This window comes from Pedobacter frigoris (assembly GCF_005116445.1).
In the GTDB taxonomy this organism is placed as follows: Bacteria; Bacteroidota; Bacteroidia; order Sphingobacteriales; family Sphingobacteriaceae; genus Pedobacter; species Pedobacter frigoris.
In genome coordinates this window covers 1,095,439-1,477,733 of the sequence record NZ_SWBQ01000001.1, presented here as the reverse complement: position 1 = coordinate 1,477,733, position 382,295 = coordinate 1,095,439, and the positions used below count along the sequence as shown (strand labels likewise).

The window sequence follows — 382,295 nt, the reverse complement described above, 5'->3', positions numbered from 1 at the left end:
TATTTTGAGGCAGATCATCGCTTTTCCACTTCCCACGATTACAAGGTCGCAAAAATTATAGCCAACGACCTGATACAAGTTTATATCGAAGACAAACTAAATAATAACAATCAAAAAAAGGCATCTGATAACTCTGCTCTTAATTGGACGGGAAGCAAGACTGCATTAACAGAACTGGTTTATGCATTACATTCACAAGGTGTTTTTGATAATGGAAATGCGGACATTAAAGTTATTGCTAAAGCCCTTGAACTTGCCTTTAATGTTAGTTTAGGAAATTTCTATCACACTTATTTGGACTTAAAAGCCGAAAAATGAACAGAACGAAATTCCTTGACTGCCTACGTGATGCACTAATCAGTAAAATGGATGAAAAGGAAGAAAAGTAATAACCTTTCTTATAATATACCACAAGGTAAATGAATACCTTTTGTCCGTACAATATTCTCCGAATTGTTTGGGGTTTGTTTCTGCTTTTCTGCTTTTTCCAGTGGTTCTTCTTTAGTTTCTGGCGTGATGGATAACTGTATTTTCCTTTCAACAGCAGCCAGTTCCGTTTTCAGTTCGCTCAATCTGTTTTCTTTAGACCAAGTTTAAAAGCAATTCGTAGGGTATCAATGTTCTGTTGGAGATGTTGCTTTTTACTGAAGCCCATTTTTCTCAATCCATATTGCGATGGTTCCGGTCAGTTCAGTATAGAGCAAGTCGAAATCAGTATTATAAGCGAAGTCATCAGTTAATTCATAGCCAGCGAAAATCGGCTCACAAATCGGCAATATTTTCAGAGCGAATGGTCGCAGTTCCTCATCTGCCATTATGGTATCAAACTCATTGCAAACCACTTGAAAAACGGTATCGAATTTGGAAAAATGCAAGCCTTCAAAAAGTATGTAATTGGCTATTTCATTGCATTTTTCAATGTCATTGCTCGATTGAAAAGCACCTTCGTAAGCATTGGTAGCCCAAGAAGAACGTTGTTCAATAAATTTTTGGTCGTTTGCTTTTTCGGGAAAGCTGTTATTTAATAATTCTTGTAGTCGTAACCTGAAATACGATAGGTCTTTTTGTTGTGTTTCCATACTATATTTTGTTTATAATTTTACTTGAAGCCTAAAATTAGAACAGGTTGATAATTCCTTTAAAAAAGTGGTGGGGTTTGGCTTTGAGAGGATGGATTTGGCGTTTCGGGTTATTTGGGAATTTCTATTGAATTATTCACCTCATTGCCGAATACGTCCCATCCCTCAAAAGTGTTTTCGCTATCATACGCTGTTGGACTTTGCCTTGCAAATAGTTCCAGTCTGGCTACATCGCCGAACAGGCGAACAATACGTTTCCTGATTTCATCAGGTTTCTCTGAATGTCTTGCACGGGGAGATATGAGTACCTGTGGAACATCTTTTGCGTGCCGGGTAAGTGGTTTTCCTTTAGTAAACAGCAATACTATTTCTGCATTTGCTCTGGTGTAATATCCCATTCCAACAAAAATTCTCTCGTTATTCATATTCGTTTTTATCCACGTAAATGCAACTGCTTTGTAGGTAAAGCCCCAAGTTCTCCCAAGTTCTAGTGCTTGTTCCAGACAAGGAAAAGTAGCCCACATCAGCAAAACGCAATCGGGCTTACATAATGCCGGTATATTCATATCTTTTAAATATGCTGCACTTTGGGTCTGATAGTGGGTTTCCGCACTACGCTCGGCTCCTTTCTTGCTCCAAACTTTGTATTGCCACGGAGGGTCTGCATAAATGATGTCGTATTTTTTTGCTTCATTCATTTCTAATTCCATCTGATTTGTAATTTTTACTTGCAATGGCTAAAGTATCGAACAGAAGAAGTGGAGTTGCTAAAGTGGCAGGGTTTGGCCTTGAGAGGTGGGATTTGGCGGAATTATAAATACAAGGGTATAAATTTTGTATTTTCGTAGTTGAAAATCCGACAGTATAGATTAGACACAAATTGCATTTAATTTTGTACTATTGGTTATTGCAACGGATGCTTTCTAAAAATGAAAATTTATCAAATCAGCGACATTATTCCTGAACTTACTAAACCGACAGCATATTATGTTGGAGTTTTTGAAGATACTCCTGACCCTGACATTGAATGGCCACACAGACACGGTTTTTACTCGTTGGTATGGTTTACGCAAGGAAACGGAATAAACGTAATTGACTTTGACGAATACGAGATCCGACCAAACCGAATTTTCACCATTAACCCAAAACAAATTCACAATTGGAATTATTCGGTTGACAGTTGTGGATACTTTTTACTCATTGAAGAACATCTTGCCAAGCATCTTAACATCGACTTTTCCTTACCTTTAGTTGATTTAAAAACGGATGATATTCAATTTGTCAAAGAAATATTTAAGCGGATGTCGTTGGATAGCAACCAACTGAACGCTATTCCTTACCTTATCTTGCTTTTATCAACATCTGAAACGCCTCGTAAACAACTAAGCGATACGATTACTCAATTCAAGAAATGGATAACTGAAAATTCCAATGAAAATTTCACTATTGAACAGTATGCAGAAAAACTAAAAATTTCGACTGAAACCCTAAACCAATTGTGTAAAGGTGAAACAGGATTGACTGCCAAACAACTTCAATTGGATTTGAAAATAACGGAAGCCAAAAGACTTTTGCTTTATTCATCATTAAATACAAGCGAAATAGCTTTTAAACTCGGCTTTGAAGACAACTCTTATTTTTCAAGAATTTTCAAAAAGAAAACCAATATTTCACCTGCAAATTTTCGGGAAAAGTACCTAAAAACCCGATAGAAGTCCTAACAACATAGCTTGTTTTCCGACTAATTTTGTCCGATAAAATGAAAGTAACTATAATCATTTCGTTTTTGCTTTTAATGACTGTAAAAGTAAACGGACAAATAAAGTCTTCGGAAAATATGAAATCAGAAAGGTTTAAGACAGGTTGGGGAAAGCTCAAAGAAATTGACGGAGAAGCAGGCGAAAAAGTAATCGAAAGTCTGAAAGAAATTTCACCTGATTTAGGAACTTACATTATCGAATATGCTTTCGGAGACATCTATTCAAGAGACGGGCTTGACCTGAAATCCAAAGAAATAGCTGTTGTTGCCGCATTGACAGCAATGGGAAACGCACAGCCACAGCTGAAAGTCCACATAAATGGAGCGTTAAATACAGGAAGCAGTATCAACGAAGTGAAAGAAGTGATTTTACAAATGTCCGTTTATTCAGGTTTTCCAAGTTCCATCAATGCAATGAACGCTTTAAAAGAAGTTTTGGCAGAAAGGAAAAAACACGGAATTAAAGACGAAATCGGCAAAACAGCAACAAAAACCAATCAACCAAACCGTTTAAAATATGGCGAACAAGAATTGTCTAAATTGGATAGTCTTCAAGTCGAACGATTAAAAATGGCTTACAATGATTTTTCACCCGAATTGGTAAAATTCACGCTTGAGTATGGTTATGCTGACATTTTTTCAAGAGATAATTTGAACGAAAAGTACCGACAAATTGCAACAATTTCAGCATTGACAGCATTAGGAACTGCACAACCACAACTGAAATTTCATATCAACGCAGGTCTGAACATCGGACTTACCGAAACCGAAATCAAAGAGATTATGCTTTTGATGACAGTTTATTCAGGCTTTCCATCAGCCATAAATGGTACAAATACACTAAAGGAAGTATTGGCAGAGCGTATAAGAAATTAAAAGAATTTAGAAAAGCATCTACTAAAACTTAAAATAATAAAACCACCAAAATCAGGCGGTTTATTATTTGTTCAAAATTTGAAGCATCCTTCCAACCTCAAGAAAATCGCTCGGAAATCCTCAAAGTGGTAGGGTTTGGCTTTGAAAGGATGGATTTGGCTTGTGTTTATAAAATGCTGGAGAAATTAATTTGTATTTTTGTAATTATTTTTTTATAGGCTGAAAAATGAATGAAAATGACACTAAACGACTTTCAAGACTGACTGCAATTCTGACACAATTGCAAACAAAACGACTATTGACAGCTACGGAATTAGCTGAAAAATTTTCAATTAGTAAACGGACAATTTATCGAGACATTAAAGCATTGGAACAATCGGGCGTTCCCATTCTGACAGAAGACGGAAAAGGCTACACTTTAATGGACGGTTATAGAATTCCACCTGTAATGTTTACCGAAAGCGAAGCCAACGCCTTGATTACAGCCGAGCAATTGGTTTTGAAAAACAAAGACGCATCTTTAGTAAAAGACTATACTGAAGCAATCAGTAAAATCAAATCTGTATTACGAAACAATACAAAAGACAAAGCTAATTTGCTTTCCAATCGAATTATATCGGGACAAAATACCGAAAACGAACGCACAAGTAGTAATTTGTCCACACTTCAATTAGCCTTGACAAATTTTAATCTTGTTAAAATAAAATATTATTCGCCAGATAATAACCAAACAACGGAAAGAACCGTGGAACCTTTTGCGATTTACACTTCGCAAGAAAATTGGTTGCTTATTGCACTTTGTAGGCTAAGAAATGATTATAGGGCATTTCGTTTAGATAGAATTGAAAGTTTGTTGGTACAAAACAACAGGTTTGAGCCTCATAAAATAACCTTTGAGGAGTATTTTGATATTTGCAGAAAAAAATGTTCGGTACCCTTGACATAGGGTTGTCGCAGGTGCATTTTAAATTTGCAACATATTTAAAACAAAATGATAATGAAAAAATTCAAAACCTTAATTCTTTTTGCAATAATCTTATTCTCATTTAAAGCTCAATCTCAAACAAATACCTTAAAAACAATGAACAATCAAACTATTCAAAAATTTTACGTAATCGGAATTTCTACAAGAACAACAAATGAAAATGGGCAATCTGCCAAAGACATCGAAGCATTGTGGGGCAAATTTTGGAGAGAAGAAATTCAAAAACAAATCCCTAATAAAATTAGTGATGAAATATATGCAGTCTATACTGATTATGAAAGTGATTTTACTGGTCCTTATTCTACAATTGTAGGATTACCAGTAAGTTCGTTAGAAAATATTCCAAAAGGATTTGTCGGGATAACTATTGAAACTACAGCATATCAAAAATTTGTTTCTAAAGGTAAAATGCCGGAAGCAGTTTTCAACACTTGGCTGGAAATATGGGGTAATAAGGAGTTAAACTTAAAACGTGCCTACCAAGCAGATTTTACCATTCACGGAAAAAAATATTATGATGGAGACAATGCAGAGGTAGAGACTTTTGTATCTGTAAAATGAACGCATTAGAAAACTATTATGGACAACACGAAGAGCCGACAAGAAGTTGTTTGTTGGCTCTTCGTACTATTATTTTAAATCAAGACAACGATATTTCTGCAACGTGGAAATATAGAATGCCATTTTTTTGCTACAAAGGAAAAATGTTTTGCTATTTGTGGGTTCACAAAAAACATAAACAACCTTACATCGGAATTGTGGAAAGAAAACGGTTTGGCGAACCGTTTTTAATTCAGGAAGACAGAAGCAGAATGAAAATTATGTTGTTTGACCCAAACGAAGATTTACCAATACAGACAATAGAAGCTATTCTACAAAAAGCAATTAATCTTTATAAAACAGGAATAACAAAACTGAAAACTAAATGATATACAGAAGAGGTTGAAATTTAGAAAAGCATCATTTAGAGAGTTTATATATCGTTCAAAATTTGTAACATCCTTCCAACCTCCATATCCATTCTCGAAAAGGCAAACCATTTTTTGCCCAGGTCTTTGAGGGATGCTCCAATATGGTAAAGTTCCGTATCGTCAATAATCAAAAAGCGGTCGTGAGCATCCGAGAAAATCTCGATTTCAATGGCAGAATATTGGCTGTTGTATCGTTGTAAATCCAGCCTTAACTGATTGCTGATAGTTTTGGTGTAAATGGTTGCGGTTACATCATTATTCCGTTTGCCCAACAAAGTAAGAACCGTATCGTCAACATAATTATCCAACAAAATAATAGAGGTTTTAGCATTTCGGATAATATCAGAAACAAAAGTGTAGGCATCAAAAACTTGTCCATTGTAAAAAATACCTTTTTCGCTGTGGAGCTTATCGCTTTCCAAAGCCTTAAAAATCTCTTCAAATTTTTGGTCGGCTTCCAATTGTTTAATTTCAATTTTATCCAAACGATGAAATAAAGAAGCGTTGCTGATAATTATTCTACGCATTTCTACAAAGGCATTCATAATCTCAATGCTGACCTTTATAGCTACATCGCTCCGCAATATGGCAGAAAGCATTGCGATACCTTGTTCGCCGAAAACGTAGGGTGAATAACGTCTTCCACCATAATTTAAACTTGAGGTCACAAATTGTGACCTCAAGTTGATGATATCAAATTCATCTTGTGTCAATTGAAAACGGAAATTTTCGGGAAAACGCTCTGCATTTCGTTTTACCGCTTGATTGAAAACTTTGGTTTCTACCTGATAAATTCCTGCGAGGTCACTATCAAGCATCACTTGTTGCCCTCTAATGCTATAAATTCGATTTTCAATTTCCTTGCTGTTAATGATGGGTTTATTTTCCATTACTTTTTGTAGCTTTTGTTTTTTTCAAACTCAAATGAGGTTTTATAATCCTCATTCAACACGATATAAGCATCGAATTTCTTACCTGCTTTGCTCTTCATTCCTTTGATAAGTGAAGTTTTTCCTTTGCTCACAAGGCTTTCAATATCGGTTATTCCGATTTGTACGCCACACACATTGCGGAACTGTACCCAATTGCAAACCTCATCAGGACATTTGACAATTTTATCACGGATAATGAGTTGTTGGGTTTTACATTTCGGACAAACCAGCTTTGGCAGATTGTTTTGGGCAATGGAAGTTTGTAGTAATTCATTGGTAATTGATGAAGCGTAGTTTTCCATCTCTTTTTGAAATGCTTCTGCATCTGCTTCATTGTTTTCGATTTTTTGCAAAGCCAATTCCCATTCGGCTGTCATCGCTACGTCTGCAATTTTCTGGTTTTTAACCAATTCATAAACGTGTAATCCCTTTTCAGTTGGTATTAAAGATTTCTTTTCCCTTTGGATATAATTTCGGGTAAACAAAGTTTCTATTATGGCTGCTCTTGTTGCGGGTGTACCGATGCCGATATTTTGTATAGCTTTCCGTTCGTCTTCATTTTCGATTTCCTTTCCGGCACTTTCCATAGCCGATAAAAGTCCTGCTTCGGTATAAAGCACAGGTGGTTTGGTTTTCTTTTCGAGAACGGTGGCTTCTTTTATTTTGAGTTCATCGCCCTTGTTTAGTTCGGGCAAATCCTGTAAAACTTCGGTGTCATCATCAGAGAAATTACCTTTAATAGAACGCCAACCAGCTTCCAAAATTTTACAGCCTTTTGCCGTAAAATCATAATATAATGCTTGTGTGCAAACATCAGTTACCTCTTTGATACAAGCTTGCGAAAGTGCTTCAAGTAAGCGAAAGGCAATCATATCATAAACGGCATTTTCTTTAGCAGATAATGCGGATGGGATTTTATCTGTAACCAATAATCCGTGATGGTCGGTAACACGCAAATCGTTCACAATTCGTTTATTGAAACGTCCCCATTTTATTTTTGATAGGGCTTGTTTGCAGTTTTCTCTGTCCTGTAAAGCTCTCACAAGATTGGGGATTTCTGCCCACATATCTTCAGGAATGTATTTGCTCCCAGTTCGTGGATAAGTTATAAACTTCTTTTCGTAAAGGCTTTGGGCAATATTGAGGGTTTCTTCGGCAGACAAATTCAGTTTTTTGTTCGCTTCTTTTTGTAAGCCAGTAAGGTCAAACAGCAAAGGCGGTTGTTCTGTTACATTTTTGATTTCAACTGATACAATTGTTGCTGTTCCGCTTCGTTGAATGGCTTTCAGGGTATCATAGGCAAGTTTTGGGTCTTCCCATTTTGTTTTGGAAATGCTTTTAAAATCTATTGATGCTTTGTTGTGCAATAGCTGTATCTGCCAATATTTTTTTATAGAGAAATTTTTGTTTTCCAAATAGCGTTTGCAAATCAAAGCTAATGTTGGCGTTTGCACTCTTCCGAGCGAGTAAATACCATTTCCTGCGGCAATGCTCAATGCCTGTGTAGCATTGATGCCCACAAGCCAATCTGCACGGCTTCTGCCTTGTGCAGATTGAAATAATCCGTCAAATTCTTTTCCGCTTTTAAGATTTTCAAATCCTTGTTTGATGGCTTTTTCGGTTAATGAACTTATCCAAAGGCGTTCAAAGGGTTTGTTGCATTTCAGGTATTCGTAAATGTATCGAAATATCAATTCGCCTTCACGTCCCGCATCGGTAGCTACAATAATGCTATCGCTCTTATTAAAAAGTTGTTCAATAACCTTTAATTGCTTTAAAGCACCAGTATCGACTGAGTAACCTTTGTCCTTTTTGACTTTCCTGACGGTCAGTAAAAAAGGGTTTGGCAATATTGGTAATGCTGTTTTGTCAAATCCCGAAATACCGTAATCTTCCGGCATTCCCAATCCTATTAAATGACCGAATGCCCACGTAACAGAATAGCCATTTCCTGTAAGGTAGCCGTCTTTTTTATCGTATGCTCCCAACAAGCTGGCTATTTCCCTTGCTACGCTTGGTTTTTCTGCAATGATTGTTTTCATACTTGATTATCTTTTTACGCCTTTGGATTTGGCAGGATTTTTGGGTTTTTCTTGTTGTTCCTGCTGTTGCTTGTTTTTTGGTGTTTGTTGCCCCGATTTCAAAGGCTCGTTTATTTTTTTTGTGGCTTCGTTGGTTTTTCCCTCAGAATTAACGGCGGTTTGTGTTTTATGGGCTTCGGTAGGTTTTATCCTTTCCTTGTATTGATTGGGAAATTCAAAATTGGTTTTTGCATTTTCTTGGTTGAAAGTGATATAACCTTGATACGGTTGCCCTTTTTTATCCATCAATCCGTCAATATAGATCGTTTGACCGTTTTTGAAATCCTTATGTTGTTCATCGGTCAGTTCCTTTCCTCTGAATGTTTTTGGAGCTTCCTGCGCTTGGTTTTGCTGATTATTCTGTCCGTTGTTCTGCTTTTGCTGGTTGGTATTACTTCTGTCAAACAGAAATTCAACATAACGTTTGTCTGCATTGAACTGAACCGTTGCCGAAAACTCCGTTCCCTTAGTGGAAATCATACCTTCTAAAGAAAGTGGTTTGCCTTCCATTAAAGTTTGCTTTTGGGCATCATCGAGTTTCACACCCTTAATTTCATCAGGAATTTTTATGAATTCTGTTCGTAAGGCAACCAACTCATTGGTCAATCTGTCCACGCTGATGATTGAAGGCATCATTTCGCCAGTTTTAGAATTTTTCAAATCAACCACACGTCCCATATTTCCTTTTTTGAGCAGGTTTTTCTTGTCTTCGTCTGTAAATTTGTGTCCGAAAAATTCAAAGTTGAGGTTGGGTTCTTTACGGATACCATTCAATGCCGGAACGACACGGCCGTCTTCAGTAGTTTGTAACGACAATCGGACATCTGTACGCAGAATGGCAGTGCCGAAATTAACACTTACAGCTATCAATTCATTGGTTTTGTAGCCTTTCAATAGCGGTTCAAGGAGGTTTCTTTTTTCGAGGTATTCCTTACTTAATCCGAGATTGTTCATCGTGTCCCAATCAATCTGTTCCGGCTTGTAGCGATATTCGCTGGCTTCTGGTGTTGTTTGTGCTTTTTCCATTTTATTTTGATTTTCTGTTTTTATTTCGTGTTCTTTCATTATTTTTTCGCCTTCTGGAGTTGGTTTATCAACCTGCATTTGCATTTGCTCTGCTTTTTCAACAGCAAGAGGAGCAGGTACTTTGAAGAATGAAAAATTGGTTGGGTTCTTCAGTTGGCTGAAAAAATTGGAGAAAAAGTTGGAAAATAAATCGCCACTCTTGTCCACACGCATAAATTGGTTTTGATTTTTCTTCGTAGGTTCAACAGTTTCCATTTTCCCGTTTTCGTCAATATTCTTTACAGCTTGGATTTTCATTTTTTCTTTATCCAACACTAATAATATGTCCGATAATTGTTCGGGTATTTCCTGCTTATTTGCTGTTTCTTCGCTCATAATCTGAAAAATTTAAAATTCGCTATCGAAAGTAAAACAAGCATTTATCGCATTGCCCGAAGTGGTACTCAAAGGCAGTGTTTGTCACTCGTTGGCGTTCAGTTTAGTTATTGGCGGATTAAAGCTTTCACGTATAAATTGATGCACATCAGATAGTTTGTAATACAATTTTCCGCTAATCGTATAATAGGGCAGTTTCCCAATGGAACGATACCGTTGAAGTGAACGGTTGCTGATTTTGAGCATTTGAAGCAAATCCTGATTATCCAACAATTCCTCGCCATCTAGACTGTTGCGTTTCTTTTGCAACTCATCTATATTATCTCCCAGCATATCAAGGCGACCTATTAAGCGTTCCATCCAAGCCAGAAATTCCATTCTGTCAATATTCATAAGGATATTTTTAAGGGTTCATACCTATTTTTTATCTGTCTTTAGCTTTCTGCCTTTTTCGATATAACTTTTACCTTTTGCCATAAGTTCCTGTACAAATTCATTGCTGCTTAGTATTGCATTGGCGTTCAGCATATCCTTAATTGCCCCAATGGTGTAGAAATATTGACCGTAGATTTTTGAATAAGCAATCTCGCCTTTGGTACGCATTCGCCATAAAGTCTTTTCGCTGATGTGCAGGTATTGGCATACCTCGTGGTTGTTGAGCCACAGGTCATCATAGCTTTTATCTTCCAATCTTTTAAGATAATCGGCAATGGCATTGATACGGCTGTTTAGCTGTTGCCACGCTTCTTCTTCAATGGTTATTATTTTCATTGCACAGGTTTTTAATGTTCACTATGCAAAGTTGCAAAGGGTGGCAGTGTTTGTCTGCCAAGCCTTGCCAATTGGTTTTTCTGTTTTTTGAAAATTTTTAAAATCAATTAAAACCTTTGATTAATAAGGGTTTTCAAGATTTGGGATCTTTTATAATGGAGTTTTGCCAATTGGCAGATATGGGCAAAGAAAAAGCAGTACATTTTGGGTACTGCTTTGAAATTATTGTCCTGAAGTGGTTAAAGGTCTTTATCCATATATTCTTCGAGAGATAATTTGAGTTGGTCTAAAAATGCAGTTCGGGAGCCAGCCCTTGTTTTCATCCGATGGAAAGAGTGGTGTATATCATTTAAAGGAGTTCGGAATAACACCTGAAAAATCAATGCTAATTTTCGGATGCCTATTTTTCCGTGTGAAATAGAATTTGAAGCATACAAAGCATATATCAGTTCAATAAGTGCATTTTGAGAATTTGTCCAAGAAATATCTTTTTTCGCTTCTCCATTTAGTAATATATTATCAGGATTTTCTTCGGGATTGATTTTGGTAAGAATATAAGAGTAAAGTAGTTCATTCGCTACAATGTGGGCTATTTTATTATCATAATATGTTGAAAAACTAATGTCGATTTCAAATACGCCACTTGTTAATCCATCGTGATAATTGATTTGTCCGAGCCTGAAATAAGTATGGTCACGGTCTGTTCTGTCTGCACGGTAATACCTGTAAAAATCCTCATTACAAATGCTTTCTTTATATTCCGATTTGAGGGTTTTTAATAAGTTCTCGAAGTAACTTTGATGTATTTTACCTTTGCTCACTGGGCAAGTAGTTTCAATACGGAAGACTTTGTTATAGTAAATGAGTTTCCCTAAGATTTGCGGTTTAATATTCTTGAAAAAGTAAATCTCTTGCTGTCCATCTGTAAATCCAGTTTGTGAAATTTTTGTTTTTATGGAACACAACATTTCCTTTAGGAACAAAGTCATTTGATATGCTTCTTCGGATGTTCGCATCATTTGAGAAGAAAGCTTGTCTTCCTGATGGCGAATTTGCAATAATATTTTACTCAACACAATTTCCATAGCTCAATCTTTTAGAGGTTATTACTAATTGCTTCGGAGTTACCTTTATAGTTGGTACGACAAATTTTGGAAATTAAATTGAAACAAAAACCACAGTTCCCCCCATATTGGGAAAGATTTTTTTAACGGGAGCATCTAAATTGAAAATATAAGAACGAAAAAAAGGGTAAAGTATATTAAGACTTCACCCTTTTATTTATTAAATTTGCACTAATGATTTACAAGGTAATCAAATGAAAGCAAGTGCAATAAGCACCATTACTAAATCGTTACCGATAGAGTTTTCTCCTCTTGTAAACTACTGTTTATTAACCGCTTTAGGGTTAATTAATCTTTTTTATATAAAAAGTTTATTAAGATTTCTATATTTAGATATGCAATATATCAAGCGCTCGATATTGTTTACTTTACTGGTCTTAGCAAGTGTAACTCCGTTGAAGTTATCCGCTCAAAGCACACCTGTTGGGGAGTATCGTTTATCCAATAGTTCCCTTGAACTCAACGCCGATTCCACCTTTACCTTTCGCTGGGGAGTGTGCTTAACGCATAGGTGGTCAAGTGGAAAGTGGCGCATAAACAATGACACCATTTATTTTAAGGTAGTTCCGATATATGATACGGTTACTTATTCAGATAATCGGATCAAAGTGAACCATACCTTTCTTTCAGAATATGGGGAATCTGGACACACATATCTGCCTATTTCAGCTTATCATTTTATCGAACCGAAGCGTTGGTCAACGCAGGAAGAAGATCACTTTCCGAAGAAACTCTTTTTTCAAAAGAATAAATTATATGCAATAGCGAACGATAAGCGTTTGATCAGAAAAAAAGAAGGTGGTTCTTTATGGAGGAAGGGATATCCAACATGGTATACGAAGGGAATGCCGAAGCTTTGACTTTACATAAGCTGCTTGTTGAACGAAGAATAACTGCTAACATTTATTTAGTGTTCCCTAACCTTAATGATTCAGTCAGTGTCAAGTTGCTTCTTAGCATCCATATTGAACAGATACTGCTCCTCGACTGAAATTACTTTCTTTGAGGACTTATTTATATCTTTTCCTTCCTTGGTCCAAAGAAAAGGATAAAAATTAAATACCTGATCTCCGTTTATTTTCGACACATCTGCCCTCCAGTTTTTCCATCTTAATCCATCATAAAATTTTTCAAGATCACCATTTAGACAAAATTCCAGGAATTCAGAATAGCCACGGTCAAGCGCTTCATAAGTAAGGTTATCAGGAGCTAAATAATAGATCTTTCCTAAATCTGACCCTAGTCCGCCACCATTTAATATAAAAAAGCCGCCAATGACATCATCAGCGATCAATAAGGAGTTTTTTAACTTACCCTCATTCCAGGAAGGTAATGATCTCGGTAATTTCTCATGACCAGATCCTAAAATCCTTATCCAGCCATTGTCAATCAATAGACCGCCTGAATGATAAACGATTGCGCCCATGATAGATCGTGTTGTTACTTGCGTGTGCAATAAGGCTTTATTGGCTTTTGAAGTATCAACCGCTAAGACTTCAACTTTATTCTTTGCAGATTTAATCCAATCCTGCACGATTGGCCAGCCAGAGTCTTCATTATTAATAAGTTCATCCAAAACCCTCATTTTATTTTGCGAAAATGTAGGTGTATACAATAAAAATAAAAAGAGAGTTGCAATGACACGAATGTTCATAATTTTTCCATCTGAGGTTGAGTCAGAGAATCTGGGAATGGCATCGTTTTAAAATAGAGCATTAGATGAATTATTATACAGAACGAAGTTATAAAAAAAATAACGATCGCATTGGCATATAAGCTTCTTTAATATCCTAATTTATCAGAAATGATTCCTTTATTTGTATATGCCTGTTATTCGATTAGAAACCTTCATTGATGCACCAAAACAAACGGTGTTTGATCTCGCAAGAAGTATCGATCTTCACCAGGTCTCGACAGCTCATACCAATGAGAAAGCTGTAGCGGGTAAAACTTCCGGATTGATTGAGTTGAACGAATGGGTCACCTGGGAAGCACGGCATTTCGGGATTGTCCAAAAGCTGACTTCGAAAATCACCGCGATGAATGCTCCTGATTATTTTGTCGATGAAATGGTCTCAGGAGCTTTTAAGTCATTCAGACATGAGCATGTTTTTGAAGCAAGGGGAGATGGTACTTTAATGATTGACGTGTTCACATACATTTCACCATTAGGGGTTTTCGGTAAATTGGCTGATCAGCTATTTCTTGAAAAGTATATGAGCACGCTGCTGGTCCAAAGAAATAAAGTGGTAAAGGAATACGCAGAAAAAAGAGAGCTAAACAAAGCAGAAAAATAAAATTTATGAAGATTTAACATACTATTAAGCTACAATGCACAGAAGCCTAATCATACTGACAATCTTTCTACTTGGGTGTTCTACTCCTTCGAGATTGTTGACAATAAATCCAATTGCAAACAACAATAAAGACGTATTCATACTTTCAACATTAATTCGTGATCATTTGAGGCAAACCAATGGTCGAGAGTTTAGCCTTTTTGAGCTACATAAAAATGACCCGTTAAAAAGGATTTCAAATAATTTTGATCTGATTGAGATGAAGGCTAAAGGAGGCTATATTTCAATTTATTTTAAATTTTCAAAGTCAAGAGACGAAAGTGAAATTGAATTTTCAGATCAAGAAAAAGAAATGCTTGTTCGGAACAATTGGACTGAGAAGCGATTTGGCGAAAACTATGACGGTGAAATTCGGTTCGACTATGGCGAACGTTTTTATCGGATAAAAAGATTAGTACTGAAAAGAGAATAGCACAACAAATTAATAAAGCTGCTCAGTATTGGATTGTGCTTCCGAACTAAGTGCTGCTGTGATCAGTGTGAATGAGAGTATTAATTTTTTGATCATAATGTTTGAGTATAAGGTGTTTAAATGTAATATATGAAAAAATGGTGTAGTTGCTTTACGAAACCAGATGTAAAAAAAATCTTTATCTTTAGTTATGAAAACATTAAAACTATTAGTGCTTATTGCCTTACTTCCGATTGCAGTTCTAGCGCAGACTGACTCTACTACGCTCACAAAAGTAGGGGATAAACTACCTGATTTCTCTTTTGAAATTGAGAAAGGCAAAACGGTGAGCATTGCAGACTATAAAGGCAAACTGGTATTAATTAACTTTTTCGCCACCTGGTGCGGACCCTGCAATGCTGAATTGCCCCTGGTACAGGAAAAGATCTGGAATAAATATAAAAGCAATCCTAAGTTTGCGTTCCTGATTTTTGGCCGTGAAGAGGGCTGGGATATTCTTGATCCTTTCAAACTGAAAAAAGGATTCACTTTTCCAATGCTTCCGGATTTGAAACGCAACATCTTTAAACTATTTGCTACACAGTCCATTCCCCGCAATGTTATTGCTGACGAAAATGGTAAGATCATTTATCAGTCGATTGGATTCAACGAAAAGGAATTCGACGAAATGGTTACGTTGATAGAAGAGAGAATGAATAAACTCTCGAAATAATCTGTCATCACGCTCCATGAAATCTTTGCATAATTTTGTTATCATTTGCCTCACTGCGATATCGATAGTCGCGCCAACAGTGAATGGCTATGCCCAAACCAGAACGGACTCCCAGCCGAAAGAGCAGGTAATAAGGATAAAGGGGAAAGGAAATGCCATGGACACGGTTATCAGGAGAAAAGCAGAGCTGTCGGTACCTAAAAGCTTCCGTAGTAATTACACAAGGGATGAATCGGTAGTACAGGTATTAAGGCCACGCTTGGTTCAGCAGATTGTAGATCCAGGCAACCATTCGCATCCCATTTATCTGGAGCACATGGCGGACGGTCGTCAAAAATTGCCGGAAGTCAAACAGGGACTTCTACGCGCTATTGAAACAGATAGTAGCAAAAGAAGACACATGGCTATACAAAATATTGCTGATGAGGCTGATCTTAATGCGATCACCTTTATGCATATACCCGTATATTACCTGACGCCCAATGTTGTCTTCTATCAAGATGGAGAGAATGTTGCCAAATATTATAACCTCGCGACCGGTGCGTTGAAATATCTGATGTTGAGGAATAACACTTTGATCGGCTATTTAAGCTTTATTAATGGCAAAAGTTACGTTGCGTGGATGCCCGGTTTTACCACGGGAGGCTATGATCAGATCGAGAAATTAGGTAAAAATCCGGTTGTTTTGGATCTCGGTATTGGAACATTGGAACAGAAAAAAATGAGTGGGGGCATCAATTTGTTCGGGTACATGGAGCAGGGTCAGTTGATTTACTCTTCATGTGACGAAGCGGCTATTCGATTAATACCCACGGATGCAATCATAATAAATCCCGACACTTATTATCGTAAATACTATGCTCTTGAAACCGCTGAATCATTTTTATTCGGAAGGGAACGCGGGGGGCTGCCCACCATACAACGTTGGTTGGAAGATGCGGTTAATAAATTGAATAAAAGGTAACGAACCCTTATTAATTATACAGGATCTAAGCAAAAGTGATCAGCGTAGCCATATTTCTCAATCATTTTGAAAGTGGCTCTTAGATGATTACATTATCTTATGATTTTAGACTGACCGATACAAAAATGAGAAAATTATTAACTTTATTCTTTTTCCTAATTCTTGCCTTACAGATTTCTTGCCAGTCACCGGATATGCAAGTTGTATTTCAAACTGACAAGCAAGATTCAGCAACAGGTCTGGGTGAACCATTTAAATTTTTTCTCAAAAAGCATGTGAAAAATGCTGATTTCAATAATTCGAAACTTGGTAGTATAGATGATAATATTGAAAACGAACGTACTCTAAAAAATCTAATGCCAATATTTGATGCAGTGCCGGGCAAGTTTAATTACTACCAATTCATTGCAACTTTTAAAGGAGATGCATACAACTACGGTGGTCCGCTATTGGTTAAGGAGTTCCATGACATATTGATAATTAAAACCAATAATGACAATAAAATCATTGATTCATATTGGTATACTCTGGAATGGGCTGAGGTGCCACTCCAATATGATTTGTTTAGAAGTTCAGTAAAAAATCTCAAATTATCTGAAGGCTTATCTACTACACAGTTGAAGTTTAAGCGCGAATATGACTCTTCTGATAGTAATAAGGATATAAAGGAAAATGGATTAATATATCTTCTCGATAGGAAATAATCACTTTACTACGATTGTTATTTATCTTATTTTTGATCTTCATATAAATTAAAACTCTTGAAATTCATTATACGCAACCGGTCTATACTATTATACGGAGCATCGCTGGCTGTGTTGTTGTTGATCATGAAATGGCTGGAGTGGCGTCTGATTATAATCGACCATACTTTTGAACTGTATGCCGGGGCCGTTGCTGTATTATTTACTGCACTGGGTATCTGGCTGTCAAACAAACTCACTCGACCCAAAACCAATACGATAATAGTAGAGAAGGAGGTAGTAGTTGAAGCCGGCGATTTTATATTGAATGAAGTAGAGCTTACCCGCCTGGGACTGACTAGCAGAGAAATGGAAGTATTGCAATCTATAGCAGATGGACTAAGTAATCAGCAAATTGCCGAACGCTTGTTTTTATCGTTGAACACCATCAAAACGCATTCGTCAAAACTCTTTGAAAAACTGGAAGTACAACGCCGTACCCAGGCTGTTGAAAAGGCCAGAAAGTTGAAAATTATACCGTAGTGTTTCTCACCTTTTAGTATTAGAAAGCCTATTTTTATTAAAATCATACTAAAGTATGAGGCAAAAAATAAGTGGAAAGCTCAACTTTGAAGCCTAAACTTTAATTCAAATCGACATGAAAAGAAATGTACTTGTTTACGGACTAATATCAGGTATCTGTGTGGCTACCTTTATGGTTGCCTCTATCGCGTATTGTTATAATAAAGATTCCTTTGAAGGGAGCATGCTGCTTGGCTACGCAGCCATGCTGCTGTCTTTTTCGCTCATATTTGTAGGCGTGAAGAACTACAGAGACAAATTTAACGGTGGTGTAATCACGTTTGGCAAGGCTTTTTTGATGTCCTTATACATGGCGCTCATTGCCTCAACGCTGTATGTTGCCGGCTGGATGATAGCGTATTATAATTTCTTCCCTGATTTCATTGATAAATTAGCCGCCTACCAGTTGAGCTCTGCAAAAACAAGTCAAATGAGTGCTGAGCAGGTAACAGCTGTCCGCCAACAAATTGATATGTTTAGAGAGTGGTATAGCAGTTGGATTGGCGTAGCAGGAGCCACCTACATGGAAATATTGCCGGTTGGACTATTGGTATCTATAATTACAGCGCTGGTGCTAAAGCGAAAAACGCCGAAGGGTGATTCTATTCCGTCCTGAGTGTTGGACAATCGTCTGGGTCAATAGTCTTTAACTTGTCGTCTTTGCAATTGAGTTTGATTTATATCTAGTTCAGTTGTTCTTACTTGCGATTAAATTTTAAAGTCTTCAGGGCTTTAATTAAAAGCTGTTCATTGGCTGATGTGAGATTCTGGCCATTAAGTTGAAATCTGTCTCTATCACCGTAGGAGTCACCGAGGCTCTCAATGTACACACCAGTCATTCCCTTCCCTGAAATTTTCGGTCTGACTATTTTAGCTTTCTTATTGTCAATGGTCAGATATTCGTAGGTTTGGTCATCGCCATCCAAATTATTAGAATATGCTCCAAGATCAAATTCTGCACTTTCATGGTCATTAATTTTAATTCTTCCTACGTAGCTATCAATTCCCCTCAATTTAACTTGCTGCCAATGATTTGGAACTTCAATTGTAAAATCTCCGAAGTCGAGTAATTTAGTCTCCTTTGGAGAACAAGAAATCAGAAGTAATGCTAGGATGCTGAGTAGACGTATCATCGTATAAATAAGTTCATATTAAGAAATTACAGGTTATCCCAATCTAAATAACTACTCCAATATTCTTTTCCAAGTTTAATACGCAGAATCAATCTTTTTTTTGGTTTTTCCATCACTTTTGTTTTCTGGTTGAATATCATGAGGTTTTCATTATCATAATAGATAATTCCTTTTGGATCACAGCTCTTAATTACTTTTACTTTAATTAGAAAATCCTTTTCATTTTTTGCGGTAACTATTCCCTTTGCTATACAATCGTCGTCGTCATATAAATCTTCCTGTTTTTCACTTACGAATCCGTGTTTATAACGAAATAATAGGGTATCTCCAAGTTTATAAGACTCATACCGCTCTTTCTTTTGTTTCAAAGCAATACTATCGGCGTTTTTATGGGATTCCCGGATAGCTTCCAATTGCTGTTGTAAGTCAATGCTTTTGTTATTGAGCTTTCGATGATACGAAGTCAAGATTACCCCCGACATTTCATCAGGATGATCAATGCCTAAATTGTTGAAATAGGCACTAAGACGGGAACCTCCCCAAAGACCCCAATTGTTTCTCACCCACATCCCAAAACCCAAATGTGCCCTTGCTCCAAAGATATCTTCAGCCCATTGTCTAACGTTGTTTCTGGTGCTGTCAGGCCAAAACGAATTGATTTGTAAAAAGCATTCCTCCAAGTCTTTTGGGATATACACACCGTTTAAACTATCGGTACTATATCTAATTGCATTTTCAGCCTCGAGCTTTCTTTCCTGCTGTTTATAACTAATAAATACTTCTTTTTCAGTTATATGATTTGAAAGTATGTGGTTCCTGAATGCTGTTAATATTAGCTCTTTCTGATAATTATTAATGCCTCTACTTTCTATATAGTTAATCAATTTCGGGCTTTCGTCATCTCCATATAGCCAATCAAACAGCACTTTAAAGCTTTTCCCCGTCGGGTACACTAACTTTTTTAGCTCATTTGGTTCGGTTTGTTTAATGAGCGCTTTTAAACTGTCAGGGCATTCCAGCTCCAGATATGCTACCGCTTGCTTCACATTCTTCGGCAATTTTTTGCTTTGAGCCAAAGAGAAACTTGACAATAATAATAAAAATGCCAGGCAGTGATTTGATAATGTCCAATTCATATTTGATAGAGAGCCGGTTAATTCAATATATAAAGTTATTCATTTTATTGTATTAATAGTTCGTGTTGGAGGATTTAGCAAACCCTTCTGATAACAAAAAACGATGTATAATTTTTAATTATCGCATTACTGCTAGATAATATTTTATGTCATATTCCTTATCCTCGGTCTTTTGACATTTGGATATTTCCTCTTTAGTTTAGCTTATGAGCTTTTGATGATGGGCAAATAGGGTGGACGCCTAAAAAGCTGGTTAAGAGAAGACGGTGGTATTCTACTTTTGATGTCCGGAGAAAAGATACCCATTTCTAAAACCAACAAAGACATGGTGAGAGAAGCTTTGCAAAAGCTTTAGCTGACTGCGTCATAGATGATAATCTTAATAAGATTTTAACTGAGATTTTAATTTGTTTAACTATCTTTATTACAAATAGTTAACGTTAATCTAAATTACATCTCATGAGGGCTAAATCAGATCTCGTTTCCGGATACACTGTATACGCGATATCCGGCGTCAACACCATTTCTTTTGCTATTGATTTCAGACAGGCAGATACTGCCGGACTGCTTGGTTTTGCCGTCGAGCGGCTAGATCAGCAGTCGGGCAACAGGCGGTATATCAAAGGGTACAAAGTATTCAAAGAAATTATTCCAGATCCCAATGAAGATACGGTGGTGAGTACTGAGGATCACCCGGTACAGAGTTTTGTATGGGACGATTTTACCTGTAAGGACAATTCCAGGTATACCTATTGGTTTCATCCGATTAAGGGAACACCAAATGCGCTGGACAGATCTGCCGATCCTATTGCACTGGAGATCAGCACCGAGCCACTTTTCAGCGATCAGGAACACGACGTCTTTTTTAACAGGGGAGTGGCCAGTAGTCAGGCATACCGAATAAGGTTCAATAACCTAGGGCCAAAAGATATTCAGGACCCGGTTAAAAAGCAGGAAGCCCTCGACTGGCTCAGCAGAGAATTGGATGAGGCGATGTTTGCCTTTGTAGATAGATGTGTAGAAGGGGATAAGCTTTATTGCTGCTTTTACGAATTCAGGTATCGCCCGCTTCTGGATAAGCTAAAATTGGCACTGGATAGAAGAGTTAAGGTCAAGATCATCATTGATGCTAAAGATAATTCGAGTTATGATACTAAAAAACAGAAAGACGTAGAGGCTTTCCCCTGGAGAGACAATATCCGTTTTATAGAGGCTGCGGGAATTCCTATGTCGGCGATTATTGAACGCAAGGCCAACAAAAGTAATATCCAGCACAACAAGTTTATGGTCTACAAGCCCATTGGAGCAGTTGCCAAGGAGGTATGGACCGGATCTACAAATATTTCCGATGGTGGGATTCACGGGCAGACAAACGTTGGCCACTGGGTCAGGAATGAAGCTGTTGCGGAAAAGTTCTTAGCCTATTGGAATATACTGTCTGCCGATCCAGGTGCGCAAGCAGGAGACGATAAGAACACCGGCATGGCCAAAAACAAAGAGTTAAAGCTTGCGGTGGAGGATCTTCAGCCAAATTTCAGATACACCCGTCTGGAGGATATTGCGGAGGGCATAACCACAGTATTTAGTCCACGCCGTGGACCAGATGTGTTGGAAAGTTATGTGAAAATGCTAGATAGTGCGCGAAGTGTTTCCTGCATTACGCTTGCCTTTGGTATCAATAAGTTGTTCAAAGAAGCCGTATTGGACAACGATGCTACTTCGGCGGTTACTTTTTTCTTGTTGGAAAAAGAGGATGCTCCGACAGAAAAGAACAAATCAACATTTGTGAAGATCGGATACAGACAGAATGTTTATCAGGCCTTTGGAAACTATCTAAAGGACTCCCTTTATCAGTGGGCAAAGGAGATCTCTCCGCAGAAATTGGGGGTGAACAAACATGTTTCTTACATTCACTCTAAGTTTTTGCTGGTTGATCCTTTGAGTAGTGATCCGCTGGTAGTTACTGGCTCTGCAAATTTTAGTACGGCATCTACGAATAGTAACGATGAAAACATGCTCGTCATCCGTGGGAATATGCGCGTTGCAGATATCTATTTTACCGAATACAATCGAATCTTCAACCATTATTATTTTAGGTCGGTCTATAACAAGGTTAAGAAAAATGCAGCTTCTAAAAGTCAGAGCCCATTTTTGGACACGAGTGGGGCTTGGCTGGAGAAATATGAGTCGGGTACTTTTAGGTATAAACGAGTAATGGCGTATGCAACTATGCAGGGGTTTGGTTAGGAACACAAATTGATTTAACAACAAATTTCTATATTAGAATCAAATTAAGGCTACGAAAACTATATAAATATTTTATAGCCGATAACTACAATTTATTGTAATACATTGAATTAAAGCTATGGAATTGCAGAATTTGATAATCGGTTTAACCGGAGTGATTTTTTTGGTATTTTATTTGGCACAGTCAGTCAAAACTAAGCTCTATAGGAAACAAGCTGTAAAAACTGAGGGTGTTGTGACTGATTTGGTTATAGGCGGACATACTCGTCCGCTTTGCTATCACCCAATAGTTAAATTTAAGTTGACTGATGGGTTTTATGTTTCGCATCAAAATTCATTTGGTAGTTCACCTTCGCTATTTAAACAAGGCGAGATTGTAGAATTACTTTATCTTCCGGAAAATCCAGCGGAGTTTATTATACTCAGTAAAAATCCTCAAAAATTTTATGTCATATTCCTTATCCTCGGTCTTTTGACATTTGGATATTTCCTCTTTAATTTAGTTAATGAGCTGTTGATGATAGGTAAATAGGGAACTCACCCAAGTATCTGAAAATCAAAATGCGAGTTGAGATGACGCGGGGCGTTTAGATACTCGAATCCTTTGTTGCTAGCGATAGTAATTAGCGGGCCAATGTTATCTTTAAATTTCGTCTTGAGCACATGGGTATCTAAGTGAGCGTAAATCCGTTAAGTTGCGGATGAAGGATGTATAAAAACTTACCCTGCGATTGGAGTTGTATATCTACAAGAAGGATAGTTGCTGCAGCCGATAAATTTTTCTTCTTTCCCTTTTCTTTCCATAAGGATTCCACTGCATTCGGGACATAATTGATTACTTCTGCCGGAATGAGATACTACTCTGTCTGCAATGAGCTGATCTATAAACTTGCTCGGTGAAAATTGGTTGTACAATAAAAATACTTTATGTCGTGCTCTGGTCAAGGCTACATAGAACAATCTTCGCTCTTCTGCATTTTCAAAATCATCGCCTTCGTGAAGCAGATAACTTAAAATCGGATCATCAGCCATCTCAGAAGGAAAACCGTAAACACCAGAATCCAAGTCCATAAGGATTGCATAGTCACAGGTTAATCCCTTAGCGCTATGCGCCGTGAAATAGGAGATAGTGTGGCTGGTGTATTTTTTCTGAAGTTCATTTAGGTCAGGTGGCATATTGTGCTTGTACCTACCTATAATGAATATTTTTGCTGATTGTTTTTGGAGGCTGATTCTGGAAATTATTTCATTCAGCATGTCCCATTTAAATAATGCCTGACTGGCTGCTGATCCGTAGACGGAAATCGGGCAGAGTTCGAATGAAGGATGTAAGGCCTCCATTTCTGAAGAAAGAGATTTCGTAAGCTGGGCTGGGTTTTTCTGAATAAACCCGCTGCTTAACTCGAGTATTTCGCGATTGAACCGGTATGTTTTGAGTACCTCGGAATTTGCGCTCACACCGAAATGTGATGAGAATTCAGTAATTATGGAAATATCACTTCCAGTAAAACGAAATATGGATTGCCAATCATCTCCAACTGCATAAAGTTTAGCTGACGGGTTAGCTTTTTTTAATGCTTTGAGCAATCCGTATCTCCCCAGTGACATATCCTGAAACTCATCTACTAGTATATATTTGTATTTTTTATCATATTCACTCGAACTAATTCGATGGGCGGCAGAATTGATCATATCACTGAAATCAATGCTGTGATTGGCTATGAGCTTCTGCTCATACCTTTGATATAGGGGCGTAAATACATCCAAAAATACTCGAAGCCTCTGATCGCCACTAAACTGTTTAAAGTTCTCCGGACTGGCATTATTTGACTTCATCAACTGTAGAAATGTATAAACCAATCCTATAAAGTTCTCGTAGTGCTCAGTTTCTTTAATGGCAGGGAGTATATCCTCTGCTTTCATCGGCTTAAACTCAACTCCAAGATTTTCAAGCTGCTGCTTCAAATATAACAACAGTCTCCCTCTTTTTGCCTGAAAGGAGTAAGTCTTGATGAGTCTGGTCTCGTACTTTGCATGAATGCTTTCTTTCCACTGTATGCCATTATGATATTGATCCCTCGCGTTCTGAAAAGGTGGTTTGTATCCAAACCAATCTGGTACATCGCCATTCTCATCGATTCCGTAATGCTCATGGTATATTTCATAATCAGGTAGGTAAAAGTCCGGTGCGTAGCTCTGGTATTGTGGATTAAGATCCTCCCTCATCAAGGGAAAATTCTGCTCATAGATAAAGGAAATTCCATTAAGTAATAGGAAGTTCGCAATCTGTAGTTCCTGATGGCTTTTAACTTTTATACCATTGAGCGAGACGTATTTATGTGCTCGTTCATGTTTGAGATACTCATTTCTGGTTTTGAACTCACTTTCATCTACAAATGGTCTATCAAATAAGGTAATAAAGTTTGTGGCTTTTTTTGAGAAGTCCTTATCATTGAGGAAGAGATCATCAAAGCTATCCTGAAGGAATGCCTTGCAAGCATACTCATCGTCGAAAGCTAATTTAATAGGATAATCCGTGCAGGATCTGCAGACCATATTACCAAATCCATTAAAGGTACGAACCGTGATTTTTTCTACATCCGGATGCCATGCGCAGAACTCAATTGTTCTATTGTACATCTCCTTTACTGCATTTTGGGTAAAGGAAATGATAAGCATCTCTTCTGGACCGGCCAGTCCTTTTTCTAAGATGTAGGCAACCTTTGCACTGATGGTGGTCGTTTTTCCTGTTCCTGCGCCGGCGATGACCAGGTTATTGTCCTCGTCCGTAACTACTGCTCGCATCTGATCCACAGAGAGTGGATACTCTTCAAGGCAAGAGAAAAACTCAGTATACTTTTTAATCTCATGGGGAACAAAGCGCTCGTTGTATTCCGCGCGGTGGGCGGGGAGATTGTCAATTATATTGACGAATGTTGATACTTTTTCTGATTCCTGGGGTTCGAGTCCAATGGACTTAAATCCTGAAGGTATTGTTTTGCGAAGAGTCGAAAATTTTATATCGAAGGCCTGCATTGAAAAGTTAGAGAAATAATAATCTAAGTTTGTAAGCTCGGAGAATTCCTCAATTCCGAATTCTATTTCGCCAAGCATCTTTCTGATTTTCGTTCTTTTTCTCTTATCGTAAATCCAAACCTTATACAGATAAATCAAGCCAATTATGCTTATGATACATAGTATTATAGTGCCCAAGGAAATTTTATTTCCAGCCCTTTTCATATTGATTTGTTATTGACTAAGAGTTACAGACTTTTCTATCTTAAAGGCCACCGGACTTTTCACAAATTCCCCCTTTTCCAACAATCCAACTATTCCCTCAACGACCTCAATTTTAACATCTTTCGATGTAACCTTATTCACCAAATAAATCTGATAAGCAGCACCATGCCGCTCCGCTGCAGTCAGTTCGTTAATGGTGATTATAAAACTGGGAAAGGAGGGTGCGCTTGTCGCTTTTACCTCAATATATACTTCCTGACCATCCAGGCCTTTGTATGAGATATCATAGCCATCTTTTTCATTTTCTATAGCATGGTGTCTTAAAGTACTAGATTCTACTTCGGTCAGAATTTCCCGAAGGTATTTCATAACAAGGAGTTCGCCTTGATTACCATGGAGTGTAGATTTTTTTGAATTGTAATACTTGGGAGTGGAGCCCTTACCTTTTCCTTTTGATATTACAGGTTTTATCAATGAAGCAGTGGCGGGACTAATATTAACGTCGGCAATAGGAGGTAGCTCAGTCACCATAACTGGCTGTTCATCATTCTCAGTTCTTACTAAACTTAACTCGCCTAATTCCAGTATTTTATAGAATCGGTCTTCACTAATAGCCCTAACGGAATTCTGTCTGAAATGATTTGAAGTCTGAATGTCCTCTAAGTATTCACCATTTAGTTTAAAATTGACTGGTTGATTGAATTGGATGTAATTGGTAATGTCAGCGTAGTAGTCATCTAAGCTATCTGAAACAGGATAGATTTTTGTTATCTCACCGTAGCCGAAATATTGAGGCTGTTGGTTTCCTACCCGGCCTTTATAATAGATGATTTTCATACCAGGGCGGAGTCTGTTCAAATATCTATTTCTTGGGAAATGGTATCGTACGCCAGTTTTATCGTCCCATGCTGAGATTTCATTTTCAACAAGAATTCTAAAATTATCAAGAGCCATATTCAAAAATATGTTTATAAAATCAAAATATTGACATAATTAGCAATAAATTTTAAACTGTCTATCCTGAGTTGGTATTTGTTATAAAAATTCAATTATTGGATGAATTTAACTTGAGACAGACCAGAGAGATATTTTAAAGGAAATTACAATATACCTGTGCAACTTATGTTAAAAGATGATCCAGAAGGTGGTTGGGAGTATGAATCGAGACGATTTTTATGTATTGATGCAAAAGAGCTTAAATGATGAGTTTCCTGAGTACGAGGTTAAAATGGAAAAGAGGGATAAGGAGTATTTTATGATCCTTAGGGACAAGGATTACTGAAGGATGCTGCTTGGAAGTCACTTAACCGTCACTCGGTCCCCGTTTTTTCCAGCTTGGTGCAAAACGGGAATCAGACGGGAACCAGCCGGGATTCGACAGGGACTAATGTCTCGCGCAAATCCCGGCTGTTACACATATTAATCTACTTTGGTAGCCATGAGTTGTCCAGAGAGGTTTTATGGTTTTATAAAGCTTGATAACGTCTTAATCCCTTATTCTTTCATATATCCCTTTTCCATCAGCTTACTAATGACTTTTTCGCCAATCTTCTTTCCCCATTCCTGACCTATAGCCATAGACTCCTGTGTAATAAGAGGAGTTTTTTCTGCAAACTTGCGTCCAGCGGGAGATTCATAAAAGGCGATGATGCTTTTCAGGTCTGTCTCGGTCATGTATTTCTGATACACAGGTACCAGCAAAGCACCCAGATCTTTACCACCAAACTTAGAAATCTCAGTTTGCATTTCAGTCCAAAATTCTTCAGGAATAGCGGAATTGGACACCTGGGTCTTTAACATTGAAATCATCTGAGGGATCACTCCAATAAATGTCTTTGTAGAACCAGAAACCTCCAATAATTTGTTGAGTGTAGTGCCATAGGAAGTACTATCTTGTGCAGATGCAGCAAAGGATGTAGCGACAACGATCATCGCAGAGAACATTAATTTTTTCATAATTGGTTTTGTATTTAACGCTCCAAGATATGGAATTTTGATTTAGAATGCTTGTTCTTATGAGCCAAAGTAAATCCAGGACTAGTGTAAACACTGACCCGGTTGTTTGCATGGCTGCTCAGGCTAGTCACAGCTTAGGTTTAGCTTATGACTACTGCTGCTCTCTTCCTAGTCTTTTCCTACTCTCTTCCTAGTCTGCTCCTACTATTTCAGTATAAAAGTGGGATTGAAGCAAGCTGAGGGTAATTCGTTGGTCCATTTACAGGATTGTGAATGCTGACAATAGTAAAATAAAGTTTTTGTTTTTAGCTCAACTTTATATAGCTTTATTTTAGGTTGAGATTATGATAACCTGTATTTAACCTATATTCCAAATATAATACCTACCATTGACGTCAGATTTAGTAAATAATTATAGGAAGTTAGCCAAATGACGTTGAACTCCACATTCACGGACCAGGAATTATTGATCAACCTACGTAAGGGTGATAGATCTGCGTTTGATGAATTATACGAAAGACACTGGGATAAAGTATATAACCAAGCGTTTAAAAAACTTCATGATCCGGATCTTGCCAAAGATATTACGCAAGATGTGTTCATTTATCTCTGGACACACAAGGAAGGCAATTTCATAGACAACTTACCAGCCTACCTGTTTTCTTCCGTTCGGAACAACGTATTTAAAGCCCTAAAAAAAGAGGAAAGATTTCTTCCTATCAGTGACCTGGTGTTGAAAAGCAAGGCTTTTTACTCTGAAGCAGATGCTGAGCTTTTGCAAAAGGAATTCTTCAAAACCTATAATTCGCTTATTCAAGCAATGCCTGCCGCACAGCAAAATATTTATAGAATGCGCTATGAACAAGACCTTTCTACCACCGAAATTGCAGCGCAGTTAAACATTTCCAGGAAAACCGTTCAGAATCAGTTAATCAGGGCGGTAAACATGCTTCGGGCTTCATTAGTCACTATTGCTTTTTTGATGATCCAGAAGTAGTCAGATTCTGCTGACAGCTCAGCTCAAAAATATATTTTCATTTCTTATGGGACTTTTCCTTTTTCAATACTCATGTAGTTAATAGCCACCTATAAGAAAGATGAACAAAGAACAATACATAGAGATACTCAGCAAATATCTTAACGGCAAAGCAACTGCCGAGGAGGAGAATTTTCTCTTTGCTTATTATAACTTCTTTCTGGCTGATGCTGATGTGATGGAGATGTTAAGTGAAGAAGAGAAGCTGAAATTAAAGTTAAGCATTAAAGCCAATATAGATAGTAACATCGGTCATACGCTTTCAGTAGAACCAGTACAGCGAAAACTTAACACTTGGCCTCGCCTGGCTGGGGTAGCGGCAGCGGTGCTTTTGGTTATCGGCGCCGGTCTTTTCTATTATAGCAGATTTGGACACACTGAAGCCGATATTCAACCAGGCGGTAACAAAGCTTATTTAACACTTGGTAATGGTCAGAAAATTTCTTTGAACGATGTTGGTAATGGCAAATTAGCTAAAGAAGCAGGTGTGGAAATTAGTAAGACCGCAGATGGTCAGGTTGTATATTCGATCAGTAATGATACTAAACGTCATACTGATTTGATGAATACTATTGAAACGCCAAACGGAGGCCAATGTCAGGTACGTTTACCTGATGGTTCTAGCGTTTGGCTTAATGCAGGATCAAAGTTGATTTATCCAGTTTCTTTTGCAGGGAATGCCAGGCGGGAAGTCCGCTTGAGAGGGGAAGCCTATTTTGAAATATTAAAGGATAAAACTCATCCCTTCATTGTAAAATCGGCTGAACAGGAAATAAAAGTACTGGGTACACATTTTAACGTGAACAGCTATCCGGGTGAGCGCCTAACACAAACTACACTCCTGGAAGGCGCTGTGCAGGTCACTGCTCGCAATAGCAAGGTAGTTGTTCTAAAGCCTGGTCAGCAGGCTTCTGTAGATCGTGAAAATGATCTGGAAATAAAAGTGACGGAATTTAAAGATCTTGAGATGGCAATCGCCTGGAAAAATGGTAATTTTTATTTTGTAGATGAAAGCCTGGAGGGGGTGATGAAGAAAATAGCACGTTGGTATGATTTGGAAGTTGTATTCCAGGACAATGCCGGGGAAATTAAAATGGGAGGGTTAATCTCCAGAAAGGTAGTGCTTTCTCAAGTCCTGGGACTTTTGGCAACCACCACATCTTGCGACTTTAAAGTAGAGGGAAGACAGATATTAATCAAAAAAAGAACCAAATAACCCAAATATCCACCACTAATTAGCTAATATGAACAGAACTATACGACAGCGGTATTAATCATCAATGGGTAACTAAAAAAGAAACCGAATAGTGAGTCGAAGCACTATCCGGCAGAATTTGAGTTAACCCCCCGGGACCTGATCTTCATCAGTCCGGGAAAAATAGTTGTTTCGAACCTTTCATGTATTAACCCAAAGTAACCAAAAGTATGTATAAATTTACTTTTAACCAAGGTATTTCACGGCTGTGGATACCACCTAAAATATTTCTAATTATGAGAATGATCATAATTATCCTAATGGCGACCATGATGCAGGCCATTGCAGTCACCGGTTATGGCCAAAAAGTTACCATCACTAAAACCAATGCTTCTATTGTTGATGTTTTCGTGGAGATCAATAAGCAGACAGGGTATAATTTTTTATATACCAACCCAGTGATAAAGGATGCAAAGCCTATTAATTTAAATGCAAAAGAAAAAGACCTGGAAGAAGTATTGAAGCTATGCTTTAATAACCAGCCTTTTACTTATGTAATTGAGAATAAGTCAATTATTGTCAAGGAGAAGCCGGCCGGTTTGCCGGAAAGCCAGGTGGCCATCATTCGGGGTATTGATGCTTCCGGTAGGGTGGTAGACTTGGAGAATCAGCCTCTTCCGGGGGTGACTGTAAAGCTGAAAGGGACTGCGAAGGTTGTGATAACAGATGCGAATGGCAATTTTCTGTTAAAGGATGTGGAAAAAGGAGCAGAACTGCAGTTTTCTTTTGTGGGCTACGTCACCCAGGTGCATAAGGTAGATGGAAGCGAGTTTATCCGCATCACGCTTAAGCCAAGTGTAGAGATGATGAATGAGCTTGTTGTGGTAGGTTATGCCAGGCAAAAGCGCGCCCATCTGACAGCTGCTGTTTCGCAGGTTTCAGCGAAAGAACTTACCCGGGCACCGATGCAGAATTTATCGAATATGCTTACGGGGAAACTGCCGGGGTTAACCAGCATCCAAAGCTCTGGAAAGCCTGGAGCTGACGGAACTGCTTTGTATGTGCGCGGACTCAATTCCTTTGCAGGTAATAATGGTCCCATGATCCTGGTGGATGGCGTACCGCGTCCTATTGATAACGTCAATCCAAATGATGTGGAATCGGTCTCTGTACTGAAAGATGCTGCAGCTGCTATATATGGTGTTCAGGGTGCAAACGGGGTGATTTTGATAACTACCAAAAAAGGAGAAGCAGGTGCTGCAAAAATATTCTATAATGGCGCGGGCGTATTGACACAGAATACGGCCATGCCGGATTATCTGAATGCAACGGACTACATGTACTGGAACAATAAAGCCAGGGAATTGGATGGACTTACACCCATGTGGAATGCGGCTATACAAAATAAGGTGCTTAGTAATGATGCTAATAGCATCTATGGAGAGACCGATTGGCTAAACAAGATCTTCCGCACCGGAGTTGCCCAACAACATAATGTTTCTGCTTCTGGTGGTACGGAAAAATCAAAATATTTTGCCAGTCTGGGCGTGATGAACCAGGAAGGTACATTGATCAACACAGGCTTTAAACGATATAATGTGCGTACCAACCTTGATGTTGAGGTGGCCAGGAATTTAAGATTAACCGCTGGTTTGGCAGGATTACGCTCGGATAGAAAATGGCCGGGTGTACCCATTGGAAACCAGACTGAGTTTGATCCTATCCGGCAGGCAGTATCCACTATACCTATTATCAAAAGTGAATATAATGGACTGCCTACAGCCTGGCAGGGTTCAGCTTATAACGTTAATGGGTATGCAGCATTAACGGAATCTGGATTTATCAATCAGACCAGATGGACAATGGATACCAACTTCCAGTTGGAGTACGACTTTTCAGATCTGTCACCTGTGCTGAAGAACCTTAAAGTATCGATGTTCGGGGCATATAATTATAGCAATACAACGGATGCCAATTACAGTAAATACTATGAACTGTACAGTCTTAACAATAACCTGGACGAAGGGATCGTAGGTGCAAGTGGTTTTTCTCAGGATAATGCCTTTTCCAAATCAGCCTCCTGGGGTGATTCTTATCTATGGCGTCCACAGGTTGATTATTCCCGGGATTTCGGCAAGCATTATGTAGGGGCGATGTTCTTGTTCGAAACCAAGAAAAGTTACTCTGAAACGATGACAGGATCTAAACGTGGATATGTGACTGATGATCCTGTGGACCTGTCGCTGGGATCCACGTTTGGGACCACACCGGTATCCGGATCGCATGTTTTCTCTGGCGGGCAGGCTTCTTATGTTGGTCGTCTGAATTATGGTTATGATAATAAATATCTGGCAGAGGCTGCTTTCCGCTATGATGGTTCCTATATTTTTGCACCGGGCAATCAATGGGGATTCTTTCCCTCTGCTTCCTTAGGATGGGTGGTATCAAACGAGGATTTCTTTGCGAAAAGTTCTTCCGCTATAAACCTTTTAAAATTGCGCGCAAGCGCTGGCAGGTCTGGAAATGATGCCGTGAGCCCTTTCCAGCATAACTCTTTATTTGCTCTTGCAAGCAATAGTATGGTGCTGGGCGGTGAGGCAGTATCTCAATTTTATTCGATCAGTCCTTATCTATACCGCAATCTGAGGTGGTCCACAACCGATAATTATAACATAGGTCTTGATATAGATCTATGGAATGGGAAATTGGGCATCGAAGCTGATGTGTTTTATAAGTTGACAAAGGACATCCTGGAGTCTCAGGGAGGCAACTATCCGAGTTCTTTGGGTGGATATTATCCAAGTTTTAAGAACTCAGGAAAGGTAGAGAATAAAGGTTTTGAGGTGATTCTGAAGCATGCAAACCGGATTGGACAGGATTGGAACTACGCGGTAAAAGGATCATTTGCCTTTGCACGGAACAAGGTATTGTCGCGGATTATTGTAGACAACAGACCCAATTACCGGGCTGCTATTGGTGAGTCAATGGGCGCACGCTACGGTTATGAGGCACTGGGTCTCTTCCAATCGCAATCAGAAATTGACAATTATCCGGCAGCACCTTCAGGATTCCTGAGGCTGGGAGATCTGAAATATAGGGATGTAAATGGAGATGGTATCATTAGCTCTGAGTTTGATTATGTGAAAACGGGATATGGGCAGATACCTGAAATTAACTTCGCGCTGAACCTGGATCTCTCGTATAAGAATTTTTATGTATCTGCATTATGGCAGGGAGCCTCTAATGTGGATTATGAATTGGCTGGTGTATTCGATACGGGAGTAACATCCTCTACGCTATATACTTCTCCCTTTGGTGGCAATGGCAATTCTCCTTCCTATCTGATTGAACAAGCCTGGACACCTGACCATACAAATGCGCAGTACCCGAGGTTATCTACCGTAAGTAACGGCAATAACGCCTGGCAATCTACCTGGTGGGTAGTAAATGGAGAGTATCTGCGCTTAAAGAATCTGAACATCGGATATGATGTGCCGGAAAACCTTCTTCGAAAGATGCCTTTTAGCAGGGTTAATATTTTTGTATCTGGGACTAACCTGTTGACATTTAGTCATTTCAAATATGTTGATCCCGAGAGTCCTTCGGTAAGTAACGGTTACTATCCCCAGCAGAAGACATACAGTTTTGGTCTAAACGTAACATTTTAAGGAGATAAAAGATGAAAAATAGGATTTTAATGATATTTATGCTTGCGGTAACGCTAAGTTCACTGCAGGGATGTAAACAGGCGCTGGACATAGAAAATACGCAGAATCTCTCTGATCTTGCGGTATGGAGCTCCCAGACCTCAGCAGATATGTATGTGACTGCTGCTTACAAGACTTTTACGGATGTATCGCAGGTAGCAAACAGCCGTGGACAATATTTTGACAGTTATTCTGACCTGATGAAGTCGACTTCCTGGGACCAGTATAATCATGGTTATAATAAGGCCTTATTACAGGCAAGCAGCTTTGTTAGGGGAAGTGCGGGGCCACTCGATAGCTGGTCTGAGGTGTACACCGAGCGAATTCGCCGGGCCAACGTTTTACTGGATGATATTAAACGATATGGTATCCCTAAATTTGGGGAAGAATGGTGCAACATCCGTCGTGCTGAGGCTCGCCTTTGCCGGGCATTTTCTTACTATAGGCTAATACGTGTTTATGGTGGTGTTATCCTGCGTACTGACGTCTCAGGGGCAAATGGTGGGGTTGATGATGGAGCAGTAAGTGCTGATATACATCGTGCACGTGCCACGGAAGAAGAAAGCTGGGATTTTGTTTTGAACGAGCTGCTATGGAGTGCCGAACACCTGCCTCCATCATGGTCAGGCTCCTCTCAAGGCAGGGCTACCCAAAGAACCGCCTATGGCTTGCTCTCGCGTATGGCATTGTATGCGAAAAAGTGGCAGATGGCCATCGACGCAGCGGAGAAAGTAAAACAGCTTGGTGCTAGCCTGGCTCCTGATTATGCTAAAGTTTTTAAAGTGGATGGGGGACAGGACAATTCAGTGGAGATTTTGTTTCAATTGAGTTTTCTCAGCGGCAGTGTAACCCATAGTTATGATCGATACAACCGTCCTTTTGGTGATAGAGCGGTGTATACAACCGATGTGTATGCAGAACATGTGCCTACTGCAGAATTAGCCGATCTATACGAATTCAAAGATGGAAGCGACTTCTCCTGGAGTACGTATGCCGCCAACCACACCAATCCTTATACCGACAGGGAGCCCAGGTTCCAGGCCACCGTGTTGTACAATGGTGCGAAATGGGAAAACCGAACGATAGAAACGTTCGTAGGAGGTACGGATGGTTTCCAGGCCTTTACCCAGGCAGGATCTACAGGTGGGCGTACTTGTACAGGTTATTACCTGCGCAAATATCTTCAGGAAGGAAATGCCAACTTCGTGACCAATGGCAGTCACCAGCACGACGCGGTATTGCGCTATGCAGAGGTGTTGCTGAATAAAGCAGAAGCGTATGCAGAGCTTGACTTCAATGCGTTCCAAACGCAGGCGCTAGCTGCACTTAACGAGGTGCGTAACCGCGTTAACCTACCCTCTAAAACAATAGCCAATACCCCTACAAAGGAAATATTTATGGAATATCTCCGTAAAGAGCGTGCGGTTGAACTGGCTGGCGAAGGTTTCCGTTTTTGGGATTTGCGCCGTTGGAAAAGGGCTGTGACGGTTATCGACGGTAAAAATGCTCACGGAACAAGGATCACAAAAGCCGGCAACGGTTCGCTGACTTATGAGACAGTAGCAGTAGATGGAGGTTCGACCCGGATATTCCCTGAGAAGTATTATTACCTCTCTTTACCTACCTCGGAAACAGCAAACAACAAGTTAGTTAACAATAACTTACCCTGGTAATCGTAAACTTAAATTTTGAATATGAAATTATTATATACAATCAAGCCATACCTGCTCGGGCTTCTGATTACATTATTGCTGGCAAGCTGCGCAAAGGAAAATGAGGAATTTATTTTCGTCCATAAATCCAATATGATTACCCAGATGACCTGTAAGGCCTCTCACTCAGGCGGAGAGTTTCGGGGAGAGATCTATGAATTCAATAAAGAGGGGAAGCTGATGGAAGCCAGTGCCACACAGGGGGAGCTGGAGGGAGGTTATGGATTGATCCTTTTCCCGATTTCGGCAACATTGGCAAAGGATATTGACCTGACCAGTATTTATCTGAAGGCAACTGTTACCTATGATGAGCTCATTACGCCTTCGCTATCTGGGAGGCATAACATCTCCGGCGACGGGATAATCATTACCGTCACTTCCGGGGAGAGAACGAAACGCCAATACCGCATAAGAGGTTATTTTGAATAGTATGTTTAAAATTTTAAAGCATTAAGTTATGAAGACTATAAATTTTAGGTTACACACCATACTTGCATTGGTGATTGTATTCTGTCTGGGTGCCTGTAAGAAAGAGAAACCCGTAAGCGAACCCTCTATCATTACATCATTTTCAGTTGTTGGTAAGGACAAAGCGTTTTTTAAGGCAACAATCAATAAAGATAATACCATTACAATTAAGGTGTCACCTTATGTCAATGCTACGGAAGTACTGAAGTCGGCAGTGCCTACATTCTATCTCTCAAAGGGGGCTACCGTTTCTCCAGATCCGGGTTTACCCCAGAACTTCGCCCAGGCAGGTGGGGTAAAATATACGGTGACAGCGGAGGATAAGGTCACTAAAAAAGAGTACACGGTATCCTGGGGCGCTTCAGACCATTTAGCGGATGGTAAGGGTTTCAGCTATGCGGAAATCGGCACGAGCAAAAATTTTGTAGAATTAGGTTATCCGGGTGTGTATAACAATTTTAACCTGGCAGATTCAAAATTGTATGGTGACTTGAATGTGTACCATGCCTATTGCGGGGATAATATTGTGCTGCTTTCAAGGGTATACGTAACCAGCGATGTGAATTCGCCTCATGGAATTAAGGTAATTGATAAAACGACACTGCAACCGGCAGGGACATTCAATTTAGGACCGATTGCTATCGGGGAGCTGATGATGATCTCTTCAGATTACAAAGGCAAGTGTGTAGGGGCGGTCGTTAAAAATGGAGAAACAGAATTTTTCTATTGGGGGAAACCTACAGACGCACCAAAATCGATCGGAAAAATTGCTGTAAATGCGGCCCCAACGACAGATGGTTCCAGTAACTTTCAGGTTGCCGGTGATATTGCGGGTAACGCCTGGATAACTGCCATGGCGCCACGTACGGCTAAAGGCCCTCATTACCGCATTAAAGTGACGGGCGGAAAACTCGCTTCAAATTATTCCACGATCGAAACGGGGTACTCCAGCACGGATTGTACCGGTTTTCAGATGATATCGCCCTCGAATGCTTCAGATGAGCCGAGTTATATTGTGGGTGATACCCAGGGTACCGCCAATGCGGCCAATAGCATTAAGGTTTACCAAAATACCTTTGGTGGTTCGACTACGAGCGTAATGCCGGGCCTATGGCAGAATATTCTGCAGACCTGGTGGGTAGGTACGGGATTCTCGACTGCACGTACCGGAGGCAAATCTCCCTTTGTTTCGGGGATGGTAGTCAATGGTAAAAATTATGCGCTGGTTACCAGTGGTACTTCGTTCTGGCACGCAGCTGCGGTGCTTAACGGCGATTTGCAGACCTTGGCGCATGAAAACCTGAATATTGCATTCTCAATGAACAGGGCATGGAGCTATGGAGCCTGGGGTGATTGGTATTATGATGAAGTAGCCAAAGAGGCCCATGTTGCTATATGGTTTGGACGCTACGGATTGAAGACTTATAAATTAACCTGTTTCGAATAACCAGCACCAATCTATTACTGCTATGTATTTTTCAAGATACCTTATATATTTATTGATTCCAATCCTGTTTACGGCCTGCACGGGTTTAAAAAACACGACAGTCAGCAGCAAAGAAAAGCCAAAAATATTATGGTTTGATTCGGAAGCTAACTTTAAGCGGTTTTCTTCTAAAGACAGCATTTGCTATTATCTTGATAAGGCTAAAGGGGCTGGATTCAATGAAATTGTTGTCGATGTTAGACCAGTGCAGGGCGATGTCCTTTATAAAAGTGAAATTCTCGAGCCTTTAACCGGTTTTGGAGATGGCTATGAATACAAACGGGATTGGGATTACCTGCAGTTTTTTATCGAAGAGGCACACAAGAGAGCATTAAAAATCACCGTATCGGCAAGTATTATGCCCGTTGGGCTTTTGCACACGAAAAGCGGTCCGGCCTACAGGAGTAAGTATTGGGACGATAAAATTTCCATTGGAAATACACCGGAAGGTTTAAAAAACATGAAGGAGATGGATTACTTAGGGGTTTTCCTTAATCCCAATCTTTCCTCTGTCAGAACTCTGGTAAAGTCTTACGTCCATGAGATCGTAACGAATTATGATTTCGACGGTTTTGCGCTTGACTATTGCCGTTTCGCAGATGTCCGCTTCGATTTTTCAGATTCTTCCCGCGTTGCTTTCGAAAAATATATTCACAAGAAGGTAGAAAGATTCCCTGAGGATATCTTTAGTTATAACAGCAAGAAAGAGCGCGTCCCTGGAAAATATTACAAAGAGTGGTGGGAATTCCGGGCAATGACCGTTCGGGATATTGTCCGGGAGCTCAAACAGGTGATTAAATCCAGGAAACCAGATATGAAGCTAACCTATTGGGCCGCTTCCTGGATCAACGGTACTTATATAAACGGACAGAACTGGGCAAGCAAGGGATATTTTGATGCTGCTAAATCTTATCCGGAATGGGCTACTGAGAACTACAAAAATGCAGGCTTCGCCGATGAGCTTGACGCCTTTATGGTGGGGGCTTATTTAAACGATCTGTATGGAATGGACAATAATGAATCGATCGAATATGCCCTTGACCGGGCCAATAAAGTGATTGGCAAAGACACGAAGGTATTCGGCTCGCTGTATGCGTTAAACCATAAGGAAAATATGGCAGATGCAGTTTATCTAACGCTGGAAAAAAGTGCCGGGCTGATGGTCTTCGATATTGTACAAGTTATCAATTTCAATCTGTGGGACAGTATTAAAAAAGGCATAGACAGGGCCGAATCACACGAAAAAATATAATCCATAAGCTTTGCAAGCTTTATAATCTTTAAAAGACAAATTATATACATATGAAAAAGTATTTTCTTTTAGTGAGTATTTTTATTTCACTAACATCTTGTAGCAAGAATAAACCTGATCCGGAATATATAGAACAGGAGATCCCATTGGATATTGACAGGGCCAGTATAGCTGCTAAACCAATTCAGATGTGGATAGATGCGCATGCGAATTTTAGTCTGTTTGCCGATAAGGCCAACATCACGGCCTACATGGAAAAAATGAAGGCAACGGGTTTTACAGAGGTGTATGTAGACGTGAAACCGGGCATAGGTTATGCCCTGTACAACAGCGATATCCTTCCTAAACTTACCAAATGGGGTAATGTTACTGTGAATAGGGATTGGGATTACCTGGCGTTCTGGATCCAGGAAGCCGAAAGGTTGAATATGAGTGTTATTGCCAGCTTATCGGTAATGGGCTATGGATATACCAAAACAAAAGAAGGTCTGGTTTATGATAGTCAAACCTGGAATGGGAAGACCCAGCTTGGGATGCTTGATGCTTCCAAGCCAACAGTGTTAACGGACATACGTAATGATCTGACTGCAGATGGTGCCATGCTCAATCCTTGTCTGCCCGAAGTACAGACTTTTGTGACATCTGTCATTGCTGAAGTGGCAACCAAATATCCGAAGCTTAAAGGAATCGCCCTGGACTATTGCCGCTGGTGGAGTGCAAATTATGGATTTGGAGATGCGACGATTGCTGCTTTTAAGGCTTACAGCGGAAAAACGGTGAACAGCAATAATGACATCATAACCGCAACCGGTGGGATTGGTCCTATTTATAAGGACTGGATAGAGTTTCGCTCGATGGCGGTAACAAATCTTATCACCAATATCCGTACTAAAGTAAAATCTATCAATCCGAAACTGGAACTTCACCTTTGGGCTTCCGCAGACTGGGCTTCCCGTTATGGCGTAGGACAGAATTGGGCCAGTAAAAACTACAAACCGACACCAAGCGCTATTTACACAGATACCTATAGCAAAACCGGCTTTGCTGATCAGCTGGATGTATTTTCTTTAGGCGCATATACAGACAACATATTTATATCAGAGAATCCAGGCTCGGTATGGTCGGTAGAAAATTTTGTTACTACCTACGATAAATTTACCAAGGGAGACTGTAAGGTATATGGCTCGTTCGCATCTTATGCTTACGGAACCACTGCAAGTAAAGTGTCAGATGCAGTTTATCTGTCTCTTAAAAATACGGAGGGGGTGATGGCTTTCGAAATATCGCATGTCATCAATAACAATCAATGGGGTGCTATTAAAGCTGGGATTGACCGGGTTTACAAAAAATAAATAGGACCTATCATATGAAAACGCTGAAACCGGGCAGACTTTTATTGCTGATTATTTTGTTAATGCCCACATTGCTTTTTTCACAGCATACGGCCGGAAGGGTGTTTTTTGGAAATGTATCTGCCGGCGGTCGGGGGATACCTGGCGTGGCGGTTAGTGATGGACTGAAGGTTACGCATACGGATAAAAGGGGAGGCTATCGACTGGTTAGTCTGGAAGCGCCCGATTTTATATTCATCAGCTTACCATCGGGTTACAGGGCACCGGTATCAGAAGGTATTCCCCATTATTTTGAACGTGTAAACGATCAGTCAGCCAAAAAAAAACGTATCGATTTTGAGCTCGAGCGTAATCAGGAAAATCAGGAAAGGTACCAGCTGATTGTCTGCGCCGACCCCCAGGTAGGATTTGACGAGGATGTTCCGAAATTGGAAAGCCTTTTAGCCGACATGAAGAAGCATGTAAGGGAGGAGTTTTCCGGTATGCCAGTCTATGGCATCATGTGCGGAGACATTATTGAAGGAATGAACCAGGCTTCTCCGACCTTACAGGCCATTAAGCAACGTTTTAGTGAAACGGAAATTCCCTTTTTCTATGTGGCGGGAAACCATGATATGGATTTAGGTGCAAGATCAAACTTACTGGCAAAACAAAGTTATAAAAAGATCTTTGGGCCATCTTATTACTCCTTCAATCTGGGAAAAGTGCACTATGTGGTATTGGACGATGTGTTTAGCACGGGTAAATCGTATGGGTATATCGGTTATCTTGAAGAACGGCAACTACAGTGGCTGGAACAGGATCTCGCAAGTATACCGCAGGGCAGTACGGTGATCGTCAGTGTTCATATCCCCAGCTATTCCGTATCGGCACGCAAAGGCGATTTTGGTGCTGAGGATATTAAAAAGGTCATTCAAAACCGTCAGGCACTTTATAAAATCTTAATGCCTTACCAAGCCCATATTTTTTCAGGTCATGAGCATTACCAGGAGAACTATGTCTTGAAGGATAACCTCTTTGAACATGTTCATGGCGCACTTTGCGGCATATTTTGGCAAGCTCCTTACAACAGCGATGGAACGCCGCTGGGCTACACGGTTTATGAAGTTGATGGAGAGAAACTGAGCTGGTATTTTAAAGCAGCGGGAAAAGATAAAAACATACAGTGTGCAGCGTATTTGCCAGGTGCAGACACGCAAAACCCCGAGGCACTTGTTGTCAATGTATGGAATTATGACTCTGCCTGGAAGGTTTATTGGTATGAAGACGGCAAAAAAATGGGTGAGATGAAGCAATCGAAGGGCTGGGATCCTGACATCGTTCAGTATGTTAAAAAGAACCAACAAAATTTTAGATACAAGTATATCGGTGCAGGCCCCAGCGAACACATGTTCTATGCGGTTCCCTTAAATAAGCATGCCCAGTTTAAAATCGAGGTTGTTGATCGTTTTAACAATGTTTATACAACTATACCGCAAAATGTTAATAAGAAACAAATCAGTTTTCGGTGATATTACCCAAAGGCAACATCCTGGTGAACGTTAAAGATTTATACGAACATGAAAAAATTATTAATAGCTATGCTTCTTGGACTTAGCATACATGCACTTGCACAGCAGCCAAATTTTAGAAATGATTACTACAATAAGAAGAGGGCACTACAGGAAAGTATTCCTAAAGTTAATAAAGCCATTGTGATGCTGGGCAATAGTTTGACTGAGCAGGGACTGTGGTCTGAATATTTTCCGGGAAAAGATGTGTTAAACAGGGGGATCGGAGGGGATATTATTGCTGGCATAATCGATCGGTTACCCGATATTTTAAAAAACAAACCCTCAAAAATTTTTATAACGGCGGGGATTAATGATATACTATTTTACGACATCACCAAAGAACAGTTTGAGCAGGGCTATACCAAGATATTTGAAATCATTAAACAGCGGCAACCAAAGTGCAAGATTTATTTGGGTAGTTTACTGCCTGTAAACGAAACCATAAAATCGGATAATAAATTTTTAGTTGACAAGAACAACAAAATCAATGCGTTCAATGATCTGATCAGGGCATTTGCTGTGGAACACCATGTAAGATATATCGATATCCATTCGCATATGTTGGAAGGTAAAGCGCTTATAAAAGGCCTTAGTGTTGATGGTATTCATTTAAACGAAAAAGGATATCTGGTTTGGACAAGTGTGTTAAAACCATATATCTATGAGTAGGTGTAGTATTTTTTCTTGTGTTCCACTTTTCCTTCTAGCCTTGTTAGACCCCTCTGCAGTTGCAGCAAAAAAACCGAAAGAGCGTATTGTAGAAGTATTGGTGATTGGCGGTACAACCAGCGGCACCTCCGCAGGAATTGCATCAGCAAGGGCAGGTGCGAAAACGCTGATTGTAGAAGAAAGTCCCTGGCTTGGAGGTATGTTCAGCGCGCAAGGAGTAGGGGCGGTAGACGGCAATGAAAATCTGCCATCGGGTTTATGGAAAGAGTTTAGAGAGAAGATTGTCATGCATTATGGAGGGGAGGCACGTGTACGGACAGGATGGGTGAGCAATACATTGTTTGAGCCTCATGTGGCAGACAGTGTATTTAAAGCGATGGCTGCAGCTGAAAGAGATTTGACTGTCGTTTATGGGTATCATCTCTACAGCATATTAAAAGAAGGGAAAAAAATATCTGGTGCCATTTTCAGAAATGAACGGAAAGAGCAACTGATCGTCCGTGCTAAAATAACCATTGATGCTACTGATATCGGGGAAAGTTTAAAAATGGCCGGGGCAGCCTACCGATTGGGAATGGATGCACGTGACCAGACGCATGAAAAAGGTGCACCTGATCAGGCAAATGACATCGTTCAGGACCTTACATGGGTTGCTATTTTAAAAGATTATGGATCCGGTGCTGACAGGACCATCCCAAAACCCAGGGACTATAAGGCAGCCGAATTTCATGGATGTTGTTCTGAAACAGTAGATAAAATAAAAATCGATTGTGATTATATGTTGCAATACGGCCGAATGCCGAAAAATAAGTACATGATAAACTGGCCGAAATATGGTAACGACATTTATTTACAAGTGGTAGAAATGTCCCGCAGTAAGCGGAATAAAGCGTTGAAAAAAGCGAAAGAGCAAACCCTAAGATTTGTTTATTATATACAGGATGAACTGGGTTTTAAGCATCTGGGCCTGGCCGATGACGAATTTGATACTGCAGATTTGCTGGCCTATAAACCGTATCATAGAGAAGGCCGGCGCCTCAGGGGCATTTCCTATCTCACTTACAATGATGTCGAAAACCCGTATCAACAGGAAGAATATTTATACAAAACCGGTATATCCGTAGGTGACTATCCTGTAGACCATCATCACGATAAAAATCCAGCTGCACCGAAAGTAGGGTTCGATCCGGTTCCGTCCTTTAATATTCCATTGGGGGCGCTTATTCCCGAAACGATAGACGGCCTGATCGTATCGGATAAGGCCATTTCTGTTTCCAATCTGATAAACGGATCGACAAGATTGCAACCTGTGGTATTGTTAACGGGACAGGCTGCAGGTACATTGGCTGCGCTGGCCGTTAAGGAAAATAAGGAGCCCCGTGAGGTCTCTATCCGAATGGTTCAGTCGAGCCTGTTAAAAAACAAAGCCTATATCATGCCTTTGTATGATGTGCCGGTATTGGATCCGGATTTTGAAAGTATACAGAAAATAACGGCAACGGGCATTCTCAAAACAAAGGGAGAGTCCTGGAAATGGGCCAATCGGACATGGTTTTACCCAGACAGCAATATTACAGTTGCGGAATTTACCGAAGGCTTACATTCCTTTGACAGCAGGGCCGAAGTTGTTGTGCAGCAGCGATTGCTGACCATGCGTGAGGCGTTTTCGATGATCACCAGCATATCAGATCATAAAGTGACGCCGGTTGGATTGGAGTATAGCGATGAACCAATATCAAAAAGAAAACTGGCATTACTACTCATAGATTTTCTGAACCCTTTTGCAAAGGAGATAAACCATCAGGGCAAATATTATTGAATAAAATATAAAAACACATTATGGAAAATAATAGAAGAGATTTTTTAAAAAAAATGGGAATAGGAGCCGCTGCCGCCAGTATTCCCTTAATGGGGTTAGGTAATGATCGGGATTCAGCGGTAAATGGGGTATTACCTCCGGCAAGTGGACTTCAGATTACAGGAACTTTTCTAGATGAAATATCGCACGATATCCCACACCAGAATTGGGGAGAAAAGGAGTGGGACCAGGATTTTCGACATATGAAAGCAATCGGTATCAACTCCGTTTTCTTGATCCGTTCGGGTTACCGAAAATTTATTACGTATCCTTCTGAATATTTGATGAAAAAGGGCTGCTATAAGCCTTCGGTTGATTTGTTGGATATGTATTTAAGGTTGTCCGATAAACACGGCATGAAGTTTTATTTTGGCTTATACGATTCAGGGCACTATTGGGATACGGGTGATATGTCGAGTGAAATTGAAGACAATAAGTTCGTCATTGATGAAGTGTGGGAAAAATACGGTCAGCACCACAAAAGTTTTCAGGGCTGGTACTTGAGCGGCGAGATCAGTCGGGCTACAAAAGGGGCTATTGATTCCTTTCGGGCAATGGGAAAGCAATGTAAAGATGTATCTGGTGGCCTGCCTACCTTTATTTCTCCATGGATTGACGGCAAGAAGGCAGTTATGGCAAGCTCAGGTAAGCTTTCCAAAGCAGATTCAGTGTCAGTTGAGCAGCATGAGAAGGAATGGGGTGAAATATTTGATGGCATTAAGGGAGCCGTGGATGCCTGTGCTTTTCAGGACGGCCAAATTGATTACAATGAGTTGGACGCATTCTTTGAAGTGAATAAAAAACTAGCAGATAAGAATGGAATCGAATGTTGGACGAATGCGGAATCCTTTGACCGCGATATGCCTATCAAATTCTTGCCTATCAAGTTTGATAAATTGAGGATGAAGCTTGAGGCAGCCAAACGGGCAAACTATGATAAGGCAATTACCTTTGAATTTTCCCACTTTATGAGCCCTCAATCTGCTTATCCGCAGGCTGGTCACCTGTATAACCGATATAAGGATTATTTCGGTCTGTAAAATTTAATTAGAATAACTCATGAATGAAAAAATAAATATCAGATATATAAAATTTTTGTCCTCCGTAGCGGCGGTAGGAGGTTTTCTTTTCGGCTATGACACGGCGGTGATATCAGGCACCATTGCGCAGGTCAGCAGTCAGTTTGGACTCAGTACTGTAGAGCAGGGCTGGTATGTAGGGTGTGCTTTGATCGGGTCTATTCTGGGCGTATCCATTGGGGGATTTTTAGGCGATAAATACGGCCGAAAAAAAACACTGTTCATTGCCGCGGTCCTTTTCTTCATATCCGCTGTTTTCTGTGCCTTTTCTCTTCAACTTGAGCAGCTTGTCATTGCAAGAATGATCGGAGGAGTAGGGATCGGTGTAGTGTCTATTATTTCACCAATGTATATTTCTGAGCTTTCGGTTGCGGAGTACCGTGGTCGTTTGGTTTCTTTATATCAGCTGGCGGTGACAATTGGCTTTTTGGGGGCATACTTAGTTAATTATGCGTTGCTTAAATATTCTTTGACAAATGCACAGCATCTGGAGTATTCCTGGATGAAACTGATCTTTTGTGATGAAGTCTGGAGAGGTATGTTGGGTGTTTCCGGAATACCAGCTGTTCTTTTTTTCTTTATTCTTTTTTTTATACCGGAAAGCCCCCGATGGCTGCTTTTGAAAAATAAGGAAAAACAGGCTGAATTAGTGTTGAGACGAGTTTATCTATCACAAAATGCGGCTCAGAACGAACTTGATAAAATTAGATCTGTGCTGACGGGTACCGGAAAGCTGGATTGGTCCTTGCTAAAACAGTCCAATGTTCGAAAAGCTGTTCTCATAGGTGCAGCTATTGCAATTCTCGGACAATTTATGGGTGTAAATGCGGTACTGTATTATGGGCCTACTATTTTTGAGAAAATCGGGCTTTCTGGTGATGATTCCCTGCTTTACCAGGTAATAGTAGGATTGGTAAATGTATTGACAACCATATTAGCTGTGTTTATCATCGACAGAGTGGGGCGTAAAAAATTAGTTTATCTCGGTGTGTCCGGTATGGTGATTTTTCTACTCCTGATCGCGTTTTACTTCGTGTCCGGAAATTCGTTTCCAAACATCATTATTCTGATTTGTTTTCTGGCCTATGTATTCTGTTGTGCAATATCTATTTCTGCAGTAATCTGGGTATTGCTATCCGAAATGTATCCAAATAAGATCCGTGCAGTGGCAATGTCGCTGACTGGTCTTTCACTTTGGATAGGGACTTATTTAATAGGGCAATTGACACCCTGGCTATTGGAGAACCTCGGTCCGGCGGGAACTTTTTTCTTCTTCGCCCTGATGTGCATACCCTACTTATTCATCGTATGGAAGTGGATACCAGAAACCACCGGTAAATCTCTGGAGGATATTGAACGACATTGGATACATTAATATTTCGTCTGGATATCTCTTATTAAATCGATGTAAAAATAACTAAGATTAACAATTTAAGATACGTAATGAAGTACAACTACAGTGAAATTTACGAGCAGGAATTAATAGATCATGTAATTCCTTTTTGGATGAAATATTCTAAGGATGAGGTGTCAGGAGGATATTTTAATTGCCTTGACCGGTTTGGAAATGTGTTTGATACAGATAAATTTATGTGGCTGCAGGCCAGAGAAGTCTGGACTTTTGCGACCTTATACAATGAATTGGAAGCAAGGCCAGAGTGGTTAGAAATGGCAAAGCACGGGGCTGATTTTATAGAAAAACATGGTCGTGATGGTAAAGGAAACTGGTACTTTTCATTAGCGCAATCCGGAGAACCGCTGGTGCAACCTTACAATATTTTTTCTGACTGCTTCGCTGCTATGTCTTTTGCTGCCCTTTATAAAGCTGATCCACAAGAGAAATACGCCGAGATCGCAAAGGATACTTTCTATAATATCTTAAAGCGCCAGACGAATCCAAAAGGCACTTATAATAAGGCTTATCCGAAAACACGTAACCTTAAAAACTTTGCTTTACCGATGATCCTGAGTAATTTATCTCTGGAAATGGAACATGTGCTTGATAAGAAGACAGTTGATGATTTGCTTAGGACAGTGATTCATGAGGTGATGAATGTTTTTTATCAGGAAGATACGGGACTGATTTTGGAGAATGTGAACCTTGATGGTTCTTTTTCTGATTCTTTTGAAGGGAGACTGATCAATCCGGGACATGCCATTGAAGCGATGTGGTTTATGATGGATCTTGGTGTTCGTCTGAAAGATCAGCAATTAATAGAAAAGGCTACCGAAATCGCTCTTCACACTCTTGAATATGGCTGGGATAAAGAATTTGGAGGGATTTTCTATTTTCTGGATATCATGAATAAACCCGTTCAGCAGTTGGAATGGGATCAAAAGCTTTGGTGGGTACACCTGGAAGCTCTGGTATGCATGGCCAAAGGATATACACTTACCGGAAGAGCCGAATGTAAAGATTGGTTTGAGAGGCTTCACGACTATAGCTGGTCTAATTTTCGTGATCCTGAGCATGGAGAGTGGTTTGCATATCTGAATAGAAGGGGCGAGGTATTGTTACCCTTAAAAGGGGGTAAATGGAAATGCTGTTTCCATGTACCACGTGCATTGTTTCAAGTCTTTAAAACACTGAAAAATGACCAGTCTGCTTAAAATCTAAAGTCTCCAGGCTTTTAAAACTTGCTGATACCACGTTGTTATCATCTTTAGTTCCAATCACTCTGCGTAATCGCTTGCCACAGTTACGATGGGCAAAAGAAGGGGGCGATTGATACTACGATGGTGGCACCATATTTGCCTTATCGCCAGAAATTTGTTCTTATTACAAGGATACATCCCTATCTGTTGTTTTTAAAATTATTTTTAGTTAATTTATGGCAAGGATATTTACGCTTGGGTTTGGGATTATTATTTTAGTTTATGTAATTAGTTCATTTAAAAAAGAACCATCTGTTGGAGAACTGTTGGCTGAAAGTTTTGAAAACGAGATTTATGATGAATTTGATACTTTGGCTTTTGATTCTGTTTTTACAAAAACATTAGATAGCTTGTCAACTAAACTCTCTGATTTCCAATCAATAAAGACTTTTTATACCAAAAATGGATATTGTCCCACTTTAGTTATCAGATTTTATAAGTCCAAAAATTTAGATGTTCTGCTAAATTTTTTACAGAACAGTACGGTGCATGGCTTTGATCCAGAGAGGTTTTCAACAACAGAATTCAGAAGTTTATTGGGATATTTTAAAGGGAATAACGAATTCAACAATGTATCTCAAAGCTATTCTGCCTTGGCAAAACTTGAGCTTCTATCTGCCAATGCTTATATTAAGTATATCAATTATCTCAAATTTGGGGTAGTGAATCCCCAAAAGGTATTTTCGAGATATTTTATCAATGTTAAGCGGCCTGATGTTCAATCTACAATAAGATTACTGAATTCAGGTAGTATGTCAGACACCTTAGTCAGCGTTCAGGGAAAATCTTTACAGTATATGGCGCTCCAGTCGGCTTTTATTAAGGCCGAAAACGACTCTGTTCGCCGGACTTTAGCGGTAAATATGGAACGCTTGCGCTGGATTTTACCCCAAACCGGGGAGGATTATGTGCAAGTAAATATCCCCGATTTTACCCTGATTTATTTTAAACAGCGTGATACGTTAACGACGATGAAGGTTTGCGTTGGAAGTAAAGCTGACGATGATTACGAGAAGAAAATGGACGTTTTTAAAAAGACGGGCGATTATGATGATAAACCTAATAATCATGAAACGCCAATTCTTTTCAGTTCTATAACCTTGCTCTATGTTAATCCTGTATGGAATATTCCTGAAAGTATTGTTAAAAAGGAGATTTATCCGATGGCGCGCCGAAATAGTAGCTACTTAAGGAGAAATGACATCAATGTATATCATAAAAATAAGCTTGTTAATAATCCTGCTGGTATTCGATGGTCAAGATATGATGTGGAAAAATTACCTTTTCTATTCGTACAAAGACCAGGAATTAAAAATTCCTTAGGTAAATTTAAGTTTGCGTTTGAAAATAATAGCAGCATTTTTTTACACGATACCAATAATAAAAAAGCTTTTAAACAATCTAACCGGGCGATAAGTCACGGTTGTATAAGATTAGAGCAACCACTAAAATTTGCTGAACTTCTTGTCGGCGACAAAGATAAATGCGATAAATTAAGATCTGACATTGGATTAGTTCCGATAAATAAAAACAATCTTGCTGGATACCACATGAAACGGTCTCATAAATTGACCTCAAAGGACTCTCAATTAACGCCCTCCGTATATACTCCAAAAAAATCTGTCCCATTGTTGATCACTTATTTTACAGCTTGGGAAATGAATAATAAAATTGAATATAGACCAGATGTGTATGGCCTGGATAAGGATTTGTGGGCAGCAATGAATAAGATAAACAGGTAGTTTTCGGGAAACGACAATATCTATCCAGCAATCCCGTATATTCGTTCAGCTAATTGTTATCAAATCATGGTTATGAAAAGACTATCTGTCCAACAGATGATAATACCGGTAAAAATGCTTAGAGTTAAAACTGTATGCCTTCTTTTGTTCCTTTTGTTTGCCATGCCATCCATGGGCCAGATTAAATGGCCGAATAGTCAGCTGCTTCCATCTTTCCCTGCGCCCGCTCAGGTCCAGGATTTAATTATACTCCGGCAAAAATCTCCTTATGCTGCAGCAGAAATGTACCTGTTTGCTTCGCTAAAGGGCATCGTAAACAGGACTAAACCACGTATTTTCTCCTATGAGGGCGATGCTTTTGCTGAAGGGCCGCATACCTGGCTGCAGTCCCTGGGCTTGAAATGGTCTGAACCGGCAGACAAATGGGACCTGATTAAAAAATACCGGAATGAAATTTCAGGCCTGATCGTTTATGATCCCAATCAAATACATACCATTAACCTGGCCACAGTACTAGCAAATAGCAAAGGTGCACTGATTGCCTCGCCATTATTGTTATCCAAATTGACTGCTCCTCCTTATAATTTACCTGTCTTACTTGATTTGCAAGGAAAGTTTAGCAGTAAGCTGGAAGTTTATCAATCACTGTATGATACCTATTGGCCACAGCTTGATCACCGTTTGTTAATCGGACTAAACCCTAATGCGCATAAAGCGGCCCTTCGTGAGTATGCCGTGGCATTGGGGGCTGGGGTAATATGGCTAGATCCCAAAGTCGCTGGTGAAAGTGAGTTGCTCAACAAATTTCTATCTTCTATGTCGCCGGGTTCAAACTTTATGGGCTGGTGGCCAGAAGAAGCGCCAGGGGTGGAGCGGGCTTCGAAGTATGGTATTGCAACGATCGCCAGTGATTGGTGTACTAACCTCACGTTACATAGTGGTACTTCCAGAACAGTAAATGTAAAACCGATTCCACCAAAACCAGTGCTTAAAAACAAGATTTATGTTGCATTTGTATTGAGCGATGGAGACAATCTACAATACACTGAACATCTGATGCGTAAGCTTTGGAATAATCCAGACCGGGGTGCTGTTCCAATAGGATGGACCGTGTCACCTGCTATGCTAGATGCCATGCCTGCCGCACTTAATTACTATTGGCAAACCTCTACCATCAATGACAATCTGATTTCCGGACCCTCCGGCTATGGTTACACTTATCCCAATGCCTGGTCTGATGAAAATTTACTAAAACAGTTTGTTTCTAAAACCGAGGATTATAATAATCGTGCGGGCTTACGTGTAGTCACCATCTGGAACACAATCAACGGAGGTATCAATCCTAATGTTGGGAAAATGTTTGCAAGTCAGGCAAAATCGTTGCTCGGTGTAACTGCCCAAAACACAGGGGGTGGGCTCACTATCTATAACAACAGTTTACCTGGAATGGCACTTGCGTGTAATTATTGTACAAATGAACAGGCGATGAAAGATCATATCGCCAAAGCTGCGTCTCGTTGGAATAGAACTTCGCCGCGTTTCATCATTATACAAGCGCAGCCCTGGACTAATATATCGCCCACAAGTTTTAAAAATGTAGCTAGCTCACTTAATGAAGATTATGTAATAGTTCGCCCTGATCATCTTTTTCAGCTTATTCGTGAAGAGAATGGCATTTCAATTAAACCTAAATAGTTTCGTACTTTAGTTGTCGTAACTTCACAATTATTTAAGCCTTATTTAATAAACACCGAATGAAACGCTTTAGATTGGTGCCGCAGGATTTGCCATATTATTCGGCTCAGCTCTCGTACCTGGCAAGCGATCTCCAGTATTTATCCTTATAGATTTCATAACTGATATTGAGTCTACCCGCATATGCTTTTTCAATATCATGTACCGCTTTAGATGGCTTTCTGAATTCTTTGCAGGCAAAATAAATTACGCGAAGACCATCACCGGTTTCTCTGCCCACATTCAGGTAACCATCTGCAGGGCTAAGGCGAGCCATGAGTTCATCTTCCATTTCATTGAGCAGCTGAAAGGTTTGCTGATCTGGTAGCCCTGAGTTCTGACGTCCATCATATTTGATTTCAATGGCCATCATCCAGGGGTGTGAAGCTTTGGCATCCCAACTGAGTAATCCCATATTGAGCATAGCAAGAAAAGGCTGTCCATCTTCTGTTTCAGCCTCAAAGCTGCCGTATTCATCATTATCCGTATTGTGCCGCATACCTTCATATTTCTCAATAAACTCTTTCTCCCTCCAGGTTAAAAATGCCTTCAATTTGGATATCGGGACAAGTTCCTTTTCAACCTTGTCTTTTCCTATGATGACAATATTATCTATCATCGTGGCAAAATTCAACTCGCCCAGATAGTTGTCAAGAAAGATAAAAACACCGTTTGAAATTTCCTTTTCATTATCCTGATTGAGATCGTCATGAACAACGGTGATGTCAATTTCGTCGGGTTGATAGGGATTATCATTCGCGTAGAAGTGCATGTTTTCCGTCTTAAAATGATAATCATACATGTTGATCGCAAACTTGTCGATCTCTATCGGCGGTTTAAGCGCTGTGAACTTCCAACCTTTGATTTCAGGTGCGTCGTTTACCAATTGCTCTACGAAAACAAAGTTCTTAACGGTCCCGTCGGCCGTAAGTACCAGTTCGGCCGTATTGTCGTCCAGCATCCCTGTAAGGAAGAAAAAGCCATCCTTCAGTTGAGCAAGTTTAGGCGATATTTTATCAAAGAATTCTTTTTCGATATCAGCATGTGCTTTGACGGTCTCAAAGAAACTTTTTTCATTTTTGATAAACCAGTTCCAGAAATCTTTATTGGACTGAATAGGAGCGTCTGATTTATTGAATATGTTTTTTAGAAAATTCATGGTTTATTGCAGGAGTTGATGTAGCGTTAATTGATTTGTTTTTGCTAATATATGATTGTGAACAGCAAAAATCAATTTTATGACGCCTTTATCTTCCGGTAGAAATTACGCATATTGCATATATGAAAACATTACTATTAGTCTGCTCCTTTGTCTTTGCTTCCTTTTCGCTTAGTGCTCAGGAAGGCGTTGCTGTTGATCAAATAATTGGTCATTGGGATCTAAAAGATATTCCAAAAGCTGTAGGAAAGGAAGTTGTTATAGTTGATTCTGTGTATGATGGCAGAGCATTTGAAAACCATACTTTACTGAATGTAGGAGGTAAGTATCCAGGTCAGATTATTTCTGTGTTTATTGCTAAAAAAGATTATAAAAACTTTAGTGATGATATTTTGAAATTGTACCTGCACAAAAAAATAAGTGTGAGCGGAAAATTATCAATTTTCAATGAGAAGGCGCAGATTGTTGTAACCGATCCTAAACAAATTAATTCTCATCTGAACTACAAAAAGAAAGTGCTGAATGTGATTTTTTAATTCCATCGACCCTCGACGAAATCCCATATCTTAGTGGTACTATGAATACCTTATTGTTAGACGAAATACTGATGCTGGAAAGGTTCCCTGGAAAAGGGGGCTGGACCTATGTGGTGCTACCTCAACTTAAGACCCCTTCGGGCAAGCTGTTGGGTTGGGATAAGGTTCGTGCCTTGTTTGATGAGCATGAAGTCTCTGAAATTGGCCTGATGTCTTTGGGTAATGGAAAGCGTTTCTTACCTGTAAAAGCTGAAATCAGGAAAGTGATAGGTAAGGAGGCTGGTAACCAAATTAGATTGCAATTATTCTCGCAAACTGAAGAATTGGATATAAGAGCAGAATTCCTACTTTGCCTGGAGGATGATCCCTCAGCTTTAAAGTATTTTAAAAGCTGGAAAGCTGAAGAACGGGACAAATACATCTCCTGGATTGAACAAGGGCAAAATACGGAGCAGCAGGTTGAGCGTATGGCACAGGCTGTCGACCGCATTGCAGCGGGATTGCTGTTTTAAAGGTTGGTGTGCCCTTGGCGTATTTTATTCAGGAAGACTGGACTCCTTAATGTGGACTGTCGATCACATATGAACTCATTTTAACGATCTTATCATCTTTGAAATGATAAATGTCACAGAAGTTGCTTTCGTATTCGATGCCGTCTTTCTTCTTATTTGTAGCTGATCCTTGTACTGATGCCATATCTCCTTCGATCACGATGGTGCTGAACTGAAAGTTGCTGTGCTCGGGCATATTGCTCACATCCATCTTGCTGAAGTCTTCTATCCCATTGAATCTGGTATGTCCTTTAGCAGCGGAATACATGTCCCAAACGACATCCTCTGCAAAGTAATCCATAAAGTCCTCCATTCTGTTTTCAGTAAACAGAAGGTTGATTTGTTCTATAAGTTCTTTTGTAGTTGCCATGATAATTAAACAATTGTTCCGAAATTTTGTTTATCTGCCCATCTATATCTGCTAAATTACTGTATTCAATAACTTAAGCGTAGAATAACCGGCTAATCGGCATCCCGCTTTTTATATTTGGAAAACTCTAATTATTTATGATTAAACAACCCGAATATACTACTTTTATTGATGCTTTTGTCGATTTTTCATTCAAAAGACTATTCGCTACTGAAGAAAGTAAACCTATTTTGATTGGGCTTTTAAACCATTTATTTAGAGGTCGTAAATACATCACGGCAATTAATTATGGTAAGAACGAATATCCTGGAGAAATTACAACCGAGGGAGGAGCGGTGTTCGATGTGATTTGTACAGATGCTGATGGAACCAAATTCATTATCGAAATTCAACGCGGTTATCAGCAGAATTTTAAAGATAGGGCTCTGTTCTACACATCGCGGGCCATTAGTGAGCAGGTAACAAAAGGAAACAGAAGGGAATGGGGCTATAAATTGACAGAAGTATACCTCGTTGCTTTTCTGGAAGATTTTAACCTTCCGGATAGCCCAAAAGTCGAGTATCTGCAGGATATTTGTCTGGCTAACAGGTACACTGGTAAAATATTCTGTGAAAAATTGAGCTTTATGTTCATTGAGATGATTAACTTTGTTAAGGAGCCAATTGAGCTGCATACCGAACTTGACAGATGGCTTTATTCGCTAAAACACTTAAGTGAGTTTAAGGAGCGTCCGGAATATCTGAACGGTCCGGAATTTGATCAATTATTTAATCTGGCAAGATATGCCAATTTAACAAAGGAGGAGCGAGACATGTACAATACGAGTTTGAAACATAAGTGGGACAATAAGAATGTAATGGACTTTGCTGTCGCACAGGCTGAACAAAAGGGTGAGCGAAAAAAGGCCGTTGATATGGCCCTGGAGATGCTGGCAGATCACGAGCCTGTTGAGAAAATCATGAGATACACAAAGTTGTCGTTAGAAGAGATTGAGGGACTTTAGTGTCTGCGGATTGTTCTAACTCATTTTAGCCAATTCCTGTTCCAGCTTATCCATATTCTCCTCGTTCTTGTCTTCTACGTATGGCCGTATTTTATTGCATTCCTTTTCGGTTGCAAAAACCTGCCTGAAGATAACTTTAGTTTCTCCGTCACTTACTTTCTCGAACGTTGCTATGACGTCAAACAGCGGTTGTGAGATGTGTTTCCATATGATAACCGAAGGCTCTTCGATAACGGTAAACTCGCATTCATTTTGATAATTCCCTTTCTCAGGTCCATGCATGGTAAAACGCCATTTTCCACCTGGTCTGAAGTCGAATTCATGAAATGTATTGGTAAAGCCCACCGGTCCCCACCAGTTTTTAAGGTGATCCGGATCTGCCCAGGCTTTGAAAGCGAGCGCCTGTGAAGTATTTGTTGTTCTTGTGGTTACAATTTCGCAGTCGGGGTTAATAGGAGGGATTGCTGTGCTCATAGTCTAAAGTTTTCTTAAAAATAGTAAACATCGTAATACGCGCAAACAAACTGATTGGTTATTTGATGGCTAATTCCTGCTGCGCAGTAGGTACATTTTATAGAAGTTGCTTGAGTAAGGAATAAAGAGTAGCAATAAGGGCTGTTACCCGGTCTCCGAATTGGTTCAGGAAAAATGGTAAGTGCTGGAGTTTTTGTCGCCGGTTTTTTGAAGGACACCTGTTTCAGTAGCCACTTTTAAATCTCGGCTGGCCGTTGCTGTGGAGAGCCCTTTGAAATGCTGAAGGTAGTTTTTTCGTGTAAAGTGCTCCTTCCCGACTACCTCTTTAAATAATAAAATCCGGCTTCCCTGATCTGGTGCGGCGGAAGGCCTTTCGATCAGTTCATCAAGCGCTTTAGCGATGCATCCGAGCATAAATATGATAAACGGAGTGCTTTGTCCCAGGTTGTCAGATTTGTTTAATGCTTCATAGTACTTGGTCTGGTCGGCCTTAATAATACTTTCGATGGGCAGGTATTCAAAAACCGGATAAGTTTTCATCAGCAAAATGGTTTGCCAAAGCCTGCCCATTCTGCCATTTCCATCAGCAAAAGGATGTATGAACTCAAATTCGTAATGAAACACGCAGGTTTTGATTAAGATGGGGTCCTTGTCTATTTTTACGTATTCCAGTAATTCCTTGAGCAAGTGTGGAACCATATTACCGGAAGGAGCTACGTGTGTAATCTGCGATCCTTTTACAATCCCAACATTTCCCGATCTTAAAGCACCGGCATCCTTAATCAGGCCATTCATTAAGGTTTTGTGGGCATTTAGAACTGATTTTAGTTGAAATGGCTTGAATGTATGCAGGTTATCGTAAGTCTCTATTGCGTTTTGCACTTCCAGAATATCCTTTTGGAGCGCTAAAATCCGTTTGTTGTTTAGCAATGCCGTAATCTGCTCTTGCGATATGGTATTTCCTTCAATTGCTAAGGTAGATTGTATTGTTTTTATCCGGTTTGCTTTTCGTAATTCGGTTTGTGGCCTGTTTAAATGGAGGGCATTCACTGCCCCGATTTGTTCAGATACCTTTGTTAATAAGGATAAAACCTCAGACGTAATTTGATATGGGGGTTTATTGTAACTCATATGATAGTATCACATGATACTATCATATGATACTATCAAAGCTATGAATAAATTGAGATAGAAATAAATTTTTAAAAAAAATAAACTGATCTGGGATTTATGGGCAGTTAACCTACATGTATATGGATGGTGGTGTAAATGGGTGGTTAATTGATGATCTCGCCTTTGTTATTAGCAAGTTTCTCGCGCCATTTTTGGAGTTCTGCGGGCGGTATCCTCTCCCAATCTGCCACTTCACCGGTAATTTTTAATGGTGATTGTGAGCGATAAGAACGTGTGGGATTGCCGGGGAATTTTTTGTCTGTAACATTTGGGTCGTTTTCAAAAATTCCCGTCGGTTCTACGATGTAGACACGTTCAGGTGCCTCGTTTTTTGCCAGCGCAGCGGCAAGTCCGGCCCCATTAACCAGGGCTGTGAAATAAATGTGATTCATTTTGAGTTCGGACTGGTAATTAGAACTGCCCCCTGGTGTCAACAGATCTCCGACCTGCAAATCCGCTTCAGTGCCATGATAAAAAGGCCCTTTGTCAGACGGATTATCTTTAAATGAAGTTGCCAATTCATGATTCTTTTTAGCTTTTTCAGCGTGGCCCAGTTCCTCATGACATTTAGCAATATTTGAATACAGGGCAGGGAAGGCGCTTTTAACAGCGTCGTTGTTTACTTTTATTGCAAACTCCAAAGCGGTTTCCAGCCATTTTAATTTGTCGGGTACACTTTTTTGATGACTGGCGATATAATGGGCTGCAATAAATTTTTCTAAATTGTCTGTCGCTTCATCCCAGGCTTGCAGGAAAAGTTTGATCGCCTCTTCAGGTTTCCCTTGTTCCTCCATGTTCATGCCCTGAAGACTCAGTTTGACTACTTTGTTGGTGGGATTGAATTCCATTGTCTGATTCTTTGAGATTGTTTGTAGCTAAGTTATTTCTTTTTGATGGGGATTCAATAGGCCTGATGTTAAAGAATTATTATCAATTTCTGAAGTTCTGCGTAATCATCAATCCATAGACTCCTCCATCGAGAATGCCAATACCCAAGCGGCCGAAACCAGACCTCAGGATATTTTTCCGGTGACCTGGTGAATTCATCAAACCCTGATGTGCGATGGCTAATGTTTGTGCCAGTGCAAGATTCTCTCCTGCAGTTACGAAAATGATTTTTTCAGCTTGAATTCGTTGAAATGGATCGAGTCCCTCCGGTGTAATGTGTGAGAAGTAACCCCGTGCGAACATGTCTGCCGAGTGTTTTCTTGCTGGAACGGCAATTTCAGGATCAGCTTTTAAAGGTTTGAGCCGACGTTTTTTCCTTTCTTCATTTACCAATACCATCATTTCTGCTTCCAGATCTGCCCGTACTTTCGGGTGTTCTACTTTGTATGGCAATTTTATGGATTCTGATGCCCCAACCACTGCCTCAGATTTCGAGCCGACTTGGTTAAATAAGGTACTAAAAACAGGCGAAAGCTGATCACGCATCCAGTTTACCTTGCGAATTGACCATCCACTGATTTTACTGTCCTTAGCTGCTTCTGTGCTGTTGGTGATAGGCGTCAACAGCAGTAGTGTCGACAATAGCGCTACCCATATGAAACCGTTTACCAGCCCCGGTAGGATTCCATAGAGTTTGTTGGCCGTGCTTTCGTGGTCTTCCTGGGACACATTAGATAAAATTTTCCTGGATAATACCTCGAACAAGATTCTGATGCCGATTAGAATGACGATAAATGACAGTGGAGCCGTCCATGGACTGGCAGATATGATGTATTTATCTATGAAACTGCTGAGGGGGCCATATAGCAGAAAGCTGAGTGCGAGACTGCCCATCCAGCAAAGCAATTCTAAAGTGGCAAGAATGAAACCACTGCGGACACTGTTCAGGATTGACAGCAGCAAGATCAAAATTAAAATGACGTCTACCCAGTTCATGAAATCCAATTTAGTAAAAAAGACGAAGTTTAACTATGACTTGTTTTTTTTAAATAGTTTAAGATTAATGTATTTATTTAAATAGATAATCGGTTTTTTTCCGATTATCTATTTATTTTTTTACATTTGTGTATGGATTTAATGCAGTTGATTCGTAGTTACGGCAAACAACCGATCACACATCAGTTGTTAATTGCATTGCTAAAGGATTACAAAAGACCTAATGATAAAATTCACGACTTACTTAAAGAAGGAATTTTGTCACCTTTAAAGAGGGGTATGTATGTAGTCGGAACGCAATTAAGTGATCAGATCCGGCCGGAACCTTTTTTGGTGGCTAATCATTTGTTAGGACCAAGTTATGTCTCTTCGGATACAGCTTTATCTTTTCATGGCTTGATACCGGAAAGGGTTTTTGAAATAACATCTGTTACTATTAAAGCTTCACGCAATTTTCCAACTCCTATGGGGTTGTTTTCTTACGAGCGTTTGGGACTTCCATATTACACATTTGGCATTCAGCAGATTCAGCTGGGTGATGAGCAGTGGGCAATGATGGCATCACCAGAAAAATCTTTGTTAGATAAGATTGTAACAACCTCTGGAGTAGTATTGAGAAGTGCAAAAGCTGCTGAGAGTTATCTGTTGGAAGACCTTAGGATTGATGCAGATAGGTTAAAAGAATTGGATGTTGAACAAATGAGTACATGGATGGATGATGCGCCGAAAAGAGATAGCTTAATTCATATACTTAAAATGATAAAGACTTTATGATAAAAGAATGGCTGGAATCTTATCATCCTGCTAATAAAGATGAGGCAGGGCAGGCCTTGCGTGAAATTATGCAGGAAATTGCGCTCGCTGGTTTACAACGGGCAGGTTTTTTTGAAAAAGCTGCATTTTATGGCGGAACAGCTTTACGTATATTTTATGGCCTGGATCGTTTTTCAGAAGATTTGGACTTTTCTTTATTAAATAAGAATATGGATTTTTCTCTGGATAAATATCTGGAGGCGGTTACCACAGAGTTCGCATCTCAGGGTATGACTGTTTCGGTTACCGAGAAAAAAAAGACCAAAGAAAATAATATTGATTCTGCTTTTTTAAAGTCTGAGACGATCTGGAAGGAATTGGTATTAGAAGGAATTATTCCTCAAAGCGGAGTTGATCAGCGAGCGAATATCAAGATCAAACTTGAGGTAGACAAGCTGCCGCCTCTTGGGTTCGAAACAGAAGAAAAGCTACTTTTAAAACCGTTTTCTTTTTATGTTAAATGTTTTTCATTATCTGATCTTTATGCTGGTAAAATGCATGCTTTACTGTTTAGGAAATGGGGCAATAATGTAAAAGGGAGGGATTGGTATGATATGGAATGGTATATTAAGAAAGGCGTGCGGTTAAATTTGAAACATTTCGCATTAAGAGCACGGGACAGTGGTAATTGGACTGAAGATGATATGACTGAAAAAGAGTTTAGAGAGTTACTTCGTGCCAAGATTGAAACTGTAAATTTCGACCGTATTAAAGCAGATATCAGCAGATTTATAGCAGACCGTTTTGTATTGGATATCTGGTCAGTAAATTATTTTAATGATCTGGTTACTCATTTGAAAATATAACAGCTGAATAATAAAGCCGCTATGTTGTACGTCACAGTGGCTTTTTATTATAAAATAGATTTCGTTATTTATTGATTAAGCAGATGCTTTACGCTTTTCAAAACATCATCAGCAGTAGTGGTAGCTAATGATTTGATCTCAAATTTCTTTAAAGCCTGATTCAGTTCTGCTAATTGTTTGGTCTGCTTGTTCTTTTCGTATGATGACTGCAGGTATTTGATCTTCTCAAAATCCTGCGCGCCTTCAATCAGTTTTTCAAATCCTACTGAGCTTAAGGCTCCAGGATAAACCAGGTAAGTATCGCAGGCTGGCCATGCAGTAAACCGCGTGTCTGTTAGTGGTGATTTAGTCCAGCTGTTGTAGGCCCAACGTAAATATCCGTCCATTTTTTTTGCTGCCGTATACCAGCCCATACTATACGATATTCTGCTCTGTGAACTTCTTAAGTTATGGCTGTTTAGACATGGAAGCCGATATGCCGGGTGCAGGCAGTTAGCCCTGCACCCGGTATCGTTCTTATTGTGTGTAATGTAAGAGCGTGTTATATCTTTGTTTAAAGTCCTGCTATTTTTTTCAGACTTTCCCGGTTGAGACTTCCCATATGGCTGATGTTTTTAGAATCTACTTTACCATTGATGTCAATAGATACGTAGGTAGGGAATCCACCATCTGCATTGAGCATTGTTCTTAATTTAGCCAGTACTTTTTCATTGATAAAGACGTGGGTACCTGGAATCTGCATCTCTGTGAGTTTCTTTTTCCACAAGTCCATGTTAGAACCGTCGGTGGTACAAAGATATACGTACGCTATAGGCAGATCTTTATTTTTCTCGTGTAAGATTTTACTCGAAGGCATATCTGCAATACATGGACCGCACCAGGTAGCCCATATGTCTATGATTAAGGCTTTTTTTGCAAATTTCGACTTCAGATTCAACAGGAAGTCTTCTGCTTTTGTTTGCTCATCTACATGGTAAAGATCAGCTTCAAAAGGCAGTGTCACCAACGGTTTTCCAATGTCTGTTTTATTTAGTTGTTTTGATAAAGCAAACAAGCTGTCTACCTTTTTCTGATTAATATTAGCTTTTGCCAATTCTTTTGCAGCAATCTTTTTGCACCAGCTGGTTTTCATGCTTTTGATGATTAATGGATAGGCAGTAGCAGCACGCTCTTTGTAAGTATCTAAAAGAAATAGTTTTATGATATCTGATTTTTCTTGTGTATACAGGCTGTCTATCACTGCAAGCGTACCCGCTACTCCTTTAATTTTTTGCTTGTATTCGCCGTTCATGGAATATCTCTCCAGGTAATTATAGAAGGAAGCACCATCATTGCTGCTGAAATACGGTTTGTGATTGCTGATCTCATCAAAGAGTTTAGCAGGCATCAGGCCGCGGCCCCAATACATCACACATAAGTTTGAATAGTATCCGGACAATGTCTCGTCATTGATCGCCCATTTAAAATCAGGGTATTGAGTGCTGAACTCCTCATCGATCTTTAACAGGGCATTTTTAATTGAGTCAGCATCAGATAAGAAAGATTCTACAGTGAGATTTTCCCTTGATTTGCGCAGGTTATCGAGTTTTTTACCCAGGTTTTCCTTTTCCTCTTTTTTAAAGATCACGTTTTTATTCATCACGGTGTTCAGCTGTCCGTCGATGCCCAGGTATTCAACGCCGTCGCCGATCATGTATGCGCTTTTGGCTTGTAGTTTTTTTGCATCAAGGACTACGGTCAGGCCTGAGTTGACATATATTCCGGCGTATAGATACTTGCCGACGTTTAGCCAGATTTGCTGATATGGTAAATTCTGATCAAGTACTATTGTTGCAAGTCCTGCAGCATCTGTAGCGGCAAATTTTTTAATTTGAATACCTATTCCCATCTGAACCAGGATAAGCCCTATATTTACTTTTTTGATGCTGTCAGGGAGATTTTTAATCTGGATAGTTAATGTTGCCGGTTTGCGGTTGGCAAGATAGGTGCTCATTTTTTTATCCTCAATACGGAGAGGAGCAAGTTTTTGTGCATACACCTGTGTGCAGCTGAATAGTAGCAGGAAATATAAGATCCGTTTCATTTGATTTGGTTTTATTTTTTTATAGTGTTTAGTGCTTTTAATACGTTTTCTTTTTTGCCCCTGGAAATAGGGATGCGGGTGTCATCGTTCAGCAACAGGTAGCCGCTGTCTTCTTTCACCAGGCTTTTTATGAATTTGGAATTGACCAAATGGGACTGGTGGCATCGAATAAAGTCGTAACTGGTCAGCATCTCTTCATATTCAAAGATAGGTTTTGATACCATGATGTTTTTGCCATCTGTGAGGAAGAATTGCGTGTAGGCATTTGAAGATTCACAACGGATGATCTCATCAGTATTTACAAACCTGATTTCTTTGGTGGAGGCCAGGGCTAGCTTATGGTCTTTTTTGGCGTCCTTATTTTTGATGAGGTCCATCAGATTTTCCAGCTGAACGTTTTGTTTGCGTTGGTTTAGCTTTGCTTCAACTTTCAGAATTGATGTTTTTAATTCTTCAGGGTTGACCGGCTTGAGGAGGTAGTCTATAGCGGAGAATTTCACAGCCTGAATACCATACTGGTCGAAGGCTGTAACAAAAATCACCTCGAACTGATAGTGTGGCAACGCTTTGAGCACATCAAACCCATTCTTGCCAGGCATTTGTATGTCAAGGAATAGTAAGTCCGGATTGGTGGCGACGATGGTGGTTATGGCGTCGTCGGCATTAGTTGCAGCACCTACGATGGCAACAGGCAATTCGTGTTTTTGCAGTAAGCTCAGCAAGGTTTCAATGTTGTTTTTCTCGTCGTCGATGATTACGGCTCTTATCATATTAACCAGTTTTTGAAATAGATGGTAACTTGTGTTTCGTTTTGTATGCGGTTTATAGAAAATTCAATATGCTGCCCATTGAGTGTCTGGTTTAACAGTTTGATCCTTTCTTTGGTCAGCTGTAATCCAAATCCGCCGGACTTATTGTTTTGATCGAATCCCTGGCCATTGTCCCTGACCTGAATGGACATGTCATTGTCTATTTTATCAAATGATACACTGAGCATTCCATGTTCCTGTAGGGAAGATATGCCGTGTTTTACCGCGTTCTCTACCAGGGGCTGTAAAAAGAGACTTGGTATTTCTATAGCATTGGTGTCTATCTGTATGCCTATTTCTATCTGGTAATTGAATCCGAAGCGCAACTTCTCCAGGTTCAAATAGTTTTCCAGGATCTTTACTTCACTGGAGATGCTTACAAATTCGTTGTTGGTTGCTTTTAGTGATTCGCGCATCAGGTTGCTAAATTCGATCAGATATCTGGATGCATTTTCTGAATCGTTTTTGGTGATCAGGCCCTGAATAGAACTGAGCGCATTGAACACAAAATGCGGATTGAATTGTGAGCGAATGGATTTGAGTTCGGTTTGGACGACCTGCTTTAAGGTGTCCTGAGCTTTCAGCTTCTCTGCTTGTTGTCCGGAGCGTCTCAAGAGTATGATGAACCCAATAGCCAGTAAACCAAGTACACACAGGCCTATTTTTGCCCATAGGGTTTGGTACCAGGCAGGATGAATGGTGAATGTGTATTTGCATACGTGTATCCGCTGCACACTGTAGCGGATCAGCAATTCATATTTGCCAGGCGAAAGGTTTTTTAACCAAACCAGGTTGAAATCAAAATCATTAGCAGTCCAGCCTGTGCTGTCCGTTCCTTTCACGAGATTGTACTCGATGATGTTTTTAGACTTGATGATGTCATCCAGATAGAAGATCAAGTTGTTTTCATTGGAGCGGAAGTCCTTTTTTAATTTCAGAAAAGTCGTGTTTTTGCTCCAGTCTACGCGCTCTGGATTCAGCCTCGGATCTTTCCATTGTTCTTTGAAAATGCTTAGAAACTCAGGAAGCTGAGAAAATGTAAACACGCCAACCACCCTTGGTCGCCATTTCGCCCAGTATGCAGATAAAGAAATGGCAATACTGTCGGGATTGTCTATTTTCCGAACCTCGAAGGTGAGTGCTTTACCATAATCTCCTTTAAACTGCCCGAGGTAAGCGGTGACATCATCTACTTTGGTAGAGTCTGCAATTTTAGTCATGATGTAAGCGTCGGCGAATAATTTAGGCGTAGTCCAGGGCAAAACGACCTTTTTGTTGTTCTCAAGTACTCTAAACTGATACTTGTTTGCATTTTGAGCGTTGATCCCATTTACCGTCACTATTATTCCTGTTGAATCGAATATGGGGACTGTAAAAGCTCCTGCATAACTATCGAGTCCCCGAACATATGCTTTTAATTTCCTGTGAGAATAGGCTTTTAATTGCGGTATTTTTTCCAGCACGTGTTCGTAATTTACCGCCAGTTTATTGGAAAAAAATGCCGAAATCATGAGGTTGTTCTGCAAGGAAAATTTGGTGTGATTGCTATAGAATGTATGCGAGAAATATTTACGGATTGAATCGCCATGCTGATCGTGCTGAATGACAGGGTGGATGCTGTTCAGGTTCATCTCCAGCTTTTGGGCGTAGCAAAAGATAAGGGGAAAATAGAAAAGAATAAATAGGATCGTGCTGCGCATCTGTTTGTCTGAAATTATTTACATCAAAGTAAAGGCTTTCATTCATTGGTTGTATACGCGGATTTGAATCTTGCAGGTTCTATTTTGAATCAGGTAAAAGATCGCAGAAAGAATGTTATTATTGTATATAAAAATCCGCAAAGAAATGAATACTGAAATTCAGACCTATAATGATTTGCAATCCGCAGAAGATAAAGAGATTTGTAATTTACTGGCAGGGGAAATAGATAAGTCTCTGCCCGATGCGGAAAATAAGATCTGGCATCGTCATCCGGTTTGGTTTTTAGAAGGGAATCCCATCGTGGGCTACAGCAAGCTTAAAGATGGTATACGTTTGATGTTTTGGAGCGGTGCCAGTTTTGAAGAAGAGCAGCTGAAAATAGGAACAGGTAAATTTAAAGATGCTTCTATTTCATATACTTCGGTAAACCAAATTGATGTAGAGGATCTGGGGAGGTGGCTGGAAAAGTCGGGGGCAATACAGTGGGATTATAAGAATGTGATGAAAAGAAAGGGTGTATTGATACGGTTAAAGTAGTATCTGTGGATTTCTATAGAGTTATGAGGCATTAAATGTACCTTAGCATTTTTTAAAGATGGAAGATACGGTACACAGGAATTTTAAACTCGCGGCATATATTATTTTCGCATCAGTATTAATTGATCTGACAGGAGGGTTTATCCAATACAATAATAACCCTAATTTTGATATCACGACTACAGTTGAGGTTTCATTATTATTTATGACATTCGGCTACTTTACCATCCTGGGAAAGTCCTGGATCAAATGGGTAATATTGATGGTAACGATTCTTAGTATATTTCCGTTGATTACATCAAAAGAAGCATTTAGCAATGCCAGTCCATTTCACATCTCACAGGTTTTCTCCGGGTTTTTGAAGATCACCTCTTTTTTTGTACTGTTATTTGTTCCCCAGGAAAAGTAATTGAGTAGTTGGGATATTCTTTATTGTTGTGGAGAACATCCTGAAGGTTTTTATGTTATAGGTAAATGAAAACATCCGCATCAAAAGGCTGGCAGTTTCGCTTGCATGAGGTAATTTACGAATCCAATACTCCGGCAGGTAAAGTATTTGATGTAGCCTTGCTGATCGCTATCTTTACAAGTATCGCAGTAGTCATGCTGGATAGCGTTCAAAGCTTGCACCTGAAATATGGTAATCTGTTTTACAATCTGGAATGGATATTTACGGGACTCTTTACAATTGAGTATGTGTTGAGGCTGATCTGTATTAAAAAACCGTTCAGGTACGTCTTTAGTCTATTGGGGATTATAGATATGATTGCGCTCATTCCATCTTACTTAAGTTTCTTTTTTATTGGAGCCCAATCCTTGTTGGTGTTTCGTGCACTCAGATTACTACGTATATTCAGGATTTTTAAGCTGGGACATTTTCTGACGGAGATCAATTTCCTGACCAGCGCCCTAAAGGGAAGTGTCAGAAAGATCAGCATATTTTTACTAACTGTGCTGATGCTTACTGTGATCCTGGGGTCGATCATGTACCTGGTAGAAAAGCGGGAAAATGGGTTTTCCAATATCCCGGAAAGTATCTATTGGGCGATCGTAACCATTACGACTGTTGGTTACGGAGATATTTCACCGATTACACCAATGGGCAAATTTGTAGCCTCTGTAGTGATGTTAATCGGTTATTCTATTATAGCCGTTCCGACGGGAATATTGACCCATGACCTGGCTATGCTGGCGCGTCAGAAAAAGGAATTACCAGAGTCATGTCCAACCTGCAGCAGGGAAGGACATGATCTGGATGCAGAGTTTTGTAAATATTGCGGAGCATCATTAATGAGGGATTAGCTTACTTCCTTATGAACTTTAATCCGCAACCTTCTATACAAGGCGGATTCAATTCTAAAGTACCTCGTGTCAGTTTATATCTGTAGGTGACGGGCATTTTATAAGTTGTTGTAAAAATTTCCACCCGTTCACTGTCCAGGATTTTAAACCTGAATGGCTGATCAATAGCGTCTCCGCTGAGCTCTCCTGACCTTTCAAAAGTGATGTACTTTGTTTTGCCTGTTGCTTTAATGTATTTGCCGCTGCCGTCACCGGGATCATTCCAGGTTTCAGTAAGTTTCCAGGTACCATAAATTTCTGCTGTAGTATTTCTGTCTTTTTTGCAGGATACAAATCCAGTTGTGAGGGCAATGATGAGGGCGAACCAGAGTGTTTTCATAGAAGATTGTGTTTTTCTGTTTAAACGAGCAATAATTGATAAATGCTACAATGGTGAAATTAATTATATTCGTTTTATGTACCTGACACTATTACCTCTTCATTCCCTTCTTCGCTGGCTAGTGCTGATCTGCCTGGTTGCATCTATTATCTGTGCATACCGCGGCTGGCTAACAAAGCAACGCTTTTCAAGATTTGCTAACTTTCTGAGGATCATGACTGTCAACGTGCTACAAATTCAATTTTGTATAGGACTAGGCTTATATTTTTTGAGCCCTTTGGTGAGCTACTTTCTGAATAATTTCAAGACAGGGATCCACATGAGGGAAATCAGGTTCTTTGGAATGGAGCACATTACCATGATGGTCATTGCAGTAGGTGTGATCAGTGTAGGCTCAGGCAAAATAAATAAAATGACTGATGATAGGCTAAAGTATAAAACAATGGCCATTTGGTTCACTGTAGCGCTGTTGATTATATTTTCTTCTATTCCCTGGTCATTTTCACCACTTACCAGCCGCCCGAACTTTAGGCCTTTTTAAAAGCTTTGCTGTTATACGTTGACATTTTTTGATGTAGCCCTGATGATTTTATGTGCTTAATGCTGAATAAATAACACTACAATTTGTTAACTTTATCAACGATAATAATTACATGTCAGCATATTCCAAAAATACCGATCCGGAATTACTAACGCTTTTAAAAGCGGGTGATCAGGAAGCCTTTGCGGAATTATTTGACAGGTACAATCGACTACTTTACATCAATGCCTGCAAGCTAATTGAAGATAGAGAGGAAGCGAGAGACGTAGTACAAGAGATATTTATCTCCCTCTGGGAAAACCGCACAAAGATTTTTGTGAGAAGTAATTTTGCTGGATTTCTTTATACCATTATTCGCAATCGGATTTTTGATAAACTGTCCCATAAAAAGGTTGAATTCAGGTATATGGAATCGATGAAGCAATTTAAATCTATGGAGGAGGAGGGTACAGATGATTTGTTGCGTACCAGGCAGTTACAGATTATTATAGAAAGGGAAATATCGTTTCTGCCAGATAAAATGCGGGAGATTTTTGAACTGAGCCGTAAACATCACCTAAGCCATAAGGAGATTGCCCGGCAGCTGGAGGTTTCCGAGAAAACGGTGAAGAACCAGGTCAATAATGCATTGAAAATTTTGAGAACCAAACTTGGAATGATTTCCTATTTACTGCCTTTTATATAAATTTTATTTTTCTTCTGGGCCCTAAGCCTTTGCTTACCGTCTTGCTATTATACTTCAATTATATTTTGAATAATGAGCCAGACAGAGATCAAACATTTACTGGAAAAATACAGGGTAGGACAATGCACTGAGGAAGAGCAGGCATTGTTAGATTCCTGGTATTTGCAGCAATTGGATAAACCAGCTAACATTTCTCTTGATGAGATCAGGAATGCTGAAACTCAGATCAGGTCTGACGTATTTAAACATATCAAATCAAGTCAGCAACGAAATTCCAGAAAATTATGGACTGCAGGAATTGCTGCGTCTTTACTGGTTTTTGTGGGGCTGAGTTTAGGGCAGTATTTTTTCAATAAAGAACAAAAGGACAGTACGCCGGCTGAAATTGCTTATTCAAATGACGTAGAACCAGGAAAGCATCAGGCTGTTTTACGATTAGCTAATGGAAAAACTATCAAGCTCAGTGATACGAAAACAGGGATAGTATTTAATGGTGCAAGTGCGACTTACGATGACGGCAGCATGTTAAATACATCGTCTATCATCGGAAGAAATAATCAGATTGTCAGTGCAACTACTCCTAAAGGGGGAACTTACAGAATTGTACTTTCTGACGGTACTAAGGTATGGTTGAATGCTGCTTCTTCGTTGAAATTTCCTCAATCATTTGAAAATACATCCGTAAGAAGGGTGGAATTAAAAGGGGAAGGATATTTCGAAGTAGCGAAGGTAACCGAGGAAGGGAATAAGCGGAAGCCTTTTATTGTAGTAATAACCGGTAAACAGGAAGTAGAGGTTCTGGGAACCCATTTTAATATCAGTAGTTATGACGATGAAACAGATAGTAAAACGACATTGCTGGAAGGGGCGGTTAAGGTTACCGCAATAAATCATCAGAAGTCACTGAACAACGAGATTGTTTTGAAGCCAGGAAATCTTGCGATGCTGAAAGGAAGTAAATTTACAGTTTCGGAAGTTGATACAGAAGAAGCTGTAGCATGGAAAAACGGGTATTTTATTTTTAAAAGTGAGGAACTATCAAGCATTATGCGAAAAATTTCCCGTTGGTATGATGTGGAGGTCGTTTATGAAGGAGGGGATAAAAACAAACAGTTTGATGGTGTAGTATCCAGGTTTAAAAATATATCTGAAGTACTTAGGAAATTCGAATTAACAGGAAATATTCACTTTAAAATTGAAGGAAGGAGAATTATCGTTATGCCATAAACTTTACACCAAAATCGCATATGATAAAAATAAACAACCGGAAGTGATTGGACCCACTCCCGGCACGTCTATGGTTATCATCAAAAATTGTAGTCACACAACCGAATCAACTAACCACAAACATTCAAATGTATGAAATTTTACATTCAATTGAAGCGTGAGCGATTTGCTTATTGCAAACGGCTGATGCTTTCCAAAAAAACGATCATGCGAATAAACCTAACCTGTATAATATTGATGCTAACACTGTTGCAGGTAAGCGCGTCTGGTTTTGCTCAAAAAATCAGTTTGTCCGAAAAGAACATCACATTACAACAGCTTTTTAAAGAAATTAAAATCCAGAGTGGATATGACTTCTTATATGAAACAGCTGAACTACGGAGAGCAAAACGTATAGATATCAATGTGAACAATCAGGACCTGAAAAAGGTACTTGACGAGGTCTTCTCAACGCAGCCATTGACTTACTTTATAGATCAGAACACCATAGTAGTAAGGAAAAGGGGGACACCCACCTTTGAAAGTGTCACTGAATTTTTAAACCTTATAAATATAAAAGGAAAAGTAACTGATGCGAATGGTATTTTGCTCTCAGGCGCAACCGTCCAGGTAAAAGGTGGTGGTAGGGGGATAATTACGGATGCTAAGGGAGAATTTCAACTGAACAACGTCAATAAAGGACAAGTACTAGTTGTTTCATTTGTTGGATATAAAACCAAAGAAGTTACAGTCGAGGATTCAGAAAATATAACTGTTGTTCTGGAATTAAATCCTGCATTGTTAGAGTCTGTGAGCGTAGTAAGTACTGGTTACCAAACGCTTTCCAAAGAACGTGCAACTGGATCATACGATGTCGTTGGACAGGAGATCTTATCCAAGAGGCCGGTTTCTAATATTTCTACAGCGCTTCAGGGTACAGTTGCGGGTTTGCAGGCCAGGGAGAATCAGGATGGTAGTGTTTCTTTTTTATTAAGAGGTGCTGGGACGATGAGTACCAATGCAGCCCAACCGCTTAATGTAACACAGCCCCTGGTAGTGGTCGATGGCTTTGCCATCGCTGGTTTTGATTTCAATAACATCAATCAGAATGATGTGGAATCAATTACTGTATTAAAAGATGCTGCTGCATTGTCTATTTGGGGATCGAGGGGTGCAAATGGCGTAATCGTTATCCAAACCAAAAAGGCTAAAGGGGGCAAATCTCAAGTAGATGTCCAGGCATTTACGCGAGTCTCAGATATGATAAATCTTGATCAGGTGATGAGGCAGGCCAACTCTGCAGATCATATTAAATATGAAAAGCTTGCTTTTGACAGAAATTTGTTCCTTTCACAATATGCTGGAGGATTCATGGAGATTGGTAAATCGCTTACTTTAGCTCAGGAACAGATGTTTGCGTTTAAAAACGGAAGTATCACAGAAGCACAAATGAATGCAGAACTGGCCCGGCTGAGTGCAATTGACAATCGATCGCAGTTGAAAGAACATCTGATGCAGCGTGCATTGGTAAACCAGGCCAATATCAATTTCTTAGGCGGTGGTGATAAACTGCAAACAGCGGCGTCTTTGTTGTACGAAAATAACCAGGAAGGTTTTAAATATAGAGGTTACGACAGGTTTGTCTTAAATGTCAATAACAGCTTTAATGCCACACGCTTCATGAGTTTGAACTTTGGAGTAAACGTTTCTTACAGAAAAAATGATGCGAGCGGTTCCAGTGTTGGCGAATTAGAAGGATTGTCACCTTATGAATTGTTATTGAACGACGACGGAAGTTATGGCGTAAATCTGCGAAATTATAATCGCCTGGAGATGAGTAAGCTGCCTTTAGGTAGTTTTCCTTATCAGGATTGGAGTTATAACTTGTTAAGAGAAGTTCGTGGCAGGGAATTAATAAACGACAACATCAGTGCACGTTTTCAGGGTGGAATCAATGTAAGAATTCTAAGCGGGTTGAGCTTTGACGGTAAAGTTCAATACGAAAGGCGTAAGACAACCTCAAGTTCAGGTTATAACGAAGAGACATTTGAGGTAAGAAATCAGGTAAATACTTATGTGGAGTATAACGATGCAACCAAGGTAGTTGGCAGGACATTCATCCCTAAAGGCGGCATCTTGCGCTCAAGTCAGGGAGAATACGAAGGCTTAAGTTTACGAGCTCAATTCAACTATGATAAAGTAATAGCCGGGCGGCATCAGATTACTGCAGTAGCAGGTACAGAGGTTGTAGACGAGCTCACTACCGGAATAACCAATCCTACAGCTTATGGATATTTTCCTGAAAAAAACCAGGTGACTACGCCACCATATGGGTATGGTAGTGCGGTGGACCAATTGCGAACTTTTACCTCAACCACAGCGGCGGCAACCATTGCTGGTGGTAATACCGTCCTCTCCTGGGGATCTAATCGTCTCGCAGGTTTCTACGGAAATTTTTCTTACAGTTTTGACGGTAAATATACGTTGTCAGGCAGCGCAAGGAGTGATGCATCAAACTTCGTTACTGATGATCCAAAGTTGAGATGGACACCTTTATGGCACATTGGTGCGATGTGGAATATTGGTAGTGAAGAGTTTATGAAGCCGCTAACCTGGCTGGACCGTTTAAATGTTCGCTTCACATACGGAAGCACCGGATATGCTAATCAAACTGTTTCTACCAAAACACTGATTAGCATAAGTACCTCACCAAGCACCATAACAAATACAATAACTGGTACGCTAGGTACCCCGGGTAATGCATTTTTACGTTGGGAACGTACTTATTCTACCAATCTGGCCGTAGATTTTTCAATGTTTAACAGAAGATTATCCGGCAAGGTGGAGGTTTATAACAAGGACGGAAGGGATATTGTAGGAAATATTTCATTGCCGGCAGTTACTGGAGCAACAAGTGCGCGCGTGAATAACGCCGGTATCTCTAACAGAGGTATTGAAATTGAACTGGGAACTTTGGTAAATATCAATCCTGATTTTACATACAATACAAACATTACCTATTCTTATAACCAAAACAAGATCACAAAACTGTTCTTTCCAGCATTGCTAGCTTTTGATATGCTTGCCGGACAATATGTTGAAGGACGGCCTGTAGGCTCTGTGTACTCTTATAAATATCTTGGAATGATTGATGGAGTACCACATGTGGAAGGACCGAATCAAACCGCGTCTAGCATGAATTCTGTTGCACTGCATAACACCGGTTTAGGCCGGACATTTTTACAATACGAAGGCACCAGTATTCCTCCACACACGTTAGGCTGGATCAACAATTTCAGGTATAAGAATTTTAACCTTATGACAGTGGTTACAGGAACAATGGGCGGCAAGTTCCGCAGGCCTATCTTTAGCTATTCTACTGTTGTAGGTAGCAGTAAGACTACCGTAGATCGCTTCGTGACAGATGTGTTTGCAGGTGATCCAAGTATTCCGCAGTTTCCTAAGTTAGATGAACTGAATTTTTATTTGTGGGACAGGTATACGCCTAACTTAGATGGTCTGGTAGAAAGTTCTTCCTTCATCGAACTTAAAGAGATCAATTTAGAATACTCGCTTCCGAAATCAATAGCCAATAAAGTAAGTCTTAGCAACATCAGGTTATTTGCACAGGCCAGAAATTTAGGGCTGCTTTACACCAACAACAGTGAAAATTATCATCCTGAATGGTTGCCGGGAACTTATCGGCCAGTTAGGAACTATACGTTAGGTTTAAATCTTCAATTTTAAATTTTAAGCTATGAAATCATCATATATCACAACACTAGGCATTATGTTACTGCTGACGGGTGTTGGCTGCACTAAATTCCTTGAAAAGGAGCCGGCAAGACAAACTACTATACAAACTGTAGATCAAATGCGCGCGCTGATGGATAATCCTAATGCAGCAGCCGGTAATGGGTTCTATGAAGAGAACAATTCTACTGTGGCATTTTCAACAGATGACACAGAAATACCGGCCGATGTATTTGTTGCTAATGTCTCGCGATTAGGTGGCGACAGGCTCTTGTATTACACGTTTGATATCGATCAAATTATTGGACTTTCGGGCGATCCATTATGGACGGGAGAATATCGGAAAATATTTGTTGCGAATACCGTACTTGACAATCTTGATGAAGCAATAGGAACAGCGGCCGAGAAGGCAGCCTTAAAAGCAGATGCCCACTTTTATCGTGCGTATTCCTATTGGGTGTTGGCTAACTATTACTGCCTTCCATACAGCCCGGCAAATTTGGCCAGTCCAGGTTTGACATTGAAAAAGACATCTAACATGGAGGAATCGTTAAAGCGTGCTACCCTGGACGAGACCTACCAGTTTATTCTGTCTGAATTGAACGAAGCTATGAACATCAGTACTGTTGACGTTGATCCTACAAAGAGATGGCGCGTAACCAAAAGAACGGTGGATGCCATGTTGAGCCGCTATTACCTGTGTATTGGCGACTATCCTAATGCACTGGATTATGCAAACAAAGCGCTGGCCTCAACCAGTGTGGTTCTAAAGGACTATAAGACTATTGTTGCTGCGCCGCCAATAGCTTATACAAATCCTACGGCATCTTTAGAGGTCCCAGAAACCTACAATTGGACAGCTGTTCAATATATTCCCTGGCCAGAGTTGTATTATCCGAGGTTTGCATACACGGCGAATCAATTTTACATGCCAAGTGCTTCGTTAAGAGCTCTATACGAGGGTCAAAATGATTTGCGGTACAAGTGGTTTGTGATTGAAAATGGGGGTAGAAGATTTAGTATTGTAACACCTCAAGCTTTCAGGTATGTACAGTTTGATGATGGCCGACGTATCGTTTCCGGACTTTCGCGTGCTGAAATGTTACTGAACAAGGCGGAAGCGCTGGCCCGTACCAATAAACCTGCAGAAGCAATGATCGCCGTTAACGAATTAAGGGCAAAACGATTTACTACGCCGACGGATTTAACTGCCGCAAATACGGATCAGGCTATCGCCAATGTGTTGGCCGAAAGACGGAGAGAATTCCCGTTTGCTATGCGTTGGATCGATATCAAGAGATTTAGTGTCAACAACTATCCTGCAGATGATGTAACTATTACGCGCGACTTTTTTCAGATGAATGGAAATACTGTTGATGTAACTACGCCAAAAACGTATACACTGTCGGTAGGTAGCAGGCGATACGCGGTACCTATTAATGGTTTAGATGTGAGTGCCAGCAATGGACAAATCCCACAGAACACTTATTAAAATAATTTAATATGAAACGATTTATTGTAATACTCGCCGTTTTCGCTTTGAGCATTCAGGTATATGCTCAAAAGCAAGCTCCTTTGAAGAAGTTCAGGGTATTGTATGTAGGTGGCTCTGCAAATTGGGAATCTGTGCACTTTACGGGCAAGCCTGATGAAATGAAGAAGGATGTAACTCAACGCATGGCTTCATTTGAAACGATGCTGAAACGCTATTTTGCTGAAGTTAAGGTTATTGACGCATCTGCTTATACACAATCTCTGTCAGACCAGTACGATGTTACTGTTATGGATGGTACACCCAAGCCAATCAGTCAAAGGCAGAATATAACTGATGCTTCTGGTAAGTTAACGAAAATAATTCCTGCAGGTTATCTTACTGAAGACTTTAACAAACCGATGCTTTTTATTGGTGAACTGGGTGAGAAGATGGGTAGGAGTATTGGACTTAAGCTGGATTGGTATTGCCTTTGTCTTGATGCCGATGCGCATAACATGCGTAAAGATCATCAGATTTTTAAAGGTCCCTTTCCTGTTAAGATGACCATGATTACAAAATCCACTCCTGAGGATGCGTTTCACTATGAGTACTTTTTAGGAAAGAAAACGCCGGAGACGCTTCCCATGTGGAAAGTACAGACCAAGGGGTATATAACTGATAAAAACTTTAGGATAGGCATGGTTGCCCGTCCATGGGGATTTGAAGATTCGCCAGATGCGGAGTTTATCTCCAGTGGCGTTTGTCAGAAAACGCTGGATGCTGTCGCACTGGGGCGTCATGGAAATTTCTTTCACTGGGGTTTTGCGGCCTCTCCTGAATTCATGACAGAGGAAGCTAAAACGGTATTGGCTAATTCGATTGCCTATATTTCTAAATTCAATGGAAAGGGAGTCATCGCCCGTAAATATTTAGACCGCCGGGCGACCAGGGAGTACCTTAAAGAAAGAAAATACCTTGCCACCAAAACGGCATATAATGCGAGACTAGCTTCAGAAGAAAAATTTGCAAAGCAGATGCTTGCCGAGAAAGCAAAAGCGGAAGTGAAGAAAGCAAATGGGGAAAACTTGGATCAGGCTGCGCAAATGGCTTTAAATTATAAGGCTAGTCCTCCACAGTCTTATGAGAGCTTTCTAAAGGGAAGGTACGGTGACCTCTTCGATAAATTTGGTACAGATGAAGCCGCATACGCCAGATATTTTGATGAAAATAAGGACTACTTCTATTCGGAAGATGAGATGTATAAGCTCAACATTGACGAAGATGTAAAGAGTTTGGGTATTCCGTATTATGACAAAAAAATACTGGATAAGGCCATAGGTATGCTCGAAAGCGGAAATGATGTAGCCAAAGGTAAAAGGATTTTAAACCGGTATACCATGGTAAATTTTGATACTCCAGGTCAATGGCGCGCTTGGTTTGATAAACATGAATCTAAGATGTTCTTTACGGAAACCGGTGGCTATTATTTTTTGATTGACACGTATGATAAAACTATTCCCGGAAATGAATATAAAAAGCCCGGCATACAAAAGGTATCGTACAATAAAATCCAAACCGGAAAGACCAGTCATGAAAATGCGGTTGCCGTAGCAACAGGGCTGGTAGACTTAGGTAATCACAAAAAAGAGATTGTGATTAAGTTTAAGGTACATCCTGGTTACCATATGTATGCGAATGTAGCTAAAGAAGATCCTTACATTGTTACTGAGGTTAAAATAGATTTGCCCGCCGGCTATAAAAAAGTTGGCGGGTTACGTATGCCAAGTTTTAATTATTTCAATGACAAGGGTACTACCGTCTATGAGAACGAGATTATGTTTGTGCAGGAGGTTAGCGGCAATGGAAAAGGAGAAGCAGTTTGTTCAGTAAGTTATCAGTGTTGTGATTCACAGATCTGTTTTCCGCCGGTGATCGATGACAAATATAAGGTAGAAATTAATTGAAAATCAAGACGTTATTAAATACTATAGTAATTATGATTTTGAAACGTATGAAATTAGGTAAAATGGCTTTAATTGCCATTTTTTTAACTGCTGCGATGCCTGCAGCATTTGGTCAGAGACCAAATAAAAATGAAATTATTACAGATAAAGCCGAATTGGCTAAATTAAGTGCGGCGGTAGAGGCTAGTCCGGATAGCCCAAAAGTACATACCGCTTTTATCAAAGCCATGGGGACTGATAATCCCGAGCTGGAAAAGCAATATGAAGTATGGATGGTGAAATTTCCAAAATCTGCGATGTTTCCTTATTCGCTTGGAAAGGCGTATGAAGATCAGGAAAGTCCGAAGGCTAAGCCATATTTATTAAAAACAGTGACACTTGATCCTAAGTTTACAGAAGCTTGGGGCGGGCTATGGATTGATGCAGAACGCTGGGGAGATTTTGCAGGAGGGAGAGATTATCTTGCTAAGGCAGTAGCCTCTGATCCTTCAAATCCAAATTATAATTTCTACTACGCTTCTTCATTTAGTGGTGCAGATGAAAGCAAATACAGGGAGCTTAGTCTCGCGGTTGCGAAGAAGTTTCCCGCACATGAAAGAGGTGCACAGGCTTTGTATTGGTTGGGTGCGCGGTCTAAAAAAGTAGCAGATAAAATGAAATATTTTGAACTGCTCCGTAAAAGTTACTCGCCACTAAAATTTAATTGGTCTTCCAGTGGAATGTCTTCCTATTATGATATATTGCTTTCGGAAAACCCTGCTAAGGCATTAGCGTTAGCCAAAGAAATGGCTAAAGACGCAGATAAGCAAAAAGAATGGTCTAATTTAGGATTGCAGGCACAAAATGTTGCCGCTGCTAAAAAGCTCATTGCCGCCAAGAAGGCCACAGAGGCAAAAGCATTGTTAAATAAAATCAAATTACCGAGATACTTTGGTTTCAATAAGGAAGTTGTTTTGTTGAAAGCTAAGGCAGATGATATTGCAGGAAACACCAGTGCTGCTTATGATAGTTTGATTGTTGCATTTGGTAAGGCGCCTTCTGTTAAAGTTAAATCAGTGATCGCGAGTTATGGTACTAAGTTAGGTAAAGGAGACAGTCAGGTTGATGCAGATATATGGAAGAGATTGAATGCTGTAGCTAAAATAGCTACACCCTTTACACTAAAGCAATACTTTAAGCGGGAGAGTGCTTCGCTGTCTGATTACAAAGGTAAAGTAGTACTGCTGACTTATTGGTTCCCGGGTTGTGGTCCATGCCGCGGTGAATTCCCTCATTTTGAAAATGTAGTGAAGAAATTTAAAGGAAAGAACCTGGAATATCTGGGGATCAATATTGTATCGGAACAAAACGATTATGTGATTCCTTTTATGAAGACCAGCGGATACAGTTTTACCCCTTTGGAAGATGTGAAAGGCAGGGAGAAAGGTAACCTGGACAATCGAAATGCTGCACCTATGAACTTTTTAATTGATCAGGAAGGGCGTCTTATTTTTTCTAACTTCAGAACAGACGGCGATAACGAAGATGAGTTGGAATTGATGATCAATATGTTAATGTCTAATAGAACTTCATAAATATGAACTTAATTAAAAGATTAACTCTATTGTGTCTGTGCTTCTTTGCATTCACACAAGTATATGCTCAAAAAGGGACCGGATTTATTACGCTTAAAGGTCAGTTGAAAGGCTTTAGTAACCAGGTTGAGGTTGAAGACATGTCCGAATTTCAATATCTGCTGCCGCCTTCGGCTGAGCGGGTGTTCGTACCGGATGCAAATGGCAACTTTACCATGAAGTTTAAAGCCGGAGGACCTAACTATTATCGTCTGGGACGAAACGCTCTCTACTTAACTCCGGGTGATAATCTGGAAGTATTCATCGATAAGGGCAATCCCAAGGTAGCTACCTTTAAAGGCGTTGGTGCTGAGGCAAATGTTTATATGAAAGATACTCCTTTCCCAAAAGGTGGGTCTTTTATCGAAGCCGGGAAGCAAATTAAGGAAACTCCAGAGGAAACACTGAATGCAGTTGAGGCAATGGCGGCAGCAAGATCTAAAGAACTGGCTTTGGTGACAGGAGTAAGTCCTGAATTCAAAAGACTGGAGGCTGGGCGCATTAAAGCAGATCTGATCAACAGTATGTACAGCAGTGAGTCTTATGGACGTATGAAGAAGCAGTTGAAGGCTGATGGAACGCCGCTCTCATCTGAAGACTATAAAAAGGTAATTTTGCCAAAAGTTAAAGCGCTCAATAAGAACTTTACAGATCCTTCTTTAATGAAATTGGTGGTTTATCGTGATGTTGCCGAACAGGTAATTGAGGAGGGGGGCAAACCAGCCGATATACAAGCTATTAAAGATTGGTATACCAGCAGCACATTAGTAAGGGAGATGCAGAAAATAAGCAACAAGCAACAGCTTAACTTATTTAATCCGAAAATAGCAACTATCAGCACCCCAGCCTATAAAACGGCAGTTTCGAAAATGCTGAAACAACTGATGGCTTTTGGTGAGGGAGATCAGGCGGTAGATTTTACAGCCCTTGATATGGATGGTAAAAAAGTAAATCTAAGCAGTTTAAAGGGTAAGGTGCTTTATGTTGATTTATGGGCAACCTGGTGTGGACCCTGCATGCAGGAGATGCCGCATTATGAGAAACTGAAGGAGAAATATAAGGACAATCCAAATGTTGCTTTTGTTTCCCTTTCTATTGATGACGGGGAAGAACTTTGGAAGAAGAGTGTCAGCGCCCGTAGTGCAGATGGCTACCAATGGCTGATCAACAGATCAAAGTTAGATGCCTACAACATCGTTGGTATTCCAAGAACTTTGTTAATAGATAAAGACTTCAAAATCGTGGATATGAATGCGCCAATGCCATCAGAATCAGCAGCTGTAAAAGCGATTGACGAGTTGTTAAAGTAAGTTATCATCATTAAAGCACAAGGTCGCAGAGAATCAGTTTGCGACCTCGTACTTTAATAGTCGCTAGGGAGCGATAATCGTGAACAGATATACAGCAAATATGACGAGCAATACAATTCCCTGCAGGATATTGGTTTTGCCGTTAGCCAGTGATAGGGTTACTGTAAATAATGACAGCAGGAGAAGTACCGTTGACTTGGTGTCGATTCCCAATGTAATGGTAAGGCCTGTGATCATAGATACTGCGGCTACAGCAGGAATGGTTAGTCCGATGCTCGCCAGCGCAGAACCTAAAGCAAGATTAAGACTGGTCTGTAAGCGGTTTTTACGCGCTGCCCGATAGGCAGCCATACCTTCTGGAAGTAGTACTACTGCGGCAATGATTACGCCTACCAGAGATTCCGGAGCTCCGGCATTGAGTACCGCAATTTCAATATCTTCGGCCAGTGATTTTGCCAGAATTACAACGATAGCTAAGCAGAGCAAAAGTATAACCATACTTACGATGGCCGTTTGTTTGCTTGGTGGATTTGCATGGACTTCTTCATTGCCATCAGTTTCTTTGGGAAGGAAATAATCTCTGTGTCTGAAGGTCTGTACCAACACAAATGTTCCATAAAGCACTAGTGAAATAACAGCTACAAAACCAAGCTGAACATTGCTGTAAGAAGGACCGGCTTCACTTGTTGTATAGTTTGGAAGTACCAATGTAAGTATAAGGATTGCAGTCAGGGTAATGAGTGCGGCGCTTACACCTTTAAGTCGAAAAGTTTGTTCTCTGAATTTTATGCCGCCAACAAAGAGGCATATGCCGGTGATTCCGGTCAAAATGATCATCACAGCGGCAAATACTGTATCTCGGGCAAGCACTGCAGTTTCCGGACCTCCGGATAGCATAATAGAAACAATTAATGCGACTTCTATAATAGTGATGGCCAATGCAAGAATAAGCGTACCAAAGGGTTCCCCTACACGGTGTGCCACTGTTTCAGCATGATGTACAGCTGCTAATACACTTCCTATCAGACCTGCACCCAGTATAAATTTGTAATAATCTCCAAAATTAAGAGAGAGTCCAAAATAAGCAATCCAGGCAAGAATGGGAGCGGCAATAGTCCAAAGGGGAAGTGATATTTTCTGCATATAAATAAATAGTAAGTTCTCAATCTCATCAATATAATATTTTTTGCGGGTTTTTACACGGCTTTTATTCAGATCACTTAATAGTTGTGTGATAGATGGATAATATCTAAATTGCGCTATTAGTATATTCAATCATGAAAAAGACATATATTTTAATCGCATTTTTATTATTTGGGGTCAGTGCCATTACGAATGCTCAGCAAAAAATGCCTACTGCGCAAGAGCTTACTGTAAAGGATGTAGATGAGATGGCAGAGCGTTTGAAACTAAGTTCCACACAGAAAAGTGTGGTCTACAATTACAAATACGAGTTGTACAAATTCCAGATGGACCTGGTAAAAAAACAGCAGGCGGGGACTTCAAAGGAAGATGATGTAACTAAATTTTACCGGTTACAAAACCAAACCAACGATAATATTAAGACCATTTTAAAAGGAGAGCAACTTCCTGAATTTGAGAAGCTACAGGAAGAACGACTGAATGGTGATAATAAGAAGAAAAAGAAAAAAGGTAAGAAAGATCAGGAAGAAGTAGTCACGGGTATCGAAGGACTAAAAACTGGAATTAAGCCTTAATCTCTTATGATGAAGTCAAGGTTATTTCTGCTCCTGCCACTGGTCATTTCTATATCTTGTAACACTTCAAAAAATACTTCGTATATCACTGATCCGGAAGAGCTTGTGAAATATCTTTCTTCCACACTGGAACAGGATAAACTACCGAATCCTCAGCAAGAATATTATAAAAAATCAATAGCAGAAAATGATATTCCCAAATTTAGGGAAACAATCTGGACGCTATGGAAGCAGGCCAATCAGCAACGACTGGATACCTGGAAAACAGTAGCGGAAGATACTAAACAAGATTCTCTGGTGTGGAATCTTCCCGATCAGAAGAAAATGTTGTTTGCCATCTTAAAAAAGGGAAATCGGCCTGCAGATGGCTATCCGCTATTTATCAATCTGCATGGCGGCGGATGTTATCCAAAAGAACCCGGTCCATGGACATCAGCAATGAATAATTCTGAATGGAAAGCAGCAAAGACGTTGGGTGCAAGATATGCAGATGGCCCCAGTTTATACTTCGTACCAAGAATGCCTGATGACAGGAGAGGAAGGTGGTATCATAGGGCGCCGATAGCCGCATGGATTAGAGTCTGGCAACTCAGTGTTTTGTCAGGTGATGTAAATCCAGATAAGGCCTACATAATGGGTATTTCTGAAGGAGGCTATGGCAGCTTTAGAATGGGTATTTTTCTTGCTGATTATTTCGCAGCAGCAGGGCCTATGGCTGGCCCGGTATGGGTAAACCAGGAACCCGTAGAAAATTTAAGAAATACAGCCTTTCGAATTGAAGTAGGAGAGAATGACAATGCTTATGGCAGGGCAACTAATGCAAAGGACTGGAAAATGCGTCTGGATAGTGCTGCATCAAAAAATCCCGGACAATTTATTCATACTGTAGAAATACAAAAAGGTCGTGGACATGGCATTGATTATTTTAGAACCGCGCCGTGGTTAAAACAGTTTACAAGAAAAGCCTATCCGGATACTTTGAGTATGGTTTACTATGCTCAGTGTGATAGTATTTATGGGGGCGAACCTAATGTCCCATGTGCTTATCGTAAGGGTTTTGGTTATTTGCGTTTGGATGGTCTATCACAAAGTGGAGAACGCAGGTTTCATGTAGTCAAACAGGGTAATGTTTATCAGGTACATTCATCCAATGTAAAATCTGAGGTAAAAGGAAGCGTTAAGGTCTATGTCGATAGAATTAACTTTGAGAAGCCTGTTCAGGTTTTTTACAACGATAAGGTCGTCTATAATAAAAAATTGCTCCCAAACATAGGTACTATGGTAGAGAGCATGGCTTTATTTGGAGATCCCAGGAGGATTTTTGCCGCTGCGGTCACGATTAAAATAGAATAAGAAAAGGCTCTTTATTGGAACTCTACGATAATGAATACCGGGTAATGATCAGAAGGCGTTCTTGCAGGTGAATTTTGCAGTTTTATTTCTCCCGGAGCAGTAGCCGGATTAAATGCCTCCTGACTATTATCAAGTACACGGTAAGTGTCTGTCAGCACCCCATACCTGTTTACTTTGAATTGTTTCGTTAGGAAGATATGGTCGATTCGGCTGTTGGTGATTGAATTCGCTTTAAAGTTGTTGAACGTACCATTCATAATGTATGGTGATTTTGCCAATTGAAAGGCATCTTTTAGTAATCCTGAATTGTTAATTACGGCATAGCTATCGCTATTTTGATCTACGTTAAAATCTCCTGCCAGGATAGCCGGAACCTTAGTGCCACCTATTTCATTGATTTTACTCATGATGAGTTTTGCGCTTTCTTGTCGCGCTTTAATACCAATATGATCGAAATGGGTATTGAAAAACATGAATTTCTTTTTTGATTTCTTCTCCTGGAACAAGCCCCATGTACAAATTCTTGGCAATACGGCGTCCCAGCCCTTATTGGGTTCTGTAGTGTTTTCAGAAAGCCAGAAAGTGCCGGTTTTTAGCAAAGTGAATTTATCCTTTTTATAGAATATAGGTGAGTACTCGCCCTTTTGTGCCCCATCTTCTCTTCCAATACCCGTATAAGTGTACTCAGGCAATTGTGTAAGCATGTCCTCAAGCTGGTTGTGAAGTACTTCCTGTGAACCGAAAATGTCAAAATCATGAAATTTAATCAATTGAGTGAGGGGTAGGTATCGCTGTTTCCATCCGTCACCCTGTTTCACATCGCTGCCGGCATCCAGACGAATGTTGTAAGTGGCAACTCTAAGAATCTGTGCTTGTAAAGAGCCAAAAGAGAGTAGTACAGCAAAGAGAGCAATGTAAATCCTTCTATTCATGATTTTATCTTTTCAACTCAAAATTAACAATTAATAGAACATAGCTCATTAAAATTTTTTATGTTTGCATTCCGAATAAAAATCCATTGCCCGGATGGCGAAATTGGTAAACGTTGCGGTCTCAGAAGCCGTTGGAGTAAGATCCTTGAGAGTTCGAGTCTCTCTTCGGGCACACAAAAAAGGGACAAACACAGCTGCTGTTGTTGGTCCCTTTTTGCTTTATTAAGCCTCGCTTTTTTTCATTCTCAATACCCATGTTACTGCTGCGCCTCCGATTGCACCAATTACAGTCATCGCTACAATATCTGCTAAAATGCACTCCATGGTAAACATGGTGGTAGTTGCATACAAAGTTAAGTCGATGAATAAGGCAACCATAAGCGCTAGTAACGCTCCGCGCATCGCACCCTGAGCAATACTAAGTCCGGAGCTCCATTTTCCAAGAACAATAGCGTACAGAAATCCCCAGGCCAGATTTGCTATTACAAGATGGAACATGTCCGGTACTTGTTTTTGCATTGATGCTGCAGGTCCGGCATTTGCAGACATAAAATCCATCATGATGATACCATAGACCAGCCAACCCAGTAAGAAGAAGACTACTCCGCCGACAATGCCGGAAATTAAGATTTTGTTCATAACGTTTGTTTTAGTGGTGAATATTTGGTTGTAATTTAGTTGATACTAAGTTACTTACAATTTCTTTAATAAACCATTCATGAACTGAAACATATGGTGCTGCCATTTAGATGAAATTAAAGATGATGTTTCTGGAGGTTATTCGTTTTCTGTTAATATTTTTTTGTCATCTTTAAACATATTTATTTGTGATGTCATTAAACGACCAAAACGAAGTATTCCCGGCTTTTATGTGTGGTGGTGGCGAATCTGGTGAATTGATAAGAAATATCGATTGGTCAGTTACTCCGCTGGGAAGCCCCGATTCCTGGCCTCCCAGTCTTAAAATGTTTACGGGAACCATGCTATGTACGCTTTCTCCCATTTTAATTTGCTGGGGAAAGCAATATATTCAATTGTATAATGATGCATTTCGTCCGATTTTAGGAAAGACTAAACATCCGCAGGCTATGGGTTTAAGCGCGTCTGAGACCTATAAGGAGATTTGGGACACCACCATAGGTCCCATGTTTGAGGATGTAATGGCGGGCCACCCGGTAAGTTTTCCTGATTTCCTGGTTCCTATGGATCGCAACGGTTATTTGGAGGATTGTTATTTTGACTTTTCGTATAGCCCTATACGAGATGAGCGAGGAGAAATAGGCGGAGTGCTTGTTGTTTGTACGGAGACCACTGAAAAGGTAAATTCCTTAAAAGAGCTGAAGGAAACAAACAGGCATCTGGTAATTGCAAAAACGGCGGATTTCATTGCCATGAAGAGGATAGAAGAGAGCGAAGAGCGGTTCCGGACGATGGCTGAGGCAACTGATATTATGATTGCGGTGGCGGATGAAACCAGCCATGCTGTTTATTTTAATCATGCCTGGGTTGAATTAACAGGGAGGCCAATGGAAGAGCTATTGGAGTTTGGATGGGCCGACCTTATTCATCCTGAAGAAAAAGAGAGTTGGCTGGAGAATTATATAGGGGCTTTTCGGCAGAGAATTCCCTTTGAAGGAGAGTTTAGAATTTTAAGTAAAAATGGAGATTACCGCTGGTTGCTCTCCAAAGGACCACCCAGATTTCACAATGATGGCCGCTTTGCCGGATACATTAGCTCCTGTATAGATATTACTGAGCGTAAACGTCAGGAAATGGAAATGGAAAGGCTATATGAAGACCTTGCCGTCATCAATGAACAAATGGCAACAGTCAATGACGAACTCAGGACTACAAACGAGGATTTATCAAGTTCAAATGAAGAATTGCAGCTCAGTGAACAAAGGTTTAAGAGTTTAATCAGGCAGGCCCCTTTTGCCATATGTGTGATAAGGGCTGAAGATCTGATGATCTTGGACATAAATGACGATTATCTGGAACTTGTGGGCAGAAGGCGTGATGAGCTTGAAAATCATACCATATGGGATGCTGTTCCAGAGGCTTCCGAAAGTTATGCCCCAGTAATGTATGAGGTCATCCGCACCGGAATTGCGTTTGTGGCCGATGAGCATGAGGTTATGCTAGTCAGAAATGGCATTCCGGAAATGTTATTTATTGATTTTGTGTACGAGCCTGTAAAGGATATTAATGACACAGTAACGGTGATAATGGTCGTAGGCATAGACGTGACAGATAAGGTAGCGGCACGTAGAAATATCGAAGATATAGAAGAACGTATCAGGCTCGCTGTGGAGGCCGCCGAAATGGGGACATTTGATTATGATTATGTAAATGATGTTCTATTGTCATCGGACCGCTTTAATCAGATTTTCGGATTTGATCATTGTGTAACCAGAGATGAATTGCTTTCCAGATATCATGAAGGGGATCGTCATTTGAGTGCCGAGGGACATAAAATAGCCGCCAAGACAGGTAAATTGTTTTACGAGGCACGACTCATTCACCCAGATAATTCGCTACACTGGATACGTGTGCAGGGCAATGTTTATTTTGACGAACAGGGACAACGTAAGCGCATATTGGGTACGGTACTGGATATCACTGAATTTAAGCGTTTGCAGCAACAGAAAGACGATTTTATTTCAATTGCAAGTCACGAACTGAAAACTCCGATCACAAGCTTAAAAGCTTCTTTGCAATTACTGGACCGGATGAAAGATAAAGGAACTACACCGATGACCACCAAGCTCATTGGTCAGGCCACAAAAAGCATGAGCAAGATCAGCGAGCTGGTTGAAGATCTGCTTAATGTGAGTCGTATGAATCAGGGACAGGTAGGGCTCAATAAAAAGAGTTTTCGGTTGTCTGAGATGATTGACGATTGTTGTAGCCACGTTCGCGCAGGAGGGGGGCATGAGCTTGTTTTTAAAGGAGACCGCAACATGGAAGTCTTTGCTGATGAACAGCGTATAGATCAGGTGGTGGTTAATTTTGTGAATAACGCAGTGAAATACGCACCAAATTCAAGAGAAATATACTTGATAGTAGAAAAGGTCGGAGACACAGCGAAGGTTTCTGTAAAGGATAACGGACCGGGTATCCCAAAAGATAAACTTCCACATTTGTTTGATCGGTATTTTAGAGCAGATGTATCAGGGTTTCAGGTTTCCGGACTTGGCTTAGGTCTCTACATTAGTGCAGATATCATTGAACGTCATGATGGAAAGATTGGAGTGGATAGTGAAGAGGGCAAGGGGAGTACGTTTTGGTTTACACTGCCGCTTTAATTCCAGAAAAATTACAATTTGACCTGCCTGATTATATTTTTGATATTCAGTTCAATAATGTCTGTCATCGTCTTACAATTAAGGTACATTTCATCATTAAAGTACGCTTTCATACCCTGTTTTAGATTTTCAATATTTTCCGGAGTAGTGAGTACATCCTGGTTAGAAACATCCCGCAGGTCGGTAAGTCGATGACGTTCACTCCGTACCCTATGCAATAATGAAGATTTCTCTTCCTGCTGATATTGAAGATAAGTCTTGTCGGTCAGCTGATCCATGCACATCTTTACATATGGGAAATTTTCCTTAAAGAATTGAGGGAGGTATATTTTTATGTTGCCTTCATAGAACTGCTGATCAAAATCAATTGCCCGAATCCTGAATTGTATGTCATCAAAGTCAGGGGTAATCTGTACTACAAAATTGTAGGCTCTCATGTCACCAAGCAGCATCACCAGACACCTTTCATTAAACTTAACAAATTCTTTGGCGATCCTGGTTGGGTTGTATTCGGGGTTATGCAGGTAGGTTTTCGAAAAAACATCACCGGGGATTCCAGCGATATGTTCTTCAATTAACGTCTCTCTGTCAACAAGGTAATTGACCTGGTTTGGAGATAAGATTTCTTCAAGCTCTAAGCCGTAAATCCGGGAGGCATCAGCCTTCTTGACATAGAAATAATCGTAAACATCATTTAATCTGTTGACTATCCGAATGCGAAAAGGATTGGTATTGCCAAATGTGCAGTACTCAATCCTGTCAATGTATTTATGCTGAACGATACGTAAGTTGCCCGAAGCTTTCAGGTTTGCATAGATGATCTTGAGTCCGTTATGCAATTCTTCTAATTGCCCGGCAGCATATATAGGAGCTTCCCAAAGGGAGTCTTTTCCATGCTTATCCATTATAGGATAAGATTCTGTAAACATCAGCAGATCATTATAAGTGATCGGAAGCTTAGAATCCCTTTGGTAGGTCTTTAAATATTTCTGTAAGGCAGAGGATACCGGAAATATTGGTTTCTTACGGGATATTTTTATATCATCTGATTCCATCATAAATAATTTAGCTCTAAATTGCGATTTTATAAATAAAGAACAGCTCTTAATTTCTTATAACAAGCGCTGTTTTTCAAAAAATAATACTTGATTCCCAAATTAACGTTAAGCATTTGATATATTTAGCAGGCTTATGAAAAGACTAAGATTTTTATTGATGATGCAGTTCAGTCTGTTTGCACTGTTGCCAACCAATAGCTATTCACAGCATGCATTGCAGCGATTTGACGATCAGATACTTATTGATTTATCGAAGAAAAGAACTCCGGAGAAAACAGGTTTTTTTCTTTTTCTATCCAATCACAATGACTGGGTGAATATTGGTGTGCCGGCGGGTTTGCTGGCTGCAGGGGTAATCGGGGACAATAAGGAGATGCGGCAGAATGCATTGTATGTGGCCAGCAGCTCTGCAGTAAATGCATTGGTGACCATGCTGGTCAAAAAAATCGTAAAAAGACCCAGACCTTTTTTAGCCAATGTAAAGATCAATGCAGTATATCAGCCTAAACATTACTCATTTCCATCCGGGCATACGTCCACATCCTTTACTACTGCAACAGCTTTGTCTCAGGCTTATCCAAAATGGTATGTAATTGCACCAGCTTACCTGTGGGCAGGTTCGGTTAGTTATTCACGACTGTATTTGGGAGTTCATTACCCTACGGATGTAGCGGCAGGGGCTATATTAGGTACGAGCACCGCATTTTCACTTCGTTTTATGAGGCCCGATTAAAACGGCATTAAAAAAAGAAAGGGCTGTTCCATCCGGACACATCCCTTTTCTAACCAAATATAAACCTGTATGAACGGGTTACTCTTTATTACCAAATATTCTGCCAAGAATTGACTACTAGTATTTGGTAATATTAACGGCACAAATTTAATGATTATTGTATAGTGTACAAGATACACTAACTTCTTTTTTGAAAATTTAACAAAAAAACAACAATTGTAGCTATAATCTCATATAGACATATCAAAAGTCAGTTGTTAAGTAAAAATAAACGGATAACAGGAATCGGCTTTTCAGATTGTTTCAGGCGTAATAATTGCCATGGAAAGAAGTCAATATTCATATAGATGTCATAACATCTGTCGGAAAGCTATATCCTGACTTTTTTACTATAAAATTCAAATGTTGAGTATTAACTTTGCCAGGCTTATTCTTTTAAGCTTTATAACATTGAATTAATATTAATCGACACGTGGGTAAATTGTTTAGTTCTGCAGAGAAAATAGGTTATAGTATCTTGCTTATATTTGTTTTAATGTCGTTTGGGGCAAATAAAGCAAATGCTCAGCAAATAGTTGTTAATGGTGTCGTGACAGACGCTGCTTCAAAAGGAGGGTTGCCATATGTTTCCTTTTTGATAGGGGGTACCACCAAAGGCGGTCAAACCGATGCGGACGGTAAATATACAGTCGCTATCAGTAATGGGCAAACAACACTTAAGTTTAGCTATGTAGGGTATAAGACTCAGATTAAGAATATTAAGCCCGGAGTTTCTCAGGTGATTAATGTACAGCTTCAATCCGAGTTTACCCAGATGAATGAAGTTGTAATTAGGGCAGGCAAGAAACCGAAATACCGTAATAAGGAAAACCCCGCAGTTGAACTGATCCGTAAGGTTATTGAAAATAAATCCAAAAACAGGATAGAGCAATATGATTATGTTTCCTATCAGAAATATGAGCGTATGCTTTTTTCAATGAGTAACCTTTCGGATAAGTTCAAGAGTAAACGTGTTTTTAAAAACTACCAATTTCTTTTTCAGCAGCAGGATTCAACAAAAATAGGTGGAAGAAATCTTTTACCGGTATTTCAGGAAGAGAAGCTTTCAGATAATTACTACATTAAAAATCCGGAGAAAACTAAAACAGTTGTTTTGGCCAATAAGCGTGTCAATTTTGATGAACGTTTTATTGATAACCAGGGATTGAGTACCTATTTTGACAGGATGTACCAGGATATAGATATCTACGATAACAATATTTCGGTAGTCAGTAACCAGCTGTTGAGCCCTATAGCTGATGGCGCTCCAACCTTTTACAGATTCTACATTTCGGATACGATCAAGACACAGCAGCCGAATCTGATCGAACTTTCGTTTATGCCCCGTAATACCACTGATCTATTATTTCAGGGTAAACTGTACGTGACGATGGATGGGAATTATGCCATTCAAAAAGCTTTTTTAACAGTAAATAAAAACATCAATCTGAATTTCGTCAGGGCGCTCGAAGCAGATCTGGATTTTGAACAAAATGCAGATAAACGCTATCATCTGAGCAAAAGTAATCTGCTAGTGGATTTTGGATTGAGTAAGAAAAGTGGGGCTGGATTTACTGGTGAGCGGCTCGTTTCTTTTAAAGATTACAAGATAAATACACCACTGCCTGATACTATTGATAAAGCACCACTACTTGTTGTAGTCCCGGATGCCAGTAAACAATCGGAACAATTCTGGACGATGAACAGACCTGTGGCATTGAGCGCGGCAAATGCAAAGATCTACAGTAACCTGGATACATTGCAAACCATACCATCTTTCAAAAGAACAATGGATATTGTGACGTTGTTTTTTGCCGGATATAAAGATTTTGGGCCATTTGAAATGGGACCGGTTAATACTTTTTATAGTTTCAATGGTGTTGAGGGCTTTAGAGCGCGTATAGGCGGGCGTACAACTACGGCTCTGAGCAAGAGGTACTTTTTTGAAACCTATGCTGCTTATGGATTTGAAGATCAGAAATGGAAGTATTTTGTAAAAGGTACGTATTCGTTGAATAACAAATCCATCTATGCATTTCCACAGAACTACGTCAGTGCAAGTTTTCAAAGAGATACAAAAATCCCGGGTCAGGAATTACAATTTGTTCAGGAAGATAACTTTCTGCTTTCCTTCAAAAGAGGTGAAAATAACATGATGCTCTATAACGATTTTTACAGGGTAGATTATGTCCGTGAATTTGAAAATCATTTCTCCTATAGCCTGGGCTTACGTAAATGGAACCAGAGTCCCGCAGGTTCTTTATATTTCTCGAACTCTGAGAATAGCTTTACAGACAGAATTAACAATATCAACACTTCTGAAGTTACACTGGCGCTTAGGTATGCACCACATGAGAAGTTTTACCAGGGAAAAGTATATCGCACACCTATAGTAGATAAATATCCGACTTTTAACCTGAGGTATACGGCGGGTATTAAAGGTTTGCTGGGTGGTGGATATAACTATCATAACTTTATGGGAAGCATAGACAAACGTTTATACCTTTCTCAATTAGGATATACCGACCTGACACTAGACGGAGCATATATTATAGGCAAAGTCCCTTTTCCACTTTTGTCGATACATAGAGCCAATCAGACCTATGCCTACCAGCTAAATTCTTATAACCTGATGAACTTCCTGGAGTTCGTAAGTGATCATTATGCCAGTATCAATATTGATCATAATTTCAATGGGTTTTTCTTTAATAAAGTACCATTGTTAAAAGAACTAAAATTAAGAGAAGTATTGTCGTTTAAGGCACTTTACGGAGGATTACGTGATGAAAACAACCCGATAGTCAATCAGTCTGCCATGCGTTTTGTAAAAAACCAGGATGGCGTTTCAATAACCAATGCTTTAAATAAAGAACCTTATCTGGAGGGAAGCGTCGGTGTGGGGAACATCTTTAAGATCTTACGCGTAGATGTGGTTAAGCGCTTCACGTATCTGGATAACCCACTGGTAACCAATTGGGGAATTCGTGCCAGGGTAAAATTTGATTTTTAAACCCTATTTTCGTGCTTATTTTATAAGTAAATATGATGAATTGGGAAAAACTATTGTCGTCCAAACGTTGGGGAAACGAAGATCGGTTTATAGGAAATCAAAAAGAAGCCAGGTCTGAATTTCAGCGCGATTACGATAGAATTATTTTTTCTTCACCTTTTAGAAGGCTGCAGAATAAAACACAGGTATTTCCACTTCCTGGAAGTGTGTTCGTTCACAATAGGTTAACCCATAGTTTAGAAGTCGCAAGTGTAGGCCGTTCATTAGGTGCCATTTTCTATAATAAGATGAGGGCATTAGATGCTGACATAGATGAAAGCTGTCCACTGCTGTGTGAAATTGGCAATATCGTAGCCTCTGCCTGCCTGGCACATGACCTCGGGAATCCTGCTTTTGGACATTCCGGCGAGTCTGCCATTTCCTATTATTTCACAAACGGAGATGGAAAGGCTTATCAAAAACAGGTTAGTGATGCTCAATGGGAAGACCTGATTCATTTTGAAGGAAATGCAAATGCTTTAAGAATTCTTACTCATCCCTTTGCCGGTAAGGGGACAGGAGGCTTTGCACTTACCTATGCTACTCTAGCAGCAATCGCAAAATATCCATGTTCTTCACAGGCAGGACATAATAAACAAAATATTTTCACTAAAAAGTACGGATTTTTCCAGTCCGAAGAAAGCGGATTTGTAAAGATTGCTTCAGAAATGGGCTTGATTAAAGTACAGGATTCACCCCTCACTTATAAAAGACACCCACTGGTGTATCTTGTAGAAGCTGCTGACGATATCTGCTACAACATTATTGATCTGGAAGATGCACACCGGCTAAAAATCCTCACGTACAAAGAAGTAGAAACTCTTTTGCTTCCGCTGTGTAATGACGATAACATGATGGCAAGGCTATCAGACATAGAAGATGATGATGCAAAGATTACTTTAATGCGTGCCAAATCAATCAGCACTTTAATAGGGCAGTGTTCTAATGTATTTTATAACGAGCAGGAGTCCATACTAAGCGGGAATTTTAACAAAAGTTTAATGGATCAGATTGATGAGCCATTTTTATCTGTAATGAAAGAGATCGAGCGGATATCTATACAAAAGATTTACAATTACTCGTCGGTAGTACAAATAGAGGTTGCCGGTTATAAGGTCATGGGTGGATTGTTGGAAGAATTTATTCCAGCTTATCTGCACAATGACTCTAAATACCATAAGAAACTTGTTGAACTGATTCCAAAACAATTTCTAACCAATGATAAAGATGTCTACACCAGGATACAGTGTGTATTGGATTTCGTCTCTGGAATGACAGATATTTACGCAGTCGAGCTTTTCAGGAAAATCAAAGGGATTTCATTTCCATCAATTAGCTAAAAATACAATAAATAAGGCGTTTTTTTTATAAATTCTGTTGATTGTTAGTAGTTTATAGGGGATTTGGTATGGGTTTTGAGGATTCGTTATTCCTAAAATCACTCAAATATGAATTGAAATTAACTCAAATCCTAAAACATCTTAACTATGAACACAATTGATTTTAATCGCCACCTAATTACAAATCAAAATGCTCTGGAGTCATTCGCTTTTAAGTTTACTCATGATTATGAGGATGCAAATGATTTAGTTCAGGATACCATGCTAAAGGCAATGCGCTATTCACAGAAATTTAAAGAAGGGACAAATTTCAAGGGATGGTTGTATACCATCATGAAAAATACATTTATCAACGGGTATAGGAGAACAATCAAAACGAGATCCTTGATGTCGACTCATGAAGAAATCCCTACAGCTCAGTTTATCAACGGAGCCACACGCAATTCTGGTGAGAACAAGTTTATGATGGAAGATATTAATAACGCCATGAATAAACTTCAGCCCGAATACCTGACTCCGTTCATAAAATATTTCGAAGGATTTAAGTACCATGAGATTGCGGAGGAACTAAATATTCCCATCGGCACCGTAAAAACAAGAATTCATATGGCAAGGGGTCTGCTCAAAAAGAACCTCAAAATGTATACTAAAGAATTTTCGGCAGAGTCATATTAACTGACTCTGCTTATTTTAACGATTGAGGTAATCATCTATAGCTTTTCCTATGTCCTCAAAGCAGGAAGGAGACATTCTCCTGCCTCCACTGTTCTCTACATTCCATGATCCGGCTGTCTGACGTCTGAGTATAATCGGATCAGGCTCTCCGGTGACCATCTCTACTTTAAATTTATGATCATCCTCAGAAGAGGTTACGATAGCATCCAAATCTATATTCCCTATTTTAAAATTAACTGGAAATGTTTTCATGGAATTTTCCTCCTCACTACTTTACAACCCCTTTTTTTACCATGTCATCAAATAATGTCTTACTGAATTCAGATGCAAGGGATTGCGGACTATCGGGATCGATGGTTTTTGTCTGTGCAGAGTAGACCAATTTATCTCCAACCAGATTGAAGAAATTGGCTTCCAATATAAACTTATTCGTTACCTGATAATAGCCTGGCTCATATACTCTAGCATACATAGGTCTGTAATAACCCCAAAATCCATATGGATATGGCATGATACCAAATCCTCCGGGTACATAATTTTTGCTTTTAGTTTTATCGAGTAGGGCGATGGTAAAAGCCCCATCATATCCTTTAGCTTTTATTTTCTGAACTGCAACTTTCTCGTCTAAACCCTCAAAATCTTTCGGACCATATTCTGCAAGTGCCGAACCGGCAGACACGCCGTGGGTCTTTAAGTTCTCGACTATAGAATTTTCAACATTTTCTCTTAATTTCCTATCTTTATTGCCCATTAGGGCGATAACTAGCACTTTACTGCTCTGTGATATGGTTACATCTTTGGCTGTCCATGAGGACAGCAATTTAGTACTGCCGCATGAATCCAATAAGATGCATAGCGCGACTAGAATAATCCCTATTGCTGATAATCGTTTCATTTTCTTATGATTAATTCTGATATAATAACAATTTAAAACCCATTTGGTTGCAATTAATTTGTGCGCCAAATGCTAATTATAAATATAATTAAACCAGTTGTTGATTTCCTGTGTTATCTATTAAAATTACAATCATGCCATCAACAGTAATCGACCGTGTTGAATATGATCCCGAAAATAGGATACTGAGTGTAGTATTTCAGTCGGGCAGGGTATACTATTATAAGGAAGTTCCGCAAGGCATTTACCTTACGCTGCGAGCTGCAAGATCAAAAGGAAGGTATTTGAATAATTATATCAAAGGAGTTTACGAATTTGAGAGCTCAAATACATGAGGCTGTCTCTATTTTTTGAGGCAGCCTCATGTCACTTTACTTCGCTACTGCATCACGCAGTGCTTTAATCTGATCGTGAGATACTCTCAGTTCAGTTTTTTGTTCTGTAATTAGCGACCTCAGATTAGCTGATAATCCTTCTGTATCTAAAGCCATCTTATATGCTTTTTGAGCTGCGTCTTCACCAAATTCGCAGTTGTTTAATACTGTCTCTCTATCATGACCTGTAAAAATTGCTTTTACATCCATCCAAGCCCGATAAATTTTCCCAGATGTCGTAGTTCCTGTTTCAGCTTCTTCTCCAAGAACCTGTACTTCTGCTGTTAATGCTGATTTATGCCTGTGACTCTGTCTGATCATTTCTACAAACAGTGACTTCAAATCGCTGTCTTCTACATGTAGTTCTTCGATCGCCTTTTCATATCCTGCAACCCTGTCGTTATTAATTTCGATAAGGTCATTGAGGATTTCCGTGTTTACTTTACTGTTTTCCATTTTTCTATAGGTTTTTGATGTATTAAATGAACAAGCCGCATTAAGATATGTTTTAATTTTTCACGATTACCCCGCAACCAACTCTGGGTCCGGAATTTCCGGTAGGCTGGGTAGTATAATCATCAGTTCCGCCATGTACAATAATTCCTCGTCCAATGATATTTTTCATATCATTTTTCTGCACACTCCACCTATCCGTAGTTACTGTTATCGTTCCATGTCCTTTAGCGTCTAACTGGATGTTTCCTATATCACCGGAGTGATAAGCTGCAGATCCCCATTTTCCATGAGCTTCTTTAGTAGGATTCCAGTGGCCATGCGTATTTTCTCCCATATTTCCACAATCTCCATGTTCATGGAAATGCACGGCAACAGTACTGTCAGCTCTTTCAGGATAACTGATTTCAAGGTCCATTTTTATCTTGCCATCACCTAAAAGAAAGAATTTGGCAGAGCCAATATCCTTTCCATCTGCGGTGGTTGCCAGTTTTGAATGTGCTATTTCTTTGTCATTATTGCCTGTACAGGAAGCAAGAATAGCCGAAATAAAAATTAGTGTTAAAATTGAAACTTTCTTCATGTCGTTTATAATTAGTGATTTACATCATACAACAAAAGCAAAACTGTTTGGTTTGCAGGTGAAAAATATAAACATATATGATAACTGCATTTAGTTCGTTTGTTTTCTATTACAGTAGTTTGTATTATTGACACTTTTACTAGAATTATGAAGAAATACCTTGCGATTTTATTTTTATGCTTTAGCACAGCTGTTTTTGCACAAGAAAATTACTGGCAGCAGAGCGTCAGTTATGACATTGACGTTATCCTGAATGATCAGGAAAAATCCTTAAAAGGATTTGAAACGATAGTTTACAAAAATAACTCTCCAAGCACCCTTGATTTTATCTGGTTTCACATCTGGCCAAATGCATACAAACAGGAATCAACAGCGCTTTTCCAGCAGATAAAGAATGATACATCCAGGGTTAAAAAATTGAAGAATTACAGCTTTGGAAGCATCGAAGGGCTAAATTTTAAAGTAAACGGAACTGTTGCTGCAACTGAACCGCATTCAAACCCTCAATATATAGACATCATTAAAGTAAAACTGAATTCGCCTTTAAAGCCTGGAGATTCAGTGAGAATAACTACCGATTTTAAGGTGAAGCTGCCTTCTTACTTCTCCAGATCAGGATTTGCAGACGGAGAATTTATGGTGTGTCAGTGGTACCCTAAACCAGCGGTTTTCGACAAAAGCGGATGGCACGAATTCCCATATCTGGATATGGGAGAATTCTACAGCGACTACGCTTCATTTAAGGTCGATATAACAGTGCCTAATAACTATGTAGTAGGAGCTACGGGGGTATTGCAAAATGCAGATGAACTTGCTACCTATAAGAGTTTGGGAGCCAAAAACGTAGCTAATAGAGACGGAAAACCGGCGGTTTACGTGCCGAAAGCTAAAACTGGAACCAAGAAACTTACTTACAAGATTTCCAATGTGCCGGATTTTGCCTGGTTTGCAGATAAAGATTTTGTAATTCAGTACGATACTGTGAAACTGGAATCGGGAAAGGTAATCGACGCATTCACTTATTATCACAATAAAAAAGGAAGCCTGTGGGTAAACAGCATTGACTATACAAAAGACGCGGTAAAAAAGTACAGCGGCTGGATTGGCGATTATGAATATCCTGTGGTACAGGTTGTAGAAGGTCCGGAAAATAACTCCAGCGGTGGTATGGAATACCCGACCATTACGTTGATTACAAGTCCGGATGCCAAGAAAGAGTCTCTTGATGCCGTTATCGCCCACGAGGTAGGTCACAACTGGTTTATGAGTATGTTGGGCAGTAATGAGCGCATGCACACCTGGCTTGATGAAGGCTTGAATACTTACTTCCAATTCAGGTACGAGGCAGGTAAATACCGGGCAAATTCGATATTCGGTGATCACATTCCAGCTGAAATTAAGGCCTTGCCTGAAAAAGATTTTTTAAATAGTTTGTACAATGCGATGGGCAACATCCCTATGAAGTCCGCCATAGAGATTCCTGCAGATAAGTTTGCGTCATCCGACGAATATGGAATCATATCGTATGTGAAAACAGCATTGTGGCTTTACATTCTGGAAAGCCAGGCAGGAAGGGAAAAGATAGATAAAGCTTTTAAACTGTATTTCAGCAAGTGGAAAAACAAACACCCACAACCTGAGGACCTGAAAGCTTCATTTGAAGAGTCTATGGGTGTTGATTTAACCAAGTATTTTGAGCTTTTGAAGCAAGAAGGCCAGTTTAAGTAACCAATCGCTTTTACTATATAATCAGCACTTTATCTTTATATCATAAAAAGTCAAATGAGATCAAATCATATATTGAATAGGGTGCTGATTTTAGTACTGATCATGTTTAACGCGGGCTGCGATCAGGTGACCAAGACGATCGTAAGAGAACGAGTCAGTTACCATGAGCGTATTCCTGTAATTGACAATCACCTAACACTCACAAAAGTTGAGAATTACGGAGCATTTTTAAGTTCAGGAGATTCATTGCCCTATGCCATCAAATTCATTTTACTTTCTTTGATGCCTTTGCTGGTGTTGGCTTATGGCTTTTATTTTTTAATGACCAAAACCAATTTGGACAGGCTGTTCGTCACCGGTATTTGCTTCATTATAGGCGGGGGTATTGGAAATCTGTATGACCGGATCATTCATGGATCAGTCACCGATTTTCTCCACATTGATATTGTCATATTTCAAACTGGAATATTTAATGCAGCAGATCTTTCGATTATGGTTGGTATGTGTCTGGTTTTGATTCATTTATATTTTAAGAAAATATCTCCGCAGATACAAAGCGAACAATAGTTTTCTTCCTTAGACTAAGAAAATTCTAAACCAGACGTTGCAGCGCAGCGATGTATCCCATATGCATCCCTTCGTGGAAGGGAAGAAAATTCAGCGCTTCCTCAATATTGTTGATTTCAACACCATACCTGGTTACCCAAGGCACATATTCAGTAAAAATATGCTGCTGCAGATCCGATTCGAGCCGGTCTAATGATCCCGCCAATAGTTCCTTAATATGATCGATATCTTCTGCAGAAAGGTCTTTTTCAGGCCTGCTGCCAGGTTTATAACTATTGAAAAAATTCATACCTGTTGGTGCCGGTAATTTAGCCCTTAAATAGCAAACCCCTTCCTGTGCGGTGACCAGATGCGCCACATTCCAGATGATATTGTTGTTAAAGCCTGAAGGAACTTTATTCAATTGCGCTGCACTGGATTCATTGACCGCATTAAACACATAAAGTCTTAGTTTTCTTAATGTTTCAACTTGAGGGTATACCGATAAGCCCATAAATATTAGATTATAAATAAATATTGCATTAATATGTTAATTATTCGCAATATAATTAAATAGAAGATGCAGTTTGGGTATAAAATTTGATTAGGGATTTGTATTTTTGCAAAAAATTTCAAAAATGACCGGAAAGAAGAGTAATTCAAGTAAAGAGGTAGATGTAATATTGATTGGCGCAGGTATTATGAGCGCAACTTTAGGAGTATTGCTAAAAGAATTACAACCCGATCTGAGCATAGAGATTTTTGAACGCCTGGATGTGGCGGCAGCAGAAAGTTCTGATGCCTGGAACAATGCAGGGACAGGCCACTCGGCATTCTGCGAATTGAATTACACGCCGCAACTAACTGACGGTTCTGTAGAGACTAAAAAAGCAGTTTCTATCGCAGAGTCTTTTGAGGTTTCTAAACAATTCTGGACTTTCCTGGTAGAAAAAGGCATCGTCGGAAATCCTGAAGAATTCATCAAAGGAATACCACATATCAGCTTTGTATGGGGTGAAGAAAATGTAGACTTCCTGCATCAAAGATTTACCAAGCTTCAGGAAAGTAACCTTTTCAAAGGAATGAATTATTCTGAGGATCCGAACCAACTGGCCGAATGGATGCCGCTGGTGATGGAGAGGAGAAACCCTGATGAGAAAGTCGCCGCTACCAGAATGACCCTGGGTACGGATGTTAATTTTGGGTCATTGACAAGAATGATGTTTAATCATCTTCAAAAACTTGAAAATGTATCGCTTCATTTCCATCATGAAGTCCGCAAATTGAAACAAAAGGATGGACTTTGGGAAGTAAAGGTTAAAAATGAATCGACCGGCAAGAAGAGAATAGTTAAGTCAAAATTTGTTTTCATAGGTGCCGGTGGAGGATCATTGCCTCTTCTTGAAAAGGCTAATATACCCGAAGGAAATGGCTTCGGAGGTTTTCCGGTTAGCGGCCAATGGTTGAAATGTGTAAATCCAGAGGTGATAGAGCGCCATAATGCAAAGGTATATGGTAAAGCTTCAGTTGGAGCTCCTCCAATGTCTGTACCTCACCTGGATACACGAATGATTGACGGAAAAAAAGCTTTGCTCTTTGGTCCGTATGCTGGTTTCTCTACAAGGTTCCTGAAACATGGTTCATTGCTTGATCTTCCTCTATCAATTAAAGTGAATAACATCAGACCTATGATCTCTGCGGGATTGGATAATTTACAGCTTACCAAATATTTGATTGACCAGGTAAGACAATCCCCTCAGGATAGGATAGAGGCATTGAGGGAATATTTACCAGGTGCTAAAATGGAAGACTGGGAATTGGAGACTGCCGGGCAACGTGTTCAGGTCATTAAAAAGGATGAAAAACATGGTGGTATATTAGAGTTTGGTACTGAAGTGGTGACTGCTGCTGATGGGTCTATTGCTGCTTTATTGGGTGCATCTCCAGGCGCATCGACAGCGGTTTCCATTATGCTTACTTTAATGGAGCGTTGCTTTAGCGGTCAGATCAAAACAGATAAATGGCAAGAGAAATTAAAAGAAATGATTCCTTCTTACGGACAGTATTTGAGCGGAAATCCTGAACTTACAGATCAGGTCAGAAATCATACTTCAGAAATATTAAAGCTGGAAGTGCCGGAAATGGTTTAAATTAGTTTCTTATATATTGAAAGAGGACATCTGATAAAGGTGTCCTCTTTTTTATTGCCCTAAAATATATGAAGGTGTTGCCGCACTTGTACTACTTTCATATTGATTACATAGTACCTACATATAGACAACATAACTAAGGTATCTTTACCATATCATTGAACTATGGTTGGACTATATTAGGATATAGCAAGGATAGTTCAACAATAGTTAAATGATATTTTAATGATATATAAACTATGTTGTCATACTGTTAGTAATATGAAGGTATTATGTAACTATTTAAAACCTTTTCTATGTTTGGCTTGTTATTCTCTTAACCATTTATAAATAGTAATTATGGCAATAGCAAACAATGGACCCCATGGGAGTCACCGCGGACGGATAGGTAATATCGTGTATTACATGCTAAACGGGCAGCCGGTATCGCGGCAAATCGGTTTTACGGATAAACCGCCTACAGTTGGACAATTGACTACCCGGCTGAGCACTAAAATATGTAGTGAATTTTTAGCATCTGTCAAGGAATTTACCCAGATCGGTTTTGCCGCTGAAGCGGAGGGAACTACTGCTAATCCCTTTAATGTCGCAGTAAAATACAACCGTAAATATATCATCAAGGGTACTTACCCTGATCTTGCAATCGATTTTGAAAAGGTAGTCCTGAGTGCAGGAAGTTTAAAACAGCCGGAAAACTGGCAGGTTACTGAAACAGCAGATGGATTGCAGTACACCTGGGAAGCGGATCCGCAGATGCCATGGTCAGAATCGACTGATCAGGTGATGATGCTGGCTTACTTTCCGCTAAAGGGTAAGGTAATATATACGCTTTTCGGGAACAACAGGCTTTCCGGCAGCGATGTATTGGAAATTCCCTCTAGTCTAAGGGGTACGTCTATGGAAACATACATGTCGTTTGTAGCTGCTGACAGGAAACAAACGGCAAATAGTATTTACACAGGGAGTTTTAATCAATAATGTTATGGGTATACTAAGAAAAGGGCTTCTTGGCCCTGTCAAAAATAAAACAGGTGCAGTGATTGGTCGCCAGCACCGGGGTCAAAACGTACTTACAGGACTGCAAAACCCAAGTACGAAACCGCCTACAGAAAAGCAACTGGAGGAAAGGCGGAAGTTTGGCATGCTCAACAGTTTTCTGAGCGACATTGATAAACTGGTGAATGTTGGCTTTAAACATTATGCAAAAATAAAAACGCCGGTAAATGTGGCCTATTCCTACAATGTGGATCATGCATTTGTAAAGCAGGGAGAGGAATGGCAGCTCAATTTTCCAGAAATGGTTTACAGCCGCGGACACGTAGATACTCCTGAGGGTGCGACTGTAGCTCCGGATGCAGATGTACACACGGTCTTGTTTAGCTGGCTGGCGCAAAAACAGACGGCGTCCTGTCAGTTTGCCGATCAGGCGAGCTTCCTGATGTATAACGCTTCGAAGAACAAAGCGCTGATCCTGATAAACGCAACAAACAGATATGCACTTTCGTACCCGTTGACATTGCCGGCCGAGTTTTTTGGCGACACGCTGCATTGTTATATGAATTTCAATTCCGCAGATGGAAAGCAGAGCGGCGACAGTATGTATTTAGGAGAACTTATATTTTAGTATATTGTAATTACTATGTGCATCTGATAAATACGAATTTAATGGTGCGAAAATTGATAAAACAATAAGTAACTAATCAAATAGAAGATGCCAAAATGGTCTAAAATAACCCTCAAAGTACTCGGTGTCCTGATTGGACTAGTATTAGTGCTGTATATTGCGGCCGCTTTATATGTGAATGCCAATAAAAAAAGCTTACTAGCCTCCGTCACTGCTCAGTTAAATAAAAGCCTGAACGGCTCGATATATATTGAGACCATGGATCCAACGTTTTTAAAGGGATTTCCCGGAGTGTCGCTTACGCTAAAGAATGTGGTGCTTAAAGACAGTCTCTGGAAAAACCACAAACATACCCTGCTGGAGGCAAAAGACCTGGAGGTAGCTGTTAACACATTGGCGCTGTTTACAGGTACCATAGAAATTAAAAAGATCGGTATCAACAATGCATCTGTCTATTTATATACTGATAGCTTAGGTTATAGCAATGCTTCTGTTTTTAAAAAGAAGGATAAATCGAAACCAAAGCCTACAGACGAAGATGCGGCTGCAGAATTTGGCAAGTTTACGTTGAACAATGTGAACTTTGTGATGGACAATCAGAAAGGTCACAAGCTGTTTGAGTTTGTGGTAGATGACCTTAAGGGCGATGTGTATTATTCCTGGTCGGGATGGGAGGCTGAGATTAAACTCAAAACCATTGCAAAAAGCTTAGCATTTAATACCAGAAGAGGGTCTTTTATTAAAGATAAGTTGCTTGAAGGACCGTTCAATATCACTTATAATGAAGAATCCGGGGTGTTAATCGTAGCGCCTAATACACTTAATATCGGCTCAGATCCTTTCATCATAGAAGCAAAGTTCGATACTTCAAAAGAGAACACTGATTTTAAAATAGACATAGAAGCTAAGGATATCCAATGGCGCAATGCATCGGCATTGTTGGCTCCAAATATCAGTTCCAAGCTCAACATGTTTAACCTGGATAAGCCCATTCATGTCAATTGTACGATTGCGGGAAATATGGGGCCAGGTGGCGAGCCTGCTATTAATGTAAAAGCGCTGGTGGCAAATAACGTGCTTACCACACCGGGAGGCGTAGTGAAAGATTGTAATTTCACCGGGATATTTACTAATAATTTCATCAATGGTAAGGGGCTGACGGATGAGAATTCAGCCATTAAGTTGTTTAATTTTAAAGGGAGCTACGAGGAAATGCCCTTTTCAATTGATACTGCTTCCATTAATAACCTGGACAAGCCAATTGCAACGGGTGTATTTAAGTCTCAGTTTGATATCGCCAAGTTGAATAATGTGATTGGTGACAATATGCTGAAGTTTGGTAAGGGTACTGCAAATGTGAAACTGGCTTACAAAGCTGATATTGTCAATTTTCAACTGACTAAACCATTTGTAACCGGACTGGTAGATATAAAGAATGCGGATGTGAGTTATGTACCGAGAAGAGTTAACTTTAAAAATACAGCCATCTCACTTAATTTCACAGATCATGATCTTTTTATTAAAAACATACGCTTGCAGAGCGGGAAGAGTATCGTATTTATGGATGGCAGTATCCGCAACTTCCTGAATTTATACTATACTGCACCTGAAAAGATCTTACTGAACTGGCAGATTAAAAGTCCGGAGTTGCACCTTGCTGAGTTTCTTGGCTTCCTCGGTACCAGGAAACCTAAGGCAAAGAAACGTACTCCTAAAAGTAATTTTTCAGATAACCTTAATGAGGTATTTGAAAAAAGTCAGGTGAATATGAACATTCAGGTAGACAAGGTTTATTATAATAAGTTTCTGGCAACCAATGCAAATGCCGATCTGCTGCTGTCGGAAAATAGTATCGCCATCAGGAATGTGAGTGTAAAACATGCGGGAGGTGGACTAAAGCTGAATGGTAGTGTGACTCAGAAAGGGAGCGTCAATAAGTTTGTACTGAACACCAATATCAGTAATGTGGACATCAAGAACTTTTTCTATTCTTTTGATAACTTCGGTATGAAGTCGCTGACTTCCAAGAACCTGAGAGGTTACCTGTTTTCTAAAGTGAATATGACCGGACAGATTAGTGATAGGGGAAACCTGATGCCGAATTCTTTGTATGGAAGCATCGTGTTCGACCTTAAAAAAGGAGCATTATTGAATTTTGAGCCGGTAAAAAGTGTCGGTAAATTTGCCTTTCCTTTCAGGGATCTGGACAACATTACTTTTACCAATTTAAATGGTAAATTTGATGTACGCGGACAGAATATTACCATCAATCCGATGCAGATCAATTCAAGTTTGTTGAACATGGACATCGCAGGGATATATTCTCTGAATAAGGGTACAAATATCGCATTGGATGTCCCTCTTCGCAATCCTAAAAAGGATGAGGAGATTACGGATAAGCAGGAGCGGAAGGAAAGGAGAATGAAGGGGATCGTATTGCACTTACTGGCCACAGATGGAGAAGACGGCAAGATTAAAATAAAGCTGAATAAAAACAGAGATAAAACTAAATAACCCTAATTCAATATTTACATGAAACGTAATGCAACAGCCGTTTGGAATGGCACAATTAAAGAAGGTAAAGGTCATATCAGCACTGATAGTAAAGTGCTTGACCAAACTCAATATTCTTTTAACAGCAGGTTTGCTGAAGGAATTGGTACCAATCCTGAGGAACTAATGGCAGCCGCCCATGCCGGATGTTTTACTATGAAATTGAGCCTGGACTTGACAGAGGCCGGTTTTAATCCAACTTCTTTAGAGACAAAGGCGACAGTATCGTTGGATAATGGAGCGATCACCAGTTCACATTTGGTATTGAAAGCAGATATACCTGGCATCAGCAATGATCAATTTCAGGAGATTGCTGCAGGATCGAAAGCTAATTGCCCGGTAAGTAAGGCCTATAATGTTGACATTACCCTGGAAGCCTCTTTGGGTTAGTCACATGGAAATTAGGTACTGTCGTCATTCTGACCTCGAAGCAGGTGCGAAGCTGCTTCTCTATTCAGGGATGCTGAAATAAATTCAGCATGACGACAGTATCTTTTTAGACGAGGGGATTTTTTTATCTTATAGTTATTAGAAACGCTGTAATTTAACTATTTTCGGTTTTTCATGTAAGATTCTAGAATATCAACATAAATGACCAAGTCTATACTTGTTTTAAAATTAGGTTCGGCCTCTATTACCACCAGAGCAGGAGAAATTGATGAAGCTATAATATCAGATATCACACGTCAGGTTGCTGAGCTTGCGACAAATTATCATATTATACTCGTTTCTTCGGGAGCAGTGGCGGCAGGTAAAAGGTTCATTAAAAATTATAAAGGTAAAATCAGTGAACGGAAGGCAGCAGCTTCCATCGGTAATCCGTTGCTGCTGGGTACTTATTCCAAATATTTTCAGTCTTATGGGATTTCTATCGCACAGAGCCTTTGCGAGCGTCAGCATTTCTCAAACCGTGCCCAGTTTCTGCAATTGAAGGAGACTTATGAGGAACTATGGAAAAATGGGGTGATTCCCATTGCCAATGAAAATGATGTAGTAAGTAACCTGGAATTGAAGTTTTCTGATAATGATGAGCTGGCAACACTCCTTGGAGTGGGATTTGGTGCTTCAATGATTTTGTTAGGTACTTCCGTACCTGGCGTATTAGATAAAGATGGAATCGTCATTGATAAAATCGATTCTATCAATAATGATGTATTTTCACTGGCCAATAAAAGTACGTCTGAGGTAGGATTGGGCGGCATGAGTTCTAAATTGACTTTTGCACATTTGGCCTCTACAATGGGAATCAGAGTAGCCATTTTTGGTGTAAGGACTCCTGACGGGATTTTGAAAGCTGTAAAAGGAGAAACCGGAACAGCATGTACACCAAAGGACTGCTCTATTTCTGCAAGAAATAAATGGCTGGCAAGCGGGAGTTTGGTGACAGGCAGGGTTATGGCAGATGAAGGAGCATGTTCTGCACTTAGAAAGAGGAAAAGTCTGCTGGCTGTTGGGATCAAGACCATAGTGGCCGATTTTGCAGGCGGTGAGATATTTGAGATCATAGACGAGCAGGATCATATTGTCGCCGTCGCGCGTGCGAAGGTCTCATCATATACAATCACAGAGAATTTAAAACAACACAACCTGGAAATAGCGAATGCCAGTGATATTGTGGTCTTATAATATAGAATGGAACCGATTCAAGAACAGTTAATCAATGCCAGGCAGGCGCAAAAATCTATCGCCTCGCTAACGGATGAAGAAAAACAGCGCTTTCTGATCAAATTTGCTGATGTGCTGGCTGATCAGTCGGCAGAGATCATCGCTCAAAATTTAAAAGATCTGGAGAGAATGCCCGCATCTGACCCTAAGCGTGATCGACTGGTCTTGAATGAGACTCGTATAGCTGAATTGTCTAAAAGTCTGGTGGATGTAGCCGGTTTACCCGACCCTACACAGCAGCTGATCTCAGAAAATACGCTGGAGAATGGTTTGTTCATACAGAAGAAGACCGTTCCGCTGGGTGTGGTTGCTGTTATTTATGAGTCGAGACCCAATGTAACCATAGATGTTGCTGCTTTGTGTATCAGATCTGGAAATGTTTGTCTGTTGAGGGGTGGACAGGATGCTTACTTTACCAACCTTTTCATTGTATCATTGATTCAGCAGGTTCTTCAGGAATTTAATCTGGACGTGAATATCGTGCAGCAGCTTCCGGCAGATAGAAAATACATAGCCGATATACTTAAGGCGGAAAAATACATAGACGTAATTATACCAAGAGGTTCTAATGAACTGATTGAATTCGTTCGTAAAAATGCTTTGGTTCCGGTTATTGAAACCGGAGCAGGTGTATGCCATACTTATGTAGAGCAAACAGCTAATTTGCTTTTAGCGGCGGATGTGGTGGTAAATGCTAAAGTTTCGCGACCGTCGGTATGTAATGCCCTGGATACGGTGATTGTAGACAGGCAAATTGCAGCTGAATTCCTTGACCTGGCAGCTCCTAAATTGTCATCACATCAGGTTGAAATATTTGCAGATGAAACGGCGTATGGGATTCTAAAAGGTTTAGATTATCCTTTTTTACAGTTGGCCACTACAGAAGATTTTGGCAGGGAATTTCTGGATTTTAAATGTTCTGTAAAGGTAGTTGATGATATCGATCAGGCATTGGCGCATATTGCGGAGTATTCGTCAAAACATTCAGAGGCAATCATCACAGAAGATGCGACGAAGAGCGAGCTTTTTCTGAACCAGGTAGACGCCGCGGTAGTTTATTTAAATGCATCGACTAGATTTACCGATGGACAGGTATTTGGACTCGGTGCTGAAATAGGTATTTCAACTCAAAAGCTCCACGCACGCGGACCCTTTGCTCTTGAAAAATTAGTAACAGAAAAATGGATAGTAAAAGGCAAGGGACAAACAAGATGAAAGCATTATCCATAAAGGACATCGCCAAAAAGGCTGAGGTATCAATCACAACTGTATCGTTCATTTTGAATGGAAAGGCAGCACAGATGCGGATCAGTAAGGCCGTTATTGAAAAGGTAGAAGCGATCATTAAGGAAATGGAGTTTAAACCAAATCAGGTAGCCAGAAGCTTGCGCACGGGAAATACGAAAACGATAGGCCTTCTTGTAGAAGATATATCAAATCCGTTCTTTGCCAGCATTGCCAGGAAAATTGAAGATAAAGCTTATAAAAAGGGGTATAAGATTAGTTACTCAAGTACAGAGAACAATCCCGCCAAGGCCAAAGATTTGATAGAAATGTTTAAATCCAGGCAAGTGGATGCTTACATTATCGCTCCGGTACCGGGTATTGAAGATGATATTAAACTTTTGCTGGCAGAGGGCATTCCGGTGGTTATATTTGACAGAAACCTGCCTGATCTTGATGTTAACTCCGTTGCGGTAGATAACTTCAACGGTACATATATAGCTACAGAATATTTGATCAACAAAGGGAAAAAAAATATTGCTTTTGTTACTGTAGATGTGCATGTAGATCAGATGGATAACCGCTTTCTGGGGTATCAAAAGGCTTTAAAGGACCACGGTCAGTTGTTCAATACTGCTCTGTATACAGAAATTCCGTTTAACAATCCGGATGACAATACAGATGCGCAATTGAAATTGATGTTTGAGCTTAATCCGGAGATTGATGCGGTCCTTTTCTCAACCAACTACCTTGCGATTAAAGGACTTGGGGTGCTGAAACAAATCAATAAGCAGATCAATGAAGACTTTACCATCATTTCATATGACGACCATGATGTGTTTAGATTACATACACCACCTATAAGTGTGGTGGACCAGCCGATAGAAGAGATAGCAGAAAGGATCATTGATATTGTGCTTCATGAGCTTGCCAATAGCAATAATCCTTTAAATAGAAGAGGTTTAAGTAAAGTTGTTTTACAACCTCATTTTATCGAAAGATGATTTAGAGGTTAGACCTCTAAATCATTCATGATCGATTTTACTTTTTCACTTAGCTGAGCATCAGCCGCTTTAAATGCTGCTTTATCTTGTATTGTAGCATTAACGCTGCAATAGAATTTGATTTTAGGCTCTGTTCCAGATGGTCTTGCTGAAATGATGCTGCCATCAGCAGTAATGAATTGCAGCACATCAGATTTAGGTAGTTCAAGTTCTGTTTTTGTACCTGTCTTTAGATCGGTCTCAATTCCTAATTCATAATCCTTCAGGGTATCTACTTTAGCTCCCCCTAGTGTTGCAGGAGGGTTGTTTCTGAATTTCTCCATCATCGCTTTGATCTCTTCAGCTCCGGTTTTTCCTTTTTTAGTGATAGAAACCAGTTCTTCCTTATACAGGCCGTACTGTACGTACATATCCAGCATTGCATTGTATAAGCTACTGCCTTTGTCTTTATAGAAAGCGGTCATTTCGGCTATAAATGCACAGGAAATCACAGCGTCTTTATCCCTTACCAGTTCACCAATCAGGTAGCCATAGCTTTCTTCGCCACCGCCAATGAATGTTTTCTTACCTTGTAATTCAGTCATTAGCTTACCGATCCATTTGAATCCGGTTAGTGTGTTGTAGCATGGAACATCTTTCGATTTGGCTATTGCCTCAATTAAATTAGAGGTTACAATGGTTTTGACGATATATTGGTCGCCAGTTAGCTTTCCTTTTTCCTCCCAGGCACTTAAGAGGTAATTGATCAGCAAACTTCCGGTTTGGTTTCCATTTAACAATACAAACTCACCGTCGCTGTTTTTTACCGCAATACCCACGCGGTCTGCATCAGGGTCTGTGGCCAATACCAGGTCGGCATCAATCTCCTGTGCCTTTTTTAAAGCGAGTGTAAGTGCTTCTTTTTCTTCAGGGTTAGGATATACTACAGTAGGGAAGTTTCCATCAGGAGTGCTTTGTTCTTCTACCAGCGTCAGGTTGGTAAAACCAAACTGTTCCAATGCTTTTGGAACAAGCGTAATCCCTGTTCCGTGGATGGGAGAATAGACTATTTTAAGGTCTTTTTGGCGTTGGATAGCTTCCTGGGAAACAGATAGTTCAGTGATTTTATCGAGGTAAAGCTGATCAATTTCTTCGCCAATTAATTCAATATTATCAGCTACACGGTCAAAATTAACCTCGTCGATGCTTTGTATTTTAGCCACCTCATCCATCACAAACGTATCGTCCGGAGCAGTGAACTGTCCGCCATCCCAGCCATAAGCTTTATAGCCATTGTATTCTTTAGGATTATGTGAAGCAGTGAGCATAACTCCGCTTTTACAGCCTAGTTCTCTGATGGCAAAGGATAATTCCGGGGTTGGTCTCAGTTCCTTAAAGAAATAAACGTGTATGCCATTTGCAGAGAAAACATCGGCAGTGATTTGTGCAAAATAATCAGAGTTGTTCCTGCTGTCATGGGCAATAGCTACTTTGATTTTTTCACCGGGATACTTATTATTCAGGTAGTTGCTCAGGCCTTGGGTAGCCGTTCCGATAGTATACTTATTGATTCTGTTTGATCCTGCGCCCATTATTCCGCGTAGACCACCGGTACCAAATTCAAGATTTCTGTAAAATGAGTCTGTAAGTTCCGTGTAAGCTTCTTTGTCTAATAGTTGTTGTATTTCTTCTTTGGTTTTTTGATCGTAATTTCCATTAAGCCAACTGTTTATGGTGCTTAAGGTAGCTGCTTCTAATTGCATATGTCAGGTATATGTTTTAAATTATTATTAGAGGAAACAAATATTTTTAGCGGTAGTTTTTATCGGAGTGCAACAGTGAACAAAATATTCCACATTTTATTTTGTCAATATCACAATAATTAACGCCGTTTTATTTAATTTCACGCCCTAATATAAGTATATAACCAATTTGATTGAAATATTTATTAACCTTTAAAGATTAAACCACTAACAATGAAACTGTAAACATGTTGTTTGTAGTTTCAGGAAAAAACAAATTATAAAAGACATGAAAATATTAAAGTTTGGAGGAACTTCCGTAGGAAGCCCTGAGCGCATGAAAAAATTACTGGATATCATCAATCCAGCCGAAGAACAAATTGTAGTATTATCAGCAGTGTCTGGTACTACCAATAGTTTAGTAGAAATTTCAGCCAAACTTTTAAAGGAAGATAAACAGGTTGCGTTAAGCTTAATTAACGCATTGCATCAAAAATATAATGAATTTGTAGTTGAACTTTTGCCAGAGGGCGATTTTCGTGAACAAGGGCAGGAGGTAGTAGATTATCATTTTAATTTCCTTGCTACTTTGGCTAATGATTTATTTACGCCTATTGAAGAAAAGATTGTATTGGCACAAGGTGAGCTATTGTCGACTACACTGTATCACATTTATCTAAAATCGATAGGGGTGGCTTCGGTGCTTTTACCAGCTTTGGATTTCATGAAAATTGATGAAGACAATGAGCCGGATGTCCCTTTTACTACAAAACATTTGCAGCCGATACTTGATGCGAATAAAGAAAATAAGCTTTTCATTACACAAGGCTTTATTTGCAGAAACAGCTTTGGGGAGGTAGATAACCTGAGACGCGGGGGTAGCGATTATACAGCATCATTGCTTGGAGCAGCAATTCTTGCTGAGGAAGTTCAGATCTGGACTGACATCGATGGAATGCACAATAACGATCCGAGGATCGTAAAAGGTACTAAGCCTATTTCTCAGCTTTCTTTTGATGAGGCTGCTGAATTGGCTTATTTCGGAGCAAAGATCCTGCATCCGCAGTCGGTTTTCCCTGCTCAGAAATACAAGATACCTGTGAGGTTATTGAATACGATGGAACCAAACGCTTCAGGTACTTTGATCTCGACAGAAAGTGAAAAAGGAAAGATCAAATCAATTGCAGCTAAAGACGGTATTACTGCGATTAAGATCCAGTCGAGCAGAATGTTGCTGGCCTATGGGTTTTTGAGACGCGTTTTTGAAATATTTGAGCGTTATAAAACGCCAATTGATATGATTACTACTTCTGAAGTAGCTGTATCGTTGACAGTTGACTTTACAGATAATCTGGATAAGATCATTGAGGAATTACATGATTTCGGAAGTGTGGAGATTGACAGCAATCAATCCATTGTATGTGTTGTTGGTGATTTTAGTGCAGATAAACATGGTTATGCAGCTCGTGTATTGGATGCGATCAAGCACATTCCTGTACGTATGATTTCTTATGGAGGCAGCAATTACAACATTTCATTATTAATCAATACGGAATATAAAACTGAGGCGCTGAAAAGTCTTCATAACCGCTTGTTTGAATAGGAACTACCTTTTCTTAAGCCACACAAGCAGCGCTATAATGATAAGAATGAGTGCGATGAAGAGCCTTACTCTACGGTCGTACTCTTTCTTATTGATCCTTTGCTTTTTATAATCAAGATAATTACCAAAATAGATCAGCGCCAGTACAAGAATAAAAATTACAATAAGAAACTTAAACATTATGTTTTCTGATAAAGATATATCGCACTTCACAAGTCTAGAAACACCTTTCTATTACTATGATCTTGTATTATTGCAAAAAACACTGAGCAACTGTGCAGATGCTGCGAAGTTATATAATTTTCATGTGCATTATGCCATGAAGGCAAATTTCAATCAAAAGGTTCTGCAGCACATTAAAGCTACAGGTTTTGGTGCTGACTGTGTGAGCGGAGGTGAAGTAAGTAAGGCGATTGAAATAGGATTTGATAAGTCGCAGGTGGTATTTGCCGGTGTGGGTAAATCTGACAAGGAAATCAACAATGCACTGGATCATGATATTTTTTGTTTCAATGTAGAATCTATACAAGAACTTGAGGTGATTAATGAGCTGGCTGCTGCTAAAGGTAAAACCGCCAGGGTGGCTATACGGATCAATCCGAATGTAGACGCGCATACGCATCATAACATCACAACAGGACTGGATGAGAATAAATTTGGTATCAATTCATGGGACTTGCCGCTTTGTGCAGATACACTGAGAAAATGTGCCAGCCTTGAGTTTATTGGTATTCACTTTCACATCGGTTCGCAGATTACCAATCTTGACGTTTATAAAAATTTATGCGTTCGTGTGAATGAATTTGCGGAATGGTTTGAAGAGCGTGGTTTTGCAGTTAAGGTATTAAATGTAGGTGGAGGTTTGGGGATTGATTATCATAATCCGGATCAGCAAATCCCTGACTTTACTTCTTACTTCAAGATCTTTAACGATTTTTTGAATGTGAGACCGAATCAGGAAGTGCATTTTGAATTGGGGAGGGCTTTAGTTGGTCAGTCTTCTTCACTAATCAGTAAAGTCCTTTATGTAAAGAATGGCAAGAAGAAAAACTTTATCATTCTGGATGCAGGTATGACTGAGCTGATGAGGCCTGCATTGTACCAGGCTTATCATCAGATTGAAAACATATCGAAAGCTAAATTGTCTTCTGCAGTTAAGTATGATGTAGTAGGTCCTATTTGTGAAAGTACAGATTGTTTTGGGAAAGAAGTAGAATTGCCGGAAACTTTGAGGGGCGATTTGATCGCTTTGAGAAGTACAGGTGCTTATGGAGAAGTTATGGCCTCTCACTATAACCTGCGTGAAAATATACAATCTGTGTATAGCGGAGAATAACACAGGATTTCTTTAGTGTTGTCGTCATCCTGAAATAAATTCAGGATGACTACGGCAATAATCTTTATTCTTCAAAAAAGTCTGCAAGCCCACCCAGGTAATACTCCTGAAGACCTTCGGTGAAGTCTTTATAATCTTCTTGCGGGATATTGGTCTGCACGAATTCCAGTGAAGTTCCTTTTTTGTCTTCGTGAAGCTTAATAGTAACTATTGACGGCTCATTCTCTTCACCAAAATACCATTGCTGAACAATTCTCTTCCCGTATTCAAATTCTATGTTTTTTCCGCTGATGTCGCCGTCCCAGAAAGAAAACTCAGTTCCGGGTTCTTCAGTAAACTCTACTTCCGCACCGGTCCATAATTGTATACTTTGCGCTTTGGTTAGCGCCAGGTAAACCTCTTCAGGAGGGGCAGGCATATAAATATATTTTTTAAAATTCATATTCTTATTTAAAAGCATTGATGCCGGTGACATCCATGCCGGTGATTAGTAAATGTATATCGTGAGTTCCTTCATAAGTAACTACTGATTCCAGATTCATCATGTGCCTCATGATCGAATATTCACCCGTAATTCCCATTCCTCCAAGCATCTGCCGTGCATTTCTGGCAATATCAAGTGCAATTTCCACGCTGTTTCTCTTGGCCATAGATATTTGTTCGGCAGTGGCTCTTTCTTCGGTTTTTAACATACCCAGGCGCCAAACCAATAATTGTCCTTTAGTGATTTCTGTAATCATTTCGGCAAGTTTCTTTTGCTGCAATTGAAATCCCCCGATAGGCTTCCCGAATTGGATACGTTCCTTAGAATAACGGAGTGCAGTATCATAACAATCCATGGCAGCACCTAGTGCGCCCCATGCAATTCCATAGCGAGCTTGATTCAGGCATCCCAATGGCCCTTTTAATCCGGAGATATTCGGGAACAGGTTTTCTTTAGGTATTTTGACGTTGTCAAATACTAATTCGCCTGTAGCAGAAGCCCGTAAACTCCATTTGCCATGTGTCTCAGGTGTAGTAAAACCTTCCATGCCACGTTCGACAACCATTCCTCTTATTTTACCTGATTCATCTTTAGCCCAGACAACGGCAATATCGGCAAAAGGTGCATTGGATATCCACATCTTCGCGCCATTCAACAAGTAATGGCTTCCATTGTCTTTTATATTAGTGACCATTCCACCTGGATTAGATCCATGATCAGGTTCTGTAAGACCAAAACAACCCATTAGTTCACCAGTGGCTAATTTTGGGAGATATTTTTTGCGCTGTTCCTCTGATCCGTAAGCATAAATAGGGTACATTACCAATGAACCCTGAACAGAGGCTGTAGAGCGGATGCCTGAGTCTCCGCGTTCTATTTCCTGCATCAATATGCCGTATGCAGTGTAATCTAATCCCGCTCCGCCATATTCAACTGGTATAGTGGGACCAAAGGCGCCAATTTCGCCTAAACCTTTGATAATGTGTTTTGGAAACTCAGCACGCTGCGCATAATCCTCAATAATTGGACTTACTTCCCTTTTGACCCAGTCTCTTGTTGTTGAACGGATCAGTTTATGTTCTTCAGATAGCAGTTCGTCTAACAAATAATAATCAGGAGCTTCGTAAAGGTCTTTCTTGGCGGATTTATTCATTGTTTACACTATATTTGGTTAAGCAATCAGCTGTTGCTTTCAAAGGTAATAATTTAAGGGAATGGCTGGTAAAAACCAATCAAAAATATAATTTTGCCAAATGAACAGCACAAAAAGCTATTTGCAAACCGTAGCCCTTAAAGATGTTAAATGCCATGCTCTGCATGGTTACTATCAGGAAGAACAATTGACTGGAGTCTATTTTATGGTAGATGCTGTAGTTACCTTTATGCCAAATGATGATACTGAAAATCTGGATCATACGGTGAACTATGAGGTGCTCAATACCATCATTCTGGAAGAAATGAAACGGACTCAGAAGATGCTTGAAACGGTTGTTAGAAATATACTTGACCGTATCATTGGTTACTACCCCTTTATTTTGACTGGTGAAGTAGGTATTAGAAAACTAAATCCGCCGATGCCGGGCCAGATAGGTCACTCTTTTGTACAACTAAGCTATAAAGCTTAAAAACATGGGGATTATCCCTGCTAGAAAATATAATGGAATACACTAAAATAAATGAAGATCTGCTGGAGCAGATCAGAAAAGCTGTTGGTTCGCAAAATGTGTTTACAGATAAGGATGCACTGGATACTTATTGTCATGATGAGACGGAAGACTTAAAATATCATCCGGAGGTTGTGGTGAAGCCTGTTGACGCGGCATCTATCTCTGCTTTATTGAGGTTGTGTAATGCTTTTCATGTGCCGGTAACTCCACGCGGAGGAGGTACAGGATTAAGTGGTGCTGCACTGCCTATTTATGGAGGAGTGTTGCTTTCAATGGAGAAATTCAAAGCGATTATTGATATAGATACGGAAAATCTTCAGGCAACAGTAGAGCCGGGCGTTATTACAGAGGCGTTTATTAATGCTGTCGCTGAAAAGGGATTACTATATCCTGTGGATCCCTCGAGTAAGGGTTCTTGTTTCATTGGTGGAAACGTCGCTCATGGTTCAGGTGGGCCTCGTGTTGTAAAATATGGTACGATTAGAGAATATATTTTGAACCTGGAGGTGGTATTGCCAACGGGTGAGATCATCTGGACGGGTGCAAATACGGTAAAGTATGCTTCAGGTTATAACCTTACGCAGTTGATGATAGGTTCGGAAGGTACTCTTGGCGTTGTGACTAAGATCGTGACCAAATTAATCCCTAAATCCCATCATACTGTACTTATGCTTGCCTCGTTTACCGAAAATGAAAAGGCTTGCGCAGCAGTTTCTGCTATATTCAGGGCGGGAATCATACCTTCTGCTCTGGAATTCATGGAAAGAAAGGGAGTGGAGTGGGTTATTAAATTTGATGATATTAAATTTGATCTTAAAGATGATGTGAATGCATTTCTATTGATAGAATTCGACGGTGACGATATGGATACCATTTTTAAAGATTGTGAAAAGGCGAACCTGGTACTGGAAGAATTTGATTGTATAGATGTGCTCTTTGCAGATACGGCTCAGCAAAAGGAAGACTTGTGGCGTATGCGGCGTACTATGGCTGAATCGGTAAAATCTAACTCAGTATATAAGGAAGAAGATACAGTGGTGCCGCGGGCGGCACTTCCGACGTTGATAAATGGCATAAAGGAAATTGGTACGCGTTATGGCTTTGAAAGTGTTTGTTATGGCCATGCCGGGGATGGCAATCTCCATATTAACATTATAAAAGCGGGGATGAGTGATGACGATTGGAAAAATAAGCTAAAGGACGGCATTGTTGAGATTTTTGAACTTACAACAGCACTGGGAGGTACTATTTCTGGTGAACATGGTATTGGGCTGGTTCAGAAGGAATTTATGCCGATAAAGTATAGTGAGATCAATCTTAATCTTATGCGTGGGATCAAGTCTGTTTTTGATCCTAATAGGATATTAAACCCCGGAAAGATATTCTAATCCGGGGTTTAACAAGCTAGTAATTGTCCAGCTGCTCAAAAGCAAGCATTTTATTTCGTTCATCAGCAGGTATAGGTGCTGATGTCTTTATTTGATAATCAAAGGCAACACATGTGGTTTTGCCTTTGCTGCATACTATCTCTTCATTATTTTTGGTTTTGACCAATAGATACTCCAGGTCGAAACTGCTTTTTCCTATTCTAGACGTGCGTACATATATATGTATCTTATCCTCGATAAATATCGGTGTGATGTAGTCTAATGAAGCATTCGCGATGACAACCCCTGTTTTTTTCCAGTCCCACCCAATGGCTTGTTTCCAATATTTTGTACGGGCAATTTCCAGAAAAGTGAAATAGACGGCATTATTTACATGTCCCATCATATCAAAATCAGCAAACCTGGTTTCTATAGTAGTTTTATACTTAAAACTGTCTAATTGATTGATCGTGTCTGTCTTTTTGTCTGTCTCTTTTGTTTTGTTGCGCCAAAATGTCTTAAAAATCATAAATAATATGGTTGGTATAAGAGTTGAATATAGGTTTAGTATACAATTAAAAAATTTAAAAATAGGAGAAATATACAATGACGGTAGTGAAATTTAACAACAGAACCAGGAACACTGCACCATACTTTAACAACGTTTTTGACTCATTGTTTAGTGAAGCGATAAATAAAAATTTAACCATTAATAAAGTTCCAGGAGTAAATATATTAGAGAGTGAGGCTGATTACAAAATTGAATTGGCTGCTCCAGGTTTGACAAAAGAAGATTTTCAGATTAATCTGAAAAAAGATACGCTTTCTGTCTGGGCAGAGAAAAAGGTAAGCGAAACTGAAGAGAAAAAAGATTACACACGTAAAGAGTTTGATTACTTCTCTTTTGCGAGGTCGTTTGTGTTACCAGAGAGTGTTAATCCGGATGGTATTACAGCAGCGTATGTAAACGGTATTTTAAATATTACTATCGGTAAGGATACAATTAAATCTCAAAGCAGAGAAATAAAAGTTTCATAATAGGTTAAAGTTTGGTTTTTAAGGTTAGGGCATATCGGATGATATGCCCTTTTTTATTTCTAGGTATAACCCAGGATCTTAAGTACTTGCTTGCTGTTTTGCTCTTCGCCAAAAACCTCAAAGTTGAAAGTCTCATCACGATTACGTCTGATGATCACATGTTTCGGACTTGGTAACAGGCAGTGATGAATACCCCCATAACCGCTTAATACCTCCTGGTAAGCTCCTGTATTGAAGAATCCCAGGTATTGCACCTTTCGTGTTTTAGGCATAAATACACTGTTCATGTGTGCCTCCTGATTGTAATAATCCTGACCATCACAAGTGATACCTCCCAAGTTTACACGTTCGTATTCTGCGTCCCAGTTGTTAATAGGTAGCAGGATATATTTTTGATTTAGCGCCCAGACATCTGGAAGGTTTGTGATGAAGGAACCGTCCAGCATCAGCCATTTTTCCCTGTCGTTCTGCTGTTTACGTCCCAATACTTTGTAAAGGATACCAGAAGCTTCTGCTACTGTATATTTTCCAAATTCAGTAATGATATCAGGCTCTACTACATCGTGTTCTGCACAAATCTCTTTGATCCTTTTTACGATCTCATTTACCATGTATTCATAATCGAAATCAAATACCAGAGAGTCTTTAAATGGCATACCGCCGCCAATATCTAAAGTGTCCAGTTCAGGATTGATCTTTTTGAATTTGCAATACAGGGTAACATATTTTTCAAGTTCATTCCAGTAATACGGAGAATCTGTGATACCGGAATTGATAAAGAAGTGTAATAATTTTACCCTGAAGTTCGGATTTGCAGAAATCTTATTGTTGTAGAAGTCTATCACATCTTCCATGCGTACGCCCAGACGTGAAGTGTAGAATTGTGAATCTGGTTGTTCCTCAGCAGCGATACGAATACCCAAATTACAAGGAGTATCCATCTCTACTTCATCGTCAAAAAGATTGAATTCTTCCTTGTTGTCCAATACAGGAATGATGTTTTTATAACCGTCATGAAGCATATCTATGATATACTGTTTGTATTGATAAGTTTTAAAACCGTTGCAGATTACTGTGATGTCTTTAGTAAGTGCACCTTTTTTCTCCAGGGCTTCAATCATCGGCATATCAAACGCTGAAGAAGTTTCTAGGTGAATCCCGTTTTTAAGGGCTTCTTCTACGATATGACGGAAGTGGGAGCTCTTGGTACAATAACAATACTTGTAGTCTCCACGATAGTTGTTCTTAATGATTGCCGTTTGAAACAATAGCTTGGCTTGCTGTATCTTTTTACTAATCATTGGAAGGTATGTAAAACGCAATGGCGTACCATAGGTTTCAATCATCTCCATCAGATTTAGGTCTTGAAAATATAATTCGTCGTCTATAACGCTGTAACCTTCCTGAGGGAAACCAACACTTAGATCAAGAAATTCGGAGTAACTCTGCATTTTTTATATTTTTGAACTATTATTTATGAGGCTTGGCAAATTAAATAAGTTAATTTTGTTGCCAAAGATAAACACTTTATAAAATACACCCGTATTTTTTTTATGACTAAGACTTTAAAAATTATTGAAGTAAAATCTGAGATTGGAGCTGGTACGCGCGGAGCGAGCTTAGGTGTCGATGCCATTAGGATTGCAGCACTTGATTTCGGTAGCCGCTTTTTCAAAAAACATAAGTCTGTAGAAGTTCCAAATGAGAATCACCTTTTACTGGAAACTACCGGTAGTCCTTATGCAAAACGGATCTCTGGTATTCTTACAATGGTGGAGCGGGTAAGTGATGAAGTGAGGGCAACGCTGGACAGGCAAGAATTTCCGGTAGTACTTGCAGGTGATCATAGTACAGCAGCCGGAACTATAGCTGGAATTAAAGCTGCCTATCCGAAATCCAAATTAGGTGTAATCTGGATAGATGCGCATGCGGACTTGCATTCTCCATATACTACACCATCAGGTAATATGCATGGTATGCCTCTGGCAATGGCTCTGGATGAAGATAATATGGATGCAAGGGTGAATAAGCTGGACCAGGAGACTATTAATTACTGGTATCAACTTAAGAATGTCGGTAAGATAGCTCCAAAGATTAATTATCGTGATTTGGTATTGATTTCGGCCAGAGATATGGAGAAACCTGAAGAGTCCTTACTAAAAAGAAATAAAGTTAAGATATTTACAACTGCTGAATTGCGGAAAAGAGGTGTAGAGCGGATTGTAATTGAAACGCTCAAATACCTGGATCATTGTGATTTGATATATGTATCTTTTGATGTAGATTCATTGGATCCAACTGCATCGAGAGGTACTGGTACGCCTGTAGCTCAAGGACTAACCGAACGGGAAGCAGGTAATCTAATGTCAAGGTTAATCACCAATCAGAAGGTTTGCTGTTTTGAGATCGTTGAAGTAAATCCTACGCTTGACAGGGAGAACCAGATGGCAGAACATGCCTTTGAAATTTTAATTAAGGCAACCAATGCATTCAGAAATGAATAAAAGTTGCATTTTTTTGCGTTTAAAAGTTTTTAGTAAAGAATATGAATATTGAACAACATATAACTAATGCAACTATTGCTGCAGTAAAACAATTATACGGTCAGGATTTGCCCGAAAACCAGGTGAATCTGCAAGACACAAGAAGTGAATTTGAAGGGCAAATAACGATTGTAGTATTTCCTGTAGTAAGATTTTCAAAAAAATCACCTGAAATTACAGCAACTGAATTGGGTGAATATCTCGTTGAAAATGTTAAAGAAGTAATCTCTTTTAATGTCATTAAAGGCTTTTTAAATCTAAGCATCGCAGATGGTTATTGGGTAAATTTATTCAATACGGTATTACTTGATTCATCATTTGGCAAAATTAGCCCGAATGGTAAAAAGGTGATGGTAGAGTATTCTTCTCCAAATACGAATAAGCCCCTGCATCTTGGACACGTTAGAAATAACTTATTGGGGTATTCTGTAGCGGAATTGCTTAAAGCCAATGGTTACGATGTATTTAAGGTAAACCTGATAAATGACAGAGGAATCCACATCTGTAAATCAATGCTCGCCTGGCAGAAATGGGGTAATGATGAAACACCAGAGAGTTCTTTACTTAAAGGTGACCACCTGGTAGGTAAATACTATGTGATCTTTGATAAAGAATATAAGAAAGAGATTGAGGCTTTAAAAGCAGAAGGACAAAGTGAGGATGAAGCTAAAAAGAACGCACCTTTAATTAAAGAGGCGCAGAAGATGCTTCAAGACTGGGAGGCAGGAGATGAAGAAGTAATTGCGCTTTGGAAGAAGATGAATGGCTGGGTTTATGATGGATTCGCTGTGACCTATAAAAATTTGGGTGTCGATTTTGATAAGTATTATTATGAAAGCAATACATATCTCCTCGGTAAAGATAGTGTAGAAGAAGGCCTGTCGAAAGGTGTTTTCTTTAAAAAGCCCGATGGTTCTGTCTGGATCGACCTAACTGCTGATGGACTGGATCAAAAGTTGGTTTTACGAGCTGATGGTACTTCTGTATACATCACACAAGATATCGGTACTGCTGAAAAGAAACATGAAGACTTTAATATGGACGATTCTATCTATGTAGTCGGTAACGAGCAGGATTATCATTTTAAAGTGTTGTTTCTAATCCTTGAAAAGCTCGGTAAGAGCTGGGCTAAAGGATTATATCATTTATCTTATGGAATGGTAGATCTGCCTAGTGGAAAAATGAAGTCAAGAGAGGGTACGGTTGTTGATGCTGATGATCTGATTGCCGAAATGGTAGCCACTGCAAAGCAAAAAACAGAAATACTTGGTAAGGTAAATAATTTTAGTGAAGAAGAGAAGGATTCCTTGTATCATCAAATTGGTCTGGGGGCCCTTAAATACTTTTTATTGAAGGTTGAACCTAAGAAACGATTGTTGTTTGATCCTTCTGAATCTATTGACTTTCAGGGCAACACTGGTCCATTCATACAATATACTCATGCAAGAATTAAATCTTTACTGAGTAAAGCTGGATATGAAAATAGCTCTGCGGTTTCGGATGTGAGCATCACTACTACCGAGCTTGATATGATCATATTATTGTCTAAATATCCTGCTGAACTGACTGCCGCTGCGAAGGTTTATAGCCCAGCGACTTTAGCGAATTACCTGTATGAGGTAGCTAAGATGTTTAATAAATTTTATCATGAGGTTCCGCCAATTGTAAAGGAAGAGGATGAGCGCGCTAAACAGCACAGATTGAATATTTGTCACGTAGCTGCCGGTATACTAAAATCGGGAATGGCAATACTGGGAATTGAAGTCCCGGAAAGAATGTAAAAGAAACCCCCTAAGTTAATGGCTTAGGGGGGGTTATTTTTTAGAAACCTGCGGTATAAGTATCGATATATGTTGCCCTGTTTTGTATCCAGGTTTTTAGACCGGCGACATCGATTTTAAAGTTGCCACTTCCTGTGTTCCATTTTGTATAGTCCTTTGCTTTTGAAGGTTCCAATGTTGTGGCGTACTCATCAATATAGGTGAGTAACTGAGGAAGTTTATTATTTTTAAAGGCAGCCCATTTTTGTTTAAATAATGTTTTCACCCTAGGGTCTGATAATAATCTAGAGAAAAATAAGGTTCCCGGTGAGGTCTTTGTTGTTGGAAGTAAAGGAGCGCTGTATTTCGAAAAGTGTTTGTGTGTGCCTTCGTAGCCATACGCCCAGTCGAAATCCCATAAGGGCCCCATGGTATATTTTCCATTTTTCGGTTTATACATGTAAGTGCTTTTTGGATGATTTATTTCCTGATTATCCGTAAGCGTGTAGACGATTAATACATCCGCAAGGATATTGATGTCCAGGTAATCTGTATAGTTATTGTTCGGAAAAGAAGTAGCTGAAATTGCATTTTCCATCACTTGGAAATCCGTCTTTATCGTATTGAGTTGGTCTTGAGTTGTTAGATCTGGATATTTAATCATGACTGGAAGATTATAACCGGTAGATTTGAATTTCCAGGGCTCATCATAATAACTATCCAGCTCGAATAGGGTACCACCATCTTCTATATTTACCCTGTTTTTTGCTACAGTGACTTGTTCAGTGAAGCTATAACTCCCCATATAGGTTCCATTTACAGTAAGATCCACCGGGATGATATGATTTGTGTACGGGATATCCAGTAATTGTCCCGTCTTCATTGCAACAGCATTGAGCATCAAGGTAGGGTCTATGTAATTTGCAAGCAGGACCCAATCTTTATCTTCTGCAAGTCCCAGCAGTGCTGCTTTTGAATCTAATTTCAAGCGATAAGGTTTTTTAGCGTAGTTCCATGTAGAATTTCCTCGGCCTTTAATTCTCGTTGTTCCATTGAAATCCTTGAAGGCGGTATTTCCCTCAATTTTAATGGTAGCGGTTAAATAATCGTCTTTAGAAACTATTGGGGCATTTCCTGCGGTTACAATATAAATATGTGGTACATCTGATACCCATTTTACGGTTACAGTATATTGTTTTTTCGCACCGGTTGCTGAAGTCAGCACATAGGTCACTGGAGTTGAAAAATCATTGAGAGTTACTCCGCTTTGTTGCTTGACTCCGTTTACTGTTACGTCAGTAGCTGGTGTAAGAAATGTAGCGATGAGTTGTTTCTGGAAATGTTTTAGATCAGAACTTATGTTTGTATTATTAATTACCAGATTATAGTCCTGTTTTAGATCGGTGTTGTTTAGTTTTAAAAAGGAGAAGGAAGTTAGAGCAAGACCTGGATCTGCCTTTGTGACGATTGAAACTGGATAACTTGATTCTGATCCATCTTCGGCTTTAATTGTATAAGTGATTTTCTTTGAGAAATCATTTGACGTTTGTGCTGATTGCTGTTCAATGCCGTTAACAAATGCCTTCAGGCCATTATGACCAAAAGTAGCTTTTAGACTATTTAATGCTATACCTTCTGGAAGTTCAATGCTGATATTGTTGTTTTCAATTTTAGCATCAATATCTTTTGATATGATTCCACTGTTGTTTTTAGCTTCAATTTTAAAAAAATGAAGTTCTTTTGAACTACTTTTTACATCTTGCTTACGGCATGACAATAGTATTGAACTGCCTATTATCAGCAGTAAAAGGATTTTTTTGGTTTGGTTCATTTTTTAGGTTTATTTTTCTGTACCCGCTTTAGTGGCAACAGCTTTCTTCTTTCTAAATGTAGGAAATGTCATTGGACTTTTCGTAGGTCTTTCATCGCCCAATAAAACTCCCCACTGTTTAAAGGTTTGTGTTCTATCGAATATGACTTTCAAAACTGCAATTAAAGGCATGGAAAGAAACATACCTGACACGCCTGCTATACTGCCTCCAATGATGACTCCTAGAATAGCGAAAAGCGCATTGATCTTTACCTTTGATCCTACAATTCGCGGCATCAATATGTTGTTGTCCAGGAACTGAACAACCGCTATAACACCAAGCACCGTAACGACAGGCCATAATTCTGTTGACGAAGTCAATGTAAGCATTACACCGATGAGGTTTCCAATTAACGCACCTACATAAGGGATTAGGTTTAGAATTGCAAAAATTACACCTATCAGTAATGCGTGTTTGATTCCTATGAGTAACAATATACCTCCTAACAGGATGGTCATATAAGTTACTTGTATCAGTAATCCGACCAGATAGTTTTTAATGATTGCCTCAGTTTCATAAATTGCTTCTTTTACTTTTGGATGGTGATCGGGTTTGAACCACATAAAGATAAATCTTAACAGGATGTCTTTATAGAAGAGCATCAGGTAAATGTAAATTGGCAAGAGACCTACGAATACAAATATTGAACTCAGTGTCACTGCGGCACCGCTAGCTGCTTTACCAGCTACTCCGAGCAGATCATTGCTTTTTTCATTTATGAACTTGACCTGTTCTGTAGTGGAAAAGTCGCTGATGCTGCTTATCCATTTACTAAGCGCATTTAAATGGACGCTTACGTTGTGTTTTATCTGTGGAAAATCATTTACTAATATTCCAACCTGCGCTGAAAAGAACCAGATGATCAGGCCAAGAAATATCGCCAGCAAGAGTATAGGCAGTATAATAGCGGCAACTTCCGGGAACTTGTGTTTTATTAGAAAGCGATAAACAGGAAGGAGCACAATACTGATGAAAAATGCCATAATTACAGGCATGATGATGTTGTTAGCAACTACTAATATTGCAATTACAAGAACTATTCCAAGTAATTCAATAGATCGCTTTACGGTAAGTGGCATGTCTGTCATGGGAGGATGTTTAGTTTTTCAAAAGTAAAAAGATAGTAAATTGGGATAGTAACACTCCAAGGTATGAAATGTTTACCTAGTTTTGCAGATAACTATAATCAAAAAAGAGGCCAGAAGATAATTCTGGTAAGCAGGAATGATCACTAATGAAACCATAGTAGCTTTATCAACACCTCCCGGAATAGGTGCAATAGGAATAATCCGACTATCTGGAAAGGATGCCATTTCAATCACCAATTCAGTATTTCATGGAAAAGATTTGCTACAACAGGAGTCTCATACCATACATTTTGGTTTAATTAAAGATGGTAATATGGTTATAGATGAGGTGCTTGTGAGTTTATTTGTTGCTCCTAAATCTTATACTAAGGAAAATGTTGTCGAAATTTCATGTCATGGTTCTAATTACATCATTCAGCAAATCATTACTTTACTGATAAAAAAAGGGGCATCTGCGGCCAAGCCAGGCGAGTTTACATTGCGTGCTTTTCTAAATGGCGGATTGGATCTGTCACAGGCGGAAGCTGTAGCGGATCTGATATCTTCTGATTCTGCGGCTGCACATAGTGTAGCCATGAACCAACTGAGAGGTGGGTTTAGCACAGAACTTAATGTGCTAAGGGAACAATTGATTCATTTTGCATCCATGATAGAACTTGAACTGGACTTTGCTGAAGAAGATGTAGAATTTGCCAACCGAGATCAATTACAGGAGCTGATAGGTAAAATTACAATTGTTTTAAACAAGCTGATTCGTTCTTTTGAACTGGGGAATGTAATAAAGGAAGGAATAAATACTGTGATCGCAGGAAGACCAAATGCTGGTAAGTCTACATTGCTTAATGCTTTATTAAATGAAGACAGAGCTATTGTAAGTGACATAGCCGGTACCACACGCGATACTATAGAAGAAGTACTGAATATTAATGGAATTAATTTCAGACTTATAGATACGGCTGGAATTAGAGAGGCGACTGATACTATTGAAGCGATAGGTGTTGAAAAAACTATGCAGAAGATTAGTCAATCTGCAGTTTTGGTTTATCTATTTGATGTGGTGAATATGTCGGCCACGGAAATCCAGGATGATATCACCAGTTTGCACAGACCGGGAATGTCTTTTATTGCAGTGGCAAATAAGATCGATTTATCTTACAGCGATCGTTTAAAAGAGCTTAAGTTACCCGCTGATATTCAGTTTATTTCTATTTCAGCGAAAGAACACCAACAGATAGAAGAATTGAAACAATTGCTTTATGAAACTGCTGTTGGGGACAAGCTTTCAGATAACCACACTATGGTTACGAATATTCGTCACGTTGAAGCATTGCAAAGAACACAGGCAGCGTTAAATAGTGTAGTTAACGGATTGGATAATCCGGTGACCTCTGATTTTCTGGCGATGGATATAAAACAGGCCTTGCATTATCTGGGGGAAATAACAGGACAGGTTACAACCGATGATTTGCTGGAAAACATCTTTAGTAAGTTCTGTATTGGCAAATAATCGATGATAATTACTGCATAATTACGCTAAGTAATGACAAGTATGTGGCTTATTGTTAATAAGTTATGTGAACTTCTTTTGTCAATATTTTTGGAAATATCGCTTTGTTTTTCTGACTTTTGTAGCGCATTTGTAGCTTTTTTCTCCTAAAAATCAGGTGTAAAAATCATCTGGTAGATTATGGCGACTAACGACATCTAATGACACTTAAAAAAGCGAGATAACTACAGGTATTTTTCGGTGCAATTTGATCAAAAAGTGACTGTGCTTTAGACTTAAAGCAACAAAAGGATGAGTTCGAACATTAAGGTAAAAAGGATTTGTGAATTCTGTGGAAACGCTTTCATAGCAAAGACTACGGTGACTAGATTTTGCAGCTATATATGTAACAGCAGATACGGAAAACGAAAGGCCAGAGAATTGAAAATAGAGGCTTCTGAGAAGCAAGTTGTGGAGACTATTGCCGCGACCACTGCGAGTACATTAGTGGCAGAATTTTTAACGGTTAAGGAGGCTGCCAGATTATTGAATACTTCAGTCAGAAGTATTTACAATATCATTCAAAGTGGTAGAATAAAAGCCGTCAGATTGACACCGCGTAAAACATTAATTAAACGAATTGATCTTGATCAGATGCTGGTGCTCCCGGAATTCGAGGTACCTGAGTTGAAGGCGCGTAAAAAGAATCCACATCCGAAGTTGTGCTATTCCATGTCGGAGGCTCAAGAGGCGCTTAATTTTTCTGAGAGAGCGTTGTGGGAACTGCTAAAGCGGAATAATGTCCCTAAATATCGAGATGGTAAGTACACTTACGTTTTAAAGTCTGATCTAAATAAATTTTCTAACCAAAAAGATTAAGTTATGGCTAAGGTAAAAATGAGAAGTATTACCAACAGCAGGAAGAGCATTGTGCTGGATTATTCACCACCCCTTAAAAACCCTGCTACAGGTAAATTGCACCAGTTTGAAACACTTAAATTGTATATTTATGATGAAACTGCCGATCAATGGGAACGCCAGCACAATAAGGAAACGATGACGCTAGCCCGCACGGTTTGTGCGCAGCGACAATTGGATATACAAAATCGTAGATTTGGCTTTCTCTCCGATGCCATAAGGAATTCAAGTTTTATTGATTTCTTCAAGATGGAAACCCGTAAAAAGCAACAATCGCTTTCAGATGACTGGGCTATGGGTTTGCGATATTTTATCGCTTTTGCAGGTCATGATCTCAAGTTTCCAGAACTTAATGACTATCTGTGTGAAGATTACAAAATCTACTTGCTTAGCGGTCCAGGTATTAGCAGGACAGGGAGACCGATCACGAGAAATACGGCTGTCTGTTATTATGCAAAATTGAGGCATGTTTTAAGAATTGCGTATAAAAGGGGGATTATACTACAGGATCTACATTCGATTGTAAAGCCTATTACACCTAAAGATACCCATAGAGAAAGGCTTACACTAGAGGAGTTCCGACTTTTAGCAGAAACTCCTGCCGAGTCAGATTTGATGAGAAGGGCTGCGCTTTTCTGTGGACTAACCGGATTGAGATTTTCTGATGTATCAGCATTGAAGTGGTCGGAATTACGCGGAACTGCTGGGAAATATGAGCTGCAGTTCTCACAGGAAAAAACAGAAACTGCAGAGGTGATGCCAATATCTGATCAGGCAGTCTTTTTTATGGGGAATAAAAATACTGAGAACACCCTTGTATTTCAAGGGTTAAGGTATTCGAGATTGAAGACTTTCTTTACACATTGGCTTGCAGCAGGAGGTATCAATAAGAATATAACATTTCATAGTTTTCGCCATACTTTCGCTACACTGCAACTGGAACTCGGGACGGATATTTACACCGTTTCTAAAATGCTTGGTCATAAGGCTTTCAAGAATACCGAGATCTATGCCAAAATTGTAGACAAGACTAAACGTAATGCCGCAGATAAGGTTATGTTGAAAATGCCGGAAGAAACTGCTGAAGTGGAATTGGAAGAATACTTACCGTCGAAATCATTTAAGTTGATTGTGCATCGGAATGAAAAGTAGTCTTACGGAAATTTATATTTTTGGATATTATTATATCCAATTTTGTTATATTTGGATATAATAATATCCATTATGAAGTCAAAGAAGGTTGTTGTCTTTCCCAGGTATCAAAAAATCTGGGATCAGCTTGGTGAGAACATCAAGCTTGCAAGAATGCGTAGGAAACTGACTGCCATTCAGCTTGCTGAACGTGCTGCAATTGAAAGGGTAACACTTCGTAAGATAGAGAGAGGTGATCCTGGTGTATCTATGGGTGCATATTTCAATGTGCTAAAAGCCCTGAATTTACATGAGGATTTTCTTAAACTGGCTGTGGATGATGAACTTGGCAGAAAACTCCAGGATTTAGATCTGTTAACCTAATGGCGGCGTCGAAAACAGACATTTGGGTATATGCCCATTGGAAGGGGATGGAAGCCCCGAAATGCATAGGTGTAATATCTGCACAGCAGAGTAAAGGAAGCCGGGTATTTGGTTTTGAATACGATAAAGATTGGATGAAATCAGATCAGGTATTCTTGCTTGATCCCGAAATTGGATTGTATTCTGGAACTCAATATCCAGATAAGAAGGACAATTTTGGTGTTTTTATGGATTCAATGCCTGATACCTGGGGCAGAAAGCTTATGCTTCGCCGTGCTGCACAAACAGCCCTCGCAAGAGGAGTCGCATCACCAAAACTTTATGAGATTGATTTTTTGTTGGGTGTCCATGATGTTTCAAGAATGGGTGCACTCCGATTCAAACTGGATCCTAATGGCTCTTTTCTAGATGATAACAAGGATAATCCAACCCCACCAATAACGCATTTGCGAGAGCTACAGGCCAGTGTTAAAGCATATGAAGATGATGAGGAGGGAAAAAATGGCGATCAATGGATTCCAGTGCTTTTTGCTCCTGGATCATCGTTAGGTGGAGCAAGACCAAAGGCAAATATTATTGACTTGGATGGTCATTTATGTATTGCAAAGTTTCCTTCAAAGTCGGACACAACCGATAAGGCAGCATGGGAGTTTCTTGCATATGAATTGGCTTGTAAGGCAGGAGTTAACATGCCTTTCTGTGCTCTTGAAAAGGTAAGAGGTCCTTATCATACATTTTTGTCGAGACGCTTTGATCGGGATGCTGAACAGAGGATTCATTTCGCATCAGCTATGACCATGACCGGGAACAGTGAAGACACCATTAGAGACGCCACTCCAAGTTATCTTGAGATAGCGGAATTCATACAAACTTATGGTTCAAACATAGTGGTTGATTTACATCAATTGTGGAGGCGGATGGTGTTTCACATGGCGATTTCCAATACTGATGATCATTTTAGGAACCATGGATTTCTATTGGAAGAAAAAGGTTGGAGATTATCACCAGCCTATGATATTAATCCCTCAACAGATAAAAATGGTTTGGCTTTAAATGTTGATATGGACAACAATGCATTAGATTTTGAGCTGGCAATAAGTGTTGGTCAGTTTTTCCAGCTTAAAGAAGACCGGATGCATCAAATCATTAAGGAAGTAGAATTCTCAGTTAAGGACTGGAGATCAATAGCATCGAAACTGGGAATTCCAAGGGCAGAACAAGAGATGATGTCATCTGCATTTAAGTTAGTTACTGGATAAACTGGGGATTTGAATAACGTTATTTTCAAAAAACCTGAAGAGGCTATGAGTATAGAGCCAGAAGAAAATATATCGCAGGATCTCTTAATTTCATTGTACATCGGAATAAAAAGCAGTTTCTGACCGCCCATAAATTTTTCAGTGGGATCTAGAAGGGAGGACAATAAATTTACATTTCCTACGCTATATTTGCATTATGAGTTTACCGATGCGCATCAATTTTGATGAAAAGGATTATACCTACATCATTATTACCAAGGGAATAACAAAAGAAACCGGTGAAATCCAGATTAACCTGAATGGCATGGATTATCAACTTGTTTGCAACCCAAAGGGTGATTGGGATGTTGTTGATGCGACTATAAATGATAATTCTGGACTACTTAAAGCTATCGGAAGAAACATCAAACTTCGGTATAGGCTGTAAAAACTAAATGGAATCATTGATCTTAGTGCTATATATCAAATAAAATTTTTATGCTTATTGAGCATTTTCATACGCTCTTCAGCTTCTTTTCTGATTTCCATAATTGTTTTCTTTCTTGAAGCAGTGATCCATTTCTTCAGGTCAGTCTTATTGAAGTATAATCTTTTACCGGGTTTGCTTACAGGGATCTCTTGTCTGCTTACTTTAGTATATAGGGCAGGTACTGTTACCTTAAGAAATTCGGCTGCTTCCTGGATGGTTAAAAGTTCGTTTTCCTGTGGGTCTTTGGGCTTTAGATCCTGTAGCATCTCCTCGATATGCTCCACTTTTTCGAACAGTCTTCTAACTATTTCCAGAAGTTTTTCGAAACCAAATGACTCCATATATAACAGATTTAGTTATTAAGTTGTGATTTTAATTAATTGTAAGTTTTAATCATTTAAATCAATTTAAGGAGGACAGACCTATGACACTGGTTAAATTTAATCCAAATGGCAATGTGAAGAAAAATGACCTGATGAATGGCTTTGATGGCGTTTTCGATTCTATTTTCAATGACACTTTCTTTTCTGATCGCATGATGGCACGTGTGCCTGCGGTCAATATCAGTGAGAGTAAAGATCATTATTATGTAGAACTTGCTGCGCCGGGTTTGAAGAAGAACGACTTTAAGCTTTCACTAGAAAGGAATCTGCTAAATATTTCTGTAGAGCGGAATTCGGAAAATAATGCACAAGAGCGCAATTACAACAAGCGGGAGTTCAGCTACAATTCTTTTGTGCGTTCTTTCACGCTGCCTGAAGCTGCCGATGAGAATGGTATTGAAGCGAAGTATGTGGATGGGATGTTGTGTGTAAATATTGTTAAACGTGAAGAGGCTAAAATACAGGGAGGCAACTAAAAGGACCTTTCAATCAAAAGGAAAGAGCTGAAGGAAATATTTAAGCGTTATAATGATCCGAAAAGCGAAGCCTCTACACCAGTTGAGGCAGAACAGCCAGTTCAAAGTACACCAGAAACTACAGAGTCGAACATTTTAACCGCTAATATTGGTATTCACAGACAGTATAAATTCGACAAAGTTAAAGAGCTGCATGGCAATGGTATTACGCTAAGGCAAATTGTAAGAATTACAAAGCTGGCCCGTAGTACAGTTAGAAAATACGTATTAATAGAACAGCTTGTAAAAAGGGAGTCCAGAAGTTCAACCAATCTGGAAGCTTTCATCAACTTTATATTGCAGGAAGAGAATAGAGGTAAAACATATCGCGAACTGCATAAAACAATTGTACAGATGGGTTTAATGGTTCGTATACGAAGTTTTCTACAAGATGAATGAAGTTTATAAGATACAGCCCTTTATTAGAACCAAATCTAAAGCTCCAATAGTAGTAACCCTAATGTACCGGAACCGGTCTTTTGTGGTTAGTTTGATATTTAACCGATGTGTTTCTTTTGTATAATTTTCTTCAGGCGGATCCATATTCATTTCGCCGGCTTTGATAAAGTTCTGCTTATCATCAGAAAGTTCTATACTGATATGGCTTGGCAAAAAGGCCCAATGTCGCTGATCTTCTAAAAATCCAATGGATAGGGCATCGAGCATTTTACTTTGGCTCAAATCTATCAGCACTTCCATGTCATTGCCATACCAGCCCAAATAGTTGTACTGAAAATTATTGTAGCCGTAAGTGCCATCGGTAAGCGTATGTGTGCCTTTGGCCGGATATTCGGTATCAAAAGGGGTAAGCGCAGTCACTTTACTATTTATTCCGGCATGTAATATTGCGCCCATTTTAATAATCTTGTTCCATTCCTGAGCATAGTTATCAATAGAAAGCCCATCTTCCTGTAAAGTTTTAACATTTGAGTTTTTACTCAATTCGATAAAATGGGCAATTTTTTGTTCAATATTTGACCTGACAGTCCAATTACCTCCTTCTTCTACTTCGAAAAGACCATGTTTTTCAATTCCGTAAAAACGTGCTTGCTGCAATACGGCAAACTCTAAGGGCAAAGTTTCTAATTGCACTCTTTTCAAAAAATCGGGTTGGGTTTCTACTGAGGCAGCTGCATTTTCCAAGGGATTACTATAATTATCTATCTGATCGGGCCTTAGCCATGTGTTCCATTCTGTCACGGGATCGCCATAAATATCTAAAACACGCCCCGACCTTTGCAATTGCTGTTCTATTTGTGCAATATATTGATTAATAAATGGTGTTGCCTTTCCATAGTAGGAAGGCATAAATTCGGCCTTGGCTTTTGTAATATCAGCTTTTGGATCCCAGCTCAGTTTTGCCAATAAATAAGCTTTTAGCGCCGAAAATTCACCTACTGTATTTTCGGTTCCCTGAATAAAAGCCCCACTTACTTTGTTCGTGCCAAAATAATTTAGGTTCGGCTGTAAGGTGCCCAGGTTTGGAAAGGGGCTTACATAGTTAGTAAATTGAACAACATAATCCCAAACCATCAACTGATTGGTTAATGCAGCCCAGCCCACTACATCATTTCTAAATGAGGCTGCCCTAGGATTGCTCGCAATAGGTTTTGCCCGGTCTACATCAATAGAAGAGAGTCCACGCATTTTTAGGTATTCTTTTTTGGCTATGTCGATCCAAAAACACACCGTCTGGTTTATTGGAATAGGTTGCGATAAATAAACGTTCGGGCGTGATTTCGATAAAAAATCAATGCCATCGGATTACCAACCTGCACAGGATTTTGCAAATGATCCGCGTTAAACGTGCCGACTTCTGAATTTTCTATAGAAAAAAACATATTTTGAAAATTTACTTTAATTAGGCGATTGCACTAGCACAAGCAAGGGCAACCTCGTGGTCGTCTTCTACAGAACTTCCGCTGACGCCAACCGCTCCAATTATCGTTCCAGAAGCATCTTTTAGCACTACGCCACCAGGAAATGTAATTAAACCGCCGTTAGAATGTTCGATGTTGTACAATGATGCCCCAGGTTGCGATAGTTGCCCAATTACACCAGTATCCATATTGAAAAATCGTGCGGTGCGGGCTTTCTTTTGTGCAATGTCAATCGATCCCAACCAAGCATCGTCCATCTTGTTGAATGCTACTAAATTGGTTCCGGCGTCTACCACCGTAATATTCATTTTTACGCCTAAGGCAATGGATTTTTGTATCCCAGCGTCGATCACTTTGCGTGCTTGCTCTAATGTGATGTTACTCATAATCTGTCGTTTTAAATTGTTTAAAACAAAGTTGATGAATAAGAATTTTTCATCGTATAACAATCGTTTCTAAACATATCACTATTGTTTCAATTTGATTTCTTTATCTTTAATTTAATTAAAAAGCTGATTTCTATGATACATTACATCGATTTACTTTCTATCCAAACGCCGAAACATTTGCGAAAAGGTTTTGAAAATAGAACAAGGTTTGATTGTGGAAATTACGAAATCAATATTTTTGAAACTTTTCAATCGTCTACAAAAGTTGAAATAAAATACGAAGGATTATCCATCTCCGGAATGATTAGAGGTCGAAAAGTGGTGTACACCAAACAGGGCAACAAGTTTGATTTTTTGCCAGGTACATCACTAATTTTGCCCGAAGGAGAAACTATTTTTGCTGATTTTCCGGACGCCAGCGAAAAATCGCCGGTGCAATGTGCGACGATTTTAATTCCGCACCAAACCATTATAGATAATTTGAAATATCTTAATCAAGAATATCTGAATGAAGAGGCAATTTGGGCGCTCGATTTTAAGAATTTTCATTTTAATAATAACGCCTCGTTGGTTCGAGCTTTTAATGAATTGATCAATTTAGCAACACAAAAGAAGCAGCTTTTTGCTTTAAACGACTTATTGCTAAAATCTTTTTTAGTACGCTTAATAGATGCGCAAAACGAGCATTCACAAGAAGTGGATGTACTAAACAATAACAATCAACTTTTTTTGATAAAAAATTACATCAAAGAAAATCTAGCGAGTCCGCTCACCGTAGAAATATTAACGAACGTTGGCAACTGTAGCAAAAGTACTTTGTATCGTTTGTTTGACGCGTATTGTAGCAAATCGCCTGGCGAATATATCTTGAATGAAAGAATGGCACACGCCCAAAATTTACTACTCAACCCAAACAGCAACGTGACCGAAGTAGCTTATTTATCAGGCTTTTCGTCGGTCAGTTATTTTGCAAAGCAGTTTAAAATGGTTAATAATTGCACACCTGGAGACTTTATTAAAAAGTTTGGTATGTAGTAATTTAAGAAGAAATGATGCTATCATTTAATGATAGCGTTGAAAAAAATAGTTTAATTCAGGTTTATTCTTAATTTACATCTTTTTTTTGATTTTTTACAACGTTAGCAACTGTTATATTATTTTACGATTTAAAATAAACAGATCTTTATTCACCTTTAGGTTCTGATTTTTTATTGGTCAGGTTTGTCCAGAAAATGGTATGCAATATATGGGATGACAGGTGATAGGATAATTTTTTAGTCCAGTAATCTATCGTTTCGATGTTATTTTCATCCAATGATTTCTTAATCATCAGCAGATCCTTGTTTGCTCCCTTAACTGCTCCGCCATGATGGAAAGTATAGTGCTAAGGGTTTCCTCGTCCATATAAGGTTCCAGGAAACTTTGTTGGTAAGGTAATGCCAAATGGATAAAGTTACCACTGGCATTCATTAAATCAATAGTTATGGAAAAGCTGCAAATTCAAAATGACCTGTCAAAAGTCGCTGAAATTAAAATCAGTTACCTGCCTGGGAGTTTCAACATTATGAAACCACTCCATCTGAAAGTACCCAGTAATGTAGATCAGTCTTTCTGTATTAGAAAAGATATGATCCCAAATATCAACAACAGATGGCATTATCATACTGAAATTGAATTGATTTGTTTTCATAAAGGTTCAGGTACTAATGTCTGTCGCACCCGGTTTTACTTTCTTCTATGGGTTTTAAGTATGACTTTCGGGAATCTGAAAACGAAAGGATGAACAATATCTATAACTTTGCTTTGAATAATTTTAAGAAAAAGATTCAGTTGGAGGAAATCGCTGCAGTTGCAGACCTTGTTCCGAATTCTTTCTGCAGATATTTTAAAGCCCGAACAGGGAGAACATTTTCGAGATTTCTGATTGATATCCGCATAGGTTACGCTTGCAAACTGATTCTTGAAAATAAAATGGAGGTTAAGCAGGTGTGTTTTGAGTCAGGGTTTTACAATTTTTCTTCGTTCCATAAGTGCTTTAAAATGATAACCGGTAAAATGCCAAAAATATACCGGCAAACTCACTTTATAGAATAATCGGATTCTTTTTCATAAAAAACACGATAAATTACTTTAGGATTAAATTGATTAAGACACCAATCATTGCTGAAGAAGCAAAACTAACCAAGGTGCCAACCAATACGTATTCCGTTTTTAATTGAGTGTTGGCCTCTTTTTCGCTGAACCTTAAAATTGATTTGGCAGTCATTAAAAAACCAATTGCTGTATATTGTGCCATCAGGACAAAAGTTAAGATAAGTATCCTTTCACAAATACCAATCCATTTACCTGCGCTGGCTAATCCAAGTTCTTGTTCTTCTGTGGTTTTAATGATTTCAGGTAAAGTTGCAGTTTGATTTTCTTCAGTTACTTCTTCATTTTTATTTTCTAATGCTAATTTTTCTTTTTCACGGCTAATCTGATCACGCCATTTTTGTGTCGCTTTGCCTATGATAATTCCCAATGGCCAGCTTACGAATAGATAACCTGCTGAAACAACCCAAAATCTGGTATTGCTGAATAGTTCATTTGCGAATGGGGGAATACTTACCCATATGTTTTCAATCGATAACCATAAGGTGATTATAACCAGTAAATGAGCCAGTTGATCAGCAATGAAATAGCGGAATTTATCTTTGTTTGCTTTTGATTTTATATAATCTATAAGCAGATGAGTACTGAATATTACTAAGGGAATGACCACGTTATCATAAAGACCTGAGAAAAGATAGGCAACGATGGTGGTTATAATAACATGTATATAGAGTTTAAATGATTTTCCTTTTTTTTGTTCCCTGTCAGTTACCCAGCTCTTTGGCTGTAACACAAAATCAGTCAAAAGATGTGCAATAACTAACCTCAATAGTAAGTTTATTTCCATTATTTCTGTTCTATTAAGTTCGCGATATATTTGATAGTAGCGTCAACTTCCTTCCATCCAGCTGATTTTAATCTGCCATTGACTGAAGGTTGGGATAAAGAAAGTGTCTCTGCAATTTCCTGCTGAGTTTTGCCTTCTAAAATAAGAAAGATTACTTCTGCTTGTCCCTTCGTCCATTTGCCTATATATTTGTTGATGAAACCAAGGATTATTTCAATGCCGGTATTTTTATTTTCATCTGCTGTATGTATAGATAGGTATTCATTATCTCTCATGATATCAAAGTTTCGTCCTGATAGATGAAATGCTTCTCCGTCTGAGTTTAGAACATTTTTACCTAAATATGAAATTTCACCTATACCTATGGAAATGCGGGTACTCAAATATATTTTATTATTCTCATCTGAATGCTTTTTGAACCAGCATATAAGCTGTATGCTCTTTGTTATAGCTTTAAGAATTTCATCAAATAATACCTGGTAGCTATCTCCTCTAAATATTTCTGCCTCAGCTTTTTCTTTAGCCCATGTTTTTAATAGGACTTCTGTATCTTCAATTAGCTGTTGCCTTTTAATTGCGAGTAGCTTTGTGAAATTGATGATGTCTCCCGTTATAACGGCTTGTTTTTTCATCTTCATCATTTATGTAATTATAAATATAGGGATTTTATTCTATATCCTAAAATTATAGGGATTTTTGGTTATAATTCGTGATAATAGTTGTTTTCTCCTATACTCACTGATTGCCAAATTTTCTTAACAAGGATAAGTTTAGCTCAATTGTGGCGCGGCCCGAAATAGCTGATATGAGAAAGGCTACTTATTAAGCAGCCTTTCTCTTAGTTAGAATGTTAAATATTTATGATTGAGGCTCCAGATACTGTGCGTAGCAATAACCTTCCTCACCATCATTGGTTCGCACTAACCACCATAAATCATTACTCATGTTAACCAAAGTAATAACTTCGCCATGTGCAGCTTTACCCACAATTGGCTGATCAGTACCTGGACCTTTACGTATATTTAAATTACTACTTTCTGTAATCACTTTAGCATGAGTAACAATTGCATCTATAGCTACATTTACATTTAATACCAAATCTCCCGACGCAAAATTAGGGTCAATCTGATTGTATATATTCCAAAGCTGATCTTTAGTATTTCCATCTGCTGCAGTTCCATCAACATATAATATGCCGTCTTGTTCTCTTACAGAAAGATTTGTTATTCCTGCAGTAGAAGCTGCATCTGTCAATTGTTTATATTTTTCTTGTAATGCCATTTCCGGATTATTTTATGGTTAATTTATTGTCTATTTTTTTAGGTTTTAAAGCAGAAAGATGCTGCATTAAAGTGATCAAAGAAGCTTTTTGAATTTCTCCGGTTAGCGTAACTACACCATCCTTAACTTCAGTTTTTACGGTAGGAAAATCCTTTGTAGCATCAACAACATTTTTTTGAAGTGTAGCATCTTCTGATATGACTACAGGTGCCTCAACTTTTATTTTAATGTTATTGATAACTGATTTAACACCTTTTTCATTCTTAGCTACCTCTTCAGCCTTTAATTTTGCAGCTTCATCAGCAACTTCGCCACTAAGCGTTACATCTCCCTTGGTTACAGCAACACTGATACCGCTGGCTTCTTTAGCCTGGACTGCAGCTTGTATGTCTGCATCTTTAGGTTTACATCCTGCAAAGAACAGGGTGGCGGCTAGCGCCGCAGTCATTACAAATTTTGTTGTTTTCATTTTTCTGGTATTTGTTAATTATTATTAAAAGCAAAAGCATAAAACGGACGTTTTGTTAATTAGTCCGACACTATAAGCCAATTAGTATTATTGCCATACCTAATATAACAAATGCGAATTAAAACGACATGAATTTTGAATTATCTTATCAATACTTCTGCATTACTAACATCTACGAATTTAAATTCATGAACCATTTACAAAACGTTTTTTATCACAGTTGTGTGCTACAACAATTTTAAACACAGAGTAGTTTTTCATTAGCACTGAAAACTCAATTATTGAGTTTATTAACTAACGATATGGTCTTGTAACTTTTAAATAGATCAAAATGGAAATTTTAGCACAAACTGCTATATTAGGTGTTGCTAAAACGGATTAACTACAACAGTTATAAATCGATAACCTTGTTATTAACTGAAAAACCTGAGCGCAAACTGTAATCTGTATATATAAATGAAGCTAAATTACCGTCTGATCCTGATTGGATTTTCTATATTAAACTTACTTCAAAATAATGCTTATACACAAGGAAAAACAAAGCCTGATGATAATCGCTTTACTAAAGTAGTACTTGCACAAAAGCTCGAAGAGCCTATGCAATTCCAAATCATGAATGATGGTAAAGTACTCTATGCTGAACGTAAAGGAAAATTAAAACTATATGATCCGGCTACAAATAAAATGACCATAATAGCTGATCTGTTTGTTAGCAGGGAGTATGTAAGTAAAACCGGAGATCGATCAGAAGGTGAAGATGGATTACAAGGTGTTATCCTCGACCCGGATTATAATAAAACCCACTGGATTTATATTTATTATTCCCCTAAAAATGAATCGGTAAACAGGTTGTCAAGATTTACATGGACAGGAGGGAAGCTAAATATGACTACAGAAAAGAAAATTATTGATGTTGAAGTACAGCGTGAAGAATGTTGTCATGTAGGTGGTGGAATGCTATTTGATAAAGATAAAAACCTTTTGCTAAGTACCGGAGATAATACGTTTTCAAGATCGTCTGATGGATTTACACCAATTGATGAACGCCCGGGTGAGAGTCCGAAGGATGCACAAAAATCTTCTGGAAATACCAATGACCTAAGAGGGAAAATTCTCAGAATACATCCGGAACCTGATGGTACTTATACCATTCCGGATGGAAATCTATTTCCAAAAGGAACTCCAAAAACAAGGCCAGAGATCTATACAATGGGAAATAGAAACCCATGGAGATTGACCATAGATAGTAAGACCAATTGGTTGTACTGGGGAGAGGTGGGCCCCGATGGATCCAATAGTTCTGAAAGCCGTGGACCACGCTCTTATGATGAATTCAACATAGCTAAAAAGGCAGGCAACTATGGCTGGCCCTATTTTATAGGCAATAATCAGGCATATAGATATTACAATTTCGCAACCAAACAATCGGGCGCGCTTTATGATGCCATGAATCCTGTAAATAGCTCGCCCAATAATACCGGGCTTAATAGGCTGACTCCGGCCGTAGCATCAATGATTTGGTATCCCTATGCTGCAAGCGAAGAATTCCCTGAAATGGGCAGTGGAGGCAGAAGTGCTGTAGGAGGTCCTATATTTCATAAAAGTGATTTTAAACAGACAGCTAAAGTCTTTCCTCATTATTTTGAGGGGAAATGGTTAATTACGGACTGGGTGAGGGGTTGGTTATTATTGGTAACACTTGATGATAATGGTAATTTCAAATCCATGGAACGCTTTCTACCCAACCTGACACTACGCGGGCCTATAGATATTAAATTTGGTCCAGATGGAAGCTTATATGTCCTGGAATATGGGAATGGTTATTTTAAGGATAATCCTGAAGCTGAACTCATCAAAATAGAATATAATGGCGGTAACAGAAAACCAGTAGTACAGGTTTCAACAACTGTTTCGGCTGGACTAATACCCCTAAAAATTAAATTGTCTTCTTCGGGAACAGCTGATGCCGACGGAGACTCTTTAAAATACGAATGGAAAATTACAAAAGGGGGCATTTTAAAGCAATCAAGTAAATTGCCAGATCCTGAAATTACTTTGACAGCATCAGGAGTGTATAAAGCTACGCTTACTGTTACGGATAACCAGGGAGCTAAAAATAGCAAATCAGTTGATATTGCTGCAGGAAATGCTATTCCAATTGTTAGGTTGAATTTTACAAAAGGAAATTCTAGTTTTTATTTTCCTGGAACTAGCATCAAATATGCTGTTAATGTAACAGATAAAGAGGATGGTAGCCTGACTAATAAAAGAATATCGCCCGCTCAGGTATCCGTTTCCATTAACTACCTTACTGAGGGATACGACATGACTGTCATCGCTCAGCGGCAAAATAATTTTGATGTTACAGCGCAGTTTTCAACTGCTAAAGCAATGATTAAGAAAAGTGACTGTAATGCCTGTCATGCAGTTGATACAAAATCATTAGGTCCATCTTTTAAGCAGGTCGCGTTGAAATACAAAGGAAATAAAACTGCAGAGGGGACACTTGTAAAAAAGGTGATCAACGGAGGAGCAGGAGTGTGGGGAGACGCAATGATGCCAGCACATTCTACCATGCCGGTAACTGAGGTGAGTTCAATCGTTAAATACATCCTAAGTCTGAGTGAAAAAGCACCTGTAAATAGGAATCTACCAGTTAATGGAACCTATACAACAAACGTTAAGCCAGGACAAACAAATAAAGGCTCGTTTATATTTAGGGCGGCATATAAAGATCGGGGTACTAAGCTCGCTCCCGCCCAGTTTGCGGAGCATGTGGTTGTTTTGAAGGATCCATATGTTTTAGTAAGTCAGTTAGATGGATTTAATGAGGTAGATTTCAATAAAAACAAAACAGCGGTTATTTCTAAAGTCTCCGGAGCATCTATTCTAATGAAAAATGTGGACTTAACTGATCTTAAAAAAATGGAATTCATTACTGATGGAAAAGGTATTGATGGCGATGTGGAAGTACATATAGATTCAGTTGATGGCCGGTTGATAGGTAAGGCCTCTGCTTCAAATTCAGTTGTTGCTTTGGTACCTATAACTGGGAAACATAGCTTATGGTTTGTATTTCTAGAGAAAGGTACTAAGCTATCTGCTATTAAAATGAATATATATTAGAATAGATAAGAAGCTGTACAGAAAGGAACATTGTTGAAGTTTAAATGATTTCCATCGTATAGCTGCAGGTGATGAATTACATCTTTCTGTACAGCTTCTTTCAAATTATTGCTTTATAAACTTGAATTTTTGAGAATTTCCGGTTCCTGTTGTCCAGATTTGGATTTTAGTACCATTTGCCGTAAATCCACCATTCACATCCAGTTGTTTATCAGGAGCACATGCAGGTACTAAACTATAGTATCCACCACCTACACTTCTGATTACCCACTTTTGTCCGGCTGAACTGTCGTCATTGTAAAGCTGAATTTGCGTACCGTTTGCTGTTCCCGCACCCGTAACATCCATTACTTTAGTAAGTGTATGTAGCGGCTGAAGCTTATAATAACCACTGCCTACACTAGTAACTTTCCACTGTTGGTTTAAAGTTGAAGGGCTATTGTTGCTATATAGTGCTACTGTTGTCCCATTACTTGTTCCGCTTCCTGTCACATCAAGTAAACTGGTATTATTTACTCCGGAAATGATTTTATAGTTAGATCCCGACTCGATGCCCACATCTTCATTTAATGTACTCGGCTCCACGGTAGGCTGCGGCAGCCCTAACCCCGCAATTTCTGTATAGACACTTTCATTTACCAGAAAGCCCCATTTTCTAAAGAAATTAGTCAGGTTTCTACCAGATACTGAACATGCTTTCAGCATGAAATAGCGCATTTTTTCGGCATCTGTACTTACAACAGGAAGTTCCACCCGGGTTACTTTATGTAATTGTTTGTAGAAATTGTCTCCAAAGGCCAGCCATAATTGATGGAACATATAAAGTCTTATCCACTCACCATTGGATATTGTAGCATTGAAATCTTTGGTAGGGCTGCTGTTAGCTAAATAAGTAGATACAGATGGCCATACATTGTCCCGTTTTAGTCTTGAAGGTGTAACACCCATAGCGCGTTCAACTGCCAGGCTGTAAATATTTACAGTTACTTCACCAAGAGTACTCCATTTCCATGCCTGCTGCTGATGCATGTGGCCAAGCTCATGCCATGGTCCCCAACCATCTACACCACCAATGGTTGAAGTGAATGCTGCAGAAGCAGCAGCAGTTACATAAGCGGTACGATAATAAGTTGCAAACATCCATCCTGTACCATCGTTTTCAGTCATGATAATGCGCTGGTTTATATTTGGTTGATGCTGTGCTGCAGAACCATCAATTCCGCTAATGGCATCTTCTACATCCATTGTTTGGTCTGCTTTGCTTAATACATAGTTATTGTCTTGGGTTTGCGTATTCAAAGCTCTCGTTCTCGAATAAACCTGGTATACTCTGGTACCAATTAATATTACATCAGGAGAAGCAGTATAGGTAGACAATTGGTTCGCCCAGTCTGTTTGCGTAGTTTGATTTTTGATAAAAACAGGCGCACGTACATGTCCGCTCACAAAAGTAATACGCACACTGCTTGAGGGTGTGGCTGTAGTGCCAAAGCGAACCCATACCAGCCCCCCATATTGATCGGCAGTAATGTTATTGGTTCCGGTGGTAAGGGTAAACTCCTGCGGATTATTTTTAACCGAGTATCTGGAGTAAGTACCCACCAGGATTTTTGGCCGGGTGCTTCCTGTCAGTTGTTGTACACTGATTTGCATAGTTGTGTTTGGTGCCAGATAAAATCCGGTGGGGTCAAAGTCTGACCAGGGATTTCCAAGAGCCAGCCTGTTTCTTTCAGCAATTGCGTCTTTTAATTCGTTGAAATCTTGCGTGTTGCTACCAACTGTTGAGTTTAGGTTTGGGTTTGATGATGCGGATATGGCTTCCGGTCGTCCTTTTCCTGCACCTTCAGGATCAAGCTTGTGGTTTTTACACCCAAAGAGAAGTATTACACATAGTGCAGCAATACTTAAAAAGTTAAAAATTTTGTGGTTCATAATGGGATTTGATTAGGGGTTGTTAAGGTCAATTGATTTCTAATTCATACCTGCAGGTCGTTTAAAGATTGATGTTAAACTTTTTCGCTATGCGATGTTATAATTGGTTAATCAACTATTAATCAAATGAACAAATAAAGTCATTAAAATTAATCTTAAACCTTAGCGCAAACGTTTGATTAATAGTTTAATAGCTTGTTTTATAGATTGTTTATGTAAAATTTTTAAGGTTATTTATATAGGATGTTCGGAATTTCAACAAAGAATATTTAAAATTTTAGATAGTTATAAAACATTAATCAATATGTTTGTTTAGATTTATAAAAATAAATTTAGACAAATAATGAAGTACTCCATATCCGATCTTGAACAACTTTCAGGAGTGCAGACTCATACCATTCGCATCTGGGAACGCAGGTACCATGCTTTAGAGCCTATGCGTTCTGCGGGGAACACCAGGTTTTACGATGATAACCAATTGCGTAGATTATTGAATATCGTGGGGCTTAGTCAAACAGGTCTAAAGATATCCCAGGTGTGTGCTTTATCTGACCAGGAAATGGATAAACTCCTTAGTAATGAGATGGATCAGCAAATCTCAAAGGATGCTCATTTTGAATATTACATCACTCAGCTACTCAACTTCGGATTGCTTTATAATGAATATGATTTTGATATGCTGATTTCAGAGTGTTTAAGTATTCATGGAATGGCAGTTACTTATAAAAATATAATTTATCCTTTGTTGGTGAGGTTGGGGCTGATGTGGAGAAGAGATCACATTTGTCCTGCCCAGGAACACTTTATATCTAATATCCTCAAGCAGAAGCTATATAAGGCTATAGATGGGTTGCCAATAAAGCCTAATGCAAACTCTTCCTGGCTTTTATTTCTCCCTGAAGATGAAGGTCATGACATTGGTCTACTTTATGCCAGTTACGTATTGAAAGCCGAGGGTCAGCGTGTGATCTTTTTGGGGGGAAGGGTTCCTCTGGATTCTGTAAAGGATGCTATGCACAACAATGGAATAGACCATATATTATTATTTATGGTCAGGTCCCGGCCTTTAAATGAGGCCAACGAATATTTAAATGAACTCAGCAATTTGTATAAAATGACAAGAATACATATTGCAGGAAACTATAAGTTGATCAGTGAGTTGGAGCTGGCATCTAATATAGGTTGGTTTAAATCCATCGAAGAATTTGAACAAATTATAAAAGCAGCGTAACATGTCAATTGAAATCAATGATCAAAAATCTGATTTTGCGGTAATAGGGGCTGGATTCGCCGGTATTAGTGCGGCGGCTTATTTAGCTAAAAGCGGCTTTAAGGTTGATGTGTATGAGAAGAATTCCACGGTAGGTGGTCGGGCAAGGCAATTGGTTACAGATAATGGGTATGCCTTTGATATGGGCCCCAGCTGGTATTGGATGCCCGATGTATTCGAAAAATTCTTTAATGACTTTGGCTATAAAGCCAGTGATTTTTATGAACTGGAGCTTTTGAATCCTGGATTCTCTGTCGTATATGGTCAGGACGATGTACTTGATATTCCTGCTGATTTCAATGAACTGTGTTTGCTTTTCGAGTCGATTGAAAAGGGGAGTTCAAAACAGTTGATTGAATTTCTAAAAGGGGCTGAGTTTAAATACAAAGTAGGAATAGATAAATTGGTTTACAAACCAGGCCTTTCAATACTTGAATTTGTAGATACAGAGCTGATAAAAGGAATGTTTAGACTACAGGTCTTTACATCCTTTAGTAAACATATTAGAAAATACTTTAGCCATCCAAAGCTGATTGCTTTGATGGAATTTCCAGTCCTTTTTTTAGGAGCCATGCCCAAGGACACACCGGCATTGTACAGTTTGATGAACTATGCAGGTTTGAAGCTGGGGACCTGGTATCCGAAAGGTGGTTTCGGAGCTGTGATAGCTGCTATGAAAACCGTAGCAGAAAAACAAGGAGCAGTATTTTATTTAAATGAACCTGTAGTCAGCCTTCAGATCGAAAAGAAGAAAATAATAGGATTGGCCTCTGCAAATAGAGAAAAGAAATATGACGGGATAATCGCTGCTGCAGATTATCACCATGTAGAGGATAAGCTTCTTGGAGATGACTATCGCAACTATACAGCACATTATTGGGATAATAGGATATTGGCGCCATCTTGTTTGATATTTTACCTGGGGGTCAGGAAAAGAGTAGATCGTCTGAACCATCATACATTATTTTTTGATGAAGACCTTGATCAACATGCTATAGAAATATATGAAGAACCACAATGGCCTTCCAAACCATTATTTTACGTTTGCTGTCCGTCTAAGACCGATCCAGACGTAGCTCCAGAAGGTCATGAAAACCTATTTGTGTTGATGCCTCTTGCTGTAAATGTGGAAGACACAGTGGAGTTGCGCGAGCGCTATTTCGGTCTCATCATGAACAGGCTGGAACAATATACCGGTAACGATATCCGATCTGATCTGGACTATAAAAAGAGCTATTGTGTAGCCGATTTTATTACAGATTATAACTCCTATAAAGGCAATGCTTATGGATTAGCAAATACATTACTGCAAACTGCAAATCTAAAGCCATCACTTAAAAATAAAAAGATTGGCAATCTGTTTTATGCCGGGCAGCTTACTGTTCCCGGCCCTGGAGTACCTCCGTCTATTATTTCGGGAAATGTAGCGGCCAGACAATTGATAAAGAACCTAAAAACTACCTAGATATGAAAGAGTTATTTGACAAGTTATCTGCAGATTGCAGCAGGATTACGACCAAGCGGTACAGTACCAGCTTTTCATTGGGAATATATTTCTTAAATAAGAAACTACGCAATCCTATTTATTCGATTTATGGATTTGTAAGATTAGCAGATGAAATTGTTGATAGTTTTCATGACTTTGATAAGGCCTTTCTTTTAAATAAATTTAAAAACGATTGCTTTGAATCAATAGAGCAGGGAATTAGTTTGAATCCTGTATTGAACTCTTTTCAGCAAGTGGTAAATGTTTATAATATTGAGAAAGAACTTATAGATTTGTTTCTGCAAAGTATGAAGATGGATTTAGAACAAAATAAATATACTCCTGAAAAATACGATCAGTATATTTTGGGTTCAGCTCAGGTGGTAGGATTGATGTGTCTCAGGGTGTTTACCGAAGGTGATGAAAAGCTCTATGTACAATTAAAAGATTCGGCTATGAAGTTGGGTTCTGCCTTTCAAAAGGTAAATTTTCTTAGAGACGTAAAAGTCGATTATAGTACCCTGAGCCGCACTTATTTTCCTAATGTAGATCTTGAAAAGTTTTCTAATTTGGAAAAAAAACTAATAGAACAGGATATTGAAAACGAATTTAAAGAGGCTCTTTTAGGAATTAAGCAGTTGCCATCATCGTCAAGAAACGGCGTATACCTTGCCTATATCTACTATAAAGAGTTGTTCAACAAGATTAAAAATACAACTGCAGAAAAAGTAATGTCTAAAAGAATCAGAATATCAAATAGCCACAAGTTTGGTCTGATGTGTGATTCAATTATTCGCTTTAGAATGAATGCACTATGAGAATCATATTCTGTTTGATATTATGTTTAATAAGTGGTTATAGTGGTTTGTCTGAACCAAAGGTAACGGAGTTGAGAAACCTGTTTTACGAATCAGAGTCGGATAAATCAGCATGGGCGAAATTTGTTAAATTAGTAGAGTCTGTAAATACTAAATCAAGCCCATTATTAGTTTGTTATAAAGGAGTCTCAGAGATGATGGGTGCAAAGTATACTGTAAATCCGGTTAGTAAATTAAGGAAATTTAAAAAAGGTAAATTCTTTATAGAGGAAGCAGTGAAAAGAGAACCAGCAAATATTGAAATCAGGTTTCTTAGGTTTTCGATTCAGACAAATCTACCAACCTTTCTGGGATACAATGATCAAATTAAAGAAGACAAGCTGATGCTGCTCAATAATTTGAGTAAAATAAGAGACAAAAATCTTAAAACTAATATTGCAACATATCTTTCCTCATCTAAATATTGCACTGAAGAGGAAAAGAAAAAATTATAGAAATGACTGAACACGTAATACTTGTAGATGTTAAGGATAAGGAAATTGGTACAATGCCTAAACTGGAAGCCCATCTTGAGGGTAAACTTCACCGCGCATTTTCTATTTTCATTTTCAATGCCGATGGTGAATTGTTATTGCAGCAACGCGCATTCGATAAGTATCACTCAGGAGGGAAGTGGACAAATAGTTGCTGTAGTCACCCAAGACCGGGGGAAGCAACTATTGACGCTGCAAACAGACGGCTTATAGAGGAGATGGGCATGACCGCTGAATTGCGTCATGTATTCAGCTTTACCTACAGAGCGGATTTAATGGACGGCATTTCTGAATATGAATTTGATCATGTATTTTTTGGAATCAGTGAAGAACTTCCTGTGATAAATGTCGAAGAAGTGGCGGAATATAAATATATGGGAATGGAAGCTTTGTCAGAAGAGTTAGATACCTATCCCGAGAAATACACTGCCTGGCTAAGGATCTGTTTTGCCAGGGTGATGGATAATTATGAACAAATATTTTAATGCTATGGAGGTATCATTGATTAACTTTTTGATTGTACTTGGAACTTTCATTGCAATGGAAGGAGTTGCCTGGTTTACCCATAAATACATTATGCATGGCTTATTATGGGTATTACATAGAGATCACCATCATAAGGATCACGATAGTTTTTTGGAACGAAATGATTTCTTCTTTCTAATTTTTGCAATACCAGGCATTGTCTGTCTGGCTTTGGGATCTTTTTATGGTAATAATGCTGCATTTTGGATAGGTATAGGAATCACAGTATATGGTGCAGCATATTTTTTTGTCCACGACATATTCATTCATCAACGGTTTAAAGTTTTTAGAAATGCAGATCATTGGTATTTCAGGGCAATTAGGAGAGCTCATAAAATGCACCATAAGCACGTAAACAAAGAACACGGTGAATGTTTTGGAATGCTTTGGGTGCCTTTAAAATACTTTCTGGAAACAAGAAAAACCAACAAGGTATGAAGTACACTTATCTGCTAATTGATTTCTTTACAATCATAGTTCCCTTTATATTTTCTTTCCACCCAAAATTGAATTTTTATAAAACCTGGAAAGCTTTTTTTCCGGCGGTAATTTTAACCGGGCTCATTTTTATTATATGGGATGTCTATTTCACCTCAATAGGCGTGTGGGGATTCAATGAACAATATTTAATTGGTTCCAGGCTATTGAATTTGCCAATCGAGGAGATTTTGTTTTTTTTCTGCATTCCCTATGCCTGTGTTTTTACCTATCACTGTTTGGATATTTTCATCAAACACACACTAACCAAAAAGATAGAAAGCATATTTACGGTAATGCTTATCATCTGCCTGATTCTAGGCGGCTTAATGTCTCATGATAATATTTACACCACGGTTACTTTTTTCGGTTTATCGGCGATATTGCTTATTGCGAAATACATCCTGAAGATTAGCTGGTTGGCTAAGTTTTACATCATTTATACTGTGTTATTGTTCCCTTTTATAATTGTAAACGGTCTACTTACAGGTACTGGTTTAGAAAATCCTGTTGTTTGGTACAATGAAGCAGAGATACTGGGATTTAGGATTCTTACAATTCCGATAGAAGATGTTTTTTATGGTATGGGATTAATATTTATTAACTTATTGCTTTACAAATATTTTATAGCTCTTACCGAGCGAAAATCTATTTAACTCGTAAGTTGTAGCATTTATACCAGATACGTCGTTTAGTTTGAAAAACAAACTAATATGAAAGCCAACCTCCTTAAACTCTCAGTTGCATTACTTTTACTAAGTTTAATTGTTACAGCCTGCAAAAAGGATCAAAAAACACCTGATGATAGTCTGGTCATATCTTACGGCTTAGATGTTGGACTATGTTATGGGTATTGCAACAATAAACTGACTGTCAAAAAAGACCATATTACTTTGAGAAGAACCGATAATAACCCCGCAATTACGGCGAAAGTATGCGAGGGAACAATAAGTGCCGAAGACTGGAACGCTTTAAAAGCATCCATTAATTTAATTCAATTTAGTAAGCTGAACGATACGTACGGATGCCCTGGTTGTACAGATGGAGGAATTAGCTGGGTTGAGATCACGTACAATGGTACCACAAAAAGAGTAACTTTTGACTCCGGAAAAGAACCAGCTAACATGAGCGCATATCTCAATATTCTTCGTCAACATCGGGATTCTTTCAAAGATTGCAACTAATAGCAATTTTGCGCAAACGTTTGTAATCCGAATTTTAAAGGAAACAGACCTATTTACTTCTCAGGTCATAATTTTGAAGTGAATATTTGATTATTATTGTGTTAAACCAATTTTAACTAAAAATGATCAAAACACTCAATTTGATACTTGCAGTTGCTTTATTCTTTATATCATTATCTGCAGCAAATGCACAGATTAATGTAATTCCTCTGCCAGTCAGTCTTAAAGAAACCGCTGCGAGTTTTACCATTACACCTCAAACGAAGATTTTATATGAAAAGGGACTGAAGCAACAGGCAGAACTGCTGGCTTCAGCCTTATCGCCCGCCACAGGATACGACTTTTCAGTCACTGAAAATAAAGTTGCCGCAAAAAATGCAATTGTTTTAAAATTAGACAAGACAATATCCGACAACAAGGAGGCTTATAGTTTGAGTGTAAAGAATGATCAGATTGTGATCACAGGAACCACAGCTGCCGGTGTCTTTTATGCCTCACAGACCTTGCTTCAAATGCTGCCTGTTCAGATATATAGCAAGGAGCGTCAGAAAAAGAGCATTTGGAAAATTAAAGGTGCAGAAATTAAAGACCAGCCACTCTATGAATGGAGAGGAATGATGCTGGATGTAGCCAGGTATTTCTTTACTAAAGATTACGTGCTGAGATTCATAGATATGATGGCCATGTATAAACTGAATGAACTTCATTTACACCTGGTAGATGACGCTGGCTGGCGGATTGAAATCAAAAAATATCCTAAGTTAACCTCTATAGGGGCGTGGCGGGGAGAAGGTGCAAACAGAGTTGGCGGCTATTATACGCAGGAAGATATAAAAGAGATGGTTGCATACGCAGCTGCCAGAAATGTAAACATCATACCGGAAATTGAATTACCAGCCCATACTTTGTCATCTATCGCTGCGTATCCGGAGCTATGTTGCACGGGTGAACAATATACTGTCCAGACACAGCATTCAATCAGCAAGGAATTATACTGCGTAGGAAGGGAATCTACTTTTGATTTTCTGAATGATGTTTTTGCAGAAACATTTGCATTGTTTCCTTCTAAATATATCCATATAGGGGGTGATGAAGCGCAATATGACCGTTGGAAAGTTTGTCCGCATTGCCAGAAGAGAAAAGCTGATCTGGGATTAAAAACTGAGAAAGAGTTGCAGGTTTACTTTAACCAAAGGGTACAAAATATGGTTAAAAAGTACGGTAAAACTATTGTCGGCTGGGATGAGATCATCGAAGATGGATTAAAGGATAAAGCGGTGGGTATGATTTGGCATGACCAGAAAAAAGCTTTTAAAGCTTCAGAAGCCGGGCATTATTCGGTAATGTCACTAACGGGCCACTGTTATTTTGATGTTGCGGAAAGCAATATCCCCGGCGAAATAAAAGCTGCTACATGGTTGCCACCGATTTCTCTGGAGAAGGTATATCAGCTGAATCCTATGTTGAAAGGACTGGATGAAAAGTATCGCCCATTGATATTAGGTGCAAGTGCTACACTGTGGTCAGATCAGTTTATTCATGGAACCGTTTTGCAGGAACTTCCTTTAATTGATGAGAACCGTTCAGAAAAATACTTTGAATATTTGGCCTTCCCACGGATGGCCGCTTTAGCCGAGGTAACCTGGACACCTGCAGCCAGACAAAGTTGGAATGGCTTTGAAAGTCGCATGTCGAGTCATTACAATAGATATAATTATGCCGGATATGGTTACCGTGTGCCACAGCCCAAACTGATCAGTAACGAAAAGCAAGGCGAAGAGTATGTGCTAAAAGTTGCAAACATTGTTGACGGAGCAACCATCAGATATACAACCGATGGAACCAGACCGAATGTTTACTCCGCTGTATACACCCAGCCTGTTAAAGTAGATAAGTTGTCTGATTTTAGTGCCATTACTGTAGTGAACAGAAACGTGTACTCACTGCCATTATATTTTCCGGAGAAATATGAGAAATTCCAGAAGTATGGTCAACTGGTGACCGAATGGAAACCTTCATTGATTAAAGGTAAAGAGTATGCTGCTTTTGAAATGAATGGTTCAGGCAAAATAAATGCAAATGGCGAGTATCAATTGTCATTTTGGTATGTTGGTGGTGATTCAAGGTTAGACATCAAGTCAGTTGAGGTTTATAAAAATGGAATTAAAATAGCTGAAGACATCCACGAAGGTTTTACCGGTGGTCAGCAGGAAAATAATACTTATAAGTTTAAAGTAAACGAATACGAAACTGGTGCTGCTTTTACAATAAAAGCAATCATTCGCGGTGATGTCAGCAACAATTCTAATGGAGTGGTATTTATAAGGAAATTGTAACTTTGAGCTATGAATTATAGTCCACCTGAATTAAGAACAGTTAATGTAACCCGTTATGTTACTCCCTTGCGGGAAGGCGGCTCGATGCCAGCAATAGCAGAGGCAGATGACGAATTTTTATATGTATTAAAGTTCAGAGGTGCAGGTCAGGGCGTCAAGGCGCTTATTGCTGAAATCATAGGCGGAGAGATAGCCAGGGTACTTGGATTTAAGATCCCTGAGATTGTGTTTGCTAATTTGGATGAAGCTTTTGGCCGTACAGAACCAGATGAAGAAATTCAGGATCTGCTAAAAGCAAGTGTAGGACAGAATCTAGCTTTACATTACCTTTCAGGGGCTATTACCTACGATCCAACCGTAACTCAGGTCGACAGTAACCTCGCCTCAAGAATTGTATGGCTGGATTGCTTGCTAACCAATATGGACCGAACTGCGAGAAACACCAATATGCTGATGTGGCATAAAGAGTTGTGGCTTATCGACCATGGAGCTTCGTTATATTTTCATCATTCTATGCAAAACTGGAAAGAAGCAGCTGTGAAGCCATTTGCGATGATAAAAGATCATGTGCTTTTGCCATATGCAACAGAACTGGATGAAGTAGATCCAATATTTAAAAATATACTCACTGATGACGTCATTGACCGTATTGTCAATTTGATTCCTCAGGATTGGTTGAAAGACTATCCTGAAGATCAACCTGAAGAACGTAGAAACATATATTCAGAGTTTTTGAAATCCAGAATCAGCAATTCAGAAATTTTTATTAAAGAAGCACAACATGCAAGAGCGTCACTTATTTGAGTATGCAGTTTTGCGTGTCATGCCACACGTAGAAAGAGAAGAATTCATCAATGTGGGTGTAATTCTGTACTGCGGCAGGCAGCGCTTCCTAAAGGTCGTTTTTCATTTGGATGAAAATAAATTAAAAACATTTTGTGAAAAGCTGGATCTTGATGAGATAGCGGCAAATTTAATGGCTTTCGAGAGGATATGTGAAGGGGGGCGAGCTGGAGGCCCAATAGGGTTGCTGGATATTGCATCACGTTTTAGGTGGCTTACTGCAACACGTAGTACCGTAGTGCAGACATCGAAAGTTCACCCCGGCTTCTGTGATAACCCAGCGGAGAAATTGAACAAGCTATATCAGCAATTGGTTTTATGACCTTAATCTATCTTTTTAATGGGATTTTTTTCATTTCTTTATGCTTTATTAAAAAATAATACAAAATGAACGAGGAGTTTTATCTTCACATCTATACCAAACAAAACCAGATAGAGGCAGTACCATCCAATGAGGAAATAGCACAATGGGCTATTAGTCTGATGAATATATTGTATCCTGAACGTTTTACTTCACCTGATTATTCGATTAATGAAATCAAAAGATTACTAGCAAAGCAGGAAAAGGAGCTCACGAGGATCTTAAATGCTACCAAGGCTTGTGAGCATAATGACAATGAAGTTATTGCCAGAACCTTTTTTGACGGGCTGCCTGAATTGTACCGCAAAATGAATACTGATATCAGCGCAATATTGAATGGTGATCCAGCTGCCAAAAGTGAATTTGAGATCATCAGAAGTTACCCCGGATTTCTTGCTATAGCATTATACAGGATTGCTCACTCCTTACTAAAGGCTGAAATCCCTATTATCCCAAGAATATTGACAGAATATGCGCATTCAGTTACAGGAATAGATATTCATCCGGCAGCCATGATAGGTGAGTATTTGTTTATAGACCATGGAACCGGCATTGTAATTGGTGAGACGACAATAATCGGAAACTATGTGAAATTGTATCAGGGCGTAACTTTAGGGGCTTTAAGCGTAGAGAAATACATGGCCAATACAAAAAGACACCCAACTATAGAGGATCATGTCATTATTTATTCCGGTGCAACAATTTTGGGAGGAGATACTGTAATAGGCAAAGGTTGTATAATCGGAGGTAACGTTTGGCTCACTAAGAGTGTGCCTTCCAACTCCACTGTTTATCATCAGTCGGCCATTAAAGTTATAGAGACCAAACATATAGATTAATATGGGAAATATCGTAGATGCAGTAGGTAACACACCACTGGCAGAAATTCAGAAACTAAATCCTAATCCGGCAGTAAAGATTTTTGCTAAGCTTGAAGGAAACAATCCGGGAGGGAGCGTAAAAGACCGTGCTGCATTAAATATGATTCGTAGTGCCATAAAAAGAGGAGAGGTAACGAATGGCACAAAATTAATAGAAGCTACCAGCGGTAATACCGGTATTGCTTTAGCGATGATTGCGAGTATATACGGAATAGAAATAGAGCTGGTGATGCCGGCTAGCTCAACAAGAGAACGAACACTCACGATGGAAGCATTTGGCGCTAAAGTAACCCTGCTGGAGTCTATAGAGGTCTGTAGAGATTATGCTGAAGAGAAGGGAGTACAGCCAGGATATTTCTTGTTGAATCAATTTGCTAATCCCGACAATTACCTGGCTCACTATAAAAGCACTGGGCCCGAAATATGGAAAGATACAGATCATAAGATTACCCATTTTGTAAGTGCCATGGGTACAACAGGCAGTATCATGGGCAACTCTATGTTTTTAAAAGAAGTAAATCCTGAAATCCAGATTGTAGGATGCCAGCCAACTGAAGAATCATCAATACCGGGTATCAGAAGATGGCCTGAAGCTTATCTTCCAAAAATATTTGATGCGAGCAGGGTAGATAGAGTGATGGATGTATCTCAAAAGGACGCTACTGCAATGGCACGAAGGATGGCCAGGGAAGAAGGCATTTTTGCTGGTATGAGTAGCGGAGGCGCTTTAGCCTGCGCAATTAAACTTGCTGAAGAACTCGAATCGGGACTGATCGTATTTATTGCCTGCGATCGTGGCGACAGGTATTTGAGCAGTGATTTGTTCGGATAAATTGCATATTAATTTTAAAGCTTTAAATTAGCTCCTGCAACGATAACGATTGCGTAAATAATTTCTACAATAACCAATTATTACTAGCAATAATTTATGTAGAATTGTTTTATACAGCATAATTTTATATGATTATATCTAAGTTATTTTTAAAGAATATAAAGAATGAAAACGTTATCATTTCTAATAACCAAGTATTTGATTTGCCGGAAAAAGTCCTTCAGTTTGGTACCGGTGTGCTCTTAAGAGGGCTCACAGACTATTTCATAGACAAAGGGAACAGACAAGGATTGTTTAACGGGAGAGTAGCCGTAGTAAAGTCCACAAGTAAAGGAAGTACCTCTGATTTTGATGAACAGGATAATCTTTACACCATTTGCGTGCGCGGCATTCAGAATGGAAAAAATATCGAAGAGAATATAATTTCTTCCGCTATCAGCCGTGTGCTGGTCGCAGATACCGATTGGAATGAAATCCTTGAAATCGGAAAGAATCCGGAAGTTAAATTGATTGTATCAAATACAACTGAGGTCGGTATTCAACTCGTTAAAGAGAGTATTCAAAACCAAACGCCGGCATCATTTCCTGCAAAGTTGCTGGCTGTGCTTTATGCACGCTATAGATCGCTTGGAGATACAGCAGATGCTGATATTGTAATCATAGCAACGGAGTTGATTCCGGATAATGGTACAAAACTTCATTCCATTGTGCAGGAGCTTGCCACTTACAACGAACTTGAAACTGAATTTAAAGATTGGTTGGCCACACACGCCTTGTTTTGCAATTCACTGGTAGATAGGATTGTTCCAGGAAGGCCAGAAGGGCAGGCATTGGCCAAACTTGAAGACGAACTTGGCTATCAGGATAACCTGTTATTGGTCGCTGAGCCATATCGTTTGTGGGCGATTGAAGGTAATGAACGGGTAGCCCGATTGATTAACGTGGAAGCCACAGACCCAGGTGTGATCATAAAGTCAGACATTGAGATCTACAGAGAATTAAAAGTCAGACTGTTAAACGGCACACATACTTTATCTTGTGGAATAGCACATCTAGCCGGTATAGATACAGTAGCCAAGGGCATGTCAGACACCGCTGTAAGAGCGTATGTTACAAAGGTAATGCACGACGAGATTGCCCCTGCGATCCCATACAATATTCCTGATGGTGAAGCAACAGCATTCGCAAATGAGGTGCTGGACAGATTTGCAAATCCTTACATGGAGCATTTATGGATTAACATCACTTTTCAATACACAATGAAGGTGAAAATCAGGATATTACCAGTGTTATTTCAATATTATAAACAGCATAACAAAGTGCCAAAGCACATTGCATTTGGCTTTGCTGCATTTCTTGTATTTATGAGAACTGCGGAGAAATCGGGAGATCAGTACTATGGGAATTATAAGGGAGATATGTATCCTATAAATGATGATCAGGCTGTATATTTCAGTGAGAAAAGTAAAGTTGAGGATAACCAATATGTGAGCACTGTGTTGTCTGACAAGTTGTTATGGGATGCAGATTTAACGAGCATTGATCACTTTATCGAGACCGTAGAGGAATACTATAATGGAATTTTAAAATACGATATTAAACAAGCACTACTTAGAATATAAGTTAACAACAAAAACACCTAACCAAAAATAAACCAAATACAATGAACGAGAAAAAGGCAACCAATTACAGGTGGACGATCTGTGCTTTACTATTTTTTGCAACCACAGTAAACTATCTTGATCGGCAGGTATTGAGCTTATTAAAACCAAGATTAGAAGAGATTTTCGGATGGAGTAATAGCGATTACGCTAATATCGCATCAGTATTTCAGTTTACTTATGCCATTTCCATGCTATTTGCAGGAAGAATAATAGACAAGCTAGGTACTAAGAGTGGCTATGCATGGGCCATCATTATCTGGTCTATTGGTGCAATCATACATGCGTTTGCAATTCCAATAGGTCAAAGTATTTCTACTATATTAGGCTTTGTTGGTATTACGTCTATATCCATATCCATCGCAGGTTTTATGCTTTCTAGGGCTGTTCTTGGGTTTGGAGAATCCGGTAACTTTCCTGCCGCAATAAAGGCGACTGCAGAATATTTTCCAAAAAAAGAAAGGTCATTTGCTACTGGTATATTCAATTCAGGAACAAACGTTGGAGCGATCCTGGCTCCTTTAACAGTCCCTTTCATTGCAAAGCAATGGGGCTGGGAGGCTGCATTTTTATTAATCGGAGCTGTAGGTTTTCTATGGTTGATATTCTGGTTTAAGTACTATGAGAAACCGGAGGAGCAAAAAAGAATGTCAGCCGAAGAATTGCAGTATATAAATGAAGAAGATGCTGATCAGAATACTAAAGTAAATGAAACCATCCCTGCGACAGAAAAAGTTAAATGGCTAAAATTGCTTACTTACAAACAGACCTGGGCGTTTACAGTTGGTAAGTTTATGACTGATGGAGTATGGTGGTTCTTCCTGTTTTGGCTTCCTGCTTATTTAAAAGATCAGTACGGAATGATCGATACCCAAGTGATGTTGCCACTAATAGTTATTTATAGCATGACAATGTTTGGTAGTATTGGAGGTGGGTATTTTCCAATGTACTTTATTAAAAAAGGATACGGAGCCTATGATGGACGAATGAGAGCTATGTTTGTCATAGCAATTTTCCCTTTGGTCGTATTGGCTGCACAGCCGCTGGGGCATATTACCTTCTGGATACCTATTGTCTTAATTGGCATTGGTGCATCAGCACACCAGGCATGGTCTGCGAATATATTTACAACAGTATCGGATATGTTTCCTAAGAAAGCCATTGGTTCTGTGGTGGGGATAGGTGGAATGGCAGGTGGACTGGGAAGTGTTTTAATCACTAAACTGGGCGGGTCATTATTCGATAAATATAAAGCACTTGGACATATTGAAACAGGTTATACAATCATGTTTACGATATGTGCCCTTGCCTACCTGATCGCTTGGGGTATCATGAAATTGCTTGTACCAAAATACAAACCAATTACCGATCTATAAGGACTCAATATCCTAGGGTCTTAATTTGGTATGGCTTCGCTTTGATAACTTATTGCCTACTGTAGGCCTACATATAGAAGACAGAATTGAACTATCCTTGAGATATCGTTGGACTATCCTTACTATATCCAAAAATAGTCCAACCATAGTTCAACGATAGGTTAACCATACTTCAATTGTATTGTCTACCAGAAGCCATCATGTAGCCATACGGTTACCATTATGATCTTCTCAGTATCTTGAGTTATTTCATGCTAAAATCACTTAATGAAATGACAGTAAAATAGAATTAAGAATTCTGTTTATTACTTTCTTTGTTATAACCAAATGAAATCTGGAAAGTATGAGAAAAATAAATCTATTGTTTGCTGGGTTGCTCATCTTGAGCACTGGTGTTTTTGCCCAAAAGAACTATTTACGGGAAAGTAAACCTAACAAAACAAAACGCATGCAATGGTGGGATGACGCTACCTTTGGTATGTTTATTCATTGGGGTTTGTATGCGGTACCGGCGGGTGAATATAATGGAAAAGGCGGAGGTGCGGAATGGATTATGGAAACCCATAAAATACCGGTATCTGAGTACGAAAAATTTGCTAAGCAATTCAATCCACAGAAATTTAATGCAAGAGAATGGGTTAGGATAGCTAAAAACGCAGGTGCAAAATATATTGTGATTACTTCTAAGCACCATGACGGCTTTAGTATATGGGATAGTAAAGTGACTAATTATGACATTATGGATGCCACGCCCTTTAAAAGAGATATTTTAAAGGAACTTGCAGAAGCCAGTAAAGCGGAAGGAATTCAGTTTGGGTTGTACCATTCGATAATGGACTGGCATCAGCCGGATGCCAAATCCAAAGATTACCGCCATCAGTCAACAGAAAAGCCAGATTTTGCCAAATATCGGGAGGAGTATTTAAAGCCGCAATTGGCTGAGTTGATCAAGAAATACAATCCCTCAATTTTATGGTTTGACGGTGAATGGATACCTGAATGGACGGAGGAGCAAGGCAAAGATTTGTACAACTATCTGAGGAATTTAAAACCATCGTTGGTTATCAATAACCGAGTAGGCAAAGGAAGGGGCGGAATGCAGGGGATGAGTAAATATGAAAATGCTGCCGGCGATTTTGGTACTCCCGAACAAGAAATTCTTAAAACGACATCTCAGGATTATTGGGAAAGCTGCATGACCCTGAATAAGAACTGGGGCTTTGTAAAAAATGATAACGATTGGAAATCAGCTCAGGTTCTGATAGACAACCTGATTGATGTGACTGCTAAAGGGGGAAATTATTTGTTGAATGTAGGTCCGACTGCAGAGGGATTAATTCCTGAACCGAGTGTAGAACGCCTGACTGAAATGGGTAATTGGCTAAAGATCAACAAACAAGCTATCTATGCGACAAAAGCCTTGGCTAATTATAAAGAGGGAGAAAACATAAAATTTACACAAAGTAAGGATGGAAAGCTTGTTTATGCGATTTTTAATAAATCAGAAAATAATGAGATTAGACTTACAAGCATATCTCCAAAGGCTGGATCAAAAATATACCTGCTTGGTTCAACTATATCCCTAACCTGGAAAAAAGACAACGGAGCTACTGTAGTTAACTTGCCCCTGGAATTACCGGGTAAATATGCCTGGACTTTGAAGATTGAACAATGAAATTATTAAGATTGCTGTTTTGTTTGAGCCTGAGCATCGCTTTTAATGCCGATGCTCAGGTAAAAATTATACCATTTCACAATTATGTGAATGTAAGAGGTGGCATAAACCATTCTTATTATACATTTACTATTAAGAAGAAAGCAACGGTAGCTTTTCTAGGTGGATCAATAACTTATAATGAGGGATGGAGAAACAAAGTCTGTAACTATTTAAAAGATCACTATCCGGAAACGAATTTCCGGTTTATAACTGCCGGGATACCATCATTGGGCAGCTTGCCTTATGCTTTCAGACTGAAAAATGATGTTCTTGATTCAGGAAAAATAGACCTCCTGTTTTTAGAAGCGGCTGTTAACGATGAGACAAACGGCACGGACAGTGTGGTTCAGGTTAAAGCTTTGGAAGGTATCATCAGACATGCCAGAAAAAGCAACCCATCTGTAGATATCATCATGATGTCATTTGCTGATCCCGGCAAGACCAGGACCTATGATGAGGGTAAGATACCTACATCTGTAGCAAACCATGAGCTGGTGGCCGCGCATTACCGTTTGCCCTCTATTAATCTTGCCAAAGCTGTGCGGGATAAACTGAAAAATGCTGAGTTTGACTGGATTAAAGATTTTAAGGATTTGCACCCGTCACCATTCGGGCAGGAACTGTATTTTAGTGCAATAAAAGAACTGTTTGCAGAAAGTGAAAAGGTATTTAGGAGGCTGGTAATGGTAAAACGACATTCGAAGCTTCCTAAGCCGCTAAGCCCGAAAAATTTTAGTGAGGGAGATTATTTTGATATAAAGCTTGCCGAATATAATGAAGGATGGAAAATGGATAACAACTGGAATCCGCAAGATCATATTGATACCAGGGCGGGTTTTGTAAATGTACCAGTATTGAGTTCAGTTTCTCTAGGTGCGGTATTGAAGCTAAAATTTAAAGGTACTGCTGTTGGCATGGCCATTTTATCTGGGCCCGATGCAGGGATTGTAAACTATAGGATAGACAATGGTCCGGAAAAACAAGTGGATTTATTTACTCAATAGAGCCCTTCATTACATCTCCCATGGTATGATACTTTTTGATGGTGATCTTAAAAATGGTAAACATGAGCTGACTCTAAGCATCAGCAATCAGAAAAATAGCAAGAGTAAGGGCAATGCCTGCAGGATTGTTCATTTTTTGGTCAATGGCACCAATTAGGCCTAACTGGTGTTCATTTCGTGGTTTATCCTTTTATTTTATATTTTTAATACAGCGTAGTGCAGGCTCAAATTAATCACCCAATGAACAAAAATCTATTTATCTTTTTGATGCTGCTGTTTTCGGTAGGCATTTATTTAAACGCCCATGGACAGGTCAGGCAACACGTTGTTATCGGAACAAAAAATGTGAATCTTATTTTTTCTGTTGGCAAAGATGGCAAACTGTACCAGACTTATCTTGGTGAAAAGTTAGCAAATTCAGGAGATACAGCACTGCTTAGACCTTCAAGACATGAGGCTTATGTTGGAGCAGGAACAAGCAACTTATTTGAACCGGCCATAAAGGTGCTGCACGCCGACGGAAACCCATCCATAGATTTGAGGTTCAGCGAACTGACATCAGATAAAGGGGATAGTAAGACTACTACTACAAACATCACTCTAAAAGACCCTAAATATCCAATATCTATTGTACTTCATGTGCAGTCTTTTTATGAGGATGATGTCATAAAGACCTGGACTGAGATTAAGCACAACGAGAAGAAGCCGGTAGTGTTATACAATTTTGCGTCTTCCATGCTTCATTTCGATGCCGACAAATATTGGCTTACTCAATTTCATGGAGACTGGGCAGAAGAGGCTAAAATGCAGGAAAGCCAGTTGACAAGTGGAATCAAAATTATAGATAGCAAATTGGGTACACGTGCGAATATGTACCAGTCGCCATTTTTCTTTTTATCATTGAATAAGCTTGCTGATGAAAATACAGGAGAACTCATAGCGGGGACACTTGCCTGGACAGGAAATTTTAAGTTCCTGTTTGAGCTGGATGAACGTAATTCATTAAGGATAATTTCCGGGATGAATCCATTTGCGTCGGAATATAAACTGGAGCCAGAAAAGTCATTTACCACCCCTGAATTTATTTTTACTTACAGCAACAAGGGTAAGGGACAGGCAAGTCGTAATTTCCATTCCTGGGGCAGAAATTATGGGATATTGGATGGCAATAAGCCAAGACTGACTCTATTGAACAACTGGGAGGCTACCTACTTTGATTTTAATCAGCAAAAGCTGGGAAACCTGTTTGACGATGCAAAGAAACTGGGGGTGGATCTTTTTCTGTTAGATGATGGATGGTTTGGCAATAAATATCCAAGAAATAATGACAACGCCGGGTTGGGAGACTGGCAGGAAAATAAGCTAAAATTACCTGATGGAATTAGTTCCCTTGTCAAGGATGCTGAAAGTAAGGGCGTAAAATTCGGCATCTGGCTGGAGCCGGAAATGGTAAATCCGAAAAGCGAACTTTATGAGAAACATCCCGATTGGATATTAAAACTCCCAAATAAAGATGAGAATTATTACAGAAACCAGCTTGTTCTGGATTTAATCAATCCTAAAGTTCAGGATTTTGTTTATGACCTAGTTGACGGCATGTTGACTAAAAGTCCTGGTATCGCTTATATCAAATGGGATTGTAATCGAATGATGACGAATGCTTATTCGCCGTATTTAAAGGATAATCAGTCTGCAATGTATATTGAATACACCAAAAGCTTATATAAAGTGCTGGAACGTATCAGAAAGAAATATCCTTCATTGCCAATGATGCTTTGTTCTGGCGGTGGTGGCAGGACGGATTATGGAGCTTTAAAGTACTTTAATGAGTTTTGGCCGAGTGATGATACAGATGGTTTTGAAAGAGTTTATATCCAATGGGGATACTCTAATTTCTTTCCTTCACTTGCGTTGACCAGCCATGTGACATCATGGGGTAAACAATCCATAAAATTTAGAACGGACGTCGCAATGATGGGGAAATTAGGTTTTGACATTGACTTGAACCATTTGAAAGAGGAAGAACGGAATTTTTTTACAGAGGCTGTGAAAAATTATAAACGTTTGGAGGAATTGATTACGAAGGGAGAGATGTATCGCCTGGTGTCTCCTTATGAACAAAATAGAGCAGTATTAATGTATGTAGATCATGCTAAGTCTAAAGCACTGTTATTTGCTTATAATCTACATGTGCGCTATGGTGAGGATTTTAACAAGGTTAAATTGCAGGGATTAGATGCACAGAAGCAATACAAAGTTGTTGAGACAAACATGTACAATGGTGCTAAGTCATCATCTCAGGACAACGATAAGACCTATTCCGGAGATTATTTAAAGAAGATAGGACTAAGTGTGTCTACACAGACGGCTTTGACCAGCGCTATATTTGAAGTTACGGTGGTGAACTAAAAGAGCGTTGATACTGATGAATATTTCATAGGCCAGACCGGAGATGGGTATATAATTAAGATAAACTTCAATAAGATTGAAATGAAAAGATATGTTTATTTAGTAATCCTGCTGATCTCAGCGGGTTTTGCTGCAAATGCAAAAGTAACATTACCAAGTATCCTTACTGACAATATGGTGTTACAGCAGAAAGAGAAAGTTAATCTTTGGGGGAAAGCTGCACCAAATACAAAGCTCACGATTACAACATCCTGGGATAACCAGAAATACAGTCTGCAAACAGGCAATGAAGGTAATTTTGAAGGCACGGTCAATACCCCGTCTTATGGCGGTCCATATAGCATTTCATTTGATGATGGTGAGGTTCTCACCTTAAAAAATGTACTTATCGGAGAGGTTTGGATCTGTTCGGGACAATCTAATATGCAGTTTGCGATGCGAGAGATAGGCAACCAGGCAGAACAGGAGATTAATGCTGCAAATTTTCCAAATATCAGGGTGTTGAGGTTGAGTATGGCAGCGAGTAATGTACCAATGACTGAGCCAAAGCTTGATGGCGGAGGCTGGGCAGTATGCAGTCCTCAAAGTATACGTGATTTTTCAGCTGTAGGCTATTTTTTTGGACGTGACTTGAATCAGAAATTAAATGTTCCGATAGGTCTGATCGAAAGTAGTTGGGGAGGTACCATATCAGAAGCATGGACCAGTGGAAATACCCTTAAGAAATTCTCCGAATTTCAGCAGGTGGTAAAGCAGATGCAAAGCGATAACCGCACACCTGACCAGATACTTTCGGATTATACACAAGCTCAAAAGGATTGGTTTACGAAAGTTCAAAGTGCAGATGCAGGCTTTTACGATAATAAAGCGGTTTGGGCAGCCAGCGATTTTAACGATGTAAACTGGAAGAATATAGAACTTCCCGGCTTTTGGGAGTTGTCTGTATTACCTTCGTTTGATGGAGTGGTGTGGATGCGAAAGAAAATAAACATTGGTTCAGATTTTTCTCCTAATGATGTTGTTATTCATCTCGAGCAGATTGATGACAATGATATTGTATGGTTTAATGGTGTGGAAGTAGGGCGAACAGAGGGTTGGAATACCAATAGAACCTACAAGATACCGGCTAAGTTGATTAAAAACGGAGAAAATGTAATTACTATAAGAGCATTTGATACCGGAGGAAATGGCGGTGTTCATGGAAATGCCGGTGGTCTAAAGCTTGTAAATTCATCAGATTCAATTATACAATTAGGAGGGACATGGAAGTACAGAACAGCAGTTAATTTCGCTGAATTACCTACTCCTCAGTTACAAAACGGTCCAAATAGACCTACTGTGTTGTACAATGCGATGATAAATCCTTTAACAAAAGTTAAACTTAAAGGGGTTATCTGGTATCAGGGGGAAAGCAACGCAAGCCGGGCAGATCAATATCGCACCATTTTTCCAGCATTGATTAAGGATTGGAGAACACAGTTCAATAACCCAGATCTTTACTTTTTATATGTTCAGCTTGCTAATTTTATGCAGAGAAAAAATGCTCCTGGCGATTCGGAATGGGCTGAATTGAGAGATGCGCAGCTACAGACACTTAAGGTTCCCAATACTGGAATGGCATTGGCCATCGATATAGGGGAAGCAGGTGATATCCACCCTAAAAATAAATTGGATGTCGGAAAGAGATTGGCGCTGGCTGCACTGGCAAAAGCCTATGGACAAGCTTCGATTGCCTATTCAGGGCCAATCTATAAGAGCTTCGTAAAGACTGGAAAAGAAATTGTCATCAGCTTTGATCATGTCAATGAGGGTTTAAAGACGAGAGATGGCTCACCGGTTAAGGGATTTACCATTGCAGGAAAAGACCAGAAATTTAGAAATGCAACTGCCGTAATTAAGGGCAATCAGGTTGTGGTGAGTGCTGCAGAAATAAGCGAACCGGTAGCGCTGAGGTATGCTTGGGCAGATAATCCTGATTGTAATTTAGTTAATGGTGCTGGATTGCCTGCTTCACCGTTTCGTACGGATAACTGGAAGGGAATAACGTTTGGTAAGAAATAGTAATTAAATATTTTGGTGAATAAAATCAATATATTTACAATGCAACATTAAATAATGGAAAGACGTTTAGCTATAAAGCAAGTACTGATCTTAGCTGGGGGAATGATGGTATTACCATCTTGTTTAAGAGAATCAGGAAAAGCTTCGATCGAATTAAAGAACCTGGATATAGATTTAGATCAGGAAAATATTCTGGCAGAAATCACAGAAATGATTATTCCGAAGACGGATACACCCGGTGCAAAAGATCTTAAACTTCATCTCTTTGTTTTGAAGATGGTAGATGATTGCTATGAAAAAAAAGACCAGCAGATATTCAGCAAGGGGTTGGAATATGTTTGTAAATTGGAAGAGGGGGAACGCAAGCAATTTGTCATTGACGCAAATGCAAAAAAAGAGCAATTAAATGGAGATGCCTATAACTTCTTTAATATGGTGAAAGACCGTACAATTGGCGGTTATATGAATTCCAAGTATGTGATGAGTAATCTGGTGATCTGGGAACTGGTACCTGGAAGATATAATGGTTATTTTCCTGTTAAAAATATCTAAGTAAAAAATCATGTCGAATCTTAATATTGATGCAGTAAAGAAGAACACTTACGATGCAATTGTAATTGGTTCAGGAATTAGTGGTGGCTGGGCAGCTAAGGAGTTTACTGAGAAAGGATTGAAAACGCTTGTTCTGGAAAGAGGAAGGGATGTAAAACATATTGTTGATTATCCCACAACTAATAAATATCCTTATGAATTTGAGCATAGAGGAGAGGTTACTCTAGCTATAAAAAAGGAAAATCCAGTGATAAGCAAATGCTATGCATTTAAAGAAGATGCAATGCACTTTTTTGTTAAAGATAATGAACATCCTTATGTTCAGGAAAAGCCATTTGACTGGATACGTGGGTACCAGGTGGGTGGTAAATCTATTATGTGGGCGAGGCAGACTCAACGTTGGAGTGACCTGGATTTTGAAGGGCCATTAAGAGATGATTTTGCGGTCGACTGGCCGATCAGGTATAAGGATATTGCACCGTGGTATAGCTATGTAGAGAAATTTGCAGGAATATCAGGTAACAGTGATGGCTTGCCGGAATTACCGGACGGCGAATTTCTTCCGGGGTTTCCTTTGAATGCAGTTGAAGATTATTTTAAAAAATCCCTGAAAGATAAATATGGCAACAGGCATGTGATCAGTGCCAGATGTGCCCACTTGTCGCAGCCTAAGCAGATTCATTTTGACCAGGGTAGGGTTAAGTGTCAGAACAGGAATTTATGTCAACGGGGCTGCCCGTTTGGAGGATACTTCAGTAGTAATGCTTCTACCTTACCCTGGGCAGCAAAGACTGGGAATTTGACTCTTCGTCCGTTTTCCGTAGTTGAATCTGTCATCTACGATGATAAATTGGGAAAGGCAACTGGTGTGAGGGTAATAGATACAAACACTAAGGAAGTTACTGAGTATTTTGCCAAAGTTATTTTTGTAAATGCAGCGGCAATTAATACCAATCTGATCCTGTTGAATTCTAAATCTTCACGTTTTCCAAATGGATTGGGGAATGACAGTGGTGTACTCGGTAAATATGTAGCGTTTCACAATTATAGTGCGCGTATAAATGCTGAGTATAATGGATTGAAAGAATTTACTACAGATGGAAGGAACCCTGGCGGTGGCGGGTATATTCCGCGATTCAGAAATCTCTTAAAACAGGAGACTAACTTTAAGAGGGGATATGCAGCAGGTTTTGGAGCCTATAGAACTGCTGATACTGATACTTCCGGGATTGGTGCAGATCTGAAGTCACAGCTATTAACGAAAAAGCCGGGCCCCTGGAAAGTGGGTTCGCATATGATGGGTGAAACTATTCCTAAGGAAAGCAATTATGTGAGTCTTGATGCTGATAAAAAAGATCCATGGGGCATTCCGCAACTAAAAATTGCGATTGACTATGATGACAATGATGCCAAGATGAAGAAAGATTACATTGAGCAGTTGTCGGAAATGTTTACAGAGGCAGGTTTTAAAAATATTGAGGTAAATGATGCTTCACAGGCTCCGGGTCTTGATATCCATGAAATGGGAGGTGTTAGAATGGGACATGACCCTAAGACATCAATGCTGAATAAATGGCATCAGCTTCATGCATGTAAAAATGTTTTTATAACTGACGGGGCTTGCATGACTTCCACTTCAACACAAAATCCATCGTTAACCTATATGGCATTTGCTGCCAGAGCGGTAGATTATGCTGTAAATGAAATGAAAAAAGGAGAGCTATAGCTCTCCTTCCATTTTTTTATATTCTTTTAGCAGGGCGATCTGGTTTTTAGCCCTGTTAAGATTATGGCCTTCATATTTAGCGCCATAATAAGTGTCATTTTGTAGATAGTCGGCTAAGAATCTGATAGCCTGCATATAAATTATGAATTTACCTGCATAAGTAAAGTACTGTTTTTCAGTTTCCGATAGCACATCTTTCATTTCTTCCATATAGCCGTCATAAATAGCCTGGAAAAATTCTTTTCTGATGCTGATCTTTGAAAGGTCGGTTTCCTCTTCACTTGCTACAGCAAGATATGTTCTCATCATATCTCCCACATCACTGATGAAATAACCTGGCATAACAGTATCCAGATCTATTACGCATAAACCGTTATTCTTCTCATCAAAAAGCACATTGTTTATTTTTGTATCGTGATGAATTACTCTCAGAGGAATCTCTTTATTTTCTACAATTTTACAATAAGTATCAACGATACTTTTGTTTTCATTGATAAATTCAATGCTCTCTTTAGCAAGTTCCAATCGATCTGCCGAAGCATTTTTGCAGGCTTCTACAAATTGCTCAAACCTTAATTTGAGATTGTGGAAATTGGGTATGGTGATATTTAGCTGCTCAGCATCAAATTCTGCAAGAATTTTAGAGAATTTTCCAAATTGCTTTGCAGCCTCGTAGGCCTCTGACTTATTGGTAAGTGAATTGTGAGAGGTAGAACCCTCAACAAAAGGAAATAGTCTGTAATAGCCGAAGTCTGTATCTAACAGAGACTCTCCACTCAATGTATTTACAGGTGATACAAATAAGTAATTCGGGTATTTGATATTCAAATACTCTTTAATTAGAGAGATATTTTCATCAATATCTGTAGGTGTTTTAAAAACGTCGTTATTTACTTTTTGTAAAATATAATTTTGGGTATCAGTACTTACTTTCCAGGTATGGTTAATTAAGCCGTCTCCAAATAGCTTAACAGTAGTTTTATCTGAACTCAAACCATACAATGGCAAAATATTTTCGAACATGCGCTTACTAAAATTTGTTTATCTAACGTAAACGTAATGAATTCCATATTTAAACCATCGTGCAAACGATTGCGCAAAATTATTTTGAATGACTGATTACAAGTTCAGATTCAACAACGATGTTGAAATATGCCTGTTCAGCACCTGATTCATTTTTAGGTTTATTTATAAGGTCTATAAGAATGTCGGCGGCCTTTTTACCTTGTTTATACGGAAATTGCTCTACAGAAGCAATTGGGGTGTAATCCATGTAATTTATGATAGGAAGATTTGCATAACTAACGAAATCTATACCCTTCAGATCTAGTGAGCGTGTATATCTGATTGCGAAAAGTGCAACATAGTCATTGAAGGTTACTATCGCTGTAGGTTTTCTTCGGTGATTGAGCATGGTATCCATTACTTCTATGGTGCCAGCTTCAGAAAGATCACAACTTACAATTAAAGAAGGGTCAAATTTTAACCTGTTTGACATCATTGCTTTGATGTAACCTTCTTTTCTTTCATGGCTTGCTACCAAAGTATTTGGACCGTTGATCATACCGATGGTACGATGGCCTTTTTTTAAGAGAAAGTTAACAGCTTCGTATGTGCCGGTTTCAAGATTGGAAGCGACATAATGTATGTCTTTGATAGGGGGGATTCGATCAAAGAATACAACGGGGATATTCAGTTTCTTAAATATTTCAAAATGCTCGTATGTACTTGTGGTCTTTGATACCGAAACAAGGAGACCATCTACACGTTGCGTTTTCATTTTTTCTACCAAAAGCTTTTCTCGCTCTGCATCATCATGTGATTGTGCCAGCAAGACTGTGTAATTTCTTTTATAAGCAATGTCCTCGATCCCGCTTATCGCAGTGGAGAAAAAGGATTCAGACAGTTCGGGTAAGATCACACCAATGATAAGTGATTTACCATGGAGAAACTGTATCGCTTTTTGATTAGGTTCATAATTGAGCTCTGATGCGAGTTTTTTAACCCTCATTTTTGTAGTTAACCCAATACTTGAATGATCATTTAATGCTCTGGATACAGTTGAAACTGATATCTTAAGTATTTTAGCAATTTCCTTTATTGTTGTTGGTTTGTCAGACATTATGCTCAAATATTATAATAAACTTTGAATAACCTTACAATTTTAACAAAATTCTATTTTTTTATTGTTTAATAATCAATATACGTATAAAACTGCGCAAACGTTTGTTTGTACGTCAAATACATCTGAGTTTAAAAGTAACGGATTTTTCAGTATAAAGTTTGCATTAAATAATTGTAATTGTATCGACCAATTTATAGTTGCCAGGTTATCAGGATTTTTTTTATGTCACTTCTATCGTATACATTATTAGAAAGTTACGATGTATTCAAATTATATAATAAAAAGATAGAGGCGAAAAAATATCAAACGTTTGCGTGTTTTTTTTTGATTTTTGTGCAATCAGTTACTCATATAGTATATACCTTGTGGTAAATTATTGTTGTTTATAACAAGAAATGATGATAATTTAACTAACCAGAACATATAAAGTGTACTAAAATAATTATGAACAGAAGAGAATTTGTTAGAAACTCAGGTTTAACTGCTGCCGCCGTTACAATTTTGCCGGAAAATCCATTATTTGCGGGTACAACTGCTGATAAGGTAAAAATTGCAATGATTGGTGTAGGATTACGTGGACAAAACCACTTAAATCTGTTGTTGAAAAGAAATGATGTAGAACTGGTAGCTATTTGTGATGTAGAGCCAAGAATGCTGGACAGCGCCAAAGCTATGATCGCCAAAAGTGGTAAGCCAATGCCGAAAATTTTCACCGGTGATGATTATGCCTGGAAAAAAATGGTTGAGCTTAAAGGTTTACAGTCTGTATTAATTTCTACTCCATGGGAATGGCATAAAGAAATGATCATTAAATCCATTGAATCGGGCATCAAATACGTAGCGACCGAAGTGATGTTAGGTATTACATTGCAAGATCACTGGGACGTTGTTCAGGCAGCTGAAAAGCATGATGCGCATGTGATGATGCTAGAAAATGTTTGCTATAGAAGAGACGTTTTAGCTGCTTTGAATATGGTTAGACAAGGTCTGTTCGGTGAAATCCTACACCTTCAGGGTGGATATCAGCATGACCTTAGAGAAGTTAAGTTTAATGACGGTGTTAAACCATATGGTGGCGGTGTTGAATTTAATGAGAAAGGTTTTTCTGAGGCTAAATGGAGGACTAACCACTCAGTACATCGTAATGGTGATTTGTATCCAACTCACGGAATTGGTCCCGTAGCTAACTGTATTGACATCAACAGGGGAAATAGATTTCTTAAATTAAATTCATTCGCTACAAAATCAAGAGGTTTGCATAACTATATTGTAGAGAAAGGCGGTGCAAGTCACCCTAACGCTAAGGTAAACTTCCGTCTTGGAGATATAGTGACTACTACGATTGACTGCGCTAACGGAGAAACAATTATTTTACAGCATGACACCAATTTACCAAGACCTTATTCATTAGGATTTAGGGTTCAGGGTACTAAAGGATTGTGGATGGATGTCAATAAAAGTATCTATGTAGAAGGTGTTAGTAAGCCACACCAGTGGGATGCCGCTAAAGAATGGTTGGATAAATATGATCATCCACTTTGGAAAAAATACGGCAGCGAGGCTGAAGGTGCGGGTCATGGTGGTATGGATTTCTTTGTAATTCATGCGTTCATTGAATCTGTAAAGCGTAATCTGCCTACACCGATGGATGTATATGATGCGGCTGCCTGGAGCGCGATCACGCCATTGAGTGAACAGTCTATAGAAATGGGTAACGAGACGATAGATTTCCCAGATTTCACAAGTGGAAAGTGGATGCACAGAAAGCCGGTATTCGCGCTTAATGATGATTATTAGTAAATATTTATTTTGATATATATTAGCCTCTCCCTTAAGGAGGGGCTTTTTAATTTACAATATTTCCAAATTGTATTTTGTTAATATTAACTTAACATTGAAAACGCATCTTTGTACATGTTTTTAACAGCACTAGCCCTTACATTTTTATTATTTGCTATAATAGCGGCATTTAAAATGGACTCACCTTTAAAAGGAATATTGTTTATTATTACACTAGCAGCAGTAGCGGGTGTACTTTATTTATTCATTTTATTTCCAGGGTATTCCGGATTGGCAGTTTCATTGATATTAGCTGCTTTTATCTTCAGACAGAATAAGAGATAATACAAACCTTTTCTATTTTTAGAATTGAGTTTATAAATTATTTCAAAAAAGTATACTAATAATACAATATTTTATTTAATAATTCTTAAATTTATTTCAATCAAAATAGGGAGGATATATTAAATACTATTGGTTATGAAAACACTAGGGGAGAAATTTAGGATTTTACGCCAGAAACGTGGAGTAAATCAAAAAGCGATGGCTGATTTATTGGAGATTTCAATTCCGGCATATTCAAAATTAGAAACGAGCATTACAGATCCAAATTTCAGCAGGATTAATCAGATTGCCGAAGTTCACAATTTAACTTTAAGGGAATTACTGGATGTTGGTGAAGAAGGAGTTAATGAGCAAACGCAACTAATTGATCAATTAAAGGAAAAAGTTAGTGATTTAGAAAATACCGTTATTAAGTTGCAAACTAAGCTTATTGAACTGTATGATAAAGAAGATCAGCGTAATAAAAAATAATGAATTAGTAGACAGGATTAATTACGCCTGTCTACTAATTTAATAAGTGACCTGCAATTTTCCGTTAGCCATTCGTATCCTGAAACTCCATCAGGTTTAAGGAAAAGTTTTGATCCGAAACCAAGAGCTGTAACTCCCGCACTCAACCATTGGTCAATATTCTCTTTGTTTACATCAACCCCACCGGTTGGCATAAATTTTAATTTCGGGAAAAGTGGTTTAATTGCTTTTAGAAATCCCGGACCTAATGTGTCTCCAGGAAAAAGCTTTACTAATGAAGCACCCAACTCTTCTGCGAAGTTAATTTCAGTCGGCGTCATACAGCCGGGAATCCATAATGTATTGTTAGATGATGCCAGTCTGGCAATATCTTCTTTTACAATTGGACTAACCAGGAAATCTGCTCCAAGATCCAGGTATGCTTGCGCTTGCTGAAGGGTTTTTATCGTACCGATCCCTAGTTGAAGATCCTTAAAATGTTCATTTCTATATTCAAGTAGCGCTTTAAAGTTATCGGGTGCATGCTCTCCTCTGTTGGTAAATTCAAATGCCCTGATTCCGCCATCGTAACAAGCTTTAACTACTGCTTTGCATGTTTCTGGATTTTCGTGATAATAAACGGGGATGACCGGGTATTGTTCGATGTGCGATAGTGTATTGTTTTTCATTGTTTGCTGTTAAATTGAGCCATTTCCAAAATCTCCTTTTACAAAGAGTTTTTGATATCCGGCATTAGTTGCTTTATTGATAATTTCTTGTCCATCATTTGTATGGATCAGCGCATAAATCAATCCTGCCATGAAAGCATCACCGCTTCCAATCCGGTCTACTACTTCATATGTTTCCCTTACATCGGATATGAAATGTTCGGTTCTGGTATGGTAGGTACCATAGAACAGGTTATGCTTAGCGTGATCCATAAATCTAAAAGTATTGGCTAAATGGGAACATTGTGGGAATTTTTCAAAGACCTCGCTCGCTGATGCTTTGGCATGTTCAAAATATTTTTCAGTGCTTGTATTTCTATCCAGACTGGAGTCAACTGCCGTGCCCAACATTTTGTTTGCAGCCCATATATTACCCATGATGACATCACAGTATTGAACAAGTTCAGGCATTATTTCAATCGGCTGTTTGCCGTAATCCCATAAACGGTTTCTGTAATTCAGGTCTACGGAAATTTTTAATCCTTTCTTTTTGGCTGCAATAAGTGCCTCCTTGCAAATACTAGCCATTGTCTCATTAAGAGCAGGGGTAAGGGCTGTAAAATGAAACCAGGTATGTCCTTCCATTAAGCAATCCCAATCAATACTCTGTGGAACAAGCGTACTGAACGATGAAAATTTTCGGTCGTATACTACTTCTCCACTAGTTAATCCATTAGCGGAAAGTAGAAAGTATAGGCCTAGTCTGTTCCCTTGAAACAAGGTTTTTGACGTATCTGCCCCTAAATCTGATAACGTTTGCAGTGCATTGGCTGCTAAAGCATTTTCTGGAGCGGCAGTAAGATAAGAACAGGGAATATTCCACTGAGAAAGAGAGGCTGTTACATTAGCTTCCGAGCCACCTGGAAATAGCGATACTGTATGGTTTTTAGAAATGAACTGTTCTTCGGCAGAACTGAACCTGAGTAAAAGTTCGCCAAACACCAGTATATTCTCTTGTTTCTGCATATTTAAATGAATATCAATATGCAATAATACAGGTTTAACTGATTAAATCCATCTGCTAAAGCAGATATATGCACGCAATCGTTTTCGAATTTATTTCCTTGCTCTTGTAGAAGCCCTCACCTGAATTGTGGTGTCTAAAAGTATGGTTTCGTATTCCGGTTCCTGGCTTTTCTTTTCAATCAGTGATATTAGTTTTGAGGCAGCCAATTGACCGATTTCAAAAGCAGGTTGATGGACAGTAGTTAAAGGAGGATTAAAAGCATCGGCAAGATCCGTATTGGTGAAACCAATCAGGGCTATATCTTCTGGTATTTTATATCCCAGCTTATTTAGCAGGGCAAGGCATCGGGTACTGATTTGGTCGGTACTGGTCAATATAGCATCCGGACGTTTCTTAAGTGACATATAGTATTTGATAGACTCTTCGAGGTCGGCATTTAATTTTTTAGTATCGGTATAATCGCAAGACCGAAGAAAGTCTGCTCTATATGGTAATTTATATTCTTCCAGTGCCTGCTTATATCCATTAAGACGTTCTGTGGCAATATTTAGAATGGTGTTGGTATTCAAGTGAGCTATACTTTTATAACCGTTCTTAATGAGGTGTACAGTAGCGTCGTAAGCACCTTTAAAATTATCAGCACCAACTTTGTGTGTTTCTATTTCGTCACTTAGTCTGTCAAATAGTACAACAGGTAGTCCAGAGTCCTGCAAGGACTGCAGGTAACTGAAGTCGACGGTTTCACATGCCGGAGAAATGAGTATTCCATCCACACCACCTGCATATAGCAATTCTATACATGCCCTTTCCTGTTTTTGCGACTCTTTGCTTTGCATGATGATGATCTGGTAAGATTTATCGGTACTTGCACTGTCAATACCATCCAGCATCTGTGCAGCAAAGTTATTTTCCAGCGAGCAAACAACCACACCTATCGATCTGCTTTTACCTTCCTTAAGTCCCTTGGCCATACGATTTGGTAAATAATGATGCTTTTGCGCATAATCCAATACCAACTTTTTAGTGTCTGTACTGATTTCATGGCTGTCGTTTAATGATTTAGAGATCGTAGAAATAGATAAATTGAGCGCTTTGGCAATGTCTTTTAAAGTGACGCTGTTGTTCATACTGTTTTACCTTGTGTGCAGGGGCTAAATTGCAATTTATAAACTGAATAAAGTAAAGTTAATCATATATTTGGCCATCCTCTTTTAAAAAGACTTTAATATCAATGCTCCAAAAAAAATACAAACTGTTTCTTTTAATATTTATTTTGCCATTTCTATCTTCATGTTTTCAAATCATTGAAGAAATCAACCTCACTAAATCAGGTTCAGGCAGGGTAAGTCTTACCTTAAATATGAGTGCGAGTAAGTCGAAGGTAGCTTCTATCATGTTAATGGATAGTATACAAGGATACAAAGTTCCCGACCGTCAGACCATTCAAATAGAAATGAATGAGGCTGTTGAGTATTTGAGAAACTCACCAGGTATCAGTAAGGTAGAAAAGAAAGTTGATTTTGAAAATTACATTGTTAGTCTGAGCTTTGATTTTAAAAATATTACAAATATTAATAACCTAACCAGTAAAATTCTTAAGAAATTGAAAATCAATGCAATAAGCAATTCATCTTATTCATACAATGCTAGGACTATGACCTTTCAACGCAGTTATCGACATTCTAAAGAAGCTGTGGTTCAGTACAATAAACTTAAAACCGAGGTAAAAAATATCTTTAAAGAAGCAACTTATACCAGTATTTACCGCTTTGAAGAATTGATAACAAATAGTAACAATCCCTTGGCTAAACTATCTAAAACTAAAAAAGCTGTGATGATTAATGCAGGGATGCTCGGTTTGATTAATGGGAAAACCGATATCTCAAACAAGATTGTACTGGCGAAATAGAGGTTTACCTTTTTAAATTAACAACTCAATATCATGAAAAATCTGTACAAATGCTTTTATGCATTACTACTGACAACGACTGGACTAACGGGCTTTGCCCAGGATTTATCTTCTAAAATTCCTGCTGATGCCCTTGCTGTAGCTACCATAAAGGGTAAGAATCTAACGGAGCTGATGTCTCTGAAAGAGTTCAATACTACTTTTATTGGCAAAAAGGTATTGTCAACGCTAAATAAAATAGATCCTTCTTTAAATAATTTAGAGGATTTAGGTTTTAATCTATCCGCTAACTTTTATTACTATAATCGAAGTAATGATAGTGTGACTTATAATTGCTTTCTCGCTCCCATAAAAAATGCCAAACAAATTGATGCATTGTATGCCGGAGACCATAAAAAATTTGATTCCAAAAATGGACTTAGGACATTTTACAATGCTGACTCTACAGAAATAGCATATTGGAACAATGAGATGTTTCTTTTTGCAATAGGCGGTGCAAAACAAAGTTACTTTTCCCGTCAAGATGTAATGGAAAGATTTGGTTTGACGTCTTTAAATCTGGAAGTCGATTCAAGTGCAGTTACGGTTGTTTCTGATACAACCTACATAGACACTGCCATAGATACCGTTACGGTTGAAGAGGAAGTAGAAGAAGCAGATACTGTGGAAATAGATCTGGCAGGTGACAGTTATATTAATGAAAGCCATAAAAATATCCAGAAGCAAAAAGCGATAGTTGCTGTATGGGTGGACCATATGCTTGGAGATATATTCTCGGGGAAAACTACTGGTTCTATACTAAGTAATAAGGATTACATAGCAAGTTTGGATAACAATGCAGAAGCAAGTATTTGGCTTTCTGGTGCAGATAAGTTGATGAATAGCTATATGCCTGATATGTATAGTTTTAAGGGGATTAATTTTCTGAATGGTTATGGTGCGGTCAATGCGAAACTTTATCTGGAAAAGCAAGCTATAAAGCTTAGCACTTCCATTACTTTTAACGACGCTTATGCCGATGTTTTTAAAAAGGTTTATAAACGTAGGGTGAATAAAAACTTCTTAAAGTACATGAATGAAGATAAAATGATAGGCTATATGGCTTATGCGATGGATACCAAGGCTTATCTTCAGGAATACCCTAAATTGATTTCCAATATTTATGGCTCGTTCTATGCAGATGAGATAGGGATGGCTACAGATCTTTTTTCGTTGCTGCTTGATGAAGAAGCTATTAGTAAAGTTGTAAAAGGTGATGGGATATTTATATTTAATGGGCTGTCTCAGAAGGAAGTTACTTTCAAGTCTTATGATTATAACGAAGATAATTTTGAAACCAAAGAAGTAGCCAAAACTAAAAAAGAAACACTTCCTGATTTTCTGTTTATGTTGTCTACAGAAGATACAAGGCTGTTAGATAAATTAATCGCTTACGGCACTAAAAAACAAATGATACAGCAAAAGTCTGGTTATTTTGAACTTGCGATACCTAAAACACCACTGACACTTTTTGTCGCTGTCAAAAATGGGATTTTATTTTTGGGAACTGATGAGACGGAATTTAAAAGTATTACGGGAGATACTTTTGTAGGGAACATCAGCAGTAAACACAAAAAACTGATGATTGGCGCTAATTATTCTGCTTACTTTAATGCAAAAAAGATGGCTGGAAAAATTCCTGCAGGAGAAATGGGAAGTTCCAAAGAAATACAAAAGGTAAATGGAATATTAACTTCGATCGGAGATATCTATTTGAAATCACATCCTATTAAAGGCAATACCTTATCAGGTGAAATTAGTATGAATGTTCCAACAAACCATCAAAATTCTCTGAGGTATCTGTTCTCTATTATTGAAGATGTACAAAAATAAATTTATAAGAATAACACTGATACTAGCAGTAGTGATCATAGTGCTACTGGTATCAGTGTTTGGATATTTGAAATATCGTCAATATATCTCTTATAAACTGGGAGTCCATAAAAACGCTGCATTGATTTTTCGAATCAACGCAGACCAGATCTATACGAAACTGTTTAACGATTATCTAAGTAATTCAGCATATTATAAAAATCACAATAAATACCTTGATCTCAACACCGGACTAAAGATTCCAGCTAATGTGTTTATCTATAATATATCGGATAAATCATTTGATACATTTTTCTGTTTGATGCCGGTTGCAAACCTCGAGAATCTTAAATTCTTTTTAAAAAACAAGTTAAAGGTTAATGCTATAGCGGGGCAGGAGCCAGGATTCAATTTTGCTACATCATCAGATAACAAAATAACGGTAGCATATAATGATCAACGAGTTGCTATAGCATATTCATTTAAGAAGGAAGCAGTTGTCCAGGTACTGATCCAAATGTTAAAGGGAGAGCATATCCTTCAATTTGATGACAGAAGATTATCCGGACTTAGAGTAAGTAAAGCTGATGTTGCTTATACCTGTGCTCAATATGAGGGAATCGGTAATTTTGATGACGGTAAAATTACCTTCGATGGAGATTTTAGTTCCAAGTATTTAAAGTCAAATCATGGTTCTTTATCTCGTAGAAAATTTAGCAGATCCGCGCCATTGAAAATGTGGTTAAACATTGATCTGTCCAGATTACCTTTTGATAAGATTCAATTTAAGAACGCGAAATTGAACATGGATAGTTTAATTAAATATAAAATTGGATATGCAGATTTAGAAGTTGACGGACACATTAAACAACTGGACACGGTAATTACTTACGATTATAATGAAGATTTTGAAAAAGTAGAGAACGCAACCACAAAAGAAGTTTTTGTTCCTAACGTGGTATTTTCTCTAAGTTCTGATGCTCCGCCTTTAGCGAAACATTTGAATCGCGAGCATATCATAGGCGATAATGGAACGTTTAATAAAACGCTGTTTCCTTTGTATGATATATATAGGTTTGCAGAAACTGATGAGTTCAAGTTGAGCACAAGTAAAGAAGTAATTTCTTCTACGGAAAGAGAGGAAACTCCATATTTTTTTGGACTTGAAATGAACTTTGGTTTTTTTTCCGGTAAAAGTAGTTCTCTGTCTTTAAAAAAGATAGGAGCTCTAAAATCACTTACAATCTTTGCAAAGGAAAAAAATAATGATGCGAACCGTTTTGAGGCAATTTTACAATTTAAACAAAGTAATATTAACGGACTTATTCAATTGTTTTAAATTCATTTGACAAATAGATGATACGCAATTCTAAAACTGTTTATACATTTGCTTAACGGTGTTAAATTATTTACACCCTCGTCATAATTGTATTATGGGAAGTAAAGAGAGAATAGCAAGACTAAAAGATGAAACCAGGCTAAATATTTTAGATGCTGCTTTGGACATTGTAAAAGATGAAGGATGGCAGTCTCTCAGCATGAGGAAAATAGCTGATAAAATTGAATATACAGCACCTATTATCTATGAGTATTTTGCTAATAAAGAGGGTATTTTACTTGAACTGACGAGAAGAGGGTACATTATTCTTGCAGGTGAGGTGAGAGCAGCTAAACAATTATACGAATCTCCGGCAGATCAACTTGAAGCGATGTGGATAGCTTATTGGAATTTTGCTTTCAAGTATAAAGAACTTTATAGGTTGATGTATGGGGTAGATATGAATTGCTGTGAGCTTAAAAAGTCTATGCCTGAAGCAGAACTGGCCGATGATCTTATATATGAAGTAATTGAAAAGATCATGACAGTTGATAATCCTCCAGAAGACTTGGTTTGTCGAAAATTTTATACTTTCTGGTCTATCATACATGGATTGATTTCAATCAATCTGGTGAATAAAGGGAGAAATGAAGAAATGAATCAACGTATTCTGAAAGATGCAATAAAGGGTATCATTAAATACATAAACGACTAACTAATAGATATAGGTTCTATGAGCCTTTTTTTTTGAATTAATACTTAACACTGTTAAATGACTTTAATGTCGTTATCAGCTCCATCTTTTTAATAAATATATAATATGAAAAATCCGCCAAACTATTTACAATTACTTAACACTGTTAAACAATCTAATAACGTTATGAAAACATCAATACTTGTTTTAGCAATATTTTTATATGGGTGTTCTGGACAGACCGAAACACCCCCGCCAGCCGTAATACAGGCCTTGCCTGTTGCGGAAGTCACTAAATCATCCGAAACTACTTTTACCGAATATCCAGCATCAATAGAAGGTACAGTAGATCTGGAAATACGTCCCCAGATTTCCGGTGCTTTGGATAAAATTTTCATAAATGAAGGTGCTCTTGTACAAAAAGGGCAACCTTTATTTAAAATTAATGAGCTCCCGTTTAAACAAGCGCTGAACAATGCAAAAGCATCTCTTTTGTCAGCAAAGGCTTCTCTTCTTAATGCACAACTGGAAGTGGAAAAACTAACCCCGCTTGTAGCCAATAAAGTAGTATCAGATTTTCAGCTAAAAAGTGCAAAAGCTAGTTATGAATCCGCTTTAGCAAATGTAGAACAAGCTAGGGCGGGCGTGGGAATTGCGGAAATTAATTTAGGTTATACACTTATTAAAGCGCCTGTAAGCGGTTATGTTGGGAGACTTCCCAAAAAACAAGGAAGCCTTGTAAGTCCTTCTGATCCAAATCCACTTACCTTACTATCTGATGCACATGAAGTTCATGTTTACTTTTCATTGGGAGAAGATGACTTTATTACTTTTAACTCACGATACCAGGGTAAAACCATTACAGAAAAAGCAAATAAAATTCCTGTGGTATCTCTCATACTTTCTGACCAGACAATCTATACTCAACAAGGTAAAATTGATATGGTTGATGGACAGTTTGATAAACAAACTGGTTCTATATCACTAAGAGCGACATTTCCAAACGGACAAGGCATTCTAAGATCGGGTAATACCGGAAAAATCCGTATCGGAGAAACACATAATGATGCCTTTTTAATCCCACAATCAGCTACTGTCGAGATGCAGGACAAAGTCTTTGTATTCGCTGTGGCAGACAGCAATAAAGTCAAAAAGTTGCCAATTACAATTGTTGCAAAAAGCGGAAACAATTATCTGGTACGAGAAGGTATAAAGAATGGTGATCAGATAGTACTGAGTGGTATCGACCGTCTGCAGGAAGGTCAGGAGATCAAGCCTGAAAAAACAACACAAAAAGTGGCACAATTAATAAATAAATAAAATTCGCAACGATGTTTAAAATTTTCATACAAAGGCCGGTATTAGCTACAGTGATTTCCATTCTTCTGGTGATCCTGGGGATACTTGGTCTAACTAAATTACCCCTGCAGCAGTTTCCCGATATCGCACCACCGTCGGTACTGGTTACAGCCGTTTATCCAGGTGCCAATGCGGAGACTGTTTTACGCTCTGTGGCACCTTCAATTGAAGAATCGATTAATGGAGTGGAAAACATGAGCTACATGAGTTCCACAGCTAGTAATGATGGCTCATTGGCCATTACAGTTTATTTTAAATTAGGCACAGATCCAGATCAAGCTGCTGTAAATGTTCAAAATCGTGTAGCTCAGGCGACCAGTCAGCTTCCTGCGGAAGTTGTACAGCAGGGTGTAATAACGGCAAAGCAACAGAATAGTTTCATTATGGCAATTGGTATGTTTACTGAGGACGAAAGTAAATATGATCAAACCTTTGTAGCTAACTATGCCCAGATCAATATTATTCCTGAGATAAAACGTATCCCTGGAGTTGGTGCAGCAAGTATATTTGGTGGGGTAAAAGACTATTCAATGAGAGTTTGGCTAAATCCAACTCAAATGGCTACCTATCGTGTGACACCTAATGATGTCATGAGGGCTATACAAGATAAAAGTCTTGAAGCAGCTCCCGGACGCTTTGGCGAAAAAAGCAATGAAGTATTTGAATATGTAATCAAATACAAAGGTAAACTAAACAAACCAGAAGAATATGAAAACATAGCTATTCGTGCCAATACAGATGGAACAATACTTCGCCTTAAGGACGTGGCAAGAATAGAATTTGGAGCTTATTCTTATTCCAGTCTTACACGCCTTAACGGTAAAAAAGGAGTAGTTATCGGTGTGATACAGTTAGCTGGATCCAATTCAAACGAGATTCAGATTGCCATTAACAAGCTGATGGAAAAATATGCTAAAGATTTTCCTAATGGTATAAAGCATAATATATTCTACAGTACAAAAGTTGCTCTTGACCAGTCAATAGATCAGGTAAAGCATACACTGATAGAGGCATTCATCCTTGTATTTATCGTAGTATTTATTTTCCTTCAGGATTTTCGTTCTACATTGATTCCCGCTATTGCCGTTCCGGTCGCAATATTGGGAACATTCTTCTTCATGCAATTATTTGGTTTCTCTATTAACCTACTGACTTTATTTGCTCTGGTCCTTGCGATCGGTATTGTAGTAGATGACGCAATTGTAGTGGTTGAAGCAGTACATGCAAAGATCGAACATAAAAAGCTCTCTCCAAAAGCAGCTACCACTGAGGCCATGCACGAAATTACCGGGGCAATTATTTCTATAACTTTGGTGATGGCAGCAGTATTCTTGCCCGTAGGTTTCATGGAGGGATCTACAGGTGTGTTTTACAGGCAATTTGCATTTACTATGGCAATTGCAATTGTAATATCCGCTGTAAACGCATTGACATTAAGTCCGGCACTCGCCGCATTATTTCTGAAAGATGGTCATAAGTTAGGTGGAACTGCAGATGCACCAGTGAGGAAAGGATTCAGTCAGAAATTCTTTGCTGGTTTTAATAGCAGTTTCGCAGCCATAACCAACAGGTACGTAGGTGGGTTGAAATTTTTAATCCGTAATAAATGGATTAGTATGGGAGGTCTTGTTATAGTCACGCTGGTGACCATATGGATGGTGAAAACAACACCATCTGGATTTATCCCTACAGAAGATCAGGGCTTCATTGCTATCGCTGTGAATACACCTTCAGGCACATCCCTGGAAGGCACGTCAAAGGTGATGACTCAGGCTGAAAATGCATTGCACGAACTTGATGCTTCAAGATTTGTAACTGCGATTTCCGGATTTAACTTATTGACAAATTCAACGAGTCCTTCATCCGCAGTATGCTTTGTGTTGCTTAAACCAACCGATGAACGTGGTAAAGTTAAGGATATTAATGCCATCATGGATCTTGTACGGGCTAAACTTGGCAGTATTACGGGTGGTAGTTTCTTTGTTTTTAGCTTTCCAACTGTACCTGGTTTCAGTAATGTAGAGGCATTAGATCTGGTTTTACAAGATAAAACTGGCGGAAAATTGGATAAGTTTAGCAGTGTAGCTAATGGGTTTATAGGAGAGTTGATGAAACGGAAAGAAATTGCTGTAGCGTTTACTACGTTTAAAGCTGATTATCCTCAATTACAGCTCGAAATAAATGATGAAAAGGCAGATCAGCTTGGTGTAAGTGTAAAAGACATTCTGCAAACGATGCAAACCTATTTTGGTAGCGCACAAGCTTCAGACTTCAATCGTTTTGGTAAATATTACAGAGTAATCGTTCAGGCGGATGTAGCCGATAGGGCAGACCCTACATCAATAGATAAGGTATACGTAAAAAATAGCTCTGGTGAAATGGTGCCCGTCAATACTTTGGTTAAATTGAACAGGATATATGGCTCAGAAACAGCTTCACGTTACAACTTATTTAATTCTATCCAGGTAAATGCAATACCTAAGCCGGGCTTTAGTTCTGGTGATGCTATTAAAGCTATACAAGAAGTAGCATCGCAGCAATTGCCTTCTGGCTATGCTTATGAATTTTCAGGACAAACAAGGGAAGAAATATCTTCAGGCGGGCAGTCAACCATTATATTTATGTTGTGTTTGGTATTTATCTATTTCTTACTCGCAGCACAATATGAAAGCTACATACTTCCTCTTGCGGTAATTCTGTCTATTCCAACAGGCATTTTTGGAGTCTTTGTCGCTATTGGTCTTACTGGTATAGAAAATAATATCTATGTACAAGTTGCACTAATAATGCTTATTGGTTTACTTGCGAAAAATGCGATTTTGATCGTAGAATTTGCAGCACAGAGAAGAAGAGCTGGTCAACCATTGGTTGCAGCAGCTCTTGAAGCCGCCAAACTAAGACTTCGTCCAATCATTATGACTTCACTGGCATTTGTGGTCGGCCTGTTCCCAATGAGTATTGCAACAGGTCCTTCAGCTCAAGGTAATCATTCTATTAGTATTGGTGCAGCAGGAGGGATGTTGTCTGGAGTAGTTATCGGACTATTTATTATCCCAGTATTATTTGTTGTTTTTCAATATCTACAGGAGCGGATTAGCCCCAAAACAAAAACCCCCATTGCTCACAATGAAAATCACGTTAAAGAACTTATTCATGAAATCGCATAATCATTTATATAAATTTCTACTGATCACCTTAATATTTGCAGGGTGTAGAATGTCAAAAGATATTATAAAACCTGTTGATGCTACTCCGGTTGCGTACAGAGGGCTTGCAAGGATAACTGACACGGTCAGTATAGCCTCAATACCCGTTAAGGATTTTATAGCTGATCCAGAAGTAAAGAAACTCATAGATACAGCAATTGCCAGAAACTATGACCTACAACTGGCCTTGAAAAACATTGAGGCATCAGATTTATTATTCAGGCAATCCAAATTAGGAAACCTGCCGATTGTTAACCTCCAGATTGCAGCAAATTCAAACCGACCATCCAATAACAGCTTAAATAGTTTGACTTCAAGTCAGTTTCTGAGTACAAAACATGTAGAAGACTTCAACGCTAATGTAGGCTTAAGCTGGGAGGCAGATATATGGGGTAAGATCAGAAACCAAAAAGAGGCTGCATTAGCTGGTTATCTTCAAACTGTAGAGGCAAAAAAAGCAGTGCAGACCAGGTTAATTGCCAATGTTGCGCAAGGCTATTATCAATTGCTGATGATGGATGCACAATTGTCTATAGCCAAAAAAAATCTGGCTTTGAATGATAGTACATTAAGGATGATTCATATACAATTTGATGCAGGTCAGGTTACTTCATTAGCAATACAGCAAGCAGAAGCACAACAATTGGTCGCCGCACAACTTATTCCCCAATTGGAACAAAATATAGCAATACAAGAGAATGCCCTGAAAATTCTTATTGGCCATTTGCCCGGGTCTGTAATACGTTTGTCCAGCCTTGAGTCAACAAAAGTACCGAATTACCTCTCAGCCGGTCTGCCATCTGCTATGGTAAGCAGAAGACCGGATGTAAGGAGTGCAGAGTTGTCATTAAATATTGCCAATGCCAAAGTCGGAATTAGTAAAGCAAATATGTATCCTTCGTTAAGTATTACAGCAAGCGGAGGACTTAATTCGTTCAAAGCCAGTAACTGGTTTAATGTGCCGGCGTCATTGTTTGGAATGGTAGCCGGAGGGATTAGTCAGCCTGTTTTCCAAAGAAAAGAGTTAAAGACCCAATATGAAATTGCAAAAATAGATAGAGAGAGGACTGTAATTGAGTTTAGACAATCAGTGCTCAATGCTGTTGGAGAAGTATCAGATGAACTGGTAAAGCTTGAAAAACTAAAAGTTCAGTATGATATATCACAAAAGCGAGTTATCACTTTACAACAAGCTGTAAAGAATGCAAATCTGTTATTTAAGAATGGGATGGCGAGCTATCTTGAAGTAATAACTGCACAAAGCAATTCACTACAGAGCGAATTAGAGCTGGCAGCTATTAAGACGGCCAGACTAAGTGCCTCAGTGGAACTTTATCGTTCACTAGGTGGAGGTATTTAATAATATGTAAATATAAAGAAGGATGACTATTAATGGTCATCCTTCTTTATATTACAAAGGATAAGCGGTCTCGCTTTTTGTTTCGGACAATACAAAGAAACTTTGAACAGTGCTTATGTTAGGCAGTGTTGCCAACTTATTACGGAGGAATAAATGATAGGAGTCCATATCGCTTGTAGCTATACGGAGGATAAAGTCAAATGCTCCCGTCATTTGAAAACACTCCATAACTTCACTAAATTTTGCGACATCATTCTCAAAAGCGTACAATGTACTGGCTGTATGTTCTTTTAAAAGGACTTGTGAAAATGCAATAAGATTTTTATTGATTTTCTTCCTGTCGAGAATTGCCACAATACGTTTAATATAACCCTGTTCTTTTAACCTTCTTATCCTTTCATGGATAGTTGCGATTGATTTACTCAACTTAAAGGCAAGTTCCTTATTCGTAAGGGTAGCATCAATTTGTAGAAGCTTTAGAATTTCAACATCTACTGGGTCTAATTCATTTTGCATAACTTATCTATTAATTTCTAATTCAGATATTTAAGTGCTCATTATCAGTATTGTAATACATTAAAAGATGGAGGTGAAAAAAAAACTAATATAACCATTATTTAATAATCTAAACTGAAAAAATACTCTATTTAAATGCTAAAATCCGAATAATTTATGGATTTTAAAGGGTGGTATTGTTAGTTTAATTTAAAATATAGAGTTTTATCGATTATTAGTGAATCGCAAAATAGATTTATTTATGAAAATGCAAACAGAATTATGATAATGAATGAAACAATGTCGTTTAATTGTTTATCTGACGATTTAGCAAGTAAGTTCGAACATCTATGGCATTTGGTAGGTAACACTCCAATGCTTGAATTGCATTATGAGTATAATGGGAAACCTGGGAAAATATATGTTAAATGTGAACATTATAATTTAACCGGTAGCATAAAAGACAGGATGGCCTTAAACATTATATATGAGGCGTATAATTCGTGTGCTATAAAACCAGGAGATACTATAGTTGAGGCAACAAGTGGTAATACAGGAATAGCATTTGCTGCTATTGGAAAAGCTCTTGGTCATAATGTAAAGATCATTATGCCCAACTGGCTAAGCAAAGAGCGTATTGATATCATCAGAAGTATGGGAGCTGAGGTGGTTTTGGTGAGTAAAGAAGAAGGTGGATTTTTAGGAAGTATCAAAATGTGTGAAGAATTGGCTGCAAAAGGTGGTGTTTTTCTTCCAAGGCAATTTGAAAATCAGTATAACGAAGAAGCTCATGAAAAAACTACTGGTATGGAAATATGGGAACAGTTAAAGCTAAATGGTTTGACACCTGACGCATTTGTGGCAGGTGTTGGCACAGGTGGTACGGTAATGGGTGTCGGTAAAAGATTAAAAGCTCATAATCCCGCCATTACTATTCATCCCTTAGAGCCTGCAGAAAGTCCAACACTAACTACCGGATATAAAGTTGGTAGTCACCGCATACAAGGCATTTCGGATGAATTTATCCCTGAGATAGTTAAATTGGATGAATTGGATGAAATAATTCAAGCGAATGATGGTGATGCAATTATTATGGCACAGAAACTAGCAAAGGAACTTGGCTTGGCAGTTGGTATATCTTCTGGTGCGAATGTAATTGGTGCCATTAAACTAAAAGAGAAAATGGGAGTCGAACCTATAGTGGTAACATTATTATGCGATAGTAATAAAAAATATCTGAGTACAGATTTGGTCAAAGAAGAGTCAATAAAGGAATCGTTTATATCGACTGATACTAAATTTACCGGGTACAAACCTATTTGTCGTTTAAAATAGCCATTTTTATAACCAATTATTTTATAAGTTTGTCAACACATAAAAAAACAATAAACATGAAAAACCTATTATTATTAGCAGTAGGACTGTTTTTTAGCCTTTCGGCAAGCAGTCAGATTTTGAAACCAGTGAAGTGGGCTTACTCTGCAAAGAAAATTTCTAAAACAGAAGCTGTAGTTGCTATCAGAGCTACTATTGAAGACGGATGGCATTTATATTCACAAAATATGGCTGATGGGGGCCCTATAAAAACTACATTTACCTTTGCACCCGCTAAAACCTATAAGCTTAACGGTAAAACAGCTGAACCAAAACCAGTTGTTAAATTTGAGAAGACGTTTGATATGAACGTAAGTTACTTTGAAAAATCAGTAACATTTACACAGAAAATCAAATTAACAGGAGCAAATGCAGTTGTCAAAGGCACTGTAGAATATATGGTTTGTGATGATTCACAATGCCTTCCACCAGAAACTGTCGATTTTTCTATTGCTGTAAAATAATAAATAAATGACATTTATAAATATTAAAACAAGCATTAAGGTGCTTGTTTTGGGGATAATATTTTTCCTTGGATCGTCAACTCTAGTGTCAGCGCAACAAGCTGACACTACTTTTGATGACATGGAATTCACAGAAATAGGTGCAGACACTGCATCCGCTCCAGATTCAGCTAGCGTTGCAACTTCATCGACAATAACTAAAGATTCTACCGCGAAGGTAGATTCAGCTAAGGTTGCCGTTGCGTCAGGAAGTGCTAAAGCAGATAAAGAAAAGACTCTTTGGCAAACTTTTATAGCTGGTTTAGTTGGAGGCTTTCTTGCGTTCTTAATGCCTTGTATATTTCCTATGGTTCCACTTACCATTAGTTATTTTACAAAACGGGCTGGAAGTAAGGGAAAAGGTATAGGCCAGGCCTTAATTTATGGATTGTCGATTATTGTGATTTATGTAGCATTCGGGTTGCTAATTACGGTTATTTTTGGGTCTGCAGGTTTGAATGCATTAAGCGCTAGTGGAACATTCAACTTTTTGTTCTTCATCTTACTGGTAGTCTTTGCAATTTCCTTTTTTGGGGCTTTCGAAATTACACTTCCAAGTGCATTTGTAAATAAAATTGATAATAAGGCCGACAACAGCAAAGGTTTACTCGGTATTTTCTTTATGGCCGCGTCTCTGGCTTTAGTTTCATTTTCTTGTACTGGACCTATTATTGGTACCTTGCTCGTAGATGCGAGCTCTAAGGGTGAACTTCTGGGACCTGCTATCGGTATGTTTGGATTTTCATTAGCTCTGGCATTACCATTTACCTTGTCTGCTATTTTCCCGGGCTTTCTTAGCAGCATGCCTAAATCAGGCGGTTGGTTAAACAGTGTGAAGGTATGTTTGGGCTTCCTGGAACTTGCATTGGCGTTGAAGTTTCTTTCTTCGGCCGATTTGGCGTGGCATTGGGAATGGTTCGACAGGGAGATTTTCCTGGTATTATGGATCGTAATCTTTGTTTTGATGGGTATTTACTTGTTAGGAGGAATTAAGTTTGCTCACGACAGTGATTTGCCTTATGTCTCGACACCAAGGTTATTTATAGCGATTTTATCTTTCTCATTTGCAATGTATATTGTACCAGGGTTATGGGGGGCGCCTGTTAGCATATTAAGTGGATTAGCACCGCCAATGAATACACAAGATTTTATCTTAACTCCCGGTAGCACATCTTCTTCATCAAACACATCATCTGTAGATTTTCCTGCGAAAGTGAAGCATGGTGAGCACCTGAAACCTCCCGTAGGATTCCATGCATTTTTTGATCTGGATGAAGGTCTTGCTTATGCGAAAAAGGTAAATAAGCCTGTTCTGTTAGACTTTACAGGACATACTTGTGTTAATTGCCGAAGAATGGAAGACAACGTCTGGGTGAAACCGGAGGTTGGAAATCTTATTCGCGATGAATACGTATTAATACAGCTTTATGCAGATGATCGTAATATTAAAATGCCTAAAGAAAAAATCCATTATTCCGCTATATTAAAGCGCAACACGGATGATTTGGGCTACTGGAATCTGGACCTTCAGGCGACCAGGTATGGGTCTAATGCTCAGCCTTTATACGTTTTGGCGACTGCCGATGACCTTACTCCAATGGTAGCTCCTCAGGGAGCTATAATGGATGCAAAAGAATATGCGGCTTATTTACAAAGCGGACTTGATGCATTTAAGAATAAGAAATAAACATTTAGTAATAAATAAAAAAGCCTTCAAAATTTTTGAAGGCTTTTTTATTTATGAGGCAGTCTTATATGCTCAATAAACTATCCGTTTGATTGGAATCAATTTTGTCTATATGATTAAACCTTCCAGTGGCATAAACCGCAGCTAGATGTCCATCTAAATATTTCGAGGTATATGACTGATTACTCACATTTATAAAAGTACGGTCTCACCTTCAATAGTATTAATAACAGTATTTGCCACTTCTGGCGCCAGAGCTGGGCAACCTTGGCTACGGCCTAACCAACCTAAAGCATTGATTGTTTCCTGACTTACATAGTCAGCACCATGTACCACAATGGACCTTTTTCTGGCAATAGAATTATAACCTTCATCCATTCCGTCTAAACGAAGTGAACGTCCATGCTGACCATAATATACTTCTCCTGTTAAGTAAAAACCGATGCTGCTTTGAAAAGAGTTGTTGCTATTTGAAAAGTGGCTGGCTTTATCCGAGCCACTTCGCTGACCATGAGCTACCTGTATTCAACAATACTTTTTTCTTATCTAGATCTATAATCCAAAGGCGCTTTTTCAAATACAGCTGGATTTAAGCCACTTTCTTCTAAGTTTGCTGATTTGTACAGATCCGTTATGTGATTTGTATATAAACTATCCTCCGGCAATTCGGAGAAAGTTGTATTAAATGACGCTGTTGATGTCCAGCTGACAATAGTTAAAGCAACATTTACTGCAATTAAAACCACCCCACCCAAAAAGCACTTCGTCATATAAACTCGTTTTCTACAAATAAATAATTAGTTAATTAAGTACGTTATATTGAGAAGCAGTATTTAGACTTTAACAAAAAAAAGCTAAACAAAATGTATATGTTTGATAGTTAGTTGATTGTGTCACACTAATATGACTTTTAATATTTTGGTGCAAAACGAATTTGTCGTTCCATATTATCAGGGCGCAGTAAAGTTATTTATCAATAAAATTTTCTAGCTCCAGATACTTCAATGTGTTTATCTTTGTTGATATATACATTCAAGCCCATGATTGAATTTGATTTCTCAAAAGAGTATATCCTTGAAGATGATATCGCATTGGTGCGCCCTTTGCAAATGGAGGATTTGGAATACCTTGTGTATGTTACCAGCCAACCAGCAGTTTGGAAATATTCTACTTTAAAGGCCGATACACCTGAGGACTTAAAAGTATATATTGAAAAAGCACTTCAGGCACGTGCAGACGGGAAGGAGTATCCTTTTATAATGTTCGATAAACGTACAAATCAATATGCTGGTTCAACACGTTTTTATGACATCAAATTAAACCAGCACAACCTAAGTCTCGGGTATACGTGGTATGCAGAGGAGCATCAGGGAACAGGCTTAAATAAACACTGTAAATACCTGTTATTTGACTTTGCCTTCCAACAAGACTTTGAAAGAGTAGAATTTGCAGCAGACACCGCAAATAAAAAAAGCATAGCAGCAATGAAAAGCCTGGGTTGTACTGAAGAAGGTATTCTAAGAAGTCATGTGATTCGTTTGGATGGGAGTAGGAGAGATACTATAGTACTAAGCATGTTAAGATCAGAATGGGAACAAACTTATAAATACGAATTAGAACATAAAATATATGCTACAAAGTGACTTATTTCAGATAGAAAATGAAATCCAATGGGAAGATCTTGGAAATGGAATTAAAAGACAGATATTTGGATATGATGATAGGATTATGCTTGTCAAAGCTAAATTTGAAATCGGGGCAGTAGGAGAGTTGCATCAGCACCACCATACCCAGGTAACCTATGTCGACAGCGGATCGTTTGAAATGACCATAGGTAACGAAAAGAGAATTATAAATAAAGGTGACGGCTACTACGTCCCGCCAAATGTAATTCACGGGTGCGTATGTCTGGAAGCAGGCATGCTCATAGATTCCTTTACACCACACAGAGAAGACTTCCTGTAAATCTAAGAAGGGTTATTTAACCCCTCCAAATGCTGCGAAGCATAAGTTTTTATGTAGGACCTCGGTGTCCTTAAAACCAATTCGCTGCATTAGATTCAGCTGATATTTTATAGACCTTGGGGTATCTTCATAAGCAATGTAATCAAATACTTTTTGCCTGTATTCCGGTCCGCCTAACGTCTCCAGGTAATCGCCGTAATGTTTTTGGAATAAGTTGTTGAGTGGTTCAGTGTCATGTATAATCAGGTCTGAAATCCAAAAACAGCCACCCGGTTTTAGCGCTTTGTATATCTTAGTAAAAACATGCTCCCAGTCTTCATCAGTTCTTAAATGGTGAAGTGTAGCAGCAGCAAGAACGATATCGTACTGCTCATCTCCAAGGTCAAGCTCACGCATATCAAGCTGGATTGTAGTTACCTTTCCCGTTGTTTCTTTCGAAACACGCTCCTTGGCTCTTTCAAGCATAGGCAAACTCAGATCATTTAAAGTGCAGTTTAGATTATGGATCTTACTCAGCATTTTTAAAGTATAATTTCCAGCACCACAACCAATATCCAATAGCTCCTTTGCGTCCGGAGCTATGAATTTAGCTGCATCAGTGCAAAGCTCCATTGTCAGAGGCGCATCCAGGGTCGTTAATTGGCCTGTATCAAGGTTTGAAAATCTTTCTACATCCTGGTCAAATCTGGCTTTAATCTCTTCGTTTGTAGCTTTGTTGCTGTAATATATGCTCATGATAATTGTTTTCCTCAAATGTGCTTATTGTTAAACACATTTAAAAGTTTTTTTATTCATACGTAGGGGTAAAATAAAAACTCGTTGTCATACTATCAAATCACAAAATACAAATGAATAATAACTTTAAAAAACAAAGTATGAAAACAAACAAATTCTATCTAATGGCTGTATTGATCTTACTATCGATCGGCGCTGCAAATGCACAATCAAGTTTTAACCTCGGCTTAAAAGCAGGAGTCAATTACGCCACATTACCGACCAGCTTTAAAGAAGTGAAAGACAGAAAAGGAAAAGCAGGTTATAATTTGGGGGTATTTGCAAAAGTAGGTAATGATTTCTATTTTCAACCTGAGCTAAATTACACGGCCTTCAAAAGCGAATATACGTATGCTGGAAATAACTACAAACCTAAATTTAAGCAAGCAAACATTCCCTTGATGGCTGGTTACAAACTGATTAACACCGAAGCGCTCAATTTTAGAATTTCTGCCGGGCCAGATCTAAGCTATACCTTAAACAAAGCAGAAGGCCCATTACAGTTTGATTATAAGAAATTTACAGCTGGTGGTGTGATCAATGCAGGTGTTGATATAGGAAGCCTTACATTGGATGCACGTTACAGTCGAGGCTTTACCAAAATAAACAAAGGATTAGATTAAAAAACAGGAATATTCAACTTATCAGTAGTCAGACCTTATGTTAAATAAAAACAAAAGCCAGGATTCGTTCTGGCTTTTGTTTTTCATAGGAGATGATTATCTGATATTTATAGAGCGTGATAATATTTTAATTCTATCATTGAAAATAATTTCGCAAACAAAGTACTAAAGAGAAGCGCATCATTTAATTATTGATAGAAGTAGAATTCTTAAAACAAAGATAACATACGGTCATTTTCTCATCAACTGAGTAAATACGCAGTTGCAAATCACGTTACTTGTTTGGGTATAAAAAATAAGTAACATATATTTACTTTAATCCCAATATATGATGAAGAAGATCCTTTCTATTGATGGCGGAGGCATAAGAGGAATTATTCCAGGAATGCTTTTGGTTGCACTTGAAGATAAATTAAAACGTGAAAGTAAAAACCCTAATGCAGCTATTGTAGATTACTTTGACTTCTTCGCAGGTACTAGTACGGGAGGAATATTGACATGTCTTTTATTATGTCCTTCTGAAGATCATCCGACAAGACCCAGATTCTCGGCTAAAGCAGCGCTGGATCTCTATTTGGAACATGGTAACGAGATATTCAAAATGAGCTTTTTTAAACGCTTACGGGCTAAATTCGGTCTCGCTGGGGAGCGTTACAATAGCGCAATTTTTGAAAACGTATTGCACAACTATTTTAATGAGACAAAACTAAGCCAGCTCATCAAACCATGTATCATTAGTTCCTATAATATTGAACTACGAAAGACACATTTCTTTAGGCAACAAAATGCCATTTCAAGAGGTGATAGCAGGGATTTCTATCTTCGTGATGTGTGTCGGGCAACTTCAGCAGCGCCTACGTATTTTAGTGTTGCAGAAATTCATTCCCTGGCTAATGTCAGGTATCCATTATTAGATGGTGGTGTATTTGCAACTAATCCCGCATTAAGTGGTTTAATTGAAGTGACTAAAGCTTTTAATCAGACCAGAATAAATGATATTTACTTATTTTCATTAGGGACAGGTCGCTCCAGGAAATCTTACGATTACGACCATTTTAAAAAAAGCAGTGCCATGGCGATAGTTCCGGCGTTGGTTGATATCATGATGAGTGGCGTAGCGGAAACAAGTGATTTCTTTCTTCAGCAGCTTTTTCATTCAGCTGGCAAGGAAAAGAATTATATTAGAATAGAACCAAGAAGTCTCGAAAGTATTAAAGAAGGTTTGGACGCAGCAAGCCCGTCAAACATAGAGAAACTTGTCGCCTTAGGTGACAGGACGGTAAGTGAGAATGAAGATACGCTCAGCCAGATTGCTAAATTTCTGATAGAAGAGCAAAAGCGTACCAGTTCTAAAATGCCTTGGGATTTCTTAAGAGTAGCGCGATAGCAGCTAGATTGAAGTAATTTTACAAGCCTGATAAAAACAGAATACAAACAATACGAAAGCAAGCAGTTTTAAAATACCCAGCAAAAATCTTATTGTTGTAGATTTTTGTCCCTTTTTAATGTTCATGATCATAAGCACTATTTTATATTGCTCAAAATTAACCATTGAGCAATATTAGATCAACTGAGAAAATACGCAGTAACCAAGAAGGCCGGATATTCCGGCCTTCTGTGGATGTTAATAAATAGGGATATTAGGGTCTTTTTTAAATAAAGTAATGATTGACTCTTACTTGTATAAGTATGTTACATAATCATGCCTAAAAAATTAATAAGCATTATCTTATTGATATATAGATGTTTATTGAGAATGTATATTATTAAAATTGTTGACTTTCTCTACACTTTGATGGGAAAGTCAGCAGTTTAGTTCATATCGCGCTCTACTTTTCTTGCGGTACTTTTACCAGGCAGATAGATTTGAAAACCGACACCTAAACTTAACTTATGTGCATAAGCACTGCTACCAAAACCAACCACACCGTTATACTTAAGTAAACCTTCCAGTCCAATAGAAGGAGTAACGAAATAAGTAAAACCAGGCCCAAAACTGATTCCAAGCCCATTGGTAGACCCACCTTGGGCTGGGTTCACACCATTAATCCCTACGGTAGCTTCACCAAAGAAACGAGAATTATTCACTACTTCATTAGCACCTGTAGCTCCATAATATCTACCCAAAGCACCTATTCCATAGTTGATATCAGTGCCGCCACCTTTTTGAGTACTCAATCCAAACAACACATCACCCCCAAGCGCCAGACCATCCTGAACAAACCATGCTGCTTTCGGATTGATTTCGAGATCAAAGACATTGGGTTTATCCAGACCAAAGTTTATTCTACTAATGTTAGCACCCATCATTACGTGCCCTTTTTGTATCTGTGCGTTTGCTCCAAACATCACCGCGATACCCAATGCGAAAGTCAAAGTTAATTTTTTCATAATTTTAATAGTTTAGTGGATTTAAACCACATAGCGTAATCATTTATATAAGTAATTAATGCAATCAATACTATTACAGATATATAATGCAATTGTTTCTGCAAAATGAAATTCGTGTCACACATAGTAAAACGATGATGATTTACTCAAATAATTCCAATTGGTAGGAGTTTCCTGATTTGGAATACATGACAAGTTCACCGAAATTCGACATAGAAATCCCAAGCAATCTTACTTTTTTATTCTGAAGATCAACGTTTTCAAGTAGCGATATTACGGTATTAAAAATCTCCTGATAATCTCCTATAGGATTGGGAAATGATTGGTTGCGAGTGATTTGTTTAAAGTCACTATATTTCAATTTGAGTGTTATTGTTCGTCCTTTAAGCTCATTCTTAGCAAGCCTCAAAGAGACCTTGTCTGCTAATTTACTGAGCTCCGTATGCATCTCTTCAGGCGTAATCAGATCATGTTCAAATGTGTCTTCGGCAGCAAGGGATTTAATTGTCCTTTCGGATTTGACCGTCCGTTCATCAATGCCTCTTACAATTTTGAAATAGAATTTGCCGCTCTTTCCAAAATACCGAACTAGATCATCTTCCGATAGCTTTTTAAGATCAGCTCCCGTATTTAAGCCCATGCTTTTCATTTTCTTTGCAGTTACTTTACCAACGCCGAAAAACCGCTCCACAGGTAACATTTCCATAAAACCTTCTATTTTAGAAGGACCTATAAATGTCAACCCGTCAGGCTTGTTCATGTCAGATGCAATTTTTGCCACAAATTTGCTTGATGACACTCCTGCAGAAGCGGTAAGGTTCAGTTCATCTTTTATGGCTTGTTTAATTTGCTTAGCAATCTCCAATGCCGAACCAATACCTAGTTTATCTTCTGTTACGTCAAGGTAAGCTTCGTCAAGAGATAGTGGCTCAATGATATCCGTATATCTGCTGAATATTTCTCTAATATGTGTAGAAACAGCTTTGTAAGCATCAAATCTAGGTCTTACAAAAATTAGTTCAGCACAAAGCTGCAGCGCTTGTCTGGAAGGCATTGCAGATTTAACTCCAAATTTACGTGCTTCATAACTTGCGGTTGCGACTACCCCACGGCCATTAGGAGATCCGCCTACGGCAATAGCCTTACCTCTATACTCAGGAAAATCTCTTTGCTCCACTGACGCATAAAATGCATCCATATCAATATGGATTATCTTCCTCATCATTGATAAATTTAATCAAATACTTATTTAAATGAAACAATGTTAACTGCCTGGTGTTTTCTAGAAAATAAACCACAGCACCATGGAAAATACACAGAATAAGGATCTTAATCCGCACGAATTCACAATAGAAATTAACGGTGAACCTCAGGCCATTCGTGTTGAAGTAACCAAACCCGGAGATTATGTGATTTACATTAATGGAGAGCGTACCGGACATATCTATCCAATAATAGGGAGCACTACCCTTAAATGGAAGTCTAAAGATCACATCAGTCAGGAACTGGTAGATGTAATTGGAAAACAAATTGAAACGCTGGAAAACAATCATCTTTAAAGAATTCTACTTCCTTTATAATAACACATTAGCTATTTAATTTAGTACAAACTCCGATTTGACTAAAAACAATGCCCTAAATTACTAAAATAAAACTAATAAATTTAGTATTATTGCATGATAAAATAGTTATGTATGATATTGGTAAATGATATTTTTCACGGTAAAACAGAACTTCCCGGCATATTTGACGATCTGTTGAACTCTAATGCAGTTAAAAGGCTTGGACGAATACATCAGAGTGGTGCTATTTTTCTGGTCAATCCTAATATCACCCATACAAGACTTGAACATTCAGTGGGAGTGATGCTTCTGATCAGAAAATTGGGAGGTTCAGAATTGGAGCAAATAGCAGGCTTATTGCATGATGTTTCTCATACAGCTTTCTCGCATGTAGGCGATTATGTCTTTGGTAATACGGAAGAAAATTACCACGAACAAGTATTTGAACAGATGCTAAAGAATTCAGATATACCTGAAATACTAGGTTGGCATGGATATCATGTCGATCAAATCTTAAATGGAAATTTTCCAATACTTGAACAGGACCTGCCTGGTCTGTGTGCAGACCGTATAGACTACACCTTAAGAGATTCTTATCATGCAGGTCTGATTACTCACTCAGCAGCCAGAGATTTTATGAAGCACCTCAGCATAGACACTAGCGTCATTACGGTTAACACGAAAGAAAAAGCAGAATGGATCAATAACCTATATAAAAGCCTGATCGAGGAAGTATTTAATCACCCATTGCATGTCTATGCCAACATGAAATTAACTGAATTAATTAAAAAGGGATTGGGGAAAAATGAACTATCTGCGGATGATTTGGCAAAAGATGATACTTATCTACTCAATAAAATAAGAAGTACCGCATCTGGATATGAAGCCGTAAAAGCAATCCGACAACAAAAAGATTTCGATGCCTTTGTTAAAAAAGGGATGGGACTTAAGATGAAAAACAGGCAGTTAAATGCACTGATTTAATTCACATTCAGGATCTTAGTGATGTCCTGAATGTGGAGTTTTGTTTTTTCTGATGAATGACAAATAAAATGCAGTAGCAAGGATAATAACTACTAATCCTAGTAAAACAAGCGTAATTTGGAGTCCGTGTGCTGATTGTTGATGTTCCATATTTAAAAATTTTGATGAAGGTAAAAATAAAAAACAAATTTTATGATCATTAAAATACTTTAAATGCCATTTAATCTATATAGGTTTAGTATAGATTCCTACGAGAATAATACAATTCCGCGGGAATAAAAGCCGCATATAATTTCTATATTGGCCGCTTCAACGAAAACTTCCTGAATGACCTGTGTCTGAATGCGATTTGGTGTCTGTCTATGGAGGGTTTCCGAGAAACTTTACTAAAAGAATTATGACACACAAACACTGGAAACCCAACCCAAAAAATGCAATTCTGCTGGCATTAGCACTTCCGCTGATTATTCCCAATGTTCCGGCATTCGCAACACTAAAAACACATACAGCACAAGTTGTCACGCAGCAAAATCAGAAAGTGATCAGTGCAAAGAAAATCAGCTCAACTGTCGTTGAGGTATTACTTTCAAATAATCAGAAGCTGACGTTAGATTTTTACGGTAATAACATTTTCAGATTATTTCAGGACAATGCCGGTGGCACCATGCGTGATCCGGAAGCAAAGCCGGAAGCTAAAATACTTGTTGAAAACCCAAGAAAGGCAGTCTCAAACCTAAATGTAAAGGATGAAAATAACATCGTTACAATCTCTACAGATAACATCACTGTTCAGATAGATAAGAATACTACTCTGTTAAAGATCATTAATCAAGCAACTAAAGCTGTTATATTAGAAGAAGCAGCACCGGTTAGTTTTGAAAAAGGATTAGTAACATTAACACTAAAAGAAAACCCTCAGGAATATTTTTACGGTGGCGGTGTCCAAAACGGGCGTTTCTCACATAAAGGAAAGTCAATTTCCATAGAAAATCAAAACAGCTGGACAGACGGTGGAGTAGCTTCTCCGGCCCCTTATTACTGGTCGTCCAATGGCTACGGTTTCATGTGGTATACCTTCAAAAAAGGTAAATATGATTTCGGAGCTAAAGAAAAAGGAACAGTAAAACTATCACACGAAACTGAATATCTGGATGTATTCTTTATGGCTGGTGATGGTGCTTCTGCGTTGTTGAACGATTTTTATCAACTGACAGGTAATCCCGTGTTGTTGCCTAAATTTGGTTTCTACCAAGGCCATTTGAACGCTTATAATAGGGATTTTTGGAAAGAAGATGAAAAAGGGATTTTATTTGAAGATGGCAAACGCTATAAGGAAAGTCAAAAAGACAACGGAGGCAAAAAAGAATCCCTTAATGGTGAAAAGAACAATTACCAGTTCTCTGCACGTGCCGTTATAGACAGGTATAAAAATGCCGATATGCCATTCGGATGGATACTTCCAAATGATGGATATGGTGCTGGTTACGGACAGACAGAATCTTTGGATGGAAATATCCAAAACCTGAAAAACTTAGGTGATTATGCACGTAAAAATGGTGTTCAAATAGGATTATGGACACAGTCTGACCTTCATCCTAAACCAGAAGTAAGCGCCTTATTACAACGTGATATCATAAAAGAAGTTAAAGATGCAGGAGTACGTGTACTGAAAACTGACGTAGCATGGGTAGGGGCAGGTTACTCGTTCGGACTAAATGGTGTGAGCGATGTAGGTCAGATTATACCTAAATATGGAAATGACGCCAGACCTTTCATTATATCTCTAGATGGCTGGGCAGGCACACAACGTTACGCGGGTATTTGGTCTGGTGACCAGACCGGTGGTGTTTGGGAATACATCCGTTTCCATATCCCTACTTACTTAGGTTCAGGATTATCCGGACAACCAAATATAACTTCTGATATGGACGGTATATTTGGTGGCAAAAATACCATCATTAATACCAGGGATTTCCAATGGAAAACCTTTACCCCGATGCAGCTAAATATGGATGGATGGGGTTCTAATGAAAAATATCCTCAGGCATTAGGCGAGCCGATTACTTCAATCAACAGAAATTACCTGAAATTGAAATCAGAGTTGATGCCATATGCTTATAGCATCGCAAGAGAAGCGGTTACAGGCTTACCAATGATCAGAGCGATGTTCCTGGAGTATCCAAATGCATATACGCAGGGAACCGCAACCCAATATCAGTTCTTATACGGTCCTAATTTCTTAGTGGCGCCTATCTACCAGGCTACACAGTCAGATGAGACAGGAAATGACATCCGCAATGGAATCTACCTTCCTGAAGGTATCTGGTATGATTATTTTACCGGTGAGAAATACGTTGGAAATAATATTGTAAATAACTTTGATGCTCCATTATGGAAACTGCCTGTGTTCGTTAAAAGCGGAGCCATCATCCCGATGACCAATCCCAATAATAACGTAACTGAGATCAACAAAGGAATCCGCAGCTACGAACTTTATCCGGCGGGAAAAACATCGTTCAAAGAATACGATGATGACGGAATGACTGAGCAGTATAAATTAGGCAAAGGCGTGTTTAACTTAGTTGAACTTGAGGTCGACAAAAAGAACCGTGCCATCGTGACTATTCGTCCGGCTGAGGGTAATTTTGATGGCTTTGTAAAAGAAAAAGCAACTGAATTTATCGTTAACGTAACAGCAAAACCAAAAAAGATAAGTGCTAAGATTGGAAAAAGCAAAGTAAAACTGGTTGAAGCAAAATCAAAAGAAGAGTTCGCTAGCAAAGACAACGTATATTTCTATGACGCCACTCCAAATCTAAACAGGTTCTCTACCAAAGGAAGTGAATTTGAAAAGGTAATCATTGCTAAAAACCCTCAGGTATTGGTTAAAGTAGGTGCTACAGACATTACGATAAATCCTGTAACTGCTACTATTGAAGGTTTTAAGTTTGATCCTGCAGATAGGAAACGCATATCAACCGGTCCGCTTGCTGCGCCATTAAATGCCCGCATTACAGACAAAAATACTGAGGCATATACATTAAAACCAACATGGACAAAGGTTAGCAATGCCGATTACTATGAAATTGACTTCAATGAGATGAACTATACTACCATCAAAGATACCACATTGTTATTCGAAGGATTAACGGCGATCACGCCATATACATTTAAGCTACGCGCTGCAAACAAAGATGGCTATTCCGACTGGACAGAAATTAAAGCTACTACTAAATCTAATCCGTTAGAATTTGCAATACAGGGTATTGTAGCCGAAACCAGTGTTGATAATCAAGGTGGAGCAGGAACTAATAAGTTATTTGATTTTGATGAGAGCACTACATGGCACACTAAATATAGTGCCAAAGCAGTTCCATTTGATATGATCATAGACCTGAAAACCATTAATCAATTAGATAAATTCCATTACCTGCCACGTTCAGGAAGAGGCAATGGTATCTTATTGAAGGGTACAGTGTCCTATAGCAACAATAAAGAAAACTGGACGGAAGCTGGTCCGATTAACTGGGAAAATACAGACGCAGTGAAGATCTTCACTTTTGCAGGTCATCCATCCGCCCGTTACATCAAAATCAATGTTACTGCAGGTGTTGGCGATTATGGATCTGGTCGTGAGCTATATGTGTTCAAAGTTCCGGGTACTGAAAGTTACCTTCCTGGTGACATCAATAACGACCGTTTGATTGACAAGAATGACCTGACTTCTTATACTAATTATACTGGATTGAGAAAAGGAGATGGAGATTTTGATGGTTATATCAGTAATGGTGACATCAATAAAAATAACCTGATTGATGCTTATGATATTTCGGTAATGGCTACCCAACTTGAGGGTGGTGTTGATAACCGTAAAGTTGATAAGCTGGCAGGCAAACTTCAAATCAGTACTGCAAAACAAAACTATAACAAAGATGAGATTATTGAAGTTATGGTAAAAGGCGTTGATCTTATGTCGGTAAACGCATTAAGTTTTGCATTGCCATACAATCCACAGGATTACGAATTTGTAGGCGTACAAGCTTTAAATATGAAAAGTCTGGACAACCTGACTTATGACAGGTTGCATACCAATGGTGTTAAATCTTTATATCCAACTTTTGTAAACCTGGGAAAAAAGGAAGCACTAACAGGTACTTCTGATTTGTTCATATTGAAATTAAAAGCCAAGCGTAAAGTTAAATTTGAACTAAAGGCCGTTGATGGATTATTAGTGGACAAGAATCTAAATTCAATTAAATTCTAAAGACAACCATTCATGAAAAAGTGTTTAATTCTATTCATTTTTTCTGCTTCATTCGCCTTTAGTGCGAAGACCTACGGTCAGTCATTTGATCATAAAGCCCTGGAAAAGATTACTTCCGGGGCTTTGTCTAAAGCCTATTCTGCCAGCGTAAGAATGTGGGGATATGACACTGTAAAGAAGCAGCAAAATAGCGCTCAGTTTAGTGGGGTAGTGGTAACTGCCGAGGGGCATATTCTTACGGCAGCTCATGCTACAATACCTGGCAATACTTATAAAGTATTTTTCCCCGACGGTCAGGAGCGAATGGCTATTGCTTTAGGGAGAATAGGCTTCAAAGAGAGACAGAACCTGCCGGATGTAGCCATGATGAAGATCATTGGCGATGGGAAATGGTCTTTCGCAGAAATGGGTTGGTCATCGAGTCTCAGGAAAAATCAACCATGCCTCAGTATCGCTTATCCGGAAACATTAAGCCAGCCTAAGCCAAGTGTAAGATTTGGTCGGATTTCTGTGCCCATGACCCAGTGGGGTTTCGTGCAGTCTACCTGCAAAATGGAACCCGGCGATTCCGGAGGTCCTTTATTTGACTATATGGGACGCGTTATAGCGCTTCATAGCCGAATAGATAAACCTGAAGATGTTAACTTTGAAGTACCCGTCGATCTGTATAGAAAATATTGGACTGCTCTAAATAAACCAATAGACTACGAGAAACTACCAACCGAAGAAGACGATGTTTTATCAGATCCTCTAGCTAGCAATATCATAAGCATACCCGCATTAGAAAAAATAGGTGATCAATTTTTGAGTCTGGAATCCAAATTCAAAGGAACAAGTTTAGTTGTTAAAAGTATACTTAATGGCAAAGAACAACAAGCCTCAGGCACCTTATTCATGCTAGATAAATTGCCTTTAAAAAGCGGTACCAAAAGTGGTAGTTTTGTTATTAGTAAAAGTACATTGATTGGCAACAACCCTATGATCGATCTCGGTTCAGGAAAGTTTATAAAGGCCGATATCGTTGCCCGTGATAAAAGCAACGACCTTGTATTACTTCAATTACCCAAGAAACTCAAAACAGGTATTACAGCGGGGATGCTAAAGGATACATTGGCTATTCAATTCAATGAACTTGGAAAGTTTCTGCTTTCGGCTCTACCTGGCCAAAATAGCAGGGTGAGCGTACTTGGTAGTCAATTCTTCTCGTTGCCTCGGAAATTTAGTTCTGGTTATTTTGGTGCAAATGCGAATTTCATCAATCAACAAATTATCTTAACACGGATTACGCCAGGTAGTCCGGCTGCAGAGAAATTAGAAATACAAGATCAGATCACTGGTATTAATGGTACTCCGATTAGTCAGCCGCCACAATATGGTGCTGAGATCATGAAATATGCCCCGGGTGATACAATTTCTATTCAGGGTATACGCAAAGGTGTGCCGTATAGTCTTCCCGTAGCACTCACTGTTGTGCCGGTAAGAGGCAATCATCCGGCTGATAAAATTGAAGGGGGCAAAAGTATCAGGCTCGATGATTTTAAGAGCGTATTTACACATGATGCTGCAATTTCTGCATTAGAGTGTGGAGGACCAGTATTTGATACCTATGGCAGGTTTTACGGAATTAACATCGCCAGGTTTAGCAGAACAAGTATTTTAGCTATACCAACAGGTGTGATATATGACTTTATAGAAGATTCATTATAGAAAGCAAATAGTAATCTCAAATAACTTATTTGTTTATTAATACTAAACTCGATGGAAATGAACACAATGAAAGTCCGGACCGTCCGAAAGGATATGCAAGATATATTTCTCAAACACAATTAAATTGGTTAAAGAAAGATCTGGATGCTACTACTTTGCTGACTATTATTTTTTGCCATCAGGGGATCGATAATGATTCCGGTGGTTTAGAAAACGGCACTTTATTGCGCTACACCTTTGAACAAGCCAATCAAAAAGCTGGCAGACAAAAAGTAATTCTCGTGCTCAGCGGTCACCACCACCAGGATTACTATAACCACATCAATGACATTCATTATGTGCAGATCAATAGCGCATCTTACAGCTGGCTGGGCGATGATTATAAAGAGATCAGGTATTCTGCAGAAGTAGTTAAGGCCAAGCCAAACATAAAATACACCGTACCGTACAAAGATCCGATATGGGCGATGATCGAGATAGAACATAACGGAAAAATTAAAATAAGGGGCAAAAAGTCTGTTTTTGTCGGCTCATCCCCAGAAAAACTAGGCGTAAAAATGGAAAGTTACATTTATCCCATTGTACCCTTTATATCAGACAGAAAACTAGGTTAGGTAAACATAAACACACAAATGAAGAAGAGATTTAATCAAATCGCTGGGGCTCGCAGCAGGAACCCTGGCAATAAGACCCAACTAAGCAGATTGATTATATTTTTTATAGGTCTGAAGAAAAATGGAAGGTTGAAAAGTTTTATGTAATGACCGGCGAGCTGAGTTCTGATCATTTGCCAATAGTTGCGGATCTAATCATTAAGTGATAAATTGAGCTTACATAACAGTAATCAAATTGACGAAATGAATTTAAGAAGCTACAGCATAAGAACTATTTGTTTGATTTTGTTGGGACTGCCTGCAATCGCAGCAGCCCAGCAAAAACCCAACATACTCCTCATTTTTGCAGATGACATGGGCTACAAAGACTGCGGTTTTACCGGCAGTGATAAATTTGAAACTCCAAATATTGATGCCCTTGCCAAAAGCGGAATGGTGTTTAACAATGCCTATGCAGGAGCTGGAAATTGCGCACCAAGCAGGGCCTGTTTACTCAGCGGCTCCTACGGGCCACGTCATGGTGTCTATGCTGTAGGCAGTACCACCAGAGGCCCTAAAAACCTCATGAGAATGGTGCCTGTTAAAAATACAACCGGCCTTAAACCAGCTTTTGTAACCATAGCAGAAGCTTTAAAAAAACAAGGCTACTCGACTTGTATTTTTGGTAAATGGCATTTGGGTAATAAACTAGGATCAACACCTAAAGACCAGGGATTTGACGTATACTCTGACGAAAGAGCCAATAACCCAAATAAAAAAATAGAAGGTATCGATGATCCCAAAGGTGTTTTCTCCCTGACCAATGCCACTATCGATTTTATCAATGCAAATGATAAAAAACCTTTTTTCGCTTACCTGGCGCACCATGCCATCCATAGCACGCAAGAGGCACTGCCCGCCACTTTGGCCAAATTCAAAGCAAAGGGTTTAAATAATAAAGATGCGATGTATGCAGCGTGCATCTATGATTTTGATGCTAGTATAGGGCTATTGATGAAGTTTTTGAAAGATTCTGGTATGGATAAAAATACCTTAATCATTTTTACAAGCGATAACGGAGCGACCCAGGCCTCATCTCAGGAACCTTTGCGTGGCAATAAAGGATCCTATTATGAAGGAGGCATCCGCGAACCGCTTATTGCCAGCTGGCCAGGATACATCAAACCCTCGACAACCAATAATACACCCATCATAAACCTGGATCTGTACCCAACATTTTTAGCCCTGGCGGGCAATAAAAACATAAACCTGGACGGTGAAAATCTATTGCCTATCTTTTATGGCGATAAAGAAAACACCCAGAGGAAAGAAATCTTTTGGCATTTCCCCGGGTATTTAGATAACCCTGTAATCAGAGGAAGAGATAGTATATTCAGGACAAGACCCGTTACCGCTATGCGCAAAGGCGATTGGAAAATCCTGCTTTATCATGAAGAATGGCTCTTAGACGGCGGAAAAAACAAAATCACTACCAATAATGCCATTGAATTATACAACCTGAAAGATGATGAGGGCGAACGAAAAAATCAGGCAAACATCAATCCAGCTAAAAGAGACGAGATGTTACAAGGACTTTTAAACTGGCTAAAGAAAACAAATGCCCCAATGCCTGTAAAAATTGATGCTACCCATCAACTTGAACCAGGAGGGAGTGCAGTCTCAGAAGATTAGCTGACATCGCATTGAATCCTTAGACTTCCTAGCCTTTGATAGTGAATATGTTATGTGTTGAAACATATAATTCTACCAGAGGGCTATTTCTTTAAAGATAAAAGGATTTAGTAGAATATAAAAAATATTTTTCTTGGATTATAGAATTACAGTAGCTACCTTGTTTCATTATGTATAACATAATGAAACAAGGTAGGTCTAGTGTTGATGTGCGGAAACGACCTTTTTGGTATCGCAATCAATTTTTAACTAAAATATAAATCTAATGAAAAAGAACCCCTTAAATTGTAAAAATGTGATCATGTTATTGTTCACCACTTTAGTTATCACTTCCTGTACTAAACAGGGCCTACAACCAGAGCAACAATTAACGGAAAGAGATAAACCGGAAACCATATCAGCCACCAACAATGTTGCATTGTTGAGCACACCTGTTTATCAGCTGATCTGGGCTGATGAATTCAACACTTCCGGTAGTTTTAATGCCAATAACTGGCAATATAGTCCACGCGGAACTGTAGCCTGGAATAAGTACATGACCGCTACGCCCACCTATGCATCACAAAACGGAACCAACCTTGTCCTAAGGATGGACAACGCGACGATCGCCGGAGATGCTGTGCCTTACCATTCCGGTGGCGTACAGTCTAATGGAAAATTCAATGTAAAATATGGCAAAATAGAAGTCAGGGCCAAATTCACACTTGGACAAGGCTCGTGGCCAGCCATTTGGATGATGCCTGATAGCCCCGTCCAATACGGCGGCTGGCCAAATAGTGGAGAAATTGACATCATGGAACACGTAAATAACGAAACAGTGATGCATCAGACGATTCACAATGCTTCGGTAACCAATGCAAACGGAGGTAGTACCGCAACGCACAGCGCCAGCTATACCCAGGCCGATTACAATACCTATGCTATAGAATGGAGTCCTGTCAGTATCAAATTCTTTGTTAATAATATATTGCAATACACCTATTCTAAAGCGGTTGGTGCCAACTGGCAGCAATGGCCTTTTGATGCCCCTTTCTATCTGATTCTTAACCAGGCCGGCGGTGCCGGATGGCCTGGTCCAATCACCAATTCCAACCTTCCGTTCAGCATGCAGGTAGATTACGTACGGGTGTATAAGCTGTCACAGGTAGAAAATGGAGGTTTTGAAGGTGCTTCACTCAGCCCCTGGACATCATGGGGAAGCACAGTTTCGATTGTAACCGGCAATGCCAGATCAGGTACCAAATCAATAAAACAAACTGGCGCTCAAAGTTCGGTAGAGCAGGTGATTACTGGCCTGACACCCAATACCGCTTATCGGTTTGCCGGTTATGCCAAAGTATCGGCTGCCGGTGAAAGTGTTTCCATCGGAGTCAAATCCTATGGCGGTACTCAGGTAGGGTATTCTATAAATACCACATATTATAGCTTGGGAGGGGTAAACTTCACTACTGGCGCCACCAACACATCCGCAACAGTATACTTTTACAAGGCTGCTTCCGGAACCGTATATGGTGATGATTTCTATCTGGAAAAACAATAATAATTAAATTCCTTAGACTCAACAGATAATGAACTGATTTAAGACTTCATTGTCTGTTGTTTAAGAAAACTGAACTATTTAAAGCTATTTTATAAAGATTAATCCATCACATGAACTTATTAAACACCAGAATCATTCTTTTTACATTTCTTATTTTATCCCTTTCAACACCCTTGTTCTCACAAACCGCAAACAAACAAAGAACAGAAAAACAAACCCCAAAGGTATCCTCCAAATCATGGAAACTTGTTTTCTCTGATGAATTTAATAAAACTGGAGATTTTGATACCAGCAAATGGAGTTACTGTAAAAGATGGCAGCCTGCATGGGCCAAATTCCTAACAGCCAGTTCCGATTATGTTTCTCAAGATGGGAAGAACCTGGTTTTAAGAATGGACAACAAAGTCATTTCAGGAGACGATATTCCATACCATTCAGGCGGAATCCAAACCTCCGGAAAATTTAGTATCACTTATGGAAAAGTAGAGGTAAGGGCAAAATTCAACAAAGGCAAAGGTTCCTGGCCTGCCATCTGGATGATGCCGGAATCAAACACCTATGGAGGCTGGCCAAAAAGCGGCGAGATCGATATTATGGAACATGTAAATACTGAAAGTGTAATTCATCATACCATTCATAACGCACAGGTAACTGGTGCAGATGGCGGTAGCACCGCTACAAAAAGTGTCCCTTACAACGAAAATGACTTCAATACCTACAGCATTATCTGGAATCAGAACGAGATACAGTTTTATACGAACGGAACATTACAATATACCTATACAAAACCTACAAATACGACCTCCAAAGAATGGCCTTTCGACAAACCCTTTTACCTAATATTAAACCAATCTGGCGGTGCGGGGTGGCCTGGGAAAATCATAGATACAGATTTACCTTTCAAAATGGAAGTAGACTGGGTAAGGGTTTATAAATAAACCCTGCCAGTATATACACTATTTGCAACTGCGGTTCGGTCTTCGGTGATAAAGGAAATATAAGTTTCCACAAAACCCTCCTGCATTTCCAAAGGAATCTTCAGAATATCAGATCCGGCAGACCTCACGGCACCAGCGAGCATATATATTGCGTGTTTGGAAGCAGAAAAATAAGCCATGAGCATCACCTGATCCAGGTCACTCTGGTCCCAATGTAATGGATCAGTAAACCAGCTAAACCGCAATCTCTCAGGTATCAAAGATACGAGTGACTGTTGCGCCGGGAGTAAATTGCCTTGTGAAAGCATGACTTTGCTATAGTCAATTTCCACGTTTGGATAGTCGCCCATTAAAGCATGCATTTTATGATAAGAAACTGCCATATTAAAGGGATAACGCTTTTCATAACCAGCAACCACTTTAAAACCAATATTAATGAAGCCCAATACCGATTGTACGAAAGCAGTTGCGACCGCCATTTGTTGGCTGTTAATCAGCTAAGCAGTACTTGGAGGGACTTTATTCCTCCCTATGGTGCGCACTACATTTTGTTCATTCCTCTGGTAAAAGAAAGATTACCAATCCTTCCAGTATACGAACCAAATAAACCACTGCTTAATTTTCCCATAATTTTAAGCTATTAAATCACCTAGATATACACTATTACCGACTTTTTTGGTTTTACTAGACTGGAAACTCATATAACAATGCAATTTACCGGGTAAAAACCTCGGGGCAGTTCCATTAAAAACTCACATTTGCTTCGTTTTACTGCATTTACAGCAGAGGAAAACAATTTATTATCTTCACTATAAACCAAAAAAGTAGCTTCATCATTGTAATCACAATGATTGGTCAATTGCCATGTAAACAGCAATTTATCAATATCAGTCAATGTTACATTTGGATTTAGCGAACCTTCAAGACCTCCTTTGCTATACAACATTGCAGAATAGTCTATTAGATAAGTACCATCGCTACCAGTTACTGCCCATTTGAAATTGTAAGAGACTACCTCATTAAAAGCTATACCTTCTTTAGCTACATACTTAAAACCAGAGGCAATAAGACCCTTGATTGGCTTTAGAAATTCTATTACCAACGTAAACTTCAAATTCTGGTTATGCTGGGCTATGCTAATTTTCTTGTTGCTTTTATGATGCAAACCAGTGATCAAGTTTTGTCCTTTCACATTGCGTCCCACCAGAGGGCCGGTTTTGTTTACAAATCCGCCAAATATTCCCTTAGTTAGAATTCCCATATGACTTTTATGTTTTTCAATTGATTTAAAAATTAAAAAGGTGCAGTTTCCAGAAAGGATTACTGCACCTTTTTATGCATCACGCTACTACCGTCAGCGCACCTACAAACTGACTGTCACTCACGAGATCACCATTGGCAGAAGCCATACAGATCCAGCATTGAACCTGATCACCTGCAAACTCCGCAGGCAGATCAATCTTTACGGTAAATATTTTTTGGAGTTGTATTTTTGAATGGCTACTTTGAACGCAAGAATCTAATTTTATGACGTCTCAGAAAGCTTTTTTTTTGTTAATAGTAAGTATCATTAGCTTGAATATCAGAGTATACGGGCAAGGGAATGAACAGAAAAAATTTGCCTTTTATGATAGCAAGGATACCGTGGTGCTGCAAAAGAATGAGTATGCTATCAAGCACAATGCATTTGGATTTAATTTGACCGTCATAAATAAGGACAAGCAGAAAAAGATAAGTGCCCTTGATAAACCTAATATAAATTTTACTGTAAAAGGTGCGGAAGCTACCGCCGTTGGTTTATTTGTGCTAAGTGCAGCAATGCCCATGGGACATGACTATTTCTTCCCGCTAAATGGTAACAACGGGGTGTTTTTCATAAAATCAAATTCGATTGAGTTTACCAGAATACCAAAGCCTGACTGGAAAAAAGAGCGCGAAGAACTGATCTTCAAAGATGCTCCTTTTAAACAATGTCACGCTTCTACATTGGTAGAAACAACACCAGGTGTAATAATGGTAGCTTGGTTTGGTGGTAGTTATGAAGGTAGTAAGGATGTGAAAATCTGGATGTCCAGACTGGAAAAGGGTAAATGGCTGGCTCCCTGGGTGGCGGCTGAAGGTGAAATGAAAGATACTGTGGCTGTTCCATTGTGGAACCCGGTATTGTTCAAATCAAATTCCGGAAAGTTGTTTCTATTCTATAAAGCAGGGCCCAATCCAAGAGAGTGGTGGGGTATGATGAAAACTTCTGATGACAATGGCAGGAGCTGGTCTGCCACTAGTCGATTGCCAGATGGCATCCTAGGGCCGATAAAAAACAAACCTGTGCAGCTTAAGGATGGTAGTATTTTATCTCCATCTAGTACAGAAACCAATGAGAAATGGCAGGCACACATAGAGCGGTCTACGGATGATGGCACAAACTGGGAACTGATCCCGGTAGATCATGGGTCTGCACTGGATGTGATACAGCCCAGCATTCTTTTTTATGAGGGAGGAAAGCGGCTGCAGATGCTTTGCCGCAGCAAACAGAGGACGGTAGTAGAATCTTGGTCGGCCGACAATGGTAAGTCCTGGAGTGCGCTCAGTAAGACTTCGCTGCTGAACCCAAACTCCGGAACTGATGCGCTGACTCTAAAAAACGGCACACAGTTGATCGTTTACAATCCCGATGTACCCGGCAAAGATTGGTTTAATGGCCGATTCAAATTAAATGTGGCCATGTCCAGAGATGGAAAAACATGGACGGATATTGCTATCCTGGAAAATGGTGATGCTAAAAAGGAGTATAGTTACCCCGCAATCATCCAAACTAAAGATGGTAAGGTACACATCACTTATACCTTCGACAGGAAAAATATCAAACATGTGGTATTGAGCAATACTAAATAATCAATATTTAGATCCTGATTTAATTGCTAATTGGAATTTTCCGTTCTGGAACATTCACTTGCCATTTCATAATCTTCTGACCAATAACACTTAAGATATGTGATTTCTTTTTAAATTATGTAATACATATTAAATTGCATTTTTAGATATGGGAAAGCAGTTTTTAATGAATCCGCATAAATTGTTAGAAAAAATTAACCTTGAAATCTTTGGAAATTAGAATTATAAAACTCAACTTAGTATATTATGTATAACATAATATTGTAATTCTAACCAATAAGAGATGAAAAGACTTTACCAAAACTATGTTAGCAAAGTCCTGCTGACATTTATTGTAAGCTTAACCATGCTTACAGCTATGGGCCAGAACATTCAACTATCCGGAAAGGTCACCGACGAAAGTGGCCTCGGTGTTCCGAATGCCAGTGTAGTGGTAAAAGGGACTAAGAATGGGGCTTCTACCAATTCCAATGGTATATTTAATATCTCTGCAAATAAGGGAGATGTTTTAGTAATTACCTATACCGGCTATTTGCCTCAGGAAGTTACTGTTGGTAATCAGACTACCATCAATGTAAAACTGGAAGAAGATACCCAGGGGTTAGATGAGGTAGTGGTGGTCGGTTATGGTACCATGAAAAAATCAAAGATCACGGGTTCTGTTTCTAAACTGGACAATAAAGTGCTGGAAACAGGTGTACGTTCTAACCCTGCATCAGCTCTTGCTGGTACTATCCCAGGATTAAGGGTGCAGCAGACTTCTGGTCGCCCGGGCGCTACGCCAACCATCGTATTACGTGGTGGTACCGGATATACCGGTGGTGGTTCGCCATTGGTTATCGTAGACGGTTTGTTGAGGTCTGGATTTAGCGACATCAATCAGGATGATATTGAATCTATTGAGGTACTGAAAGATGCATCAGCAACGGCCATATATGGCGCCAGAGCGAGTAACGGTGTGGTTTTGATCACTACCAAAAAAGGTAAAGAAGGGGTTTCAAATATTTCTATTAAATCTAAAGTAGGTATCAACAAACTGAATATTCCTTTCGAATTTCTGAATGCCGAAGATTACATCTATTGGTCGAGGAAAGCTATTGAAACCTCTGGGAAATATGAGCCTAACCGCTTAACGCAGTTGAACACCACCGGGCCTTTTGGTACTGGAAACCTTTATAAGGATGGTGCTGGTAATATATTGGACGGAAACCTGAATGCTGCTGCAGTTTGGAGTCCGATGTTTAGAAATAGCATCAACGAGGAATTACTGGCTAAAGGATGGCAGGTAATGATGGATCCTTTGAAAACCAACGCCGCCGGAGCATATGATGTAAATGGTACGAATAAAGAAATCATTTATAAGAATTTTAATTACAGCGATTATGCTTTGAGGGACTATAGTTTGACCCAGGATTACAATGTATCGATGACTGGTGGCAATGAGAAGGGGAAATATTATGCGGGTTTAGGTCATTATGATGAAAAGGGTATGCCAATCAACACTTATTATAAGCGCCTGACTTTTGTGTTGAACGGTGAATACAAGGTAAAGCCATGGCTGACTTCTATTTCGGGGCTAAACTTTGCCAATGCGAAATGGAGAGATGCGGTGACCAATAGTGAAGGTAACTACCTGACCAGGTCTTTAGGTGCGCCTCCGACCATGCGTGGCATGAATGAAAAAGGGGAGCTGCTGGTAGGTAGAGATTTTAGAGACGGAAATCCGGCTGTAAATGATGATAAATTCATCAGAAAAAACAATACTGATAAGTTTACTTTATCGCAGGCTTTTAAAATAGATTTTCTATCTAACTTATCGATGAGGGTTAGTGGTAATTATTTCTATAACCAGGGCAATTACGAATCGTTTGATAAGGATTATTTGTCTAGCCCAAACAATTACAGCAGGGCACGGTCTTCATCAGCTTCTTTTGACAAGGAATTGAGTCAAACCTACAATGCAGTATTAAACTACAATACAACTATAGCTTCGAAGCATCATCTGGATGTAATGGGTGGTACGGAATATTATGATACTTATGCTCAGGGTTTATCTGCTTCTGGCAGTGGGGCCCCGACTGACGATTTTACAGATCTACAGTATACAAGCTCTGAAAAAGACAGAAGAAGTATCGACACTTATCATACTAACCAGCGTATTTTGTCTTTCTTCGGTCGCGCAAACTATGATTATGATGAAAAGTATTTGTTAACTGCTACCATCAGACGCGATGGCTACTCAAGATTGATCAACAATCGCTGGGGAAGTTTCCCGGGGATCTCTTTGGGATGGAATATTGCCAAGGAAGATTTCTTTCAGCCGATGACAAATGTGGTAAACAGTTTAAAACTCAGGGCCAGTTATGGTGCCAATGGTAACGTAGGCGGTATTGGTGCTTATACGTTGCAGGGATCTTACGGTTCTAATAAATACAACAGTAGTGTTGGTTATTTGTTGAGTCTTGGTGCTTTACCTAATCCTGATTTGAGATGGGAGAGTCTGATTACCAAAGAAGTAGGCTTAGAAGCACGCTTGTTAAACAAAATAGATTTCTCTATCGCTTATTATCACCGTACTACAAGTGATAAAATTGCGGATTTAACTTTCCCTGCTACGGCTGGAGCTACATCTATCACCACAAATAACGGTGATATGCAGAACCAGGGTGTGGAGGTAGATTTGAGTTACAATATACTTCGCAACAACGACTGGAATGTAAATTTCAATGCGAATATGGCTTACAATGCCAACAAGATTTTGAAATTACCTAGCAATGGATTGCCGAATAACAGACAAGGCGGCTTTCAGGTATATGACCCAAATAGTAAAGAGCTGATCTGGGTTGGTGGCCTCCAAGAGGGACAGGATCCGAATATTGCTTATGCTTACCAGGCTGAGGGCATCATCAGAACACAGGCAGACCTGGATTCTTATGCCTTAAAGCTAAGGGATTTAATCGGTGCGCGGGTATTGGTACACCCTGATGTATACAATGCCATGAGCACTGCTGATAAAAACCTGCATTTCCCAATTGCCCTGGGTGATGTGAAATGGAGAGATGTGAATGGTGATGGTGTGATCAATAGTTTTGATCGCGTGTATCAGGGCCGGACGCTTCCTCGCTGGACTGGTGGTTTTGGTGCTAATGCAAGCTGGAAAGGGATTACATTGAGTGCAAGATTTGACTATGCATTGGGTTTTGTGGCTTATGATGGTCCAAGAACATGGTTCTTGAGTAATGCTCAGGGTACTTTCAACACCACGTCTGAGGTATTCAATACCTGGACTCCTGAAAACGTTAATGCTAAATATCCTACTTACTATTGGGCTGATCAGCTGTACAAAAACAATACGTTTAGGGAATCAAGCATGTTCTACAACAAAGCAGATTATCTGGCTTTAAGGGAGATCAACCTGACCTATAAGCTGCCTGCTAAATGGACTACAGCTTTAAAAAGTGAAGGAATTAACTTCTCAGTGAGTGGACAGAATCTGGTTTACTTCAGTAAATCTACACTGTATTCTCCTGAGAGCAGCAGTATCGGTACTGGTGGCGCAGGAAGTGGCGGTTATCCCTTGCCAAGGACAATAATTTTTGGTGTTCAATTTATTTTTTAGAAAAACGACAATGAAGAAGATATTAATAGGCGTTATTGCCATAGCATTGAGTACGACTTTTACATCGTGCAATAAATTACAGCTGGCTCCGGAGGATTATTTCGCAAGTGAAAGTTTCTGGAAAAATACGGCACAGGTAGATGGTGCCATGATCGGATTGCATGCGCAATTGAGAGGGTTTCAGTTTACCTTTTACACGCTTGGTGAATTGCGTGGAGGAACGTTGAAAACCGGAACCAGTTTTACAGGTACTGCTTCACTGAATTCTGCAAGTGTGATCAATCAGGACATCAGGGAATCTAGTCCGGGCATTAGCGGATGGTCTGGATTTTATCCAGCGATATTTCAGGTGAATAATTTCATCTATCAGGTTGAAAAAGCAGATTACTTAACTGCAGCAGATAAATCTTACTACCTGGGACAGGCATATGGATTGAGAGCTTATTATTATTTCCATCTATACCGTACGTTTGGAAGGGTGCCTTTGGCTATAGAACCGACTATACTTTTGACCAAACCTACTTCAGCACAGCAGATGTATCTGCCACGCACAAAGACTGAAAAAGAGACGCTTGATTTTATTAAAAGTGATATTGATAAGTCTGTAACTAACTTCGGAACCAACTACACAGTTAAGTTTCAGAAAGCACAATGGTCATTTTCTGCAACGCAAATGCTGAAAGGAGAGGTGTATTTATGGTCTGCAAAGGTAAAAATTGATGGTGCTGCACCGACTACGACTACTGCTGACCTCACCACTGCCAGGGCTGCTTTGGAAGATGTGATCTCTAAACATACTTTATTAACTGACTTTAGCGCGGTATTTAAATCTGCCAGCATAGCAGCGAGTAAAGGAAGTAGTGAAATCGTATTGGCATTAAGGAATCAGTTTGGCGAGTCTACAAACAACTATAGTCAATTCATCTATGCGATTACAGACCCCCTGAGTGGTTATGTGGATGACAAAGGTGTGGCCATCCCTGCTGATCCATTGCAGGTAAACGGTGGTGGTACCATCATCCGTTATGAGTATAAAGTTGAGCTTTATGATCAATTTGGAGCGAATGATAAGAGAGGAAACGCTACGTTTTTGAATTTCAATAAAGGAGCGATCAGGGCTACCAATTTGCGCAAGTTTCCAGGAACTGTGGTAGAGGGCGCCCGTAATTTCTCTGATGATTTTCCTGTTTATCGTGTAGCTGAAGCTTATTTATTGTTGGCAGAGGTGAAGAACAAGCAAGGTGTAGATCCTACAACTGAAATTATGGCGGTGCGTAACCGTGCTTTTGCGCCAGCTTTGGCTCCGTTGTTCGTAAACGGCAGTTTTGAACAGAATGAAATCGCCATCTTCTATGAGAGAAGTAAGGAGTTTGTGGGAGAAGGTAAGCGCTGGTATGACCTGAGACGTATGCAGGATGCTTCCGGAAATCCACTGGTATTTAGAAAAGATTTGCCTTTAGTAGGTGTACTGGATAATACCGCCGGACAGAACCATAAGATCCTATGGCCAATAGATATAAGCACTATGAACCAGGATGAAACGCTGAAAGGTGACCAGAATCCAGGATATGCCGGGACTTAGGTAGTACTAAGGCATAATGAAATAGAGCTGTCCGAAAAGAATAAGCTAATCTTTTCGGACAGCATTATAATTATTACACTTATTATGTCAGACAATTAAATTATTACTATATTTTTGATTATTAAACTTTACCATAAATGATTATCGAACCTTTAAAGGGCTTAATTGCAGCACCTTTCACTCCAATGGACGAGAATGGAAACATAAATACTTCTATTATTCCAAAATATTACCACTTTTTAAAAGACAATAAAGTAACCGGCGCTTTCATTTGCGGCTCTACTGGTGAAGGTGTTTCTATGTCGACTGAGGAGAAGAAACAAGTGGCCTCTGCCTGGGCAGACTGCACCAAAGATGACAAGGATTTTAAAGTCATGCTCTTCTTAGGTGGTACGAGTATTACAGATTGCAAGGATTTGGCGCGCTATGCAAAGCAAATAGGTTTATATGCGATCTCTTTTACTGCTCCATTTTATTTTAAACCTGCCAATGTAGATATGCTGGCTACGGCTTGCGCTGAAATCGCAGCTGTAGTGCCTGATATGCCTTTCTATTATTATCATATTCCGGTACTTACGGGAGTTGGATTTGCGATGTATGACCTACTAAATGCGGTAGATGGTAAGATCCCTAATTTTGCGGGAGTAAAATATACACACGAAGACTTCATGGATTTCTTATCTTGTATGCACTTCAAAGACGGGAAGTACGATATGCTTTGGGGGCGTGATGAGAACATGCTTTCGGCATTGGTACTGGGTACCAAAGGTGCGGTAGGGAGTACATTTAACTACGCTGCTCCGCTATATTACGACATGATCGATGCTTTTGAAGCAAATGATTTAAAAAAAGCACAACAGCTTCAGCAGCAATCTATTGACATGATCAGGCTCCTGGGTAAATATGGTGGTATTGCTACCGGAAAGGCATATATGAAATTGATCGACATCAATTGCGGTGAATTTAGATTGCCTGTGAAAAATATGGATGCTTCACAATTTGAACAGTTTAAAAAGGATGTTGATGGGGTAGGTTTTCACAATTTTAAATCGAAGGCAACCTCATTAGTTTAATGAAATGCTATGTATAAAATCTTATTATCCCTATCCGTTTCATTTATGCTGATATCTACCGATATTTCTGCGCAGAAAACTGCTATAAAACAAGTAGAGTGGACTGTCGCGGCTAAATTGCAAAAGCCAGATGGCAGTGCTTCTATAGGTTTTGCCGGACCGATTAATGCCGTACACAAAGATGTACTGATCGTTGCTGGTGGAGCTAATTTTCCTGATAAAATGCCCTGGGAAGGTGGCGAAAAATACTATTCTAAAGAAATACACATTCTACAAAAAACAGGAAATCATTATTCCTGGAATACCACTAAATCAACACTTCCTGAACCGATTGCCTATTGCGGAAATACGGTAACTGAACGTGGACTGGTATATGCAGGTGGAGAAAATGAAAAGGGGCTTTCTCGTAAAGCGTATTTGCTGAACTGGAACGCTGCATCAAATAAGGTCGAAATAAAGAATTTACCAGACCTGCCTTTAGCTGTTACCAATATGGCTTTAACGCATATTGGTAATACAGTATATGCGGTTGGCGGAGATGAAAAAAGCACCTCTTCAAATGCTTTTCTAAGTCTGAATCTGGATGAAAAAGCCCCTGAATGGAAGCGCCTGTCTAACTTACCTATTGCATTAGCCAATGCGGTGGTAATTACTCAAAAACAGTCTGGTACACTGAAAATTTACGTGATTGGTGGACGCACAAAAAACACCTCTGGGATTAGCGAACTGCACAACACGGTTTATATGTATAATCCGCTCAATAAAACATGGGCGACTTGTGCTGATATTTCCGACGGTAAGCAAACTAGCAATTATTCTGCTGGTGCAGGCGTACCGATTGGTAAAAATCAGATCTTGCTTTTGGGGGGTGATAATGGAGAAACATTTCATAAGATTGAAACATACATTTCACAGATTGCTAAATCCACAAACGAAGCAGAAAAACTAAAGCTTACGGCTGAAAAGAATGAATTGAGCATTCATCATAAAGGGTTTTATAAAGGAATGCTGCTGTATAATACAGATACAAATAAATGGACTAAAATAGGTGAATTGCCGTTTCCTGCGCAGGTAACGACTACTGCAAGAATGTGGGGAAATAAAATCGTCTTGTCGAACGGCGAAATTAAACCTGGCGTACGCACGCCAAACATAATGCTTGGAAGCATTAAATAGCTAGATTATGGAGAATACTAAAAGATATGCCTGGGTTGTTGTAGGGTTGCTGTGGGTAGTGGCGTTACTAAATTATATGGACCGACAAATGTTGTCGACCATGAAACCTGCCATGCAAATGGATATTGCTGAACTGCAGTCGGCCACAAATTTCGGGTATCTGATGGCTATATTCCTCTGGATCTATGGTTTTATGAGTCCGGTGTCCGGCATCATAGCGGATAAGTTCAATAGGAAATGGCTCATTGTCGGCAGTCTATTTGTATGGTCTGCAGTCACTTATTTGATGGGGTATGCGGAGACATTTAATCAAATTTACTGGCTTAGGGCGCTCATGGGCGTAAGCGAGGCTTTGTACATCCCGGCAGGTTTGTCTCTGATTGCTGATTTCCATTCTCCAAAAACAAGATCTCTGGCAATAGGAATACACATGACGGGCCTGTATATGGGGCAGGCTTTGGGTGGTTTTGGAGCAACTATAGCTGATAAATTTAGCTGGCAGGCTACTTTTCATTCGTTCGGAATCATAGGTATTGCATATGCTCTGGTATTGGTGTTTTTCCTTCGCGAAAGCAAAGTAGTAGATAAAGATGCTTCTTCTGATCAGATCCAGCTAACTAAAAAGCCATCTGTTTTAAAGGGTTTGGCGCTGTTGTTTACTAATATTTCTTTCTGGATTATCCTCTTCTATTTTGCGATCCCCAGTCTTCCAGGCTGGGCCGCCAAAAATTGGCTACCTACACTTTTCGCGGAGAATTTAGATATTCCAATGGCAACAGCCGGGCCGTTATCTACCATCACTATAGCCGCTTCTTCATTTATAGGGGTAATATTCGGCGGAATCTTATCGGACAGGTGGGTTCAAAAAAACATCAAGGGAAGGATTTACACAAGTGCAATAGGCTTAGGCCTAACCATCCCGTCGTTGTTGCTGCTCGGTTTTGGACATTCTTTATTCCATGTAGTAGGAGCAGCGTTATGTTTTGGCCTTGGATACGGAATGTTTGATGCGAATAATATGCCTATTCTTTGCCAGTTTGTATCTGCTAAATATCGGGCCACTGCTTATGGCTTAATGAATATGACCGGTGTATTTTTTGGTGCTTTCATTACTGATTGGCTTGGTAAATCTTCGGATGCCGGAAAGCTGGGAAATGACTTCGCGATGCTGTCGGGAATAGTTTTGGTCGCCTTGGTCATTCAGCTTTATTTTCTTCGTCCAAAGGCGAATGATTTCGTGGACGCGGCTTAATTGATACTTTAACATAAACACGCACAACATGAAAAAGGTTAACAAATTTTCGGGACTATTGATGATACTGGCACCGGTATTTTTCTATTCCTGTACACAAAAAATTTATAATAACGCTGGCAGCAATGCGATAAAAATCACTGCTGTCCCTACCATAAACCCCATTTTTAAAAGAATGGAAACTAATCCTTTCCTGCACATCAAGGTAAACATACCTGCAGGAAATCAGGAAATTACATATCAGCAACTCAGCGGAACTATATCTGGTAATGTTCAGGATATTGCTGAACTTGAGGTTTACGGCAGCAACGATAAAGCTGAATTCACTACTGATCAGTTGTTAGGCAGCATTACATCCGGAGCCAGGACATTTACCATTTCCTTCAGCAAAAAATTAACTCCCGGAATTCACCATTTGTGGTTGAGTGTCCGTTTGAAAGAAAGTGCAAATACAGAAAAGGCGTTTGATATCAAGGCCCATCTCCTAAAAGATGCCACAGGATTGGGCTATAAAATAGAACAGGCAAAATCCGGTAAAAGGTATCTCGGTATTGCCATCCGCAAGGCGAAAGATGAGAATGTGCATACCTATAGGATTCCAGGAATGATTACTACAGATAAGGGCACACTCATCTCTGTTTATGACATCAGGTATGACCATAGCGGCGATCTTCCTGCAAATATAGATGTGGGTATGAGCAGAAGTACTGATCAAGGGGAAACCTGGGAAGGAATGAAAAATATCATGGATATGGAAGGGCCAAATGACAATAGTGGTGTGGGCGATCCTGCTATTTTATTCGACCCAGCGACTAAGACCATTTGGGTGACTGCATTATGGAGTAAAGGAAATCGCTCTATAGCTGGTTCTGGTCCTGGTTTAACACCCGAAGAAACGGGTCAGTTTGCATTAACATTTAGTACAGACGATGGACTGACCTGGGCAAAGCCTTATAGCATCACCAAACAGGTGAAAAATCCGGAATGGAGATTGTTTTTCCCGGGCCCGGGCAATGGTATTGCAATGGCTGATGGTAAGCTTGTTTTTCCTGCACAATACTGGGATGCACAGAAAATGCCGCATTCTACATTGATCTACAGTGAGGATCATGGCAAGACCTGGAAAAGCGGGATAGGGGCCAAATCTAATACTACTGAAAGTCAGTTGGTAGAAACTACACCGGGAACGCTTATGCTGAACATGAGAGATAACAGAGGTAAGTTCAGAAGTGTGTCAACAACAACAAATATGGGACAAAGCTGGAGTACACATGCAACGTCTTACAACACGTTGACAGATCCGGTATGTATGGCCGGTTTTATCAAAGCTCGTGTAAATATAAAAGGTGAAATGAAAGACGTGCTGTTTTTTAGCAACCAAAACAACCCGAAGTCAAGACAGGATTTTACCATCAAAGCGAGTCTGGATATGGGAGAAACCTGGTTGCCAGCCAATCAGTTATTGATCGACGAGCGGAAATCTTATGGATATTCAGCGTTGAGTAAAGTAGATGACAATCATATCGGGATTTTATATGAAGGCATCAGAAGTCTGCTATTTGTGAAGATTCCTGTAAGCGACATTATTAAATAATCGACGCCATCTATGATGATTAGGTCATTTTTAGTCTTTTGTCTTTCGTTGCTGCAATTAAACCTCATGGCTCAAAATAAGCCGTTAAAGGTTGCATGTATAGGTAATTCTGTAACCTATGGTTATCTTTTGAAAGATCCGTCCAGGGAAGCTTATCCGGCTGTCCTGCAAAATCTGCTGGGAGCAGGTTATGAAGTTGGTAATTTTGGGCTAAGCGGTGCCACTTTACTGAAAAAAGGTCATAACCCTTACTACAAGACCAAAGCATTTAGCGCTGCTATGGATTTTTATCCGGATATAGCTATAGTACATCTTGGTTTGAATGATACTGATCCACGCGACTGGCCCGATTTCAGGGATGATTTTGCACCAGATTATGCATGGCTGATAGCTACCCTCAGAAAGCAAAATCCTGCGGTCAAAATATACATCTGTCGTTTGACACCAATCTTTAATGAGCATCCAAGATTTAAATCAGGTACACGTGACTGGTATTGGCAGATACAGGGTTTGATTCCTCAGATTGCGTCTGCTAATAAGACCGGACTGATTGATTTAAATACGCCTTTGTACAGTCGACCTGATCTATTTCCCGACAACCTGCATCCCGATAAGGAGGGTGCCAAAATTATAGCACAAGCTGTATATAATCACTTGACTGGAAATTACGGAGGGCTAAAACTCTCTTCAGTATTTTCGGAGCATATGGTGTTGCAGAGAGATAAGCTGATCCCTGTTTATGGTATGGCAAATGCTTTCGCAAAGATTGTTGTGAACTTTAATGGAAATAGAAAGGAAACCGCAGCAGATCAATATGGTAAATGGAGGGTAGAATTTCCGGAGATGAAGGCAGGTGGTCCGTTTGAAATTGATATCAATTGTCAAGGTTCAAAAACAACTTTAAAAGACATTCTGGTGGGAGATGTCTGGCTGTGTTCCGGACAGTCCAATATGGCTTTTCCTTTAAATGCTGCTGCAACTGGCAAAGTTGAACTCAGGGATATTAAAGAAAATCCAACACTGAGGGTGTTGAAATTTGATGCCTTAGTTGAAACCAACAATACAGCCTGGGATTTATTAACATTAGAAAAAGTAAATCAGCTACAGTATTTTTCAGGTAAATGGGGCATTAGTGATGCGAAGAATCTTTCTGATTTTTCTGCTGTGGGTTACTATTTCGGAAAGAAACTGGTTCAGGAAGAAAACATACCCATTGGATTGATACAGCTGGCGGTTGGGGGAAGCATTATTGAATCCTGGATAGACCGTTTTACAATGGAATATGATGAACAACTCGTAGATGTGCTCACAAACTGGCGGAAGTCGGATTTTATTCAGCAATGGGCAAGGGAGCGTGCAGATGTAAACTTAAAGAATGCGCTTAAGTCTAAACAACGACACCCTTACGAGCCCGCATATAATTATGAAGCCGGAGTCTCCAAGCTGATAGAATATCCCATTAAAGGAGTGATCTGGTATCAGGGTGAAAGTAATGCGCAAAACCTTGAACAATACAGTCATACGTTTCCTGTATTAGTTGACAGTTGGCGTAAAAAATGGGGATATGACTTTCCATTTTATTATGTGCAGCTATCTGGTATAGACCGCGCTTCATGGCCTGCTTTTAGAAACCTGCAACGGGAACTCCAATACAGCATTAAAAATAGTGGAATGGCGGTAAGCTCGGATCTCGGCGACTCATTGAATGTACATCCAGTAAGGAAAAAGGAAATCGGGGAGCGTCTGGCTTTACTTGCTTTAAAGAATACTTACAATAAAAAAATCAGTGCCCGTGGTCCGGCAGCTTTTGAAGCAAAGCAAATTCAGGACAAGATCACCGTTTCTTTTACTGAAGTCAATGTGTTAAAAACAGTTAACCATCAGCCACTTATCGGTTTCGAGCTTGTAAATGACAAGGGATACCATATTTCGGTAAAAGGCATCATCAAAAGAAAATCAGTGATAATTGATATCCCTGCAGGTGAGAGGATCAAAAAGGTATTGTATGCATGGCAACCATTTACCAAAGCCAATCTTGTCGATGAAACCGGTCTTCCGGCTTCTACTTTTTCAATTGATTTAAAAAATTAATTAAATATCATTAAATAACTAATTAAAAATGGGTTATACATCTAAAGACTTACAAGAACTCCAGGAATTTTATGAACATCAACTCTTAAATGACACTGTACCATTCTGGTTTCCGAGGTCCGTAGATCAGGAATTTGGCGGTTATCTTTTGATGCGCGATCAGGACGGTAGTTTGATCGATGATGATAAGGCCGTTTGGATTCAGGGAAGGGCAGCATGGCTTTTGTCTACCCTGTACAATACAATAGAGAGAAAACAGAAATGGTTGGATGGTGCAAAATCAGGCATAGATTTTCTTAATAATCATTGTTTTGATACAGATGGACAGATGTTCTTTCATGTGACAAGGGATGGTAAACCGATACGCAAGCGTCGCTACTTTTTTTCTGAAACTTTTGCGGTTATCGCAAACGCAGCTTATGCAAAGGCTAGCGGAGACGAAGCGGCTGCCGAAAAGGCGAGGTATCTCTTTGGAAAATGTATTGAATATGCCACTACACCAGGGCTGTTTCCCCCTAAATATGCAGATACCAGACCGTCAAAGGGAATTGGCGTGCCGATGATCATGATGAATACGGCCCAGCAACTTCGGGAAAATATAGGTGACCCGCGTTGTGATGAATGGATAGATAAATGGATCAATGAAATAGAAACTTATTTTGTAAAAGACGACATCAAGTGTGTGATGGAGCAGGTGGCACCAGATGGAAGCATCATAGACCATATAGATGGACGTACGCTAAACCCTGGTCATGCTATCGAAGGTGCATGGTTTATCCTGCATGAAGCAAAATATAGAAATAATGATCCCAAATTGATTGCATTAGGTTGTAAAATGCTGGATTACATGTGGGAAAGAGGCTGGGACAGGGAACATGGCGGGATTATGTATTTCAGGGATGTATACGATAAACCCGTACAGGAATACTGGCAGGATATGAAATTCTGGTGGCCGCACAATGAGGTTATAATCGCTACCTTATTAGCTTATAGCATTACAGGTGACCAAAAATATGCAGAGTGGCATAAACTGGTTCATGATTACGCTTATAAACATTTTTATGATAAGGATAACGGAGAATGGTTTGGCTATTTGCACAGAGATGGGAGTATAGCACAAACGGCGAAAGGCAATTTATTTAAAGGGCCTTTTCACCTGCCCAGACAAGAATGGTATTGCCTGCAGTTACTTAAAGAAATTAATAAGTAAAATTTATGCAATTGACTGTTAACTAGAAATGAATAATTATGCTTAGATACTTTTGGATATTGCTGTTTTCTTTAAATGTTTCTGCTCAGGTTTCTAAAACCAGCAGGCCTGCTTTAATCCCGCTCCCAAATAAAATCGAATGGGGGAAAGCGCAATTTAATTTAAAAAGTTATAAGAAGATCGTAATTACTGATGCTAAACTGAGAGGTAACGCAATCGTACTCCAGGAATACTTAAGGAGCAAGGGAGTCAAAATTCCAATAGTCAGCGAAAATAAAGATAAACTGCCGGCAATCATACTTGAAACGAGCTCTATTGCCAGTCAAGAAGCTTACCGCCTCGATGTCGGTCCAAAAGCCATTCAGGTAAAAGCTTCAGGCGATGCTGGAATGTTCTATGGAATACAAACATTAAAACAACTGGTTGGAAATGCAAATAAGATCGGCGAATGTCATATTGAAGACGCTCCGGCTTTCGCATGGCGTGGATATATGATTGATGCCGGTCGCAATTTTATGCCTATGGATTTGTTAAAGCAGCAGATTGATGTGATGGCAAGTTACAAACTCAATATCTTTCATTTCCACTTTACAGAAGATATAGCATGGCGACTGGAAAGTAAACTTTATCCTCAGCTTACAAATCCGGAAACGATGATTCGTAATAAGGGACAATTTTATACGCAAAATGACCTGAAGGAATTGATTGCCTATTGTAAGGCAAGGCAGATCACTTTAATCCCGGAAATAGACATGCCGGGGCATAGTGCTGCCTTTAAAAGAGCGATGAAGATGGATATGCAAAGCGATAGCGGCTTATTAATCGTAAAAAAGATAATCAAAGAGTTTTGTGCTACCTATGACGTGGAATATCTTCATATTGGAGCTGATGAAGTTAAAATCACCAATAAGAATTTCCTTCCTGAAGTAACTGCATTGATAGAGCAATTAGGAAAAAAGGTTATAGGGTGGGAGCCTGGGGGTAATTTTACAGAGAGTACGATCAGGCAGTTGTGGATGGAAGGTGCCACAAAAGTAAGTACAAACCCCAATATCAAATACATCGATTCCCGTCATTTGTATTTGAATCACATGGATCCGCTGGAATCTGTTGCGACCATATTTCATCGCAAAATAGCTAATCTGGACAAAGGTAATAGTGTTGCTTTAGGTGGGATTATCTGTATGTGGCCAGACCGAAGAGTAAATATACCTCAGGATGTATTTACTCAAAACCCGGTGTATCCTGCTATGCTCGCTTTTGCTGAACGCAGTTGGAAAGGCGGAGGCTTAGAAGGATGGCAGGCCAATATCGGCTTAAAAGGAAGTGCAGAGGCTATCACCTTTTCAGAATTTGAGAACAGACTCCTGGTGCATAAAAAACTGCATTTCGGTAATATTCCCTTTCCCTACGTAAAACAGTGTTCTACCACGTGGAAACTTTATGGCCCATATGAAAATGGTGGGGATCTGGATAAGCGACTTGATCCGGAATTCCCCGGCTTTGATGCCAATAAAATGAAACCAACTTTAACTGCTATTGGAGGAACTGTAGTTTTGAGACACTGGTGGGCTCCACAAGTAAAGGGGTTATTGGAAACTCCTAAAGAAAATACGACATGGTATGCAGTTACGCAAATCTGGAGTGATGAAAACAAAATACAGGATTTTTGGATAGGTTTCAATAATATCTCCAGATCATATGCATCCAGCTCGCCGAAGTCTGGCACCTGGGATAACCGAAAGAGTGCTGTTTATGTAAATAACGAGTTGATCCCGCCCCCTGCATGGAAACAAGCAGGAATGGAAGGCGATCTTGAAAAGCCTTTAGTTGATGAAGGATATGAATTTAGGGAACCAACTAAAATTCAACTGAAAAAAGGCTGGAATAAAATACTAGTTAAACTCCCGATCGCAAGTTTTAGAGGCATAGATTGGAAAAATCCTGAAAAATGGATGTTTACTGTCGTACCTTGGCGTTAAATTTGTTGGGGATCAGCAAATATTACGTACCAACCAGTTGATTTATGTTTAAGAACCATACTTTTTTTCTTTATCTATCTTTAATATTCCTTAGTTCTTGTTCTTCTATTTATATGCCAAACGTACCAAATACGCCGATGTTAAGTCAAAAGGGGGAATTTAGTGGTGGTTTACATGGCTCATTAAGAGGAAACTTCAGTTTAAATGGAGCATACGCCGCCGGCAACCATATAGGTGTCTTATTTGGTGGTTCATATATAAATTCAGAAAGAGAGAAAAAAGATTACAAACATAAAGTAGTAGAAGTTGGTGGTGGCTATTTTGATACTTTTGGTCCGGATGACAACAGGATCATCGAAATCTATGCAGGTTATGGTAATGGAAAGACCAATAGGACCTACCGAAATTATGATGACAATGATGTGCTCACGAGCACAGATTTTGAAGAGGCTACCTATAATAAGACGTTTTTTCAGGTAAACTACAGTTCTAAAAAAAACAGTAACCTTAGACTTTTCGGTACAGATTTCCCTATCAATTACGGCACAGCGCTACGCATAAGTTCTGTAGAAATGAAAACTTTCATGCGTAATAATGTCGGCCAGATCAGAGAAGGTAATGTTTTCCTGGAACCCATCTTTTTTACCAGGATGCGCGTAGGTGAAAATATTCAGTTACAATATACAACCAGTGGCACTTTTGGACTAAATAGCCGAAAATATATGAATGCAAACAATTCATTATTCACCATTGGTGCAGTAGTAAACATAGGAGGCAGGAAAAAGTAATTTACATTATATTTCCTGCATCATTGCTTCAAGATTAATCTGTCTTTTACTTTTAAGGTATTTTTCCAGCACTGATTTCTTAAACCTTGGATGATTTCTTAAAGTACTCATTGGTATTCTCAATGATTCCCCATATCTCCAGATAAAATTCCCTGCCGTTAATGCCTTGTCGTTTAGTACCTTATATATCTCGCTATCAAATATCTTTGTAATCTTCGCGGCTTCCGGAACATTGTTGTATGTCTGTATCCATTTGCCGTCCAAATCGTATCTCGACACCTTTTGTGCCTTTTTAGGTTTAAGATGTTTTACAGAAATGGTATTTTTTATACTTAGCCTCCATATAAAGCCACCTGCGGTGGTTCTTTTCCCGCTGATTACCTTATGAATAGATCCAAAAGTAATTCCAACAGCTCTGGCTGCTTCCCTCACGGTACTGTATGCATTTACAAGCTTTCCGCTGTAATCATACTGACCGACACGCTTCTTTTGAGAAAGTAACGGAGACATCCCGAACGACTTCTTTTCTAGAAGGGGAGCCACGTCTATCTCAGGTGCGGAACCACGCCTCCAGATGTACCCGCCTGCGGTCAGCGTATGATGACCTTCTCTTGCAGCAGCAGATATTTGTCCGCTAAAAATTTTAACAGCCGCACTTGCAACTATAGCATTTTGATAAGTCTCCAATAATTTGCCTGTAACGGAATATCGGCTAATCTTATAAGTACCATTTTGCTTCTTAATAGCATTTATCTTTAATTGTCTGAGTTTTATTTCCTCAGGACTAAGGCTTCTGGATATGTCAGATTTTCGCCCGTGAGCCTGCATCAAAAGATTTTTATCTTTTGGTGTGCCGACATATAGGTTGTCTGCAGCCACATTCACGGGATCTCCATCTTTGTAAAGCACGTAGTTGTTTTTGTCTTTCAGGTCAAATTCCTGTACAAAACAATAGCATACCAATCTGGCTAAGCCCCAATTGTGAATCTTTTTCTCTTTTACTAATGAAACACCGAGATATATTCTTTCCTCTTTAAGAAAAGCATTCCAGCTTGATCTCTTGACAGGGCTAATGATCATTTCCTTTCTGAAACGCATATAACCTCTTTTGTCTTTTCCCTGGCCCTGAAGCCTGCGTACCCTGCCTAAATTGGAAACGCGATAACAGTCTGTAAGATCAGGAACATCTACCCATTTTTCCCCGGGCAAGTCGGAGAGTGTAGTATCCTGATGAGCGTATAATGACTTAGTCATAACTGAATTAATTATTAATAAGACGAATTACAAATAGATGTTATAATTTCGAAACAACCAAAATCAGCGGTGCTTATTAACATAATTTAACTAAAGTGTTACATGGCATGCCCCTTCATTGCATAATGGAGCATTTGAGTCAATTGAGTCATTTGAATCTCAAAGTAAAAAGGGGCAGTCTTATTGATTTAAGGATTTTACATATCTTAGCCCAGTGTTAAAATTACTGAAACCATATTCAGGATTGATCATTACATTGCTGTTTTTAGCGCTCGCAGGTAATGTATTAAGTTTATTATTACCCAAAATTATCGGGAGCGTAATTGATGGGCTTAAGAATCCGGATTTCTCTATGAATAATGCGATGGTCCAATTTTCCAGCATCACTGCATTGGTATTTATATTCGGGTATCTGCAGAGTATTCTCCAGATCTATGCCTCTGAAAAGGTGGCTAGAGATTTAAGAACAAGTCTTTCTCATAAGATTTCTATTCAGAATTTTTCATTTATAGAACAGCAAAATCCAGCAAAACTGCTGACCAATCTGACCTCAGATGTTGATGCCATTAAACAGTTTGTGTCTCAGGCAATAGTATCGATGATCTCATCCCTGGTCATCATCATTGGTTCTACAATCTTATTGTTCAGTATAGACTGGGAGTTGGGACTGATTGTAATCTGCATTGTTTCTACAATAGGCATTACTTTTTATTTAGTTCTAAAAAGGGTAAAGATGCTTTATAAAAAGAGCAGGGAAGTCATTGACAGGTTAAATAAGGTAATCAATGAAAGTATTCTGGGTGCATTTTTAGTTCGTGTAGTAAATTCTCAGGCTTTGGAGTATGATAAATTTTTAGAAGCCAGTGTAAAAGGTAAAAACCTGGGCCTCGCAATATTGAGGCTTTTTGCCTGGTTAATTCCGATCATCACGTTTACAGCCAATATCGCAGCTTTAGTGATCCTCATTTATGGCGGCCATTTAGTCATCACAACCCGGATGTCGATTGGTGACCTCGCAGCATTTAACAGCTATCTGGCCATGTTGATATTTCCGATTATTGTAATAGGATTTATGAGTAATGTAATCGTTCAGGCTACAGTATCTTATGGAAGAATAAGCAAGGTTTTAGATGCTGAAGATCTGCTGGACGGCGGCAAGATTGAAGCTGATCTGACTGGCGCAATAAGTGTAGAACAGGTTAACCTGAGTTACGCTGGCAAGAAAGTGTTAAAGGACATTAGTTTTGAAATACAACCAGGCTCCAAAGTCGCCATAGTAGGACCTACCGTAGCGGGTAAAACCCAACTGCTGCAGCTAATGGCTGGAATGGTAAAACCGGATGATGGACTAATTAAATTTAATGATTTTTTAATTTCTGATATTGAAAGCAATACTTTTTACCGTCAGTTGGCCATAGTATTTCAGGACAGCGTCTTGTTCAATATGAGTATCAGAGATAATATTGCGTTCAGTGAACAGATTACGGAAGAGCAGCTTCAGCTGGCAATTGAAACGGCAGAACTCAAGGGTCTTATAGATTCTTTACCAAATGGGGTGGATACCTTGATTTCTGAGCGGGGACTTAGTTTGTCCGGCGGACAAAAACAGCGCATCATGCTTGCAAGGGCGCTAGCCATTCGCCCAAATATCTTATTGCTCGACGATTTTACAGCAAGGGTAGATCAGCAAACAGAACAAAGAATACTTGAAAATATCCAGCGCAATTATCCGTCTATTACGCTCATTTCTGTAACTCAAAAGGTAGCTGCAGTAGAAAACTACGATAAGATTATACTGATGATGCAGGGAGAAATACTGGATAGTGGAAAACATAAAGAACTAATGCTCAGAAGTCCTGAATATGTCCAAATCTATAATTCACAACAAAGCACCAGCAACTATGAATTATAACCTGAACATAGAAAATGAGGATAAGGTAAAAAAGCCGGTTTATCAGGAATTAAAGAATCTGCTGAGTGCAGGCGCTGCTGAAAAAAAGAATCTTGTGGTAGCGCTGACCATCATGCTCATTAATACCAGTATAAATTTAGCAGGACCTTTAATAATTGGCTATACAATAGATCATTATATACAGACGAAAGAATACAACGGCTTAATGATGTTTTCGGGTATACTGTTATGTATGTATTGTTTTGTCTTTGGAGCCAGCTACATCCAGACTCGTTTAATGGGCGGGGCTGCGCAACGGATCGTGTTTAACTTAAGAAACATCGTATTTAACAAAATACAGGAGTTGCCGGTTACATTTTTTAATCAAAATAAGGCCGGAGACCTAATCTCCAGGGTAAACACGGATACCGACCGTTTGAATCAATTCTTCTCCCAGGCTTTACTACAGTTTCTGAGCAGTATATTTATGCTCATAGCGGCAGGGTCGTTCATGCTGATCATCAATTTTAAGCTGGGCTTGGTTGCCATTCTACCAGCGTTATGCATATGGCTATTTGTCAATAGGCTTTCGCCATGGGTAAGAAAAAAGAATGCTGCGAATTCTAAAAACGTAGGTCTGATGAGTGCTGAAATACAAGAAAGTCTAAGCAACTTTAAGGTAGTCGTAGCCTTTAATCGCCGTGATTATTTCAGGGAACGATTTGATAAAGCCAATCAGCAAAACTACACCACAGCGATCGGTTCCGGCATAGCCAATACTGTGTTTATGCCTGTCTTTAGTTTGTTCTCGAACATCGCTCAGTTGTTGGTGTTGATTTATGGAATATATTTAATTAAGAATGGCGGTTTAAGTATTGGTTTTCTAATCAGTTATATTGCTTACGCTAATAACTTTTACAATCCAATAAGACAGCTCGCATCATTATGGGCTAGTTTTCAAACGGCGTTGGCATCCTGGGACCGGATTTCCAAAATATTAACCATGGACAATGACTTGCAGGTACTAAAAAGTGAAGAAATCATGTCATCAGACGACCGTGGAGTTATTGAGTTTCAGAATGTTCATTTTGGCTACCCGGAGGGTAAAGAGATTCTTCACCATGTAAATTTCCGATTAGATAAAGGCAAAACATATGCTTTTGTTGGTCCCACCGGAGGTGGAAAAACAACTACTGCATCTATCATGGCGAGGCTATATGATCCTTTACAAGGTAAGGTATTGTTGAAAGGAAGAGATATCAGGAGCTACGATGCAAAAGAACGTGCACGCAGAATAGGGTTTATCCTTCAGGAACCAATATTGTTTACCGGAACTGTAAAGGAAAACATACTATACGGTAATGAGGAATATGCAAAAGATTCCGATGCAGCGTTTTTATCGGTAATAAATAATGCGGGACTGGGTCAGTTGCTTAATGTGTTCGATGAAGGTCTTGATACTAATGTAACTTCTGGTGGTGAAAGTATGAGCCTGGGACAAAGGCAGCTTATTGCATTTATGAGGGCATTTTTGAGAAAGCCAGACTTGCTTATCCTTGATGAGGCAACAGCTAATATAGATACGGTAACTGAACAGCTCCTAAGCCAAATATTGGAAAAACTTCCATCGAAAACTACATTGGTCATCATCGCACATCGATTAAATACCATAGAGAATGCCGATGAGATCTTCTTTGTAAACTCCGGTGAAGTGGTTCAGGCCGGATCTTTTCAGGATGCTATACAGAAACTGATACACGGAAAGATACAAAGCTAAAAAAGTAAAGGCGCCCATTTGGACGCCTTTACTTTTTTATTTACTGAGGGCAGTAATGTTCGACAGTAGTGGTCTGTCTTTTATTTTTTCTCCTGAATTCTTAACTAAAAAGTACACAACGTGCATTTTTTTATCAGTAACGAGCTCAATAGGTATAGTCATGTTGTTTGATGTTGAGCTTGCAAGTATTTTGCCATCTTTATCATCAAGCCTGATTTCAATGGTATAGTTCACATCTCCTCCCATTTTGACAATTCCAAACTGGAATGCATTTACCGAACTTAAATCAATATTTTTCAATACAATTTGTCCGTCGTTCTGAGGGAAAATTAAGGCCTGTCCACCATTATAGTCTCTTTTTCCAAATTGAGAAACATTTTTGATATCATTGGCTTCTATGACATTGCTTTTCAGATTGACCACGTTACTGGATGTAAGTGGTTTTAACCCTGGTGCTCCTAAATCTGAATAAGTAGCCTTGATTGCCAATACCGGTTTGTTCTTATTAATCGAAGCGGGAGGGATGATATTACCTGCAGCAGGAAGTGAAGGTTTACTGCTTGCTTTTGCGCTTAGTGACATGATCCATTCAGCAATTTGTTTCACATCAGATTCTTTCATAGTAGCATGTCCAGGCATAGGAACTTCACCCCATACGCCGCTGCTTCCTTTGATCACTTTATTTGTGAGATAAGCTACTGCTTTTGTATTTTTTTGATATTTGGTTGATACTTGTGTAAATGCGGGGCCAATTGACTTTGTAGATATTTTATGACAATTGCTGCAATCCGATTTCATCATAATTGATTTACCTACAAGTGTTTGGGCAACTTGCTGATGTCCTAACTGAGCACCCGCCATGTCAAATCCCTCTGTGTAGGTGTTGGATACATAAAGTCTGCTTTTATTCACCGTAGCACCTTTATCTGATACGAGAACCTGATAGCTTACTGGCTTACCCGGGAAATAGAATGTTTTATTACCCGATAACAGGATGTCTACTTTCGGATGTTCATTTCCTGCAAATACAGGAATAACTGTACTTTTGGATGAGGCCTTCAGGTTATCAACTACCTCAACACTAACGGCATACTCACCGGCTTTAGTGAATGTATGTTCCAACTCAGGTCTGTTAGTTGTCTTTTTAACGCCTTTCCCAAGATTCCAGATATAGGTTAGTACATCACCATCATCGGGATCACTGGCTTCAACTTTAGCGGTCAGTTTATAAGGAAGAAGGCCACTTGTTTTTTCTATTACAAGTTGCTTAATAGCCGGAGGTCTATTGCCAGCTAAATAGTCTATTCTCACCATTCCTGCGTCAGCATTTTTTGAAAACCAGCCCTTGCCATACTCCAGGATATATAATTTTCCATCGGGTCCTAACTCCATGTCAACCGGTGCTGCCAGTGAAATGTTTTCCAGGAAGGGCTCCATACTTATATAGTCGCCATTTGGCGCCATCGTAACCGCTTTCACCCAACCTCGCATCCACTCATAAATAATCAACTTGCCATTATAGTAAGATGGATAAGCGGCTGCGCCGGGTTTAGGCCAATAGACAGGGCCAGCCATAGCTGTACGGCCACCGGAGCCAACTTCCGGAAATTCTTTTGAAGTTCCGTATGGATACCAGATGTAAGCAGATTGCGCAGGTGGAAGTTGAGTCCGGCCTGTGTTGTTAGGTGAGTTGTTAATACCTGCAGCTGGGTCAAATGCCGCTCCGCTGGTTCCGGTAGTATAATCATAGGCCTTATAAGGATAATTGTTTCCTACAAATAGCGGCCAGCCAAAGTTACCTGCCTTACGGGCCTGATTAATTTCGTCATATCCTTTTGGTCCTCTGGATTCATCATCATTATTTGCATCTGGCCCAACTTCTCCCCAATAAAGGAATCCTGTTTTTTGATCCACTGAGATTCTATAAGGATTCCTATTGCCCATTACATAAATCTCAGGCTTACTTTTGGGATCATCTTTTGGAAATAAGTTTCCTTCAGGAATACTGTATGTTGCATCTGCATTTACCTTAATTCTCAATATTTTACCCCTCAAATCGTTTGTATTACCTGAGGATCTTCTTGCATCGTACTGCTGTAAACCTGGCCTGTTATCCAGAGGAGCGTATCCTTTATTGACATATTGTTGTTTTGGCACATCAAAAGGAGTGGAGTTATCACCTGTAGATACGTAAAGTAAACCATCTGGTCCAAAGGCAATGGAGCCACCTGTATGACAGCAAATCTCTCTCTGAGAATAAAACTCAAGAACTACTTTTTCGCTCGCTAGACTGATTTTATCATTAATGAGTTTAAAACGGGACAAACGGTTTACAGAGGTTTTAATTGGACTATAGAATAGATATATGTACTGGTTAACTGCAAAGTTTGGATCTGCAGCCATTCCAAGTAATCCCTCTTCAGCATTAACATCCGGTACGTTGGTCTTAAAATAAACATCCAGTTTGCCTGCTTCAGTGAGTTTCTTAGTCTTGTTTTTATAAATCATAATTTCTCCCCTGCGCTGTGATATCAAAATATCCAGGTTGGGTAGGATGGACATCTCAGTTGGCTCAAAAAACTGTCCCTGAACTAAGGGAACTTTCACAAATCTATCCTGATCAGGTGTATCTATTTTTAGTGTTATTTTTTCTTTTAGATTTCTGGTAGTTCGGTTAATTAGTGGTGTTCCATTTTTGCCGCCTGTAAAAGGCAGTATCATGGTAAATGCAATACCCGAAAGTATCAATGGTAAAGAAGCTTTCATTAATGTTATGGTTTGTGTGTTGGTTTCAAATATAAATATAGAGCATATTGTTCAAATATGTAATATCCACTTTTACTAAACTACATATGGATTGATTTTTATTGATGTATTTTTTCATCAGAGTTATTTAGATAGGGTTGATAACATATATTTACTCAACTAATTGATTTAAGCATATGAAATTAAAAATATTTTTATCCGGAATGGCTTCTGTATTTATACTCAATACAGCCATCGCACAGACAACTCCAACACCTGCAAATGAAGTATTAAGTGCTGCAGTTAAAAAAGCTAAAGCCGAAAAAAAGAATGTTTTACTCATGTTCCATGCATCATGGTGTGGATGGTGCCATAAAATGGACGCCAGTTTAAAAGACCCTGCAATTAAACCTTTTTTTGATAGAAATTATGTTATAGCTGACATAGTTGTTTATGAACACGATCTGGCTAAGAAAAGTCTTGAAAACCCAGGTGCTGCCGAATTGCTAAAAAAATACAATAATGCAGATCAGGGCTTGCCAACCTGGCTGGTATTTGACCAAGATCAAAATCTCCTTGCTGATTCGCAAATGAGACCAGAAGGAGCTGCGTTAACTTCCAAAGGCGAAAATGTTGGATGCCCTGCAGCGGAAAAAGAAGTAGCTTATTTTATCAGCACCCTTAAGAAATCATCAAAGATGACTGCCAAAGAACTTGATGAAGTTGCAGTGGTATTCAGAAAAAATGAAATCAAACGCAATTAGCCATTAATTATCTCCCCACCGTTGGGATGCAGGATCTGACCGGTTATATAACTTGCATCATCCGAAGCCAGAAAAACATAAGCAGGCGCCACCTCGTTTGGCTGTCCAGCTCTTTTTAGAGGTACATCGGAGCCGAATTCTGCAACATGGTCGGCAGGAAAGGTGGCTGGAATCAATGGTGTCCAGATAGGACCTGGGGCAACTCCGTTTACTCTTATCCCTTTATCTGCCAGAGATGCTGATAAGGATCTTATAAAGGCAACTATTGCGCCCTTGGTCGCAGAATAATCTATTAAATGATCACTTCCTCTGTAAGCAGTTACAGAGGTGGTGCAGATGATACTGCTCCCTTTTTTTAGGTATTTAAGTGCTTCCTGGGTGATGAAGAAATGGGAGAATATATTCGTCCGAAATGTTTTTTCAAGCTGCGAAGCTTTTATATCTGTGAGGCTCTTTTGGGGATATTGCACAGCAGCATTATTCACTACAATATCCAGCCTCCCAAACGTCTTAAGCGCCTCGTTCACAAGGTCTCGACAGTGTTTTTCTTCTGATATATCTCCGGCAACAGCAATTGCCTTCCTGCCAAAGGATTCAACAGCAGCTACTGTCTCTTTCGCATCTTTGTGCTCATTTAGATAACTGATCAATACATGAGCACCTTCCTGGGCAAAGGCTATTGCTACCGCCCGGCCAATCCCGCTATCGCCTCCGGTTATGAGGGCTACTTTATCTTTTAATTTCAGGCCTGGTTTTTTCGGCAGGTATTCCGGATGAGGAAGCATTTTACTTTCTATCCCCGGCTGTTTGTTTTGCCTTTGTTTAGGTCTGATTTGCTTCGGCTTTTCTGATTTCATAACACATAAATTTGCACTAACCAAATCCTTAACAATCTGTCTGATTAAAGTGTTTCATTAGCCCAGATTAAATGTTGGGAAGAATCTGCTAAAACAGAAGTTTTGTGTAATTTTAACAATAAGGTGAAAAATAGTTTTAGCAAATAAAATAAGGCTTATTTATTGATTATAAAGCATTCTTGTTTTTTGTAACAAAATCATTATTTTGCAGTCCCGTTTAATCAAATATGAAATCATTACATTTAAATCTTTTTAAACCAAATAACACAATATGAAGCTTAATTATTTAAGGTTAGGAACAACGGCTTTTGTCTGGTTGTTAGGAACTGCGTTTGTGTCTGCTCAGCAACTGACCGACCAATCGGAAATCAGCCTGAACGATCTATCTTCGTTCAAAAGTCCCGGACAAACCTGGACTTTAGCCGGTGGGGTAACCGCAAACTTAGCAGAACAAAATGCGCTAAACCTAACCAAAGGAACAGGAATCCTTGTAAACATTCCTACAAAAAAAGACCATGGCTCTGATTTACTTACCATTGGTGAGCACGGAGACGTTGTTCTGGAACTGGATTATCTGATGGCTAAGGGCGCCAATTCAGGTATCTATTTGCAAGGTATCTATGAATTACAACTAGAAGATTCATGGACCGCAACAAAACCATTATCATCTATTAATGGTGGTATCTATGAAAGATGGGATGACTCAAAACCTGACGGACAAAAGGGTTTTGGCGGTTATGCACCTCGTCAGAATGTTTCAAAAGCACCTGGATTATGGCAACACATCAAAATTGTGTTCCTTGCACCAAGATTTGACGCATCGGGAAACAAAACTGCTAATGCAAGATTTGTATCTGTTGAACTAAATGGCGTTTTAATCCACGACAACATCGAATTATTTGGTCCTACCAGAGGAGCAAACAGTAAAGAAAAAGCCTTCGGTGCTTTACGTTTACAGGGTGACCATGGCGCTGTTGCTTTTAAAAACATCAAAACTTCTAAGGTTAACAATGACTTGCTCAATGGAAAGCAAAGAGGTGGTAGTGATGCAGATCCTATTCTTATAGAAGCACCTGTCAACACCATGATCCGTAGTTTTATAGATATTAACGGTGGACCAAGAGTGGTACATGCCATTTCTATTGGTAGCCCTCAGCAAGTTCACTATAGTTACGATCTTGATAACGGACTTCTTTTCCATGCCTGGAGAGGCGATTTTATCGATGCTACTCCAATGTGGCATGATAGGGGTAATGGTTCTTCTAAACCACGTGGTACTGTAACTACATTTATCAAAAAACCTGCGCCTACACTGGCAAAATTAGCTGATGCTCAAGGGACATGGCCAACAGATACCACAAGTACAGGATTTAAGACCAAAGGATATATTTTGGATACTGAAGACCGTCCAACTTTCACCTATAACGTATATGGTGCTAAAATTGACGATGCAATCAGAGTTTTAGCAAATGGTGAAGGACTGAACAGGGAAATATCCATTGATAAACCTGTAGATAATATTTATGCTTTGTTGGTTGATGCCGGGAGTGTAGAAGAAATCGGAAAGGGATTATACCTTGTAGATGGCCAATCATATCTAAAATTTGATGACGCCAAAGACAAACCTGTAATCAGGGATGCAAATGGAAGAAAACAATTAGTAATTCTTCTGCGCGGTAAATTAAATTATTCAATTTTATTTTAATCGGGATTAGGAGATAAAGATGAAACATACTTTTAAAATGCTGGCAATGCTGGCTTTAAGCTTTAGTACAGCGGTGTTTGCTCAGGAAACACCTAAGGAAGAGGATTTTTACAAAATTAATAAAGTTAGAATACCTGAAGGACCGATACTTGAAGTAGGCGGACTTATTACTTTGCCAAATGGAGATCTTGGGATATCTACAAGAAGGGGCGAAGTATATGTAGTAGAAAACCCTACGAGTAATAGGCCGTATTTTCGCAAGTTTGCGACCGGGCTACACGAAATACTGGGTATCGCCTATAAAGATGGCGCTATTTATGTCGCCCAGCGTGGTGAATTAACTAAGCTCATCGACAAAAACATGGACGGCAAAGCTGACGTCTATGAAACCATTTATGCATGGCCTTTAAGTGGTCACTATCATGAGTATAGTTTTGGCCCTAAAATAGCACCTGATGGAACGTTCTTCGTAAGTGCAAACGTAGCTTTTGGTGATGAGGAATGGTGGCGTGCAGAAAGCCGTGTACCAATGCGCGGATGGATCATGAACATCACTGAAGATGGTAAAATGACACCATGGGCGCCGGGAGTACGTTCTCCTGCTGGTTTAAATGTGATTGACGGGCAGTTATTCTACACGGAAAACCAAGGCGACTGGGTAGGTTCTGGCGGTATCTGGAAAGTAAATAAAGGTAGCTTTATGGGACACCCTGCCAGTTTGAAATGGACAGGCAGATCAGATTCTCCGACTAAATTGTCGTCAGACTTCTTCTACTCACAAATTGATGAAAGGAGGATAAAGAACGACAAAGGAAGGTATATCAAACCTGAGAATAGAGTTAACGAGGAGTTCAAAACTTTATTTGAAATGAAAAAGGCATTTCCGGAGTTAAGGTTACCAGCAGTATGGCTTCCTTATGGCATCCTGGGCATATCTACTTCTGAACCAGTTAAAATTCCTGAAGGAACTTTTGGCCCGTTTGAAGGTCAGCTTCTTGTGGGTGATCAGGGAATGAGTATCATCTCAAGGGTGTTTCTAGAAAAAGTTAATGGCGAAGAGCAAGGTGCTGCATTTTTATTCAGAAGCGGATTCCGCTCGGGAGTATTGAGAATGGCATGGGGTACTGACGGTTCTTTATTCGTTGGTGAAACCAATAGAGGTTGGGGATCTGCCGGTGATGCTAATGAAGGGCTGGAGCGATTAGTTTACAACAACACCAAAACTCCATTTGAGATGAAGGCTGTAAGGGCTATGCCTGATGGTTTCGAAATTGAATTTACACAGTCTGTTGATCAAAAATCAGCTGAAGATCTTGCTTCTTACAATGTAGAAAGCTTTATCTATAAATACCATCCGGTTTATGGATCGCCACCTGTAAACAAAGAAACTTTAAAGGTAAAAGGTGTTAAAGTCTCTGCTGATGGATTAAGAGCCAGAATTATAGTTGATAATCTTCGCCAATATTATATCCATACCATTACAGTGGATGGTCTGCGCGAGAAAAATAATTTCTATTCATTGATTCACCCGGTTGCTTATTATACATTAAACAACATTCCTTCTGGCAATAAATTATCAATGACGGAAGTTAGTACAAAAAATTCAGCAAATGCTGCCGTAGCTAAAGTAACCCCTGCTGCACAAAAAGGTCAGGTAACTAAGGCAAAAACAGATGCTGCAATAAAATCTGCTGTTAATAAAGAGAAAGCTGCAAGTGCCACAAAAGCAGCTGCAGCGGCTCCAACTTACAACCAGGTAAAAGGCCTATTAACTAGTTACACTTGTCTTGCTTGTCACAATCCAACCAAAAAACAAATTGGTCCGGCGTTCCAGGATATAGCTAAACGTAAGTATTCTAACGAAAAAATCGTTCAGCTGATCCACAATCCTAAACCGGAAAACTGGCCGGGTTATGCAACTGAAATGCCACCTATGCCTCAGGTTACCAAAGCAGATGGATTAAAGATTGCAGCGTGGATCAACTCGCTTAATAAATAGACACCCTTAGTGTTTATTATACAATTATAAAATTATTTGGCATTTCAATCAGTTCCTGAATGTTATGCCAAATAATTTTTTATTTTAGCTAATTCAAATAAACCAATATAAACTAATGAGCACACTCCACTTTTACGATTACATTGTATTCTTTGTGTACTTTATAATCGTATCATCCTATGGATTTTGGATTTACTACAAGAAGAAATCCGCGACCAGCGATTCAAAAGATTATTTTTTAGCAGAAGGTTCTTTAACGTGGTGGGCAATAGGTGCTTCACTCATTGCTTCTAACATATCAGCAGAACAGATGATTGGCATGAGCGGTTCTGGCTTTAAGCTCGGGCTGGCGATTTCAGCATACGAATGGATGGCATCGGCAACTTTAATTATCGTTGCTGTATTCTTCATGCCTGTATACCTGAAGAATAAGATCTTCACTATGCCGCAGTTCTTAAATCAGCGGTACAATTCCACGGTCGCTATGATCATGGCGGTATTCTGGTTAGCGCTTTATATAGTGGTCAACTTAATGTCTATCCTTTATCTGGGAGCATTGGCAATTAGCGGGATCTCAGGACTGGATATCACGATGTGTATTCTCGGACTAGCGATATTTGCTATTTTCATCACACTAGGAGGCATGAAAGTAATTGGCTACACAGATGTCATTCAGGTATTCTTTTTGGTGCTGGGTGGTCTCGTTGCCTCTTATATTGCTTTAAATTTGATCTCCGGACAACAAGGTATTGTTAAAGGCTTTGGAATTCTGACGGATGGAGCTTCTGAACACTTCCACTTAATCTTTAAAAAAGACAATCCTAATTATATGGATCTTCCTGGATTAAGTGTGCTGATAGGGGGTATGTGGATAGCTAATTTGAGTTATTGGGGATGTAATCAGTACATCACACAAAGAGCCCTCGGTGCTTCTTTGCCAGTAGCAAGATCAGGACTTTTATTTGCGGCTTTTCTAAAAATGCTAATGCCGGTGATCGTAGTTATCCCTGGTATCGCCGTTTACTATATCATTAAAGAAAAAGTTCCCGGAATTAGCGGAAGTGACTTGTTGACTTCATCTGGAGTACAGGATCCTAATAAAGCCTATCCGGCATTGCTAGGTCTGTTACCATTAGGACTTAAAGGGCTTTCTTTTGCCGCACTTACAGCAGCTATCGTGGCTTCTCTTGCTGGTAAAGCCAACAGTATTGCAACAATATTTACCCTGGATATCTATAAAAAAGCATTCAACAAAGAAGCCAGCGAGAAAAATCAGGTAAACGTTGGTAAAATTGTAGTAGTAGTTTCTATGCTTATCGCCGTTGTATTGTCATTAATCGTAGGCGATGCTTTAATGGGTGAAGGAAAACAAGGGTTCCAGTATATTCAGGAATATACAGGTTTTGTATCTCCTGGTATATTTGCGATGTTTATCTTAGGTTTTTTCTGGAAAAAGACGACTTCAAATGCAGCATTATTTGCTACAATAGGTGGCTTTGTAGTTTCGGTAGTTCTGAAATTCTTACCGGGTTGGATGGATCTTTCTTTCTTAAACGAGTACGGATGGGCTGTTGCAAACGCAAATGGCGTGTTTGAAATTCCGTTTATGGACAGGATGCTTATTGTATTCGCTGTTTGTATTATCGGTATGTACTTCATCAGTATTTATGAAAACAGGAAAGGCGTCATTCCGAATGGACTTGAGGTAGACCCTAAAATGTTTAGAGTGAATACTTCTTTTGCAGTGGGATCATTAATTATCATAGCAATGCTTGTAGCACTTTATACTGCATTCTGGTAGATCAAGTCAAGACCAATAAAAAAGGCGATCCTGATCAATATCAGGATCGCCTTTTTTATTGGTCTTGTTTTCTAATATTTAAACACTTTACCCCCAACCAACACTTCTTGTTTTGCCTCATCAAACGTAGCTTTTTCACCTGTTCTTGCAGCAGCATTTGTCATGATATTAGCTATTGAATGGTAATAACCGGCTTCTACAGGTGCATTGGTTTCTTTGCGGCTTCTGATGCATTCCATCCAATTACGCATATGTGCTGAAGTCAGTTTGTCTCCCCCTGTATTTGCTGAGGTAGCAACTTTTTCAGCAATATCAGTCAGTTTTAATTCCGGAAGCAAATTAGGCTGCATGTGCATAGCTGAGGCGGCATTGGCTTTTAATCCGCCTTTTGACGAAACTGTATTAGTAATAAGGTTCAGTTCTCCACCATTTGAATAATAGATTTCAGCCGGGTTTTCATCGCCGTTGTGCATTCTCGATGTAAATACTACCTGGAAGCCATTGTTAGGATCATTTTCTTTCCCATAGTCAAACACAGCGGTCGTCGTATCCCAGTTTCTACGACCATCTTTCCATTGATAAATACCTCCATTTGCTACCACACTTCTTGGATGTTTAAGGCCGGTAAACCAATGTACGGTATCAATCTGATGTGACATCCACTGGCCAGGCATTCCTGATGAGTATGGCCAGAACAAGCGGTACTCTAAATATTTACGTGGATCCCATTCCTCAAACGGTCTGTTGATCAGGAAACGCTTCCAGTCGGTATCTTCTTGTTTCAATTTAGCTACAAGGTCTGGTCTGCGCCATCTGCCCGGCTGATTTACATTCCAGCTTAGCTCCACCATCGTGATATCTCCAAATTTACCGTCTTTGATGAATTGAGAGGCTGCCTTATAATTAGTACCGCTTCTGCGCTGCGAACCTACCTGTATAATTTGTTTAGAAGCTTTGATTGCTTTAAGTGCGGCCCTGGCATCAGACATAGTCTCCGCGAAAGGCTTCTCACAGTATACATCACATTTATTCGTCACCGCTTCAATAGCATGTGTGGCATGCTGAAAATCCGCAGTACTAATAATCACCGCATCTATATCTTTTAATCCATACAACTCATCGTTATTGCGGCAAGGGGTGATATCATGTCCAAACTTACTTTTAAGATGGTCCACGCCCAAACCTCTGCGGTAGTTCCACAGGTCAGAAACCGCAACAATATCAAAATTGAGTTCTTTATGGTGATTTAGAAAGCTAGGCAAAAGAGAGTCTTTAAACCTATCTGAAAAACCAACCACGCCGACTCTTACACGGTCATTGGCGCCGATGATATTTCCATAGCTTTTTGCACTCATACCCATGGTTCCAAGGTAAGTGCCTGCCGCAGCAATACCAGCTTGTTTAATAAACTTTCTTCTTGATTCTAGCATAATCTATATCGGTTTAAAGTGTTTTTATTTTTATGCTTCTGAAAAATACCTGATCTCCGTGATCCTGTAATAGGATGTGTCCTTTAGGAGCCATTCCAAAATCTTTCCAGTCTTTATATTTGCTGCCGGCAACAAGTTCTTTAAACTCTGCTGATCCCCTGGTAAACTCAACGATTTTAAAACCGTTTAACCAATACTCAATTTTGTTATTAGGAAATACCCTGATCAATCCTTTGTTCCATTCACCAATCCCTCTTTGCGCATTTGCATTTTTTTTGCTTGTAATCAAATCATACAGAGAACCCAAAGTACGGTTGCCATTCTTTCCCAATTTAGCATCAGGATGTCTGGCATCATCCAGTATCTGGTATTCAGGGCCAATTGCCGAGCCTTTATTTCCTTCAGATAAAGTTACAAAGTACTTCACTCCGCTATTCGCACCTTCTGTTAGTTTAAAATCAAACTTTAGTTCAAAAGCACTGTATTCCTTCACAGTTACAATATCTCCACCATTAGTCGATTCTGCACCATCAGTTTTTTGCATACTCAACTCTCCGTTACTGATATTCCAGCCTTTTTCCGGGAACTTGGTTTTATAAGCACCGATCCAGCCATTGCTTGTCTTTCCGTCCCATAACAATGAATAACCTTCCGCTTTCTCCTGGGAAGACACTTGATTTGGAATGTTATTTACAACATAAATATTGTCATTTTTTGTAGGCTTTAGATTTTCAGTTTGTATCCTGATGTTCTTCCATTTAATCTGCTTGCCCGGCTGATCTTTGCTTCCAATTCCATGAACCTGTAATGCAATGAAACCAGAAGGAGTCATGTTGTCAACTATATTCGATGTAGGAATTCCATTTACCCATACACGGATAGAGCTTCCAATGCATTCCACGCGATATTTATTCCATTGGTTATTCTTAAAGGCAGCCTGTCCTTTTGGATTGATATCCAAAGGATATAACCAGCCTCTGCGGGCCTCGTCGTAAAGTCCACCGCTCCATTTCCTGTCAGAAGGATCTATTTCAACCTGATAGCCATGTACGCGCCCATTCAGGTAGTCCGCTTTACTTTCACTTCTGATTTGTATGCCCGAATTCATAGAATTGTCAACAAACAAATCAACCTCCAGAATAAAATCACCATAATTCTTTTCAGTTGTTAAAAATGAATTTGGAGTGTTAGACATAGTAGTGCCTACAATCTCACCATTTACTACTTCATATTTTGCTTTACCATTAAGTTGCTTCCATCCTTGCAGATCTTTGCCATTAAAAAGATTCTGCCATTTTCCAGTTTGAGCGTGTAATGTCATGGGAGTGGCCCCAAACATTAAAGCCGCTAAAACTAATAATCTTGTTTTTTTCATTTGTATATAATTGTATTTAAGTGTTTTATTTTTTACTAAAATCTTTTGCCTGCTGATCCAGAGCATCCGCGGTTAAGATAATACCTGAGTTGATGATAATCCTATATTTGAAAGTAATAGATTGACCAGGTTTCAATTTCAGGTTAAGCGTTTCTTTTCCATTGCTAAAAACCTGCTGTCCCAGAGGATTTGCTGCAAACAAGCCGTAATCACGGGCATGCCAGTAGGTCGGGTATCCCGGATTTTTTGGATGATCGATAATACTAACAGCAAGAGGCTTACCTTCCTTATTTGCGTAGAGCATACACCAGTTGCCTCTCGTTCCCCAGGCACCCGCACCGGTTATACCTTTACTCGTTAAATAATTGCCATTAGCACCATTTCCTGATGCAGATACTTTAGTGACGTTCCCCTGGCTGTCTGTAAATTCCTCAACTTTATCAGAGGCAAATTCAAGCTCTTTAGTCAGCCTAATGCCCAGCATACCATCTTTTACATCTTTAAAAAATACAGAATCCTCTGCGGCAGTGAGTATTGTAGTTCTGTCTATCGTACGGGAATCTGATGTTCCTGAAAAAACAAAAGTAGTTTGCTCTCTCAGCAATACCTTCGCAGCCTGGTTCTCCCAGTTTGCAGAATAGCTAAGTATGCCTTTGTTTTTTCCGCTTTCTGTACGTTCAATCCTGACATTCCTGATCCACCCGTATTTTGATTTCCTATCAACAGGGATATTATATGAATTATTCCAAAAATCCAGACCATTTACACTCTCATAATTCAGCCACAGTCCCATATGATGAGGATGATCTATACGTTCTCCATCACGTTTTTCTAAAGGAAATCCTCTGGTTACCAATTGTCCGCCTGCTGATATGATAGGGTAGAGCACTGGTTTTTCCAGATCCTTGGGATAGATAAAATTGGTGAAATGCTTACCTCCGATCATCACCTCAACACGCTCTTTTTTACTGTTACTTACGAAGGATACATCTTCACTTTGTGCATGTACATGCAAACTAACTAAGCAACATACCGTAAGCATAAGTTTGTTTTTCATATTTGGTTTTATGTAATGGACTTTTTAGGTCAAAGTTTAGTTAAATATACCTTATCTTAAATATAATCTACTCAGAAACATGCCTTTTCAGAGAGAAAAACTACGAAAACGATTGCGTTATTTTATATCAAAACTGTTGGATAAGCCTTATACTTGTACACGGAAAAAAACTTGGTTTTAATGAATCGTAAGCACTTTTTATCATTCCTCATCACAGCGGGTGCAACCACTACGGTAAGCAAGGCTACATCTGTAGTATCAGACTTTTCCGAAAAGACATCCCGGATACCACCTTACCTTAAAAAAGGAGATACAATTGGGATTACGAGTCCTGCAAGTTTTATAGACTTGGAAAACGTCCAGCCGGCCGTACAACTTATCCAAAGCTGGGGCTTCAATACGAAAATTGGTGCAACAATTGGAAAACGCGACTTTATTCTCGGAGGTAATGATGCTGAAAGGACAGAAGACCTTCAACTCATGTTAGATGACCCCAATATAAAAGCCATTATGTGCGCCCGGGGAGGTTACGGAATCGTGAGAATTATAGATCAGCTGGACTTCACAAAATTTAAAAGAAATCCTAAATGGATAATAGGTTTTAGTGACATTACACTCTTACACAATCACATTTATACCAATTTTGGAATTGCATCCATACATTCTAAAATGTGCAATAGTTTTCCAAAAGTCTGGCCAGAAGCGCTTCCCATACAAATAGAAACCATTTTGTCTATCAAACAGGTGATAAATGGTGAACCGGTCAGATACACAGCTCCTTACAATAGCAATAACCGCAATGGCAGGGTAGAAGGGACATTGGTAGGCGGCAACCTCAGCCTGATTGAAACAGCAGCGGGCACTTGCTCAGATATCGTCACAGATGGAAAGATTCTTTTCCTGGAAGATACAGAAGAACAGCTCTATAGTCTGGATAGGATGTTGTGGAATCTGAAGAGAAGCGGAAAGTTCGATAAATTGAAAGGGCTGATCATAGGTGGATTTAGATTAAAACCTGATCCAGAAGGAGAGGAATTCAGTAAAACACTTCAGGAAATTATATTGGAAAAGATAAAAGAATATGATTATCCTGTTTGTTTTGATTTCCCTGTAGGACATCAAATCAATAACTTTGCACTCAAATGTGGCGCACCACACACACTCAATATAGATCAAAATGGCAGTTCCCTCACATCTATCTAATAGGCCTTCTATATCGCTATCAGAACTTACTGGCAGGATCAGGCAAACTATTGATGAGGTATTCGGACAAAATACGTTTTGGGTAATTGCAGATATTACCAACTATACTTACAAACCTCAAAGTAATTACCACTATTTTGAACTCGTAGAGAAAGATAAGTCGTCATCAAAAATACTGGCTAAAATAGCTGGAAGGGCATGGGGTGCTGCTGCTGTCAATATCACTAATTTCGAGCAGGCAACCGGGCAGAAATTTAAAAATGATATCAATGTACTAATCCAGGTATCAGTACAATACAATCCCTCATTTGGACTTCAGCTTAATCTGATTGATATAGATACAAGCTTTACGCTTGGTTTATTTGAACAGCAGCGAAAAGATACTTTAGAACGTCTTCTTCGTGAGAATACCGATTTTGTACAAAAACAAGGCGAACAATATATCACACGAAATAGTTTACTTCATTTAAATAAAGTCATACAAAGTATAGCAATTATTTCCTCTGATACTTCCGCTGGCTATCTGGACTTTAAACACACTTTAGACAATAATGCCTTTAATTATAAATTTGATGTCGACAATTATTTTACCTTAGTTCAGGGCGAAGTAAATGCCAAACAGATTCTTGCGAAAATCATTGAAGTTTTTCAAGCCAAAAAGAACTATGATGCATTGGTAATCATTAGGGGCGGTGGATCACAGATGGATTTTTTGATCTTTGATAACTATGAACTGAGCAGGGCGATTGCCAGATTTCCTATTCCTGTAATTACCGGGATTGGCCACCAGAAAAACGAAACCATAGCCGATTTAATGGCTCACACCTCCACCAAAACGCCAACAAAGGCTGCAGAGCTCATCATTGCACACAATAGGGCATTTGAAGAGCAAATATTAAATATCCAAAAGGTAGTGGTGATCAAAGTTTTTCAGATGATCAATTTGCAGAAAGACAGGTTAGCGCACATCAATCACCTTACTGTCAACACAACTAAAGAGCTTCTGTACAAATACCATAAAAATATCATAAGCCTTTCAGCGGCCATTCTCACCAATCCCAAGATCATCATCTCTAACAGGAAAAAAGACCTGAGCAACCTGGGTAATAATATCCAATCTTATAGCCGAATATATTTTGCAAATAAAATGGGATACCTTGGACATTTCATCTCGATGATTAAGCTCATGAGTCCGCAAAACATCTTAAATAAAGGATTTGCCATCATTAAGGTAGACGGTAAAATCGTAAGCAATGCAAATGACATTGAAACAGGGACAAAACTTTCAGTGCAATTTACAAATACGGAAATAAACACAGTAGTAACAGATAAAAAAGCATATAATGGATCAGAATTTAACTTATGAAAGCGCTTATAAAGAACTAACAGAAATTGCTTACGAAATAGAAACGGAGTCTGTTTCTGTTGATGTTCTGGCTGAAAAAGTAAAACGCGCTTCTGAACTGATAGAATTCTGTCAGCATAAGTTGAGGAGTACAGAAACTGAGGTAAATAAGATCATCAAACAGATGGAAAATCCTTAATACTTATAGCCATTTAACGGCCTTATACCATACCATGGTATCATTAAGACCACTTTCGAGATCAAAGGCCGGACGGTAGTCCAAATCTCTTATGGCGTGTTCAATATTACATGCCCAATTTACAGCGGTGAGCTCTGCCATTTTTTCCCGGTTCAATGTTGGGGTTTCTCTACTATTGGTATATATTACATCCATTATCGATGCCATTGCAGAGACTATGAAAATAGGCAGGTGAAATTTTAATGTTTTTTTATTCAATGCTTTCCTGGCAAACTTACCCAATGAATATCGGTCATATACGTGACCGTCAGTAACATTATAATATCGCCCCGTAACTTTACTGTTCAGAGCAGAAATAATCACATCTGCAAGATCCTTAACGTAAATGAATGTCAATTGCTGCTTAAAGCTTCCAATGTAGGGTTCCAGTCCCTGATTGATGCTTTTGAACAAGATAAAGATATCCTTCTCACGGGGACCATAAACAGCAGTAGGGCGGATCACAACTAAAGGTAAACCTTCAATCTCTTTTAAATATTGCTCAGCCAAAAGTTTACTCAAGCCATAACTGGTTACAGGATGACCCTCAGAATCATCCTCGATAACCCCATTCAAATCCTTTAGGGGCCCCAGAGCCGCCAGACTGCTTACAAATACAAATTTATCGAGCTGAATAGTTGCCTCGACAGCTGCTAAGGCTAGATTTTTAGTGTATCCGGCATTAACTTTATTGTATTCCTCTGCTGTCTTTGCCTTAGTGATGCCAGCCGCATGAATGATATAGTTATATTGATTTGCTTCGAGTTGGGTTTTTAAAGTCTCAACTGAGCTATAATCAAGATCTACATAAGAAATATTAAATTCTTTTAAATGTGATACATCACTGCTTTTACGCACCGCCGCAAATACTTCCAATCCTGCAGCCAGTGCCTTTTCGATCAGATGATAACCTACAAAGCCAGTAGCGCCAGTGATGAGCACCTTTTTACTCATATAGTTTTTTCGTAGATTCTGTATTTCTTGTACGGATCACCTTTGATGGCAATAATAGCATTGTTAACAAGATCATTATGCTCTAAAGTCCAGCTGGCTTCTGCATATTTTAAACCCTTTGCACGATAAGCTTTAATAATACCGCCATAAATGCAGGCTTCAATTCCCATTTTCCGATATCCGTCAACAACACCCAGAAGCAGAATCCTGATCCCGGTTACCTTTTTCTTACCAAACAAAAGTTTGAATATACCAGTCGGTAGCAGTCTTCCTTTTTTTATCTTGATCTGAATTTGATTCATATCCGGAATCGCAGCACCGAAACCAACTAGCTTGCCTTCATGTTCCGCAACAAGACAGAAATCAGGATCAAGCACCAGCTTTAAATCTTTAGCCTGGTAATCAAATTCTTCATCATTTAAGGGGACGAAACCCGTATTCTTATCCCATGCTTTATTATAAACCTCGCGTAAACTCGCTGCTTCCTGTTTAAAATTCTTCATGTTGACTTTACGAATCGTAATGTCATTACGCTTCAGACGATCCTGCAATCTATCCATTAGCTTTACAGAACGATCATCATAATTATCTCCTGTAAATCGCCATGCAATCAGGTCGACTTGTTTTGTCAGGCCCCAGCCTTCTAAAAGCGAAGGATAATAACTCGCATTATAAGGCATCATTACAACAGGAGGGGAATCAAAACCCTCTATCAATAAACCACATGATTCATTGGTAGAAAAGTTTACCGGACCCATAATCTTATTTTTTACCCCCTTGTCTTTCAGCCAGTCTGCTGCAGTATTGAGTAAAAGGTTAGCAGATTCCTGATCATTGATGCAATCAAAGAAACCGAAGAATCCGTCACTCGCATTATTCATGGCATTATGACTGTTGTTCAAAATCGCGGTAATCCTACCAATTACCTGGTTTCCATCATAAAGCAAAAAACACTGCAATGAAGAGTGTTTGTGAAATGGATGAGTTGTCAAAAGATCACGTTGTGCAATGAAAAGTTCAGGCACATAATTAGAATCATTTTTATACAACTCGTGCGGGAAATCTATAAAAGTGGCTAACTCATTTTTACTACTTACGGCAACTATATTCTTCATATAGTTACCTGAGCTTTTTTTACTTCTACTTGTTTCGCAGCAGCTGCAATTTTTTCAACAGCCTCCTCAATTTGAGCAAAAGTGTGAGTCGCCATCAATGAGAATCTGATTAACGAAGCATCTGAAGGAACAGCAGGGGAGACCACCGGATTTACAAAAATCCCATTCTTACTCAAAATATTGGTGATCATAAAGGTCTTGTCATTGTCCCTGATGTAAACAGGAATAATAGGACTGTCTGTATGGCCTATATCAAAGCCGGCTTCAAGCAGCAATTTCTTAGCATGATTCGTGTTAGCCCACAATTGATCTATACGCTCAGGTTCAGATTCAATAATATCAAGTGCAGCTATTACACTGGCTACTGCTGATGGTGGCATACTTGCACTAAACATCAATGAACGTGCCCTGTGTTTTACAAACTCAATGGTTTCTTCTGTACCGGCTATAAAGCCTCCCAAAGAAGCTAAGGACTTACTAAAGGTACCCATGATCAGGTCAACCTTATCAGTCAAACCAAAGTGAGAAGCCGTACCAGCACCATTCAATCCGATAACACCCAAACTATGTGCATCATCCATCATGATATTAGCACCAAATTCATCAGCTATTTTCACGATTTCAGGAAGATTTACCAAATCTCCTTCCATACTGAAAATACCATCTGCTACAATCAGCTTTGCCGACTCTTCAGGTAATCTGCTCAATTTCTTACGCAAATCATCCATATCATTATGGGCGTATTTTATAGACCTTGAAAATGATAGTCTGCTTCCATCTATAATAGAAGCATGATCATACTCATCAAGAATTAAATAATCATTTCTATCCAGCAAACAGGAAATCACACCAAGATTTACCTGGAAACCAGTACTGAAAAGAACTGCAGCTTCTTTGCCAACATATGCAGCAAGTCTGCGTTCCAGTTCTATATGTATGTCAAGTGTACCATTCAAAAATCTTGAACCCGCACAACCGGTACCGTATTTATCCACAGCCTGTTTTGCTGCTTCTTTGATTTTTGGATGATTAGTGAGACCCAGATAGGAATTAGAACCAAACATCAGCACCTTTTTGCCATCTATTATTACTTCAGTGTCCTGTCCTGATTCTATTGCCCGAAAATAAGGATATAACCCTTTCTCTTTAATTGCTGTAGCGTCTTTAAACGCTGCTATCCTATCGTGTAATTTTTTGCGCATGCTAGCTAAGTACTATATGTTTAGATGACAGTGTTAACTCTAAAAGTCAACATTTATGCCAATAAATAAAACTCCCCAAATCTAAGATCATAAACACAGAAAACAAAACTTGAAGTCTACCAAGTTTGAATATATTAATTTTTAAAATAAAAATTACAATTTACTTATAATTTTCAGTCCTAAATTCAACAATATTCTACGTGTCTGATTTTTCGAAGCCTAGAAAGTCTGACTTATAGGGTATAAAAGTCACGAAAATTTATTTACCAAACAATATTACTCCATAAAAAAAGAAACGGAGGTAAACCTTTCAGTCTACCCCCGCTAAATTAACGCTCTCATTTATATAAACGAACTAACTATGCAAATGGTTTTTAGAAATTGAAAATATTTTAAAAAGAAACAGGGATAGACCTCTTGGGTGTATCCCTGTTATAATGATGGTCGGCCCACCACAGACCAACCTAAACCAAACAAACTGCAACTATAACAGCAAACATTGTGCAAATGTTTTCACAAAAAGAATAAAAAACATTCCCATGACAATAAATGCTCTATAGCTATGAAAAGCAGACCTTGAATGCCAAAATCACTTAATGATTTGATAAAATCATTAAATAAATAATTTTATAATTCGCTTCCTTTGATAAAGCTAAATATAGACAGGTACCATGTTTACAATACATAACTGTGATGATTTCCATACATTACCCGAAAAAGTATTCAAAAAATACTATTCGAGATTATGTGATTTTGCCTGTTATCTATTAAAGGACCAGGATGCCGCTGAAGATATTGTACAAGATGTGTTCATCGTATATCTGGAGGAGCATGAAAGGATTTCGCCTCATCCGGACGCAGTTAAATCATTTCTTTATTCATCGGTCAAAAACGCCTGTCTCAATAAAATAAGACATCTAAAGGTCGTAGATGGTTATCATAAAAAATTTCCGCTTGATATACTTGATGACCCACAAACGCTCAATGGAATTATTCATGCAGAAGTTCTTTCCGAAATTCATGAAGCAATAAATGCACTGCCAGAGGGCTGTGCTCTGGTACTTAAATACGGATATCTGGAGGGGCTGCAAAACCGTAAAATCGCAGAATTATTAAATATAAGCCTCAATACCGTAAAAAGTCAGAAACAAAGAGCCTTACAATTGCTCAGATTAAAGCTTAGTGATACTGCATTTACAACTTTAATAACCTTAATGTCAGTAATATAGAAATATTTTTATAATATCTTCCACCCATTTCCGGCTTTCAGGTTCCTTTGTTATATAAACCAATACCGAACCTTGCATGCAAAACGAATCTTTTGAATGGGCACAGTTAATTTCTGGTTACCTGCTAAACAAACTCTCTGAAGAGGATGAAATCAGGTTCATGGATTTAGTTGCCAATGATCCCGAAAAGAAAGCAATATTGGATTATTATAAGCATACTGCTCCCGCTCAGGAGCGTTTAAATTACATCAATAGTCTTGACATTGAAACTGCATGGCAAAAAACTACTCAGCGCCATAACAAAAAACAAAAGAAGACTAAATGGCCAAATCTCATCAAATATGTTGCAGCATTAGTTGTTTTAACCTGTTCTGTTGCTTTATGGTTTATGCTCAACAGGAACGATCAGGGGATAGTAGCAGATCATGTCTATCATTATAAGAATGATGTATTGCCAGGAAACAATAAAGCGCAGCTCATCTTATCTGATGGAAGAAAGGTGACTCTCGACGCCAACAAAATCTCGCTGATTGAGAAAAATGGAACAAAACTGGTCGGCAGTTCCGGCGAATTGGTGTATACCAATATCAATGAAAACGATAAACACGAAGACTTATACAATACTTTAATCGTTCCCCGCGCAGGTATTTATAACCTCCAGCTTCCAGATGGCACCAGGGTATGGTTAAATGCGATGTCTGAATTACGTTTCCCGTTAAAATTCAGTGACAATGAGCGAAGAATAGAATTAAGGGGAGAGGGGTATTTTGAGGTTGCTAAAGATGCTGAACACCCATTTAAAATTGCATTAAATGGCTCGGAAATAGAGGTTTTAGGAACAACATTCAATACCTCATGCTACGGAAATATTGCTAAAACTACTTTAATAGAGGGCTCCGTTAAAATCAAAAACAGCCAAAAGAACGGTTTCTTAAAGCCGGGACAGCAAGGAATAGTTCAATCTTCCGGATTAGAAATTTCAAGAGGTGATATAGATAAAGCCACAGCCTGGAGAAAAGGATATTTCTATTTCAGTAATGATGCCATTCAACCTGTTTTGGAAGAAATAGCCCGCTGGTACGACTTAAAGATAACCTATAAAACGAAAATGCCATCGATTCATATTGGAGGCAGTATAAGCAGAAAAGTAAAATTGAGCGAAGTACTTCAGATGCTAAAAGATGTGAGTAACCTGTCATTTGAAATAGATGGCAGGAACCTAACCGTAAACTAACCAAATAATAGACCTAAACGAGAATTTATGACCTAAAACAAATCTACTAAACCTATTTGTGCCTGTTTACGAAATTAATACCGAGAGTGTACCACCACTCCCGGTAAATATTCAAGGCCTACAAATTACATTTTAAATCAGCAACGTATTTTTTCAACCTTAAACCAACGAAAGTATGAATTTCTTTTGTCACGGACAAAAACTTGACAATGGGGTGCTCTCCCCCGGTATTTTAATAATTTTTAGAATTATGAAACTTACCCTTTTAATGATAATTGTTCTTCAGGTGGGTGTATATGCGAGCGGTAAAGCTCAACAAGTATCATTATCCGTAAAAAATGCCAACCTTAAGCAGGTATTTTCTGAATTGAATAAACAAACAGGTTATCGCTTCCTTTATAATGAAGAGATCATCAATAAGTCAGTTCCGGTTACAGTCCATCTCCAGAATGTGGACATTAAAACCATTTTAAACAAAGTGTTGGGCAAAGCCAGTCTGGACTTTAAAATTCGCGGTGAAACCATCACGATCGTAAGTGCAGATGAAACTATTAAAAAACTTAAAATAGTAGAAACGGATGTCCGAGGATCGGTAAAGGATTCTACGGATATGCTTCCTATGCCGGGGGTAACCATTTTTGTTAAAGACAAGCCTTCAATAGGTACGACTACAGATTTAAACGGCAAGTATTTTCTTACTGTACCTGATGGTTCAGTACTCGTATTCAGTTCCATAGGCTATATTAAGCAGGAAATCCCTGTAAGTGGACGTGGCGTTATTGATGTAGTGCTGAAAGCTGATAAATCAGACCTGAATGAAGTTGTGGTTATCGGCTTCGGAAAACAGAAAAAGGAAAGCGTAGTTAGTTCATTATCTACTGTTAAAGGAACTCAATTGCGATTTCCGACCAGAAGTTTGTCGAACAACCTGGCAGGTCAGATTGCCGGGTTAATTGCCATCCAGCGATCTGGTGAACCCGGCTATGACAACTCCGAATTTTTCATACGCGGCATCAGTTCATTTAGCGGAGGCACCAGTCCTTTAATTCTGGTCGATGGTATCCCCAGATCAATGAATGATATTGAACCGGATGAGATTGAAACTTTTACCTTATTAAAAGACGCAGCAGCGACAGCTGTTTACGGAGCTGAGGGTGCAAATGGGGTAATCATCATCACTTCGAAAAGGGGGATTGCCCAAAAAACCAAGATCTCCTACAGGGGCGAATACAGTAACCTGGAACCAACAAGACTTCCTGAATTTCTAGGCTCCGTTGATTACATGAGTCTTTACAACGAATCTCTCAAAAACGAAGACAAGTCGCCTATTTTTAGCGACGAATTAATCGGCAAATACGCGTCAGGTACAGATCGAGATTTATATCCGGATGTAAAATGGCTCGACCTGCTTCGTGACCACACCTATAATACACGTCATACCTTAAATTTCAGAGGGGGAGGTGATATCGCAAAGTATTTTGTTTCGGGCGCCTACTTTAAGGAAAGTGGTATCTTTAAAAATAACCCACTGGCCCAGTACAACAACAATATCGGTCTTCAGCGTTACAATCTAAGAAGTAACATTGATTTAAATGTCACTAAAACCACCATTTTGAGAGTAGATTTAAGTGGTGCTTATCTTAAGACCAATTATCCTGGTGTTGGCACAGGGACTATCTTTTCCAACATGACCACGGCACCTCCATACCTTTTTCCTATGGTTTTTTCTGATGGTACTATTGCAGGTCACCCCAGAGCCAGTAACAACAGGATCAACCCTTACAATCAGCTCATGGAATCTGGCTATGCTAAAGAATGGAGGAGCAATGTACAGTCTAGATTGGACATAGAACAAAAACTGGACTTCTTAACACAAGGCTTAACGGTTAAGGCCGTAGTAAGTTACGACGCTGCATCTACCTATACCATGTCGCGCACACGTACTCCATTTCAGTATATATCAACCTCGAGGGATGCCAACGGCAAACTGCTATATACCAGAAATGGGGTAGCGGGAAGTCCGGATTTTGGTGAGCCTGCGGAAGGCAGCAGTGGTCAGAGAAACATTTACCTGGAAAGTTCCTTAAATTACAACCGTGTATTCGGCAATAACCATTCAGTAACTGGTATGTTGCTGACTTACCAAAAGGAAACACAAACCCAGACTGAAGCTCTGGCTTTTAGAAAACAGGCCTATGTTGGTCGAGCGACTTACAATTATGCCAGCAGATACTCAATTGAAGCCAATTTTGGTATTACAGGAAGTGAAAACTTTGCCGATGGATACCGCTTCGGAATATTCCCTGCAGTAGGTGTGGCATGGTATCCAAGTAATGAAAAGTTCTATCCTGAAAAACTTAAAGAGATCATTTCTTCGCTGAAGTTTAGAGCATCAATAGGACGTACTGGAAATGATAACGTAGGTGGTAGCAGGTTCTTGTACCGTGCCACATTCAATAAAGCCGCAGGTGGGTATCCATTGGGAATTGGAGGTACAGGCGGACTAAACAGTTTGGCAGGTGTGATTGAAGGTCTATTTGATTCACCATTCCTTAGCTGGGAAATCGAAGACAAAAAGAATTACGGGGTAGATGTAGAACTATTTAAAGGAGCTGTAAGTATGCAAGTAGATTATTTTGATAATTTCCGTAAGAATATCTTACTACAACGCAGAACTGTATCTGGTGTAACGGGATTCAGGGCCAATCCATGGCAGAACTTCGGAAAAGTATCCAACCATGGTATCGATGCAAGTCTTAATGTCACTCAAAACATCGGTCAGGCCAAACTAACCTATAGAGGAAATCTCACTTTTGCCAGAAACAAAATTCTTGAATATGACGAAGTCCCTCAGTTATATCCATGGATGAACATCACCGGAACAAGACTAAACAGCCCAAATCTTTATGTAGCTGATGGTTTGTATGCCAATGATGATTTTACCCTCACCACCAATCCTGACGGCACAAGAAACTATGTTCTGAAAGCAGGACTACCCGTTTCGTCACTAAGCGCCGGTGTTCGTCCCGGAGACATTAAGTACAAAGATCTGAACGGCGACAAATTGATCAATCAATTTGACCAGACCAGGGAATATGGCAATCCAGCCGTACCTGAACTCATTTATGGTTTCGGTATGAATGTAGATTACAAAGGTTTTTATGCCAGTTTATTCTTTCAGGGCGCAGGAAATACCTCTACTGTATTCGGTGGAAATGCACCGCAAAGCTTTTTCCCTTTTACTTACGGATTTGATGAATCATCGGTACGAAAAGAAGGTCTAAACCGCTGGACAGAACAAAATCCGAGTCAGGATGTGCTTTATCCAAGATTGCATTCTGTGTCTTTTGGCAATAATACAGCACAAAGTACATGGTGGCTTAGGGATGCAAGTTTTATCAGGTTAAAAAATGCCGAAATAGGATATCGCTTTCCTAAAAACTGGCTAAAGAAAATCGGACTGGAAACAGGTCGTGTTTATTTGATGGGCAATAATATTTATGTCTGGGACAGCATAAAAATGTGGGATCCGGAAATCGGAAACGCCAATGAAGGTATGAACTACCCATTGCCGCGCACCTACACTTTTGGCCTCGAGTTCAATTTATAACCATTTAAAGCAATTAATAATGATTAAGAAATACATATCAATAGCTGCATTAACTTTCGTATTGTTAAACATCAGTGCATGCAAGAAAAATTTCCTGGATGTATCCAGCGAATTGGCCAGCCAGTTGACAATGGAAGAGATATTTTCTAATGCAACTTATTCCAGACAGTGGCATAGAAACATATTTACAGGGATTGTAAATTCTTCTGGCATAATACTAAATACAGGAAGTGGGGGTGTAACAGGTCTTGACAACCCATGGCCCGCTTTTACTGATGAGTTAAAAAATGCTCAGGGTACTTTAAGAAGCACCACTTCAACAGGCTACAACGCAGGAAGCGCACCCTTCTCTCGCTGGAACCTCTTTCAATTGATCCGCCAGGCAAATATATTTTTGGAGAAAGCTGTAGTTATACCCAACACAGGAGGAACAGATTTTATTGAAGAAGCAGAACTCACGAAGATGAAAGCACAAGCACGTTTTCTAAGGGCTTATTACTATTATCTGTTGTTTGAACTATACGGTCCCGTTCCAATCCTTGATAAATCTGTTGACCCAGGCTCTTCGGAATTGGATTTTGAAAGGAACAGTGTCGACGAAGTAGTGAAATTCATCAGTGACGAACTTACGGCTGTAGCTAATCAATTGGACATCCAGATTACTGATCAAAACTTCCTCGCTCTTCCTACCAAAGGTGTAGCATTGGCAATTAAAGCTAAGCTATTGGTATATGCTGCAAGTCCTTTATTTAATGGAGAATTTCCAGAAGCTTTGGTGCTCACTAATCCAAGCGGCAAAAAGCTGTTCCCTGTGAAAGACGATACCAAATGGCAAAAGGCACTGACTGCACTGGAAGAATTTATCGAGTTCTCCAATGGAAAGTATGAGCTCTACCGTGCCAATACCAATGGAGTATATGATGTAGATAAAACCTTGTATGAAATGTTCATGAAGTACAACAATGAAATCATATGGGCTAATCCAAATGAACTCTGGGGAAATGTTGGTGGTGATGGAACTCAACGTCGTGCAACCCCGAGAAATCAGGGGCAGGGCTTTGCATGTATTGCAGTAACCCAGGAATTGGTTGATGATTTCTTCATGAACGATGGCCTTCCTATTGAAGAATCCCCAGCTTATAGCGAAACCGGATTTTCTATAGCAGGAGAAGATCCGAGCAACAGGACTGAAGCAGGTACCTACAGGATGTGGGTAAAAAGAGAACCTAGATTTTATCAATCGGTTTTCTATCATGGCAGAAAGTGGCACGTTACAAATGGGGTGGTTAAATTCAACAAAGGAAACGGTAACGACAATTCTGCAGCTGATTATCCATGGTCTGGCTATCTGATGTACAAACGCATCAGCCGCATAGTACACAACACAGGCTCTAATCCCAAAACTGATTATCACCCCTCAATTATATTCCGTCTCGCAGAATTCTACCTCTTGTATGCCGAAGCGTTAAATGAAGTCCGTCCAAACGACCCTAAAATCATCGAATACGTAGATAAAATACGTGAAAGAGCAGGTATACCTAAACTTTCCGTGATCAAACCGGGTATCATAGGCAATAAAGACCTCCAAAGGGAAGCCATCAGAAGAGAAATGCGTGTGGAACTTTGCATGGAAGGCCAACGCTACTTCGACGTGCGCAGATGGATGATTGCCGGAAACGCTGTTGGTGATGGTGGCCAGGCGGGATCATTCTATGGAATGAACATGGCTGCCAATACTGAAGCAGACTTCTTCAAAAGAACAACTTACGAGACAAGGGTATTCAGCAAGTCCATGTATCTGTTTCCGATACCACTGACAGAAATACAAAAAAGTAAAAAGCTAATCCAAAACCCGCTTTGGTAAAAACACTGGTTTAATGCTCCGTTAAAATGAGTGTGCCCGCAAGGACACCTCATTTTTCTGTTTTAACAACAGATCAGATGATCAAATAAAGCCAAAATAGTTTAATCTTTAGATAGAATGGTTCAATAAACATCCTTACAAAATCCGTTACTTGAAATCGGCTTAAATCAAAACATATCACACAAAATGAAAATATATAAATTAATACTACCTGCCTTATTCTTAAGCGGAATTGCAAATGCGCAACAGAATTTCACCATCATAAAACCAGGTGAAACACAAGATCAAATCATTAGCAAAGCAGCCAGCATTACACCTAGTCCGAGGCAACTCAGATGGCAGCAACTTGAACTAACCGCATTCTTTCATTTTGGCGTCAATACATTTTCCAACAGGGAATGGGGAACGGGAAAAGAAGATCCCAAAATCTTTAATCCAACGAAACTGGATGCGGATCAATGGGTGAGGGTTACGAAAGAAGCAGGATTCAAACAGATCATACTAACGGCCAAGCATCATGATGGTTTTTGCTTATGGCCAACTAAATCAACAAATCATTCTGTAAAGAGCAGCCCATGGAAAAATGGAAATGGTGATGTAGTGAAAGAAGTTGCAGAAGCCTGTAAGAAATACAAGATCGGGTTTGGTATTTATCTTTCTCCGTGGGATATGAACGCACAGTCCTATGGAACGGATGCTTACAACGATTTCTTTATTACACAACTTACAGAACTACTTACACAATACGGAAGGGTGGATGAGGTGTGGTTTGATGGCGCAAACGGTGAAGGACCAAATGGTAAAAAGCAGGTTTACGACTTCAACCGCTGGTACACTCACATCCGAAAATTACAGCCTACAGCTACCATCGCTGTTATGGGGCCAGATGTAAGGTGGGTTGGTACCGAAACAGGCTACGGAAGAGAAAGCGAGTGGAGCGTGTTGCCGGCAAATAACCTGGATCAAAATGCCGTATCAGCGAATTCTCAGACAGAGATGAACATCAAACCTTCAGGATTCCTGCAAGGCTCGGATATAGGCGGAAGAGATAAACTCAAGAATGCAAAAGGACTGGTTTGGTATCCTGCAGAAACAGACGTTTCTATTAGACCAGGGTGGTTTTACCACAAAGCTGAAGACAGTAAAGTAAAGACTCCTGAAAAGCTGCTGGACATATATTATCATTCTGTGGGGAAAAACGGCGTATTGTTGTTAAATATTCCTCCGGACACAGATGGACTGATCAGTGAAAGCGATGTAGCCAGTCTTAGGGGCTGGACGCGTCTCCGCGAACAAACCTTCAAAACAAACCTTTTAAAAGGTGCGGCAGTCAAATCGGTAAATGGTATCAATACAAAAGCAATGCTCGATGATCAATACAAGACCTACTGGACTACAAAAGGAAAAGACAGCACTGCAGTTATTGAACTGGAGTTAAAAACTACATCAACATTCGATGTCATCTCTCTCCAGGAAAACATTACAATAGGACAGCGTGTAGAAAGGTTTAGTCTGGAATACTGGGATGGCAATTCATGGAAGACAGCGACCAAAGGAACAACTATTGGTTACAAGCGTCTCATAAAATTTGATGCCGTAACCGCAAAAAAAGTAAGGCTCAACATAGAATCTTCAAGACTGAATCCAACAATTTCTCAGTTAGGTTTGTACAAACAAACCAAATAAGCGCTATCTTGTTAGTCCTCAGTAAACTTAATCATTACCGATATGGATCAGAAAATCATTAACCTGTACGACGAATACACACACACCGGTCTGAGCAGGAAGGAATTCATGAAAAAGCTAGCCATCATTACGGGCAGCACAGCATTGGCTTTAACAGTATTACCTCTCCTGGAAAACAACTATGCCGCTGCCGCAACATTAAATGAAGATGAGCTTAGCGTTGAAGACATCACTTACCCGGGAGCAGAGGGCGATGTGAAAGCCGTACTTGCTAAACCTAAGGATAAAAAGAACCTGGGCTGTGTGGTAGTGATTCACGAAAACAGGGGATTAAATCCACACATCATCACGGTAACCAAAAGACTGGCTGCTGAAGGTTTCATCGCAATGGGAATAGACGCACTGTCTCCTTTCGGTGGTACACCTGCTGATGAAGACAAAGGCAGGGAGCTCATCGGTAAACTGGATCCGGAGAAGAACCTTCAAAATTACCTGAAGGGACTGGAGTATTTGAGGAGCCGAAAAGATGGCAATGGCAAAACAGGATGTATGGGTTTTTGCTGGGGAGGGGCAATGTCCAATAAACTGGCTGTCGCAGATCCAAAACTACTGGCTGCCGTGGCTTATTACGGTACTCAGCCCAAAAGTGAAGATGTTCCTAAAATTAAAGCCAGCATCATGCTTCATTACGGAGGCTTGGACGAGCGGGTTAACGCGGGCATCCCTGCATATGAAGCGGCCTTGAAGGAGAATAAAATAGATTATAAGCTCTATATTTATGAAGGGGTAAATCATGCCTTCAATAATGACACTTCGCCGACAAGATACAACGAAGCAGCAGCCAAGCTTGCCTGGCAGCGCACTGTGGGTCTGTTAAAGGATAAATTGACCTAAATATTGGGATTTAATACCTGCTTCAAACAAAATATTCTTTTGTGTGTTACAACCTATAATAAACAATTATACTTATAACTGACACTTACATTGGAATTTAAGCAAAAAATGCTTACTTTTGTACAAATTTTTAGACATTAATGAAGATATTTATTACAGGCCTTCCGTTAGAAGTAGGGGAAGATGAATTAACAGCCGTATTTGGTGATTTCGGTCAAGTAAAATCACTTAGGATTATCAAGGATCGTGAAACTGGTCAAAGTCGTGGTTTTGGTTTCGTGGAAATGCCGGTAGATGAAGAGGCAAAAGAAGCGATCAAACGCATGAACGGTGGCGATTACAACGGTAACCGTATTAAAGTGGCTGAAGCGCAGGAAAAACCAAACACTGGCGGAAACGGTGGTGGTGGTTTCAAACGTAACAACCGCACAGAAAAAAGCTACTAACTAGCTTTTTTCTATTTCAGTTTACTGATTCTATTTTTTAATATATTAGAGCAGCAGTGATGACTATGTCATTATTGCTGCTTTTTTTTATTAAATTGTAGTCATGAATGTAGATTATATTGCATTGTCGGTCCCTATTTTCTTTATCCTGATAGGTATTGAAATTGCATATACCTTCTACAAAAAACTCAATTATTACCGGCTCAACGATTCTATCTCGAATCTGAGCCAGGGCATAGGCCAACAGATTATCGGTATCTTTATGAAAACGGCGCTCTTCTTTGGCTACAAATACATATTCGAAAACTGGCGCCTATTTGACATTCCAAATAACATATGGACCTGGATCATTCTATTTATCGGCGTTGATTTCTTTTATTATTGGTTTCATAGAATGAGCCATCAGGTCAATGCATTATGGGCCGCGCATATCGTGCACCACCAGTCCGAAGAATATAACCTTACCGTAGCACTGAGGCAGTCCTGGTTCCAAAGCTGGTTTTCCTGGGTATTTTACCTGCCGCTTGCCTTTGTAGGTTTCGATCCGGTGATGTTCCTTACGCTCAGCGCTTTTAATACCTTATATCAGTTTTGGATCCATACTAGGGCCATTAAAAGCCTCGGCCCTCTGGAATACATTCTAAACACGCCTTCGCACCACCGTGTCCATCACGGCTCTAATCCAAAATACATCGATAAAAATCATGCAGGTACATTGATCATCTGGGATATGATGTTTGGTACATTCCAAAAGGAAGAGGAGGATGTGTACTACGGGATTACTACACCTTTAGCAAGTTGGAACCCTGTTTGGGCCAATCTTCACTATTGGGATGAACTGTGGCGTACTGCTAAACAAAGTCCGTCATGGAGGGATAAGATCAGGGTATTTCTCAAACCTCCCGGATGGTTTCCTGCACACATGGGTGGTTTCAAGCCTGCTCCTGAAATAGATCCGCTCAATTACAGTAAATACAATCCTGAATACCACAATAAGCTTTCAGGTTATGTGTTGCTACACTTTGTTGTAGGCTTAATTGCCGGATCGTCCATTTTGTTTCTCCATCAAACGTTACCGATACTTCCTGTAGTCATCGGTACCATTTTCGTCATACTTACTTTACTGACCTGCGGTGCATTGCTGGAAGGAAAGAAATGGCTGATTTATTTTGAATATTCCCGACTTATCCTCGGTATTTTAATAGTTTTGCTCCTGGAATTCCCGATAGGATACCAGGTCATATTCTCAGGCATACAGATCATTTCTATTATCTGGTTCTATAACCTTCAAAAAATCAATACTAATGCTGAAGAAATACCCGAAGTTTAACCTCCTGTTCGCCACCATATTTATCCTGCAGCTGGTAGCAGAATTCAATCAATTGCATACATTGAGACTCATCGTCAAGCCGCTGATTGTAATCTCTTTACTGATCATGTTCTGTCTGAGCACCGGTGGTCTCAAAGGGCGTTTTCACAAACGCCTGTTTGCCGGACTATTCTTCGCACTCGCCGGAGATGTATTCCTCATGTTCAACAACCTGAATACTTCTTTTTTCATGTATGGACTCATTGCATTCCTGACCTGCCACATTTGTTATACCAGCGCATTCTATCTCGATTTCCGTTCTGCGCCTGAACTTGATAAAAAGGGAGCGAGGATCGCCATTGCATTATGTTTCATTTTCAGCATCAGCTTTTATTTCTTCCTCCGCCCGTACCTGGGCATCATGAGGGTTCCGGTACTGGCATATACAATCATTATTAGTTTGATGATGATGATGGCAGCATTCAGGAACATGCGTGTAAATAAGGAGAGTTTCCAACTGATCTTTACCGGAGCTATATTTTTCCTTTTATCAGATTCTATTCTCGCTTACAACAAGTTTGTAACCGAACTGCCACATGCGGGTGTACTGATCATGGGAACTTATATGATTGCTCAATACCTGATCACCATCGGAGGGATAGAGCGTCAGCTGATCCACAGGGATTAATCTTTTTCTTTTTCCAATACAGTAAATACCTGTACCAGCCGTTCGCCGTTTTCATCCACCAGAGTCAGCGTGTGTTTACCTGGCGCCGGACTAACGGCCAACTGATGGTAATCTTTTGTGGTGGCTATATATTCATTATCAATATGCCAGTAGATCATCATACCCTGATTGCGGTGTGTAGCATTTAATACCACTTTACCGCGTGTCCCATCAAATTCTATGGGTATATAGACACTGGCATTGTTCTTCGGATAGATCATATCCATCACGTAATTTCCTCCACCATCATCACAGCCGGCTTTAAATGGAGGGAGGTCTTTATAGTCGCTGTTCTTGATCTTATAATAATATTCCATCGCCGGAGGCAGTACAAACCAGGCTTTATGTACCATCATCGAGGGAGCTTCGCAGGCATCGGTCACCCGGTAGGTCGTCGTCCTGTCCAGGTGTACCATCTTATGGTATGGACATAAGGTTGTTTTTTCTCCGGCCGGAGAAACCTGCTCCAATACCTTATCTGTACAATATTCACCTGCCTTATAACCGCTTTTACGACATACCACAATATTCTTCAGCTGATTGGCTGGTTTTTTAAACCACTTACCTGAAGGCAGTAGCTTAAAAATATCAAACAGAACAGGGGCTGCAGCGTCAATGCCCGTTAGGCCCGGCCGGCCTTCACCATCTGCATTTCCAACCCATACACAAACCACATAGTCCGGATTCAGTCCGATAGCCCAGGCATCCCTGAACCCAAAACTGGTCCCTGTTTTCCATGCCAGTCTTTGCGAGGAAGAAAACTGCTCCCACAATCCTTCTTCACCTGGCCTCATCAGCTCCTCCATGGCGTTAAAAGTATTCCATATGGAACCATAATCCAATACAGAAGCAACTTCCGTTTCAAAGTCGTCAAAACGATCATCTCTTTTTCCGGCGATGTAAACAGGCACATCATAATCATGCGGATTGTATTTCCCTTTATAGTCATTAAAGTGGTTCAGTGTTCTGGCCATGCCCATATAGGTCTTAGCCAGATCCCACATGGTGACCTCACTGCCCCCAAGTATCAATGACAGTCCATAATGATCTGCTGGTTTATTTAAAGTACTAAGCCCCATGCGCTTCAGTTTATCATAGAAGCGCTGGTACTTATAATTCTGAAGCATTTTCACCGCAGGGATATTCAATGACCTGCTCAACGCCTTATCAGCGGGAATGGCACCGTCATAACCCAGGTCATAGTTTTGTGGCGAATATCCTCCGATTTGTGTGGGAACATCTGCAACGAGTGTTCTTGGCAATATAAAGCCATCATTCAGCATGCTGCCATACAACAATGGTTTAAGTGTACTACCGGGACTGCGTGCCGCTTTGATCATGTCCACATGACTTTCCAACTCCGCTACCTCAGGCTGATAAATGTTACCCACGTAGCTGATTACGCTGCCATTCCGCACATCCAGTACCATTGCAGCAATGTTATTGATGTCATTTGCCCGATATCGGTTATTGTACCGTTTCAATAAGCTATTTACCCGCAACTGAAGGTCATAGTTCAACGTTGACGTGATCCTTGTCGATTTAACAGCATCAGTACTTTTACTCAATGAAGTATATTCACTTTTAAACCTATTGAGCAGGTGAGGAGCATATTGCGGAAGCTCAAGTGGCTTCCCGGGTATCGGCTCCAGTTTAGAAAGTTGCGCAGTCTGTACATCGATGATTCCAAGACGGGCCATCTTGTCCAGCAGGTCATTCCGCTTTTTAATCAGCTTGGGCGAGTTCTTACCCGGATGCACCAGCGAAGGACTATTTGGCAATACAGCGAGTGTAGCCATCTCACCCCAAGACAAGCTTTTCGCACTTCTCCCAAAATAGCGCCATGCTGCTGCATCAAGTCCCACCACATTGCTTCCAAATGGCGCATTTGCAGCGTAAAGTTTTAAAATATCCTGCTTGGAGTTTGAAAACTCCAGTCTGAACGCCAAAAGCACCTCAATCAGTTTTTGAATCATTGTTCTGCTTTCACGTCTGTATAAACGCACTACCTGCATGGTTATCGTACTCCCGCCACTTACCACCCGTCGGGCTTTTACATTCAGCCTCATGGCCCTGGACAAGGCCAGTATATCTACCCCAGGATGTCCATAAAACCGTTTATCTTCAAAAGCAACAATACATTTCGCAAATTTGTCAGGCACAGTATCCGCTGCAGGAAACCGCCACTGTCCGTCTTTTGCAATTGCCGCACTCAGCAATTCCCCGTTTGAAGCCTCCACTACATAAGAAGTAGGGAATTTAAAAAGCTTTGAAGGCAGCGAAAATAGGAATATCAGCACCGCCACAAGGCATACCATATCCGTAACAAGAATAATTTTTTGTCTCTTTAACATTCCTCTTTTACACTATTCTAGTTCGTCTGTTGCCATCGTAATTCGTCATCTCGACGACGGGAGAGATCTCTTGAACTATATTATAACCAAGAGATCCCTCGAAATTCGGGATGACGTGATGTTCACCAGGTAACATTTTTCCATAACAACTGATCTGTAATAAATCAATTGTTATGGAAAAATTTGCTACTGTTTTACGTTTCTTTATTGGGTTCATTAAGTATTTACTGATCAATGTATGGCCAAGGTTATAAAACTAACTATTTAATCACCTGAACCCATTTACCATTCTCAGTTGCGCTGATCGTGTTGTTGTACATCGCTTCGCATTGTACTGCCGACAGGTAATACCTGCCTATGTAAGATGCATTCAGCAATACCTTATATACTACTGTTTCATTCTCTCTCAGATTGAAATAAGTAAATACCCGGTCGTCCCTGATGTCCCTGTAAGTATATGGAGATGAAGCGATAATGCTTTCATTATCGTTCACCCTGGTATTGATGATCTCCCAGCCTGAAGGGAAGATCTGTGTTAATGCCATTTGCTCATAATATCCCATTCTGCCCGGATTCTTAATCGTTACCTCAGCATAGAAATCGGTACCTTGTCTCAAGCTAACCGGATCTATAGCCTTTCCGTTCAGCAATTTATAACTCACATTCAAATCCATTACCGCCGGATCATTAGGCAGGAAATTGTTCTGCCCGGCAGCAGGCTGACCTTGCAGAATCAAACGGGCAAACAACACACGGCTTCCCGTATTCGATACCGAAACTCCACCTTTAAACGAAAGCGGTGTGCTCATGATATACTGTCCTGTATTTACATTACCCTTCTTACCATCTATCGTATAATTATACTTGATGTTATTAGAAGCACTATTCTGTGCGCAGAATTTAGCAATGGCCAGTAAACTATAAGCTGTAGTCTGCGTACTGTACCAGGTATCCTGTCCTAATTTAGCTGCCAATGGCTGCAATAGATTGGCGGCATCACCTTTTCTTCCAAGCAGCGTTAATGTCTCTAAGATCATTGCTTCATCTCTCACTTCGGATCCATACGTGCCACCCAGTTGATTATAAGGTTTGATCTCTGTAGACAATCCCCTGATGAGACCATTTGCGGCATCTGCCTGTCCGGCAAGTTTATAAGCAGCAGCCAAACGCCATTTTGCCGTCACCGATAAATATTCAAAGCCTCTTAATCTGTTCATTGCCGCAATTTCAGGTCTTTTTGCCAACGCAAGAATATACAGACGATAAGATTGCAGCAGGTCGCCACCATAAAAGTTATTGCTGTTTGGCGACCAGTTATTCGCCTTGCTTTTTAAATAGCGCACCAGTTCGTCCAGCATGCCAACCGGAAGTGTATAACCCGCATTTTGAGCTTCAATTAAAAAATGACCTGCATAATTGCTGCCCCATTCATCTGAACTGCCAGCACCCGGCCAATAACCTAAACCTCCGTCAGGTGTCTGGAAACCTCGCAAACGCGTAATCCCTGCTTTAATATTCTTCTCTGTATTTGCTTTCTGCTGCTCATTCAGGACAGTCAGTTTATCCAAATACAATTGCGGGAACACACCAGAAGTTGTCTGCTCCACACAGCCATGCGGATATTGCATCAGGTAACTCAGGCGTTTTTTAAGATTGATAGGAGGGATCGAAGACAATTCCACAGTACCTGAATTGGTGCCCGCCATTCCAATCGGTGCATAATTCACAGACCAGTTTGTACCCGGCTGTATCACTGCAGAGACTACATTGGTTACATATGGATTTGGATTTCTAATGTCCATTTCCACGTCATAAACAGCTTTTTCTGCTCCACTCTGAGCGATCAGTTTCACTTTTGCGATACCAATCATCTCAGGCGCTTTGATTTCAAAATAAGCAAGTTGTTCACCTGGTTTATTAAACCTCATTTGCTGCGTATTACCACCCACAACCTGTAAATTCTGTGCCTGTAATTGTACCGAAACATTTTTCAAATTAGGTTCTGTAGCAAATACTGTGGCAGGTAGGGTAAAGGTTTCACCCGGACCAATTACCCGTGGCAGGGTGGCCAACAACATCAATGGTTTCTTCACCTGCACAGATTTCTCTGCAAAGCCATAAGCCCCGTCTTGCCCGGCAACCACCATCGCCCTTACTGCTCCGATGTATTGAGGCAGTTTAAATTTGTGTGTCGCAGAACCGCCTTTCAAGGTATATGGCCCCATGTATTTCACAACCGGCACAAACCTGTTTGCCTTAGCCGGATTCAGGTTCCTGTTCACAGAACCATCACCACCAATGCTCAGGATGCGCTCCAGGTTGCCACCCCATGCACCCAATACATAATCAAATAAGTCCCAGGTCTTCACACCCAAACCTTCTCTCGCATAGAAAACAGCATGAGGATCAGGAGTTTTAAACCTGGTCAGATCCAGCAATCCTTCATCTACTATAGCAATCGTGTAAGTCATGGCCTTGCCCGACGCTTCCGATACCGTAATCGTACTTTCAGTCTCTGGCTTTAACTTGTCTGCCATTTTAATCACTGGTTTCAAAATCGTTTGCGGATCTTCGATCAATAGAGGAATAGCACCATACATCCTGATCGGCAAGTCATTCACCGTCTGTACATGTGGCTGCAGTAAGGTCACATTTGCAAACACGTTTGGCGCCATTTCTTTTTCCGCTTTAAACTTAAACTGGGTTTGTCCCGCTTTGGTGTCTGTCCAGAAGGTTTTCAAAACCCTGCTGCCATTCTCAATTGAAATCAGTGCCCTGCCGCCTTCGCCGGACGGAATAGTCAATACGACCTCTTCACCAACGCTGAACTTGGTTTTATTGGCGGTAAATGAAAGCATAGAGGCCTCAGTCGGATTGCTGCCCTGCTCACGCTGAGCCCATCCCGGCCAGTCGATATATATCGATTTACCGGTTACATGTCCGCCGTTTGCATCCCTCACTAAAATCAGGTAGCGTCCCCATTCCGGTTCATCAATCCTGACATTCCAACTGCCTTTACCATTAGAAAGTGTTATATTCTCTTTCTTAACCAGCTTATTATAAGAGTTCTGGGTGAAATTCGCAAAGGAATTTTCATTGTCCTGTTCCCACCACCAGCGCCATTGCACTTTATAAAGTTCCACATCAACAGTCTTACCACCATTCACCAGTTTACCATTTCTGTCTACATTCACGATCTCAATCTTATGGTCCCGACCGGTCAGCAGCATTCCGCTCATTTTGTCACCATCAGGAGTTTTTATCCCATAATAGTTGTTGTAAACATGGTAAGGAATACTGAAATTATCTATACTGAAATTACCGCCCGCTTCAAATACTTTAGTGGTAAAATTGGCCTTTAGCATACCGGGAGCAGTATTGTTCTCATTCAGACTGGTATTTACCTGGGCTACACCATTGTCATTTAAAGTCCCTTCAAAAATTGTTTTTACCTGTGATTGGAAAGTTACCGTTGGATTATCAAATGTATACGCATCAAAACCCTTAAATGTGGTTTTCATGGTATTCAGGTTCACGTCCACTTTAGCTTTCAGGTTTTTACCTGGAGCACCAAATAACCAGTTTGCCGATAACGTAGCATAAGATGCGCCGCCAATACCCAGGTAAGTCGCATTACCAATATTGAAGTTGATCTTCAATCGGTTCGGCATCACCGTTTCAATTTTTATCGTCTTGGTAAAAGTAGCACCACCGGCCTTTACTTTAGCCATCCAGTTACCAGTAGGTGAGGTACTTTCTGTAGCTGTTTTAAACGCATAGAAACCATTTAAAGGTTTACCATTAATGATCCGCTTAAATAACTGTCCCTGTGGATTATACAGCTCAAAAGTAACCGGATACCCGCCTGGCAGTTTTTTCAGTCTGTCTTCCAGGATAAAGGAAACGAATACCGAATCTCCAGGACGCCAAACACCACGCTCACCATATATAAATCCTTTCAAACCATTCTGTACCACATCGCCACCTACATCAAACCGGCTCAGAGGAAGTGAACCTCCATCGTCCATTTTGAGGTAGCCTCTTTCCGTACCATTTTTGGCGATCAGTAAGAAAGGCTTACGTTTCAGGTCAAAAGTAACCATTCCGTCACCATCAGTTTTTGCCGTATGGATTACCTGACGCTGGTAGTCAAGGAACTCCAGTTCCACACCACTCATTGGCTTCGCTGTAAGCAAATCAGTCGCGATAACCAGCATGCTGTTGTCGTTACCACGTTTAGCGATCAGCCCAATATTCGAGGCCATGATGTTTCTGCTGGCCCATTTATCATTCGTATAATAGGATGGGGTACAAGGATTTGCCCGGTCTTCCCAGCGATAATTGTTAGGGTAGTAGCTGTTGTACCTTTCCCAGAAATCATCATCCTCGTCTATTTTTTCGCCATATCCTTCATAACCATATTCATCTTCCGAATCACTATTACCCGATGCGGTGATCTCCGCACATTTAAATACATTATATTCCTGTCTGAAGCCTATTGTAATTCTGTACATGGCCCCGGGCTCTGTCTTGATCAATTTGTCCAGATCCAGGGTAAAGCGGTTTTTCTTGTGCAGGTCGAGTGCTTTGTCTTCATCCAGACGAATGACCTTTTGCACGATCGGCTTACCTACACGTCTGAGTTCACCACCGTCTTTATAACCATTGGTCTGAAAAAACTGAGGGATATTGTTTTCATAGATCTTAATCACTGTCACATCAACCGCTTTCAGGTTTACTGCCTCAAAAGGCAATACCAATTTACCTGAATTGGGCAGTATCGTGCCACTTCCGGCTATCACGACTGCAGGAAGTTTATTCTCGAAAACAATATTCGCAGATTTACCTGTAGTGAGTTTCCTGCCGGCAATGTTTTCTATGCCTTCATTTACTGTAAAGGTATAGTTACCTTCCAGCGCCGCAGCTGTATAAACCTTTACCTGGCTACCATCTATGGTAAACCTCAGATCCGTTTGTCCGGCAAGTGAAATTAAACCTGCTAAGTCCTGGGCCACACTCACAGGTTCTGAAAACTGCACCAAAGCGTAATCTTCCAGGTCCTGTACGGCTTTCATATCCAGAATCTTAAATACGCCAAGAGCCGGAACTGAAACTACAACAGTACCCTTTGCATCGGCGTCAATCGGGCTGCCCGACCAGTTCAGCTTCAGCACCTTGTCCGATTTTCCTTTTTTAATGCTGTCTATTGTAAAAGCATAGCTGTTCTTTTCTGGATTATGCTGCCATTTTACCTTCAGCGGCTGCTCAAAATCAAGTTCCAGAGATTTTTCTATAGCTTTGGCTTCCTCCTGATCAGAAGTAATGATTTCTCCTTTTAGCTTCATGTAATCCATAGAAGTATTGTTCTGGGATACCAAACCTTCCTGACTCAGACTCATGCCAGGTTTGATCACCCTGAACTCAAACTCAAAATCTTGCAGTCCTTCTTCGGTTTCGGTAACCTTAGCAAGGTCAAATGTCGCCTGATAATCTTCGCCGGGTTCAAGCGGCTCATCAGGCCTGAACTCAACCGTTTGGGCATCAATCCAGAACGTTTTGCCTTTTACGGAAGGAGAGAAGCTAAACAGATCTCTTGAATCTGCCACGCCTACATCGTTCATCGTTTTTACCTGACTGGCCAGATGCAGCCTGATAAAGCTCTTTTTGGAAATTGTACCGGAGGTATAGGCCTCTATGTACTTTGCATATTTCTGATTGTAATCATTGGGCTTGTCTTTTTTGAAGAAAAAGAATGAGCCAATGGCGAAGAGCACAAAGGCAACAGTTCCAATGATGATGCCCTTTTTGTTTTTCTGAATGAACAGGGGAAGATTGAATTTCATACAAATTAATTGAGATAGTAGATGAATGAAAATTAAGAAATAAATTGATTCTATTCTCACAATATTATACTTGTTTATAAAATGTTAGAAGATATATCAGTATTCTAACATTTTAATAATATAAATATTTCAATTTTACTCCTGCTTATTGACTTACATCTTATGATTAAAAAACTACTGATCTGCGGGAGCCTTGCGCTTGTCCTCGCAGGCTGCTCCAAGAAAACTACCCAGGAACTAAAACCTACTGTCAAAGAACCGGTCGCACTTCCGGCGGTCTACAACATTACAGAGGATTTCGAAAACACTCCGGCCAAAGGTGCCTATGCAAGTGCAGTGGTAAAAATGCCTACGGGCAGCTGGACCTTAGATGATGCATTGGTTGGAAACCTTACCGCAGATCTGAAGAACGGATTAAAAAGTATCCGACTGCGTACTGGAAAATTAACGATGAATTTTGATGTCAGTGGTATATCCAAATTGTACATCAAACATGGTAAATATGGAAGTGATGGTGCTTCTACATGGAAATTGATGATTTCTACGGATGGCGGGACTAGTTTTACGCAATTGGGCGCAGATATATCAGAAGATAATACTGCCCTAAAACTGGATTCCTTTGCTATCACTGCGACAACTAAAGTTCGCTTCCAGATCCAAAAGGAGGGGACAACCCGCATCAACCTGGACGACATCACCTTCAAGGGTACAGGTGACCCTGGAATATTAACCCCGACACCAGATCCAGACCCTACTGATCCGGATCCTGGAAGTCCGCCCACAGGCACACGAGGTGTAATCGCCGGCACCGATGCACAACCAGTAGCGGGCGATAATAGTAACGCCTTATTCGGAAATCCATCCAATGCCAATTCAGTAAGTCTGGATAATCTTTTAATTGATCAAAGCTACTATGTACAATCTTACAGCAGTACACGCGGTACACCAAACTGGGTAAGCTGGCACTTGGATGCGAGTAATTTTACCGGCGCTACAGACAGACTTGATAATTTCGCAGGTTTCAATGGTCTTCCACAAAGTGTTTTTGTGGTACAGAGCAATAGTTATTCAGGCTCTGGGTTTGATAGGGGACATAATGTTCCTTCGGCCGACAGAACCAGTTCTACCAATGCCAACAGTGCCACATTCCTGATGACCAATATGATTCCGCAGGCGCCGCAAAACAACCAGCAAACCTGGAACAACCTGGAAGGTTATCTGCGTACCAAAGTACTGGAGGGCAACGAGGTTTACATCATTATGGGCAGTTACGGAACCGGTGGGGTAGGCAGCAAAGGAAGTGCATCTACTATTGCTAATGGAAAAGTAACAGTACCTGCCAACGTGTGGAAGATTGCAGTGATCATACCTACGGGTAACGATGATGTCAGCAGGGTTTCAGCCACAACACGTGTCATCGCTGTAAACACACCTAATGTGAATACCATTGATTCAGACTGGAAGAAATACCGTGTAAGTGTGAGGTCTATTGAAGCGGCTACGGGTTACAACCTGTTATCCGGCTTGCCTGTAAGCATCCAGGACATCATTGAAACTAAGGTTGATGCTGCAAATTGATCTATTATGCACATCGTCAGCACCAACTTATTTAATCATTACCCCTGGCATATCGACCAGGGGTATATGTATTAGATTTTCGTCTACAATGCTTTCCGGCAAAAAGATAAATTTCTTATCGAATATAACTCCGTCGATGTAATAACTCAGCCAATATTCGTTAGTCAGTCCGAATACTTCCGGATCAATGGCTTCAACACCTTTAAATGACCTGGGTTTCAGATCTTCAAGGAAATGTCTCAGCACAGAAGTCTTTACCATCTTCCCATCCTTTTCACCGTAGCCTTTAGAGCTGATCAAAACATTGGTAATGGGTTCATTTTTTAAATTCACCAGGTAAACAGTCCAGTTCTTTACTTCAGGAGTTTCGCTAATCAGCACTACTGCCATAGCTACATCCTCAACAATATTTTCCGGAAGGTCTTTCTTCATAGGTTTTGTATCTCTTATGCTCCTATATCAGGTACACCCGTCATCTCGAGGTACGAGAGATCTCTTGTTTATATACAGTTCAAGAGATCTCTCGTACCTCGAGATGACGGAATCAGCTTACTTCTTTGCTACTGCTTTCTTTCTCGCAGGAGCCTTCTTTGTCGCCGCACCAGTCTTCTTAGCAGCAGCTTTCTTAGCCTTTGGCTCGAATGCACCTGGAACCTGTTCTACGATTAATTTCTTCACATCCTCCAAAGCAATTGAAGCCAATTCCTCAGGTGTATATTTGTCGTTGGTAGCAGGGTTTTTACGTAGTTTCAGCATTTCTTTACCAAAACGGATAAACGGTCCCCATCTGCCATTTTCAATTGCAATTTTCTCCGATTCCCATTGCTGAATAAACCTGTTTGCTTCCTTATCCAGTTTTTTAAGGATCAGTTCCTCAATATCCTGCTCACGCAGATACTCGAAATTATAAGCCTTAGGCACATTGATGAACAAATCGTTCCATTTGATGAACGGCCCAAAACGTCCGGTACCCTTAGTTACTGGTAATCCTTCATAATGCGCAACAGGTGCATCAGCAGTGATCTTCTCGCCAATAATCTCTATAGCCCTTGCCTGATCTATCGTCAGGGGATCTTCATTCTTCGGAACCGAAATGTAAGCATCGCCCCATTTCACATAAGGTCCGAAACGGCCAACACCCACAGCAACCTCTTTACCCTGATAATCCTCTAAAGAAAAAGGCAGTTTAAACTGCTCCAGCGCCTGTTCTAAAGTTACAGTACCGACCGATTGCGATTTAGCCAGACTTGCATAGCGTGGCTTTTCCTCATCGTCGTTCTCACCAATTTGTACCAGCGGTCCAAATCGTCCAACCTTAGTATAAACGTTCTTACCAGTCGCAGGATCGATACCCAGCAAACGCTCGCCATTGGCACGGTCTGCCGTCTCCAATGTAGTTTCTACCTCAATATGAAAAGGCGTATAGAAGGAGTGAAGCATCTTCGTCCATTCCTGAAGTCCCTGTGCGATCTCATCAAATTCCTTCTCTACATTGGCTGTAAAGTTGAAATCCACAATACCTTTAAAGTGTTCTACCAGAAAATCGTTTACTACTTCACCTATATCAGTAGGGAATAGCTTTCCTTTTTCCGCTCCTGTAATCTCAGATTTGGTCTGTTTTACCACCTTACCGGCAGCTAATACGATCGAACCAAAGCTACGCTGACGGCCATCTCTGTCTTCCTTTACCACATAACCACGATTCTGGATCGTAGAAATGGTAGGCGCATAAGTAGATGGTCGGCCAATACCCAGTTCTTCCAGTTTTTTAACGAGACTGGCCTCAGTATATCTTGCCGGAGGTCTTGAAAAACGCTCCGTTGCATTCATCTCTCTCAATGTCAGTTCCTGGCCACGTACCAATGGAGGCAGTAATCCTGCATTTTCAGCATCATCAGCATCGTCTTCATCAGACGATTCCAGGTATACTTTCAGGAAACCATCAAATTTCATCACTTCACCTTCAGCAATCAGATTTTCCTTACGTGTACTGATCGCGATCTGAGCAGTTGTTTTTTCAAACAAAGCCTCGCTCATTTGCGAAGCTATGGCACGTTTCCAGATCAGCTCATATAAGCGTTGTTCAGAACTATCTCCTGGAACAGTATGGTGATTGAAGTAAGTAGGGCGGATGGCTTCGTGAGCCTCTTGTGCACCTGCAGATTTCGTTTTATATACTCTTAAATGATGGTATTTATCGCCGTAAGCAGATTTGATTTCGGCAGCCGCAGCCTGCAATGCAGTCTCCGATAAATTTACCGAATCCGTTCTCATATAAGTAATTCGTCCGCTTTCATACAGTCGCTGAGCGATCTGCATGGTCCTGGAAACTGAATAACCCAGTTTACGGGAGGCTTCCTGCTGCAAGGTAGAAGTAGTAAACGGCGCTGCCGGATTACGTTTCGCAGGTTTGGTTTCCAAGCTATCCACAGAAAATCCAGCATTCACACAGTCATTCAGGAAAGCCTCAGCATCTGCTTCTTTCTCAAAACGTTGTGGCAGTTCAGCTTTCACCAGTTCTTTACCTTTACCGGTAAGAAACTGTGCCGTTATCTTATATGCCGCAGCGGCATTGAATTTATTGACTTCACGTTCGCGATCCACGATCAGGCGTACTGCTACTGACTGTACACGACCGGCCGACAAAGAAGGTTTGATCTTCTTCCACAATACCGGAGAAAGTTCAAAACCTACGAGCCTGTCGAGCACTCTGCGTGCCTGCTGGGCATGCACCAGGTTATAATCTATAGTACGTGGTGTATCTATTGCCTTTAATATGGCCGGCTTGGTAATTTCATGAAAAACAATCCTTTTTGTCTTATTTTCCTTAAGTCCAAGCGTTTCATACAAATGCCATGAAATCGCTTCTCCCTCGCGGTCCTCATCGGACGCTAACCATACCATCTCGGCTTCCTTTGCTAACTTCTTAAGCTCTGCTACTACCTGCTTCTTATCAGCGGGTACTTCATAGGTTTGGGCAAAATTATTAGTGATATCTATGCCCATATCTCCTTTAACCAGATCACGGATGTGTCCGTAACTTGATTTAACAAGGAAATCTTTGCCTAAATATCCTTCTATGGTTTTAGCTTTCGCAGGTGACTCAACTATTAATAAATTCTTAGCCATTCAGGAGGTTTTTCTGCAAATAAAGCTATAAATAAGGCTATAATCAAAATCCGATCTAAATTTTCTAATAATTTATTTTCTAAAAGGCTCAATTGCAGTACTTAGAATTCAATACGTCCGCAATATAAACTGTCAGAAATATTATTCCTGTCGTTTGCTACGAAAGCAATGTAAGTCTCTGCATAGGTCACAACTATCGGATAGCGCTTAGCTCCATAATTCTTCGAAATCATTAAGAAATCCTGACCCTCATTCCTACGGGCGCCACTATCAAGATAGACGGATTCTTTTATTTCAGGTAAGTAAGCCAGCATCATGATCTGATCCCGGTGACTCGCAGCCGGCAGATCGGTTTCGGTTTGCCAGCTAAACGCTAGTTTAACAGTCTCGCCCATATCTTCGGCGGTCACCGCTATACCTGTCGCCAATGGCAGAGTTCCCTCACACACCCTTACTTTTGGATAATCGATTTCCTGATTCGGATATTCACCGGTAATCGCATTCTTGGTGTTGTAAGATACAGCGAGGTTTTGTGCGGTAGGCGATACCTTTCGCGCAGCTACATCAAAACCTACATTGGTAAAATTATTCATGCTGGCAATGAATTTAATGATCAGCTGAAAACGCTGCGTCGTTGCCTTTTGTTTATCAGTCCTTTTTTTATTCGTGGGATGGGACTTCATCCTCAAAACGGCGATTCCTTTACGGATGTAACCTACGTGATTACCTAATGCGCCGACAATGCCGCCCCACGGGCCAAGCTTTAAACGTGCCATGTCAGTTTCTTTAATTTGTTAATAATAAGTTAATGCTAATATACTCAATATCTGAGCAAGTGACAAAGTATTCGATTCATTTTTTGACCAGAAAGACTTTTGCCTAAAATCGGCTATTTTCCTGGTTGAGCAAGAGAATAGCAAGAGAGGAGCAAGAGAAAAGCAAGACAAAAGCAGGAGAGAATTACAGCACACCTGCTCTTTTATGCGGTCAATCTTTTTACTTAATGATTATATAAAAGCAATCTTTTTGTGCTTAACTTCGTATATCCATTTATGGACCATATGGTTCCTCCTAACACTGATTATTATGACTACATTATTGCTTATTCTTAGCTTGTTTTTAAACCCTCCGGCAAAAAGTGTCTATGACTTCTCTTTCAAGACCATCGACGGTAAAGAAATTAAACTCTCAAAATTTAAAGGCAAGAAAATCATGATCGTAAATACAGCTTCCAAATGTGGTTATACACCTCAATATGATGAACTGGAGAAGCTACACAAGCAATACGGTAAGAATCTGGTTTTAATAGGTTTTCCGACGGGAAACTTTGGAGGACAAGAATTGGCTACAAATAGCGAAATCAAAGAATTCTGCACCGGCAAGTTCAACGTGACTTTCCTTCTTGCTGAAAAAAGCAGTGTAAAAGGTGCGGACATCACACCATTGTTCAAGTACTTAACTACAGCAGAAAACCCTGATTTTAAAGGTGATATCAATTGGAACTTCGAGAAATTCCTGATCAATGAAAAAGGTCAGCTGGTTCACCGTTTCCGTTCAAAAACTACTCCTTTGAGTGATGATATCGTAAAGAACTTAAAATAAAAAATGCGCTGTTGCAGATCTTTTCGAATTTATGCAATCTTATTATTGGCGTGCATTATAGCTTCCTGTTCTTCAGGTTATAAAGTCGTAAAAAGCAGCCGTTCAGATTATAGTATCAATCAGGATTTGTCGGCAGACAGCAATATCATCAAAAAATACCTCCCTTACAAAGCTAAATTGGATGCTGAAATGAGTCAGGTGATCGGGCGCTCGGCAGTTTTAATGTCAAAGAAAAGCAGCGACACCCTGCCTGAAAGTCTTTTGAGTAATTTCTTTTCGGATGCTGTACTGCAGCAAGCACTAAAACTGGATGCTGATATTGACTTTGCTTTGCCTTCTACTAAAGGGGGCTTAAGGGTTGATTTGCCGAAAGGAAATGTCACGGTATCCAATGTATTTGAACTGATGCCTTTTGAAAATGAACTGGTTGTATTCAATGTGAAGGGAACTGAGGTTCAAAGCATCCTGAATTTTATAGCAAGCACGAATGGACAGCCGGTGTCGCGATTAAAAATGAAGATCAGTAATAAGCTGGCTGTTGATGTTCTGATCAACGGTAAGCCGCTGGATCCGAATAAAACCTACCGCATTCTTACCTCGGATTATATTGGCGGGGGTGGTGATAATGTACCTGTTTTTAAAGGCATCACTGAAAAGAAAGTTTTGGGTCTTAAAATACGTGACGCATTGTTGAATCACATCAAAGAATCTGAAGCCAGGGGAAAAACGCTTAATGCAGAATTAGATGGAAGAATTACTAAAGCTTAGCCGCAGGAATTTCATAAAAACTGGAGCTCTTGCGACTGCTACATTCGCACTGGCACTGGATTCAATGGATGCGCTGGCATTAGAACGAACCGATCTGGTAAAACTAACTATCCTGCATACCAATGATGTGCACAGCCGGATAGAACCTTTTCCGCTTGATGGATCTAAATACCAGGGACTGGGCGGCACAGCAAGACGCGCAGCATTGGTGGGACAAATCCGCATTAAGGAGCAGCATGTATTACTATTGGATGCGGGCGATATTTTCCAGGGAACGCCATACTTCAACCTGTATGGTGGCGAAGTGGAGATGAAAATGATGTCGGCCATGAGATACGATGCTGCTACCATGGGCAATCATGATTTCGACAATGGCCTGGAGGGATTCCACAAGCAGCTGCCGCATGCTGATTTCCCTATTTTATGCAGTAATTACGATTTTTCAAATACTCTGCTGCACCGTTCGACACAGCCTTATAAAATATTTAAGAAAAGCGGACTGAAGATCGGAGTATTCGGGATCGGGCTGGAGCTGAAAGGATTGGTGGACGACAGGAATTATGGTGAAACTATATATCTGGATCCTGTGAAGAAGGCCAATGAAATGGCAGTGCTGCTGAAGAACGAATTGAAATGCGACCTGGTGATTTGTTTGTCGCACCTGGGTTACAAATATGCTACTGCTAAAGTTTCTGATCAGGTATTGGCTAAAAACACCCGCAACATTGATCTGATCATTGGCGGACATACACACACTTTTATGGAGCAGCCTGAGGATGTAAAGAACCTGGATGGCGAGATCACCACCATCAACCAGGTTGGCTTTGCAGGAATAAACCTGGGCAGAATAGATTATTATTTTGAAAAAAATAAAGGCAAGCTTGTAAAAACAGGCTCGCCTTATTTGATATCTAATGAAATTTAGCTGATTAGGCTTTATACTAAAAAGCCGCCGCCAAGCAGGTCATTTCCTTCATAGAAAACAGCTGATTGTCCCGGTGCAATTGCAGATACATTGTGGTCAAACACCACACGCATTTTGTCTTTTTCCTGTACGATAGTACTCAACATACCCGCATCTTTATACCTGATCTTAGTCACCACATTATCCAGTGGTTCTGTGATTGATCCGTATTTTACCAGATTTACATTGCGCACCAAAGCTTCGCGTTTTTCCAGATCTTCGGCTCTGCCTAACACTACAGTATTGCTCTCCGGCATGATCTGGGTCACAAACATCGGTTCGCCAAATGCAATACCCAGTCCTTTACGCTGTCCGATGGTATAAAAAGGATATCCTTTATGCTGACCTACGACCATCCCGTCCTTGGTGATGAAATTACCACCGGCAACGCGGTCTTCCAGATCTTCTACTTTGTGTTTCAGGAAGGCGCGGTAATCATTGTCGGGCACAAAACAGATCTCATAACTCTCGCTCTTTTTAGCCAGTTCTTCCTGACCCATATCTAAAGCCATCTGCCTGATCTCTGATTTTGCAAAAGAACCTAAAGGGAATTGAGTTCTCGCCAGGTTTTCCTGTGATACACCCCAAAGCACGTATGACTGGTCCTTATTTTCATCTTTACCTTTTGAGATTACGTATCGGCCACTGTCTTGCTGACGGATATTGGCATAGTGACCGGTTGCGATAAATTCGCAATCGAGTTTATTTGCCCGTTTCAATAAGGCTTCCCATTTGATGTGGGTATTGCACAATACGCATGGGTTAGGCGTGCGTCCGGCAAGGTATTCGTCTACAAAGTTGTCGATCACAAAATCTCCAAACTCGTCTCTGATGTCTAATATATAGTGGGGGAATCCGTAGTTTACGGCCAGGGTACGCGCGTCGTTGATGCTATCCAAACTGCAGCAACCTGTTTCTTTACTGCTGCTTCCTGAAGTGGCGTAGTCCCATGTTTTCATGGTCAGGCCTATCACTTCGTACCCTTGTTCGTGTAGCATTACTGCTGCTACTGAACTGTCGACGCCGCCACTCATGGCAACTAATATTCTTCCTCTTTTACTCATGTGTTTTAATGCTGCCCCGGGTTCAAGGTCCGGTGATTAATATTATAGCGTGCAAAGGTAAGGGATTTGTTTGAAGTTAGGAAATTAAGTGATCTGCTCCGGGACTGGAACCAGTTGCGCTGAAGAAGCGCAAATAGTTCCTATGTCCCATCCCAGACACTGAATTTTTAGGACAGCAGGGAGGTGAGGAAGGTGGGGATGGAATGGGTATTGAAGAGTATATAACTGGGGGTTTCCAGAGCTGTTGTTATTGGTGATTGAGAATACAACACAAACGTATTAGCAAATGATTTAAGCAGGTTTTTGTTAAATAAATTTTTATATTAGCCTTATCAAACAACCATATAATGAAGAAGGTATTATTGTACTGTTTATTATTGTCGCCGGTAATGGCCAGTGCCCAGCAGAATCTGGTGAAATATGTGAGGCCAATTATTGGTACGCAAAAAATGGGACATACTTATCCGGGAGCGACGGTGCCTTTTGGTGCGGTGCAGTTGAGTCCTGATACTGATACTTTGTCTTATGAACTGAATGGTAAGTACAATGGTGAAGTGTATAAGTACTGCGCAGGGTATAAGTATGAGGATAAGACTATCGTTGGTTTCAGTCATACGCATTTTAGCGGTACAGGGCATTCTGATCTTGGCGATTTCCTGATCATGCCTACTCAAGGCAAGCTTCAGCTAAATCCCGGAATTGCTGATGAGCCTAAATCGGGATTCCGTTCGGCTTTCTCTCATGCAAACGAAACAGCCGAAGCAGGGTATTATAAGGTAAAACTGGATGATGATCACATTACCGCGGAAATGACGGCGACAAACAGGGTCGGGATACATCAGTATACTTTTCCTAAATCAGATGATTCTCATATTATCCTAGACCTGATGTCGGGCATTTATAATTACGATGATAAAACCGTGTGGACGTATGTGAGGGTAGTGAATGACACCTTAATCACCGGGTATAGGCAAACGAATGGATGGGCTCGCACACGTACCGTGTATTTCGCAATGACATTCTCTAAGCCATTTAAAGCTTATGGTCAGAAGAATTTTGATAAGACACAGGCATACAAGGGTTTTTGGAGGAAGTTTGACCAGACCAAAAACTTTCCTGAAATAGCAGGTAAATGCATCCGGATGTACTTTGACTTTGCAACACAAGAGCAGGAAAAGGTCCAGATCAAGTTTGCTTTATCGCCGGTGAGCCAGGAAAATGCGCTGATGAATATGAGAACTGAAGCACAGGGATGGGACTTCAATAAATTTAAAACACAGGCGCAGGCCGACTGGAATAAGGAGCTGAATAAAATAAAAATTGATGCAGCTGAAGATGATAAGGTCAATTTTTATACGGCACTATACCACACTTTCATCAATCCGACGAACTATAGTGATGTAAATGGGGAATACAAAGGTTTGGACCAGGGCGTGCATAAGGCAGATGGTTTTACAAACTACACCACCTTTTCGTTATGGGATACTTACAGGGCTTTACATCCCTTTTTTAACATCATGCAGCCTTCGCGTAATAATGATATGGTGAAGTCTATGATGGCGCATTATGACCAGAGCGCATTGAAAATGCTGCCGATCTGGTCGCACTATGCAAATGACAACTGGTGCATGAGCGGCTACCATAGTGTGTCGGTACTGGCCGACGCCATTATCAAAGGGGTATATAATGGTGATGCCCAAAAGGCGCTGGACGCCTGTATCATGACCGCTAATCACCGCAATTATGAGGGGATAGGTGATTATATAGATCGGGGTTATATTCCTGCTGAACGCAGCGGAACGTCGGTTTCGAATACTTTGGAATATGCTTATGACGACTGGTGCATTGCACAGATCGCAAAAAAACTGGGGAGGGATGGTGTGTATGCTCAGTTTACCAAGCGTGCGGGCAACTGGAAGAATGTATTTGATAAATCTATTGGTTTTATGCGGCCTAAGCTGGCAGATGGTTCTTTTAAAAAGGAATTTGACGCACTGAGTACGCATGGACAGGGTTTTATAGAGGGGAACACCTGGAACTATAGTTTCTTCGTCCCTCAGGATCCTTCAGAGATGATTGCAGAGATGGGCGGGGCTAAGCGTGTGGCTTCGAGACTAGATTCTCTATTTTCCATGCACCTGCCGGATGAGTTTTTTGCTGACACGGAAGATATTACGCGTGAGGGGATTATAGGTGGTTATGTACATGGAAATGAGCCAGCACATCATGTTGCGTATTTGTATAACTGGGTTGGTCAGCCATGGAAAACACAGGAGAAAATCAGGATGATCTTAAAAATGCAGTATAAATCGACTCCTGATGGTTTGGGTGGTAACGACGATTGCGGACAAATGAGTGCCTGGTATCTATTTTCTTCTTTGGGCTTTTATCCGGTAGCGCCTGGTTCTGATGAGTATGCACTTGGAAGTCCGGCAGTTAAAAATGCAGTACTTTCTCTTGAAAATGGAAAGACATTTACCGTAGAAGCGCTGAACCAAAGTGACAAGAACGTATATGTGTCGAAGGTTTTACTGAATGGAAAGCCTTTAAACGGGTTTAAAATAAAGCATGCTGATATTACGAATGGCGGGAAATTGACTTTTGTCATGACAGGTAAAATTAAGTGATCTGCTCTGGGACATAGGAACTATTTGCGCTGAATAAGCACAAATAGTTCCTATGTCCCTTCCCGGACACTGAATTTTAAGGAAAGCAGGGCGCATAGCTGGTGCCTAAACGAACGCAGGCACAGCAGATCTTGGATCATTGCCCTGAATCTGGTTTCTTCTTATGTCGGCAGGTTCTACAGGCTTTTTGATGATCTTTTTATTGAGGCCACTTGCTGCGCTGTACAACAGGATACTTCCTAAAGCCACTTCTTCAAACGCTGTAATGGGATGTTTGCGGATCTTTCTGATTCCTTTCTGAAGGATATAAACTCCTGCAATTACTGAAACTAATCTTTTTCCCGACTCTAATTCTTCTGTCTCATAGTCTTTTAATAGTGAACTGATGAGTGATATTTTTAATTTATCTTTTACTTTCCTAAACATATTGCTTCTTGTTTAATCTGTTAAATGAACATCATAGTGCTGTTCTTTGTTTGATAATTTCATCGAAATATAGTTAAAATGACCCAAAAAGGATATCAAACTAATTTTTCTAAAACCATCTTTATAGCCTTATCAACTACTTTGCCAGGTTCGCTGCTGAACTGAAAATTGACGCGACTTGCCAAAATAGCATTTACCGAGAGTGCTTTATGTCCCAGGACCTTCGCCATTGCGTAGATGCCGGCTGTTTCCATTTCCAAATTGGTGATTCGGTGGTTTTGATATTTAAATCTGTTCAACAAGTTAATCAGATTTGGCACAGCATTTCTGGCGCGTACTTGTCGGCCCTGTGGCGCATAAAACCCCGGCGCAGTAACGGTGATGCCTTGTTCCATATCTTTTCCCACGGTATTCAGCAATGTGGGATCGGCAGCGGTCAGATAGGGCGTGATGCCTTTGATATGCGAAAAATCAGACCTAAAACTATCTAATATGCTGTGTTCATCACCCGAAAGCTCATGAATATAATATTGCATGAGTGCATCCAGGCCAAGGCCAAAAGAAGAGGCCAGTATGGTACCCATTGGTATGTCGGGCTGAATGGCACCGGAAGTGCCGATGCGTATGATGTCTAATGAAGTGAGTTGGGATTTAACCAGGCGGGTATTGAAATCAATATTGACCAGCGCATCCAATTCGTTGAATACGATATCGATGTTATCAGTACCGATGCCTGTCGAGATACAGGTAATTCGCTTCTGACCAATATATCCTGTATGGGTGATGAATTCCCGTTTGCCTTTCTTAAGTTCTATGCGGTCAAAATGTTTAGATACTTCAGATATACGATCTGGATCACCAACTGTGATGATGGTCTGAGCAAGATCCTCAGGTTTGATATTGAGGTGGTAAATACTGCCATCAGGATTGATGATCAGGTCGGCTTCTGATAATTTCTGTTGCATGCTTAAAGTTAAGGAATAATTGGGCGGAGCGCAATGGCTCGAAAATACTTTTATGCGGTATACAGGTACTTTAGCTTTGCACCTTCAATCTTATCAAATCTGCCGATCACAGCATTCAAATTTGCCTTTCTGACTTCAAATTTAAGGCTGCAAGAATTGTCGAAATTCTGGGAGAGTACATTGAGTTGTTCATCCTTGACCAGTTTCATGACGTCATTCATCACGAGGTAATCAAACTGAACTTCATAGATATCGTTTACGGTCTTCTCGATGATTTGGGCGGCTGTTATTGCATCTACCGCTGCAGTTTTGTAGGCATTGATCAGTCCAGGGACACCTAGTAAAGTTCCTCCAAAATACCTGACAACGACGATCAGTAGATTGGTGACATCTGCGGAGAGCATGGCATTGAGTATTGGTCGGCCCGCCGTGCCTGATGGTTCACCGTCATCCTGTATGCGAAATAAACTGCGGTCGGGACTGAGACGTAAAGCCCAGCAGAAATGTCTTGCCTTAGCATGTTCGGCACGTAGGTTCTGAAGGATAGACTTTATTTCTTCATCAGTGGTAATGGGATAGGCGTAGGCTATAAACTTGCTGCCTTTGTCACGAAATATACCTTCAGATGGAGCATTTATAGTTTTATAAGTATCATCAAACAGCATAGATCTGTGATATGGTAATTAAAATGATGGCAGCCAGAGCAAGCGCAAGTCCCAGGTAGTTTAGTTTGTTTAGCTTTTCTTTAAAGATCAATATTCCAACAAGGCTACCAACGATGATTACGCCCATATTCATCCCCGCAAAAACAGTAGAAGGATCGTTTGACATGGCTTGGTGAGCTTTTAAATAGAACAAGATGTTGAAGAAATTGAAAAAGCCCAGGATGCAGCCGCAGATGAAGTTGATGAGCTGAAGTTTCTGCTTTTTAATGAAGGCCAGGTACAACAATGTAACGATAGAAATGATGAAAGCCAGCGTAAAAATAATGGTGAGTGAGCTCGTATAAGGTATGCTATTGATTTGTGCAACTTTCTTGAATAAGATATCGATTACACCAAAACCGATAAACACCATAACAGGGTAGATCCAGTCTGATCCTTTGGTCTTGCTACCGCTCTTTTTGTATAGGGTAAAAAAGATCGCTGTAAAGCCAACTGCAAGGCCAATGAGCTTCACCGTCTTAAACTGATCGTTGAAAAGAAAATATGCGGCTAAAATGGGAATGAAGAGTGACAGACGCTGCGCGATGTCTGTTTTTACGATTCCTATGTTCTTTACAGAGGCTGCGAGGCACCAAAAGACAACAGGTAACAATACACCTAAAGCAAGATAAATCTTATCAGGTGAGGCGGTTATGATCTTCGATAAGTCGGGTTTAAAAAAGAAAAGACTAAGTCCGATGGCGAAAAGGTAGTTCCAGGTTACAGCTTGTGGGATGCTAATTTTATACCTTTTGGCAAGTTTTAAAAGTACGGCTACTGTAACACTACAAAATATGCTGATAATGAGGTAAATCATTGATTTGGTTGGTTTTGATAGATTGTTAACTGATCCTGATCTATTTGGTATTGCGCGGTGATGACTCCATTGACCTGGGGAGAAGAAATGCCTTCCTGCCATGAGGTACCCGAGGTGAAAACGCGGGCTTCATCCCATATGTTGCCCTGTATAAACTGGTTGAGGATATTTGCACCGCCCTCAATAATAACAGACTGTATATCCATGAGGTAAAGCTGAAAAGCTATTTTCTGAGGAAGGTAATATTGCATATCTTCCATCTGAATGTAATGAATATTGCCTGCAACCTCTGTTTTTACTTCATTGAAGATGACGGTTTTGGCATTATCATTATAAATGTGATTGGACTGAAGGACTTTAAGTTTGCGGTCTATGAGAATTCTTAAAGGATTCTTTCCCGGCCATTCCCGAGAACTGAGTTGAGGGTTATCGGCGACAGCGGTCTGGCTACCAACTAAAATTGCATCTTCTTCTGTTCTCCATTTGTGAACGAGCACCTTGGCCAAAGGCCCGCTGATCCATTGCTGTACCGCATTTTTAGGTGCAAAGTAACCATTGGCAGTAGTGGCCCATTTTAGGATGATATAGGGTCTCTGCTGGCCAATACGGGTAAAGAAACGTTTGTTGACCGCCGTACATTCCTCTTCCAGAACTCCGGATACTACGTCGATGCCGGCGTTTTTCAGGCGTTCTATTCCTTTACCGTTGACATCAGGAAAAGGATCCCTGTTGCCGATTACCACCTTTTTTAACTGATGTCTGATCAGCAGATCTGCGCAGGGAGGTGTTTTTCCGAAATGAGCGCAAGGCTCAAGACTTACATATGCTGTAGCAGCTGCAAGGAGCGTTTCTGCCTGCTCACCATAAGTTTGAAGCACCTGATTTACGGCATTTACTTCGGCATGTGCCTGGCCGTATTTTTCATGATAACCTTCACCTATGATCTTATTACCGCAGACAATGACGCAGCCCACCATAGGATTTGGACTTACACTGCCCATCCCCAGTTGTGCCAGTTCGAGGCATCGCTGCATATATAATTCGTCGGTCATTGTGGCAAAAGTAAGGTATATTGTTCGATTTAGTTACTTTTGTATAGGATGAATTTAAAGCAGGTATTGCAACTTTTTACTGTACAATTACAGGACCTATACGAAGAGACTGAAATCACTTCTATTTTTAATATTGTAGCTGGCCATATCTCAGGACTGAACAGGGCAGAAGTGACTTTTAAGAAGGAAGATGAGCTAACTAAACCAGTTTACGATGCCTATATTAAGGCAATGGATGAACTCCGGACAGGAGTACCTATGCAATATGTGCTGGGTGAAACTGAGTTCTACGGACTTCCTTTTAATGTTTCCCCATCTGTTTTGATCCCGAGACCGGAAACGGAAGAATTGGTGGAATGGATCATTGAAGATTATAAACTAAAAGAGGGCTTAAAATTTATAGATATAGGCACCGGAAGCGGTTGTATAGCGATTACACTGGAGAAAAAGCTGCCGGGAAATGTGGTTTTTGGGCTGGATGTATCTAAAGAATCACTTAAGATAGCGGTATCTAATGCTTCATTAAATAACTCTGATGTGATTTTCACTGAAGCAGACATTAGAACTTATTGCAGCAGAGAAAAATTTGATGTTATCGTAAGTAATCCGCCTTACATTACATTAGATGAACAAGAGGAAATGCACCAGAATGTGTTTGCACATGAACCACATCTGGCGCTGTTCGTATCTAATGAAAAACCCCTGGTGTTTTATGAGGCAATAGCAGATTTTGCGATGCAATCATTAAAAGACGGTGGCTTGCTTTACTTTGAGATCAATGAACACCTGGGCAAAGAAACGGTGGAGATGCTCAGAAATCAAGCTTTTTCAGATATCGTGCTGAAAAAAGACATGCAGGGAAAGGACAGGATGGTTCGATGCAGATTGGTCCGCTAGCTCCGTGGATGGAAGTCTGTAATGATGCCCCTGAGATAATCCCTGTCCAGATGTGTATAGATCTCTGTGGTTGTAATACTTGAATGGCCCAGCATTTCCTGTACTGCGCGCAAATCGGCACCACCTTCTATTAAATGCGTAGCAAAGGAATGACGGAAGGTATGCGGACTAATGTCTTTCTTGAGGCCTACTTTCTCCGCAAGTGACTTGATCATGGTAAATACTGATATGCGGGACAGTGAACTACCTGAACGGTTTAGAAAGATGTAATCTTCAAATCCTTTTTTTATGGGGATATGCACCCTGGTTTCGCTGATGTAGATGTTCATATACTTGAGCGCACTGCCTCCAATCGGCACTATTCTTTCTCTATTGCCTTTTCCCACGACTTTGATAAAGCCAGCTTCTTCGAAGATGTTAGACAGCCGAAGCCCCACGAGTTCAGATACCCTCAAACCACAACTATATAAAACTTCTATAATTGCTTTACTACGTACGCCGTCCGGTTTAGAAGCATCTATGGCATCAATCAGCCTATTGATTTCGTGTATGTTTAGGGTATCAGGTAATTTTCTGGCAAGCCTTGGCGCCTCGAGAAGCTCAGTAGGATCTGTTGTAATCAGGTTTTCCAGGAGAAGGAACCCAAAGAAAGACTTTAGTCCGGAGATGACCCTGGCCTGGGTACTGGGTAGCATCCCAAGTTCATTGATCCAGGAAATAAATGACTTTAAATGACTGCTATCAATCTCCTTAACATCAGGCTGTTTATCGATTGAATCAAAATATTGAAAGAGTTTGGCAATGTCATTCAAATAAGCATCAACAGAATTACCGGAGAGCGAGCGCTCCAGTTTCAGGTAAGTTTTAAATGATCTGATGTAGGGTTGATTAATCACACAAAAATTTTCTACTGTAAGTTTTTAACTTTAAGTTTGAACTGATGAAGATACAAATTATTAATGGCCCAAATTTAAACCTTTTAGGTGTACGTGAACCTGGAATTTACGGAAATCAGGGTTTTGATGAATATATCAAGGAACTAAGAGCGATGTACAGCATCCTGGAAATCGACTATTTCCAGAGCAATGTGGAAGGTGAGCTGATCAATAAATTGCATGAAGTGGGTTTTACTTATGATGGCATTGTAATTAACGCAGGTGGGTATACACATACTTCTGTGGCGATTGCAGATGCGATTGCTGCCATTAAAACACCCGTTATTGAAGTTCATATTTCCAATATCTATGCACGTGAAGAATACAGGCATGTATCGCTAACGGGTAAGAACTGCAAGGGAGTGCTTACGGGATTTGGAATGGATGGATACCGACTGGCCATAGAAAGTTTGTTAAAACAGCAGGTATGATCAAAAAATATATGCTGGCACTTGCATTAAGTGCTATTGGCTTTGGTGCTATTGCCCAGACTGAAGTCACCGAAAAAGAGATCAAAGATCACATTCATTTCCTGGCTTCACCTTCAATGAAAGGCAGATTCCCCGGCACTAAAGAGAATAAAAAGACTGTAGACTACTTAATTAAAAACTTTAAGAAATCAGGTATAAAACCCTATGGCAAAAGTTTTTTACAAAACTTTATTACCAAAATAAGGGTTAAGAGAGGAGTGACGGATACACCTTATGCGAAAACTCAGAACGTGATCGGATATATAGAAGGTACTGACCCCGTTTTGAAAAACGAATTCATTGTACTGGGGGCCCATTATGATCATCTTGGAATGGGAGGGGCGTCTTCTAAAAAGCCGGACACTGTAGGTATTCACCTGGGTGCCGACGACAATGCGAGTGGAACGGCTGCGTTAATGGAGATAGGCGAAATGCTGGCTGCGAACAAGGAATTGAAACGCAGTGTGCTGCTGATTGCTTTTGGTGCAGAAGAGCAAGGCCTGCTTGGTTCCAGATACTTCACAGAACATCCTGTTATCCCTTTGGTATCTATTAAACTGATGCTGAATATGGATATGGTGGGCCGCATGAACGCGGAAAAGCATTTGTACATGGGCGGTGCGGCATCATTTGATGGTGGCATGGAACTGATGAAGAGCCTGGGGCCCGTTGTGGGTATAAACCCGATTGTAATTGCTTATGATGTAGGCGGGTCAGATCACGTTTCGTTTTACAAAAAGAATATTTCCGTACTTGGATTTCATACAGGTGGTCACCCTCAATACCATACTCCAGAGGATAGCATCGACCTGATCAATGTTGCGGGTGAAAAACTGGTATGTGATTACATTTACAAAGCAATTGTAAGTGTGGCAAACAGAACAGTGCCGATATTATTTGTTCCGGAAAAGAAAAATTAGAATTTCAACTGACTAAAGGTTCTGATCTTTTTGATGAAGTATGCATAAACAATGCTTGAAGGGTATTGACCGGTATGCTGTGTAAAGCTGGTCTGCTTTGCAGTTCTTTTCTTTGCGTTAGTTGACAGGCTTTTCAGGAAGTGCCAGTGTGCCTTATTTACTGCAAAGGCAAAATCTGTCTTTCCCTGTACCAGAAAATGGATCCAGGCGATGAAATCAAGACACATCCTGATAAATACCCTGGAGTAAGCATCCGCAAGCGGCAAGTTTTTTTGTAAAATGATCAGGTTATTTCTGAAGTTCAGGTAGGTTTTGTAAGGGTTGTTTGCATTCAATGTACCACCGCCAACGTGGTAGACTTCGGCATCAGGACAGTAAACAATTTTATACCCCAGATTCTTTAAACGCCAGCAAAGGTCAATTTCCTCCATATGCGCGAAAAAATCAGGGTCGAGACCGCCAACCTCTTTCCATTGTTTGCTTTTGATAAACAGGGCAGCACCGCTGGCCCAGAAAATCTCTCCGGCTTGGTTGTACTGCTGGTGATCGGGTTCCACCGTATCGAATAATCTTCCTTTACAAAAAGGGAAGCCATGAAGATCCAGATACCCACCGGCAGCGCCCGCGTATTCAAACTGGGTTTTATCTTTTTGCCATTTGATCTTAGGCTGTGCTACTGCAATCATTGGGTCGGCCTGCATCTGATCTATAATAGGCTGTATCCAGTTTTCCGGAACTTCCACATCAGAATTCAACAGCACGTAATAATCGGCATCTACCTGGTCTAACAGTTTGCGATATCCTTCAGCAAAACCATAATTATGATCATTTTCTATTATTCTGATATTGGGGTAGTTTTCCCTGACAAAAGCAACTGAACTATCTGTGGAGGAATTATCGCCAACAATCAACTGCAGGTTACCATATGTAGATTTCACTACACTTGGAAGGAATTTTTCAAGTAATGCTTGTCCGTTCCAATTCAAAATCACTACTGCTACGCTTGGTTCCATTCTTCTATATTGGGTTTATGCTTCCATCTTCTGTGGCTCCACAGCCAGTAGGGTGGATTGTCGTTAATTATTTTTTCAAGGAGGGCAAATGTCATGTCGGTAATCTGATGTCCCTTTGTCTCTTTAGGATTTTCTGTGATCAGCTCACAATCCAGCTCATAGTACCCTCTTTTTATATATTTCATATTGAAATAAATCACCGGACGGTTTGTTTGCAATGCAATCTTTTCTAAGCCCGTTAATACCGCTGTTGGTTGGTTTAGAAATTTAATCCAATACCTAGCTTCACTGCGTATTGGTGTCTGATCTCCGGCAAAGCAGAACATTGTAGCATCATTTTTAGTAGCTACAAGTGCCCGGAGCGTTTGTTTCATAGGAATAAATGCATTTCCAAACCGGGTACGCAGGTTATAAAACCAATTATTGTATACTTCGTTATTAACAGGTTTGTAAATGACATATGGTGTGGCAGAGAGCTTGACTCCGAGGGCAAGCGTCCCCAATTCCCAATTACAATAGTGGGCACTGCACGCGAGTACATTTTGTCCTTCAGCGTAATACTTTTCGACCATATCCAGGTTGTTGATTTTTACACGCTTTTCCAGTTCGGACTTAGGTATGTGAGGCATCTTTATGACCTCATATACAAGGTCTGTTAAATATCTGTAAAACTGCTTCTCGATTCGAATGATTTCTTGAAGTGGCTTTTGCGGGAATGAATTACAGAGGTTTTCACGTACTGCTTGTCGGCGGTAGCGAAAAATATAGTAAACAATATAATAACTTACTGTTGCGAAAAAGTACAGCAGGGAGAGGGGCAGTAAAGACAAAAAGTTTAAAAAAAATATTCCTATATAAGAAAAGCTTTTTTTTATCATTATTTTGGCGAATTGAGAATGCAAACATAAATTATCAGATGCAAAGTTCAGCTATATTCCCACTTTTTTATCTTCCACCAATCAGCTATTTTTCTGGTTTAAAAGACTTTGAGGGTAATTTTATCATCGAGAAGGACGAACATTTTCCGAAACAAACTTACCGGAATAGGGCAAGAATATATTCGCCAAATGGAATTTTAGACCTTATAGTACCGGTAATTAAGGGTTCTAAGGTCCACACGAAGGTAAAAGATGTAAAGATCAGTAATGATTATAACTGGCAACGGCTCCATTGGAAGAGCCTGGAAAGCTGTTACCGCAATTCGGCTTATTTTGAGTATTATGAAGACGAGCTCGCTCATTTCTACAATACGAAGTTCGATTATCTTTTTGAGTATAATACCCAGCTGTTACAGTGGATGTTAAAACAATTAAAAAAGGAAACTTCTTTGCAGTTCACTGCTGAATATGATAAGGATATACCTGTAGAACTGGATTTCAGAAGCAAACTTCATTTTAAAAATACGGTGTCGGACACTGGCTTCAAACCTTATTTTCAGGTGTTCGACGACAGACATGGCTTTATACCAAACCTAAGTATAGTGGATTTGTTATTCAATCAGGGTCCACAATCCAAAGCATTTATTTGATTCTATGGCAAAGCATTCAAAGTATAAACGGAAACACAAACATTATTCTTTACCCGAGGCTGGCTCCAGTCCGGGTGTTATATATATAGCCAAAGATGCCTTAGAGCCCGTCATTAAAATTTATAAATACAATTCTGAATTCTATGAGGTTTCTGAACTTCATAATATAGAAGCAGTAAAAAATATCATCGCTGATAAACGATTTACCTATTGGATTGAGGTGAAGGGGTTTGATTCACGACAACTTTTTGAGACGCTCGCCATTGATTTTAATGTCAATAAGCTGATATTAGAAGACATCACGAGAACTTATCAGCGACCAAAAATGGAAGAGTATGATGGTTATGTCTTTGCCACCAGTCGCATGCTGTATTTTGATGAGGCAAAAAACATGGACAATATCCAGGTTTCTTTTATATTGATGGACAATGCTTTATTTACTTTCCAGGAAAACTATGAAGATTGCCTGGAGCCGATAAGAAACCGGCTTAAAGCAGGGAAGGGGAACATCCGGATTGCAGGTAGCAGTTACCTGATGTACGCATTGATGGACATCATCATCGACAGATATTTTGAGATATTGGGCCAGTGGGGTGAAGATCTGGATGCGATAGAGGACCGCTTGTTTGACAGCCCCGATAAAACTGTGATGTTTGATACTCAGGTTATAAAAAGAAACCTGATAGGGGTAAGAAAGGTGATCTGGCCTGAAAGGGATAAACTGAATGATATTTTGAGAAGCGACAGTCCGCTGATCACAGATCAGACAAAAATGTACATCAAGGATGCCTATGACCATTGTATCCAGATTATTGACATGGTGGATTCCTTAAAAGAGCTCTCTGTGAGCAATATAGATATGTACCTGTCATTCATCAGCAACAGGATGAACGAAATCATGAAGGTGCTGACGATTATATCATCTATATTTATTCCCCTGACATTTATCGCCGGTATTTATGGAATGAATTTCGCAATAGAAGATCCGGCTACAGGGAAAGTTTTGCCTAAAAATATGCCTGAGTTATACCAGGAAAACGGGTATTTATATACGATGATTGTAATGGGATTAATCGCCGTACTGCAAATCATATATTTCTGGCGCAAAGGATGGTTTAAATAGGACTGATTATTATTACCTTTAGCGTCGAATGCAGTCCTTCGAACTCGACAAGTCTGATGTATCTAAGATCAAGTTAGCCCTAACAGGTGATGATGAACAACTAAAAGTTATTCTTGAGGAATACCATGCCTCGGAAATAGCTATTTTATTTGAAAGTCTGACGAAAGAAGATAGACAGCGAATCATCAATTTATTGCCAGTTGAGGTAGCATCTGAAGTAATTTCAGAGATGCATGAAGAGTCGCACCCTGAGGAGTTATTACTTCAGATGCACCCGGACAAGCGTACAGAAATTGTAGAGGAGCTGGATTATGATGATGCCACCGACATCATCTCGCAACTAGAAGAGCACGAGCAAAAGGAAATTCTTGAAGACCTGAGTGAAGATGATGCTTCAAGTATTCGTAATCTACTGAGCTACCACGAAGAAACTGCGGGCGGTTTGATGAATACGGAATTCATCAGAATCAATCTGGACCTTACAAAAAAGGATGCAATTGATGAGATCATCAGGCAGAGCGAGGAAATAGAGGAATTCTATACCGTGTACGTTATTAATGATGAGAATGTTTTTCAGGGTATTGTATCCTTAAAAGATATCATTAAAGCTAAAGGAAACGTAAAGATAACAGAGCTTGTGAAGGCCGAGGTGGCCTGGGTACATCCGGATACGGATCAGGAGGAAGTTGCCAAACTCATTTCTCAATATAATATTACCAGTATCCCGGTACTCGACAACGACATGAAATTACTCGGACGGGTTACTTTTGATGATGTTATTGACGTTCTTGAAGATGAAAATACTGAGGACATCCTGAAGATTTCCGGGGTATCGGAAGATGAGGAACTGAGCGGCAACTGGGTTGAAGCTGTCAAATCCCGCTTACCATGGCTGGTCTTGAACCTGGGCACTGCTTTTTTGGCTTCTGGTGTTGTGCGTCATTTTGAACCCACAATCGAAAAAATTGCTGTTCTTTCTGCCTATATGACGATAATTGCAGGAATGGGCGGTAACGCAGCAACTCAGGCACTGGCGGTAACTGTAAGAAGGATATCTCTTTATGACCTTACTGACAATCAAGCTTACCGTACTGTATTAAAGGAATTTACAGTGGGGTTAATTAACGGTGCTGTTACGGGCTTAATCGTATTCTTATTTGCATTATTTTTTGACAGCAACCCCTTGTTAGGAGTAGTGATCTTTCTCGCTATGACGGGTAATTTATTGATTGCAGGGGTAACCGGAGCTGGTATTCCATTGATCTTAAAACGTGTCGGAATTGACCCGGCCATTGCTTCTTCAATTATTATTACAACATTTACAGATGTTTTTGGATTTTTGCTCTTACTAGGCTTAGCGAGCAAACTTTTATTATAACTTATTAAATACATATGCAACAAACTAAACACAACTGGACTAAAGAGGAAATATCAGAAATATATAATAGACCATTTTTGGACCTGGTTTATGAAGCCGCAACCATTCACCGCGAAAACAAAGACTATAACGAGGTACAGGTTAGTTCACTAATATCTATAAAAACAGGAGGTTGTGCAGAAGATTGTTCTTATTGCCCTCAGGCTGCTCGTTATCATACTGACCTTGAAGTACAGCCATTAATGCAGGTTGGCCAGGTAGTAAGCGCGGCAGTAAAGGCAAAGGAGGGAGGCGCTTCACGTTTATGTATGGGTGCTGCATGGCGCGAAGTGCGCGACAATCGAGATTTTGATCGTGTCATTGAAATGGTAAAAGCCGTTAACGACATGGATATGGAGGTTTGCTGTACATTAGGTATGCTGACTGAAAATCAGGCACAAAGACTAGCTGATGCTGGCTTATATGCTTATAACCATAATATTGATACTTCAGAAGATGATTACAAAAGGATCATCTCTACACGTACTTATGATGACCGTCTAAATACAATAAAAAATGTGCGTAAAGCAAAGCTTACTGTGTGCAGCGGCGGAATTATTGGTTTAGGTGAAACAGTTGAAGACAGGGTGTCTATGTTGCAGACGCTGGCAAATATGGCCGTTCACCCTGAATCTGTTCCGGTGAATGCGCTGGTTCCCGTAAAAGGTACACCCTTGGAAGATCAGCCCCGTGTACCGATTTGGGATATGGTCAGGATGATTGCTACTGCTCGTATTGTAATGCCAAATTCTGTGGTTCGCTTATCTGCCGGAAGAAATGAAATGAGTACACTTGAACAGGCATTTTGCTTTATGGCCGGAGCAAGCTCTATTTTTGCAGGAGATAAATTGTTGACTACGCCAAATCCTGCCTTTATTGACGACATGGCAATGTTTGAATTACTAGGATTAAAAACCCGTGATGCTTTCAAAAATGGCAGACCGTCTAACACACTTTCTCACAAGGAAGAGGCCGCAGTATAACTTATAAAAAAAGGCCCCCGATGAATATTAATTCATCGGGGGCCTTTAACATTGGTTTAAATTGCTATCACGCGGGTTTCTATATTTCCCTTTGTAGCTTTAGAATATGGGCATGCCCGGTTTGCCTTATCGGCTAGATGTTGAGCTTCTTCAGTTGTTATACCTGGTATGTGAACATCCAGATCAGCAGATAAAGCAAAAGCATTTCCATCTTTATTGAAAGATACATGCACTTCAACAGTCGCTTCCGCAACATCTACACCATCATGTTGGGCTACCGATCCCAACGCTCCAAGGTAACAAGCACCCCACGCAGCTGCGAATAGTTGTTCAGGGTTAGTAGCGCCGCCCTGACCACCCATTTCTTTTGGCTTTCTTAAATTAATATCCAGTATTCCGTCGTTCGACTTGATATGACCATCGCGACCGCCGGTAGCGATCACTGAGGCTGTATATAGTTTTTCCATAATGATGTATTATAATATTAAATTAGAACAATACATCAGGGACTAAAGTTTTTATATTTTGATCTTTTCAGACAATTTATAGATATCGTATGCCACTTTTTGAATGAGATCAAACTGCTCGCCAATGATAATTTCATCAGATTGAATATTGCTGGTGCTATTTATATTGCGACGTATGAGTGGCACATTGCTAATTAAACCGGTATTACTTTTAAGCATGTCTCCGGATAGATTTAGCAAATAGATTGTATTCTGAACTAAAGGCTTTAATTCGTCAAAATTTGAGAATACAAACTCATGTTCTTTATTATAAAGCGAAAGTGTGGCAATATAAGAGGACAATAAATGATTGAGCGCAGTAAACTGATGAAGTTCAGTCATTAGTATTTGCTTACTCTTAGGTTCAGAGAACATTCGCTGAAAAAGAGAAGCAAGGTTGGCTGTTGTTACGTAAACTTCCTTTCTGGCAACTTTATAATTAGTGAAATCAGTAACAGGTTCAACATAAAGAAATGTTACCTGTTCGAAGTAATTCATATTTGCTTTTAGTGTATCCAGCATAGCTTCTTTCAGCTTTTCGTGTTCCCAGTTAGGAAACAATGAATAACTAGCTAATAGCGCAATACCAGAACCAATTAACGTATCATAAATTCTTTCTCTTGCAACTGATAAACCACCCATGCCCAAAAAGTCAAATAGCACTAAAATGTACGGGGTCATAAAAAGAACACTTACGACATAGTTTTTACGTTGAAAGCTGTAGCTGCCAACCATACAAATCAGCAAAATTATGAACAATACGTTCTTGTCATGAATATATACGAGTATACCCATACCTATAAAAGCACCAATAACAGTACCAATCAGACGCTCATAATTTCTTTGCTTTGCCAGACTAAAACCTGGTTTTGATATCACAAGAATTGTTAAAAGAATCCAATAACTATGAGAAAAGTTCAACGTTTTTGCTACAACAAAACCAATCAACATTACAATTGCAACCCTTAATGAATGTCTGAATGTGGCCGAACTAAACGTTAAATTTTCAGAAAGAAGTTTAAGATCTATGTTTTGTCTGGTAACAAATTTCTCAACATCTATTTTTCTCGGCTTCAGGTTTTTCTTCTCGTTCTTATTGAAATACCCATTTATAGTTTTAACCCGTGAAAGAATATTTTCAATATTTACCTCAATATTTTTTAAAGCAATAATCCCCAGAGTATTGTATTTTCCATCTGTATTGTTTTTCTCCAGATCAGTGATTTCTTGCTTCAATTTCGCCACATCATCTATCAAAGAAGTTGGTAGGCTAGGGGTGCCTCCGGTTTTTAGTGAGAATGCAATATCCTCTAACTCATCAGCAATTTTTATGATAACAGATTCATAATGAGACAAAATACCTGAAGCATCAAACTGCTCATGTAGCTGTTTGTAATTGTAATAGGTAGACATTACTTGTTCAAATAAATCAACCATATCAACAAACACTAGCAAAAGAAATCTCCCTTCAGGAGTAGATTCTCTTACAATCTCCCTGGTCCTGAATAATACCTCCCTAACAGCATCCTGTTTTTCGTGAACCAACACCTGCAATTGCAATAATTCCGCATAATTATCATCGTAATTAATATTCTGATGATAAAATTTGGCTTTTGCCCTTAGAAAATCGCTCACTTCATGTATAGAATCGCTCAATATCTGCTGAACAAGTCGATATGGTCTGATTCTATAGAAAAAATAACTCAGCAAAGTATACCAGACACTTCCAATAAAAATAAGTAATGAATAAAACAAAACCTCATTCCAGGGTCTTATATCATCTATACTCAAGACCATAATCAGTAATGTTGCCGTGCCAATAGATGCTGCTCTAAGACCGTACAGGAAAAACATGGAGAATATAAAGCTACATACGACAAGCAGAATTCCGGTAAAATAGACGTTACTGTTGGTCAGGCCGACAACGACTGAAATTAATGTAATGAGGCTCATTGTGATCAACATCGCATTTCGACGATGAACTATAGGACCCGGAGTGTCAACAACACTTACACATAATGCGCCTAGTGACAATGTCATACCGTACTGGAGCATACCAAATTGCGCCAGGATTAGAGAAGGACAAAGCACACCCAAAGTAATCCGCAACCCGTCAGCGAAATATGTGCTGAGCAGAAAATCATGAATGCTTCTTATCGGGCGATTGATCATCATATAATTAGCGTTATTATTTTATCAGATTTTGCTAGGATTCAAAAATTAAACCAATAGCTGAGATTATTGCAAAATAATCAAACAAAAAGACGATATCAACAGTTTCTATAAAAGAAAGTACAAATACCTAACAAACTAATAAGTCACATAATTAATATTATGTTAAGTAATATATTTTACTTCTATTTATCTGCAGCGTATAGCTTCCTCCCTAAAATTCTTCTAGTTTAGATTTCAATTCCTGAACTTTATCCAGTTTATTCTTCCTGGTATAAATGTCGATAAGCAACTGAACAGTTGACTTATCATTTTGGTTAATTTCATGAGCTTGCAATAATGCAATTTCAGCTCTGTTTATAAATGATGAGAATTTCTGACTACCGTCTTTACCAGATTTTAAAGCTTCATTTGCTGAGTCCACATAAGCCAAACCCAACTGATAAATTGCATCAAAATAGTTTTCATCGATATTTAAAGCTTTACTATATGATAATGCTGCGGTATTATAGTTTCCGCTATTCTGATAAAGATATCCGTATAGGAAATAAAGCAACTTATTGTTTTTATCGACTTTAAGTGTAGATTCTATAACATGGATAGCATCAGTATATCTTTCATTATCCAATAATAGATTGATATAGTCATTTGTTAGATTTATATCTTCTCCGTTGAGCTTCAGTCCATCCTCTATTGTTTTTATTGCAAGATCATGGTCGAATTTAGAAGTATAAATATTGGCAAGATTCTGAAAAACAACCGGGTTCTTTATTCCTGCCTCTTTAGCTCGTTTAAAGTACTCAAGAGCTTTATCAAAATTCCTGATATTCTGTGCGGCAATAGCCGTATTGACAGCCAAAGTTGTATCTTTTGGAAAAAAGTCACTCACTTCTTTAAGTGAATTAAAGGCAGTTGTAAAATCGTTATTTTTAAAGGCAGAGTTTGCTTTATCCTGCTTCTTGATATTAATGTTATATACAGATGCATATATTAAACGTGTATTTGCCTGGAATTTATCTATTCTTCTTGCAGAATCAATAGCGGCTACAGCTAGTCCATAATATTTATCTGAATTTCCTTCGTCTGTATCTATGATTGAAATGTAGGAACTCAAATATGCTTTTATAGCCCAAGTCTCAGGCCATTTCTTGGTCTTCTTATCATTTTGAGCAGTTTCAATAGCTTTAAGCCCCTCTCCTAGTATCGACAATTGTTTTTTAGTGTCCTGCTTGTTGGTAATTGCAAATTGTAATTTACCTATGCTATTCCGTGCGATTTGCAACTGGCTTTTTTGAGAGAAAGCCATATTGCAGCTTATTAATACTAAAAATGCACAACCGAAAAAAGATATCTTGATCATAGTATACAAACTTAAAAAAAAGAGGGATAAAATATCCCTCTTTTCCAATTCAATGAATTTGTTGTTTATTTCTGGATTTCTTCCAGCTTTTTCTTTGTCGCTTCAAAGTTTACTTTATCTTCTTTGAAACCATAGATGATTTTCAGATTTTCCAGAGCACTAACGTTCTTAGGATCAATATCAAGAGCCGCTTTATAATATGGGATTGACTGATCAATAAACTTAGTCATCTTAACACCTAACTCATTAAACTCCTTGGTTTTCTTAGCATCTAAAGCATTTCTTTGATTCTGAACAGCTAGAGCTTGTTTATAATAAGTATCACCCATCAGGTACTGATAAGTTGCATTTTTAGGATCTTTTTGAATAAGTTTAGTCAGCATTTCCTGAGATTTCTGAATATCTCCTCTCTTAATATAAATATCCGTTTCAAGACCTATGAAGTAAGGATTCTCAGGGAACTTAGCACCTGCTTCCTGCAATAACGTCAAGCCCGCAACACTATCTTTCATTTTATCGAATGTAATACTGACGATTTCTGAATATAGAATTGAAGCATCTTTATAACCAAGATCAATAGCTTTTTTGAAGTTACTAACTACCTCAGGGTAGTTTTTAATTTCTTTTGCTACTACCCCAGTATTTACATACATTGACGTATCATTAGGATTTTTCTTGGTTATTTCCTTAAAAGCGTCAAAAGCTGTAGCAAAATCTTTCCTCTGATAGGCAAAAATACCTCTATTTCTAACTGCGTTATCGACATTAAGTTCCGCATCCTGAATATTTGTTTTCTCAGCCCCCTTGGTATCTAAAGTTTTAGCTTGTGCTATAGCTTCTTCTGCAATCTTCTGATTCGCTATTGAATTTTTAACATCTAATGAATCTACCAAAGATATCCTTGAAGAGAACAATGCCCTGTATGACCAAGCCTCTGCCATAACTTTAGATTTCTCATTTGCGATGGCTTTATCGGTATGAGCTAAACCATCATTTAGCTCTTTTAAGTTTTCAGCTAATGTTTTGGCTTTACTTATGCCTAATAGTCCCCAGGCGTTCTTAGCTGCCGTGACCTCACTCTTTTGAGCATTTGCAAGTGAAGCAACACCTACAAATAATACACTTAAAAGTATCTTCTTCATTTTATTTATTATAGATTAACAATTATTTTTCTTCTTCAGTTCCTTCTTCCTCCTCGTCATCTGCGCCGGTTTCGTCAGTTTCTTCTGTAGTATCAACTTCCAGTTCCTCTCCATCAGCTACTACATGGCTTTCAACAACCTCATCTCCTTCAACTTCTTCCTCCTCATGTTCTATTCTGGCCACAGAAGCAATTTCATCATTACCCTTCAAATTAATCAGACGAACACCCTGAGTTGCTCTTCCCATTACTCTAAGTTCGCTAACAACGATCCTAATGACGATACCCGATTTGTTGATGATCATCAAATCATCTGCATCAGTAACATTTTTAATAGCGACGAGGTTTCCGGTTTTTTCAGTGATGTTAATTGTCTTTACACCTTTTCCTCCTCTGTTAGTAACGCGGTAATCTTCAATGTCAGTACGTTTTCCGTAACCTTTTTCTGAAACTACCAGTACAGTTGCTCCCGGATCATCCACAGCAATCATGCCAACTACTTCATCTTTGTCATGCGCAAGGGTTACACCACGTACACCGGTAGCAGTTCTTCCCATAGGTCTAACCTTCTCTTCATTGAAGCGAATAGCTCTTCCTGAGCGCAATGCCATCACGATTTCGCTTGAACCCGTTGTTAAACTTGCTTCAAGCAACTGATCGCCCTCGTTGATGTTGATTGCGTTAATACCATTTACTCTTGGTCTTGAATATGCCTCCAAAGAAGTTTTTTTAATTGTTCCCTTTTTGGTACACATGATAATGTAATTATTTTCCAGGTATTCCTGATCTTTAAGATTTTTAACCTTAATAAAGGCTTTTATCTTTTCCTCTTTAGGAATATTGATGATATTCTGAATTGCTCTTCCTTTACTCAAGCGGCTTCCTTCAGGAATTTCGTAAACCCTCAACCAGAAACAACGTCCTGCTTCTGTAAAGAACAACATATAATTATGATTTGAGGCAATCAATAAGTGCTCAATGAAATCTTCATTTCTCGAATCACTTCCTTTAGATCCTTTACCACCTCTGCCTTGCGTACGGTATTCTGTAGCCGGAGTACGTTTGATATATCCTTCGTGAGAAATGGTGATTACCACTTCTTCATCTTCGATAAAGTCTTCCATACTCATGTCCTCTGCTGAGTGTACGATTTGAGTTCTGCGCTCATCACCGTATTTCTCTCTCATCTCAGTCAATTCGTCTTTGATGATCTGCATACGTTTGCCTTCATCATCCAGAATAGACTGTAAGTATTCGATGGTTTTCATCAATTCATTGTACTCATCTTTGATCTTATCACGTTCCAGACCTGTCAACCTGCGGAGCGTCATATCAAGGATAGCTCTTGCCTGGATATCGGACAAGCCAAATTTCTCCATCAAACCAGTTCTCGCTTCTTCAGGAGTATCAGAATTACGGATTAATTTAATTACTTCATCAAGATGATCAAGCGCAATCAGTAAGCCTTCTAATATATGCGCACGCTTTTGGGCTTCTGCAAGTTCAAATTTAGTTCTGCGGATGACAACCTCATGTCTGTGCTCTACAAAATAGCGGATCAAATCCTTCAAATTCAACATCTGCGGCCTGCCGTTTACTAGTGCAATGTTATTTACACTAAAAGAAGTCTGCAGTGCAGTTTGCTTAAACAGGTTATTTAATACAATCGAAGCATTCGCGTCACGTTTGATTTCATAAACAATACGGATACCATCTTTATTGGACTCATCCTTAATGTTGGAGATACCTTCTATTTTTTTCTCGCCAACTAACTCAGCAGTACGCTCAATCATCATTGCTTTGTTTACCTGGTAAGGTATTTCAGTAACAATAATAGTTTCACGATCTTTTGTAGCCTCAATTTCAGCTTTGGCACGCATTACAATACGTCCCCTACCAGTTTCAAAAGCTTCCTGAACACCTGTATAGCCATAAATGATAGCTCCTGTTGGAAAATCAGGTGCTTTTATGTGTTTCATCAACTCAGGAATAGTTACTTCGTTGTTGTCAATGTAAGCGATAGTCGCATTAATCACTTCTGTAATGTTATGCGGTGGCATATTTGTAGCCATACCTACGGCAATACCAGATGACCCATTGATCAGCAAGTTTGGTACTTTAGATGGAAGCACCGTGGGCTCCTGTAAGGAATCATCAAAGTTCAACTGAAAATCAACTGTATCTTTATTGATGTCGGCAAGCATGTCTTCGGCTATCTTTTGAAAGCGTGCTTCGGTATAACGCATTGCTGCTGGAGAATCCCCATCGATAGAGCCAAAGTTTCCTTGTCCCTCTACCATTAGGTAGCGAAGACTCCATTCCTGGGCCATCCTTACCATGGTATTATACACAGATGCATCCCCGTGCGGGTGATACTTACCAAGCACCTCTCCAACAATACGTGCAGATTTTTTATATGGTTTATTATTTGCTAATCCCAGGTCGAGCATCCCGTATAAAACACGGCGGTGTACCGGTTTTAATCCATCCCGTACATCAGGCAAAGCCCTTGATACGATAACCGACATCGAATAATCGATGTAAGCGGATCTCATTTGCTCGTCAATATCGATTCTAATTATTTTGTCGTTTTCTTGATTTTCTAAATCTTCTGCCATAAATATTAATGTTCCTTAAGAACGATTTAAATGTGGTATTCTTATAACCTTGCGAATCTAATAAAAAATGCGCCATTAAGGCGCATTGTGGAAAAATTTTAACCTATAAATTCAGGGTGACTTTTAGCCTCTTAAGCCCATTCAATCCCCTTTTTTAACTTGCTTAACGTAAATGCTTCGGCACTACCTTCAATAGGCTTATGATTATAAACCCATTTTGCCATCGGTGGCAAACTCATCAGAATTGACTCGATTCTTCCGTTCGTTTCTAAACCAAATTTAGTACCTGCATCATACACTAAATTGAATTCAGCATATCTGCTTCTGCGCAGATATTGCCACTCCTGTTGGTGTTCGCTATATTCTGTATCTCTGTTTCTATCAATAAGTTCCGTGTAGGCAGGAATGAATGTATTACCCACTGCAATTGAAAAATCCAATAGCTGATCGAACGAAAGTCCAGTGTTTTCAGGTTTCAATCTATCATAAAAGATACCGCCGACACCACGGGTTTCTTCCCTGTGTTTAATGTAAAAATAATCATCAGCGTGTGTCTTAAATTTAGCATAAAACGATGCGTCAAAAGAATCGCAGGTTTGCTTCAGCAGGTGATGAAAATACCTTGCATCTGTATCAATTACATAATGAGGTGTTAGATCTATACCCCCACCAAACCAACGGGTTTGTTCATCCATTTCGAAATACCGGATATTCATATGAATGATCGGTACAAAAGGATTATTGGGATGCATTACTATGGACACACCGGTGGCAAAAAAATCGTCGCTCTCCACGTTAAACGCCTTCTTTACAGCATCAGGAAGTTTTCCATGAACGGCAGAAAAATTCACGCCGCCCTTTTCTATCACATTTCCATGTTGCATGATGCGGGTACGACCGCCACCTCCGCCATCTCTTTTCCACAATTCTTCTTCAAATTTGGCTTTGCCGTCTGCAAGTTCCAGACTCTTACAAATTTCATCCTGAATTTGCTGGTATGCCGCTACTACTCGATCTTTAAACACCATTTCATTAAAACTATCCCCAAAGTTAACCTTAATAAAAAGGCATTAGGCTTAAAATTGCAGATAGTACATTTTTTTGACACTATTCCTCTATAAAATTCAAATCGCGGCCGTAAGTTTCGTCCAGGTTGTACAAAGCGATATAAGCCATTCCTACAGTCAGTACCGCGATGCATAAAGCAGCATTAATAATACCCATTTTGGCCAGTAAAAACTGGAATAAAATAGTTACCAATATTAAAGATCCCCTTACCATATTCGGTACGCTTGTAGTTACAGTTGCCCTCAAATTTGTACCAAACTGTTCGGCAGATATGGTAACAAACACAACCCAATACCCTGTAAATAATCCAAAAAACACACATAAGGTGTAAAATCCATTTGCTGTCCAGCCGGTGTTTAACAAATAAACGAGCATGGCACAAAATGTAAGCGTAATAAATATAAAGACAATCTTTTTTCTGGTTTTAAATACCTGACTCAATGCCCCGCTTAAGAAGTCGCCCAAAGAAATCCCGATATAAGTAAACATCACTCCTTTACCATTGTCCAAAACATCTACAGCATGTAATGCTTTACCAAATTCAGGGGCTATCCCCACAAGTATCCCTACTACAAACCATAGGGGAACAGCAATTAAAATACAGTTCAAATATTTAAAGAAACGTTTTCTGTTAGAAAACAGCATTAGAAAATTTCCCTTCACTACATTCTTTTTTGACATATTTTCAAATAATCCAGATTCAAAAACACCGAAACGCAACAGTAGTAAAAGTATACCCAAACCTCCGCCCACAAAAAATGCAGTACGCCATTCAAATAGATCACCAACTATATACGCCGCTACAGCACCCATTAATCCAATTCCCGCTACCAGCATAGTACCGTAGCCCCTTTTTTCCTTACTCATACTTTCACTTACCAAAGTGATACCAGCGCCGAGCTCGCCTGCCAGTCCAATACCAGCAATAAACCGCAGTGCTGCATACATAGGGATACTCGTTACAAATCCATTGGCTATATTGGCAATTGAGTACATGATAATTGAGCCAAACAATACAGAAAGGCGCCCTTTTTTATCGCCTAGAATCCCCCAGAAGATACCTCCGATTAACAAACCGGCCATCTGCCAGTTCATCAGGCTAAGACCGGTTTCGGTTATCTTATCAGCCGGAACTCCCAGTCCTGAAAGACTTTTATTTTTAATAATAAGAAATAGCAGCAGATCGTAAATATCTACAAAATAGCCTAGTGCGGCCACAAGAATCAAAAAGAACACATTTCTTTTTTTCTCAGCTTCGGTCATAAAATATTTGTTTGGTTGATGAAAGTACAAACAATTTTATTGACGCGAAAAAATATTCAATAAAAAACGCGCATCGTACAATCCTGTACGTGCGCGTTCATTTAACCTTATTTACTATTACATTGGTTTCACTGTTGTATCCGGTGGCATAACTTTAGTTGTGTCCACCACTTTAGTGGTATCTATTGGTGTCATCGTAGTATCTACAGTCGTGCTATCCGTAGTATCTGATACATTTTTTGTTGAATTGCATGCTGATGTGGTTATAATTAATGAACCTGCAAAAGCAAGACTTAAAATTATTTTTTTCATAGGGCTGTGTTTTAATTGATTATGATTTTTCATAGCTTCAATTATTCAACAAAAAGCCCGACTGAAAGTTTTAAAAAAAATAATTTACACTTAATGATGCATTTTCAGTTTATCTAAAAGCTCTGCTGAAATATTCTCCGCATATGCTCCATAAGCATCTATAAGCACGCCTTTCAGATTACCAACCGGAGAAGATATCGCATAAATGACGGCACTGTCGTCCGGATCATTCATTCCCTCAAACCTGTAAAATTCATCGATTTCAAATTCCTCAGGCATCAGTTGAATGTCAATAGCCTTACACTCAATAAAATCCTCAGTTAAGATGAAATCATATTCATAGCCGCGTTCTTCAAGACCCGCGACTGCAGCCGTAAGTGTGTCATATATATACATATCCTAATTTAATGAAAAATTACTTTATGTTCATATTTAAAATTTCATAGTTCAATAAACTTTCTGATATTTAAGCATCATGGTTGTATCAGAGAAAACCCTCAAGTGGGGCTTGTGTTTATATCCCCCTCTATTATTTCAGCGCATTTGGATAAAAAGATTCCATAAGGGGTTCAGGGGTGTCGACGTTAAAATCGCCAAAAGCCTGTTCAACAAAAACTACAACGGTTCCATATTTGGTGGAACAATTTACGCTGCAACAGATCCATTTTATGCCATATTATTTGATCAGTTGCTGCAAAGGCAAGGTTTTAAAGTACGTGTATGGCTTAAAAGCGCTTCAATCCAATACTTAAAACCAGGCCGAAGTAACCTCTATTTTACGGTATTAATTACCGACGATATGCTAAACGAAGCAGTTGAAGCGTTAAACACTACAGGGAAGTTTGTAAAAGCTTACCCTATGGAAATTACAAATAGCACAGGCGAATTGTGTGCTACGGTAATGAATGAAGTTTATGTAAGAAATCTGCACCAGGGAGAAGAATCACGCATCGCTTATTAACGCTTTAAAATCCGCAAAATGAATATCAGGAGACTAATTTTACAGGGCGAAGGTACCACACTGGATTTTAAGAAAACCATCACCAGCAACGAAAAAATAGCTAAAAGCTTAGTAGCTTTTGCCAATAATAAAGGCGGACAATTATTAATCGGAGTAGCAGACGACGGCTCTATTAAGGGAGTGAAGTCTGAGGATGAAGAACGTTACATGATCATCAAATCTGCACACCAGTTCTGTAAACCTGCTATAGAACCTGAATTTGAAGAAATTTACGTCGACGATAAGCTGGTACTAGTAGTAAGCATCGCTCCCAGCGACACAAAGCCGCATTACGCTCTTGATGAAAATAAGAAATGGTGGGTGTATTACAGGGTAAAAGACAAAAGTATACTGGCGAGTAAAATCCTGATGGATGTCATCAAAAAAGGCAACGATAAGACTGGACAACTGATCACTTATACCGATCAGGAAAAAAAACTCTTTGAATATCTCGGCAAGCAAGGAAGAATTACGCTAAAGGAATTTAGCAAACTAACGAGAAGCTCTTATAAACAAGCTCAAAAGATTCTGGTCAGTCTCATTATAAGCGGTGTAATCAGACCACATATTTCTGAAAAAGAGGAATACTTTACAACAGTTTAATGTAATATAAATTCACAAAATCTTCAATTCAACACAAAAAACCCGACTTTTGCCGGAATGTTAACGAGCCTTTATAACAAGTACAAACCGTATTATGCGGATAACCTACGCCTTGCTATGCCTATTGTTGTTTCTCAAATAGGCCATACTCTTGTACATCTTGCAGATAGTGTGATTGTAGGGCATTTCGCAGGCACGATCCAATTGGCGGCAGTATCGTTAGTCAACAGTCTCTTTATGCTGATCCTTGTGTTAGGGATGGGAATCGCCTATGGCCTCACTCCCCTGATCGCACAGGAAAATGGCCGTAAAAACTATGATGAATGCGGCAAATTATTATCCAATAGCCTCATTATCAATTTCCTAATATCACTCCTTTTATATGGGTTTGTGCATCTCGGCACCTTATTGATCATAGATCATATTGGCCAGTCACCGGAAGTTGTTGCCTATGCAAAACCATACCTTGGTTATTTAGGGATATCTATCATCCCCTTGATGATCTTCCAGACTTTTAAACAATTTGCGGAAGGATTGGGCTTTACCAAGCAGGCCATGTTTGTTTCCATCTGGGGAAATGTCATCAACATTATCCTGGGAATTATATTTGTGAAGGGAATGTTCGGTATCGCCCCAATGGGTGTCAAGGGTGTTGGTTTAAGCACGCTGATAGACCGTACATTAATGGCTGTCGCGATGTCTGTTTATGTGATGCGCTCCAAACACTTTAAAATTTACATCGAGAAATTCAGAATTGGGTTTATCGATAAAGTAAGGGCATTTAAGATCGCAAAAATCGGAGCGCCTGTGGCTTTACAATACTCATTTGAAATCAGTGCTTTTAGCGGAGCGGCCATCCTGATCGGAACCATAGGCGCTGTAGAACAAGCTGCTCACCAGGTTGCAATAAACCTCGCAGCAGTAACCTATATGATGGCCAGTGGAATAGCCTCCGCTGCAACGATCAAAACCGGAAATAACTTTGGCAAAAGCAACTTTACCGACCTTAGGCGTTCGGCAATAGCCAGCTATCATGTGATACTTGTGTTTATGAGTACTACAGCCCTGTTTTTCATCCTGGCAAATACGATATTGCCTTATATCTATACCGAAGACATCGCAGTAATCAACATCGCCGCGCAATTGCTGATCATTGCCGGCTTCTTTCAATTGTTTGACGGTACCCAGGTAGTCGGATTAGGTGTACTCAGAGGCATTGGCGATGTAAACATCCCTACAATCATCACCTTCATCGCCTACTGGGTTGTCGGGATACCACTTGGCTATTTACTCGGTATTACCCTCGGGTTTGGTGTAAACGGGATTTGGTACGGACTTACTTTTGGACTACTTACCGCTTCTATCCTACTGTTCTTCAGGTTCCAAAACAAGACCAGACTGTTAACCAAGTAGCACCAAAGACTATTGTTTTTAATTAATACTACTAGATCGATAGATTTTTTGATTTAAAATTTTGTTTATTCAAAAAGTTGCCTTAATATTGTCGACTAATTCGATGGATTTTATATTGTCGGATAGGAATCAATAATGAACACACAGGACAATCAAGCGAGAACTACACTAAACCACGGTAAAACACAGGAGAGAAAATGGAAAAGGATTGCCTATCTATGCCTCATTATTCTTGCTGCATTATTTGTGGGCTATGCTCTTTATGCTTATATCAGCTATGATTCTGTAGTCGCTTTTGCACAAGATACCTACGCCCAAATAGATGAAAAATTCCTATGGATGCTCCTGGTTGGCTTTTTTGCACAGCTTGTTGATGGCGCACTGGGCATGGGCTATGGTGTGGTATCTACTACCCTGCTTTTGTCCGGCGGACTAAACCCCGCAGTCATTTCAGGAAGTATCCATACTGCAGAGATGTTTTCAAGCGGTGCTTCCGGTTTCAGTCATTATCGTTTTGGCAACGTCAACAAAAAGCTATTTAAAACATTGCTCGTTCCAGGTGTTCTGGGTGCTATAGCAGGCGCTATTTTATTGGGCTATGCTGGCGAGGCATTCTCCACATACATCAGACCGGTAATATCTGTTTATACATTACTCCTTGGCATCAGGATTCTGACCAATGCCTTTAAAGAAAAGCAAAAACCTCAGAAGGTAAAACGTGCAGGATGGCTTGCGGGTGCAGGAGGTTTTCTGGATTCTTTTGGCGGTGGCGGATGGGGACCATTGGTTACATCAACATTAATCTCTAAAGGGCGTACACCAAAATATGTAATTGGCTCGGTCAGCTTAACTGAGTTTTTCGTGACTATGGCCAGTGCGGTCACCTTCTTCTTCATTCTTGGTGTAAGCCACTGGCAGTCGATATTAGGACTTATCGTAGGAGGAGTCATTGCAGCTCCAATCGCAGCCCGTTTGGTCGGAAAACTACCTATTAAAAAAATGTTTATTGGAGTGTCAATTATTGTCATCATATCCAGCATCCGCATTATCTGGATGTCTGTGACAAAACTATTGTAGAAATTGATAAATTTGCCGTTAACAACGCTAATGGCAAATCTATCTCTGAAACAACAAATCTCGAAAAACTTTAGTAACTATAAGTGGTTCCTGCATCTCTTGTTTTGGTGTTCTATTTCAGGCGTTTCGCTATTGCAAATGTTCAATCAAGGCATGTTTAAGCCTACGGGAACAGCGGCAGATTTCATTCCTTATCTTTCATTTACTTTTAAACTGATTACTTCGCTATTGGCATGCTATGGCTTCCAGTTTGTCGTGATGCCTGTTTACAGGCGAAGTAAGCCTCTTTTTTGGGTATTAATGTTTGCGCTGCTGATATTTGTATTTTTATTGCAGGCAGTCCTGATCAAATTACTATACCTGGGTTTAAGCGCTCAACCGGCGGCTAACGGTGCAAATTTCCTCTCTATCATCTCTACCAGTCTGCCGCGCTACACACTGGTCTTTTTCTTCTTCGTCTCATTCTATTATTTTGTGGACATCCATGATCAGCAGAAAGAAATCCAGCGGTTGGCGAGGTTCAAAACACAAAAGATCGCACTCGAAAGCAGTTTCCTCAAATCCCAGGTCAACCCCCATTTCCTCTTCAATACCCTCAATAACATCTATGCATTAAGCTTAAAAAAATCAAACGAAACACAGATTGTTATAGAACGACTGGAGTCGCTGCTTTACTACATGCTGTATGAATGTAAAGCCGATCTGGTACCGCTAGACAATGAATTTACATTTACCAACAGCTACATAGCACTCGAAAAACTGAGGCACAGGGAAGAAGAATGTAAAGTAACCGTTCAGATTACAGGTGATACTACGAATAAAAAGATCGCCCCTTTATTACTCATCAACTTCCTGGAAAATGCTTTTAAGCATGGAACCAAATCAAGTTTTGGAAAGTCGTGGATCAATATGGATGTCAACATACATCCCAGGTTTATACATTTCAAATTACAGAACAGCAAGCCTTTCCGGCCTAGCGGACAGGCCATTACCGAATACAAAGGTGGCATAGGACTTAAAAATGTAAAGAGACGCTTAGAAATTCTATACCCCGGCAAACATCAGTTGAGTATCAACAATTTAAAGGATCGTTTTGAAATAGATCTGCTGATTAATTTTTAAATGAATGACAGATATTGTACAAATAGAGATCAATAAAAAGAACCGCTGGGTATACTTCGCAAGGTATCGCTGGGTGGCACATGTCATCTACTGGATCTGGGTTTTGATTGTCGGTACGATCCTTACCGTAAAAGAACCAATTACACCCACAATTATCCTGCACAGCTTTTTTCTTGATAATCTACTAATTGCAGCCTTCTATTACATTTATTGCCTATACCTCATACCCTATTTTTTCAAAAGGAATAAGAACATCCTGTTTTGGTCGCTGGTCATCTTTTTCTACCTCAGCATTACAGCAATCGATGTATTCTATCACGACGCCATTGTAAAGGATAGTTTTGAAAACCCCTTCCTGAGCAAGGATGACGGATTCCTGGAAAAATACGTCGCCAACCTTGGTGGCTACCTGCTCAACTTTGTGGTCTTTGTAATCATGCTCTTGTTTATGGAGAAAAATGAGGAAAACCACACACTTCTGGAACTAGAAAAAGAAAAGAAAGAAATAGAAAAGGTAAAACTCGACTTACTAAAAACCAATATTAGTCCGGATTTCCTGATGCGATCGCTGACCCAACTCAAACAATCTGCTACTCAACAGGAAAGTACCACTCCGGATGCGATCCTTACCTTCTCTGACCTGCTGCGTTACAGGCTTTACCGTGGAAGACAACAAGATGCGCCCTTAGCAGAGGAGATCCAGGCACTACAAAGCTTTATCCATTTCATCGACCTGAATCACTCAGATAATAACCTGACCGTCCAGATGAACATTCAGGGCAATACTGAACATAAAACGATTGCTCCCCTATCGCTCATCAACATCATTGAACCTTTCTGCAAGACAAAAGCGAAGAAAGAGGTCGTGTTGGAATTGATCATGCTGATTGAAGACGACCATTTACTGCTTGAAATGCACTATAGCACAAATGCCGATGAGGCCCTGGTCAACGACCTCAACGACTACGGAAAAAACTACAAACAACTGTATGGCGACAATGTACGGTTCGAGTTTGAAAATTGCGAAGACGAACGTTGCACGATCAGCCTTACATTGCCTATTTCACAATCCTCGCCTTCACACCAAGGGTAAACCAAGAACCCGGCATAGGCACTGCTCCAGCTTCAATATATTGAACATCAAACAGGTTCGATCCTTCTGCATAAATACTATACTGTCGCTGATTAAAAGCCAGTCTGGCATCCATGGTCATATAGTCCTTATAATTAATCCGCTCACTATAGCGGGTAGTTACGGTAAGTGATACCAATTTGTATAAATCAGCACTTACAGTAGTGCTCAACTGGTTCCTTAAACTTTCCAGCGCATAGCGCGAAAAAACAGCTGTAGGCAGGGTCTTTTTAAAACTCGGATCCAGGTTCGTGTAAGAAGCACCCAATCTTAAACCACTCAAAGCAGCACCATCGATTTTTAACATATAATCACCGCTCAAAGTAAACCCTTTAGTATTTACCTGACTGAAATTCTGCGGCTGCCACGGATTGGTTTGTATCTCCTTTACCCAGTCGATGAAATTGTCTATCCTTCTTACAAAATAACTTGCGTTGAGTGCCAGATGCTCATCATTATACTTCAATCCACCTTCCGCATATTTCGATTTTTCCGGCTTCAGCTGATCGTTGCCAATGTTCGTTGGTCCTTTGTAATATAAATCAGTATAAGTAGGCAGTCGCTGTCCTGTACCTACATTTGCAAATACCCTCCAGTTGCCATAAAAGTTATAACCAGCATCCATACCCGGAAAAGCCTGCCAGCCATAGTCAGAATTGTAATTCGTATAAGCGCCGACGTTTACCAGTAAACGAGCGATAGGCTCAAACTTAAACTCTGCAAAAACCCCTGCATTGTTACGGTTTCGCTTACCCAGATTGGTACTGTTTATGCGCTCTGTACGGGCTTCCAGTCCCAGTCCAAAAGCACCAATACTGGTCTGGATCGTATTACTAAGCTCCGCATCAAATACATTTGTCTGGTGATGATTATGAAATTTATCAGGAGTCTGTTTGATGTACAGGTAGTCATCTACATTATTCCTGTAGCTGATCCTAGGGACTATTGTCCAGTTTTCAGCCAGCTTGGTAGTATAAGAAATGGAGGCCAGCACAGTTTTTACTGTCTCTTCAGATTCCTTATCACCCGGAGATGAATAGAAACCATTGGCTCCGAAATTATTGTGAGTATATCCTCCCAGTACATCAATCACGTCTGTCTTTCCAACTACGTATTTTCCCTGGTAATATACTTTTTGATTGTTAAAGGCGGTATTGTAACGATACCCATTACCGGCTTCCTGTCCGGCAGATAAAGAATGACTCGAGCCATTCAATACCAAAGTGCCACCTGCACGAACGCCGTAGTTGTAATAAGTATCACCAGAAACATTATCCTTAAAACTACTTCCCGCAAATACATGTGCTGAAACACCTGTTTGCTGCGCAGTTTTGGTCACGATGTTGATGGCGCCTGTAAGTGCATTGATACCATATACCCTTGATGCAGAGCCACGTAAAACTTCTATATGATCAATGTCATCTATAGCAATCGGCAGGTTCATCATGTTATGTCCTGTCTGCGGATCGGAAACTTTAATCCCGTTGATCAGCACGAGCGACTGGTCAAACGTCCCGCCATCTATGCTGATATCGGCCTGCAAACCACCCGGGCCACGCTGACGAACATCCACTCCAGAAATATAGCTTAATAACTCACTTACAGATCTGGCTGGCAAACTCTTGATCTTTTCCCGGTCTATGATCCAAATATTCCTGTTTTGCTTCGAAAAGGGCAATTGCAGCCTGTTTTCCTTTACAATTACTTCATTAAGTTTTTTAACAGTGTCCTTTTGATCTCCTTGTTGCGCCTGGACAGCAAACACCCCACCGAAAATTAACATGGATAGTGTCAGATTTTTCTTTTGCATCGTTATTTATTTTCTCGTCGGACCAAATATAGTGCCTTTACAGCATCTGTGTTACACATTAAGGTGCTTTTCAATCGAAAAAGTGTAGGCTTAAATAGCTTACATCCTCTGTATTACCTACTTAAATTAACGTTTAATTAACATCCGGATCATTTCTTTGTAATCATATGAAATGTAGTACCCCTATTTCTTTAACTATCCTCCTCTGGCTATTTCTCGTTTCGGGGCCTGTTGTGATGGCTCAAGAAATCAAAGACGACTTCGTATCCGGCGGTAAGGAAATGAAAAAATTCAGCAAACCAGATTTGCTGTTCCTGCAACTTAAAAAAGAAAGTGCAGTGCATGCTGCCAATGGCGACTTAGCCGCACAGGCACTAAGTCTAAGAAAGATGGCTGAGCTTTGTTACCACCTGGGCCATTATAAGCGCGCGCTAGAATATTACATCGACGCGGCAAAATTATTTGAGAAAACCAAAGACAACAAATTACTGGCTTACAATTATTTAGAATTAGGCACCCTGCATTATTACAACAGAGATACTGTTCAGTCTGGCAAGTGCTACAAGGAAGCAATGGTCATATTTCGAAAACTTAAAGACCAGCAGGGAATCGCGACCACCCTGGCAAAAATGGGTCATCTTCTTGAAAAGAAGCAACAATACAAAGCAGCTTTCGACTATCAGCAGCGTGCACTTAAGCTTTATTCGGCTATTGCCGACAAAGCCGGAATGGCGAAGGCCTATGAAAATCTGGGCAGCATATATGAAGACCTTGCAAGGTACGAGCAGTCTATGTCCTATTTCCAATCGGCACTCCAGTTGTATCGGGAAACCGGGGAAGATATTGCTTCTCTGGAAGTGGGCAACAACATTGGCGACATCTACCGCAAGACCAATAGATATGAAAAAGCGCTTCAGCAATATTTCGAGGTTCTAGCCCAGGCAAAAAAACAGGATGAAATGTACCAGACCAACTCCGCCTACCGCGACATTGCCAAGACCTATCACCTGATGAGAAAAAATGATCTGGCATATACCTATTCAGAGGAATCCCGCGCCTGTCTGCTACAGATTTATTCTATGGAAGGCAACAAACAAATGGCCTTTATACAAGCACTGAACGATGTAGAAAGAAAGAACAATGAAATCAGGGAACTGCAAAATGCCAGAAAAATCAATAGCATCATCATCATTGCCGCTATAGTGGTCACCCTGTTATTGGTATTTTCCGTATTGCTGATCCTCAGCCGCCAGCGCATCAAACTCGAAAACCTCGAAACACAGCGCCAGCTTATGGAAGCCGACCTTCGAAACCAAAAGATGGAAGAAACACAACTAAAATTTGATATAGAGGCCCGCTCCAAGGAACTCAGTACTCAGGTGCTTCACGTTATCCAAAAAAACCAATTGCTGGAAAATCTTAAACACCAATTGGAAGAGATTATTAAAGATGAAAAGCGTGACCAGAAAAAGCAACTCCGACAAGTGATCCAGCAGATCAACCTCAATTTCAACAATGACAGTTACTGGCTGGAGTTCAGGCAATTGTTTGAGAAAATACATCATTCCTTTTTTGATAAGCTCAACCGTCGTTTCCCTGGACTCACCAGCACAGACCTAAAGTTGATTTCATTGCTGAAGATGAACATGGATTCTGGGGACACGGCCTCCATGTTGGCCATATCACAAGACAGTCTGCGCATAGCCAGGTATCGCCTCCGCAAAAAGCTCAACCTCGACCAAGGAGAAAATCTTGTAGCCTTTTTACAATCAATATGAGCGGCCAACATTAAGTAAACCTTTCGTTAACAATTAGATAACGGATATTTAAATCAACACAAGATACTAATAAACAAGCACTTAAGATTATAAGTTAACTTTCTATATACGCTAAAAGTCGACTTGTATACTTTTAATAACAACAGAAATTTGTATCCCTCCGGCAACAGTGACACCTTGCGGCAACAAACAAAAATCACTAACTCACATGAAGAAAATTCTATTTTTCGCCATCATCATGACCTGCTGTAATGCCATAGCCTTTGCGCAGAAAGGCCTGCTTACCGGCAAGGTTACAGACATGCAAAATCTCTCACTACCCGGCGCAGTACTGCGACTGGAACCGGGCAATCTGCACACCATTTCAGACACATACGGCAAGTTCCAGTTTCTGAACGTTCCGGTTGGTCAGTACACACTCACGGTGAGTTACATCGGCTACAACAGTTACAGTAGCCCTATTACCGTGATCAAAAACAAGGCTGTATCTACGGACGTAATCATGAATGAGGCTACCATCATCGGTAAAGAGGTCGTCATCATGGGCGATCGCCTCCGTGGACAAGCCAAGGCACTGAACGTGCAAAAAAGCAAATTGAACATTTCAAACATCGTATCTGCAGATCAGGTAGGCCGCTTTCCGGATGCCAACATCGGCGATGCATTAAAACGTATCCCCGGGGTGACCATGCAAAATGACCAGGGCGAAGCCCGTAACATCATCATCCGCGGACTGGCACCTGAGTTAAGTTCTGTAACACTTAACGGCGATAGGATTCCATCTGCCGAAGGCGACAACAGACGTGTACAGATGGACTTGATACCTTCAGACATGATTCAAACCATCGAAGTCAACAAAACGCTAACTCCTGATATGGATGCCGATGCCATCGGCGGATCTGTAAACCTGATCACCAGAGCTACACCAAACGGCCAGCGGATATCTGCTACTTTTTCAGGTGGATATGCGCCCATACGTGAAAAACCTCTTTATAATGCCGGATTGGTCTATGGAAACAGGTTTCTGGAAAATCGCCTGGGTATCGTTGTCAGCGGTTCCTACAACCATCACAATTATGGTTCTGATAACGTAGAAGCTGTCTGGAAAAAAGACGATTTTGGCAACACCTTTATAGGAGAACAAGACATCCGTAAGTATGACGTCCTTCGTGTGCGCAGTAGCATCGCCACAGCATTGGATTTTAAATTCAGTGACAAGCACCAGATTACTTTAAATGCGATGTACAACTGGCGCGACGATAAAGAAAACAGGTACAGATTTACTTATAAAGACGTAGAACCCATCTACGATGCAAATGATAACATTACTGGATATGAAGGGGTGCTGAATAGGGAAACCAAGGGAGGCATCAATAGCAACCGGGTCGACAATGCTCGTCTGGAGGATCAACGCGTGCAAAACTACTCCATCAACGGGGATCACCTGCTGGGACCTAAACTAGACATGCACTGGGGATTGAGCTATTCTACAGCAAGAGAATACCGTCCAAACGAACGTTACATTGAGTTTGAAACCGAAAGCTTCAATTTGAACAAGGATTTTGGTACTCCTAGATCTCCTTTTCTAACCAGTACTACCCAACCTGAACTGAGCGACTATGAACTGGATAAAATCACAGAAAACACAGATGAGACCAAGGAAAATGAGCTGGCCACCAGGCTGGACTTCAGAACTCCTTTATCTTTAGTTCAGGGACAAAAAGGAAGGCTTCGTTTTGGTGGGCGCCTGCGCTTGAAAAATAAAAACAGGAACAATTCTTTTATAGAATACGCTCCGATAGATGGGCTGGAGTCACTTTCAGACGCATCAATTCGCTTCTGGGGCGGCGACAAAGGGCAAGCAGGTACTCAATATGTACCAGGAAATTTTGCCAGCAGGGAATTCCTCGGTGGACTGCAGTTAAACAATTCAGATCTGTTTGAAGCAGAATCTGATCCCAGCGAATTCCTGGCAGCCAATTATAATGCCAAGGAAACCATTTTAGCAGCCTATCTACGTTGGGATCAGGACTTCAGTTCCCAATTGTCTATGATCGCCGGTGCCAGATTAGAAAAGACCTGGATCAAGTACTCTGGAAACCTTGTACAAGACGAAGAAGAGCTGGAAGGTGTTATAACCACAAAAAACAACTACGTAAACATACTGCCAAGCTTAACTTTCAAATATACACCGACAGAAAACCTGGTGATCAGAGCTGCGGCTACTACTGCCCTTGCCCGCCCAAATTACTATGTGCTGAGTCCGTTTGTCAACACCATTATCGATGATGAGCGCATAGACGCTGGAAATCCAGACCTGAAGGCATCCTTCTCTTGGAATTACGACTTGATGGGCGAATACTATTTCAAGTCGTTAGGCATCTTGTCGGGGGGGCTTTTCTACAAAAACATTGATGACTTCATCTATCAGTACAGGGATGAAAACATGAATACCGGCAAGTTTACCCAGCAATTCCCAGGCATGACCAATCCCGTACCTGCTGGTGAAAACTGGACATTGGTACAAGCCAGAAATGGAGAAAGCGTAAAAGTTTACGGTTTAGAAGTTGCACTGCAGCGTCAGTTGGATTTTCTGCCTGGTAAATTCCTTAAAGGTTTCGGTATCTATACCAATTACACCTTTACCAAATCCAAAACCTCCGGCATTTACAATGAAGATGGCGAACTGCGTAGTGGCATTCCATTGCCGGGTACTACGCCTCACATGTTCAATGCCTCCCTATCCTGGGAAAATAAAAAGTTTTCGGCCAGGTTATCACTCAATTATGCGGCCGACTACATAGACGAACTGGGCGGCAATGATTTTGAAGACAGATTCTACGACAAGCAAGTGTTTCTGGATGCCAACGCCTCCTATGTAATCGGTAAATACTGGCGAATCTTTGGCGAGGCCAATAACCTGACCAACCAGCCATTACGTTATTATCAGGGAATCTCTTCCCAAACCATGCAAATGGAATATTATCGCAGTAAATTTAACCTGGGTCTTAAATTTGACCTTAACAGATAAAACCTCATGAATATCAAAACATATCAACTACTAACAGCAGCCGGACTGATCTTTGCGGCCTGCAACGGCGACAAGCAGACCATCGTTGCTGCCGACGCCATTAAACCTGTAGTGACCACAGATACCGTTCTTTACGACACAGATGACCCGGCAATATGGATCAATCCCACAGATTCATCCAAAAGTTTAATCATCGGAACAGACAAAGAAACTGATGGTGGACTATATGTCTACAATCTGGATGGCAAAATGGTCAATAAAGTAAGCAACCTAAAACGCCCGAATAACGTAGATATCGCTTATGGACTCAAAATCAACGGCAAAAAACTAGATATCGCCGTTACCACCGAGAGGGAAACCAATAAGATCAGAATTTATAGCATACCTGATATGGCTCCTATAGATAATGGAGGTATTGCTGTCTTTGATGGGGAAACAGAAAAAGATCCGATGGGTGTAGCGCTTTACACAGCGGCCGACAGCAGTATTTATGTGATCGTGGGAAGAAAATCAGGCCCTGTGAACCAATACCTGTGGCAATATAAATTGAGTGACAACCGTTCTGGAGGCGTAAAGGCCGAAGTTGTTCGTAAATTTGGAAAATACAGCGGAAAGAAAGAAATAGAAGCCATCGCGGTAGACAATGAGTTGGGCTTCATTTATTATTCCGATGAAACTGTTGGTGTTCACAAATACTATGCAGATCCTGCGAAAGGCAATAATGAACTTGCGCTATTCGCTAAAGAGAGATTCGCAAGTGATCACGAAGGCATCTCCATTTACAAGACCGGAATCAACACTGGATATATCTTAGTATCTAATCAGCAGAAAAATACCTTCATGGTGTATCCAAGAGAAGGTACTGCGACCAATCCTAATGAGTACAAACTCCTGGCTGAAGTACCGGTATCGACTATAGAAAGCGACGGATCTGAAGTAACAAATGTAAACCTGGGCCCTAGGTACCCTAAAGGATTATTTGTAGCCATGAGCAATGGAAAGGTATTCCATTATTACGACTGGCGCGATATAAAGCAAAAAATAGACGCGGCTAAGAAATAAATCAACTTATCAAAAAGGCGGTGCAGTTTTCCCAACTGTATCGCCTTTTTCAATGCTTAAATGCCTTTGAAGACCTCAGATAAAATCTCATAAGACCTTAGTCTGGCAAAGTGATCAAAAATGTGAGCAGAGGCCATGATCTCATCCACTCCACACTGATCCAGAAATTGTTGCAGGTCATGTTTTACGGTCTCTTTACTGCCCACAAAAGTACAGGCCAGCATTTGATTTACCTGTTCCTCTTCATAATCAGTCCATACCAAATCCATACTATCTACCGGAGCTTGTAAAAGCTGGCGCTTTCCTGAAATCACCCCTTTAAACATTTGATATAGAGAGGTGGCCAGCTTATTGGCTTCTGCATCTGTATCGGCGGCTACTACATTTACGCAGGCCAAAACGTAGGGTTCTTTTAAATGTTCAGATGGTTTAAAACGCTCCCGGTATATCTTTATAGCAGTCAGGAACTGTGCTGGTGCAAAGTGACTGGCAAAGGCATATGGCAATCCCAATGCGGCAGCAAGATGCGCACTATCAGTACTTGAACCCAGTATCCAGATCGGAATATCCAAACCCTCTCCGGGAATTGCCCTTACACTGCTCGTGCTGTTTTCTGAAGAAAAATAGGCCTGCAGCTTCAGTACATCCTGCGGAAAACTCTGCGCTGCCTGCAAACGCTGTTCTCCTCTGATGGCCATAGCCGTCACCTGATCTGTGCCCGGTGCCCTTCCTAACCCCAGATCGATACGTCCTGGATACAAAGATTCCAGCGTACCAAATTGCTCGGCGATAACTAAAGGAGAATGATTTGGCAGCATAATACCTCCAGAACCCACTCTTATGGTTTTCGTAGCGCCGGCGATATGACCAATGACCACCGAAGTTGCAGAACTTGCTACGCTGATCATGTTGTGGTGCTCTGCAAGCCAATACCTCGTGTACCCAAGATCTTCTACATGTCTGGCCAGATCGGCACTCTTTTTAAAAGTATCTGCTGGTGTCTTACCCTGTATGACAGTTGCTAAATCTAAAACTGAATATGGTATGTTGCTGAGTGATTTCTTCATGTGAATTGCTAGTCATGCAAAATTACACCCTATTCTCATCAATTTCGGATGATGCATAGCGATATGACTTTCAATCTACATACAACGTCTGGTAAAACTCCACTGACAGGATATCAATCTCTTAGATGTTCATCCCACATCAGTCTAAAATTACTCGCTATATCTCCGCTTCAGAGCGAAGCAACATCGAACGATCATCGAACGATCGTCGACGCATAAGCGCAGCATTACTAGACTTTCTGTAGTCTTTCACTAAAGTTTCACCAGACGTTCTATTTATTTATAACAAAAATACTTTATAAAGCCTTACTGGTGCTCTACTTTATAAATCGTGGTCTGACTATAAGTCTCCCCTGGTCTCAACACTGTACTTGGAAATGAAGGGATATTGATCCCATTTGGATGATGCTGGGTTTCCACGCAGAAAGCATTGTAAGGGCCATAGTTGCGACCTCCTTTACCATGTTTCAGATTCAGATACTTAGCTGTATAGAAATGTGCTACAGGTTCTGTGGTGTATACAGATAGTTTTAAGCCGCTGGCAGACTCTGTTGTTTCAGATGCCAGGGTAAACTCACGATATTCTTTATCAAGTACATAGGTCTGATCATAACCTTCTTCAGGGTCCCAATCCTGACCTATCGGTTTACCGCCAAGAAAATCATGTTTGGTTCCCTCTACCGCGATCAGTTTACCAGTTACTACGTAATTATCGTCCTGTTCCAGGTAATTGCTGGCCGGCATTCTGTGGTGATGATTGGCGATGGATCCGCCTTCGGGAGACAAATTAAAATAACTGTGGTGGGTAAGATTTATTGCAGTTGGTTCATCAGTGACCGCCTTGAAGTCAAGTATCAATTCATCTTCATCAGTAAGCTTAAAAGTAAGTTCGGTCGTTAGGTTACCAGGAAAGTGCTCTTCTCCTGCCGGACTAACATATCTAAGGGTTACACTTGGATCTATGGTCGATAATACATCCCATACCCTCTTGTCGTAACCTGTATCTCCGCCATGCAAACAATCACCTCCTTTTGCCTGTGAAAGCTGGTGCACCTGTCCGTCTATGGTAAATCGTCCGTTCTTAATGCGGTTAGCGTATCTGCCTATAATGGCGCCAAAATAAGGATAGTTAGCTAGGTATCCATCACTAATGTACTGGTCAAATTCATCAAAACCCAAAACGATATCCTGCTTTTCGCCAAGTTTATTCGTTACTATAAATTTACTGATGATGGCGCCGTAATTGTATATTTTTACATAAGATCCTTTTGTATTGGTCAGCTCTATGCCTAATATTTCCTTGCCATCTATAACTTTACCTGTCTTAACTAGCTTTGTGTTCATTCGTGTTTATATAAAATGTAATATTTGTTCTAAAATTATATGTTAGTGTACTTTTTACATTATGGGATTCAGTTCATAATTGTATATTTAGAACCGATAGATTGCAACTAAACAATAGTATCAATACTTTTAATAAAACTAAACAATAATTTAAAATATTACAATGAAAGCGGAATTAACCAATAAATTCTTAGAGAAATACGGACAAGAACCTACTGCGCATTATTTTACCCCGGGTCGTGTAAATTTAATCGGTGAGCATATTGATTATAACGGAGGTTTGGTGATGCCTTGTGCGGTTACTTTAGGAACATGGTTGCTTATGGCTCCGAATAACGATAATGTAATCAGGTTTAAAAGTATAAATTTTGAGGAAGAAGCGACTATTGAACTGAAATCTGCTTACGAAAAGACTGGTCCGGAATGGTTCAATTATCCGCTGGGTGTTTTCAATGAGATATTAAAGAAACATACCTTGCCTACCGGGCTGGACCTGTTGTTCTATGGTAATATTCCTATTGGTTCTGGGCTATCCTCTTCTGCCTCTATAGAAGTTGCAATGGCTTATGCATTAAATGATTATTTCAAGTTAGGTTATGAAAAAATTGAGCTTCCCTTGCTTGCTCAGAAAGTAGAAAATGAGTTTATTGGGGTAAACTGTGGCATCATGGACCAGTTTGCAGTAGCATTCGGTGAGACTGACAAAGCCATCGTACTCAACTGTGATAATTTAAAGTATAAAATAGTGGATTGTAACCTGGGAGATTATTCCCTGGCCATCATCAATACGAATAAGCCACGTAAGCTGGCTGAGTCTAAATACAATGAAAGGGTTGCTGAATGTCAGACTGCTTTAGCTCAACTAAATCAGGAGATTAAGCTGCATAATCTATGTGAACTAAATGCTGAGAAGTTTGCCCTGCATAGTCATCTGATTACCGATGAATCGGTATTAAGAAGGGCTACTCACGTGATTAAAGAGAATGACAGAGTAAATCATGCTGCAAAAGCTTTAAATGAAGGAAATTTAACCGAATTCGGTCGTCTGATGTATGCTTCCCACCAGTCTCTAAAGGATCTTTATGAAGTTACCGGTGCCGAATTGGATGCCGTGGTTGATTTTTGCAAGGATTATGAGCATGTGATTGGAGCACGAATGACAGGCGCTGGTTTTGGCGGCTGCGCTATTGCCTTGCTTAAAAAAGGACAGGAAGAAGACTTTGCGAAGCAACTTACAGATTACTATGTGGAGCGTATTGGTTATCCTGCCGCGATTTACATTAGCGAGATTGGCAATGGTTCGTCCAGAATTTAATTGGTAGCATTTCTTTAAGAATTTTTATTGGTGATAGCGCTTCAAAAATTTAAATAATAACTTTGCGGACTGAAAGGCCTTTAAAAAGGTACTGTTAACTATCGTGCAAACTATAGTACCAACTATTGCTAGGAACAAAATAACATGCAGAAATTAAAATTAGATGAACTCAACCGCGTTAGTATAGCGGAATTTAAAGAGCAGGAAAAACTTCCGGTCGTTGTCGTATTGGACAATGTGCGCAGCATGCACAATATCGGATCTATATTCCGCACCAGTGATGGGTTTTCGGTTGAAGGCATCTGCTTATGCGGCATTACCGCACAACCACCTCACCGTGAGATCGAGAAAACGGCTTTAGGTGCTACCCAATCTGTATCCTGGCAGCATTTTGAGACTACGTCTGATGCAGTGGTTTCGTTGAGAAATGATGGTTATGAGATCATCGCTATAGAACAGGCCTCGGGCAGTGCCATGCTGAACACTTTTGAGCCTGCTAAGAATAAAAAATACGCTCTGATATTTGGTAATGAGGTAAATGGCGTGGCCGATGAGGTGATGAAGCAAATAGACGAATGCATAGAAATCCCACAATTCGGCACCAAGCATTCGTTTAATATCACGATTTCTGCCGGTATAGTCTTGTGGGATTTCTTTGCGAAACTGAGGTTGTAACTATTTCTTTTCTACCAATACGAGTTCATCAATCATTGCATTACTACCTGCAAGGGAATTCACACGAAGGATCAGTTTACCATCATTCGTATCTTCACGCATCACAAATAGTTTTATCCACTTACCGGTTTTATCGAGCTTTCCGGTAGTAAACTCTCTGCCTTCTAACCAGATAGCTGCGTCTCTTGATTCATTGTTCCAGTCGGCAAAGTGAATGTAAAGTTCTCCAATCACTCCCTGCGGTGGATTGATCTCGATCTCCATAGATTTACCAAACCATGCGGCATTATTGTCCCAGCGCCATACAGCCTCTACCCCTTTAGTGTTAAATTTCGTATTGCGGGTTAATACCGATGCATCGCTCCTTCTGTTATAATTGTATTGTCCGCCCTCCTTTGGCACATTGCTTCCGGCTTTTACATACAACAAAGCATTTTCAAATTCCGCGGGAACCGGGATTTTGCTTTCTGCCTGTTTGATCAACGGAAAAGTTTTCCTAAGCATGGCAGTATCAATCTGTACCTTTGGATTAAATTCGTTGCTGTTTAAATACTTTAACAGACTATATTTAAGTTGCTTTCCAACAGGATTTTTACTATCAGCTATATCATATCCGCAAATCAGCAAACGTCCTTTACCTACGCGGCACTCCATCAAAGAACCCAGCTTCTCATTAATGTGAAAATCACTGATTGGTTGTATAATCGGCTGCATTTCTGCCGGCCAGTCTGCCAGTTTAAATGACCTGCCCCGGCTGATGGATTCCCACTGCCAATCCGAATATGTGTCTGTCGGGAAATCGCGAAGAGCAGCATGTTTAGCGTCTATAACAGAGCCCAGGGTAGTGTTTTCCTGTCCAGGAAAGAATACATTAGACCAAAATAAAGGTGAGAAAAATATCGTCCTGAAAGCTTCAGGCTTACCCAGTTTTGCTGCATAAACCAATACAGTACCTCCTTTTTCTAAGGCATCCAGCGTTGCATCATCCAGCTTATCTGTTTCTGTAACGGCTGAAACAGGCGCTACAGGTAACTGTGCAGGATAAACCCAAAGTGACCAATCGTTGTGGTATGCCGTACCTGGCAGGCTCACTTTCAAAGTCAGTGATTGTGCTTGGTTGATATTAGCAAGAGACGCTTTTATCTCTTCTATATCCTTAACCTCTCCTCTTTTTATTAAAACAGGCGCCGTGGTTCCTTGTGCCAGAATCTGCTTTTTGCCATCCACAAGTTCCCATTTCACAGCATTCGTCAAATCCTTTGCACCATAATTGGTTACCTGTAATTTGGCGCTGAAGGTTTCCGTATTCTGCCAAACAAAGTTTTTGAATCTTGCCAGAGGCACTACATGGTTGTTGTATTGTTTGAAATACGCTGCTGATGTTGTCCCTTTATCATCATAAAAAGCATCAAGCCAGCCTACCAGTGCCTCGCCTTGACCTTGATAATCCTGCATACTCAGCATTTCAAAACCGGCACATGAAGGTGTTCTGTAGAAGTTTTCAATGAATCCTTTATACAGAACTTTTTGCAATGCCCCGCTGGCGTTGTGAAAATCTACATCACGGTTCAGTATGCCGTTGCTTATTGCCGACTGTCTGCATTGCTCCAGATTCCTTGCTTTTAGGACTCCAGTATATTTATTGATTTCCGACCACAATGGATATACCGGAAACTGACCTACTTCATGGGCAATGATCGGAATGGTACTTCTGGAATAGTTTTTTTCCAGGTCGTAATCTGTTTTAGCGCCCTGTAGTCCATAGGTACCACCAATGCCGGGAATGTTATGTGTAACGCTGAAATCATCTACAGGCATGATCTTTCTTGCAGTTGAAACAGCGTATAAGCGTCTGTTATCGCCATTTTTAAGCTTTTTGATCCACTCTTGCATCACGTCGAAATCTGAATTCCCAAGTTCATTACCGATGCAAAGCATGGTAAATGAAGGGTGATTTCCATAGGCATCCAGTATGCGCTGTAATTCTGCCTGTACGAATTTATCGGCAGAAGGATTTTTACCCAACCCTTCAGGAAGCCCTTTTGTAAGCATGTCGGGCCTGTCTTTCGGCGGACTAGTCATCCACCAGTCGATCCATATAGTTTCTGCCTGAATATATATACCCAATTTATCGGCAGCTTCAAAAGCCTCCTCCGGCGGGCACCATGAATGGAACCTCACATGGTTGAGTCCATAAGATTTATAGATTTTAAATATGCGTTCCCATTCGGCAACATCGCATGGCGGATAGCCGGTAAGTGGAAAATGTACACAATCCAGGTTGCCACGCATAAATACCGGCGCGTCATTGATCATGATCTTCGAACTGGTATGGGAGATATTTCTGAAGCCGAAATCAGAAGATACCGCATCGCTATTTTGCAGTGTTGCCGAAATCCGGTAACGGTTGGGCGTAAATTCGTCCCACAGCTTAATCGGGAAATCCAGATTTAAAGTTTGATCCTGCGCTTGTTGGCCGGTAAGTTGAAGCTGCTTTTTAAATACGTTTTTGCCGGTCTGTAAATCTGTAATCGCATAATTGACGTTTGTCGGTGCTGCATTCGCAACTTTAAGCTTCAGCTTAACTATTTTACTTTTGGCATCAGGGTATACCTGTAAGTTTTCTATTCGGGTATTTTCACGTACCTGAAGTTCTATCTTGCCTACCACTCCATTCCAGATGCTTTGGGTATATTCTGTATATACGTGGCCCTTATCGCCTATGTTATAGATCAGATCATTATTAATACGCAAGGTAAGTTTGTGCTTGCCTGGTGTTAGTTTACCCAGCAAATGGACATGAGGCACGGCGAGCGCGTCCTGTGTCCCTATTGGTTTATCGTCAACAAAAACCTGCGACTCCCACATCACCCGTTCCAAAAACAATTGGATGTCTTTACCTTTCCATCCGGCAGGAACATTGATCTCGCGACTGTACCAGGCCGGACCAACATATTTATATGCCCGGGAAAGGATTCCGTAATCCGGACCTGAGGTCTTAGTTCCTTTTTGTGCCTGGTCTGTTGTTCCCGGCAGTTTTACAGCAGCATCAAATTGCTTATCTTGGTCTAAACGGAATTTCCACATTCCCTGCAAAGAGATTTGCTTCTGAGAAAAGGCACTTCCTGTGAAAAATAAAAATAGTAGTAAGCTGCTCGCAAGCTTACCTGCAACGGATCGTAAATTCATAGGCTAAAATTAATCATCAGGTATTGCGTAAAAAATGGAAAGAATAATTATTTTACTGGACAATCTTATGATTTCTAAATCATCAACCACTATGGAGAACCCTTTATTAAAAAAACTGAATTTTAAACCCGCATTCAAGATCCTGCTTGTAAACGAACCAGATAACGTTGCTGATGTACTGGGTGACAGTTCTTCAATTGAAATTCTTCAACAAACACATGAGCTATTTGATGGACTATTGGTATTCGTAAAAGACAGCCGGGAGCTGACTCAGCAATTGTCCGCATGGGGGCCGAAGATCAGGGACAAGGCAATTGTCTGGATTGCCTATCCTAAAAAAAGTTCAGGTATAGTAAGTGATTTGAAAATGGAGAAATGGATTGAGCTTGATGCATACAACTTAACACCATGTGCTTCCGCTTCTATTGACGATACCTGGACAGGAATCAGAATTAAGCCCAAAGGCAGTGTAAAAACTTCTGGTGTTGGAAATAATGAGATCAGGAAGAATGAGTTTGCAGAATTTATCGATGTTGAGCATAAAAAGGTAACAGTACCTCCTGACCTGGGTAGGTTATTTCTTCAGCACCCGGAAGCTTCGGCTTTTTTCGAGTCTCTGGCATATTCACATAAAAAGGAATATGTTCTCTGGATACTAACCGCAAAACAAGAAGCCACCCGCGTGAACAGATTGCAGAAAACCCTGGAGATGCTGTTGACCGGCAAGAAAAACCCGACTATGAAATGAACTTAACAAAAAAGGCTGTCTAAGGCAGCCTTTTTTGTTATCAACTGATATCCCTTACCTGTATATATTAAAATCAGTAAATTGGATCCTAGCTGATCCTGCTCTCCATCCCGTAACCTCAAGCTTTATATATCGTGCCGTTACCGGTGCATAGAATTTAATGTACTGGTAAGCATTTATTATAGAAAACAATGCAGTGCCTTGAGAAACCCAGGTCACTCCATCTGCACTTGTAGATACATTTGCTGTGGTCAGGTAGTAATTGGTACTGGAAGTATGGAAACGAACAGCTGTTATTCCTGTTATGGAACCGTTCATATTTACCACAAGATTCACACTTTTAGCCGGTGTTATGTACCAGCTGGTATTTGTTCCGGCATCAAACATATTCGGCAGTGAACCAGAAGTTAAGGTAGCATCAAGTGTTGCAGTCCACCCTGTTCTAACGGCATTTAACGCACCTGTCACATCTGCCGCCACTGGCGCGTCATAAAGATTGGTCTGTTTAGTACTAATCACCACATAAACCGTATTCGCATTGGTACTTACCTCGGTATTTTTGGCGCCATTTACAGACGTAATCTTTAGCGGAACCAAATAACCAGCGGCAGTTAGCTGCGACATTTTTTCTTTAGGCACAGCGATTTTCAATGAATCCGTTGAATTCATTCTTCCCTTAGGAATAGTTAACTCTGCTGTACTCACGTCCAGAATGCCAGCAGGAATAGCAACATAGCTTGTTCCTTTTTCAGCATTGTAGGCTTGAATTAGGGAATTGTCTATTGCATAGGAAACCTTCACATTTTCAGGAGCTTCCTGTGTGATACCGGCAGGAAATGCCGCTTTAATGTCGTCACCAACACTACCTATCGGTGTATGTTTAATTGAAAAGGCATAGCCATTGTAGTTTTTAACTGTATAGCTGCCTATATTAAAATATACCCGGTTGACGCTATCTCCATTGAAGTCAAATGTTTTTTCCTTGCTGCAGGAAACAAACATGCTTGCTGCAAGCACAAACAATGCTGTATATTTATTTCTAAGAATTTTTGAGCTCTTCATCTTCTTATCTAATTTTATTGCGCACATTTATTAAAACTATCTGAATTCCATATGGTAGACTTTGGCCAAACCATATTACGCCCGTTTCCGGTACGGTCAAAGAAAGTATTTCCCTCACCTTCATTCATCTTCCAGTAACCTACCAGACCACTTGCCGCCACGTCTACACCGCAGATTCCTTCCTGAATTTCCGTTGGGGAAAGCGGTCGGTCCCAGAAACGGATTTCGGCTACACGGCCTAAAAAGCGTTGGGCGGTCTGATATCCCGAATAAGACATTCCGATTTCCAATGCACCCAACTGATACACTTTGCCTGCGCCATCAAAACCTGAATCAAACTTGCCGTTTACGTACATTTTATAAGTACTGCCATCGTACACACAAGATATAGTATACCACGTCTTAGTCGCAAATTCGGTTTTAGAGAATACACTGCCTTCAGCAGATACCCACTGCAACTGATTGATCTTACTTCCCGCTTCACCAAAACGCAAAAGGTTCGGCAAGGATTCATCAACAGGCCCCCAATTGCTCAGACGACTGATCTGGTTGCTTCCCGGATGCCAGTCATTGATGTAGCATTTAATCTCATAAGTAAACTTGGTAACATTGTTTACTGGCTGAGCAAATGCATATGGGTGGTAAAAATTAGGGTTAGAGATGTCAATGGATTTGAAATCTATCACCCTGGCTACTTTCAGGTAAATGGTACGCGATGCTTCCAGAACGGACATTGAACCGCTTACGTTTTTAATGGTTACCGGAAGAATGTAAGTTCTTCCATCCACAAATTTATCTACAGACCTGATGTAGACCGTAACGGCATCTGAAACGTTAGTTCCTGCCTTAATGACCGCATTGCTGCCTACCATTTCATAGCTTCCTTTTGGCAGCGCAAAATACTTGGCCGACATTTCTTCATTGTAGGCAGCAACCAGAGTGGTATCTACCTCAAAAGAAACGCTAACTTCACTTTGTACTTTATCTGTGGCCGTAGCAGTAACTGCATAACTGGAAGGAACGCCTTCTACAGTAAACTTAACGAGTTTGTTTTCCTCTGTTCCTGTGATCAGAATGACATCTTTAAATGTTGTACTTTTCTGACAGGCACTGAACGCCATCACGACTGCGCAAAGCATCACAAGGGCGGAAAGTTTGGAATTGTATGTTAATTTCTTCATTTTCATTTATTTTAAATTATAAAATAATGGACTATCGTATAGCTGGATTAGCGACCTGGATGCTGCGTCTCACGAAACCATAAGGCACTCCGTTATTGTAATCCCTGTCGAAATAAAAAGCACCAAAACCAGCTTTTTTACCTTGCGTAGGGTTCCACCTGGCCATTCCTTCCAGGGAATACATTTGCAGTCCAAACTTGTTAAGTATGTTGCCATCCGCTTCTGTAAATGGAGAACCCCCGTTTTCATACCAGTCACCGAAGTTTTCTGTAACGATGAATTTATGGGGAGGACACCAGCTGCTTACCAGGTTATACCTCAACTGCAGGAAGGCAGCTGAAGATGATGTTGTTCCCTGTGTATAAGCCTGGTTTACCAGGTAATCAATATACGGTTCTATTGTATTCGGCAATGTATGTGTGTAGTAATCTACCACAAAGTACTTGCCCGAGTTGGACTTCGGACCTACAATCGCTCCGCAGTACTCAACTAGTTTTCCAAAGTTGGCCGCCGTGTTCAGATATGATCCTGAAGTAGGCTCCCAATCCAGATCTAACCCGTCCAGATCGTTATCGAACACCATATCCGTAAGGTACTTGGCATACTTTTTCAAGCCCTCATCGCTCTTTTCAAAGCCATGGTTTTCTACACTTACAATAGTAGGCACTAACATTTTAATACCTTTTTTCTCCATTGCTTCACGCATTTCCCTATACGCGATGGGATTGTAAGTAGTCAGTGAATCGTTCTGTTTCAAAGATGGAATTCCCATCCAAAGACTGCAGAAGTCGAGACTGTCTGGCAAACCGGCGAAGTGTTCTCCCCATGATGCTGATTTTTTATATTCAGCAGTTACACCTTCTTTATGCGCATAAGCGGCAAACCATCCATAAAACACCTGATGGTCTGTCTTCTTATATGCCCTTAAATTGGCATAGTATTGATCACTATACGTATATGGCTTCTGAATCTGTAAGGCTTCAGGAGTATTTTGCTTTTCGCAACTGACCGTAAAGGCGGCCAGGCAAATCAGCATTAAGTTAAATAATTTCGTTTTCATCATTTGGCAATTATAACATTGAACAAATTCTATTTTTTATCCCACCAAAGGTTCGTATTACCATTATCAGCACCGCCCAACAATGATACTCCACCTGAAATACCGGCAGAGTTCGTTTGGTATTCAGTAGCTGGAAAAGGTATTCTGCGGATTTGCTTATCTGTAGAAATTAACCCTTTGCTATTATTCAGTACTACCGGGAACACTTTTGGATAACCGGTTCTTCTAAATTCAGACCAGGCCTCCTGCCCATCCGGGAACATAGCAATCCATTTCTGGGTGATGATACGCTCCAGGTTGATGTCGAAGGTCGACGCTGCATTCCATTGAATAGTAACTGAGGTTAGTGCAGCAATGTTATTTCCACTGTTGGCTGGATCAATGTAAGCCGTCGGTACGCTTGTCGAATTATTGATGTAGGTGGCCGCACTGCCTGCAACCCCGCTTACAGCAAACGAAGTACTGATACCCGTCTCATAAAGTGTCTTCGCATCACTTCCCATGCTCCATCCCCGCAATGCTCCTTCTGCACGAAGAAAATATACTTCTGCAGGATTCATCCAGACGATCGGCGCAGTTGCAGAAACATTGAGTTCTGAATAAGGTCCTTCAGCATAAGTAGCTTTATTGGTGATGTTTATACCATTACGAATTCCTCTGTAAGTACCATCCGATGCCATGTTAAAATACCTCGGCAATCTTGGATCGCTATAGCCCGACAGGAAAGACTGCATATTGGCCCCCATCCTGATGTCATCAAAATTAGTGTTAATGATGTAAAGCGGGTGGTTATAGCTCAGATCAGCAGTATGCTGTAAAGCTGCGATGTCGCCAGCGGCAGTAAAAACCCCTATCGAATGATTTACGGCAGACTCTGCCTCTAATTTTGCTTTGTTTGCATCGGCATATACAATCCGCATGGCCAAACGCAATTTCAATGAATTGGCAAATTTGATCCAATTACGGATATTGCCATTGTAGATGAAATCGTACTTCGCCAGGGCTGTAGCACCCGGATTTTTCGTATTGAATTCCGTCAGGATGGTAATCGCCTCATTCAGCTCATCAAAAAACTTGTAATAAATATCCCTTTGGCTATCATACTTGTTTTGTAACGCTCCGTTACCAAAATTGACATACGGAAGTGGTCCATACATATCGGTAGTACGGTGCAGGGCTTCAACTTTTACAATTGTAGCCATAGCATACACTTGCGGTGTCTCGGCCTGGGCTGTTTTTTTAATTGCATTCCATGCAGGCATAATACCTACAAAGGCACGGTTAAAGGCCTGACCATACCATTGAGGAATGAGGTCATATGTCGTGTTATTAGATCCTGAATACCAATTATTACTCGCTCCCATGTATCCGGAATATACATCACCTGCCAGGTTTTGCATGGTCTGGTATACTTCATCTCCAAAATCCGGTTGTTGCGCAATTGGGAATACGTTCTTTTGCATCTGAACAAAGAACGATCCGGCTGCAAGATTGTCGCGCTGCAACATATCTTCTGTTGCCTGGTGCGGATTGGTGTTCCATTCATCAAAGTTCTTGGTACAACCAACACTCAGCATCGTAAGCAATGCTGCGCAGACAGGTAGTTTTTTTAATGAGAAAGATTTATATATGTTCTTCATCTTCTTTTCCTTAATTATGATCAAAACCTAAACTTAACTGCGAAACCAAAGCTTCTCAGGCTGGGTTGCATGAAATAATCAACTCCCTGATAATAGGTTCCGGTATTGGCTGTAAGCTCCGGATCAAATGGCGCTTTGTTATAGAACATAAACAGGTTACGTCCAATCAAAGAAACGTTAAGTCCTTTTACCCATTTGTAGTATTTATTTACGGGAACATCATAGCCCACTGAAACCTCGCCTAAACGGACATTCGTAGCACTGTAAACGTACATAGAACCGATACCTGATGTACCACCACCTACGGTCTGATAGTAAGGCTGTGCAGGAATTGTGTAACCATTTACTATTGCACCGCCCGCGGCTCTGGCATCTGCGGTAGTTGCAGATACACCATAAGCATCCATAATGGCTTGCGTTACTGACACACCCACTCCGCCAACTCTTGCGGTAACCAAAAAGCTCACATCAATTCCTTTGTAAGCAAAGCCATTTCTAAAACCAATGTTGAAATCGGGATTTGAATTGCCAGCTTTTACATACCTGTTTTGGTCTGTGGCTACGGTCTGAGAAGTTGCATTTACCCAGATGTAACCGTGTTCGTCAGTTTTAAGCGTATTTACATAAATATCACCCATAGAACCTCCGGTGGTCAGGATCATTTTATAACTTGATGTTCCACCCATATCTAAGCTGTCCAGGGAAACTGTTTCTCCGGTTTGCTGATTGGTGTAGGAAGGCAACAGGCTTTTGATCTTGTTTCTGTTCAATGAATAGACCAGGTTAGAATTCCAGGTTACCTGACCAATCTTCTGAGTCAGGGCTGCTGATACTTCAATCCCTTTATTGTCTATTTTACCTGCGTTTACAAAAAAACTGGTATAGCCCGAACTTGGTGAAAGAGATGGATTAAATAACTGATTATAAGTAGATGATTGATAAACTGTTGCATCTATCTTCAGCTTGTTCTTAAACAACATCATGTTTACACCTGCTTCATAAGATTTTGTTCTTTCAGGCTCCAGATCTGTAGCCGGCAGGAAAGTACTGGTTTGCGGATATCCATTGATCACAGGATAAGTTGCGATAGATACAAATCTTTGCGGGGCATTACCCACTTCACTATAAGATACCCGTGCTTTCAGGAATGAAAGTACATCAGATTTGATGTCGAAGATCTCTGTCATAACCCCCGATAAACCTAGTGAAGGATAAAAGATGGATTTCGCTTTTGTATTGGCCAATGCAGACACCCAATCATTTCTTGCGGTAAGATCCAGGTACACCATGCCTTTATAGCCACCCTGGAAATTGGCAAACAAAGCCTGGGTCTGGTCATGATAACCATTTTGCTCCAGTTTACTTTGAGAAAGGTTAATGTTGCTGTATGTAAATAGGTTCGGAACACTTTGAAGGTCTCCGCCAAGGCTTGAATAGTCATATTTGATGTCCTGCAAGCTGGCACCAATGTTTGCCGTTACCGAAAAATCATTGACCTGTTTATTGATATTCAGGAGTAGATCTGTATAAACCTGACGTGTGCTGAGGTCATATTTGTAGTATGCGCCTGCATCACCGGCAAACAAACCTGAGGTAGATGCATAATATTTCCGCTCGTTTAGCGCTGTATTATTGTCCAGTTTTGCACGTCCTGTGATGTTCATCCAGGGATTGATGTCATATTTCAATGAAGCGGCCATCTGATACCTGTTCTTACTGTTGGTAAAGTTATTTCTTTCTGTAATCCAGTAAGGATTTTGCATTTGGAAGCCCATATCACCGTACGGCCAGTATTGGGTTTTAAAGTTACGGGTAGCATCATAACGCTCAAATACCTGGTATTTCCTGATATCGTCCCCTCTTGGGAAGAGGTAAATAGGAATCAATGGGTTGAAGTACTGTCCCTGAGAAAGCATATTCTGCTCTTCAAGCTTGATGTAATTCACACTCAGATCCATATTCAGTCTATCATTCAAAAACTTGCTGGTATTGCGGAATGAAAAATTGTACCTGTCCAGGTTATTGTTATGAATGATTCCATTACCATTTACTGCCGCCATAGAGAAATAGGTCTGGTTCTTTTCATTCCCGGTAGACAAGCTCAACGTAGTAGTTGAGTTTACTCCCGTCTGGAAGAAATCTTTTGGATCATATGTACTTGGTGTTTTCAGCTTTTCACCCCAACTGTAATAACTGCCCACTTCAGAGCCATAGGTATTCTGAAAGTCAGGCATTACAAATGGCGACTGAAATGTAGAGTTGTTAGAAGCTGTAATAGAGAAACTATCCTTTGAACCCTTTTTTGTTGTGATCATGATCACCCCATTTGCCGCATCACTTCCATATAGGGCTGCCGCCGAAGGGCCACTTAATACAGAAATAGTCTCAATGTCATCAGGGTTGATGTTTGACGCACCATCGCCGGATTGTCCTGCACCAGAAAACACATCACCAGGCTGCGCAACAGACAATTGCGGCATAGGAATACCATCAATCACATATAATGCATTGTTGTTTCCTGAGATTGATTTTGTACCGCGAAGTACTACCCTTGCACCACCGCCAATACCGGAAGAACTGCTATTGACGGTTACGCCAGCCACCTTACCGGCAAGGCTGTTTACAAAGTTGGCATCCTTTACTTTATTTACTTCGTTGCCATTAATCTCCTGAACATTGTAAGACAATGATTTCAATTCTTTTTTTATACCCAATGCAGTTACCACTACGCCACTCAGTTCATTTGATGCTTCTTTGAGCACCACATTCAAGCTGCTTTGGTTTGCTATAGTAATCTCAGCAGAAGTAAAACCTAAAAAGGATACCACCACCACATCACCTGGATTTGCATCAATGACAAAAGTACCGTCGTCCTGGGATACCGCTCCTTTTGTGCTGTCTTTAATCCTGATAGAGGCTCCGGGAATAGGCTTACCAGCTTCATCCACTACCTTTCCAGGGATATTTTTCCTTTGTTTCGGTTGGTTAACTGAGTGTTGCACTATCGTTTTTTCCTTTTCTCTGATCACAATTGTCTTGTTTTCAATTGTATAGGTTAGCGGAAAATCTTTAAGACATTTTGTAAGTGCTTCCTCTACGGGAACATTATTTAACTGAACATTCTGTAAACGGTCATTTTTAATTTGTTTGGCAGACCACAGGATATTATATCCTGTTTGTCTATTGATGGCGTTAAATATCTGTTTAAGACTGGCTGATTTTTGATTAAGCGTAATTCTTTGTGCAAATCCAGCGGCACTTACCTGCATTAACGTGGCGAAAATTAAAATGGCGGTAATTTTCATAATAAGTACGAATTTTCGGATATAGTCGGGGGGATTACAAATTTCTTTTGTAAAAACTTTATACATTTGTTATTCGGTTTAAATTGATAAAAAGTTGTACGACACTACTTTAAGGTTTTTCCGAAAAAATTGATCAGGGACATTACGAGTGTTCCTGATTTTTTTTGGAAAACCAACGGGCTACTACACCCTTAGGATGAGTTCTCTCTGATTTTCATATTTGGTTAAATTTGGTTAATTGGTTAAGTTTTGTTTGGTGATGTTTATTTCCCATCCATCACCACGATGGTGTTATTCTCTATTTTAAATTTTACTTCCTTTGTCAGTTCAAGCATCTTCAGCAATTCTGAAACCTTTGCAAAGCGTGTAATCACACCACCGAAAGGTTCAGTTTTCAATTTATCATCCTGATACATTACTTCTACATTATACCATCTGGACACTTTATGCATAATGCTTTCCAATTTCTCATCATTGAAACGGAATTCTCCATTCTTCCAGGCTATAGCAGCATCCACATCGGCAGCTCCTACTTTAAGGTTATTGCCAGACAATAGGGACTGCTGACCTGGCTTAAGCATGGTATTACCAGCCGTAGCTGAATTCACCCTTACAGAGCCTTCCAGCAAGGTAGTCATGGTTTCAGTTTCATCCGGATAACTATTAATATTAAAATGTGTTCCCAGAACTTCTACTTCCTGATCAGCCGTTTTAACCTTGAAAGGCATTTTCTTATTGTGAGCAACCTCAAAATACCCTTCACCCGATAATTCAACTTTACGTTGATTTCCAGAGAATCTCGAAGGGAAACGCAATGAAGAAACTGCATTTAGCCATACCTTAGTTCCGTCAGGCAAATTGATCTGATACTGACCACCTCTGGGTGTTTCAATGGTGTTAAAAGCATTTACGTTCGCCTTCCCAGAATACTCATTGGTCACAGTATATACCAGTTGGCCATCTGCTGTTTTACTGATGATGATCCCCGATTCTTCGGCAAGTTCTCCGGTTGCAGCATCATTCAATACGATTTTTTTACCGCTGGCCAAAGTAAGCACAGCATTATTTCCTCCTGGTTTGATGACACTAGTTTTTGCAGTAACTGGTACAGATTTGTTTTCAGGTTTGTTCATGAAAAAATATAACCCTGCAGATACGGTAATTAACAATACTGCAGCTGCTGCTAAAGCCGGTATCAATTTACGTGTCACAGCAGGTTTGTCAGCTGGTTGTACAGCCATCCACATTTCATCATCCGCTTGCTGTAAGTCGGCTTCTGACAGACCTGATGCACCTTCCTGATTGTGATGATGAAGCCAATAGCGCAGCATCTCTTCCTCCTGATGAGTGGTTTTTCCTTCTTTAAAGCGCTTCAATAAATCTTTGACTTCGTTATCCATCTTATGCTTACAATACGTTCTACATCAACAAAGACACATGAATTAAACAGATCGGGTATGCTTAATGAAAATATTTTTTATAATCCGCCAAAACGCAGTCGAATAACCCTCAATGCCTTCTTCATCTGCGTGGCCACAGTATGTTCTGATAGTCTTAGGCGCTCGGCAATTTCTTTATTGCTCAGGTATTCTTTTCTCCTCAGCTCAAAGACTTCACGCATTTTAGCAGGCAGCCCGGCAATCTCCTTTTCAATCATCGCTGTCATTTCTTTTTCCCTGATCAGGTAATCCGTTGCAGTGGTTTCTGTATCCACCAAATGCTGAATGGCATCAATATACTGCTTACCAAAGTCCTTATGCCTGAATGTATTGAGGATTTTATTGAGTACAATCCTGTACAGGTAACCCGAGAGTGTTGTCTTTATTTGGAGTTCGGTATGATTGGTCCATATTCCGGCAAATACTTCCTGCACAACATCTTTTGCTTCTTCTTTATCCTGCAATTTCCTGTAGGCATAGATAAGCAATAGGCTGTTGTAGCGGTTATAAATCTCACGAAATGCTAACTGATCCCCCTTATTTAATAACCCTGTTAGTTCAAAATCGCTTAGCTGGCCGTATATTGACATTAAACGAATTTACAAAAATTAACAGCATTAAAAATAATAAAGCAAGCATCAATACGCTGATAGCGTCCATTATTGAACCTATATGGAAACAATGCAAGACATCATAACAATTAATTTACAGAGGAGATGTTGAATCTGTCTTTCAATCTGATGTCGTCGGAAGAAGCACCCAGCATAATGCTGAAATCACCCGGCTCAACCACCCATTGCATCTTGCTGTCCATTAATTTAAGATCGTCGGCAGTAAGGTTGAATTCTACTGTCCGTTCTTCCGAAGGCGCCAGGTGTATACGCCTGAATTGTTTCAACTGCCTGTCGGGGCTTACTACTGAACTAACTTCATCCCTGATATACAACTGAACCACTTCGTCCCCGGCGACAGTACCCTTATTTTTTAATGTAAACTTCACATTGATATTGCCCCCTTCCTTTTTGCTGATAACGAGATTACTATACTCAAAAGAGGAATAGCTCAATCCATATCCAAATGCGTATAAAGGTTTCGCACTGGTTTCTACATAGTCATGAGCTACCGGACGTTTCACGTTGTAATAAACAGGAAGCTGACCTACAGATCTTGGAATTGATATTGGCAAACGGCCCGCAGGGTTATAATCACCAAAAAGCACATCTGCAATTGCATTTCCACCTTCCTGACCGGGATACCATGCATTTAATATTGCCGGTATATGCTCAGCTGGCCAGTTCAAATTTAATGGTCTGCCTTCAATCATTACAAGCACAACAGGTTTTCCTGTTTTTGCGATCAATTGAAGCAACTGCGACTGTTTACCCATCAGATCCAGGGTCGAACGGTCATAACCTTCTCCGCTTTCCATATCACTAACGCTGGTTTCAGCAGCTTTAACTGTAGCAGCGCCGGTCGACAAATATTCAGTTTTAAAATCTCTTGCACTGGAACCTCCCAATACCATTACCACTACATCTGCAGCTTTTGCAGCGGCCAGGGCTTCATCAAACTGAAGATTCGTCGTATCTCTGATGGCACATCCTTTTACATAGCGCACTTTGGTATTTGACGAGACTTTGTTCTTAATACCTTTTAATACTGTGATTATAGATTCCTCAGCTTGTGGAGCAGTATAATCGCCCAGCTGATTGTACATGTTATCTGCATTAGGGCCGATGACAGCGAGATTCTTAAGTTGTTTACTCAATGGAAGTGTATTGTTTTGATTCTTTAGCAACACAACAGATTCCCGGGCAACCTTCCTGGCTAATTCAATATGTGCAGCACTCCTTACTGTTTTTACGGCTTTTGCAGGATCAACATACGGATGCTCAAAAAGTCCGAGTGCAAACTTTTGCCTCAATACATTGGCAACAGCAGTATCCAATGTACTGATGCTTACTTTTCCATTTTCAACTGCCTTCTTAAGAGCTTTCCCATAGCCATAGCCGCTTAAGTCAGCATCCAGTCCGGCATTGATAGCCATTTCTGCCGCTTCTTCCGCATTTGCTGCTACATGGTGACTACCACTGATTCCTGAAATACTGCCAAGGTCTGACACTACGAAACCCTTAAAGCCCCAGTCTGTCCTGAGAATATCTTTTAAAAGCACAGGATTCGAAGAGCAAGGGATGCCATCTATCGAGTTATAGGCAGTCATCACCGACAATGCTCCTGCTTTTACAGCTGCCTTGAAAGGCGGAAGATAAGACTGGTGCAGTTCCCTGATTCCAATAGTTACACTCCCACCGTTATGACCACCTTCTGGTACGCCATAGGCAGTAAAGTGCTTAAGAGTAGAGATCACATTTGATCCCGACTTTAAGTCATGACCCTGGAAGCCTCTTACCATAGCCGCACCCATAGCGCCGTTTAAGACCGGATCTTCGCCATAAGTTTCCTCTACGCGTGACCAGCGTGGTTCCCTTGCCAGATCCAATACCGGACCATAACCAATATGAGCGCCCTGAGTTCTTGCTTCTGCGGCTATTGCAGCCGCCATTGTTTCAATTAATGTCGTGTTCCAGGTGCTGCTCTGGCCTATCGATGTCGGAAAAACTGTAGTTCCTATCGCCATATGTCCATGCGGGCACTCCTCGGCAAAGAACATCGGAATTCCGAGCCTTGTTTTTTCTACCACATATTTCTGAAGGGCGTTTGTCGCATTAGCTGAAAGTCCGGGATTCAAACCTGTCTTCAGCGTTTTCTGAGTCCATGGATCTGCTCTCAATGTTGCCCATAGCATTCCAGTATATTGCTCTGCCTGAGCTTGTTTAAACTTTTCGCTTACTCCGACTTTATTTCCTGTTTTATCATACATCTCCCAACCTAGCAATACCGAGATCTGACCTATCTTTTCGTCTACACTCATACGGGAGATCAAGTCTTTCACCCTGCTCTCCACGGGCATATTGGCATTCTTATAAACAGGTTTTTGTTGTGCACTCGATTTAAATGCAAGTCCGGCTAAGATTAAAAGGAAGGAAAGAGTTTTGTTCATTATTTTTAGTTATTGGCATTAGATGGTCTGTCGGCAGTTTTAACTCCCCAGACAGATGATGGTTTATTTCCCATGACGATGGTCATGGTACCGCCTTTAATAATATCCTGATGTTTTATATAAGATTTTGTATAATTGACACCATTTAAAATCACCTGCTGAATGTACTTGTTTTCAGGAGAATTGTTTTTGACCGTTACCTTGAAAGTCTTACCTCCTGCTACTTTAATTTCAGCACTGTTTATCGTTGGACTACCTAGAACGTATACACCACCGGCCGGACTCACCTGGTAAAAACCAAGAGCAGAAAAGACATACCATGCCGACATTTGGCCCACATCTTCATTTCCGATGATACCATCTGGCTTGTCTGTATAAAAATCATTGAGGATATACCTCACTTTTTCAGCTGTTTTCCATGGTTTACCTATATAGTTATAGAGGTAAGTAACATGGTGACTCGGTTCATTGCCGTGAGCATACTGACCAATCAAACCAGAAATATCGTTCGAAGCCTTAGCCCCCATATCACCTTTGGCGATAAACAAAGAATCCAGTTTAATGTCAAACTTGCTTTCACCCCCCAGCAGGCTCACCAGACCATTCACATCCTGCGGTACCAGGAAAGTATACTGCCATCCGTTACCTTCTGTAAAATCACCATGCTCATGGATGGATATAAAAGGGGTATATGGTGTACGCCACTGATTTTCAGATAAGCGTCCCTGCATAAAGCCTGATTTGCTGTTGTAGTAATTTTTATAGTATTGCCCTCTCTTGCTGAAGTATTCATAATCGGCGGTCTTACCCATATTTTTAGCTGTCTGAGCAATGCTCCAGTCTGCGATCGCATATTCAAGTCCCATGGATACGGACTCAGCAGTACTATCTGCAGGTATGTAACCTAGTTTCTTGACAAAATTAGTTCCCCTGATATCCTGCATCGCAGTTGTTTTCATGGCCTCGTAAGCTAGATTGGTGTCAAATCCCTTATAGCCTTTCAGTATAGCATCAGCAATTACAGGAACAGCGCTATAGCCGACCATGCAATTGGTTTCATTAGCCATGAGGTGCCATACCGGCAAGCTGCCCTGCTGCTTGTAGATTGCCAGCATAGAATTAACCATATCATTAACATGCTCAGGATGAATGATAGTTGATAAGGGATTATTGGCCCTATATGTGTCCCAAAGGGAGAATGTAGTTAAATTATTGAAACCTTGTTTTTGGTGAACTTTTTTATCCGTGCCCCAATACTCGCCGTTTATATCGTCAAATATCGACGGCGCAATCATCGTATGGTACATGGCGGTGTAGAACTTTTTAAGCTGAGATAAAGAATCTGCTTTTATAGTGATTTTTTGCAGTTCTTTATCCCATTGCTGATCTGCATTCTTAACCACCTGATCAAAATTCCAATCAGGAATCTCAGTTTTAATATTCAATGCAGCATTCGCTATGCTCACCGGAGAGATACCCACCTTAACCAATACGGTCTCATTTTTAGCGGTAGCAAAGGTAATTGCCGCTTTAACGTTCCTGGCTTTGAGAGAAGTACCCGGTTTTACTGTAATGCTGTCATAGACTGAAAAATTCTTAATGGCTTTAGAGAATACAGCGGTAAAGTAAATTCTTTGATCTACCGCCCATCCCTTGGAAAAGCGATATCCTGCAATCGTATGGTCATCTACCTTTTCTATATAAGTTTCCATTGGCCCATCCCATCCAATTCCCTGTTTCAGATCGATGATGATGTTAGCCGCATCAGTGGCTGGGAAGGTATAGCGATGCATCCCCACCCTTTTACTGGTGGTCAGCTCTGCTTTGATACCATACCTGTTTAAATCTACCTTATAATAACCTGGTTTAACGATTTCGTTCTTCCGGCTAAAAGTCGAAAGAAAGCCACCTTCCAGATCTTTTGCTGATCCTTTGCCCAGCTTCAATGGACCAGTCGTTGGCATAAACATCACATCTCCCAAGTCTCCAATTCCCGTACCGCTTAGGTGAGTATGGGAAAATCCGATAATGGTGGTATCAGAGATATGATATCCCGAGCACCAGTCCCAACCTTCAGAAATGTTTACCGGACCTAGTTGCACCGCTCCGAAGGGAACATTTGCACCAACAAATACGTGTCCGTGAAAACCTGATCCGATCAAAGGATCTACATACTGAGTTAAACTTAATGGCTTTTTAAGCTGTTGCTGAGCAAAAACAGGCAGAACAAAAGCCGATACCACTAAGGCTGACAAAAGTCTGGGGAAATTAAATTTGATCATAAAATAAAGGTAAGCATATTTGGCTTTTTTATAAGACACTTGTAAAGGAGTAATTGGGTATATCTATAAAAAAGAAAACCTGCGGCGTCAACTTCACGTTAAACCTAGCTTTAGTTTGCCAGCAGAAAAATTAATGTTGTTTCATTGCTCAAATATATTCACCAAATTAGCTGAATAATCTTTTAAATGCCCAGACCATGATCAAACGACTCTCCTTAACTCTTCTCTCAATAATTACAATAAGTCTTACCGGCTGCAAGCTTGGGACATCAGGTATGTGGAAAAATGGCAGCATTGATCAGCGGGCCCGGCAGGAAATCAAAGCCTTGAATGACCGGTTAATGGATGCTTTAAGAAAAAATGACACTGCTGGAGTAAAAGCATTACTATCCGATCAGTTATTGGAGAAGGCACCTGCATTAGGTAATTTAATCAGTCAGGTTTCTCCCTTCCTGGAAAATAATGATTACAGGGTACTAGATGAATATCTCGTAAGAAGCACAACAACAGGTCAAAATGCTTTTATTCCATCAGGGCTCTCAGGAGACAATGATTACGCACTAAATTTCCTCGCCTTAAATAAAGAAATGTATGTTTCATTGTTGATCCCAACGAGACAAAGTGATGAACTGCTTGTGACTGCAATCTACGGAAAATACGGAAGTGAATGGAAGATCAACATCCTCTACTTTGGCCAATATAGCATAGAAGGAAAGACCGCTCCAGACTATTATAAAACAGCAAAGGAACGGTTCCAAAACAAAGAACTGGTTGATGCAGCAAACCTGATGTACATGGCCAAACTTTGTTTTACCCCATCCGTCGTTTGGCAATATAAAAGAGCGGATGAAATTAAGAATTTTGGTGAAAAAGCAGTAGTGGAAGCCAACACGGCTTATAAGTTCCCTGTCATGGTAGACAAAGTTGACACCAAGCCTCAGATTATTGGGATCAACCCGGAAAAAACACAATCCCAGTTTTTTGTCTTAGTTAGTTATCTATCCAATATCAATATAAAAGATACTTCAGCATTAAGAACAGAAAACCTGAAAATTAGAAAAGAAATATCAAAATTATTCAATGGCATTGACAAAAACAAGCCATACCTGGCTTATAGGGCTTTCAATGAAATGCCTGACGCGACTAAAAAGACAATGCATTACGGATTCATCGATACTTTGCTGTTGCATTAATAGCTTTCCCCATCCGCAATGTCGATTATCGGCTTAGGAAGCATTTGGATTTTCTATAAGACTGCCTTGAATGTATTCTAGCTGCTTTCGCTATGCGCTTGTATCTCCTGGGGTATTGCTCCGTACCATCTGGGGTATTGCTTCAATCGTGATCGAAGCAATACCCCAGAAGCACCGTAGTTGCACCGGAGAAGCACCGACTGCATAGCAAACGGACCCCAAAAAGAAAGGCGTCGGAAATTTCCGGCGCCTTAAATTATAGAAAAATTAAAAATCCTGATTATGCGTAAGGAATTCCATCCTTAGAAGGCAAACTACTGTGCCCCATCAGGTATTGATCTACCTTTCTGGCTGCCTCACGCCCTTCTGATATTGCCCATACTACCAACGATTGCCCACGACGCATATCTCCGGCGGCAAAGATCTTGGCAATATTGGTTTGGTATTTACCTTCCTCTGCTTTCACATTACCCCTATTGTCCAGTTCAATACCTAGTTTCTCCAGCAATCCTTCTTTCTGAGGATAAAGGAAACCCATAGCCAATAGTACAAGCTGACAAGGAAGCTCGCGTTCTGTGCCGGCTTTCTCCTGGAAATTTACCGGGCGACCAAAAGGATCAATTTCCCATTCTACATCAACTACTTTTACCGCTTTAAGATTGCCGTTCTCATCTTTGATGAATTCCTTAGTGTTTACTCCCCATCCTCTTTCGCATCCCTCTTCGTGAGAAGACGTTACTTTTAAAAGCATAGGATAAGTTGGCCACGGCATATTTGGTGTGCGTGACTGTGAAGGCATTGGCATGATCTCAAACTGGGTCACGGATTTAGCACCCTGACGATTAGAAGTTCCAATACAGTCAGATCCAGTATCTCCACCACCAATTACAATTACATCTTTACCCGTTGCCAGAATTGCTTCATCTACAACCGCAAAGTTTTTAACACGCTTGTTTTGTTGTTTCAAAAAGTCCATTGCAAAATGTACTCCTTTGGCGTCTCTTCCTGTAGCAGGAAGGTCACGCGGAATGGTAGAGCCACCTGCAAGTACAATAGACTGATAATCTCTCAGCAAGGTATTCAATTCTACATTAACACCAACATTGGAGTTGCATTTGAATACTATGCCTTCTTTTTCCATCAGCGCAATACGTCTGGTTACTATATCTTTCTGCAGTTTAAAATCGGGAATACCATAGTTTAATAAACCTCCAGGTGTATCATCACGTTCGTAAACTACCACTTCATGACCAGCTTTGTTCAACTGGGCAGCAGCAGCAAGGCCAGCCGGACCTGAACCGATTACAGCTACCTTTTTACCGGTGCGGATCAAAGGAGGTTCTGCTTTAATATATCCCTTGTTGAAGGCCGTTTCTATGATGTGTTTCTCAATCTCTTCAATTGAAATCGGCGACTTATTGATACCCAGTACACAAGCTGATTCGCAAGGCGCAGGACAAATCCTTCCAGTAAATTCCGGAAAATTATTGGTACTCAACAAAATAGTTGAAGCCAGCTGCCAATCTCCTTTATATACAGCTTCGTTAAATTCAGGGATCACATTTCCAAGCGGACAACCAGACTGACAGAATGGTACGCCGCAGTCCATGCATCTTGCTGCCTGTTTATTTACTTCCTGTTCCTCTAATTCAGCTACAAATTCATTGTAGTGCTTTAAACGCTCTTTTGCATCTTCTTTACCAGGAGCAGTTCTTTCATATTCTAAAAATCCAGTTACTTTTCCCATGATTAAGATATTTTCAGTTTGTTACTTTTGTTCATTAGTACTGCTTTGTATTCCTTAGGGAATACTTTGATAAAATGTGAAGATTGAGTAGCCCAGTCGCTCAACAGGAACTTGGCCACACTGCTCTCCGTAAGTTGCGCATGCTTTTTCAGCAATAAGTTGATGCGCAGTTCGTCCTGCTCATCCAAAGGATCAAGATCAACCATCTCCTTATTACACTTACTTGCAAAATCTCCGTTTACATCGTAGATCCATGCCACACCGCCACTCATACCAGCAGCAAAATTGCTTCCTGTACCTCCAATAACCAGCACTTCACCTCCGGTCATGTATTCACAACCGTGATCTCCAAGTCCCTCAACAACCGCTGTAGCACCAGAGTTACGCACTGCAAATCGCTCACCAGCCTGTCCGCGGACAAACAACTCACCTGAAGTAGCCCCGTATAAGGCAACGTTACCGATGATGATATTTTGCTCCGGAACATATTTGTTAGCGGCAAAAGGATAGATTGCCAGTCTGGCACCCGAAAGTCCTTTACCTACATAGTCATTTGCCTCACCTTCAAGGTGCAGAGAGATGCCTTTAGCAGCAAATGCACCGAAACTTTGTCCGGCAGAGCCCTTGAACTTGAAGTTGATCGTATCAGCAGGTAGACCCTGGCTTTTATATATTTTAGAAACTTCGTTAGAAAGCATAGTGCCGATGGCGCGGTCCGTATTCATTACAGCAAACTCTTTATAGATAGGTTCCTTAGTAGCCAACGCCGGCTGCGCCGCTTCGATCAGTTTGTGATCAAGAACATTGCTCAATCCATGATCCTGAGTTTCTGTATTGTATAAACTTAAGCCATTATCAGGAGCTTTGAATAAAATCTTAGAGAAGTCAAGGTCTTTTAGTTTCCAGTCTGACTGATCAATCTGGCGAACGCTCAACGCATCTGCCTGACCCACCATTTCCTGAATGCTTCTGAAACCAAGTTCTGCCATAGTTTCTCTTAATTCCTGAGCCAGGAAGTAAAACAAGTTCACTACGTGATCAGGTTCTCCTGTAAACAGCTTTCTTAGGTTAGGATCTTGAGTAGCCACACCAACCGGACAAGTATTTAGGTGACACTTACGCATCATGATACATCCAGCTGTTACTAGTGCAGCGGTTGCAACACCCCATTCTTCAGCGCCTAATAAGGTCGCAATAGCGATATCCTTACCTGTTTTAAGTTGCCCATCTGTTTGCAGTACTACCCTGCTCCTCAACCTGTTCTTAACCAATGTCTGGTGTGCCTCTGCCAATCCCAGTTCCCATGGCAAACCTGCATGCTGTATTGAAGTCAATGGTGAAGCACCTGTTCCTCCATCAAAACCGGATACTAAAATCACATCAGCATGAGCCTTTGCAACACCGGCGGCGATGGTTCCAACACCTGCTTTAGATACCAGTTTCACGTTGATACGGGCTTCCCGGTTTGCATTTTTCAAATCAAATATTAGCTGTGCTAAATCTTCAATGGAATAAATATCATGGTGCGGAGGTGGCGATATTAATCCTACACCCGGCGTGGCATGTCGCACTTTCGCAATCCAGTCGTCGACTTTATGTCCGGGCAGTTGTCCGCCTTCGCCTGGTTTTGCGCCTTGAGCCATCTTAATCTGCAGCTCATCAGCATTGGTTAAGTAGTAACTGGTTACTCCAAAACGAGCAGAGGCGATTTGTTTGATCGATGAACGCATCGAGTCACCATTTGACAATGGTTCGTAGCGCAATTCATCTTCTCCTCCTTCACCGGTATTGCTTCTTCCTCCAATGCGGTTCATTGCAATCGCCAATGTAGAGTGTGCCTCGTGAGAGATCGAACCAAAAGACATTGCTCCGGTAGCAAAACGCTTCAGAATGTTTTCAATCGGTTCTACTTCTTCCAGCGGAACAGCCGGACGGTTGTATTTGAACTCAAATAAGCCACGGATGGTGTAAGCCTGCAAAGTTTGCTCATTAACCAGTTTTGCATATTGCTTATAAGTATTGTAGTCATTTTTACGGGTTGCGTTTTGCAATAAATGAATGGTTTGCGGATTAAACAGATGCTGCTCCCCCTTACGTTTCCATTTATAGTTACCACCGGTAGGCAATATCGCATCCGGGCGGGTAGCCAATTTAAATATCCTGTTGTGCTTGATCAGAGTTTCTCTTGCGATTTCATCAAGACCAAGTCCTCCTATCCTGGAAACTGCTCCGGTAAAATATTTGTCTACTACAGGCTTATTGACACCAAGGATTTCAAATATTTGGGCACCATGATACGATTGTAGTGTTGAAATACCCATTTTTGAGAAGATCTTGAGTAGTCCGCCATTGATAGAGTAAATGTAGTTGTTCACCATTTTCTCTGTGGTCATGCCTGACTCTTTACCAAATCCGCCAATAGTCTCCAACGCCAGATAAGGATTAACTGCCGTAGCGCCAAAACCAATCAGCGTTGCAAAGTGATGTACTTCCCAAACATCACCCGCTTCTATCACTATACCTACAGCACCACGGTATCCTTTTCTGATCAGGTGATGATGCACTGCAGACACAGCAAGCAGTGACGGTATCGCCGCATGTTCTGAATCCAGAGCCCGGTCAGACAAAATGATTACCTGGAAACCGTCCTCAACAGCGTCTACTGCATAGCGGCAAAGTCGTTCAATGGCTTTCTCCATGGAACCTGGTTTACCATCTGCCCTGAAGTAGGTTTGCAAAGTCTTAGACTGAAACACTCCCGTATCTATGCTCCTTAACTTTTCCAATTCCACATTGGTCAGAATCGGGTGCTTGATTCCCACACAATGGCACTGCATTGCAGTCTCCTCCAGTAGATTTCCATTTGCACCCATAAATCCCGCAAGACTCATTACCACTTTTTCCCTTATCGGGTCAATTGGCGGATTGGTTACCTGGGCAAACAATTGCTTGAAGTAAGAAGACAGATGCTGAGGTTTCTGAGAAAGTACTGCCAAAGGTATATCTGTTCCCATCGAGCCTATAGCTTCCTTGCCCTCTAAAGCCATTGGCTTCAATACCAAATCCACGTCTTCTCTGGTATAACCAAATACTTGCTGATAACGGAATATAGATTCTTCCGACAATCCTGTGAACACTACTCTTGGCTCAGGAAGTTCTTCTAGTCGGATCTGGTATTTGTTGATCCAGTCTGAGTATGGCTTATCACCACAAACTTGTTGTTTAATCTCCGCATCAGATATAATACGCCCCTGCTCCATATCCACTACAAACATCTTACCTGGAGTGAGGCGGCCTTTTTCTATAATTTTACTCTGGTCAAGAGCTAACGCACCAGCTTCTGAAGCCATGATTACATGATCATCTTCTGTGATTGCGTAGCGCTGAGGACGAAGCCCATTTCTATCTAGTGTCGTACCGATCAGGTTTCCATCGGTAAAAGAAACTGCAGCTGGACCGTCCCAGGGTTCCATTAATGTAGCATGAAACTTATAGAATGCCTTCTTTAGCTCATCCATATCTTCGTTGCCATCCCAAGCCTCAGGAATCAGCATCATAAGTACGTGCGGCAATGAACGTCCCGAATGCAGCAACAATTCTACTACATTATCAAGACATCCTGAATCGGAGTTAGTCTCATCGATTACAGGAAGCAAAATATTTAGTTCTTCAGGAGTAAAGTAAGGCGACGCAAATGATTTCACACCTGCTCTAAACCAGTTTAAATTTCCCTGTAACGTATTAATCTCACCATTATGGGCTATATACCTGAAAGGTTGAGCCAGCCTCCATGATGGGAAAGTGTTGGTTGCGAAACGTGAGTGAATCAGGCCGAAGGCCGAAACGACACGTTTATCACTCAATTCCGTAAAATATGTTCTTACCTGCAACGAAGTCAGCTGACCTTTATATACAATGGTTCTTGATGAGAAGGATGCAATATAAAACTCACCGTTAATACCCTTTACAGTAGTATTAATGGTTTTAGACAGATAATTTTTAAATACGTAAAGTTTACGTTCGAAATCAGCTCCTGCTGCAACTGAATAAGGGCGGGCAATGAATACCTGCTCCATTTCCGGCTCTACAGACAAAGCCATATCTCCAATACCTTCTGTATTGGTCTGTACTTTTCTAAAACCAAGAACTTCAAGGTTTAGTTTTTCTGCTGCACGATAAATAATTTCCCTACATTCTTCTCTTGCCTTCACATCTTTGGGTAGGAAAAGCATCCCAACGCCGTAGTCTCCGGATTCATTCAGGCTAAATCCAATTTTAAGACATTCATCATACAAAAATTCATGTGGTATCTGAATCATGATACCTGCACCATCTCCGGTATTGATTTCGGCTCCGACAGCCCCGCGGTGATCAAGATTTTCAAGAATGGTTATGGCGTCTGAAATGATCTGTTGTGACTTTCTTCCCTTGATATGGGCAACAAATCCGATGCCGCATGCATCGTGCTCAAAACGCTGGTCATATAACCCTTGGTTATCTTGTGATTGTTCCATAAGTCCGTTTAATATAGTTTGGTATAGTGTATTTGAGACACTAAGATACGAAAAAAAACTAAGAAATTATAATATTGATATATTTTTTAGGAAATATGCAGTAGTTTTTAAAAAAAACCACACTTAATTACCATATCAATAATTTACATCGTTTTAAATTGCCATATTCACAATGACATTATTTAGAATAATTTTGCATAAGTCGCCACCTTATTTTAAGCCTTCAAAGTGAACGCCGAACAGCACGAAAATTTTGTTCAGCTGTAGTTTTGAGCATTTTTTACTGATAAGATAACGAATCAGCCAGCGTACCTCCTCTCAAATCTTTCTGAAAGCTGCCATGAATACGCAATATTAAAAATAATTACATTTTTTCATGCAGCTCAATGTCTTTAATGTCAACAGATTAACCGGATTCGACTTCAAAAACTAAAATTATTGTGATTTTTCTTTTCGCAATCTGATGTCTTTTGCTACTTTTGTGGCGGGCAAGTCTTTTACGATCAGCTCCCTTTGAACTCCCCCAGGGCGGGAACGAAGCAAGGGTAGAAGGTTGTAGCGATGCGATAAGAGGTGCTTGCCCTTTTTTTCTTTTTCTGGTTAGGCTGTTTCTCACATAACCAACATATTCCAACTTTTAATAAATAGAATCGATGTAATTGCCTAATTTAGGCATCGAATAATTTATAAAGACACATTAACCACTGCTAATAATTAATAACATGAAATTTTTCATTGATACAGCGAATCTTGATCAAATAAAAGAAGCACAAGACCTTGGCGTTTTAGACGGCGTTACCACCAACCCAAGTTTAATGGCTAAAGAAGGTATAACCGGCGATGCTAACGTAACTGCGCACTACAAAGCAATTTGTGATATCGTAGATGACAACGTAAGTGCTGAAGTTATCGCTACTACTTTTGATGAGATCATTAAGGAAGGTGAAGCATTAGCTGCCTTAAATCCGAAGATCGTTGTTAAGGTTCCAATGATTAAAGATGGCGTTAAAGCGATCAAATATTTTACTTCAAAAGGCATCAAAACCAACTGTACACTAATCTTCTCTCCTGGTCAGGCTTTATTGGCTGCCAAAGCGGGTGCAACTTATGTTTCTCCATTCTTAGGGCGTTTAGATGATATCTCTACAGACGGCTTACAACTGATTGAAGACATCAGACTGATCTTTGATAACTATGGATACCCTACTCAGATTTTAGCTGCATCAATCCGCGGACCATTGCATATTGTTGCCTGTGCTAAATTGGGTGCTGATGTAATTACAGCTCCTTTAAGTGCAATCACCGCACTATTAAAACACCCATTGACTGATAGCGGTCTAGCTACTTTTCTTGCTGATCATAAAAAAGCAGCAGGTTTGTAATAAGCCGCGTTAAACTTTATAACCGTCATCTCGACGTGAGGAGAGATCTCTTGAACAAAAAAGCGGCTGATGATATCATCAGCCGCTTTTTTTATGACTTCTTCTCTGCCATCAATTTTAGCAATCCGGCAGAATTAGTTCTCATTTCAGTGCCAGCAAGCACCTTCTTTACCAGATCATAATCAATCTGTTCATCAGGAACGATTTCTATCCCCTTCACTCCTGCTCCTATTGCAGCTTCTACGTCACGCGGCTTATCTCCAATCATAACAGACAACGCAGGATCAATTTCGAACATATCTATGGCATCCAACAGCATCTTAGAACCTGGTTTTCTGCATTCACATGCGCTTACCGTTGGATGATGTTTACAATAGTAAAATGCAGCGATATCCGCAGATTTCTGTACAAAAGCATTCCTCAGCATCTGGTGCATAATACCCAGCTCCTGCTCTGTATATCTTTTTAAAGCTATACCGCCTTGATTGGTAATGACAATAAGCAGATATCCCTCATCAAATAATCTTTTTAGTGGAGGAATCTGGTATTCCAGTATTTCGAAATCTTCTACCCTTGTAATGTAATCGTATATTTCGTGATTGAGTACTCCGTCACGGTCCAGAAAAATGGCTTTATTCATTAGTTTTGACTTATTATCTTGCGACACTTTGTTATGCCGCCAAATATGAGAATTATTCAGCTAAACAAATTGACTTTAACCATGTTATTTAAGCAACTAATTTAGAACTCGAACAATAAAACGTTATAATCATGCCTTATATAAAGAAAAATCCACAGAACAGCGACTCGGTCAACTTATTTTTTGAAGATTATGGAACGGGAAAACCTGTGGTTTTAATTCACGGATGGCCTGTATCTCATGAAATGTGGGAATACCAGGTTAATGCGCTCACCAATGCGGGATACCGTTGTATTGCCTACGACAGAAGAGGCTTTGGGCAATCGGACAGACCCTGGACAGGTTATGATTATGATACCCTAGCCTTCGACCTGAATGAGGTAATTACAGCCCTTGACTTATGGGATGTAGCGCTTGTAGGGTTTTCTATGGGAGGTGGTGAAGTAGTTAGATACCTTGGGAAATACGGTTCCTCCAGAATATCAAAGGCAGTACTTGTGAGTAGTGTTGTTCCTTTATTATTAAAAACAGATGATCATGAAGACGGCGTACCAAGAGAAGTATTTGACGGTATCATTGCCAAAATCCATGACGACAGGCCTGCGTTCCTTACTGAATTCGGCAAGCAGTTCTTCAACGAAGGGCTACTAAATAAACCCGTTAGTCAGGAGATCCAAAACTGGATGCATCAGCTTGCTGTAGTAGCAAGTCCTAAAGCGACGGCAGAATGCGTGCGTTCATTCTCAGAAACAGATTTTAGAACAGATTTGACCACGATCACCATACCAATGATGATCATCCATGGCGATGCCGACAAAACCGTTCCGATTAAACCAACAAGCGAAATTACATCTTCACTACTGCCTAATGCCGAATACTACATTTTTGAAGAAGCTCCGCATGGTCTTTTCATTACCAATAGAGACGAATTGAATGGTTTATTGCTCCAGTTTTTAAGGAAATAATCAGATCTAAGACAACATATGCTCCAGTATCGGAGCGCACTTTTCGAGGCACGGCGGGTAAAACCGGCCGTGCTTCCAATGATCAGACTTAGGAGACAATCCCCACCAGAATTCTGCAAGCGCCAAAGGTTCCATTTCTTGCTGAAAGGCATACTGCAGTAATTTCGGTGCTGCGCACTCTCCTGCTCCCGCCGGTGGTTTTCCCGCGGCAGTATCTTTAAAGGCTTCAATTAGACTTTTCGACTGACCGTATCTATTTAAGAAGTGGTACTGATCAAAAATCTGGTACTGCAACGCATTAGAGTGATTTTTACGTGTTAATTTAAGTTGCTGTAATTCATCAGCAACCGAATTGTCTCCGGATAACTTCATTGAACGGATCTTCTCATTCATCATAGAAAGCTCTTCCATTCCCGCATTTAGAAACCCTCCTGCCACAAGCCCATCAAAGATCGGCGGTACAAACCCTTCATGATGATTCTCTCCTGCCAGCTTACCGGAAAATGCAGCCAAATACCCCAGCGTACCGCCCTTCTCTCTAACCACAAGCACCCCAAACATTTTTCCTACGACCATTCCCTCCATAAGGGTATCCAATCCGAAATTATGAACCCATTTCTGTTGATGTTGGAGATGATCCTGCAGTTGACTGACCGCAAGGAGACACAAAGGATGTGGCTCGCCGCCCAAAGAAAAACTGAGCCCTTCCGCCAGTTCCTTTACATTATTTGTTTGATCAAAAGGGATAAACGCGGAATTCTCATAAACCGGATTATCCATTTAGAAAATTTTACGGTCACAAAACTACCTGTTTTATTCCATTTAATAATAAGACTGTGTTACAATTTAAACTAAAGTGGGTCTAAGCACTATGAGCATTAGAAATACTACCAGAACTGTAATCGTATTTAAACTAGCATTTCTCTTTACCACACTATTGAAAGCGCAATCTATATCTTTTCCCCCGGCATCTATTTCAGCTAATTTAACACATGCTTCAACAGAATTTATAAAGAAAAATTCTGGCTCACCGGGTGTCATTATACGCATATATAAGCCAGGCAATTGGGATTGGACTTTTGTTAGTGGAACTGGTAACATTTCATCGAATACCCCTGCTACTCCCGATATGGTGTTTAGAATAGCAAGCATTTCTAAACTCTTCTGTGCAACCGCGGTTTTACAGCTTGCAAGCAAAGGAATTATTTCTCTCGATGACAAGATCGGATTGTGGCTTTCTAAAGAATATATTGAAAAATTAAAGAACGGTGACCAAATAACGATCAGGAATTTATTACAGCATACCTCTGGCTTATATGAACCACAAGCCACTACCAATTTCTTACAAAACCCCAGCAAAGACTACTCAACCTCCATCTTATCCATTATATCAAATCAGGAATTAAGCTTTACTTATGGTGCGCACCATTATTCCGGAGCAAATTATAACTTGCTCGCGGAAATTGTGAAAATTGCTTCAGGCATGACCTACAAAGATTACCTCGCAAAGCATATATTTAAACCACTTGGACTAAATAATACTTATGTTGATGCTCTACCGTCAGGTTCAGGTTATTTTCATGGTTATATTCCTTGTGCTGTATTGCCAAATTGCAAATCTGACGACACTAATTTGCTGGTCGATTATTCTCATGCAAATATGAGCTGGGGAGCAGGTTCAGCTGATATCAGCTCGAATACAAAAGACCTGATCAGTTTTTACGCTGCTCTTAAAGGAGGGAAATTATTACCCGGAGCATGGGTAGATAGCATGACCACAAAACCAGTAAAGCCCGCCCATAAGCAGATGTATTCTAATTATGGTTACGGTACTATGATTTTTGAGGATGGTCTTGCTACAGGACATACCGGAAATGCGGCTGGCTATACAAATTTTTTATGTCAAATAGCTGGGAAAGATATATATGTATGCATTTCTATGAACAGGTATTTCATTCCTTTTAGTGGCTTAAAAGATTATCTATCAGCTATTAAACATAGTTGCTATTAATCATGTTATCACGCTCAACTACCAATTATTACCTATATTCTGACTTTAAGTAATCGACCGTTTCCTTTGCTATTTCTGTAAAGCAATCGAGATCAACATCTGAGAGTCTTTTGATATAAATACAAGCTTTACCCATTTTAAATTTACCTAAATCGTCCAACAATTGTTTTTGTCGATCCAGTCCCATAAAAATATATAGTGAAATTGCAGCCTTCCTGGGAGAAAATCCGATCAGAGGTGCATCCCCCTCATGTCCACTTTCATATTTATAATGGTAATGGCCAAAACCGATGATACTTGGACCCCACATCTTTGCCTCGCAACCGGAGATCTGCTGCATCAGTCTGAGCAGTTCAAAACTATCTTTACGTTTCTGTTCGTTATCAATAGCATTGATAAAATCAGCGACAACAACATCTGTTTCTTTTGTTTTATTTTGAGCCATTGTAATAGCATTAAATTGATGCCAACGGTGTTAGACTTTTGCTTTCTTATCCAGTCTCTTTTTTATTCAATAAAAAGCAATAAACAAATCGGCGGGTCCTGGTGATACACCTGATTTGATCAATCCTTCAAAAGCGAAATATCCTGAGCTGGTTGCGGCAGACCCAACGCGGCTATTTCTGCATACACTGTTGAATTCACATTTAGCCCCCATTTCTTGAAGAAGGTACTGAGGTCTTTTCCAGAGACCACACAAGCGGATTTCATAAAGTAATTCATCTTTTGATCATCGTTGCCTACCACTGGTTTATCTACCCTGGTCTTCCTTAATAACTTAGGATAGAAATCGGAGCCAAAAGCCAAGCCCAGTTGCTCAAACATGCAAAGCCTTACCCACACAGATGCTACATCATTATTAAAATTGCGTTGGGCATCGGGCAAAGCCAAATAAACAGGCACCTGCTCCCATGTCTTATCACTAACAAGCCTGTTTTCATTAGGTGTAAATTCCCGTTGCACAGCTCTCGAAAATATGTTGACTGTTACCTCACCGATCGCTCCCCATGTCCACAACTGCTGGTGTAAATGTCCCAGTTCATGCCAAGGACCCCAGGTAACATCTGCAGGCTTTAGTATCGCAGAAATTGACGTACCGATATAGGCTGTACGGTAATTATAAGCAAACATATAATAGGTTTTATCTTCATGCTGGGTCAGCAGATACCTTTGGTGAACATTGGGCTTATCAAGATCAGTGACACTATTAAGTCCGCTAAAATCATCCTCTATCTTTATAATCCTTGATATTTTCGACAATAGAGCTTCCTGATCTTCTTCCTGATATTTAATAGCAGAAGCGCGGTCTACAACAATCATACAACGCTCTCCTTGCAAAATCACATCAGGTACTCCATTCAATTTCGAGAGCATCTCTTTCCATTGATTTTTTGTAGTCGTACCGGCTATGTAGTAAGGAATCTTTTTAAAACCGCTGGTAAAAGTAAGCTTAGCCTTTGCATTGGGATTATCATTCGTATACCTGATCCAAATCAGGCCATCAGCAGTACTGGTAATTTCATTCAGACCCGCTTTTAAATTAAACGTGACTGGCTGGCTGTTCCAGGTTCCATATCTTGAATAAGTACCGATCAATAGTGTCGGCAATCTTGTACCGGACTGTTGTTCCACATTTACCTTTATAATTGCTGAAGTTGTAACATACAGCCCTGTAGCAGAAAAATCGGTCGCCAACCAGCTCAATTGTAACCGCTTCTTTTCACTTTCAGCCGAAAGCAATTCAGTTTGCTCAAAGATTACTGGTGTTTCTGCAACAGCGGGTGGTGGAACGACAGGTGTTTCTGTTCCGGAATTGTCGGCAGGCCTAACTTCTTTTTTCTTACATTGGGTAAAGGTGCAGACAACAAAAAGAGCTGCAACAGCATAAAACAATGGGGAAGATTTCATTTTTTTGATTTTCAATGCTCTAAAATAAGAGTTTTATCGGAAAACCATTATTCATTCAGACATTTGATAAAAACAAGTACATTTACTCTATCTATGAATATTGAAGATTTACGTGACTATTGCCTAAGCAAACCCGGAACTAGCGAAGGCCTGCCTTTTGGAGAACAAACCCTTGTATTTAAAGTCGGCGATAAAATCTTTCTGCTGATTGGATTAGAGGAAGCTAATCGCTTTAATGCAAAGTGCGACCCTGAACGTGCCATTGAATTACGGGAACAACACCATGAGATTATTCCAGGATTTCATATGAATAAAAAACATTGGAATACCGTTTATATGGATGGTGGATTAAAGCAGGGACTGATCCGGGAATTAATTGACCATTCTTACGAACTGGTACTGGCGAGTTTACCGAAAAATCTGCGGGAATCAATTACCGGAAACAGCTAAAATCAGCTATTATACATGATCTTTAGAGCCGCAGAACTTTCGGATATTAAACAGATGCAAGTAGTAAGACATCTTGTGAAGGAGAATACATTGAGTAGTCCTGATCTTGTTCCTGATAAAGATGTGGCATTTTATCTTTCAGAGAAAGGAAAAGGTTGGGTTTGCGAGGTAAATGATCAATTAGTGGGCTTCTCTATCGTCGACTTGAAAGACAAAAGCGTCTGGGCATTATTTGTAGATCCTGAGTTTGCAGAAAAAGGGGTTGGAAAGGAACTGCACCGCTTAATGATAGAGTGGTATTTTGATCGGACGAAAGACAAAATTGTATTAGGCACGGCACCCAAAACCCGAGCTGAATATTTTTATCTTCTTCAAGGTTGGATTCAAACAGGTATCTATCCCAATGGAGAGATCAAGTTTGAGCTAAGCTACGAGAATTGGACGTTAAAACGCTTATCCCGCGTGTGATCACTCTTCTATTAAGAAAATGGGAGTTTTTGGCAACAAAATATGTATTGTAGATTTTTACATACCGATACTTTAATTGATAGCGTAGCTAAATCAGGAAGAAGAAAAGCAATTTTTTCTTACATTTAAGGATGGCTAAATTTTCATCTTATCGCTGCTTCGTATCACTTATATTCTGCAGCATCATCTTCCCTGCATCTGCACAAAACAAACACACGTTTACTTCCGGCTTGCTTTTAAGGGCTGGCACCAGTTATGGCAGGGAAGCCTTGTATACTGATCCACTGGCTTACGCGCTATACACCAATACGCTGCGTACACCCTTTGAGGGAGAGGTCTTCGGAAAAGACAAAGATGGAAACGACATCAAATGGACGAAGATTACTGTAGATGGCGAGAGCCGTTTCAGGGGAAGAGGTGCTTCCAATGGTTATGTTTATTATGAATATATTGCCAGCGAAGCTCAATCTGCAGTATTAAATATCACCGGAAATGCAACCGTTTTTGTAAATGGGGAACCACATATGGGTGACCCATATGCTGCCGGCTGGATGAATATACCTTTAAAGCTAAAAAAAGGAAAGAATGAATTTTTCGTACGCGGGATTGGCCGGCAAACTGTGCTTACATTTCCTACCACCCCTGTTTTCCTGGATATAAATGATGCTACCGTTCCAGTTATTTCCGGAGCCCACAGCACAGAAACATCACTTAAGGCCGCTGTTGTTGTTGTGAATACCACAGCTGCAACATTGCATAATCTTAAAATGCGCAGCAGTCTGGCCGGAAAAGAAATGACTACTGCCTTGCCTGCAGTCCCGGCATATAGCACAAGAAAAGTATATTTTGACTTTGAAAAGTCAGCACGAGAGGGTCAAAATGACTGCTTACTTTCACTGCTTCAGGAAAATAAAGTTATTGATCAGAAAACACTGAAGATAGAAAGTGTAAAGCCGGGTGACAAATACGCAAAAACATTTGTGAGCGGCATCGACGGAAGTCTTCAATACTTTGCAGTAGCGCCACAAACTGGTGCTGAGCAAAAAAATGCTGCATTATTCTTTTCTGTGCACGGTGCCGGAGTAGAAGCAATTGGTCAGGCCAGGGCTTATCAGTCTAAAGACTGGGGAACACTGGTGGCTCCTACCAACCGCAGACCCAGGGGCTTTAACTGGGAAGACTGGGGCCGCCTTGATGCATTGGAAGTCTTGAATATCGCAAAAAAGCAATTGGAGCCAGACCCTCAACGCATCTACCTGACGGGACATTCCATGGGCGGACATGGCACCTGGTTTCTGGGCGCTACCTATCCGGATAAATGGGCGGCAATAGCGCCATGTGCAGGATACCCTACCCTAAAAGGTTATGGCTCTGCTGACGGACTAATTCCTGAAAGCAGTTCTTCTGAACTGGGCCAGTTGCTGCTGCGTACAAGTAATCAGAGCGATGTACCTAAACTGGCTTATAATTATAAAAAACTTGGAGTGTATGTATTACACGGAGATGCCGACGAAACCGTGTCCGTGAAATACGCGAGGCAAATGAAATCACAGTTGGCAGCGTTCCATCCCGATATGAGCTATTATGAATATCCAGGTGGATCACACTGGTATGGCAATCATAGTGTAGACTGGCTACCTATCTTCGATTTTTTCAAATGGCACACGATACCTCTATCCAAAACAGTAGAAACGATTGACTTTACAACGGCCAGTCCGGGTATATCAGCTTCCAACTACTGGGTAAGTATTCATCAACAGGTAATCCCACTAAAATACAGCAATATAAAACTAAATAGAAATCTGGATTCAGGCACGATCAGTGGAACTTTGGAAAATGTAGCTTTATTAAAACTAAGCTTATCAGATTTCCCTAAGGGCAAAGCGATAAACATCAGATTGGACAGTCTGAATACGCTCAAATACACCACCCATTCCGCTGCAGACAGTCTGTTTCTGGAAAAGCAGGGAAACACATGGACCTTTGCAAAGGTACCTGATATGAAAGTAAAAGGCCCGCACCGATATGGCACTTTTAAGGAAGGCTTCAATAAACACATGTTATACGTGTACGGCACGGGAGGCACAAATGAAGAACAAGCATGGAGTGTAGCTAAGGCACGTTTTGATGCTGAAAGCTGGTATTATAGAGGGAATGGTGCAATAGATATCATTGCTGATAAGGAATATTCCAAGGCAAAATATGCAGGCAGAAATGTAGTATTGATTGGCAATGGAACCACCAATTCGGCCTGGAAAATATTGCTCGCAGACTGCCCGGTGCAGGTCAACAAAAACACAGTGACTGTAGGAAGCAAAAAACTGACCGGAGATGATCTTGGTGCTTATTTTATCTGGCCTATTGCCGGCACGCAGTCAAATACCGTTTCAGTCATTGCCGGCAGCGGATTGAAAGGCATGAAAGCAGCCAATGCCAACCAGTATTTTGCAGGCGGCAGCGGCTTTCCGGATATCATGGTCTTCAGACTCAAAATGCTTACAGATGGAATTGACCAGGTAGAATATGCAGGTTTTTATGACAACAATTGGAACTTGAAATAGCTATATTTGTTTATCCTATTGTAAAATCATCCTAATTCTAACTATGAGTACCCCTTTGCTGTCTTTTAAAAATATCATATCAATATCTCCGATACCTTTAGCTGTTGTAGACACTGAAATGCGCTACATTGCTGCTTCAGAAAAGTGGCTCAGTCTTTATCACCTGGAAGATCAGGTACTTATTGGCCGGTCTCATTATGAAGTATTTCCTGAAATTGGAGATGTCTGGAAAAAAATCCATGCTGATTGTTTACTTGGAAAGGACCAGAATTGTGAAAACGATCCTTTCTTACGTGCAGATGGCACGTTAATGTGGCTTAAATGGGAAGTAAGACACTGGCTGGACGATAATGGAGCAATAGGTGGCATGATGATGTCTAGTGAGGATGTAACTCACAAAACAAATATCACTTTAAATGAGAAAAGGTTTCAGCTGTTTATGGATGAGCTGCCAGGTTTATGCTGGATTGCTGACAATACCAACATCTTAAAATATGCCAACAAGTGTTTTTTTGACACGCTCAGGCTAGGTAATGATGTGATCGGAAAAAATTACAATGCTATATTTGGCTCTGATATTGCCCGTAATTTACAAGAAAGCAATGACCTCGTTTTAAAATCAGGGGAAGGAAAAAGCTTTCATCAGACCGTAAGGGATCAACATGGACATCCTCAAATCTATAAAGTTTATAAATTCCCTTTTATTGATGAGGCCGGTGAAGGAAACATGATCGGTTCTATCGCCTTTAATGTTACTAAAAACAAACTACTCGAGGAAGAATTGTATCAAAGTGAAGCTCAGTTCAAGCTTGCTTTTGAACATTCGCTTATCGGTATGGCACTGCTTACACCAGATGGTGCATTCAAACGCGTAAACAGAAGCTTATGTGATATGCTCGGGTATTCTGAAGCTGAAATGAAACAGCTTAACATACGGGAGATCACCCACTCTGAAGACCTTACAACCACAGCAGTTCGTCTGGATGATATGACTACCGGTAAGATTGATAAAATTAAATTTGAGAAAAGGTACTTACATAAGGATGGTCGGGTGATCTGGGTGGTTATTGCAGCTACCATGCTGTATGACAGCCTGCATAATCCGTTATATTATGTATCTCAAATCGAAGACATTACCCGAAGAAAGGAAATAGAAAACGACCTGGTCCTCAGCGAGAAGAAATACAGAACCATATTTGAAAATGTTCAGGATGTATTTTACCAGACAGATCAGAATGGGTTGGTGACTGAGATCAGTCCTTCAATTGAACAGTATTCAGGTTATTCCCGCAAAGAAATCATCGGACAACCAGTTTCTGATTTCTATTTTTATGTGCAGGACCGTGAAAGAATAATTGATACGCTGCGTACCAGTGGGTTTGTGATTGATTTTGAGGTGAGGCTCAAGACCAAGGATAAGGAATTACGTTATGCGTCGGTTAATGCCCGACTGGTTGTTGAAAACGGTGCTATCGTAGCTACCGAAGGCAGTATGCGCGACGTAACAGCCAGAAAATTCCATGAGAATGAACTGAGGGCCTTAAATACTGAGCTGACTGCTTCTAATGAACAGAAAAACAAACTCCTGTCCATCATTGGGCATGACCTTCGCAATCCCATATCAGGGAGCCTGCAGCTGCTGAATCTTACACTTGACGATTTTGCTTCCAGTTCTGCCGATGAGGTACATACCTATCTTTCCATGATGAAGCAGGAGCTTTCCAATGCCAATAACCTTTTGGAAGACTTGCTGACCTGGGCAAAATCACAATTCAATGCCATAAGCTTCAATCCTGAAGTCATCACTGACATTTCAGGATTATTTATTAAATCCATCCAGACCATTGGGCCAATGGCTGTTAAGAAACATATTGAAATCGCTCAACAGGTAGATGGACAGTTCCAGTTCATGGCCGATAAAGACATGTTAGAAACGATTATCCGTAATCTGCTTGCCAATGCTATAAAATTCACCCACACTGGTGGTAATGTAATATTGGCAATCCAGAATAAAGAAAATGGCGTACTGTTCTCCGTATGCGACAATGGCATTGGAATTCCCGAAGAAAAGATTAAAACTCTTTTCGACAAGAATACAAACTATACCACTTATGGAACTTCCGGAGAAAAAGGTACAGGACTCGGACTAAGTCTCTGCTATGATTTTGTACATAAGCACGGCGGACAGATCTGGGCAGAAAGTGACCGGCCGCAAGGCACCTGTTTTTATTTCCTGATACCAAAAAAGGATAACTAGCGCGTTATTATTGTTTTTTTTATCTTTACTTTGGGAAACGATATACCGACCAAGGGGATCTTCAGCAGAACATGACAGAATCGAAGCTTGATGCAAATTTCAATGACGAAAAGATACTTTTACACCAGATTTCAACCGGTGATTCAAAGGCTTTCGGCATCTTTTTTCATCGCTATAGCCCTAAAGTTTATACTTATGCTTTAAAAATTGTCAAATCTGAATCCCTTGCCGAGGAAATTATACAAGAGGTATTTGTAAAAATATGGAACCTGGGTGAACAGTTAACCTCTATTGAGAACCTCGACGCCTACCTGCGTGTAATTACGAGAAATCACACTTTAAAAGTTTTGCGAAGGCTGGCACTGGAAATCAGGACCAATAAGATATTGGCTAAAGATTACCGGGAAAATCACAACGATACTGAAGAATACATCATTTTTAAGGATTCTGAAAAGATTTTAAACCAGGCTATTGAAAAACTGCCGCCACAGCAAAAACTGGTGTACCACCTGTGTCACCAGGAAGGCCTTAAGTATGAAGAAGCTGCTGAAAAGCTTAACATATCCAGGTTAACGGTAAAAACTCATATGCAACATGCCCTGCGTTTCCTGCGCAATTATGTAAGCACCCATACTGATATTGCCATACTGGTAATCCTGATGACTTTGCTCGCCGAAAAGCATTAATTATTTTTTTTCATTACTCACTACTCCTCTTCTCCCCGCCGGGGGTCTATATAAGAAAGGGAGCATAAAAACATCCTATCTATGAATACAAAATTAGACTATTTATACCAGCGATATGTTGACGAAACCTGTACTGAAGAAGAACGAGCAGAACTTTTTTCTATCATAGCCGCTAATTCCGATGAGCCGCAGATCGCCACTCTTCTCGACGGCACCTGGAATAAAATCAACATCAGCGAATTCCAGGCCCCGGAAAATGCGGAAGATATGTTGGCGGAAATTTTAACCCAGCACAAAAGATCTCCTGTCAAAAAAATAAAATGGTACAGATATGCAGCGGCAGCATCTGTAGTGATTGCTTTAAGTGCAGCACTTTATTTCTATAAATCTAACAAGCCTGCTCTTGATCAGAATACGGAAACGCTGAGTGACATTGGACCCGGTAGCAATAAGGCAACTTTAACACTGGCAAATGGAAAAGTAATCTATCTGGACAGCGTTGGAAGCGGCAGCATCGCACAACAGGCTGGAATAGAGATCACCAAAACTAAAGACGGACGATTGGTTTATAATATTGTCTCCAGTACGAAAAGTGATACTAAAACAGATCCTGTCTACAATACAGTCATTACACCGCGTGGCGGACAATACCAGATTAATCTTCCTGATGGTACCAAAATATGGCTCAATGCAGCATCCTCATTAAAATACCCGACAGCCTTTAATGGTAATAAACGCAGAGTTGAATTGTCGGGAGAAGCCTATTTTGAAGTAGCAAAAGACGAGAAACATCCTTTTATAGTAGCGACGGACAAGCAGGAAGTACAGGTGTTGGGTACACATTTCAATGTAAACAGCTATGCAGATGAAGGAGTGACTAAAACGACACTGCTCGAAGGTGCCGTACGGGTTTCGCAGGTCGGCATAGGAAAAACCACTACACTGCTTCCAGGCCAACAATCTATCTTGGATAACAATAATTTAACTACACGTATTGTAGATACACAAGAAAGCATAGCATGGAAAGATGGGTACTTTCAGTTTAACGAGTCTGATCTCGGCAGCATCATGAAACAGTTATCACGGTGGTATGATATCGATGTGGTTTTTGAAAGCAAACCTGCTACCGATCTCTTTCACTTTAAAATCCAAAGAAACCTCAATCTGAATGAGGTGATGAACTTACTTGAAATCAATGGTATTAACGTAAAAAAAGAAGGGAGAACGCTTATTGTAAAATAATAACAAGACAGTTACTTTAAAGCAAGAAAGCCGGAAGTGTTTCGACCACCTCCGGACTTAAGTTTCAGGTAAATAAAAATGAAATCGGGATAGACCACATTAAATTATCAACCCATCATCGGGGCTTACTGAATCTCTAAAAAAGGGAACCCGTAGCGCCACGACTAAACCAAACAAAAATATGAATAAAATTTTAGACGCATTAAGAGTCATGAAATTAATTATATGCTTACTAATCATCAGTTTTCAGGCCAGTGCGGTAGCATTTAGCCAGAATATCAGCTTGAGTGAAAAAAACGCAAGCATAGAAAGCGTTATTAAAAAGATCGAGCAGCAAAGCGGCTACTCCTTCTTTTACAAAGTAGACTTGCTCCGAAAAAATCCGGCAAAAATAAATCTTTCGCTAAAAAACGTAACCATAGACCAGGCACTAAAACAAGCCTTAAGCGATCAGCCGTTGACTTTCATCATTGTCAGTAATACTGTCATCATAAGGCCAAAGACAGAGCTTAGCGACAAAGATGATAGTGCCGCATCCAGGAAAGTGATCCGTGGAAGGGTAACAGATGGTAAAGACCCCATATCAAGAATATCAGTTAAGGTTGACGGTACTAACATTGTAGCCTTTACGGATGACAACGGTTATTTCACCTTAAACCTTACCCCCGGCACCTACCGCATTGTTTTCAGCTCTATCGGCTATGAAAGCAAAAGCATTCAAAAGGTAGTTACCGAGACTGATGACTCAGAAATAAATATTGTCTTAAATCCAGCTATTGCTCAACTGCAGGAGGCTGTGATTTTAGGTTACAGCACCAAAAAAGCCAGCGAAATTACCGGTTCCCTACAGACTTTCAGCGCCAAGCAACTGGAAGGTGTAACCACCAACAACCTGATTTCCCTGTTAAAAGGAAAAGTTGCGGGTATGTATATTACGGAACCTTCAGGAGATCCAAATAACAAAGCCTCTTTTGTTGTGCGCGGACAAGGTACTTTACCCATAACTGGGGGAACTGCAAATTTGCGTGTGAGCAATAACCTCAACCCACTGATCGTAGTAGATGGAATTATCTATGCAGATGTATCCTACCCCAGTGATATCGTGTCATCAACTGATATAGAATCTATTACTTTATTAAAGGATGCAGCATCAACAGCTATATATGGTTCCCGTGCCAGTCAGGGTGTATTGGTCATCACCACCAAAAAGGGTGTTGCCGGCAGCATGAAGCTGGACATCAACAGCACTTTCGGCGTTAGTAAAAGGTATATGGGGAAGATTGAATTCATGAACAGCAGGGAGCTGTATGACTATCAGCGCAAAATGCTCATCAACTCTTTTACTCTAAAAAATGAAAACTTAACTGAAGAAGCTTACCTAGCCAAATATCTACCGCCTGCTTCAGTTTTGGATACCTACACGGACTGGAACGATATCATTTACCGCGATGCGTTAAACAGAACTGTAGATATTGGTTTATCCGGCGGAACGGAAAAAACACGCTACTATTTTGGCGCCAACAGGTATGATGAGCAAGGACCTTTAAAAGGAAATGACTTGTTGAGAAACAGTTTTAAATTGAACCTGGATCACAATATCACCAGTAAGCTGAGTTTAAATGCCAATATCAGTACGATATTTGACAGAGGAAACAGAAGCCCTATTGGCGGACTAAACCCGCTTTCTCTACTTCCATGGTATACACTCGACAGCAGTGATGGGATTCCTAAAAAAGTACTTGGTACAGATGCGCTGGGCAATGTCTCCCAAAATCCTGTGTACGATTTACCTTATAATACAAACCTCACAAAAACCCAGCAAGTACTCGGCGTATTCTCTGCAAAATATAAAGTGTTCGACTGGCTGACCTTATCGTCTAACAACTCTTACAATACCACGTTCGTCAATGGGGATTTTTATGAGGACAGGCTATCATTAACCGGATTGGCAGATAAAGGGAGACTGACACAGAATAAAACCAACTCAAATTCATTCATGACTTCAAACCTAATCACTGCACGCAAGCAATATGGCTTACATACTGTAGGTGGTTTGGGAGGTTTTGAATACAACAGGAACAACTCTGAGTTCAATGCGCTTGCAGTAAAGAACATGCCTACCGGGGTTAAAGTTCCTTCAGCTGCTGCAGAGGTTTGGAATACCTTCAGTGGAAAGTCGTTCCGTGGAGAACGTTATGCCAGAGCTTCTTACTCACTATTCTCGGAAGGTAACTATAACTATGACGACCGCTACTTTGCAAATGCTTCTTATAGGATGGACTACTCAACAAACTTTGGCATAGACAAAAGGGATGGACACTTTTACTCAGTAAGTGGTGCGTGGCTGGCTACAAATGAGCAATTTTTACGTGGCAATAAATACCTGACCAACTTAAAAATCAGGGCCAGTTACGGAACCAGCGGAAAAGTTGCAGGAGAAGATTTTCTGACTGAGAGTTTCTATAATTTCAATTATCAATATGGTGGCGATCCTGCCGGTATCATCAACCAGCTGGGGAACAGAACGATTACCTGGGAACGCGCTTATGTTGGTAACCTTGGTATAGACCTTGGATTGTTCAACAGGATCACCCTCTCAGCAGATTTTTACAGGAAACGTAATACCGACCTGCTGCAAAGGGTAGCTACGCCATCAGTACTGGGTGTACCCAGCCAGTATCAAAACATTGGTGCTATGCTAAACCGTGGTGTGGAACTGGTATTGTCCAGTAAAAACCTGGTTGGTAAATTTACCTGGGAAACTGGTTTAAACCTGACTTTCAATAAGAATAAAGTCACCAAGCTATACGACGGAAAACTGACAAACGGAACCTTTGGCATCACCAAAGAGGGTGATGACATTGCTACCATACGTGCAGTGAAATGGATGGGTGTAGATTCACAGACAGGCAAACCTCAGTTTGAGCGTCTTGAGTTTGATGCCGCTACAAATTCTTATATCGGAAAAATAGTAAACACTTATGATGCAGTATTTGCAGGTTTAGTTGGGGATGCCTCTTCGGCACAGTTTCAAAAGGTAGGAAATTCTACGCCAAGGTACTACGGCGGCATGCTGAATACGTTCGGCTACAGCGGATTTGAACTATCAGTGCTGTTAAATTTTGCAGCTGACTACCTGGTGTATAACAATTCAAGAACCAGTTACTTTTCTTCTGAAGGAAATAACGTGTTAAGGTACAACCAGGTGAAACCGAGAGAGGGGCAAATGATATGGGACAAACCTGGCGACCAAGCCTCTGACCCTATGATTTATCGCGGCCGCACGGATGGTGTTGACCAGCAATTGATGTCGAGATTTTGGGAAGATGCAAGCCATATCAGAGTGCGCAACGTGAGGTTAAGCTATTCATTGCCTGCAAAACTGATCAACAAAGCCAAATTAAACAGGGCAAACATTTACCTCAGTGGCGATAATCTCTTCGTTTTCACTAAAAAGACGTTCTATGGGGTTGATCCTGAAGGAAACCTGGCCGGCGACACCAACAACTTTGGTGTAAGTGCAGGTTATGGCGCCAGCCGTAAGTATCTATTGGGTTTACAGTTAACATTTTAATTACGCAGACAATGAAAAAGTACATACTAAACGCATATCTATTTTTTGCAGCAATTGTATTGTTTGGCTGCAAAAAAGCAATCGACGAAAACATTAGACCATTTAATGATAAATCTGACAAGGAGCTCTTAGCTACCCTTGACGGACTGGCGTTGGCAACAAACGGCAACTATGCCCTACTAGTTACCCAATCGGCAGGTGATACCCAATATGCCATGAACTGGTTTAATTTAAGTGAACTGAAAGGCAATAACCTGTTGTCGGTTACACAGGCCTTTCCACAGACCAGAAATGATAGCTATATATTCAACAACTCACCCAGTCAGGGTCCCACTGCTCCTTTCTGGAGAATGTCTTACCGTCTTGTATTTGGTGCCAATAAAATCATTGATGCCGTTCAGGATGGACAGGGAGCTGCATACGACCAGCTTAAAGGGGAAAACTATTTCTTACGTGCGCTGGCATATTTCAATATGGTCAGGGTTTATGGCCGTCCATATTATGAAAATAACGCTTCAGGACTTGCTGTCCCATTATCCTTAAGTTCAATGGTGGATAAAGATTATGCACCTACAAGGAATACAGTTAAAGAGGTATATACACAGGTCGTTGCCGATCTTGAAAAGGCCGCTGCCCTGATGACACAACCGCGTACAGGAAATCCAAACAATTACGCGAGCAAAGAAGCTGCATGGGCCTTGTTATCACGTGTATATGTTTATATGGGCGGCACACCTTCAGCTCCTCAGAACGACTATAACACTAAAGCTATCGAATATGCCGACAAGGTAATTTCCGCTGGCAAATATACTTTGCTGCAAGGTACAGCATACAGTACATCTTTTGCCATAGATAGTAAAACCAATAAGGAATACATATTTGCATTCAGACATGATGATGCCAACGGAAATAAGATCAACGAATTTCTGATAGCAAGGGATGTATTCGGAAACCCATACCAGGGCGAATATGCTGCATCACCTGATTACATGGCTATCTTAAACCAAAACCCTTCTGATTTGAGGAAGAACTTCATTACCGTGGAAACAGATAAGCGGATAACGCTTGCTGACAAAAGCCGGAATTCAGTCAACAAATTCAATTATCAGCAAATAGCGCCGCCTGGAGGTTTTGATTTCAATGCACATACTAGAAGCGGCACACCTTATCTGCGCATTGCTGAGATGTATTTGAACAAGGCTGAAGCGCTTGCTAAAATGGGCAACAACGGCGATGCTTTAATTGCCCTGAATATTGTCAGGACAAGAGCAACAGCACCTGCCTGGACCACGGTAAGTCTTGCGACGGCAAATATGACGGTATTTCAGGCGGTTTTAAATGAGCGCAGACTGGAACTGGCATGGGAAGGACATTCATCATACGATAACTTCCGCAACGGCCTAGCTATGATAAGAAATTATACAGATTATTCGACAAACACTCCTTTAACGATTCAGGCCAACGACAAACGTATAATCTATCCTTTGCCACCAGGAGAAATTCTGTTGAATAACAATTTAGAACAGAATCCTTTATAAAGATAACATGAAAAAAATATTAACCGGACTTGCCTGCATTATGGTTCTATCCGCTTCCGCTCAAAACCGAGAGATCCTATTTAAGGAAGCAGACTGGAAAACACAGCTGGCAACAGCAAAAAAAGAAAACAAGATCATCTTTTTCGACGCTTACACCACCTGGTGTGGCCCCTGTAAGATGATGGCCAAAGACGTATTCACCAAAGATAGTGTAGCCGATCTGTTCAACAGTAGCTTCCATAACGTAAAATACGATATGGAAAAAGGTGAAGGTCCTGCACTGAAAGATAAATTCGGCGTAAGTGCCTACCCTACCTACCTGTTTATCAATGGCGATGGAGAGGTGGTGCATAAAATTGTAGGCAGCATGCCTGCCGGTGAGTTTATGGCAGAAGCCAGCAAGGCGATGAAACCAGAAAGCACTGCATTTGGACTCGCTAAAAAATTCAACTCCGGCGACCATTCTGACGGTACAGCCATTGCTTATATGGAAGCATTGGAAAAAGCCTATGAAGCCGAAAAGATGGGTACTGTAGCTAAAATCTATTTTGATGGGCTGCCAAAATCATCCCTATTGGAAAAAAACAACTGGGAGCTGGCATTAAAATACTTGAACAACCCCTCTTCACAGGCGTTTGCTTACTTATATACAAACAAAGCTGAGCTGGAAAAGACGTATCCCGCAAGCCAGGCAAACATGTATTTCGAACGTACCATGAACATGTCTGTTTACGCTGTAAAAAGATCCTACGAGAAAAAGACCAACCTGAAAGAAGCTAAAGAAATTGCTACTGCCATTAGGAAACTACAGACAAAACCTACCGCCGGGGCAGTTTCAATGCTTGCCCAGCTGGACCTGATCGAATTTGCCGCCGCTAACCAGTGGGATAAATTCTGTGCAAAAGTAAATGCAGTAATGGCGGATAATGATTTTCCAAGAAAAGCAGGTTTTGTAATCAGCTCGGCCAACGACATCGGGACTGCGGCACCTGCCAAATACTACCCTGACGCTATAAAATGGAGTAATCAACTGGAAAAGAGCAATCCTGACCTTTTTACCAGCATACAACTGGCAGATCTTAGAAAAAGGATTCTTAAAAAACAGGGTAAAACCGCCGAATCGGAAGTAATGGCTAATAAAGCGCAGGAACTAAGAAGTGAGGCTGCCAAAAAGGGACAAATGACACCCCCAATGATGAGAGATTAAAAATTAACTTAAATATATAACACGAAAAACAATGATTAAAAAAGGTTTAATGCTGGTAGTTGCCGCCCTGTTTATACTGAGCAGCAGCTTTGCCCAAAAAGGAAAAACAGTGACTTTTACCGGAAATGTAAAATTCCCGGATACAGAGAACAAATACCCGATTTACCTCGGTAGATATGAAGGAGAAGGATTCAAAAGAGCATTCAAAGCTATAGACAGCACAAAATTAGATGCGAATAACAACTTCTCATTTAAAGTGCCTGCGGACAAGCCAGACTTTTACCAGGTTCGCGTTTACTATTTCGACCGCATAGATTTCTGGGCTGATAAAGATAATATTCATGTGAATGTAAGAGGTATTGATACTGCAAAAATGAAAATCAAGAATCCGCCCTACATCTACATGGAAAATACGACGGCGGCTAACGATCTGATCAATGATGTGAACCTGGTTTCTTACCTTGATTATCAGCAAATGATTGCCGTGGGTCAGGAACAATATCAGGCAGGCCTTTCAAAAGAGCCTAAATGGATAGAATACATGAAAGATGGATTCACCCGCATTGGCAAAGACCGGGACTTTCGTATCAAATACCTGATTAACAAATACAAAGATCAGCCGTCGGTACTCTACGCACTTAACTATTTAAGTCCAAAAAGAGATCAGGAACTGATCATGTCTACCCTTGACAACCTGACCAAAAAATTCCCTAACCTGGATCTGGCGAAAAACAAGAAAAAAGAAATCCTTGACGGAATTGCGCAGGCAGCAAAAATTGCCGATGGACAAAAAACGCCAGATTTCGCTTTCCCTGATGTAAATGGTAAAAAATGGGGTCCTAAAGATTTCAGAGGGAAATACCTGATTATCGATTTCTGGGCTTCATGGTGCGGCCCTTGTCGCCAGGAAATTCCTCACTTAAAAGAAGTGTATAAAAAGTACAAAGATCAAGGTCTTGAGATTCTATCAGTGTCAGTTGATGCAAAACCTGCTGACTGGAAAAAAGCAATGGCAGAAGAACGCATGACCTGGCCACAGATCAATGCTGTAGAATCTAAACCTGTAATGGCTTCTTACCTGTTCAGTGGGATCCCTTACTTGGTTGTAGTAGATAAAGATGGGAAAATCGTAGAGAAAAATGTTCGTGGAGAATCGTTAGATAAAGCCATGGAAAAAATATTTGGTAAATAAACACCTAAGAAAATGAAGAAAATCATATTATCCTTGTTACTCCTGACAGGTTTAACTGCTATAAAGAGCTATGCACAGATGGAAGCTGCCCAAAAGGTTAAATGGGATGTTGAAAAAGGCGTGGAGATAAACATGGAACTGGACGCAATCTGGGAGGTTTTTAACAATAATGAGTTATTAAAAAAAGCCTCGAATGGTTATGTAAGTGCGATAGAAGTTATAGACGCGGCCATGCCGATATCTAGAAAGATTGTTTTTTCAAATGGCGACAGCCGTTTAGAAAGTATCACCCAGAATGAGGCACACAATAAGCTGATAGCCATAAGTTTTGATGACACCAAGCTGCCTAAGGGAATTAAAGCGGCACAATACGCCATTTTCTTTAAGGCCAATGGCAGCAAAACCAATGTAATGTGGAGAGCTTTAGTGAGTGGTGATGGAGATGGAAAACAAGCTTTGGTGAAACAGCTGAATGCCGAGTTTGACAGTTATGCTGCCGGATTGGAGAAGATGACGAAGAAATCCATTCCTGCAGTACGCATGAACTAATAAAAAATATAAGTAATAGAAGCCTCTAAACTAAAGTTTAGGGGCTTTTTATATTCCAGGAAAAAACAACTTTAAACCATATTTACATTTGCACAAGGTGTGACACATGCCCCTCACACCCCTCAACTTTACAAAACATCAAACAGCACTTCGGCAAATGTGTTATATAGCATTTCCTTGTTTTGTAGCGAGCGTTTCTGAGATTTTCTTTATCATGTTTATGCTAAAAGAATGCCTGCCCGTAAGCCACCTTTTGATTTTGTCAGGATTGATATCCAGAGAAACAGCAAGGTCATTTTCTGAAAGACCTTCATAAGCCAGTGTTTTGACCGCTCTAGCTGCCAGATCCATATTCATCTCAGTTAGCTCCTTTATTGCTGGATTTCCGTTTTCTTCAAGCCAGATGGATATAAAATCGTTCTTTTCCATTTATTTGATTTAGGCGGCAAATTTAATAATCCTTTCTAAAGTCACCTATATCAATTGAAATCTATTTTATAACATCCCAATAATTCAAGAATGCAAAACCCTAGCTCTTATTTCCACCCCCTCACAGATCACAGCACTTATCGGAGCGATCAGTTTTGCGGAGTTTGGAATACATTCTCTAATATGACGAGTGACACCCGTTCCTGCGGCAATTTCCAGTGCAATAGAAACTTGGTTAGGTGCAATTCGTTTTGCTACTTCTATGGCAAATGGCTCAAAGAATAAGGGACCGAAAAATTGATCGTAGTGAGTTGCTGCTTCTCCCGGCTCCTTTTTTTCCATCTTATTTTGATATATCTTATGCTCTACATCTCTTGGTTAATCTAAAGTTAGTTCAAATCACCGGAGAAACAAGATAATGTACTAATTGATTTCCTTTTTACAATGAGTAAAGAAGTACTTATATAACATCCTTCGCCGCCTGAACCGTTTTGTTTAAAGCATCCAATAAAGTTTCTTTGTATTTGATAAAATTAGCCTGACGGTCTTCCGCTGCTTTAAGTGATCTTTTGCATTCTTTCACCTGATTTAATTCGTTCAAATAAAGGTTGTTAAACAATTCAGCGTCCTTATTTTTCAATATCCTTGCCGTATGCGAATACTGTTCATATATATCTGTTATGACTGCTAAGCTTTTGTCATCATAGTTCTGAAGAGCAGCAGTTTTTTCAGAAAGCTTTTCCAGCTTTTTTCTTTCTTTTGTGTAAGCCATATTGTCGCGAAGGTACAGTTTTTTCTATAATCGCTCGATGTCAATCAGCTCTACTTTCCTGCCCATCTTTTTTTGGATCACCTCAAAATGATGCAGTTCGCTCGCATTGACCAGCGATATCGCTTCTCCGGTAGCTGCCGCCCGCCCGGTACGACCTATACGGTGCACATAATCCTTTGGAGACCTAGGCAATTCGTAATTGATCACAAAAGGCAGGTCGTTGATATCAATACCCCTGGCCATCAGGTCGGTAGCGACCAGCACCCTGAGCTTTCCCGACTTGAAATGGGCAAGGGATTCTGTTCGTGATCCCTGGCTCTTTTTGCTATGGATCGCCCTGGCGTCGATCTTATGTTTAAGAAGCTTGTGGACAATCGCGTCTACCTGATGAACGGAAGAAGCAAAAATCAACACCTGTTCCATCTGGTGATGTTCAATCAGGTGACGCAAATAAGGCCCCTTCTTTTCCGTTGAAACCAGGTAAGCGACCTGCTTAATCAGATCCAGTGATTCTTCTTCCGCCTCGATCTGAACAATGACGGGCTCATGCAACAATACCTGATGAATATTTTGGATATCCGCACTCAAAGTAGCAGAGAATAAGAGGTTTTGACGCTGTTCAGGCAATAAGGCGATGATTTTATTAACTTCTTCCTGGAAGCCCAGATTAAGCATCTTATCTGCCTCGTCGAGTACTAATGTCTGAATGGTTGATAAATGAACTGAGTTGACTTCCACCAGCTCCAGCAATCGGCCAGGTGTGGCAATCAGCACATTTACGCCCTGCATGGCCATCATTTGTGGGTTGATGGAAACACCACCATATACGGCCAGTGTCTTAACGGGCTGGGGCAAGCCCTGGCTGAATTTTTTGAACACTTCTTTTACCTGCTCCGCCAGTTCACGGGTGGGTACGAGAACAAGGATGTTGACATGTCGGTTTTTAATACCTGGCTTTGCCTGAAGGCTCATCAGCAGCGGCAATACATAGGCTGCTGTTTTACCTGATCCTGTTTTAGCGATTCCCAAAACGTCTTTTTTATCTATTATAGCCGGTATAGCAGCTTTCTGAACAGGGGTAGGCAGTGTGAAATACTGATCTGAAAGCGCTTTTAATAATGAAATGGATAGACCTAATGATTCAAAAGACATAGTGTTTTTTATTCAAAAATAAACAAATATTATAGGTAGTAATATGCTTACCAGCATAAATTACTTATTATTCCCCATGTGTCTTACTTTGAGATTCTTCGCATACTTGAAACGACAAAGTAATATAAAACAAAAAAGCCTCAGATTTCTCTGAGGCTTTTTGTGATCCCGCTGGGATTCGAACCCAGGACCACTACATTAAAAGTGTAATGCTCTACCAGCTGAGCTACGGAATCAGCTCTTTTTTTAAGAAGTGCAAAAATATAATTATTCTTTAGCTTTTCCCAGTCATTTGTAGATTTTCTTGAAATTTATCTCTACCGCATTTTAATCCAGTCTGTTAAATATTTATGATTCCAAAAGTAATAGGTATCTCATCCTTTTTCCTTTATATCCCCCCTATTCAATTAAAAAGCGGATGACATCAATACATTGGATGACTTAAGGCAATTATTGCAGTCAACCCTATAACGATCGCTATATACTCAGCAGTATTTTAATCTTGTTTTTAGCTTACTTAATTATAGCTTGAATTTTGGGTTTTTCCTGCAAAAGCAAGACAATAGCAAGAGAGGAGCAAGAGAAAAGCAAGACAAAAGCAAGAGAAAATAGCAGCTTAACTGCTATGATGTCTTATCCTGTTATAGCTATATCTCCATGATTTGGTTTTGATATCGGGAACGAGAAGGCTGAATATGACACTATGGCGGTAAGGCGTTATGCAGAAGCAGGCATCCTCCTGCTAAGCGATAAATTTTCCGGAAAAGCTGTTCATGTATACCTGGCATTTGTTGCTGAGGACTGCAAAACAAGGAGTAATAGTCAATATTTAGGCATTGTTAACGTATTGTAAACTGTGATGAAGTAATAATCTGTCTTAGAATCAGCACACTATATAATTTATGGATTAATAATTTGCAGAATAGAGGCTACAATCCTATATTTGCACCACTTTAAACGGAAACGCTTAGAGTAAAAGTTCAAATTAGAACGATGATTCCGTAGCTCAGCTGGTAGAGCATTACACTTTTAATGTAGTGGTCCTGGGTTCGAATCCCAGCGGGATCACATAAAAAATAATCGGAAAAGTATATCTCTACTAGGGATAAATTTTTCCGATTTTTTGATTCTATGGATATTAATTACATCATAAATGATTACCAGAATCTTGTTAGCTACCAATTATATATGTACTTCAATAAGAGATTTCACGATTTCTTAAACGACATTTTGCTCTTTTAACATTTCGATTATTAAAAAAGGACCGTTTTTTGATGAACCTTCAAGCTGCTTTCGCATGCATCTGAGAGTTCATACTTCTTAAAGATCGTAAAGCTTCAATTACAATTTTTCGCAAAATTAGATATATATTAGATTCATATATAAACATATGAAGTTTAAAACAATACCTATAATTATGGGGTTTGTAGCGCTTTGGTTCTTGCTTAAGACCTGTTTGTGAAATACTGTCGAATTTTATAAAATGATTTGGTGATTTATTATTATTTACAATGATTCTTTAAAGATCTTTATTCATAAGCCTTAATTTATTTTTGATCATTAAATGACTTCTATGGTTACCTATTTTTAGAATAAATATGAGCAATAAAAATTTTGATATCGTAAACTTCGAAGGCTTTGTTGACCAATTTATGGGTAATCCAACAAAATCTTTTGAATTTAAACAAAGTCCAATTCAAATATATTCTTTAAATATTGCCTTTTCTTTCATAAAAGTCCCTATTCCATTATTTAGAACAGATTATAATTTTTTACTGCTTTTTTTAGATGGTGGTGGCGAACAACAAGTGGATAATGATTTAATAAAGCTACAAGCAAACGATGTATTGTTTATAAGGGAAGGGCACTTAAATGCAATAAAATCAATTCTTCCTTCAACAGATGGTTATTATATTTACATTGATAGCCTTCTTTTGTCTCAAATTTTCCCTGATAAAGCTGTACTAAACCGATTCACTTTTAATCCAAAACATGCTATCTCTAAATTGGAAATGGATTGGTTATGCCAATGCTGTCAATTGTTAATTAACCATAAAAATAATTTTTCAGCTTCTGAACAAACTGAAGTTTCATTACTTAAAGCAATTGTAATAAAACTGGCGGAGACTTGGCCAAATTCCTTATCTAAATCAAATCGTCAGTCAGAAATTTCCATGCGTTTTAAAGAATTGCTATATGAAAATTATATGCGCAATAGAGACGTAAAGTTTTATGCTGATTTGTTAGCTATTTCTGAAAATTATTTGAACAGATGTGTAAAACAAGTAACAAACAAAGCACCTAAACAACATATTAATGAAGTGGTAATTTATAACAGTAAAGTACTATTGCAAGACCTCTCAAAAGATATTGCTCAAATTGCTTTCCAACTAAATTTTTCTGATGCTTCTTACTTTGGCAGGCTTTTCAAACAAATTACTAACCTCACTCCTTCACAATACAGAATCTTATTAAAGCAAGATTTGTCCGACCATGTGCAAGAATCCTCATAACATTCTGCGCTAAACTATCTTTACATTTGTTGCTGATATTTATAATATCAAAAAATCCTAAAAAGCATAAAATGAAGCAAATTATAAAAAGTATTGCCATCATTATCATGGTGATTTCACTAACAAACCTTAAATCTTTTGGGCAAGAGGCTTTAAACATTAAAGTCTCAAATATTAAAATAAACAGCGGAAAAATTATTGTAGAAATCTACAACGCCAAAAATAATTGGCTGAAAACTCCTTTTCGGAAAGTGGTTTTATTAACCAACCAAGAAGTTCAAACAGCTTCTTTTCAAGTACCTTATGGCAACTACGCAGTTACTATCTATCAAGATCTAAACTCAAATGGAGAAACCGACATGAATTTTATTGGTATTCCAAAAGAACCAGTAGGCTTTGGAAATAATTACAAGCCATTTGGTGAGCCTAAATATGAATCTTGTTTGATAGCTTTTACAGCAACATTAAAACCGCAAGAAATAAAGCTGTATAAAGTATTCTAGTTTACACTCAGCATTAGATAAATAAACAAGTTTGGTTTTACATTAAGCTTAAATATTTGATAAAATAAATGGATAAATGGAATATTGATAAGTTACCTTCTCAGCAAGGCAAAGTAGCTATTGTTACCGGTGCTAATAGCGGAATTGGATACCAAACTACAATTGGTTTGGTGAAAAAAAATTTTGAGGTGATTATGGCATGTAGAAACATGCAAAAAGCTGAAGAAGTAAAGGTAAAAATATTACGTAAACACCCAAGAGCAAACATCAAATTAATGTTACTTGACTTAAGCAAATTAGCGGATGTAAGAAAATTTGCCGACGATTTTAAAATCCATTACAATAAGTTAGACTTGTTACTTAACAATGCCGGTATAATGATGTCGCCTTATAAAGTGACGCAAGACGGCTTTGAAAACCAGCTTGCTACTAATTATATTGGCCATTTTGCGTTAACAGGCTTGTTATTACCTTTACTTATAAGCACGCCTAAATCACGAATTGTCAACCTAAGCAGTTTATCCTTTAAATGGGCTAAAATCAACTTTGATGATTTA

General features: G+C 39.8%; 324 protein-coding genes, 3 tRNA genes, 1 other RNA gene and 1 pseudogene (1 of these 329 running past the window's edge). 208 read left to right on the top strand and 121 right to left on the bottom strand.

What is annotated here, in order from left to right; translation table 11 throughout:
• Nucleotides 1–318, top strand: a 318-nt coding sequence (locus FA047_RS06410) for an RteC domain-containing protein (RefSeq protein ID WP_449415934.1), incomplete at its 5' end; no start/stop codon positions are given.
• An 80-nt stretch (nucleotides 319–398) separates the two neighbouring features.
• Here FA047_RS06410 and FA047_RS06405 read toward each other — a convergent pair.
• The 3 genes from FA047_RS06405 to FA047_RS06395 form a co-directional block, all read right to left on the bottom strand.
• Nucleotides 399–572 carry a hypothetical protein gene (locus tag FA047_RS06405; protein WP_205943250.1) on the bottom strand — a complete coding sequence of 58 codons (174 nt, stop codon included), beginning with the start codon at nucleotides 570–572 and terminating at the stop codon, nucleotides 399–401.
• A 69-nt stretch (nucleotides 573–641) separates the two neighbouring features.
• Nucleotides 642–1,079, bottom strand: coding sequence for a DUF1896 domain-containing protein (locus tag FA047_RS06400; RefSeq protein WP_136835113.1), 438 nt, complete (start codon nucleotides 1,077–1,079; stop codon nucleotides 642–644).
• Between the two features lie 110 nt (nucleotides 1,080–1,189).
• Nucleotides 1,190–1,789, bottom strand: a complete 600-nt coding sequence (locus FA047_RS06395) for an MT-A70 family methyltransferase (RefSeq protein WP_225872646.1) — start codon at nucleotides 1,787–1,789, stop codon at nucleotides 1,190–1,192.
• Between the two features lie 219 nt (nucleotides 1,790–2,008).
• Here FA047_RS06395 and FA047_RS06390 point away from each other — a divergent pair, with 219 nt between their 5' ends.
• The 5 genes from FA047_RS06390 to FA047_RS06370 all read left to right on the top strand — a co-directional run bounded on the left by FA047_RS06390 (nucleotide 2,009) and on the right by FA047_RS06370 (nucleotide 5,628).
• Nucleotides 2,009–2,791, top strand: coding sequence for a helix-turn-helix domain-containing protein (locus tag FA047_RS06390; RefSeq protein ID WP_136835112.1), 783 nt, complete (start codon nucleotides 2,009–2,011; stop codon nucleotides 2,789–2,791).
• Between the two features lie 47 nt (nucleotides 2,792–2,838).
• Nucleotides 2,839–3,714, top strand: coding sequence for a carboxymuconolactone decarboxylase family protein (locus FA047_RS06385; RefSeq protein ID WP_205943249.1), 876 nt, complete (start codon nucleotides 2,839–2,841; stop codon nucleotides 3,712–3,714).
• Between the two features lie 226 nt (nucleotides 3,715–3,940).
• Nucleotides 3,941–4,660 (top strand): helix-turn-helix transcriptional regulator, encoded by a 720-nt coding sequence (locus tag FA047_RS06380; protein WP_136835111.1) that lies wholly within the window; start codon nucleotides 3,941–3,943, stop codon nucleotides 4,658–4,660.
• A gap of 51 nt (nucleotides 4,661–4,711) precedes the next feature.
• Nucleotides 4,712–5,260 carry a GyrI-like domain-containing protein gene (locus tag FA047_RS06375; protein WP_136835110.1) on the top strand — a complete coding sequence of 183 codons (549 nt, stop codon included), beginning with the start codon at nucleotides 4,712–4,714 and terminating at the stop codon, nucleotides 5,258–5,260.
• Nucleotides 5,257–5,628 (top strand): DUF1801 domain-containing protein, encoded by a 372-nt coding sequence (locus FA047_RS06370; RefSeq protein ID WP_136835109.1) that lies wholly within the window; start codon nucleotides 5,257–5,259, stop codon nucleotides 5,626–5,628. The genes FA047_RS06375 and FA047_RS06370 overlap by 4 nt, the downstream gene beginning before the upstream one ends.
• Nucleotides 5,629–5,672: 44 nt before the next feature.
• On the opposite strand, the gene FA047_RS06365 is transcribed toward FA047_RS06370, so the two are convergent.
• The 6 genes from FA047_RS06365 to FA047_RS06340 form a co-directional block, all read right to left on the bottom strand.
• Nucleotides 5,673–6,560, bottom strand: a complete 888-nt coding sequence (locus FA047_RS06365; protein WP_136835108.1) for an ORF6N domain-containing protein — start codon at nucleotides 6,558–6,560, stop codon at nucleotides 5,673–5,675.
• A complete protein-coding gene (locus FA047_RS06360) occupies nucleotides 6,560–8,644 on the bottom strand; it encodes a type IA DNA topoisomerase (RefSeq protein ID WP_136835107.1) in 2,085 nt (694 codons plus the stop codon). The genes FA047_RS06365 and FA047_RS06360 overlap by 1 nt, the downstream gene beginning before the upstream one ends.
• A gap of 6 nt (nucleotides 8,645–8,650) precedes the next feature.
• Nucleotides 8,651–10,084, bottom strand: a complete 1,434-nt coding sequence (locus tag FA047_RS06355) for a DUF3945 domain-containing protein (protein ID WP_136835106.1) — start codon at nucleotides 10,082–10,084, stop codon at nucleotides 8,651–8,653.
• Between the two features lie 84 nt (nucleotides 10,085–10,168).
• On the bottom strand, nucleotides 10,169–10,477 hold the full coding sequence (locus FA047_RS06350; protein WP_136835105.1) for a helix-turn-helix domain-containing protein: 309 nt from the start codon (nucleotides 10,475–10,477) through the stop codon (nucleotides 10,169–10,171).
• Between the two features lie 24 nt (nucleotides 10,478–10,501).
• Nucleotides 10,502–10,855 carry a helix-turn-helix domain-containing protein gene (locus FA047_RS06345; RefSeq protein ID WP_136835104.1) on the bottom strand — a complete coding sequence of 118 codons (354 nt, stop codon included), beginning with the start codon at nucleotides 10,853–10,855 and terminating at the stop codon, nucleotides 10,502–10,504.
• Nucleotides 10,856–11,094: 239 nt separating this feature from the next.
• Nucleotides 11,095–11,940 (bottom strand): RteC domain-containing protein, encoded by an 846-nt coding sequence (locus tag FA047_RS06340; RefSeq protein WP_136835103.1) that lies wholly within the window; start codon nucleotides 11,938–11,940, stop codon nucleotides 11,095–11,097.
• Between the two features lie 374 nt (nucleotides 11,941–12,314).
• Between FA047_RS06340 and FA047_RS06335 the strand changes: the two genes are divergently transcribed.
• The gene (locus FA047_RS06335) at nucleotides 12,315–12,839 is read left to right on the top strand and encodes a hypothetical protein (RefSeq protein ID WP_169304327.1); all 525 of its coding nucleotides are present in this window, start codon (nucleotides 12,315–12,317) and stop codon (nucleotides 12,837–12,839) included.
• A gap of 71 nt (nucleotides 12,840–12,910) precedes the next feature.
• Here FA047_RS06335 and FA047_RS06330 read toward each other — a convergent pair whose 3' ends face one another.
• Nucleotides 12,911–13,564, bottom strand: a complete 654-nt coding sequence (locus FA047_RS06330; protein ID WP_136835101.1) for a DUF2625 domain-containing protein — start codon at nucleotides 13,562–13,564, stop codon at nucleotides 12,911–12,913.
• A 238-nt stretch (nucleotides 13,565–13,802) separates the two neighbouring features.
• Here FA047_RS06330 and FA047_RS06325 point away from each other — a divergent pair, with 238 nt between their 5' ends.
• The 7 genes from FA047_RS06325 to FA047_RS06295 all read left to right on the top strand — a co-directional run bounded on the left by FA047_RS06325 (nucleotide 13,803) and on the right by FA047_RS06295 (nucleotide 18,305).
• Nucleotides 13,803–14,276 carry an SRPBCC family protein gene (locus tag FA047_RS06325; RefSeq protein WP_136835100.1) on the top strand — a complete coding sequence of 158 codons (474 nt, stop codon included), beginning with the start codon at nucleotides 13,803–13,805 and terminating at the stop codon, nucleotides 14,274–14,276.
• 34 nt (nucleotides 14,277–14,310) lie between these two features.
• Nucleotides 14,311–14,748 carry a hypothetical protein gene (locus FA047_RS06320; protein ID WP_136835099.1) on the top strand — a complete coding sequence of 146 codons (438 nt, stop codon included), beginning with the start codon at nucleotides 14,311–14,313 and terminating at the stop codon, nucleotides 14,746–14,748.
• 190 nt (nucleotides 14,749–14,938) lie between these two features.
• Nucleotides 14,939–15,460, top strand: coding sequence for a TlpA family protein disulfide reductase (locus FA047_RS06315; RefSeq protein WP_136835098.1), 522 nt, complete (start codon nucleotides 14,939–14,941; stop codon nucleotides 15,458–15,460).
• Between the two features lie 16 nt (nucleotides 15,461–15,476).
• Nucleotides 15,477–16,424, top strand: a complete 948-nt coding sequence (locus FA047_RS06310; protein ID WP_136835097.1) for a hypothetical protein — start codon at nucleotides 15,477–15,479, stop codon at nucleotides 16,422–16,424.
• Nucleotides 16,425–16,507: 83 nt separating this feature from the next.
• A complete protein-coding gene (locus FA047_RS06305; RefSeq protein WP_136835096.1) occupies nucleotides 16,508–17,128 on the top strand; it encodes a hypothetical protein in 621 nt (206 codons plus the stop codon).
• 57 nt (nucleotides 17,129–17,185) lie between these two features.
• Nucleotides 17,186–17,650, top strand: coding sequence for a response regulator transcription factor (locus tag FA047_RS06300; protein WP_225872645.1), 465 nt, complete (start codon nucleotides 17,186–17,188; stop codon nucleotides 17,648–17,650).
• Nucleotides 17,651–17,765: 115 nt separating this feature from the next.
• Complete coding sequence (locus FA047_RS06295; RefSeq protein ID WP_136835095.1) at nucleotides 17,766–18,305, top strand: DUF4199 domain-containing protein; 540 nt, start codon at nucleotides 17,766–17,768, stop codon at nucleotides 18,303–18,305.
• A gap of 82 nt (nucleotides 18,306–18,387) precedes the next feature.
• Here FA047_RS06295 and FA047_RS06290 read toward each other — a convergent pair whose 3' ends face one another.
• A complete protein-coding gene (locus FA047_RS06290) occupies nucleotides 18,388–18,822 on the bottom strand; it encodes a hypothetical protein (protein WP_136835094.1) in 435 nt (144 codons plus the stop codon).
• Nucleotides 18,823–18,848: 26 nt separating this feature from the next.
• Nucleotides 18,849–19,958, bottom strand: coding sequence for a DUF6794 domain-containing protein (locus FA047_RS06285; protein WP_136835093.1), 1,110 nt, complete (start codon nucleotides 19,956–19,958; stop codon nucleotides 18,849–18,851).
• A gap of 459 nt (nucleotides 19,959–20,417) precedes the next feature.
• Here FA047_RS06285 and FA047_RS06275 point away from each other — a divergent pair, with 459 nt between their 5' ends.
• Complete coding sequence (locus FA047_RS06275; RefSeq protein ID WP_136835092.1) at nucleotides 20,418–22,205, top strand: phospholipase D-like domain-containing protein; 1,788 nt, start codon at nucleotides 20,418–20,420, stop codon at nucleotides 22,203–22,205.
• Between the two features lie 118 nt (nucleotides 22,206–22,323).
• Entirely contained in the window at nucleotides 22,324–22,737 is a 414-nt protein-coding gene (locus tag FA047_RS06270; RefSeq protein WP_136835091.1) for a DUF3592 domain-containing protein, read from the top strand.
• A 188-nt stretch (nucleotides 22,738–22,925) separates the two neighbouring features.
• On the opposite strand, the gene FA047_RS06265 is transcribed toward FA047_RS06270, so the two are convergent.
• Together FA047_RS06265 and FA047_RS06260 are read right to left on the bottom strand one after the other, a co-directional pair.
• Nucleotides 22,926–25,319, bottom strand: coding sequence for a UvrD-helicase domain-containing protein (locus FA047_RS06265; protein ID WP_169304326.1), 2,394 nt, complete (start codon nucleotides 25,317–25,319; stop codon nucleotides 22,926–22,928).
• Nucleotides 25,320–25,454: 135 nt separating this feature from the next.
• Nucleotides 25,455–26,399 carry a DUF3883 domain-containing protein gene (locus FA047_RS06260; protein ID WP_136835089.1) on the bottom strand — a complete coding sequence of 315 codons (945 nt, stop codon included), beginning with the start codon at nucleotides 26,397–26,399 and terminating at the stop codon, nucleotides 25,455–25,457.
• A 178-nt stretch (nucleotides 26,400–26,577) separates the two neighbouring features.
• Here FA047_RS06260 and FA047_RS20425 point away from each other — a divergent pair, with 178 nt between their 5' ends.
• Nucleotides 26,578–26,727 (top strand): hypothetical protein, encoded by a 150-nt coding sequence (locus tag FA047_RS20425; protein ID WP_169304325.1) that lies wholly within the window; start codon nucleotides 26,578–26,580, stop codon nucleotides 26,725–26,727.
• 212 nt (nucleotides 26,728–26,939) lie between these two features.
• Here FA047_RS20425 and FA047_RS06255 read toward each other — a convergent pair whose 3' ends face one another.
• Nucleotides 26,940–27,401 (bottom strand): DUF2059 domain-containing protein, encoded by a 462-nt coding sequence (locus FA047_RS06255; RefSeq protein ID WP_136835088.1) that lies wholly within the window; start codon nucleotides 27,399–27,401, stop codon nucleotides 26,940–26,942.
• 430 nt (nucleotides 27,402–27,831) lie between these two features.
• Here FA047_RS06255 and FA047_RS06250 point away from each other — a divergent pair, with 430 nt between their 5' ends.
• The 16 genes from FA047_RS06250 (at nucleotide 27,832) to FA047_RS06175 (ending at nucleotide 50,860) form a co-directional block, all read left to right on the top strand.
• Nucleotides 27,832–28,398 (top strand): RNA polymerase sigma factor, encoded by a 567-nt coding sequence (locus FA047_RS06250; RefSeq protein ID WP_136835087.1) that lies wholly within the window; start codon nucleotides 27,832–27,834, stop codon nucleotides 28,396–28,398.
• Between the two features lie 100 nt (nucleotides 28,399–28,498).
• On the top strand, nucleotides 28,499–29,653 hold the full coding sequence (locus tag FA047_RS06245; protein ID WP_136835086.1) for a FecR family protein: 1,155 nt from the start codon (nucleotides 28,499–28,501) through the stop codon (nucleotides 29,651–29,653).
• A 275-nt stretch (nucleotides 29,654–29,928) separates the two neighbouring features.
• Entirely contained in the window at nucleotides 29,929–33,300 is a 3,372-nt protein-coding gene (locus FA047_RS06240; protein WP_169304324.1) for a TonB-dependent receptor, read from the top strand.
• 11 nt (nucleotides 33,301–33,311) lie between these two features.
• A complete protein-coding gene (locus tag FA047_RS06235) occupies nucleotides 33,312–35,012 on the top strand; it encodes a RagB/SusD family nutrient uptake outer membrane protein (protein WP_136835085.1) in 1,701 nt (566 codons plus the stop codon).
• 21 nt (nucleotides 35,013–35,033) lie between these two features.
• The gene (locus FA047_RS06230) at nucleotides 35,034–35,480 is read left to right on the top strand and encodes a hypothetical protein (RefSeq protein WP_136835084.1); all 447 of its coding nucleotides are present in this window, start codon (nucleotides 35,034–35,036) and stop codon (nucleotides 35,478–35,480) included.
• A 28-nt stretch (nucleotides 35,481–35,508) separates the two neighbouring features.
• Nucleotides 35,509–36,966, top strand: coding sequence for a DUF5018 domain-containing protein (locus tag FA047_RS06225; RefSeq protein WP_136835083.1), 1,458 nt, complete (start codon nucleotides 35,509–35,511; stop codon nucleotides 36,964–36,966).
• A 22-nt stretch (nucleotides 36,967–36,988) separates the two neighbouring features.
• Complete coding sequence (locus FA047_RS06220) at nucleotides 36,989–38,257, top strand: alpha amylase family protein (protein WP_205943247.1); 1,269 nt, start codon at nucleotides 36,989–36,991, stop codon at nucleotides 38,255–38,257.
• A gap of 50 nt (nucleotides 38,258–38,307) precedes the next feature.
• Complete coding sequence (locus tag FA047_RS06215; RefSeq protein WP_136835082.1) at nucleotides 38,308–39,609, top strand: family 10 glycosylhydrolase; 1,302 nt, start codon at nucleotides 38,308–38,310, stop codon at nucleotides 39,607–39,609.
• 14 nt (nucleotides 39,610–39,623) lie between these two features.
• Nucleotides 39,624–41,120, top strand: coding sequence for a calcineurin-like phosphoesterase C-terminal domain-containing protein (locus FA047_RS06210; protein ID WP_205943246.1), 1,497 nt, complete (start codon nucleotides 39,624–39,626; stop codon nucleotides 41,118–41,120).
• Nucleotides 41,121–41,168: 48 nt separating this feature from the next.
• Nucleotides 41,169–41,831, top strand: a complete 663-nt coding sequence (locus FA047_RS06205) for a GDSL-type esterase/lipase family protein (RefSeq protein WP_136835081.1) — start codon at nucleotides 41,169–41,171, stop codon at nucleotides 41,829–41,831.
• On the top strand, nucleotides 41,824–43,650 hold the full coding sequence (locus FA047_RS06200; protein ID WP_136835080.1) for an FAD-dependent oxidoreductase: 1,827 nt from the start codon (nucleotides 41,824–41,826) through the stop codon (nucleotides 43,648–43,650). The genes FA047_RS06205 and FA047_RS06200 overlap by 8 nt, the downstream gene beginning before the upstream one ends.
• A gap of 20 nt (nucleotides 43,651–43,670) precedes the next feature.
• Complete coding sequence (locus tag FA047_RS06195; RefSeq protein WP_136835079.1) at nucleotides 43,671–44,729, top strand: DUF4434 domain-containing protein; 1,059 nt, start codon at nucleotides 43,671–43,673, stop codon at nucleotides 44,727–44,729.
• Between the two features lie 19 nt (nucleotides 44,730–44,748).
• Nucleotides 44,749–46,143: a sugar porter family MFS transporter gene (locus tag FA047_RS06190; protein ID WP_136835078.1), complete on the top strand. Its 1,395-nt coding sequence runs from the start codon at nucleotides 44,749–44,751 to the stop codon at nucleotides 46,141–46,143.
• 68 nt (nucleotides 46,144–46,211) lie between these two features.
• Entirely contained in the window at nucleotides 46,212–47,378 is a 1,167-nt protein-coding gene (locus FA047_RS06185) for an AGE family epimerase/isomerase (RefSeq protein ID WP_136835077.1), read from the top strand.
• A gap of 221 nt (nucleotides 47,379–47,599) precedes the next feature.
• Nucleotides 47,600–49,165 carry a L,D-transpeptidase family protein gene (locus FA047_RS06180; protein WP_136835076.1) on the top strand — a complete coding sequence of 522 codons (1,566 nt, stop codon included), beginning with the start codon at nucleotides 47,600–47,602 and terminating at the stop codon, nucleotides 49,163–49,165.
• Nucleotides 49,166–49,237: 72 nt separating this feature from the next.
• Entirely contained in the window at nucleotides 49,238–50,860 is a 1,623-nt protein-coding gene (locus FA047_RS06175) for a GxGYxYP domain-containing protein (RefSeq protein ID WP_225872644.1), read from the top strand.
• Nucleotides 50,861–50,966: 106 nt separating this feature from the next.
• Here the strand turns inward: FA047_RS06175 and FA047_RS06170 are convergent, their stop codons facing one another.
• On the bottom strand, nucleotides 50,967–52,058 hold the full coding sequence (locus tag FA047_RS06170; RefSeq protein WP_136835075.1) for a DUF695 domain-containing protein: 1,092 nt from the start codon (nucleotides 52,056–52,058) through the stop codon (nucleotides 50,967–50,969).
• 122 nt (nucleotides 52,059–52,180) lie between these two features.
• Between FA047_RS06170 and FA047_RS06165 the strand changes: the two genes are divergently transcribed.
• Together FA047_RS06165 and FA047_RS06160 are read left to right on the top strand one after the other, a co-directional pair.
• Complete coding sequence (locus FA047_RS06165) at nucleotides 52,181–52,594, top strand: hypothetical protein (RefSeq protein WP_136835074.1); 414 nt, start codon at nucleotides 52,181–52,183, stop codon at nucleotides 52,592–52,594.
• A gap of 41 nt (nucleotides 52,595–52,635) precedes the next feature.
• Complete coding sequence (locus FA047_RS06160; protein WP_136835073.1) at nucleotides 52,636–53,106, top strand: YdeI/OmpD-associated family protein; 471 nt, start codon at nucleotides 52,636–52,638, stop codon at nucleotides 53,104–53,106.
• Between the two features lie 46 nt (nucleotides 53,107–53,152).
• Here FA047_RS06160 and FA047_RS06155 read toward each other — a convergent pair whose 3' ends face one another.
• Nucleotides 53,153–53,515 carry a nuclear transport factor 2 family protein gene (locus tag FA047_RS06155; protein ID WP_136835072.1) on the bottom strand — a complete coding sequence of 121 codons (363 nt, stop codon included), beginning with the start codon at nucleotides 53,513–53,515 and terminating at the stop codon, nucleotides 53,153–53,155.
• 137 nt (nucleotides 53,516–53,652) lie between these two features.
• Between FA047_RS06155 and FA047_RS06150 the strand changes: the two genes are divergently transcribed.
• Nucleotides 53,653–54,519 (top strand): Rpn family recombination-promoting nuclease/putative transposase, encoded by an 867-nt coding sequence (locus tag FA047_RS06150; protein WP_136835071.1) that lies wholly within the window; start codon nucleotides 53,653–53,655, stop codon nucleotides 54,517–54,519.
• Between the two features lie 15 nt (nucleotides 54,520–54,534).
• On the opposite strand, the gene FA047_RS06145 is transcribed toward FA047_RS06150, so the two are convergent.
• From FA047_RS06145 to FA047_RS06130, 4 genes are all read right to left on the bottom strand, one after another.
• On the bottom strand, nucleotides 54,535–54,993 hold the full coding sequence (locus FA047_RS06145) for an SRPBCC family protein (protein ID WP_136835070.1): 459 nt from the start codon (nucleotides 54,991–54,993) through the stop codon (nucleotides 54,535–54,537).
• A 165-nt stretch (nucleotides 54,994–55,158) separates the two neighbouring features.
• Entirely contained in the window at nucleotides 55,159–56,124 is a 966-nt protein-coding gene (locus FA047_RS06140) for a Fic family protein (protein WP_136835069.1), read from the bottom strand.
• Between the two features lie 146 nt (nucleotides 56,125–56,270).
• Nucleotides 56,271–56,684, bottom strand: a complete 414-nt coding sequence (arr, locus tag FA047_RS21110) for an NAD(+)--rifampin ADP-ribosyltransferase (RefSeq protein ID WP_394347559.1) — start codon at nucleotides 56,682–56,684, stop codon at nucleotides 56,271–56,273.
• 412 nt (nucleotides 56,685–57,096) lie between these two features.
• Nucleotides 57,097–58,050 (bottom strand): CvpA family protein, encoded by a 954-nt coding sequence (locus FA047_RS06130; protein ID WP_136835067.1) that lies wholly within the window; start codon nucleotides 58,048–58,050, stop codon nucleotides 57,097–57,099.
• 132 nt (nucleotides 58,051–58,182) lie between these two features.
• Here FA047_RS06130 and FA047_RS06125 point away from each other — a divergent pair, with 132 nt between their 5' ends.
• Entirely contained in the window at nucleotides 58,183–58,824 is a 642-nt protein-coding gene (locus FA047_RS06125) for a type IV toxin-antitoxin system AbiEi family antitoxin domain-containing protein (protein ID WP_136835066.1), read from the top strand.
• Nucleotides 58,821–59,669 carry a nucleotidyl transferase AbiEii/AbiGii toxin family protein gene (locus FA047_RS06120; RefSeq protein WP_136835065.1) on the top strand — a complete coding sequence of 283 codons (849 nt, stop codon included), beginning with the start codon at nucleotides 58,821–58,823 and terminating at the stop codon, nucleotides 59,667–59,669. The genes FA047_RS06125 and FA047_RS06120 overlap by 4 nt, the downstream gene beginning before the upstream one ends.
• Nucleotides 59,670–59,737: 68 nt before the next feature.
• Here FA047_RS06120 and FA047_RS06115 read toward each other — a convergent pair whose 3' ends face one another.
• The 4 genes from FA047_RS06115 to FA047_RS06100 all read right to left on the bottom strand — a co-directional run bounded on the left by FA047_RS06115 (nucleotide 59,738) and on the right by FA047_RS06100 (nucleotide 64,192).
• Complete coding sequence (locus FA047_RS06115) at nucleotides 59,738–60,157, bottom strand: DUF4091 domain-containing protein (protein WP_394347558.1); 420 nt, start codon at nucleotides 60,155–60,157, stop codon at nucleotides 59,738–59,740.
• 65 nt (nucleotides 60,158–60,222) lie between these two features.
• Entirely contained in the window at nucleotides 60,223–61,752 is a 1,530-nt protein-coding gene (locus FA047_RS06110) for a TlpA family protein disulfide reductase (protein ID WP_136835063.1), read from the bottom strand.
• Between the two features lie 11 nt (nucleotides 61,753–61,763).
• The gene (locus FA047_RS06105; RefSeq protein WP_136835062.1) at nucleotides 61,764–62,522 is read right to left on the bottom strand and encodes a LytR/AlgR family response regulator transcription factor; all 759 of its coding nucleotides are present in this window, start codon (nucleotides 62,520–62,522) and stop codon (nucleotides 61,764–61,766) included.
• Nucleotides 62,519–64,192: a sensor histidine kinase gene (locus FA047_RS06100; RefSeq protein WP_169304323.1), complete on the bottom strand. Its 1,674-nt coding sequence runs from the start codon at nucleotides 64,190–64,192 to the stop codon at nucleotides 62,519–62,521. The genes FA047_RS06105 and FA047_RS06100 overlap by 4 nt, the downstream gene beginning before the upstream one ends.
• A 214-nt stretch (nucleotides 64,193–64,406) precedes the next feature.
• On the opposite strand from FA047_RS06100, the gene FA047_RS06095 reads away from it, so the two are divergent.
• From FA047_RS06095 to FA047_RS06085, 3 genes are all read left to right on the top strand, one after another.
• Nucleotides 64,407–64,799: a DUF1801 domain-containing protein gene (locus FA047_RS06095; protein ID WP_136835060.1), complete on the top strand. Its 393-nt coding sequence runs from the start codon at nucleotides 64,407–64,409 to the stop codon at nucleotides 64,797–64,799.
• 58 nt (nucleotides 64,800–64,857) lie between these two features.
• Nucleotides 64,858–65,208, top strand: a complete 351-nt coding sequence (locus FA047_RS06090) for a hypothetical protein (RefSeq protein ID WP_136835059.1) — start codon at nucleotides 64,858–64,860, stop codon at nucleotides 65,206–65,208.
• Between the two features lie 65 nt (nucleotides 65,209–65,273).
• On the top strand, nucleotides 65,274–66,101 hold the full coding sequence (locus tag FA047_RS06085; RefSeq protein WP_136835058.1) for an ion transporter: 828 nt from the start codon (nucleotides 65,274–65,276) through the stop codon (nucleotides 66,099–66,101).
• Nucleotide 66,102: 1 nt separating this feature from the next.
• Here the strand turns inward: FA047_RS06085 and FA047_RS06080 are convergent, their stop codons facing one another.
• Nucleotides 66,103–66,480, bottom strand: coding sequence for a hypothetical protein (locus FA047_RS06080; RefSeq protein ID WP_136835057.1), 378 nt, complete (start codon nucleotides 66,478–66,480; stop codon nucleotides 66,103–66,105).
• Nucleotides 66,481–66,556: 76 nt separating this feature from the next.
• Between FA047_RS06080 and FA047_RS06075 the strand changes: the two genes are divergently transcribed.
• From FA047_RS06075 to FA047_RS06040, 8 genes are all read left to right on the top strand, one after another.
• The gene (locus tag FA047_RS06075; protein ID WP_136835056.1) at nucleotides 66,557–67,021 is read left to right on the top strand and encodes a hypothetical protein; all 465 of its coding nucleotides are present in this window, start codon (nucleotides 66,557–66,559) and stop codon (nucleotides 67,019–67,021) included.
• A gap of 112 nt (nucleotides 67,022–67,133) precedes the next feature.
• On the top strand, nucleotides 67,134–67,706 hold the full coding sequence (locus FA047_RS06070) for an RNA polymerase sigma-70 factor (RefSeq protein WP_136835055.1): 573 nt from the start codon (nucleotides 67,134–67,136) through the stop codon (nucleotides 67,704–67,706).
• 72 nt (nucleotides 67,707–67,778) lie between these two features.
• The gene (locus FA047_RS06065; RefSeq protein WP_136835054.1) at nucleotides 67,779–68,933 is read left to right on the top strand and encodes a FecR family protein; all 1,155 of its coding nucleotides are present in this window, start codon (nucleotides 67,779–67,781) and stop codon (nucleotides 68,931–68,933) included.
• Between the two features lie 132 nt (nucleotides 68,934–69,065).
• Complete coding sequence (locus FA047_RS06060; protein ID WP_136835053.1) at nucleotides 69,066–72,659, top strand: SusC/RagA family TonB-linked outer membrane protein; 3,594 nt, start codon at nucleotides 69,066–69,068, stop codon at nucleotides 72,657–72,659.
• A 10-nt stretch (nucleotides 72,660–72,669) separates the two neighbouring features.
• Nucleotides 72,670–74,157 carry a RagB/SusD family nutrient uptake outer membrane protein gene (locus tag FA047_RS06055; protein ID WP_136835052.1) on the top strand — a complete coding sequence of 496 codons (1,488 nt, stop codon included), beginning with the start codon at nucleotides 72,670–72,672 and terminating at the stop codon, nucleotides 74,155–74,157.
• Nucleotides 74,158–74,168: 11 nt separating this feature from the next.
• A complete protein-coding gene (locus FA047_RS06050) occupies nucleotides 74,169–76,103 on the top strand; it encodes a protein-disulfide reductase DsbD domain-containing protein (RefSeq protein WP_136835051.1) in 1,935 nt (644 codons plus the stop codon).
• 47 nt (nucleotides 76,104–76,150) lie between these two features.
• Nucleotides 76,151–77,677: a TlpA disulfide reductase family protein gene (locus FA047_RS06045; protein WP_169304322.1), complete on the top strand. Its 1,527-nt coding sequence runs from the start codon at nucleotides 76,151–76,153 to the stop codon at nucleotides 77,675–77,677.
• A 2-nt stretch (nucleotides 77,678–77,679) separates the two neighbouring features.
• A complete protein-coding gene (locus tag FA047_RS06040; protein WP_136835049.1) occupies nucleotides 77,680–79,026 on the top strand; it encodes a TlpA family protein disulfide reductase in 1,347 nt (448 codons plus the stop codon).
• Nucleotides 79,027–79,089: 63 nt separating this feature from the next.
• On the opposite strand, the gene FA047_RS06035 is transcribed toward FA047_RS06040, so the two are convergent.
• On the bottom strand, nucleotides 79,090–80,169 hold the full coding sequence (locus FA047_RS06035; protein WP_136835048.1) for a calcium:proton antiporter: 1,080 nt from the start codon (nucleotides 80,167–80,169) through the stop codon (nucleotides 79,090–79,092).
• A gap of 134 nt (nucleotides 80,170–80,303) precedes the next feature.
• Between FA047_RS06035 and FA047_RS06030 the strand changes: the two genes are divergently transcribed.
• Together FA047_RS06030 and FA047_RS06025 are read left to right on the top strand one after the other, a co-directional pair.
• On the top strand, nucleotides 80,304–80,744 hold the full coding sequence (locus FA047_RS06030) for a hypothetical protein (RefSeq protein WP_136835047.1): 441 nt from the start codon (nucleotides 80,304–80,306) through the stop codon (nucleotides 80,742–80,744).
• Nucleotides 80,745–80,750: 6 nt separating this feature from the next.
• Nucleotides 80,751–82,097, top strand: coding sequence for a hypothetical protein (locus tag FA047_RS06025; protein ID WP_136835046.1), 1,347 nt, complete (start codon nucleotides 80,751–80,753; stop codon nucleotides 82,095–82,097).
• An 11-nt stretch (nucleotides 82,098–82,108) separates the two neighbouring features.
• On the opposite strand, the gene FA047_RS06020 is transcribed toward FA047_RS06025, so the two are convergent.
• Nucleotides 82,109–83,029 (bottom strand): endonuclease/exonuclease/phosphatase family protein, encoded by a 921-nt coding sequence (locus FA047_RS06020; protein WP_136835045.1) that lies wholly within the window; start codon nucleotides 83,027–83,029, stop codon nucleotides 82,109–82,111.
• An 88-nt stretch (nucleotides 83,030–83,117) separates the two neighbouring features.
• Here FA047_RS06020 and FA047_RS06015 point away from each other — a divergent pair.
• Nucleotides 83,118–83,201 (top strand) — tRNA-Leu (locus FA047_RS06015).
• A 50-nt stretch (nucleotides 83,202–83,251) separates the two neighbouring features.
• Here FA047_RS06015 and FA047_RS06010 read toward each other — a convergent pair.
• A complete protein-coding gene (locus FA047_RS06010; protein ID WP_136835044.1) occupies nucleotides 83,252–83,668 on the bottom strand; it encodes a hypothetical protein in 417 nt (138 codons plus the stop codon).
• Nucleotides 83,669–83,859: 191 nt separating this feature from the next.
• Between FA047_RS06010 and FA047_RS06005 the strand changes: the two genes are divergently transcribed.
• On the top strand, nucleotides 83,860–86,334 hold the full coding sequence (locus FA047_RS06005; protein ID WP_136835043.1) for a PAS domain S-box protein: 2,475 nt from the start codon (nucleotides 83,860–83,862) through the stop codon (nucleotides 86,332–86,334).
• A gap of 11 nt (nucleotides 86,335–86,345) precedes the next feature.
• On the opposite strand, the gene FA047_RS06000 is transcribed toward FA047_RS06005, so the two are convergent.
• On the bottom strand, nucleotides 86,346–87,389 hold the full coding sequence (locus tag FA047_RS06000; RefSeq protein ID WP_136835168.1) for a hypothetical protein: 1,044 nt from the start codon (nucleotides 87,387–87,389) through the stop codon (nucleotides 86,346–86,348).
• Nucleotides 87,390–87,525: 136 nt separating this feature from the next.
• On the opposite strand from FA047_RS06000, the gene FA047_RS05995 reads away from it, so the two are divergent.
• From FA047_RS05995 to FA047_RS05980, 4 genes are all read left to right on the top strand, one after another.
• A complete protein-coding gene (locus FA047_RS05995) occupies nucleotides 87,526–88,125 on the top strand; it encodes a phosphatase PAP2 family protein (protein ID WP_205943244.1) in 600 nt (199 codons plus the stop codon).
• A gap of 535 nt (nucleotides 88,126–88,660) precedes the next feature.
• Nucleotides 88,661–91,174, top strand: a complete 2,514-nt coding sequence (locus FA047_RS05990) for a DUF5686 and carboxypeptidase-like regulatory domain-containing protein (protein WP_136835042.1) — start codon at nucleotides 88,661–88,663, stop codon at nucleotides 91,172–91,174.
• Nucleotides 91,175–91,209: 35 nt separating this feature from the next.
• A complete protein-coding gene (locus FA047_RS05985; RefSeq protein WP_205943264.1) occupies nucleotides 91,210–92,553 on the top strand; it encodes a deoxyguanosinetriphosphate triphosphohydrolase in 1,344 nt (447 codons plus the stop codon).
• Between the two features lie 147 nt (nucleotides 92,554–92,700).
• Nucleotides 92,701–93,228, top strand: coding sequence for a sigma-70 family RNA polymerase sigma factor (locus FA047_RS05980; RefSeq protein ID WP_136835040.1), 528 nt, complete (start codon nucleotides 92,701–92,703; stop codon nucleotides 93,226–93,228).
• Nucleotides 93,229–93,243: 15 nt separating this feature from the next.
• On the opposite strand, the gene FA047_RS05975 is transcribed toward FA047_RS05980, so the two are convergent.
• Complete coding sequence (locus tag FA047_RS05975; RefSeq protein ID WP_136835039.1) at nucleotides 93,244–93,480, bottom strand: hypothetical protein; 237 nt, start codon at nucleotides 93,478–93,480, stop codon at nucleotides 93,244–93,246.
• Between the two features lie 16 nt (nucleotides 93,481–93,496).
• A complete protein-coding gene (locus tag FA047_RS05970) occupies nucleotides 93,497–94,123 on the bottom strand; it encodes a hypothetical protein (RefSeq protein WP_136835038.1) in 627 nt (208 codons plus the stop codon).
• A gap of 134 nt (nucleotides 94,124–94,257) precedes the next feature.
• Here FA047_RS05970 and FA047_RS05965 point away from each other — a divergent pair, with 134 nt between their 5' ends.
• Nucleotides 94,258–94,458: a KTSC domain-containing protein gene (locus FA047_RS05965; RefSeq protein WP_136835037.1), complete on the top strand. Its 201-nt coding sequence runs from the start codon at nucleotides 94,258–94,260 to the stop codon at nucleotides 94,456–94,458.
• 36 nt (nucleotides 94,459–94,494) lie between these two features.
• Here the strand turns inward: FA047_RS05965 and FA047_RS05960 are convergent, their stop codons facing one another.
• Nucleotides 94,495–94,953 (bottom strand): ferritin-like domain-containing protein, encoded by a 459-nt coding sequence (locus FA047_RS05960; protein ID WP_136835036.1) that lies wholly within the window; start codon nucleotides 94,951–94,953, stop codon nucleotides 94,495–94,497.
• Between the two features lie 52 nt (nucleotides 94,954–95,005).
• The gene (locus FA047_RS05955; protein ID WP_136835035.1) at nucleotides 95,006–95,533 is read right to left on the bottom strand and encodes a superoxide dismutase family protein; all 528 of its coding nucleotides are present in this window, start codon (nucleotides 95,531–95,533) and stop codon (nucleotides 95,006–95,008) included.
• A 147-nt stretch (nucleotides 95,534–95,680) separates the two neighbouring features.
• Here FA047_RS05955 and FA047_RS05950 point away from each other — a divergent pair, with 147 nt between their 5' ends.
• Nucleotides 95,681–97,261 (top strand): M1 family metallopeptidase, encoded by a 1,581-nt coding sequence (locus FA047_RS05950; RefSeq protein ID WP_136835034.1) that lies wholly within the window; start codon nucleotides 95,681–95,683, stop codon nucleotides 97,259–97,261.
• A gap of 54 nt (nucleotides 97,262–97,315) precedes the next feature.
• Nucleotides 97,316–97,828, top strand: coding sequence for a signal peptidase II (gene lspA, locus FA047_RS05945; protein ID WP_136835033.1), 513 nt, complete (start codon nucleotides 97,316–97,318; stop codon nucleotides 97,826–97,828).
• A gap of 25 nt (nucleotides 97,829–97,853) precedes the next feature.
• Here lspA and FA047_RS05940 read toward each other — a convergent pair whose 3' ends face one another.
• A complete protein-coding gene (locus FA047_RS05940; protein ID WP_136835032.1) occupies nucleotides 97,854–98,321 on the bottom strand; it encodes a DinB family protein in 468 nt (155 codons plus the stop codon).
• 106 nt (nucleotides 98,322–98,427) lie between these two features.
• Between FA047_RS05940 and FA047_RS05935 the strand changes: the two genes are divergently transcribed.
• From FA047_RS05935 to FA047_RS05905, 8 genes are all read left to right on the top strand, one after another.
• Complete coding sequence (locus FA047_RS05935) at nucleotides 98,428–99,957, top strand: malate:quinone oxidoreductase (protein WP_262709970.1); 1,530 nt, start codon at nucleotides 98,428–98,430, stop codon at nucleotides 99,955–99,957.
• A gap of 339 nt (nucleotides 99,958–100,296) precedes the next feature.
• Nucleotides 100,297–100,935 carry a DUF6266 family protein gene (locus FA047_RS05930; protein WP_136835030.1) on the top strand — a complete coding sequence of 213 codons (639 nt, stop codon included), beginning with the start codon at nucleotides 100,297–100,299 and terminating at the stop codon, nucleotides 100,933–100,935.
• 4 nt (nucleotides 100,936–100,939) lie between these two features.
• A complete protein-coding gene (locus FA047_RS05925) occupies nucleotides 100,940–101,581 on the top strand; it encodes a DUF6266 family protein (protein ID WP_136835029.1) in 642 nt (213 codons plus the stop codon).
• A gap of 87 nt (nucleotides 101,582–101,668) precedes the next feature.
• On the top strand, nucleotides 101,669–104,095 hold the full coding sequence (locus tag FA047_RS05920; protein ID WP_136835028.1) for an AsmA family protein: 2,427 nt from the start codon (nucleotides 101,669–101,671) through the stop codon (nucleotides 104,093–104,095).
• Between the two features lie 18 nt (nucleotides 104,096–104,113).
• Nucleotides 104,114–104,524, top strand: a complete 411-nt coding sequence (locus tag FA047_RS05915; protein WP_136835027.1) for an OsmC family protein — start codon at nucleotides 104,114–104,116, stop codon at nucleotides 104,522–104,524.
• 201 nt (nucleotides 104,525–104,725) lie between these two features.
• Nucleotides 104,726–105,760 carry a glutamate 5-kinase gene (gene proB, locus FA047_RS20635; protein WP_205943243.1) on the top strand — a complete coding sequence of 345 codons (1,035 nt, stop codon included), beginning with the start codon at nucleotides 104,726–104,728 and terminating at the stop codon, nucleotides 105,758–105,760.
• Between the two features lie 6 nt (nucleotides 105,761–105,766).
• A complete protein-coding gene (locus FA047_RS20630; protein ID WP_205943242.1) occupies nucleotides 105,767–107,014 on the top strand; it encodes a glutamate-5-semialdehyde dehydrogenase in 1,248 nt (415 codons plus the stop codon).
• Nucleotides 107,011–108,027 (top strand): LacI family DNA-binding transcriptional regulator, encoded by a 1,017-nt coding sequence (locus FA047_RS05905; RefSeq protein ID WP_136835026.1) that lies wholly within the window; start codon nucleotides 107,011–107,013, stop codon nucleotides 108,025–108,027. The genes FA047_RS20630 and FA047_RS05905 overlap by 4 nt, the downstream gene beginning before the upstream one ends.
• An 8-nt stretch (nucleotides 108,028–108,035) precedes the next feature.
• Here the strand turns inward: FA047_RS05905 and FA047_RS05900 are convergent, their stop codons facing one another.
• Entirely contained in the window at nucleotides 108,036–109,769 is a 1,734-nt protein-coding gene (locus FA047_RS05900) for a phospho-sugar mutase (RefSeq protein WP_136835025.1), read from the bottom strand.
• Nucleotides 109,770–110,037: 268 nt separating this feature from the next.
• On the opposite strand from FA047_RS05900, the gene FA047_RS05895 reads away from it, so the two are divergent.
• A complete protein-coding gene (locus tag FA047_RS05895; protein ID WP_136835024.1) occupies nucleotides 110,038–111,351 on the top strand; it encodes an aspartate kinase in 1,314 nt (437 codons plus the stop codon).
• A gap of 3 nt (nucleotides 111,352–111,354) precedes the next feature.
• On the opposite strand, the gene FA047_RS20420 is transcribed toward FA047_RS05895, so the two are convergent.
• On the bottom strand, nucleotides 111,355–111,531 hold the full coding sequence (locus FA047_RS20420; protein WP_169304321.1) for a hypothetical protein: 177 nt from the start codon (nucleotides 111,529–111,531) through the stop codon (nucleotides 111,355–111,357).
• 1 nt (nucleotide 111,532) lies between these two features.
• On the opposite strand from FA047_RS20420, the gene lysA reads away from it, so the two are divergent.
• Complete coding sequence (lysA, locus tag FA047_RS05890; protein ID WP_136835023.1) at nucleotides 111,533–112,687, top strand: diaminopimelate decarboxylase; 1,155 nt, start codon at nucleotides 111,533–111,535, stop codon at nucleotides 112,685–112,687.
• Nucleotides 112,688–112,751: 64 nt separating this feature from the next.
• Here the strand turns inward: lysA and FA047_RS05885 are convergent, their stop codons facing one another.
• Entirely contained in the window at nucleotides 112,752–113,129 is a 378-nt protein-coding gene (locus FA047_RS05885; RefSeq protein ID WP_136835022.1) for an SRPBCC domain-containing protein, read from the bottom strand.
• A gap of 4 nt (nucleotides 113,130–113,133) precedes the next feature.
• The gene (locus FA047_RS05880) at nucleotides 113,134–114,324 is read right to left on the bottom strand and encodes an acyl-CoA dehydrogenase family protein (RefSeq protein ID WP_136835021.1); all 1,191 of its coding nucleotides are present in this window, start codon (nucleotides 114,322–114,324) and stop codon (nucleotides 113,134–113,136) included.
• Nucleotides 114,325–114,424: 100 nt separating this feature from the next.
• Between FA047_RS05880 and FA047_RS05875 the strand changes: the two genes are divergently transcribed.
• Nucleotides 114,425–114,796 carry a dihydroneopterin aldolase gene (locus tag FA047_RS05875; protein WP_136835020.1) on the top strand — a complete coding sequence of 124 codons (372 nt, stop codon included), beginning with the start codon at nucleotides 114,425–114,427 and terminating at the stop codon, nucleotides 114,794–114,796.
• Nucleotides 114,797–114,828: 32 nt separating this feature from the next.
• A complete protein-coding gene (locus FA047_RS05870; RefSeq protein WP_136835019.1) occupies nucleotides 114,829–116,226 on the top strand; it encodes an FAD-binding oxidoreductase in 1,398 nt (465 codons plus the stop codon).
• A gap of 16 nt (nucleotides 116,227–116,242) precedes the next feature.
• Here FA047_RS05870 and FA047_RS05865 read toward each other — a convergent pair whose 3' ends face one another.
• A complete protein-coding gene (locus FA047_RS05865; protein ID WP_136835018.1) occupies nucleotides 116,243–116,734 on the bottom strand; it encodes an acyl-CoA thioesterase in 492 nt (163 codons plus the stop codon).
• Nucleotides 116,735–116,811: 77 nt separating this feature from the next.
• Between FA047_RS05865 and FA047_RS05860 the strand changes: the two genes are divergently transcribed.
• Nucleotides 116,812–117,243 carry an Hsp20/alpha crystallin family protein gene (locus FA047_RS05860; RefSeq protein WP_136835017.1) on the top strand — a complete coding sequence of 144 codons (432 nt, stop codon included), beginning with the start codon at nucleotides 116,812–116,814 and terminating at the stop codon, nucleotides 117,241–117,243.
• A gap of 59 nt (nucleotides 117,244–117,302) precedes the next feature.
• Here the strand turns inward: FA047_RS05860 and FA047_RS05855 are convergent, their stop codons facing one another.
• On the bottom strand, nucleotides 117,303–118,694 hold the full coding sequence (locus tag FA047_RS05855; protein ID WP_008246064.1) for an arginine decarboxylase: 1,392 nt from the start codon (nucleotides 118,692–118,694) through the stop codon (nucleotides 117,303–117,305).
• A gap of 102 nt (nucleotides 118,695–118,796) precedes the next feature.
• Here FA047_RS05855 and rocF point away from each other — a divergent pair, with 102 nt between their 5' ends.
• Nucleotides 118,797–119,747, top strand: coding sequence for an arginase (rocF, locus tag FA047_RS05850; protein WP_136835016.1), 951 nt, complete (start codon nucleotides 118,797–118,799; stop codon nucleotides 119,745–119,747).
• A 41-nt stretch (nucleotides 119,748–119,788) separates the two neighbouring features.
• Nucleotides 119,789–121,567: an arginine--tRNA ligase gene (gene argS / locus FA047_RS05845; RefSeq protein ID WP_136835015.1), complete on the top strand. Its 1,779-nt coding sequence runs from the start codon at nucleotides 119,789–119,791 to the stop codon at nucleotides 121,565–121,567.
• A 40-nt stretch (nucleotides 121,568–121,607) separates the two neighbouring features.
• Here the strand turns inward: argS and FA047_RS05840 are convergent, their stop codons facing one another.
• Together FA047_RS05840 and FA047_RS05835 are read right to left on the bottom strand one after the other, a co-directional pair.
• Nucleotides 121,608–123,377, bottom strand: a complete 1,770-nt coding sequence (locus FA047_RS05840; protein WP_136835014.1) for a CotH kinase family protein — start codon at nucleotides 123,375–123,377, stop codon at nucleotides 121,608–121,610.
• Nucleotides 123,378–123,386: 9 nt separating this feature from the next.
• Nucleotides 123,387–124,505, bottom strand: a complete 1,119-nt coding sequence (locus tag FA047_RS05835; RefSeq protein WP_136835013.1) for an AI-2E family transporter — start codon at nucleotides 124,503–124,505, stop codon at nucleotides 123,387–123,389.
• A 136-nt stretch (nucleotides 124,506–124,641) separates the two neighbouring features.
• Between FA047_RS05835 and mnmE the strand changes: the two genes are divergently transcribed.
• The 6 genes from mnmE (at nucleotide 124,642) to FA047_RS05805 (ending at nucleotide 130,110) form a co-directional block, all read left to right on the top strand.
• Nucleotides 124,642–126,012, top strand: a complete 1,371-nt coding sequence (gene mnmE, locus FA047_RS05830) for a tRNA uridine-5-carboxymethylaminomethyl(34) synthesis GTPase MnmE (RefSeq protein WP_136835012.1) — start codon at nucleotides 124,642–124,644, stop codon at nucleotides 126,010–126,012.
• A 291-nt stretch (nucleotides 126,013–126,303) separates the two neighbouring features.
• A complete protein-coding gene (locus FA047_RS05825) occupies nucleotides 126,304–126,870 on the top strand; it encodes a helix-turn-helix domain-containing protein (protein WP_136835011.1) in 567 nt (188 codons plus the stop codon).
• A 3-nt stretch (nucleotides 126,871–126,873) separates the two neighbouring features.
• Entirely contained in the window at nucleotides 126,874–128,061 is a 1,188-nt protein-coding gene (locus FA047_RS05820; protein ID WP_136835010.1) for a site-specific integrase, read from the top strand.
• 72 nt (nucleotides 128,062–128,133) lie between these two features.
• Nucleotides 128,134–128,424 carry a helix-turn-helix domain-containing protein gene (locus FA047_RS05815; protein WP_136835009.1) on the top strand — a complete coding sequence of 97 codons (291 nt, stop codon included), beginning with the start codon at nucleotides 128,134–128,136 and terminating at the stop codon, nucleotides 128,422–128,424.
• Complete coding sequence (locus FA047_RS05810) at nucleotides 128,424–129,683, top strand: type II toxin-antitoxin system HipA family toxin (RefSeq protein WP_136835008.1); 1,260 nt, start codon at nucleotides 128,424–128,426, stop codon at nucleotides 129,681–129,683. Before FA047_RS05815 ends, FA047_RS05810 begins: the two co-directional genes overlap by 1 nt.
• Before the next feature lie 196 nt (nucleotides 129,684–129,879).
• On the top strand, nucleotides 129,880–130,110 hold the full coding sequence (locus tag FA047_RS05805; protein WP_136835007.1) for a hypothetical protein: 231 nt from the start codon (nucleotides 129,880–129,882) through the stop codon (nucleotides 130,108–130,110).
• Between the two features lie 35 nt (nucleotides 130,111–130,145).
• Here the strand turns inward: FA047_RS05805 and FA047_RS05800 are convergent, their stop codons facing one another.
• The gene (locus tag FA047_RS05800; RefSeq protein ID WP_136835006.1) at nucleotides 130,146–130,493 is read right to left on the bottom strand and encodes a helix-turn-helix domain-containing protein; all 348 of its coding nucleotides are present in this window, start codon (nucleotides 130,491–130,493) and stop codon (nucleotides 130,146–130,148) included.
• An 83-nt stretch (nucleotides 130,494–130,576) separates the two neighbouring features.
• Here FA047_RS05800 and FA047_RS05795 point away from each other — a divergent pair, with 83 nt between their 5' ends.
• A complete protein-coding gene (locus FA047_RS05795; protein WP_136835005.1) occupies nucleotides 130,577–131,011 on the top strand; it encodes an Hsp20/alpha crystallin family protein in 435 nt (144 codons plus the stop codon).
• Nucleotides 131,012–131,023: 12 nt separating this feature from the next.
• Nucleotides 131,024–131,449 carry a helix-turn-helix domain-containing protein gene (locus tag FA047_RS21105; RefSeq protein WP_136835166.1) on the top strand — a complete coding sequence of 142 codons (426 nt, stop codon included), beginning with the start codon at nucleotides 131,024–131,026 and terminating at the stop codon, nucleotides 131,447–131,449.
• A gap of 3 nt (nucleotides 131,450–131,452) precedes the next feature.
• Here the strand turns inward: FA047_RS21105 and FA047_RS05785 are convergent, their stop codons facing one another.
• Together FA047_RS05785 and FA047_RS05780 are read right to left on the bottom strand one after the other, a co-directional pair.
• Nucleotides 131,453–132,697 (bottom strand): DUF4838 domain-containing protein, encoded by a 1,245-nt coding sequence (locus FA047_RS05785; RefSeq protein WP_136835004.1) that lies wholly within the window; start codon nucleotides 132,695–132,697, stop codon nucleotides 131,453–131,455.
• Between the two features lie 214 nt (nucleotides 132,698–132,911).
• Nucleotides 132,912–133,316: a GlcG/HbpS family heme-binding protein gene (locus tag FA047_RS05780; protein ID WP_136835003.1), complete on the bottom strand. Its 405-nt coding sequence runs from the start codon at nucleotides 133,314–133,316 to the stop codon at nucleotides 132,912–132,914.
• Nucleotides 133,317–133,451: 135 nt separating this feature from the next.
• Between FA047_RS05780 and FA047_RS05775 the strand changes: the two genes are divergently transcribed.
• Nucleotides 133,452–134,354 (top strand): helix-turn-helix domain-containing protein, encoded by a 903-nt coding sequence (locus tag FA047_RS05775; RefSeq protein WP_136835002.1) that lies wholly within the window; start codon nucleotides 133,452–133,454, stop codon nucleotides 134,352–134,354.
• Between the two features lie 148 nt (nucleotides 134,355–134,502).
• Here the strand turns inward: FA047_RS05775 and FA047_RS20625 are convergent.
• A pseudogene (locus tag FA047_RS20625) lies at nucleotides 134,503–134,691 on the bottom strand (hypothetical protein); the annotation flags it as partial.
• A gap of 111 nt (nucleotides 134,692–134,802) precedes the next feature.
• Between FA047_RS20625 and FA047_RS21040 the strand changes: the two are divergent.
• Complete coding sequence (locus FA047_RS21040) at nucleotides 134,803–135,102, top strand: cupin domain-containing protein (protein WP_317130910.1); 300 nt, start codon at nucleotides 134,803–134,805, stop codon at nucleotides 135,100–135,102.
• Nucleotides 135,057–135,413 carry a helix-turn-helix domain-containing protein gene (locus FA047_RS05765; protein ID WP_317130909.1) on the top strand — a complete coding sequence of 119 codons (357 nt, stop codon included), beginning with the start codon at nucleotides 135,057–135,059 and terminating at the stop codon, nucleotides 135,411–135,413. Before FA047_RS21040 ends, FA047_RS05765 begins: the two co-directional genes overlap by 46 nt.
• A gap of 31 nt (nucleotides 135,414–135,444) precedes the next feature.
• On the opposite strand, the gene FA047_RS05760 is transcribed toward FA047_RS05765, so the two are convergent.
• The 4 genes from FA047_RS05760 to FA047_RS05745 all read right to left on the bottom strand — a co-directional run bounded on the left by FA047_RS05760 (nucleotide 135,445) and on the right by FA047_RS05745 (nucleotide 138,007).
• On the bottom strand, nucleotides 135,445–136,257 hold the full coding sequence (locus FA047_RS05760; protein WP_136835001.1) for a DUF3307 domain-containing protein: 813 nt from the start codon (nucleotides 136,255–136,257) through the stop codon (nucleotides 135,445–135,447).
• A complete protein-coding gene (locus tag FA047_RS05755; protein ID WP_136835000.1) occupies nucleotides 136,257–136,889 on the bottom strand; it encodes a hypothetical protein in 633 nt (210 codons plus the stop codon). Before FA047_RS05755 ends, FA047_RS05760 begins: the two co-directional genes overlap by 1 nt.
• 226 nt (nucleotides 136,890–137,115) lie before the next feature.
• Nucleotides 137,116–137,538 carry an SH3 domain-containing protein gene (locus tag FA047_RS05750; RefSeq protein ID WP_136834999.1) on the bottom strand — a complete coding sequence of 141 codons (423 nt, stop codon included), beginning with the start codon at nucleotides 137,536–137,538 and terminating at the stop codon, nucleotides 137,116–137,118.
• A 7-nt stretch (nucleotides 137,539–137,545) separates the two neighbouring features.
• Nucleotides 137,546–138,007, bottom strand: a complete 462-nt coding sequence (locus tag FA047_RS05745) for a BON domain-containing protein (protein WP_205943241.1) — start codon at nucleotides 138,005–138,007, stop codon at nucleotides 137,546–137,548.
• Nucleotides 138,008–138,463: 456 nt separating this feature from the next.
• On the opposite strand from FA047_RS05745, the gene FA047_RS05740 reads away from it, so the two are divergent.
• Nucleotides 138,464–141,133, top strand: a complete 2,670-nt coding sequence (locus FA047_RS05740) for a PQQ-dependent sugar dehydrogenase (RefSeq protein WP_136834998.1) — start codon at nucleotides 138,464–138,466, stop codon at nucleotides 141,131–141,133.
• A 105-nt stretch (nucleotides 141,134–141,238) separates the two neighbouring features.
• Here the strand turns inward: FA047_RS05740 and FA047_RS05735 are convergent, their stop codons facing one another.
• Nucleotides 141,239–143,065, bottom strand: coding sequence for a M60 family metallopeptidase (locus FA047_RS05735; protein WP_136834997.1), 1,827 nt, complete (start codon nucleotides 143,063–143,065; stop codon nucleotides 141,239–141,241).
• Nucleotides 143,066–143,408: 343 nt separating this feature from the next.
• Here FA047_RS05735 and FA047_RS05730 point away from each other — a divergent pair, with 343 nt between their 5' ends.
• The 22 genes from FA047_RS05730 (at nucleotide 143,409) to FA047_RS05630 (ending at nucleotide 167,117) form a co-directional block, all read left to right on the top strand.
• Entirely contained in the window at nucleotides 143,409–144,296 is an 888-nt protein-coding gene (locus FA047_RS05730; protein WP_136834996.1) for a MerR family transcriptional regulator, read from the top strand.
• 1 nt (nucleotide 144,297) lies between these two features.
• Nucleotides 144,298–145,800: a phytoene desaturase family protein gene (locus FA047_RS05725; RefSeq protein ID WP_136834995.1), complete on the top strand. Its 1,503-nt coding sequence runs from the start codon at nucleotides 144,298–144,300 to the stop codon at nucleotides 145,798–145,800.
• Between the two features lie 2 nt (nucleotides 145,801–145,802).
• Complete coding sequence (locus FA047_RS05720) at nucleotides 145,803–146,639, top strand: phytoene/squalene synthase family protein (RefSeq protein WP_136834994.1); 837 nt, start codon at nucleotides 145,803–145,805, stop codon at nucleotides 146,637–146,639.
• Complete coding sequence (locus FA047_RS05715) at nucleotides 146,636–147,133, top strand: hypothetical protein (protein ID WP_136834993.1); 498 nt, start codon at nucleotides 146,636–146,638, stop codon at nucleotides 147,131–147,133. Before FA047_RS05720 ends, FA047_RS05715 begins: the two co-directional genes overlap by 4 nt.
• Nucleotides 147,134–147,135: 2 nt before the next feature.
• The gene (gene idi / locus FA047_RS05710; RefSeq protein WP_136834992.1) at nucleotides 147,136–147,657 is read left to right on the top strand and encodes an isopentenyl-diphosphate Delta-isomerase; all 522 of its coding nucleotides are present in this window, start codon (nucleotides 147,136–147,138) and stop codon (nucleotides 147,655–147,657) included.
• On the top strand, nucleotides 147,641–148,135 hold the full coding sequence (locus FA047_RS05705) for a sterol desaturase family protein (RefSeq protein WP_225872642.1): 495 nt from the start codon (nucleotides 147,641–147,643) through the stop codon (nucleotides 148,133–148,135). Before idi ends, FA047_RS05705 begins: the two co-directional genes overlap by 17 nt.
• Nucleotides 148,132–148,830: a lycopene cyclase domain-containing protein gene (locus tag FA047_RS05700; protein WP_136834991.1), complete on the top strand. Its 699-nt coding sequence runs from the start codon at nucleotides 148,132–148,134 to the stop codon at nucleotides 148,828–148,830. The genes FA047_RS05705 and FA047_RS05700 overlap by 4 nt, the downstream gene beginning before the upstream one ends.
• 57 nt (nucleotides 148,831–148,887) lie before the next feature.
• Entirely contained in the window at nucleotides 148,888–149,358 is a 471-nt protein-coding gene (locus FA047_RS05695; RefSeq protein WP_136834990.1) for a DUF6438 domain-containing protein, read from the top strand.
• A 122-nt stretch (nucleotides 149,359–149,480) separates the two neighbouring features.
• Nucleotides 149,481–151,694, top strand: coding sequence for a beta-N-acetylhexosaminidase (locus FA047_RS05690; RefSeq protein WP_136834989.1), 2,214 nt, complete (start codon nucleotides 149,481–149,483; stop codon nucleotides 151,692–151,694).
• A 9-nt stretch (nucleotides 151,695–151,703) separates the two neighbouring features.
• Complete coding sequence (locus FA047_RS05685; RefSeq protein WP_136834988.1) at nucleotides 151,704–152,498, top strand: HipA family kinase; 795 nt, start codon at nucleotides 151,704–151,706, stop codon at nucleotides 152,496–152,498.
• The gene (locus FA047_RS05680; RefSeq protein ID WP_136834987.1) at nucleotides 152,476–152,859 is read left to right on the top strand and encodes a DUF3037 domain-containing protein; all 384 of its coding nucleotides are present in this window, start codon (nucleotides 152,476–152,478) and stop codon (nucleotides 152,857–152,859) included. Before FA047_RS05685 ends, FA047_RS05680 begins: the two co-directional genes overlap by 23 nt.
• A 65-nt stretch (nucleotides 152,860–152,924) precedes the next feature.
• The gene (epsC, locus tag FA047_RS05675) at nucleotides 152,925–153,737 is read left to right on the top strand and encodes a serine O-acetyltransferase EpsC (RefSeq protein WP_136834986.1); all 813 of its coding nucleotides are present in this window, start codon (nucleotides 152,925–152,927) and stop codon (nucleotides 153,735–153,737) included.
• A gap of 1 nt (nucleotide 153,738) precedes the next feature.
• On the top strand, nucleotides 153,739–154,611 hold the full coding sequence (gene cysM / locus FA047_RS05670; protein ID WP_136834985.1) for a cysteine synthase CysM: 873 nt from the start codon (nucleotides 153,739–153,741) through the stop codon (nucleotides 154,609–154,611).
• A gap of 128 nt (nucleotides 154,612–154,739) precedes the next feature.
• Entirely contained in the window at nucleotides 154,740–156,233 is a 1,494-nt protein-coding gene (locus FA047_RS05665) for a tagaturonate reductase (RefSeq protein WP_136834984.1), read from the top strand.
• Between the two features lie 41 nt (nucleotides 156,234–156,274).
• Nucleotides 156,275–157,648, top strand: coding sequence for an MFS transporter (locus FA047_RS05660; protein WP_136834983.1), 1,374 nt, complete (start codon nucleotides 156,275–156,277; stop codon nucleotides 157,646–157,648).
• A 343-nt stretch (nucleotides 157,649–157,991) separates the two neighbouring features.
• Entirely contained in the window at nucleotides 157,992–159,323 is a 1,332-nt protein-coding gene (locus FA047_RS05655; protein WP_136834982.1) for an alpha-L-fucosidase, read from the top strand.
• On the top strand, nucleotides 159,320–160,369 hold the full coding sequence (locus tag FA047_RS05650) for an SGNH/GDSL hydrolase family protein (RefSeq protein ID WP_136834981.1): 1,050 nt from the start codon (nucleotides 159,320–159,322) through the stop codon (nucleotides 160,367–160,369). The genes FA047_RS05655 and FA047_RS05650 overlap by 4 nt, the downstream gene beginning before the upstream one ends.
• Before the next feature lie 25 nt (nucleotides 160,370–160,394).
• Complete coding sequence (locus tag FA047_RS20990; RefSeq protein WP_262709969.1) at nucleotides 160,395–160,526, top strand: hypothetical protein; 132 nt, start codon at nucleotides 160,395–160,397, stop codon at nucleotides 160,524–160,526.
• 83 nt (nucleotides 160,527–160,609) lie between these two features.
• Nucleotides 160,610–162,778, top strand: coding sequence for an alpha-galactosidase (locus tag FA047_RS05645; RefSeq protein WP_136834980.1), 2,169 nt, complete (start codon nucleotides 160,610–160,612; stop codon nucleotides 162,776–162,778).
• 81 nt (nucleotides 162,779–162,859) lie between these two features.
• Nucleotides 162,860–164,839, top strand: a complete 1,980-nt coding sequence (locus tag FA047_RS05640; protein ID WP_136834979.1) for a sialate O-acetylesterase — start codon at nucleotides 162,860–162,862, stop codon at nucleotides 164,837–164,839.
• Nucleotides 164,840–164,893: 54 nt separating this feature from the next.
• Nucleotides 164,894–165,391 carry a gluconate 2-dehydrogenase subunit 3 family protein gene (locus FA047_RS05635; RefSeq protein WP_136834978.1) on the top strand — a complete coding sequence of 166 codons (498 nt, stop codon included), beginning with the start codon at nucleotides 164,894–164,896 and terminating at the stop codon, nucleotides 165,389–165,391.
• Nucleotides 165,392–165,401: 10 nt separating this feature from the next.
• On the top strand, nucleotides 165,402–167,117 hold the full coding sequence (locus FA047_RS05630; protein WP_136834977.1) for a GMC oxidoreductase: 1,716 nt from the start codon (nucleotides 165,402–165,404) through the stop codon (nucleotides 167,115–167,117).
• Here FA047_RS05630 and FA047_RS05625 read toward each other — a convergent pair.
• Entirely contained in the window at nucleotides 167,112–168,140 is a 1,029-nt protein-coding gene (locus tag FA047_RS05625; RefSeq protein WP_136834976.1) for a phosphotransferase enzyme family protein, read from the bottom strand. The two genes, FA047_RS05630 and FA047_RS05625, sit on opposite strands and share 6 nt — an antisense overlap.
• Before the next feature lie 79 nt (nucleotides 168,141–168,219).
• Nucleotides 168,220–169,239 carry a LacI family DNA-binding transcriptional regulator gene (locus FA047_RS05620; protein ID WP_169304320.1) on the bottom strand — a complete coding sequence of 340 codons (1,020 nt, stop codon included), beginning with the start codon at nucleotides 169,237–169,239 and terminating at the stop codon, nucleotides 168,220–168,222.
• Between the two features lie 447 nt (nucleotides 169,240–169,686).
• Here FA047_RS05620 and FA047_RS05615 point away from each other — a divergent pair, with 447 nt between their 5' ends.
• The gene (locus FA047_RS05615; RefSeq protein ID WP_136834975.1) at nucleotides 169,687–171,039 is read left to right on the top strand and encodes a Gfo/Idh/MocA family protein; all 1,353 of its coding nucleotides are present in this window, start codon (nucleotides 169,687–169,689) and stop codon (nucleotides 171,037–171,039) included.
• 462 nt (nucleotides 171,040–171,501) lie between these two features.
• Complete coding sequence (locus FA047_RS05610) at nucleotides 171,502–171,837, top strand: helix-turn-helix domain-containing protein (protein ID WP_136834974.1); 336 nt, start codon at nucleotides 171,502–171,504, stop codon at nucleotides 171,835–171,837.
• 17 nt (nucleotides 171,838–171,854) lie between these two features.
• On the opposite strand, the gene FA047_RS05605 is transcribed toward FA047_RS05610, so the two are convergent.
• The 3 genes from FA047_RS05605 to FA047_RS05595 all read right to left on the bottom strand — a co-directional run bounded on the left by FA047_RS05605 (nucleotide 171,855) and on the right by FA047_RS05595 (nucleotide 174,638).
• Nucleotides 171,855–172,505: a beta/alpha barrel domain-containing protein gene (locus FA047_RS05605; protein ID WP_136834973.1), complete on the bottom strand. Its 651-nt coding sequence runs from the start codon at nucleotides 172,503–172,505 to the stop codon at nucleotides 171,855–171,857.
• Between the two features lie 9 nt (nucleotides 172,506–172,514).
• Nucleotides 172,515–173,510, bottom strand: coding sequence for a sugar kinase (locus tag FA047_RS05600; protein ID WP_136834972.1), 996 nt, complete (start codon nucleotides 173,508–173,510; stop codon nucleotides 172,515–172,517).
• A 90-nt stretch (nucleotides 173,511–173,600) separates the two neighbouring features.
• A complete protein-coding gene (locus FA047_RS05595; protein WP_136834971.1) occupies nucleotides 173,601–174,638 on the bottom strand; it encodes a LacI family DNA-binding transcriptional regulator in 1,038 nt (345 codons plus the stop codon).
• A 104-nt stretch (nucleotides 174,639–174,742) separates the two neighbouring features.
• Here FA047_RS05595 and FA047_RS05590 point away from each other — a divergent pair, with 104 nt between their 5' ends.
• The 7 genes from FA047_RS05590 to FA047_RS05560 all read left to right on the top strand — a co-directional run bounded on the left by FA047_RS05590 (nucleotide 174,743) and on the right by FA047_RS05560 (nucleotide 185,208).
• Nucleotides 174,743–175,420, top strand: coding sequence for a hypothetical protein (locus FA047_RS05590; RefSeq protein ID WP_136834970.1), 678 nt, complete (start codon nucleotides 174,743–174,745; stop codon nucleotides 175,418–175,420).
• Between the two features lie 33 nt (nucleotides 175,421–175,453).
• Complete coding sequence (locus tag FA047_RS05585) at nucleotides 175,454–177,292, top strand: hypothetical protein (protein ID WP_136834969.1); 1,839 nt, start codon at nucleotides 175,454–175,456, stop codon at nucleotides 177,290–177,292.
• Nucleotides 177,279–178,610, top strand: coding sequence for a hypothetical protein (locus tag FA047_RS05580; RefSeq protein WP_136834968.1), 1,332 nt, complete (start codon nucleotides 177,279–177,281; stop codon nucleotides 178,608–178,610). Before FA047_RS05585 ends, FA047_RS05580 begins: the two co-directional genes overlap by 14 nt.
• Before the next feature lie 94 nt (nucleotides 178,611–178,704).
• Nucleotides 178,705–179,304: a TetR/AcrR family transcriptional regulator gene (locus FA047_RS05575; RefSeq protein WP_136834967.1), complete on the top strand. Its 600-nt coding sequence runs from the start codon at nucleotides 178,705–178,707 to the stop codon at nucleotides 179,302–179,304.
• 165 nt (nucleotides 179,305–179,469) lie between these two features.
• Nucleotides 179,470–180,603, top strand: coding sequence for an efflux RND transporter periplasmic adaptor subunit (locus tag FA047_RS05570; protein ID WP_136834966.1), 1,134 nt, complete (start codon nucleotides 179,470–179,472; stop codon nucleotides 180,601–180,603).
• Nucleotides 180,604–180,614: 11 nt separating this feature from the next.
• On the top strand, nucleotides 180,615–183,809 hold the full coding sequence (locus FA047_RS05565) for an efflux RND transporter permease subunit (protein WP_136834965.1): 3,195 nt from the start codon (nucleotides 180,615–180,617) through the stop codon (nucleotides 183,807–183,809).
• Nucleotides 183,769–185,208 carry a TolC family protein gene (locus tag FA047_RS05560; RefSeq protein WP_317130908.1) on the top strand — a complete coding sequence of 480 codons (1,440 nt, stop codon included), beginning with the start codon at nucleotides 183,769–183,771 and terminating at the stop codon, nucleotides 185,206–185,208. Before FA047_RS05565 ends, FA047_RS05560 begins: the two co-directional genes overlap by 41 nt.
• Nucleotides 185,209–185,259: 51 nt before the next feature.
• Here the strand turns inward: FA047_RS05560 and FA047_RS05555 are convergent, their stop codons facing one another.
• Nucleotides 185,260–185,724 (bottom strand): Lrp/AsnC family transcriptional regulator, encoded by a 465-nt coding sequence (locus FA047_RS05555; RefSeq protein WP_136834964.1) that lies wholly within the window; start codon nucleotides 185,722–185,724, stop codon nucleotides 185,260–185,262.
• A 261-nt stretch (nucleotides 185,725–185,985) separates the two neighbouring features.
• On the opposite strand from FA047_RS05555, the gene FA047_RS05550 reads away from it, so the two are divergent.
• The 3 genes from FA047_RS05550 to FA047_RS05540 are packed head-to-tail and all read left to right on the top strand — an operon-like array spanning nucleotide 185,986 to nucleotide 189,267.
• Nucleotides 185,986–187,038, top strand: a complete 1,053-nt coding sequence (locus tag FA047_RS05550; RefSeq protein WP_394347556.1) for a PLP-dependent cysteine synthase family protein — start codon at nucleotides 185,986–185,988, stop codon at nucleotides 187,036–187,038.
• 56 nt (nucleotides 187,039–187,094) lie between these two features.
• The gene (locus tag FA047_RS05545; RefSeq protein ID WP_136834962.1) at nucleotides 187,095–187,541 is read left to right on the top strand and encodes a protein-disulfide reductase DsbD N-terminal domain-containing protein; all 447 of its coding nucleotides are present in this window, start codon (nucleotides 187,095–187,097) and stop codon (nucleotides 187,539–187,541) included.
• A gap of 7 nt (nucleotides 187,542–187,548) precedes the next feature.
• A complete protein-coding gene (locus FA047_RS05540; RefSeq protein WP_136834961.1) occupies nucleotides 187,549–189,267 on the top strand; it encodes a protein-disulfide reductase DsbD family protein in 1,719 nt (572 codons plus the stop codon).
• Nucleotides 189,268–189,459: 192 nt separating this feature from the next.
• On the opposite strand, the gene FA047_RS20775 is transcribed toward FA047_RS05540, so the two are convergent.
• Nucleotides 189,460–189,792, bottom strand: coding sequence for a murein L,D-transpeptidase catalytic domain-containing protein (locus FA047_RS20775; RefSeq protein ID WP_225872655.1), 333 nt, complete (start codon nucleotides 189,790–189,792; stop codon nucleotides 189,460–189,462).
• A gap of 17 nt (nucleotides 189,793–189,809) precedes the next feature.
• On the bottom strand, nucleotides 189,810–190,037 hold the full coding sequence (locus tag FA047_RS05530) for a hypothetical protein (RefSeq protein WP_136834960.1): 228 nt from the start codon (nucleotides 190,035–190,037) through the stop codon (nucleotides 189,810–189,812).
• A 270-nt stretch (nucleotides 190,038–190,307) separates the two neighbouring features.
• Between FA047_RS05530 and FA047_RS05525 the strand changes: the two genes are divergently transcribed.
• Nucleotides 190,308–190,910, top strand: a complete 603-nt coding sequence (locus FA047_RS05525) for a GNAT family N-acetyltransferase (RefSeq protein WP_136834959.1) — start codon at nucleotides 190,308–190,310, stop codon at nucleotides 190,908–190,910.
• Nucleotides 190,897–191,232, top strand: a complete 336-nt coding sequence (locus tag FA047_RS05520; RefSeq protein WP_136834958.1) for a cupin domain-containing protein — start codon at nucleotides 190,897–190,899, stop codon at nucleotides 191,230–191,232. Before FA047_RS05525 ends, FA047_RS05520 begins: the two co-directional genes overlap by 14 nt.
• Before the next feature lie 12 nt (nucleotides 191,233–191,244).
• Here the strand turns inward: FA047_RS05520 and FA047_RS05515 are convergent, their stop codons facing one another.
• Complete coding sequence (locus tag FA047_RS05515) at nucleotides 191,245–191,967, bottom strand: class I SAM-dependent methyltransferase (protein ID WP_136834957.1); 723 nt, start codon at nucleotides 191,965–191,967, stop codon at nucleotides 191,245–191,247.
• 140 nt (nucleotides 191,968–192,107) lie between these two features.
• On the opposite strand from FA047_RS05515, the gene FA047_RS05510 reads away from it, so the two are divergent.
• Complete coding sequence (locus FA047_RS05510) at nucleotides 192,108–192,629, top strand: porin family protein (RefSeq protein ID WP_169304319.1); 522 nt, start codon at nucleotides 192,108–192,110, stop codon at nucleotides 192,627–192,629.
• 328 nt (nucleotides 192,630–192,957) lie between these two features.
• The gene (locus FA047_RS05505; RefSeq protein ID WP_225872641.1) at nucleotides 192,958–194,016 is read left to right on the top strand and encodes a patatin-like phospholipase family protein; all 1,059 of its coding nucleotides are present in this window, start codon (nucleotides 192,958–192,960) and stop codon (nucleotides 194,014–194,016) included.
• A 425-nt stretch (nucleotides 194,017–194,441) separates the two neighbouring features.
• Here the strand turns inward: FA047_RS05505 and FA047_RS05500 are convergent, their stop codons facing one another.
• Nucleotides 194,442–195,020, bottom strand: coding sequence for a hypothetical protein (locus FA047_RS05500; RefSeq protein ID WP_136834955.1), 579 nt, complete (start codon nucleotides 195,018–195,020; stop codon nucleotides 194,442–194,444).
• A gap of 142 nt (nucleotides 195,021–195,162) precedes the next feature.
• Entirely contained in the window at nucleotides 195,163–196,242 is a 1,080-nt protein-coding gene (dinB, locus tag FA047_RS05495; protein ID WP_136835160.1) for a DNA polymerase IV, read from the bottom strand.
• Nucleotides 196,243–196,324: 82 nt separating this feature from the next.
• Here dinB and FA047_RS05490 point away from each other — a divergent pair, with 82 nt between their 5' ends.
• The 8 genes from FA047_RS05490 to FA047_RS05455 all read left to right on the top strand — a co-directional run bounded on the left by FA047_RS05490 (nucleotide 196,325) and on the right by FA047_RS05455 (nucleotide 208,300).
• Complete coding sequence (locus tag FA047_RS05490) at nucleotides 196,325–196,579, top strand: hypothetical protein (RefSeq protein WP_136834954.1); 255 nt, start codon at nucleotides 196,325–196,327, stop codon at nucleotides 196,577–196,579.
• A gap of 135 nt (nucleotides 196,580–196,714) precedes the next feature.
• Entirely contained in the window at nucleotides 196,715–197,566 is an 852-nt protein-coding gene (locus FA047_RS05485) for an HD domain-containing protein (RefSeq protein WP_136834953.1), read from the top strand.
• 397 nt (nucleotides 197,567–197,963) lie between these two features.
• Nucleotides 197,964–201,830 (top strand): TIM-barrel domain-containing protein, encoded by a 3,867-nt coding sequence (locus tag FA047_RS05480; protein ID WP_136834952.1) that lies wholly within the window; start codon nucleotides 197,964–197,966, stop codon nucleotides 201,828–201,830.
• 12 nt (nucleotides 201,831–201,842) lie between these two features.
• Nucleotides 201,843–203,537: a S1 family peptidase gene (locus FA047_RS05475; protein WP_136834951.1), complete on the top strand. Its 1,695-nt coding sequence runs from the start codon at nucleotides 201,843–201,845 to the stop codon at nucleotides 203,535–203,537.
• Nucleotides 203,538–203,566: 29 nt separating this feature from the next.
• Nucleotides 203,567–204,151, top strand: coding sequence for a metallophosphoesterase family protein (locus FA047_RS05470; RefSeq protein WP_205943240.1), 585 nt, complete (start codon nucleotides 203,567–203,569; stop codon nucleotides 204,149–204,151).
• A 243-nt stretch (nucleotides 204,152–204,394) separates the two neighbouring features.
• Complete coding sequence (locus FA047_RS05465) at nucleotides 204,395–205,822, top strand: sulfatase (RefSeq protein ID WP_225872640.1); 1,428 nt, start codon at nucleotides 204,395–204,397, stop codon at nucleotides 205,820–205,822.
• 265 nt (nucleotides 205,823–206,087) lie between these two features.
• A complete protein-coding gene (locus FA047_RS05460; RefSeq protein ID WP_136834950.1) occupies nucleotides 206,088–207,362 on the top strand; it encodes a family 16 glycosylhydrolase in 1,275 nt (424 codons plus the stop codon).
• A gap of 110 nt (nucleotides 207,363–207,472) precedes the next feature.
• Nucleotides 207,473–208,300 carry a glycoside hydrolase family 16 protein gene (locus tag FA047_RS05455; RefSeq protein ID WP_136834949.1) on the top strand — a complete coding sequence of 276 codons (828 nt, stop codon included), beginning with the start codon at nucleotides 207,473–207,475 and terminating at the stop codon, nucleotides 208,298–208,300.
• Here FA047_RS05455 and FA047_RS05450 read toward each other — a convergent pair.
• Both FA047_RS05450 and FA047_RS05445 read right to left on the bottom strand, forming a co-directional pair.
• Nucleotides 208,291–208,779: a DUF6266 family protein gene (locus FA047_RS05450; protein WP_136834948.1), complete on the bottom strand. Its 489-nt coding sequence runs from the start codon at nucleotides 208,777–208,779 to the stop codon at nucleotides 208,291–208,293. The genes FA047_RS05455 and FA047_RS05450 overlap by 10 nt on opposite strands.
• A gap of 218 nt (nucleotides 208,780–208,997) precedes the next feature.
• Nucleotides 208,998–209,561: a DUF6266 family protein gene (locus tag FA047_RS05445; protein WP_136834947.1), complete on the bottom strand. Its 564-nt coding sequence runs from the start codon at nucleotides 209,559–209,561 to the stop codon at nucleotides 208,998–209,000.
• 40 nt (nucleotides 209,562–209,601) lie between these two features.
• Between FA047_RS05445 and FA047_RS05440 the strand changes: the two genes are divergently transcribed.
• From FA047_RS05440 to FA047_RS05385, 12 genes are all read left to right on the top strand, one after another.
• Entirely contained in the window at nucleotides 209,602–209,796 is a 195-nt protein-coding gene (locus FA047_RS05440) for a hypothetical protein (protein WP_136834946.1), read from the top strand.
• Between the two features lie 31 nt (nucleotides 209,797–209,827).
• On the top strand, nucleotides 209,828–211,192 hold the full coding sequence (locus FA047_RS05435; RefSeq protein ID WP_225872639.1) for a sialidase family protein: 1,365 nt from the start codon (nucleotides 209,828–209,830) through the stop codon (nucleotides 211,190–211,192).
• 283 nt (nucleotides 211,193–211,475) lie between these two features.
• Nucleotides 211,476–214,811, top strand: a complete 3,336-nt coding sequence (locus FA047_RS05430) for a SusC/RagA family TonB-linked outer membrane protein (protein WP_205943239.1) — start codon at nucleotides 211,476–211,478, stop codon at nucleotides 214,809–214,811.
• Nucleotides 214,812–214,821: 10 nt separating this feature from the next.
• The gene (locus FA047_RS05425) at nucleotides 214,822–216,393 is read left to right on the top strand and encodes a RagB/SusD family nutrient uptake outer membrane protein (protein ID WP_136834945.1); all 1,572 of its coding nucleotides are present in this window, start codon (nucleotides 214,822–214,824) and stop codon (nucleotides 216,391–216,393) included.
• A 137-nt stretch (nucleotides 216,394–216,530) separates the two neighbouring features.
• Nucleotides 216,531–217,466 carry a dihydrodipicolinate synthase family protein gene (locus tag FA047_RS05420; protein WP_136834944.1) on the top strand — a complete coding sequence of 312 codons (936 nt, stop codon included), beginning with the start codon at nucleotides 216,531–216,533 and terminating at the stop codon, nucleotides 217,464–217,466.
• 9 nt (nucleotides 217,467–217,475) lie between these two features.
• The gene (locus FA047_RS05415) at nucleotides 217,476–218,642 is read left to right on the top strand and encodes a kelch repeat-containing protein (protein ID WP_136834943.1); all 1,167 of its coding nucleotides are present in this window, start codon (nucleotides 217,476–217,478) and stop codon (nucleotides 218,640–218,642) included.
• Nucleotides 218,643–218,649: 7 nt separating this feature from the next.
• The gene (locus tag FA047_RS05410; RefSeq protein ID WP_136834942.1) at nucleotides 218,650–219,894 is read left to right on the top strand and encodes an MFS transporter; all 1,245 of its coding nucleotides are present in this window, start codon (nucleotides 218,650–218,652) and stop codon (nucleotides 219,892–219,894) included.
• Nucleotides 219,895–219,922: 28 nt separating this feature from the next.
• Nucleotides 219,923–221,488 (top strand): sialidase family protein, encoded by a 1,566-nt coding sequence (locus FA047_RS05405; protein WP_136834941.1) that lies wholly within the window; start codon nucleotides 219,923–219,925, stop codon nucleotides 221,486–221,488.
• A 66-nt stretch (nucleotides 221,489–221,554) separates the two neighbouring features.
• Nucleotides 221,555–223,579: a GDSL-type esterase/lipase family protein gene (locus tag FA047_RS05400; RefSeq protein WP_225872638.1), complete on the top strand. Its 2,025-nt coding sequence runs from the start codon at nucleotides 221,555–221,557 to the stop codon at nucleotides 223,577–223,579.
• Nucleotides 223,580–223,607: 28 nt separating this feature from the next.
• Nucleotides 223,608–224,789, top strand: a complete 1,182-nt coding sequence (locus FA047_RS05395; protein ID WP_136834940.1) for an AGE family epimerase/isomerase — start codon at nucleotides 223,608–223,610, stop codon at nucleotides 224,787–224,789.
• Between the two features lie 38 nt (nucleotides 224,790–224,827).
• Entirely contained in the window at nucleotides 224,828–226,771 is a 1,944-nt protein-coding gene (locus tag FA047_RS05390) for a beta-N-acetylhexosaminidase (protein ID WP_136834939.1), read from the top strand.
• A gap of 113 nt (nucleotides 226,772–226,884) precedes the next feature.
• Nucleotides 226,885–227,559, top strand: a complete 675-nt coding sequence (locus tag FA047_RS05385; protein WP_225872637.1) for a hypothetical protein — start codon at nucleotides 226,885–226,887, stop codon at nucleotides 227,557–227,559.
• 6 nt (nucleotides 227,560–227,565) lie between these two features.
• On the opposite strand, the gene FA047_RS05380 is transcribed toward FA047_RS05385, so the two are convergent.
• Nucleotides 227,566–228,813 carry an NUMOD1 domain-containing DNA-binding protein gene (locus FA047_RS05380; RefSeq protein ID WP_136834937.1) on the bottom strand — a complete coding sequence of 416 codons (1,248 nt, stop codon included), beginning with the start codon at nucleotides 228,811–228,813 and terminating at the stop codon, nucleotides 227,566–227,568.
• Nucleotides 228,814–229,027: 214 nt separating this feature from the next.
• Between FA047_RS05380 and FA047_RS05375 the strand changes: the two genes are divergently transcribed.
• Nucleotides 229,028–230,725, top strand: a complete 1,698-nt coding sequence (locus FA047_RS05375) for an ABC transporter ATP-binding protein (protein ID WP_136834936.1) — start codon at nucleotides 229,028–229,030, stop codon at nucleotides 230,723–230,725.
• Complete coding sequence (locus tag FA047_RS05370; RefSeq protein ID WP_225872636.1) at nucleotides 230,676–232,481, top strand: ABC transporter ATP-binding protein; 1,806 nt, start codon at nucleotides 230,676–230,678, stop codon at nucleotides 232,479–232,481. The genes FA047_RS05375 and FA047_RS05370 overlap by 50 nt, the downstream gene beginning before the upstream one ends.
• 36 nt (nucleotides 232,482–232,517) lie before the next feature.
• Here the strand turns inward: FA047_RS05370 and FA047_RS05365 are convergent, their stop codons facing one another.
• On the bottom strand, nucleotides 232,518–235,247 hold the full coding sequence (locus FA047_RS05365) for a PQQ-dependent sugar dehydrogenase (RefSeq protein ID WP_136834935.1): 2,730 nt from the start codon (nucleotides 235,245–235,247) through the stop codon (nucleotides 232,518–232,520).
• 176 nt (nucleotides 235,248–235,423) lie between these two features.
• On the opposite strand from FA047_RS05365, the gene FA047_RS05360 reads away from it, so the two are divergent.
• Nucleotides 235,424–235,990: a thioredoxin family protein gene (locus FA047_RS05360; protein WP_136834934.1), complete on the top strand. Its 567-nt coding sequence runs from the start codon at nucleotides 235,424–235,426 to the stop codon at nucleotides 235,988–235,990.
• On the opposite strand, the gene FA047_RS05355 is transcribed toward FA047_RS05360, so the two are convergent.
• Entirely contained in the window at nucleotides 235,987–236,847 is an 861-nt protein-coding gene (locus tag FA047_RS05355; RefSeq protein ID WP_136834933.1) for an SDR family oxidoreductase, read from the bottom strand. The two genes, FA047_RS05360 and FA047_RS05355, sit on opposite strands and share 4 nt — an antisense overlap.
• A 271-nt stretch (nucleotides 236,848–237,118) precedes the next feature.
• On the opposite strand from FA047_RS05355, the gene FA047_RS05350 reads away from it, so the two are divergent.
• The 3 genes from FA047_RS05350 to FA047_RS05340 all read left to right on the top strand — a co-directional run bounded on the left by FA047_RS05350 (nucleotide 237,119) and on the right by FA047_RS05340 (nucleotide 242,352).
• Complete coding sequence (locus FA047_RS05350; RefSeq protein ID WP_136834932.1) at nucleotides 237,119–238,552, top strand: 3-keto-disaccharide hydrolase; 1,434 nt, start codon at nucleotides 237,119–237,121, stop codon at nucleotides 238,550–238,552.
• 19 nt (nucleotides 238,553–238,571) lie between these two features.
• Entirely contained in the window at nucleotides 238,572–240,551 is a 1,980-nt protein-coding gene (locus FA047_RS05345) for a hypothetical protein (RefSeq protein ID WP_136834931.1), read from the top strand.
• A gap of 115 nt (nucleotides 240,552–240,666) precedes the next feature.
• Nucleotides 240,667–242,352 carry a sodium:solute symporter family transporter gene (locus tag FA047_RS05340; RefSeq protein WP_136834930.1) on the top strand — a complete coding sequence of 562 codons (1,686 nt, stop codon included), beginning with the start codon at nucleotides 240,667–240,669 and terminating at the stop codon, nucleotides 242,350–242,352.
• A gap of 71 nt (nucleotides 242,353–242,423) precedes the next feature.
• Here the strand turns inward: FA047_RS05340 and FA047_RS05335 are convergent, their stop codons facing one another.
• The 3 genes from FA047_RS05335 to FA047_RS05325 are packed head-to-tail and all read right to left on the bottom strand — an operon-like array spanning nucleotide 242,424 to nucleotide 246,214.
• A complete protein-coding gene (locus FA047_RS05335) occupies nucleotides 242,424–243,782 on the bottom strand; it encodes a Gfo/Idh/MocA family protein (RefSeq protein WP_136834929.1) in 1,359 nt (452 codons plus the stop codon).
• A gap of 13 nt (nucleotides 243,783–243,795) precedes the next feature.
• Complete coding sequence (locus FA047_RS05330) at nucleotides 243,796–245,157, bottom strand: 3-keto-disaccharide hydrolase (protein WP_136834928.1); 1,362 nt, start codon at nucleotides 245,155–245,157, stop codon at nucleotides 243,796–243,798.
• A 25-nt stretch (nucleotides 245,158–245,182) separates the two neighbouring features.
• Complete coding sequence (locus tag FA047_RS05325; RefSeq protein ID WP_136834927.1) at nucleotides 245,183–246,214, bottom strand: DUF6807 domain-containing protein; 1,032 nt, start codon at nucleotides 246,212–246,214, stop codon at nucleotides 245,183–245,185.
• Between the two features lie 180 nt (nucleotides 246,215–246,394).
• Between FA047_RS05325 and FA047_RS05320 the strand changes: the two genes are divergently transcribed.
• From FA047_RS05320 to xseB, 3 genes are read left to right on the top strand one after another with little or no spacing between them, the layout of a single operon-like run.
• Nucleotides 246,395–247,417 carry a S66 peptidase family protein gene (locus FA047_RS05320; RefSeq protein ID WP_136834926.1) on the top strand — a complete coding sequence of 341 codons (1,023 nt, stop codon included), beginning with the start codon at nucleotides 246,395–246,397 and terminating at the stop codon, nucleotides 247,415–247,417.
• Nucleotides 247,392–248,783, top strand: a complete 1,392-nt coding sequence (xseA, locus tag FA047_RS05315; protein ID WP_136834925.1) for an exodeoxyribonuclease VII large subunit — start codon at nucleotides 247,392–247,394, stop codon at nucleotides 248,781–248,783. Before FA047_RS05320 ends, xseA begins: the two co-directional genes overlap by 26 nt.
• Entirely contained in the window at nucleotides 248,761–248,961 is a 201-nt protein-coding gene (gene xseB / locus FA047_RS05310; RefSeq protein WP_136834924.1) for an exodeoxyribonuclease VII small subunit, read from the top strand. The genes xseA and xseB overlap by 23 nt, the downstream gene beginning before the upstream one ends.
• Nucleotides 248,962–248,964: 3 nt before the next feature.
• On the opposite strand, the gene FA047_RS05305 is transcribed toward xseB, so the two are convergent.
• From FA047_RS05305 to spt, 3 genes are read right to left on the bottom strand one after another with little or no spacing between them, the layout of a single operon-like run.
• Nucleotides 248,965–249,954 (bottom strand): NAD-dependent epimerase/dehydratase family protein, encoded by a 990-nt coding sequence (locus FA047_RS05305; protein ID WP_136834923.1) that lies wholly within the window; start codon nucleotides 249,952–249,954, stop codon nucleotides 248,965–248,967.
• Entirely contained in the window at nucleotides 249,951–251,069 is a 1,119-nt protein-coding gene (locus tag FA047_RS05300) for a hypothetical protein (RefSeq protein WP_136834922.1), read from the bottom strand. The genes FA047_RS05305 and FA047_RS05300 overlap by 4 nt, the downstream gene beginning before the upstream one ends.
• Nucleotides 251,066–252,271, bottom strand: coding sequence for a serine palmitoyltransferase (spt, locus tag FA047_RS05295; protein WP_136834921.1), 1,206 nt, complete (start codon nucleotides 252,269–252,271; stop codon nucleotides 251,066–251,068). The genes FA047_RS05300 and spt overlap by 4 nt, the downstream gene beginning before the upstream one ends.
• Before the next feature lie 671 nt (nucleotides 252,272–252,942).
• Here spt and FA047_RS05290 point away from each other — a divergent pair.
• From FA047_RS05290 to FA047_RS05250, 9 genes are all read left to right on the top strand, one after another.
• Nucleotides 252,943–253,500, top strand: coding sequence for an RNA polymerase sigma-70 factor (locus tag FA047_RS05290; protein WP_136834920.1), 558 nt, complete (start codon nucleotides 252,943–252,945; stop codon nucleotides 253,498–253,500).
• Nucleotides 253,501–253,576: 76 nt separating this feature from the next.
• A complete protein-coding gene (locus FA047_RS05285; RefSeq protein WP_136834919.1) occupies nucleotides 253,577–254,734 on the top strand; it encodes a FecR family protein in 1,158 nt (385 codons plus the stop codon).
• A 250-nt stretch (nucleotides 254,735–254,984) separates the two neighbouring features.
• The gene (locus tag FA047_RS05280; protein ID WP_225872635.1) at nucleotides 254,985–258,344 is read left to right on the top strand and encodes a TonB-dependent receptor; all 3,360 of its coding nucleotides are present in this window, start codon (nucleotides 254,985–254,987) and stop codon (nucleotides 258,342–258,344) included.
• A 19-nt stretch (nucleotides 258,345–258,363) separates the two neighbouring features.
• Nucleotides 258,364–260,208: a RagB/SusD family nutrient uptake outer membrane protein gene (locus tag FA047_RS05275; RefSeq protein WP_136834918.1), complete on the top strand. Its 1,845-nt coding sequence runs from the start codon at nucleotides 258,364–258,366 to the stop codon at nucleotides 260,206–260,208.
• Between the two features lie 186 nt (nucleotides 260,209–260,394).
• On the top strand, nucleotides 260,395–261,894 hold the full coding sequence (locus FA047_RS05270) for an alpha-L-fucosidase (protein ID WP_136834917.1): 1,500 nt from the start codon (nucleotides 260,395–260,397) through the stop codon (nucleotides 261,892–261,894).
• 42 nt (nucleotides 261,895–261,936) lie between these two features.
• A complete protein-coding gene (locus tag FA047_RS05265; protein ID WP_136834916.1) occupies nucleotides 261,937–262,788 on the top strand; it encodes a dienelactone hydrolase family protein in 852 nt (283 codons plus the stop codon).
• A 140-nt stretch (nucleotides 262,789–262,928) separates the two neighbouring features.
• Nucleotides 262,929–263,234 carry an RNA recognition motif domain-containing protein gene (locus FA047_RS05260; protein ID WP_136834915.1) on the top strand — a complete coding sequence of 102 codons (306 nt, stop codon included), beginning with the start codon at nucleotides 262,929–262,931 and terminating at the stop codon, nucleotides 263,232–263,234.
• Between the two features lie 103 nt (nucleotides 263,235–263,337).
• On the top strand, nucleotides 263,338–264,564 hold the full coding sequence (locus tag FA047_RS05255; RefSeq protein WP_136834914.1) for a sterol desaturase family protein: 1,227 nt from the start codon (nucleotides 263,338–263,340) through the stop codon (nucleotides 264,562–264,564).
• Entirely contained in the window at nucleotides 264,539–265,231 is a 693-nt protein-coding gene (locus FA047_RS05250) for a lysoplasmalogenase (RefSeq protein ID WP_136834913.1), read from the top strand. Before FA047_RS05255 ends, FA047_RS05250 begins: the two co-directional genes overlap by 26 nt.
• Here the strand turns inward: FA047_RS05250 and pbpC are convergent.
• Both pbpC and FA047_RS05240 read right to left on the bottom strand, forming a co-directional pair.
• Nucleotides 265,228–267,624, bottom strand: coding sequence for a penicillin-binding protein 1C (gene pbpC / locus FA047_RS05245; RefSeq protein ID WP_136834912.1), 2,397 nt, complete (start codon nucleotides 267,622–267,624; stop codon nucleotides 265,228–265,230). The two genes, FA047_RS05250 and pbpC, sit on opposite strands and share 4 nt — an antisense overlap.
• Nucleotides 267,625–267,884: 260 nt before the next feature.
• Entirely contained in the window at nucleotides 267,885–273,467 is a 5,583-nt protein-coding gene (locus FA047_RS05240) for an alpha-2-macroglobulin family protein (RefSeq protein WP_136834911.1), read from the bottom strand.
• A gap of 162 nt (nucleotides 273,468–273,629) precedes the next feature.
• Between FA047_RS05240 and FA047_RS05235 the strand changes: the two genes are divergently transcribed.
• Nucleotides 273,630–275,045: a DNA/RNA non-specific endonuclease gene (locus FA047_RS05235; RefSeq protein ID WP_136834910.1), complete on the top strand. Its 1,416-nt coding sequence runs from the start codon at nucleotides 273,630–273,632 to the stop codon at nucleotides 275,043–275,045.
• 27 nt (nucleotides 275,046–275,072) lie between these two features.
• Here FA047_RS05235 and FA047_RS05230 read toward each other — a convergent pair whose 3' ends face one another.
• The 3 genes from FA047_RS05230 to FA047_RS05220 form a co-directional block, all read right to left on the bottom strand.
• Entirely contained in the window at nucleotides 275,073–275,477 is a 405-nt protein-coding gene (locus FA047_RS05230; protein ID WP_136834909.1) for a hypothetical protein, read from the bottom strand.
• Nucleotides 275,478–275,594: 117 nt separating this feature from the next.
• Nucleotides 275,595–278,174, bottom strand: coding sequence for a type I DNA topoisomerase (gene topA, locus FA047_RS05225; RefSeq protein WP_136834908.1), 2,580 nt, complete (start codon nucleotides 278,172–278,174; stop codon nucleotides 275,595–275,597).
• 101 nt (nucleotides 278,175–278,275) lie between these two features.
• A complete protein-coding gene (locus FA047_RS05220) occupies nucleotides 278,276–278,950 on the bottom strand; it encodes a DUF6266 family protein (RefSeq protein WP_136834907.1) in 675 nt (224 codons plus the stop codon).
• Between the two features lie 310 nt (nucleotides 278,951–279,260).
• Between FA047_RS05220 and FA047_RS05215 the strand changes: the two genes are divergently transcribed.
• The 3 genes from FA047_RS05215 to FA047_RS05205 are packed head-to-tail and all read left to right on the top strand — an operon-like array spanning nucleotide 279,261 to nucleotide 281,469.
• The gene (locus FA047_RS05215; RefSeq protein ID WP_136834906.1) at nucleotides 279,261–279,776 is read left to right on the top strand and encodes a glutathione peroxidase; all 516 of its coding nucleotides are present in this window, start codon (nucleotides 279,261–279,263) and stop codon (nucleotides 279,774–279,776) included.
• A 45-nt stretch (nucleotides 279,777–279,821) separates the two neighbouring features.
• Entirely contained in the window at nucleotides 279,822–280,544 is a 723-nt protein-coding gene (locus tag FA047_RS05210; protein ID WP_225872634.1) for a 5'-nucleotidase C-terminal domain-containing protein, read from the top strand.
• Nucleotides 280,522–281,469 carry a bifunctional metallophosphatase/5'-nucleotidase gene (locus FA047_RS05205; RefSeq protein WP_136834904.1) on the top strand — a complete coding sequence of 316 codons (948 nt, stop codon included), beginning with the start codon at nucleotides 280,522–280,524 and terminating at the stop codon, nucleotides 281,467–281,469. Before FA047_RS05210 ends, FA047_RS05205 begins: the two co-directional genes overlap by 23 nt.
• Before the next feature lie 11 nt (nucleotides 281,470–281,480).
• On the opposite strand, the gene mnmA is transcribed toward FA047_RS05205, so the two are convergent.
• The gene (gene mnmA / locus FA047_RS05200) at nucleotides 281,481–282,572 is read right to left on the bottom strand and encodes a tRNA 2-thiouridine(34) synthase MnmA (protein WP_136834903.1); all 1,092 of its coding nucleotides are present in this window, start codon (nucleotides 282,570–282,572) and stop codon (nucleotides 281,481–281,483) included.
• Between the two features lie 347 nt (nucleotides 282,573–282,919).
• On the opposite strand from mnmA, the gene FA047_RS05195 reads away from it, so the two are divergent.
• Complete coding sequence (locus FA047_RS05195; RefSeq protein ID WP_136834902.1) at nucleotides 282,920–285,199, top strand: GH92 family glycosyl hydrolase; 2,280 nt, start codon at nucleotides 282,920–282,922, stop codon at nucleotides 285,197–285,199.
• Nucleotides 285,200–285,304: 105 nt separating this feature from the next.
• On the opposite strand, the gene FA047_RS05190 is transcribed toward FA047_RS05195, so the two are convergent.
• The 5 genes from FA047_RS05190 to ribD all read right to left on the bottom strand — a co-directional run bounded on the left by FA047_RS05190 (nucleotide 285,305) and on the right by ribD (nucleotide 289,163).
• Complete coding sequence (locus tag FA047_RS05190) at nucleotides 285,305–285,625, bottom strand: hypothetical protein (protein WP_136834901.1); 321 nt, start codon at nucleotides 285,623–285,625, stop codon at nucleotides 285,305–285,307.
• A gap of 95 nt (nucleotides 285,626–285,720) precedes the next feature.
• The gene (locus FA047_RS05185; protein ID WP_136834900.1) at nucleotides 285,721–286,590 is read right to left on the bottom strand and encodes a nucleoside phosphorylase; all 870 of its coding nucleotides are present in this window, start codon (nucleotides 286,588–286,590) and stop codon (nucleotides 285,721–285,723) included.
• A 50-nt stretch (nucleotides 286,591–286,640) separates the two neighbouring features.
• A complete protein-coding gene (locus tag FA047_RS05180; protein WP_136834899.1) occupies nucleotides 286,641–287,255 on the bottom strand; it encodes an IMPACT family protein in 615 nt (204 codons plus the stop codon).
• A complete protein-coding gene (locus FA047_RS05175) occupies nucleotides 287,245–288,111 on the bottom strand; it encodes an EamA family transporter (RefSeq protein WP_136834898.1) in 867 nt (288 codons plus the stop codon). Before FA047_RS05175 ends, FA047_RS05180 begins: the two co-directional genes overlap by 11 nt.
• Entirely contained in the window at nucleotides 288,108–289,163 is a 1,056-nt protein-coding gene (gene ribD, locus FA047_RS05170) for a bifunctional diaminohydroxyphosphoribosylaminopyrimidine deaminase/5-amino-6-(5-phosphoribosylamino)uracil reductase RibD (RefSeq protein WP_136834897.1), read from the bottom strand. The genes FA047_RS05175 and ribD overlap by 4 nt, the downstream gene beginning before the upstream one ends.
• Before the next feature lie 48 nt (nucleotides 289,164–289,211).
• Here ribD and prmC point away from each other — a divergent pair, with 48 nt between their 5' ends.
• Nucleotides 289,212–290,060, top strand: a complete 849-nt coding sequence (prmC, locus tag FA047_RS05165; RefSeq protein WP_136834896.1) for a peptide chain release factor N(5)-glutamine methyltransferase — start codon at nucleotides 289,212–289,214, stop codon at nucleotides 290,058–290,060.
• On the opposite strand, the gene xerD is transcribed toward prmC, so the two are convergent.
• Nucleotides 290,057–290,956, bottom strand: a complete 900-nt coding sequence (gene xerD / locus FA047_RS05160) for a site-specific tyrosine recombinase XerD (protein ID WP_136834895.1) — start codon at nucleotides 290,954–290,956, stop codon at nucleotides 290,057–290,059. The genes prmC and xerD overlap by 4 nt on opposite strands.
• 44 nt (nucleotides 290,957–291,000) lie before the next feature.
• Here xerD and aroQ point away from each other — a divergent pair, with 44 nt between their 5' ends.
• The gene (gene aroQ, locus FA047_RS05155; protein WP_205943237.1) at nucleotides 291,001–291,426 is read left to right on the top strand and encodes a type II 3-dehydroquinate dehydratase; all 426 of its coding nucleotides are present in this window, start codon (nucleotides 291,001–291,003) and stop codon (nucleotides 291,424–291,426) included.
• Nucleotides 291,423–292,385: a M28 family peptidase gene (locus FA047_RS05150; RefSeq protein WP_225872633.1), complete on the top strand. Its 963-nt coding sequence runs from the start codon at nucleotides 291,423–291,425 to the stop codon at nucleotides 292,383–292,385. The genes aroQ and FA047_RS05150 overlap by 4 nt, the downstream gene beginning before the upstream one ends.
• On the opposite strand, the gene FA047_RS05145 is transcribed toward FA047_RS05150, so the two are convergent.
• Both FA047_RS05145 and FA047_RS05140 read right to left on the bottom strand, forming a co-directional pair.
• Nucleotides 292,382–293,398 carry a glycosyltransferase family 2 protein gene (locus FA047_RS05145; RefSeq protein WP_136834893.1) on the bottom strand — a complete coding sequence of 339 codons (1,017 nt, stop codon included), beginning with the start codon at nucleotides 293,396–293,398 and terminating at the stop codon, nucleotides 292,382–292,384. The two genes, FA047_RS05150 and FA047_RS05145, sit on opposite strands and share 4 nt — an antisense overlap.
• Entirely contained in the window at nucleotides 293,383–294,276 is an 894-nt protein-coding gene (locus FA047_RS05140; protein WP_136834892.1) for a lysophospholipid acyltransferase family protein, read from the bottom strand. Before FA047_RS05140 ends, FA047_RS05145 begins: the two co-directional genes overlap by 16 nt.
• Nucleotides 294,277–294,314: 38 nt before the next feature.
• Between FA047_RS05140 and FA047_RS05135 the strand changes: the two genes are divergently transcribed.
• From FA047_RS05135 to bioB, 4 genes are read left to right on the top strand one after another with little or no spacing between them, the layout of a single operon-like run.
• Complete coding sequence (locus FA047_RS05135; protein WP_136834891.1) at nucleotides 294,315–294,926, top strand: WbqC family protein; 612 nt, start codon at nucleotides 294,315–294,317, stop codon at nucleotides 294,924–294,926.
• A 4-nt stretch (nucleotides 294,927–294,930) separates the two neighbouring features.
• Nucleotides 294,931–296,049, top strand: coding sequence for a magnesium/cobalt transporter CorA (corA, locus tag FA047_RS05130; RefSeq protein ID WP_136834890.1), 1,119 nt, complete (start codon nucleotides 294,931–294,933; stop codon nucleotides 296,047–296,049).
• A 28-nt stretch (nucleotides 296,050–296,077) separates the two neighbouring features.
• On the top strand, nucleotides 296,078–297,427 hold the full coding sequence (mgtE, locus tag FA047_RS05125; RefSeq protein WP_136834889.1) for a magnesium transporter: 1,350 nt from the start codon (nucleotides 296,078–296,080) through the stop codon (nucleotides 297,425–297,427).
• A gap of 14 nt (nucleotides 297,428–297,441) precedes the next feature.
• Nucleotides 297,442–298,449, top strand: coding sequence for a biotin synthase BioB (gene bioB, locus FA047_RS05120; RefSeq protein WP_136834888.1), 1,008 nt, complete (start codon nucleotides 297,442–297,444; stop codon nucleotides 298,447–298,449).
• Between the two features lie 56 nt (nucleotides 298,450–298,505).
• Here bioB and FA047_RS05115 read toward each other — a convergent pair whose 3' ends face one another.
• From FA047_RS05115 to FA047_RS05075, 9 genes are all read right to left on the bottom strand, one after another.
• A complete protein-coding gene (locus tag FA047_RS05115) occupies nucleotides 298,506–298,916 on the bottom strand; it encodes an organic hydroperoxide resistance protein (RefSeq protein ID WP_136834887.1) in 411 nt (136 codons plus the stop codon).
• Between the two features lie 51 nt (nucleotides 298,917–298,967).
• Nucleotides 298,968–301,130 carry an FUSC family protein gene (locus tag FA047_RS05110; protein WP_225872632.1) on the bottom strand — a complete coding sequence of 721 codons (2,163 nt, stop codon included), beginning with the start codon at nucleotides 301,128–301,130 and terminating at the stop codon, nucleotides 298,968–298,970.
• Nucleotides 301,131–301,341: 211 nt separating this feature from the next.
• The gene (locus FA047_RS05105) at nucleotides 301,342–302,433 is read right to left on the bottom strand and encodes a tetratricopeptide repeat protein (RefSeq protein WP_225872631.1); all 1,092 of its coding nucleotides are present in this window, start codon (nucleotides 302,431–302,433) and stop codon (nucleotides 301,342–301,344) included.
• 119 nt (nucleotides 302,434–302,552) lie between these two features.
• Nucleotides 302,553–303,629: a tetratricopeptide repeat protein gene (locus FA047_RS05100; RefSeq protein ID WP_136834885.1), complete on the bottom strand. Its 1,077-nt coding sequence runs from the start codon at nucleotides 303,627–303,629 to the stop codon at nucleotides 302,553–302,555.
• A 22-nt stretch (nucleotides 303,630–303,651) separates the two neighbouring features.
• Nucleotides 303,652–306,246, bottom strand: a complete 2,595-nt coding sequence (gyrA, locus tag FA047_RS05095) for a DNA gyrase subunit A (protein WP_136834884.1) — start codon at nucleotides 306,244–306,246, stop codon at nucleotides 303,652–303,654.
• A 131-nt stretch (nucleotides 306,247–306,377) separates the two neighbouring features.
• Nucleotides 306,378–307,274, bottom strand: a complete 897-nt coding sequence (gene hemF, locus FA047_RS05090) for an oxygen-dependent coproporphyrinogen oxidase (protein WP_136834883.1) — start codon at nucleotides 307,272–307,274, stop codon at nucleotides 306,378–306,380.
• A gap of 79 nt (nucleotides 307,275–307,353) precedes the next feature.
• Nucleotides 307,354–308,577: an MFS transporter gene (locus FA047_RS05085; protein WP_136834882.1), complete on the bottom strand. Its 1,224-nt coding sequence runs from the start codon at nucleotides 308,575–308,577 to the stop codon at nucleotides 307,354–307,356.
• A 117-nt stretch (nucleotides 308,578–308,694) separates the two neighbouring features.
• Nucleotides 308,695–308,889 (bottom strand): coproporphyrinogen III oxidase, encoded by a 195-nt coding sequence (locus tag FA047_RS05080; RefSeq protein ID WP_136834881.1) that lies wholly within the window; start codon nucleotides 308,887–308,889, stop codon nucleotides 308,695–308,697.
• Between the two features lie 90 nt (nucleotides 308,890–308,979).
• On the bottom strand, nucleotides 308,980–309,285 hold the full coding sequence (locus FA047_RS05075; RefSeq protein WP_136834880.1) for a phosphoribosylpyrophosphate synthetase: 306 nt from the start codon (nucleotides 309,283–309,285) through the stop codon (nucleotides 308,980–308,982).
• 79 nt (nucleotides 309,286–309,364) lie between these two features.
• Here FA047_RS05075 and FA047_RS05070 point away from each other — a divergent pair, with 79 nt between their 5' ends.
• From FA047_RS05070 to FA047_RS05045, 6 genes are all read left to right on the top strand, one after another.
• Nucleotides 309,365–309,850 (top strand): DUF4442 domain-containing protein, encoded by a 486-nt coding sequence (locus FA047_RS05070; RefSeq protein ID WP_136834879.1) that lies wholly within the window; start codon nucleotides 309,365–309,367, stop codon nucleotides 309,848–309,850.
• Between the two features lie 18 nt (nucleotides 309,851–309,868).
• Nucleotides 309,869–310,492, top strand: a complete 624-nt coding sequence (locus FA047_RS05065) for an AlbA family DNA-binding domain-containing protein (protein WP_136834878.1) — start codon at nucleotides 309,869–309,871, stop codon at nucleotides 310,490–310,492.
• A gap of 57 nt (nucleotides 310,493–310,549) precedes the next feature.
• Nucleotides 310,550–311,905, top strand: a complete 1,356-nt coding sequence (locus FA047_RS05060; protein WP_136834877.1) for an MATE family efflux transporter — start codon at nucleotides 310,550–310,552, stop codon at nucleotides 311,903–311,905.
• A 135-nt stretch (nucleotides 311,906–312,040) separates the two neighbouring features.
• Nucleotides 312,041–312,982 carry a sulfite exporter TauE/SafE family protein gene (locus FA047_RS05055; RefSeq protein ID WP_136834876.1) on the top strand — a complete coding sequence of 314 codons (942 nt, stop codon included), beginning with the start codon at nucleotides 312,041–312,043 and terminating at the stop codon, nucleotides 312,980–312,982.
• Nucleotides 312,983–313,012: 30 nt separating this feature from the next.
• On the top strand, nucleotides 313,013–314,104 hold the full coding sequence (locus FA047_RS05050) for a sensor histidine kinase (RefSeq protein ID WP_136834875.1): 1,092 nt from the start codon (nucleotides 313,013–313,015) through the stop codon (nucleotides 314,102–314,104).
• A gap of 4 nt (nucleotides 314,105–314,108) precedes the next feature.
• Nucleotides 314,109–315,197 carry a histidine kinase gene (locus FA047_RS05045; protein WP_136834874.1) on the top strand — a complete coding sequence of 363 codons (1,089 nt, stop codon included), beginning with the start codon at nucleotides 314,109–314,111 and terminating at the stop codon, nucleotides 315,195–315,197.
• On the opposite strand, the gene FA047_RS05040 is transcribed toward FA047_RS05045, so the two are convergent.
• Entirely contained in the window at nucleotides 315,163–317,046 is a 1,884-nt protein-coding gene (locus FA047_RS05040) for a TonB-dependent receptor plug domain-containing protein (protein ID WP_136834873.1), read from the bottom strand. The genes FA047_RS05045 and FA047_RS05040 overlap by 35 nt on opposite strands.
• A 167-nt stretch (nucleotides 317,047–317,213) precedes the next feature.
• Here FA047_RS05040 and FA047_RS05035 point away from each other — a divergent pair, with 167 nt between their 5' ends.
• The 3 genes from FA047_RS05035 to FA047_RS05025 all read left to right on the top strand — a co-directional run bounded on the left by FA047_RS05035 (nucleotide 317,214) and on the right by FA047_RS05025 (nucleotide 322,917).
• Complete coding sequence (locus FA047_RS05035) at nucleotides 317,214–318,824, top strand: tetratricopeptide repeat protein (RefSeq protein ID WP_136834872.1); 1,611 nt, start codon at nucleotides 317,214–317,216, stop codon at nucleotides 318,822–318,824.
• A 208-nt stretch (nucleotides 318,825–319,032) separates the two neighbouring features.
• Nucleotides 319,033–321,855 carry a TonB-dependent receptor gene (locus FA047_RS05030; RefSeq protein ID WP_136834871.1) on the top strand — a complete coding sequence of 941 codons (2,823 nt, stop codon included), beginning with the start codon at nucleotides 319,033–319,035 and terminating at the stop codon, nucleotides 321,853–321,855.
• A 6-nt stretch (nucleotides 321,856–321,861) separates the two neighbouring features.
• On the top strand, nucleotides 321,862–322,917 hold the full coding sequence (locus FA047_RS05025; RefSeq protein WP_136834870.1) for a phytase: 1,056 nt from the start codon (nucleotides 321,862–321,864) through the stop codon (nucleotides 322,915–322,917).
• Nucleotides 322,918–322,973: 56 nt separating this feature from the next.
• Here the strand turns inward: FA047_RS05025 and FA047_RS05020 are convergent, their stop codons facing one another.
• Together FA047_RS05020 and FA047_RS05015 are read right to left on the bottom strand one after the other, a co-directional pair.
• Nucleotides 322,974–323,984 carry an LLM class flavin-dependent oxidoreductase gene (locus FA047_RS05020; RefSeq protein WP_136834869.1) on the bottom strand — a complete coding sequence of 337 codons (1,011 nt, stop codon included), beginning with the start codon at nucleotides 323,982–323,984 and terminating at the stop codon, nucleotides 322,974–322,976.
• A gap of 306 nt (nucleotides 323,985–324,290) precedes the next feature.
• Nucleotides 324,291–325,328, bottom strand: coding sequence for an aldose epimerase family protein (locus FA047_RS05015; RefSeq protein ID WP_136834868.1), 1,038 nt, complete (start codon nucleotides 325,326–325,328; stop codon nucleotides 324,291–324,293).
• Nucleotides 325,329–325,491: 163 nt separating this feature from the next.
• On the opposite strand from FA047_RS05015, the gene FA047_RS05010 reads away from it, so the two are divergent.
• A complete protein-coding gene (locus FA047_RS05010) occupies nucleotides 325,492–326,643 on the top strand; it encodes a galactokinase (RefSeq protein ID WP_136834867.1) in 1,152 nt (383 codons plus the stop codon).
• Nucleotides 326,644–326,787: 144 nt separating this feature from the next.
• On the top strand, nucleotides 326,788–327,318 hold the full coding sequence (locus FA047_RS05005; RefSeq protein WP_136834866.1) for an RNA methyltransferase: 531 nt from the start codon (nucleotides 326,788–326,790) through the stop codon (nucleotides 327,316–327,318).
• Here the strand turns inward: FA047_RS05005 and FA047_RS05000 are convergent, their stop codons facing one another.
• Nucleotides 327,319–330,507, bottom strand: a complete 3,189-nt coding sequence (locus FA047_RS05000) for a glycoside hydrolase family 2 TIM barrel-domain containing protein (RefSeq protein WP_136834865.1) — start codon at nucleotides 330,505–330,507, stop codon at nucleotides 327,319–327,321.
• Nucleotides 330,508–330,541: 34 nt separating this feature from the next.
• On the opposite strand from FA047_RS05000, the gene FA047_RS04995 reads away from it, so the two are divergent.
• On the top strand, nucleotides 330,542–331,255 hold the full coding sequence (locus FA047_RS04995; RefSeq protein ID WP_136834864.1) for a YdeI/OmpD-associated family protein: 714 nt from the start codon (nucleotides 330,542–330,544) through the stop codon (nucleotides 331,253–331,255).
• Nucleotides 331,256–331,309: 54 nt separating this feature from the next.
• Here the strand turns inward: FA047_RS04995 and FA047_RS04990 are convergent, their stop codons facing one another.
• The 9 genes from FA047_RS04990 to FA047_RS04950 form a co-directional block, all read right to left on the bottom strand.
• Nucleotides 331,310–332,317, bottom strand: a complete 1,008-nt coding sequence (locus FA047_RS04990) for a BT_3987 domain-containing protein (protein WP_169304318.1) — start codon at nucleotides 332,315–332,317, stop codon at nucleotides 331,310–331,312.
• Between the two features lie 14 nt (nucleotides 332,318–332,331).
• On the bottom strand, nucleotides 332,332–333,498 hold the full coding sequence (locus FA047_RS04985) for a DUF1735 and LamG domain-containing protein (protein WP_169304317.1): 1,167 nt from the start codon (nucleotides 333,496–333,498) through the stop codon (nucleotides 332,332–332,334).
• A 31-nt stretch (nucleotides 333,499–333,529) separates the two neighbouring features.
• Nucleotides 333,530–334,561 carry a glycoside hydrolase family 18 gene (locus tag FA047_RS04980; protein WP_136834861.1) on the bottom strand — a complete coding sequence of 344 codons (1,032 nt, stop codon included), beginning with the start codon at nucleotides 334,559–334,561 and terminating at the stop codon, nucleotides 333,530–333,532.
• Nucleotides 334,562–334,587: 26 nt separating this feature from the next.
• A complete protein-coding gene (locus tag FA047_RS04975; RefSeq protein ID WP_136834860.1) occupies nucleotides 334,588–336,198 on the bottom strand; it encodes a RagB/SusD family nutrient uptake outer membrane protein in 1,611 nt (536 codons plus the stop codon).
• A gap of 20 nt (nucleotides 336,199–336,218) precedes the next feature.
• Entirely contained in the window at nucleotides 336,219–339,503 is a 3,285-nt protein-coding gene (locus FA047_RS04970) for a SusC/RagA family TonB-linked outer membrane protein (RefSeq protein ID WP_136834859.1), read from the bottom strand.
• Nucleotides 339,504–339,766: 263 nt separating this feature from the next.
• Entirely contained in the window at nucleotides 339,767–340,903 is a 1,137-nt protein-coding gene (locus FA047_RS04965; protein ID WP_136834858.1) for a FecR family protein, read from the bottom strand.
• Between the two features lie 77 nt (nucleotides 340,904–340,980).
• Complete coding sequence (locus FA047_RS04960; protein WP_136834857.1) at nucleotides 340,981–341,532, bottom strand: RNA polymerase sigma-70 factor; 552 nt, start codon at nucleotides 341,530–341,532, stop codon at nucleotides 340,981–340,983.
• Nucleotides 341,533–341,642: 110 nt separating this feature from the next.
• Nucleotides 341,643–344,003, bottom strand: coding sequence for a glycoside hydrolase family 3 N-terminal domain-containing protein (locus tag FA047_RS04955; protein WP_136834856.1), 2,361 nt, complete (start codon nucleotides 344,001–344,003; stop codon nucleotides 341,643–341,645).
• A 5-nt stretch (nucleotides 344,004–344,008) separates the two neighbouring features.
• Nucleotides 344,009–346,285 (bottom strand): GH92 family glycosyl hydrolase, encoded by a 2,277-nt coding sequence (locus FA047_RS04950; protein ID WP_136834855.1) that lies wholly within the window; start codon nucleotides 346,283–346,285, stop codon nucleotides 344,009–344,011.
• A 197-nt stretch (nucleotides 346,286–346,482) separates the two neighbouring features.
• Here FA047_RS04950 and FA047_RS04945 point away from each other — a divergent pair, with 197 nt between their 5' ends.
• The gene (locus FA047_RS04945) at nucleotides 346,483–347,478 is read left to right on the top strand and encodes a hypothetical protein (RefSeq protein ID WP_136834854.1); all 996 of its coding nucleotides are present in this window, start codon (nucleotides 346,483–346,485) and stop codon (nucleotides 347,476–347,478) included.
• A 280-nt stretch (nucleotides 347,479–347,758) separates the two neighbouring features.
• On the opposite strand, the gene FA047_RS04940 is transcribed toward FA047_RS04945, so the two are convergent.
• Both FA047_RS04940 and gltB read right to left on the bottom strand, forming a co-directional pair.
• The gene (locus FA047_RS04940) at nucleotides 347,759–349,225 is read right to left on the bottom strand and encodes a glutamate synthase subunit beta (RefSeq protein WP_136834853.1); all 1,467 of its coding nucleotides are present in this window, start codon (nucleotides 349,223–349,225) and stop codon (nucleotides 347,759–347,761) included.
• Nucleotides 349,226–349,227: 2 nt separating this feature from the next.
• Entirely contained in the window at nucleotides 349,228–353,739 is a 4,512-nt protein-coding gene (gene gltB / locus FA047_RS04935) for a glutamate synthase large subunit (protein ID WP_136834852.1), read from the bottom strand.
• Nucleotides 353,740–354,225: 486 nt separating this feature from the next.
• On the opposite strand from gltB, the gene ffs reads away from it, so the two are divergent.
• Both ffs and fsa read left to right on the top strand, forming a co-directional pair.
• Nucleotides 354,226–354,325: signal recognition particle sRNA small type (ffs, locus tag FA047_RS04930), an RNA gene on the top strand.
• Between the two features lie 136 nt (nucleotides 354,326–354,461).
• Nucleotides 354,462–355,121 carry a fructose-6-phosphate aldolase gene (fsa, locus tag FA047_RS04925; RefSeq protein WP_136834851.1) on the top strand — a complete coding sequence of 220 codons (660 nt, stop codon included), beginning with the start codon at nucleotides 354,462–354,464 and terminating at the stop codon, nucleotides 355,119–355,121.
• Nucleotides 355,122–355,212: 91 nt separating this feature from the next.
• Here the strand turns inward: fsa and FA047_RS04920 are convergent, their stop codons facing one another.
• On the bottom strand, nucleotides 355,213–355,761 hold the full coding sequence (locus FA047_RS04920) for a D-glycero-alpha-D-manno-heptose-1,7-bisphosphate 7-phosphatase (protein WP_136834850.1): 549 nt from the start codon (nucleotides 355,759–355,761) through the stop codon (nucleotides 355,213–355,215).
• 131 nt (nucleotides 355,762–355,892) lie between these two features.
• Here FA047_RS04920 and FA047_RS04915 point away from each other — a divergent pair, with 131 nt between their 5' ends.
• Complete coding sequence (locus FA047_RS04915; RefSeq protein ID WP_136834849.1) at nucleotides 355,893–356,726, top strand: alpha/beta fold hydrolase; 834 nt, start codon at nucleotides 355,893–355,895, stop codon at nucleotides 356,724–356,726.
• 6 nt (nucleotides 356,727–356,732) lie between these two features.
• Here the strand turns inward: FA047_RS04915 and FA047_RS04910 are convergent, their stop codons facing one another.
• On the bottom strand, nucleotides 356,733–357,311 hold the full coding sequence (locus FA047_RS04910) for a pseudouridylate synthase (protein WP_169304316.1): 579 nt from the start codon (nucleotides 357,309–357,311) through the stop codon (nucleotides 356,733–356,735).
• 286 nt (nucleotides 357,312–357,597) lie between these two features.
• Here FA047_RS04910 and FA047_RS04905 point away from each other — a divergent pair, with 286 nt between their 5' ends.
• On the top strand, nucleotides 357,598–358,737 hold the full coding sequence (locus FA047_RS04905) for a serine hydrolase domain-containing protein (RefSeq protein ID WP_136834847.1): 1,140 nt from the start codon (nucleotides 357,598–357,600) through the stop codon (nucleotides 358,735–358,737).
• Nucleotides 358,738–358,765: 28 nt separating this feature from the next.
• On the opposite strand, the gene FA047_RS04900 is transcribed toward FA047_RS04905, so the two are convergent.
• Both FA047_RS04900 and FA047_RS04895 read right to left on the bottom strand, forming a co-directional pair.
• The gene (locus FA047_RS04900) at nucleotides 358,766–359,182 is read right to left on the bottom strand and encodes a DUF1801 domain-containing protein (protein ID WP_136834846.1); all 417 of its coding nucleotides are present in this window, start codon (nucleotides 359,180–359,182) and stop codon (nucleotides 358,766–358,768) included.
• Nucleotides 359,183–359,301: 119 nt separating this feature from the next.
• Nucleotides 359,302–360,645, bottom strand: coding sequence for a M60 family metallopeptidase (locus FA047_RS04895; protein ID WP_136834845.1), 1,344 nt, complete (start codon nucleotides 360,643–360,645; stop codon nucleotides 359,302–359,304).
• A 93-nt stretch (nucleotides 360,646–360,738) separates the two neighbouring features.
• Here FA047_RS04895 and FA047_RS04890 point away from each other — a divergent pair, with 93 nt between their 5' ends.
• The 11 genes from FA047_RS04890 to FA047_RS04840 all read left to right on the top strand — a co-directional run bounded on the left by FA047_RS04890 (nucleotide 360,739) and on the right by FA047_RS04840 (nucleotide 376,369).
• Nucleotides 360,739–361,095, top strand: coding sequence for an MmcQ/YjbR family DNA-binding protein (locus FA047_RS04890; protein ID WP_136834844.1), 357 nt, complete (start codon nucleotides 360,739–360,741; stop codon nucleotides 361,093–361,095).
• A 15-nt stretch (nucleotides 361,096–361,110) separates the two neighbouring features.
• On the top strand, nucleotides 361,111–361,563 hold the full coding sequence (locus tag FA047_RS04885) for a GNAT family N-acetyltransferase (protein ID WP_136834843.1): 453 nt from the start codon (nucleotides 361,111–361,113) through the stop codon (nucleotides 361,561–361,563).
• Nucleotides 361,564–361,694: 131 nt separating this feature from the next.
• Nucleotides 361,695–364,124: a carboxylesterase family protein gene (locus tag FA047_RS04880; protein WP_136834842.1), complete on the top strand. Its 2,430-nt coding sequence runs from the start codon at nucleotides 361,695–361,697 to the stop codon at nucleotides 364,122–364,124.
• Nucleotides 364,125–364,167: 43 nt separating this feature from the next.
• Entirely contained in the window at nucleotides 364,168–366,381 is a 2,214-nt protein-coding gene (locus FA047_RS04875) for a PAS domain-containing sensor histidine kinase (protein WP_136834841.1), read from the top strand.
• A gap of 71 nt (nucleotides 366,382–366,452) precedes the next feature.
• Nucleotides 366,453–367,067, top strand: coding sequence for an RNA polymerase sigma factor (locus FA047_RS04870; RefSeq protein ID WP_136834840.1), 615 nt, complete (start codon nucleotides 366,453–366,455; stop codon nucleotides 367,065–367,067).
• Between the two features lie 81 nt (nucleotides 367,068–367,148).
• On the top strand, nucleotides 367,149–368,309 hold the full coding sequence (locus tag FA047_RS04865; protein ID WP_136834839.1) for a FecR family protein: 1,161 nt from the start codon (nucleotides 367,149–367,151) through the stop codon (nucleotides 368,307–368,309).
• Between the two features lie 181 nt (nucleotides 368,310–368,490).
• Entirely contained in the window at nucleotides 368,491–371,883 is a 3,393-nt protein-coding gene (locus FA047_RS04860; protein ID WP_136834838.1) for a SusC/RagA family TonB-linked outer membrane protein, read from the top strand.
• A gap of 11 nt (nucleotides 371,884–371,894) precedes the next feature.
• Nucleotides 371,895–373,421, top strand: a complete 1,527-nt coding sequence (locus FA047_RS04855; protein ID WP_136834837.1) for a RagB/SusD family nutrient uptake outer membrane protein — start codon at nucleotides 371,895–371,897, stop codon at nucleotides 373,419–373,421.
• A 7-nt stretch (nucleotides 373,422–373,428) separates the two neighbouring features.
• Nucleotides 373,429–374,628, top strand: a complete 1,200-nt coding sequence (locus tag FA047_RS04850; RefSeq protein WP_136834836.1) for a thioredoxin family protein — start codon at nucleotides 373,429–373,431, stop codon at nucleotides 374,626–374,628.
• Between the two features lie 31 nt (nucleotides 374,629–374,659).
• Nucleotides 374,660–375,820 (top strand): TlpA disulfide reductase family protein, encoded by a 1,161-nt coding sequence (locus FA047_RS04845; RefSeq protein WP_136834835.1) that lies wholly within the window; start codon nucleotides 374,660–374,662, stop codon nucleotides 375,818–375,820.
• Nucleotides 375,821–375,832: 12 nt separating this feature from the next.
• Entirely contained in the window at nucleotides 375,833–376,369 is a 537-nt protein-coding gene (locus FA047_RS04840) for a hypothetical protein (RefSeq protein ID WP_136834834.1), read from the top strand.
• 162 nt (nucleotides 376,370–376,531) lie between these two features.
• Here the strand turns inward: FA047_RS04840 and FA047_RS04835 are convergent, their stop codons facing one another.
• The 5 genes from FA047_RS04835 to FA047_RS04815 all read right to left on the bottom strand — a co-directional run bounded on the left by FA047_RS04835 (nucleotide 376,532) and on the right by FA047_RS04815 (nucleotide 378,958).
• On the bottom strand, nucleotides 376,532–376,798 hold the full coding sequence (locus FA047_RS04835) for a helix-turn-helix domain-containing protein (RefSeq protein WP_136834833.1): 267 nt from the start codon (nucleotides 376,796–376,798) through the stop codon (nucleotides 376,532–376,534).
• An 84-nt stretch (nucleotides 376,799–376,882) separates the two neighbouring features.
• Nucleotides 376,883–377,140, bottom strand: a complete 258-nt coding sequence (locus tag FA047_RS04830; protein WP_136834832.1) for a hypothetical protein — start codon at nucleotides 377,138–377,140, stop codon at nucleotides 376,883–376,885.
• A gap of 118 nt (nucleotides 377,141–377,258) precedes the next feature.
• Nucleotides 377,259–377,570 carry a hypothetical protein gene (locus tag FA047_RS04825; protein ID WP_136834831.1) on the bottom strand — a complete coding sequence of 104 codons (312 nt, stop codon included), beginning with the start codon at nucleotides 377,568–377,570 and terminating at the stop codon, nucleotides 377,259–377,261.
• Between the two features lie 24 nt (nucleotides 377,571–377,594).
• Nucleotides 377,595–378,722: a DEAD/DEAH box helicase gene (locus tag FA047_RS04820; protein ID WP_136834830.1), complete on the bottom strand. Its 1,128-nt coding sequence runs from the start codon at nucleotides 378,720–378,722 to the stop codon at nucleotides 377,595–377,597.
• A gap of 163 nt (nucleotides 378,723–378,885) precedes the next feature.
• Nucleotides 378,886–378,958: transfer RNA gene (locus FA047_RS04815), tRNA-Lys, on the bottom strand.
• Between the two features lie 437 nt (nucleotides 378,959–379,395).
• Between FA047_RS04815 and FA047_RS21100 the strand changes: the two genes are divergently transcribed.
• The 5 genes from FA047_RS21100 to FA047_RS04795 all read left to right on the top strand — a co-directional run.
• The gene (locus FA047_RS21100) at nucleotides 379,396–379,575 is read left to right on the top strand and encodes a DUF6266 family protein (RefSeq protein ID WP_225872654.1); all 180 of its coding nucleotides are present in this window, start codon (nucleotides 379,396–379,398) and stop codon (nucleotides 379,573–379,575) included.
• Nucleotides 379,576–379,717: 142 nt separating this feature from the next.
• Nucleotides 379,718–379,790: transfer RNA gene (locus FA047_RS04810), tRNA-Lys, on the top strand.
• A 530-nt stretch (nucleotides 379,791–380,320) separates the two neighbouring features.
• Complete coding sequence (locus FA047_RS04805) at nucleotides 380,321–381,235, top strand: helix-turn-helix domain-containing protein (RefSeq protein WP_136834829.1); 915 nt, start codon at nucleotides 380,321–380,323, stop codon at nucleotides 381,233–381,235.
• Between the two features lie 71 nt (nucleotides 381,236–381,306).
• Nucleotides 381,307–381,738, top strand: a complete 432-nt coding sequence (locus FA047_RS04800) for a DUF2141 domain-containing protein (protein ID WP_136834828.1) — start codon at nucleotides 381,307–381,309, stop codon at nucleotides 381,736–381,738.
• 68 nt (nucleotides 381,739–381,806) lie between these two features.
• Nucleotides 381,807–382,295, top strand: the 5' portion of a protein-coding gene (locus FA047_RS04795; protein ID WP_136834827.1) for an oxidoreductase. The gene runs 438 nt beyond the window's last position; the window shows 489 of its 927 coding nt (coding positions 1–489); the start codon lies at nucleotides 381,807–381,809; its stop codon lies beyond the right edge, outside the window.

Coding starts and splice junctions, on each gene's coding strand:
- FA047_RS06400 (WP_136835113.1), bottom strand. CDS start 1,079: ATGGAAACACAACAAAAAGACCTATCGTATTTCAGGTTACGACTACAA.
- FA047_RS06395 (WP_225872646.1), bottom strand. CDS start 1,789: ATGGAATTAGAAATGAATGAAGCAAAAAAATACGACATCATTTATGCA.
- FA047_RS06390 (WP_136835112.1), top strand. CDS start 2,009: ATGAAAATTTATCAAATCAGCGACATTATTCCTGAACTTACTAAACCG.
- FA047_RS06385 (WP_205943249.1), top strand. CDS start 2,839: ATGAAAGTAACTATAATCATTTCGTTTTTGCTTTTAATGACTGTAAAA.
- FA047_RS06380 (WP_136835111.1), top strand. CDS start 3,941: ATGAATGAAAATGACACTAAACGACTTTCAAGACTGACTGCAATTCTG.
- FA047_RS06375 (WP_136835110.1), top strand. CDS start 4,712: ATGAAAAAATTCAAAACCTTAATTCTTTTTGCAATAATCTTATTCTCA.
- FA047_RS06370 (WP_136835109.1), top strand. CDS start 5,257: ATGAACGCATTAGAAAACTATTATGGACAACACGAAGAGCCGACAAGA.
- FA047_RS06365 (WP_136835108.1), bottom strand. CDS start 6,560: ATGGAAAATAAACCCATCATTAACAGCAAGGAAATTGAAAATCGAATT.
- FA047_RS06360 (WP_136835107.1), bottom strand. CDS start 8,644: ATGAAAACAATCATTGCAGAAAAACCAAGCGTAGCAAGGGAAATAGCC.
- FA047_RS06355 (WP_136835106.1), bottom strand. CDS start 10,084: ATGAGCGAAGAAACAGCAAATAAGCAGGAAATACCCGAACAATTATCG.
- FA047_RS06350 (WP_136835105.1), bottom strand. CDS start 10,477: ATGAATATTGACAGAATGGAATTTCTGGCTTGGATGGAACGCTTAATA.
- FA047_RS06345 (WP_136835104.1), bottom strand. CDS start 10,855: ATGAAAATAATAACCATTGAAGAAGAAGCGTGGCAACAGCTAAACAGC.
- FA047_RS06340 (WP_136835103.1), bottom strand. CDS start 11,940: ATGGAAATTGTGTTGAGTAAAATATTATTGCAAATTCGCCATCAGGAA.
- FA047_RS06335 (WP_169304327.1), top strand. CDS start 12,315: ATGCAATATATCAAGCGCTCGATATTGTTTACTTTACTGGTCTTAGCA.
- FA047_RS06330 (WP_136835101.1), bottom strand. CDS start 13,564: ATGAGGGTTTTGGATGAACTTATTAATAATGAAGACTCTGGCTGGCCA.
- FA047_RS06325 (WP_136835100.1), top strand. CDS start 13,803: ATGCCTGTTATTCGATTAGAAACCTTCATTGATGCACCAAAACAAACG.
- FA047_RS06320 (WP_136835099.1), top strand. CDS start 14,311: ATGCACAGAAGCCTAATCATACTGACAATCTTTCTACTTGGGTGTTCT.
- FA047_RS06315 (WP_136835098.1), top strand. CDS start 14,939: ATGAAAACATTAAAACTATTAGTGCTTATTGCCTTACTTCCGATTGCA.
- FA047_RS06310 (WP_136835097.1), top strand. CDS start 15,477: ATGAAATCTTTGCATAATTTTGTTATCATTTGCCTCACTGCGATATCG.
- FA047_RS06305 (WP_136835096.1), top strand. CDS start 16,508: ATGATTACATTATCTTATGATTTTAGACTGACCGATACAAAAATGAGA.
- FA047_RS06295 (WP_136835095.1), top strand. CDS start 17,766: ATGAAAAGAAATGTACTTGTTTACGGACTAATATCAGGTATCTGTGTG.
- FA047_RS06290 (WP_136835094.1), bottom strand. CDS start 18,822: ATGATACGTCTACTCAGCATCCTAGCATTACTTCTGATTTCTTGTTCT.
- FA047_RS06285 (WP_136835093.1), bottom strand. CDS start 19,958: ATGAATTGGACATTATCAAATCACTGCCTGGCATTTTTATTATTATTG.
- FA047_RS06275 (WP_136835092.1), top strand. CDS start 20,418: ATGAGGGCTAAATCAGATCTCGTTTCCGGATACACTGTATACGCGATA.
- FA047_RS06270 (WP_136835091.1), top strand. CDS start 22,324: ATGGAATTGCAGAATTTGATAATCGGTTTAACCGGAGTGATTTTTTTG.
- FA047_RS06265 (WP_169304326.1), bottom strand. CDS start 25,319: ATGCTTGGCGAAATAGAATTCGGAATTGAGGAATTCTCCGAGCTTACA.
- FA047_RS06260 (WP_136835089.1), bottom strand. CDS start 26,399: ATGGCTCTTGATAATTTTAGAATTCTTGTTGAAAATGAAATCTCAGCA.
- FA047_RS20425 (WP_169304325.1), top strand. CDS start 26,578: ATGATCCAGAAGGTGGTTGGGAGTATGAATCGAGACGATTTTTATGTA.
- FA047_RS06255 (WP_136835088.1), bottom strand. CDS start 27,401: ATGAAAAAATTAATGTTCTCTGCGATGATCGTTGTCGCTACATCCTTT.
- FA047_RS06250 (WP_136835087.1), top strand. CDS start 27,832: ATGACGTTGAACTCCACATTCACGGACCAGGAATTATTGATCAACCTA.
- FA047_RS06245 (WP_136835086.1), top strand. CDS start 28,499: ATGAACAAAGAACAATACATAGAGATACTCAGCAAATATCTTAACGGC.
- FA047_RS06240 (WP_169304324.1), top strand. CDS start 29,929: ATGAGAATGATCATAATTATCCTAATGGCGACCATGATGCAGGCCATT.
- FA047_RS06235 (WP_136835085.1), top strand. CDS start 33,312: ATGAAAAATAGGATTTTAATGATATTTATGCTTGCGGTAACGCTAAGT.
- FA047_RS06230 (WP_136835084.1), top strand. CDS start 35,034: ATGAAATTATTATATACAATCAAGCCATACCTGCTCGGGCTTCTGATT.
- FA047_RS06225 (WP_136835083.1), top strand. CDS start 35,509: ATGAAGACTATAAATTTTAGGTTACACACCATACTTGCATTGGTGATT.
- FA047_RS06220 (WP_205943247.1), top strand. CDS start 36,989: ATGTATTTTTCAAGATACCTTATATATTTATTGATTCCAATCCTGTTT.
- FA047_RS06215 (WP_136835082.1), top strand. CDS start 38,308: ATGAAAAAGTATTTTCTTTTAGTGAGTATTTTTATTTCACTAACATCT.
- FA047_RS06210 (WP_205943246.1), top strand. CDS start 39,624: ATGAAAACGCTGAAACCGGGCAGACTTTTATTGCTGATTATTTTGTTA.
- FA047_RS06205 (WP_136835081.1), top strand. CDS start 41,169: ATGAAAAAATTATTAATAGCTATGCTTCTTGGACTTAGCATACATGCA.
- FA047_RS06200 (WP_136835080.1), top strand. CDS start 41,824: ATGAGTAGGTGTAGTATTTTTTCTTGTGTTCCACTTTTCCTTCTAGCC.
- FA047_RS06195 (WP_136835079.1), top strand. CDS start 43,671: ATGGAAAATAATAGAAGAGATTTTTTAAAAAAAATGGGAATAGGAGCC.
- FA047_RS06190 (WP_136835078.1), top strand. CDS start 44,749: ATGAATGAAAAAATAAATATCAGATATATAAAATTTTTGTCCTCCGTA.
- FA047_RS06185 (WP_136835077.1), top strand. CDS start 46,212: ATGAAGTACAACTACAGTGAAATTTACGAGCAGGAATTAATAGATCAT.
- FA047_RS06180 (WP_136835076.1), top strand. CDS start 47,600: ATGGCAAGGATATTTACGCTTGGGTTTGGGATTATTATTTTAGTTTAT.
- FA047_RS06175 (WP_225872644.1), top strand. CDS start 49,238: ATGAAAAGACTATCTGTCCAACAGATGATAATACCGGTAAAAATGCTT.
- FA047_RS06170 (WP_136835075.1), bottom strand. CDS start 52,058: ATGAATTTTCTAAAAAACATATTCAATAAATCAGACGCTCCTATTCAG.
- FA047_RS06165 (WP_136835074.1), top strand. CDS start 52,181: ATGAAAACATTACTATTAGTCTGCTCCTTTGTCTTTGCTTCCTTTTCG.
- FA047_RS06160 (WP_136835073.1), top strand. CDS start 52,636: ATGAATACCTTATTGTTAGACGAAATACTGATGCTGGAAAGGTTCCCT.
- FA047_RS06155 (WP_136835072.1), bottom strand. CDS start 53,515: ATGGCAACTACAAAAGAACTTATAGAACAAATCAACCTTCTGTTTACT.
- FA047_RS06150 (WP_136835071.1), top strand. CDS start 53,653: ATGATTAAACAACCCGAATATACTACTTTTATTGATGCTTTTGTCGAT.
- FA047_RS06145 (WP_136835070.1), bottom strand. CDS start 54,993: ATGAGCACAGCAATCCCTCCTATTAACCCCGACTGCGAAATTGTAACC.
- FA047_RS06140 (WP_136835069.1), bottom strand. CDS start 56,124: ATGAGTTACAATAAACCCCCATATCAAATTACGTCTGAGGTTTTATCC.
- FA047_RS06130 (WP_136835067.1), bottom strand. CDS start 58,050: ATGAACTGGGTAGACGTCATTTTAATTTTGATCTTGCTGCTGTCAATC.
- FA047_RS06125 (WP_136835066.1), top strand. CDS start 58,183: ATGGATTTAATGCAGTTGATTCGTAGTTACGGCAAACAACCGATCACA.
- FA047_RS06120 (WP_136835065.1), top strand. CDS start 58,821: ATGATAAAAGAATGGCTGGAATCTTATCATCCTGCTAATAAAGATGAG.
- FA047_RS06110 (WP_136835063.1), bottom strand. CDS start 61,752: ATGAAACGGATCTTATATTTCCTGCTACTATTCAGCTGCACACAGGTG.
- FA047_RS06105 (WP_136835062.1), bottom strand. CDS start 62,522: ATGATAAGAGCCGTAATCATCGACGACGAGAAAAACAACATTGAAACC.
- FA047_RS06100 (WP_169304323.1), bottom strand. CDS start 64,192: ATGAACCTGAACAGCATCCACCCTGTCATTCAGCACGATCAGCATGGC.
- FA047_RS06095 (WP_136835060.1), top strand. CDS start 64,407: ATGAATACTGAAATTCAGACCTATAATGATTTGCAATCCGCAGAAGAT.
- FA047_RS06090 (WP_136835059.1), top strand. CDS start 64,858: ATGGAAGATACGGTACACAGGAATTTTAAACTCGCGGCATATATTATT.
- FA047_RS06085 (WP_136835058.1), top strand. CDS start 65,274: ATGAAAACATCCGCATCAAAAGGCTGGCAGTTTCGCTTGCATGAGGTA.
- FA047_RS06080 (WP_136835057.1), bottom strand. CDS start 66,480: ATGAAAACACTCTGGTTCGCCCTCATCATTGCCCTCACAACTGGATTT.
- FA047_RS06075 (WP_136835056.1), top strand. CDS start 66,557: ATGTACCTGACACTATTACCTCTTCATTCCCTTCTTCGCTGGCTAGTG.
- FA047_RS06070 (WP_136835055.1), top strand. CDS start 67,134: ATGTCAGCATATTCCAAAAATACCGATCCGGAATTACTAACGCTTTTA.
- FA047_RS06065 (WP_136835054.1), top strand. CDS start 67,779: ATGAGCCAGACAGAGATCAAACATTTACTGGAAAAATACAGGGTAGGA.
- FA047_RS06060 (WP_136835053.1), top strand. CDS start 69,066: ATGAAATTTTACATTCAATTGAAGCGTGAGCGATTTGCTTATTGCAAA.
- FA047_RS06055 (WP_136835052.1), top strand. CDS start 72,670: ATGAAATCATCATATATCACAACACTAGGCATTATGTTACTGCTGACG.
- FA047_RS06050 (WP_136835051.1), top strand. CDS start 74,169: ATGAAACGATTTATTGTAATACTCGCCGTTTTCGCTTTGAGCATTCAG.
- FA047_RS06045 (WP_169304322.1), top strand. CDS start 76,151: ATGAAATTAGGTAAAATGGCTTTAATTGCCATTTTTTTAACTGCTGCG.
- FA047_RS06040 (WP_136835049.1), top strand. CDS start 77,680: ATGAACTTAATTAAAAGATTAACTCTATTGTGTCTGTGCTTCTTTGCA.
- FA047_RS06035 (WP_136835048.1), bottom strand. CDS start 80,169: ATGCAGAAAATATCACTTCCCCTTTGGACTATTGCCGCTCCCATTCTT.
- FA047_RS06030 (WP_136835047.1), top strand. CDS start 80,304: ATGAAAAAGACATATATTTTAATCGCATTTTTATTATTTGGGGTCAGT.
- FA047_RS06025 (WP_136835046.1), top strand. CDS start 80,751: ATGATGAAGTCAAGGTTATTTCTGCTCCTGCCACTGGTCATTTCTATA.
- FA047_RS06020 (WP_136835045.1), bottom strand. CDS start 83,029: ATGAATAGAAGGATTTACATTGCTCTCTTTGCTGTACTACTCTCTTTT.
- FA047_RS06010 (WP_136835044.1), bottom strand. CDS start 83,668: ATGAACAAAATCTTAATTTCCGGCATTGTCGGCGGAGTAGTCTTCTTC.
- FA047_RS06005 (WP_136835043.1), top strand. CDS start 83,860: ATGTCATTAAACGACCAAAACGAAGTATTCCCGGCTTTTATGTGTGGT.
- FA047_RS06000 (WP_136835168.1), bottom strand. CDS start 87,389: ATGGAATCAGATGATATAAAAATATCCCGTAAGAAACCAATATTTCCG.
- FA047_RS05995 (WP_205943244.1), top strand. CDS start 87,526: ATGAAAAGACTAAGATTTTTATTGATGATGCAGTTCAGTCTGTTTGCA.
- FA047_RS05990 (WP_136835042.1), top strand. CDS start 88,661: ATGTCGTTTGGGGCAAATAAAGCAAATGCTCAGCAAATAGTTGTTAAT.
- FA047_RS05985 (WP_205943264.1), top strand. CDS start 91,210: ATGAATTGGGAAAAACTATTGTCGTCCAAACGTTGGGGAAACGAAGAT.
- FA047_RS05980 (WP_136835040.1), top strand. CDS start 92,701: ATGAACACAATTGATTTTAATCGCCACCTAATTACAAATCAAAATGCT.
- FA047_RS05975 (WP_136835039.1), bottom strand. CDS start 93,480: ATGAAAACATTTCCAGTTAATTTTAAAATAGGGAATATAGATTTGGAT.
- FA047_RS05970 (WP_136835038.1), bottom strand. CDS start 94,123: ATGAAACGATTATCAGCAATAGGGATTATTCTAGTCGCGCTATGCATC.
- FA047_RS05965 (WP_136835037.1), top strand. CDS start 94,258: ATGCCATCAACAGTAATCGACCGTGTTGAATATGATCCCGAAAATAGG.
- FA047_RS05960 (WP_136835036.1), bottom strand. CDS start 94,953: ATGGAAAACAGTAAAGTAAACACGGAAATCCTCAATGACCTTATCGAA.
- FA047_RS05955 (WP_136835035.1), bottom strand. CDS start 95,533: ATGAAGAAAGTTTCAATTTTAACACTAATTTTTATTTCGGCTATTCTT.
- FA047_RS05950 (WP_136835034.1), top strand. CDS start 95,681: ATGAAGAAATACCTTGCGATTTTATTTTTATGCTTTAGCACAGCTGTT.
- lspA (WP_136835033.1), top strand. CDS start 97,316: ATGAGATCAAATCATATATTGAATAGGGTGCTGATTTTAGTACTGATC.
- FA047_RS05940 (WP_136835032.1), bottom strand. CDS start 98,321: ATGGGCTTATCGGTATACCCTCAAGTTGAAACATTAAGAAAACTAAGA.
- FA047_RS05930 (WP_136835030.1), top strand. CDS start 100,297: ATGGCAATAGCAAACAATGGACCCCATGGGAGTCACCGCGGACGGATA.
- FA047_RS05925 (WP_136835029.1), top strand. CDS start 100,940: ATGGGTATACTAAGAAAAGGGCTTCTTGGCCCTGTCAAAAATAAAACA.
- FA047_RS05920 (WP_136835028.1), top strand. CDS start 101,669: ATGCCAAAATGGTCTAAAATAACCCTCAAAGTACTCGGTGTCCTGATT.
- FA047_RS05915 (WP_136835027.1), top strand. CDS start 104,114: ATGAAACGTAATGCAACAGCCGTTTGGAATGGCACAATTAAAGAAGGT.
- proB (WP_205943243.1), top strand. CDS start 104,726: ATGACCAAGTCTATACTTGTTTTAAAATTAGGTTCGGCCTCTATTACC.
- FA047_RS20630 (WP_205943242.1), top strand. CDS start 105,767: ATGGAACCGATTCAAGAACAGTTAATCAATGCCAGGCAGGCGCAAAAA.
- FA047_RS05905 (WP_136835026.1), top strand. CDS start 107,011: ATGAAAGCATTATCCATAAAGGACATCGCCAAAAAGGCTGAGGTATCA.
- FA047_RS05900 (WP_136835025.1), bottom strand. CDS start 109,769: ATGCAATTAGAAGCAGCTACCTTAAGCACCATAAACAGTTGGCTTAAT.
- FA047_RS05895 (WP_136835024.1), top strand. CDS start 110,038: ATGAAAATATTAAAGTTTGGAGGAACTTCCGTAGGAAGCCCTGAGCGC.
- FA047_RS20420 (WP_169304321.1), bottom strand. CDS start 111,531: ATGTTTAAGTTTCTTATTGTAATTTTTATTCTTGTACTGGCGCTGATC.
- lysA (WP_136835023.1), top strand. CDS start 111,533: ATGTTTTCTGATAAAGATATATCGCACTTCACAAGTCTAGAAACACCT.
- FA047_RS05885 (WP_136835022.1), bottom strand. CDS start 113,129: ATGAATTTTAAAAAATATATTTATATGCCTGCCCCTCCTGAAGAGGTT.
- FA047_RS05880 (WP_136835021.1), bottom strand. CDS start 114,324: ATGAATAAATCCGCCAAGAAAGACCTTTACGAAGCTCCTGATTATTAT.
- FA047_RS05875 (WP_136835020.1), top strand. CDS start 114,425: ATGAACAGCACAAAAAGCTATTTGCAAACCGTAGCCCTTAAAGATGTT.
- FA047_RS05870 (WP_136835019.1), top strand. CDS start 114,829: ATGGAATACACTAAAATAAATGAAGATCTGCTGGAGCAGATCAGAAAA.
- FA047_RS05865 (WP_136835018.1), bottom strand. CDS start 116,734: ATGATTTTTAAGACATTTTGGCGCAACAAAACAAAAGAGACAGACAAA.
- FA047_RS05860 (WP_136835017.1), top strand. CDS start 116,812: ATGACGGTAGTGAAATTTAACAACAGAACCAGGAACACTGCACCATAC.
- FA047_RS05855 (WP_008246064.1), bottom strand. CDS start 118,694: ATGCAGAGTTACTCCGAATTTCTTGATCTAAGTGTTGGTTTCCCTCAG.
- rocF (WP_136835016.1), top strand. CDS start 118,797: ATGACTAAGACTTTAAAAATTATTGAAGTAAAATCTGAGATTGGAGCT.
- argS (WP_136835015.1), top strand. CDS start 119,789: ATGAATATTGAACAACATATAACTAATGCAACTATTGCTGCAGTAAAA.
- FA047_RS05840 (WP_136835014.1), bottom strand. CDS start 123,377: ATGAACCAAACCAAAAAAATCCTTTTACTGCTGATAATAGGCAGTTCA.
- FA047_RS05835 (WP_136835013.1), bottom strand. CDS start 124,505: ATGACAGACATGCCACTTACCGTAAAGCGATCTATTGAATTACTTGGA.
- mnmE (WP_136835012.1), top strand. CDS start 124,642: ATGATCACTAATGAAACCATAGTAGCTTTATCAACACCTCCCGGAATA.
- FA047_RS05825 (WP_136835011.1), top strand. CDS start 126,304: ATGAGTTCGAACATTAAGGTAAAAAGGATTTGTGAATTCTGTGGAAAC.
- FA047_RS05820 (WP_136835010.1), top strand. CDS start 126,874: ATGGCTAAGGTAAAAATGAGAAGTATTACCAACAGCAGGAAGAGCATT.
- FA047_RS05815 (WP_136835009.1), top strand. CDS start 128,134: ATGAAGTCAAAGAAGGTTGTTGTCTTTCCCAGGTATCAAAAAATCTGG.
- FA047_RS05810 (WP_136835008.1), top strand. CDS start 128,424: ATGGCGGCGTCGAAAACAGACATTTGGGTATATGCCCATTGGAAGGGG.
- FA047_RS05805 (WP_136835007.1), top strand. CDS start 129,880: ATGAGTTTACCGATGCGCATCAATTTTGATGAAAAGGATTATACCTAC.
- FA047_RS05800 (WP_136835006.1), bottom strand. CDS start 130,493: ATGGAGTCATTTGGTTTCGAAAAACTTCTGGAAATAGTTAGAAGACTG.
- FA047_RS05795 (WP_136835005.1), top strand. CDS start 130,577: ATGACACTGGTTAAATTTAATCCAAATGGCAATGTGAAGAAAAATGAC.
- FA047_RS05785 (WP_136835004.1), bottom strand. CDS start 132,697: ATGCGTGGACTCTCTTCTATTGATGTAGACCGGGCAAAACCTATTGCG.
- FA047_RS05780 (WP_136835003.1), bottom strand. CDS start 133,316: ATGAGTAACATCACATTAGAGCAAGCACGCAAAGTGATCGACGCTGGG.
- FA047_RS05775 (WP_136835002.1), top strand. CDS start 133,452: ATGATACATTACATCGATTTACTTTCTATCCAAACGCCGAAACATTTG.
- FA047_RS21040 (WP_317130910.1), top strand. CDS start 134,803: ATGGAAAAGCTGCAAATTCAAAATGACCTGTCAAAAGTCGCTGAAATT.
- FA047_RS05765 (WP_317130909.1), top strand. CDS start 135,057: ATGGGTTTTAAGTATGACTTTCGGGAATCTGAAAACGAAAGGATGAAC.
- FA047_RS05760 (WP_136835001.1), bottom strand. CDS start 136,257: ATGGAAATAAACTTACTATTGAGGTTAGTTATTGCACATCTTTTGACT.
- FA047_RS05755 (WP_136835000.1), bottom strand. CDS start 136,889: ATGAAAAAACAAGCCGTTATAACGGGAGACATCATCAATTTCACAAAG.
- FA047_RS05750 (WP_136834999.1), bottom strand. CDS start 137,538: ATGGCATTACAAGAAAAATATAAACAATTGACAGATGCAGCTTCTACT.
- FA047_RS05745 (WP_205943241.1), bottom strand. CDS start 138,007: ATGAAAACAACAAAATTTGTAATGACTGCGGCGCTAGCCGCCACCCTG.
- FA047_RS05740 (WP_136834998.1), top strand. CDS start 138,464: ATGAAGCTAAATTACCGTCTGATCCTGATTGGATTTTCTATATTAAAC.
- FA047_RS05735 (WP_136834997.1), bottom strand. CDS start 143,065: ATGAACCACAAAATTTTTAACTTTTTAAGTATTGCTGCACTATGTGTA.
- FA047_RS05730 (WP_136834996.1), top strand. CDS start 143,409: ATGAAGTACTCCATATCCGATCTTGAACAACTTTCAGGAGTGCAGACT.
- FA047_RS05725 (WP_136834995.1), top strand. CDS start 144,298: ATGTCAATTGAAATCAATGATCAAAAATCTGATTTTGCGGTAATAGGG.
- FA047_RS05720 (WP_136834994.1), top strand. CDS start 145,803: ATGAAAGAGTTATTTGACAAGTTATCTGCAGATTGCAGCAGGATTACG.
- FA047_RS05715 (WP_136834993.1), top strand. CDS start 146,636: ATGAGAATCATATTCTGTTTGATATTATGTTTAATAAGTGGTTATAGT.
- idi (WP_136834992.1), top strand. CDS start 147,136: ATGACTGAACACGTAATACTTGTAGATGTTAAGGATAAGGAAATTGGT.
- FA047_RS05705 (WP_225872642.1), top strand. CDS start 147,641: ATGAACAAATATTTTAATGCTATGGAGGTATCATTGATTAACTTTTTG.
- FA047_RS05700 (WP_136834991.1), top strand. CDS start 148,132: ATGAAGTACACTTATCTGCTAATTGATTTCTTTACAATCATAGTTCCC.
- FA047_RS05695 (WP_136834990.1), top strand. CDS start 148,888: ATGAAAGCCAACCTCCTTAAACTCTCAGTTGCATTACTTTTACTAAGT.
- FA047_RS05690 (WP_136834989.1), top strand. CDS start 149,481: ATGATCAAAACACTCAATTTGATACTTGCAGTTGCTTTATTCTTTATA.
- FA047_RS05685 (WP_136834988.1), top strand. CDS start 151,704: ATGAATTATAGTCCACCTGAATTAAGAACAGTTAATGTAACCCGTTAT.
- FA047_RS05680 (WP_136834987.1), top strand. CDS start 152,476: ATGCAAGAGCGTCACTTATTTGAGTATGCAGTTTTGCGTGTCATGCCA.
- epsC (WP_136834986.1), top strand. CDS start 152,925: ATGAACGAGGAGTTTTATCTTCACATCTATACCAAACAAAACCAGATA.
- cysM (WP_136834985.1), top strand. CDS start 153,739: ATGGGAAATATCGTAGATGCAGTAGGTAACACACCACTGGCAGAAATT.
- FA047_RS05665 (WP_136834984.1), top strand. CDS start 154,740: ATGATTATATCTAAGTTATTTTTAAAGAATATAAAGAATGAAAACGTT.
- FA047_RS05660 (WP_136834983.1), top strand. CDS start 156,275: ATGAACGAGAAAAAGGCAACCAATTACAGGTGGACGATCTGTGCTTTA.
- FA047_RS05655 (WP_136834982.1), top strand. CDS start 157,992: ATGAGAAAAATAAATCTATTGTTTGCTGGGTTGCTCATCTTGAGCACT.
- FA047_RS05650 (WP_136834981.1), top strand. CDS start 159,320: ATGAAATTATTAAGATTGCTGTTTTGTTTGAGCCTGAGCATCGCTTTT.
- FA047_RS20990 (WP_262709969.1), top strand. CDS start 160,395: ATGATACTTTTTGATGGTGATCTTAAAAATGGTAAACATGAGCTGACT.
- FA047_RS05645 (WP_136834980.1), top strand. CDS start 160,610: ATGAACAAAAATCTATTTATCTTTTTGATGCTGCTGTTTTCGGTAGGC.
- FA047_RS05640 (WP_136834979.1), top strand. CDS start 162,860: ATGAAAAGATATGTTTATTTAGTAATCCTGCTGATCTCAGCGGGTTTT.
- FA047_RS05635 (WP_136834978.1), top strand. CDS start 164,894: ATGGAAAGACGTTTAGCTATAAAGCAAGTACTGATCTTAGCTGGGGGA.
- FA047_RS05630 (WP_136834977.1), top strand. CDS start 165,402: ATGTCGAATCTTAATATTGATGCAGTAAAGAAGAACACTTACGATGCA.
- FA047_RS05625 (WP_136834976.1), bottom strand. CDS start 168,140: ATGTTCGAAAATATTTTGCCATTGTATGGTTTGAGTTCAGATAAAACT.
- FA047_RS05620 (WP_169304320.1), bottom strand. CDS start 169,239: ATGTCTGACAAACCAACAACAATAAAGGAAATTGCTAAAATACTTAAG.
- FA047_RS05615 (WP_136834975.1), top strand. CDS start 169,687: ATGAACAGAAGAGAATTTGTTAGAAACTCAGGTTTAACTGCTGCCGCC.
- FA047_RS05610 (WP_136834974.1), top strand. CDS start 171,502: ATGAAAACACTAGGGGAGAAATTTAGGATTTTACGCCAGAAACGTGGA.
- FA047_RS05605 (WP_136834973.1), bottom strand. CDS start 172,505: ATGAAAAACAATACACTATCGCACATCGAACAATACCCGGTCATCCCC.
- FA047_RS05600 (WP_136834972.1), bottom strand. CDS start 173,510: ATGCAGAAACAAGAGAATATACTGGTGTTTGGCGAACTTTTACTCAGG.
- FA047_RS05595 (WP_136834971.1), bottom strand. CDS start 174,638: ATGAACAACAGCGTCACTTTAAAAGACATTGCCAAAGCGCTCAATTTA.
- FA047_RS05590 (WP_136834970.1), top strand. CDS start 174,743: ATGCTCCAAAAAAAATACAAACTGTTTCTTTTAATATTTATTTTGCCA.
- FA047_RS05585 (WP_136834969.1), top strand. CDS start 175,454: ATGAAAAATCTGTACAAATGCTTTTATGCATTACTACTGACAACGACT.
- FA047_RS05580 (WP_136834968.1), top strand. CDS start 177,279: ATGTACAAAAATAAATTTATAAGAATAACACTGATACTAGCAGTAGTG.
- FA047_RS05575 (WP_136834967.1), top strand. CDS start 178,705: ATGGGAAGTAAAGAGAGAATAGCAAGACTAAAAGATGAAACCAGGCTA.
- FA047_RS05570 (WP_136834966.1), top strand. CDS start 179,470: ATGAAAACATCAATACTTGTTTTAGCAATATTTTTATATGGGTGTTCT.
- FA047_RS05565 (WP_136834965.1), top strand. CDS start 180,615: ATGTTTAAAATTTTCATACAAAGGCCGGTATTAGCTACAGTGATTTCC.
- FA047_RS05560 (WP_317130908.1), top strand. CDS start 183,769: ATGAAAATCACGTTAAAGAACTTATTCATGAAATCGCATAATCATTTA.
- FA047_RS05555 (WP_136834964.1), bottom strand. CDS start 185,724: ATGCAAAATGAATTAGACCCAGTAGATGTTGAAATTCTAAAGCTTCTA.
- FA047_RS05550 (WP_394347556.1), top strand. CDS start 185,986: ATGATAATGAATGAAACAATGTCGTTTAATTGTTTATCTGACGATTTA.
- FA047_RS05545 (WP_136834962.1), top strand. CDS start 187,095: ATGAAAAACCTATTATTATTAGCAGTAGGACTGTTTTTTAGCCTTTCG.
- FA047_RS05540 (WP_136834961.1), top strand. CDS start 187,549: ATGACATTTATAAATATTAAAACAAGCATTAAGGTGCTTGTTTTGGGG.
- FA047_RS05530 (WP_136834960.1), bottom strand. CDS start 190,037: ATGACGAAGTGCTTTTTGGGTGGGGTGGTTTTAATTGCAGTAAATGTT.
- FA047_RS05525 (WP_136834959.1), top strand. CDS start 190,308: ATGATTGAATTTGATTTCTCAAAAGAGTATATCCTTGAAGATGATATC.
- FA047_RS05520 (WP_136834958.1), top strand. CDS start 190,897: ATGCTACAAAGTGACTTATTTCAGATAGAAAATGAAATCCAATGGGAA.
- FA047_RS05515 (WP_136834957.1), bottom strand. CDS start 191,967: ATGAGCATATATTACAGCAACAAAGCTACAAACGAAGAGATTAAAGCC.
- FA047_RS05510 (WP_169304319.1), top strand. CDS start 192,108: ATGAAAACAAACAAATTCTATCTAATGGCTGTATTGATCTTACTATCG.
- FA047_RS05505 (WP_225872641.1), top strand. CDS start 192,958: ATGATGAAGAAGATCCTTTCTATTGATGGCGGAGGCATAAGAGGAATT.
- FA047_RS05500 (WP_136834955.1), bottom strand. CDS start 195,020: ATGAAAAAATTAACTTTGACTTTCGCATTGGGTATCGCGGTGATGTTT.
- dinB (WP_136835160.1), bottom strand. CDS start 196,242: ATGAGGAAGATAATCCATATTGATATGGATGCATTTTATGCGTCAGTG.
- FA047_RS05490 (WP_136834954.1), top strand. CDS start 196,325: ATGGAAAATACACAGAATAAGGATCTTAATCCGCACGAATTCACAATA.
- FA047_RS05485 (WP_136834953.1), top strand. CDS start 196,715: ATGATATTGGTAAATGATATTTTTCACGGTAAAACAGAACTTCCCGGC.
- FA047_RS05480 (WP_136834952.1), top strand. CDS start 197,964: ATGACACACAAACACTGGAAACCCAACCCAAAAAATGCAATTCTGCTG.
- FA047_RS05475 (WP_136834951.1), top strand. CDS start 201,843: ATGAAAAAGTGTTTAATTCTATTCATTTTTTCTGCTTCATTCGCCTTT.
- FA047_RS05465 (WP_225872640.1), top strand. CDS start 204,395: ATGAATTTAAGAAGCTACAGCATAAGAACTATTTGTTTGATTTTGTTG.
- FA047_RS05460 (WP_136834950.1), top strand. CDS start 206,088: ATGAAAAAGAACCCCTTAAATTGTAAAAATGTGATCATGTTATTGTTC.
- FA047_RS05455 (WP_136834949.1), top strand. CDS start 207,473: ATGAACTTATTAAACACCAGAATCATTCTTTTTACATTTCTTATTTTA.
- FA047_RS05450 (WP_136834948.1), bottom strand. CDS start 208,779: ATGGCGGTCGCAACTGCTTTCGTACAATCGGTATTGGGCTTCATTAAT.
- FA047_RS05445 (WP_136834947.1), bottom strand. CDS start 209,561: ATGGGAATTCTAACTAAGGGAATATTTGGCGGATTTGTAAACAAAACC.
- FA047_RS05435 (WP_225872639.1), top strand. CDS start 209,828: ATGACGTCTCAGAAAGCTTTTTTTTTGTTAATAGTAAGTATCATTAGC.
- FA047_RS05430 (WP_205943239.1), top strand. CDS start 211,476: ATGAAAAGACTTTACCAAAACTATGTTAGCAAAGTCCTGCTGACATTT.
- FA047_RS05425 (WP_136834945.1), top strand. CDS start 214,822: ATGAAGAAGATATTAATAGGCGTTATTGCCATAGCATTGAGTACGACT.
- FA047_RS05420 (WP_136834944.1), top strand. CDS start 216,531: ATGATTATCGAACCTTTAAAGGGCTTAATTGCAGCACCTTTCACTCCA.
- FA047_RS05415 (WP_136834943.1), top strand. CDS start 217,476: ATGTATAAAATCTTATTATCCCTATCCGTTTCATTTATGCTGATATCT.
- FA047_RS05410 (WP_136834942.1), top strand. CDS start 218,650: ATGGAGAATACTAAAAGATATGCCTGGGTTGTTGTAGGGTTGCTGTGG.
- FA047_RS05405 (WP_136834941.1), top strand. CDS start 219,923: ATGAAAAAGGTTAACAAATTTTCGGGACTATTGATGATACTGGCACCG.
- FA047_RS05400 (WP_225872638.1), top strand. CDS start 221,555: ATGGCTCAAAATAAGCCGTTAAAGGTTGCATGTATAGGTAATTCTGTA.
- FA047_RS05395 (WP_136834940.1), top strand. CDS start 223,608: ATGGGTTATACATCTAAAGACTTACAAGAACTCCAGGAATTTTATGAA.
- FA047_RS05390 (WP_136834939.1), top strand. CDS start 224,828: ATGCTTAGATACTTTTGGATATTGCTGTTTTCTTTAAATGTTTCTGCT.
- FA047_RS05385 (WP_225872637.1), top strand. CDS start 226,885: ATGCCAAACGTACCAAATACGCCGATGTTAAGTCAAAAGGGGGAATTT.
- FA047_RS05380 (WP_136834937.1), bottom strand. CDS start 228,813: ATGACTAAGTCATTATACGCTCATCAGGATACTACACTCTCCGACTTG.
- FA047_RS05370 (WP_225872636.1), top strand. CDS start 230,676: ATGTCCAAATCTATAATTCACAACAAAGCACCAGCAACTATGAATTAT.
- FA047_RS05365 (WP_136834935.1), bottom strand. CDS start 235,247: ATGAAAGCTTCTTTACCATTGATACTTTCGGGTATTGCATTTACCATG.
- FA047_RS05360 (WP_136834934.1), top strand. CDS start 235,424: ATGAAATTAAAAATATTTTTATCCGGAATGGCTTCTGTATTTATACTC.
- FA047_RS05355 (WP_136834933.1), bottom strand. CDS start 236,847: ATGAAATCAGAAAAGCCGAAGCAAATCAGACCTAAACAAAGGCAAAAC.
- FA047_RS05350 (WP_136834932.1), top strand. CDS start 237,119: ATGAAGCTTAATTATTTAAGGTTAGGAACAACGGCTTTTGTCTGGTTG.
- FA047_RS05345 (WP_136834931.1), top strand. CDS start 238,572: ATGAAACATACTTTTAAAATGCTGGCAATGCTGGCTTTAAGCTTTAGT.
- FA047_RS05340 (WP_136834930.1), top strand. CDS start 240,667: ATGAGCACACTCCACTTTTACGATTACATTGTATTCTTTGTGTACTTT.
- FA047_RS05335 (WP_136834929.1), bottom strand. CDS start 243,782: ATGCTAGAATCAAGAAGAAAGTTTATTAAACAAGCTGGTATTGCTGCG.
- FA047_RS05330 (WP_136834928.1), bottom strand. CDS start 245,157: ATGAAAAAAACAAGATTATTAGTTTTAGCGGCTTTAATGTTTGGGGCC.
- FA047_RS05325 (WP_136834927.1), bottom strand. CDS start 246,214: ATGAAAAACAAACTTATGCTTACGGTATGTTGCTTAGTTAGTTTGCAT.
- FA047_RS05320 (WP_136834926.1), top strand. CDS start 246,395: ATGAATCGTAAGCACTTTTTATCATTCCTCATCACAGCGGGTGCAACC.
- xseA (WP_136834925.1), top strand. CDS start 247,392: ATGGCAGTTCCCTCACATCTATCTAATAGGCCTTCTATATCGCTATCA.
- xseB (WP_136834924.1), top strand. CDS start 248,761: ATGGATCAGAATTTAACTTATGAAAGCGCTTATAAAGAACTAACAGAA.
- FA047_RS05305 (WP_136834923.1), bottom strand. CDS start 249,954: ATGAGTAAAAAGGTGCTCATCACTGGCGCTACTGGCTTTGTAGGTTAT.
- FA047_RS05300 (WP_136834922.1), bottom strand. CDS start 251,069: ATGAAGAATATAGTTGCCGTAAGTAGTAAAAATGAGTTAGCCACTTTT.
- spt (WP_136834921.1), bottom strand. CDS start 252,271: ATGCGCAAAAAATTACACGATAGGATAGCAGCGTTTAAAGACGCTACA.
- FA047_RS05290 (WP_136834920.1), top strand. CDS start 252,943: ATGTTTACAATACATAACTGTGATGATTTCCATACATTACCCGAAAAA.
- FA047_RS05285 (WP_136834919.1), top strand. CDS start 253,577: ATGCAAAACGAATCTTTTGAATGGGCACAGTTAATTTCTGGTTACCTG.
- FA047_RS05280 (WP_225872635.1), top strand. CDS start 254,985: ATGAAACTTACCCTTTTAATGATAATTGTTCTTCAGGTGGGTGTATAT.
- FA047_RS05275 (WP_136834918.1), top strand. CDS start 258,364: ATGATTAAGAAATACATATCAATAGCTGCATTAACTTTCGTATTGTTA.
- FA047_RS05270 (WP_136834917.1), top strand. CDS start 260,395: ATGAAAATATATAAATTAATACTACCTGCCTTATTCTTAAGCGGAATT.
- FA047_RS05265 (WP_136834916.1), top strand. CDS start 261,937: ATGGATCAGAAAATCATTAACCTGTACGACGAATACACACACACCGGT.
- FA047_RS05260 (WP_136834915.1), top strand. CDS start 262,929: ATGAAGATATTTATTACAGGCCTTCCGTTAGAAGTAGGGGAAGATGAA.
- FA047_RS05255 (WP_136834914.1), top strand. CDS start 263,338: ATGAATGTAGATTATATTGCATTGTCGGTCCCTATTTTCTTTATCCTG.
- FA047_RS05250 (WP_136834913.1), top strand. CDS start 264,539: ATGCTGAAGAAATACCCGAAGTTTAACCTCCTGTTCGCCACCATATTT.
- pbpC (WP_136834912.1), bottom strand. CDS start 267,624: ATGTTAAAGAGACAAAAAATTATTCTTGTTACGGATATGGTATGCCTT.
- FA047_RS05240 (WP_136834911.1), bottom strand. CDS start 273,467: ATGAAATTCAATCTTCCCCTGTTCATTCAGAAAAACAAAAAGGGCATC.
- FA047_RS05235 (WP_136834910.1), top strand. CDS start 273,630: ATGATTAAAAAACTACTGATCTGCGGGAGCCTTGCGCTTGTCCTCGCA.
- FA047_RS05230 (WP_136834909.1), bottom strand. CDS start 275,477: ATGAAGAAAGACCTTCCGGAAAATATTGTTGAGGATGTAGCTATGGCA.
- topA (WP_136834908.1), bottom strand. CDS start 278,174: ATGGCTAAGAATTTATTAATAGTTGAGTCACCTGCGAAAGCTAAAACC.
- FA047_RS05220 (WP_136834907.1), bottom strand. CDS start 278,950: ATGGCACGTTTAAAGCTTGGCCCGTGGGGCGGCATTGTCGGCGCATTA.
- FA047_RS05215 (WP_136834906.1), top strand. CDS start 279,261: ATGACTACATTATTGCTTATTCTTAGCTTGTTTTTAAACCCTCCGGCA.
- FA047_RS05205 (WP_136834904.1), top strand. CDS start 280,522: ATGGAAGAATTACTAAAGCTTAGCCGCAGGAATTTCATAAAAACTGGA.
- mnmA (WP_136834903.1), bottom strand. CDS start 282,572: ATGAGTAAAAGAGGAAGAATATTAGTTGCCATGAGTGGCGGCGTCGAC.
- FA047_RS05195 (WP_136834902.1), top strand. CDS start 282,920: ATGAAGAAGGTATTATTGTACTGTTTATTATTGTCGCCGGTAATGGCC.
- FA047_RS05190 (WP_136834901.1), bottom strand. CDS start 285,625: ATGTTTAGGAAAGTAAAAGATAAATTAAAAATATCACTCATCAGTTCA.
- FA047_RS05185 (WP_136834900.1), bottom strand. CDS start 286,590: ATGCAACAGAAATTATCAGAAGCCGACCTGATCATCAATCCTGATGGC.
- FA047_RS05180 (WP_136834899.1), bottom strand. CDS start 287,255: ATGCTGTTTGATGATACTTATAAAACTATAAATGCTCCATCTGAAGGT.
- FA047_RS05175 (WP_136834898.1), bottom strand. CDS start 288,111: ATGATTTACCTCATTATCAGCATATTTTGTAGTGTTACAGTAGCCGTA.
- ribD (WP_136834897.1), bottom strand. CDS start 289,163: ATGACCGACGAATTATATATGCAGCGATGCCTCGAACTGGCACAACTG.
- prmC (WP_136834896.1), top strand. CDS start 289,212: ATGAATTTAAAGCAGGTATTGCAACTTTTTACTGTACAATTACAGGAC.
- aroQ (WP_205943237.1), top strand. CDS start 291,001: ATGAAGATACAAATTATTAATGGCCCAAATTTAAACCTTTTAGGTGTA.
- FA047_RS05150 (WP_225872633.1), top strand. CDS start 291,423: ATGATCAAAAAATATATGCTGGCACTTGCATTAAGTGCTATTGGCTTT.
- FA047_RS05145 (WP_136834893.1), bottom strand. CDS start 293,398: ATGGAACCAAGCGTAGCAGTAGTGATTTTGAATTGGAACGGACAAGCA.
- FA047_RS05140 (WP_136834892.1), bottom strand. CDS start 294,276: ATGATAAAAAAAAGCTTTTCTTATATAGGAATATTTTTTTTAAACTTT.
- FA047_RS05135 (WP_136834891.1), top strand. CDS start 294,315: ATGCAAAGTTCAGCTATATTCCCACTTTTTTATCTTCCACCAATCAGC.
- corA (WP_136834890.1), top strand. CDS start 294,931: ATGGCAAAGCATTCAAAGTATAAACGGAAACACAAACATTATTCTTTA.
- mgtE (WP_136834889.1), top strand. CDS start 296,078: ATGCAGTCCTTCGAACTCGACAAGTCTGATGTATCTAAGATCAAGTTA.
- bioB (WP_136834888.1), top strand. CDS start 297,442: ATGCAACAAACTAAACACAACTGGACTAAAGAGGAAATATCAGAAATA.
- FA047_RS05115 (WP_136834887.1), bottom strand. CDS start 298,916: ATGGAAAAACTATATACAGCCTCAGTGATCGCTACCGGCGGTCGCGAT.
- FA047_RS05110 (WP_225872632.1), bottom strand. CDS start 301,130: ATGATGATCAATCGCCCGATAAGAAGCATTCATGATTTTCTGCTCAGC.
- FA047_RS05105 (WP_225872631.1), bottom strand. CDS start 302,433: ATGGCTTTCTCTCAAAAAAGCCAGTTGCAAATCGCACGGAATAGCATA.
- FA047_RS05100 (WP_136834885.1), bottom strand. CDS start 303,629: ATGAAGAAGATACTTTTAAGTGTATTATTTGTAGGTGTTGCTTCACTT.
- gyrA (WP_136834884.1), bottom strand. CDS start 306,246: ATGGCAGAAGATTTAGAAAATCAAGAAAACGACAAAATAATTAGAATC.
- hemF (WP_136834883.1), bottom strand. CDS start 307,274: ATGGTGTTTAAAGATCGAGTAGTAGCGGCATACCAGCAAATTCAGGAT.
- FA047_RS05085 (WP_136834882.1), bottom strand. CDS start 308,577: ATGACCGAAGCTGAGAAAAAAAGAAATGTGTTCTTTTTGATTCTTGTG.
- FA047_RS05080 (WP_136834881.1), bottom strand. CDS start 308,889: ATGAAAAAAATAATTTTAAGTCTTGCTTTTGCAGGTTCATTAATTATA.
- FA047_RS05075 (WP_136834880.1), bottom strand. CDS start 309,285: ATGTATATATATGACACACTTACGGCTGCAGTCGCGGGTCTTGAAGAA.
- FA047_RS05070 (WP_136834879.1), top strand. CDS start 309,365: ATGGTTGTATCAGAGAAAACCCTCAAGTGGGGCTTGTGTTTATATCCC.
- FA047_RS05065 (WP_136834878.1), top strand. CDS start 309,869: ATGAATATCAGGAGACTAATTTTACAGGGCGAAGGTACCACACTGGAT.
- FA047_RS05060 (WP_136834877.1), top strand. CDS start 310,550: ATGTTAACGAGCCTTTATAACAAGTACAAACCGTATTATGCGGATAAC.
- FA047_RS05055 (WP_136834876.1), top strand. CDS start 312,041: ATGAACACACAGGACAATCAAGCGAGAACTACACTAAACCACGGTAAA.
- FA047_RS05050 (WP_136834875.1), top strand. CDS start 313,013: ATGGCAAATCTATCTCTGAAACAACAAATCTCGAAAAACTTTAGTAAC.
- FA047_RS05045 (WP_136834874.1), top strand. CDS start 314,109: ATGACAGATATTGTACAAATAGAGATCAATAAAAAGAACCGCTGGGTA.
- FA047_RS05040 (WP_136834873.1), bottom strand. CDS start 317,046: ATGCAAAAGAAAAATCTGACACTATCCATGTTAATTTTCGGTGGGGTG.
- FA047_RS05035 (WP_136834872.1), top strand. CDS start 317,214: ATGAAATGTAGTACCCCTATTTCTTTAACTATCCTCCTCTGGCTATTT.
- FA047_RS05030 (WP_136834871.1), top strand. CDS start 319,033: ATGAAGAAAATTCTATTTTTCGCCATCATCATGACCTGCTGTAATGCC.
- FA047_RS05025 (WP_136834870.1), top strand. CDS start 321,862: ATGAATATCAAAACATATCAACTACTAACAGCAGCCGGACTGATCTTT.
- FA047_RS05020 (WP_136834869.1), bottom strand. CDS start 323,984: ATGAAGAAATCACTCAGCAACATACCATATTCAGTTTTAGATTTAGCA.
- FA047_RS05015 (WP_136834868.1), bottom strand. CDS start 325,328: ATGAACACAAAGCTAGTTAAGACAGGTAAAGTTATAGATGGCAAGGAA.
- FA047_RS05010 (WP_136834867.1), top strand. CDS start 325,492: ATGAAAGCGGAATTAACCAATAAATTCTTAGAGAAATACGGACAAGAA.
- FA047_RS05005 (WP_136834866.1), top strand. CDS start 326,788: ATGCAGAAATTAAAATTAGATGAACTCAACCGCGTTAGTATAGCGGAA.
- FA047_RS05000 (WP_136834865.1), bottom strand. CDS start 330,507: ATGAATTTACGATCCGTTGCAGGTAAGCTTGCGAGCAGCTTACTACTA.
- FA047_RS04995 (WP_136834864.1), top strand. CDS start 330,542: ATGGAAAGAATAATTATTTTACTGGACAATCTTATGATTTCTAAATCA.
- FA047_RS04990 (WP_169304318.1), bottom strand. CDS start 332,317: ATGAAGAGCTCAAAAATTCTTAGAAATAAATATACAGCATTGTTTGTG.
- FA047_RS04985 (WP_169304317.1), bottom strand. CDS start 333,498: ATGAAGAAATTAACATACAATTCCAAACTTTCCGCCCTTGTGATGCTT.
- FA047_RS04980 (WP_136834861.1), bottom strand. CDS start 334,561: ATGATGAAAACGAAATTATTTAACTTAATGCTGATTTGCCTGGCCGCC.
- FA047_RS04975 (WP_136834860.1), bottom strand. CDS start 336,198: ATGAAGAACATATATAAATCTTTCTCATTAAAAAAACTACCTGTCTGC.
- FA047_RS04970 (WP_136834859.1), bottom strand. CDS start 339,503: ATGAAAATTACCGCCATTTTAATTTTCGCCACGTTAATGCAGGTAAGT.
- FA047_RS04965 (WP_136834858.1), bottom strand. CDS start 340,903: ATGGATAACGAAGTCAAAGATTTATTGAAGCGCTTTAAAGAAGGAAAA.
- FA047_RS04960 (WP_136834857.1), bottom strand. CDS start 341,532: ATGTCAATATACGGCCAGCTAAGCGATTTTGAACTAACAGGGTTATTA.
- FA047_RS04955 (WP_136834856.1), bottom strand. CDS start 344,003: ATGAACAAAACTCTTTCCTTCCTTTTAATCTTAGCCGGACTTGCATTT.
- FA047_RS04950 (WP_136834855.1), bottom strand. CDS start 346,285: ATGATCAAATTTAATTTCCCCAGACTTTTGTCAGCCTTAGTGGTATCG.
- FA047_RS04945 (WP_136834854.1), top strand. CDS start 346,483: ATGATCAAACGACTCTCCTTAACTCTTCTCTCAATAATTACAATAAGT.
- FA047_RS04940 (WP_136834853.1), bottom strand. CDS start 349,225: ATGGGAAAAGTAACTGGATTTTTAGAATATGAAAGAACTGCTCCTGGT.
- gltB (WP_136834852.1), bottom strand. CDS start 353,739: ATGGAACAATCACAAGATAACCAAGGGTTATATGACCAGCGTTTTGAG.
- fsa (WP_136834851.1), top strand. CDS start 354,462: ATGAAATTTTTCATTGATACAGCGAATCTTGATCAAATAAAAGAAGCA.
- FA047_RS04920 (WP_136834850.1), bottom strand. CDS start 355,761: ATGAATAAAGCCATTTTTCTGGACCGTGACGGAGTACTCAATCACGAA.
- FA047_RS04915 (WP_136834849.1), top strand. CDS start 355,893: ATGCCTTATATAAAGAAAAATCCACAGAACAGCGACTCGGTCAACTTA.
- FA047_RS04910 (WP_169304316.1), bottom strand. CDS start 357,311: ATGGAGGGAATGGTCGTAGGAAAAATGTTTGGGGTGCTTGTGGTTAGA.
- FA047_RS04905 (WP_136834847.1), top strand. CDS start 357,598: ATGAGCATTAGAAATACTACCAGAACTGTAATCGTATTTAAACTAGCA.
- FA047_RS04900 (WP_136834846.1), bottom strand. CDS start 359,182: ATGGCTCAAAATAAAACAAAAGAAACAGATGTTGTTGTCGCTGATTTT.
- FA047_RS04895 (WP_136834845.1), bottom strand. CDS start 360,645: ATGAAATCTTCCCCATTGTTTTATGCTGTTGCAGCTCTTTTTGTTGTC.
- FA047_RS04890 (WP_136834844.1), top strand. CDS start 360,739: ATGAATATTGAAGATTTACGTGACTATTGCCTAAGCAAACCCGGAACT.
- FA047_RS04885 (WP_136834843.1), top strand. CDS start 361,111: ATGATCTTTAGAGCCGCAGAACTTTCGGATATTAAACAGATGCAAGTA.
- FA047_RS04880 (WP_136834842.1), top strand. CDS start 361,695: ATGGCTAAATTTTCATCTTATCGCTGCTTCGTATCACTTATATTCTGC.
- FA047_RS04875 (WP_136834841.1), top strand. CDS start 364,168: ATGAGTACCCCTTTGCTGTCTTTTAAAAATATCATATCAATATCTCCG.
- FA047_RS04870 (WP_136834840.1), top strand. CDS start 366,453: ATGACAGAATCGAAGCTTGATGCAAATTTCAATGACGAAAAGATACTT.
- FA047_RS04865 (WP_136834839.1), top strand. CDS start 367,149: ATGAATACAAAATTAGACTATTTATACCAGCGATATGTTGACGAAACC.
- FA047_RS04860 (WP_136834838.1), top strand. CDS start 368,491: ATGAATAAAATTTTAGACGCATTAAGAGTCATGAAATTAATTATATGC.
- FA047_RS04855 (WP_136834837.1), top strand. CDS start 371,895: ATGAAAAAGTACATACTAAACGCATATCTATTTTTTGCAGCAATTGTA.
- FA047_RS04850 (WP_136834836.1), top strand. CDS start 373,429: ATGAAAAAAATATTAACCGGACTTGCCTGCATTATGGTTCTATCCGCT.
- FA047_RS04845 (WP_136834835.1), top strand. CDS start 374,660: ATGATTAAAAAAGGTTTAATGCTGGTAGTTGCCGCCCTGTTTATACTG.
- FA047_RS04840 (WP_136834834.1), top strand. CDS start 375,833: ATGAAGAAAATCATATTATCCTTGTTACTCCTGACAGGTTTAACTGCT.
- FA047_RS04835 (WP_136834833.1), bottom strand. CDS start 376,798: ATGGAAAAGAACGATTTTATATCCATCTGGCTTGAAGAAAACGGAAAT.
- FA047_RS04830 (WP_136834832.1), bottom strand. CDS start 377,140: ATGGAAAAAAAGGAGCCGGGAGAAGCAGCAACTCACTACGATCAATTT.
- FA047_RS04825 (WP_136834831.1), bottom strand. CDS start 377,570: ATGGCTTACACAAAAGAAAGAAAAAAGCTGGAAAAGCTTTCTGAAAAA.
- FA047_RS04820 (WP_136834830.1), bottom strand. CDS start 378,722: ATGTCTTTTGAATCATTAGGTCTATCCATTTCATTATTAAAAGCGCTT.
- FA047_RS04805 (WP_136834829.1), top strand. CDS start 380,321: ATGAGCAATAAAAATTTTGATATCGTAAACTTCGAAGGCTTTGTTGAC.
- FA047_RS04800 (WP_136834828.1), top strand. CDS start 381,307: ATGAAGCAAATTATAAAAAGTATTGCCATCATTATCATGGTGATTTCA.